Origin of the sequence: Leifsonella bigeumensis (assembly GCF_039537265.1) — a bacterium.
GTDB lineage: Bacteria > Actinomycetota > Actinomycetes > Actinomycetales > Microbacteriaceae > Terrimesophilobacter > Terrimesophilobacter bigeumensis.
On record NZ_BAABAE010000003.1, the window covers coordinates 966,584 to 1,424,138 of the forward strand.

Consider the following 457,555-nt stretch of genomic DNA (forward strand, 5'->3'; position numbering starts at 1 on the left):
CACGTTTCACCGGATGCGGGCGTTAGCAGGGTATGAGACCTTTCGAGGCGATCGTCGAGGAACACGGCGCGCGCGTGCTGCGCGTCTGTCGCGCGATGGTCGGCCCGGTGGATGCCGAGGACGCCTGGTCCGAGACGTTCCTGTCCGCGCTCATCGCCTACCCGCGGCTGCAGCCGGATTCCGATGTCACGGCGTGGCTCGTCACGATCGCGCACCGCAAGGCCGTCGACATCCTTCGGGCGCGGTCCCGGTCGGCCATTCCGGTCGAGGAGGTTCCGGAGCGTGCGAGCGCGCTGGGCGTCCCCGATGCCGGCGACGGCGACCTGTGGGCGAGTGTGGCCGCCCTGCCGGAGCGCCAGCGGCTGGCGGTCGCCTACCACTACCTCGGCGGGCTCCCGCACCGCGAGACCGCTGAGCTCATCGGGGGATCGACGGATTCGGTGCGACGCGCGGCGGCCGACGGCATCGCCGCACTCAGGAAGACCTATACGACTGGCACCGACGAAGGCACGGAACGGAGATCATCATGACGAACGCACTCGACACACTGGAGAGGGTCGACCCGGCCCAGCTCGCCCGCCTGCACGGCGCGCTGGAAGCCGCCGCGGCCGGAAGCGGAGCACTCGACGTCGCCTACCGCACGATCGACTCGCCCGTCGGCCCGCTCCTCATCGCCTCGACTGAGCGCGGCATCGTTCGGGTCGCCTACGCGATCGAAGACCACGAGGCCGTACTGGAGAGCCTCGCCGAGCGGCTCAGCCCGCGCATCCTTCGTGCCCCCGCCAGGCTCGACGCGGCAGCTGGCGAACTGGACGAGTACTTTGCCGGGCGACGCACCTCCTTCGACCTTCCGCTCGACCTGAGCCTGTCGAAGGGCTTCCGGCGGGAGGTGCTCGAACACCTCAGGGCGATCGGCTACGGGCGCACCGAGACCTACACCGAGGTCGCGGTCGCCGCCGGCAGCCCGCGGGCCGTGCGCGCGGTCGGCTCGGCGTGCGCCACGAATCCGCTCCCGGTCATCGTGCCGTGCCACCGGGTGCTGCGCTCCGACGGCTCGCTCGGAGGTTACCTCGGCGGGCTCGACGCCAAGCGCGCGCTCCTCGACCTCGAGGCGGCAGCGTGAGCGAGACGCCGTCCAGCCACCTCGTGACCGGCGATGACGGTCTCGCGCGGCCCCCATGGGCATCCGTCGACCCGCTCCTGCGCGAGTACTACGACACCGAGTGGGGCATGCCGGTGCGCGACGAGCACGGCCTGTTCGAGCGCATCAGCCTCGAGGCGTTCCAGTCGGGGCTCTCCTGGGCGACGATCCTGCGCAAGCGCCCGGCGTTCCGCCTGGCCTTCTCCGGCTTCGACCCGGATGCCGTGGCCGGTTTCGGCGAGGCCGACGTCGAGCGCCTGCTCGCCGACGCCGGCATCGTGCGCAACCGGGCCAAGATCCTCGCGACGATCACGAACGCCGCGGCGACCGTCGAACTTCGGAACGACGCCGGCCTCGTCGACTTCGTCTGGTCGTTCCAGCCGGACTCGACGCCGACCCCTGGACCGGGGGAGCCCATGATCACCCAGTCGCCCGAATCGCTCGCCCTTTCCAAGGCGCTCCGAAAGCGCGGCTTCGTCTTCGTCGGGCCGACGACGATGTACGCGCTCATGGAGGCGATCGGCATGGTCGACGCGCATCCGGTCGGCAGCCATCGCCGCGGCAGCTCCGGCGTCTGGCCGGCCGCATCGAATACGTCGGGCTAGCGAACGGCCCGCGGCAACCAGGGCACGACCGCGGAGACCCGGGCCCGGTAGTCGGCGTACTCCGGATACTTCGACCGGGTGATCGACTCGGTGAAGATCGTCGAGCCGACGAACAGCAGGGTGAGCAGCACCGCCCCGGCGACCGTCCAGGTGAGGGCCCCGGCCGCGATCACGCCGAAGGCGGCTATGGTCCACCACTGGGCCTGCTCGAAGAAGAAGTTCGGATGCCGCGAGACGGAGAAGAGGCCAGTCGTGAGAAAACGCGCGCCGGGTTCGCGCCCGGCGTCGATTTCGGCCTTCTTACGCCGATGGAAGTTCCACTGCTGCTGGTCGGCGACGGTCTCGCCGACCAGGAAGGCCAGGAACAGGACGACGGCGACGCCATCGAGAATCCCGAACGGCCGGGGATTCTGCAGCGCAGTGAACGCCGGGAGGGTGATGAGCAGCAGCAGCAGGTTCTGGTAGATCGCGATGAAGAGCAGGTTGAAGAGCTGGAAGCCGAGCGCCGGCATCCGCCCGCGCAGCACGGCCCAGCGATAGTCCTCGACGCCGGTGTAGCCGCCCTTCCGTGCGAAGTTGAAGGTCAGCCGGGCACCCCACAGCGTCACGAGAACGGCCATGGCATCCAGGCGCGCATCAGCGAGGCCGGCGAAGCCTGCGAACACCCAGACGTAGACGACCGGGACGACCGACCACAGGCGATCGACCCACGATGTGTCTCCAGAGACGAGCGATGCAACCCAGCAGAACACGCAGGAGGCGACTGCGATCCAGATGACGACGATCAGGGCGATCATGCTCGAATCGTATCGCCCGGCGCTCGGTAGACTCTCCTCTCGTGACGACCGAGAATTCGCAGCAGGTGAGCTCGCGGATCTTCACCGTCCCCAACATCCTGAGCTTCGTGCGGCTCGCGCTCGTCCCGGTGTTCCTCGTGCTCGTCATCCTGGGCGAAGACGTGCTCGCACTCATCGTGCTCGTGGTCTCCAGCGTCACCGACTTCCTCGACGGGGTCCTCGCGAGGCGGCTCGACCAGGTCTCCCGGCTCGGCCAGCTGCTCGACCCCGCCGCCGACCGCCTCTTCATCTTCGCCACTCTCATTGGACTCGCGGTGCGCGGCATCGTCCCGTGGTGGCTCGTGACCATCATCGTCGGACGCGACGTGCTGCTGCTCGTCCTCGGCATCGTCCTCGCCAACCACGGCTACGGACCACTGCCGGTCCATCATCTCGGCAAGATCGCGACCTTCTGCCTGTTCTACGCGCTCCCGATCCTCATGATCGGCCAGGCATTCCCGGTCGCGGCGCCGGTGAGCGACCCGGTCGGCTGGGCATTCGCCCTGTGGGGCGCCTTCCTCTACTGGTGGGCCGGCGTGATCTATATCGTGGAAACCCTGAGGGTGATCAGAATTCCGCGGGTAGTGGAGCCTGCCGAATCCGATACTCTAGGTGGCTAGGGAGGATGAGGATGGGCACGTCGAGCACAGGTGATCCGCAACCCGGGAACGGGCCCCGCGACGACGACACGACGGCCCACTTCGGCGAGGAGTTCGAAGCGCAACTCGCCGCCATGGATGGCGAGTTGGCCCCGGAGGAGCAGGAGGCGATCGCCGCGCTCCCGCCTGGATCAGCACTTCTCGTGGTGCGACGCGGGCCGAACATCGGTGCGCGGTTCCTGCTGGATGCCGACGTCACGACCGCGGGGCGGCATCCGGATGCCGATATCTTCCTCGACGACGTGACCGTCTCGAGGCGCCACACCGAGTTCCTCCGCCACGGCACCGCGTTCGAGATGCGCGACCTCGGATCCCTCAACGGAACCTACTTCGATGGAGTTCGCGTCGACACGGCGCTTCTCACCGACGGTGCAGAAGTGCAGATCGGGAAGTTCCGTCTCACGTTTTACGCTTCACGCGTCGACCTGGCCCGTATGGCGCACGGCTAGTGGCAGCATCCAACGCACAGGCAAGGACGCCTGCACCTCAGAACCTCCTCAGTATCGGGCAGGTGCTCGCAAGGCTGCGCCCCGAATTCCCCGACCTCACCCCCTCGAAGCTCCGCTTCCTCGAGGAGCGCCAGCTCATCAGCCCGGCGCGCACCGAGTCCGGCTACCGCAAGTTCTCATCGACTGACATGGACCGGCTGCGCTTCGTGCTCACCATGCAGCGGGAGCACTACCTGCCGCTCAAGATCATCCGCAGCTACCTCGACGAGCTCGACGCCGGGCGTCAGCCGGAGCTTCCCGGCACGGCGACCGGGCCGATCCCCACCATCCTCCCGACCGAGCGGCGCTACCCGCGCGAGGAACTCATCCGCGAGGCGGGGGCGACCCCGCAGCTGCTCAACGACGCGGTATCGGCCTCCCTCATCGTCCCGGCCGAGCACTACGGCGAACCGGTCCTCGCGGTGCTGCGCTCACTCGTGGAACTGCAGCGCTCCGGCATCGAGCCACGACACCTGCGCGGGTTCCGGGCCTCGGCGGAACGCGAACTCGGACTCATCGAGAGCGCGCTCATCCCGGTCGCCCGACGCAAGGATGCCTCCAGCAGGGCCAAGGCGAGCGAGCTCGCCAGGGAGATCGCCGGCCAGCTGGAGATCGTTCGCAGCAGCCTCATCCGCTCTGCGCTCTCGAGACTCGACTGAGCGGTCGCCCGGAGAAGACCCGCCGCGGGCTAAGCGTTCCGCGGTAGACTGCCGGTTCGGGGATTCGACACGCCGAGAGCATTCGGCCGGATGTCGTTGCCTGACGGCGGACCCGTGGGTACCGTGGAGGCTGCAGGCGGAATGTGTCGCTGGATCTGACCGCATCGTCGAACAGCCGGAAAGGCATGTCATGAGTGAACTCAGCAGTCGCAGCGAGGACGCGCGCTACGACCTCGGCCTGCTCTTCACTGATGGGCTCCCCGAGCTCGACGACAGCGCGGGCTACCGTGGTGCCGTGGCGGCTCGCGCGGCGGGCATCAGCTACCGCCAGCTCGACTACTGGGCCAGGACCGAGCTGGTCGAGCCCACCGTGCGCGGTGCAGCCGGTTCAGGCTCCCAGCGCCTGTACGGGTTCCGCGACATCCTCGTCCTCAAGCTCGTCAAGCGGCTGCTCGACACGGGTATCTCGCTGCAGCAGATCCGTACCGCCGTCAACCAGCTTCGCGAGGCCGGCGTCAACGACCTCGCCCAGACGACCCTCATGAGCGACGGGGCGAGCGTCTACCTGTGCACCTCCAACGACGAGGTCATCGACCTCGTGAGCCGTGGCCAGGGCGTCTTCGGCATCGCGGTCGGCAAGGTGCTGCGCGAGGTCGAGAACAGCCTCGTCGAACTCGACTCCGTCAAGGGCGAGGACCCGGCCGACGAGCTTGCCGCGCGACGCGCGACGAAGGCCTCCTAGCGCGTATCCGCGCTGGGACCTCTCCTAGCCCCGGAGCGCCCCGAAGGGGTCCTGCTCGGGCGGCTGCGGTGGCCGGTCGAATGGGTTCTGCGGATTCTGTGGCGGCTGCTGCAGGAACGGGTTCTGCTGCGGCTGCTGCGGCTGCTGCAGGAACGGGTTCTGCGGTTGGTGCGGCGGCGGTGCCTGGGGGGCCGCCTCCGGCTGGTCGAGCGGAACTCCGACCACCGGGATGCGCCCGGCCCGGATGACCCGGTCCAGCAGTTGGTCGAAGTTGTGTGCCATCTCCTGGGCGCTCTCGCCCGGCCAGACGTGCAGCGGCTTCGCAGCGCCCTGGGCCTGCTGCAGCGACGTGCGCTCCGGCAACTGCGGGCTGAGCACGAGCGGCCCGAACATGTCGCGCAGCTCCTTGATGCGGAACTGGTGCTCGAGGGACTGCACCTTGGCGCGGTTGACGATGATGCCGAGCGGCTGCAGGCGCGGCGAGAGGCCGCGCCGGATCTCCTCGATCGCGCGCAGCGCCCGGTCGGCGGCGGCCACGGAGAAGAGTCCGGGCTCGGTGACGATCGTGACGCGATCACTCGCCGCCCACGCGGTCCTCGTGAGCGCGTTGAGAGACGGCGCGGAGTCGATGAGCACGAGGTCGTAGTCGGCCTCGAGGTGGGCGAGCGCCTCCTCGAGCTTCCAGATGTCCCGGATGCTCGGATGCGGCCCGTCGAAGTTGATGGCCGACGGGCTGCCGATGAGCACGTCGATCTTCCCCGGCCGTCCGCGCGTCCAGCCGCTCGGTGCGATCGCCGCACGGACGACCTTCTCCTTGGGGGAGGCGAGCACGTCGGCGATGTTGAGATGGCCGGTGACGCTGATATCCATACCGGTCGAAACATCCGACTGAGGGTCGAGGTCGACGACGAGGGTGCGCAGTCCGCGGGCGAAGGCCGCAGAGGTCAGACCCAGCGTCACGGTGGTCTTTCCGACGCCTCCTTTGAGAGAGCTGACGCTGAGTACATGCACGAGTAAAGACGATACCTTCACTAGTCTGAAAGAACCTAAATCTTCAGGTCGACGGAGACCGAGGTTTTTCCAAGGTCGCCCGTGCCGGGAATTATCCTTGGACCGCCCGTGCGTCTTTGGACCATCCGAAGAGAGGACAGCCGTGTTCACCAAGATCCTGGTCGCCAATCGAGGTGAGATCGCGATCCGTGCGTTCCGCGCCGCCTACGAGCTCGGAGCGAGGACCGTGGCCGTATTCCCCTGGGAGGACCGGAACTCCCTGCACCGGCTCAAGGCCGATGAGGCGTACCTCATCGGCACGGAGGGGCATCCGGTGCGGGCCTACCTCGACGTCTCGGAGATCATCCGGGTCGCGAAGGAGTGCGGCGCCGACGCGATCTATCCCGGTTACGGCTTCCTCTCCGAGAACCCCGAACTCGCCGAGGCCGCCGCAGCGGTCGGCATCACCTTCATCGGACCGGGCCAGTCGGTGCTCGAGATGGCCGGCAACAAGGTCACCGCGAAGGCGCATGCGATCGCCGCGGGCGTTCCCGTGCTCGCATCCACTCCCGCGTCGAAGGACATTGACGTGCTCATCGCAGGGGCGGAGGAGATCGGCTTCCCGATCTTCGCGAAGGCGGTCGCGGGAGGCGGCGGCCGGGGGATGCGCCGGGTGGATGCACCGGAGGACCTGCGCGGCGCCCTCGAAGCGGCGATGCGGGAGGCCGACAGCGCATTCGGCGACCCCACGATGTTCCTCGAGCAGGCGGTGCTCCGGCCCCGCCACATCGAGGTGCAGATCCTCGCCGACGCCACCGGGCAGACCGTGCACCTCTTTGAGCGAGACTGCAGCGTGCAGCGCCGCAACCAGAAGGTCGTCGAGATCGCTCCGGCCCCGAACCTCGATGACGACATCCGCCAGGCGCTCTACCGCGACGCGATAGCGTTCGCGAAGTCGATCGGCTACGTCAATGCCGGAACCGTCGAATTCCTCCTCGACACCGTGGGGGAGCGCGCGGGCCAGCATGTCTTCATCGAGATGAACCCGCGCATCCAGGTCGAGCACACCGTGACGGAGGAAATCACGGATGTCGACCTCGTCCAGGCGCAGATGCGCATCGCCTCGGGGCAGACGCTCGCCGAACTCGGACTCGAACAGGAGAACCTCCGCCTGCGCGGGGCGGCCCTGCAGTGCCGTATCACGACCGAGGACCCGGCGGAGGGCTTCCGGCCCGACACCGGCAAGATCACGACCTACCGCTCCCCGGGCGGTGGAGGCATCCGGCTCGACGGCGGAACGATCGATCCGGGGACGAGCATCAGCCCGCACTTCGATTCGATGCTCGTGAAGATGACCTGCCGTGGTCGCGACTTCACGGCCGCCGTCGCGCGTGCCAAGCGCGGGCTCGCCGAGTTCCGCATCCGCGGTGTCGCGACGAACATCCCGTTTCTGCAGGCGGTGCTCGACGACCCGTCCTTCGCGGCGGGCGACATCAGCACCTCGTTCATCGACGAGCGGCCAGAGCTCGTACATGCCCGCCCGTCGAAGGACCGCGGGACCAAGATCCTCAACTGGCTGGCCGACGTCACCGTCAACCAGCCGAACGGCAACGGGGGAGACCTCGCGAACCCCGCGCTCAAGCTGCCTGTCGTCGACCTGGACGCCGTACCTCCTGCCGGATCGCGCGACCGTCTCCTCGAACTCGGCCCCCTCGGATTCGCGGCGGCGCTCAGGGGGCAGGCCGCCCTCGCGGTGACTGAGACGACCTTCCGCGACGCCCACCAGTCGCTCCTGGCCACCCGGGTGCGCACGAAGGACCTCGCGACCGTCGCGCCGCACGTCGCGCGGCTCACGCCAGAGCTGTTCTCGATCGAGGCCTGGGGTGGGGCCACCTACGACGTCGCCCTGCGCTTCCTCGGGGAGGACCCCTGGGAACGGCTCGGCACCCTGAGGGAGGCGGCCCCGAACATCGCCATCCAGATGCTCCTGCGCGGCCGCAACACGGTGGGCTACACGCCGTACCCGACGAAGGTCACGGATGTCTTCGTGCGCGAGGCCGCCGCGACCGGCGTCGACATCTTCCGCATCTTCGATGCTCTCAACGACGTCGACCAGATGAGGCCGGCCATCGACTCCGTGCTCGACACCGGAACCACCATCGCCGAGGTGGCGCTGTGCTACACGGGCGACCTGCTCGATCCGGCAGAGAACCTCTACACCCTCGACTACTACCTGCGACTGGCCGAACAGATCGTGGACGCCGGCGCCCACATCCTCGCCGTCAAGGACATGGCGGGCCTCCTGCGCGCGAGCGCCGCTGAGCGGCTCGTAGCGGCCCTGCGCGAACGATTCGACCTTCCTGTGCACGTGCACACCCACGACACGGCAGGCGGGCAGCTGGCGACGCTGCTGGCCGCGAGCCGCGCGGGGGCGGATGCCGTGGACGCCGCGAGCGCGCCCATGGCCGGCACGACGAGCCAGCCCTCCCTCTCCGCGCTCGTGGCCGCCCTCGCCAACACGGAGCGCGACACGGGGATATCCCTCCAGGCCGTCTCCGACCTCGAGCCGTACTGGGAAGCCGTCCGCCACGTCTACCGGCCGTTCGAGTCAGGTCTTCCGGGGCCGACCGGAAGGGTGTACCACCACGAGATACCTGGCGGCCAGCTCTCCAACCTGCGCACCCAGGCCGTGGCCCTGGGGCTCGGCGACCAGTTCGAGAAGATCGAGGACTGCTACGCGGCGGCCAACCGCATCCTGGGCCGTCCGCCGAAGGTGACGCCCTCCTCGAAGGTCGTCGGCGACCTCGCCCTCGCTCTCGCCGCAGCGGATGCCGACCCCGACGACTTCGAGCAGAACCCGGGCAACTATGACATCCCCGATTCGGTCATCTCGTTCATGGCGGGCGAGCTCGGCGATCCGCCGGGCGGCTGGCCAGAGCCCTTCCGCAGCAAGGTGCTCGCGGGACGAAGCGTCTCGATCGAGGTCGGCGAGCTCGACGCGGAGGACAGCGCCGCGCTCGACGGTGATCCGGATGCCAGGCGCGCGACCCTCAACCGGCTCCTCTTCCCGGCCCCTGCGCGCCAGTTCGAGCAGACCAAGGAGCTGTTCGGAGACCTCTCCGTCGTCGACACCGTCGATTACCTGTACGGGTTGCGCGCGGGCACGGAGCACGTCGTCGACCTCGGGACCGGGGTGAGCCTCATCGTGGGGCTCGAGGCGATCGGCGAGGCCGACGACAAGGGTATGAGAACCGTCATGACGGTCATCAACGGGCAGCTGCGCCCCGTCTTCGTCCGTGACCGCTCGATCACGGTCGAGAGCAGGTCGGCCGAGAAGGCGGACCCCGCGCAGCCCGGCCAGGTGCCGGCACCGTTCTCCGGGGTCGTCACGCTCAAGGTCACCCAGGGCGACCTGGTCACGGCTGGGCAGGTCGTCGCAAGCATCGAGGCGATGAAGATGGAGGCGGCCATCACCTGTTCGGTTGCCGGGCGCATCGGGCGGCTCGCCATCCCGATCACACAGCAGGTCGACGGCGGCGACCTTCTCGTCGTCATCGAACCGCAGTCGTAGCGCGTTGTAAGCTAGAGGGTCCGATCAGGAAAGGCGCCCCGCTGTGGCCACGAAGACCAGGAAGACCGGCGAGCCCGCCCCCTCAGGCGGCTCCGACGCCGATGGCCTCGCCGAACCGACGGCCGAGGACCTCACGAGCGCACTCCCGCAGAGCCTCACGATCGATGTGACCCTTCCCGAACAGGTGCACCTCGCCCCCGAGGAGGAGCTTGCGGTCGCGATCGGCGCTGCTCCCGTTCGGGCCGGTCGAATGCTCGAGGACGACCGTGCGACGACCTCGATCTCGCTCATCCCGGTGATGCCGGAGGCCCCCGTGGAACCAGCGGGGGACGACCTCTCCGATGACGCACTGCAGAGCAGGAGGAGCCGGTTGCGAGGGGACGTCTCGGCGACGCCGGAGTCTGCCGCCATGCTGACAGCGGAGCGCCTGCTCGACCAGCGCGGGACGAAGCGCCCGAGGCCGGAGGGCGCGTGGCCCGCGTTCCTCTACGCCGCGACTCTGCACCTCGTCAACCTCGGCGATTCACCGCGCGTGCGGGCCCGCAAGGCGCTGGACGCCAGGATCGACAAGCGCTTCGAGGGTGGAACCAGGTTCGTCCCCGTGCTCACCAGGAAGGGCGGGGTCGGCAAGACGACCATCACCGCGCTGCTCGGAATGGCCATGGCCGACGTGCGCGAAGACCGGGTGATCGCGATCGACGCGAACCCGGATCGCGGAACGCTCGCGGAACGCGTCAACAAGCAGACCAGGGCGACCGTGCGCGATGTCGTGACGCGGGCGGCATCCATCACCTCCTTCAGCGACTTCACGGCGCTCGTCTCGCGCGACGAGACCCGGCTGGACATCCTGGCCTCCGACACCGATCCGCTGCTGTCCGAAGCCTTCGACGAGGACGACTACAACGTCGTGGCGGATCTGGCCGCACGCTTCTACTCGATCGCGCTCACCGACTGCGGCACCGGCATCGTCCACTCCGTCATGCGGGCGACCCTGCAGCGGGCGGATTCGGTCGTCATCGTCTCCGGCGGAAGCGTCGATGAGGCGCGGCTCGCATCCGAGACCCTCACCTGGCTCGAGGCGAACGGCTACGGGGACCTCGTGCGCAACGCCATCGTCGCCCTCAACACTGCGACCCAGGGCACCAACCTCGTCAAGATCGACGAGATCGAGGCGCACTTCCGCTCGCGGGTGCGCGAGATCGTGCGCATCCCGTACGACCCGCAGCTCGCGGCGGGGTCCATCGTCGACTACCAGCGGTTGCGACCGCTCACGATCGCGAGCGCGCGCGAACTCGCCGCCCTCGTCGTCGACGGCCTGCCGGTCCGCCGGGACGCCTGACGTGGACGGAGCGTCCCAGGCGGTTGCGAAGGAAGCGCGAGGATGACCGCGCGACAGATCCGGGTATTCGGGGACCCGGTGCTCAGAACCGTGTCCGATCCGGTCGCCCCGGGGGACCCGTCCGCCCAGGGACTCGTCGAGGACCTGCTGGACACCGTCCGGCTGCCCGGCCGTGCAGGGGTCGCCGCACCGCAGATCGGCGTCAACCAGCGCGCTTTCAGCTACAACATCGACGGCGAGGTCGGCTACATCCTCAACCCGGAGCTCGCCGAGGTCTCGGGGGAGCCTGCGCTCCTCGACGAGGGGTGCCTCTCGGTCCCCGGCTTCTACTTCCAGCGGATGCGTTATCCCTGGGCGCGCGTGACCGGGGTGGATCTCGACGGCAATCCGGTCGAGCTCGCCGGCGACGGGCTGCTCGCGCAGGCTTTGCAGCACGAGACCGACCACCTCGACGGCAAGCTCTTCATCGAAGGGCTCGACAAGGACCGCAAGCGCGAGGCGATGCGCCTCATCCGTGATTCGGACTGGTTCTAGCCGACGACGGATTGCCCCTGTGTTGCGGGAGCGTCGGTGTAGAGCCCGTCGATCGTGTCGGCGAAGTCCTCGAGGATGACGTTGCGCTTGATGCTGAGCTTCGGCGTCAGGTGTCCGCTCGCCTCGGTGAGGTCGTGCGGCAGGATCACGAACTTGCGGATGGACTCGGCGCGCGACACGGCCGCGTTCGCCCTGTCGATCGCCTCCTGGATCTCAGCGAGCACCTTGGGGTTCTTCGCCGCCTCATCGACCGACGTGGTCGCGTCCTCGCCGTTGTTGTTGAGCCACACGGGGAGCATCTCCTCGTCGAGCGAGATGAGCGCGCCGATGAACGGCCGCTTGTCGCCCACGACGATGACCTGGCCGATGATCGGGTTGGACCGGATCGGGTCCTCGAGGGTCGCCGGTGCGACGTTCTTCCCGCCCGCCGTGACGATCATCTCCTTCTTGCGGCCGGTGATCTCGAGGTAGCCGTCCTCGTCGATCGTGCCGATGTCGCCGGTCTTGAACCATTCGCCGTCGAAGGTGGCCTTCGTCGCCTCGGGGTTGTTCCAGTAGCCCGCGAAGATGTTGACGCCCTTCGTCTCGATCTCGCCGTCCTCGCCGAGGCGCACCGCGCATCCGGGCAGCGGAGGGCCGACTTTACCGATCTTGAAGTTGGATGGCACGTTGACCGAGATCGGCGCCGTCGTCTCGGTGAGTCCATAGCCCTCGAGGATGGTGAGCCCGAGGCTGCGGTAGAAATGGCCGAGGAAGAGTCCGAGCGGTGCCGAGCCGGAGACGGCGTACTTGACGCGACCGCCGAGTGCCGCCCGGATCTTGCTGAGCACGAGCCTGTCGAAGAGCGTGAACTGGAGCGCGAGGCCGAGCGGTACCTTTCCGGCATCCAGCGCCCTCGAGTGCGCGACGGCCACGGCCGCCGCCTTGCGGAAGATCTTGCCCTTCCCGCCACCTTCCGCCTTCTGCTCGGACGAGTTGTAGACCTTCTCGAACACTCGCGGGACCGCGAGGAGGAAGGTGGGGCGGAACGAGCCCATGGCCGGGAGCAGCTGCTTGGTGTCGGGCTGGTGGCCGACCTTGAGACCGCCCACGATCGCGAGCACCGAGATGAACCGCGCGAAGATGTGGGCGAGCGTGATGAACAACAGGGTGCTCGACTCGGTGTTCACGACCTCGGGGATCGCCTCGCGCGCGTTGCGGGTCAGCTCGACGAAGTTGGAGTGGGTGAGCATGCAGCCCTTGGGCTTGCCCGTCGTGCCCGCGGTGTAGATGAGGGTCGCGAGATCCTTGCCGGTCGCGAGGTTGCGGCGACGCTCGATCTCCTCGTCGGAGATGCCGGTGCCGCTCGCGGCCAGCTTGTCGAGGTCACCGGTGTCGATCTTCCAGACGTTCCTGATGAGCGGAAGGTCGGGGTGCGCTTCATCGAAGCGGGCGAAGTGTTCGGGGGTCTCGGTGATCATGGCGACGGTGCCGGAGTCGTTGAGGTTCCACTGCAGCTGGGCGGGGGAGGAGGTCTCGTAGATCGGGACCATGACTGCCCCGGCGAACCAGATGCCGAAGTCGATGAGGGTCCACTCGTAGCGCGTCTTGCACATGAGACCGACCTTGTCGCCGGGCTGGATCCCGGCGGCGGCGAAGCCCTTGGCGAGTGCACGGACCTGGTCGAGGAACTCGGTTGCGGTGATGTCGGACCATCCGCCGTCTGCGGTCGGAACGGAGAAGATGGCGAGATCGGGGGTGGCGCGCACCCTGTCCATGAGGAGGTCGGTCGCGTTGGCTTCCGGGTCCGCGGGAACAAGGGCAGGCATGTCGTAGTGGTCCACGGCAACTCCTTCGGTACCGGTCAGGTCAGTCTCCTCACTCTACCGGGTCACGCTGCGGGTAGGATTGTCGAGTTGTCCCGCTCGGCGCGGCAGCCGGGGCGGACGGAAGGTTTGCGATGTTCTACTGGTTCATGAAGAACCTCATCGCGGGCCCGATCCTGCGCACGGCGTTCCGCCCGTGGGTCACCGGTGAGGAGAACATCCCCCGCTCGGGCGGCGTCATCCTCGCGAGCAATCACCTCTCCTTCATCGACTCGGTGTTCCTCCCGCTCGTGATCGAGCGCCGGGTCACCTTCCTCGCCAAGAGCGACTACTACACGGCCCGCGGCATCAAGGGCTGGGCGATCAAGAACTTCCTCAAGGCGGCGGGGATGCTGCCGATCGATCGTTCGGGCGGCAAGGCGTCCGAGGCGAGCCTGCGCACCGGGCTCGGGGTTCTCTCCCAGGGCGAGGTGCTCGGCATCTATCCGGAGGGCACCCGCAGCCCCGACGGAAAGCTCTATCGCGGTCGCACCGGCGTTGCCCGCATGGTGCTCGAGGGCGGCGTCCCGGTCATCCCGGTCGCGATGATCGACACCGAGAAGGTCATGCCGATCGGGAAGCGCATCCCGAAGGTGCGGCGCATCGGAGTCATCATCGGCGAACCGCTCGACTTCAGTCGTTTCGAGGGGATGGAGAGCGACCGGTTCATCCTTCGCTCGATCACCGACGAGATCATGTACGAGCTCAGCCACCTCGGCAACCAGGAGTACGTCGACGTGTATGCGAGCACGGTCAAGGAGAAGACCGGCAGCCTCAGCCGCTGACCGCGCCCGGGCCGGCTCCCGTCGTCGGAGTCGTCGCCGTCACGGTCGTCGTTCCTCGCGATATGCTTGAGGCTTCGGGGTGCCCGCCCCTTCTGCTGCACCGTCGCAGTACCTCATCGCTCGCGCATCCAGCGCATCCTCACCAATGAAGCGGTCAACAGTCAAGGAGTGCACCGTGGTCGACCCGTCAGAACCAGTCGTGCTTGCCGATCCGGCGGTCATCGACGGGCTCGACTATTGGCGGACGCTCCCGATCGCCCAGCAGCCGTCCTGGCCGTCCGCGGATGCCGTGGCGGAGGCCTCGGCGGAACTCGCGACGCTGCCGCCCCTCGTCTTCGCGGGCGAGGTCGACATCCTGCGCACCCGACTCGCGAGCGCAGCGCGGGGCGAGGCGTTCCTGCTCCAGGGCGGCGACTGCGCCGAGACCTTCGTCGCCGCGACGGCCAACCAGATCCGCGACCGGGTCAAGACCATCCTGCAGATGGCCGTCGTGCTCACCTACGGCGCCTCGATGCCCGTCATCAAGATGGGGCGGATGGCCGGCCAGTTCGCCAAGCCCCGCTCGAGCGACACCGAGACGCGCGGTGGGGTCACCCTCCCGGCGTACCGCGGCGATATCGTCAACGGCTACGATTTCACACCCGAGTCGCGCATGGCCGACCCGTCGAGGCTCGTCCGGGGGTACCACACGGCCGCGAGCACCCTCAACCTCATCCGCGCCTTCACCCAGGGCGGGTTCGCCGACCTGCGCCAGGTGCACAGCTGGAATCAGGGCTTCGCCCGCAACCCCGCGAACGTGCGCTACGAGCACATGGCCCGTGAGATCGACCGCGCGATCAAGTTCATGATGGCCTGCGGTGCGGACTTCGAGGCGCTCAAGCGCACCGAGTTCTACATCTCCCACGAGGCTCTGCTCATGGACTACGAGCGGCCGCTCACGCGCATCGACTCGCGTACCGGAACCCCGTACGGCACCTCGGCGCACTTCCTGTGGGTAGGGGAGCGCACCCGGCAGCAGGACGGCGCCCACCTCGACTTCCTCTCCCGGGTGCGCAACCCGCTCGGCGTCAAGCTCGGGCCGTCGACCACGCCCCAGCAGGTCCTCGACCTCATCGACAAGCTCGACCCCGAGCGCGAACCCGGCCGCCTGACCTTCATCACCCGGATGGGCGCCGGGCGCATCCGGGACGTCCTCCCCGAGCTTCTCGAGACGGTCAAGGCGAGCGACGCCACGCCGCTCTGGGTGAGCGACCCCATGCACGGCAACGGGCTCACGACCCCGAACGGCTACAAGACGCGTCGTTTCGACGACGTCGTCGACGAGGTCAAGGGCTTCTTCGAGGCGCACCGGAGCGCGGGGACCCACCCGGGCGGCATCCACATCGAACTCACCGGCGACGACGTCACGGAGTGCCTCGGCGGCTCGGAGCAGATCGACGAGGCGACCCTCGCGACCCGCTACGAGTCGCTGTGCGACCCGCGACTCAACCACATGCAGTCGCTCGAACTCGCCTTCCTCGTCGCGGAGGAGCTCGGCGCGCGCTCACTGACAGCCTGATCGCGAGCGTCAGAAGCTCAGGTTGAAATTGACCTTGACCGTCGAGCCCTTGTCGACCATGGTCCCGGCCTCCGGGCTGATCTTCTTGACCGTGGACGATGGGAAGCTGTCGGCGATGGTGTTGTAGTCGAGCGTGAAGCCGAGCTCGAGCAGTTTGGGCTTCGCGTCGCGCCAGGTCATGCCGACGACATCCGGCACCTCGACCTGCTCGACCCCGTCGGAGACGATGAGCTGCAGCAGCGTGCCCTTCGTGATCGCCGTGCCCTCCTCGGGGGGCTGGTAGCCGATGACCTTGCCCTTCTCGACCGTGTCGCTGAAGTCATGGAGGCCCGCCGAGGTCGAGCCGAGCAACTCCTTCTCCTGGAGCGCCTGAACTGCGTCGTCGACCGTGAGGCCCTCCACGTCCGGGACCGGTCCGAGCGAGACGATCAGCGTGACGGGCTGCCGCTCCCAGTACTCATCGACGGTTCCGAGGTCGAGCTTCGCGCCGTCCTTGTCGACGCCCCAGGCGACGATGACGACGTTCTCCGGCACCTTCGGGTCGAACTGGTACTGCGACTCCTGGACGTCGAATGAATCGCCGATGAGGTCTCGGGCGGCGTCCTCGGTCTTGCCGGCGAGCTTCGGCATCGGCAGCGCTTTCGGGCCGTCGGAGATGAGGAGCGCGACCTCGCCGCCGTGCGCTACGGCCGTGCCCGCCTCCGGATCGGTTCCCGCGACCTTGCCCGCCTCGACGTCGACACTGAACACGTGCTTCGGGGTCGGGGAGACCTCGAGGTCTGCCTTCTCGAGGATCGCGGTCGCCGAGGCCACGTCCTCACCCGTGACGACCGGGATGATGACCTTCGAGCCCGGCCCCGACCCGAAATACCAGCCGGTCGCCCCGGCGAGGGTCGCGAGTACGAGGACGAGGGCGAACAGCCAGGCGCCGCGCGACTTCCTCTTTTCGGCCGCCGCAGAGAGCGCCGACGTGCTGTCGAGGGCCATCGGGCCGGGGCGCTGCTTCACGCGGGTCCCGAGCACCTGCGTCTCGGATTCGGAGGCGGCATCCGGGGTCGGGGTGGGGACCAGGGGTCCGGAGGGCATGACCATCGTCGGCATCGGGACGCCCTGGGTCGGCGTCGCCTGTCCGGAATCCAGGATGCGCTGCGTCTCGTGAAGCTGCTCGAGCATGGCCCTCGCGTCCCGCGGCCGCTGCTCAGGGTCGCGGGCGGTGGCCCATAACACGAGTTCGTCGAGCTCTGCGGGGACCCTCGGGTTCTTGCTGCTCGGCGTCGGCACCGTGTCGTTGGCGTGCTGCTGGGCGATCTGGAACGGTTGCTCGCCCTTGAACGGCTGCTCGCCGGCGAGCATCTCGTACAGCATGATCCCGACCGCGTAGATGTCGCTGCGCGCGTCGGCGACCCCGCGGGTGACGAGCTCGGGGGAGAGGTAGGCGATGGTTCCGAGAAGCGCGTTGCCCGTCGCGGTCTGCGCCGTGGCGGCCCTGGCGAGCCCGAAGTCGCTGATCTTGATGCGGCCGTCGTCGGCGAGGAGCACGTTCTCCGGCTTCAGGTCGCGGTGCACGATCCCGTTGCGGTGGGCTGCGGCGAGGCCCGAGAGTATGGCATCCATGATGTCCATGGCCTGCTCGGTCGTGAGCACCGGGTGCTCCTGCAGCAGCTCGCGCAGGGTGATGCCGGGCAGATACTCCATGACGAGGTAGGCGGTGTCGGCATCCTGCCCCTGGTCGTAGACGTTCACGACGTTCGGATGCGCGAGGCGCGCTGCCGAGCGGGCCTCCTGGATGAAGCGGGCCTTGTACTGCGTGTCGTCGGCGAGGTGGCCGTGCATGACCTTGATCGCGACGCGCCGCTCCAGACGAAGGTCGGTGGCGAGATAGACCGTCGCCATGCCGCCCCTGGCAATGCGTGAGCGCACCTGGTACCGGCCGTCGATCAGACGGCCGATCAGGGGATCGGTCGTGTTGGTGCTCACCGCAGAAGTCTAAGGATGCGCCCCGGTGGTATCCCGTCAAAACACCGTGAACACCGGGTTTGGCCAGCGGCGCCGGATCCCGGTGCCGAGGCGGATCCGCGCATCAGGAGAGCTGTGCGAGCCAGGCGCGCGCGGAGGTCTCCCACTTCGCGTAGGCGTTGGGGTAGGCGGAGCGCTGAACGGCCTGGGCGGCCTGGGTGACGGTCATCGACTGCCAGCCGGGGATGTCGAGGAGCCCGCGTGTGTTGCCCTTGTTCGGGTTGCTCGGGCCTCCGAAGAACAGCCGGCTCGCGTAGACCGGATCGGTGACCTGCGCGGGAGTGCCCCAACCGGTGCTGGGGCGCTGCTGGAACAGCCCGAGGGAGTCGCGGTCCCCGTAGTCGAGGTTGCGCAGCGTCGACTCCTGGGCGGCGGCGGCGAGCGCGATGACGAGTGCGTAGTCGCTCACCCCGAGCGACCGGCCGACGGCGAGGATGATCCGGGCGTTCTCGGCCATCTCGGCGGTGAGCGGGGTGACGACCCCGCCGACGCCCGCCGTCCCGGAGGAGACTCCGGGGATGACGAGCGTGCGCCCCGCGTAGATGATGCTCGAACGGTTGAGCCCGTTCGCATCGAGCAGCGACTGGATGCTCACGCCGACCTTCGCCGCGATGCTCGTGATCGTGTCGCCGGACCTGATGAGGTAGGTCGTGCTGGCCGGGGCCGGCGGCGGAGTCGGCTGCGCGATCGGGGTGACGTCGACGACCGGGTCGATGTCGATGGTGCCGGCATCCGGTGTCGTCGGCGCAGGCGCCGGTTTCGTGGCGGCGGGTTGGCCGGGGATGACGACCGACTGGCCCGGGTAGATGATGCTCGACCAGCCCAACCCGTTCGCGCTCAGCACCGACTGGGTCGACACCTTGAATCGCGCGGCGATCACACTGATGGTGTCGCCTTTCACGATCGTGTAGCGCGTGATCCCGGTCGAGGCCGGCGGGGTCGGGGTCGGGGGCGTGGCGGCAGGCGGTGTCGCACCGTTGGTGAGCCGCAGCACCTGGCCGGGGAAGATGAGCGACTTCCAGCCGAGCCCGTTGAGGGCGAGCACGGATGCCGTGGCGAGTCCGAATCGGGCCGCGATCCCGCTGACGGTGTCGCCCGCCGCGACGCGGTAGGTCGTCGGAGCGGCGGCGACGGCTGCTGCGGATGCCGCGACAGTGGTCTCTCGCGGCTGGGCGGCCATGGCGTCTCGTACGGCTTTGCGCAGCTCCGAGTTGGAGTCCTTGGGCTTGTCGGCACGCTTGGCGCCGGCCGGCTCGATCGGGCCGGTGAGGTTGAAGCTCATCGCCATCGAGCTGACGAGGATGATGGGCAGGGTCTGGAAGACGCCCCTGGAGACCCGCCCGGCCTGCTTCGGCGCGGCGTGGCGGGCGAGGCGGCGGACGTCGGACGTGCTCCCCGAGTTTTCGGTCATGATGATTCCCCAGTCGACCCTTCCGAATGTGCCACAGATAGTTACTACTGTCAATTATCGTGGCCAATGTGACTCAAGTGAACAATCTCGGAATAGGCCGTGTCGTCCTCGCCGTCGGCACCGGTTCTGGCAGTCTTTAACCGTGGCAAAATCTCCGGCAGCAGCGCCGGCCCCTGAAATCCGCTGGCTCACCGTCCCCGACCTGGTCGAACTCCTCGGCATCGGGGTCAGCAAGGTGCGCCGGCTCATCGAAGACCGCGCGCTCCTGGCCTCCCGCATCGACGGCGTTTGGCAGGTGCCGGAGCTCTTTCTGCGCGACGGCGAGCCGCTGCCCGAGCTCAGGGGCACGCTCATCGTCCTCTTCGACAGCGGGTTCACCGACGACGAGGCCATGCACTGGCTGCTGAGCCAGGAGGAGAGCCTCGGCACCACCCCGATCGACGCCCTGCGCGCCGGCCGCAAGGCCGAGGTGCGCCGGATCGCCCAGGCACTCGGCTTCTAGGCCGACTCCAGAGCAGAGCCCTGACGGTCTCAGGCGGAGCGGACGATGACCGTGTCGGTGAGCCGGATGAGCTGCTCCCGCGCACTCGTCGTGATCGGGGCATCCTTCAGGGCGTCGGTGGCGAGTTCGACGTTGTGGCGGATGACGCGTTCGACGTGCTCGACCGCGCCGCTGTCCCGGATGGCATCCTGCAGCATCCGCACCTGAAGCTCGGTCAGGCCACGGTCGCCGAGCAGCTCATCGAGGAAGCGCACGGCGTTGGCCGGAAGCTTCGTCCTCGCGAGCGCGATGAGCACGGTGCGCTTGCCCTCCCGCAGGTCGTCGCCGGAGGGTTTGCCGGTCACCCCCGGGTCGCCGAAAACGCCGAGCAGGTCGTCGCGCAGCTGGTAGGCGATCCCCAGCGGGAGCCCGAAGGACCTCAGGGCCGAAAGCTCGTCGATCGTGCCTCCGCCGAGCGCCGCCCCGATCACGAGCGGCGCCTCGACGCTGTACTTGGCCGATTTGTAGACGATGACGCGGTGCGCCCTGGAGAGCTGCTCCGATTCGGGGTGACTGCGCCAGGCCTGCTCGTCGAGGATGTCGAGGTACTGGCCGACCATGACCTCGGTGCGCATGCGATTGAACTCCGCGCGCGCGGCGGCGACCGCACCGGGGGAGGAGAGCAGTGCGAGGGCGGCATCGAAGGCCTCCTCGCTCCAGGCGAGCAGGAGGTCGCCGAGCAGCATGGCCGCCGAACGGCCGAACCCTGTGGCGTCGCCCGTCCAGCCGTTGTCACGATGGGCGGCCTCGAAGCGGCGGTGCACGGCCGAACCCCCGCGGCGGGTGTCCGAGTTGTCGATGATGTCGTCGTGGACGAGCGCGGCGGCGTGGAAGATCTCGAGTGCGCCGGCCGCAAGCACCGCCGCCCTCAGATCCTCGTCCTCCGTGGTGCCGGGCAATGGGTCGGCGTCGTCGACCCTGCCGCTCACCGCCTGCCAGCCCCAATAGCAGAACAGGGCGCGGAAGCGCTTTCCTCCGCGCAGGAGGTCCCGCGAGTAGTCGATGAAGGGGGAGAGCTCGGGTGCGATGCCGGCGAGATGCGGCTGTCGCTGGTCGAGGAAGTCGTCGATGGCGTCCTGGACCAGGTCGACTAACCGCGTACTCTCAGCCACGCTCCTAGCCTAGCCAGCCCGGTGAGCATACAATGGTGAGCGACAGCGTCGATCTCGTTCCTGAGGGGAGTGACCATGCCGCTATCCGAGCAGGAGCAGCGCCTCCTCGAGGAGATGGAGCGAAGCCTCTATCAGAACGACGCCGACTTCGTCGCGACCGTCGGCAGCCGGTCTTCGCGCCCCAACTACCGGATGATCGTCGTCGGCGTCCTGATCGGCATCATCGGGATCGTCGGCATCGTGATCGGCGTCGCCACGCGCCTGCCTCTCGTCGGGGTGCTCGGCTTCATCGTCATGTTCGTCGGTGTGCTGCTGGCGCTCAGCCGGTCGAAGGGGGCCGCGGTTCCCGTCGAGGCGGATGACCGGGGCAAGGCGGAGCACAGTGGATTCATGGACCGCATGAACGAGCGCTGGGACCGTCGCCAGGAGGGCCACGGGAACTAGCTCCGCGTCTCATCTCGGGTCGACCTTCGGGTCGGCCCTTTTTTTGTGTCCGGAGTCGGACGGATCAGGGCTGTTCTCGCTACTTTCCCTCCACCATCCTCCACCGCATGATTGTCCATGTTTACTGGGCTGTCGCGACACACCTCTCCATGCTTAGAGGCAATCTCGTTGTTTTGTGGTGGGAAGTGGAGTAAAGTGGAGCACACCTGAATCCGGGCCGGAGAACGAGGGGGGAGGACCGCGGATGTTCCTTGGCACCTACGCCCCCAAGCTCGACGACAAGGGCCGCATCATCCTCCCGGCCAAGTTCTGGGACGAGCTCGAGGCGGGCATCGTCATCACTCGCGGCCAGGAGCGCTGCCTGTACGTCTACAGCGTTCGCGAGTTCGAAGAACTGCACGAGAAGATCCGCCAGGCCCCCGTCACGAGCAAGCAGGCCCGCGACTTCCTGAGGCTCTTCCTCTCCGGCGCGCACTCCGAGGTGCCGGACAAGCAGCACCGCGTGACGGTCCCGGCGCTGCTGCGCGGTTACGCGGGTCTCGACCGCGAACTCACCGTCATCGGTGCAGGCAACCGCGCCGAGATCTGGGACACCGAAGCCTGGAACACCTATTACACCGAGCAGGAGAGCGGCTTCTCCGAGATCACCGAGGAGGTGATTCCCGGACTCTTCTAGCTCCCGGTTCCTGACTCCCAGCCGAGTCCGGCCCTGACACACTTCCCCGGTGCCAGGTCTGGTGCGGATGGGGATCAGGGGGCGGGATCCTCGGCCGGACCTCCTCATGACAGCACACCAGGACAGCGCACGCGAAACGCACGGCAACAGCATCCACCAGCCGGTCATGCTCGACCGCACGGTCGAACTGCTCGCGCCCGCACTGGAACGGCCAGGCGCTGTGCTCGTGGATGCCACCCTCGGTATGGCCGGCCACGCGCGGGCGTTCCTCGCGCGCTTCCCCGACCTCGTGCTCGTCGGAATCGACCGCGACCCGGACGCCCTCGCGATCGCGGGGGAGCGACTCGCCGCCTTCTCCGGCCGCATCCACCTCGTACACGCCGTCTACGACGAGCTCGCCGCAGTGCTCGATGAGCTCGGCATCGCCGCCGTCTCCGGCATCCTGTTCGACCTCGGGGTGTCCTCGCTCCAGCTCGACCGGGCGGAGCGCGGCTTCTCCTATTCGAAGGATGCCCCGCTCGACATGCGCATGGACAAGACCTCCCCGCTCACGGCCGAGCGCATCCTCGCCGAGTACAGCGAGGCCGAACTGCGCAGGATCTTCTGGAGCTACGGCGAGGAGAAACTGGCTCCGCGCTACGCGAGGCGCATCGTCGAACGTCGGGAGGCCTCGAGGCTCGTGCGCTCCGCGCAGCTCGTCGAACTCATCGAGGCGGCCACCCCTGCGGCGGCACGACGCACAGGGCATCCGGCCAAGCGGGTGTTCCAGGCGCTGCGCATCGAGGTCAACCAGGAGCTCGCCGTGCTCGAGCGCGCCATCCCCGCCGCGATCGACGCGATCGAGCTGGGCGGCCGCATCGTCGTGCTCGCCTACCAGTCCCTCGAGGATCGCATCGTCAAGCAGGTCTTCGCAGCCGGTGCCGCCTCGACCGCGCCCTCCGGACTTCCCGTCGAACTGCCGGAGCATCGCCCGGTGCTCCGGTTGCTGGTCCGCGGCGCCGAGAAGGCGGGCGCCGAGGAGCTCGCGGCCAACCCGAGGTCGGCTCCCGTGCGTCTGCGCGCGGTCGAGCGCGTCAGGAGAGCGGCATGAGCGCCGTCGCCGCGGTTCAGGCGCCTCGCCGCATCGGGCCTGCAGAGACTCCGACCCGCCGTCACCTCGAGGTCGCGCTCAGCCGCGGCCAGAGGAAGGCGCGCCCGCGAGCCGTCTATGCGCTCGTGACCGTGGCCGGGCTCTTCGCCATCCTCATCGCCCAACTGCTGCTCAGCATCGTCGTCTCCGAGGGCGCTTACCAGATCTCGAGCCTCCAGCAGGAGCAGCGTGAGCTCGCGCGCGATCAGCAGGCCATCTCCGAAGAGCTCCAGGTACTCGAGTCGCCGCAGCACCTCGCCGCGAACGCGGAGACGCTCGGCATGGTCAGCAACTCCAGCACCGCCTACCTGCGGCTTGCCGACGGCGCCGTGCTCGGTTCGCCCGTCGCTGCGAAAGCCACGGACGGCATCCGGCAGGGGAAGGATGGCGGGCCGCTCATCCCGAACGAGCTCCTCGACGACGTGCCGATGACCGCGGTTGCCGCGACATCGGCTGAAACGGGAGACAGCGCCGGCCCGGGCGCGCCTGGCGCACTCGCCTCCAGCGGGTCGGTAGCGTCGACACCGCAGGGGCTGCCATCCCCGATCACACGGTAGGCCGTCGGCCGGGAGGTATGGAGACAGTGACCCGTCAGCGAGCGTCCCGTCGGCGATTGGCGATCGCGATCCTGATGACCTTTGCGATCGTCGGCGTCTTCGTCGTGCGCCTCGTCGACATCCAGATCGTGAAAGCGGCGGACTTCAACACGGAGTCGTTCGACAAGCGCGCGATCGAGACGCCGGTGGTGGCGCCGCGCGGCGAGATCGTGGACACGAACGGGGTCGTCCTGGCCGACAGCGTCACACGGTACGACATCACGGCGTCGCCGAGGAACGCCGGGGAGTTCAACCGCAGGGAAGACGACGGATCCATCTCGAAGGTCACGGTGCTGCAGGCCGTGACCGAGATCGCCGCACTCACCGGGACGACCGCCAACGACCTGCTGCTGGCGGTGACGGCCGATCCGACGTCGGACTGGGCCATGCTCGTCAAGGGAGTGGACATCGAGACCTTCCGTGCGATCCGCGACCTGGGCATTCCCTGGATCTACGCGCAGCCCCAGCAGCACCGCACCTACCCGGCCGGCGCGGTGGCCGGCAACCTCGTCGGATTCGTCGGCACGGACGGACCGCAGAACGGCCTCGAGGCGACCGAGGACTCCTGCCTCGCGAGCGTTGACGGCGTATCGACCTACGAGCGGGGGGCGGACGGTGTGCGGCTTCCCGGAAGCACCGTCACCACGCGGGAGGCCGTCCCCGGCGGAACGCTGCAGCTCACGATCGACAGGGACCTGCAGTGGTACGTGCAGCAGGCCATCGCCGAGCAGGCGGTCGCCCTGGGCGCCGAATCCGCGATGGCGGGGGTCGTTCGCGTGAGCGACGGGCACCTCATGGCGCTGGCCGACTACCCGGCGGTCGACCCCAACAACGTCAACGGCACCGACATTCCGTTCTACGGGTCCCGTGCGTTCAGTTACATGTTCGAGCCCGGATCGATCATGAAGGCCATCACGGCCTCGATGCTCGTCAACGAGGGGGCGGCCTCTCCCACGACGCGCGTGACGGTGCCGGGGATCTGGCACACGCCGGACGGTGCCCGCATCCGGGACTCGGCGCCGCACGGAGACATGCGCTGGACCCTCACCGGCGTACTCGAACAGTCCTCCAACGTCGGGATGTCGATGCTCGGGACGCGGCTGAAGGCGGGCGTCCGGTACGACTACCTGCGCAAGTACGGTTTCGGCGAGGCGACGCCGATCCACTTCCAGGGGGAGGCCTCCGGGATCCTCGCCTCGAACTGGAACACCCAGCAGAACTACGACACGACCTACGGGCAGGGCGTCTCCGTGACGTTCGCGCAGATGCTGTCCGCCTACCAGGCGATCGCGAACGGTGGCAAGCAGGTCCCGCTCACCCTCGTCGAGAGCTGCACCGCCCCCGACGGGACCGTGACCAGCACGCCGTCGACCGACACCGAGCAGATCATCACGCCGAAAGCGGCCGCCACGACCGTCGCCATGCTCGAGAGCGTCGTGACCGGCGGCTGGCTGTCGTCCCAGTTGAGCATTCCCGGGTATCGCATCGCGGCGAAGACCGGAACCGCCGAGGTCGCCCTGCCGACCGGTGGATACGGCAACGACTTCATCGTGTCGGTCGCGGGTATCGCCCCCGCCGAGAACCCCGAGTACGTGGTCATCGTCACCTACGTGAAGCCGCATATCATGAAGTCATCAGCCGCTGCGGCGCCCACATTCCGTAAGATCATGACGCAGGTGCTGAAGACCTACCGGGTGCCGCCATCGACGAAGCCGGGTCCCGGCTACCCGACGACCTGGTGAGAAAGAGGATGCATTGACTGGTCGGATCCCCCCGGTCCTTCGTCCCGAGCATCCCTCCGCACGATCCCTCGCTGGACTCATCGCGGAGTTCGGGCTCGAGTACGAGGGAACGGTCGACGGCGTCGAGATCAGCGGCGTGACCGTGCGCACGAGCGAGGTGCACCCCGGCGATCTCTTCGTCGGCCTGGCCGGCGAGCACAGCCATGGGGCGTCCTTCGCCGCGGATGCGCGCGAAAGCGGAGCGGTCGCCCTTCTCACCGATCGGGCGGGGGCCACGCTCGCCGCCGGCTCCGGGCTGCCCGTCGTGATCGTCGACTCGCCTCGGGCTGCACTCGGCGACGTGTCGGCCTGGGTCTACCAGACCAGCGTCGACCCGCCGCTGCTCCTCGGCGTGACAGGAACCAACGGCAAGACCTCGACCGCGTACCTGCTCGAGGGCATCCTGCGTCAGCTCGGACTCGTCACGGGACTCAGCTCGACCGCGGAGCGTCACATCGGCGATCTCACCGTCGTGAGCAGGCTCACGACGCCCGAGGCGAGCGAGCTCCATGCACTGCTCGCGAGGATGCGCGAGGGCGGGGTGCGCGCTGTCGCCGTCGAGGTGAGCGCACAGGCGCTCAGCAGGAACCGGGTCGACGGCATCGTCTTCGACGTCGTCGCCTTCACGAACCTCAGCCACGATCACCTCGACGACTATGTCGACATGGAGGAGTACTTCCAGGCGAAGCTCGCCTTCTTCGAGCCCGAGCGCGGCAAGCGCGGTGTGGTCTCGCTCGACACCGCCTGGGGCCAGCGCGTCGTCGAGGGATCGCACATCCCGGTGACGACGATCTCGGCCACCGAGGGCGTCGACGCGGAGTGGAGGGTCGAGATCCTCGACGAACGCGCCGAGCACACGGCCTTCCGCCTGACCGGCCCGGAGGGGCGGACCCTCGAGACGACCGTCCCGCTCATCGGCTGGCACATGGCGGCCAACGCCGGACTCGCGATCGTCATGCTCGTCGAGGCCGGTTTCGAGCTCGAGGCGATCGGGCACGCCATCCAGGACGGTATCGACGCCTACCTCCCCGGCCGCACGGAGCGCGTCTCCGGCGAGAGCGGCCCGACCGTCTACGTCGACTTCGGGCACAGTCCGGATGCCTTCCTCAACACCCTCGGCGCCGTGCGGAAGGTCACGAGCGGCCGGGTCATCATGGTCGTCGGAGCGGACGGCGACCGCGACGCCACCAAGCGCGACGAGATGGGCCGGGTCGCCTCGGAGTACTCCGACATCCTCGTCATCACCGATCACCACCCGCGGTTCGAGAACCCTGAGGCGATCAGGAAGATGCTCATCCACGGGGCCGGGCTCGCCGAGCACCAGGCCGAGCTGCACGAGGTGAGCCCGCCGGAGAAGGCGATCCGACACGCGGTCTCCCTCGCCCAGGAGGGCGACTCGATCCTCTGGGCTGGTCCCGGGCACCAGGACTACCGCGACATCGAGGGCGTGCGCACCCCGTACTCGGCGAGGGCCGAAGCGCGCGCGGCGCTGCGCGAGGCCGGCTGGTGATCGAACTCACGCCGGCGGAGCTCGCCGGCATCGTCGGCGGCCGACTGTTCCGTCCCGACGGCGCGACGATCCCGGATGTCGTGGACGGGCCGGTCGTGGCCGACTCCCGGCTCGCAGAGCCCGGCAGCATCTTCTTCGCGCTGCAGGGCGAGACGACCCACGGCCACGAGTTCGCGGCATCCGCCGTCGCTTCCGGTGCCGTGCTCGTCGTCGCCGAGGCCGAGCTCGACCTCGGCGTTCCGATCGTCGTCGTCGACGACTCCCTCGCGGCCCTCTCGACGCTCGCGCGCTCGGTCGTCGCCACGGTGCGCTCTCAGGGAAGGCTTCGCGTCGTCGCCGTGACCGGTTCGAACGGCAAGACGACGACCAAGAACATGCTGAGGGCGATCCTCGAGCGAGTGGGTCCCGTCGTCGCGCCGCGCGGCTCCTTCAACAACCAGGTCGGCGCACCGCTGTCCATGCTCGGGGTGGATCGCGAGACGCGGTTCCTCGTCGTCGAGATGGGGGCGAGCGCGCCGGGGGAGATCTCCCGGCTCGTCTCGATCGTCGTGCCGGATGTCGCGATCGTGCTCAAGGTGGGCCTTGCCCACGCCGGCGGATTCGGCAGCATCGAGGAGACCGCGAAAGCCAAGGCGGAACTCGTCACCGAGCTGCCGGCGGATGCCGTCGCGGTCCTCAACGCCGACGACACGAGGGTCGCCGCCATGGCCGGCAGCACGCGTGCGCGGGTCGTGACCTTCGGTCTCTCGGAGTCTGCCGACGTGCGCGCGGAGGACGTGGCGACCACGGTGCGCGGGACGGAGTTCACGCTCGTCGCGGGCCAGACGCGTACGACCGCGACCCTGCGCATCCTCGGGGAGCACAACGTCATGAACGCCCTCGCCGCCCTCGCCGCCGTGCGCGAATTCGGGGTCGGGTTCGACGAGGCCGTCGAAGCGCTGGAGGAGCTCGCCCGCGCCGAGCGCTGGCGGATGGAGCTCCTTGCCGCACCGGACGGCGTCACAGTGATCAACGACGCGTACAACGCGAGCCCGGACTCGATGGCGGCCGCCCTCAAGACACTGGCCGAGGTCACGCGAGGAGCCAACCGCGCGATCGCCGTCCTCGGCGAGATGGCCGAGCTGGGGGAATACAGTGACGAAGAGCACGATCGGATCGGACGACTCGTCGTGCGGCTGAACATCGACATACTCGTGGTCGTCGGCCACGGTGCGCGTCACATCCACAACGCGGCCGGACTCGAGGGTTCGTGGAACGGGGAGTCGGTGCTCGTGACGGATGCCGACGGGGCATACGATCTGTTGCGTGGTGAACTGCGGTCAGGAGATGTCGTCCTCGTGAAATCATCCAACTCGGCGGGGCTGCGGCTGCTGGGCGACCGGATCGCCGGGGTCAGCTGATGCTCGCCCTTCTCTTCGCCGCAGGCATTTCGATGGTCTTCGCCCTGCTCCTCACCCCGTTGTTCGCGAAACTGTTCCGCCGGCTCGGCCTCGGTCAGTTCATCAGGGCCGACACCCCGACGACCCACGTCATGAAGCGGGGCACGCCGTCGATGGGCGGGGTGGTGTTCGTCACGGCTTCCATCGTCGGCTACTTCGGGGGGCATCTCCTTGGCGGCGGCCGCCCGAGTGCGAGCGCCATGCTCGTCATCCTCATGATGGGCGGACTGGGGTTCATCGGTTTCATCGACGACCTGCTCAAGGTGTCCAGGCAGAACAGTCTCGGCCTGCGCGGCTGGTACAAGATCCTCGGTACGGTCGTCGTCGGCGTGGCCTTCGCCCTCATCGGGGTGAATTACCGCGACAGCCACGATCGTTCGCCGGTGTCGACGGCGGTCAGCTTCATCCGGGATCTGCCGTTCGACTTCATCGTGGCCTTCGGCCTCGTCGCCGGCGTCACCGCCCTCGTCGTGTGGATCGTGTTCATCACGGTGAGCACCTCCAACGCCGTGAACCTCGCCGACGGCCTCGACGGGCTCGCCGCCGGTGCCTCGATCTTCGCCATCGGCTCGTACGTCATCATCGGGTTCTGGCAGACCCAGCAGTCCTGCTTCAACCCCGGCGTCGCCGCGGAGAATGTGTTCAAGTGCTATGACGTGTCCGCCCCGTTCGAGCTCGCGACCATCGCGGCGGCCATCGTCGGCTCGCTCATCGGGTTCCTCTGGTGGAACACCTCGCCCGCGCAGATCATCATGGGGGACACCGGTTCCTTCGCCCTCGGCGGGGCCCTCGCCGCCCTCGCGATCCTCTCCCGCACCGAGCTCCTGCTCGTGCTCATCGGCGGCCTCTTCGTCGTCGTGACCAGCCAGGTGCTCGTCCAGCGCGTCTACTTCAAGGCGACGAAGGGCAGGCGCATCTGGCGCGCCAGTCCGCTCCACCACCATTTCGAGATGAAGGGCTGGGCCGAGGTCACGATCGTCGTGAGGTTCTGGATCATCTCCGGCCTCTTCGTCGCCGCCGGGGTGGGCATCTTCTACCTCGAGTGGCTCTCCAGCACCGCCCCATGACCTCCAGGGACCTCGACTCTCTCACCAGCTGGCACGCCGACTGGGCCGGGCTCAGGGTAGCCGTGCTCGGACTCGGCGTGACCGGGTTCTCGGCGGCCGACACGCTCGCCGAGCTCGGGTGCTCCGTGCTCGTCGCGACGAAGTCCGCGGACACGACGATGACCGAGATCCTCGAGGTGATCGGTGTCGAGTTGCTCGTGGCGGACCTCGAGGCCGGCGTGCCCGGGCGGCTGGAGGAGTTCGCCCCCGAGCTCGTCATCGTGTCTCCGGGCTTCGCCCCGCATCATCCGCTCGTCGCCTGGGCCCAGGGTTCGGGCGCTGCGGTGTGGGGGGACGTCGAGCTCGCCTGGCGACTGCGCGACAAGAACGGTGCGCCGGCCGAATGGATCACCGTCACCGGAACGAACGGCAAGACCACGACGGTGCAGCTCACGGCGGCCATGCTCGTGGCGGGGGGCCTGCGCGCAGCGCCCTGCGGCAACGTGGGGGTGCCGGTGCTCGACGCCATCCGCGATCCCGGCGGCTTCGACGTGCTCGTCGTGGAGCTCTCGAGCTTCCAGCTCCACTACCTCGGCTCGATCTCGCCCTGGGCGAGCGCCTGCCTCAACGTCGCCGACGACCACCTCGACTGGCACGGATCCCCTGCCGCCTATCGCGCGGCCAAGGGCAGGGTCTACGAGAACACCAGGATCGCCTGCATCTACAACAAGGACGCCCCCATCACACGGGAGCTCGTCGAGGCCGCTGACGTCGTGGAGGGGTGCCGGGCGGTCGGATTCGGATTCGGGATCCCCGGCCCGAGCGATTTCGGCGTCGTCGAGGGCATCCTCTGCGACCGGGCCTTCCTCGAGGAGCGGCGGGACAGCGCGCTCGAGATCGTCACGGTCGGAGAACTCGCCGACGTCGGCCTCGGCGGCGCGCACCTCGTCGCGAACGCTCTCGCGGCAGCCGCACTGGCCCGGTCCTTCGGCGCCCCGATCGCGGCCGTCAGGTCGGCGCTCCTGGCCTTCAAGGCCGACCACCATCGCGCGGAGGTCGTGGCCCGCCACGAGGGGGTGACCTGGGTCGACGACTCCAAGGCGACGAACGCGCACGCGGCGCGCGCATCCCTCACGGCCTTCGATTCGGTCGTGTGGATCGTCGGCGGCCTCTTCAAGGGGGCGTCTCCCGATGAGCTCGTCGCAAGCATGTCACCCCGGCTGCGCGGAGCGATCGTGATCGGGATCGACCGCACGGCGGTGCTCGCATCATTCGCACGACACGCCCCCGGGCTGCCGGTCATGGAGGTCGACACGGCCGAAACTGAAGACGTGATGCCGACGGCCGTGCGGCTGGCGGCGGAGTTGGCGGTCGACGGCGACGTCGTGCTGCTGGCCCCGGCGGCTGCCTCGATGGACCAGTTCACCGACTATGCCGACCGCGGACGAAGGTTTGCGAACGCCGTACAGGAGAAGGTCGCACAAGGGAACAGGGGAGGAGACGCCGATGACGACGAGCCCCCCGCGTCCCCGTCGCCGGGGCGGTAGCGGCTCCGCACCGCCGCCCCCGTCCAGCCCTTCGGTGCTCGTGGCGGTCCGCCGCATCTTCGGCGCGGAGAGCAGCAACTACTTCCTCCTCCTCGGCGCGACCCTATTCCTCGTCGTCTTCGGCCTCGTCATGGTCCTGTCGTCCTCTGCCGTCGAGTCCTACAAGGCGACGGACGACTTCTTCGCCGGTTTCGTGCGGCAGGGGCTGTTCGCCGTCCTCGGCATCCCCGCCATGCTTCTCGCCGCGCGCATGCCCGCCGTGTTCTGGCGCAAGTGGGCCGGGGTCGCGATGATCGTGGCGGTCGCCCTCCAGTTCCTCGTGATCGCGACGAATTTCGGCCTCGAGGTCAACGGGAACCGCAACTGGTTCGTGATCGGCACGTTCTCGTTCCAGCCCTCGGAGCTCGTCAAGGTCGCGCTCGTGGTGTGGCTCGGGATCGTCCTCGCGAAGAAGCTCGAGGTGCTCGACGACTGGCGGGAGCTGGTACGGCCTATCGGGATCGTCACGGGCGCGGCGATCGGGCTCGTGCTGCTCGGCGGGGACCTCGGAACCGTCATCATCCTCGTCGCCATCGTGCTCGGCACGCTGTATTTCGCAGGGGTCCGGCTCCGGTTCCTCGCCGTACCCGCCGTCGTCATCGTCATCGCCGCCCTCCTCATCTCCGTCTCCGGGGGCTCCCGACAGGACCGCATCCTCGCCTGGCAGAGCGGATGCGCGAGCGACGCCGACTACAACGGGCTCTGCTGGCAGACCCTCCACGGCTGGTGGGCGCTCGCCTCAGGCGGGATCTTCGGAGTGGGCCTCGGCAACTCCAAGGCGAAGTGGTCCTGGCTGCCGGAGGCCGACAACGACTTCATCTTCGCCATCATCGGCGAGGAGCTGGGCCTTCTCGGCGCGATCGTCGTCCTCGCACTCTTCGTCGTCCTCGCGATCGCCTTCGTCCGCATCATCCGGGCCTCCAGCGACCCGGTGGCCCGCATCACGGTGAGTGCTGTCATGACCTGGATCCTCGTCCAGGCCTTCGTCAACATCGCGGTCGTGCTCGGCCTGCTTCCCGTGCTGGGGGTGCCGCTCCCGCTCATCTCCGCGGGCGGATCCGCGCTGGTCACCACCCTGTTCGCGATCGGCATCGTGCTCTCCTACGCGCGGCAGCCCCTGGCAAAGGGTGCTGCGAGCCCGGCGCCTCAGCCTCCCCGAGCAGTGCGGTGACCCGTTACCTGCTCGTCGGCGGAGGAACGGCCGGCCATGTGAACCCCCTGCTCGCGGTCGCCGACCGCCTGCGCGAGCAGGAGTCGGATGACGCAATCCTCGTGCTCGGGACGGCAGAAGGCCTCGAGGCCCGGCTGGTTCCCGAGCGTGGCTACGAGCTCGCCACGATCGCCAGGGTGCCGTTTCCCCGTCGAGTGGGCCGTGCCGCCCTGCGCTTTCCGCGGGAGTTCCGCGACGTCGTGCGCAGCATTCGGGCGCTCCTCCTCGAACGCGAGATCGACGTCGTGGTCGGTTTCGGTGGATTCGTCTCCGGCCCCGCCTACGTCGCCGCCTGGCGCCAGAAGGTGCCCATCGTCGTGCACGAGGCGAACGCCGTACCCGGGTTCGCCAACCGGCTGGGAAGTCGACTCACCCGATACGTCGGGGTCGCTTTCCCGGGCACCCGCCTTCCTCATGCGCGCGTCGTCGGCATGCCCCTGAAGCACGAGCTCGAGGTGCTCGACCCGCGGGTACGCCACGACGAGGCGCTCGAGCATTTCGGGCTCGACGCGGCGAAGCCCGTACTGCTGGTCACGGGCGGCTCTCTCGGCGCCCGAAGCATCAACGAGACCGTCTTCGAGGCGGCTGCGACGATCCTCGGTGCCGGCTGGAGCATCCTGCACATAGCGGGGGAGCGGGCGGCGCTCCCGGAGCCCTCGCTCGCCGGCTACCGCATCCTCGCCTACTGCGACCGGATGGACCTCGCGTTCTCGGCGGCCGAGCTCGTGATCGCGCGTGCGGGTTCGGCGACGGTGAGCGAACTGACGGCACTCGGCGTCGCCGCCATCTACGTTCCGCTGGCGATCGGCAACGGCGAGCAGCGGCTCAACGCGAAAGGCGTCGTCGATGCGGGCGGCGCCGTGCTCGTCGACAATGCCGATTTCACGCCGGAGTGGGTGTCCCGCGAGCTCATCTCGATCCTCGGCGACCGGGCAGCGATCGCCGAGCTCGCCGCCCGGGCTGCGAAGATCGGGAGCCGGGACGGCACGGCCCGCACGGTCGCGCTCGTCCGGGAGGCCGTTGAGGCCGCCGCGCGGACCGAAGGAGAACGCTCGTGATCAAGTCCGACTTCCACGAGGCGATGCCGGATGCACCGGGTCGCGTGCACTTCGTCGGCATCGGCGGGGCGGGGATGAGCGGCATCGCGCACCTGTTCCTCGCCGCCGGCATCGTGGTGACCGGTTCCGACATCCGGGACACCGACACGGTGGCCGCCCTGCGCGCGAAGGGCGTGGCCGTCACGATCGGGCATGACGCCTCGGTTGTCGCCGCGGCAGACACCCTTGTCGTCACGGGGGCGATCGCCGAGGACAATCCCGAGTACCTCGCAGCGCGCAGGCTCGGTCTGCCGATCGTCCATCGGGCCGTCGCTCTCGCCTGGCTCACCAGGCAGCACCGCCTCGTCGCGGTGGCCGGTGCGCATGGCAAGACGACCTCGACGGCCATGATCGTCACAGCGCTGCGGGCGCTCGGCGCCGATCCGGGGTTCGTGAACGGCGGCGTGCTCCGTTCGCTCGGTGTCAGCGCGCTCCCCGGAACCGGTGACCTCTTCGTCGTCGAGGCCGATGAGTCGGACGGCTCCTTCCTGCTCTACCGCACCGCCTTCGCCCTCGTGACCAACGTCGACCCCGACCACCTCGACCATTTCGGATCGGAGGCGGCGTTCAAGGACGCCTTCGTCGAGTTCGCTCGTGCCGCGAGCGAAGGGATCGTGATCTCCGCCGACGACCCCGGCGCTGTCGAGGTCACCCCGCGGCTCGCCGACCGCGTCGTCACGACGTTCGGCGAGCATGCCGATGCCACGGTCCGGGTTCACTCGGTCGAGCTCGGCCCGGCCGTGGCGTTCCGGATCGCCTGGCGGGGTCTGGACTTCCGGGTCTCACTGCGGGTGCCGGGGCTCCACAATGCGCTCAACGCGGCCGGAGCCTTCGGGGTTCTCGTCGGGCTCGGCTTCGACCCGCGGGCGAGCATCGACGCGATAGCCGGGTTCGAGGGCACGGAGCGCCGCTTCGAGCCGAGGGGAGAGGTCGGCGGCGTCCGGGTGTACGACGACTTCGCGCATCACCCGACCGAGGTGCAGGCGGCGCTGGCGGGGGCGCGGGCGGCGGTGGGCGGCGGGAGGATCATCCCGGTGTTCCAGCCGCACCTGTACAGCAGGACCCGGCTCATGGCATCCGAGTTCGCCAGGACCTTCGAGGAACTCGCCGACCACACGATCATCGTCCCGATCTACCCGGCGCGCGAGGAGCCCGAGCCGGGGGTCACCGGGAGGCTCATCGCCGAACGATTCGTGGATGGCGAGCGGGTCGAGTACATCGACGAGTGGGCGGATGCCGCCGTCCGCGCCGCGGAGCTCGCCCGCCCGGGCGACATCGTCATGCCCATGGGCGGAGGCGACATCTATCGGATCATCCCCCTGCTGCTCGAGGCGCTGGCGGCCGGGCCAACGGGGTCGGCGTGAAGCGGCCAGAGGGATTCGGCGGGCGGCCGCGGGAACCCGAACCCGTGGTGCGGCCGGCGCCCAGCCGCCGGGGGAAGCAGGCCAGCGCATCCACGCCTTCCGCGCCGACCGCCGCGCCGCGCCCCGCCGCGCCACGCCCCAGTGAACCGCGCCCCGGCGCGCCAAAACCCAGTGCACCGCGGTCGGCCCCGGCACGGTCCGCGCCGGCCACGGCATCCGAGCGCCCGTCCAGGCAGGGGAGGGCCACGAAGGAACTGCGTTCCGCCTCCCGGGATCGACGCCGCTATGAGAAGCGCGAGATCCGGCGGTTCACCAGGCGGGCGCGCAACCGACGGCTCGGCTGGGCCGTCGCTGCCGGTGTCGTCGTCGTGCTGGTCGCACTCCTCGCAGTGGCCATCTACTCCCCGTTGCTTGCGCTTCGGACCATCCGCATCGAGGGCACCTCTGCGGTGAGCGCCGACGAGGTGATGGCCGCCGTCGACGGTCAGCTCGGAACGCCGCTCGCACTCATCGACTACGACCGGATCCGCACCGAGCTCGACGGCTTCCCGCTCATCCGGAGCTTCGTGACGGAGGTGCTGCCGCCGGCCACACTCGTGGTGCGCATCGTCGAACGTGCGCCGGTCGGAACCATCGCCACTCCGGCAGGATTCGCGGTCGTCGACCCGGCCGGAGTTCCGCTGTCCACCTCCGCGCAGCGGATGCCGGGGGTCCCGCTCATCGATGTCGGTTCGAAGGGGGTGGACAGTACCGCGTTCCGCGCGGTCGTCGAGGTGCTCCTCGCGCTTCCCGATGCGATCCGCGCACGGGTGGACACCGCGCAGGCGACCTCGAAGGACGACGTCTCACTCGTGCTCGAGGGCGTCGGCCAGCGCGTGGTCTGGGGCAGTGCCGACCGTTCAGCGCTCAAGGCCCGTGTGCTCCAGGACCTGATGGCGACCCAGGGCGAGAACGCGAAAGTCGAGTTCGACGTCTCGGCCCCGCTCAGCCCCGTCGTACGTCCGCGCTGACCCGGTTCCCGGCGTGCTCCGGCTGGGCGTTGCCCGTGGACTTCACGACACGCGGGAGCGGTTGCGTGTCCGTGCACGAGGTCGCGCCTACCGTCAGCTTCAGGAAATGCATACTGAGCATAACTTTAAACCTCAAGTAGAGGTTGAAAGTAATACCGGAGGCCGGACGTGACATCGAACCAGAACTACCTCGCCGTGATCAAGGTGGTCGGCATCGGCGGTGGCGGCGTCAATGCCGTCAACCGGATGATCGAGCTCGGCCTGCGCGGCGTCGAGTTCATCGCCATCAACACGGATGCCCAGGCGCTCCTCATGAGCGATGCCGACGTCAAGCTCGACGTCGGCCGGGAGCTCACGCGCGGACTCGGAGCAGGCGCCGACCCCGAGGTCGGACGCCGCGCCGCGGAAGACCACGCCGAGGAGATCGAGGAGGCACTGGCCGGCGCCGACATGGTCTTCGTCACCGCGGGGGAGGGCGGGGGAACCGGAACCGGTGGCGCTCCCGTCGTCGCGCGCATCGCGAAATCCATCGGCGCACTCACGATCGGCGTCGTCACCCGCCCCTTCGGATTCGAGGGCAAGCGCAGGGCCGCCCAGGCCGAAGTCGGGGTCGCCGCGCTCAAGAGCGAGGTCGACACCCTCATCGTCGTGCCGAACGACCGTCTGCTGGAGATCAGCGACCGGGGGATCAGCTTCCTCGAGGCCTTCGCCACGGCCGACCAGGTGCTTCTCGCCGGCGTCCAGGGCATCACCGACCTCATCACGACCCCCGGTCTCATCAACCTCGACTTCGCCGACGTCAAGTCGGTCATGCAGGGCGCCGGATCCGCACTCATGGGAATCGGCTCCTCACGCGGCGCCGACCGCGCCATCAAGGCTGCGGAGCTGGCCGTTGCGAGCCCCCTCCTCGAGGCGAGCATCGATGGCGCTCACGGCGTGCTGCTCTCCATCCAGGGCGGCTCCAACCTCGGGATCTTCGAGATCAACGACGCGGCCAGGCTCGTGCAGGAAGCCGTGCATCCGGAAGCGAACATCATCTTCGGAGCCGTCATCGACGACACGCTCGGAGACGAGGTGCGCGTGACGGTCATCGCCGCAGGGTTCGACGGGGGAGAGCCTTCCGTGCGGAAGGCCGACCGCCGGTCCAACTACGTCACCGCCGGAGCCCCGCCGCTCGAAGCGGCCGCAGAATACGACCATGTCGCCACCGGGGACACGGTCGCCGCGGGGTGGGGCGAGGAGCCGGAGCTTCCGCCGGTGCGCAACGACCCCGAGTTCGACGACGCGGCCGACGACCTGGACATCCCCGACTTCCTCAAATGACCCGGCAGGTCGGCCCTCCGCTCGCCGAGCGGCTGGCCACGGTGAGGTCCGGCGTCGCCGAGGCCGCGCGCGAGGCCGGTCGGAGCCCCCAAGAGCTCACGACGATCGTCGTGACCAAGTTCCATCCGGCTTCGCTCGTGCGCGAGCTGCACGCGCTCGGCGTGCAGGATGTGGGGGAGAGCAGGCATCAGGAGGCGAGGCAGAAGTCCGCCGAGCTGGCCCCGCTGAGGCTCACCTGGCACTTCGTCGGGCAGCTGCAGGGCAAGAAGGCGCGTCAGGTTGCCGCCTATGCCGATGTCATCCACTCCGTCGACCGCGAGTCGCTCGTGACGGCGCTGCGTTCGGATGATTCGGTCACCGACTGCTTCCTGCAACTCAACCTCACCGACGACCCGGAGAGGGGAGGGGTCGACCTCGCCGGGCTCCCGACTCTCGCCGAACTCGTACTCGCAACCCCGGGCCTGCGCCTGCTGGGTGTCATGGCGATCGCACCCCTCGACGAGGAGCCGCGGCGCGCCTTCGCCCGGGTGCGCACGGCATCCGAGGCGCTGCGCACGGTCGCACCGGATGCGACGGCGATCTCCGCCGGGATGTCCGGGGACTACCGCGAGGCGATCCTCGAAGGCGCGACACACCTTCGGATCGGCACGGCAATCACCGGAAATCGGCCCATCGCCGGTTAATCTCTCTGTACAGGAGTTCCACCACTGGAGGCATCACATGGCTAATCCGCTGCGCAAGACCATGGTCTACCTGGGCCTTGCCGACGAAGAGTTCGACTACGAGGACGCCGCACCGGCGCCCGTTGCGGTCCAGCAGCAGAGCCACCAGCAGGTCGCCCATCAGCAGGCGCAGCGCGCCCCGGTGACACCCCTGCGACGCGCGCCTCGGGCGGCGGCCCCCGTGGCGGAGATGAACGAGATCCTCACCGTGCACCCGCGCCAGTACAAGGACGCCCAGGTGATCGCCGAGAGCTTCCGCGACGGCATCCCGGTCATCATCAACCTCTCGCAGATGAGCGAGCCGGAGGCCCGGCGCCTCGTCGACTTCGCGAGCGGGCTGTCCCAGGGACTCTACGGCCGGATCGAGCGGGTCACGAGCAAGGTCTTCCTCCTGTCGCCGGCGCACGTCGCCGTGAGCGGCGACCAGGCGGAGGTCGAGCCGACGGTCGACGCGTCGTTCTTCCCCGAGAACTGACGGCCGGCGAACCGACCCCGGAGCACCGACAATCATTCCCCTCATCGCGACGGTCGCGTACGTCGCGCTGCTCGTCTACTTCTTCGTCATGTGGGGCCGGTTCGTCCTCGACCTCGCACGCAGCTTCGCCCGCGACTGGCGACCGAAGGGGTTCTGGCTCGTCCTGGCGGAGCTGGTCTTCACCCTGACCGACCCACCCATCCGGCTCGTCCGGCGGTTCGTGCCGTCGATCCGGATCGGCGGAGGAGGGCTGGACTTCTCCTGGAGCATCGTCATGCTCGTCGTGATCGTTCTCATGTACGCGGCGCTCCTCTTCAGCTGAGTGCCGTCCGAGCCGGCGAAGCGGTGCGCCGAGACATCCGTCGAAGGTCGCTAGCAGGTGATTCACAAGATATTTGCTACCGTTAGCGGTACGTTGATTCGACGTACCAATGAACTTTGAAGGTGACACTCATGGCTCTGACCCCTGAAGATGTGGTCAACAAGCGATTCCAGCCGACCAAATTCCGCGAGGGCTACGACCAGGACGAGGTCGACGACTTCCTCGACGAGGTCGTCGTCGAGCTTCGCAGGCTGGGCCAGGAGAACGAGGAGCTGCGCCAGCGACTCGTGGCGAGCGATGCCCGGATCAGCGAACTCCAGCGCAGCGGCGCCACCGCCGCGCCGGCCGCCGAGCCCGTCGTCGCGCCCGTGCCCGTCGCCTCGTCGCCCGAGGCTGCACCCGCTCAGGCCTATGCCGCCGGAGTCGACCCGGCATCCGACCCCAACAACACGAACAACCTCCTGCAGCTCGCGCGGAGACTCCATGAGGAGCACGTGCGCGAGGGCATCGAGAAGCGCGATGCGCTCATCGCCGAAGGCCATGCCGCCGCTGCACGGATCGTCAGCGAGGGCGAAGCCCAGCAGCGCGCGGAGCTGGAGACGCTCGACCAGGAGCGCACCTCGCTCGAGCGCCGCGTCGAGGAACTGCGCCAGTTCGAGCGCGAGTACCGCGCCAAGCTCAAGGGCCACATCGAGGGTCTGCTGCACGATCTGGACGGGACGGCCGTTCCCGCCGGCGCCCCCGCAGAAGCATCCCAGCCGGAGCCCGCAGTGACCTACGATTCGGTGCCGTCGCAACCGCCGGCGAGTTTCCAGGGCTTCGGCGGTAACTGAGCTGTCGGACGAAGAGAGATCGGCGCCCGCGCCGCGGAAGGTCAGGGCGTCCGCCCTCGTCGCGCTCGCCCTCGTCGCCGTCGGCGTCTACGGGCTCGACCAGTTCAGCAAGTTCCTCATCGTCTCGAATCTCGCGGTCGGTGAGCAGGTCCCGGTGCTTGGGGAGGTCCTGCAGTTCCACTTCGTGAAGAACTCGGGTGCAGCCTTCTCGCTCGCGAGCGGTTCGACCTGGATCTTTTCGATCGTCGCAGCAGGCGTTGCCGTCTTCATCATCTGGTACGCCGGCCGCATCCGTTCGATGTCGTGGGCGATCCTGTTCGGGATGCTCCTCGGCGGAACGCTGGGAAACCTCACCGATCGCCTGTTCCGTGAGCCGAGTTTCGGGCTCGGGCATGTGATCGACTTCGTCCAGGTCTGGGGCTTCCCGGCGATCTTCAACGTCGCCGACTCCTTCATCGTCGCGAGCATGGGGCTCTTCATCATCCTGTCGCTACGGGGGACCCGCCTGGACGGAACCCACCCGCGGAAGGCGATCGCCACTGCCGGGACCGCTGGGGAGGCCGCAGTGGAGACCTCGTCGGAAACACCAGACCGGTAGGCCGATGGAGTCCCGCAGCCTCCCGGTCCCTCCTGGCGCTGCCGGTGAGCGTGTCGATGCCGCCCTCGCGAAGATTCTCGGGTTCTCCCGCAGTTTCGCCGTCGAGGTCCTCGAGGCGGGCGGTGTCACGGTCGACGGGGCGCCTGTCGCGAAATCCGACCGGCTGAGGGAGGGGGCCTGGCTCGAGGTGGTCTGGGAGCCCCGAAGGCCCCCCGCGGTCGTCCCGCTCGCGGTTCCCGGCCTGCGCGTCGTCCATCAGGATGCCGACATCGTCGTCGTCGACAAACCGGTCGGAGTCGCGGCGCACCCCTCGATGGGATGGACCGGGCCGACCGTGCTCGGCGCCCTCGCCGCCGCCGGCATCCGGGTCAGCACCTCCGGGGCGGCCGAACGGGCCGGGATCGTGCATCGCCTCGACGTGGGGACGAGCGGGCTCATGGTCGTGGCAGGCAGCGAGCGCGCCTACACCGAGCTCAAGCGCGCCTTCCACGACCGGGAGGTCGGGAAGATCTACCACGCCGTCGCCCAGGGGCATCCGGATCCGCTCCGAGGGACGATCGACGCTCCCATCGGGAGGCACCCGGGCTCGCGCTGGAAGTTCGCGGTCACGAGCGACGGCAAGCCCTCCGTCACGCACTACGAGACGATCGAGGCGTTCCGTGCCGCCTCGCTGCTCGAGATCCACCTGGAGACCGGTCGCACCCACCAGATCCGGGTGCACCTGGCCGCCCAGCGCCATCCCTGCGTCGGCGACGAGACGTACGGCGCCGACCCGGCACTGTCTGCTCGCCTCGGTCTCGAGCGGCAGTGGCTGCACGCCGTGCGACTGCGGTTCCGGCACCCGGGCTCGGGGGAGCAGGTCGAGTTCACCTCGCCCTACCCGGCGGATCTCGAGCATGCGCTCGAGGTGCTCCGGGCCGACTGACAGGCCGTCGGACGGCACGTCGTCTGCGCCGTCCGACCCGCGCTGGCTTAAGCTGGTGTGACACCCTCGGCCCGTCGGAGAACCAGTGGCATCCAGCAGCGACTCGTTCGTGCACCTGCACGTCCACAGCGAGTACTCGATGCTGGACGGCGCCGCCCGGGTCTCGCCGCTGATCGCCGCCGCGGTCGAGCAGCAGATGCCGGCGATCGCGGTCACCGACCACGGGAACATGTTCGGCGCCTACGATTTCTGGCACACCGCGACCGAGGCCGGCATCAAGCCGATCATCGGCACCGAGGCCTACCTGACCCCCGGCACCGACCGCAGGGACAAGACGCGCACTCGCTGGGGCGACGGCGGCGAGAACGACGTGGGCGGCAACGGCGCGTACACCCACATGACGCTCCTCGCGAAGGACAACACCGGCCTGCACAACCTGTTCCGGATGTCCTCGCTCGCCTCGATCGAAGGCTTCTACTACCGGCCCAGAATGGACCGCGAGCTCCTCAGCAGGTATGCGGAGGGCGTCATCGCGACGACCGGCTGCGTCGGAGGCGAGGTGCAGACGCGTCTGCGGCTCGGCCAGTACGACGAGGCGCGGAAGGCGGCGGCGGAGTTCCAGGACATCTTCGGCAAGGAGAACTTCTACTGCGAGATCATGGACCACGGCATCGACATCGAACGCCGGACCATGACCGAGCTCCTCGCCCTCGCCAAGGAGCTCGGGATGCCGCTCGTGGCGACCAACGACCTGCACTACACGCATCCGGGCGACGCGGACGCCCACGCGGCACTGCTGTGCGTCCAGTCCGCCTCGACGCTCGATGACCCGAACCGGTTCAAGTTCGACTCGCAGGAGTTCTACCTCAAGTCGGCCGCGGAGATGCGGGCGCTCTTCTCCGACCACCCCGAGGCGGTCTCGAACACGCTGCTCATCGCCGAGGCCTGCGAGGTCTCGTTCGAGAAGCGCGACCTCATGCCGCGGTTCCCGGTGCCGGAAGGGCACACCGAGGCGACCTGGTTCGCCGCAGAGGTGGAGCGCGGCCTGGCCGAGCGTTTTCCGGCCGGTGTGCCGGAGAAACACCGTGCGCAGGCCGACTACGAGGTCGGCGTCATCAACCAGATGGGGTTCCCCGGCTATTTCCTCGTCGTCGCCGACTTCATCGGCTGGGCGCGCGAGCACGGCATCCGGGTCGGCCCGGGCCGCGGATCGGCCGCCGGATCCCTCGTCGCCTGGGCGATGAAGATCACCGGCCTCGACCCGCTCGCGCACGGCCTCATCTTCGAGCGCTTCCTGAACCCCGACCGCATCTCGATGCCCGACATCGACATCGACTTCGACGACCGGCGCCGCGGCGAGGTCATCCGCTACGTCACCGAGAAATACGGCGACGACCGGGTCGCCCAGATCGTGACCTACGGCACGATCAAGGCCAAGCAGGCGCTCAAGGACTCCGCCCGCGTGCTCGGGATGCCCTACGCCGTCGGCGAGAAGCTCACCAAGGCCATGCCGCCGCCCATCATGGGAAAGGACATGGGGCTCGCCGACGTCACGAACAAGGACTCGGCTCGCTACAAGGAGGCCGGCGACCTGCGCGCGCTCGTCGACACCGACCCCGAGGCCGCCCGCGTGTTCGCGACCGCGTTGGGCATCGAGAACCTCAAGCGGCAGTGGGGGGTGCACGCGGCGGGGGTCATCATGTCCGCCGAGCCGCTCATCGACGTGCTCCCGATCATGAAGCGCGAGGATGACGGCGCCATCATCACCCAGTTCGACCAGCCGCCGTGCGAGAAGCTCGGGCTGCTCAAGATGGACTTCTTAGGCCTTCGCAACCTCACGGTGCTGCAGGATGCGCTCGCCTCGATCGCCTCCAACCGCGGGGTGGATGTCGTACTCGAGGACCTCGACCTGAACGGCGACGCGAAGACCTACGAGCTGCTCGCTCACGGCGACACCCTCGGCGTGTTCCAGCTGGACGGCGGTCCGCTGCGGGCGCTCCTCAAGCAGCTCAAGCCCGACAGCTTCAACGACATCACGGCCGTCATCGCCCTGTACCGGCCCGGCCCCATGGGCATGAACTCGCACACCAGGTACGCCCTGCGCAAGAACGGGCTCGAGGGGGTCGACGCGATCCATCCCGAGCTCGCCGAACCGCTCGCCGACATCCTGGGGGAGACCTACGGGCTCGTCATCTACCAGGAGCAGGTCATGGCCGCAGCCCAGAAGGTGGCCGGATTCACCCTCAGTCAGGCCGACACGCTGCGGAAGGCGATGGGCAAGAAGGACCTCAAGGTCCTCAACAAGGAGTTCGCGAACTTCGCGGCCGGCATGGAGAAGAACGGCTACAGCAAGGCGGCCGCGAGCGCGCTGTGGGACATCATGGTCCCCTTCTCCGACTACGGCTTCAACAAGTCCCATGGGGCCGCCTACGCGGTTCTCAGCTACTGGACGGCCTACCTCAAGGCCAACTACCCGGCCGAGTACATGGCAGCGCTCCTGACGAGCGTTGGCGACTCCAAGGACAAGCTCGGCGTGTATCTCGCGGAGTGCCGCCGGATGGGCATCCAGGTTCTCGCCCCGGACGTCAACGAGTCGGCGGGGGACTTCACGGCCGCCGGCGACGACATCCGATTCGGGCTCGGTGCGGTCCGGAACGTGGGGGCCAACGTCGTCGACGCCATCCGGTCCGCACGCGAGGAGAAGGGGCGGTTCGAGAGCTTCCACGACTTCCTGCACAAGGTGCCGATCCCGGTCGCGAACAAGCGCACGGTCGAGTCGCTCGTGAAGGCGGGCGCGTTCGACTCGCTCGGTGCCACGCGGCGCGCCCTCATCGAGATCCACGAGGATGCCGTCGAGGCCGCCGTGACCCAGAAGCGTGCCGAGGCGAACGGCCAGGTCGGGTTCGACTTCGACAGCCTGTGGGAGGAGCCGCAGCCGGTCAACAAGGTTCCCGACCGGCCGGAGTGGTCGAAGCGCGACAAGCTGGCCTTCGAGCGGGAGATGCTGGGGCTCTACGTCTCCGACCATCCGCTGGCCGGACTCGAGCTGCAGCTGGCCAAGCACGCGAGCGTCGGGATCTCCGAGCTCATCGCGGGGGAGGCGGCCTCCGACGGCGAGACCGTGTCGATCGCGGGACTCATCACGAGCGTGCAGCACCGCACGGCGCGCAACAGCGGGAACCCCTACGGGATCATCCAGGTCGAGGATTTCGGCGCGGAGATCTCGATCATGTTCCTCGGCAAGACCTACCAGGAGTTCTCGCCCGCCCTCGTGAACGACTCGATCGTCGTCGTCAAGGGCAGAGTCAACCAGCGCGACGACGGCGTCGCCCTGCACGCCGTGAGCCTGTTCTCTCCCGACCTCGGGCAGAGTCTCGGGGCGGGACCGCTGGTCATCTCGGTGCCGGAGTCCCGGGCGACGACGGATGTCGTCACGGCGCTCAACGACGTGCTCATCCGCCATTCGGGAGACAACGAGGTCCGGCTCAAGCTCGTCAAGGGCGACAGCGCCCGGATGTTCGAGGTGCCGTACCCGGTGAGCGTGAGCGCCGACCTGTACGGCGAGCTCAAGTCGCTTCTCGGCCCCAACTGCCTGAGTTAGCGATGCGGGCGGGTCCTGCGGCCGCGGCTAGGCTGGGTTCTGCCATGATCGCCACGATTGACCTGCGCGGGACAGCGCATAGCGCTGCCGAGCTCTCGGGACTCATGCCGCGTGCCCGCGTCGACGTCTCGGCGGCGACGGAGGCGGCCGCCGAGCTCATCGACGACGTACGGGAACGGGCTTCCGCGGCGCTGCTCGATCAGGCCGAACGGCTCGACGGGGTGCGACCGGGCGCCCTGCGTGTTCCGGAGCGCGACCTGCGCCGCGCGGTCGAACAGCTCGCGCCTGCGGTGCGGGAGGCGCTCGAGGAGGCCATCCGGCGCGTCCGGGCCGTGTCGACCGCTCAGCTGCCGGTACCGATCACGACCGGGCTCGGCGACGGTGCGCTCGTGCAGCAGCGCTGGCAGCCGATCCGCCGTGTCGGTCTCTACGTGCCGGGCGGGAAGGCCGTCTATCCTTCGAGCGTCATCATGAACGTCGTCCCGGCGCAGGTCGCCGGAGTCGCCTCCGTGGCCCTGGCCTCACCGCCGCAGAAGGACTTCGGAGGGGGTGTGCATCCGACGGTCCTTGCCGCGGCGGGGCTGCTCGGCATCGACGAGGTCTACGCCATGGGCGGCGCGGGCGCGATCGGGGCCTTCGCCTGGGGGGTCGCCGACCTGGGGCTCGAGCCCGTCGACCTCGTGACCGGTCCTGGCAACATCTGGGTCGCCGCCGCCAAGCGCCTCGTGCGCGGGCAGGTCGGCATCGACGCCGAGGCCGGACCGACGGAGATCCTGATCATCGCCGACGAGGACGCCGATCCGGTGCTCGTCGCCGCCGACCTCGTGAGCCAGGCAGAGCACGATGAGCTCGCCGCGGCCGTGCTCGTGACGGACTCCGCCGATTTCGCCACCCGGGCACGCGCTGAGCTCGGCCTGCTCGCCGAGAGCGCCCACCACGGAACCCGGGTGCGCACCTCCCTCGGAGGCGAGCAGTCCGCCATCGTCATCGTCGACAGCCTCGCGTCGGCTGCAGCCTTCAGCAACGCGTACGGCCCGGAGCACCTCGAGTTGCAGGTGCGCGATCCGGATGCCCTGCTCGCGTCGATCGACAGCGCGGGCGCGATCTTCCTGGGCGAGCACTCGCCGGTGAGCCTCGGCGACTACCTCGCAGGCTCCAACCACGTACTGCCGACGGGCGGGCAGGCCCGGTTCTCCTCGGGGCTCGGCGTGGCGACGTTCCTGAGGCCGCAGCAGGTCATCCGCTATGACCGCGGGGGGCTTCGCGGCGTGGCTGAGCACATCACGGCACTCGCGAATGCTGAGGACCTGCCGGCGCATGCCGCGGCGGTGACCGCGCGCTTCTCCACGGAGTAGCCGGAGCAACCCGCCAGCGTCCGCAGTCCCGGCATCTCCAGGCCGGTGGCGTACTCTTGAGGCACTATGTTCTGCCCGTTCTGCCGGTATCCGGACTCCCGCGTCGTCGACTCGCGCACGAGCGACGACGGTCTGTCGATCCGCCGACGCCGCCAGTGCCCGGAGTGCGGTCGCCGGTTCAGCACGACCGAGACGGCGAGCCTCAACGTCGTCAAGCGAAGCGGTGTCGTGCAGCCGTTCAGCCGGGAGAAGATCGTGGCCGGCGTCCGCAAGGCCTGTCAGGGCCGCCCGGTGACCGACACCGATCTCGCCGTGCTCGCCCAGCAGGTCGAGGAGGCCATCCGCGCGACGGGCGTCTCCCAGATCGACGCGAACGACATCGGGCTCGCCATCCTGCCTCCGCTGCGGGAGCTCGACGAGGTCGCCTACCTCAGGTTCGCGAGCGTCTATCAGGGCTTCGACTCGCTCGAGGACTTCGAGTCGGCCATCACCCTCCTGAGGGTCGAACACGAGACGGCCGAGGCACCCGAAACGCGCTGATCGGCCCCTCGCGCCCGCTAGGCTGGCGAGCGCATGTATCGCCTCCTGTTCCGAGTGTTCCTGTCGCGGCTCGACGCCGAGCGCGCGCACGCCCTCGCCTTCGCCGTCATCCGGATGCTCGGCCTCCCGGGCCTCTCCGGCGTCACCCGCGTCCTGACCCGCCCGGCGCCCTCGCTCGCCGTCGAGACGATGGGCCTGCGCTTCGAATCGCCGTTCGGCATCGCCGCCGGCTTCGACAAGGACGCCACGGGCGTTCACGGTCTCTGGAGCCTCGGCTTCGGCCACGTCGAGGTCGGCACCGTGACCGCGCTCGCCCAGCCGGGCAACGAACGCCCCCGCCTGTTCCGCCTCATCCCGGATCGCGCGCTCATCAATCGCATGGGCTTCAACAACCACGGCGCAGCGGATGCCGTCCCGCGCCTGAAGAGGGAGCGTCGCCGCCGCCGACGCCCCGTCGTCGGCGCGAACATCGGCAAGTCGCGTGTCGTCGCGGTCGAGGATGCGGTCGCGGACTACCTCGAGAGCACCCGCGTCCTGGCCCCGGTCGCGGACTACCTCGTCGTCAACGTGAGTTCACCGAACACGCCGGGGCTCCGCGGCCTCCAGGAGCTCGACCGGCTGGAACCGCTCCTCACCGCAGTGCGCGACGCGGCGGGGACGACACCCGTGCTCGTCAAGATCGCACCGGAGCTCGAGGACCAGGCGGTGCTGCGGGTCTCCTCGCTCGCGGTCGGACTCGGCCTCGCCGGGGTCGTCGCCACGAACACCACGCTCTCGCGCGAGGGGCTCGTGACCGACGCGAAGGTCGTCGCCGCGTCCGGGGAGGGCGGCCTCTCCGGCGCACCGCTCGGCGCACGGTCGCTCGAGGTCCTGCGCATCCTGAGGGCAGCGGTACCGGTGGAATTCTGCATCATCTCGGTCGGCGGCGTGGAGACCGCGGAGCAGGTGCAGGAGAGGCTCGACGCGGGGGCTACGCTCGTGCAGGGCTACACGGGCTTCCTCTACCGCGGTCCGCTCTGGGCCAGGCAGATCAACAGGGGCCTCGCGCGGAGTGCTACGAGGGGTACTGCCCGCGCCTGACCTGAGGCTTCGGCAACCGCATCACCCGTAGCTGCATCGCCCGCATGGCGGCGTACCAACGGTTGCCGCGCTGGAGCTTGTCGTCGCCGAACTTCGCGGCGAGCCTGCGGTTCACGATGAATCCGAGGATGATCCCGTCGATCACGGCGACGAGGAAGAACAGCCAGAGCCCCGCGATCCCGATGAGCTGTACGCGCTCGTCGTTGATGAAGGTCAGGATGATGACGATGAACATGACCGGAATGAGAACTTCGCCGACACTGAACCGGGCGTCGACGTAGTCGCGGATCCAGCGGCGCTGCGGACCCTTGTCACGCACCGGCAGGTACTTCTCCTCGCCGGCGGCCATACCGACCCTGGCCTTCTCGCGCGCCTCGGCCATCTTGGCGCGGGAGGCCTTGGCCGCGGCCTTGCGGTCGTTGCTCACGAGCGGGCGCAGGTTGGCGGCCTCGCGCTCCTTGCGCGTGGGGGTCGGCCGACCCTTGCCGGACATCGTGCCGTCGGTGTTCAGCTCGTCGTCCGGCGCTTCGTCGCTCTTGCCTGCCTTGGCCACATTCCATCCCTGCTGTCGGTGTGCGCTTAAGATTACCGGTATGACCTCCTCACCCTCCGCCACCGAGCGCCTGGCGGATGCCGTCGGCGCAGGCCTGCCCTCCGCGATCGCCGACCTCTGCGACCTCGTGCGGATCCCCTCCGTCTCCTGGGCGGCCTTCGACCCGGCGAACGTCCGGCGCAGCGCCGAGGCCGTCGTCGAGCTCGTGAACGACCTCGGGGTGTTCGAGTCGGTGCGGATCTCGCAGGCGAAGATCGGCAGCACGGAGAACTTCGGCCAGCCGGCGATCCTCGCAACGCGGGCGGCTCGCAACGGCCGGCCCACCATCGTGCTCTATGCCCACCACGACGTGCAGCCCCCCGGCAAGGACGAGGACTGGGAGTCCCCGCCGTTCGAGCCGACGGTGCGCGGGGACCGCCTCTATGGCCGCGGCGCCGCTGACGACAAGGCCGGCGTCATGGCGCACATCGCCGCGATCCGCGCCCTCGTCGAGGCCGAAGGTCCCGACTTCGATCTCGGGCTCGTCCTCTTCTTCGAAGGGGAGGAGGAGTTCGGTTCGCGCTCCTTCAAGAACTTCCTGCTCCAGCATCGGGAGGAGCTCTCCGCCGATGTCATCGTCGTCGCCGACTCCGACAACTGGAACGTGGACACCCCCGCACTCACGGTCGCCCTCCGCGGCAACGTCACGTTCCGGCTCACCGTGCGCACGCTCGACCACGCCTCCCACTCCGGAATGTTCGGTGGCGCGGCCCCGGACGCCATGCTCGCCATGATCCGGCTGCTCGCGACCCTGCACGACGAGTCGGGGAGCGTCGCCGTCGAAGGGCTCACGAGCACCGCTGGCGAGACTCCGGCGTACCCGGAGTCGCAGTTGCGCGAGGAGGCCGCCCTGCTGGACGGGGTGGCCCCGATCGGCGCCGGAGACATCCTGAGCCGCTTGTGGTACCAGCCGGCCATCACCGTGACCGGCATCGATGCACCGTCGGTGGCGAACGCGTCCAACACCCTCCTGCCGGCGGTCTCGGTACGGATCAGCGCTCGCATCGCACCCGGCCAGAGTGCCGCATCCGCCTTCGAGGCCCTCGAGAAGCATGTGCGCGCCGCTGCACCGTTCGGTGCCGTCGTCGAGATCGACGACATCGACCGGGGTGACCCGTTCCTCGTCGACACGAGCGGTTGGGCGGTCGCCGAGGCCAAGGATGCGATGCTCCAGGCCTGGGGCGTCGAACCGGTCGAGACCGGGATCGGCGGCTCGATCCCGTTCATCTCCGACCTCGTCGAGCTCTTTCCCCAGACGCAGGTGCTCGTGACGGGCGTCGAGGACCCCGACTCGCGGGCCCACAGCCCCAATGAGTCGCTGCACCTGGGCGTCTTCCGCCGTGCCATCCTCACCGAAGCGGTGCTCCTGTCGAAACTCAACGCTCGCGGATGATGCGCTTACACTGGAAGAGAGCCTCGAGGGAGCAGAGATGACCGAGACCATTGCACCGGACCGCACCGCGACCCCCGCCCACGGTGTCAGCCTGACGAGCGCGGCGGCCCAGAAGGTGCGCACGCTGTGCAAGCAGGAGGGCAGGGACGACCTGCGCCTTCGCGTCGCCGTCCAGCCCGGGGGATGCTCCGGCCTCATCTACCAGCTGTACTTCGACGAGCGCCTGCTCGACGGTGACACCACCGTCGACTTCGAGGGTGTCGAGGTCGTGGTCGACAAGATGAGCGTTCCCTATCTCGATGGCGCGGCCATCGATTTCGAGGACACCATCCAGAAGCAGGGCTTCACGATCGACAACCCCAATGCGGCGGGTAGCTGCGCGTGCGGGGATTCCTTCCACTAGGGCGGGTTTCCGGCCGGAAGGGCGCGTCCTTCGGAGTAGGCTGGAGGCAGTCAATAGACTGCGATTGTCAGTCTCCGTGTCATCCGAGAGGTCCACAAGTGCGTTCTCCTCGCCGTCTCCGATGGATTGCCATCCCGACCGCTCTGGGCGTCGCCCTCGCCCTCGCGGGGTGCACGCAGCAGCAGTTGCGCGGCTTCCTGCCGGGGGAGCCCGGAATCACCAACCACACCGACGACGTCACGGGCCTCTGGGTCACGAGCTGGATCATCCTGCTGGGCGTCGGGCTCCTCGTGTGGGGCCTCATCATCTGGACGGCGGTCGTCTACCGCCGCCGCAAGGGCCAGACCGGACTGCCGGTGCAACTGCGCTACAACATGCCGATCGAGATCTTCTACACGATCGTCCCGCTCATCCTGGTCCTGGGGTTCTTCGCCTTCACTGCGCGCGACCAGGCGAAGATCGAGGCGCCGACGGCGAATCCGGATGTCGAGATCCAGGTCTTCGGCAAGCGCTGGGCCTGGGACTTCAACTACCTCAACGTCGGTCCCAACGGCGATGGAGTCCACTACTCGGGCGTGCAGGCCCAGGAGATCGACACCGCACCGTTCATCGACTACGACCAGCTGCCGGTGCTCTACCTGCCGGTCGGCAAGTCCGTCTCGATCGACATCGAGAGCCGCGACGTCGTCCACTCGTTCTGGGTTCCCGACTTCCTCTACAAGAAGGACATGATCCCGGGCCACACGAACCACATGTACTTCACGCCTCTCAAGGAGGGGACGTACATGGGCAAGTGCGCCGAGCTCTGCGGCGAATACCACTCGCTCATGCTCTTCCAGGTGAAGGTCGTCTCCGAGTCGGAGTACGAGGCGTACATCCAGAGTCTCGTCGACCAGGGCCAGACCGGCATCCGCGGGCCGGAGTACAACACGAACACCAACCAGCCGGGCACCGAAGCCCCGACCGGCAACGAGTAGGGCAAGCAGATCATGAGCACAACGACAGCACCCCGAGGCACCGAGCAGCGCACGAGCGAGTCACGGCCGACCGCTCCGCAGCAACCGAAGCGGGGGAGCGTGCAGGACTTCGGGGCCTCGAGGGTCGGCACCAAGGGCGACCTCATCGTCGACTGGATCACGACGACCGATCACAAGAAGATCGGTTACTTGTACCTCATCACCTCGTTCATCTACTTCTGCCTCGGCGGGGTCATGGCGCTCGTCATCCGCGCCCAGCTCTTCGAGCCGGGCCTCGAGCTGCTGCAGACGAAGGAACAGTACAACCAGCTGTTCACGATGCACGGGACGATCATGCTGCTCATGTTCGCGACGCCGCTCTTCGCGGGCTTCGTGAACGTCATCATGCCCCTGCAGATCGGCGCGCCGGATGTCGCCTTCCCGCGGCTGAACGCCCTCGCCTACTGGTTCTACAGCTTCGGCAGCCTCATCGCCGTGGCCGGATTCCTCACCCCGCAGGGGGCGGCATCGTTCGGCTGGTTCGCCTACGCTCCGCTCTCCGAGACGACGTTCTCGCCTGGGGCCGGAGGCAACCTCTGGGTGTTCGGTCTCGCCCTGAGCGGGTTCGGGACGATCCTCGGTGCGGTGAACTTCATCACGACGATCATCACGATGCGTGCACCGGGTATGACGATGTTCCGGATGCCGATCTTCACCTGGAACGCGATGGTCACCTCGATTCTCGTGCTCATGGCCTTCCCGCCCCTCGCTGCGGCCCTCCTCGGCCTCGGCATGGACCGGGTCTTCGGCGGACACATCTACAACGTCGAGGCCGGTGGCGCCATCCTCTGGCAGCACCTGTTCTGGTTCTTCGGGCATCCGGAGGTCTACATCATCGCCTTGCCGTTCTTCGGCATCGTCTCGGAGGTGTTCCCGGTCTTCAGCCGAAAGCCGGTCTTCGGCTACAAGACGCTCGTCGGCGCGACAGTGGCCATCGCGGCGCTGTCGGTCACCGTGTGGGCGCACCACATGTACGTGACCGGATCGGTGCTGCTGCCGTTCTTCTCGCTCATGACCATGCTCATCGCGGTGCCGACCGGCGTCAAGATCTTCAACTGGATAGGCACGATGTGGCGCGGTTCGATCACCTTCGAGGCCGCCATGCTCTGGGCGATCGGCTTCCTCGTGACCTTCACCTTCGGTGGGCTCACCGGCGTCATCCTCGCCTCGCCGCCGCTCGACTTCCACGTCTCCGACACCTACTTCGTCGTCGCGCACTTCCACTACGTGGTCTTCGGCACCGTGGTGTTCGCGATGTTCAGCGGCTTCTACTTCTGGTGGCCCAAGTGGACGGGCAAGATGCTCAACGAGCGTCTCGGCAAGGTGCACTTCTGGTTGCTGTTCCTCGGATTCCACACGACCTTCCTCGTGCAGCACTGGCTCGGCGTCATGGGGATGCCGCGCCGCTACGCGACCTACCAGCCGGAAGACGGCTTCACCTGGATGAACCAGTTGTCGACGATGGGTGCGATGCTGCTCGGGATCTCGATGATCCCGTTCCTGTACAACGTGTACATCACGGCTCGCCGGGCGCCCAGGGTCACGGTGAACGACCCGTGGGGCTACGGTCGCTCCCTCGAGTGGGCGACCTCCTGCCCGCCCCCGCGCCACAACTTCACCTCGATTCCGCGCATCCGCTCCGAGTCGCCGGCCTTCGACCTCAACCACCCGGAAGCCGCGGCCCTGCAGTACGGGATCGGGCCAGGCAAGGATGCGCCGGACGCCCCGGTGGTCGACCTCAGCGACGAGAAAGTGAAGTAGCGTGAAGACCAACACTCATCTGTTCTGGATCCTCACGGCCTTCTTCTGGGGATCGTGCGTCATGTACACGATCTGGAGTCTCGTCGATCCGTTCCACGGATACGTCGAATGGGTCGGAACGGTCGCGCTCGCGCTGTGCGGTGCCCTCTTCGCCCTCATCGCCTTCTATCTTGGCAAGCATCACAAGGCCCAGGGCGGGGAACTGCCGGAGGACCTCCCCTACGCGAACATCGATGACGGGGACACCGAGGTCGGCTTCTACAGTCCGTGGAGCTGGTGGCCCGTCATGCTGGGAGCCGGTGCGGCTCTGGTCTTCCTCGGTATTGCGATCGGCGCCTGGATCGCGTTCATCGGCGCCGCCTTCGCGTTCGTGAGCATCGTCGGCTGGACCTACGAGTACTACCGCGGATACTTTGGCCGTTAGTCCTCCTCCTGCCATCCGGTACGCTGTGCCGGGCGACAGCGGTGCCGTGTTCGGCCTGCTGGCGCAGCTGGGCGAGCAGTACACTCCCAATCGGCCGGTCTTCGACGCAGCATTCGCCGATGCCATCAAGCAGGCCGATGATCACATCCTGTTCGTGGCTGACGACGGCGGCGTGGTGATCGGGTATGCCCTGGCGACGATCGCCCGCCTGTTCTACACGAATGGCGACTCAGCACAGCTGCAGGAGCTCGTCGTGGACGAGAGCTCGCGCGGCAGGGGGATCGGTAGCCTGCTCGTGGGGGAGATCGAGCGCGAGTGCCTCGACCGCGGGGTGCAGCAGCTCACGGTCGCAACACTGCGCAGCGCCTCGTTCTACGAGCGGCTCGACTACCGGTCGACAGCGGACTTCCTCAAGAAGCGTTTCGACGAGCGCGGGTGAGCCTGGAGCGTCGACCATTTCTGGTCGACGCCGCGACGCCCGGTCCCGGGCGCAGGGCCGAAGCGCCCCTAGTGGTGCCCTTCGCCGGACTCCAGCTCCCTGCGAGTCGCCGGCGAGATGCGGTCCTCGAAGAACCAGCGGGAGAACACGGCACGCACGCGTTGTACGGGAGAGATCTTTCCGCGGGCATCCGGACGAATCATGAGCGGCTTGTAGTCGACGTAGTCGACCAGACGCCAGCGCTCGTAGTCGTCGAGCTGCTGGTGCACTTCGTGGTATTCGCCACCGGGGAGCCTGATCATGCGCCCGGACTCGTAGCCGTGGAGCGCGATCTCGCGATCCTTCTTCTGCAGCGAGAGGCAGATCCGTTTCGCGGTGAAGTAGGCCACGATGGGCGCAAGGATGAGCAGTGCCTGCAGCGAGTGCGTGACCGCTTCGATGGTGAGGTGGAAGTGCGTGGCGATGACATCCGAACCGGCAGCGGCCCACAGGACGGCGTAGAAGGTCACACCGGCCGCACCGATGGCGGTACGGGTCGGGGCGTTGCGCGGACGCTCGGTGATGTGATGCTCGCGCTTGTCCCCGGTGATCCACGCCTCGAGGAATGGGTAGAACATGACGGCCACGATGAACAGTCCGATGACCGCGAGCGGCACGAGGATGTTGAGCGAGAAGGTGTGATCCCAGAGCACGAACTCCCAGCCCGGCGGCACGAGTCGCAGGCCGCCATCCGCGAAGCCGATGTACCAGTCCGGTTGGGTTCCGGCCGAGATCGGTGAGGGGTCGTACGGCCCGTAGTTCCAGATCGGGTTGATCGTGAAGAAGGAGGAGATGAGGGTGATGACGCCGAACACGACGAAGAAGAAGCCGCCGGCCTTGGCAGCGAAGTTCGGCATGATCGGCACGCCGACCACATTGTCGTTGGTGGCTCCGGGGGCGGCATACTGCGTGTGCTTGTTGATGACCATGAGCAGCAGGTGCAGGCCGAGAGCGGCGACAAGGATCGCCGGCAGAAGCAGGATGTGGAGGGAGTACAGGCGCGGAACGATGACCGTGCCGGGGAACTCTCCGCCGAACAGGAGGTAGGAGATCCAGGTTCCGGCGAGCGGGATACCCTTGACCATGCCGTCGATGATGCGCAGCCCGTTGCCGGAGAGCAGGTCATCCGGAAGCGAGTAGCCGGTGAAGCCTTCTCCCATGGCGAGGATGAAGAGCACGAAGCCGATGACCCAGTTGAGCTCGCGCGGCTTCTTGAATGAGCCGTTGAAGAACACGCGCAGCATGTGCAGGCCGATGGCCGCCACGAACAGCAGGGCGGCCCAGTGGTGCACCTGGCGCATGAGAAGGCCACCGCGGATGTCGAAGGTGATGTCGAGTGTCGAGGCGTACGCCGCTGACATCTCGATGCCCTTGAACGGTACGTAGGAGCCGTCGTAATGGACCTCGGTCATGGTGGGCTCGAAGAAGAACGTAAGGAAGGTGCCCGACAGGAGGATCACGATGAAGCTGTAGAGCGCGACCTCGCCGAGCATGAACGACCAGTGGTCGGGGAAGATCTTGCGGCCGAGCTCCTTGGTGATGCCGGAGATGCTCGTGCGCTCGTCGAGGTAGTTCGCGACGGCACCCGTGAAACGCGACCCGCGCGTGGGGGCCTGCGGCGTCGCCGTGGTCGACTCTGCGGTGGTCATGAACGCTCCCAGAAGCTCGGGCCGACAGGTTCGTGGAAGTCGCTGCGGGCGACGAGGTAGCCCTGCGAGTCCACGGTGATGGGAAGTTGGGGGAGGGCGCGCTTGGCCGGGCCGAAGATGACCTTCGCCTCGTGGCTGATGTCGAACTGCGACTGGTGGCAGGGGCACAGCAGGTGGTGGGTGTGCTGTTCCGCAAGCGCCACCGGGCATCCGACATGCGTGCAGATCTTCGAGTAGGCGACGATGCCCTGGTAGTTCCAGTCCGAACGCTCGGGGGAGATGTGGAGGTCTTCGGGCTTGAGGCGCATGAGGAGCACGGCGGCCTTGGCCTTCTCCTCGAGCTTGTGCTCGGCATCCTCGAGGTTCTCGGGGATGACATGGAAGACCGAGCCGATCGTGACATCCGACGCTTTGATGGGCGTGCCGGAGGGGTCTCGCGTGAGACGGACGTTCTTGTCCCACAGCGTCGTCCGCAGGAGGGCGACGGGGTCTGCCGCAGGGGCGAGGTCACGGAACATGACGACGGCGGGAAGCGGGGAGACGACGAGGGCACCGATAAGACTGTTGCGGATGAGAGTGCGCCGCCCGAAGCCGGACTCCTCGTTGCCGAGCTTGAACACCTCGACGGCAGCGGCCCGCGTCTCCTCACGGCCGCGCGTGGGGTGGCGCGGCTCCGTCCACTCGCCGCCCTTCATGAGGTTCTTGGCCCAGTAGATCGAACCGAGACCGATCGCGAGGAGCGCGAGAGAGATCCCGACACCGAGGAACAGGTTGTTGAGCCTCACCGAATCCATGTCGCCGGGGACGATCGGGAAGATGACGTAGGCGACGACCGCGAACAGGCTCGCGACGACGGAGAACAGGAACAGTCCTCCCACGCGGCGCTCGGCCGTCTTCTCCGTCTTGGGATCGAGATCGGTGGCGCGCGGCCGGTGCGGTAGCAGCCCGGGGTTCTCGAATGCTCCCGACGGGACGACGGCGGTGCCGATGGAGACGTCGCGGGGTGTGGTCGTCGCGACGTCCGATCCGGCGGCTTTTTCGCCGTCTTTCTGAACCATGTCGTTCCCTTCGATTGCTGCGGTCAGTGGTGCTGAGTCAGTTGGGCCTGGCGGTGATCCAGATCGTCACGCCGACGATCGCACCGAGGCCGAAGATCCAGATGAAGAGGCCTTCGGCAACCGGGCCGAGTCCGCCGAGGTCGACGCCGCCGACCGAGGAGTGCTCCTGCTGGTACTTGAGGAAGCTGATGATGTCGGCCTTGTCCTGCGGGCTCAGGTTGAGGTCGCTGAACACCGGCATGTTCTGTGGGCCGGTTTCCATCGCCTCGTAGATGTGGCGGGCCTCGACGCCCGCGAGCGACGGGGCGAACTTGCCCTCGGTGAGCGCGCCACCGGCACCGGCGACGTTATGGCACATCGCGCAGTTGGTGCGGAACAGCTGGCCGCCGAGAGCGATATCGCCGTCACCCTTCAGCCACTTCTCATCCGGGATCGCCGGGCCGGGTGCCAGGCTCGCGATGTAGTCGGCTACGGCGTCGATCTGCTCCTGGGTGAACTGCAGCGGCTTCTCGGCGCCCTGCGGGCCCTGGAAGGCGAGCGGCATACGGCCGGTACCCATCTGGAAGTCGACGGAACTCGCGCCGACGCCGTAGAGGCTGGGGCCCTTGTCCGTGCCCATAGCGCTTAAGCCGTGGCAGGAGGCGCAGTTGGCCGCGAAGACCTTCTGCCCTTCGGTGATCGACTGCTGGCTCGCGGCGGTCGATTCGGCGGTCGCCGAGGTCGACAGGAGCGCGTAGGCGCCCCCGGTCGTGAGCAGGCCGATCGTGATGAGGGCGACCGTTGCAAGCGGGTGCCGACGACCGCTCGGCCGACGACCAGCGATCGAAGTGTGAGTGCGCATTCTCTTTCCGGGTTCCTTATTTGAGTACATAGATGACCAGGAACAGCCCGATCCACACCACGTCGACGAAGTGCCAGTAGTACGAGACCACGATGGCGCTCGTTGCTTCCTTGTGCGTGAAGTTCTTGACGCTGAAGACGCGACCGATCACGAGCAGGAACGCGATGAGCCCGCCGATGACGTGCAGGCCGTGGAACCCCGTGGTGATGTAGAACGCCGAGCCGTACTGATTCGAGCTCATGCTGATGTGCTCGGCGACGAGGTTCGCGTATTCGAAGATCTGGCCGATGACGAACACGGCGCCCATGGCATAGGTGAGGAAGAACCACTCGACCATGCCCCATTGGGTCGGTTTCCATCCGGTGGCCCTCCCCTGGAGGCGTTCGGCCGCGAAGACGCCGAACTGGCAGGTCACCGACGACAGGACGAGGATCGTCGTGTTGCCGAGCGCATACCAGACGTCGAGTTTCGAGGTCTCGAAGGCCCAGAGCCCGGGGGAGGTCGACCGGAGGGTGAAGTAGATCGCGAAGAGGCCCGCGAAGAACATGACCTCGCTGCCGAGCCAGACGATCGTTCCCACCGCGACGACGCTCGGACGGTTGACGACGGGGATGCCGACATTGTGCGAGAGAGAGGTGCTGGTCACGCTTTCCATTATGGCCGATATTACGAAGGACTTCGCCATTCCAGCGGGCCAGTCCGCCGAATAGCTAGGATCGCTCCTGTGTCTACCGTTCCGACCTGGCCCGACCTGCTCACAACACTGCTCGACGGGAGGAATCTCTCCATCAGCGAGGCCTCCTGGGCCATGCGAAGGATCGTGACGGGGGAGGCCACGTCAGCCCAGCTCGCGGCCTTCCTGGTCGCACTGCGCGCCAAGGGCGAGACGGTCGACGAGATCGTCGGGTTCCGGGATGCCGTGCTCGAGAACGCACGACCCCTTGCCCTGGACCCCATGGCGATCGACATCGTCGGCACCGGCGGGGACCGGTTCGGGACCGTGAACGTGTCGACCATGGCGTCGATCGTCGCCGCGGCATCCGGTGCCCCGGTCATCAAGCACGGCAACAAGGCGGCGAGCTCGGCGGCGGGATCGTCGGATGTGCTGTCTGCGCTCGGCCTCCGTCTCGACCTGGACGAGGTGCGGATCGCCGAGGTCTTCGCGGAGACCGGGATCACCTTCGCCTATGCGGCGCACTTCCATCCCGGATTCCGCCATGCCGGTGCCGTGCGCAGCGAGTTGGCGATCCCGACGGTCTTCAACTTCCTCGGGCCGCTCTGCAATCCGGCGCGCTGCGAGGCGAATGCGGTGGGCGTCGCGAACCTCTCCAAGGTTCCGCTGTTCGTCGGAGTGTTCCAGACGAGGGGAGCGACCGCGCTCGTGTTCCGCGGCGACGACGGCCTCGATGAGCTCACGACGACGGGTCACAGCCATATCTGGGAGGTCTCCCGCGGTGCCGTGACCGAGCACGACCTCGACCCGGGTGAACTCGGCATCGCGCGTGCGGAGCTCTCGGATCTCCTCGGCGGTGACCCGGAGCACAATGCCGCCATCGCGCGGCGAGTGCTCGCGGGGGAGGGGGGCCCGGTGCGTGACATCGTGCTGCTCAACGCCGCGGCCGGGCTCGTCTCCTACGATCTCGCCCGCAACCCCGCCGAGGTGCAGGTACCCATCGTCGAGCGGTTCCGCGCCAAGCTCGCGGTGGCCGGCGAGGCCATCGACTCGGGCGCTGCCGGTCGCAAGCTCGACGAATGGGTCGCGGCGACGAACCGCTGAGCCTCATCGCCGGCTGAAGATCAGGGGCCGACGCGCTCCAGCCCCAGCCACTCGGCGAGACCGTCCAGTTCACCGTGCACGGCATCCTTCGTGTCGGCGTCGAAGGGGGCGTCTTCGTGGATGGCGTGCACGGTGAGGATGCCGGCCTTCCGGTCGGCCTTCGCGTCGACCTTGCCGACGAGCTCGTCGTCGTGGAGCACGGGAAGGGCGAAGTAGCCCCACTGGCGCTTCGCCTCCGGCTTGTACATCTCGAGGGTGTACTCGAAGCCGAAGAGCTGCCGTGCGCGCACCCGGTCGTAGCCCAGTCGGTCGAAGGGGGAGAGGAGGGCGGTGCGCCCCTCGAAACGCTCGCTCCCGGCCGCCTCGAGTGCCGCGGGATCGACGCGCCAGGTACCAGGGACCCCCTCGACGGTGGCCTCCTCGCCCGCCTCTCCGACGTGCACCGGCTCGATCGGCTGCTCGGGTGCCTTCGCCCTCGCGATCCCGAGGGCGGCGAGCCGGCGCTCGTCGCGGATGCGGACGGCATCCGCGAACGGGATCGCGACGGCGTCGGCCGGGTACACGCGTTCGGCGAGGTCCCAGAACCGTTCGCGACCCTTGCGGTGGGAGATCGCGATCTCTCCGCGCATCGCGAGGATCTCGAGCAGTTGGGTCGTGTTGCGGTTGTTGGTCCATCCGCTCGAGGCCCACGGCACCGCCGCAGTGTCGGGAAGGTCGCGCGAGGCCAGCGGGCCGGCATCGCGCAGTCGCGCCAGTACGTCGCGGTGGAAGCTTCGGTTCGCAGTGAGCCACTCGCGTGTGCGTTCCCGATGCGGTGCTCCCTGCATACCGGCGAGGAAGAGCGGCAGATCCTCCATCGGGCGGATGAGAGCGTCGAACTCGAACAGGGTGCGATCCACTTCGAGCGCTCGTGTGAGGTCCTCAGGGCGGTAGACGGCGCCGAGCCGGCTCCAGGCGACGAGGTCGGCGTTCGGGGCGATCGCCGCCGTCGGGTCGACCTGGAGGAGAGTGAGCTGCTTCACGAGCGGGACGAGGCCTGGCGCTCGTCGAGCACTGAGCGCCTGGCTGCGCACGGCGAGACGCCGGGCGGTTCGCAAGTCGAGGTGATGTGCAGTCACGGGGACGAGAATACGGGGGGCCGCCGACGATGGGCGTAGATTCTCTGGGATGGCGACATTGCACACCGAGCGCCTCGAGCTCCGACCGTGGCGTCGGGACGATGTCGACTTCGTCTTCGACCTCTACTCGCGATGGGACGTCAAGCGCTACATCGGTCGTGAGCCGCGCGTCATGGAGGACCGCTCGGAGGCCGTCGCGCTCCTGGACCGGCTGGTGTCCTTCGACGATCCGGTGCAGGGGTACTGGGCGGTGGAGCGGACCGTCGCCGGTGCCGGGGCGGGGCAGTTGGTCGGGACGATCCTTGTGAAGTCGATTCCGGCATCCGGACCCGCTGAGCCGCTCGAACCCTCGGGGGACATCGAGATCGGCTGGCACTTTCACCCCGACTCGTGGGGGATGGGGCTGGCGTCCGAGGCGGCCGCTGCCGTTCTGGCCCACGCATTCGCCGGAGGTCTCGAGAGGGTGGTCGCGGTGACCAATCCGCTGAACCTCGCCTCGCGGAGAGTGTGCGAGCGCATCGGCATGAGCCACGAAGGCCAGACGGATGCGTACTACAACGCGACGTGCGAACTGTATGTCGCCGTGGGTGGCTCACGCTGAGCTGAAAGGGACGTGTGGCTCCCCTCCGATCGTGGCTCAGGCTGGCGGGCTCATCCTCTGGTCAGCTCTTTCGGCGAGGCTGTCTCGTGAGAGCTCGGAGACGCTCGTGTGCCCGCTGAGCCCGAGCGCGATGTCGAACTCGGCCACGAGGTTGCGCAGCACCTCACGAACCCCGGCGGATCCGGCGATGGCGAGTCCGTAGACCCAGGGCCGCCCGACGAGGACCGCTGAGGCGCCGAGCGCCATCGCCTTGAGGATGTCGCTGCCGCCCCGGATGCCGCTGTCGAAGAGCACGGGGACCGCCCCGTTCACGGTGTCGACGATCGCGGGGAGGGCGTCCAGCGAGCCGATGGCGCCGTCGATCTGGCGGCCGCCGTGGTTCGAGACGACGATGCCGTCGACGCCGGCCGCGAGAGCCCGCTTCGCATCATCCGGATGCTGGATGCCCTTGAGCACGATCGGCAGGCTCGTGTGCTCGCGCGCGAACGCCAGTTCGTCCCAGGTCAGCGACGGCCGCGAGAAGACGTCGAGGAAGGTCTCGACCGCTGCCTTCGGTTCGCCCGAGCGCAGGTTTTCGAAGAACCGGCCGGGGTGGTTGCGCGTCATGTCGAGGAGAGTCCTGACCGCACTGGGGGTGATTCGCGGCGGGGCGCCGGCGGAGGGAGCCGCGGCGCGCTCGCGCACGATGGCGCGGAAGACGGGATCGCTCGTGTACTGGGCGATGCCGATGCCGTGGATGAAGGGCAGGTAGGCGAGGTCGAGGTCCTGCGGCCGCCAACCGAGGGTGTGCGTGTCGAGGGTGATGACGATGGCCTGCGCGCCGGCGCCCTCCGCCCGCCGGAGGAGGCTCGCAACGAGGTCGTCCGAGCTGCTCCAATAGAGCTGGAACCAGCGGGGCGAGTCGCCCATGACCGCCGCAGTCTCTTCCATGGTCTTCGAGGCCTGGTTGGAGAATATATAAGGAATACCCAGCTCAGCTGTCGCCCGGGCGACGGCGAGGTCCGCATCCGGATGTACGAGCCCGAGGGCGCCGACTGGTGCGGCGATGACGGGGGAGGGGTAGCGGTGCCCGAAGAGGTCGATGCCGAGGTCGCGGACGGCGACGTTGCGCAGGACGCGGGGGAGTATCCGCCATCGATCGAGTGCACTGCGGTTCGCCGCCGCGGTCGTCTCGGAGCCGCTGGACCCGGCGACGTAGGCCCAGGCCTCGGGGGACATGGCGGCATGTGCTGCGTCGTACAGCGCCTGCGCGGCGGTGGGCACGGCAGGTCGGCGACCGCTCGCGCCGTCTCGGTAGATGGTCGATTGGGTCTCGCGTCCGAAGCCGGTCACGGATCGTTCCTGCGCCATTGTCAGCCTCCCGTCCTCCATGGTGCTCCGTAGGCGCCGAGGGCGACAAGTGGTGCTCGGGGTTTCGCGAACGGCTGGCAGTTTTGCCCAACCATTCCTGTGCGGCGTACCGTGGGGCTCATGGCAACGGAGTCGAGTCACTCGGTGCTTGCAGACCGCTTGCGGCGCCGCGTCGTTGAGACCGGTGTGATCAGCGCCGAGCTGCGCGAAGGCGCCATGCACGCGGGTGGAGCGGAGCACGACGATCTCGGGGCCCCGTATGACGTCCTGGCGCGAACAATCGGAACGGCGTCCTATCGGGTGACGGATGCTCAGGTGGGTGCCGTGCGAGAGGCAGCCGAATCGGATCAGGCCGCGTTCGAGATCGTCATGTCCGCAAGTGTGGGAGCCGGGTTGAAACGGTGGGACGCTGCGGCTCGAGCGATCCGGGAGGCGGCAGATGCGGCTCGCTGAAGTCGAGCGCGGCGACACCCTCGGGCATCGCATCCTGATTCGGATGATTTCACGGTTCGCCGGATACCGGTTGCCGGATGCCGCTCGGGTGGCGTTCTACGACCGGAGATTCGTCGGGCCGGTCTTGGGGGAGTGGACCCAGAAGACGATGCGGGGGCCGGGTTCATGGTCGGTGTCAGAACGTGAGCTGATGGCGGCGATGGTCGCGTCCTGGAACACCTGCCCGTTCTGCATCGGCGCACACCGCGCGATCGCGGTGCGGGGGATAGAGCCGGCGGTGGCCGATGCCGTTCTCGCGGACTATCGCACCGCACCGATCAGTGACCGCCTCCGTGCCGCACTGGTCTTCCTCGAGCGGATGACCAGGGAGCCCGACCAGCTCTCGGCGGACGACGCTCGAGCGGCCCTGGACGCCGGGCTCACCACCGAAGAACTGGAGGACGCCGCGGCCGTTGCGGCACTGTTCAACATCATCGCGCGCAACGCCAACGCCCTGGACTTCGAGATCCCCAGCGCCAGCGATTTCGAGAGCGCTGCCGGCATGCTGCTGCGCCGCGGCTACGCCTGACCCTTGTACTGACATAATGTGTATTATCGGTGATTAAGATCACCCATCAGGCGAGTAGTGGTCAGGAGCCGACATACGTTGCCAGGTGCTGGCCGGTCAGCGTCGAACGATCGGCGACGAGCTCAGCCGGTGTTCCTTCGAAGACGATTCGACCGCCGTCGTGGCCGGCGCCGGGCCCCAGGTCGACGATCCAGTCGGCATGCGCCATGACCGCCTGGTGGTGCTCGATGACGATGACCGACTTGCCTGAGTCGACGAGTCGATCCAGCAGGCCGAGCAGCTGTTCGATATCCGCGAGATGAAGCCCGCTCGTCGGCTCGTCAAGCACGTAGATCTCGCCCTTCTCCCCCATGTGCGTCGCCAACTTGAGTCTTTGTCGCTCACCGCCGGAGAGCGTCGTGAGCGGTTGGCCGAGCCGCAGGTATCCGAGCCCGACATCCGCGAGACGCTCCAGGATCGCCTGTGCGGCCGGGATGCGCGCGTCGCCCTCGCTGAAGAAAGGCAGCGCCTCGGCGACGGGCAGGTCGAGCACCTCGGCGATGTTCAGGCCGCCCAGGTGGTAATCCAGCACGGATGCCTCGAATCGCTTGCCCTCGCACACCTCGCAGGTCGTGCTGACACCCGCCATGACACCCAGGTCGGTGTAGATGACGCCAGCGCCGTTGCAGTTCGGGCATGCGCCCTCGGAGTTGGCGCTGAAGAGCGCCGGCTTGACCCCGTTGGCTTTCGCGAAAGCCTTGCGGATGGGCTCTAGAAGGCCCGTGTAGGTCGCCGGGTTGCTTCGCCTCGAGCCGCGGATCGCCCCCTGGTCGACCGCGACGACGCCATCCTGCCTGGACACCGAGCCCTGGATGAGTGAACTCTTCCCGGAGCCGGCAACACCGGTGACCACCACCAGCACGCCGAGCGGGATGTCGACGTCGACATCCCGCAGGTTGTTTGCGGTGGCCCCGCGAATCTCCAGCTTGTGCGCTGAGTTGCGGACCGACGGCTTGAGGGATGCTCGGTCGTCCAGGTGACGGCCGGTCACGGTGTCGCTCGTCCGCAACCCCTCGACGGTGCCCTCGAAGACCACCTCCCCTCCCCCGGTCCCAGCACCCGGGCCGAGATCCACCACGTGGTCGGCGATCTGGATCGCCTCTGGCTTGTGCTCGACGACGAGCACGGTGTTGCCCTTGTCGCGAAGTTGCAGGAGCAGGTCGTTCATCCTCTGGATGTCGTGCGGATGCAGCCCGATGGTCGGCTCGTCGAAGACGTAGGTGACGTCGGTGAGCGACGACCCGAGGTGGCGGATCATCTTGGTGCGCTGCGACTCGCCGCCCGACAGCGTGCCGGCCGGCCGGTCGAGGCTCAGGTAGCCGAGGCCGATCTCCACGAAGGAGTCGAGGGTCTCCCCCAGCGACGTGAGCAGCGGCGCGACCGACGGTTCGTCGAGACTGCGCACCCATTCGGCGAGGTCGCTGATCTGCATCGCACAGGCATCCGCGATGTTGATCCCGTTGATCTTCGAGGAACGGGCGCCCTCACTGAGGCGGGTGCCGTGGCATTCCGGGCAGGTGGTGAAGGTGATCACTCGATCGACGAATGCACGGATATGAGGTTGCATCGCCTCCCGGTCCTTGGACAGGATCGACTTCTGGATCTTCGGGATCAGACCCTCATAGGTCAGGTTGATGCCCTCGACCTTGATCTTCGTCGGCTCCTTGTACAGCAGGTCGTCCAGCTCCTTCTCGGTGAACCTGCTGATCGGCTTGTCCATGTCGAAGAAGCCGCTGCCGCCGAAGATGCGCCCGTACCAGCCGTCCATGCTGTAGCCGGGGACGGTGAGCGCGCCCTCGCTGAGCGTCTTGCTGTCGTCGAAGAGCTCGGTCAGGTCGAAGTCGTTGACCGTGCCCATCCCTTCACAGCGCGGGCACATACCGCCGGTGATACTGAAGTCGCGCCGCTCCTTGACCGCCTTGCCGGCGCGCTCGAACTTCACAGCACCGGCGCCGCTGATCGACGCGACGTTGAACGAGAACGCCTGCGGGGAGCCGATGTGCGGTTGGCCGAGTCGGCTGAACAGGATGCGCAGCAGGGCGTTGGCGTCGGTGGCGGTGCCGACCGTGGAGCGGACGTTGGCGCCCATGCGCTCCTGGTCGACGATGATCGCCGTCGTGAGCCCGGAGAGCACGTCGACGTCGGGCCGCGCGAGCGTCGGCATGAATCCCTGCACGAATGAGCTATAGGTCTCGTTGATCATCCGCTGCGACTCGGCGGCGATCGTACTGAACACGAGCGAGCTCTTGCCGGAGCCGGAGACACCGGTGAACACCGTCAGTCGGCGCTTCGGGATGTCGACGCTGATGTTCTTGAGGTTGTTCTCGCGCGCGCCGTGAACCTGAATGAGATCGTGGCGATCGGCAACCATGTCCATAGGGGCCAGCCTAGTTGCGGCCCTGGGCCTGGGCCTGGGCTTCTCGGTTCCTGATCGGTCCGGGCATCCGCGGGCCATTGCCCACTCGAAAACAGTTAGGCTAGGCTAACCTACGGTCCAGCGCTCTCCCCGGCCGACGAATCCGACGCCGACCAGCGCCTGCGCTCCCTGTCACACACAGACGAAAGGTCTCATCTATGCCTCGCGCCGCTCTTGCCGGTTCCTCCATCGCCGTCCTCGCGGTGCTGGCACTCGGCGCCTGCAGTTCTCCATCCCCCGCCGACCCCTCGACGACGGACCGGCCGAGCGGCGAGATCACGGTGTACAACGCCCAGCATGAGTCGATGACCCAGGCCTGGGTGGATGCGTTCACGGCCGAGACCGGCATCCAGGTCACGATGCGCCAGGGCGACGACACCGAGATGAGCAACCAGATCATCCAGGAGGGCAGCGCCTCCCCCGCGGATGTGTTCATCACCGAGAACTCCCCCGCGATGACGCAGGTGGAGAACGCCGGGCTCCTGGCGGGGCTCGACCAGGACATCATCGACCAGGTCCCTGCGCAGTACCGCCCATCGAGCAATGAGTGGACCGGTGTCGCGGCACGCTCCACCGTCTTCGTGTACAACCCCGAGCTCCTCTCGGAGAAGGACCTTCCGAAGTCACTGCTGGATCTCGCGGATCCCGAGTGGAAGGGCAAGTGGGGTGCTTCCCCGTCCGGCGCCGACTTCCAGGCGATCGTCTCAGCGGTGCTCGAAACCACCGGAGAGGCGGAGACCGCGCGCTGGTTGAAGGGGATGAAGGAGAACGCGACGGCCTATCAGGGCAATGGCGCGGTGCTCAAGGCCGTCAACGCCGGGGAGATCGCCGGCGGGGTCATCTATCACTACTACTACTACGGCGACCAGGCGAAGACCGGCGAGAACAGCGGGAACGTCAAGCAGCATTACTTCAAGAACCAGGATCCGGGCGCCTTCGTGTCCATCTCCGGTGGCGGGGTGCTCAAGTCCTCGGACAACCCGGCCGCCGCACAGGCGTTCCTGAAGTTCATCACCGGAAAGTCCGGGCAGACACTCCTGGCGACCGGTACCGACTTCGAGTACCCGGTCGCGAGCGGTGTCGCGGCTCATGACGGACTGGTGCCGCTCGACGAGTTGCAGCCGCCGTCCATCGATCCGGCGAAGCTCAACAGCGAGAAGGTCTTCGAGCTGATGGTCGCCGCAGGGCTGTTGTAACGCGGATGCGGCACCCGCGCGCCATCGTGGCCCTGGCGGTGCTGGTGAGCCTCGGCACCTTGATCCCGCTGGGCTTCGTCGTCGTCATGACGATCACGACCGGGTGGGAGACCGCTGTGCGGCTGGTCTTCCGCCAAAGGATCGGTGAGCTGCTGATCAACACGATCGGCCTCGTCCTGATCGCCGTCCCCCTGTGCATCCTGGTCGGTGTGACCGCTGCCTGGCTTGTGGAGCGCACCAGGATCCCCGGCGCGCGGGTGTGGGTCCTGGTCCTCGCGGCACCGCTCGCGGTGCCCGCATTCGTGAACAGCTACGCCTGGGTCAGCACCATTCCCTCGCTGCGCGGCCTTCCCGCGGGGGTGCTGATCTCTGTGCTGTCCTACTTCCCGCTCGTCTACATCCCCGTCGCCGCGGTGCTGCGAAGACTCGACCCGGCGCTCGAGCAGTCCGCGGCATCGCTCGGGCTCGGCCCGTGGCGGGTGTTCTTCCGCGTGGTCCTCCCCCAGCTTCGTCTCGCGGTCACCGGCGGCGCCCTCCTGGTCGGTCTTCACCTGCTCGCTGAGTTCGGTGCGTTCTCGATGGTCAACTTCAGCACGTTCACCACCGCGATCATGGAGCAGTACCGGGCCACGTTCAGCGGGGCGGCCGCGAACATGCTCGCGAGCGTTCTGGTCTTCCTCTGCCTGCTGCTGCTCCTCGCCGAGAACACCGCGCGCGGCCACGCCAACTACGCCAGGCTGGGTTCCGGGGTCGCCTCCCGTCCCCACGCCTGGGCGCTCGGCCGGTACCGCATTGCCGCGCTGGCGGGGGTGGCGCTGCTCGCGGTCCTGTCCGTGGGGGTTCCGCTCGCCAACGTGGCGAGGTGGCTCGTGTTCGGCGGTGCCGCGATCTGGGATTGGGACCGCCTGGGCGTCTCGCTGATGCAGACTCTCGGCTATGGGCTTCTCGGTGCGCTGGTCACCTGCGTGCTCGCCTTTCCGGTGGCCTGGCTGGTCGTACGGCACGCCGGACGGCTCAGTCGGTTGCTGGAGAGCGCGAACTATGTGGCCAGTGCCCTGCCCGGTATCGTGATCGCCCTGGCGCTCGTGACGGTCACGATCTCCTGGGTAAGGCCCCTGTACCAGACGGCGGCGGTGGCGATCGCAGCCTACGTGCTGCTGTTCATGCCGCGGGCCCTGGTGACGCTGCGATCCGGCCTTGCGCAGGTTCCCCGCGGCCTGGACGAGGCAGCTAGGGCGCTCGGCACGCCACCGTTCCTGGCGTTCCTGAGAGTGACGCTGAGGATGAGCGCTCCGGCCGTGGCCGCGGCGGCGGCGCTGGTGTTCCTCGGCATCGTGAACGAACTGACGGCGACGCTCGTGCTCGCACCGAGCGGGGTGCGCACTCTTGCCACGTCATTCTGGTCGCTCAGCTCGGAACTGGACTATGCTGCAGCAGCCCCTTACGCGCTCCTGATGATCGTGATCTCGCTTCCGATGACCCACTTGTTCTATCAGCAGTCCCGGAAGGCAGTCGGCCTGTGAACTCCCTCCTCGACTCCCCCACTCCGGCGGACGATTCCGCGCGCCTGGCGGCAGGTCCGCAGTCCCGCGAGAACCACCTTCTCGTGCAGGGCGTCGTGAAGTCGTTCGGCACAGTGCCGGTGCTGCGCGGCGTGAGCCTGGCCGTCGGCAAGGGCACGACGACCGCGATCGTCGGTCCTTCCGGCAGCGGCAAGACGACCCTGCTGCGGGTGATCGCGGGCTTCGAGGTCCCGGATGCCGGCTCGGTGCTCCTGAACGGTCAGATGGTTGCCGGCGCGGCGTTCGTTCCGGCACACAGGCGCAACATCGGCTACGTGCCGCAGGACGGCGCCCTGTTCCCGCACCTGAGTGTCGCCGGGAACATCGCGTTCGGGCTGAGCAGGAAAGCGCTCAAAGCAGGCGGCCTGTCCCTCGCCGACCGCCTGCTCGAGCTCTTCGAACTGGTGTCGCTCGAACCGGAGTTGGCCGCGCGGCGACCCGATGAACTTTCCGGCGGCCAGCAGCAACGCGTGGCGCTCGCCCGGGCGCTCGCCCGGGAGCCCGACCTGCTGCTGCTGGACGAGCCGTTCAGCGCGCTGGATGCAGGCCTGCGCACCGCGACGCGGAAGGCTGTGGCAAAGACCCTCGCCCGCGCCGGGGTGACGACCGTGCTGGTGACCCATGACCAGAGTGAGGCGCTGTCCTTCGCCGACCAGGTCGGTGTCATCCGCGACGGTGTGGTTGCTCAGCTCGGAAGCCCGTTCGTCGTCTACAGCCGCCCGGTCGACCTGCAGACCGCGGAGTTCCTCGGCGACGCCGTGGTCCTCGAAGCCGAGGTGTCGGATGGTCTGGCCAGGTGCGCACTCGGAGCGATTCCGGTCCGCCGCCCGAGCAGCCAGGGGAAAGTGCTCCTGATGCTGCGCCCCGAGCAGATCCGCATCGTCGACTCGGGGCCCGTCCGGGGCACCATTCTGGACACCGACTACTTCGGTCCGATGATCACGGCGAGAATCCGGCTTCAGGGTTCCGCCGGAACGGATACCGGGCCCGCGACGGGGCCGATCATCAGCATCCGGCACTGGAACGCGCTTCTCGCGCGCCCAGGGGCGGAGGTGTTCCTGGAGGTCGCCGGAGAAGCCGTCGCATTCGACCCTGCCGATGGAGGTCCGGTCACTCGTTGAGTGCCGTGCGGGCGTAGCATCACGGCGAGTGAGGCGGCCTCGTCCGTCGCACTCCGGCCGGGGTGGCTCAGCCTCGCGCCTGGATGCGGATGAGGTTTCCGGAGGGGTCGCGGAACGCGCAGTCGCGAATGCCGTAGGGCTGATCCGTCGGCTCCTGCACGACCTCCGCCCCGCGGGATTGCACGAGGTCGAAGGCGGCATCGACGTCATCGCTGGCGAGGACGAGGTGGCCGTAGGTGCCCTTCGCCATCATGTCGGCGATCATGCGCTGCTCGTCGTCTGTGACGCCGGGATTGGCGGCGGGCGGGAAGAGCACGACGTTCGTGTCCGGCTGGCCCGCCGGGCCGACCGTGATCCAGTGCATGCCGTTGTAGCCGACGTCGTTGCGGATCTCGAAGCCGAGCACGTCCCGGTAGAAGACGAGAGCGGCATCCGGGTCGTTCTGCGGGAGGAAGCTCGTGTGGATGGTGATGTTCATGTCAGTCAGGTTAGGTGCGGCCGCGCCAGGGGCGCTTCTCGATTCCTGACCGGTCTGGTCACCTGCTTGGCGACACAGGACGGCAACCCCGCGCTCTCGATTCGCACGGCCTGCTCACGGTACGCGCTCGGGGGTACACCGACGAGTTCGGTGAAGCGTGTGCTGAATGTGCCGAGCGAGGAGCATCCGACCGCGAAGCACACCGCGGTGACGCTGAGGTCCGTTCCGCGCAGGAGCGCCATCGCACGTTCGATGCGTCTGGTCATGAGGTAGGAGTACGGCGATTCGCCGTAGGCGGCCTTGAACCGGCGGCTGAGGTGCCCCGCTGACATGTTCGCACCGAGCGCAAGAGCCTCGACATCGAGCGGATGCGCGTACTCGCGATCCATCCGGTCTCGTACGCGGCGCAGAATCGCGAGATCGCGCAGGCGCTGGTCGGCGGCGGGGCTGGTCATCGGGAGCTCACTCCGCGGCCGGTATCGGCAGATGACGCCCCCACCACTCCAGGACCGCCTCGAACCGCTGCAGGCGGTGCCGCGGCCGGCCGCTGCGGCTCAACTCGTGGTTCTCCCCCGGGAAGATGAGCAGTTCGGCCTCGACCCCCTGCCGGAGCAACGCCGCGTAGTAGCGTTCCCCCTGCGACAGCGGGCAGCGCAGGTCGTTCTCCGAATGGATGACGAGGGTCGGCGTTACGACCTGGTGCACGAAGGCCTGCGGGCTCTGGGCGCGAATCTGCTCAGGATCGGTTCCGGTGTACTCGTCGCTGAAGAAGTCGCCGATGTCGGAGGTCCCGATGAAGGTCTCCGGGTCGAGGTAGCCGCGCTCGACGATCGCCGCGGTGAACCGGTGGTCCTGTGCGATCGTCCACGCGGTCAGGTAGCCGCCGTAGGAGCCGCCCATGATGCCGACCCGGTCGGCGTCGAACGAGGGATTCGCGGCGAGGGCGCCATCGAGGAAGTCGAGGACGTCCGTGTAGTCGAGTGTCCCCATCCGCTGGCGGATCGCGCGACCGTGCTCCTGGCCGTAGCCGGAGGAGCCTCGCGGGTTGCACATGACGACCGCGTAGCCGGCGTCGACGTACACCTGCGCCTCGTCGAAGACGCTCCCGGTGTACTGGGTGTACGGCCCGCCGTGGATGTTGAGCAGCACCGGATGCGGCCCCTCCCCTCTCGGGCTGAGCGTCCAGCCGTTCACGGTGTAGCCATCGCGCGCGGTGATCGCGAGCTGGTCGATCGGCGCGATCCCGGCGACGTTCAGGCCTGCGGAGAAGTTGGAGAGGCTGTCGAGGCCGACCTCGCGCACGACGGCGATATCGCCCTTGGTCGTGGCATCCGCGAAGCTCAGCACGGTGCGGCCCGCCGCACTGTCGAAGCCCAGCACGACGAGCGAGTCCGCGCCGGCGGGATCGGGCGGTGCGATGGTCGTGATGACACCGGAGTCGCCGGTGCCACCTCCGTCGTCGATCGAGACGAGTTCGACGTTGCCATGCCAGGTGTTGAGTGCGAGGATCGCGCCCTCCGCGGTGACGAGCAGTTCGTTGGCGCCGTCGGCGAGGTCGGTGTTCTCCGGATCGGTGAGGCGCACGGCCGGGCCATTGCCGTCGAGCCGGTAGAGCGCGCCGTTGCGCGCGACGAAGTCCCGGCCGGTCTCCCCCAGGTCGCTCGCCACGAAATAGATGGTGCCCGCCGGCGAGTAGGCGAAGCCGTCGATCGCGTACTTGGCGTGGGCGCCGGTGAGAGCGCGCGGTTCGGCGTCCTGCACATCGAGGTCGAGTTCGTGGATGTTGCTCGCCAGGTCGACATCATGCTCGTCATGCCGCGCGGAGACGAAGGCGATTCTCGATCCGTCGGGCGAGAAGCGCACGTAGCCGTCGTCGTAGTCGCCGGAGGTCAGCTGGCGGGGTTCCGGGACCGCCCTGGGCGCCTCGGGCTTCGGATCGGCCGCTGAGGGCGCGGGCCGGTAGACCGGTTCCCCGGCCGCATCCGGTACCTCGACGAGGAAGATGTGGTTGCGGCGGTCGTTCGTGTAACCGAGACCGTTGGACTGGAACCTGCGGGTCGTGATCCGCCGTGGAGGCTCGGCGCCTGAGCCGAGACCCTCGACCGTGCCGTAGCGGCCGTCTTCGGCGACCCGCGCCGTGTAGGCGATCCGCCTGCCGTCCGGCGACCAGGTGAAGGTGCCGACCCCGAGCTTCTCGTCGGTGACGGCGACGGGCTCGCCACCCTCCGCCTCCATGACCTGCAGCTGCGCGGGGCTCTCGCCGTCGGAGCGGAGGAACGCGACACGCGCGCCGTCCGGGCTGAAGCGGGGTGCGCTGTCGCTGAAGCCGCGCGTCATGCGGCGAGGGGCGGTGCTCCCGTTGAGGGGAACCCGCCACAGCTGCCCGACGTAGGCATCCGCGTCGAGGTTCGGAGTCGAGGTGGCGAAGACCGCCCAGGCCCCATCGGGGTGGATCGTCGGACGGGAGACGCTCGTGAGGAGGGGGAGGTCGGTCGCTTTCACTCCATCACTCTACGTTTGTGTCAGCTTCCGGTGAAACCGCTGATATCGCCGACGTAGCGGGTGTGGTCGCCCGGCACCGGCTCGACGGCCGCCCTCGCCACCTCGGCGGCGAACTCGGAGACGTTGTAGAGGCGCCCGGCCGCCTCCTTGCGGGCGCTGATCGCTCCCGGATTGGCGCGCTCGAGAAGTGTCGCGGTAATGGTGCCTTCGATCATGTCGCCCGAGACCACGACGAACTCGATGCCGAGCTCATCGAGTTTCGGGATCATGGCGCGCAGGGCGTCCTCCCCCGCGCGCTTGCTGAGGGCGACCGGCTCGTACTCGGGCATGGTCGGCACGGTGCGAATGAAGTGCGCCTGGTGGCTCGTGACGAAGACGACGCGCGAACCGGGTGCGAGCAGCGGCAGCGCGGAGGTGAGCAGGCTCACCTGCGCGTCGCGGTTGAGGCGCAGGGCGTAGTCCTCGCCCATGCCCGACTCCATGCCGCCGGAGGCGTTCAGGACGAGGATGTCGAGCCCTCCCCAGGCTTCGCGCACGGTCTCGAACATGGCGGCGACGGAGGCGGGGTCGGTGAGGTCGGCCCCGACGGCGATCGCCGTTCCGCCGGCATCCTCGATCTTCTCGACGAGCTGCAGCGCCCGCTTCTCCTTGTTGCGGTAGTTGACGACGACGCGCGCGCCGGCCTCGGCGAAGTAGCCGACGGTGTCGGCGCCGATGCCGCGGGACGAGCCCGTGACAAGGGCCCGTTTGCCGTCGAGGGAGTGGGGATCCAAGAGTGTGCTCACCCCCAGACCCTAGCAACTCAGGCGTGCTAGTTTCATAACTAACACGACACACGAGGGGTGCCGGATGCCTGTCGAATTCCTGAACGATTACGCCTGGATCCTGTGGCTGGGCCTCATCCTTGTATTCCTCATCGTCGAGATGGCCACTCTCGAGTTCACGTTCCTCATGATCGCGCTCGGCAGCCTCGGCGGCCTTCTCACCGGGCTGCTCGGACTCCCGTGGTGGGCGCAGGTCGTCGTCGCGGCGATCCTCGCCCTCCTGCTCCTCTTCGCGGTCAAGCCGCCGCTCCTCCGCAGGCTCAAGCGCGGAGGCGACCCGGCGCAGACCCTCGTCGATGCCCTCATCGGCATGGAAGGCACTGTCGTCCACGATTTCGTCGGGGGCAAGGGCCAGGTCAAGCTGACCGTCGGCGAGACCTGGACCGCCAGGACCTCGTCCGATCAGAAGACGGAACTGGAAGTCGGTGACCGCGTCATGGTCACCTCGATCGAGGGCGCGACTGCGATAGTCGTACCTGTGAAAGGTAATGCGAAGTGAACGATTTCGGCACCATCCTCCTCGTGCTCCTGATCGCCGTCGTCGCGATCTTCGTCCTCACGATCCTGTTCCGTGCCATCCGGATCATCCCGCAGGCGCGTGCGGGCGTCGTCGAACGACTGGGCAAGTACCACAAGACGCTGAACCCCGGTCTCAATATCGTCATCCCGCTCATCGACCGGGTGCGGCCGCTCATCGACATGCGCGAGCAGGTCGTCTCCTTCCCGCCGCAGCCGGTCATCACCGAGGACAACCTCGTCGTCTCGATCGACACGGTCGTCTACTTCCAGGTGACGGATGCGCGGGCCGCGACCTACGAGATCGCGAACTACCTCGGCGCGGTCGAACAGCTCACCACCACCACGCTGCGTAACGTCGTCGGCGGCCTCAACCTCGAAGAGGCGCTCACGAGCCGCGACAACATCAACGGCCAGCTGAGGATCGTGCTCGACGAGGCGACCGGCAAGTGGGGCATCCGGGTGAGCCGGGTCGAGCTCAAGGCGATCGACCCGCCGCTGTCCATCCAGGACTCGATGGAGAAGCAGATGCGCGCCGAGCGCGACCGGCGCGCCGTCATCCTCACCGCGGAGGGCACCAAGCAGTCGCAGATCCTCGAGGCGGAGGGTGCACGGCAGGCCGCGATCCTCAAGGCGGAGGGCGACGCGAAGGCGGCGGTCCTGCGGGCAGAGGGTGAAGCGAAGGCCATCACGACGGTCTTCCAGGCCATCCACGACGGTGATCCCGACCCGAAGCTGCTCGCCTACCAGTACCTGCTCACGCTTCCGAAGATCGCCGAGAGCGACTCGAGCAAGCTCTGGATCATCCCCTCGGAGTTCACCGAGGCGCTCACCAGCATCTCGAGCGGATTCCTGGGCAACAAGGGTGCGCACGGCGCGTAGGGACGCTTCGCGCGGCGGTTATTTCGATACCGCGCCTCCCCGGGTGCTCGCGCATCGGGGGCTCGCCCTCGCCGCTCCCGAGAACACGCTGCTCGCGTTCGCGAAGGCGCTCGCGGCCGGTGTCGAGTTCATCGAGACGGATGTGCACGAGAGCGCCGACGGCATCGCGATCGTCAGCCACGACCCCGATCTCACCCGTGTCGCCGGACGTGAGGTCCGCGTCGACCAGTTGACGGCAGCCGAGCTCCGCCGCATCGACCTGGGCTCAGGCCAGGGGTTCTCGACCCTCGCGGAGGCGCTCGACGGGTTTCCGGATGCGCGATTCAACATCGATGTGAAGTCGGCGGGGGCCGTCCTGCCCACGGTGGACGCCATCCGGGCGCAGGGCGCCACCGAGCGCGTTCTCGTGACGTCGTTCAGCGAATCCAGGAGGCGGGCGACGGTGCGCGCCCTCCCCGGGGTCGCCACATCGGCATCCTTCGGCACGGGTGCCAGGGTGCTCGCCGCCTCGAAGCTCAGGCTCGCCGGGCGGGTGCGGAGAATCCTGCGTTCGGTGGATGCCGTGCAGTTGCCGGAGCGGTGGAAGGGGGTCCGGGTCATCACTCCCCCGCTCGTACGGATGGCGCACTCCGCCGGGGTCGAAGTCCACGTCTGGACCGTCAACGATCCTGCCGAGATGCACCGCCTCCTCGACCTGGGGGTCGACGGAATCGTGACCGATCGCGCTGACCTCGCAGCCCAGGTCTTACGCTCCCGCGCCTGAGCCGTCGACGCGATGGGCAGCCCAGCCGAGAGGTTTCTGGGAACCCGCTGTGAAAGACGTGCGGCGGAAAGGTTATGCCCAGCTTGGTGGTTTATAACTTGTGAAAGCTGGCGGACTTAAGGGGAGAAACCATGGCTGATCGCAGTTTGCGCGGAATGCGTCTCGGAGCACAGAGCCTCCAGAGCGAGGAAGGCGTGACCTTCTCCCCCCGTCGCCGGAGCACCTACCAGCTCGAGGACGGTTCGACCTTCGAGGTGACCTTCGCCGCCGACGCTGAGATCCCGACCATCTGGGAGTCCCCGAAGAGCGGCCGTGAGGGCCGCCTGGTCGGCGACAACGGCAAGCTCGTCCCGCTCGACGAGACCGAGACCCGCATCCCCCGCACCCACTGGGACATGCTGCTGGAGCGTCGCACCCGCGCGGAGCTCGAGGAGCTGCTCGAGGAGCGTCTCGCCTACCTCCGCGCCCGCCGCGGCGAGCACAAGATCGGCGCCTAGAGCTGTCGCCTCCTGCGCGTCGCTCCCCACACGGTGACGCGCGCGAGCGCCTCGATGACGATTCCGAGGTGCATCTTCGAGCGGCCCACCGCGCGCTCAATGAACGTGATCGGATGCTCGACGACGTCGAGTCCTGCGCGCTCGATGGTCCAGGCCAGTTCGATCTGGAAGCAGTAGCCCTGTGAGGCGACCGAGTCGAACTCGATTCCGCCGAGTGCCGAGGACCGGAACACTCGGAAGCCCGAGGTGAGGTCCCGGATGCCCGAGCGCAGCATCGTGCGCGCGTAGGCGTTGCCGAACCGGGAGATGGCTCTGCGCGGCCACGGCCAGTTGACGACCGAACCGCCCGGGACCCAACGGCTGCCCAGGACGAGATCCGCTCCGCCGGCCGCGAGGGCGAGCATGGGGACGAGGTCGACCGGGTCGTGCGACCCGTCGGCGTCGATCTCGACGAGGTAGTCGTAGCCTGCGCCGAGTCCGCGCCGGAACCCCGCGAGGTAGGCCCGGCCGAGGCCCTCCTTCTTCGGCCGGTGGAGCACGGAGATCTTCTCGTCGCCTGCCGCGAGCTCGTCCGCCAGCTTCCCCGTGCCATCCGGACTCGCATCGTCGACGATGAGGATGTCGGCGGCCGGCACGAACTGCCGCAGGCGCCCGATGAGCGCGGACAGGCTTCCCGCCTCGTTGTAGGTGGGCACGATCACGAGCGTGTCAGCCATGACGGCGCTCCCCGGATGCCTGACCCCGGGAGCCCCGGGACCGCCGCGGCGAGAGAGCCATCGCGAGCGTGAGCGCCGTGAGCCCGAATCCGCCGACCGCGAGGTCGACCGATGGGCCGAGCGCCCTCGCCAGGGTCGTCACTCGGCTGAGGGGAACCGACTCGACCATCGAGCCGGGCTCGAAGATCGGCAGCCGCGCGATCGTCCTGCCATCCGGAGCGAAGATCGCGCTCACGCCCACGGTGGAGACCTGCACGACGCTGCGGTTCGTCTCGATCGCCCGCAGCCTGGCGATCGCGAGCTGCTGCACGTTCTCGTCGGTGCGACCGAAGTCGGCGTTGTTGGTGGGCGCGAGAATGAGCTGCGCACCATCGTCGATCATCTGCGCGACGAGAGCGTCGTCGACGATGTCGAAGCAGATGGCAAGGCCTGCCCGTACTCCGCCGAGGTCGAAGATGTTGTCGCGCGTGCCGATCGTGTAGTCGCGCGGAACGAGGTCGAAGAGGGCAGGTGCGAAGGGGTACCAGAATGCCCGGTCGGGAAGATACTCGGCGAATGGCACCGGGTGGATCTTGTCGTACTGGTCCACCGCGCCCCTGCCCGCCTCCCAGAGCAGCAGGCTGTTGAAGGTGTGGCCCTCGCTGTCGCCGGTGATGGTGCCGGTCACGAGCGGTGCGTCCATCTCGCTCGAGATGTAGTCGAGGGCGCGCGCGGCGTTCGGATGCGTGAGGGGGTTGAGGTCGGAGGCGTTCTCCGGCCAGACCACGACATCCACGTTCTCGCCGAAGAGCGGGATCGTGCCCGCGATGTGGTCGTTGAGGGTCTGCCCCGGCACATGCTGGGCGAACAACCCGGCGTCGGAGTCTCCCTGCACCGCTGCGACCCGGATGCTGCCGCTCGCCACGACCGGCCAGGTCGGCAGCGCGAGCACGGCAAAGAGGGCGGCGCTCGCGACCACTCCCCTGCGGGAGGCGGGGATCGCACTCTCCCGCAGCGCCTGCACGAGCAGGGCGCTCAGCCAGGCGAGCAGGAAACTCAGTCCGGAGATGCCGAACCAGGCGACGACCGACCCGAAGGGGCTCTCCGACTGCGAGAACGCCAGCCTGCCCCAGGAGAACCCTCCGTAGGGCCAGACGCTCGTGATGGACTCCCGGAGGCTCCACAGTGCGCCCAGGACAACCGGGAGCAGCCCCAGCCGGCCGCCGACGCCGGGCCAGAGTCGCGGCACCCAGTTCCAGGCGAGGGCGATGAGGACCATGCCGAGGGCGAAGAAGATCGTCTGCAATCCCGCCAGGGCGAGCCACGGGACCGGCCCGAGGTAGATGGTGAGCCAGAAGATGTGCGTTCCCCAGAACGTGAAACCGCCGATGAGGCCGAGCAGGAGCGATGAGCCGATCCGTCGGCCGGCGAGCGACCAGATCATGAGCCCCGTACCGAGGAAGACGAGGGGCCACCAACCGCGGCCGGGGAAGGCCGCCGCGTTGATCGGGCCTGAGATCGCCGCCGCCAGCACCGCGAGCCAGATCGGTGCCGCATGCCGCTGCGGTCTCCAGGTTGCCGGTTTCATCCCTCTAAGCCTAGGTCGCGCGCAGCCGGGCTCAGGCGACGCTCGAATAGGCGACGATGCCGCGTCGCACGGCGTCGAGGGCCGTCCGTGCTGTGCGGCCGAGGGGGCCGTCCGCGACGACCGAGAGCTGGTCGAGCAGGTCGATGGTCTGTTTCGCCATCCTGACGAAGTCCCCGGCGGCGAGATCGGCATCCTGCAGCACCCGGTCGAGCTGGCCTCCCTGCGCCCAGCGATTCATTGCTGAGGAGAGCCGCGTGGAGATCGGCTCGCTTCCGGGCAGCCGATGCTCCCGCTCGAGGTCGTCGAGGGTGCTCCACAGCGTGGTCGTGCGTTCGAGCGCCGCGCGGAATGCCCCCCGCGGCAGGTGGCGATCGGAGGTCGAGCCGTCCTCGCGTCGCGGCTCGTAGACGATCGCGGTCGCCATGGCGGCGAGGCCGGCCGCGTCGAGTTCGTTCCAGGCACCCGTGCGCAGGCACTCGGCCACGAGCAGGTCGCGTTCGCCGTAGATCCTGCGCAGCGTGCGCCCGGCGGGTTCGACGACGAGGTCATTCCCCTTGACGCGCAGGTACCCGAGCTCGAGCAGCACATCGGTGACCCGGTCGAACACTCGGGCGACGGCGCCGGTGCGCGAACTGATCTGCCGGCGGAGGTCGTCGGTCTGCCGCTTGAGCGACCACCAGCGTTCGGCCCAGCGGGCATGCGCCTCCCGGTCGCTGCAGCCATGGCATGGGTGCTGGCGCAGCCTCTTGCGCAGCGCGGTGAGCTGCTGCTGGCGCCGGTCCCGGTCGCCATGGCTCGATGAGCCCGCCCTGCCCGCGCCCTTGCGCTCGAGATCGCTCAGCTCCCTCCGGATGCCGGAGTACTCCTTGAAGTCGCCGAGATGGCAGGTCATGGCCTTCTCGTATCCGGCGAGGGACTCCTCCTGTCCCCGCACCTTGCGGGCGAGGTCGACGACACCGCGGTCGGCCTGGAACTGCGCGAACGAGGATTCGAGGATCTCGCGCGTGCGCTCCCTCCCGAACTGGGCGACGAGGTTCACCGCCATGTTGTAGCTCGGGCTGAAGCTCGAGTTGAGCGGATAGGTGCGCCGCGAGGCGAGTGAGGCGACCGCCTGCGGGTCGAGGCCTTCCTGCCACTGGATGACCGAGTGGCCCTCGACGTCGATCCCTCGCCTGCCGGCGCGGCCGGTGAGTTGCGTGTACTCCCCCGGCGTGATCGGAACGCGCGCTTCGCCGTTGAACTTCTCGAGCTTCTCCAGCACGACCGTGCGTGCGGGCATGTTGATGCCGAGCGCGAGCGTCTCGGTGGCGAAGACGACCTTGACGAGTTTGCGGCGGAACAACTCCTCGACCGTCTCCTTGAAGGCCGGGAGCATCCCGGCGTGGTGCGCAGCCACCCCGCGCTCGAGCCCGCCCAGCCACTCCCAGTAACCGAGGACGGCGAGGTCCTCGTCCGGGATCGTGCGGCAGCGCTCCTCCACGAAGGCCCGGATCTCGTCCCGCTCGGCGACCGTCGTGAGCCTCGCCCCCGACCGCAGCACCTGGCTCACGGCGGCGTCGCAGCCGACCCGGCTGAAGATGAAGAAGATCGCCGGGATGAGGTTGCGCTCGGTGAGCAGTCGGATGACCGCTGCCCGGTCCATGCGCAGCTCCTGCGGCCGTCCGCCGCGGGAGTGGTAGCGGCCGACATCCTTCATCTGCCGGGAGTTGAGCGTTCGCCCTCCGTACCTCGCCATCTGCACGAGCTCCGGGTTGACACGGTGTTTGTCGCTCGTCCCCGAGGATTCAAAGAGGTCGATGAGCTTCGTGCGCATGAGGATGTGCTGGTCGAGCGGAACCGGCCGCTGCTCCGAGACGACCACGGCGGTGTCACCGCGAACCGTCTGCAACCAGTCGCCGAACTCCTCGGCGTTGGACACCGTCGCGCTGAGGGACACGAGACGCACCGCCGGGGGCAGGTGGATGATGACCTCCTCCCAGACGGCCCCCCGGAACCGGTCGGCGAGGTAGTGCACCTCGTCCATGATGACGAACCGCAAGTCCGGCAGCAGGTCGGAGTCGGCGTAGAGCATGTTGCGCAGCACCTCGGTCGTCATGACGACGATGCGGGCCCGCGAGTTGATGTTGGTGTCCCCGGTGAGGAGGCCGACGGCATCCGGGCCATAGGCGGCGACGAACTCCTGATACTTCTGGTTGCTGAGCGCCTTCATGGGCGCCGTGTAGAAGACCTTCGCCGATGGGTCGTTCATGGCCAGGAAGACCGCGAACTCGGCCACGACGGTCTTGCCGGCGCCGGTGGGCGCCGCGACGAGCACGCTGCGCCCGTCGTCGAGGGCCGTGCAGGCAGCGGTCTGGAACGGGTCGAGGTCGAACGGGAGCCCGCGCCGGAACTCGGCGATCACGCGATGCTCGGCGAGCCGAGGTCTGATTCGAGGTTGCGCAGGCGCTTCGCCGCGATCGCGTCGTGCCAGAACGCGATCCCCACGGCCACGAAGTACAGGACGACGAGCGGGATCGCGAGCAGGAACATCGAGAAGACATCGGCCGCGGGCGTCGCGATCGCCGTGAACAGGGTGATCAGCAGGATGGCGACGCGCCAGCCCTTGAGGATCCCCTTGGCCGAGATGATGCCGATGAAATTCAGGATGACGAGGAAGACCGGCAGCACGAAGGCGATCCCCACCGCGAGCACGAGTTTGAGCACGAAGTTGAGGTATTCCTTGGCGTCCATGATGGAGGCCGAGCCCTCCGGTGCGAAGCTGCTCAGCAGCGTCACGATGTGCGGGAGCACGAACCAGCCGGCCGCGCATCCGGCCAGGAACAACGGGATCGCGGTGAAGAAGAACCCGAAGGTGTAGCGCTTCTCCTTGCCGGTGAGTCCGGGGACCAGGAACGCGAAGATCTGGTACAGCCAGACCGGGCTCGAAAGGAAGAGGCCGACGTAGATGGCGATCTGCATGCGCAGGTCGAAGGAACTGGTCACCTGGGAGAAGTTGAGGATCGCATTACGGCTCTTGGCGACCTCGGTGATCGGGCCGGAGATCTTGTCGAGGATCCAGGGCGAGAGGATGAACCCGACGATGGCGCCGGCGAGCACGCCGAGGGCACCGCGGAACAACCTCTTGCGCAGTTCGATGAGGTGCTGCCCGAGCGACATCCGGCGCTCGTTTACCGCGCCTCGCTTCTCACGGGCGGCCATGGGCGCTACGGCTTGGGCGTGGCTTGCGAATCGTCGCCCGCGGCCTTGTCATCGCCGTCGGTGGTCTTCATCTCGCTGCGGAAGATCTTCATCGACTGGCCGACGCTCTTGGCGAGCGCAGGTAGCTTGGTCGCGCCGAACAGGAGCACGACCACGACCAGGATGATGAGGGCGTGCCACCCGGTGAATCCTGCGAACATTCTGGGGTCCTCTTCTTCGAGTGGGCTGGTGGTGACAGTTTAGCCGGGCAGCGGCGGGGTCGCCGACACATCGTTTCCATACGGCGCGGCACCGGCGCTCGCCCACTCTGCGACGATGCGCCTGGCCTCCTCCGGCCCTGTGACCGCGAGAACCCCCGGATGGCTGCAGACGAGTCGCTTGAGCCCGTGGAAATGCGAGACCCGGATGGTCGTGCGGACGAGGTTCCCGTGGGCGACCCTGGCAGCACCATCCGGAATGTAGTCGGCGATGAGCGGCAGCGCGGAGGAGGCGACGGCGATCTCCACGTCGAGATCGTCCGGTGAGCCCTCGAACAGCGCATCGGGCAGCACGACGTCCTGCGCGTGGTGGCTGAGCGGCTCTTCGGTGACGACCGGATCGCCGATGCGGTCGATCCGGAATGTTCTGAGCGCCTCGCGCAGGTGGCACCACCCGCGCAGGTACCAGTCGTCGTCGACCGACTCGACGCGCAGCGGATCGACCCTCCGGCGCTCGTGCTCGTCGCGCGAGTTCAGGTAGTCGAATTCGAGCTGGTGCCCGGCGGCGACAGCATCCCGGATGACCGCGAGCGTCGTGTTCGTCTCGCTCGCCTCGACCGCGACCTGGCTCGGCATCGCGGAGGCTCCCCGCGCGAGCTTGGCCATGAGCGTCGCGACGGCACTGCGGTCGGAGTTCTCCGGGAGCGCGGACAGGTACTGGAGACCGGCGATGAGTGCGGCGGCCTCGCGTCCCGAGAACCGCGGGGAGTCGTCGATCGCCACGAGGTTGGTGAGCACGATCTGGTCGTTGTCCTCGAAGTCGTCCCAGGCGATGTCGAAAAGGTCGTCGGGCTGGTAGGCGGCGGTCTCGCCGGGGATGCCGGAGACCGCGATGAGCCGTACGGAGTCCCGGATCTGTTCCTCGCTCACGCCGAAGTGATCTGCGGCGACCTGCACGGAGACCCGGTCGTGATCCATGAGGTACGGAACGAGGGAGAGCAGAAAGGTGAGCTTGTCCCTCGCCTGCAGCGGGGCTGGGCGGTCAGCCACGGTCGGCTCCCTCGTGGTCGGCAGCGATCGCGAGAAGCCGGTCGCGCACGGCTGCGCGCAGCTCGGGCGGTGAGATGACGACGACTTCCGGCCCGAACCCTGCGAGTTCGTCCGCGATGATGTTGAGGTCGACGTAGTTCAGGTGCAGTGAGCCGTCGTCGGCGCGGTCGGCCCCCCGGCGCTTGTGCAGCCGCGCGGCGGCATCCGTGCCGGGCAGGGCCTTCACGACCGCGACGTGCGCTGCCCACACCTCCTGCAGTTCGCGCAGGCCGCGTGCGGCGGAGTCCTCGGCCGGCGGGTCGTAGGTCGCCCCGGTGGCCGCGACCTGGCTGACGATGCGGCGCAGGAGGAAGGTCTTGCGCTCGCCGGTCTCCGGCTCCACGGCGTAGCAGTGCCAGCGCCCCTGGAACTGCAGGAGGGCGAGCGGAGCGACCGTGCGCACGCTGGCCTCCGACTCCCCCGGCTTGAGGTAGTTGAAGCGCACGACCTGGCGCTTCTCCAGCGCGGCGCCGATCGGTTCGAAAGCCTCGTCGCGCACGCGCACCCGTGGCGCGTAGGCGAGCACCGGCTCCCCCGTGTCGATACCGAGCGCCTTGAGCTTGATCATCGCCCGGCGGGACTCCCCGGAGAGGGAGCCTTCCCGCCACACCATGGCGGCCAGGCCGAGCAGGGCCGTCTCCTCCGCGGAGAAGGTGAGATCCTGCGGGAGCTCGTACTCACCACGCGGGATCCGGTACCGCAGGTTCTGGTTGTTGCCGGCCTGCCCGGGCGCCTCGAGGGTCTCGAGCGGAACGCCGAGCTCTCGGATGTCGTCCTTGTCGCGTTCGAACTGCCTCTCGAGGTTGGCGTTGTCGCCGTTCGGCGAGTATCGCTGCCGGTATCCCTGCACGGTGGAGAGGATCTCGTTCTTGGAGAGTCCGCTCTCGGTGGCCAGGAGCGCGAGCACGAGGCTGAAGAGACGCTCCTCGACGGGAACGCGCTGGGGTGCTCGCGCCTGGGACACGTTATCCGGCGAGCCCGAGCAGATCGACGACGTAGACGAGGGTCGACCCGGACGGCACATTGTTGCTGCCGGCATCGCCGTAGCCCTGTGCAGGCGGGACGACGACGAGGACCTGGGAGCCGATCTTCTGCCCCACGAGCCCCGTGACGAGGCCTTCTGTGACGGTGTCGGACTTGGTGAGCGTGATGATCTTCGCCTGCCCATCGGTCCAGGTGGAGTCGAAGACACTGCTGTCGGACCACAGCACGGCGGTGTACTTGACCACGATGTGGTCGCCGGCCTCGAGTTGTTCGCCGTGTCCGGCCTGCAGCACGTTGACGGCGAGCTTCGACGGTGGATCCTGCTTCGGGATGGTGATCCCGGGGGCGCCGTTGGGCGCCGTGACGACCGCCGGCATGCCGGCCTGCGGGATCTGCGCCGTACCGTTCGCCTTACCGGGGAACGCATCGAGGACGTCTACGACGAACACGAAGGAGTCGGTCGACCCCGAGTTCGCCTGGCCGGCGCCCTCCGCGGTGGTGGCGATCGCGACGCGCGATCCGACCGTCGTGCACCGGAGCCCGACCGTGACGGAGGATGTCGCCGAGTCGCCGAGCGTCACGATCGTGCCGAGTCCCGAGTAGTCGCTCTGGCTGAGCACCGCTCCGGTCGACCCGTTCAGGAGGGTGTACTTGAAGACGGCGACATCGCCGTCGTGAAGCTCCTCCCCGTCACCGGCGATGAGGGTGCTCCGCTCGGTCTTCTTGGTGACCACCGGAGTCGGGAAGTCGATCGTCGGCGTGCTGCCGAACTCACCCGTCGCCGTGACGACCTCCGAGGCGTCGCCGGAGGACACGGGCGAGTCGCAACCGGACCCGAACGGCCCCTGCGCACACGAGGTGAGGCTCGCGATGATGCCTGCTGCCAGAAGCAGCACGGGAAGGGTGCGCACGGGTCCTCGTTTCATCGTTCGGGATCTCGTTTCGTGGTCGGTCGTGGTTCGGGGCTTCGACAATTCTAGGCCGATGGTTCGGGCTGTCCGGGCGCACCGGTCGCGCGGCGCGCAGCAGACTCCGCCTGCCTGGCCGCCTTGCGTGCGCGCTTGTCGCTCGCCTGTCGCTGGCCGAGCGCGCCGGGAGTCCAGGCCTCGATGTCGTCATCCGAGTACTCGGGTTTGGCCTTGCGCTTGAGCTGCGGCAGCACGGTGCCGGGCGCGAGCCTCCTGGCCGTGAGGAGGAAGCCGGTGTGGGCGACCATCCGGTGGTCCGGGCGCACGGCGAGGCCCTCGACGTGCCAGCCGCGCACCATGGTCTCCGAGGATTCGGGGTCGGTGAAGCATCCGGTCGCCCTGACGGCCTCGGCGACCCGCGAGAGCTGGGTGACCGTCGCGACGTAGCAGACGAGCACGCCGCCCGACGTGAGGGCGTCGGAAGAGGCCTCGAGGCACTCCCAGGGGGCGAGCATGTCGAGCACGATGCGATCGACGCTCCCGGGATCCACGGCGTTTCCGAGTTCGAGCGCGAGGTCCCCGAGGCGCACCTCCCAGTTCGCCGGCTCTGCGCCGAGGAATGCGGTCGCATTCCCTCGGGCGACCCGCGCGAACTCCTCGCGGCGCTCGAAGGAGACGAGGCGGCCTGTCGGACCGATGGCGCGCAGGAGGGAGAGCGAAAGCGCTCCGGAGCCGACGCCGGCTTCGACGACGGTCGCCCCGGGGAAGATGTCGCCGACCAGGAGGATCTGGGCGGCATCCTTCGGATAGACGATCGCGGCGCCACGCGGCATCGACATGACGAAATCGGTGAGCAGTGGGCGCAGGGCCAGGTACTCATCGCCGACGGTGCTCGTCACGACGGAGCCGTCGGGGGCGCCGATGATGGAGTCGTGGGAGAGGATGCCGCGGTGCGTGTGGAACACCGAGCCCTCCTCGAGCGTGATGGTGTTGAGCCGGCCGCGGGGGCCGGTGAGCTGCACGCGGTCGCCCGCACGGAACGGGCCGCTCTGGCGACGGATGGCGTCCCCGCTCATCGGTTCACTCCCTCCGCGGCTGTCGAGGTGTGTGCCGCGAAGGCCTCGCCGAGGTCGGCGACCGTACGGCCGGCCAGTGTCGGCCAGAGCGTGTACGAGGGGCTCGGGGCCAGGTTTACGTGGGCGGGAACCCCGATCACGACAGCACCGGATGCCGTGGCCGAGGCGAGGCCGGGTTCCGAGTCCTCGATCGCCACACAGTCCCTCGGGTCGACCCCGAGAATGGCTGCAGCCTTCAGATAGGGCTGCGGATGCGGCTTCGAATGTTCGACATCGCTGCCGGAGACGATCGTCGCGAAGACCGGGTGGTCGAAGTCGTTCGCGATGTGCTCGGCGAGCGGTCGCATCGACATCGTGACGAGAGCAGTCGGGATCCCGGCCTCCCGCAGCTCCAGCAGGAGCTCGCGGGCTCCCGGACGCCACGGGATCGACCTCCTCGCCTGCTCGAGCACGCGCTCGGTGAGGTGGTCGATGATCTCCTGCTCGTCGAGGTCGACCCCGCGGCCGCGCAGGATGCTCGCCGAATGCCACAGGCCGGCCCCGACGAGCGTGAGGCCGTCCTCAGCCGTCCAGCTGCCGCCGAAGGAGGCGACGAGGTCGCGCTCGGCCGTCATCCAGTACGGTTCCGTGTCGACGAGGGTGCCGTCCATGTCCCACAGGACGGCGGCGGGGGTTGGGCTGGTCACGACTACCGAGTCTACGGGCGCGGACCGGGCGCACGCCCCAGGGCGGGTGGACCTATCCTTGAAGCGGAGGTGGAGTGTGGCAGCAGGATCGAATGGCCTGACCGGGCGCCTGCTCGTCGTCGCCTTCGAGGGCTGGAATGATGCGGGTGAGGCGGCGACCGGGGCCGTGCGCACCCTGCGCGACGCGCTCTCGGTCGATCCCATCCTCGAGGTCGACGCCGAGGTCTACTTCGACTACCAGTTCAACCGTCCGATGACGACGATGGATGACGACGGCAGGCGGATCCTCGTCTGGCCGAGTGTCACGATGTTCGGGCCCGGCGACGATCCTGGCGCCGACCCCGGCGATGCCGCTCGGAACATCTACCTGCTGCTCGGGACGGAGCCGGCCAGGAGCTGGAAGCAGTTCACCGCCGAGATCATGGAGGTCGTGCGCGAGCATCGCATCGACGGGATCGTGACGCTCGGCGCCATGCTCGCGGACGTGCCCCACACCCGGCCGATCTCCATCTTCGTCAGCAGCGAGAACGCCGAGGTGCGTGACCGGCTCGGAGTCGAGAAGAGCACCTACGAGGGGCCGGTCGGCATCCTCTCGGTGATCTCGGCGGCCGCAGAGGATGCCGGGATCCCCACCCTGTCGATCTGGGCATCCGTGCCCCACTACGTTCACAACGCGCCGTCGCCCAAGGCGACGCTCGCGATCATCGATCGCCTCGAGGAGATCATCGATGTCGTCGTGCCGCGCGGCGACCTCGTCGACGAGTCGGCCGCCTGGGAGAGCGGGATCAACGCCCTCGCCGAGGAGGACGACGACATGGCCAACTACATCGAGCAGCTCGAGCAGGCACGCGACACCGTCGACTCTCCGGAGGCGAGCGGTGAGGCGATCGCGGAAGAGTTCGAGCGCTACCTGCGCCGTCGAGACGGCAAGGCGGACGGGCGCGACCGGCCGTAGCTACAGACGGATGCCGAGGAGCGCGTCGATGGCGGCGATCGTGCCGGTGCTCGGTGTGCTGCCGGACGCGATCTTCGAGTCGATCAGCGCGAGGGCGCCGGGAGTGTCGAGGTCGTCGGAGAGCCTGTCGCGCAGGAGCTCGAGCACGCGGTCGTCGGCGCCGGTGGCCGACGTGGCCCAGGAGACCCAGCGAGACAACCGCTCGACTCCGGCGGTGAGGTCGCCGTCCGTCCACTCCCAGTCCGCGCGGTAGTGGTGCGCGAGCAGCGTCAGGCGGATGGCCCGCGGGTCGACGCCGTCGGCGACGAGCCGGGAGACGAACTCGAGGTTCCCCTTCGACTTGCTCATCTTCTCGCCGTCGAGCGCGACCATGCCGGCGTGCGAGTAGGAGTGCGACCAGTCGCGGCCGGTGAGCGCCGCAGAATGCGCTGCGCTCAGCTCGTGGTGCGGGAAGACGAGGTCGGAGCCGCCGCCGTTGAGCGCGATCGGCGAGTCGAGGTGCTGCGCGCCGATGACAGAGCATTCCACGTGCCAGCCGGGCCGGCCCCGGCCGACCGGTGAATCCCAGGCCGGCTCCCCGGAGCGTTCCGCGCGCCAGAGGAGCGGATCGAGCGGGTCGCGCTTGCCCGGGCGCCCTGGGTCTCCCCCGCGCTCGGCTGAGAGCACGAGCATCGTGGCGCGGTCGAGGCCGCTCTCCTGGCCGAGGTGCCAGGGGGTGAGGTCCTCGGCGGCGGCCAGGTCGAAGTAGAGGTCGGGTGCGGCATCCGGAGCACCGCCTGAGTCGTCGCCGGTGGCCTCCACCCAGTAGGCGAAGCCCTCGTCGAGCAACCGCTGGCAGGCCGCAGCGATCGCGGCGATCGACTCGACGACGCCGACGTAGTGTTCGGGCGGGATGATGCGCAGGGCCTCCATGTCGCTGCGGTACAACTCGATCTGCGATTCCGCCAGGTCACGCCAGTCGGTGCCGGTGGCCTTCGCCCGTTCGAGGAGTGGATCGTCGACATCCGTCACGTTCTGCACGTAGTCGACCCGGTGCCCGGCGTCGCGCAGCACCCGGTTCAGGGTGTCGTAGGCGAGGTAGGTCGCGGCGTGTCCGAGATGGGTGGCGTCATACGGCGTGATGCCGCAGACGTACAACTGCGCGACCTCGTCGACGACAACCGGCCGCACCTCGCCGCTCGGGGTGTCGAAGACGTGCGGATGCCCGCCGCGGCCGGGCAGGCGCGGCACCTCCGGTGCATTCCACGACCTCACGGCAGCAAGACGCCGGTGGACAGGAGCGCGACGAGGGTTCCGCCGAGCAGGATGCGGTAGATCACGAAGGGCAGGAACGAGCGCTTGGAGATGTAGCTCATGAAGAACGCGATGACGGCGAACCCGACGACGAACGCCACGAGGGTCGCGGCCGCGATCTCCCAGCCGGTGAAGATGTCCGGGACGCATCCGGCTGCCGCGTCGAGGCACGGGTCCTTGACCGTCTTGTAGAGCTGGAACAGCCCGCTGCCAAACACCGCAGGGATCGCGAGCAGGAACGAGTAACGCGCTGCGGCCCGTCGTTCGTAGCCGAGGAAGAGCCCCGCCGTGATCGTGCCGCCCGAGCGGGAGACCCCCGGGATGAGGGCGAGGGCCTGGGCGAGCCCGTAGACGATCGCGTGCGGCCAGGTGAGCTGTTTGAGACGCAGCTCCTTGCGGCCGACCCAGTCGGCGATGCCGAGCAGGATGCCGAACCCGATGAGTGTGAAAGCGACGATCCAGAGCGAGCGGAGGTTCGTCTCGATCTGGTCCTGGAAGACGATGCCGAGGACCACGATCGGGATGCTGCCGAGGATGATGAACCAGCCGATCCTGGCATCCGGATCGTTGCGCGGAATGCGGCCGAAGAGCGAGCGGAACCAGCGCCCGATGATGCGGGTGATGTCGTGCCAGAAGTACACGACGACGGCGGTCTCCGTGCCGAGCTGGGTGATGGCGGTGAAGGCTGCGCCGGGGTCTGCGCCGCTGCCCAGGAACTCCCCCACGATGCGCAGGTGGGCGCTCGAGGAGATGGGAAGGAACTCGGTGAGACCCTGTACCAGGCCGAGAATGAGCGCCTCGATCAGACCCACGTGCCGGCTTTCTGTTGGAGTTCTGGAGCTCGTTGCGGAGCTAGTAGTTCAGGAGCAGGTCGGTGAGGACCCGCCTGCCAAAGACTAATGCGTCGAGCGGCACCCGTTCGTCAACGCCGTGGAACATGGCGGGAAAGTCGAGCTCGGCTGGCAGTTTCAGCGGGGCGAAGCCGTAGCCGGTGATCCCGAGCTTGCTGAGTGCCTTGTTGTCGGTGCCGCCCGAGAGCAGGTAGGGCAGCACGGGTGCACCGGGGTCGTGTTCGTTCAGTGTGGCGATCATCGCCTCGATGAGCGGTCCGTCGAAGCTCGTCTCGAGGCCGACGTCGCGGTGCACGACGACGACCTCGATGTCGGGTCCGACGAGGTCGGCGACCTCGGCGAGTACGGCATCCTCCTCGCCGGGCAGGGTACGGATGTCGATGAGTGCTTCGGCGGTGTCCGGGATGACGTTGTGCTTATAGCCGGCGCTCAGCAGTGTCGGGTTGCTCGTGGTGCGCAGGGTGGCGCGGATGAAGCCTGCCGCAGTCCCGGTGGCGATCGCGAGTTCGTCCGGGCCGACTTTTTCAGGGTCTTTGCCGAGGATGCGGGCCACCTCGGCGAGCAGCGCCGTCGTGGTCTCGGTGAGCCGGATGGGCCATTCGCGGCGGCCGATCTTCGCGACGGCCTCGGCCAGTTTCGTGACCGCGTTGTCCTGGATGTACCGCGAGCCGTGGGCGGCGACGCCCCGGGCCACGAGTTTGATCCAGAGGAGCGTCTTCTCGCCGGTCTGGAGCAGGTAGGAGCGCTGGTTACCGAGCGTGACGGAGTAGCCGCCGACCTCGCTGATCGCCTCGGTCGCGCCGGCGAAGAGTTCCGGATGCCGGTCGACGAGGTAGTGGGCGCCATACACCCCCCCGGCCTCCTCGTCGGCGAAGAACGCGATGACGAGGTCACGGGCGGGTTGGCGGCCGCTGCCGAGGATGTCCTGGAGCGCGGTGACGATCATCGCGTCCATGTTCTTCATGTCGACGGCGCCGCGTCCCCAGAGGAGGCCGTCTTTGATGACACCGCCGAACGGGTCGACCGACCAGTTGTCCGGCTGGGCCGGGACGACATCCGTGTGGCCGTGGACGACGAGCGCCGGCTTGGCAGGGTCAGCGCCTTCAACCCGCGCCACAACGCTCACGCGCCCCTTCGCGCTCTCGAACATCTCGGGCTCGAGGCCCATGGCCGTGAGCTTCGCGGAGAGGTACTCCGCGGCCTCGACCTCGCCGTTCGACTTGCCCTCGCCGTAGTTGGTGGTATCCATTCGGATGAGGTCCCGCGCGATGATGGCGGTCTCGTCAAGGGAGTCGTCTGCGGGTTCCGTCGTCATGCCCACAACGCTACCTGTTGGCCGCTCCGGTGGGACGATGGAGCCCTGCCGGACATGCTATTCTCGTGAGTCGGTGCAAGCCGAAAAACATCCTGTCCGGATGGCGGAAATGGTAGACGCGCTAGCTTGAGGTGCTAGTGCCCGTATAGGGCGTGGGGGTTCAAGTCCCCCTTCGGACACAACGAACTCCAACCTGCATTTCGCTGCTTGCCACCCACGGCACCGGCGCCGCATCATGGGGCATGACCAAATACCTCATCTCCTTCCCCAGCGAAGCCATGGTGCTGACCGAGGAGGAGTTCCCCACGGTCGTCGCTGAGTCCCATGCCGTCATCGAGGAGGCGAAGGTCGCCGGCGTCTATGTGTTCGGCGGCGGCATCGACGAGAGTGTCGCCCCCGTGCTGGTCGCGGCCGACGGCTCGGTGTCGAGCGAGACCTATCCGGGCATCGAGATCAGAGGCGGCTTCACCGTCCTCGAACTGCCCGACCGCGGGGCCGCCGTGGAGTGGGCCCGCAAGATCGCGGTGGCCTGCCGTTGCTCACAGGAACTACGCGAATTCGGGTACGACCCTCAGAGCTAGGCCAGGGAGCCTGCCCCGACCGCCCCTCTGCTAGTGCGAGTGCGACCTGACCATCCTGTGCGCTGAGGTTGGTGAACCAGCCGCCAGGGGGTTTCGGCTTGAGCCGATATTGTATACGGTCTATTGACCAGATCTACCTGGCGGCAGCGATGCAGCCGCGCCGGCTACCGAAGGAGAGCACGACATGAGAACAGCGCTGGTAACGGGTGGAGCCCGTGGCCTCGGAGCCGCAACGGCCGAGCGGTTGCGCGCGGACGGCATCCGCGTCATCACGCTCGACATCGCCGGGGACGTCGATGTCGTGGTGGACATCACCGACGAGAAGGCGTTCGTCGAAGCGTCCGCGGGTATCGGCCCGGTCGACATCCTCGTCAACTCTGCGGGAATCCCGGGCCCCGGCATCCCCCTGGTCGAAACGAAGGCAGACGACTGGCGCAACGTGTTCGAGGTCAACGTGCTCGGAGTAGTGGCGACCATGCGCGCCTTCGTGCCCGGGATGGTCGAGCGCGGCTGGGGTCGGGTCGTGAACTTCGCCAGCATGGCAGGCAAGGACGGCAACCCGAACCTCTCGATCTACTCGGCCTCGAAGGCCGCTGTGATCGCCCTGACGAAATCGGCGGGCAAGGAACTCGCAACGACAGGTGTCCTCGCCAACGCGATCGCCCCAGCGGTGATCGCGACCCCGATGAACGACAACACGGCGCCAGATGTGCTCGCACACATCACGAGCCTCATCCCGATGAAACGCGTGGGTCGTGCCGAGGAGGTTGCCGAGCTGGTGGCCTGGCTGTCGTCGGACAAGGTCAGTTTCTCGACCGGCGCGGTCTACGACATCAGCGGCGGCCGCGCGACGTACTGACCGCGCGTCCGTTGCTGGACGCCACGGGATGCCGTGCCCTTCGGCCCGCCCCGGCGCATCCCCCGTGGAGACCCTCGGCCGGCATGAATCCGCCTCAGTGCGAGTGCGACCTGATCATCGCGAAGAGCGCGAAGACTCCGAGGATGGCGACGATCGTTCCGATCGTCAGGAGTACGTATTCGATGGGGTGCATAGCCCCAGTATTCTCCGGATGCCAGGGCGGAGCCAGTCTCAGGCCCTCACCTCACCGGCCGTGTCGGCGTCGCATCCGATCGCCGAGCTCAGCCGGCCACCGCATCCGGCCAGTCGACGTTCGCCTCATACTCAGGGTGACGCTTGAGGTAGGCGGCGATGAACGGGCAGATCGGCACGATCCTCTTGCCCTGCGCCACGGCATCCTCGAGCACGTGGCGCGCAAGGCGCGTACCGAGGCCCTGCCCTCCGTAGCTGCTGTCGACGACCGTGTGCGTGAAGAGGCGGCTGTCGCCGCGATCGTGGTACTCGGCGAACCCGATCGTCGTCTCGGCGTCACGCAGCTCGTACTGCGTGGAAGCGGGCATGTCCTCGATCGTGAACCGGTCGGGAGCGGTGGCGGGCGTCTCGTCATTCGTCATAGGAACAAGTCAATCATCGGATGCTGCGCGCCGCTGAGACGGTGCGACCTGCTCTACGGTGCAGTGCCCGATCAGCGCACGAGACGGATCTCGCGCACGTCGCCGAACCGCGGGTCGATCTTCTCGGCTCCATCAGGCTGGAAACCGTTGCGGCGGTAGAACGCGGTCGCACGCGGGTTCTCCTCAAGCACCCAGAGCGAGGCGGGGCGGTCGCCGAGCGCAGCATCCAGGAGTGCCTGACCGAGGCCCGAACCGTGGTGGGCCGCCAGGAGGTAGATCGCGCCGAGCTCCAGGTCGCGCGGAGGGTTCTCGTCGCGACTCGGGAGGGTCGAAGCGAACCCGACGATGTTCCCATCGACATCCGCGACCCACAGCTCGCCGAGCCCGTCGTCGATCGTGCGCCGCCACATCCGGGCGCGCTCGCCGGGCGGAAACCCCTCGATGACGCCGGCCGGAAAATGGCCGGTATAGGTCTCGATGTGGGCGTCGTAGTGCACCTGACCGATGGCGTCGGTGTCCCCTGCCGTAGCCCGTCGAACGCTTTCCGTCATGCTCGGATGCTACCCGTTGAGCCCTGTGGAGAACGGCCGCGAATGTCGGTGGCGGGGTGTTGCCTTGGAGTATGGAAAGCATCCGGATCGACGAGACATCGCCGATCCACGCGGATGCCGTTCAGGAGGATTTCGACGCCGAGTTCGACGCGATGGTGGCATCGTGGTCGGCCGAGCGGTGGCTGTTCGAGAATGGTGAATCCAACGAGGCGCAGGAGTGCATTGACGCGCTCCTGGAGGCTCGGGCGATCAAGGCGTCGGCGGAGGCCCGCGAGCAGCAGTGCCTGGCCCGGCTCGAAGCGCTCGCGCTGGAGTCGGCGGAGGCGGAGGCGCCCTCCGCACACGGTGACTCTCGCGAGATCGCCTGGCGTTCGATGGCAGCGGAGATCGCGGTGGCGACCCGGATGTCCGATCGTACGGTGCAGGCGATGATGGGCCGGGCGACGGCGCTCGTTCACACCCTGCCTTCGGTTTTGGATGCGCTCGGTGCCGATCGCATCTCTTTCGGGCATGCGCGGGTGATTCTGGAGCACGCAGTGGGCATCGAGCCGGCTGCTCTCGACGAGTATCAGCGGATCACGTTGGAGCGTGCGGAGGAGACCACGCCGGGCAGGCTTGCTGCGACGGCGAAGATTGCGGCGGCCCGGTTGCGGGCGGAAAGTTTCGAAGAGCGTCATGCTCGGGCCCGTGAAGGGCGGAAAGTTACCATTCGGGATCTGGATGGGGGGATGTCCGAGCTGGTCCAGGTGTTGCCGACCGTGTATGCGGCGGCGGTATTCGATCGGCTGACTCGTCAGGCGAAGGCGGTCGCCGCGACCGGGGATCCGCGTACCCGCGATCAGCTCCGTGCCGATCTGGCGATGGATCTGTTGTTGACCGGTGAGCCGGCGTGCGGTGAGGATGCCCCGCACACGCCCGCGTCAGGTATTCGTGCTGAGGTGGCGATCCTCATCCCGGCCTTCACCCTGCTGGGTGAGAGTGACGAGCCGGCTACCCTGCTCGGACGTGGCCCGATCGACCTGGATACCGCGTGCCGGTTGGCCTCGCAGGCACCGGAGTTGGTGCGGGTGCTGACCGATCCGGTGACCGGGATGGTCATCAACGCGGACAATTATCGGCCGACCTCGAGTCTGCGACGGTATCTGGAGCAGCGGGACCGGCATTGCGGGTTCCCGGTCTGCAACCGGGATGCCCGCTACACCGATATCGACCACACCATCCCCTGGGAACACGGCGGTCGAACGGTTCCGGGCAATCTGGCCTGCCTGTGTCGTGGACACCACACCCTGAAACATCACGGTGGCTGGACGGTGAAACAGACCAGCCCCGGCATCCTCGAATGGACCAGTCCGTTGGGTCGAGTCGTCAGCGACGCCGCACCGCCGGGACCACGATTCGAACCCGAACCACCGCCCGACCCGGCACTCAGCTCAGCGCGCAGCATCGACGACCTGCACGACGCGGATTCACCCGCACCATTCTGACCCTTCTCGACCCTCAACGATGTATCGTTGAACCGACGGGGACGCGCCCGGCGCCACCCTCCCAGGGAAGGACCATCATGAACAGTTCACACGAACACGGACTCAGCCTGTGGGACACGTTCGAGAGCCTGCGCTCCGAGTTCGGGCGCCGCATCGGACCGAGGATGGGTCGCGGGAATGTTCGCGCAGCGATCCTCGCGATCCTGACCGAGGGGCCGATGCATGGCTACCAGATCATCCAGGACATCGAGAAGCGCAGCAACGGCGCATGGAAGCCGAGCGCCGGGTCCGTGTACCCGACGCTCCAGCTCCTCGCGGACGAAGGCCTCATCCAGGCGAAAGAAGCCTCCGGCCGGAAGACCTACTCGATCACCGCCAGCGGAAAAGACGAAGCCGCAGCCGGCGGCGCCGCGCCCTGGGAGAATCTCGGCGTCAGAGATGCCTCACGGTCGATGGTTTTGCCCAAGGCAGGTGTCAAACTGGCAGAGGCGGCGAGTCAGATCGCCCGCGGAGGAACACCGGAACAGGTCGACGCGGCCGTCGCCATAATCGACGAGGCCCGCCGCAAGCTCTACGCGATCCTCGCCCAAGACTGACAGCCCAAGGACTGACAGCCCAGGATTGAACGGATGCCGCCCGCCGGCGGCACCAGGGAGAATCGATGACGAAGGCCCGACACCTGCGCGCGCGGTACCGGCGGATTCTGCGATTCGCCGCACGGTACATCGCCCAGGAGTGGTGGTTCGAAGTCTTCCTGCCGCGCCTCGGACTCGGTTGGATGTCGCGTCGAGGGCGCTCGAAGCGAGCCCAGCACATCGCGCAGCACTTCCACGCGATGGCCGTCGGACTCGGCGGCCTCATGATCAAAGTCGGCCAGTTCATGTCGTCCCGGCTCGACGTCCTCCCTCCCGCCATCACGAGTGAGCTCGAAGCTCTCCAGGACGAAGTACCACCTGCAGACTTCACCCAGGTCCGCGCCCTCGCCGAGGCCGATCTCGGAGTTCCGCTGGAACAGGCATACTCCTCCTTCGACCCGGAACCGGTCGCGGCGGCCTCCCTCGGACAGGTGCATCGCGCGAAGCTCTCCCCCGCCGACGCCGAACTCGTCGGGTTCGAGAACGTCGTCGTGAAGATCCAGCGACCAGGGGTCGACGCGATCGTCACGGTCGACCTTGCCGCATTGCGCAAGATCGCCGGATGGCTCGACCGCGTCCCCTTCATCTCCCGACGCGTCGATCTGCCCGCTCTTCTGAAGGAATTCGCCGCCGTCAGCATGGAGGAGATCGACTACCTGCACGAAGGCGCCAACGCCGAACGATTCGCCGAGAACTTCCACGACAATCCGCGCGTGCAGGTCCCCGCCGTCGTGTGGGAACGCACCACCCGGCGCGTGCTGACCCTGTCCGACGTCACCGCGATCAAGGTCAACGACCGGAAGGCCCTCGCCGCAGCAGGAATCGACCCGACCGCCGTCGCCAAGGGGCTGGCGAGCGCCATGTTCGACCAGCTCTTCACCCACGGGTTCTTCCACGCAGACCCGCACCCCGGCAATATCTTCGTGACACCGGCGTCGAACTCACAGGATTGGGTGCTCACCTTCGTCGATTTCGGCATGATGGGCCAGGTTCCCGACAACCTCAGGGATGGCCTGCAGCGAGCCGTCATCGCGGTCGCCGCGCGGGACGCGAAAGGCCTCGTCGCCAGCATCCGCGCCATGGGGATGCTCCTGCCCTCTGCAGAGGGAGCCCCGCTCGAGCAGGCGATGAGCGAACTGTTCGACCGGTTCGGGGGGATGGGCTTCGCCGAGTTGCAGAAGGTCGACCCGCACGAGTACAAGGACTTCGCCGACAAGTTCGGAGTCGTCGTGCGCACGATGCCGTTCCAGCTCCCGGAGAACCTGCTCCTCATCATCCGAGCCATATCGGTGACCTCGGGAGTCTCGACAGCCCTCAACCCGGCCTTCAACATCTGGACGGCGATCGAGCCCTACGCAGCGCGGCTCACGAACGACCAACGCGGAAACGCCGCGAGGGCGCTGTTCGCACAGGCCGTCGACACCCTCGGAGTCATCGCACGCCTGCCACGGCAACTCGACGACCTCAGCACACTCATCCAGAGAGGCCGCCTCTCGATCGAGATCCCCGCGATCGAACACCGGCTGCGCGCACTCGAGCGGCTCGGTCAGCGAGTGGTCTCCGCCGCCGTCTTCGCGGGGCTGCTCCTCGGCGGAATCTTCCTCCGGCAGATTGACGAAGTGTTCGGTTGGGTACTGATCTCGGCCTCGGCGCTCCCCCTGCTTCACGCGGTGTTCGCAGGAGTGAGCGGCCGAGGCCGAGATCACTAACCGCGTGCGAGGGTCAACACGTCCTCCGTGCTGAGGGGCTTGCCGGCGATTCCCCAGTCACCACTGCTCACTTCTTCGACCACGCACCACGTCACCGAGCGCATGTTCTCCCCCTCGATCTTCACCATGGTGTCGGTCAGGGTCCGGATGATCTCGTGCTTCTGCTCGGGTGAGAAAACACCCTCAATGATCTTGACGTTGATGAACGGCATGATGCTCTCCTCAGAATTCAGTTGCTTGAATGGAACGCTTTCAACGCTAAGAAGAGACGTACCTGAGCACATCGGGGGTACCCGACGGATTTGGCGCTCACCGCGACGAGAAGTTTCGGGTACCACGTAGTCGGGCGCTCTGATTCGGGATTCAGGGTTCAGAGCCGTGGATGCCCGTCCTCCAGCTCCGGCAGCCGCGCAGCAGCGGCGGCACGTGCGGACTTGCCGACAAGCGACAGCTTTGCGTACAGGTTCGACAAATGTCGCTCCACTGTGCGCGTGCTCAACGACAGGAGAGACCCGACGCCCTCGTTGCTATAGCCCTGCGCGACGAGTCGAAGGACTTCGAGTTCTCGCGAAGTCAATTCGGGTGCGGGCTGTTTTGGGGCCGCCCCTCCGGCGAAATCCGTCACTTCTCCGAGGAACTCAGGCCACGCGGGCTCATCGGCGAGCAGGATGTGGTTGCGGCCGCGCAGCGACACGAAGCGGGCATCCGGGATGAGCCCGGCAAGTCGCCGGCCCTCCTCAAAAGGCACACTACGGTCACCATCGGCATGCAACACCAGGGTACGAGCCGACACCTCACGCGCTGACGAAGCCACGTTCACCGTCGAACGTGCTCGAGCGCTCGCCAGCGCGGCCTCCGGCGACATCGACCGACGCTGCAACTCGTCGAACCATCGCAACTGTATCTCCGTCGCTTCAGGGATCATCGACGACGTGAACACCCGTCGGTAGATCGGGTCCGCACGCCCCCAACCCAGCTTGATCATCTGCCACTCGAGCTCGATCTCCTCCCGTTCCAGATCTGTGACGGCTCTCTCCATGGCTGCACGACCGTACGCCCCCCAGAGGAGCAGGTTCGTAACCTGGTCTGGATGGCGACGTGCGTATTCGACAGCGACGGCGCCTCCCTGCGACATGCCGAGCAACGTGAAACTGGACAACCCCGCGGCCGACACGACCGCCTCGAGGTCGGCAACCCACTGATCGAGTCCGTAAGCCTGCGGATCACGATCGGACAGGCCGCTCCCCCGATCGTCGTACCTGATGACAGTAAATCGTTGGCCGAGTTCGGTGAGCCAGTGGCTCCATAGCGGGCTGGACCAGTCGTAATCCAGATGGGTGAGCCACGTCGCAACCCGAACCAGTGGCGGACCACTGCCATGGCGAGACCACGCGATGCGGGTACCGTCGGACGATGTCGTAAACGAGACCGCGTTCCTCATCTGCGGATTCTACCCGCAAGGGACCTCGCGTCCCGGTGACGCCGGCGCGGCCCTGCTGCAAGCGACGAACGGTACCAGTGAACTCCGTCTTGACGTGCGTTATACACCTGTATAGTCTCTTGGACGTGCGTACAGCGGAGCCGGCGCCGGAGAGCGACCTCACGGCGCGCGCCCGCCTTCGGAACTCGGCCATCGAGGTCTTCGCCGCGCGCGGCTTCGGCGCCAGCGTTCGCGACATCGCGGCCCACGCCGGCGTGAGCGCAGGGCTCATCACGCACCACTTCGGCTCCAAGGCGAACCTGCGCACCGAGTGCGACACCGAGGTCGTCCGCCTGTACCGGGTGCTCAAGAGCGACGGCATCGCCAGGCCGCCGGCCCAGTCGATGTGGATGATCGCGGAACTCGACGACTACGCCGCGATGTTCGTCTACATCCTGCGCAGCGTCCGCGAGGGCGGGCCGGCAGGGAAGCAGATCCTCGAGCACTTGATCGAGGAGGCGATCGCGTTCTCCGAGGAAGGCGTCGCATCCGGCGTCGTACGATCGAGCCGCGACCCCGCCGCCAGGGCACGGTACCTCGTCACCTCGAGCCTCGGCGGCATCATCCTGCAACTCTCGCTCCAGCCGCAGCTCGAGCTCGCAGAGGTCGGCCCGACGGTGCGCAGGATCGTCGACGAGATCACACTGCCGACCCTTGAGCTCTACACCGAGGGCGTCATCGCTGACAGACGCTTCCTCGACGAATACCTCCGCTATGCCAACCACGCTTCAACCACCGAATCGGAGACGACACCATGACCACGACACTCGCTGTCGACGTCGCAGGGCTCGAGAAGAACTTCGGCTCCACTCGAGCGCTCGACGGGCTCGACCTGCGCATCGAGACGGGAACCGTCGCAGGCTTCCTCGGCCCGAACGGTTCCGGCAAGACGACGACCATTCGCATCCTGCTCGGCCTGCTCAGGGCGGATGGCGGCCGTGCGAGGCTCCTGGGCGGCGACCCGTGGAAGGATGCCGTCGAACTCCACCGCCGCGTCGCCTACGTGGCCGGCGACGTCACGCTCTGGCCGAACCTCACCGGCGGAGAGGCCATCGACATCCTCGGCTCACTGCGCGGCGACCTCGACCGCGCGCGGGTGGATTCCTTCCTCCAGCGCTTCGACCTGGACCCCACGAAGAAGGCGCGCAGCTATTCCAAGGGCAACCGGCAGAAGGTCGGCCTCGTCTCCGCATTCGCGAGCCGAGCGGAACTGCTGTTCCTCGACGAACCGACCAACGGACTCGACCCGCTCATGGAGGGCGTGTTCACCGAATGCGTGTCCGAAGCGCGGGCCGAAGGAAAGTCGGTGCTCCTCTCGAGCCACATCTTCGCCGAAGTGGAGAAGCTGTGCGACACCGTGACCATCATCCGCGACGGGTGTACCGTCGAATCGGGCACGTTGTCCGAACTCCGGCACCTCCAGCGATCGACGATCACCGTGACACTGGACGGCGACCCGTCGGCGCTCTCCACGATCGACGGTGTGCACGACCTGGTCGCCGACGGCGGACACGCGACGTTCACCGTCGACAGCCGCGTGCTGCCTGAGGTGCTCGCCGTCCTGGCGCCGCTGAACCCCCGCGAACTCGTCTCCACTCCCCCATCGCTCGAAGAGCTCTTCCTCCGCCACTACGGCGTGCACGCGGCGGCATCCGAATGAGCACCACCGGAACGGCCGCCACCAGAATGGCCACGACCGGTACGACCACTACCGGATCGGCTGCCACCGGCGCCGGCACCATGATGGGCTTCATCGTGCGCCGCAACTGGCTCAGGATGCTCATCTGGCTCGTCGTGCTCGCCGGCATGATCCCGCTCGTGATCGACTCGCAGCGCGAACTCTTCCCTACCCAGGACGCACGCGACGCGTACGCCGAGGTTGCGAACACGCCGGCGATCGCCGCGCTCACCGGTCTGCCCTATGCGGCCGGCACACTCGGCGGCATCCTCAACATCAAACTGTGGATGACGGTGGCCATCGCACTCTCCCTCGCGGTCGTCTTCCTGGTCACCCGCAACGGCCGCGCCGAGGAGGAGAGCGGCCGCACCGAACTGCTGAGAGCAGGCGTTCTCGGACGGCACGCCTACTCACTCGCGAACTGGACGGTGTTCGCCGTCTTCGCCGCGATCGTCGGACTGGCGTGCTCGGCCCTGGCCATCACCCAGGGCCTCCCGGCCGAGGGCGCCCTGCTCATGGGGGCATCGTTCGTCGGCGTCGCGCTCGTCTTCCTCGGGATCGCCGCCGTGACCGGCCAGCTCGCCACGACCAGTCGTGGAGCGAACGCACTGGCCTCCGCCGTGCTCGCCGTCGCCTATCTCATCCGCGCGGTCGCCGACGTCAGGGCAGAGGGCGACCGCGCGGCCTGGTTCACCTGGCTCTCCCCCCTCGGCTGGGGGCAGCAGGCCAGATCGTACGGCGAGAACCTGTGGTGGCCGATCATCCTGTGCGTCGTCGTCACCGTCATCCTGTGCAGCATCGCGCTCGCACTCGAACGCACACGGGACCTCGGCGCCGGCATCCTGCCCGATCGAGTCGGCCGCAGGGAGGCGTCGGCATTCGGCCGAACGCAACTCGGGCTGACGCTGCGCCTCCAGAGATCCTCCGTCATCGGGTGGACGGTCGGCATCCTCGTCGGCGCACTGTTCTTCGGCGGCGTCGCCACGGCGATGGCGGACCTCCTGTCCGGCGACAACCCCATCGCGCAGGCCTTCATCGGACCGTCGAAGGATCTCCTGGATGGCCTGCTCGGCTTCTTCACGATGGCCAACGCCCTGCTCGTCGCGGCCTTCGCCCTGCAGAGCAGTGACACGATCCGGTCGGAGGAGTCGACCGGGCGCGCCGAAGCACAGTGGTCGTCCGCGATCTCGCGGATCCGTTGGGCCGCGATCCGCATGGCCGTTCCCGCCGTCCTGTCGCTCGTCTTGCTGGCCCTGAGCGGTGCTGCGATCGGGCTCGCGTTCGGCGCAGCGGTCGGGGATGCGAGCCAGGCCAACCGGTACATGGTCGCGTCGATCGCCTACTGGCCGTCGATCCTGCTCGTGATCGGAGTGGTGGTCCTGTGCGCTGCGTTCCTCCCGCGAGCGGCCTCGGCCGTCACCTGGGGACTCTACGGTGTCGCCGTGTTGCTCTCGATGTTCGGGGACCTCTTCGGCCTTCCCGACTGGGTAGTCCAGAACACGCCGTTCAGCGCCGTTCCGCGGCTGGGCCAGGACTTCGCGGCGCTCCCGCTCATCGTGCTCACGATGCTCGCGATCATCGCGGGAGCACTCGGGTTGTGGCGGCTGCGTTCGAGGGACATGACAAGCGCCTGAGCCGATGGTCGGGGCCTGAGAGGCGACTCGTGCTCGATATGGTTATCCCATGAGCACGAGTTCCGCCCAGATCGGCAACACCAGCATCAAGCACGTCGTCGTCGTCGGAGCAGGCATGATCGGCCTGACGACCGCCTGGTACCTGCAGGAGCGCGGAGTGAAGGTGACCGTCGTCGACCGCAAGGGCGTCGCGGCCGGCTCCAGTTGGGGTAATGCCGGATGGCTGACCCCGGCGCTCACACTCCCCCTCGGTGAGCCCTCGGTGCTCCTCTCCGGCCCCAAGGCGATGCTGAGCTCCAAGTCGCCGCTCTACATCCCGCTCGCCCTCGACCCGAAACTCATCCGCTTCCTGCTCGGATTCGCGTGGCATGCCCTTCCCCGCCAGTGGCGGAAGTCGATCGAGATCTTCGCCAAGGTGAACCCCCTTGCGATGGAGCCGTTCCACGAACTCGCCGCGGGAGGCGTGACAGAACCGGTCAAGGAGGCCAAGCCCTTCCTCGCCGGGTTCCTGAACGACAAGGACCGCAAGGTCCTCCTCCACGAGTTCGAGGTCGTCGCCCAGAGCGGCGGAACGGTCGACTTCGACCTCGCCACCGGCGACGACCTCCGCAGGATCGAGCCGACCCTCTCGGATGCCGTCACCTCCGGCGTGCTCCTGCGGGGCCAGTACTTCATCAACCCGCCGAAATACGCAGAGTCGCTCGGCGCCGCAGTCGTCAAGCGCGGCGCCGAGCTCAGGACCGGGTTCGAGGTCGTGGGCATCGAGGACACGGGCTCGGGGGTCGAGGTGATCCCCGCATCCGGGCCGGACGGAACAGCAGAACCGATCAGGGCCGACGCCGTCGTCATCGCGACCGGCGCCTGGCTGGGCACGCTCGCCCGCCGGTTCGGCGTCAAAGCGATCGTGCAGGCCGGCCGTGGTTACAGCTTCAGCGTCACGCCCGAGGTCGTGCCGTCGCACCCCATCTACTTCCCCACCCAGCGCCTCGCCTGCACCCCGCTCGGCGATCGCCTGCGCATCGGCGGGATGATGGAATTCCGCAACGTCGATGCAGTACCGGATGCGCGCCGCATCCGCACGCTCGTGGATGCCGGGCGCCCCGTCTTCCAGGGCGTCGACTGGGAGGCCCGCAAGGAGGAATGGGTCGGAGGTCGCCCGGTCACCGCCGACGGCCACGCCCTCATCGGCGCGACGAGGTCACCGCGTGTCTTCGTGGGCGGCGGTCACGGCATGTGGGGAATCGCACTCGGCCCGCTCACCGGCAAACTGCTCGCGGGCGCCATCGTCGGCGAACCCGAACCGGTGCTGAAGCACTTCGACCCGCTGCGGTAGAGTCAGCCGGCCGTACTCTCGTCGATGCGGCGCAGGAGCGTCCCGAGTGCGTCGCGGATGGTCTCGTGGTCATACTGGCCGGCGCGACTCTCCCCCGAGATCACGGCGCAGCGGTGCACCTTCGCGAAATCTCCGTACGGGAACTCGTAATGGCCCTTGGTGTCGGGGTCCATCTCGTCGTTGATCCCCAGGAACCACTTCGAGTACTCCTCCCAGCCGTGCTTTTCGAGGAACTCGTTCTCCTCGTCGGCCGTCGGCGCGTGCTCGCTCCAGTCATCCCGACTGTCGTGCGTCGCCCTGCGATCCTCGATGAGGTCCTTCGCATGTTTGAACGCCACGTGATTGAGTGTGACTGTCATGGGATACAGCCCAGCAAACCCGGGCGATTTCGGCATTCGGGAAGCGTTCAGGCTCGGCAATCCTCAGCAAGCGCACAGGCTGGCGGCCAGTGGACGGTGATTTCGCAGTTGTTTGACTAGAACAAGTGTTCGATAATTGATGGATGTCGAATCTTGCGCTGGCACTCCCCGCCCGGGATGAGCAGGTGCGCGAGCTCCAGGAGCGCATCCGGCAACTGCAGCCGACCAGGCTCGACACACGCGCCCTGCCGACCCACCCGGCGATCGCGCGATTGCTGCCGGGCGGCGCCCTTCGCGAGGGTGCCACCTACTCGGTCGACCGCTCACTCACCCTCCTCATGCTCCTGCTCGCCGGCCCGTCGGCCGCCGGCACCTGGTGCGGCGTCGTCGGTGTCCCGGAGTTCGGCATCGAGGCCGCCGCCGGATTCGGCGTCGACCTGGAACGTCTCGTGCTGGTTCCCGACCCCGGCGACCAGTGGCTCGCCGCGACCGCCGCGATCGCCGACGCGATGGGCGTCATCGTCACCCGCCCACCCCGGCAGGCGAGCGAGGCGAGCGTCGCACGGCTCGCCGCGCGCCTGCGCAAGCGCGGGGCCACACTTCTCGTGCTGGGCAGCTGGCCGCAGAGCGAAGCGATGCTGAGCATCACCGAGAGCACCTGGACCGGCATCGGCAGCGGTCACGGCCACCTGGATGCCCGCGAGGCGACCGTGACCGTCACGAGCCGGGCGGGCGGGCGTCCACGCAGTACGCGCATCCGCCTGTCTGGAACTGCTGCACAGCCTGGGCCTGCTGCGCGCTCAGGGTCTATGCTCCCGACATGAGTTTCAACGACGTGCCCGCGGAGGCTTACGACCGCTTCATGGGCAGGTACTCGACACTGCTCGCGCCCCTGTTCCTTGACTTTGCCGGCCTCGATCCGGCGAAGGATTCCAGCGAGGGGCGGCGCGTGCTGGATGTCGGATGCGGCACCGGAGCGCTCACCGCCGAACTCGCCGCCGAACTCGCCGCCCGTTTCGGCCAGGAGACGATTGCCGCCATCGACCCCTCTCCCCCGTTCATCCAGGCCGTACGCGAACGCTACCCGCAGGTCGATGCCCGGGAGGCGAACGCCGAGGAGCTGCCCTTCCCCGACGCCTCCTTCGACGCTGTACTCGCACAACTCGTCGTGCATTTCCTCACCGACCCGGTCGCCGGCATTCGGGAGATGCGCCGCGTGACCCGCAACGCAGGCGTGGTTGCGGCCAGCGTCTGGGATTTCGCGGGCGAGAACTCCCCGCTCAGCGTGTTCTGGCGCGCAGCCCGTGAGCTCGATCCGCAGGTTCGGGATGAATCGCTCCTGCCGGGCGCACGCGAGGGGCACCTGCGGGAACTCTTCGTCTCGGCCGGCCTTCGCGACGTGATCGAGGTGGCACTGGAGATCCGGCGGGAGCACAGCGGGTTCGACGAATGGTGGGCGCCATACGCGGGAGGTGTCGGCCCCGCGGGAAGCTATCTCGCGAGCCTCGACCCCGATCACAGGCTTGAGTTGCGGGAACGCTGTCGCGCCTCCCTCCCTCCCGGCCCGTTCGTCCTCACCGCACGGGCGTGGGCGGCTCGTGGCATGGTGGTGCAGGCAGCAGCCTGACTGCGGGCACGGTGCGGTCTCGCCGAGCGTGTCGACAACGTGCTGGCACTTTTCGAATCTATGTTCGATAATGGGGGCATGCCTGTCGCAGACCTCGCCCCGGAGCGCGTGCTGCTGCTGTGGTGCCCCGACTGGCCGGTCGAGGCAGCCCTCCGCATGCAGGGGCCGGCTGTTCGGGATCAGGCACCGGATGTCCCGATCGCCGTCATCGAGGCCGGCCGCGTCTACGCCTCCTCGACCTCCGCACGCGCGGAGGGCGTCGTGCGCGGACTCAAGCTGCGTGAGGCCCAGGCACGTTGCCCAGCACTCCTCGTCACCCCATGGCGCCCGGAGGACGATGCCCGTGCCTTCGAACCGGTCCTCGTGGCGATCGAGGAGCTCATGCCGGGCGTCGAGGCGCTCCGCCCCGGCGTCTGCGCGATCCGGGTGCGCGGCCCCGCCGCGTACTACGGCGGAGAGGAGGAGGCAGCCCTGTGGCTCCTCGACCGGCTCGACGAGCTCGGGGTACCCGGTACCCGGATCGGTATCGCCGACGGCGTCTTCACCGCGGAGCAGGCGGCACGGCAGCGCCCGGTGCAGCGTTGGGCGCAGCGCATCCGTATCGTCCCGGCGGGAGCCGCAGCCGGGTACCTGGCTCCCCTGCCGGTCGCCGTGCTCGACGATGCGCCCGTCGTCACACTCCTGCGCCGGCTGGGCGTCTACACTCTCGGCGACTTCGCCTCGCTCGCCGCCGACGACGTACGGGACCGCCTGGGAGAGCAGGGTGCGCGCCTGCACGCCCTTGCCAGCGGGCTAGACTCGCGCCCGGTGCAGGCGCGCGTCCCGCCGCACGACCTCGGCTGCTCGATCGACTTCGAGCCGGCGATCGACCGCATCGACCAGGTGGCGTTCGGGGTGCGCGCCCTTGCCGACCGGTTCGTGGCGGGGCTCACTACGGCGCGGCTCGTCTGCACCTCCCTGCGCATCGAGCTGGATGCCGAACGCGGGGAACTCTCCGCGCGCACCTGGCTGCACCCGCGCTCCTTCACCCCATCCGACGTCGTCGACCGGGTGCGCTGGCAGTTGCAGGGCGGGGCGAGCGAGGTCGGCTTGCGTTCCGGCATCGTGGCGGTGCGGCTGGAGCCGGCGACCGTCGACTCGATCGGCAACCACGAGGAGGGGCTCTTCGGCGGCGGACCGGATGAGCGCATCCACCACGCCCTCTCGCGTGTGCAGGGCATGCTCGGCCGTACGGCGGTGCTCACGGGTGCGATCGGCGGCGGGCGCGGCCCTGCCGACCGTGCGACGCTCGTGCCCTGGGGCGATCGGCTCGTGCACGAGCGGGAGCCGTCGCCTCCGTGGCCCGGACGACTGCCCGATCCGGCACCCTCGACCGTGTTCGAGCCGCCGCGACCCGTCTCGGTGTTCACCGCATCCGGCGACGAGCTCGCGGTGGACGAGCGGGGTGCGATCACGGCGCCCCCGGCGACCGTGTCGAGCGGCCGGGCAACCCTGCGTGTCGCCGCCTGGGCCGGGCCGTGGACGACCGACGAGCGCTGGTGGGATCCGGAGCGGGCGAGCCGCACGAGCCGCTTCCAGGTCGTCGATACGGCTGGCACGGCATGGCTGCTCGCGCTCGAGCATGGCCGGTGGTGGGCCGAGGGGAGGTACGACTGATGGGCTGGCACAATCCGCCGGTCCCCTGGTCGGAGTTCGAGCGCACCCTCTCGGGCCGCAGTCCAGACAGCCGCCCCGCAGGCGCCGACGGCGGCGAGAGCCCCGGCTGGACGAACAAGCGTCCCCCCTACCGACCGCCGGAGCTGCTGCAGCCCAGTGAGGCCGTCATCCCCTACGCCGAACTGCACACACACTCCAACTTCAGCTTCCTCGACGGCGCGAGCCATCCGGAGGAGTTGCTCGAGGAGGCGGTGCGACTCGGCCTGCACGCCATCGCCCTCACCGACCACGACGGCTTCTACGGCGGGCCGCGCATGGCGGAGGCGGCCGAGAGCTTCCCGCAGCTGAAGACGGTGTTCGGGGCCGAGCTGTCCCTGGGGCTCGGCAAGCCTCAGAACGGTGTTGCCGACCCCGAGGGCAGCCACCTGCTCGTGCTCGCCCGCAGGCAGGAGGGTTACCACCGGCTCTCCGGAGCGATCACGGCGGCCCAGTTGCAGCCCGGCGCCGAGAAGGGCAGGCCGCGCTACGACCTCGACGACCTCGCCGAGCACGCGGGCGGTGACTGGCTCGTGCTCACCGGATGCCGCAAGGGCCGGGTACGGCAGGCGCTCGTCACTGAGGGGGTCGGTGCTGCGGGGGTCGGTGCCGCCGCGCGCGAGCTCGACCATCTCGTGGACCTGTTCGGTCGGGACAACGTCGCCGTCGAGCTCTACCGCCACGGCGACCCGCTCGACGACGCCCACAACGACGCGCTCTTCGCGGTGGCAGAGAGCCGGGGGCTTCCGGTCGTCGCGACGGGCAACGTCCACTACGCGACCCCCGATCGCCATCGGCTCGCCACCGCCCTCGCCGCGGTGCGCGCCCGCCGCAGCCTCGACGACCTCGACGGGTGGCTCCCGGCATCCGGTGCCGCGCACCTGCGCAGCGGGGCGGAGATGGCGAGGATCTTCGCACGCTACCCCGGCGCGGTGGAGCGAACGGTCGAGTTCGCCGACGCGCTCGCGTTCCGGCTGCGCAGCGTGCGGCCCGGCCTTCCCGACCAGGAGGTTCCGCCGGGCCACACCCCGATGAGCTGGCTGCGGCATCTCGTCTGGGCCGGGGTGCCGCGGCGGTATCCCGGGGGCCTGCCCGTCGGCGGCGCCGAGCGCATCGAGAGCGAGCTGAAGGTCATCGAGGAGAAGGATTTCCCCGGCTACTTCCTCATCGTGCATGACATCGTCGAGGAGGCCCGGCGGCTCGGCATCCTGTGCCAGGGGCGGGGGTCGGCGGCGAACTCCGTGGTCTGCTACCTGCTCGGCATCACGGCGGTCGACGCGATCGCCTATCAGCTTCCCTTCGAGCGCTTCCTCTCCAGCATGCGCGAGGAGGAGCCCGACATCGACGTCGACTTCGACTCCGAGCGGCGCGAGGAGATCATCCAGTACGTGTACGGGAAGTATGGCCGGGAGAACGCCGCGCAGGTCGCCAACGTCATCAGCTACCGGGCGAAGGCGGCCGTGCGCGACATGGCGAAGGCGCTCGGCCACTCCCCCGGGCAGCAGGATGCCTGGTCGCAGCAGGTCGAGCGCTGGAGCCTCCCGCAGCCCGGTGGCGACCACGACGTACCCGATGCGGTCTCCTGGCTCGCCTGGCAGGTGCGGGAGTTCCCGCGGCACCTCGGCATCCACTCGGGCGGAATGGTGCTCACCAAGCGTCCGGTCGGCGAGGTCGTACCGATCGAGCATGCCCGCATGGAGAACCGCACCGTGCTGCAGTGGGACAAGGACGACTGCGCCTGGATGGGCCTGGTCAAGTTCGACCTGCTCGGGCTCGGGATGCTCGCGGCCCTGCAGCGCTGCTTCGATCTCGTGGAGCACGGCATCGGCGAGTCCTGGACGCTCGCGACGATCCCGAAGGAGGAGGCCGGCGTCTACGACATGCTCTGCCGGGCGGATGCCGTGGGCGTGTTCCAGGTGGAGAGCCGCGCCCAGCTGAACACGCTTCCCCGCCTGCAACCGCGCAGATTCTACGAGCTCGTGACCGAGATCGCCCTCATCCGCCCCGGGCCCATCCAGGGCGGCGCCGTGCACCCCTACATCCGCCGCAAGACGGGCAAGGAGACCGTGACCTATGCGCATCCGACTCTGAGGCCCGTGCTCGAGCGCACACTCGGCATCCCGCTGTTCCAGGAGCAGGCCATGCAGATGGCGATGGCGCTCGGCGACCTGAGCCCGGACGACGCGAGCCTCCTGCGCCGCTCGATCGGCTCGAAGCGCGGCGAGCGGCGGATCTCCTCGCTCGAGGAGAAGCTTCGGGCCGGCATGGCGAGCAAGGGCATCTCCCCCGAGGACGCCGAGGACATCTATCACCGGATCAAGGCCTTCTCCGACTTCGGCTTCGCCGAGAGCCATTCGATCAGCTTCGCCCTGCTCGTCTACGCGAGCTCCTGGTTCAAGCTGCACTACCCGGGCGCTTTCCTGGCGGCGCTGCTCAGCTCGCAGCCGATGGGGTTCTACTCCCCGAAGAGCCTCGTGGCGGATGCCCGCCGGCACGGCGTCGAGGTGCGCCGCCCCGACATCCTGCTCTCGGGGGTGGATGCCGGGCTCGAGGCGCTGGATGCCTCGAAGACGCCGTGCCCATCGGGCCGGGAATCCTGCCTCGACCACGTGCAGCCACCGGTGCCGAGATTCGATCCAGCCGCCGCCTTCGACACTGCTGACCATCGACGCGACAGCGCCTTCGCCGTGCGTCTGGGGCTCGTCGAGGTCAAGGGCATCGGCCGCCCTCTCGCCGAGCGGATCGTGGCCGAGCGGGAGAGCCGTGGGCCGTATCGCGACATGCCGGAGCTGGTTCGCCGGGTGGGGCTCACGACCGCACAACTGGAATCCCTCGCGGCCGCCGACGCCTTCGACTCACTCGGGTTGACGATGCGCCAGGCGCTCTGGACGGCAGGCGCCGCCGCGCAGGACCGGGCCGAGTTCCTGCGCGACACCGTCGTGGCGGTGCAGCCGCCCCTCTTCGCGATGCCGACCGAGCTGGAGAGGCTGGATGCCGACCTCTTCACCACCGGGGTCTCGGTCGACAGCGACCCCGTTCGTCCGCACCGCAGCGCGCTGCAGGCGCGCGGCATCCTCACGGCCGCCGAACTGCGCACGGCCGAGCCGGGCCGCCGCATCGAGGTCTGCGGGGTCGTCACGCACCGCCAGCACCCCTCGACCGCCGGAGGGATCACCTTCCTGACGCTCGAGGATGAGACCGGCCTCGCGAACGTCATCTGCTCTCCCGGGGTCTGGAAGCGCTACCGCCGGACCGCCCTCCAATCGCGCACCCTCGTGGTTCGCGGAATGCTCGAGCGGTCGGCGGATGGAGTGAGCAACGTGCTCGCGGACCGCTTCGAGACGATCCGGATCGTGACGCACGGATCCTCGCGCGACTTCCGGTGACAAGATAGAGCATGCCCGAAATTCCGCCCCTGGGCCTCCTGCTCGACGTCGACGGGCCCATTTCGAGCCCCGTCGAGCGGCGCATCGCCATCCGGAGCATCGTCGAGGACCTGGTCACGCTCGCGAGCCGCGGCGTGCCGATCGCCTTCATCACCGGCCGCAGCGACACCTTCATGCGCGAGCAGGTCGTGGTGCCGCTCCAGCGCGCGGGGCTTCCGGACGGCGTGCGGATGTTCGGCGTGAGCGAGAAGGGCGGCGTCTGGTTCCCGATCACCGCCGAGGGTCTCGGGGAGATCACGATCGACCGCGAACTGGCCCTGCCGGAGGACTACACCACCGAGTTCCGGGAACTCGCCGACCTGCGCTTCTCCGACGCGATGTTCTTCGACGACACCAAACACGCCATGATCTCCCTCGAGCAGAACCACGACACGAGCCGCGAGGACTATGTCGAGGCGCAGGAACAGGCGAATCAGGCCGCGTTCGACCTGCTCGTCGAGTACGGGCTGGGTGCGCGCTACGGCGATCAGGAGTTCCCGGATGCCCAGGGGCTCGTGAACTTTCGGGTCGACCCGACCATCATCTCGACCGACGTCGAGTCGGTGCTGCTCGACAAGGATCGCGGCGCCGCCCGCGCGCTCGACTACTTCCGCGAGTCCGGTGAACTGCCGACCCTCTGGCGCACGGTCGGCGACTCGCGCAGCGACTACCTCATGGCCGACCACCTGCACGACGAGGGCTTCGATGTCGCCCACGTTGACGTGCGACCGGCCGACGGCATCCTCGAGCGGCCGTACCGGGTCATCACCGAGGGCGACCTCATCCACGACGAGGCGGGCGCCGCGTTCCTGCGGCACTGGGTGCGGGCGCTGGGCTGAACCGTGCAGGTACTAGTCGTCGAAGACGACCCCGAGATGGGTGAACTCCTTTCCAGGGGGCTCACCGCCGACGGGTACGAGGTTGACCTCGTCGCCGACGGGGTCGACGCGCTCATCACCTCGGCGAAGAATCGATTCGCGGTAGCCGTCGTGGATGTCATGCTGCCCGGGATGACCGGCTACGAGCTGTGTCGACGCCTGAAGGAGTCCGACGACGCCCCCGCAGTGCTGCTTCTCACCGCGAGGAACAGCGTCGAGGACAGGGTATTCGGTCTCGACTCCGGCGCGGACGACTACCTGACGAAACCCTTCGCCTTCGCCGAGCTGAGCGCCCGCCTCCGGGCACTGTTGCGGCGCGGTGACCCGACGAACAGGCTCAGGTTGACCGTCGGCCGACTGGAGCTCGATTCCCTCGCCATGGTGGTCTCTCTGGCCGGTCGGCCGGTTGCGCTGAGCCCGAAGGAGTTCGCGCTGCTGCGTCTTCTCGCCATGAACCTGGGAACGCTCGTCAGCCGCAATCGCATCCTCGAGGAGGTGTGGGGCGGAACGGCGCATATCGACGCGAATATCGTCGACCAGTACACGAGCTATCTGCGACGAAAACTGGGTTCGCGGGACACCGGAGTGCACATCACGACGGTACGAGGCGAGGGGTACATCCTGGAGGCGAGCGCCTGATGTTCCTCGCGAGGTTGACGATCCGGTGGCGCATCACGCTCGGGAGCCTCCTGATCGCCGCACTGTTCTTCGGTGTCGCGGCACTGGCGTTCAGAAGCCAGGTCGCGACGATCCTCGCCTCGACAACCGAGACCCTCCTCAAGCACGACGCAGCCCCGGTCAGGACCGAGATCCTCGACGGCGCCCAGAAGATCGACGAGCCGGGGAAAGCCCAGCTCGTCTCGGTCATCGATCCGACGGGGACGGTGCGAAGGTCGACACTCCCCGACGACCTCGCCGCGAGGCTCCCCGAGCTGCTGCGCCTGCACGGAGAGCCGAAGAACTTCACCACGAAGAAGGACAGCTACCTCGTCCTGGCCCAGACGGTTGAGACAACGGGCGGCCCCTGGAGGATCGTCACGGCGCGGGACCTCGACGCATCCGTCCTGCTCCTCGACCGGATCACGGACGCGCTGGTGATCGGCGCACTGGTACTGGTCGTCGGATTCGGCGCCGCATCCTGGCTCCTCACCGGTGCTGCATTGCGCCCGGTCAACCGGATGCGGCGGCAGGCGAGCGAACTGAGCAGGAGCTCGACTGCTCTCCCGCTTCCGGTCGGACCGGCCAGGGACGAGCTCTCCGCGCTCGCGACGACCCTCAATGAGTTCATCGACCAGCAGCGGATGACCGCCGCACGCGAACGCCGGCTGGTCTCCGATGCGAGCCACGAGCTGCGCAGCCCGATTGCCGTCCTCAAGGCGCAGCTCGAACTCGCGCATCTCAGCAGCGGCGACGCTTGGGCACTCGAGGCAGAGATCAGCGCGGCCGAGCATTCGGTCGCACGTATTGCGGCGATCGCCGCAGACCTTCTCGAGCTCTCTGAGGTGGAGTCGATGCCGACCACCGCATCCAGCAGCTGGTCCGAGCTCAGCATGGAACTCGGATCGGCAGTGGATCGCGCGCGGCTCGTCGGGGCTCTGCCCGGGACTCGGGTGGAGTTCGCCATCGAGCCGCGGGGTCACGATGAGGACGGCCTCGTCCGCTACCCGGTGACCGTGGGCAGGTTCGGACGCATCCTCGACAACCTCGCGGGGAATTCGATCGCAGCGATGCCAGAGGGGGGTGGTCTGCGGTTATCTCTCCTGCAGGAACCGGATCGGCTCACGCTTCGAGTCGTCGACTCGGGGCCGGGCCTGCCGGAGTCGTTCCTGCCGATCGCGTTCGATCGATTCAGCCGCCCGGATCCGGCGCGAGCGAACAGCACTGGTGGAAGCGGGCTCGGACTCGCCATCGTCAAGGCCATCGTCGACGACGCCCAGGGCACGGTCGCACTCGCCAATCGGGCCGAAGGCGGGCTGGAGGCCGTTATCTCGATCCCCGAGCTCAGCGAGGAATCCGGCGTCCTTCCTGAGTGACTTCCTGTGTGATCTCTCAGGCGCACCCCCCCGAATTCCGGAGGAAAGCCCATTCCGCGCTAGACACGATGAGTGCGTGACCAGCGCACTCGCGGAGCATCCATCACCGCCGCGTGCTCTTCCGCGCCCACGACGGCTGTTTCGAACATCTCGGGTCGCGCTCGGTTTCGGCATCGCAGCATCCCTCGTCTGCTTCACCGGCTCGTGGATCCCATCCTTCTGGGGCGACGAGGCGGCGAGCGTCATGTCTGCCGAGCGGCCCCTGTCGTCGCTCTTCGCGATGCTCCACACTGTCGATGCGGTGCATGGCGCGTACTACTTCCTGCTCCACTTCTGGATCGACCTGTTCGGCGCGAGCGAACTCTCCGTGAGACTTCCCAGCGCGCTTGCAGTCGGTTTCGTCACGGCCGGCACGGTGGTTCTCGCCCAGTGGCTGTTCTCCCGCCGCGTCGCGGCGTTCTCCGGAATCGTCTGCGTCCTGCTGCCGCGCTTCACCTACATGGGCGAGGAGGCGCGTTCCTACGCTCTCTCGACGGCCGTCGCCGTCTGGCTCACGGTTCTGCTGGTGAGGCTGCTCGTCGTTCACACGCGTCGCACCGCCGCCTGGGCCGCCTATGCCGTCGGCCTGGCGCTGGGCATCTACCTGTTCCTGTATCTCGCGCTGCTCGTCGTGGTCCACGGCATCCTGATTCTGTCCAGCGGGAGGTCGAGGCGACTGCTTCGACGATGGTCGACCACCGCCCTTCTGGGGCTGTTGGCGGCGGCACCGGTCATCGCCTTCGGGATCGCCCAACGCCACCAGATCGCGTTCCTGGCCCATCGCCACCGGGTGACGGTTCTGCAGGTGGTGTTCGACCAGTGGTTCGGCGACCTCTGGCTGGGCCTCCTGTGCTGGGCATTCGTCGTCCTGGCGGTCGTCCTGGGCCTCCGTCCCGGGCGACGAAGCCAGCCGAACGGCATGGTCCTCCTCGTGGCCTGGCTCCTGGTCCCGACGTCGCTCCTTCTCCTTGGCAACGCTGTCGTGGCACCGATGTACACCAACCGCTACCTCTCGTTCTGCACACCGGCGGCGGCCATCCTCGTCGCGGCCGGTGTGGCGGCGTTGCCCCGGAACTGGATGCGCATCGTCTCCATCGGGGTGCTCGTCACTCTCGCCCTGCCGGTCTACCTGTCCCAGCGCACCGAGTTCGGGATGCCGGGAGGCAGCGACTGGGCGAAGGCGTCCGAATTGATCGGGCAGGATGCGAAGCCGGGCGACGGGATCCTCTTCGACCAGCACGTCAAGCCGTCCTGGCGACCGCGCCTGGCCATGCACCTCTACCCGGAGGACTATCTGGGGCTGAATGATCTCGCGCTCCTCACGCCGTACGACGAGACGACCGGGCTCTGGGATCGGGTCATCCCCCAGGCGCGGATCGGCACCCGCCTGGGCTCCGTCTCGACGGTCTGGGCGCTCGAGACCACCAGGAGCAAGGAGGATGCCGCGAACTCGGATATCCATGTCCTCGAGCGAAACGGGTTCTCCGTCATCCACAAGGTCCGAATCCACCGGACGATCGTCTACGAACTCACCAGGAGCACACCATGAGCAGGACGTTGGTGATCATCCCCACCTTCAACGAGGCGGAGAACCTTCCAGGTCTCCTCCAGCGGGTGCGAACCCAGGACGTCGAGGTGCTCGTGGTCGACGACAACTCGCCGGACGGCACCGGCATACTCGCCGACGGGTTCGCCACAAAGGACCCGGGCGTTCATGTGCTGCACCGAGCGCGCAAGGAGGGCCTCGGGACGGCGTACCGCGAGGGCTTCGCGTGGGGGCTCGCGCAGGGCTTCGGCGTACTCGTCGAGCTCGACGGCGACGGCTCCCACCAGCCCGAGCAACTCGGGAGGCTGCTGGACCGGATGCCGTTCGCCGACGTCGCCATCGGGTCGCGCTGGGTGCGGGTCGGGGCCGTCATGAACTGGCCACTGCGTCGGGTTCTGTTGTCCCGTGTCGGGAGCCTCTACGCCAGGGTTGCGCTCGGGTTGCCGTTCCGCGACGTCACAGGAGGCTATCGGGCGTACAGTGCCAGCGCTCTCCGGCGCATCGGCCTCGATACGATCACGAGCCAGGGGTACTGCTTCCAGATCGACATGCTGTGGCACGCCCACCGCGCCGGCCTGCGCATCGACGAAGTGCCGATCACCTTCGTGGAGCGTGAGTTCGGAGTATCCAAGATGAGTTCCCGCATCGTGTGCGAAGCCATCCTGAACGTCACCGTGTGGGGACTGACGGGCCTGCCGCAACGCATTCGATCCGCACTGTCCGCGACCGGGTCGCTTCGGCACGACCGAGGTCCAGCGCATGTCTCGTGAAACCGTTCGCACCATCGCGCGCGACGTCGTGCGCTTCTGCATCGTCGGCGGGGTCGGCCTCATCGTCGACGTGGCCGTGTTCAACATCCTCCGCGTCACGGTTCTGGCACCCGGACTCGTGCACGGTGGCCCCGTACTCGCGAAACTCGCCTCGACCTCGATCGCGATCGCCATGAACTGGGTGGGGAACCGCCACTGGACCTTCCGCACGAAACGCCGTGACGACCTGGTTCGCGAGGGCCTCGAATTCTTCATCGCAAGCCTCGCCGGACTCGTCGTGTCGGTGGCCTGCCTCTGGGTCTCGCACTACCTTCTCGGGTTCCGGTCGCTTCTCGACGACAACATCTCGTCCAACCTCGTCGGGCTCGCGCTCGGGACGGCGGTGCGGTTCGTGCTCTACCGCTCGTGGGTTTACGGTCGCACCGCGTCGCAGCCGTTCGCGTCGCAGCCGCTCATCGACTCAGCCACGCCGCAGAAGGTCGATCCGGGCCTGTAACTGGGCGACGCTCGCCTGCGCGACGGGTGGGCCGCCTGCCCTCCTTCGCAACTCCGCGTGGATGTGCGCGTGAGGCTGCCCGGAGCGTTTCGCCTGCATCGCCACGAGACTGTTGAGCAGGCTGCGCTGCTCGCGGAGAGTGCGGTAGAGGGGCTTCGGCTCCGCCTCCACGCCGGAACGCGCGGCACGAGCTTTCGACCTGCGCGACTGCCGCGTCTGGCGCTGCCGGAGCAGTTCGCGCACCTGGTCCGGCTCGAGGAGACCGGGGATGCCGATGAAGTCGAGCTCCTCCGGCGTTCCGACCTCGGCGGCGAACCCGAACTCCGCCCCGTCATAGAGCACCCGGTCGAAGTTCGCCTGGGACTCGAGGGGGGTGAACTCGAACAACGCGGCCTCGGCCGGGGCGCGCTCTGCACGGTTGGCAGCATCCAGCTCGGTATCGTCGAGCAGGAGGTCGCCCGAACCGGCCTCCCGGTCGAGGGCATGATCGCGTTCGAGCTCGAGCTGCCCTGCCAGGGCGAGCAGGCTGGGAACGCTCGGCAGGAAGATCGACGCGGTCTCCCCTCGGCGCCGCGTGCGCACGAACCGGCCGACCGCCTGCGCGAAGTACAGCGGTGTGGATGCCGAGGTCGCGTAGACCCCGACACCGAGCCGCGGGATGTCGACGCCTTCGGATACCATCCGCACGGCGACCATCCAGCGCCGGGTGTTCTTCGCAAACTCCGCGATGCGGTCCGATGCAGCCTTCTCGTCGGAGACCACGACCGTGGGCTTCTCCCCCGCGATGCCCTCAAGGACTGAGGCATACGCGCGCGCGGCGTGCTGGTCGGTCGCGATGACGAGGCCGGCCGCATCCGGAACGTCGTCGCGCACCTCGCTGAGCCTGCGGTTCGCTGCCCGCAGTACAGCGGGGATCCACTCCCCCTCCGGATCGAGGGCCGTGCGCCAGGCCTGCGCCGTGACGTCCTTCGTGTCGGCATTGCCGAGACGCGCCTCCATCTCGTCGCCTGCGCGCGTGAGCCAGCGCATCCGGCCCGCATAGGCCATGAAGATGACCGGGCGAACGACACCGTCCTGCAGGGCGCGGCCGTAGCCGTAGCTGTAGTCGGCACGCGAGGTGCGGATGCCCTGCTCGCTCGGGTGGTACGTCACGAAGGGGATCGGCGCGGTGTCGGAGCGGAACGGCGTGCCGGTGAGCGAGAGACGTCGCACCGCCGGCTCGAAGGCATCCCGGATGCCGTCGCCCCAGCTGAGTGCGTCCCCGCCGTGGTGCACCTCGTCGAGGATCACGAGCGTGCGGCGATCCTCGGTCATCGAGCGGTGAAGGGATGGACGCAGGGCCACCTGGGCGTAGGTGACCGCGACCCCGTGGAAGTGGCGCCCCACCCTGCCGTTCGCGTTGCGGAATACGGGATCCAGCCGGATGCCGACACGGGCAGCCGCATCCGCCCACTGCCGCTTGAGGTGGTCGGTCGGGGCGACGACGGTCACCCGCTCGATCGTGCGCCGGGCGAGCAGTTCGGTGGCGAGTCGCAGTGCGAAAGTCGTCTTGCCGGAGCCCGGAGTCGCCGCGACGAGGAAGTCGCGCGGCTCGGTACGAAGGTATTCGTCGATCGCCTCGGCCTGCCAGGCGCGCAGCTTGTCGGCGGTTCCGCGTGCCGCCCGCTCGGGGAAGGCCGGTCCGAGACGGAAGGGCTGCTCCGTGCTCACGAGAACGACACAGTGCTCTTCGACGGCTCAGAACTCACTTAACGAGACTTTACCGGCTGCCACCGACCCTTCCGGACGAAGAAGGGCCCCGCAACCGAAGCTGCGGGGCCCTCCGAGCGAGGTGTCAGGCCTTGGCGCGGCTCTTCGTGATGAAGCCCCAGATGAGCAGGACCACGATGGCACCGACGATGGCGATCAACCACGACTGGATCGACCAGAAGTCGTCGTAGCCGATGTTGAAGATCAAGCCGGCGAGCCAGCCACCGATGAGTGCGCCGATGAGGCCCAGGAGTAACGTCGCGATCCAACCGCCGCCCTGCCTGCCAGGCAGAATCAGCTTCGCGATGGCTCCCGCGATGAGTCCGAGGATGATGAAAGAAAACCAGCCCATGACGACCTCCCGATCGGTCATACATTTGCCCCCGTGGTTCGGCGGCCTGGCACTAAGCCTTGCATGACCCTCGATCGGGGGGCAAGGATTCGCTGTCGGCGCGTCGCAACCTGAGAGTTGGCCGGGTTTTCTCGAAAGGCCCGCGTGAGGCAGTCTTAGGTCATGAGCCAGCAGCATCCGTGGTCCCGCTATGTCGCCCTCGGCGACTCATTCACCGAAGGGATCGGAGATCCAGAACCACGCAGCGCCGGGGGCAACCGCGGCTGGGCGGACCGGGTCGCCGAGGTGCTGAGCGCGAAGACGGACGACTTCGCCTACGCAAACCTCGCCATCCGGGGGCGTCTCCTCCAGCAGATCATCGACGAGCAGGTGGAGCCGGCGCTCGCGCTGCGCCCCGACCTCGTGACGATCTCCGCGGGCGGCAACGACATCATCCGCCCCGGGACCGACCCCGACGAGATCGCCGGAAGGCTCGAGGGGGCGATCGAACGCCTGCGCTCCGACGGCGCGACCGTCCTGCTGTTCAACGGCCCGGACATCGGGATGACGCCGGTGCTGCGGCGGTCCCGCGGCAAGGTGGCGATCTACAACGAGAACCTGCGGGCGATCGCCCAGCGGCACGACGCCGTCATCGCCGACATGTGGGCGCTGCGCGAACTCAAGGATCCCCGCATGTGGGCGCCGGACCGGCTGCACTTCTCCCCCATCGGCCATCACACGATCGCCCGCATGGTGCTCGACTCACTCGGCGTGGAGCACGACCTCGAGCCCTACGAGCCGGAACCCATGCCCACCGTCTCCTGGCGGCAGGCGCGCGTCGAGGACATCGGCTGGGCGCGCGCATACCTCGTACCGTGGGTCATCCGACGCATCCGCCACCAGTCCTCTGGCGACGGGATCAGCCCCAAGCGACCGGAACCGACCGGTCTCGACCTGCGCTGATCGCGGTTCTCAGTACCTGGCGCGCCAGCGGGCCGTACCCGCGACGACAAGGGCGCCGAGCAGAAGCATCAGGAGTCCGACCGGGATGAGGACGGTACCGCTGGTGCTGCCCGTCGCGGCGAGCATGGTGGTCGCGGCGAGAGCGAACGGAGAGAAGTCGTTGACCATGCCGCACACCATTCCGGGCACCGCCGACAGCGTGGCACTGCCGAGTTGGCGACCACTGATGTCGACCCAGGCGCCGTCTTCGTAATGCCAGAGGCGATCCGGCGCAGCCCCGGTCACGCATACCGTGTACGGGCCGGTCGCCACGATGTCACCGTTGGAGTGCATGCTCAGGTCCAGCAGGATCGCCCCGTCCACCGAGAACGGAGTCTCGCCCGCGGGAAGCGAGCCCGGTGTGAGCGTGAGCGCCTCGATCCAGGCGCTTCCGGTCGTTCCCGTGAAACTGGCATCCGAAACATTGACCAGGGGGTCACCGGGCAGATACCCCGCGAAGCTGACCTCGGGATCCGCGCCGACTTCCGCGCCGTACACGGTCGATCCTGAAGTGTCGGATGCGAGCCAGGGGTCCACGAGGACGTTGGAACCCACGATCTGCCCGGCAGCGGGGCCAGTGGCCTGACCCCACCAGTTGGCGGTGGCAGTGAAGTCACCGGTGTCCGACTGGTTCAGAAGCGCACGGGAACCTGTGGTCGGGTTGTCGAAGAAGTTGCCGGAGAACTCGATGCCGGTCACATCGCTCACGACGGAGCTCTCGGATTGCCGCACGAAGATCGCGGCGAAACCGGTCACATTGCTGTAGCCGTCGATGTGGTTGCCGGTGATGACGGCGGTGCCGCTGAAACCGGTCCAGATGCTGATGGCCGCGTCCTCGATATTCTGCAGGGTGTTGTTCTCGACGCGGAGGCCGGTGAAGTCGCCCGCGAGCACCATGCCGCCCTGGCGCAACCCGAAGTTGTCGACACCGGCGGTGCCCACGGTGGAGTTGCCGATCCAGTTGCCACCGATGGTACCGGCCGTGGTCACCGAAGCGGCCCCGCTGATATTCATCGCCAGCCCGTCGTTATCGAGCCAGGTGTTCCCGGTGATGGAGACCGTCGTCGTCCCATTGGCGGAGGAGTTCGAGACACGGAGTCCGTTCGATGCGGCCCCGTCGACAACGCGATTCTGCTCGAACCGAACCGTGGGGTCGCCCAGCGCGCCGGTGATCGCCAGGGCGCCGGGCGTGCTCGAACCGCCATTCGTCCAGACGTTCTGAGAGAGCGTCAACTGGAGGTTCGGCACGCTGTTGGCGCTCAGGAAGCGCTGGGAGTCGAGGGCACCACTCAGGTCCACGGTCAACCCGCTGAGCGTGACCGTGGTCGCGGCTGCCGCCAGGCTGATCGCATCGCTGTTCTCGACGGCCGGCGGAAGGATGATGGCCTCGGACGCTCGTGCCGGATTGGCGGTGACGAAGTCAGCGGAGTTGGGGTTCACGCCGGCATTCGGGCCGAGAATGGTGAGCGATTTGTCGATGACGATCGACTCCGCATAGGTTCCCGCCTGGACGACGATCGTGTCACCGGCGGCCGCGCCGCTCACGGCGGCGGATATCGTGGTGTAGTCGCAGCCCGAGGCACACACCGTCCAGGATTCCGCGGCCCGTGCGGGGCCTGCGCCGAGGGCCAGGAGCCCCGCGGTCAGCGCCGATACCGAGGCGATCGCACCCCAACGGTTTGCCTGTTTCATCGGATTCCAGCCCCCACACCCCACGGTCCGGACCCGCCGGACTTCGCCGAGTCCATGAGAAAGCCTAATGGAATCCGGACGGTCTGGGCCAACCCCAGTTCCGGGGGCAGGGACTACTAGCGGCCGAACTGGGCTGCTGCGGGGCAGTCGAAGGGGTCGCCGCCCGCGGCGAGGCCGACGCGATTGAGGTAGCGGATGACGATCCCGTAGGACTCCAGGATCGTCGTCTGCGTGTAGGCGATGCGGTGCGTCTCGCAGTATTCTCGCGCGATCTCGGCGGCGCGGGCGAGGTGCGGGCGTGGCATGTTCGGGAACAGGTGGTGCTCGATCTGGTAGTTGAGCCCGCCCATGAAGGAGTCCATGAGCCAGCCGCCCCTGATGTTGCGGGAGGTGAGCACCTGGCGGCGCAGGAAGTCCACCTTGGCATCGTGCGGGAGGATCGGCATGCCCTTGTGGTTCGGGGCGAAGGATGCACCCATGTAGAGCCCGAACACCGCGAGCTGCACACCGAGGAAGGCGAAGCCGAGACCCACCGGCAGCACGAGGAAGATCACGGCGAGGTAGGCGCCGACGCGCGACAGGATCATGGTGAGCTCGACCCAGCGACGGTCGACCTTTTTGCGGCCGAAGACCGTGCGGAATCCGTGGATGTGCAGGTTGACGCCCTCCAGGAGCAGCGCGGGGAAGAACAGATATCCCTGGCGCTTCGTCGCCCAGGCGTACAGTCCCCTGGAGCGCGAGGCATCCTCCTCGGTGAAGGAGACGAAGTCGCGCTCGATGTCGGGGTCCTTGCCGAGAATGTTCGGGCTCGCGTGATGCCGACTGTGCTTGGTCATCCACCAGGAGTAGCTGATGCCGACGAACAGGTTCGCGAGTGCGCGACCCGCGTGGTCGTTCATGGGGCCGGACTCGAACACCTGCCGGTGCGACGCCTCGTGTGCGAGGAAGGCGTACTGGGTCAGAATCACACCGAGGGCGCCCGCCATGAGCAGTTGGAACCAGCTGTCCCCGAGCAGGACGAATCCGGTGACGGTCCCGCCGAGGGCGAGCGTCACGATGCCGAACACCATCCAGTAGAACCCGGTGTTGCGACGCAGAAGTCCCGCGTCGCGCACCGTTCTGAGCAGCGCCGAGTACTCGGTCGTCGGATTGTCACGGCTACCGCCGGGTCGGGTTTTCGTGAAGGTGACGACGGGCGAAGCGGATGTGGCGGACACGGTACCTCGATTCGGGGTGACTTCCCGTCGCGGTAGCGAGTGAGATGCCTCAGCAGATAACCCGACTCTAGGGCACGTTGCTGTGAATGACGCGCAGGCCGGGGAACAACCGGGCAAAGACTCAGCCGAAGACTCAGCCGAAGGGATGCGTGAGCCGCCACCACAGTCCGGGGCCTTCGAGTGCGGTGTCGAGGGCGAGCGGAACCGTCACGGTTCGGTCTCCGACCGTGAAGGTGACCGAACCGACCTCCTGGCCTGCCTCTCCGGTCAGCAACGGATCGACGGCAGCGGTCTCCGTCACCGCCCGACCGGCCCAGACCAGCACGGATTCGTCCTTGGTGGCGACCGCCCGTGCAGACTGCTCCCAGGGGGTCGAGTACACGTAGTATGCGTCACCGGCGTTCACGAGGGACACCTCGCGGAAGCCGTTCACCGCGCTGGCGAGAAGCTTACGGACGGCGGCATCGAGGACGTCGTGATCGTCATGACCGGGCCCGCTCAGGATGACGCCGACGACGTCGATCGGATGCTCGCTGCCTGCGCTGTCGGCAACGGTGATCGACGCCGAGAACAACAGGCATGCCCCGGCCTCGTCGAGGGTGCCGGTCTTGATCCCATTGATCCCGTCGACTCCGAGCAGTTCGTTGGTGTTGTGGATCGTGCCGATGTAAGGGAGCGTCGCGGTGGACATCCGCACGATCGAGGAGACCACGGGATCGGCGAGGGCGATCCGGCCGAGTTCGACGAGGTCGCTCGCCGTGCTCGTGTTGCCCGGGTTCATCCCGGTCGAGTCGAGCAGGGTGGTGTTGGAGAGGCCATGCGCGTCGAGCCAGGTTCGCGCCGCAGAGAGGAAAGCCCCCTCGGAGCCGTACGCCCAGGTGGCCAGCGATTCGGCGTAGTTGTTGGCCGATGAGACGAGTGTGACCGTGAGCAGCTGCCTCTCGGTGAGCTGGAGACCCGCACGCACCGGTTCGACCTTGCCGCGCAGGGCGAAATACTTGTGGTACAGGGCGGCATCGGCACTCGTGAGGGTGATCGTCGGCCCGTCTTCCCCTTCGCCGAGCGGCTTCGCGTCGAGCGATACCAGGCTCGTGACGATCTTCGTGATGCTCGCGATCGTACGCAACTCGGTGCTTCCGCCGGTCGCGAGGATGCCGGGGAACCCCACGGCCCCGATGGCGCTCGCACCGTACCCTGGCCAGGCGAGCTCTACCGGCGGGTTCTCTGGTGCCGTGGTGGTGATGGCTGCCGATGTGGCCGGTGTGAGTGGGGCCAGGAGAGCCATCGGCAGGTAGCCGAGGCCGGCGAGGAGGACGCCGAGAGTCCCGAAGACCACGATCCGCCGTCGCAGGTAGGTTCGGCGGGAGGCGGGCATTGATTCAGGATACCCAGCCACGGCGATCGCCGATGCGCAGCGGCGGGCTCAGACGCGCAGCGCCCACAGGGCGACGGCGCTCGCCGCAGCGACGTTGAGGGAGTCGACGCCGCGGAGCATCGGGATGGTGACCGTCACGTCCGCGACCTGCAGCGCACGTCTGCTGAGCCCGTCGCCCTCTGCCCCGAGGAGGATGGCGACCCTCTCGGGTGGCTGCCGGGCGAAGTCGTCGAGACTCACGGCATCCGGTTCGAGGGCGAGAGCGGCGATCGTGAACCCGGCATCGTGGAAGAGGTCCACGGCGATGGGCCACTCCGGAAGTCGCGTCCACGGCAGCTGCAGGACGGTTCCCATGCTCACGCGCACACTCCGGCGGTAGAGCGGGTCGGCGCAGCGCGGAGTGACGAGCACGGCATCCGCCCCGAGCCCGGCCGCGGCGCGGAAGATCGCCCCGACGTTCGTGTGGTCCACGACGTCCTCGATCACGATGACCCGGCGTGCACCCGAGAGAAGCTCCGCCGCGGACGGCAACGCTGGCCGCTGCATGGAGGCGATCGCCCCGCGGTGCATCGTGAACCCGGTCACCGACTCGAGAATCTCGGGACTGCCGACATAGACCGGGATGTCGAACGGGGCGAGCAGGGGCTCGAGCGACGCGACCCATTTCTCGAGCATGAGTACCGATCGAGGTCGGTGGCCGGCTTCGATCGCACGGGCGATGACCTTCTCGGATTCGGCGAGGTAGAGGCCCTCAGCGGGCTCCCGGATGCGACGCAGCGCCACATCCGTCAGGTCGCGGTAGTCGTGGAGCGCGGGATCATCTGAGTTCTCGATCGAAACGTAGCGCGGCACAGTCGGAAACATATCGGAAAACTCGGGCGTTTAGCCTAGGAGAGGGCGTCGCCGGCGCGAAAGGAGCACCATGAAGGCTGCTGAACTTCGGGCCGATGAGATGCCGGCCGCCGAGGTGCAGGGCGCAGTCGACGCGCTGCGCGGAAGGTCCATCGCCGTCCTGACCGGAGCGGGCGTGAGCACAGACTCCGGGATTCCCGACTACCGGGGCGAGGGCGCTCCCGTGCGCAACCCGATGACCCTCCAGCAGTTCCTCGCCGACGATGCACATCGCAGGCGCTACTGGGCGGGAAGCCATCTCGGCTGGCGCCGGTTCGCGGGTATCCACCCGAATCCGGGACACCTGGCGCTCGCCGCCATGGAGCGTGCCGGCCGGGTCACCGGTGTGCTCACCCAGAACGTCGACGGCCTGCATCGTCGAGCAGGCTCTCAGCGCGTCGTCGAACTGCACGGCGCCATGGGCCAGGTGCGCTGCCTCAACTGCGGCCAGCTGTTCGCCCGCCAGGAGATCGCTGCACGGCTCTCGGCAGCCAATCCGTGGATCGACGACACCGAGGAGGTCGAGCTCGCGCCCGACGGAGACGTGGCGACCGACCGGCTCGACGGATTCGTCATCCCCGAGTGCACGGTCTGCGGCGGCATGCTCAAACCCGACGTCGTGTTCTTCGGCGAACTCATCCCGAGCGATCGGTTCCACGCTGCCGCAGCGCTCGTGCGGCAGGCGGAGGCGCTGCTCATCGCGGGATCGTCCCTCGTCGTCAACTCCGGCATCCGCCTGCTCGACATCGCGGTCAAGAGGAGGATCCCGGTGGTCATCGTCAACCGAGGGCCGACGAAGGGCGACACCCGCGCGACCGTTAGGCTGGAAGCCGGAACCTCTGAGACGCTCGCAGCCCTCGCCAAGAGCCTGTAGCGGGGCTCGTCGGCGGCAGGAAAGGCGGAACGGGTGACTCTTCTGTACCTCGTGCGTCACGGCGAGACCGATTGGAACCGCGCCCATCGCATCCAGGGCAGCACCGACATCCCGCTCAATGGCACCGGGCGCGGCCAGGCGGCCCGCGCCGCCCGCCTCCTCGCGCGGCGGCAGTGGGATGGTCTCTATTCGAGCCCCCTCTCTCGTGCCGTGGAGACGGCCGCGATCATCGGCGCAGAACTCGGGTTCGGCGAGCCGGAGCTCCTCCCCGAGCTCGTCGAACGCAATTACGGGGACGCAGAAGGCCTCACCGACCGTCAGATCATGCGGCGCTACCCGGGATCGACTCCGGTGCCCGGCCGGGAGAGCCGCGAGGAGGTCGCCGCCCGTGTGATGCCCGCCCTGCTCGCGCTCGCCGAGGATCACGACGGCGGACGCTTCGTCATCACGACCCACGGGGCCGTCATCCGCACGGTGCTCGTCGCCGTCGGGGCCCCGGTCGAGCGCGGGGTTCCGATCACGAATGGGTCGATCCACAGCTTCCGGCACGCCGGCGGCACCCTCGAGCTCAAAGAGTTCGACGACCCGATCGAGACCGAGTCCGTTCTCGCGGGCGAGGAGGACCTCGACGAACAGAACCTGCTCGAGGAGCAGGAGGCGAAAGGGGTGCGCTGATGGCGGACGCGGGACAGAAGCCGACAGCGGTGGAGAAGTTCATCGCGGCGGCGAACGACCTGGGCTTCCCCGTCGTCGTGCGCACCATGGACCAGAGCACGCACACGGCGACCGAGGCTGCCGCGGCGGTCGGCTGCGAGGTCGGTGCGATCGTCAAGAGCCTGTTGTTCCTCGCCGATGGCGCACCGCTGCTCGTACTGGCCTCCGGCCCCAACCGCGTCGACACCGAGATCCTCGGCCGTCTCCTCGGCGCCAGGGTGGCGATGTCCGATGCCAGGGGCGTGAAGGCTGCGACCGGCTACTCGATCGGGGGCGTTCCGCCGTTCGGGCATCCGGAGCCGCTGCGCACCGTCATCGACGCCGACCTGCTGCGCTACGAGGTCGTCTGGGCGGCGGCCGGTTCGGCGACGGCGGTGTTCAGTATCGAACCCGACACCCTCATCGAGCTCACCGCGGGCGAGGTCGCACCGGTCAGCTGACCGCTCGTGGCTCCGGGGCGAGCGACTGGACGAGCTCCAGCAGGCGCTCGGCGGAACGATCCCAGGTGAACTTCGCCGCCTGTGCAGGAGCGCGTCCCGAGAGCGCCGTCCACACGGCGTCGTCCTCGAGCGAGCGGATGACCCGGGCGATGTCAGCGGGATCACGCGGGTCGAAGAACGCGGCACCCTCTCCCCCGACCTCACGGAACACCGGGATGTCACTGCACACGACGGGCGTTCCCATGGCGAGCGACTCGACGACCGGGATGCCGAAACCTTCCTCGAACGACGCGGTCGCGAGGGCCGTCGCCCTCGACAGCAGTTGTGTGTATTGCTCGTCGGTCACGCCGTCGAAGAATTCGATGGCGCCCTCGGGGGCAAGCGCCGAATACCGCGCGCGGTCGGACGCGCCGATGCGGCTGAGAAGCTGCAGCCGGTAGCCGGGCAGGTCGTGCATGGCCTTCGCGAGGGATTCGACGTTCTTGTAGGGCATGAACGAGCCCATGTAGACGATCGTGCGTTCGCGTTCGGAGGTGCGCAGCCCGGGCGCCGGGTCGACAGCGCTGCTCACGACCGTGATCGGGCGGCTGGTGAGCCGGCGCTCCTCGATCTGCGCCTTCGCCGCAAAGGTGCCGGTGACGATCGCGTCCGCCCGGTTGAGCACGAGGCGCTGCGGCCAGTAGGCGAGGTGATAGATGCGCCAGCCCAGGCGGATGAACCATGGCAGGTCCCTCGGCGGGGTCGGGTTGTTGTAGTAGATGAGGTCGTGCAGGGTGAGGATGAGTTTGTAGTGACGGCCGCCGGAGCCCATGGTCTGCATGGGGCTGAACACGACATCCGGATGCGCGCGGTTGACGATCCTGGCTATCCATGGTTCGCGCAGGCTCGTGGGATCGGTGCCGAGGATCCACGGCAGGTCGGGCAGCATCTCGAGCTGCCGTTCGTCGCTGATGAGCATCGTCACCGGGTGGAGCCTGCTGAACGCCTCGACGACCCCCGCGGTGTAGCGGCTGATCCCGTCGTGCCTGCCGAGCCTCGTGTAGCGGCAGTCGAACACGAACTTCACGACGACGGTAGTGCGTCGACGAAGTCCCGGATCGCCGCGGCGGCGAGCTCAGGAACCTCGTAGTGGATGAGGTGGCCGACTCCCCCGAGCACACGCAACCGCGCGTTCGGCATGGAGCGCTGCAGCTCGTACTGGGCGGAGACCGGCGTGATGTCGTCGAGTTCGGCCGCGACGAGCAGGGTCGGAACGGTGATCCGGCTCGCGAACTCGCTCACATCGGTGCTGATGGAGGCGTCGAAGGCCTCGACGACGGTGTCGCGGTCGGAGAAGCGGTTGAAGAAGGTGTGGTGCTCGTGGTGGATCCACCTGCGCAGGGCCTTGTCCTTCGTCTTCACCAGGCTCACGCTCATGAACTGCACCACGAGCCAGTTGTTGAGGAGCGCGTGGCCGAGGCGTCGTGGCAGCTTCGAAGCCGCACGGTAGTAGAGCACGGTGATCCAGGTCGCGAACGGCCTCGGGCCTTTGAGCCCCGAGATCGCGATCGGGTTGATGAGGATGAGCGCAGGCGCAGGGAGCCCGTCGGCGATGGCCGCCGAGGTGATGATGGTGCCGAAGGAATGGCCGAGCACGATCGCGCGCCCACGGAGGTCGATGGCATCCATGAACTCCCCGAGCCAGGCCGCGTAGCCCTCGATGGTGTGCTTCACCTCGGTGAGCGGGGTCGACTCGCCGAAGCCGGGCAGGTCGGGACTGATGAAGCGGATGCCCGGAAGCTGTGCGACGACCGGCTCGAGTCCGTGATGCTCGCCCCGGTAGCCATGCGCGATGACGACCGTTCGCTCGGCACTCGGATCGCCGTAGACCCAGTACCGCGTGGTGCTGCCGAGGACGCTCACCTCGCGCCGCTCGACGGGGATGCGCTCCAGGGGGGCCGCATAGGGCGATTCGGTGGTCATCGCCTCCCAGTTTAGGCTGCGGGAACGTTCGGTCTCGAAACTCTGTCACAAGCGCTTGCAGTCCGTCTTAGACTCGTACAGACCCTTCACGCGAGCGCCCCGACTCGATACGGCAGAACAGGAGCACTGTGAGCTTCACCGCACCGATCCAGTTGCCCGGGCTGACCCTGGACCCACAGTGGTACCGGAGGTCCGTGTTCTACCAGGTCATGGTGCGCTCGTTCGTCGACAGCAACGGCGACGGCACCGGGGACCTCGGCGGCCTCATCTCGAAGCTCGACTATCTGCAGTGGCTGGGGGTCGACGCGCTCTGGATCCCCCCGTTCTTCACCTCTCCGCTGCGCGACGGCGGCTACGACGTCGCCGACTACCGCACGATCCTCCCCGAGTTCGGGACACTCGACGAGTTCCAGGAGCTCGTGACGAAAGCGCATGAGCGCAATATGCGCGTCATCATCGACCTTCCGCTCAACCACACCTCGGATGCGCACGACTGGTTCCAGCAGTCCCGCAGCGATCCCGAGGGGCCGTTCGGCGACTTCTACGTGTGGAGCGACAGCGATGAGCGCTACCCGAACATCCGCATCATCTTCACCGACACCGAGGACTCCAACTGGGCCTTCGACTCGGTACGCCGCCAGTTCTACTTCCACCGGTTCTTCTCCCACCAGCCCGACCTCAATTTCGACAACCCGGCGGTGCACGAGGCGGTCTTCGAGATCGTCCGGTTCTGGATGTCGATGGGCGTCGACGGGTTCCGGCTCGACGCCGTCCCCTACCTCTACGAGTCCGACGAGGGCAACGGCGAAGGCGAGCCGCCGACGCACGAGTTCCTGAGGCGACTGCGGACCATGGTGGACATCGAGTTCCCCGGCCGCGTCATGATCGCCGAGGCGAACCAGTGGCCTCGCGAGGTCGCCGCGTTCTTCGGAACCGAGGACGAGCCGGAGTGCCACATGGCGTTCGATTTCCCGGTCATGCCGAGGATCTTCTACTCCTTGCGCTCCCAGCACGCGGGAGAGCTCGTCGACGTGCTCTCCGAGACGACCGACATCCCGGATGGCGCGGGCTGGGGGATCTTCCTGCGCAACCATGACGAGCTCACGCTCGAGATGGTGAGCGAGGAGTACCGGCAGGCGATGTACGGCTGGTACGCCTACGACCCTCGGATGCGCGTGAACGTGGGCATCCGGCGCCGCCTGGCCCCCCTGCTCGACAACTCGCGCGCGGAGCTCGAACTCGCACACGCCCTGCTGTTCTCCCTGCCGGGGAGCCCGTTCCTCTACTACGGCGATGAGATCGGCATGGGCGACAACATCTGGCTGCCCGACCGTGACAGCTCGCGAACGCCCATGCAGTGGACGCCAGACCGCAATGCCGGATTCTCCACCGCTGACCCGGGCAAGCTCTACCTCCCGGTCGTGCAGTCGCTCGTCTACAACTATTCGCAGCTCAACGTCGAGGCCCAGCTCGCCCAGTCGCGCTCGCTCCTGCACTGGGTGCGAAACGTCATCCACGTGCGCAAGGCGCATCCGACCTTCGGGCTGGGGTCGATCCGGGTCCTGGAGACCGACCACGAGTCGGTGCTCGCCTTCGTGCGCTCCTACGCCGGCGCCGACACCCAGTTCGGGGACTCCGCGGAGGACGTGCTGTGCGTCTTCAGCTTCGCCCACAACCCGGTGTCGGTGACGATCCGCGATGAAGGCCTCGCCGGCGCACGCACCCTCGATCTGTTCGGCGGAAGCGATTTCCCCGACTTCTCCCCCAGTGGGGAACTCGGGCTCACCCTGGGAACGCAGAGCTTCTACTGGCTGCACATCGGGCATTGACACCGGCCGTCGATACCCACCCATGTCACCGGCTGGCCATAGTCTGTAGGCGTGACGGCACAGAACTGGACTGAGCAGAACCGGGACGAGCAGAACCGGGACGAGCAGAAGTGGTACGGCACGCTCGGGGTCTTCGACCTGGAGACGACGGGTATCGACGTCCGGACGAGTCGCATCGTCTCGGCCAACGTGAGCGTCATCGATGCCACCGGCAGCGTGATCGAACGCACCGATTGGCTCGCCGACCCCGGCATCGATATCCCGCCCCAGGCGAGTGCCGTGCATGGGATCACGACCGAGCGCGCACGAGCGGAGGGCCGGCCGGCCGCCGAGGTCGTCGCCGGGATCGTCGCCGCCATTCGGGCGATCTTCGACCGTGGCCTCGCGCTCACGGTCTACAACGCGCCATACGACCTCTCGCTGCTGAGCCACGAGGCCATCCGTCATGGCGTCCCAGCGCTCGAGGATCCGTCGCCCATCATCGATCCGCTCGTGATCGACAAGGCGATCGACCGCTACCGCAAGGGCAAGCGCACCTTGGAGGCCGCAGCTCTCGTCTACGGCGTCGACCTCACCGACGCGCACGATGCGGGTGCCGATGCGATCGCCGCGGGGCGGGTGGCCCAGGCGATCGCCGCGCGCCATCCCTCAGAGCTCGACCTCACGGCCGAAGAGCTTCATGCCCGACAGGTGGAGTGGAGCGCGCAGCAGTCGGCGAGCTTCGCAGAGTACATGCGTCGCACGCACAACCCCGACTTCGTCGAGACGTCGGGCTGGCCTGTGCGCAGCGGACCGCAGCGCTGAGTGCGAACCTAGCTGCCGAAGCCCTTGTACCGCGTGTTGAACTTCTCGACGCGGCCGGCACTGTCGAGGATGCGCTGCTTGCCCGTGTAGAACGGGTGCGACTCCGAAGAGATCTCGACGTCGATGACCGGGTAGCTGTTGCCGTCCTCCCAGTCGATCGTCTTGTCGCTCGTGACCGTGGAGCGCGTCAGGAAGGTCGCCCCGGAGGCGAGGTCGCGGAAGACCACCGGTGCGTAGTCGGGGTGGATGTCAGACTTCATGGGAATTCCTTGGGCTACCTGGCGTGCGGGAAGAGTTGCGGCGCGGATCGAACGACGGCCGACTGTCTACTTTACCAGAGATCGAGCGGTGTACCGCCCGTCATGGTGCTCGAGTTCGAGCGGGAGGCCGAAGGTCTCCCCGAGATTCTCCGCGGTGAGCACCTCGGCGATGGGGCCTGCCGCCATGATGCGCCCCTCGCGCAGCAGCAGCGCATGCTCGAATCCCGGCGGAATCTCTTCGACGTGGTGCGTGACCATGACGATTCCCGGCGCGTTCTTCGCCGCCGCGTATCCGCTCAGGAGCTGGAGGAGCTCCTCTCGGGCGCCGAGGTCGAGGCTCGCGGCCGGCTCGTCGAGGAGCATGAGCTCCGGGTCGGTCATGACGGCCCTGGCGATCTGCACGCGCTTCTGCTCACCGTCGCTCAGCTGGCCGAACCGTCGCTCCTGGAGGTGGTCGAGCTTCCATTCGGCGAGCACCCGGCGCGCACGGCGGGTATCGACGGCGTCATACTCCTCGTTCCAGCGACCGGTGACCGAGTACGAGGCGGTCAGGACGACGTTGAGCACCGTCTCGTTCGCCGGGAGCCGGCGGGCGAGCGCCGTGGAGGCGAACCCGATCCTCGTACGGAGGTCGAAGACGTCGACGTCGCCGAGCGTCTCATCGAGTACCGTCGCCATCCCCAGGGACGGATGGATCATGGCCGACGCCACCTGCAGCAGTGTCGTCTTGCCCGCTCCGTTCGGCCCGAGGACGACCCAGCGCTCGGCGCTGTCGGCGGTCCAGTCGACCGAGTCCAGGATGCGGTTGCCTCCCCGAACGACGGAGACATCATCGAACTGGAGAACGCTGGCCATAGCCTCAACCCTAAGCCACCAGGTCGGCGGTCCCCATCCTCGGGCACCGGTCAGGACAGCGAGTCGTAAACCCTCCGCGTGCTCTCGGCGATGCGATCCCAGCCGAAGTCCTGCTCCACGCGCGCCCGGCCCGCCTGCCCCATCATCCGGGCACGGACCGGGTCCTGCAGGACGTCGAGGAGCGCGGCCGCGAGTTCGGCGACGAACGCCTTCGGCTTCTTCGGGGTTCCCGTTCCGTCCTCCGCCTGCGCGATCGGTACGAGCCTGCCGGTGATCCCATCCGCGACGACCTCGGGGATGCCGCCGGTCGCCGTCCCGACGACCGGCACGCCGCACGCCATGGCCTCGAGGTTGACGATGCCGAGAGGCTCGTAGATGGAGGGGCAGACGAACACCGTCGCCGACGAGAGCACCGCGATGAGTTCGCCATGGCTCAGCAGCCGATCGAGCCAGACGACACCGGATCGCTCCTGCTGCAGCCCGGAGACGAGCTCCTCCACCTCGGCGAGGATCTCCGGAGTGTCCGGGGCTCCCGCGCACAGGATGAGCTGGACATCCGCCGGCAGCTCGCGAGCGGCCCGGAGCAGGTACGGCAGGCCCTTCTGGCGGGTGATCCTGCCCACGAAGACGACCGACGGCCTGGTCGGGTCGATCCCGAGGCTCCTCACCACCTCCTCGTCCGGGGCGGGCCGCCAGCGGTCGAGGTCGATGCCGTTGTGCACGACGGAGACCCGCGACTCGTCGAGGCCGGGGTAGGAACGGAGGATGTCCCTTCGCATCCCGTCGCTCACCGCGATGATGGCGTCCGCGTTGCGGAAGGCGTTCTCCTCGATGGCGCTCGAGATGCGGTAGCCGCCGCCGAGCTGTTCGGCCTTCCACGGCCGCAGCGGCTCGAGGCTGTGCGCGGTGACGACGTGCGGTATGCCGTGGAGCAGCTGGGCGAGACGGCCTGCGCCATTCGTGTACCAGGTGTGGGAGTGCACGATGTCGGCACCGGCGACGTCCTGCGCCATCTGAAGGTCGACGCCGAGGGCGGCGAGCGAGGGGTTGGCGTTCACGAGTTCGGCGGGAACGAGATAGGGGTAGACATCCTCCTCGGCCCTGGGCAGCCCGAAGCAGCGCACGACGACGCGCGTCTCCCGCCGCAGGGCGCTCACGAGCTCGCCGACGTGCACGCCGGCACCCCCGTAGACCTCCGGCGGGTACTCGCGGGTCAGCAGATCCACTCTCACTCCTGCGACGCTAGTACAGTCCGCCCTGCCCATCCACTGCGAGGCTCATCTACTGTGGGAGCATGGCGCCAAAGAAAGTGTTCGGGATCGTTCTCGCCGGCGGGGAGGGCAAGCGGCTCATGCCGCTGACCGCCGATCGCGCCAAACCGGCCGTCCCCTTCGCCGGCAACTATCGCCTCGTCGACTTCGCCCTCTCGAACCTCATCAACTCCGGACTGCTGCAGATCGTCGTACTCACCCAGTACAAGTCGCACAGCCTCGACCGCCACGTCTCCCAGACCTGGCGGCTCTCCAGCCTCACCAACTCCTACATCGCCTCGGTGCCCGCCCAGCAGCGCCTGGGCAAGCGGTGGTTCGCCGGATCGGCGGATGCCATCCTGCAGAGCCTCAACCTGTTGCGCGACGAGAAACCCGACATCGTCGTCGTCGTCGGTGCGGACCACGTGTACCGGATGGACTTCAGCCAGATGATCGAGGCGCACCTCGAGTCCGGCGCCGGAGTGACGGTCGCCGCCATCCGTCAGCCGATCGCCCTCGCGAACCAGTTCGGGGTCATCGAGGTGGACGAGGGCGACGCGACGCGGATCACCGCGTTCCGCGAGAAGCCGCAGGACCCGGTCGGACTCGCGGACTCACCGCACGAGGTCCTCGCCTCGATGGGCAACTACGTGTTCAACGCCGACACGCTCGTCGATGCGGTCCTGCGCGACGGCGAGCGGCCGGACTCGAACCACGACATGGGTGGCGACATCGTTCCGGATTTCGTCTCACGGGGCGATGCGGCCGTGTACGACCTCATCCGCAACGACGTCCCCGGAGCCACCGACCGGGACCGGTACTACTGGCGCGACGTGGGGACGATCGAGTCGTTCTTCGACGCCCACCAGGACCTCATCTCCGCGCTGCCGGTCTTCAACCTCTACAACCGCGAGTGGCCGATCTACAACGAACAGCTGAACTCGCCGCCGGCGAAGTTCGTGCGCGATGCGAGCGGCAACCTCGGCACGACGATCGACTCGATCGTCTCCCTCGGTTCGCTCCTGTCCGGCGCGCACATCGAACGCAGCGTCCTCGGGCCGTGGGCCACGATCGAGTCGGGTGCCAGGGTCGTCGACTCGATCCTCTTCGATCGCGTGCACATCGGTCCTGGGGCCACGGTGCGCAGGGCTATTCTGGACAAGGAGGTCGTCGTCGAACCCGGCGCGACCGTCGGTGTCGATCCGGCGGCTGACCAGGCCAGGGGTTTCACCGTGACCGATACCGGTATCACCGTCGTGGGCAAGGGCGTTCACGTCGACTGACCTTCGCGCCCACGCTGCCCATCAGAGGATGCCATGCCCCGCTTTCTCGTCGTCCTCGATGTCGATTCGACCCTCATCGAGAACGAGGTCATCGAGCTGCTCGCGGAGGCCGCCGGCACGCTTCCCGAGGTCGCCCGGATCACCGCATCCGCGATGAACGGCGAGGTGGACTTCGAACAGAGCCTGCGAGCACGCGTCGCGACCCTGGCCGGCCTCGCGGCGACCGTGTTCGAGGATGTCGGGCGACGGGTGACCCTGACGAACGGCGTGCAGCGGATGGTCGACGGCGTGCACGAAGCGGGCGGGCGGGTCGCCGTGGTCTCCGGGGGCTTCCACGAGGTCGTCGACCCGGTGGCCGCAGCGATCGGACTCGACTACGTGCGGGCGAACCGGCTCGAGGTCGTCGACGGTGCGCTCACCGGCGGACTGGTCGGGCCGATCGTCGACGCCCAGGCGAAGGCCGATACGCTCCGCGAGTGGGCCGAGGACTTCGGGGTCCCGCTCCGACAGACGATAGCCGTCGGCGACGGCGCCAACGATCTACCGATGATGGCGATCACCGGGCTCTCGGTCGGGTTCGACGCGAAGGCGCCGGTGCGCGACGAGGCGAACCTCATCATGGATGCGCGCGACCTGTCGCAGCTGCTCCCGCTGCTCGGCCTGCGGGGTTGAACCGCGCCGGTCAGTGCCCCATGCCCAGGCCGCCGTCGACCGGGATGACCGCGCCGGAGATGTAGGAGGCATCGTCGCTCGCGAGCCAGACGACGACCCTGGCGACCTCCTCCGGTGTGGCGTAGCGTCCGGCGGGAATCGACTTGAGGTACTCGGCCTGCTGCTCCGCGGGGAGCACCGCCGTCATCTCGGTCTCCACGAAGCCCGGCGCGACGACGTTCGCCGTGATGTTGCGGGAGCCCAGTTCGCGCGTGAGCGAACGAGCGAGGCCGACGAGGCCGCTCTTCGACGCCGAGTAGTTGACCTGCCCTGCTGATCCGAGCAGCCCGACGACGCTCGAGACGAGCACGATGCGGCCGAATCGTGCCTTGAGCATCCCCTTGGACGCCCGCTTCACGACGCGGAACGCTCCGGAGAGGTTGGTGTCGATGACGGAGGTGAAGTCGTCCTCCGACATGCGCAGCAGAAGGGTGTCCCTGGTGATCCCGGCATTCGCGACGAGCACCTCGACGGGTCCGAGTTCGGCCTCGACAGAGGTGAAGGCCGCGTCGATCGAGTCGGCATCGGTGACATCGGCCCGCACCGTCATCGAACCGGTGGGGCCGTCACCGGACCGCGCCGTCACGGCGACGCGATGCCCCTGGGCGAGGAATTCCGCCGCGATCGCGAACCCGATGCCGCGGTTGCCGCCGGTGACCAGCACTGTTCTGGTTGTTTGCATGCGCCCCATCCTAGAGGCGGCAGAATGCGGCGGCGGGACCGGCCCGAACCTCTTAGGCTGGGAGCGAGCCCATGGCAAAGCAACCGAACTCCATCACGTCACTCCCCCGGTCCCCCGACGACGACCGGCGCTCGAGAATGATCAGGTACAGCGTGACGATGGGCATCCGCCTGGTGTGCGTCATCCTATGCATCTTCGTGCGCGGCTGGTGGCTCGTGCTGTGCGCGGCGGGCGCCGTCATCCTGCCCTACATCGCGGTCGTCCTGGCCAACGTCGTGGATACGAGGACTTCGCGAGTCGAGCGACCCGGCAGCGTCGTGCCCTACGACAAGCACGACGAGGCACCGTGACTGCGACGGCTCAGGAGTGCTCCCGCGCCGGATGCCGCGCCGACGCCGCCTGGAACGTGAACTGGCGGAACCCGCGCATCCACGGCGAGGAGCGCGTCAAGGTCTGGCTCGCCTGCGATGAACACCGGGGCTACCTGCACGACTACCTCTCATCCCGGGGGTTCCCGGTGATGGTCACGCCGCTCGGAGTCGCCGTCGATCGTGTCGAGGCATCGCCATGACGGGATGGCGGTTCCTGCTGAGCGCTCGCTGGGCCGGCTACCTCGCCCTCGTGGTGGCCTTCGCGATAGCCTGCAGCCTGCTCGGCACCTGGCAGCTCGCCCGCCGCGCAGAAGCCCACGCCGCCATCGTCAAGATCGACGAGAACTACGACAGCTCTCCTGCCCCCCTGGCGACACTGCTGCCCGCCCTCGACTCCTTCGAGGACTCCCAGGAATGGACCCAGGTCGAGCTCCGGGGCGAGTACCTGGCCGATGACCAGCTGCTCGTGCGCACCCGGCCGCTGGGCGGCAACCCCGGTTTCGAGGTCCTCGTTCCACTTCGGCTCGAAGACGGCTCGGTCTTCGTCGTGGATCGCGGCTGGGTGGCGGTCGGGAGCACCCAGGATGCCCCGGACGTCGTTCCCGCCGCCCCCGCCGGGCCCGTGACGGTCGTCGCCCGGCTGAAGCCCGGAGAGCCGGAGCTGGCGGGCCGCACGGCGCCGGACGGCCAGATCGCCACCATCCAGCTCGACGACATCGCCACGCGCCTCGGCCTGCCGACCTACACCGGCGCATACGGGCTCATGGTCTCCGAGTCCCCTGCGCCGCCGGAGCGCCCGGTCGCACTGCCCAAGCCTCCGCGCGACGAAGGGCCGCACCTCTCCTACGCGTTCCAGTGGTACGTCTTCGCCCTGCTCGGCTTCATCGGGTTCGGCTGGGCCATCCGTCAGGAATATCGGCTCGTGAACGCCGACGACCCCGAGGAGCGGGACCGGGCGGCCGAGCGCGAACGCAGGAGGGCTCAGCGGACTCCGACCGACGCCGACGTCGAGGACGCCATCCTGGACCGGGTCGAGTCTTAGCGCACGCCGCGCCGCGGCGACTACGCCAGGCTCACGAGCTCCGCGTAGTCCGGGCTCCAGAAGTCCTCGACCCCGTCCGGGAGGATGAGAACGCGCTCCGGGTTCAGGGCCTGCACTGCACCCTCGTCGTGGCTCACCAGTACGACGGCGCCGGTGTAGTTGGCGAGGGCGTCGAGGATCTCCTCGCGACTCGCCGGGTCGAGGTTGTTGGTGGGCTCGTCGAGCAGAAGCACGTTCGCTCCGGAGACGACGATCATCGCGAGGGCCAGCCGGGTCTTCTCGCCGCCGGAGAGCACACCGGCGAGCTTGTGCGAGTCGTCCCCGGTGAACAGGAACGAGCCGAGCACCCGCCGCGCCTCGGTCTCGGTGAGGTTCGGGGAGGAGGAGACCATGTTCTGCAGCACGGTGCGCTTGACGTCGATCGTCTCGTGCTCCTGTGCGTAATAGCCGATCTTGAGGCCGTGGCCGGGCTCGAGCGCCCCGGTATCGGGCGCATCGACGCCGGCGAGGATGCGCAGGAGGGTCGTCTTGCCCGCGCCGTTGAGCCCGAGCACGACGACCTTGGATCCGCGATCGATCGCGAGATCGACGGCGGTGAAGATCTCGAGCGAGCCGTAGCTCTTGCTCAGGTTGCTCGCCATGAGGGGGGTCCTCCCGCTCGGCAGCGGATCCGGGAATCGCAGCTTCGCCACCCGGTCGGCGGTACGAACCTCCTCGAGCCCGGACAGCATCCGCTCGGCGCGCCGCACCATCTGGTGCGCTGCGGCCGCCTTGGTCGCCTTCGCGCCGAATTTCGCCGCCTGCAGCTGGAGCACCTGGGCCTTCTTCTCGATGTTGGTCCGCTCCTTCCTGCGGCGCTCCTCGTCGGCCTCCCGCTGGCGCAGATAGTTCTTCCAGCCCATGTTGTAAATGTCGATGACCTGCCGGTTCGCGTCGAGGTAGAACACCCGATTGACGGTCTGCTCGACGAGCGCGACATCGTGACTGATCACGATGAGGCCGCCCTGGTAGGACTTCAGGTACTCCCGCAGCCAGACGACGGAGTCGGCGTCGAGGTGGTTGGTGGGCTCGTCGAGCAGCATCGTCTCGGCCCCGGAGAACAGGATGCGCGCGAGCTCGATTCGACGTCGCTGGCCGCCGGAGAGCGTCTTCAACTGCTGGTCGAGGATGCGATCGGGAAGATTGAGGTTGCTCGCGATGCTCGCGGCCTCGGCCTCCGCGGCGTAGCCGCCCAGCGCGAGGAATCGATCCTCGAGCTTGCCGTACCTCGTCATCGCCGCAGCGCTCGTGGCGGCATCCGTGCTGCCCATCTCCACGGTCGCCTTCTGCATGCCGAGCACGATCGTCCCGAGCCCCCGGGCATCGAGGATGCGCGTCCTGGCGAGATCCTCCGGGTTGCCCGAGCGCGGATCCTGCGGCAGATATCCGACCTCGCCCGAGCGGTCGATCGTGCCGCTCGCCGGCTGGCCCTCCCCCGCGAGGATCTTCGTGAGGGTCGTCTTACCGGCGCCGTTGCGACCGACGAGTCCGACCTTGTCCCCCCGGTCGATGCGGAACGATACGCCCTCCATGAGGGTGCGCGCCGCTACACGGACCTCGAGGTCGTGCACGCTGAGCACAGGCGTAGTCCATTCCATTCGTTGCCGGTCGACAACACGATGCGGTGGGGGAACGTCTAGTCTAAGTGCATGACCTCTCTGAGCCTGGCCATCGGCAGACCCACACTGGCAGACCGGCTTTTCGCCCGCGGCCTCGTCATGGACATCGTGCTCGTCGCCGCAGGCGCGGCGCTCACGGCGATCGCTGCTCAGGTTCAGGTGCCATTGTGGCCGGTCCCGATCACCGGGCAGACGCTCGCCGTGCTGCTCGTCGGAAGCTCGCTCGGCGCCCTCCGAGGGGCGCTCTCGATGCTCCTCTATGCCGTTCTCGGCATGGTGGGGCTTCCCGTGTTCAGCGATGCGACATCCGGCATGGGTGTCATCCTCGGGCCGACCGGCGGCTACATCGTCGGCTTCGTGTTCGCTGCCGCTTTCACCGGATGGATCGCGCAGCGCTCCTGGGATCGCAGGATCCTGCGCTCGCTCCTCGCCTTCGCCGGCGGGACCGTCGTGACCTTCGCGATCGGGCTCCCCTGGCTTGCGATGGCTCTCGGCCTGAACCTCGAGCAGACGCTCGCCGGAGGGCTCTACCCCTTCATCATCGGCGGCATCGTCAAGGCGATCATCGCCGCGGGCGTCGTGACGTTCGGCTGGCGGTACATCGAGCGCGAGGATCGTCGTCGCGCCGACCGGGAGCTCAGCAGTTAGGAATCGCTGCAGCTAAGAAGCGCTGCGGCTAGATCGCGAAGCCGATCGCCCGCATCATGTCGCGGCCGTCATCGGTGATCTTCTCGGGGCCCCACGGCGGCATCCACACCCAGTTGATGCGGAACTGCTCGACGACACCGTCGAGCGCCTGGGCCATGTCCTCCTCGATGACGTCGGTGAGCGGACATCCGGCCGAGGTGAGCGTCATGCTCACGATGAGCGCCTGGTTCTCGTCATCCCAGCTCAGGTCGTAGATGAGCCCGAGGTCGACGATGTTGACGCCGAGCTCCGGGTCGACGACATCCTTCAGCGACTCCTCGACCTGGTCGAAGAGCTTCGGTTCCAGTGCGACTGCCATGCCTCTAACCTACGCTCGCACTCGTGAGAAATCGATCGTAGCCTTCGTCTTCGAGCCGGTCGGCGAGCTCGGGCCCGCCCTCCTCCGCGACCCGGCCGTCGATGAAGACGTGCACGAAGTCGGGGCGGATGTACCGCAGGATGCGCGTGTAGTGGGTGATGAGCAGGAGGCCGAGATCGGTCCCGTCCTTCGCCCGGTTGACCCCCTCCGCCACGATCTTGAGCGCATCGACGTCGAGGCCGGAGTCGGTCTCGTCGAGGATCGCGAACTTCGGCTTGAGGAGTTCCAACTGCAGGATCTCGTGGCGCTTCTTCTCCCCGCCGGAGAAGCCCTCGTTGACATTGCGGTCCGCGAACGACGAGTCCATGCGAAGGTTCGACATCGAGGTCTTCACGTCCTTGACCCAGCCCCGGATGGCCGGAGCCTCCCCGTCGATCGCGGTCTTGGCCGTGCGGAGGAAGTTGGTGACGGTCACGCCCGGGATCTCCACCGGGTACTGCATGGCGAGGAAGAGCCCGGCGCGTGCGCGGGCATCGACGGTCATGGCGAGGAGGTCCTCGCCGTCGAGGGTCACCGAGCCGCTCTCGACGTGGTACTTCGGATGTCCGGCGATCGTGTAGGCGAGGGTCGACTTGCCCGACCCGTTCGGCCCCATGATCGCGTGGGTCTCACCGTCGCGCACCACAAGGTCGACGCCGTTGAGGATGGGCTTGGTGCCCTGCTCGGTCTCCACGCTCACGTGGAGGTCTTTGATCTCGAGTACTGGCATGGCCTCAGGCTTCTTTTCTCTCGTAGTCGAATCGGGGGGTCGGGTCGAGGTACACGTCGCCGTCGACGATCGTGACCTCGAACACCGGAACGGGTTCGTAGGCGGGGAGGGTGAGCGCCTGGCCGGTCCTGAGCGAGAACTTGGAGCCGTGCGCCCAGCACTCGAGTGTGTCGTCCTCGACGAAGCCCTCGGAGAGCGAGATGTCCCCGTGGGTGCAGGTGTCGCCGATCGCGAAGATCTCGCCCGCAGAGTCCTTGACGAGCGCGATCGGCTGGTCGTCGATCACGACGCGGACGGCGGAGGTGAGCTCGATCTCGGCGGCGGGGCAGATGCGTACGGCCGTCATGCCCGGAGCTCCGCTTCGATCGCGGCGTCGAGTTGTTCCTGGACGGCTGGGACGCCGATCTTCTGCACGATACCGGAGAGGAATCCGCGCACGACGAGACGCCTGGCCTCGTCCTCCGGGATGCCACGCGCCTCGAGGTAGAAGAGCTGCTCGTCGTCGAATCGGCCGCTCGCGCTGGCGTGACCGGCGCCGGCGATGTCGCCCGTCTCGATCTCGAGGTTCGGCACGGAATCTGCGCGGGTGCCGTCGGTGAGCAGCAGGTTGCGGTTCTCCTCGTAACTGTCCGTACCGTTCGCCGTGGGCCGGATGAGCACGTCGCCGATCCACACCGTGCGGGCATCCTCACCCTGCAGCGCACCGCGGTAGCTGACCCTGGATTTGGTGTGCGGCGCATCGTGATTGACGAACACCTGGTGTTCGAGATGCTGTCCGGCGTCGGCGAAGTACACACCGTAGAGTTCGACGTCGCTGCCCTCGCCGGCGAGGTGCGCGTTCGTGTTGACCCTGACGATCGAGCCGCTCAGCGAAACGACGACGTGCCGCAGGTGGGCGTCCTTGCCGAGCTTCGCGAAGTGCGTCGCGAGGTGGATGCCGTCGTCGGCCCACTCCTGCACGCTCACGACCGTGAGGCGGGCACCGTCGCCGACCGAGATCTCGAGGTTCTCGCTCAGCTGGGCGGTACCCGTGCTCTGCAGGATGACGACGCCGCGGCTGTTGGGGCGCGCGTCGATGACGAGATGCGCCGCCCGAGGCTCCACCCCCACCGCCGAGCGGATGATCGTCGCCTCGACCGGCTCCTCGCCGGAGACCGTGACGACGAGTGCGTCCTCGAAGGCCGTCCAGGCGTTCGCCGAGCCGCGCTCCTCCGGCGTGCCGACGGAGCCGATCCGCGCATCCGAGCGACCGACCCAGTCGACCGAGATGTCATCGTCCTTGTCGACCGAGTAGTCGTACCGCCCCCCGCCGAGGACTCCGTCGAGAAGCGCCGCAAGGCGCTTGATGGGCGTGTACTTCCATTCCGTCTCGAAGCCGCTCACCGGCTCGAAGTCGGCGACGTCGAACGAGGAGAAGCGCCCGGCACGGCTCTGGATGGGCACGAGTCCCCACCCGCCGTCGCTGTGTTGCTTCGAGAGGAGTCTGGAGTGCTCGATCGCCGCTGCCGTCGGTGTGACCGTCGATGGTGAGAGTGCTGGCATCGCTATCCGACGGATCCTTCCATGCCCATCTCGATGAGCTTGTTCAGCTCCATGGCGTACTCCATGGGAAGTTCTCGCGCGATCGGTTCGATGAAGCCGCGAACGATCATAGCCATCGCCTCGGCCTCCTCCATGCCCCGTGACTGCAGGTAGAAGAGCTGCTCCGCGCTCACCCGCGAGACCGTCGCCTCGTGCCCCATCTGCACGTCGTCCTCGCGGATGTCGGTCGTGGGGTAGGTGTCGGAGCGCGAGATCGTGTCGACCAGGAGCGCGTCGCAGCGCACGGTGTTCGCGGAGTGGTGCGCTCCCTCGGCGATACGGACCTCGCCGCGGTATCCGGAGCGCCCGCCACCCCGTGCGATCGACTTCGAGACGATCGAGGACTGGGTATGCGGCGCGAGGTGGATCATCTTGGCGCCCGCATCCTGGTGCTGGCCCGGACCTGCGAAGGCCACGGAGAGCGTCTCTCCCTTGGAGTGCTCGCCGACGAGGTAGATCGACGGGTACTTCATGGTGACCTTGGAGCCGATGTTGCCGTCGACCCACTCCATGGTCGCGCCCTCGTGGGCGATCGCGCGCTTGGTCACGAGGTTGTAGACGTTGTTCGACCAGTTCTGGATGGTCGTGTAGCGCACGCGGGCGTTCTTCTTGACGACGATCTCCACGACGGCGGAGTGCAGCGAATCGGTCGTGTAGATCGGGGCGGTACAGCCCTCGATGTAGTGCACGTAACTGCCCTCGTCGGCGATGATGAGGGTTCGCTCGAACTGGCCCATGTTCTCGGTGTTGATGCGGAAGTAGGCCTGCAGCGGGATCTCGACGTGAACGCCGGGCGGCACGTAGACGAAGGAGCCCCCGGACCATGCCGCGGTGTTGAGCGCGGCGAACTTGTTGTCCCCGGCCGGGATGATCGTGCCGAAGTACTCCTCGAAGAACTCGGGGTGCTCGCGCAGGGCGGTGTCGGTGTCGGTGAAGATGACGCCCTGGGCCTCGAGGTCCTCCCGGATCTGGTGGTAGACGACCTCGGACTCGTACTGGGCGGTGACCCCGGCGACGAGCCGGGAGCGCTCGGCCTCGGGGATGCCGATGCGCTCGTAGGTGTTCTTGATGTCGTCCGGGAGGTCCTCCCAGGTCTGCGCCTGCCGCTCGGTGGAGCGCACGAAGTACTTGATGTTGTCGAAGTCGATGCCGGAGAGGTCGGCGCCCCAGGCCGGCATGGGCTTGCGCAGGAACATGCTCAGGCCCTTGAGGCGGTTCTTGAGCATCCACTCGGGTTCGCCCTTGAGGCGGGAGATGTCGGTGACGACCGCTTCGTCGATCCCGCGGCGGGCACTCGCACCGGCGGCATCGGAGTCGGCCCAGCCGAATTCGTAGACGCCGAGGCTCTCCAGTTCAGGACGATTGATCAGAACGTCTGACATGTTCCACCTCTCTGCGATACCTTCTGTCCGCTTCAACCCGTGGTGACACCAGGCCATTCCCTGCGGATACCGGATGTCGGGCCGGCACGACGTGCCGAACCTGCGTGTGCGTCGCGACCGGGGTCGCTTGCTTAGACTGGGCGAAGACTCCGGCATCCTTGCCGGGCACACGTGCGCGGGAAGAATTCCTGGCCACTCGCCGTTGTTCTTTCGATTCTACAGGGCTGAGGCCGGATTGTCAGGGCTCCCGCGCGCAGGTGAGCGATTTTCGGAAAGCAAGGGAGCGCGTGACGTGCGCGGATGGAAGCGATTCACCGACTGGCTGCTCCCCCGCGAGCTGACCCGCCGCGCCAGGGCGTTCGCCTGGGCATCGCTTGCGACGGAGATCGCGATCGTCGGGACGGGAGGATCCGTCCGGCTCACGGCATCCGGCCTCGGCTGCCCGGCCTGGCCGCTGTGCACCCCTGATTCGCTCGTCCCGGTGCCGGAGCTCGGGTTCCACGCTCTCGTCGAGTTCTCGAACCGAATGATGAGCGGCGTCGTCGCGCTCGTCGCCCTCTTCACCTTCCTCTTCCTCGCCCGGCAGCTCAGGGCGCGGCGGGAGCTGTTCTGGCTGAGCTTCGCGCTCGGCGTGCTCGTGCTCGTGCAGGCCGGGATCGGCGGGATCACGGTGCTGTCTAGCCTCGAGTCCTACATCGTGGGGCTGCACTTCGTGATCTCTGCGGCGATGGTCGTGCTCGCCGCGACGCTCGTCTGGTTCGTCCATCTGCCCGCCGGGCGTGCCGCACCGCTCCCGCGATGGGTGCGCGGCCTCGCCTGGACCACCGCGACCGCCGCCGCCCTGACGGTGCTCGTCGGCATTCTCACGACGGGTTCCGGGCCGCACGCCGGCGACCTGGACGTGGCGCGCAACGGCCTGCCGACGGAACTCATGGAGCACCTGCACGCCTGGCCCGCTTACGTCCTCTTCGGGCTCACCTTGCTGCTCGTCCTGCTCGCCTGGCGCAACGGTTTCGTCGCCACCCGCAACCTCGCGCTCTGGCTCGTCGGTGCCGAGTTCCTGCAGATCGCCGTCGGCCTCTACCAGTCGCGCAACGGCCTGCCCGCCCTCGCGGTCGGAGTGCACATGGTGCTCGCCTGCCTGCTTCTCGCGATCATGACGGCGGTCGTGCTCTCGACGACGCGGCCACGGGCGGATACCCGGACGAAGCCCTAGAAGGGCAGCAGCGGGTCGATCCCGACCGCGACGAACAGGAGCGTCAGGTAGGTGATCGAGGCGTGGAAGACCCGCATCGGCGAGCCCTCCGCGTGCCGGATGGCCTTGGAGTACAGGCGGTGCGACTCGACCACGAACCAGCCGCCGGAGAGCACGGCGACCGCCGTGTAGAGGATGCCCATACCCGCGACCGGCACGAGCAGGAGCGAGCAGACGACGGTCGCCCAGGCGTAGAGCACGACCTGAAGGCCCACCTGCGTCCGGCCCCGCACCACGGCGAGCATCGGCACGTTCGCCGCCTGGTAGTCCTTGCGATACCGCATCGACAGCGGCCAGTAGTGCGGAGGGGTCCAGAGGAACACGACCCCGAACAGGATGACCGGGGCCCAGCCGAGCGAGCCGGTCACGGCCGACCATCCGACGAGCACGGGAACGCATCCGGCAGCCCCGCCCCAGATGATGTTCTGGGAAGTACGCCGCTTGAGCCAGAGCGAGTAGATGACGACGTAGAAGACGTGCCCGGCTGCGGCGAGCCCCGCCGCGACCCAGTTGACGAGCAGGCCGAGCCAGAGCGTCGAGACGATGGCCGTCACCCAGGCGAAGACGAGCGCCTCCCGATCGGTGAGCTCGCCGGTGACGAGCGGCCGTCTGCTCGTTCGACGCATGACGCGGTCGATGTCCCGGTCGATGTAGCAGTTGAAGGCGCCGGCCGAGCCCGCACTCAGCGCGCCGCCGACGAGCGTCGCCAACACGAGCCACAGGTCGGGGATGCCGCCCTGGGCGAGGAACATGACGGGGATCGTCGTGATGAGCAGGAGCTCGATGATGCGGGGCTTGGTGAGCTGGAGGTACGCACCGGCCTTGCGACGGATGCCGATCCGTTCGTCGCTCGAACGCGTCGTTACGGCCGTGTCCATCGCTCCTCATCCGTATCCGGAAAGTCCCCGCATCCGAGTCTAAGCGACCGGCGGTCCTGCCACTGTCGGCGCCCTGCGTGCCCCGTGGCAGTTGCCTATACTGGGGATTGCTTGCCAGCCGGATCCTGAGGATCCAGGGTGCCAATGATGTCAGGGTGAGCGATCAACGTACAGTCCACGATCGCGAACGGTCGTGCACGACGGCAGAAGGGTCATCGAATTCTTATGGCAGCACTCGACTGGGAGCCGATCGACGACCGAGCGGTTGACACGGCGCGGATCCTCGCGGCGGATGCCGTGGAGAAGGTGGGCAACGGACATCCGGGCACCGCCATGAGTCTCGCCCCCGCCGCCTACCTGCTGTTCCAGAAGATCATGCGCCGCGACCCGAGCGACAGCTCCTGGCTCGGCCGCGACCGGTTCATCCTCTCGGCGGGCCACTCCTCCCTCACCCAGTACGTGCAGCTCTACTTCGGCGGCGACGGACTCGAGCTCGACGACCTCAAGGCGTTGCGGACCTGGGGCTCGAAGACGCCGGGGCATCCCGAATACGGACACACCGCCGGGGTCGAGATGACCACGGGCCCCCTCGGCCAGGGCATCTCCTCCGCCGTCGGCTTCGCCTACGCCTCCCGCTACGAGCGCGGCCTGTTCGACCCGGATGCCGCGGCCGGCACGAGCCCGTTCGACCACTTCGTCTACGTCATCGCTAGCGACGGCGACCTCGAGGAGGGCATCTCGAGCGAGGCCTCCTCCCTCGCCGGCCATCAGAAGCTCGGCAACCTCGTCGTCATCTACGACGACAACCAGATCTCGATCGAGGACGACACCGACATCGCCTTCACCGAGGATGTCGCCGCCCGCTACGAGGCCTACCACTGGCACGTCCAGGTGGTCGACTGGAAGAAGACCGGCGTCTACACCGAGGATGTCGCCGAGCTGCATCGCGCGATCGAGGCCGCCCAGGGCGAGACCGACCGGCCTTCGCTCATCGTCCTCCGCACGATCATCGGATGGCCGTCCCCCACGAAGCAGAACACCGGCAAGATCCATGGTTCCGCTCTCGGAGCCGAGGAGCTCGCCGCGGTCAAGAAGGTGCTCGACTTCGACCCGGAGGAGACCTTCGCGGTCGAGCCGGAGGTCATCGCCCACACGCGGAAGGCTCTCGACCGAGGCGCCGCAGCGCGGGCCGAGTGGCAGAAGGGCTTCGACGCCTGGGCCACAGCCAATCCCGACCGCAAGGCCCTGCTAGACCGGCTCGATTCCGGTGCTCTGCCCGACGGCGTCGAGAACGCGCTGCCGGTCTTCGAGGCGGGCAAGGACGTGTCGACCCGCGCCGCATCCGGCAAGGTCATCAACGCCCTCGCCGACATCGTCCCCGAACTGTGGGGCGGCTCCGCCGACCTCGCCGAGTCGAACAACACGACGATCGAGTCGGCGAAGTCCTTCGTGCCGGCCGAGCACTCGACGCACGAGTGGGCCGGCGACCGGTACGGCCGCGTCCTGCATTTCGGCATCCGCGAGCACGCCATGGGCGCGATCGTCAATGGAATCGTGCTGCACGGCAGGACCCGTGCCTTCGGCGGCACCTTCCTGATCTTCAGCGACTACATGCGCCCGGCGGTGCGACTCGCCGCACTCATGCAGATCCCCTCGATCTACGTCTGGACGCACGACTCCGTGGCACTCGGCGGCGACGGGCCCACCCACCAGCCGATCGAGCAGCTCACGGCCCTGCGTGCGATCCCGGGCCTCGACGTCGTCCGCCCCGCGGATGCCAATGAGGTCGCCTACGCCTGGCTCGCCATGCTGCAGCGCAGAGGCGGCCCCGCGGGGATCGCCCTCAGCCGGCAGAACCTGCCGGTGTTCGCGCGCGGCGACGGCGCGGCATCCGGAGACACGCTCGCCTCGGCCAGCAATGTGGCCCGCGGCGCCTACGTGCTCGCGGAGGCCCCAGAGGGCTCCCCCGACGTCATCATCATCGCGACCGGATCCGAGGTGCAGTTCGCCCTCGAGGCCCGCGAGGCGCTCAAGGCCGACGGCGTCGGCGCCCGTGTCGTCTCCGCCCCGTGCCTCGAGTGGTTCGAGGAACAGGATGCCGACTACCGGGAATCGGTGCTCCCCGCCTCGGTGACCGCCCGGGTCTCCGTCGAGGCGGGCATCGCCCTCGGCTGGCGCGGCATCGTCGGCGACCGCGGACGTAGCGTCTCCATCGAGCACTACGGAGCCTCAGCGGACTACGAGACGCTCTATCGTGAGTTCGGGCTCACCACGGAGCACGTCGTCTCTGCGGTGAAGGATTCCCTCGCCGCGTGAGGCCTGGGCCAGTACAAGGAGAAGAGAACAGATGACCGACAACACGAGCCCACTCGCCGAACTCACGAAGGCGGGCGTGAGCGTCTGGCTCGACGACCTCTCCCGCGATCGGATCGTCTCGGGAGGGCTGCAGAAGCTCATCGACGACCGCCATGTGGTGGGCGTCACGACGAACCCGACGATCTTCGCGAACGCCCTCGCCAAGGGCGAAGACTACGACGCGCAGGTGGCGAACCTCGCAGCCGCCGGCACGAGCGTAAGCGACGCCGTCGTAGACATCACGACCCACGACGTCGCGCGTGGATGCGACATCTTCCGGCCTCTCTACGACTCCTCGGCCGGCCGCGACGGCCGCGTATCGATCGAGGTCGAGCCTGCCCTCGCCCATGACACGGCCGGCACGATCGCCCAGGGCCGGATGCTGTGGGACACCGTGGATCGCCCGAACGTCATGATCAAGGTGCCCGCGACGATCGAGGGCCTCGAGGCGATCACCGAGCTCACCGCGCTCGGCATCAGCGTGAATGTCACGCTCATCTTCAGCCTTGAGCGCCACCGCGAGGTCATCAACGCCTACCTCGCCGGCCTCGAGAAGGCGAAGTCCGCCGGCATCGACCTCACCGGCATCCGCTCGGTCGCCTCGTTCTTCGTCTCGCGTGTCGACACCGAGGTCGACAAGCGCCTGAAGGCCATCGGAACGCCCGAGGCGCTCGCTCTCAAGGGCAAGGCGGGCATCGCCAACGCCCGGCTGGCCTACCAGGTCTTCGAGCAGGCCTTCGCGAGCGAACGCGCCACGGGGCTTCTCGCCGCGGGAGCGAACGCGCAGCGCCCGCTCTGGGCATCCACCGGGGTCAAGGATCCCGCTCTCAAGGACACGCTCTACATCGAGGAGCTCGTCGCCGACGACACGGTCAACACGATGCCGGAGAAGACCATGGAGGCGACGTTCGATCACGGGGAGATCCGCGGCGACACCGTCACCGGCAATTACGCGGACGCCAACGCCGTGCTCGACGCGATCGCGGCACAGGGCATCTCCTACGACGAGGTGACCGCCCTGCTCGAGAAGGAGGGCATCGAGAAGTTCACGGTCTCCTGGAACGAGCTCCTCGACACGGTCTCGGCGGCGCTCGAGACCGCTCGCGGAAAGTCCGGTTCGTGAGTTTCGACATCACGGCGAGCGGCGCCGCACTGGAGGCGGTGCAGCGTATCGTGCCCCAGTTGGTCTCCGACCTCGTCGCCTCGCGCATCGCCGGGCAGGACCCGACCCTCTGGGGCGCGGATGCTGAGGCCGAAGCCGCGAAGCGACTGGGCTGGACCGAGGCGGTCGTCGTCTCCGACCCGCTCGTTCCCGACATCCTCGCCCTTCGCGACCGCCTGCGTGCCCAGGGCGTCGACCACATCGTGCTCGGCGGCATGGGCGGCTCGTCCCTCGCCCCCGAGGTCATCACGAAGACCGCGGGCGTCGAACTCACCATTCTCGACACGACCTCCCCGGGGCAGATCCGCGCCGCCCTCGACGATCGCCTGGCGACGACGGCGGTCGTGATCTCGTCGAAGTCGGGTTCGACCGTCGAGACCGACAGCCAGAAGCGCGTCTACGAGGAGGCGTTTCGGGCGATCGGCATCGACCCGATCGAACGCGTCGTCGTCGTGACCGACCCCGGCTCACCGCTGGATGTCGCCGCCCGCACCGACGGCTACCGCGTCTTCAACGCCGACCCGAATGTGGGCGGACGGTACTCGGCACTCACCGCCTTCGGGCTCGTCCCCTCAGGCCTCGCCGGCGTCGACATCGCCGCGCTGCTCGACGAGGCGTCGTCGGTCGCCGGCCGCATCGCGGTCGACCAGGAGGAGAACCCCGCGCTCATCCTGGGCGCCGCGATCGCCGGAACCCGGCCCCTCCGTGACAAGCTCGGCATCGTCGCCGACGGCACCTACATCGTGGGCTTCGCCGACTGGGCGGAACAGCTCATCGCCGAGTCCACGGGCAAGCTCGGCAAGGGGCTGCTCCCCGTCGTTCTCGGAACGGATGCGCCGGAACTCTCCAGGAACCTGCCCGACCTCCAGGTCGTGCGCCTCGTGGAGAGCGCCCGGGCGACCGAAGAGGTCGAAGAGGGCGAGATCGAGATCAGCGGGACCCTCGGGGCCCAATTGCTCGTCTGGGAGACCGCGATCGCGGTCGCCGGACGTCTCCTCGGCATCGACCCCTTCGACCAGCCGGATGTCGAGTCCGCCAAGGAGGCCACGCGTGGACTCCTCGACTCGACCCCCACGCCCGCTCCCCCGGCCTTCTCCGAGTCCGGTGTCGAGGTGCTGGCGACCGATGCGGCGCTCACCGCGAAGGGGACACTGCCCTCGGCCATCGATGCGCTGCTCGCCACGATCCCCGAGAACGGCTACCTGAGCATCCAGGCCTACCTCGATCGCGTCCAGCTGCCGCAGGCCGAGCGCCTGCGCGACCTCGTGGCGGCGCGCATCGACCGCCCGGTGACCTTCGGGTGGGGCCCGCGCTTCCTGCACTCGACCGGCCAGTTCCACAAGGGCGGTCCGGCCGTCGGCGTGTTCCTGCAGCTCGTCGGCGCGGAGAGCGAGGATCTCGCGATCCCCGGGCGGCCCTTCACCTTCGGGCAGCTTCTCCGGGCTCAGGCGCAGGGCGACGCCTCGGTGCTCGCCGACCACGGCCGCCCGGTCCTCACGCTCACGCTGACCGACCCGCAGGGCGGCCTCGCGAGCATCCTCGGCACCCTGGGCTGACCGCGGATGCCACCGGTCGCGATCACGATGGAGTCCAACCCCCTGAGGCTGGCGTCCGACCGCCGGCTCAACCGCATCGCCGGCCCGAGCGCCCTCATCATCTTCGGCGTCACCGGCGACCTCTCCCGCAAGAAGCTCATGCCCGCCGTGTACGACCTGGCCAATCGCGGGTTGCTGCCGCCCGGGTTCGCCCTCGTCGGGTTCGCGCGACGGGACTGGGAGACCCAGGACTTCGCCCAGGCCGTGCACGACGCCGTCAAGTCCTACGCCCGGACGCCCTTCGACGAGGACGTCTGGGAGCAGCTCTCACGAGGCATCCGCTTCGTCCAGGGCGAGTTCGACGACGACGCGGCCTTCGAGAGGCTCGCCGAGACGCTCAAGGAACTCGACGCCTCCCGCGGCACTATGGGCAACCACGCCTTCTACCTCTCGATCCCGCCGAAGTCGTTCCCCCAGGTCACCGAGCAGCTGCGTCGCTCGGGTCTCGCCCAGCAGGCAGACGGCCAGTGGCGACGCGTTGTGATCGAGAAGCCCTTCGGCAGCGACCTCGTCTCGGCGCGCGCGCTCAACGACGTCGTGGAGTCGGTGTTCCCGCCGGACTCGGTGTTCCGCATCGACCACTACCTGGGCAAGGAGACGGTCCAGAACATCCTCGCCCTGCGTTTCGCCAACCAGCTCTACGAGCCCATCTGGAACGAGCGCTACGTCGACCACGTGCAGATCACGATGGCCGAGGACATCGGCGTCGGCGGACGTGCGGGCTACTACGACGGGATCGGCGCCGCCCGTGACGTCATCCAGAACCACCTCCTCCAGCTGCTGGCCCTCACGGCCATGGAGGAGCCGGTGTCCTTCGACGCGCGTGACCTCAGGGCGGAGAAGGAGAAGATCCTCTCCGCGGTGCGGCTCGGCAAAGACCTCTCGCTCACGACAGCCCGCGGGCAGTACTCGAGCGGCTGGCAGGGGGGTGAGCGGGTCATCGGATTCCTCGACGAGGAGGGCATGGATCCGGCGTCCCTCACCGAGACCTACGCCGCCATCCGACTCGACATCAACACGCGTCGCTGGGCGGGCGTGCCCTTCTACCTGAGGGCCGGGAAGCGCCTCGGCCGGCGAGTGACCGAGATCGCCGTCGTGTTCAAGCGTGCGCCCCAGTACCTGTTCGCCGAGAGCCAGACGAGCGCCCTGGGCCAGAACGCGCTCGTCATCCGCGTGCAGCCGGACGAGGGGGTCACGATCCGGTTCGGTTCGAAGGTGCCGGGCGCCGGCATGCAGGTCCGCGACGTGACGATGGATTTCGGATACGGGCACGCCTTCACCGAGGCGAGCCCCGAGGCCTACGAGCGCCTCATCCTCGACGTGCTGCTCGGCGACCCGCCGCTCTTCCCCCGCCACGAGGAGGTCGAACTCAGCTGGAGGATCCTCGACCCCATCGAAGAGTTCTGGGCCACCCAGGGCCAACCCGAGCAGTACCGGCCGGGGACCTGGGGGCCGGCATCGGCTGATGCGCTCCTCGCCCGCGACGGCCGCACCTGGAGGCGCCCATGATCGTCGAACTGCCCAACACGACGACGAGCGGGATCTCGAAGGCACTCGTCAAGATCCGCGAAGAGGGTGGCGCCGTCGCCCTCGGTCGTGTGCTGACACTCGTGATCGCCACGCGACACGGTGCGGAGGAGGAGGCGATCGAGGCCGCCAACGATGCCTCGCGTGAGCATCCGATGCGTGTCATCGTCCTCTCCACCTCACCGGACGCCACGCCCACGGGCTCCCCCGCCGAGTCGCGCCTCGACGCCCAGATCAGGGTCGGCGGCGACGCCGGTGCGAGCGAAGTCGTCGTGTTGCGCGCCTACGGCGAGACCGCCAAGAACGAGGAAGGCCTCGTGACCGGGCTCCTGCTGGCCGATGCGCCGGTCGTCGCCTGGTGGCCGGCCGAGGCGCCTCCCGTCGTCTCCGAGTCCGCGATCGGCCGGATGGCCCAGCGACGCATCACGGATGCCGCCGCCCAGGCGGATCCTCGCGCCTACCTCGACCATCTCGCGGAGTCCTACCGGCCGGGAGACACCGATTTCTCCTGGACGCGACTGACCCTCTGGCGGGCACAACTGGCCGCGGTTCTCGACCAGCCGCCGTACCAGCAGGTCACCGCCATCGAGGTGCACGGCGCCTCCGACTCACCTTCGACGACGCTCCTGGCCGCCTGGTTGCAACAGCAGCTCGGGGTCACCGCGACACAGTCGACCTATGGGCCTTCGGGCATGCGCGCCGGCATCTACGAGGTGCGGCTCGAGCGGGAGGCCGGAATCATCGAGCTCCGGCGGACCCAGCCGAGCATCGTCACGCTGGTTCAGCCGGGCCAGCCTGTCCACGACATCTCGCTGCCACGCCGAACACTGCGCGACTGCCTCGCCGAGGAGCTGCGCAGGCTCGACCCCGACGACCTGTTCGGCGACGTGCTGCGGCGGGGACTCGCCGGCCTCGCCGCGCCGATCACCTCATCCATCCCCTTCGACGAGAGGAGTGCGTCATGAGCCCCGAACGGCTCGTACTCGTCTACGACGACCGGGCCGGTCTCGCCTCGGCAGTCGCCGCGCGGTTCTACGAGACCATCGGCGGCATCCTCGAGACGAAACCGGTGGCGCACATCGTGTTCACCGGGGGGACCGTCGGCGGTGAGATCCTCGCGGCGATCGGTGCCTCCGGGCAGCGGGACTCGCTCGACTGGAGTCGGGTCGAGCTCTGGTGGGGAGACGAACGCTGGCTGCCCGCAGGCGACCCCGAGCGCAATGACACGCTCGCCGACGATGGGCTGTTGGCCGGGCTGGTCGCTCAAGGGCTCTTGGCCCCCGCTCGGATCCACCGCCTCCCCGCTTCGGACGGGCCTCTCGACCTGGATGCGGCAGCCGGCAGCTACGCCGCGGAACTCTCCCGGTCCGCTCGGAAAGGCGAACCCGTGCCCGACTTCGACCTCCTCTTCCTCGGGGTCGGGCCGGACGGCCACGTCGCCTCGCTGTTTCCCGAGTACGACGGCATCCGGGTCACCGAACCGACCGTCGTGGCCGTGCGCAACTCCCCGAAACCCCCTCCCGAGCGCCTGAGCCTCACACTCCCGGCGATCAACCGTGCCGATCGGGTCTGGCTGTGCCTCGCCGGCGCCGACAAGGCCCCGGCCCTCGGCCTGGCCCTGGCGGGCGCAAACACGGTCGAAGTGCCTGTAGCGGGCGTCTCAGGGCGCGTGAGGACGATATTCTTCCTCGACCGGGACGCCGCCGCCGAGGTTCCGCCGGAACTCCTCGCGGATGACGGCACGACCGCCTAGGCGCAGGTCTAAGCCGAGGTACGGCCCCGGCGCGCCCTGAGCTGTTCGAGCGCCTCGTCGAGCAGTGTTGCCGCTTCCTGCTCGGTTCGGCGTTCCTTCACGTAGGCGAGGTGCGTCTTGTAGGGCTCGAGCTTCGCCACCGAGGGAGGATTCTCCTTGTCGCGGCCGGCCGGAAGCCCGCAGTTCGGGCAGTCGAGCTGCTCGGGGATCTCCTCCGGCTCGATCGTCGCCAGGAAGTACGGCTTCAGTTCATGACCGTTCGAACACCAGTACAGGACCTGGATGCGGTCCGCGTGAAAACCGCGGTCCTGCTCTCCCATCGGTCCGGCGCCGACGCGCGAACCACGAATAGCACTGCCACCTGATGCCACCGATGACCCCTTTAGATTCCGACGTTGAACTTGGTGAGGAGGCCGAGCACGATGATGCAGGACACCCAGACGAGGCCCAGAATGACCGTGAAACGGTTGAGGTTGCGCTCAGCGACGCCGGAGGCGCCCAGATTCGAGGTCGTTCCGCCGCCGAACATGTCCGAGAGGCCGCCACCGCGGCCCTTGTGCAGGAGGATGAGAAGGGTCAGCAGGAGGCTCGTGATTCCGAGTACGACCTGGAAGATGACCTGGAGGATTTCCACGGGAATGGTGCCTTTCTGCGGGCGCTGACCGTTGATCAGTATAACTTGTGCCGGCCGATTGACCGATTCACCCTGCTCGATGCCGGCGGACTAGGTGCCGACGTGGCTCTGGAAGCGGGCGATCTTCGCGAACTCGTCGACCACGAGGCTCGCCCCGCCGACGAGCGCACCGTCGACATTCGGCTCGCGCAGGAAGCTCGCGATGTTGCCGGATTTGACCGATCCGCCGTAGAGGATGCGGGTCGCGGCACCGGCCTCCTCGCCGAGCGCCGTGCCGACGACGGCGCGCAGTTGCGCGGCGACGTTCTCGGCCTGCTCCGGAGTCGCCGCCTGGCCGGATCCGATCGCCCAGACCGGCTCATAGGCCACGACGATGTCCGACCCCTTCGGCAGGCCGGCCAGTGCCGTCTCAAGCTGCTCCACGGGAACGGCACTCGCACCGCGCGCCTCGAGATCCTCGGCCGTCTCACCGACGCAGATCACCGGTACGAGCCCGTGTCGGATGGCGGCGGCAGCCTTCGCCCCGACCAGCTCGCTCGTCTCGTGGTGGTAGGAGCGGCGCTCGGAGTGGCCGACGATCGCGTAGGTGCACTCGAGCGCCTTCAGGAACGCCCCGGAGATCTCACCGGTGTAGGCGCCGGAGTCGTGTTCGGAGACATCCTGAGCTCCGAAGGTGATCGGAAAGTGGTCGGAGACGATGAGCGACTGAACCGAGCGCAGATCGGTGAACGGTGGGAACACCGCCACCTCGACGGTCCGGAAATCGAGCTTGGCGTCCTGGAGGCTCCAGGCGAGCTTCTGTACGAAGGCGATCGACTGAAGGTGGTCGAGGTTGAGCTTCCAGTTGCCCGCGATGAGCGGGCGGCGCCCTGCTTCGGCTTTCACTGCCATCCGAGTACCTCCAGTCCTGGCAGTCGCTTCCCCTCGAGGAATTCGAGGCTGGCACCTCCGCCGGTCGATATGTGGCCGAACCTGCTGTCGTCGAAACCGAGTGCCCGCACGGCGGCGGCGGAATCGCCTCCGCCCACGACCGAGAGTCCGTCGACCTCGGTGAGCGCCTGGGCGACCGCCTTCGTGCCCCCGGAGAACGCCGGGAACTCGAACACGCCCATCGGGCCGTTCCAGAAGACCGTCGTGGATGACCTCACGACCTCGGCGAAACGCTTCGCCGTCTCCGGACCGATGTCGAGCCCGATTCCGGATGCGCCCCAGGCGGTGTCCTCGATCGCATCGACGGCGCGGACCTCATGGTCGGCATCCGCCGAGAACGCCGAGGCGACGATCGTGTCGACGGGAAGGACAAGGTCGACGCCGAGCCGTTCGGCCTCGGCGAGGTAGCCGCGCACGGTGTCGAGCTGGTCCTCCTCGAGCAGACTCGACCCGACCGGATGCCCCTGGGCGGCCAGGAAGGTGAACATCATGCCGCCACCGATGAGCAGTGAGTCGACGCGGGGCAGCAGATGCCCGATGACGCCGAGCTTGTCGGAGACCTTGGAGCCCCCGAGAACGACCGTGTAGGGCTTCTGCGGGGACTCGGTGAGACGATCGAGCACCTCGAGCTCAGCGGTCATCAGTCGCCCGGCGGCGCTCGGGAGCAGTTCGGCGAGCTCGAAGACGCTCGCCTGCTTGCGATGCACCACCCCGAAACCGTCGGACACGAACAGGTCGCCGAGCTCGGCGAGCCTGCTCGCGAACTCCCGGCGATCAGCGTCATCCCTGGCCGTCTCCCCCGGGTTGAACCGGAGGTTCTCCAGGAGTGCGATGTCGCCGTCTTCGAGACCGCCGACGGCATCCTTCGCCGCCTGCCCGACCGTATCGCTCGCGAAGACGACCGGATTGCCGAGCAGTTCGCATAGCCGCTGGGCGACCGGCGCGAGGCTGTACTTCGCATCCGGGGCGCCATCCGGACGCCCGAGATGCGAGATGACGACCGTGCGCGCACCGGCGTGGATGAGCTCGTTGAGGGTCGTGAGCGACGCCCGGATGCGCCCATCGTCGGTGATGACCTGGCCGTCGAGCGGCACGTTGAGGTCGCAGCGGACGATGACGCGCTTGCCGGCGAGCGGGCCTAGGGACTCGATCGTACGGAGCATCGTGCGCCGATCAGGACAGGCGGGCGGCGACGTACTCGGTCAGGTCGACGAGCCGGTTGGAGTAACCCCACTCGTTGTCGTACCAGCCGGCGACCTTGACCTGCGTCCCGATCACCTTGGTGAGACCGGAGTCGAAGATGCAGGAGTGCGGGTCGCTCACGATGTCACTCGAGACGAGGGGGTCCTCGGTGTAGCTGAGGAGGCCCTTGAGCGAACCGTTCGCGGCCTCCCGGTAGGCGACGTTGACATCTTCGACGGTGAGCCCGGCGCGCGTCTCGACCGTGAGGTCGGTGATCGACCCGGTCGGAACCGGCACCCGCAGCGCGTAGCCGTCGAGCTTGCCGACGAGCTCGGGAAGCACGAGGCCGATCGCCTTGGCCGCACCCGTGCTCGTGGGCACGATGTTGATGGCCGCGGCGCGGGCACGGCGCAGATCGCTGTGCGGGCCGTCCTGCAGGTTCTGGTCGGCCGTGTAGGCGTGCACCGTCGTCATGAGACCGCGCTCGATGCCGAAGTTGTCGAGGAACACCTTGGCGAGAGGCGCGAGACAGTTCGTCGTGCAGGATGCGTTCGAGATGATGTGGTGGTTCGCAGGGTCGTACGACTCCTCGTTGACTCCCATGACGAAGGTCGCATCCTCGCCCTTGGCCGGCGCCGAGATGATGACCTTCTTCGCGCCGGCGTCGAGGTGCTTGCGGGCGTCCTCGGCGTTGGTGAACCGGCCCGTGGACTCCACGACGATGTCGACCCCGAGATCGCCCCAGCCGAGCAGCGCCGGATCGCGCTGCTCGAGCACCGTGATCGGTTTGCCATTGACCACGATGCGGTCGCCATCCAGTTCCACCGTCGCGTCGAGCCGGCCGGTGACCGAGTCGTACTTGAGCAGGGTCGCGAGGGCCTTGTTGTCGGTCAGGTCGTTGACCGCGACGATATCGAGGTCACTGCCCTTGGCCAGTGCGGCGCGAAAATAGTTGCGGCCGATGCGGCCGAACCCGTTGATTCCGATCTTGACGGACAAAACAATGCTCCTCGGGGATTGGACGGTGGATGACCGCTATGACAGTACCAGCAGGCCGGAGGTCTTCTTGCGCGCCGTTTCGAATCGCGACTGCACGTTCGCCCAATCGGCGATGTTCCAGAACGCCTTGATGTAGTCCGCCTTGACGTTGACGTAGTCGAGGTAGAACGCGTGCTCCCACATGTCGAGCAGGAGGAGCGGGACGGTGCCGGTCGCGAAGTTGCCCTGGTGGTCGTAGTACTGCTGCACGAGGAGCTTCTCGCCGAGCGAGTCCCAGACGAGCGCGCCCCAGCCTGAACCCTGGATGCCGGCGGCCGCCGCCGTGAAGTGGGCGACGAACTTGTCGAAGGACCCGAACTGGTCGTCGATCGCCGAGGCGAGGTCCCCGGTCGGCTTGTCTCCACCATCCGGGGAGAGGTTCGTCCAGAAGATCGTGTGGTTGACGTGCCCCGCGAGGTTGAAGGCGAGGTCCTTCTGGAGCTTGTTGATGTTCCCGAAATCGTTCGCGTCGCGCGCTTCGGCGAGCTTCGCGAGAGCGGTGTTGGCGCCATCGACATAGGCCTTGTGGTGCTTGTCGTGGTGCAGCTCCATGATCCTGCCGCTGATGTTCGGCTCGAGGGCAGCGAAGTCGTAGCCCAGATCGGGCAGGGTGTAGTCAGCCATGATGAGTGAATCTCCTAGCGTTCTCGTTGACCTGTCCAGTCTATCGCCGCAGCGTGCGAGGTTCCGGGCCGGCGTCTCCGGGTTCGGCGCTAGGCGTCCTCGTAGTCCGGCGGCAGGTTCGCGTCGGTGCCGGGGATCCCCTGATCCACGGCGACCTTGTCGGCCATGGCGAGCAGCCGGCGGATGCGACCGGCCACGGCATCCTTCGTCATCGGCGGCTCGGCATGATGCCCGAGCTCGTCGAGGCTGGCATCCCTGAACCGCAGCCGGAGCTCCCCCGCGTACCTGAGGTGATCTGGCACGTCGCCGTCGAGGATCTCGAGCGCGCGCTCGACACGAGCGCAGGCGGCGACGGCGGCCTGGGCACTGCGCCGCAGGTTCGCATCGTCGAAGTTGACGAGCCGATTGGCGGTGGCTCGCACCTCGCGGCGCTGCCGCAGCTCCTCCCAGCTCACGACGGTCGACACGGCACCCATGTGCACGAGCATGGCGCTGATCGCCTCGCCGTCGCGGATGACGACGCGGTGCACTCCGCGCACCTCGCGCGCCTTCGCCGAGATCTTCAGCCTGCCCGCGGCCCCCACGAGTGCCATGGCCGACTCGTTTCCGGGGCAGGTGATCTCGAGTGCGGCCGACCGGCCGGGATCGGTGAGCGAGCCGCGAGCCAGGAACGCACCCCGCCACACGGCGGCGAGCTCATCCGAGGACCCCGTCGTGAGCTTGTTGGGCAGGCCCCGGACCGGCCTGCGACGAGCATCCAGCAGCCCGGTCTGGCGGGCCAGCGTCTCTCCGTCGAGCACCCTGACGAGGTAGTGGCTCGAGCGTCGGATGCCGGATGCGGAGATCACCGAGTGCTCACTGCGGACGCCGTACAACTCGAGCAGGTCCTTGCGGACCCGGCGTGCGATCTCCGCCGTGTCCAGTTCCGACTCGACCGCGATACGGCCGGAGATGAGGTGGAGGCCGCCCGAGAACCGCAGAATGGTCGCGAGCTCCGCGGCACGCACGGTCGTCTTGCTCGACTCGACCTTCGCGAGCTCCTCCTTGACGTCTGCAGTCAGTGCCACTCTCGTGTTCCCTTCATTCCCGGCCCAGATCCCGGTGCTTGACATTGACAGCGACACCGGGGAGCCCGCGGATGATCGTGGCCAGCTGCACGGCGACGGCCACCGAGCGGTGCTTGCCTCCTGTGCAGCCGATCGCGATCGTCGCATGCCGCTTGTTCTCTCGCTGATAGCCGGCGAGCACTGGTTCCAGTGCGGAGGCGTACGCGTCCACGAATTCCCGTGCGCCCTCCTGGTCGAGGACGAAGTCGCTCACCACCGGATCGAGGCCGTCGAGGTTGCGCAGTTCCGGAACCCAGAACGGGTTCGGGAGGAATCGCATATCGGCGACGAGGTCGGCATCCGTCGGCACCCCGTACTTGAATCCGAAGCTCACGACGGTCACCTGGACCCCAGGGGTCCCCTCCTCGGCGAAGATCTCGGAGACCTTGGTCGCCAACTGGTGGATGTTGAGGTCGGAGGTGTCGATGATGATGTCGCTCGACTCGCGCATCTCGAGCATCCTCGCGCGCTCTGCGCCGATGCCGTCGAGGAGTGTCCCGTCGCCCTGCAGCGGATGCGGGCGCCGCACCTGCTCGAAGCGTCGCACGAGCGCGTCGTCGGTGGCTTCGAGGAAGAGCACGCGCACGGCGGAGGTGGCGCGCAGCGACTCGACGGTCTCCTGCAGGTCGGCGAAGAGGCGGCCGCCGCGCACATCGGTGATCGCGGCGATCTTCGGGATGGTACCCCCCGCCTTGTCGGCGAGTTCGACGAGCGGACGGATCATCTGGGGTGGGAGGTTGTCGACGACATACCAGCCGAGGTCCTCGAGGGCGTTCCCGACGGTCGACCTCCCTGCACCGGACATCCCGGTCACGACGAGCACCTCCTGGCGAGTGCTGTCGCTCGTCATCTCTGCATCACGCCCCTGCTCGCCTGCCAATCTCCTGCACCGGATCGTGACTCAAAGCCTAGTCATTCCCCGCCCCGCAGATGTTCGTGCACGGCGGCCGCCGTCGCCGGACCGATCCCGCGTACCTGGGCGATCGCCTCCGCGTCGGCGGCACGCAGCCGCGCGACCGACCCGAAGTGCTGGAGAAGATCACGCACGCGCGCCGGCCCGAGTCCGGGGATCTCCGACAGCACCGAGGTGATGTCCTTGCTGCGCTTCTGCCGCTGGAAGCCGATCGCGAAACGGTGTGCTTCGTCGCGGATGCGCTGGAAGAGGAAGAGGGCGTCGCTGTTCCGCGGCAGGATGACCGGAAAGTCCGAGTCGGGCAGCCAGATCTCCTCGAGGCGCTTCGCGATGCCGCACAGGGCGATCCCGTCCGGTCCGCCCGGCGCGACGCCTGCATCGCGCAATGCACGGGCCGCGGCCTGCACCTGGGGCTGGCCGCCATCCACGATGAGGAGGTTCGGCCGGTAGGCGAAACGCTTGCGCGGCGCAGCGCCCTCGAGCTCGGCCTGCTCCTGCGACGCGCGGACGGTCTGCTCGTCATCCAGTCTCGCAAGCCTGCGCGAGAGCGTCTGGTAGATGGACTCGGTGTCATCGGTCGAGTCCGGAATGCTGAACCGCCGGTACTGGTCCTTGCGCGGCAGGCCGTCCTCGAAGACGACCATCGAGGCGACGATGTTCGTGCCGGAGAGATGCGAGACGTCGTAGCACTCCATCCGCAGCGGTGCTTCGGTCATGCCGAGGGCCTCCTGGATGTCGGAGAGCGCCTGGGAGCGCGCCACGAAGTCGCCGCTGCGCCGGGTCTTGTAGCTCGCGAGGGCGCTCAGCGCGTTCCTCGTGACGGTCTCGGAGAGCTGGGCGAGGTCGCCACGCCTGGCGACGCGGATGGTGACCCTGCCCGATCTGCCGCGCTCAGAACGCAGCTCGGTGAGGAGCCGCTCAAGCTCCGCGGCATCCTCGGGGAGCACCGGAACGACGACGAGCCTGGGCGGAACGGCTTCCGTGCTGCCCTGCTCGTAGGCGTTGTGCACGACGGTCTCGACGAGCTCGGGGAGGCCCAGGTCGAGTTCCTTGTCGACGACCCAGCTGCGTACACCCCGGATGCGCCCTCCGCGCACCGAGAACTGCTGCACGGCGGCGGCCAACTCGTCGTGGGCGATCCCGAACAGGTCACCGTCGACCGTGTCGGGAAGCACGACGGTGTTCTTCGACAGGACCGTCTCGATCGCGGCGAGCTGGTCACGGAGCTTCGCGGCCGACTCGTAATCCTGGCGCTCGGCGGCATCCTTCATGCGCTGGGAGAGGTCGGCCACGAACTTCGAGTCGTTGCCGGCCATGAACGAGGCGTAGTCGAGGGCGATCGACTTGTGGTCCTCCTTGCTGATGCGCCCGACGCAGGGCGCAGCGCACTTGCCGATCTCACCGAGCAGGCATGGACGCCCGGTCTGCTCGGCCCGACGGTAGACCGAGTCCGAGCAACTGCGCATCGGGAACACCCGCAGCAGCAGGTCGAGCGTCTCCCGGATCGCCCAGACCTTGGTGTACGGCCCGAAGTAGCGGGCCCCGGCGATCTTGCGGTTGCGGGTGACGAGTACCCGCGGCACGTCGTCGGCCAGGGTGATCGCGAGGTACGGGTAGGACTTGTCGTCCCGGAACTGCACGTTGAACGGCGGGTTGAACTCCTTGATCCAGCTGAACTCGAGCTGGAGCGCCTCGAACTCGCTGCCGACGACCGTCCACTCGACCGAGCTCGCGGTCGTCACCATCCGCCGGGTGCGCTCGTGAAGGCTCGTGAGCGGTGCGAAGTAGTTGCTCAACCTCGCCCTGAGGTTCTTCGCCTTCCCCACGTAGAGGATGCGCCCGGCCTTGTCCCGGAATCGGTACACCCCCGGCGAGGTCGGGATCTCCCCCGCTTTCGGCCGATAGGCAACCGTGTCGGTCATGACCGCGGGTGGGTGAGGACTTCCTTGAGGAAGCGGCCGGTGTGACTGGTCTTCGACTTCGCGAGTTGCTCCGGCGTCCCCTCGGCGACCACCTGTCCGCCGCCGGCACCGCCCTCCGGACCGAGGTCGATGATCCAGTCAGCGGACTTGATGACGTCGAGGTTGTGCTCGATGACGATGACGGTGTTGCCCTTCTCGACGAGGCCGTTCAGGACGAGGAGCAGTTTGCGGACATCCTCGAAGTGGAGTCCCGTCGTCGGCTCGTCGAGCACATAGATGCTGCGACCCATCGATCGCCGTTGCAACTCCGTCGCGAGCTTGACCCGCTGCGCCTCGCCGCCGGAGAGCGTCGTCGCACTCTGGCCGAGGCGCACGTAGCCGAGCCCGACCTCCTCGAGGGTCTTGAGGTAGCGGTGGATGCCGCTGATCGCCTCGAAGAACTCCGCGGCCTCGCTGATCGGCATGTCGAGCACCTGGGCGATGTTCTTACCCTTGTAGTGCACCGCGAGGGTGTCGCGGTTGTAACGCGCACCGCCGCAGACCTCGCACACGACGTAGACGTCCGGCAGGAAGTTCATCTCGATCGTGATCGTTCCGTCGCCGGAGCAGTTCTCGCAGCGGCCGCCCTTGACGTTGAAGCTGAACCGGCCGGGCAGATAGCCGCGTGCCTTCGCCTCGGCCGTCTCCGAGAAGAGTGTGCGGATGCGGTCGAACACACCCGTGTAGGTCGCCGGGTTGGATCGCGGGGTGCGGCCGATGGGCGCCTGGTCGACGTGCACGACCTTGTCGAGGTTGTCGAGTCCGGTGATCCTCGTGTGGCGCCCGGGGATCTGCCTGGCACCGTTCAGCTGGTTCGCCAGCGACCGGTACAGGATGTCGTTGACGAGCGAGGACTTGCCGGAGCCGCTCACCCCGGTGACGGAGACGAAAGTGCCGAGCGGGAACCCGACGGTGATGTCCTTGAGGTTGTTCGCTCGCGCGCCCTCGACGGTGAGGATGCGATCGGTGTCGATCGGCCGGCGTTTCTTCGGCGTCTCGATGCTTCGACGCCCGGCGAGGTAGTCGCCGGTGATCGACCGGGTATTGACGAGGAGCTCGTCGTAGCCCCCGGAGTGGACGACCTCTCCCCCGTGCTCACCTGCGCCAGGACCGATGTCGACGAGCCAGTCGGCGGTCCTGATGGTGTCTTCGTCGTGCTCGACGACGATGAGCGTGTTGCCGAGGTCACGGAGCTTCACAAGCGTCTCGATGAGCCTGCGGTTGTCGCGCTGGTGAAGTCCGATGCTCGGCTCGTCGAGCACGTAGAGCACACCCGTGAGGCCCGATCCGATCTGGGTGGCGAGGCGGATGCGCTGGGCCTCTCCCCCGGACAACGAGCCCGCGGCGCGCGCGAGGTTGAGATAGCCGAGCCCCACTTCGAGGAGGAATTCGAGTCGCGCCCGGATCTCTCGCAGTACGGCCGCGGCGATCTTCGCCTCCCGCGCATCCAGCTCGACGTCGTTCATGAAGGCGAACGAGTCCTCGAGGCTCAGGTCGGAGACGGCGGCGATACTGTGCCCCCCGACGGTCACCGCGAGCACCTCGGGCTTGAGTCGTCTTCCCTCGCAGACCGCACAGGGGATCTCCCGCAGGTAGTTCGCCCAACGCTGCCGCGCGGAGTCGGTTTCCGCCTCGTGGTATTTGCGCTCGATGTAGGGCATGACGCCCTCGAACCCGGTGGAGTACTTCATCTCCCGGCCGAAGCGGTTCTTCCACTTGACCGTGACCTTGAAGTCGTTGCCGCGAAGCACCGCCTCCCGCACCTCGTCGGAGAGCTCTGACCACGGGGTGTCGAGCGAGAAGTCCAGGTCGGCCGCGAGACCCTCGAGCAGTCGCTGGAAATAGTTGAAGAGTCCCTTGCCGGACTGCGTCCAGGGCAGGATGACGCCCTCCGCGAGACTCAGTGACGGGTCTCCAAGCAGCAGTTCGGCGTCGACCGACATCCGGGTGCCGAGGCCCGAGCATTCCGGGCAGGCTCCGAACGGCGCGTTGAAGGAGAAGGTCCTCGGCTCGATCTCGGTGAGCTGCACGGGGTGGCCGTTTGGGCAGGAGAGCTTCTCGGAGAAGCTGCGCCAGGCACCCGCCCCTGATTCGTCGACGAAATTGATCGACACGAGCCCGTCCGTGAGCCGCAGCGCCGTCTCGAGCGAGTCGGTGAGGCGGGTGAGGATGTCGTCGGCCGCCACGAGACGGTCCACGATGACCGCGATGTCGTGCTTGTACTGCTTCTTGAGGGTCGGCGGAGCGCTCAGCTGGACGGGTTCGCCGTCGACGAGTGCGCGGGAGTACCCACTCGCGGCGAGCTCTTTGAACAGGTCGACGAACTCGCCCTTCTTCTGCGAGACGACCGGGCTGACGACCTGGTACCGGGTTCCGGGCGCGAGTTCCATGAGCTGGTCGGCGATCTGCTGCACGGTCTGACGCTCGATGCGCTCACCGCACACCGCACAGTGCGGGATGCCGATGCGCGCCCACAGCAGCCGCATGTAGTCGTAGATCTCGGTGATCGTGCCGACCGTCGAACGCGGGTTGCGGTTGGTGGACTTCTGGTCGATCGAGACGGCGGGGCTCAGACCCTCGATGAAGTCGACATCCGGCCGGTCGACCTGGCCGAGGAACTGCCGCGCGTAGGCGGAGAGCGACTCGACGTATCGCCGCTGGCCCTCGGCGAAGATCGTGTCGAAGGCGAGGCTCGACTTGCCGGAGCCGGAGAGCCCGGTGAACACGACGAGCGAATCGCGCGGGATCTCGAGGTCGAGGTTCTTGAGGTTGTGCACCCGCGCACCGCGAACACTCAGCACTCCGTGGCCGACCGACCGACCGGCGATCGTCGCGAGCATCGCCGACTCCTCGAGGCCCTCGGATTCAGGCCGCGGGACGGCACTCAGGTGGGGCATGGACACTCTAGCCATTCTACCGAGGCCACCGACATCGAGCGGGCCCCCGAACAGCCCGCCATCAGAGATGCCCGGCCGCTTCCATCTGCCGCAACTCCTTCTTGAGGTCGGCGACCTCGTCGCGGAGGCGGGCAGCGAGTTCGAACTTGAGCTCCCCCGCCGCCTGCAGCATCTGGCCGTTGAGGTCCCGGATGATCGCCTCGAGGTCGTTCGCTCCGCTCGCGGCGAGCCCGGTGGTCCGCAGCGCGGGCGTCGGGGCGCGCTTCTTGCCGTCGCGACCGGCCAGGAACCGCTCGGTGTCGGCGTCCTCGCGGGCGAGCACATCGGTGATGTCGGCGATGCGTTTGCGCAGCGGAGTCGGATCGATCCCGTTGGCGACGTTGTAGGCCACCTGCTTCTCGCGGCGCCGGTTGGTCTCGTCGATGGCCTGCTTCATCGAATCGGTGAGCACGTCGGCGTACATGTGCACCTCACCGGAGACGTTGCGGGCAGCACGGCCGATCGTCTGGATGAGAGAGGTCGAGGAGCGCAGGAATCCCTCCTTGTCGGCATCGAGGATCGACACGAGCGAGACCTCCGGCAGGTCGAGGCCCTCCCGCAGCAGGTTGATGCCGACGAGCACGTCGTAGACGCCCTGCCGCAGCTCGGTCAGCAGTTCGACCCTGCGCAGGGTGTCGACATCCGAGTGCAGGTAGCGCACCCGGACGCCGGCCTCGGTGAAGTAGTCGGTGAGTTCCTCGGCCATCCGCTTGGTGAGCGTCGTGACGAGCACGCGCTCGTTGCGCTCGGCACGCAGCCGGATCTCCTCGAGCAGGTCGTCGATCTGCCCCTTGCTGGGCTTGACGACGATCTTCGGGTCGATGAGGCCGGTCGGGCGGATGACCTGCTCGACGATGCTGTCGGTAATGCCGAGCTCGTAACGGCCGGGCGTGGCGGAGAGGTACACCTTCTGGCCGACGCGCTCGAGGAACTCGTTCCAGGTGAGCGGCCGGTTGTCGAGGGCGCTCGGCAGCCGGAAGCCGTGCTCGACGAGAGTGCGCTTGCGGCTCGCGTCGCCTTCGTACATCGCGCCGATCTGCGGCACGGTCACGTGCGACTCGTCGATGACGACGAGGAAGTCCTCTGGGAAGTAGTCGAGCAGGCAGTTCGGCGGCTCCCCTGCGCTGCGCCCGTCGATATGGCGGGAGTAGTTCTCGATGCCGCTGCAGAAGCCGATCTGCTCCATCATCTCGAGATCGAAGGTCGTGCGCATCCGGAGCCGCTGCGCTTCGAGAAGCTTGCCCTGGCGCTCCAGCTCGGCGAGCCGGTCGGCCAGCTCCTCGCGAATCGTCCCGATCGCACGCTTCATCGTCGCCGGGCTCGCCGCGTAGTGCGTCGCCGGGAAGAGCGAGACGGCGTCCATCGTGTTGAGGACGTCGCCGGTGAGCGGATGGAGGGAGTAGAGCGCTTCGATCTCGTTCCCGAACATCTCGATGCGGATGGCGTGCTCCTCGTACACCGGGATGATCTCGATCGTGTCGCCTCGCACCCGGAACTTGCCGCGCGTGAAGTCGACGTCGTTGCGCTGGTACTGCATCGCGACGAGCCGGCGGATGAGCTGGTCGCGCGGGATCTCCTGGCCCACCTGCAGCGCGACCATGGCGCCGAGGTACTCCTCGGCGGCACCGAGGCCGTAGATGCAGGAGACGGTGGACACGACGACGACATCGCGGCGGCTCAGGAGCGAGTTCGTCGTGGAGTGCCGGAGCCGCTCGACCTCGGCGTTGATCGAACTGTCCTTCTCGATGAAGGTGTCGGTCTGCGGCACGTAGGCCTCGGGCTGGTAGTAGTCGTAGTAGGAGACGAAGTACTCGACCGCATTGTTGGGCATGAGCTCGCGGAACTCGTTCGCGAGCTGCGCGGCGAGCGTCTTGTTGTGCGAGAGCACGAGGGTCGGTCGTTGCACCTGCTCGATGAGCCAGGCCGTCGTCGCGGACTTGCCGGTTCCGGTCGCGCCGAGCAGCACGACATCCGTCTCCCCCGCGTTGATGCGGGCGGCGAGCTCGGCGATCGCGGCGGGCTGGTCGCCGCTCGGGACGTACTCGCTCACGACCTCGAAGGGGCGGACGGCACGCGTGGGCTGCATTACTCCAGCCTAAGCACCCCCACCGACGCTAGTCGGCCTGTTTGCTTGCGGCGGAACGATTGCTCGCGGAACGGCGGATGCGCTCCCAGAGCGCGTCCGCCTGCCGGATCGTCTGGTGGAGGGTTCCGTTGCTGTCGATCACAACGTCGGCGATGGCGAGCCGCTCGGTGTCGCTCACCTGGGAGTTCAACCGGTGCACCGCCTCCTCGCGGGTCAGACCCCTCAGTTCGACGAGCCGCCGGATGCGCTCCTCCGTGCTCGCGTTGACGACGACCACGAGGTCGAAGGCGTGCTCCGCGTCGACACCGGCCTCGATGAGGAGCGGCACGTCATAGACGACCACGGCATCCGGATCGGCGGCCGAGGCCGCATCCATGATCTCCCGTGCCCGCGCTTTGACCGCGGGGTGGACGATGGCGTTGAGCACTGCCCTGCGTTCGGGGTCGACGAAGATGATCGCGGCGAGGGCCGCCCGGTCGAGCCGGCCATCGGCGTCGATGACCCCGGAACCATCCGGCCCGGTGCCGAACTCGCGGGCGATCTCGTCGAGTGCAGGCTCCCCCGGTTCGACGACGAGACGGGAGAGCTCGTCGGCGTCGATATGCACCGCGCCGTGCTCGGCGAGCCGCCGGGCGACGACCGACTTCCCTGACGCTATTCCGCCCGTCAGCCCGATGAGGTACACCTGCTCATGCTAGCTTGGCCGCACGATCGGGAAAGGGGCGCGATGCTCGAGTTCCTCACCGGTACCGGCCTGGCGATCTCCGCCGGGCTCAACGCCTACGTCCCGCTGCTGGCCCTCGGGCTGGCCGGCCGCTTCCTCGACTTCGTCGACCTGCCGGCGGGCTGGACCTGGCTGGAGAACCCCTGGGCGCTCGGCATCCTCGCGATCCTCCTCGTCATCGAGATCGTGGCCGACAAGATCCCCATCGTCGACAGCGTCAACGATTGGCTGCAGACGATCATGCGACCCACGGCCGGGGGTCTCGCCTTCGCCTCCGGGTCGACCGCCACGACGAGCGTCGTCAGCGACCCGGCGGCGTTCTTCTCCTCCAACCAATGGGTTCCGCTCGTGCTCGGTGCCGCCATCGCCCTCGTCGTCCATCTCACGAAGGCGGCCTCCCGGCCGGTGATCAATGCCGTCACCGTCGGTACGGCGACCCCGGTCGTGAGCGCAGCAGAGGATGTCGGCAGCGTCGCCGTCACTCTGCTGGCCCTGCTCATCCCGATCCTCATCCTCCTGGTCATCCCCATCGTGGTGTGGCTCGCATGGTGGATTCTCCGACGCTGGACGCGACGCAAACGGCCGGCCCCATGATGGGACCGACCGCCTGGTCGTACTAGTGAGCGATCGGGAGTCGCCGGACTTCTAAGAGTTGCTGGAGAGCTTCTCGCGAAGCGCCGCGAGCGACTCGTCATCGGCGAGGGTGCCCGCAGAGCTCGACTCTCCCGAGAAGGACGATCCGGCAGCCGGAGCGTCTCCGATGCCCTCCTCGGCCGCCGCGGCGACCTGCTTCTTGTGCGCCTCCCAGCGAGCCTGGGCAGCCGCATAGTCCAGCTCCCACTTCTCGCGCTGGGCCTCGAAGCCTTCCTTCCACTCGTTGGTCTCCGGGTCGAAGCCGTCAGGGTACTTGTAGTTGCCCTGCTCGTCGTACTCGGTGAGCATCCCGTAGAGCGCCGGGTCGAACTCGGTGCCGTCCGGGTCCACGCCCTCGTTGGCCTGCTTCAGGCTCAGCGAGATGCGGCGACGCTCGAGGTCGATGTCGATGACCTTGACGAACACCTCGTCTCCGACGGAGACGACCTGCTCGGCGAGCTCGACGTGCTTGCCGGAGAGCTCCGAGATGTGCACGAGGCCCTCGATGCCGTCCGCGACGCGCACGAAGGCGCCGAACGGGACCAGCTTGGTGACCTTGCCCGGCGCGACCTGGCCGATCGCGTGGGTGCGGGCGAACAGCTGCCACGGGTCTTCCTGGGTGGCCTTGAGCGAGAGCGAGACGCGCTCGCGGTCCAGGTCCACCTCGAGGATCTCGACGGTGACCTCCTGGCCCACCTCGACGACCTCGCTCGCGTGCTCGATGTGCTTCCAGCTGAGCTCGGAGACGTGCACGAGCCCGTCCACGCCGCCGAGGTCGACGAAGGCGCCGAAGTTGACGATCGAGGACACGACGCCCTTGCGGACCTGGCCCTTGGCGAGGTTCCCGAGGAACGAGCTGCGACTCTCGCTCTGCGTCTGCTCGAGCAGTGCGCGACGGGAGAGCACGACGTTGTTGCGGTTCTTGTCGAGCTCGAGGATCTTCGCCTCGATCTCCTGGCCGAGGTACGGGGTGAGGTCGCGGACGCGGCGAAGCTCGATGAGCGACGCCGGGAGGAATCCACGCAGGCCGATGTCGACGATGAGCCCGCCCTTGACGACCTCGATGACCGTGCCGGTGACGACACCGTCGTCATCCTTGATCTTCTCGACGTCGCCCCACGCGCGCTCGTACTGCGCGCGCTTCTTGGACAGGATGAGCCGGCCTTCCTTGTCCTCCTTCTGGAGAACCAGGGCCTCGACCGTATCACCGACCTGGACGACCTCTTCGGGGTCCACGTCGTGCTTGATGGAGAGTTCACGGGAGGGGATGACGCCCTCGGTCTTGTAGCCGACGTCGAGGAGCACCTCGTCACGATCGATCTTGACGACGGTGCCCTCGATGAGGTCGCCGTCGTTGAAGAACTTCAGGGTCTTTTCGACCGCGGCGAGAAAATCTTCAGCAGATCCGATGTCGTTGATGGCGACCTGCTTGGGGCCTGCGGTCGTTGCGGTTGTCATGTAGTTGTTGCTCCAGTAGGGACATGATCAGGCCACGGTGAGGTGTTGCGGTGTGATTTTCGCCGTGGCAGGCGGATAGGACGTCATGCCTGTGATCGCACAGACGTGACATTCCAGCCTAGCGTGCCTGGGGTTGCGGTGCCAACGTCAGCCGCGCGGCGTGAGCACGCAGAACTCATTGCCCTCCGGGTCGGCCATGACCACCCAGGGAACGACCGACTCGTCCTGGCCCACGTTGACTCGCCTGGCTCCCATGCCCTCCAGCCTCGCGACCTCGGCGGCGTGGTCGTCGTCAGGGCCGGGCGCCAGGTCGATATGGAGCCGGTTCTTGACCGTCTTGCCCTCGGGCACGGTGACGAAGACGAGCCCTGGCCCCTGCTCGTCGAGCGGGATCTCCGTCGCACGTTCCTCGAGGGCACGCGGCGGTACGATGACGACCTCGTCCTCGGCTTCATAGACGACGCGCCAATCGAGCACCTCGGCCCACCAGCGGCCCTGAGCCGCGACATCCTTGCTGTCGACCACGATGCTGTACCAGCGAACCGCCATCTCACTCTCCATCCACGATCTGCCGCACTGCTCCTTCGAGTTGCGGATACTCGAACCTAAAGCCGGCCACCGACAACCGGTCCGGCAGGACCCAGCGGCTCTTGAGGATGAGCTCGGTCTCGGTGCGGATCGCGATCGCCCCCAACTCGGTCATCCAGCGGAAGGCCGGCAGGCCGAGCGGGACACCGAGCACCTTCCGGATCGTGCGCATGAGTGTGCGGTTGTCGACCGGATTCGGCGAGACGACGTTGACCACGCCGTCGAGCTCAGGATGCTCAGCCAGGAACAGGATGATGCGCAGCACATCGCCGACGTGAACCCAGGAGAACTTCTGGCGGCCGCCCCGCGCGTGGAACTCGTGAAACACGCCTGCCGCGCGCCTGGACCTCGTTCCGAACCAGTGCCCGTCGACCTGCGGACCGCCGAGCCCGAACCTGGCCAGCCGCAGCATCGGCAGCAGCGCGCCGCCGTCACCGAGCACGATCGCGGTGCGCAACGCGACTCGACGCGTGCCGGGCAGGTCGCCGTCGAAGAACGCCTCCTCCCAGGCCTTCGCGACCTCGACGGAGAACCCCTCGCCGAGCTCCCCCGTGGCCTCCGTCATCGGCCGGTCCTCGGCGTGCCGGTAGATCGTCGCGGTCGAGGAGTTGATCCACAGGGCTGGCGGATGCTCGCACGCGCGCACGGCATCCGCCAGCTCGCGCGTCGTCTCGACCCGCGAACGCCGGATCTCGGCACGATTGCGCGGCCCGTAGCGGCAGTTGACGCTCTTCCCGGCCAGGTTCAGGAGGAGATCCGCGCCCTCGAGGAGGTCGGCCATCGCCGCCGTCTGTCCCCAGTGCACGGGCGTCGAACGCCCGATGTGTGCGACCTCGTGGCCCTGCTCGCGCAGCTTCGCGGTGAAGTAGCCGCCCATGAAGCCGCTCGCCCCGGCGATGACGACCCTCATGCTGCTCGATCCCCCAGTTCATAGCGGAACGACCCCGCATACTCATAGACCCTACCGATGAGGGGAAGGGTCACCGTGACCTCCACGTGTTGCCGGTCATCGGACTCCGAGAAGCGTTCGGTGAGGCGCACCCGTGGCGCAATGGGGCCTGGGATGACCACATACCGGGAACGTATCCGCACGGCCACACGGGTCGACTCGAGCCACAACCCGCCGTCGACGACCCGGGCGGCGAAGAGCGCGCGGAACCGCCGGCGAGCACCGAGGATGTCGACGAGACCGGCGGGGGTCGCGACGATGAGGTCGCGCATCGTGCGGTCTCCCGCGGACAGGCGGAAGGTCCTCTCCCCGGCGACCGCCGGTCGACCGGCATCCTGCACGGGACTATTGACGACTGTGAACGACACGTCGCGCTCCCAGACCGGGAACAGGACGTCCGGGTCGGCGAGCAGGCGGATGAACGGCCGCAGCCAGGCCCTCGGAGTGCCGACCGTATCGAACACCCCCTCGCCGACGCCGACACGACCGGACGGGATCGCCGAGAAGTAGCTGCGCACGCGTGGATGCAACAACCCGAACCGGTCGCCGAGCGCCGCCTCGTAAGGAGACTGCGCCGGCGACACGGAATCGGACCTGCTACTTGAGCAACGCGGCCTTGAGGGTGTCGAGGCCGACGCCGCCCAGGTCGAGAGCCCTGCGGTGGAACTCCTTGATGTCGAAGGACGCCCCCTCGCGCGCCCTGACCTCGTCGCGCAGCTGCTCCCAGATGCGCTGGCCGACCTTGTAGGCGGGCGCCTGGCCCGGCCAGCCGAAGTACCGGTTGACCTCGAACTTGATGAAGGGCTCGTTCATGTTGACGTTCTTCTTCATGAAGTCGAAGGCGTAGTCGTAGTCCCACACGCCACTACCGTCGAGCCGCTTCTTGCCGAGGTGCACGCCGATGTCGAGCACGACGCGCGCGGCGCGCATCCGCTGGCCGTCCAGCATGCCGAGCCGGTCGGCCGGGTCGTCGAGGTAGCCGAGTTCCTCCATGAGGCGTTCGGCGTAGAGCGCCCAGCCCTCGGCGTGGCCGCTCGTACCGGCCAGTTGGCGTCGCCAGGTGTTGAGCTTGGCGCGGTTGTAGACGGCCTGGCCGAGCTGCAGGTGGTGGCCGGGAACACCCTCGTGGTACACGGTCGTGGTCTCGCGCCAGGTGTCGAACTCCGTGACGCCCTCCGGCACCGACCACCACATCCTGCCGGCACGCGAGAAGTCGTCGCTCGGGCTCGTGTAGTAGATGCCGCCCTCCTGGGTGGGGGCGATCATGCACTCGAGCTTCTTCACCGGGTCGGGGATGTCGAAGTGGGACTTGGAGAGCTCGGCGACGGCGGTGTCGCTCAGCTTCTGCATCCACTTCTGGAGGGCATCGGTGCCGTGGAGCTTGCGGCTCTCATCGGCTTCGAGGATGGCGATGGCCTCCTCGACCGTCGCGCCCGGCTTGATCTCCCCGGCGATACGCGTCTGCTCCTCGACCATGCGCGCGAGCTCCTCGATGCCCCACTCGTAGGTCTCATCGAGGTCGATCTTCGCACCCAGGAAGCGGCGGGACTGGAGCGCGTACAACTCCCGGCCGACGCCGTCGGTCTCGGTCGCCGCGGGTCCCAGCTCGTTCTCGAAGAAGTCGGCGAGCTTCTGGTAGGCGGCAGCGGAGGCCTCAGCGCCCTTCCGCAGGTCGGCCTTGAGCGAGTCGGGCAGTTCGGTACCGTCCCCGGTCGCCGCGCCCTCGGTGAAGGCGAAGAAGAAGCCATCCCTGGCGGCATGCTTGCGTGCCTGCTCGAGCACCTCGCCGACCTGGCGGCGTGCGGGAACCGTCCCGTCCTTGATTCCGAGTCGCAGGGTCTCGATGTAGCCGTCGACGGCCCCCGGGAGGTTGCCGAGACGGCCGGCAAGGGTGGTCCAGTCCTCGACCGTGTCGTGCGCCATGAGGTCGAAGATGTCGCGGATCTGCTGGGCCGGCGAGGCGATGACGTTGAGGTCGCGCTTCCAGAGCCCGGCGTCGGATGCTTCGAGGTCGAGGGTGAACTCGTTGGTCATGTCGGTCTTGGTCACCTCATCGACGTCGTCGACGGGACTGGCCTTCTCGAGCTTCGCGAGCACCTTCTTCGACTCGGCGATGAGTCGTTCGTGGCCGGCCGGCGACTGGTCGCCGTACTCCTCGTAACGACCGGGGATACCGATCCAGACGGCGATGCTGGGCTCGAGGTCGGCGAGGGTGGTGACCCACTCCTCGGCGATAGCATCGATGGGGGTTGGGGTGCGGGCCTCGTGGGCGCCTGTACTTGAAGCGGTGTCAGCAGTCATGGTTTGAGCTTAGTAACGCGGGGCATTCCGAGGGAACGGCAACCCGTCAATGCGCAGCGGCATCCCAGTTGGGCCCGGTGCCGACCTGCACGTCGAGCGGGACCGTGAGGTCGGCGGCGTGGCCCATCCGATCACGCACGATCGCGGTGAGAGTCTCGAGTTCTCCCGGGGCGACCTCGAAGACGAGCTCGTCGTGCACCTGCAGGAGCATCCTGGATCCCAGCCCCTGTGCGCTCAGGTCGGAGGCCACCCCGAGCATCGCGATCTTGATGATGTCGGCCGCCGAACCCTGGATGGGCGCGTTGAGCGCCTGCCGTTCGGCGTTCTCCCGCAGCACGCGGTTGTTGGAGTTGAGGTCGCCGAAGGGACGCCGCCTCCCGAAGATGGTCTCGGTGTAGCCGTCGATCTTCGCCTGGGCGACGACATTGCGCAGGTAGTCGCGCACCGCGCCGAAGCGCGCGAAGTAGTCGACCATGAGCTGCTTGGCCTCGGCGACGTCGATGCGCAGCTGCTTCGAAAGGCCGAAGGCGCTGAGCCCGTAGGCGAGGCCGTAGGACATCGCCTTGACCTTGGTGCGCATGATGGGCGTCACCTCGGAGGGGTCGACGCCGAAGATCCTGGCTCCGACGAAACGGTGCAGGTCCTCTCCGGCATTGAAGGCCTCGATGAGTCCCGCATCGCCGGAGAGGTGCGCCATGATGCGCATCTCGATCTGCGAATAGTCGGCCGTGAGCAGCGTCTCGTAGCCCTCGCCGGTCTGGAAGGCGGCGCGGATCTCCCGTCCCTCTGCGGTCTTGACCGGGATGTTCTGCAGGTTGGGGTCATTGGACGAAATGCGCCCGGTGCTCGTCCCGACCTGCCCGTAGGTGGTGTGGATGCGGCCGTCAGGACCGATCTCCCGCTCGAGCGTCTCGATCATCTGCTTGAGCTTGGTCGCGTCGCGGTGCTGCAGGAGCAGGTCGAGGAACGGGTGCGGCTCCGGCAGCTGTTCCTGCAGGTCGGCGAGGGCCGCGGCATCCGTGGAGTAGCCGGTCTTGGTCGCACGGGTCTTCGGCATCCCGAGCTCCTCGAAGAGCACCTGCTGCAGCTGCTTGGGCGATCCGAGGTTCACCTCGCGGCCGAGGACCTCGTAGGCGTTCGACGCGATACCCGCTGCGCGCTCGGTCAGGCGCTTGTTGAGCTTCTCCAGGGCGCCGGCATCCACCGCGACGCCGTCGAGTTCGATGCGGGCGAGCACCGGAACGAGCGGGAGCTCGATCTCGTCGAGCACCTTCCGGGAGCCATCGCTCAGCCGGGCGGCGAGCTCCTCTGCCACCCGCAGGACGTACCAGGCCTCCGTTGCCGGGCTCAGCCCCTCGTTCTCCGGGACGAGCTGATCCTGGTCCGCGACGGCGACCGTCTCGCCGAGATGGGTGTAGACCTGATCCGCGAGCGACTCGACCTTGCCGCCGGGCTTGAGCAGCCACGCCGCGATCGAGGTGTCGAAGGCGATGCCGCCGAGCGCGATGCCCTCCGTCGAGAGCCTCTTGAACGCGCGTTTCGAGTCGAAGAGATGCTTGGGCGCGTCGCTCGCGAGCCAGGCCTCGAGGGCGGCGTAGTCGGGCCGGTGAGCGCCCCACGGCACATAGGCGGTGTCCTCGCTCGTGGCGATCCCGAGCCCGGAGAGCGCACCGTCGGTGGTCTCGACGATGAGCCCGAGGGGTGCGCCGGCTTTCGTGGCGGCGCCGATCCACTTCGCGAGCTCCTCGTCGACGAGCTTCTTGACCGGCGGCTCCGCCGTGGAGGACTCCGGAGCGGCCGCGACCTCGCCGCCGGACTCCGCCGCAGCGATCTTGAGCACCCGGTCGAGAAGCGTGCGGAACTGCAGCTTGTCGAACACCTCGCGCACCGCGGCCGTGTCGATGGGCCGCCGCTCGAGATCCTTCGGTCCCGCCGGCAGGTCGACATCCGTGACGAGCCGGTTGAGCCGGCGGTTGCGGATGGCCCGCTCCTTCTGCTCGCGCAGCTTCTCGCCGACGACTCCCTTGATCTCCTCGGCGTGCTCCAGGATGCCGTCGAGCCCGCCGTACTCGAGCACCCACTTGACGGCGGTCTTCTCCCCCACCTTGTCGATACCCACGAGGTTGTCGCTCGTCTCGCCGACGAGGGCGGCGATGTCCGGGTACTGCTCCGGCCGGATCCCGTACCGCTCGTATACCGCCGCAGGGTCGTAGCGCTTGAGCTCGGAGACCCCGCGCACGTTCGGATAGAGCAGGGTGACGTCGTCGTTGACGAGCTGGATGCTGTCCCGGTCGCCCGAGACGACGTACACCTTGAAACCCTGCTCGGCGCCCTGCACGGAGAGAGTCGCGAGGATGTCGTCGGCCTCGAAGTCCTCCTTGCTGATCGTCGCGATGCCCATCGCCTTCAGTGCCTCTTCGAGAAGCGGCACCTGGCCGATGAACTCGGGCGGCGTCTCGGCGCGCGTGCCCTTGTACTCGGGGTACTCACGGGTGCGGAACGAGTACCGCGAGATGTCGAAGGCGACGACGAGGTGCGTCGGCTTCTCGTTCTGCAGCAGGTTGATGAGCATCGCGATGAAGCCGTGGATGGCGTTGGTGTGCTGCCCCTCGCGGTTCATGAAACTGTCGACCGGGAGCGCGTAGAACGCCCGGAAAGCGAGCGAATGGCCGTCGATGACCATGAGGGTAGGCTTTTCGTTGTCCGACACGAGAGTCAGCCTAGCCGCCGCCGCTGACACGAGACTCAAGGATTTCCGCCTCATGAGCATCCCCAGTATCAACGTCGACCCGGAAGCTCCCGCCGGCGATCTCGGTCGGAAGATGGGCATCGAGATCGTCGAGGTGAGCCCCGAGCGCTCGGTCGCCCGGATGCCGGTGGAGGGCAACACGCAGCCCTACGGCATCCTGCATGGCGGGGCGCACCTCGTACTCGCGGAGTCGCTCGGGTCGATGTCCGCGCACGTGCACGCCGGCCCCGGTCGCTACGCCGTCGGCATCGAGATCAGCGCGAGCCACTCCCGCTCTGTGACGAGCGGCTGGGTCACCGGAACCTGCACCGCGATCAGTCTCGGCCGAACCCTCACGGTGCACGAGATCGTCATGACCGACGACGAGGGCAACCGCCTCTCGACGGTGCGGATGACGAACCTGCTGCGGGACGCGTAGCGCGGCTAGCTCTTCTTCGGCGCCAATTGGTCGATGATGGCGACCGCGACGTCGTGCATCGTGAGGCGGCGGTCCATGGATGCCTTCTGGATCCAGCGGAACGCCTCCGGCTCGGTGAGCCCCATCTTCTCGTTGAGGAGGCCCTTGGCGCGGTCGACGATCTTGCGGGTCTCGAAACGCTCGACGAGATCCGAGACCTCGGCCTCGAGGGTCACGATCTGGGCGTAGCGGGCGAGGGCGATCTCGATCGCCGGCAGAAGGTCGTTCGGGGTGAACGGCTTGACCACGTAGGCGAGGGCGCCGGCCTCTGTCGCGCGCTCGACGAGCTCCTTCTGGCTGAAGGCGGTGAGCAGCACGACCGGCGCGATGTGGTTCTTGCTGAGCTGCTCAGCCGCGGAGATCCCGTCGAGCTTCGGCATCTTGACGTCCATGATGACGAGGTCCGGCTTGAGCTCGGTGGCGAGAGCGACCGCGGTCTCACCGTCGCCCGCCTCGCCGACCACGTCGAATCCGTTGTCGCGCAGGGTCTCGACGATGTCGAGCCGGATGAGCGACTCATCCTCGGCCACGACGACGCGACGCGGAGCTGTGGGGGCACTTTCCTGGTCAGTCACCCTCAAATCCTACGGTACCCAGCGCGGACGGTAACCAGCGCGTACGGTAACCTGAGCTTCGGCTACTGTGCGCCGGTGTGGCGGAATGGCAGACGCGGAGCACTCAAAATGCTTTGCTCGAAAGGGCGTGTGGGTTCAAGTCCCACCACCGGCACAGAAATCACCATCGGCACAGTGTGAGGAGGCCACAGTCATGCGCGGAGTCGTCATGCACGCGCCCGGAGACGTTCGTGTCGTCGATCGCGAAGACCCGCAGATCGTCCAGCCCACGGATGCGATCATCCGCGTCACCGCCGCCTGCGTCTGCGGGTCAGACCTCTGGCCCTACCGCGGTATCGACGACGCGACCGACGCACCGATGGGCCACGAGTACGTCGGCGTCGTCGAAGCGGTCGGCGCCGAGGTGAAGACCGTCAAGCCCGGTGACTTCGTGGCCGGCTCGTTCATGGCGTCGGACAACACCTGTGAGATCTGCCAGGCCGGGTACCAGTCCCGGTGTGTCCACGTCGAAAGCATGGGCAGGATCGGCACCCAGGCCGAGCGGGCTCGCATCCCCCTGGCCGACGGCACCCTCGTCGCGACCCCGGGCCAGCCCGCTCCAGAGCTGATACCGTCCTTGCTGGCCGCCTCGGATGTGCTGGGCACCGGGTGGTTTGCTGCGGTCGCCGCCGAGGTGGGCCCCGGAAAGACGGTCGCCGTCGTCGGTGACGGCGCCGTCGGACTGCTCGGCGTCCTCTCCGCCAAACACTTCGGCGCCGAACGGATCATCGCCATGTCGCGCCACGCCGATCGGCAGGACCTCGCCCGCGAATTCGGCGCCACCGACATCGTCGAAGAGCGCGGCGATGCGGGAGTAGCCCGCATCAAGGAACTCACCGGCGGACTCGGCGCCCACTCCGTGATCGAGGCGGTCGGCACGCAGGAGTCGATGATGCAGGCGATTCGATCTACCCGCCCGGGTGGACACGTCGGCTACGTCGGCGTCTCACACGATGTGCAATTGCCCGGCCGGGAGCTGTTCTTCTCCGGCGTGCACCTGCACGGTGGCCCTGCCCCGGTTCGCCGGTTCCTGCCCGAGCTGATCCAACTCATCTGGGATCGCAGAATCGACCCCGGCAAGGTCTTCGACCTCACCCTCCCACTGGAGGACGCTGCTGAGGCCTACCGGGCCATGGACGAGCGCCGGGCCATCAAGGTGCTGCTCCAGCCCTGAAGCATTCAGCATCCATGCTTCGGGATAGCACAATGAAGACGGGACACCATGGAACTCGACGACCTCCTTGCGGCGCTGAACGACGGCCAGACCATCACCGGGAACTCACCACTGCACACGGTCATGCACCGGGTCAGTCAGGATGCCCTGCGCGTCACCGGTGAACTCAACAGCGGATATCACGACCCAGGCGAAGTCCGGCAGCTGCTGGGGCACCTGACCGGCAAGCCGGTGCACGAATCTGTGACGGTGTTCCCACCGCTTTACTCGGACTTCGGGAAGAACCTCACCCTCGGGGAGCGGATTTTCATCAACGCAGGGTGCACGTTTCAGGACCAGGGCGGTGTCACGATCGGCGACGACTGTCTGATTGGGCACAACACCGTGTTCGCCACCCTCAACCACGAGCTCGATCCCACGAAACGCAAGGACATGCATCCGGCGCCCATCATCATCGGTCGCAACGTGTGGATCGGATCCAACGCGACCATTCTGTCGGGCGTGACGATAGGCGACAACGCCGTCGTCGCGGCGGCATCCGTCGTCACAAAAGACGTACCGGAAAACACCATCGTTGTGGGCTCACCCGCACGAGTGGTGCGGTCGCTTACCGACTGAACCGCACTGATTCGGGCCGGCGACTACTGCGCCCAGACCGGCGCGGCGGCGTTCGCCGCATCGCCGATGCGGTGCACGCGCAGGTCGTTCGTCGAACCGGTGATGCCGGGGGGCGAACCGGAGATCACGACGACCTTGTCGCCGATCTCGGCCAGGCCCTGCGCGAGCAGGATGTCGTCCACCTGCCTGAACATCGCATCCGTGTGCGTGACCGGATCGACAAGGAACGACTGGATCCCCCAGGTGAGCGCCATCCTGCGCAGGATGCCCACCTCCGGCGTGAAGGCGAGCATCGGGATCTTGGAGCGCAGTCTGGCCATCCTCCGCGCCGAGTCGCCGGACTGCGTGAACACGCACAGGAACCTGGCCTCGACGAAGTCGGCGACCTCGGCCGCGGCCAGGGTGATCGCGCCGCCCTGGGTGCGCGGCTTCACACCGAGCGGCAGGATGCGGTCGAGGCCATGCTCCTCCGTCGACTCGATGATGCGCGCCATCGTCTGCACGGTGATGACCGGGAACTCGCCCACACTCGTCTCACCGCTCAGCATGACGGCGTCGGTCCCGTCGAGGACGGCGTTGGCGACATCCGAGGTCTCGGCACGCGTCGGGCGGGGACTCGAGATCATCGACTCGAGCATCTGCGTCGCCACGATCACGGGCTTGGCCATCCGACGGCACAGCTCGACAGCCTGCTTCTGCACGATCGGCACCGCCTCGAGCGGGAGCTCCACCCCGAGATCGCCGCGGGCGACCATGATGCCGTCGAAGGCGTCGATGATGCCCTCGAGGTTGTCGACGGCCTGCGGCTTCTCGATCTTCGCGATGACCGGGACCTTCCGTCCCTCCTCGGCCATGATCTCGTGCACCCGCACGATGTCGTCGGCGCTGCGCACGAAGGAGAGCGCAATCAGGTCCGCGCCGAGCCCGAGGCCCCAGCGCAGATCCGCCTCGTCCTTGTCGGAGAGCGCTGGAACGTTCACAGCGACCCCCGGCAGGTTGATGCCCTTGTTGTTGGAGACCGCGCCGGGCACCTCGACCGTGGTCGTGACGACCGTTCCGTCGGTCGCTGTCACCCGCAGCGTGACCTTGCCGTCGTCGATGAGCAGCGGGTCGCCAGCCTTCACGTCGCTCGGGAGACCCTTGTAGGTGGTCGAGGAGATGTCCTTGTTGCCGACGATGTCCTCGGTCGTGATCCGGAACACGTCTCCCACGGCCAGCTCGTAGGGCCCGCCCTCGAACTTTCCGAGGCGAATCTTCGGCCCCTGAAGGTCGACGAGGACGGCGACGACGCGCCCAGCGGCATCCGCGGCCCGCCTCACGTTCGCGTAGACCTCCTCGTGCACGTCGTAGCTGCCGTGGCTGAGGTTCATCCGCGCGACGTCGACCCCGGCATCGATGATGGCCCTGATGTTCTCGTAGCTGGAGGTGGCCGGGCCGAGGGTCGCAACGATCTTTGCGCGTCTCACTGTGTTCCTTTGTTCGCGGTCTTGGTGTCGGTGGTCCGACGTCGGGTCAGGTCAGAGGGACAGCGCCCGGTCGGTGGGACGCACCGGCGCCGGCAATTCGGTGTCCCCTTCAAGGTACCGGTCCACGGCGGCCGCCGCCGCCCGGCCCTCCGCGATCGCCCAGACGATGAGCGATTGGCCCCGGCCGGCGTCGCCCGCGACGAACAGGCCGGGAGTGCTCGACTGGTAGTCATCGTCGCGCACGAGAGTCCCGCCGTCCACGGCGACGCCGAGCTCCGACTCCAGGGCGAAGCTCTCGGTGCCGGTGAACCCGAGGGCGAGCAGCACGAGGTCGGCCGGGACCTCCCGCTCGGTGCCCGACCTGGGGACGCGCCGGCCGTCGAGGTACTCGGTCTCGGCGACCCTGATGGCGCGCACCTCCCCCGCCGCATTCGGCAGGAACTCGACGGTGGAGGCCAGGAACAGGCGTTCGCCGCCCTCCTCGTGCGCCGTCGACACCTCGAAGACGAGCGGATGCGTCGGCCAGGGCTGGTGCGCGGCACGCGCCTCGGGCGGTCGTGTGCCGATCGCGAGCGTCGTGACGGAGAGCGCTCCCTGCCGGTGGGCGGTGCCCAGGCAGTCGGCCCCGGTGTCCCCGCCTCCGAGGATGACCACGTGACGACCCGCAGCAGTGATCTGGCCCGGCACTGTGTCGCCCGCACCGACGCGGTTCTGCTGCACGAGGTAATCCATGGCGAAGTGGACGCCGGCGAGGTCGCGCCCCGGCACCGGCAGGTCGCGGGGCTCGAGTGCGCCGGTGGCGACGATCACGGCGTCGTAGCGGCTCCGCAGCTCGCCCCACCCGATGTCGACGCCGATGTTGACCCCGGCGCGGAAGCGGGTGCCCTCGGCCTGCATCTGGCGCAGCCGGTGCTCGATGTGCTTCTTCTCGAGCTTGAAGTCGGGGATGCCGTAGCGCAGGAGGCCGCCGATGCGGTCGTCCCGCTCGAACACGGCGACCGTGTGCCCGGCGCGCGTGAGCTGCTGGGCTGCGGCGAGACCGGCCGGGCCGGAGCCGACGACCGCCACCGTCTTGCCGGTGAGGCGCTCGGGCGGATGCGGCTGCACCCAGTCGTTCGCCCAGGCCTGGTCGATGATCGACTGCTCCACGAGCTTGATCGTGACCGGCTCCTGGCTGATCCCGAGCACGCACGAGCTCTCGCACGGCGCGGGACAGAGCCGGCCGGTGAACTCCGGGAAGTTGTTGGTCGCATGGAGACGCTCGCTCGCCTCACGACCCTCACCACGACGGATGAGGTCGTTCCACTCGGGGATGAGGTTGCCGAGCGGGCAGCCCTGGTGGCAGAACGGGATGCCGCAGTCCATGCAGCGTCCGGCCTGCCGTTTGAGCACCGCACCATCGCCCGGCTCGTAGATCTCTTTCCAGTCCATGAGCCGGATGGGGACGGGCCGCCGCGCCGGCAGTTCGCGCGAGCGGGTCTTCAGAAAGCCCTTCGGATCAGCCACCGGTCACCTCCATGATGCGTCCCCAGACGATGTCCCCGTCGGGGTCGAGCCCCTCGAGCTCCGCGGCCGCCCTGGCCTCGGAGACCGCAGCGAAATCGCGTGGGATGACCTTGACGACGTCGGCGACGGCCGAATCGAAGTCCCCCAGCATCCTGCCGGCCAGGGCGGAACCGGTGAGCTCGAGGTGCTGCGCGAGGAGACTTCTCACGAGTTCGACGTCGGCGCGGTCGAGCACCTCGAGTTTCAGCTCGCCGCTGTCGAGCGCCTCACGATTGAGGCGGTCGGGGCGCAGCCGGTGGATGTAGGCCGTGCCACCCGACATCCCGGCTCCGAGGTTGCGGCCGACGGGGCCCAGGATGAGCGCGGTACCGCCGGTCATGTACTCGAGTGCATGGTCGCCCGCGCCCTCCACGACGGCCGTTGCGCCGGAATTGCGCACGAGGAACCGCTCTCCGACGATGCCGCGCAGGAACATCCGGCCGCTCGTCGCGCCATATCCGATGACGTTGCCGGCGATGACGTTGCGTTCGGCGGCGAACACGCTCTCCCGGTCCGGCCGCAGAACGATGTCCCCGCCCGAGAGTCCCTTGCCGACGTAGTCGTTCGCGTCGCCCTCGAGCCGCAGCGTGATGCCGCTCGGCAGGAAGGCGCCGAGCGATTGCCCGGCCGTACCGTGCAGCGTGATGTCGATGCACTCGCGCGGAAGGCCATGTTCGCCGTAGCGCTTCGTGACCTCGTGGCCGAGCATCGTGCCGATCGCCCGGTCGGTGTTGCGAACGGGAACCTCGATGACGACCGGATGCCCGTTCTCGAGCGCGTCGGCGCTCAGCTCGATGAGCTTCGTGTCGAAGTGCTTCTCGAGTTCGTGGTCCTGAGGCACCCGATGCGCCAACGGCTCGCCCGGATCGAATGCACCGCCCGAGAGCACCGGTGAGAGGTCGAGCCCATCGGCCTTCCAGTGCGAGACGGCCGCCTCGACGTCGAGGAGCTCGCGATGCCCGATCGCCTCTTCGATGCTGCGAAAGCCCAGGGCGGCGAGGTATTCGCGCACCTCCTCGGCGAGGAACTCGAAGAAGTTGACGACGAATTCCGGCTTGCCGGTGAAACGGGCGCGCAACTCGGGGTTCTGGGTCGCGACGCCCACCGGGCAGGTGTCGAGGTGGCACACCCGCATCATGATGCAGCCGGAGACGACGAGCGGCGCCGTGGCGAACCCGAACTCCTCCGCCCCGAGCAGGGCGGCGACAATGACGTCGCGGCCGGTCTTCAACTGCCCGTCGACCTGCACGACGACGCGGTCGCGCATCCCGTTGAGCATGAGCGTCTGCTGAGTCTCGGCCAGGCCGATCTCCCACGGCGTTCCGGCGTGCTTGAGCGAGGAGAGCGGGCTCGCCCCGGTGCCGCCGTCGTGGCCGGAGACGAGCACGACATCCGCGAGGGCCTTCGTCACGCCGGCGGCGACCGCGCCGATCCCTGACTGGCTCACGAGCTTCACATGGATGCGGGCATCCGGATTCGCACGTTTGAGGTCGTAGATGAGCTGCTTGAGGTCCTCGATCGAGTAGATGTCGTGGTGCGGCGGAGGGCTGATGAGCCCGACCCCGGCGGTGGCGTGGCGGGTGCGCGCGATCCACGGGTAGACCTTGGACGGCGGGAGCTGGCCGCCCTCGCCGGGCTTGGCGCCCTGCGCCATCTTGATCTGGATGTCCGTCGCGTGCGTCAGGTACAGGCTCGTGACGCCGAACCGGGCCGAGGCGACCTGTTTGACAGCACTGCGCCGCTCGGGGTCGAGCAGGCGCTCGACCGTCTCGCCGCCCTCCCCCGTGTTGCTGCGCGCACCGAGCCGGTTCATGGCGATCGCGAGGGTCTCGTGCGCCTCCTCGCTGATCGAGCCGTAGCTCATGGCGCCCGTCGAGAAGCGCGTGACGATCGACGAGACCGGCTCGACCTCGGCGATCGGCACGGGCGGCCGGATGCCCTCCCGCAGCCCGAACAGCCCGCGCAGCGTCATGAGGCTGTTCGCCTGGTCGTCGACGAGCTTGGTGTACTCGCGGAAGATGTCGTAGCGGCGGGTTCGGGTGGAGTGCTGGAGCCGGAACACCGTCTCCGGGTTGAACAAATGGGGCGGCCCGCCGCGCCGCCACTGGTACTCGCCACCGGTCGCGAGGCGCTCGTGCGCCGTGCTGGCCGCCTCATCCGGGTAGGCGCTGCGGTGACGGGACAGGTTCTCTGCGGCGATCACGTCGATCCCGATACCGCCCAGCCTCGACGTCGTTCCGGTGAAGTATTCGTCGACGAAACCCTGGTCGAGCCCGATGGCCTCGAAGGCCTGCGCTCCCGCGTACGAGGAGACGACCGAGATCCCCATCTTCGACATGGTCTTGAGCACGCCCTTGCCGAGCGCCTTGATGATGTTCGCGACAGCCTTCTCCGGCGTCACGTCGGTGAGCACGCCGCTGCGGACGAGCTCCTCCGCGGTCTCCATGGCGAGGTACGGGTTGATCGCGGAGGCGCCGTAGCCGACGAGGAGGGCGACGTGGTGCACCTCGCGCACATCCCCGGCCTCGACGATGATGCCGACTTTCAGCCGGTTCTCCTGCCGGATGAGGTGGTGGTGGATCGTCGAGAGCATGAGCAGCGACGGGATGGGGGCCAGATCCTTGTTGGAGTCGCGGTCGGAGAGCACGAGGTACTTCGCCCCGTGCTCGATCGCGTCATCGACCTCGTGGCACATCGCGGCGAGCCGGTTGGCGAGGGCATCCGGTCCCTCGTCGAAGCGGTACAGGCCGCGAATGGTCGTCGTCGTGCGGCTGCCGGGCGAGGCATCGATGTGCTGGATCTTCGCGAGCTCGTCGTTGTCGATCACCGGGAAGTCGAGCACGATCTGATACGCGTGCTCCGGCGTCGCCTCGAGCAGGTTGCGTTCGGGGCCGAGCGCGAGCTTCATCGAGGTGACGACCTCCTCGCGGATGCTGTCGAGCGGCGGGTTCGTCACCTGCGCGAACTGCTGGGTGAAGTAGTCAAAGAGGAGCCGAGGCCGGTCGGAGAGCACGGCGACCGGCGTGTCGGTGCCCATGGCCCCGATCGGCTCGGCTCCGGCCTGAGCCATGGGGGCGATGAGCACACTCACCTCCTCCTCGGTGTAGCCGAAGGTGCGCTGGCGACGGGTCACCGAAGCGGGGGTGTGCACGATGTGCTCTCGCTCGGGCAGGTCCTTGAGGTTGATGCGGCCATTCGCCAGCCATTGCCCCCACGGCTTCTGCGCGGCGAGCGAGTCCTTGAGCTCATCGTCTTCGATGAGCCGGCCTGCCTCGGTGTCGACGAGGAACATCCTCCCCGGCCGCAGGCGTCCCTTGCGCACGACCCGGCTCGGCTCGAACTCGAGTACCCCGATCTCGCTCGCGAGCACGACGAGGCCGTCATCCGTCACAAGGAAGCGGCCTGGGCGCAGCCCGTTGCGGTCGAGGGTGGCGCCGACGAGCGTTCCGTCGGTGAAGACCATGGCGGCCGGGCCGTCCCACGGCTCCATGAGCACGGAGTGGTATTCGTAGAACGCGCGACGCTCCTCGGCGAGGTCCGGCTGGTTCTCGTAGGCCTCGGGGATCATCATCATGATCGCGTGCGGCAGCGACCGGCCGCTCAGGGTGAGCAGTTCGAGCACCTCGTCGAAGGATGCGGAGTCGCTCGCCCCCGGAGTCACGATCGGCAGGAGGGGCCGGATGTCGCCGAGCAGGTCGGACTCCAGCTGGGACTGGCGGGCGCGCATCCAGTTGCGATTGCCCTGGACGGTGTTGATCTCGCCGTTGTGGGCGAGCATCCGGAACGGCTGGGCGAGCGGCCAGGAGGGGAAGGTGTTGGTCGAATAGCGGGAATGGACGAGGGCGAGCCGTGAGGCGAAGCGCTCATCGGAGAGATCGGGGTAGAACGGTTCGAGCTGGAGGGTCGTGACCATGCCCTTGTAGACGAGGGTGCGGCACGACAGCGAAGGGAAGTACACGTCGAGCTCGCGCTCGGCGCGCTTGCGGAACCGGAACGCAAGCCGATCGAGGGCGATGCCGGAAACACGTCCGCCCGACGGGTCGGCGCCGCTCAGGAACACCTGCTCGATGCGCGGCATGGCTTCACGGGCCAGCGCGCCGAGCTGCTCCTCGCGGACGGGGACCTCCCGCCAGCCGAGCACGGTGAGACTCTCGGACGCCGCGAGGTCCGCGAACTGCTCCTTGACGGTGGATCGCTCGCTGTCGGCGACGGGCAGGAACGCGGATCCGACGAGGTAGTGGCCCACCTCCGGCAGTTCGATGCCCGCCACGGCGCGCAGGAAGGCATCCGGGATCTGCGTCAGGATGCCGGCGCCGTCCCCGGTTCCGGCGTCGGAGCCGACCGCCCCGCGGTGCTCCATGTTCCGCAGTGCGGTGAGGGCCAGCTCGATGATGTCGTGCCCCGCCGTTCCGCGCAGGGTCGCGACCATGGCCAGGCCGCAGGCATCCTTCTCGAAGGCAGGGTCGTACAGCCCGGTCGCGCCGGGCACGGCGCTGAAACGCGTATGCGGTGGCTTCGGGACCATGGTGCGTCCTCACGGAATCGATCGAGGGACGACTTTGGCCCGTGAATGCTCGCGCCGGCCGGAGCCCGGATGAGTGCGCTGGAGCTATGACTTGGCTCGGCCGCTTATGGCAGCCTTGGTGCCCTTCGTTTCAGCGGACCTGGAGGGTTCTGTTGAGATCGAGCCGTCATTGCCTTCGAAATCAGAGTCCGAGTAAACGTCTTCAGAGTGTACAACAGCATCCGCCGACCACTCGCGACCCGGAACGTACGGGCTCGGTTCGATCCCCGGATGACGCCGGGACTGCACGATGATGATCACGAGGCCGACCAGGATCGCTCCGAAGGCGGCCCAGACGTTCGTGCGGATGCCGAAGAAGATCTCGCTCGGGTCGATGCGGATCGACTCGAAGAAGCTGCGGCCGACGCCGTACCAGATGAGGTAGAGGCCGAGCATCTTCCCCCACTGGAAGCGGTATGCGCCAGGCGTCGGCATCGGAACGTCAACGTCGAGGAACGGGATCGTCGTCTTCTGCAACCGCCACTTGCGCTCCAGGAAGAGCAGCACGCCGACGCCGATGAGGTTCCAGATGATCTCGTAGAGGAAGGTCGGGTGGAACAGGGTCCCCGCCGGAAGGCCGGCCGGAAATGCGGGATTGGTCGCCTCGATCTCGAGGCCCCACGGGAGGTCGGTCGGGAGGCCGAAGAGCTCGTGGTTGAAGTAGTTGCCGAGCCGGCCGAAGGCCTGCGCGAGCAGGAGGCTCGGTGCGAGTGCGTCGGCGAAGCTCCAGAACCGCACGCCCGACAGCCGGCATCCGATGAACGTTCCCAGCGCGCCGAGCATGAGCGCGCCGAAGATCGCCATGCCGCCCTCCCAGATGTAGAGGGTCTTCAGGAGGTCCTTGCCGGGGCCGAAGTAGTCGTCGGGATGGGTGACGACGTGGAAGATGCGTCCGCCGATGATCCCGAACGGCACCGCCCACAGGGCGATGTCGAGGACGAGTCCGGCATCCGCGCCGCGCTGCCTCAGGCGGTACCCGGTGAGGATCGTCGCGGCGATGATGCCGGCGAGGATGCACAGGGCGTAGGCGTGGATGTTGAGCACGTAGTCCGGTGAGAGGCCGAGCCCGGAGAACCACTCGCCGATCGGGATCCGCCACACCTGCCACGCGTAGTCGGGACTCGGGATGCTCGCCGGGAGCGAGATCATGGGCGCGATCACGATTCGAGGATGCCTTTCGTGGGGGATGACGCAGAAATGCTAGTTCAGCCTAGTACCGACGGCCAGGTCGGATGCCGTGCGGGCGAGTCCGGGAACGCCGCCGGAGTCGAGTGCTGCGACGAGGGCGGAGCCGACGATCGCGCCGTCCGCGTAGCCGAGCACCTCCCGCACCTGGTCACCGGTGGAGATCCCGAGGCCGACGCAGGCCCGCTCGGCTCCGGACTCCCGCAGCCTCGCGACGAGGGAACGGGCGGCGCTGTCGACCTCGGCCCTGGCGCCGGTGATGCCCATGGTCGAGACCGCGTAGACGAATCCACGGGACTGCGCCGAGATCATCCGGAGGCGCTCCTCGGTCGAGGAGGGGGCCGCGAGGAAGATCCTGTCGAGCCCGGTGCGCTCCGAGGCGTCCAGCCAGGCAGCGGCGTCGTCCGGGATGAGATCGGGCGTGATGAGCCCCGCTCCCCCGGCTGCCACGAGGTCGTCGGCGAACCGGTCGACGCCGTACTGCAGCACGGGGTTCCAGTAGGTCATGAGCACGACGGGCACGTCGACCCTCGCGGTGATCGCGCTCACCGCCTCGAAGGCGTGGGCGAGCCGGAATCCGCCGGCGAGAGCGGTCTGGGTGGCCTTCTGGATGACCGGGCCGTCCATGACCGGGTCGGAATATGGGAGGCCGAGCTCGATGACGTCGACGCCGTTCTCGGCGATCGCGACGGCGGCCTCGATGCTCGTCCTCAGGTCGGGGAACCCAACCGGCAGGTAGCCGATGAGCGCGCCGGATGCCGCAGCCCTGCGCGCGTCGATCGCCGCGCCGACACGGCTGAGCGGGGCGCTCACGACTTGTCCAGGATGTCGAACCATGCTGCGGCGGTCTCCATGTCCTTGTCGCCCCGGCCGCTCAGGCTCACCAGGATCGTGGCGTCGGGGCCGAGTCGGCGGCCGAGTTCGAGCGTTCCGGCGAGGGCGTGCGCGGACTCGATCGCCGGGATGATGCCCTCGGTTCGCGACAGGAGCCGGAGTGCGTCCATGGCCGCGGCGTCCGTGACCGGCAGGTACGTCGCGCGCCCGATGTCGGCGAGCCAGGCGTGCTCGGGTCCGACGCCCGGATAGTCGAGGCCGGCGGAGATGGAGTGCGACTCGATGGTCTGCCCGTCGTCGTCCTGCAACAGGTAGCTGCGCGCGCCGTGTAGCACGCCGGGGCGGCCCTTCGTGATGGTCGCGGCGTGCCGTGGGGTCTCGGCTCCGTCGCCGGCCGCCTCGAACCCGTAGAGGGCGACACTCTCGTCGTCGAGGAAGGCGTCGAAGATGCCGATCGCGTTCGATCCGCCGCCCACGCACGCGGTCACGGCATCCGGGAGCGCCCCGGTGAGGTCGATGACCTGCTGCCTGGCCTCCTCGCCGATGACCTTCTGGAAGTCGCGGACCATGGCCGGGAACGGATGCGGCCCGGCCACGGTGCCGAAGATGTAGTTGGTCGTCGCGACGTTCGTGACCCAGTCGCGCATGGCCTCGTTGATGGCGTCCTTGAGGGTGCGCGAGCCCGCCGTGACCGGGATGACCTCGGCACCGAGGAGGCGCATCCGTGCGACGTTGAGCGCCTGGCGCTCGGTGTCGACCTCGCCCATGTAGATGACGCAGTCCATGCCGAGCAGGGCTGCGGCGGTGGCCGTCGCGACGCCGTGCTGCCCTGCGCCCGTCTCGGCGATGACCCGGTTCTTACCGATGCGCTTGGTGAGGAGCGCCTGGCCGAGCACGTTGTTGATCTTGTGGGAGCCCGTGTGGTTGAGATCCTCCCGCTTGAGGATGATGCGCGCACCGCCGGCGTGCTCGGCGAACCGCGGTACCTCGGTGATGATCGACGGCCGGCCGGTGTAGGTGGCGTTCAGTCGTTCGAGCTCGGCCCGGAAGGCCGGGTCGACCTTCGCCGCCGCGTACGCGGCAGTGAGTTCGTCGAGTGCCTCGACGAGGGACTCCGGAACGAACCGGCCGCCGTATTCGCCGAAGTACGGCCCTGAGGCGTCGCGCAGGCTCCCGTGTCGCTCCGTCATCAGCCGGCCAGGAATTCTGTGAGGGTCGCGACAGGGTCACCCGTCACGAGCGCTTCGCCGACGAGAACGACGTCGGCGCCGGCCTCGCGGTAGCGGGCGACATCCGCCGCCGTTTTGACAGCGGACTCCGCGACCCTGATCGTCCCGGACGGCAGGCGGTCGACCAGTCGCGGGAAGATTCCAGGATCGAGCTCGAAGGTCGAGAGATTACGGGCGTTGATCCCGATCACGCTCGCGCCGAGGTCGACCGCCCGCGCGACCTCCTCCGCGTCATGAGCCTCCACGAGAGCGGTCATGCCGAGTTCGGTGACGAGAGCGTACAGCTCGACGAGGTCCGCCTGTTCGAGTGCGGAGGCCATGAGGAGCACGAGGTCGGCGCCCGCGGCCCGTGCCTCGAACACCTGGTACGGGAGCACGATGAAGTCCTTGCGGAGCACCGGCAGGCTCACCCGCGCCCGCACCGCTTCGAGATCCTCGAGCGAGCCGCCGAACCGGCGGCCCTCGGTGAGCACGCTGATCGCGCTCGCTCCCCCGGTCTCGTACCGGGCGGCGAGGGCGGCCGGGTCCGGGATGTCGGCGAGTGCCCCGCGGGACGGGCTCGCCCGCTTGACCTCGGCGATGATCTTCACCCGGTCGGCAGGTGCGAGCGCGGCCAGCGCGTCGAGCGCAGGGGCGCGATCCAGCGCCGCCCTCTCGACATCCGCCTGGCTGCGTACGGCTCGACGCGCGGAGGCGTCGGCGACGGCCCCCGCGATGAGTTCGCTGAGCACGCGCTAGTGGGTGCTCTTCGGCTGGTATCGCGGACCGGCGACACCGTAGCCGAGCCTGGCGAGGATCCAGCCGACGATGGGCCCGGCGACGACGAGGACGGCGGCGACCCAGATCATCCACATCGACACGAACCAGAACGCGAAGGTGCCGAGCGTGAAGCCGACCAGCATGATGAGGACCGCGACCCACGCCGCCGGGGAATGCCCGTGGCCCGGATCCGAAATGTCTTCGCTGCTCATGTCACTCCCGTGGGTCTCGCTGCCGAAAGAATGCACCCAGTCTAGCGGGAGCCGGTCGACCCCGAGCGCGGCTCACCAGAGGTCGGGTCGGCCCCGCCGCTCAACGCATCCCAGTCGGAGACCGCGTGCTCGCCTCCGGCGGGCCGGGGATCTGCTGCGGCATCCGCCGCCTCGAATCGCACCGGTTGGTACCTACCCGATGAGCCGGGCCAGACGCGACCGGTCACCACGATCGAGAGCCCGAGCACGGCCAGGAGCAGGCCCGCGACGAACGCGACGAACGGCCAGGCGGTCGCCGGAACGGCGGCGACGAGCGCGGAGACGGCTTCGTGGCCGGCGATGCCCGTCGCGGTGGTCACGAGCGGCTCGACCGCCGACACGGGCGAGAGCAGAGCGAGCGACGCCGAGAGGACGATGCAGCCTCCGACGAGGACCTGGAGTAGAGCGAGGACGATCCGGAACACCCGGCCGGAGATGGCCATCGCACCGACCCCGGCGAGGCCGGCGAGAGCCAGGGCTGCGACCGCGGGCGCCGCGACATCGCCGCCGGCAGGAATCGGCGGATGCGTCGCGGAGGCGCCGCCGAGCGTCGCCACGAACCAGGGCTGCGACCAGGCCAGCAGCGCGGCACCCGAGAAGAGGATGCCGAGCAGGAGGCTCACGGACTTGAGGCGCCGACCACGACTGTTCGCCGTCATCGTTCGACCCGGCGCATCGCGTTCGCGACCGCGACCGCTCTCAGCGGCGCCGCCGCCTTGTTCTGCGACTCCACGAACTCCGACACCGGGTCGGAGTCTGCGACGATGCCGGCTCCGGCCTGGACGCGGGCGACCCCGCCGGCGATCGTGGCCGTACGGATCGCGATCGCGAGGTCGAGGTCCCCGGAGAACCCGAAGTAGCCCACGACTCCCCCGTACAGCCCGCGCTGGGCCGGCTCGAGTTCGTCGATGATCTCGAGCGCCCTCGGTTTCGGCGCACCGGAGAGGGTGCCGGCCGGGAAGGTGGCCCGGAAGACGTCGATGGGTGCGGCATCCGGTCGGAGATCGCCCTCCACCGAGGAGACGAGATGCATGATGTGGCTGAAGCGCTCCACCTGCATGAACTCGGTCACCTCGACCGTGCCCGGTGCGCATACCTTCTGCAGGTCGTTGCGGGCGAGATCGACGAGCATGAGGTGCTCCGCGCGCTCCTTCGCGTCGGCGAGCAGTTCGTTCGCGAGGTCGAGGTCGTGCTCCGGGGAGTCGCCGCGCGGCCGGGAGCCGGCGATCGGATGCATGTACACGCGTCCGTTCTCGGTCTTCACGAGGGCCTCGGGCGACGAGCCGACGATCCAGTACGGTTCTCCCGCCGGGTCGGCGAGCGAAAGCAGGTACATGTAGGGGCTCGGGTTCAGCGACCTGAGCACCCGGTACACGTCGATGGGCTCGGCGGTGACCTCGTGGTCGAAACGCTGCGAGAGGACGACCTGGAAGACATCGCCTTCACGGATGTAGCGCTTGCCGGCCTCGACGGATGCCCCGAAGGTCGCCGCATCGACGCGGCTGCTGGCCGCCGGGTCGCGGGAGAGGTCCACCTCGGCGAGCCAGGCCTCCGAGGGCTGGGCAAGACGGGACTGGAGCGAGTCGAGGGCGGCGCCTGCCGTCGACCAGAGCGCATCCGCGTCATCCACACCGTCGTTGAGCACCGTCGCGATGAGCAGCACCGTCCCGGTGCGGTGGTCGACGACCACGAGCTCCTTCACGAAGCCGAACGCCTGACCCGGGATCTCGTAGTCGGCGGGCGGGGCATCCGGGAGCCGTTCGATCTGCCGGATCGCCTCCCAGCCGATGAAGCCGATGAGGCCTCCGGTGAGCGGCGGATGCCCCGGGATGCGCGGCGTCGCCCAGCGCGCGTGCAGGCGGCCGAGCGCCTCGAGCGGTGCCGAGGGCGCATCCGCCCCTAGCGCGCGGTCGGCGGGCAAGCCGTAGTCGAGCCAGGTCGCGGCGCCGTCCTCCTGGGTGAGGACGCCGAAACTCGAGACGCCGATGAAGGAGTAGCGCGACCAGATGCCGCCCTGCTCCGCCGACTCGAGCAGGAAGGTGCCCGGGGCGCCCGCGGCGAGCTTGCGGTAGATGCCGACCGGGGTCTCGCCGTCGGCGAAGAGCTCCCGGATGACCGGGACGACCCGATGGTCGGCCAGGAGAGTGTCGAACTCCTCGCGCGTCGTCGAGGTCATGCGCGGGCCTCAGCATCGAAGCACGAGTGCGCGCCGGTGTGGCAGGCGGCGGCGACCGGTGCGACCGTGACGAGCAGGACATCCGCATCGCAGTCGAGAGCGGCGGAGAGGACCGTCAGGTGATTGCCGGAGGTGTCGCCCTTGCGCCAGTACTCCTGCCGGGAGCGCGACCAGAACGTCACGAGACCGCAGCCGAGGGTGCGGCGGAGCGCTTCGGCGTCCATCCAGGCGAACATGAGCACGTCGCGTGAGCCGTCCTCCTGCACGATCGCCGGCAGCAGGCCGTCTGCACCGAACACCGCCTGGTCCACGATCTCGTCGATCTCGCCCGGATTCATGTCGCCTCCCTCACAAGGATGCCCTGCGCGGCGAGCTCGCGCTTCACCTCGCCCACCGTCAACTCTCCATTGTGGAACACCGAGGCGGCGAGCACGGCATCCGCCCCCGCGAGCACCGCAGGGGCGAAATGCTCGAGCGCACCGGCACCCCCTGAGGCGATGACCGGCACGCTGCTGAGTTCGCGCATCGCCGCCACGAGCTCGAGGTCGAAACCGGACCTCGTTCCGTCGGCGTCGATCGAGTTGACGAGCAGCTCGCCCGCACCGCGCTCGATCGCCTCCCTCGCCCAGTCGAGAGCGTCGAGCCCGGTCTCGGTGCGGCCGCCGTGCGTCGTCACGACGAAGCGCCCGGCTCCAGAGGCGCCGACGCGCTTGACGTCGAGCGAGAGCACGAGCACCTGCGCCCCGAACCGGTCGGCGATCTCGTCGATGAGCGCAGGCCTCGCGATCGCAGCGCTGTTGACCCCCACCTTGTCGGCGCCTGCACCGAGAAGGCGGGCGACATCCTCCGCGCTGCGGACGCCCCCGCCCACCGTCAGCGGGATGAACACCTGCTCGGCAGTGCGGGTGACGAGCTCATAGGTCGTCTCGCGGCCGGCCACCGTCGCGGTCACGTCGAGGAACGTGAGTTCGTCCGCGCCCTGCTCGTAGTACCGACGGGCGAGCTCGACCGGGTCGCCCGCGTCGCGCAGATCGAGGAAATTGACGCCCTTGACCACCCGGCCGTCTGCGACGTCCAGGCACGGGATGACCCTCACCGCGACACCCATGTCAGATGCGCGCCGCGTGAATCGAACTGACCAGGATCGCGCGAGCGCCGAGCTCGTAGAGCTCGTCCATGATCGCGTTCATTCGCACCCGCGGCACCATGACGCGGACCGCGACCCAGTCCGAATCGCGCAGCGGCGAGATGGTCGGCGACTCGAGGCCGGGAGTGATGGCCGAGGCGGCCTCGACGAGGCCGGAGGGCAGGTCGTAATCCATGAGCACGTACTGCCGTGCGACGAGCACCCCCTGGATGCGTCGTTGGAAGGTCGGGAGCCCGGCGAGCTCGGCGCCAGAACTGATGAGCACTGCGGTCGACTCGAGGATGACCGGACCGAAGACCTCGAGCCCCTGCTGGCGCAGGGTCGTGCCGGTCGAGACGACGTCGGCGACGGCATCCGCGACGCCCAGGCGCACCGCCGACTCGACCGCGCCGTCGAGCGGGACGAGCTCCGCGGCCACGCCCTCGCTCTTCAGGTAGGCGCCGACGAGACCCGGATAGCTCGTCGCGACGCGGACCCCATGCAGGTCGGCGAGGGTCGAGAAGCGGCCCGCGGGTCCTGCGAACCGGAACGTGGATTCACCGAAGTCGAGACCGACGATCTCGGTGGCGCCGGACCCGGAGTCGAGAAGGAGATCCCGGCCGGTGATCCCGACATCGAGTGCGCCGGAGCCGACATAGGTGGCGATGTCGCGGGGGCGAAGATAGAAGAACTCGACGTCGTTGGCCGGGTCGAAGACGATGAGCTCCTTCGGATCGCGGCGGATGACATACCCGGCCTCCGAGAGCATCTGGGTTGCCGTGTCGGCGAGCATTCCCTTGTTGGGGACGGCGATTCTGAGCATGCTGGTTCTCTTCACTCGCCGGCTGGTCGTTCAGCGCGGCGTCGGCGTGGTCGGACGGGAAGTGCGGTCGGGAGCGCGCTCAGAGATGTCGGTAGACATCCGCGGTCGTGAGGCCCTTCGCGAGCATGAGCACCTGCACGTGGTAGAGCAGCTGCGAGAGCTCTTCAGCCGTGCGATCGGCGGTCTCGTGCTCCGCCGCCATCCAGGACTCCGCGGCCTCCTCGACGAGCTTCTTGCCGATCGAGTGCACCCCGGCGTCGAGGCGCTCGACCGTGCCCGAGTCGGCGGGCCGGGTCGCGGCCTTCTCGCTCAACTCGGCGAACAGCTCGTCGAAAGTCTTCACGCCCTCAAGGGTACCGGCTGGGCGAGCCCTCTTACGAAACGCCCAGCAGGTCGATGACGAAGATGAGTGTGCGTCCGGAGAGCGCGTGCCCGCCGCCGGCCGGCCCGTAGGCGAGGTGCGGGGGGATGACGAGCTGGCGACGACCGCCCACACGCATGCCGGGGATGCCCTCCTGCCAGCCCGCGATGAGGCTGCGCAACGGGAAGTTGATCGACTCGCCACGGCTCCAGCTCGAATCGAACTCCTCGCCGGTCTCCAGGTCGACACCGAGGTAGTGGACGTCGACGGTCGACCCGGGGGTCGCCTCGTCTCCCGTGCCGATCTCGACGTCCTCGGTCACGAGCACCTCGGGCGCCTCGCCCTCGTAGAAGTCGATCTCCGGCTTGGTCCTGTTGAATTCGCTCATCGCACTATCCAAGCAGATGGCGCCCCGCCGCGGCGCGCAGCGCGGCGATGTTCTCGGTCGGATCCCCGGTGTTGTAGACGCTCGAACCGGCCACGAAGGTGTCGGCTCCCGCCTCGGCGGCGATCGCGATCGTGCGCTCGTCGACGCCGCCGTCGACCTGCAGCCAGACATCCAGACCGAGCCGCTTCACGACATCCGAGAGCGCCTCGAGCTTGGGCATGACCGCCTCGATGAAGCTCTGCCCGCCGAAGCCGGGCTCGACCGTCATGACGAGCACCTGATCGAACTCCGGCAGGAGCTCGAGGTACGGTCCGATCGGCGTCCCCGGTTTCACCGCGATCCCGGCGCGCGCGCCGATCTCACGCAGCTTCCGGGCGAGGCCTACGGCATCCGCCGCCGCCTCGGCGTGGAAGGTCACCGAGAAGGCGCCGAGTTCGGCGTAGCCGGGCGCCCAGCGGTCGGGGTCGTCGATCATGAGGTGCACGTCGAGCGGGATCGGAGAGACCGCCTGGATGCGCCCAACCATCTGCGGCCCGAAGGTGAGGTTCGGCACGAAGTGGTTGTCCATGACGTCGACGTGCACGAGGTCGGCGGTCGCGATGCGCGCGATGTCGTGCTCGAGGTTCACGAAGTCGGCCGAGAGGATGCTGGGGTTGATGCGGACCGGCATGCGGCAAGCCTAGCGGCCGGCCTCCGCGCCGTCGGCTTTCCCCAGCAGCGCGATGAACATCGCATCGGTGCCGTGCCGGTGCGGCCACAGCTGGACCTGCAGCCCCGGACCGAGATTCAGCGGTTCCCTCACGACGGTGGCGAGGGCGGCCGGGGCATCGACGGCCTCGAGCCCGCAGCGCTGCACTGCATGCTCGACGATCACCCTCGTCTCGGCCAGGTGTGGAGAGCAGGTCACGTAGGCCAGAAGGCCACCGGGCTTCAGTGCCCTCGCGGCGGACTCCACGAGCTCGACCTGCAGCCTCGTGAGCTCGGGGACATCCTTCGGCTGCTTGCGCCAGCGGGCCTCCGGCCGCCGCCGCAACGCTCCAAGACCGGTGCACGGGGCGTCGAGCAGGATGCGGTCGAACTGCCCGGCGAACCGCTCGCCGAAGTCCCGCCCGTCCTGCACGAGCACCTGCGGCGGGTTCTCGAAGACCGCAAGGGCGTTGCGCACGAGTTGCGCCCGCGCGGGGATGATCTCGTTGGCCACGAGGGTCGCTCCTGCGCCGTGGGCTTCCGCTGCGAGCAGCGCGGCCTTCCCGCCGGGACCCGCACACAGATCGAGCCACCGCTCCCCCGGCGTGACCGGCCGCGCCCTGCTGAGGGCGAGCGCCGCGAGTTGCGAGCCTTCGTCCTGGACTCTGGCGCGCCCGTCCCGCACCGCGGGCCACCGCGCAGGGTCCCCGCCCTCGCTCGCGGCCGCGAACGGGGAGAATCGGCCGGGAACCGCGCCGGTGAGCTCGCCGCTCGTTGCGAGCCCCGGCAGCGCTGCGAGGCTCACGCTCGGCGCACGGTTGTCGGCCTCGAGGAGTGCGGCAAGTTCGTCCTCACGGCCCTCGGCCTCGAGAGCCCGCCGGAATGCTCTGACGATCCAGGCCGGATGTGCGAACTCGGCCGCCAGGCTCTCGTCCTGGCTCTTCGCCTCGCCGATCACCCGGGAGCGCCACTCCTGGGCGCTCGTACGGGCGATCGTGCGCAGCACGCCGTTGACGAAGCCCGTCGCCGAGCGCGAACCGACCTCTCGGGCGAGCGAGACCGCCTCGTCGACCGCCGCGTGCTGCGCGACGCGCATCGACAGCAACTGGTGCACCGCGAGCCGGAGCACGTCGAGGATGGGCGCATCCAGTTGCGCGAGCGGTCGACCGGCGGCCGCCTCGATGACGCTGTCGTAGTAACCGCGACGGCGCAGGGTCCCGTAGGTCAACTCCGTGGCGAGCGCCGCATCGGGCCCGGCGAGTCCGGCGCGATCCATCGTGACCGGAAGCAGCAGGTTGGCGTAGGCATCCGACTCCGAGACGGCGCGGATGACCTGGTAGGCGACCCTGCGCGCCGGCTGGATGCCGCTCATCCGGCGACCCTCCCGGCAGCCCCTTCGGGCGCGCTCGGCAGCCCACGCCACCAGTCGGCAACGCGCATGGGCTTCTTTCCGGCCGGCTGGACCGTGACGAGCTCCATCGGGTCGGTGGCCGTTCCGACGAACACGGCTCCGTCGAAGCGGAAGACTCCGGGCGCGAGCGTCGGCCGGTCACGGGCGATCACCGCATCGAGGATCTTGAGCCGATGCCCATCCACCATCGTGAACGCCCCCGGCTCCGGGGTCGCACCCCGGATGCGGTCGTGTACGGCATCCGCCATCAGGTTCCAGTCGATACGGCCGTCCTCCACGCCGAGCTTCGGCGCGAGCGTCACCTCGCCGACCTGCTCCTCCGCGCGGGCACTGCCGTCGGCGATCGCGTCGACGACCCGCACGAGTAACCCTGCGCCGGCATCGGCGAGGGACTCGAGCAGGTGCCCGGCGGTCTCGTTCCGGCCGATCGACTGGGTGAACCGCCCGTAGACGGGCCCCGCATCGAGCTCCTCGACGAGCTGGAACACGCTCGCCCCCGTGACGTCGTCCCCGGCCATGATCGCCCTCTGGACGGGCGCTGCGCCCCGCCAGCGCGGAAGCAACGAGAAGTGCAGGTTGATCCAGCCGTGCCTCGGCGCCGAGAGCAGGGGTTCGCGCACGAGACCCCCGTAGGCAACGATGACCCCGAGCTCGGCGTCGAGGGAGGTCAGTTCCTCGGTGACCGGGGCGAGCCGGTTCGCCTTGATCACCGGCAGCCCGAGGCCGACGGCGACCTCGGCGACCGGTGTGGGGGTCAGCAGGCGCTTGCGGCCGAACGGAGAGTCCTCCCGCGTGAGCACCGCGGTCACCTCGTGCCCGCTCGCCACGAGTGCCCGCAGGCTCGGCACCGCGGCAGCGGGGCTGCCGGCGAAGACTATGCGCACTCGTCTGCTCCCTGCACCTGTTCGATCAGGCCTGCTCGAACGGTTCGAGATCGTCGAACCGGACTCTCAGTGTAGGCAACGACGGTCGGCCGCCTCCCGCCGGGACGCGCATTCGGCGGGTCGTGGCGTTCCGGATGATCTCAGCGCGCAGGGCGGTCGCCACCGAGGCTCCCTGCGCGTAGTCGAGGCGGACGATCGCGCGCAGCCCCTCGCCGCCCTGCTGGTTGGAACCGAGCTCGACCGGCCCGAGCACATCCACACCGGTGATCGCATCGACCGCCGCGGTGGCCCTCGCCACCGAGGCCGGGTCGCCCGTCACGGTCGCCACACGCACGGCAGGCGGGAACCGCAACCGCCGGCGGTCGGAGAGTTCTGAGCGCGCGTAGTCCGCGAGCTGCCACGTCGCCAGGGCCCCCGCGAGGGCACCGCCGACCCCGACGAGCACGCTCGGAGCTCCAACCGCCGCGAGGGCGATCGCGTTCGCCCACCAGCGCAGGCAGTCCTCGCCGACACGGAGGCTCTCGCGGGCGAGCATCCGTTCGCCATCCAGCAGCAGGACGGCCCGGTAGCCTCCCGCGGCGATCGGCTCCGCCCCGCGCGTCGCGATGACGAGGGCCGGTTTCGCGCTGACCTCGAGAACGGACCGCTCACCGTCGGCGATGATCACCGGTACACCGGGGAAAGCCCTCCCGAGGTCCTCGGCGGTCCTCGTCGCCCCCTGCCCCTGCAGGCGGTAGCCGCGGCCGGAGCAGTGCGCACAGCGCCAGTCGGTGGCGATCGCGCCGCACCACGCGCAGGATGGCGATGAGCGTGCGGTCCGCAGGCCGAGCGGTCCCGAGCACCGGGCGCACCGGGCGACCTGACGGCAGGTCTCGCACACGAGCTGCGGTGCATACCCCGGCCTCGCGACCTGGACGAGCACCGGTCCGTGTTCGAGCGCGCCCCTGGCCTCCCGCCACGCGCTCGACGGGATCCGGGCCTGGGCTGCGAGCCGGTCCTCCGCACTCTGCTGCGCGGTGGGGATGACCTTCGGCAGGTAGCCCCTCGCCGGTGCGAGGGCTCCCACCCAGCCGACCTGCACGAGCCGTTCCACCTCGACGGTCCGAGCATGCCCGAGGAAGACCAGAGCACTGCCCTCGAGTTCCTGCCGCAGCAGCGCGACATCACGGCTGTGGGCGTAGGGGCTGAGCGGCTCGCTGTGCAGAGGATCCCCATCGTCCCACAGGGCGATGAGCGCGAGCCTGTCCGCCGGGGCGTAGACGGCGGAACGGTTGCCGACGATGACCCGGGGCACCCCGTCGAGGCACTGCAGGTGCGCACGGTACCGGTCGGCGTTCGACTGTCGCGCGTCGATGCGCACGATGCGGTCGGCGGGCAGGATCGCCTCGAGAGCGGTCACGAGCTGGTCGAGATCCCGGTAGTCGGGCACGGCGAGGATGACCGAGCCGGCCTGGAGCGCACGCGAGGCGAACGCGGCGAGCGTCACAGCCCAGTGGCCGACCCAGCGGCGGGAGGGCGGCGCTCCGGCCTCGACGACCTGCGGGACGGCATCGACCGCGAGCCGCTCCGCCCCGCCGATCGCCTCGTCGATCCTCGCGATGCCGTAGTCCGCGACGGCCACGGGTTCGAATGGCGACGGCTCGGCCCGATCGGCGGCGAACCACGCCTTCTCGACGCGCACCTGCCGCTTCGGAACCGCCAGCCGGAGGATGTCGCTCGCGGTCCCCGCCGCACGATCGGCCACCCGGCGCGCGAGCGCGTACACCTGCGGGGTGAGCACGGGAACCGGCGACACGATCGCTTCGAGCTCGCTCAGCACGCCCTGATAGTCGACGGAGTCGACGAGTTCGATGAGGTAGCCGTCGGCGATGCGCCCGGCCGAGCGCAGTGGAACGCGCACGCGGACGCCGGGAACGGCATCCTCCAGCATCGCCTCCGGCACCCGGTAGTCGAACAGCCGGTCGAGCTGAGGCAGCGGAGAGTCGATCAGCACCCGCGCGATGGATGCCGCCGGCATGGCTACAACCCGACCGCGCTGCGGAGTTCGTCGACCCGGTCGAGCCTCTCCCAGGTGAAGTCGGGGAGCTCGCGGCCGAAGTGGCCGTAGGTGGCCGTCTGCCGGTAGATCGGCCGCAACAGTTCGAGATCGCGGATGATCGCCGCCGGCCGCAGGTCGAACACCTCGCGGATGGCCGAGTTGATCTTCGCCTCGTCGACCCTGGCCGTTCCGAAGGTCTCCACATACAGCCCGACCGGGGCGGCCTTGCCGATGGCGTAGGCGACCTGCACCTCGAGCCGGTCCGCGAGCCCCGCCGCGACCGCGTTCTTGGCCACCCAGCGCATGGCGTACGCGGCAGAGCGGTCGACCTTCGACGGGTCCTTGCCGCTGAATGCGCCGCCCCCGTGCCGGCTCGCTCCCCCGTACGTGTCGACGATGATCTTGCGACCGGTGAGTCCGGCATCCGACTGCGGTCCTCCGGTCTCGAACCGTCCGGTCGGATTGATGAGGATGCGAACCCCGGTGCTGTCGAGTTCGGTGGAGGCGAGAACAGGACGGATCACGAGCTCCTCGACCTCGGCGAACAACTGCGTGTTCTGCACCTGCGGTGAGTGCTGGGTCGAGAGCACGACGGTGTCGACGGTGCGCGGAACCTCGCCTTCGTAGCCGATCGTGACCTGGGTCTTGCCGTCCGGGCGGAGGTAGTCGAGCTCGCCGGTCTTGCGAACCTCGGCGAGCCGCTCCGCCATCCGGTGCGCGAGCCAGATCGGAACGGGCATGTACTGGGGCGTCTCGGTCGTCGCGTAGCCGAACATGATCCCCTGGTCGCCCGCGCCCTGGCGGTCGAGCGGGTCGTCATCGGTCCCGTCACGTGCCTCCAGTGCCACGTCGACACCCTGCGCGATGTCCGGCGACTGGTTGCCGATCGACACGGCGACGCCGCAGGATGCGCCGTCGAACCCGACCGCCGAGGAGGTATAGCCGATGCCGCTCACGATGTCGCGCACGAGCTGCGGGATCTCCACGTAGCCCGAGCAGGTGACCTCACCCGCGATGTGCACGAGCCCCGTCGTCACCATCGTCTCGACGGCGACACGGCTGCTGCGGTCGACGGTCAGAAGCGCATCGAGGATCCCGTCGGACACCTGGTCGCACACCTTGTCGGGGTGCCCTTCGGTGACCGACTCGCTCGTGAACAGGCGGAAAGCAGTACCCACAGTGTGCCTAACGGGTCGAGGACCGGATGAACTGGTCGAGAGTCAACGCAGCAGGTCGAGGATACGACCGGCCACCGACGACTTCGATCCTGAAGTCTCCAACACTATATCGCCGTGCCTGTCGAGGACCGTGACCGTGTTGCCGTCCACGGCGAAGCCCTCGTCCCAGCCCACGCGGTTGACGACGAGGAGGTCGCAGCCCTTCCGCGCGAGCTTCGCGCGGCCGAGCTCCAGGAGCTTCGCGTCATCGCGCTCGGTCTCCGCGGCGAAACCGATGAGCAGCTGGCCGGCCGGCTTGGCCTGGGCGAGCGAGACGAGGATGTCCGGGTTCTTCACGAGCCGCAGCGGGAGCTCGTCACCCTGTTGCTCCTTCTTGATCTTCTCCGCCGCGAGCCGCTCCGGGCGGTAGTCCGCGACCGCGGCCGCCATGACGACGACATCCGCGTCCTTCGCTGCCGCCTGTGTCGCACTCGCCAGCTCCTCGGCCGTTCCCACGCTCACGAGGGCGACGGATGCCGGGGCCGGCACCTCGAGGTTGGCCCCGATGAGCGTGACCCTGGCTCCCCGCGCTGCAGCGGCAGCGGCGATCGCGACGCCCTGCTTCCCGCTCGAGCGATTGCCGATGAAGCGGACGGGGTCGATGGGCTCCCTCGTGCCTCCGGCCGTGACGACGATGTGCCTGCCGGCGAGGTCCTGCGAACGCCCGGCCTCTCCCACCGCCACCACCGCGGCGACGATGTCGTCGGGCTCCGCCATCCGCCCCGGCCCGCTGTCCTGTCCGGTGAGCTGCCCGCTCGCCGGTCCCACGATCGTGACGCCGCGCGCACGCAGGGTCTCGACGTTGTGCACGGTCGCCGGGTTCTGCCACATCTCGGTGTGCATGGCCGGGGCGATCACGAGCGGCGCGGTACTGGCCAGGATCGTCGTCCCCAGCAGGTCGTCGGCGAGCCCGGCCGTGATGCGCGCGATCATGTTCGCGGTCGCCGGGGCGACGACGATGACATCGGCGGCCTGGCCGATCGCGACGTGGCGCACCTCGGCGACGCCCTCGAAGAGGTCATGCTCCACGGGGTTGCGGCTGATCGCCTCGAGCGTCGGCATGCCGACGAACCGCAGCGCACCATCCGTGGCGACGACGTGCACGTCGTGGCCGGCGAGCACGAGGGCGCGCACGACACCGACGGCCTTGTAAGCGGCGATCCCGCCGGTGATGCCGACGACGATGTTCATCTGGGCCGCGCTGCTACTCCGCGAGCTGCTTGACGACGAGCTTGCCCTCGTTGATCTCGTGCATCGCGACCGAGAGCGGCTTGTCGTCGATCGTCGAGTCGACGAGCGGCCCGACGTTGTCGAAGAGGCTTCCCTCGTGGAGGTCGGCGTAGTAGTCGTTGATCTGGCGGGCGCGACGTGACGCGAAGATCACGAGCGCGTACTTGGAGTCGACCTTGGTGAGCAACTCGTCAATGGGCGGGTCGATGATGCCCTTGGCGCGTTCAACCATGAAAAATCTCCGTGTCCGGCCGCGATGCGCGGCCTCGTCAGTGTGTGGGGAAGCCCATCAAGTCTACGACCTCGCGGGCGGCCTGGCCGACCTCGGCGTTCACGACGCGGTAATCGAACTCGTCCTGGGCCGCGAGCTCGATCTTCGCGGTCTCCAGACGTCTGGCCTGTTCCGCCGCATCCTCGGTGCCCCGACCGATGAGCCGGCGCACCAGTTCCTCCCAGGTGGGCGGAAGGAGGAAGACGAGCACGGCATCCGGCATCGCCCTGCGCACCGACCGGGCACCCTGCAGGTCGATCTCGAGCAGCACGCTCCTGCCCTCCGCGATCGCCGCGTCGATGGGGGCGCGCGGGGTGCCGTAGCGGTAGGCGTTGTGCACGGTCGCGGTCTCGAGCATCTGCCCCGAGGCCTCGAGACGGTCGAACTCCTCGTCGCTCACGAAGAAGTAGTTCACTCCGTCGACCTCACCGGGACGCGGCTTCCTCGTCGTCGCGGACACCGAGAGCAGCACATCGGGGTAGTTCTCCCTGATGTAGCCGGAGACAGCCCCCTTGCCGACGGCGGTGGGGCCCGCGAGGACGACGAGTCGCGACGACCGGGAGCGCGCGAGGCTCGGCGGCCGGTGCTCGCGCAGCGAGAGCCAGTCGTGCAGGATGTCGCGCTGCCGGACGCCGAGACCGCCGACGCGCTTCGACTCGGCGATGCCGAGCTCGCCCATGACCTTCGCGGTGCGCACCGGACCCAGTCCTGGGACACTGGCGAGCAGCTCCCGGACCCGAAGACCCGCCTCGGCGCTGTCGGACGACGCCCAGCCGGCCTCGAGCACGTCGAGCGGGCTCCTGGTGCGTTCGGCGACAGCATGCTTGACGGCGGCGCGTGCTCTCCGTGCGGCGACGGCGGCCCGCGACGCGGCGACGCGATCGACGTCGGGCGGGTCTAACCGAGGCATGAGGCGAGCTCTTCCGCCTGCCGGAGAAGCGCCTCGGAGATGCCGGATGGCCCGGCCGAGAGCACATCGCGCGAGCTGGAGGCGATCACGAAGGGGGCCACGGCGCCGTATCGCTCGCGCAGTCCGGAGAATTCGGCGCCCTGGTGACCGAATCCCGGTGCGAGGACCGGTGTCGCCGGGGCCACCGCCATCGCCTCGAGCGGGATTCCGAAGCGTGCCGGGTCCACGGTCGCCCCGATCACGACGCCGAAAGAGCCCACGGTGGGCGATGCGGCCGCGTCCGGGGCTGTCGTGGTATTCAGACCGATCACCTCATCGACAATACCGGCGGCGACAGTCCTGCCGGCCCGCCCGCCGTTCGAACCGCCCGGGGCGAGGATCGCGGTCTGCGTCGGGAGTGCCTCGGCGTTCGAGGTCGCCGCGAGCACGAGCAGCCCTTTACCCGCCTCGCGGGCGAGCGCGATCGGCCCGGCGAGGGTGCCGACCCCCTGGTAGGCGTTCACCGTCATCGCATCCGCCTCGAGCGGACTGCCCGGGGTGAGCCAGGCCTGTCCGTATGCGTCGACGGTGGAGCCGAGGTCACCGCGCTTGGCGTCGGCGATGACGAGCAGCCCAGCCGAGCGAGCGGCGCCCACGACGCGTTCGAGCGCCGCGAAGCCGGCCGAACCGTGCCGTTCGAAGAAGGCGACCTGCGGTTTGACGATCCCGATCCGCCCCGCGGCTGCCTCCACGACCCGCAGGCCGAACTCGCGCAGGCCGGTCGCGTCGTCCGGAAGCCCCCAGGCCTCCAGCAGCCAGGCGTGCGGGTCGATCCCGACGCACAAGTGGCCCCTGGTCGCGAACGTTGCCGCGAGCCGGTCGCCGAAGGTCCGGGGTTCAGCCATGGGCCTGCTCCAACCGCGATGCCCGGTCCAGGCCGTATTCCTGGAGCGAGCGCACCTCGAAGCCGTTCCGGATGGCCTCCACCGAGGAGACCGCGGCGCCCAGCTGCGCGATCGTCGTGAAGAGCGCCTTGTCGGCCGCGACCGTCGCTGTGCGGATCTCGTAGCCGTCGGCACGCGCCCGCCTGCCGCTCGGGGTGTTGATGACGATGTCGACCTCGCCCGCGGTGATGAGGTCCACGATCGAGCGCGAGTCCTGCTCACCCCCAGGCGCGACATCCGAGTGCTTCCGAACGACCCGCGCCTCGATGCCGTTGCGGGCGAGCACCTCTGCGGTTCCCTGGGTCGCGAGCAGTTCGAAGCCGAGTTGCTGCAGTCGCATGACCGGGAGCACGATGGCTCTCTTGTCGCGGTCGGCGACCGAGACGAACACGGTTCCGCTGCCGGGCAGTCCGCCGTAGGCTGCAGCCTGGCTCTTGGCGAACGCCTTCGGGAAGTTGGAGTCGATTCCCATGACCTCGCCGGTCGAGCGCATCTCAGGCCCAAGGATCGAGTCGACGATCTTGCCCTCGCGCGTGCGGAATCGCTTGAACGGGAGCACGGCCTCCTTGACGGCGACCGGGGAGTCCATCGGGCTGTGCAGGCCGTCGGCCTCGGGCAGCATCCCGCTCTCCACGAGTTCCCGGATGCTCGAGCCCACCATGATGAGCGATGCCGCCTTGGCGAGCGGGATGCCGAGCGCCTTCGACACGAAGGGCACCGTCCGAGAGGCCCGCGGGTTCGCCTCAAGCACGTAGAGCACGCCCTGGCCGATCGCGAACTGCACGTTGAGCAGCCCCTGCACTCCGACACCGCGCGCGATCGCCTCGGTGGCATCCCGCACCTGGTCGAGCACGTCGCGGCCCAGCGTCACCGGCGGCAGGGTGCAGGAGGAGTCGCCGGAGTGGATCCCGGCCTCCTCGAGGTGCTCCATGACTCCCCCGACGTAGAGCTCCGTCCCGTCGAACAGGGCGTCGACGTCGATCTCGATCGCGTCGTCGAGGAACCGGTCGACGAGGAGCGGAAGCCCGGGGGCGATGATCGCCTGGTCGGCGACGCGGTCGAAGTAACCGCCGAGGGACTCCGTGTCGTAGACGATCTCCATGCCGCGGCCGCCGAGCACGAAGGACGGGCGCACGAGCACCGGGTAGCCGATCTCCTCGGCGACCGCTACCGCGCTCGCGAGGTCTGTTGCGGTGCCGTTCCGTGGTGCGAGGAGCCCTGCGGCGTCGAGGATGCCGGAGAACAGCCCGCGCTCCTCGGCGAGGTCGATCGCCGAGGGCGACGTGCCGAGAATCGGTACTCCGGCCGCCTCGAGCCCCTTCGCAAGGCCGAGCGCGGTCTGGCCGCCGAGTTGCACGATGACGCCGACGAGCTGACCGCTGGCCCGCTCGGCATCGATGACCTCGAGCACATCCTCGAGCGTGAGCGGCTCGAAGTAGAGCCGATCGCTCGTGTCGTAGTCGGTCGAGACCGTCTCCGGGTTGCAGTTGATCATGATCGTCTCGTAGCCGGCATCCGAGAGCGCGAAGGCCGCGTGCACACAGGAGTAGTCGAACTCGACGCCCTGCCCGATGCGGTTCGGGCCGGAGCCCAGGATGACGACCTTGCGACGGTCGCTCGGAGTCACCTCGGTCTCGAGGTCGTAGCTCGAGTAGTGGTACGGCGTGAGCGCCGGGAACTCCCCCGCGCAGGTGTCGACGGTCTTGAACACCGGCCGGACGCCCGCATTGTGGCGGATCGCCCGCAGTTCGGCCTCGTCGAGGTCGCGCAACTGGGCGAGCTGCGCATCCGAGAAGCCGTGGTTCTTCGCGTGGCGGAGCAGGTCGGCATCCAGGGCCTCCGCCGTGCGCACGAGCTCTGCGACCTCATTGATGAGTACGATCTGGTCGACGAACCAGGGGTCGATCCCGGTCGCCTCGAAGACCTCCTGGATGCTCGCACCGGCCCTCAGCGCCTGCTGCACCGTGACGATGCGGCCGTCGGTCGGAACGCTTGCCGCGGCGAGCAGGGCATCCTTGTCGCCCGGCTCCCCCTCCCAGTGGAAGCTCGAACCGCGCTTTTCCAGCGAGCGCAGCGCTTTCTGCAGCGCGGTCGTGTAGTTGCGGCCGATCGCCATCGCCTCGCCGACCGACTTCATGGTCGTCGTGAGCCGGGGGTCGGCCGCCGGGAACTTCTCGAAGGCGAACCGCGGCACCTTGACGACGACGTAGTCGAGCGTCGGTTCGAAGCTCGCCGGGGTCACCCGGGTGATGTCGTTCGGGATCTCGTCGAGGCGGTAGCCGATCGCGAGCTTCGCGGCGATCTTCGCGATCGGGAATCCGGTCGCCTTGCTCGCGAGAGCGCTCGAGCGCGACACGCGCGGGTTCATCTCGATGACGATGATGCGGCCATTCGCCGGGTCGACGGCGAACTGGATGTTGCATCCGCCGGTGTCGACGCCGACGAGCCGGATGATCTCGATCCCGATGTCGCGCAGCTTCTGGAATTCGCGGTCGGTGAGGGTGAGCGCGGGCGCGACAGTGATGGAGTCGCCGGTGTGCACTCCGACTGGGTCGACGTTCTCGATCGAGCACACGACGACCGTGTTGTCCGAGGTGTCGCGCATGAGTTCGAGCTCGTACTCCTTCCAGCCGAGGATCGACTCTTCGAGGAGCACCTCGGTCGTCGGGCTCTGGTGCAGGCCGTCGGCGACCATCCGCACGAGCTCCTCCCGCGTGTAGGCGAAACCGCTCCCGAGCCCGCCCATCGTGAAGGAGGGGCGGATGACGAGGGGGTAGCCGAGATCCTCCGCGAACTCGATCGCCTCCTCGACGGTGTGCGCGATGTGCGAGCGCGCGACCTCGGCACCGGCCCGGATGACGAGATCCTTGAACAGCTGGCGGTCCTCGCCCTTCTGGATGGCCTCGAAGTTCGCCCCGATGAGCTCGACGTCGTACTTGTCGAGCACCCCATGCTCGTGCAGCTCGATCGCTGCGTTGAGCGCGGTCTGGCCGCCGAGCGTCGGCAGGATCGCATCCGGCCGCTCCTTCGCGATGATCGTCTCGATGACCTCCCAGGTGATCGGCTCGACGTAGGTGGCGTCGGCGAAGTCCGGGTCGGTCATGATCGTCGCGGGGTTCGAGTTGATGAGGATGACGCGCACACCCTCCTCGCGCAGCACCCGGCAGGCCTGGGTGCCCGAGTAGTCGAACTCGCAGGCCTGGCCGATGACGATCGGACCGGAGCCGATCACCAGGACTGAGCGGATGTCGTCGCGCTTGGGCATCAGCGACCGCCCCCTTGAGCTTCTCCGGTCGAGCGTGGGCCCCCCTGAGGCTCTCGAAGGGCCGAGACCACGAGCTCCCTGAACCGGTCGAAGAGGTAATTGGCGTCGTGCGGACCGGCCGCCGCCTCCGGGTGGTACTGCACCGAGAAGGCGGGAAGGTCGAGTGCCCGCAGCCCCTCGACGACATCGTCGTTGAGGTTGAGATGGCTCACCTCCACGCGGCCGAACCCGGCCGGGGACTCTGAGACGCCCTCGGTGGGGGCGGCGACGGCGAACCCGTGGTTGTGGGCGGTGATCTCGGTCCTTCCCGTGGCGCGGTCGACGACGGGCTGGTTGATGCCCCGGTGCCCGAACGGCAGTTTGTAGGTGTCGTAGCCGAGCGCACGCCCGAGCAACTGGTTGCCGAAGCAGATGCCGAAGAACGGAAGGCCCCGCTCGAGCACTTCCCGCAGCAGTGCGACGTGGCGATCGGATGCGCCGGGGTCGCCCGGTCCGTTCGAGAAGAAGACGGCATCCGGGGCGAGGGCGAAGAACTCCTCGGCGGAGATCGCCTCCGGAACCACGATGACCTCGAACCCCCGCGCAGTCAGGTAGCGCAGCGTCGAGGCCTTGACCCCGAGGTCGAGCACCGCCACCGAACCGATTCGCTCGCCCTCGGCCGGCATCCGGTAGAGCTCCGGCGTGGAGACGCGGGCGGAGAGGTTCTGCCCGGCCATCTCCTCGCTGCCGAGCACGGCCGCGAGCTGGTCGGCGGGGTCGAGCGCAGCATCCGGTCCGGAGAAGATGCCGGCCCGCATGACGCCGACCGAGCGAAGCCGCCTGGTCACCGCCCGCGTGTCGATGCCGCTGATGCCCACGATCCCCTGGCCGTCCAGGTCGTCATCGAGGCTGCCGGTCGCACGATGGTTCGACACCGTCCGGGAGGGGTCGCGCACGACGAAGCCGGCGACCCAGATCCGCCCGGACTCCGGGTCTTCGTCATTGACCCCGGTGTTGCCGATGTGCGGTGCGGTCATGAGCACGATCTGGCCGGCGTAGGAAGGGTCGGTGATGGTCTCCTGATAGCCGGTCATGCCGGTCGAGAACACGGCCTCGCCGACGGTCCTCCCCCGTGCCCCGTAAGCCGCGCCCGGGTACCGGGTGCCATCCTCGAGGACGAGTACGGCGGCGTCCGCGCGGCTGCGGTCCTGGCCCGCCATCACGCGGTGATCCCCGCTGCGGCGTCGATGAAGGCTTGCGCCTCCCCATCGATTCGGAAGTAGCTGTCGACGTCGAGATCCCCCAGGCGCCAGCCGAGCACGACGAGTCCACCGGGCTCGACGGCCTTGTCGATCGCCCAGGTCGCGCGACCGGCCGAGCGCAGGGCCGTCGCCGGGATGAACGCCGGCCTGGCCCCGGTGAGCTCGAGGGTCACTCCGCGGTCGGCCACCGTGGCGACCATCCGCGACCGGTAGCCGAGCCCGCGTACCGCGATGCGCTCGAGCGGTTCCCCCGCGCGCGTCGTGGCGACGTAGAGGCCGCTCACCGCGGTGCGGATGGCTCCGACATCGGCCGGCACGGCCTCCGGTGCCGGAATGCCGGCCTGGCGCCGCTGGCGTGCGCGCCAACCGAAGAACATTCCGATGAGGGCGGCAACGATGACGAAGCCGACGATGATGCTGGGCAGGAGCCTATCCACGGTGTTCTTCCCGACTTTCCGTCGCGCGCTGCGCAACCTCGTTCTCTTCGACGAGCTCTCCGTCTCGCACGGTCTCGTAGCCCCGGTGGATCGTCGCGACGACGCGACCGGGGAGTGTCGTCGCCAGGTAGGGCGAGTTCACCGAGCGGCCATGCAGGTCCCGCGTCGAGAAGACCCGACTCGCACTGGGGTCGATGAGGGTGAGCTCGGCGGGCGCTCCGGCCGCAACCCCCTGGTCATAGCCTTCGAGCCGGCCGATCGCGGCGGGCGTCGCCGAGAGCACTCTCGCGACATCCTCCCAGCCGAGCACCCCGGTGTCGACGAGGGCGGCCTGGACGACGGAGAGCGCCGACTCGAGCCCGACCATGCCGAAGGCGGCGACATCCCATTCGCAGTCCTTGGCCTCGGGCGGATGCGGAGCATGATCGGTGGCGATCGCGTCGATCGTGCCGTCCGCGAGCCCGGCACGCAGCGCCTCGACGTCCTCCTGCCGGCGCAACGGCGGGTTGACCTTGAAGCGCGCGTCGTATCCGCGGGCGAGCTCCTCGGTGAGCAGGAGATGGTGCGGCGTGACCTCCGCCGTGACCTGGATGCCGCGCGCCTTCGCCCAGCGGACGACCTCGACCGAGCCGGCGGTCGACAGGTGGCAGATGTGGAGCCGCGCTCCTACGTGTTCGGCGAGCAGTGCGTCGCGGGCGATGATGGCCTCCTCGGCGACCGCAGGCCAGCCGGCGAGACCGAGTTCACTGCTCAGTGCGCCCTCGTTGAGCTGAGCGCCCTCGGTGAGCCTCGGCTCCTGCGCATGCTGGGCGACCACCCCGCCGAAGGACTTCACGTACTCGAGTGCGCGACGCATGAGGAGGGCATCCGAGACGCACTTCCCGTCGTCGGAGAAGACGCGCACCGCGGCCCGGCTGAGCGCCATCGCACCGATCTCGGCGAGTGTCTCGCCCGCGAGCCCGGCCGTCACGGCCCCCACCGGCCGCACGGTGACGTAGCCGGCCGCGTCCCCCAGCGATCTGACCTGTTCGACGACGCCGGCGGTGTCGGCGACCGGCGAGGTGTTCGCCATGGCGTGCACGGCGGTGAAGCCTCCGATCGCGGCGGCCCTCGATCCGGTGAGGATCGTCTCGCTGTGCTCGAACCCCGGTTCGCGCAGGTGAGTGTGCAGGTCGACGAGGCCGGGCAGCACCCTGAGCCCGTCCGCGTCGATCAGGCGTGCCTTCGCGTCGGAGAGGCCACTGCCGAGCTCCGCCACGATGCCGTCGGCCACGAGGATGTCGGTGGCCCGGCCGTCGGGAAGCGTCGCTCCGCGGATCACGATCCGGGTCATGCGCCCCCCTCCCTCGATGCGATCTCCTGCGCGCCGGTGGTTTGAGCACCTGACAGCAGCAGATACAGCACAGCCATCCTCACCGAGACCCCGTTGGCGACCTGTTCGCGCACCGTGGATCGCGTCGAGTCGGCAGCGCTGGCGGAGATCTCGAGACCGCGATTCATCGGACCGGGGTGCATGACCATGCTATCGGCCGGAAGACGGGACATCCGTTCGTCGTCGAGTCCCCACTGGCGGGAGTACTCGCGTGCATTGGGGAAGAACGCCGCATGCATCCGCTCCTCCTGGATGCGCAGCATCATGATGACGTCGGGAGCATCGTCGACCGCACGGTCGAGGTCGTAGCCCGGGGAGACCGGCCAGTCGTCGATCGAGACCGGCATGAGGGTCGCCGGGGCGACAAGGCTGACGCTCGCACCGAGCGCGGTGAGCAGCCACACGTTGGACCGGGCGACGCGGGAGTGCAGGATGTCGCCGACGATCGTCACACGCGTCCCGTCGAGGCCTCGGCCACGCGCCTCGGCGCCGTACAGCCGCTTGCGGATCGTGAACGCGTCGAGGAGCGCCTGGGTGGGGTGTTCGTGGGTGCCGTCGCCCGCGTTGACGATGCCGGCGTCGATCCAGCCGCTGTCGGCGAGCACCTGGGGTGCTCCGGATGCCGGATGTCGGACGATGACGGCGTCGGCGCCCATCGCGGCGAGCGTCTGGGCCGTGTCCTTGAGGCTCTCCCCCTTCGAGACGCTCGAACCCTTCGCGCTGAAGTTGATGACGTCGGCGCTCAGCCGTTTCGCCGCGGCCTCGAAGGAGATGCGGGTGCGGGTGGAGTCCTCGTAGAACAGGTTGACGACGGTGCGACCGCGCAGCGCCGGCAGCCGCGGAACCTCGCGTCCAGCGACCTCGGCCATGTCCTCGGCGACATCGAGGATACCGATGGCCTCCTCGCGGCCGAGGTCTTTCGTGCTCAGGAGGTGCCTCATGGCTCGATCGTCACCTCGTCGACGCCGTCGACCTCCTCGACGCGGACGTTGATGCGTTCGCCGAGGGAGGTCGGGAGGTTCTTGCCCACGAAATCCGCCCGGATCGGCAGTTCTCGATGCCCGCGGTCGATGAGCACGGCCAGGCGCACCGCCTTCGGCCGCCCGAGGTCGACCATGGCGTCGAGGGCTGCGCGGATGGTACGGCCGGAGAAGAGCACATCGTCGACGAGCACGACGGTGCGCCCGTCGATGCCGCCCGACGGGATCGTCGTGGGCCTCGGCACCCGGGTCGGGTTGCGAGCGAGATCGTCGCGGTACATCGTCGTGTCGAGCGTTCCGGTGGCACCGCTGCCCGGCTCGATCTGCTCGAGCAGCCGGCCGATGCGCTCGGCCAGGATGGCACCGCGCGTCGGGATGCCGAGGATGACGAGATCCGAGCCGCCGTGATTGGACTCGAGGATCTCGTGGGTGATGCGCGTGAGCGCGCGGGCGATATCAGAGTGCTGCAGCACCGTGCGTGCAGTCAATCCGACCTCCTTCCCCGCCTCTCGGGACGGCCTTAAAGGATGTCTGTGCTACAACTATAGCCCCGGTCAGACTCGGGTCTGGGCGATGCGGCCGAGGAGGCCGTTGACGAAGCCCGCGGAGTCCTCGGTGCTGTAGGTGCGGGCCGCCGCGACGGCCTCGGCGATCGCGACGCCGTCCGGAACCTCGGGGTTGAACAGGAGTTCCCAGATGCCCATGCGCACGATGGCCCGGTCGATGGCCGGCATCCGGGCGATCGTCCAGCCCTGCGCATAGGTCTCGATGAGTTCGTCGATCTCGACGAGATGCTCCTCGACGCCCTCGGCGAGCTGCCGGGCGTAGCCCCACGAGGACTCGCGCTTCGGCTCGGCCTCCGCCCGCACGGCCTCAGCCGCCACAGCGGTACCGATCGGTTCCGAACGGAGGTCGGCGCCGTACAGCAGGTCGAGGGCACGCTTGCGGGCCTTGGTGCGCGCACTCATGATCGCGGGCGGTCAGTCGTTGACGCGGCCGAGGTAGTCCCCGGTGCGCGTGTCGACCTTGACCTTGGTGCCCTGCTCGAGGAACAGGGGTACCTGGATCTGGTAGCCGGTCTCGACGGTCGCGGGCTTGGTCCCGCCGGTCGAGCGGTCGCCCTGCAGGCCGGGCTCGGTGTGGGTGATCTCGAGCACGACGGATGCCGGAAGCTCGACGTAGAGCGGCTCGCCGTTGTGCAGCGCGATCGTCACGTCCTGGTTCTCGAGCATGAAGTTGGGGGCGTCGCCGACCTGCTCCTCGGAGAGGGTGATCTGGTCGTAGTCGGAGGTGTTCATGAACACGAAACCGTCGCCGTCCTTGTACAGGTACTGGAAGTCGCTGCGGTCGACCGTCTCGGTCTCGATCTTCGCCCCGGCGTTGAACGTGCGGTCGACGGTCTTGCCGGTGCGAACGTTCTTGACCTTGGTACGCACGAACGCGCCGCCCTTGCCGGGCTTGACGTGCTGGAACTCGATGACGGTCCACAGCCCGCCATCCATGTTGAGGACGACGCCGTTACGAATGTCTGCAGTTGAGGCCATCCCCCGAGTTTACGGGGTCAGCCGGAGCGCCTGCGAACCAGCTCGAGCGCGAGCAGGTAGGAATCGAACCCGAACCCGGCGATGACGCCCGTCGCGACCCCGGAGATGACACTCGTGTGGCGGAACTCCTCCCGCGCGTGCGGGTTCGAGATGTGGACCTCGACGAGCAGCAGCCCGGCATCCGTCACGAGCGCCACGGCATCCCGCAGCGCGTAGGAGTAATGCGTGAAAGCGGCAGGGTTGAGAATGACGTGCGAGGCGGAGTCGACCGCCTCGTGCAGCCAGGAGACGAGCTCCGACTCCGAATCGGTCTGCCGCACCTCGAGGGCGAGACCGCCGGATGCCGCCTCCAGCTGGTCGCGGAGGTCCGAGAGCGTGAGCGCGCCGTAGACTTCCGGCTCACGGCTTCCGAGGCGACCGAGATTGGGTCCGTTGAGCACGAGCACGCGGTTCATGGCTGACACTCTAATCGCCGATCTCCTGGTAGGCCGCGAACAGGAGCGACTGGTCGGGGCCGGCGAGCACCGTCGGCCGGGCGATGTCGTCGAGGATGATGAACCGGAGCAGGTCGCCACGGGCCTTCTTGTCGCGCTTCATGACGCTCAGCAGCGTCTTCCAGCGGCCGGCCGGATAGCTCACCGGCAGGTCGAGCGACTCGAGGATGCTGCGGTGCCGGTCGACGACGTCGTCGGAGAGCCGCCCGGCGAGACGCGCGAGCTCCGCCGCGTACATCATGCCGATCGACACCGCCGCGCCGTGCCGCCACTGGAACCGTTCCGCGTACTCGATCGCGTGCCCGAGCGTGTGCCCGTAGTTCAGGATCTCGCGCAGGCCCGCCTCGCGGAAGTCCTCGCCGACGACCCGTGCCTTCACGCCGATGGCGAGTTCCACCGCCCGGCGGAACTCCTCCGACCCCGAGTCGGTCGCCACGGCGACGTCCCGTTCAACGATGTCCAGGATCTCGGGCTCGGCGATGAAACCGCACTTGACGATCTCCGCGAACCCGGCGAGCAGGTCGTTCCGCGGAAGGCCGGCCAGGATGTCGAGGTCGGCGATGACCGCCGCCGGCGAGTAGAACGCCCCGACGAGGTTCTTGCCCTCCGAGGTGTTGATGCCGGTCTTGCCGCCGACGGCCGCATCCACCATTCCGAGCACCGTCGTCGGCACCTGCACGAGCTTGACGCCGCGCAGCCAGGTCGCCGCGACGAAGCCGGCAAGGTCGGTCGCCGCGCCTCCCCCGAAGCCGACCACGGCATCCGACCTCGTGAAGTCGGCTGTGCCGAGGATCTGCCAGCAGAATGCGGCCACCTCGACGCGCTTGGCCGCCTCCCCGTCCGGGATCTCGGCCAGGAGCACCTCGTAATCGGCGGAGAGCTGCGTTCTCAGTTCGCCCGCGAGATCGGCGAGCGACGGCTGGTGCACCACGAGCACCTTCCTGACGTCCGGCCCGAGCTCAGCCGCGAGCCCGTCGAGGACGCCACGGCCGACCTGCACCCGGTACGGCGCCGCTCCCCCCACCTCGATCGTCGTCATCGTTCCTCCTCCCGCTGGACCCACTCGGCGAGCTCGTGCGCCAGGGAGCCGGCGGTGCGGTTCGAGCTGTCGATCGTGCGTGTCGCGAGCTGCTCGTAGAGCTCGCGACGCTCCTCCACGATCCGCTTCCACGACTCGATGCCGTCCGTGAGCAGCGGGCGCACGGCACCGCCCAGCCGCCTCTGCACCGCTTCGGGGCTCACCGTCACGAGCAGGACGCGTTGTGTCGCGAGGTCGTCCCTCGTCCCCTGGTTCAGGATGGCGCCCCCGCCGAGCGAGACGACCGCGCGTTCTCCGAGCGCCTTCGCGACCTCGATGCGCTCCGCCGCGCGGAACCACTCCTCACCGCGCTCGCTGAACACGGTTGCGATGGGACCGTGCTGGGCCACGATCCGCCGGTCCGTGTCGACGAAGGGCACGCGAAGCAGTCGTGCGACCTGCTTGCCGAGCACGCTCTTACCCGCACCGGGCGGACCGATGACGACGAGCAGGGGCCGCTCGTCCATCACTCCGGCTCGCGCTGCTCGGCGTCGTGCAGCTCGGCGTCGTGAAGCTCGGCGTCGTGAAGCTCAGAGTCCGTGCGGAGGTTCGCGGGAATCGCGGCGAGGTACCCTTCGAGGTTGCGACGCGTCTCGGCGACCGAGTCCCCGCCGAACTTCTCGAGCATGGCATCCGCGAGCACGAGGGCGACCATGGCCTCGGCGACGATCCCGGATGCCGGCACGGCGCACACATCGGAACGCTGGTGATGCGCCGCAGCCGTGTCGCCGCTGGCGACGTCGACGGTGCGCAGCGCGTGCGGCACCGTGGAGATGGGCTTCATGGCCGCGCTCACCCGCAGCGGCCCGCCCGTGCTCATGCCGCCCTCCGTGCCGCCGGCGCGATCGGTCGTGCGTGCGATCCCGGCCTCCGTGGCGAAGAGCTCGTCGTGCGCCGCCGAGCCACGGCGGGCGGCCGTGCGGAAGCCGTCGCCGATCTCGACGCCCTTGATCGCCTGGATGCCCATGAGCGCGGCGGCCAGGCGCGCGTCGAGGCGACGATCCCAGTGCGTGTAGGAGCCGAGTCCAGGCGGGAGTCCGTAGGCGAGCACCTCGACGACCCCGCCGAGCGTGTCGCCGTCCTTCTGCGCCGCGTCGACCTCGGCGACCATGCGCTGGCTCGTGACGGCGTCCGCGCATCGGAGGGGGTCGGCATCGAGGCGCGCGACATCCTCCGGGTGCGGCAACGGCGCATCCTCCGGCACGCGCACCGAGCCTATGGACAGGGTGTGGCTGAGCAACCGGATGCCGAGCTCGCCGAGGAAGCCTCGTGCGACGGCGCCGAGGGCGACCCGCGCCGCCGTCTCCCGCGCACTCGCGCGCTCGAGCACGTTCCTGGCCTCGTCGAAGCCGTACTTCTGCATCCCCACGAGGTCGGCGTGCCCCGGGCGCGGACGGGTGAGAGGGGCGCCACGGCCCTTGGGCAGGGTGGCCGGATCGACCGGTTCCGCACTCATGACGTCGACCCAGCGCGGCCATTCGGTGTTGCCGATGCGCAGGGCGATCGGGCTTCCCATGGTCAGGCCGAAGCGGATGCCGGCCGAGATCGCGAGCTCGTCCTCCTCGAACTTCTGCCGGGCTCCCCGCCCGTATCCGAGCCGGCGGCGGGCCAGATCCTCACGGATCCCGGCGAGCCCGATCGGCACCCCGGCCGGGAGCCCCTCGAGAATGGCGATCAGTTCCGGGCCGTGCGATTCCCCTGCGGTCAACCATCGAAGCATGCAGCCATCCTCCCATGATCGGGCCCGCGCTCAGGACCGGCCGAGTGCCGCCTCGCGCATCGCGGCGAGCACGCCCTCCTCGTCGGGGAGGACTCGTCCCGGGTCGCCGCCGACGAAGATCCGCACCTGGGCGATGGCCTGGTGGATGAGCATCCCGAGCCCGCTGTTGACGACGCCTCCGGCCTCGAGCCAATGCCCGGCCACGGCGCTCGGCCAGGGGTCGTAGGCGATATCGACGAGGGGCACCGAGGAGCGCAGCTCCTGGGAGAACCCGCCACCTGACTCCGCCGTTCCGGGAAGCGTGCTGACCACGACATCCGGAGCCCCCGGGTCCGTGTCGAATCCGCCGACGGCGATCGCCACACCGAGCCGGTCGGCGACCGTGATGAGTCCTCCCGCGTTCTCGGGCGTGCGAGCCGCAACGACCACCTCCTCGACTCCCCGACGGGCGAGCGCCGCGAGCATCGAGCTGGCCGTGGCCCCGGAGCCCAGGATGAGAGCACGGCGCAGCGTGCCGGGAAGGCACTCCGCGAGCATCATCTCCGCCCCGTACACGTCGGTGTTGAACCCGAGCACGCGGCCGTCGTCGAACAGGACCGTGTTCGCGGCGCCCACGAGATCGGTCACCGCATCCCTCCCGCCGAGGAGCGGCAGGATCTCCCGCTTGAGCGGCATCGTCAGCGAGAGCCCTCGCCAGGAGTCGTCGAGGCCGGAGAGGAATCCACCGAGCTCCCCGGAGGCGACCTCGGCGCTCCCGTACTCCCACGGCAGCCCGAGCACCCGGTAGGCGGCCCTGTGCAGCGCAGGCGACCGGGAATGCGCGATCGGCGAGCCGAGCACCGCGAGCTTGCGCACCGGGTCCTTCATGGGAGTGGGTCAGTCATCGGAGGCCGCTCAATCACAATTGGGGCTCTGCGTCTCCCGGCACCACTGCTGCAGTTGCTTCACCGCCGCATTGTGCTCGGCGAACGTCGTCGAGAACACCGTCTCCCCGGTGTCCAGGTTGACCGGCACGAAGTAGAACCACGGTCCGTCCGCCGGATGCAGGGCCGCATCGATTGCCAGATCGCCGGCAGCGCCGATTGGGCCGATCGGCAGCCCGGGGTTCGCGTAGGTGTTGTAGGGGTTGGAGGTGTCCGCGCGCTCGGCGGGGGTCGTCCAGACCGTGTGCGTCCGGCCGGTTCCATAGGAGACGGTCGCATCCGACTCGAGATGCCAGTCGTTCTCCAGCCGGTTGGTGAACACGCGCGAGACCTTGTAGAAGTCCTCGGTGTCGCGCCCGGCCTCGCGCTGGATGAGCGCCGCCAGCGTGAGCACACGATGACGATCTGCCGGCGCAACACCCGCCGCATCGAGTGACTGGAAGGTGCGGTCGACGAGGGTCTGGATGACGGCGCGTGCATCGACGCCCGGGTCGAACCGATAGGTTGCCGGGAACAGGTAACCTTCGAGGCTCGGAGCTTCGGCGGACACACCGTAACTCGTCGGGTCCTTCGCCGCCTTGACGAAGTCCTCGACCGGGAGGTCGGTCGCGGTGCTCAGGATGTCGAACACCTGGTCGATGCTCTTACCCTCGGGAATGAGCGCGGTGTGCTCCACACGGTTCGCCGGGTCCTGCAGCGCGTCGAGCGCGGCCTGCGAACTCATCTTCTCGGCGAGCACGTAGTAGCCGGGGAAGAACGACACCGCCGGATCCTGGGCGAGCAACAGTGTGTAGAAGGTCTCGAAGTTCTTGATGACCCCGGCGTCGAGCAGGGCGTTGGTGACTTCGACGCCCGTATCGCCGCTGACGATCACGATCGTGGCCTCACCGCTTCCCTCGCCCACGTAGTCGGGTGGAGGCAGCTCCCAGCCGAGCACCTTGCGCACCTGGTCCTCGTAGTTGAGCCAGACATATCCCGCTGCGCCGGCCGCGAGCCCCAGTACGACCACGATCGCGACGACCCAGGCGACCCAGCGACGACGCTTCCCGGGCTGCCGGGGGTCGCGTGGGGGCCTGGGCGGTTTCGACCCGCCCGATGATGGCTTCGCCTGCCGCGACTGTGCTTCGCGTGCCTCCCGGCGCGACTGCGGTGCCTGCCCCGTTTCGGCCTGCAGGGCGGGCTGTGCGCCGGGCTGCGAGGAGAAGATGTCGTCCCAGCGGGTTTCCTCTGCCACGGTGACTATCCTTCGTCCTGGATGATGAGCTCCCCCGGGGGCTTCCCGCTCGACCGCTCGGTCTCGAGGGCATTCTGCAGAATTATAGTGGCCGCGACTTGGTCGATGACCGGACGGGAACTGCGGATATCCTTCCCCGTCGACTGAAGGGAACGCTGCGCAGCGACCGTCGAGAGTCGCTCATCCACGAGCCGGACGGCAAGCCCGGATGCCGCCGCAAGTCGCCCGGCGAACCCGCGGGCATCCTCGGTCGACGAAGTCTGCGCACCGGTGAGCGAGAGCGGAAGACCCACCACGAACTCGAGCGCATCGTGCTCGCGGGCGAGACGAGCGAGTTCGGCAAGGTCCCCCGCACCTCGTTTCACGGTCACCACGGGGATCACGAGGAGCCCTTCGACGTCGCTCCGGGCGACACCGACGCGCGCCCGCCCGACATCGACGCCGATGCGGACCCCGGCGCGAAGGGTCACGCCGGAAGCGCCTTCGCGATGGCCTCGAGCGCCGCACCGATGGCCGCGGAGTCGGTGCCGCCGCCCTGGGCGAGGTCGTCCTTGCCTCCCCCGCCTCCGCCGAGGATGCCTGCGGCGAGCTTCGAGAGCTCCCCCGCCCTGACCCCCAGGGAGCGGGCGCCCTCGTTCGTGGCGACGATCACGACGGGCTTCGCCGGCCCGCCGCCGGAGGCGACCTCCGCCGCAAGGGCGACCAGGCCCGCCTCGAGCCCGAGCCTGCTGCGCACCGTCGTTGCGAGCGTGCGCACGTCATCCGCTGATCCGACGGTACCGAGGTTCTCGACGACACGCGTGAGCCCGCCCGCCCGCTGCGCGGAGTCGATGAGGGCGGGGACGCGCTGGGCGAGCGCCGCGGACTGGAACTCGGCGATCTTCTTCTCGGCCGCCTTGAGGCTCGCCATGAGGTCGGCGATACGCTCGGGCAGCTGCTCCCTCGGCGTCTTGAGATTCGCGCTCAGCTGCGACACGATCGTGCGTTCGAGCGCGAGGTCCCTGAAGCCCTCGAGGCCGACGAGCGACTCGATCCGGCGATTGCTGGATCCCACCGAGGCCTCGCTCACGAGGTTGATGAGCCCGATCTCGGAACTGCGGGACACATGCGTTCCCGCGCACAGCTCGCGCGACCACGGTCCGCCGATGTCGACGACACGCACCGTCTCGCCGTACTTCTCCCCGAAGAGCGCCATGGCGCCGAGCGCCTTGGCCTCGGCGAGCGGCATGACCCGCGTCTCGACCTCGAGGTTGTTGCGGATGGCGTTGTTCGAGAGCTCCTCGATCTCCGTCCGCGTCGCGGGCGAGAGCGCCTGGTTCCAGTTGAAGTCGAGCCGCATGTAGCCCGCCTTGTTGTAGGAGCCGGCCTGGTGAGCCTGCGGGCCGAGCACCTCGCGCAGCGCAGCGTGGATGACATGGGTCGCCGAGTGCGCCTGCGTCGCGCCCCGGCGCCACTGCGGGTCGACGATGCTCGTCGCGGCATCCCCGACACCGACCTCGCCGCCGGTGACCTCGACCTTGTGGCTGATGAGCCCCTTCACCGGACGCTGCACGTCGAGGACCTCGAGCTCGAAGTCCGCGCCGACGATACGGCCGGCGTCGGCCTCCTGGCCTCCGGACTCCGCGTAGAGCGAGGTCTCGGCGAGGATGACATCGGCGATGTCGCCGACACCCGCCCGCTGCACGGACTCCCCGCCGACGATGATCCCGAGCACCGTGCTGTCGGTCTCGAGGAACTCGTAGCCGGTGAAGACCGTCTCGCCCTTCGCGCGGAAGTCGCTGTACACCGACAGGTCGGCGAGCAGGGTCTTCTTGGCCCGCGCATCCGCCTTCGCCCGGTTGCGCTGCTCGGCCATCAGCGTGTCGAACGCCGAGCGATCGACACTGAGGCCTGCCTCCTCGGCCATCTCCACGGTCAGGTCGATGGGGAATCCGAAGGTGTCGTGCAGCTGGAATGCGACATCGCCCTCGAGCTGCCTGCTGCCGGACTTCCGAACCTTCTCGACCGCGACATCCAGGATGCTCGTTCCGCTCTCCAGGGTCTTCAGGAAGGTCTCCTCCTCGCCGTAGGCGAGACGACCGATGCGCGCGTAGTCGGCCTCGACCTCCGGGTAGGCGGCCTTCATGGCGTCGCGGGAGGCGGGGAAGAGCTCGGGGAATGTCGCGGCATCCACGCCCAGCAGACGCATGGCGCGCACGCTGCGACGCAGCAGGCGGCGCAGGATGTAGCCACGGCCCTCGTTGGACGGCGTGACCCCGTCGGCCATGAGCATGAGCGAGGAGCGCACGTGGTCGGCCACGACCCGCATCCGCACGTCGTCATCGTGGTCGGCGCCGTAGCGGCGACCGGAGAGCTCTGCAGCCCGATCCAGCACGGGGCGGACCTGGTCGATCTCGTACATGTTCTCGACGCCCTGCTTGAGGAACGCGACGCGCTCGAGCCCCATGCCGGTGTCGATGTTCTTTCTGGGCAGCTCGCCGAGAATCTCGAAGTCGTTCTTGCTGCGCCCCTCGCCGCGCAGGTACTGCATGAACACGAGGTTCCAGATCTCGACGTAGCGGTCGTCGTCGGTCGCCGGCCCCCCGTCGGCACCGTACGCCGGTCCGCGGTCGAAGAAGATCTCCGAGCAGGGCCCCGCCGGTCCGGGCAGCCCCGTCGACCAGTAGTTGGTGTCCATGCCGAGGCGCTGGATGCGCTCATCCGGGAGCCCGGCGGTCTTCTTCCAGAACCGGAAGGCGTCGTCGTCCTCCTCGTAGATCGTGACCCAGAGGTCGTCCGGCGAGAAGCCGTAGCCGCCGTCCTGCTCCGAGTTCGTCAGCAGCTCCCAGGCGTATTCGATCGCCTGGTCCTTGAAGTAGTCGCCGAACGAGAAGTTCCCGTTCATCTGGAAGAACGTCCCGTGGCGGGGGGTCTTCCCGACCTCCTCGATGTCGAGGGTGCGAATGCACTTCTGAACGCTCGTCGCGCGCGGGTACGGAGCGGGGACCAGCCCGGTCAGGTACGGGATGAACGGAACCATCCCCGCGACGGTGAAGAGCAGCGTCGGATCGTCGCTCACGAGCGACGCCGACGGCACGACCGTATGGCCGCGGTCGGCGAAGAAGTCGAGCCAGCGGCGACGGATCTCAGCGGTCTGCACTGTGTGTTCTGGATCTACTGCCGCTTGGCGAAGTCGGCGATCGCGTCCTCGGCGTCGGCGACGGCCGCGCGAAGCTCGGCCTCGCGCGCCTTGTAGCCGTCGACGACGGCACTGCCGAACTCGCGCGCCTTCGAATCGACGTCCTCGAAGAACCGACGGCCTTCCGGCGTCTTGTTGAGCTGGTGCGCGGCGACGAATCCGACGCCGACCCCGACGATCAACCACAGTAATCTGCTCATCGCGCTACTCCTTAGGTCTGTGCGGCGCTGAACATCAAGCTTACTGAGCGCTAGGCCAGGTCGACGAACACCGAGGTCGCACAGGCCGTGAAGACCAGGATCAGGACCGCCAACGGCGCGAACGAGGCGGCCAGTTGACGGCGGATTCTCAGGGAGGCCTTGCCGGAGGCGGCCAGGGAGAGGACCTCGATCTCTTCCGGAAGCAGCCCGAAGAGTTCGGATGACCTTCCGGCCGAGCCGCTCTCGTCTTCTAATACAGACATGGCAGCAGCCTCCAGCGCACGCGCCGGCGGTAGTCCTCGTACTCGTCGCCGAACTCCGAGACGAGGAGCTTCTCCTCCCCCGCGAGCCGTGCCGCCGTGAGGAGGACGACCGGAAGGGAACCGATGAGGGCTGCGTAAGGCGAGAGCATCATCCCCATCCCGATGAACTGCAGCAGTAATCCGAGGTAACCGGGATGCCGCACCCAGCGGTACGGACCGGCCGTGCACAGGTAGTGAGAGGCTCGCTGCGCCTGCGGTGTCAGCGTGTACCGCCGTCCCAGCACGCGCATCGCCCAGCCCCTCACGGCGAGGCCCAGGATCGCCGCGGCCGCGCCGACGACGACGAGCGGTGCCGATGGACCCCACCCGGGCAGGAGCTGGGCGATGAGGGGAACTCCCAGGCTCAGGGCGAACCCGAGTTTCATGGCGCGATCCATCGCTCGCGCCGAGTCCGTCGGGTCGTACTGGGTGCGATTCGCGTACGCGACTTCGAGCGCGACACCGAGGGAACCGGCGGTCGCCCAGGCGACCGCGACACCCGCCCCGGCGCTAAGCACGAGCCTTCACGAACCGCAGAACACCCGGAAGAGCGCAGCCGATGCCGATCACGGCCGGCACCACGAGGAACAGCAGGGCGCCGGGAAAGAGGTGCACTCCGAATCGACCGGCATTCTTGAATCCCTCCATGACCGGCAGGCCCAGGAGCTCCTTCGGAAAGACCCCGTCGCCGACCGACGCCCTCGCCTCGGTCGACGCGCTCACGAACAGGAATCCGAAGAGGACGATCGAGACCACGAAGACCGCGATCGTGACGATCGTGGAGACGACGAACAATCGGCGGGCGTGCGTCGGAGTGGGTTCCATTGTTTCCTTGCCTTTCATATCTCTTCCTCATCTGCCCTTGCGCGTGGCCCGGATGCTCCACTAACGTCAGGGGCGTTGATAAATCATGCCCGATAAATCATGCAGCACCAGCCTTGCGTCGATTGCTCGAGCTTGTCAAGCAAAGGAGAAGGTTAGATGTCATCTGCAGCATTCGTCCCCGCGATCATGACCTCCGACGGTCTGGATGAGACGCAGGCAGAGGTGGCCATTGCCGCCCTGGTAGCCGCGTTCCTCGGCCTCGCTCTCGCCGTCGTGATCTACATCTGTTCCGTCTGTCAGGCGCGCTCCTTCCAGGCGTGCGTCGATGCGGTCATCAGCTATTGGACCACCGGCTGCTGACGTCTCTGCAGCGCAGTGGGACAGCTACTGGAGAGCGCCATCGTTCGCCTTGCCCCCGGGGTCATCGCGGAGACCGACGGGCTGCGGGACGGCGACGGCCACAGCTACCCGGTCAACGCGGCCGGCGCCGTCATCGGCCGGCTCGCGTCACGTCCGGTGGAGATCAGGGCGATCGTCGCCCGGCTCTCGACCACGCTCGGACAGCCCGTCCAAACGCTCGAGCCTCCGATCGTCCGATACCTGTTGGATCTCAATGAGCGCGGGCTCGTCTCGATCCATCAGTCGTTCGCCCGCGAACTGATCGAGCTCCTGGCCCGTCTCCCGCTCGGCCTCGTGACGCGCATGAGAGACCGGATGCCGCCGGCATCCGGCGGACGCATCTCGCGCCGGTACGCGCCGACGATCGCCAATGTCGTCCGCGGTTGCCTCGAGGGGCATCAGGCGTCGATGTGGTCGCTGCTCGTCCTGGTCGTCCTGGCCGGGACGGGCAGCGTTCTGCTCGACAGGACACCGGGTATCGGTCCCGTGACGCCACTGCGGGCCATCCTCCTCGCGCTCTCCTTCTTCGCCCTCCTGCACTGGACATCCATCCTGGTGCACGAACTGGGACACCTTCTGGTCGCTCGCGCCACAGGCAGCTCGATCCGGACGGTCTACGTTCGATCGAGTGCGATGGGGATCTCGTTCCGGGCCGGGTCGAGACGGGCTGCTCTCCTGGTCCTGGCCTCGGGGGCGATCGCCTCCCTCGCCTACCTCCTGCTCGTCCTGGTCCTGATCATGAGCATCCCCGACGCACTGTGGGGTCGAGCCGGCATCGATCAGCTGCGGCTGTCGATCTACGTCGCGATCGGCGCTCTCGCCCTGGCCCAGCTGGCCTGCTTCACCCCGATCACCCGGGACGGGAGGGAACTCCTCCGTTCGCTGCGGTCGGAGCCGCACGAAGGGCCGGCCCAGTGAGCCTGACGGTGGTCGACCTGACCGTCGAGTACGCGGAGTTCAGGCTCGGCCCCGTCGATGTCTCCCTCGAGCCGGGCGAACTGCTGGCCCTGCTGGGTACGAACGGATCGGGGAAGAGCACCCTCCTGCGTGCCCTTCTCGGCCTCCAGGGAACCACGGGCGGCGGCGCGTTCTGGAACGGCGAGCCGCTCAGCCCCCGCACCCGGCTCAGCGTCTCGCAGGTCGGGTACGTCAGCGATTCGAGTCACGACCTGCTCCCCGAGTTCACCGCGCTCGAGTACTGGCAGTACTGCCTCCTCGCGTTCGAGAAGGCGCGAGGCCGACGGATGCCCGAGGCGCTGGATCGGGCGCGGGGCCTGGCCGATGCGCTCGACTTTCCGGCGACGAAGCGCGTTCCGCTCGCGGGCCTCAGCCTGGGCACGGCGCGCAAGGCCCAGATCATCGCCGCCCTCATGACCTCCCCGCGGTTGATTCTCCTGGACGAGCCATTCCTCGGACTCGACTTCCTCTCGGCCCGTGCGCTCGAATCCGTTCTGGGCCAGTCCCGCGACGAAGGAGCCGCGATCATCGTCTCCAACCACGATCTCGACCTGGCGTCCCGGCTGGCCGACTCGGTGGTCCTCCTCCACCGCGGGCGCCAGCTGATCGGCCAATCGGTGTCGTCGCTGGGCGGGCATGAACGGCTCGAACCGGCGATCGTGTCGGCCCTCGAGGCGGCCCGAGCGGAGTCGGGATGATCCGCCTGCTGGTGAGGACCACGGATCTCCTGCTCCGGAAGCTCACCCACACGGCGAATCACCCTCGTGCGCGACTACCGGTGTACCTGGGACTCCTCGCGGGCGGGCTCGTGGCCAGCGGCTGGTTCACCATCCGGAACTATGTCGACATGGTCGGCGCCCGTCCCGCCGAGCAGTTGTTCGCCGCGCTCATCGCGGTCGCGATCGGCTACGTGATGGCCGGCCCGGTGGTCCTGACCGCGGAGCTCACGAGGGACAGGTCAGGACGGTTCGAGGCGGCGCTCGCGCCTCTCCCGCTCACGCGGCAGAGCACGCACGTGCTCGTGTGGGGTCCGGTACTGCTCCTCATCGCGCTCATCCTGGTTCTCCTGCTCCCCCCGTCGATCGCCACCCTGCGGGGAGCGGGACTTCCCCTCATCGACGCGGTCTCCTACGCGGGGGTCTCCCTTGCGCTCGGCACCGGGACCGCCGCGCTTTCGGTGCTTGTCGTCTCCCTGGTGCTGGCCGGAGGCAAGTGGAAGGTTGTCCGCGCCCCCGTGTGCTTTCTCGTCTGGGCGGCCATCATCGTGGTCCAGATCCTCGTCGCCGTGAACGTCCTGATGGGAGAGGACGTTCCGCTGCGATCCTGGCTGCTCGTCCCCGAGGTCCTTCGCGGCCTCAGTGAAGGCGCCGGCCTCGACCCGGTGATCGCGATCGCCGGCATCACCGTGAGCGTGATCATCGTCCTCGGCCTGTTCTTCATCTCCGGCGAGAGATTCCGCACCGTCTCCCACGGAAAGATCCTGGTGTCGTGGACGAGCCGCTTCCGGCGCAACCGCCTGGTCGGCGAGCTTCTCTACGCCCTGCGGGACGCCAACATCCTCGCGAACCTCATCACCTGCGCACTTCTCACCGGTGGAGCCCTGTACCTGGTCCACCGACTGCCGCAACAAATGCACCATCAGCTGCTGCCGCTGGCGATGACCTTCATTCTGCTGTGCGCCGGGATACCGTCGCGGGGCCTCCGCGGCACCTTCCCGGGCCGGGTGACCCCGCAACAGGCGATGGGGATGACGGCCGGATCCTGGTTCGTCACCCAGAACGTCGTCTCGCTCGCGCTCTTCCTGCTCGTCGGCGCTCCAGCGGCATTCCTCCCCGGGGCGGCATCCGGATCGGCGGTCATGCTGCTGCTCGCGCTGGCCATCGCCGTCTTCACGTGCTCGACCGTCTCCGGATGGCTGCTCGTCGTGCGGAACGAGAACTCGCTCGGACAGGTGCTGATCACGCTCGTCTACCTCGCGATCGGAGCCGGCGTCGCCGGATTCATGGTCGACCTGTGGAGTCGATCAGCCCCCATCGCGCTCGGCCTCGCCGTCGTGCTGTGGGCAGCCGGGTCGGCAGGCTCGCTCACGATGGAGCAGCGGCGCTGGCGTCAGAACCCTCGCGCTTAGCGCGCCGCGTAGCAGCACGACCATGCGCCGCCGCCTCTGCGGCGCACCCGTACTCCGCGCCGCTTAGCGCGCCGCGTAGTACTCGACGACGAGCTGGACTTCGCAGGTGATCGGAACCTCGGCGCGCTTCGGGCGGCGAACCAGTCGCGCCTGCAGCTTGTCGAGCTCGACCTCGAGGTAGGCGGGGACCTTCGGAAGCACCTCGGCGTGACCGCCGGCTGCCGCGACCTGGAAGGGCTCCATCTGCTCGCTCTTCGGGTGCACGTGGACGAGCTGGCCCGGCTTCACGCGGAACGAAGGGCGGTCGACGCGCTGGCCGTCCACCATGATGTGGCGGTGCACGATCTGCTGACGCGCCTGCGCGGTCGTGCGGGCGAAGCCTGCGCGGACGACGAGCGCGTCGAGACGCATCTCGAGGAGCTCGACGAGGTTCTCACCGGTCAGCCCCTGGGTGCGGCGCGCCTCCTGGAAGACGATCTTGAGCTGAGCCTCGCGGATGCCGTACTGGGCGCGCAGGCGCTGCTTCTCGCGCAGACGCACGGCGTAGTCGCTGTCGGTCTTGCGGCGCGTACGGCCGTGCTCACCCGGTGCGTATGGACGCTTCTCGAGGTAACGGGCCGCCTTCGGCGTGAGCGGGATGCCCAGCGCGCGGGAGAGGCGGGTCTTGCTGCGGGTGCGTGACTTGGTAGACACGGTTTCCTTTCGGTACTGAGATCATCGGTCTTCGGTTCGGGCGCCATGGCGCGTCCGAAATCAGGGAAGAGGGATGTGCCGTGGAAACCATCCGGCTAAAGGATGCTTCCTCCAGATTCGGGATCCGCTGCAGCCGTGCGCGGAAACCCCTGTCGGCGGAGTCAAGAATAGCAGATCGCTGCCGGTCGAACGTTGCTGCCGGTCGAACGTCACTGGCGGGCGAATATCACCGGCCGCGGATGATGCGCCTCAGCTTCTCGAGGCGCGCTGAGACCTCGCGCTCGTTGCCGTGGTCGGTCGGTTCGTAGTACACCGCACCCTTCAACTCATCCGGGGCATACTGCTGCTCGAGAACCCCGAGGTCCGCGTCGTGCGGGTAGCGGTAGCCCTTGCCGTGGCCGAGCTTCTTCGCACCGGCGTAGTGGGCGTCGCGCAGGTGAGCAGGTACGCGTCCGATCTTCCCGGCCCGCACATCCGCGATCGCCTGGTCGATGGCGAGGTAGGAGGCGTTCGACTTCGGCGCCGTCGCGAGGTAGACGACCGCCTCGGCGAGCGGGATGCGCCCCTCCGGCATCCCGATGAACTGCACGGCGTCCGCCGCTGCGACCGCGACGACGAGCGCCTGCGGGTCTGCCATCCCGACGTCCTCCGCGGCGAGCACGATGATGCGGCGGGCGATGAACCGGGGGTCCTCCCCCGCCTCGATCATGCGCGCGAGGTAGTGGATGGAGGCATCCACATCCGAGCCGCGCACCGACTTGATGAAGGCGCTGATGACGTCGTAGTGCTCATCGCCCTGACGGTCGTAGCGCAGGAGCGCCCGGTCGACCGCGATCGCCACCTGCTCCGCGGTGACGACGGGCGTGCCATCCTCGGCGCTCACGGATGCCGCAGCCGCCTCGAGGGCCGTGAGCGCTCGCCTGGCGTCGCCCGAGGCGAGCCGGACGATCGCCGCGCGCGCATCGGGATCCAGCTCGACCTTCCCGTCGAGGCCCCGCGGATCGGATACGGCGCGGTCGATCACGGCGCCGAGCTCGTCGTCGGTCAGCACTTCGAGGGTGAGCAGGAGCGAGCGGGACAGGAGGGGCGCGATGACCGAGAACGAGGGGTTCTCGGTTGTCGCCGCGACGAGGATCACCCAGCCGTTCTCGACGCCGGGCAGCAGGGCATCCTGCTGCGCCTTGGTGAACCGATGGATCTCGTCGAGGAACAGCACGGTCGAGAGGCCGTAGAGGTCGCGCGACGAGAGTGCCTGCTGCATGACGTCGCGCACGTCCTTGACCCCGGCGGTCACCGCGGAAAGCTCCACGAACTTCCGCCCCGAGCTCTGGGCGATCGCCTTCGCGATCGTCGTCTTGCCGGTGCCGGGCGGACCCCAGAGGATGACGGAGGTTGCCCCCTGCTCCCCCGACGCATCCGAAGCGAGCGTCCTGAGCGGCGAACCGGGCACGAGCAGGTGCTTCTGGCCCTCGAGCTCCTCGAGCGTTCTCGGGCGCATCCGCACGGCGAGCGGAGTCGCGCCGCTGCGCAGCCCCGGCTGGTCGACCATACTCGCCATGCTAGCCGTGGCGACCGTCGGCGCCGGACCTGCTGCGCCGGACCAGCGGCGCCGGGCAGGTAATGTACTTCTGGGCGATACCCCAGACCCCGAAGGAGCAACGTGCCACCGAGCAAGAACGCCGAGCGCGAGGCGCGCGCGGCTCGCGAGAGACTGCGCCGGTACTCCGCACGGCAATCCGTGCACGAGAGCCAGGTTCGCCGCCGCCGCCGCGACAACATCCTCGCGATCGGCGGGGTCGTCCTCGTGGCGGCGCTCGCCACGGTCACCCAGGTCGTCTACTTCACCGCTGGCCCCGGCGCGCCGCTCCCGGAGCCCTCTGTCACCTCCTCCCCCGATGCCACCACCGGCCAGAACATCGGCGACATCCCCGACCCCTCGACCGCGGAGGCTCGCGTCTGGGACGGGACTCTCACGCTCAATGACATCCCCCTCGGCATCGAACTCGACGGCGCCGCCGCACCGCAGGCCGTCGCCGCCTTCGTCCAGGAGGCCGCGGACGGCTACTTCGTCGACAAGACCTGCCACCGGCTGACGACCGGACCTGCCTACCTGCTCCAATGCGGGTCCCTCGACGGAACGGGGGCGGGCGACCCGAGCTACATGTTCGGCCCGATCGAGAACGCCCCGGCCGACAACGTCTACCCCGCCGGGACCATCGCGCTCGCCCGGGCAGGCGGTGCCGCATACTCGCAGGGCCACCAGTTCTTCATCATGCTGCGGGACGGAACGATCCCGAGCGACTCCGCAGGCGGCTACACCGTGTTCGGGACCGTCACGAGCGGTCTCGACGCCCTCATCGCCGGGGTGGCGGATGCCGGCACGGAAGACGGCTCGGCAGACGGTCGGCCCGCCGTCGCCACGACCATCACCGCGGTGACGGTCCAGTAACGCCTTGCTCCTGCCCCCCGAACGGTGCAATAGGCTGGTGGACGGTCGGCGAGAGCGCCGGAGACGGCACACCCCTGAATCGGCAAGGTGAGACAGTTGGCGGAAAACCAGGCACCCTGGGGCCGGGTCGACGAGACGGGCACCGTCTTCGTCCGCACGGCAGACGGCGAGCGTTCGGTCGGGCAGTACCCGGACGGCACCCCGGAAGAGGCCCTGGCCTACTTCGAGCGGAAGTTCACCGAGCTCGCCGGTCAGGTGACCCTGCTCGAACAGAGGGTGAAGCGCGGCACGGCGGCGAGCGATGTCGCGAAGACGGTCGAGAACCTGAAATCGAGCATCGCCGAGGCGAATGCCGTGGGCGACCTGGCCTCGCTTCAGGCGCGGCTCGACGCGCTCGGCGGCGCCGTCGGAGAGCTCACCGAGAAGCAGCAGGCCGAGGCGAAGGCAGCGGTCGCGACGGCACTCGCTGAGCGCACCACCCTCGTCGAGGAGGTCGAGGCTCTCGCAGGGCAGGACCCCGCGAAGGCGCAGTGGAAACAGGTGAGCGCCGCCCTCGATGCACTGTTCGACCGGTGGCAGAAGCACCAGCAGGACGGCCCGCGCCTCCCCAAGAGCGAAGGCAATGAGCTCTGGAAGCGGTTCCGTGCCGCGAGGACGACCATCGAGACCCATCGCAAGGCGTTCTTCGCCGAGCTCGACACCGTGCACAAGGATGCGCGCATCCGCAAGCACGAACTCCTCGAGAAGGCGGAGGCACTCGCTCCCAAGGGCGTCGACGGCATCCCGGGCTACCGTGCACTCCTCGACGAATGGAAGCGTGCCGGGCGGGCCGGCAAGAAGTCGGATGACGCGCTGTGGGCGAAGTTCAAGGCCGCGGGCGATGTCCTCTACGCGGCCAAGGCGGAGCTCGACGCCCGGGACGAGGCCGAGTTCGGCGCGAACCTCGAGAAGAAGCTCGCCCTCCTCGACGAGGCGGAGCCCCTGCTCACCGAGACCGACCGCGGCGTTGCCCGGGAGAAGCTGCTGACGATCCAGCGACGCTGGGACGAGGTCGGCAAGGTCCCGCGCGACAAGGTGCGCACGGTCGAGGACCGCATGCGCAAGGTCGAGACAGCAGTGCGCAAGCTCGACGAGGAGCACTGGCAGCGCAACAATCCGGAGAAGAAGGCCCGCAGCGAGGGACTGGCGACACAGCTCGAGGAGGCCATCGCGAAGCTCGACCAGGAGCTCGCCGAGGCGAAGGCGAGCGGCGACGCCAAGAAGATCTCGGATGCGCAGGAGGCGCTCGACGCACGGAAGGCATGGCTCGCCGCGATCGGCTGATCCCGGCGCGTGGGTTGTCCACAAGCAGCCTTCCTCCACAGATAGGTGTCGTCCGGCACCGCCCCGCATCCGCAGGCGCGATCATGGTGCCATGCCACGCCTCTCTCCCGTTCTCGACCCGACCGACCTGCCGGAGGCCGAGCTGCGCGCCGCGATCCTCGATGGGGAACTGTTCGCGTTCCGCGACGGCTACTGCCCGATCGACGAGATCGAGGGTACGCGGCACCGGGCGATGACGCTCGCCAGGACGCTGCCACCGAAGGTCATCGTCGAACGCCGGACTGCGGCCTGGGTGCTCGGCCTCGGCCAGGCACCGCCCTCGCCGCTCGAGGCGTGTACCGACATCGCCGCACGCACCCGCATAGCGCCGGTTTCCGGGCTCACCGTTCGCGAGGTCGTCATCGATCCGGATGAGTGCCTGACGATCGACGGCCTGCGCATCACGACCCCACTGCGAACGGCCATCGATCTGGCGCGCACCGAGGAGGCCTTCGGCGCACCGGAACGGGAACTCGTCGGCGGGCTCGCCCTCCTCGGCAGGTTCGGCTTCGAGGACTGTGTCGCCGCGATCGATGCGCGCCGGAACCTCCCGAACAAGCATCTGGCGATCGAGCGGCTCGCCGCCATCGAGCACGCGCTCTAGCCGGCGCTGACCCGGTAGACGTCGTACACCTGGTCGATCCTCCGCACCGCGTTGAGCACACGGTCCAGGTGGGTGGTGTCTCCGGTCTCGAACACGAAGCGGCTGAGCGCGAGCCGGTTGCTCGAGGTGGTGACCGTGGCCGACAGGATGTTGACGTGGTGCTCGGAGAGCACGCGCGTGACGTCAGAGAGCAGACCCGCACGATCCAGCGCCTCGACCTGGATCTGCACGAGGAAGACGCTCTTGGTCGTGGGGGCCCATTCGACCTCGATCATCCGCTCGGGTTCGGAGACCAGGGAGGCGGCGTTGCTGCAGCTGGCCTGGTGGATCGAGACGCCGGAGCCTCGCGTGACGAAGCCGATGATGTCGTCTCCGGGCACCGGCGTACAGCACTTGGCGAGCTTCACGAGAATGTCCGGCGCGCCCCGGACGAGCACACCCGAGTCGTTGCTGCGAACCGCCCGCCGGCCGGAGGTGATCGAGATCGGCAGTTCCGCGTCGTCGTTCTCCGACTCCGAGTGCAGGGTGGCGACGACCTTCTCTATGACGGACTGCGTCGACACGTGCCCCTCGCCGACGGCGGCGTAGAGGGCGGAGACGTCCTCATAGCGCAACTGTGCCGCGACCTCGCTCAGCGAGTCCTGACTCATGAGCTTCTGCAGCGGAAGGTTCTGCTTGCGCATCGCGCGGACGATCGCATCCTTGCCCTGCTCGATCGCCTCCTCGCGGCGCTCCTTGGTGAACCACTGCTTGATCTTGTTGCGGGCGCGGGGACTCTTGACGAACGCGAGCCAGTCCTTGCTGGGGCCGGCATCCGGGTTCTTGGAGGTGAACACCTCGACAACCTCGCCGCTCGACAGCGCCGTGTCGAGCGGGACGAGCCGACCGTTCACTTTCGCACCCATCGTGCGATGGCCGACCTCGGTGTGCACCGCATAGGCGAAGTCCACCGGGGTCGCCCCGGCGGGAAGGCCGATGACCTTGCCCTGCGGGGTGAACACGTAGACCTCCTTCGCCCCGATCTCGAAGCGCAGGGATTCCAGGAACTCGTTCGGGTCGCTCGTCTCCGCCTGCCAGTCGGAGATGTGGGCGAGCCAGGCCATGTCGGTGTCCGGCGGGAGGGTGCCTCCAGAGCCCTTTCCCCCGCCCATGCGCTCCTTGTACTTCCAGTGCGCGGCGACGCCGAACTCGGCGCGCTGGTGCATCTCCTCAGTGCGGATCTGCAGTTCGACCGCACGGCCGTGCGGTCCGATGACGGTCGTGTGCAGGGACTGGTAGAGGTTGAACTTCGGGGTCGCGATGTAGTCCTTGAACCGGCCGGGGATCGGGGTCCACCTCGCGTGGATGGCGCCGAGAACCGCGTAGCAGTCCCGCACGGAGTTCACCAGGATCCGGATGCCGACGAGGTCGTAGATCTCGTCGAACTCCCGGCCGCGCACGATCATCTTCTGGTAGATCGAATAGTACTGCTTCGGCCTCCCGGCCACCCTGCCGCGGATCTTCGCCGCCTTGAGATCCTCGCTCACGGCGTCGATGACCTCCTGCACGAACTCCTCGCGCTGCGGCGTGCGCTCCTTCACGAGACTCTCGATCTCGACGTAGAGCTTCGGGTACAGCACGGCGAAGGAGAGGTCCTCGAGTTCCCACTTGATCGCCTGGATCCCGAGCCGATGCGCGAGCGGCGCATAGATCTCGAGCGTTTCCTGGGCCTTGCGCGTCGCCGACTCTGGCGAGACGAACCCCCAGGTGCGGGCGTTGTGCAGGCGGTCGGCGAGCTTGATCACGAGCACCCGGATGTCCTTGGACATCGCGACGACCATCTTGCGCACGGTCTCTGCCTGGGCGCTGTCGCCGTACTTGAGCTTGTCGAGCTTGGTGACGCCGTCGACGAGCATCGCGATCTCTTCGCCGAAGTCCTTGCGCACGTCGTCGAGGGTGTACTCGGTGTCCTCCACGGTGTCGTGGAGGAGTGCCGCGGCGATCGTGACCGGTCCGATGCCGAGATCCGCGAGGATCTGGGCTACCGCGACAGGGTGGGTGATGTACGGCTCGCCGCTGCGGCGCACCTGGCCCTCGTGGGCCAGTTCGGCCGCGGCGTGGGCGCGCTCGATGACCCCGACGTCTGCCTTCGGGTGGTGCGTGCGCACCGTCTTGAGGAGTCGGTCGACGGCCCCGGCGGGCTGCGCCCTCGAGAAGATCCTCGGCAGGAGGAGCCGACGCGACGCCGGAGGCGACGTCGGCGTCTCGACGGGATCCGCCATGGACACTCTCCTCGATCCTCCCGGTTCGGTTGATTACGGGCCGGGAGGGCCGGGCACCGCGACGTCAGCCCTGGCTGACCGCCGTCCGTGTAGCCAGCGTCACCGCGTCGTGTTTCCGGATCTCCGGCTCGCCCTGACGGAACCAAGCATACAGCGGGGCGCCCACGAAGATCGTCGAGTAGGTGCCCAGGATGATGCCGATCAGGAGTGCCAGGGAGATGTCCCTGAGCGTGTCGGCCCCCAGCACGAAGGCACCGACGAACAGGATCGTGCCGACCGGGAGGACCGCGACGACGCCGGTGTTGATCGATCGGACGAGGGTCTGGTTGACGCCGAGATTCACCGTCTCCGCGAAGGTGCGCCGGTTGAGGGTCGCCTCCTCCGCCGTGTTCTCCTTGATCTTGTCGAACACGACGACCGTATCGTAGAGCGAGAAGGCGAGGATCGTGAGGAAGCCGATGAGCGCTGCAGGGGTGACCTCGAACCCGGTGAGGGCGTAGACCCCTGCCGTGATGATGAGGTCGTGCACGAGCGACAGGATCGCCGCGAGGGACATCTTCCAGGTGCGGAAGTAGAACGCCATCAGGAGGAGGGCGAGCGTGAGGAACACCGCGAGTCCCTGTATCGCCTGCCGGCTCACATCCGCACCCCAGGTCGGTCCGATGAAGGAGTGGGTGACTTCCGACTCATCGACGCCGTAGCCGACGGCCAACGCCGTGGCGACGTTCTTGGTCTCGTCGTCGGTGAGCTGGTCGGTCTGCACCCGTACGCCCTCGGAGCCGACGATCGACACGCGCGCGACCATGTCGGGAACCACGCTCTCCACGGCTGCGGTCGCAATCGACTGTTCGGCATCGATGACTCCGCTGACCTGGAACTGCGAGCCCCCACGGAACTCGATGCCGAAGTTGAAGCCACCCTTGACGATCGGAATGATGACGGCGACGATCATCATGAGGCTCGCAATGATGAGCCAGTACCGGCGCATCCCGACGAAGTCGATCGACCGCTCACCGGTGTGGAGGTCGTTGCCGAACCGAGCGAATCGTGACGTCATGACTTCTTCCCCTTCGACTGCGTCAACTCCGCGGCCTCAGCGGCCTTTCGTTCGGCGATCGTCTGGCGCCGCGCGGCTTCGCGGACACTCGTCGCGGCGCTCTTGCCCTTGATATCCCCGCGCACGCGGAACTCGCCAGCCCCCCGGTAGACGGCGCCGTGCGCCATCGGATCGAGGCCGGAGAGCGGATGTCCGTCCCCGAAGAACCGGGTTCGGGCCAGGAGTTGAAGCATCGGGTGGGTGAACATGACCACGATGAGGACGTCGATGACGGTCGTGATCCCCAGCGTCAGGGCGAATCCGCGCACGTTGCCCACGGCCACGACGTAGAGCACGACCGCGGCCAGCAGGTTGGTGCCCTTCGCGGCGTAGACGGTGCGCAACGCCCGTTTCCAGCCCGCCTCGACGGCGGAGACGAGCAGGCGACCGTCCCTCAACTCATCCCTCACGCGTTCGAAGTAGATGATGAAGGAGTCGGCGGTGAAGCCGATCGCGACGATGAGGCCGGCGACGCCGGCGAGCGACAATCGATATCCCTCCCGCCAGGAGAGCACCGTGATGACGAGATAGGTGATGACTCCGGCGGCGACGAGGGAGGCTATCGTGACGAAGCCGAGGGCGCGATACTGGAAGAGCGTGTACACCATCACGAGGATGAGGCCGAGGATGCCGGCGATGAGACCGCTCTGGAGTTGCGAGGTGCCGAGGGTCGCCGAGATGGTCTCGGAGCTCTGGACCACAAACCCGATCGGGAGCGCACCGAACTTGAGTTGATCGGCGAGGGTCTTGGACGATTCCTGGGTGAAGTTCCCGGTGATCTGTGGTTTTCCGTCGGTGATGATCGCGTTCGTCGTCGGCGCCGAGATGACTTTGCCGTCGAGGACGATCGCGAACTGGTGCTGCGGTCCGGTGAGACCGTAGAGGCGCGTGGTGACCTCGCCGAACTCCTTCGCGCCCTCGGCGTCGAAGACGATGTTGACACCCCACTGGTTCGTGCTGATGCCCTGGCTGTTGGCGACGAGGCCGTTCGTCGCATCCGCGATGCGCTCACCGGAGACCTCCACCGGCCCGAGTATGTATTTGTAGTCCGGGAGGGCGTCGGTGAGGGTTCCGTTGATCTCGCAGGTGATGAGGGGCTTGTCGGCAGGAGCTATGTTCGCGTTCGCGCTGTCGAGGTCGGCGCAGTCGAAGTCGTCGAATTCCTTCTGGAGTTCCGGTGTCACCCACGCGGGATCGCTTGCGTTGCTCGGGGTCGGCGTGGGCGTGGCTTCGGGGGACGCGCTGGAGCTCGGGCTCGGTGTGCCCTCAGGGGAATCGGTGGCCTCCGACGTCGGACTCGGGCTTGGACTCGGCGTCTCCCCCATGGAGGAGACGGCGGCGGAGTCCGAGGTGATGACCGCCCGGAACTCGAGCTTGGCCGAGGACTCGACCCGGTTCCGGGTCTCCTCGTCGACCTCCTGCCCCGGAATCGCAACGACGACGTTCTGGCCCTGCGTGTTGATCTCGGCCTCGGAGACCCCGGAGGCGTCGATGCGCTGGCGGATGATCGCGACCGCCTGGTTGAGCTGGTCGGTGGTGACGGTCTGTCCGCTCTCCAGCTGCGGCGCGAGGATGATCTGCGTCCCGCCCTCGAGATCGAGGGCGAGCTTGGGAACCCACGTCCCGTTGGCCCAGAGCGCCCCGCCGGCGTTGATCGCGGCGAGTCCGGCGATGATGATGAGTAGCCAGGTGAGCGAACGCCATGCCTTCTTCACCGGTGTTGGGCGTGCCGCCACGTGTGACTCAGCTTTCTGGGTTGGGGTCGGGAAAGGGGTGCTGGCGGTCTACTCGGAGTCCTGTGCGCTCTTTCTGCGGTTCGGCTTCTTCGTCGGGGTGGTGCGCTCCCCGTACTCCGGCTCGGCGAGCGGGACGGCGTTCGAGGTGTTGAGTTCCGGACCGGTCTCCTCGACCGCCTCGGCCTCCGCCTCGACGGGAGCCTCCGGCTCGACGGCCTTGAGGATGACCTGGCGGTGCAGCTTCACGATCGTCTTGGGCGCAATCTCCACAAGGGCGATGTTCTCCTCCTCGTCGATCGACACGAGAGTTCCGTAGAGGCCGAAGTTCGTCATGACCTCGACGCCGGGCAGGAGGGACGCCAGGCGTTCTGCGGCTTCCTTCTGCCGTTTCTTCGAACTGCGGAACTGGAAGAACACGAACACGGCGAGGGCGACCGCGATGAGAATGAGGGTGTAGTCCATGGTGGCGTTTGGGGCCTTCCGAAATTGTCTGTGACCGGCTCAGGTGAAATCAGCGCGACAATTCGTCGTCACTGTTGTGCGGCCAGCTTGAATTATAGGTCATGACCGAACAGGCCATCCGTACGCCGGTCGATCCTGAGGTGCCGCCACGCCTCCCCCGTCGCGACGCGACCTCTCGGTGTGCGGGTGAGGAGGCCGATGCGCACGAGGAACGGCTCGACGACGGATTCGATCGTCTCCGCTTCCTCCCCCACCGAGACGGCCAGCGTGTTCAGCCCGACGGGGCCGCCGTCGAAGCGCGTGAGCATGACCGAGAGTACCGCCCGGTCGAGCCGGTCGAGCCCCAGTTCATCCACGTCGTAGAGGGCGAGTGCGGCCTGGACGGCCTCGAGCCCGTCCGACTCATGGACGAGGGCGTAGTCGCGGACACGCCGCAGCAGTCGGTTGGCGATGCGCGGCGTTCCCCTGCTGCGGCCGGCGATCTCCTGCCGTGCGGCGGAGTCGATCTCGAGCGCCAGGAGCCCCGCGGCACGGTCCAGCACCCGTTCGAGCTCCTCCGCCTCGTAGAACTCGAGGTGGGCGGTGAAGCCGAAGCGGTCGCGCAGGGGGTTCGGAAGCAGGCCGGACCGCGTCGTGGCGCCGATGAGCGTGAACGGCGCCAGGTCGAGCGGGATCGAGGTGGCGCCTGCGCCCTTGCCGACCATGATGTCGATCCGGAAGTCCTCCATGGCGAGGTAGAGCATCTCCTCCGCCGAACGGGCCATCCGGTGGATCTCGTCGATGAACAGGATCTCCCCCGGCACGAGGGAGGAGAGCAGCGCAGCCAGGTCTCCGGCGTGCTGGATGGCGGGGCCGCTCGAGATGCGCAGCGGGCGGCCGCTCTCCTCGGCGACGATCATGGCGAGCGTCGTCTTGCCGAGGCCGGGGGGTCCGGCGAGCAGGATGTGATCCGGGGTGCGGTTCTGCAGGCGCGCTGCGTCCAGGAGCAGCTGCAGTTGCGCCCTCACCTTCGCCTGCCCGACGAACTCGGCAAGCGTCTTCGGCCGCAGCGCGCCCTCGAAGGCGAGCTCGGCATCCGATTCGGGGGTGGGCCGCACGACAGCAGTCATCGGGTCCTCAGCGGTCGCCGGGTCTTCTGCGGCCGTCATCGCGCCGCCGGTCCCAGGCGCGAGAGCGCATTGCGCAGCAGGAGCGGCACCGAGCCGCGCTCCTCCTCGGCGGCGGCGGCGATCGCCTCGTCGACGGCTTGCGCGGCGACGCGCTCCGACCAGCCCAGCCCGACGAGCGCGACGAGAACGTTCTCGGCGATGGATGCCGGGGCCGCCGCGGCGGCCTTGCCTGCGACCGGTGGTTCATGGAGCTTTCCGGCGAGCGAGACCACGATCAGCTTCGCGGTCTTCGGCCCGATGCCGGAGACCTTGCGGAACGCGCCGTCGTCTTCGCGCGCGACCGCGCCGGCGATCTCGGCCGGACTCATGGCCGCCAGGACTCCCATCGCGGATTTGGGCCCGACGCCGCTCACCCCGCGCAGCAGGTCGAAGACCTCACGGCCCTCGACGTCGGAGAATCCGTAGAGGGCGAGCTCGTCCTCGCGAACGATGAGCGCGGTCCGCATGCTCACCTCGCTGCCGACCCGCATGGCGAGAGCGTGATCGGGTGTCACAGACACCTGAAGGCCGACTCCACCGACCTCGACGATCGCCGTGCCACCGACGACGGCGAGCACGGTGCCTCTCAGGGACGCGATCATGCCCCCAGCCTACGGTCGCCTCCCGTCCTTCCCGCGGACCGCTCGGCGGCGCGCCACGCCTCCTGCGCCGGCGTGAGCGCATCGGCAGCCGGACCGGCCGGGCCAGCCGGGCTGCCGCGCCAGGCATGGCAGATCGCGAGCGCAAGCGCATCCGAGGCATCGGCGGGCTTCGGAACGGCCTCGAGGCGCAGGATGCGTGCGACCATGTTCCCGAGTTGCTTCTTGTCGGCTCCCCCGAACCCGGTGAGCGCCGCCTTGACCTCCGTCGGGGTGTGCAGCCCCACGGCGAGCCCGCGCCGTGCGGCGACGAGGAGTGCGACGCCGCTCGCCTGGGCGACCCCCATGACGGTGCGCAGGTTCTGCTGGGCGAAGACCCGCTCGAGGGCGACCGCCTGCGGTCGGTGCTCGTCGAGCAGTCGCTCGATCCCCGCACCGATGTCGAGCAGTCGCTCCTCGAGAGCCTGGTCCGGTGAGGTGCGGATGACCTCGACCGCCACGAGCGTCGCCGTGCGATCCGGGGCGACATCCACCACTCCGACACCGCACCGGGTGAGCCCCGGGTCGATGCCGAGCACGCGGAGCGCCACGGCTCTACTCGTCGTCGAGTTCGGCCTGCACGGACGCCGGGATGTCGAAGTTGGCGAAGATGTTCTGCACGTCGTCGCTGTCTTCGAGCGCGTCGATGAGCCGGAAGACCTTGCGCGCGGTCTCGGCGTCGACCTCGACACTGACATTCGGCACGAACTCGGCCTCGGCGGCGTCGTAGTCGATTCCGGCCTCCTGCAACGCCGTACGCGCCGCCACGAGCTGCGAGGGCTCGGTGATGACCTCGAAGCCGCCGCCCTGGTCGTTGACCTCCTCCGCGCCCGCATCGAGCACGGCCAGCAGGATGTCGTCCTCGCCGACCCCCTCGGTCTTGGTGATCGAGATGACGCCCTTGCGGTTGAAGTTGTACGCGACGCTGCCCGGGTCCGCCATCGTTCCACCGTTGCGGCTCATGATCGTGCGCACCTCGGCCGCCGCGCGGTTGCGGTTGTCGGTGAGGCACTCGATGAGCAGGGCCACCCCGTTTGGGCCGTAGCCCTCGTACATGATCGTCTGGTAGTCGATCGACTCACCGGTGAGCCCGGCGCCGCGCTTGACCGCGCGGTCGATGTTGTCGTTCGGAACGCTCGTCTTCTTCGCCTTCTGGATGGCGTCGACGAGCGTCGGGTTGCCGGAGAGGTCGGCGCCGCCGATCTTCGCGGCGACCTCGATGTTCTTGATGAGCTTGGCGAAGGACTTCGCACGGCGCGCGTCGATGACGGCCTTCTTGTGTTTCGTGGTCGCCCACTTGGAATGCCCGCTCACGCTGCGCCTCTCTCTTGCATGTCCCCGGTATTCTACCGAGCCGCGCCAGCGGCGAGCCGCACGCCGGCTCCGCGCAACTCAAGTGCGGCGAGCCTTTTCACGACATCGCGCTCTCCCGCGCGCCAGGCATCCACGGGATTCCGGGCGATCCGGGCGAGGTCGTCGCGCGACCCGTGAACGAGCGCGCGCAGGGCGAGCAGGTCGTGACCGTCGGCCAGCCTCACGAGCCTGCTGGCATCCGTCGCCCGCCGGGCGAAAGCGACCCGGCGCCGCAACCAGATCCAGAGGACCAGCGCGGCGACGACGAGCGCGATCACCACGCCGACGATCGCGGCGGTGGTCGTGATGAAGGCGGCGGCGTTCTGGCCCGCGCTGGAGAAGCCGGCCCCTGCACTGCCTGCCGCGTCGAACGGAACGCGCGCAGAGTCCCCGACGAGCGGCAGCCCTCCGAAGACGTCACCGGCGTCCATCATCGCCACCTGGAACTCCAGGCCTGCCGACTCGACCTGCCGGGCGATGGCGGCGATCGCGGCGATTCCTGCGGAGACCGTGACCCCGACCCAGATTCCGAGGGCGATGACGACGAGAGCGAGGATGTCGGCGGCGATCTGGGCGGCACGGCGGGCAGGGAAGTCGGAATAGATCTTCATGCCACCCAGCATGGCGACTCAGCGCGCCGCGCGCACCCTCTTCAAAAAGTATTCGTGGAAGCGGTGATCCTGCGTCATCTCCGGATGGAACGATGTGCCGAGCACATTGCCCTGCTGCACGGCGACGACGCGGCCGTCCTCGAGGGCGGCGAGCGTCTCGACGGCCGGCCCCACCCGTTCGACGACGGGCGCGCGGATGAAAACGGCATGCAGGGGCGGGTCGCCGATCGCCGCGACCTCGAGCGCGACCTCGAAGGAGTCGGTCTGCGAGCCGAAGGCGTTGCGCCGGACGTCGATGTCGAGAGCGCCCAGGCTCTCCTGCCCTTCGATGCCGTCGAGGATGCTGCTGGAGAGCATGATGAGGCCGGCGCAGGTGCCGTAGACCGGCAGCCCGCCGGCGATGGCCTCCCGGAGGGGGTCGCGCAGGCCGAAGGTGCGCGAAAGCTTGTCCATGACGCTCGATTCGCCTCCCGGGATGACGAGGCCGTCGATCTCGGGAAGCTCGCTCGCGCGGCGCACCGGCACCGCTTCCGCCCCGAAGCCGCGCAGCACGGCGATGTGCTCCCGGAAGTCGCCCTGGAGCGCCAGGACACCGACACGAGGCTTCGTGGCGTTACCAGCCACGTTCTGCGAGGCGGTGCGGCGCAGGAAGGTCCGCGACGTTGATGCCGACCATGGCCTCGCCGAGCCCGCGAGAGGCCTCGGCGATGACGACGGGGTCATCGAAGAAGGTGACGGCCTTGACGATCGCGGCCGCGCGCTGCGCCGGGTTGCCCGACTTGAAGATGCCGGAGCCGACGAAGACGCCGTCGGCGCCGAGCTGCATCATGAGTGCGGCATCCGCCGGCGTCGCGACACCGCCCGCCGTGAAGAGCACGACCGGGAGCTTGCCGGTCTCGGCGATCTCCGCGACGAGATCGTAGGGCGCCTGCAGTTCCTTGGCGGCGACGTAGAGCTCGTCCTTGGTCTTCGACCTGAGCGCATTGATCTCGCCGGTGATCGTGCGGATGTGCTTGGTCGCCTCGGAGACGTCTCCGGTGCCGGCCTCGCCCTTGGAGCGGATCATCGCCGCGCCCTCGTTGATGCGCCGGAGCGCTTCGCCGAGATTCGTCGCACCGCACACGAAGGGCACGGTGAACTTCCACTTGTCGATGTGGTTGACGTAGTCGGCGGGGCTCAGCACCTCGGACTCGTCGATGTAGTCGACCTTCAGCGCCTCGAGCACCTGCGCTTCGACGAAGTGGCCGATGCGGGCCTTCGCCATGACCGGGATCGAGACGGCGGCGATGATGCCGTCGATGAGGTCGGGGTCGCTCATCCGGGCGACGCCGCCCTGCGAACGGATGTCGGCGGGCACGCGCTCGAGGGCCATGACGGCGACGGCCCCGGCATCCTCGGCGATCTTCGCCTGGTCCGCCGTGACGACGTCCATGATCACACCGCCCTTGAGCATCTCCGCCAGGCCGCGCTTGACGCGGTCGGTGCCCAGTTGTGCGGTGGAATCCTTCTTGGTGGCCATGGAGCTATTCTATGCGGGCCATGCCTCGGCGATTTCCCGCCGGACATCCCCCAGCAACCGCGGAAGCGCCTTCGTCCCGGCGACGATCGGGAAGAAGTTGGAGTCGAGCGCCCAGCGCGGGACGATGTGCTGGTGGAGGTGCTCGGCGATTCCCGCGCCGGCGATGCGTCCCTGGTTCATCCCGAGGTTGAATCCGTCGCAGTGGGACACCGAGCGCAGCACCTTCATGGCCGTCTGTGTGAGGCTGCCGATCTCGGCCGTCTCCTCCGAGCTCGCGTCGTCATAGAGCGCAACATGCCGGTACGGGCAGACGAGAAGGTGCCCCGAGTTGTACGGGTAGAGGTTCAGCAGCACGTAGGCGTGCTCACCGCGGGCGACGATGAGCGCCTTCGTATCGTCCATCGACGGGGCGAGACAGAACGGGCAGGCGTCCTTCGCAGGCTGCTGGCCGTCCTGGATGTAGACGAGGCGATGCGGCGTCCACAACCGCTGGAAGGCATCCGGGACCGCGGCGAAGTCGGCGGCGTCCTCGACGCTCTCGCCCTCGAACTCTCCCATCTCAGACGTCCCCGTCATACCTGGGCATGCTCGGCGATGGCGGTGCGGATGCGTTCGATCGCGTCGGCGACCGGGATTCCGTTCTCCTGATGGCCGTCGCGGAAGCGGAAGCTCACGGCGCCGGCCGCGCGATCCTCCTCCCCCGCGATGAGCTGGAACGGGATCTTCTGGAGGGTCGCATTGCGGATCTTCTTCGGCATCCGATCGCTCGAGAGGTCGACCTCGGCGCGAACGCCCACCGCTTTCAGTTGCGCGACCACATCCTCGAGGTAGGCGTTGTATTCCTCCGCAACCGGGATGCCGATGGCCTGCACGGGCGAGAGCCACACCGGGAACGCCCCGGCGTAGTGCTCGAGCAGGATGGCGAAGAACCGTTCGATCGATCCGAACAGCGCCCGGTGGATCATGATGGGGCGCTGCCGGGTGCCGTCGCGATCGGTGAACTCCAGATCGAAGCGCTCCGGGAGATTCGGGTCGACCTGAACGGTCGACAACTGCCACTCCCGGCCGATCGCATCCCGGGTCTTGAGGTCGATCTTCGGCCCGTAGAAGGCGGCCTCGCCTGGCACCTCGGTGAGCTTCAGCCCGCTGCGCAGGGCCACCTGGCGCAGGGCATCCGTCGAGCTCTCCCAGAACTCCTCGGAGCCGATCCACTTGTCCTTGTGCTCGTCCTTCATCGAGAGCTCGAGCGAGAACTCTGTGAGGCCGAAGTCGCGCAGCATGGAGACGACGAAGTCGAGGACTTTCGCGACCTCATCCTGCAACTGGTCCGGCGCGACGAAGAGGTGGGAGTCGTCCTGCGTGAAGCCGCGCACCCTGGTGAGGCCGTGCAGGGCCCCGGAGAGCTCGTTGCGGTACACGGTGCCGTTCTCGGCGAGACGCATCGGCAGGTCGCGATAGCTGCGCCCGCGCTCCTTGTAGATCAGGATGTGCATCGGGCAGTTCATCGGCTTGAGGTAGTAGTCGACCCCCTCCTTGGTGATGTTGCCCTCGTCGTCCACCTCCTCATCCATTCGGATCGGGGGGAACATGCCCTCCTTGTAGGTGACCAGGTGGTTCGACTGCAGGAACAGATCGGACTTGCTGATGTGCGGGGTGTAGACGTAGGTGTAACCGGCCTCACGGTGGCGCCGCCGGGCATGCTGCTCGATCTCTTCGCGGACGATGCCGCCGCGCGGGTGCCAGACCGAGAGGCCTGAGCCGATCTCCTCCGGGAACGAGAACAGGTCGAGTTCCTTGCCGAGCTTGCGATGGTCGCGCCGAGCCGCCTCCTCCTGGCGCACCTGGTACTCGCGCAGCTCATCCTTGCTCGGCCACGCGGTGCCGTAGATGCGCTGGAGCTGCTTGTTCTTCTCCGAGCCGCGCCAGTATGCGGCGGCCACCCTGGTGAGGGCGAACCCGTTGCCGATGAGGCGGGTGTTCGGCAGGTGCGGACCGCGGCAGAGGTCCTTCCACACGGTCTCGCCGGTCTTCGGGTCGACGTTGTCGTAGATCGTGAGCTCGGCGCCCCCGACCTCGACGGACTCATCGTCCGCGGTCCCGCCCTTCAGCCCGATGAGCTCGAGCTTGTACGGCTCGGCGCCGAGTTCGACCAGTGCCTCCTCCTCGGTGACAACCCGACGCTGAAAGCGTTGGCCCTGCTTGACGATCCGGGCCATCTCCTTGTCGATCGCCTTGAGGGCCTCGGGAGTGAAGGGCGTCTCGACGTCGAAGTCGTAGTAGAAGCCGTCGGTGATGGGCGGGCCGATGCCGAGCCTGACGTCCGGGTTGATCGCCTGCACGGCCTGTGCCGCCACGTGGGCCGCCGAGTGGCGCAGGATGTTCAGCCCTTCCGGAGAGTCGATCGTCACGGGCTCGACGTTGTCGGCATCCGTGACCGTCGTCGCCAGGTCCCTCAGTTCGCCGTTGACGCGCATCGCGACGATGCTGCGCTCCTCATACAGGTCGAATCCGGTCTTCTGGCTGCTCATTCCACCAACTTTAGCGGCGTGGATGATGGGCTCCCGACAGCGCCGCCGCTCACCCCTCCCGGTCGCGAGGGCGCCGCCGGATCAACCGCAGGTGTAGGTGACGCCGCCGACATCCCAGACACCGGGCCCGAGTTCTGCGCAGGTCTGGAGGATTCCGCCGAACAGCAGCGAGCCGGCCAGCACGATGCCGACGATCCAGAGGATCACGACCACGATGCTCACCACGATGCCCGCGGTGGCGACCCCATTCCTGATCCCGGCCCTGCTGGACCGGACCTTCGCCACGATGCTCAGGATGAGGCCGAGCGGCGGGATCAGGAATGCGAGCACGAGCCCAGCTATCCCCAGTCCCCGGCCAGGGTTGGTCGAATCAGTCATCGTTCTTCCTCCGTTGTCGTGTCCGTTTGTCATCGCTCGTAGCCTTCTGCGGGGAATCCTCCGACGAAGGCGAGGATGCGCGCCATGATGAACTGCCCCGAGTAGTTCTGGATGGCCGAGAACTTCTCCGTGAAACCGCGCTCTCGATCCACCCCGGCCTGCTCGAACGCGCCGACCGTGAGCAACGGCATGGTGTTCTTGGAGGCGAGCACTGAGACCGCACGTGCGACCTGGGCCTTTCCGAGATCGAGCGCCCGGGTCAGCGCGACCTCAGACCGAACGCCGACGACTTCGAAGTTCTCGTCGAGCACCCCGTTGCTGTAGTACTTCTCGACGTGCAATGCGTTGCGCGCATAGTTCAGGAAACCGTAGCCCATGGCGGCGTAGGCGGCATTCGGCTCGTCCTTCCCGATGTAGGACTGCAGCGATCCGAGCGTCTGCTTGGCGGTGTAGGACAGTGCGACGGCGAGGTCGATGTCCATGACCCTGTTGCGGAACACCTCGGTCGAGACGCCCCTGCGCTCCGCCGCGCCCTTGAGCACACCGGTCTCGAACGCCTCCCAGTTCGCGTCGGCGCCGCGACGGAAGAACGATCCGACGGCATCGAGGTCGATGTCCTCGGCGATCGGGGCCCCGCCATTGTCTCGGCCGACCTCGAAGATGGCCTTCGCCGCATCGACCTGCACGCTGGCGAACTCGAACAGCAGGAGCGGGGCCATCGCGTCGTCGAGGAGCGATTCGATGCTGGAGTAGGCGCCGCTGTCCGCATTCTCCAACAGGATGTCGAGACTGTCCGTCGCGTAGATGAGCAGCGAATAGGCCTCGAAGGCGTTCCCGTACGCCGTCACGAGGGTCTCGACATCCGGGAGCGTCTTCGGGGTGTAGGTGCCCAGCTGGTCGAGGAAGGCCATGAACTTGGCTTCGGCGCTCTTCGCCGCCGACAGTCTCGCCACGAGCGCGACGGTTCCCTCATGCAGCGCGAGCTGTGCGGTCGTGTAGGCCTCCGTCGTGGCCCTCATGAGGAAGTTCGCGTAGAGGGCCTCGGTGAAGGCACCGCCCTGAAGCCCCTGCGACTGCAGGTTGCGCGCGCGATCCGCCGAATCCGCGGCGTCCTGGTAGATCCCGAACGCGACTTCCTGCACCTGGGTCGAGAGCGCGCCGAAGTCGGCCACGGCCTCCTGGTAACCGGCGAGTTCGGCATCCGCCGCGACTTTGAGCTTGGCGTAGCCTTCCTCGGTCGGGCGCGGAGTCCCCGCGTCGGCAGGGACCGGCAGCTCCTTGCCGGTGAGGTGACGATAGGCCTCGTAGATGTCGGCGACCTCGACGACCTCGACGCCGGCGCTCGCACCGAGGGCGACGACATCGACCACTCCGGAGGGGCCGGAGGCATTGCGCTGCCCGGCCGGAATCAGGATCTTCGTGAACTCGCCGGAGTCGATGACGCCCTGCAGCTTCTGGGGAATCCCGCCGACCGGGCCGATGGTTCCCGTCGGGTTGATGGTCCCCGTCATCGACACACCGTCGAGGATGTCGTCGCCGTGGAACAGGGAAAGCACCGCGGCGGTGGTCAGGCCGCCTGCGCTCGGCCCGTCGACCCAGCCGTCCAGCTCGAAGCGGTACTGGTTGGAGAGCGACGCACCGGTGAGCACGGTCGCCACCATGACGGCGTTCCAGGATGCGGCTCGGATCATGTCCCCGAATCCGGAGACCTCGTTCTCGGAGATGTCGATCGAGAAGTCACCGTCGGGCGACGGCGTGAGCGAGATCTTCTGGGTGGAGTGCCCGCCGGTGTCACCCCGCGCGTACAGCACCTCGACGCTGACGTTGGTCTTCTTCGGGGTCGTGGCGACCTCATCCTTCACCGGGGGAACGACCGCACAGGCCGTGACGATGAGTGAGAGGCCGACCATGATCGCGGTGAAGCCGGTGAGGACACTCCGGTGGGAGCGTGTGCCGTGGGCGCTGGTGGACACGGTGTTTCCTTTGCTGGTGAAGGACAGAGCGGTAGCCCGGAAGATGAAACGATCCAGATGAAGTAATCGCTTGATAAGCGGTTATCGGACGATAATTGCAGACTTTTCGAGCGGAGGCAAATGTCCACTGGATCGCGTCGTTCGCGCCCGAAGGTCCCCTGCCGAAACGGTGTACCGTACTTTCCTATGACGAACCCGGGCTCTCGCGTTTCTCGCCGCGAGGAGTTGTTGCGGGCGGCGACGAGCGAGTTCGCCGTCGGCGGGTACTTCGGCACGTCCACCGCACGGATCGCGGCGACGGCGGGAGTCTCCCAGCCGTACATCATCCAGGTGTTCGGCACCAAGGAGGCCCTCTTCCTCGAGGTGCTCGAACGCGCGGGCGACATCATCGTGGCTCAGATGGAGAGCATCGGCCTCGACACCTTCGACCTGAGCCGGTTCACCTCGGCGTTCCGTCGCACGGTGCTCGAGGAGTCGGTCATGCTCGTGCTGCAGCAGGGTTTCGCCGCGAGCACCGTGCCCGCTGTCGGCGCCTACGTTCGCGGGCTGCTGGCCCGGATGTACCTCGTGCTCGTCGAACACGCCAACGCGACGCCCGAGGAGGCGCGGGACTACCTCGCACGCGGCCTCCTCATCAACACGGTGCTCGCCATGGGCTACCGCGAGCACGCCGACGAGTACCCCTGGGTCAAGCCCCTCATCGAGGTCGTCATCGGGCCCGATGACGAGGGGGACGACGGCTGAGGCAAGGCCGAACCGGTGGTGGGCGATACTGGGATCGAACCAGTGACCTCTTCCGTGTCAGGGAAGCGCGCTACCGCTGCGCCAATCGCCCAGGCTGTCATACCTGGAGGTGGAGACGGGATTTGAACCCGCGTATACGGCTTTGCAGGCCGCTGCCTCGCCTCTCGGCCACTCCACCGCGTGCGGGTCGCACCAGCGAGGCTGACACTTCCCACTCGAGCGGATGACGAGATTCGAACTCGCGACCCTCACCTTGGCAAGGTGATGCGCTACCACTGCGCCACATCCGCATCGCCCGCATTTCTGCGTGCCTAGTGACTCTAGCCGATGCCCTGCACGCATGACAATTCTCGCGCGGTGTGTGACGAAAGCTGTGGCAAGATTGTCAGGTCGGCCCCGCCGGCGCGGGCGATTGGCGCAGTTGGTAGCGCGCTTCCTTCACACGGAAGAGGTCATCGGTTCGAGTCCGGTATCGCCCACAGGCAGGTTCTCGGGAAGTTCGGGACCAAAATCGTCCTCCGCACTGTTGTTCCCAGTGACACCGCATCCACCGACCCAAAGGAGCATGCATCATGACCAGCGGAATCAACGACACCGGCGAGATCACCCGCAACCCGGACACCGAGACGGCCGTCCTGGCCGGCGGATGCTTCTGGGGCATGGAGGATCTCATCCGCCGCCAGCCCGGCGTTCTCGACACCCGCGTCGGCTACACCGGCGGCGAGAACGACCACGCGACGTACCGCAACCATCCGGGCCACGCCGAGGCCGTGGAGATCGTCTTCGACCCGACCGAGACGACCTACCGCGACATCCTGGCGTTCTTCTTCCAGATCCACGACCCGTCGACCAAGGATCGGCAGGGCAACGACCTCGGCACGAGCTACCGGTCGGCGATCTTCCCGCTCAGTCCTGAGCAGGAGAAGGTCGCCCGCGACACGATCGCGGATGTCGACGCGTCGGGCCTGTGGCCGGGCGAGGCGGTCACGACGATCGAGCCCGCAGGCGACTTCTGGGAGGCCGAGCCGGAGCACCAGGACTACCTGATCACCTACCCCAACGGCTACACCTGCCACTTCGTGCGGCCCGACTGGGTGCTGCCCCGGCGCGCCTAGACTCTCCCCATGGAGAATCGTCACCGTTCAGAGTCCGTGACCATCGCACAGTCCCCTGACGTGCTCTACGCCATGGTGTCCGACGTGACCCGCATGGGCGAGTGGAGTCCCGTGTGCAAGGCGTGCTGGTGGGATGACGAGGCCCGCGGCGCCGGCGCATGGTTCACCGGGCGCAACATCACCGAGAGCCGCACCTGGGAGACCCGCTCGAAGGTTCTCGTCGACGAGCCCGGCCGAGAGTTCGCCTTCGCCGTCAACGGCGACCGCACTCGCTGGGGCTACACGTTCGAGCCCGTCGACGGCGGAACGCTGGTGACCGAGTCCTGGGAGATCCTGCCTGTCGCGGAGCCGACCTACCCTGAGCGCTTCGGCGACCGCGCGGAGGCGGAGATCGCCATCCGTGCGGATGGCGCGAGCAAGGGCATGCGCGAGACGCTCGCCGCCATCAAGCGCGTCGCCGAGGCCGGCTGACCGACGCTGCCTCCCGCCGCAGCATCCGCCTGAGCGGCAGCAGCATCGCCGCGGACACGAGCCACGACCAGCCGAGAGCGGCGGCGACCACGAGCGCCTGCTGCCCGAGGAGTGCGGGCTGCCCGGAGTACACGAATCCCGGCCCGAGCCCGAAGATCCCGAGGTAGAGCAGACCGGTCACCCCGCCGATGAGCAGCGGTGTCGCGATCCGCCAGGCAGCGCTCGCCCCACGGTGGGCGACCTCGGCGACCGCGCCGACGACCAGGCCGAGCATGAGCGCCGTGACCGTCTCCAGGTAGGCACAGGCCGCAAGGGCCGCCGCCGTGCCGGCGAGCGTTCCCGCAGCCAGGCCCTCGCGGGTGTTCCGGCCCCGCTTGACCCGCTCGATTCCCGCTGCGGCGAGGATCGCGACCGCCGGCGTCATGAGCATGTTGAGCGCGATCGCCGGCGTGAGGGCATCCACCCGCAGCTCGAATCCGACCGCGACCGCCAGCCCTGCCACGGCGAAGAGCATCGCCCCGCGCAGTGCGAGGATGCGCTCGGTGTCGCTCCGCTCCCCTCGGATGAGCGCGAGCAGCATCGAGAAACTGCCGGTCCCGACCGCGATGGGCAGCGCCCCCGCGAAGTCGAGGGCGCCGAGATCCCGGTAGAGCCAGGTACCGCTGCCGCCGAAGACGGCGACGGCCGGCGGCAGGAAGACGAGGAGGGCGAACCCGGCCAGCAGGAGCATCCGGATGCCGTGCCGCGCGATGCGCTCGGCGAGCGCCGCCGCAACACCGGCCCCCATGAGGATGCCGGTCGCCGCGACGAGCACCGCGAACCCCGGCAGGAACAGCCCGGTGAGGCTCGACACGACCCCGACGACCGCCCAGAGGCCGGCGAGCATCGCGAGCTCGGGCCAGAGCCGGCGCCAGGTCCCTCCGCTGTAGAGCAGGATGCCCGGGACCCCGGTGAGCGTGACGACGGCGCACGCGAGAACGAGGATCGGGTCGGCCATCCTCCATGATTACCACGAAGACGGCGCCGGTCACACCGTCTCGAGCACATAGCCTTCCTCGCCGTGCACGACCGTGTCGATGCCGGCGAGCTCATCCTCGTTCCTCACCCGGAATCCGATCGTGCGGTTGATCGCCCAGCCGATGGCCAGGGCGACGACGAAGGAGTAGACGAGCACCCCGAGCGCCGCGGTCACCTGCAGGACGAGCTGCATTGCGTCGCCGCCCACGAACAGGCCGGTGCCGGTCGCGAAGAAGCCGAGGTAGACCGTGCCGATGAGGCCGCCGATCATGTGGATGCCGACGACGTCGAGCGAGTCGTCGAACCCGAGCTTGAACTTGAGTTCGACGGCGAGCGCGCACACCGCGCCGGCCAGGAGCCCGAGCAGCAGACCCCAGCCGGGGGTGAGGTTCGCGCAGGACGGCGTGATCGCGACGAGACCGGCGACCGCTCCGGAGCTCGCCCCGACGGACGTCGCCTTGCCGTCCTTGACCTTCTCGACGAGAAGCCAGCCGATGATGCCCGCCGCGGTCGCCCCGAGCGTGTTGATCCCGATGAGGCCGGCGTTCGCCATCCCGTTCAGGAACTCGGCGCCGACGTTGAATCCGAACCAGCCGAACCAGAGGATCGCGGCCCCCAGCAGCACGAGCGGGACGTTGTGCGGTTTGTGCGCCCCCTTGCGGAACCCGACCCTCTTGCCGAGCACGATGGCCAGGGCGAGGGCGGCGGCACCGGCGTTGATGTGCACGGCGGTTCCGCCCGCGTAGTCGATGACGGTGTAGTCGAGGCCGAGGGCGTTGCCGAGGTTCAGGATCCAGCCGCCGCCCCACACCCAGGCGGCGACCGGGAAGTACACGAGCGTCGACCAGAGCCCGGCGAAGACGAGCCAGGAGCCGAACTTGGCGCGGTCGGCGATCGCCCCCGAGACCAGCGCGACCGTGATGATCGCGAAGGTCGCGCCGAAGAGGGCTCCGACGAGCGTCGTGTTGTCGGCGTTGCCGAGGGCGAAGTCGGAGAACGGGTTGCCCGAGAAGTCCCAGGGCAGGGCGACCGCGGACATGTTGTAGCCGTAGAGGATCCAGAGCACGCTGATGAGCCCGAGCGCCCCGAAGCTCATCATCATCATGCTCACGACGCTCTTGGCCTTGACGAGCCCTCCATAGAAGAACGCCACGCCGGGGGTCATGAGGAGTACGAGGGCCGACGCTGTGATCGCCCAGGTGAGTTCGCCAGTGTCCATGCCGCCAGCATCCACCCGCCGCGTTTCGTCGAAGTCGCCGTTCTCGTTTCGGTCGTGTTACAGGACGGGCCGTGTCGTAAACAGTGGGTTTCGCACCCGACACCGGTGAGACGGCAGGTCAGTCCTGCACCTCCGCGGTGAGCGAGATGAGCCGCGAAGCCGCACGCAGGTACTTCTTGCGGTAACCGCCGGCCAGCATGTCCTCGGCGAAGACCTGGTCGAGCGGGATGCCGCTCGCGAGAACGCGCACCTGCGCGTCGTAGAGGCGGTCGACGAACGCGACGAGACGCAGGGCATCCGTCTGGCTGTGCAGCACTTCGACCCCCTGGATGCCGACCGCGGCAAGTCCGTCGACGAGCTTGACGTAGCGGGAGGGATGGATCGTCGAGAGATGACGGATGATCGCGCCGAAGTCATCCAGCGTCACGTCGCCGTCGACCGCACCGAGCTGCGCCTCGAGCTCGGCCTCGCTCAGCGTCGTCGCGTGGCCGTCGAGTGCGCGACGCCGGTAGTCGAGGCCGTCGATGCGGATGATCGTGAAGCGGGCGGCGAGCGAGTCGATCTCGCGCAGGAAGTCGACGGCCGCGAACCGGCCATCGCCGAGCGCGTTCGGCGGCGTGTTCGAGGTGGCCGCGATGCGGGTGCCGGATGCCGCCAGCTCGCCAAGGAGGCGCGACATGAGGCGGGTGTCGCCCGGGTCGTCGAGCTCGAACTCGTCGATGCAGATGAGGGTCGCCCCGCGCAGCAGGTTCACGGCCGCCGCGTAGCCGAGGGCCCCTACGAGGGCCGTGTACTCGATGAAGGTTCCGAAGTACTTGCGTCCTGGGGCGAGGTGCCAGAGGGCGGCAAGGAGGTGGGTCTTGCCGACACCGAAGCCGCCGTCGAGGTAGATGCCGGGGAGGGCGTCCTGGCTCTTTCGGCGGGAGAAGAATCGCGAGGCGCTCGGCAGCCAGGCCGTCGCGAAGTTGCGCACCGCCTCGACGGCCGCCGCCTGGGACGGGTACTCGGGGTCCGGGCGGTACGAGTCGACGGTCGCCGACCTGAACTGCCGCGGAGGGACCAGGTGGTCGACGATCTCGGTACCCGACAGGGTCGGGTTCCGCTCGGCCAGACTTCCAGCAGCCAGACTTCCAGCAGCCGAAGATCCAACAGGCAGGCTTCCAGCGGGCACGGCGTTCAACCTCGGTTCTGATCGATGGACCCTGGGCTTCGCGCGACCGCGAAATCTTCCCTGCGTCGCACCCGACGAGTGCGTAGATTAGTAGGGCGGGGCGATACAAGCCTAATGTGCACTCCCCCGCTTCCCTCAACGCCTGATAGCAGGCCCTACCGGAGGTATCCCATGACCGTCGAGGTCGACTCATCCACCCGATTCGCCGAGTACGCCCACCCTGAGCGCCTCGTCACGACCGAATGGCTGCAGGCCAACCTCGGTGAACCGGGGCTCGTGGTGGTCGAATCGGATGAGGACGTGCTGCTCTACGAGACCGGCCACATTCCCGGTGCGGTCAAGATCGACTGGCACACCGAGCTCAACGACCCGGTCGAGCGCGATTTCGTGCTGGGCGAGGCCTTCGCAAGGCTCGCCGGCTCGAAGGGCATCGCCCGGGATACGACCGTCGTTCTCTACGGTGACAAGAGCAACTGGTGGGCCGCCTATGCCCTGTGGATCTTCACGCTCTTCGGCCACGAGGATGTCCGTCTGCTCGACGGCGGGCGCGCCAAATGGGAGGCGGAGGGTCGTGAACTCACGACCGACGCTCCACTGGTCACGCCCGTCGAATACCCCGTCGTCGAGCGCGACGACGCGGTGAACCGCGCCTACCGCGAGGATGTGCTCGCCCACTTCGGCAAGCCGCTCATCGACGTGCGCTCCCCCGAGGAGTACAGCGGTGAGCGCACCGAGATCCCCGGCTACCCCACGGAGGGCGCATTGCGGGCGGGACACATTCCTTCCGCGGCATCCGTCCCATGGGCGCGCGCGGCGGCTCCGGATGCGACGTTCAAGCCGCGCACGGAGCTCGAGGCGATCTACCACGGCGAAGCAGGCCTTCGGGAGGGCGACGACGTCATCGCCTACTGCCGCATCGGGGAGCGTTCCAGCCACTCCTGGTTCGTACTCAAGTACCTGCTCGGTTTCCAGAATGTGCGCAACTACGACGGCTCCTGGACCGAGTGGGGCAGCGCCGTGCGCGTCCCGATCGCCACCGGCTCCGAGCCGGGCGAGGTGCCGGAGCGCCGATGACCGCCGGAGGGGAAGTCACTGCAGTTCCGCAGGAACTCGCCGAGATCCGGGACGGGTTCCTCGAACTCGAGGTGCGCGACCGGCTGACCATGCTGCTCGAGTTCGCGAACGAGCTTCCGGAGCTTCCCGAACGCTATCGCGACGACCCGAGCCTGCTCGAACGGGTCGTGGAGTGCCAGTCCCCCGTGTTCATCTTCGTCGAGGTGGGGGCCGATCGAATCGTGCACCTGCACGCGACCGCGCCGAAGGAGTCGCCGACCACGCGCGGGTTCGCCTCGATCCTCGTGCAGGGGCTCGCCGGCCTCACCGCCCAGGAGGTGCTCGACGTCCCCGACGACTACCCGCAGTCGCTCGGCCTGACCGAGGCGGTGAGCCCACTGCGCATCCGGGGGATGAGCGCACTGCTCGGGCGCACGAAACGCCAGGTGAGGGAGAAACTCTCCCCGTGACCCTCACGAGGCTCCTTCCCGGCCCGGCGACCGCATTCGACCTCGAGGATGCGGAGGGGCAGGCAGCGCTCGACGAGCTCTACCGGCCGCCCCGTGCGCGCTGGCTGCGCCTCAACTTCATCGCGAGCGTCAACGGGAGCGTCACGGGGCCCGACGGAACGTCGCAGAGCCTCACCAACCGCACGGACCGAAGGATCCTCGGGGCGATCCGGCGCTCGGCCGATGTCGTGCTCGTCGGGGCCGGCAGCGTGCGCACCGAGGGATACCTCCTGCCCCGTTCGCGGCCCCTCGCGATCATGACCGGCTCCGGCGACCTGCGCGGCCATCGCATTCCGACGGACGTCGAGAATGGGCGCGTCATCGTCCTGTGCCCCTCGGATGCCGTCGAGACGGTACGCTCCTCGCTCGGCGAGGCCAGGGTGACGATCATCGACGTCGCCGAACGTCGCACCGGCGGGCCCGGCGTGGCCCCCGCCGCAGCCCTCGCCGCCCTCCACCGTCTCGGCCACGAGAGCATCGTGTGCGAGGGCGGACCGTCCCTCGCGATCCAGTTGATCGCCGCGGACCTCGTCGACGAACTGTGCCTCTCGACGAGCCCGCAACTCGTCGCGCTCGGCCAACCGCTCAGCTCCGGCCTCGACCACCCCCGGCACCTCGCGCTCACCCAGTTGCTGCTCGACGGGGAGAGCACACTCTACGCGCGCTGGACCGTCAGGGACTGAGCCGCGCCAGCCATCCGGCTATCGCCCCGTTCCACCGCTGCGGGTCGTAGTTCCAGAGCCTGGTGTGCCGGGCCGTGTCGAAGGCCTCGAGGGTGACGATGTCGGGCCTCGCCCCGGCCAGTGCGTGCGAGGCGGAGGACGGCACATAATCGTCGTCGTCGCTGTGCAGGATGAGAATCGGCACTGTGAGCTCGTCCGCGCGCCGCACGAAGTCGAGCCTCGCGAGATCGATCGAGGCGTGCTGCCCCGTGAACGGCCGCCCCCAGGCTGCGCCCATCATCGCGTACACGAGAGAGCGGAGCGGGCCCCTGAGACCCTGCGACCGCCCCTGGTGGTCGAGGGCGGTGACCCAGTCGATGACGGGCGACTCCAGCACGAGCCCGCGCACGGCATCCGCCCTGGCCGAGCGGGTGAGCGCCTGCAGCACGATGGCTCCGCCCATCGACCAGCCCATGAGCACGACGCTCTTCGCCCCGTTCCGGATGGCGTAGCCGATCGCCGCGTCGACATCGCGCCACTCCGTGTCTCCGAGCGCGTAGCGGCCGTCGGGGCTCGGCGGAGCCTCGAGGTCGTTGCGGTAGGAGATGAGAAGCGAGGTGTATCCGGCATCGCGGAACACCGGGATCGCCCTGATCGTCTCCGCCCGGCTGACCGCACGACCGTGCACCTGGATGACCCACTTCCCCTCCCCTCTGCCCACCCCGGATGCATGCTCGCGGGAGGCACGGACGAGCCACGCAGGCGCCGGGCCGAGTTCGGTCTCGATCACGACCTCCTCGCTCTCGACGCCCAGGTCTTCCGGACGGCGGTAGAACCACCCGTTGAACCGCCCCCGCCCTGCTGCCTCGAGGTCGCCGAACTCGACGTCGATGAGCTCGCGCGTCACGGATTCTGCGGTCTCCGCGAGGATCTCACCAACCCGGGCATGACCACTCGCGCCACCGAACCAGAAGCTGTACCGACCGGGGACGACCGCATCCGGGGACCGGCTGAGAGTGATCGTCCCGGTCTCACGGTCGACCCCGAGGATGTCGGTGTCCTCCTCGCGGCTCATGGGCGGCACGAGCACCTTCCGCGCCACGAGAACCGCCGCCGCCGTGACGGCTGCGGCGACCACCGCGATCCCCAGCCCGGTGAGGCCGGCGGCGATCGCCCAAACAGCTACCGGGCGGTCGCGTCCCGGCGGCCCGGCGTGCCTGCGTGAAGATTCCACCCTCGAACTTTAGTCTTCAACCGTGCCAGCGAACGCGACAGGACCAGCGCTTCCTGCGGCGTTCTCCGCCGCACTCGAATCGCTGCGCAACGCGGCGCCCCGCGAGGAGCTCGTGATCAACGAGATCCCCGCGCCCGCCAACCTCGCACCGGATTCGATCGCCCTCGCCGCCGATGTGACCCCGGCGAGGCATAGTGCAGACTCCGAGCTCGCGACCGGTCGCTTCATCCTGCTCCACGACGCCACGGAGCCGGATGCCTGGGGCGGCCCGTTCCGCGTCGTCTGCTACGCCCAGGCCCCCCTCGAGACCGACATCGGCGTCGACCCCTTCCTCGCCGATGTCGCCTGGTCCTGGCTCGTCGATGCCCTCGCGGCGCGCGGCGCCGCCTACGGCGCGGCATCCGGCACGGCGACCCGCATCCTGTCCACCGGTTTCGGCGGCCTGGCCGAGCAGGGCGACGGCGCCCAGATCGAATTGCGGGCGAGCTGGTCGCCCGTCGACCACGCGGTCGCCTCCCATGTCGAAGCCTGGGGTGACCTCCTGTGCATGCTCGCCGGCCTGCCTCCGATCCCGGATGGCGTGGCCCTTCTCCCGGCGAGGCGCGCCCGCACGTGACGATGGAGCAGGCTCCCCACGACACGGTCGACGTCATCGATACGCGGGAGGAATTCCTAGCGGCGGTCGAGGCGATCTCGGCCGGCGAGGGCCCCGTCGCGGTCGACGCCGAGCGGGCATCCGGTTACCGGTACTCCCAGCGCGCCTACCTCATCCAGATCTTTCGCCGGGGCTCGGGCACCTTCCTGTTCGACCCCCCGGCGGTCGGCGACTTCGCCGAACTGGACACGGCCCTCGCCGACGTCGAGTGGGTGTTCCATGCCGCCAGCCAGGACCTCGCCTGCCTGCGCGAGGTCGGGCTCGACCCGCAGCGGATCTTCGACACCGAGCTCGGCGCCCGCCTCGCCGGTCTCGCCCGGGTTGGCCTCGGAACCGTCGTGGAGGAGCTCCTCGGCGTCCACCTCGCCAAGGAGCACTCCGCGGCCGACTGGTCGACCAGGCCGCTCCCCCAGTCCTGGCTCGTCTACGCCGCCCTCGACGTCGAACTTCTTGTCGACCTGCGGGATGCCGTGGCCGAACTCCTGGAGTCCCAGGGCAAGTCGGAGATCGCGCGGCAGGAGTTCGCGGCCACCCTCGCACGCGAGGCGAAGCCTGCCAACCCGGATGCCTGGCGCAGGCTCTCCGGCCTTCACACCATCCGACAGCCGAGGAACCTCGCCGTCGCGCGCGCACTGTGGCTGGCCCGTGACGAGTACGCCCGGGAGATCGACACCGCCCCAGGCCGCCTGCTCCCGGACCTCTCGATCACAGCCGCCGCGAAGACCCTTCCGGCGACGCGCAACGATCTCGCGAAGCTCCGCGAGTTCAACGGCAGGGCGAGCCGCAGCCAACTCCCGCGCTGGTGGGCGGCGATCGAGGCTGGCCGCGCGAGTGACGACCTGCCGCCGCTTCGCGTCCCCGGCGACGGCATCCCCCCTGCGCGCGCCTGGTCCGACCGCAACCCGGATGCCGACAAACGACTCAGGGCCGCGCGCACTGCTTTCGCCGAGCTCTCCGAGACGCTGGCGATCCCGGTCGAGAACCTCCTGACCCCCGAGCTGCTGCGCCGTATCGCCTGGGAGCCGCCGGAGCCACTTACACCGGATTCCGTGCGCGAGGCCCTCCTCGGCGACGGCGCCCGTCCGTGGCAGGCTGACGCAACCGTACAATCGATCGTGACTGCCTTTGTGGAGGCGAGCCAAAGCGAACCGGCACCCGACGAGCCGGCATCGTAGGAAGAATCAAAGGATTCTTAGGGCTTTTCGCGGCGACCTAGGATCGGGATAAAGACCGATCCGGGAGGACGTTGTGGCCGAGAGATCTGACGTTGTGTTCGTCGACGGAGTGCGAACCCCGTTCGGCAGGGCAGGCGAAAAGGGCATGTACTGGCAGACGAGGGCCGACGACCTCATGGTGAAGGCCATGATCGGCCTCCTCGAGCGCAATCCGTCGCTCCCCCACGACCGTATCGACGATGTCGCGATCGCCGCCACGACGCAGACCGGCGACCAGGGGCTCACCCTCGGACGCACGACCGCGCTGCTCGCCGGGCTGCCGAAGAGCGTGCCCGGCTATGCGATCGACCGCATGTGCGCGGGGGCGATGACCTCGGTCACGACCGTGGCCGGCGCGATCGGGTTCGGGATGTACGATGTCGCGATCGCCGGCGGCGTCGAGCACATGGGGCACCACCCCATGGGCTCGGGTGCCGACCCGAACCCGCGTTTCGTCGCGGAGAAGCTCGTGGGCGCCGATGCCCTCAGCATGGGCGCGACGGCCGAGCGCATCCACGACCGCTTCCCGCAGCTCACCAAGGAGCGCTCAGACCGTTTCGCCATGAACAGCCAGCACAAGCTCGCGGCCGCCTACGAGGCGGGGAAGATCCAGCCCGACCTCGTGCCGGTGGCCATCCGCAGCGAGACCGGATGGGGGCTTGCCGAACGCGACGAGGCGCCCCGCCCCGAAACGACCATGGAGGGCCTCGCCGGCCTCAAGACCCCGTTCCGGCCGCACGGGAGGGTCACCGCAGGCAACTCCTCGGGCCTCAACGACGGCGCGACCGTGAGCATCATCGCGAGTGCGGATGCCGCGAAGGAACTCGGCCTCACCGCGAAGATGCGGATGGTGAGCTTCGCCTTCATGGGCGTCGAGCCGGAGATCATGGGCATCGGCCCGATCCCCTCGACGGAGAAGGCGCTGCGCAAGGCCGGCCTCGGGATCGACGACATCGGGCTGTTCGAGCTCAACGAGGCCTTCGCCGTGCAGGTGCTCTCCTTCCTCGACCACTTCGGGATCGCCGACGACGACCCCCGCGTGAACCTGTGGGGCGGTGCGATCGCGATCGGGCATCCGCTCGCCTCCTCCGGCGTCCGGCTCATGCTGCAGCTCGCCCGCCAGTTCGAGGAGCACCCGGAGGTGCGCTACGGTCTCACCGCGATGTGCATCGGCCTCGGCCAGGGCGGCTCGGTCATCTGGGAGAACCCGCACTACAACGGAGGCAGGAAGTAATGGCGCAGTTCGATGACCTTCTGGCGCTCTCGGAGGACGAGGTCGTCACCCACTCCTTCGTGCGGGACGTCCCGATCTCCGAGGGCAGGGTTCTCGCACTCGTCACCCTCGACAACGGGCGCGATCACACCCGCCCGAACACGCTGGGGCCGCTCACGCTCAAGGAGTACGGCGAGACGCTCGCCGCCCTTAAGGCCCGCGCGGCGAAGGGCGAGATCCACGGCGTGGCCGTGACCGGCAAGCAGTACATCCTCGCCGCCGGCGCCGACCTCACCAACGCGGGAGACATCCCGAGCCGCGCGATCGCCAAGCAGCTCGCCCAGCAGGGGCATGCGACGCTCGGTGCCCTGCACGGCCTGGGCGTCCCGTCCTTCGTGTTCATCAACGGCCTCGCCCTCGGCGGTGGCGTCGAGATCGCGCTCAACGCCGACTACCGCACGGTCGACAGTTCGATCCCGGCGCTCGCGCTGCCGGAGGTCTTCCTCGGCATCATTCCCGGCTGGGGCGGCGCCTGGCTGCTCCCCAACCTCGTGGGCATCGAGAACGCGCTCAAGGTCATCGTCGAGAACCCGCTCAAGAACAACAAGACGCTCAAGGCGCAGGAGGTGCTCGACCTCGGGATCGCGGATGCCATGTTCGGCCCCGCCAACTTCCTCGAGGAGTCGATCCGCTGGGCCGACGGCGTCATCTCCGGCCGAACGAAGGTCAAGCGCAGGAACGAGCCGGGCAAGATCGAGCGCGCCGTCAAGTGGGACGTGGCGATCGGGATCGCGAAGAAGATGCTCGAGAGCCGCATCGGCACCATCGCGAAGTCCCCCTACGCAGCACTCGAGCTGCTCAAGGCCGCCAAGAACACGGACCGGGCGACCGGGTTCGCCGCCGAGGACGAGAAGCTCGCCGAGCTCATCACGGGCGACCAGTTCCGGGCGAGCATCTACGCCTTCAACCTCGTGCAGAAGCGCGCGAAGAAGCCCGCCGGCGCCCCGGACAAGGCGCTGGCGAAGCCCGTCACGAAGGTCGGTGTCATCGGCGCGGGCCTCATGGCCAGCCAGTTCGCGCTGCTCTTCGTGCGACGCCTCAAGGTCCCGGTCGTCATCACCGACCTCGACCAGGGCCGCGTCGACAAGGGCCTCGACTACATCCGCACCGAGATCGCGTCGCTCCTCGAGAAGAAGCGGATCTCCCCGGATGAGGCGAACCGGCTGAACGCGCTCGTCACCGGCACGACCGACAAAGCCGATTTCGCGGACTGCGACTGGGTGATCGAGGCCGTGTTCGAAGAGCTCGGCGTCAAGCAGGACGTCTTCGCCGATGTCGAGAAGCACGTCTCCGACACCGCCGTTCTCGCGACGAACACGTCGTCGCTCAGCGTCGAGCAGATCGGGGCGAAACTCGCGCATCCCGAGCGCCTCGTCGGCTTCCACTTCTTCAACCCGGTTGCGGTCATGCCGCTCATCGAGGTCGTGAAGACGCCGAAGACGGATGATGCGACGCTCAGCACCGCGATGGTCACGGCAGCGGCGCTCTACAAGAACGCGGTCATCACGGCCGACACGCCGGGCTTCGTCGTCAACCGCATCCTCGCCAAGCTGCTCGGTGAAGCCATGCATGCGGTCGACAGCGGGACGCCGTTCGAGGTCGTCAACGAGTCGATCAAGCCCTTCGGCCTCCCGATGACCCCGTTCGAACTGCTCGAACTCGTGGGGCTCACGGTCGGTGCCCACGTGCTCGACACGCACCACGCCGCGTTCCCCGACCGGTTCTTCGAGAGCGAGAACCTGCACAGGCTCGCTGAGCACGGGAAGATCTTCGATCGCGACGGCAAGGGAAGGATCACCGGATTCGACAAGAAGGCCGTCGAGATCGTCTCCGGCGGCACCGGTGCTGCGGGGCGCTCGGCCATGACCGGCGAGGAGATCCTCCGCCGCGTCGAGGACGGGCTCGCCGACGAGATCCACCGGATGCTCGAGGACGGCGTCGTCGCGGCAGCCGAAGACATCGACCTCTGCCTCATCCTCGGAGCAGGCTGGCCGTTCCAGATGGGCGGGGCGACCCCCTACCTCGACCGGGTCGGCGCCTCCGAGCGCGCGTTCGGCGACACCTTCCACCACCCACCGCTTCGAGGGGTCGCCTGACCGGTGTCACGGGGTGAGAATGCGGGCATCCTCGTCGATGTCGAGCACCAGACCCCGGATGCCGGCGATGAGTGCGGACCTGGTGCGCCGTCCGAACGGTGATCGAGGTCGATCCACCTTGACTCTGCCCAGCAGCTCGACACCCACGAGTTCGAAGGAGAGTCTGGCGACCCAGAAGGTTACGCGAGTGAACCCGTAGTCGAATAGAAGTCCCCGGCGCTCCCGATACACGGCGAGTCCGAGTGTGGTCGACCCGGGCGGCCGGGAGCCCATTCCCGACCGGTAGAGACCATCGATGACCTCCTCCATTGATGCACCGATCGTGAAGACGAGGTCAGGCTCTCTCATCGCCCCTCCGGCTGTCGTTCTCTGTGCCATCGTCCGCCGCCCCTTCCGCGATCGGTCGCCGATGGATCATGCTGTACACATTATGCCTGATGAATCAGGCATATAGTCGAAGTCGGCTCCGACAGCGTGGTCGTATGACTGAGAATTCCGCCCCACCCGAGTGGGACGACTACGTCCGGGAGCTCGGTCTGACGCTCGCCCGGCACCGCCGGGACCTCGGCCTGAGCCAGGAAGAGCTTGCCTATGCTGCGGGCATCACCCGCTCGCACTATCAGCAGCTCGAGAAAGGGTACTCACGGCCAGGTCGTCCCGCGAATCCTTCCCTGCGCACCCTGGTCGCCCTGGCCCAGGTCCTGGGCCTCACGGTCTCGGAGCTGCTCCCGAAAGAGCAACCGGAACCTGCGGAAGGTCGTGTGCGTCGACGCAACCCCGCTGCCTGAAGTCGGGGAAGATCCTCACACGCTTCACACGAGCGAACGCAGCACGTACTGCAGGATGCCGCCGTTGCGGTAGTAGTCGGCCTCGCCGGGGGTGTCGATCCGCACGACGGCGTCGAACTCGACCGGCCCGCGGCCCGCCGCCGAGTGCTCGGTCGGCTCGGCGACGACGTGCACCGTCTTCGGCGTCACGCCCTCGTTGAGCGCCTCGAGCCCAGAGATGCTGATGCTCTCGGTGCCGTCGAGCCCGAGTGATGCCCAGCTCTGCCCCGCCGGGAACTGGAGCGGAACGACGCCCATCCCGATGAGGTTGGAGCGGTGGATGCGCTCGAAGCTTTCGGCGATGACCGCATGAACTCCGAGGAGGCTCGTGCCCTTCGCCGCCCAGTCGCGGCTCGACCCGGAGCCGTACTCCTTGCCGGCGAGCACGACGAGCGGGGTGCCAGCGGCCTGATAGTTCTGGCTCGCGTCGTAGATGAACGCCTGCGGGGCATTCGCCTTCGTGAAGTCGCGCGTGTAGCCGCCCTCGACGCCCGCACCATCGTTCTCACCGGCGAGCAGCTGGTTGCGCAGGCGGATGTTCGCGAAGGTTCCGCGGATCATGACCTCGTGGTTGCCGCGGCGCGACCCGTAGGAGTTGAAGTCCTTGCGGTCGATGCCGTGCTCGGTCAGGTACTGGCCGGCCGGGCTGTCCGACTTGATACTGCCTGCCGGACTGATGTGGTCGGTCGTGACCGAGTCGCCGAGGGTCGCGAGAACGCGCGCGCCGAGGATGTCGGCGACCGGTGTGAGCTCCATCGTGAGCCCATCGAAGTACGGGGGCTTCCGCACATAGGTGGATGCCTCATTCCACTCGAAGACGTCGCCATCCGGCGTCGGGAGCGAGGTCCAGCGCTCGTCGCCGTCGAAGATGCCGGAGTACTGCTTGTCGAACATCGCAGCATCGATCGACTCGTCGATCGTCTTCTGGACCTCGGCGGCATCCGGCCAGATGTCTTTGAGGTAGATGTCGTTGCCCTCGGTGTCCTGACCGAGCGGCTGGACGTCGAAGTCGAAGTCCATCGAGCCGGCGAGGGCGTAGGCGATCACGAGCGGGGGGCTCGCGAGGTAGTTCATCTTGACGTCGGGGTTGATGCGTCCCTCGAAGTTGCGGTTGCCAGACAGCACCGCGGTGACCGCAAGGTCGTTCTGGTTGACGGCGGCCGAGATCTCGTCCTCGAGCGGGCCGGAGTTGCCGATGCAGGTCGTGCAGCCGTAGCCGACGAGGTAGAAGCCGAGATCCTCGAGGTAGCCGTTCAGGCCCGCCTTCTCGTAGTAGTCGGTCACGACCTTGGAACCCGGCGCGAGGGTCGTCTTGACCCAGGGCTTCGACCTGAGCCCCTTCTTCGCGGCGTTGCGGGCGAGAAGACCCGCGGCGAGCATGACGGAAGGGTTCGAGGTGTTGGTGCAGGAGGTGATCGCTGCGATCGCGACGGCGCCGTGGTCGACCGTGAACTCGCGGCCGTCCTTGAGGGCGACTGCGGCCGGGTTGGAGTGGGAACCGGAGACGTAGGCGTCGAGGTCCTTCTCGAACTGGCTCTTCGCCTGGGTCAGCTCGACCCGGTCCTGCGGCCTCTTGGGCCCGGCGATCGAGGGGACGACCGTTCCGAGGTCGAGTTCCAGGTATTCGCTGAAGGCGGGCTCGCGGCTCGCGTCGTGCCACAGTCCCTGCAGTTTCGAGTACGCCTCGACGAGCTCGATCTGCTGCTCGCTGCGGCCGGTGAGCCTCAGGTAGTCGAGGGTGACCTGGTCGATCGGGAACATCGCGGCGGTCGAGCCGAACTCCGGGCTCATGTTGCCGATCGTGGCACGGTTCGCGAGCGGCACCTGGGCAACGCCGGCGCCGTAGAACTCCACGAACTTGCCGACGACGCCATGCCGACGCAGCATCTGGGTGATCGTGAGCACGACATCCGTGGCCGTGACGCCCGTCGGGATCGACCCGGTGAGCTTGAAGCCGACGACCTTCGGGATGAGCATGGAGACCGGCTGGCCGAGCATGGCCGCCTCGGCCTCGATGCCGCCGACGCCCCAGCCGAGCACGCCGAGACCGTTGACCATCGTGGTGTGGGAGTCGGTGCCGACGAGGGTGTCGGGATAGGCGTTCAAGACCCCATCGACCTCGCGCGTCATCGTGACGCGCGCGAGGTACTCGATGTTGACCTGGTGCACGATTCCGGTGCCCGGCGGGACGACCTTGAAGTCGTCGAACGCGGTCTGGCCCCAGCGCAGGAACTGGTACCGCTCTCCGTTGCGCTCGTACTCGATCTCCACGTTGCGCTCGAAGGCGTTCTCGGTGCCGAAGAGGTCGGCGATGACGGAGTGGTCGATGACCATCTCGGCCGGTGCGAGCGGATTGATCTTCTTCGGGTCTCCCCCGAGCTCTGCGACCGCCTCGCGCATCGTGGCGAGGTCGACGATGCAGGGCACTCCGGTGAAGTCCTGCATGATGACGCGCGCCGGGGTGAACTGGATCTCGGTATCCGGCTCGGCATCCGGTGCCCAGGAGCCGAGTGCGGTGATCTGCGCTGCCGTGACGTTCTTGCCGTCCTCGGTGCGCAGCTGGTTCTCGAGCAGCACCTTGAGACTGAACGGCAGCTTCTCGTGGCCGGATACGCGATCGATCCGGTAGACGCGGTAGTCCTTGCCGCCCACCGAGAGCAGGTCCTGCGCCCCGAAACTGTTCACTGCTGACATCTCGTCTCCTTTGCCGTTCCGCCAAAACTATCTTGACATCAAGATAAACCCTATCACTGTGCAGAGGAGTCGTCGGCCCTGTCGTACACCGACTTCACGAGCAGCCAGGTCACCCAGAGCATCGCGGCATACAACGGGACTCCCATGAGCAGCTTCGTCCCGGCAAGCCACTCGGTCTGGCCGGAGAAGTACAGCGGAGCCTGCACGGCGAGGCGCAGCGAGAACAACCCGACCCAGAGCCAGGTGGCGAGCGTCAGCACCCGCCGCTTGGCCGCATCCTTCCGCCAGGCGGTGAACTCGTTCGTGAGCACCCCGACGATGAGACCGATGAGCGGCCAGCGCACGGCGAGGCTCACGAGCAGGACGAGCACCGACCCGACGTTGATCGCGAGACCGAGTACGAAGTTGTCTTCGGCACGGCCGGTGACGAGCGCGAGACCGGCCGAGAGCGCGATGCCGAACACCCCGGCGATGGCGGGGGTCGCCGGTGACTTCATGAGGAGGCGGGTGATGACGAAGGCCGCGGCGACGATGACCGGCGCGATGACCGACGGCAGCACCTGCCGGGTGATCGCGTACACGATGAGGAAGCCGAGCCCGGGCAGGATCGCCTCGATGAGGCCGCGCACTCCGCCGACCGCGGCGAGCAGTGACCTGGCCGTCGGAACCTCTCCGGGGGCGACCTGGCCGAATCCGGCCTTGCGCACCGCACTCCCGAATGCTTCCCTCAGGGTCTCGGCCGGCTCATCCGGTGTCGCCCCATCCGGTGTCGCCCGATCCGGCTCAGACACTGGTCGGTCCGGTGCCCCCGGGGGCGACGCCATCCGCCGAGCCGGCCGACTGCGGCATCGTCAGGGGAATGAGGTCGCGCGGGGGCATCGGAGTCGTGCCGCGCACGACCACGATGCTGCGGAACAGGTCCTCGACCTTCTCCGCCGCATCCGGCTTGACCGCACCGTCGCCGGCGATGACGCCGCGCAGGAACCACCGCGGCCCGTCGACCCCGATGAACCGCGCGAGACGCTTCGAGCCGGGCTGCCCCGGCGCTGCCGCCGGGATCTCGGCGAGAAGTTCAGGGCCGAACGGCCCGACGGTGAGCTTCGTCGTCCCGCCCTGCTTGGCGATCTGGTCGGCGATCTGATGACGGATCTCGTGCCAGAGACCGGTCGACCGTGGGGCGGCGAAGGGCTGGACCTGCAGGGTCGAGCCCGCGTAGTCGAGGCCTACTGCCACGACCCGCTTGCTGCCGTCCTCGACCTCGAGTCGCAGTTGCAGTCCCTCGCGGGGGAGGATCTTGACCCCGCCGAGGTCGACGTAGGGGCGCACCGCGTTCGCTTCGCTCTCATCGAGGGGGCCGGCCGTCGAGCGGTCGACGGGCGCCGACTTCGCCTGCTCCTGCTCGGCTCGACCGTCCTGTTCCGGGCCATCCCCGGCCGGGTCTGCTGCTTCGTCCACGCCTATGCTCCTGACTTCACTTCGCCGGCATCCTTGCCCGCGCCACCGTATCCACTCGACCCGAATCCGGACTCTCCCCGGTCGCTTCCGGGGAGTGAGCCTACCGGGATGAATCGCGCTCGCGAGACCGGCATGACGATGAGCTGGGCGATGCGGTCGCCGACCGCCACAGAATACGCCTCCGAGGAGTCCGTGTTGAGCAGTGTCACCCTGAGCTCGCCGCGATAGCCGGCATCCACCGTCCCGGGGCTGTTCACGATCGTGATGCCGTGGCGTGCGGCCAGGCCGCTTCTCGGCACGACGAACCCGACGTAACCGTCGGGGAGGGCGATCGATACGCCGGTTCTGACGGTCGCGCGCTCACCGGGTCCGAGATCCACCGCCTCGGCCGCACTCAGGTCGGCCCCCGCGTCGCCCGGATGCGCGTACTCGGGAATCGTCTCGCCCCGGAACAGGACCTCTACTGCGTCGATCACGTAACGAGGCTAGTGCAAGCCGGACGGTCAAAGTCTGATCGAATAGAGGCATGACGATCTACCGGGAGAAGCTGTGGGCATCCGCATGGGTGTTCCTGTCCATGGCGCTCGTGATTCCCGCGAGCCTGCTCGTGTTCTGGCCGATCGACGTCACGACGGGGATCGTGGTCGCCATCGTGCTCTACGCGGGCTGCTGCGGCATCCTCGTGCTCGCCTCCCCGGTCATCGCGGTGACCGATCGCGAGTTCACAGCAGGGCGAGCGCGGCTCCCCCTGGAGTTCGCCGGCGAGGCGACCGCCTACCGCGAACCCGAGGCGACGGCGCAGCGCGGCGTGGACCTGGACGCCCGAGCCTGGTTGCTCATCCGCGGATGGGTGGGCCCGGTCGTGCGTATCGAGCTCACGGACCCGGAAGACCCGACACCGTACTGGCTCGTGTCGACGCGGCGCCCCGACGCACTCCTCGCGGCCTTCGAGTCGGCGAAGGCTTCCTAGGTCAGCTCGCGCATTCGAGGCAGATCGGCCCGAGTTTCTCCTCGTGGTCGATCTGGGAACGGTGCTTCACGAGGAAGCAGCTCACACAGGTGAACTCGTCGGCCTGAGGCGGAAGAACCACGACATCCAGGTCGAGATCCGAGAGGTCGGCACCGGGCAGTTCGAAACCGCCCGGATTGTCGGCATCATCGACATCGACGACCCCGGACATCTTGTCCGGGACACGTTCCTTGAGCGCCTCGATCGACTCCGAGTCGTCGTCGGTCTTGCGTGGCGCGTCGTAGTCGGTTGCCATTACCATCCACTTCTTCAGCTAGTCGGTTGCGCGAAATCGGCGGGGGTAGTTTGCATCAATTGATTCGCAATAGCAAACCATCCGGATGCGTCTTCCGATCTCACGCCAGACTGAACTTACGGCACGCCCGGGTTATTCCCGGTCACGACGCGGTTTGCATGGCACGCTGAGAGCAATCGTGACGTGAAAGAGGCCGGCTGATGCAGGAGCTGAGAGTGATCGGCGTCGAGGATGGTGCACTCCTCGCCACCTCGGACGAAGGCGAGCGCTATCGGATCGCCGTCGACGACGCCTTGCGGTCCAGGCTGAGGCAGTCCCCACCGGATGCCGGCAGCGGCAGGCGGCTCGCACCGAAGGACATCCAGGCCCACATCCGCGCGGGGCTCTCCGCTCAGGACGTCGCCTCCATCACGGGTGCGTCCCTCGAATACATCCAGCGATTCGAGGGCCCGGTGATCGCCGAACGCGAGTACGTCATCGAGTCCGCACTCGCCGTGCCCGTGCACACCGCCATGGACACCGAGCTCAGCGACGTGCCGATGACCTTCGGGACCGCCATCCTGGGGCGCCTCCACGAGCTGGGTGCCATCGACGAGCGCTGGGCGAGCTGGAAGGAGGAGGGCAGCGGCTGGGTCGTGAAGCTCTCCTTCACCGCCGAGACGATCGACCACGACGCCCGTTGGCGCTTCGACCCCAAGAAGTCGGCGCTCGCACCGCTCAACAGCGAGGCGGAGACCCTCTCCCGGCAGGGAGAGCCCACCGGGAGCCTCATCCCGCGGCTGCGCGCCGTCGACGGGCGCGACCGTGTCGCGGACAACTCCCGTTTCGACAGCGGCGCCTTCGTCGACCATGAGCTCGCGGGCCGCGACAGCAGCATCCAGGACACCGCCCCGCATCTCGAGGCCGTCCCCTACGGCCGGATCGGCGCGGCGCCCACCGCGACCGCGGATGAGTCGCAGGAGGAGGTCGCCCCGTCCAACCAGACGGCCGACCTTCTCGAGGCGCTCCGCCGCCGCCGTGGCGAGCGCGAGAGCGCGCAGTACGACGACCTCGAGGACGCGAAGTCGGATCACCCGTCGACCGGGAGCATCCGGCTCGTCGAGGTGCCTCTGCCGGACCTCGAGGATGATGAGCAGCCGACCGCGCCGCAACCGGCTGTGTCGCAATCGTCCACGGTACCGAGCATCCACCAGCGCTCGTCGAAGAAGGGCCGCGCCGCCATGCCGAGCTGGGACGAGATCGTTTTCGGGGCACGCTCCGACGACGACCCCGCCTAGGCCCGAACCGCTCAGCGGCGCGCGAATGCCCCGAACCTGAGGAGCGGCACGCGCGACTCCTCGGCGGAGCGGGAACCGTGCTGTCCGACCATCGCGCGTCCGTCCTGTTTCTTCGCCCTCGTGTCGTAGTAGGCGATCGCCTTACGCGCGGCGACCAGGATGTCGCCGATGCGCGGTACGACCTCCGGGTCCACGCGAGGCCCGAACCAGCCCTGCTCGATCGCCTCGTCCCTGGTGAGGACATCGGCCCGGCCGCCCTCGGCACGTCGCCAGCGGTCGACGACCTCGGCCCGCAGCGCGGGTGAGGCATCCGGCTCGAAATGAAGCTGCAGGCAGCGCGGCTCACCCGCGACGAAGCGGATGCCGTCGACGAGCGCGGGGTCCTCCCCGAACAGCACCTGCGCGTGCGGTGGAACATCGAGTACGCCGTGGTCCGCGGTGAGGAGGAGTCCCTCCCTGGCGGTCAGCGCCCCCGCGAACCTCGTGAGCTCCGCATCGACGCTTTCGAGCTTCGCGGTCCACTTCGCCGACTCCCAGCCGTGCTTGTGCGAGACCTGGTCGAGTTCGGGGACGTAGAGGTAGACGATTCCCCGGTCGAGGTCGTCGAGCGCCTGCCGGGCGGCCTCGAAACGATCGGCGACCGATTTCCCGTCGCGATAGGCCGCGCCCCGAAGGACCGCCCGGGTGAACCCCGAGTCGCGGTAGCGCGCCGGTGCGACGACGACGCTGCCGATCCCCGTATCCGCTGCCCGCTCGAAGACGGTCCGCGACCGCTGCCAGGTGGCGGGGTCGAGGAGGGCGTCCCAGCCGCTCAACTGGTTGACGATGCGGTCGTGCGCGGGGTCGAGCACCGTGTAACCGACGAGGCCGTGCACCCCGGAGGGCTCCCCGGTCGTGAGTGTCGCGATGTTCGAGGCCGTCGTCGTGGGGAACCCCGCCGCGATCACCGACTCCTTCGACAGCGCCCCGGCGAGCGTTCTGGCGTGCCCGGCGCGCGCACCGAGCGAGCCCGCCCCGAGGCCGTCGACGAGCACGACGAGGGCCCGATCGACCGCTGGAAGCCCGAGCCGATTCGGTCGGCCGAGCACCGCGTCGAGGCAGTTCGGCAGAACATCGGCAAGGCTCGGCCGCGCGGAATTCGTGGCCGGTAGCATGGTCGCAATCCTATGACTACCTCTGCCGACACCCCTGCCCGTTCCGAAGGCGAACGCATCGATGACATCGATGTCGCGACCGAGATGGAGGGCTCCTACCTCGAATACGCCTACTCCGTCATCTACTCGCGTGCGCTCCCGGATGCCCGCGACGGCCTGAAACCCGTGCAGCGCCGCATCCTGTACCAGATGAGTGAGATGGGGCTTCGCCCCGACCGAGGTCACGTCAAGTCCTCGCGCGTCGTCGGCGATGTCATGGGCAAGCTGCACCCGCACGGCGACGCCTCGATCTACGACGCGATGGTACGCCTCACCCAGGCCTTCATCATGCGCGTGCCGCTCGTCGACGGCCACGGCAACTTCGGTTCCCTCGATGATGGTCCGGCGGCCCCGCGGTACACCGAGGCACGGCTCGCGGCTGCGGCGATGGCGATGACCGCCGACCTCGACGAGGACGTCGTCGACTTCGTTCCGAACTACGACAACCAGCTCACCCAGCCCGACGTGCTGCCCGCCGCCTTCCCGAACCTGCTCGTGAACGGCGCCTCCGGCATCGCGGTCGGCATGGCGACCAACATGGTTCCGCACAACCTCATCGAGGTCGTGGGCGGCGCTCGGCACCTGCTCGCGCATCCGGATGCCGGCCTCGACGACCTCATGTCCTTCATCCCGGGCCCGGACCTGCCGACCGGGGGGACGATCATCGGTCTGAGCGGCATCCGGGACGCCTATGAGACGGGGCGCGGCAGTTTCAAGACCCGCGCCAGGGTGACGGTCGAGAACGTGACCGCGCGCAAGGTCGGGCTCATCGTCACCGAGCTGCCGTACATGGTCGGCACCGAGAAGGTCATCGAGAAGATCAAGGACGGGGTCAACTCGAAGAAGCTGGCCGGTATCTCCGACGTCACCGACCTCACCGACCGCAAGCACGGGCTGCGGCTCGTCATCGGCATCAAGACCGGGTTCAACCCGCAGGCCGTGCTCGAGCAGCTCTACAAGCACACCCCGCTCGAAGACCAGTTCAACATCAACAACGTGACGCTCGTGGACGGCGGCCCGCAGACGCTGGGGCTGCGCGACCTGCTGCAGGTCTACCTCGACCACCGGATCTCGGTGACCACCCGGCGCAGCCGGTTCCGGCTCGCGCGGCGGCAGGAGCGCCTGCACCTCGTCGACGGCCTGCTCATCGCGATCCTCGACATCGACGAGGTCATCCAGGTCATCCGGGCGAGCGACGACTCGGATGCCGCCCGCAAGCGCCTCATGGACGTCTTCAACCTGAGCGAGTTGCAGGCCGAGTACATCCTCGAGTTGCGCCTTCGTCGGCTCACCAAGTTCTCCCGTATCGAGCTCGAGGCCGAGCGCGACAAGCTTCGCGCCGAGATCGCCGAGCTGGAACTGCTGCTCTCCGACCCTGCGCGCATCCGTCAGCTCGTCTCGGACGAACTCGAGGCGGTCGCCGAGGAGTTCGGGACGCCTCGCAGGACGCTGCTGACCGAAGCGCGCCCGTCCGCCGCCGTCGCGGCGGTATCGAAGTCCGCATCGGCCGCACCGTCCCTCGAGATCGCCGACACCCCGTGCCGCGTGCTGCTGTCGACGACGGGCCGCATCATCCGGGTCGACGTCGGCGACGGAATGTCGGATGCGCCGGCGCGCGCTGTGCGCCGCAGCAAGCATGACGCCATCCGGTCGTCGGTCGTGACGACGAGTCGAACCGAGATCGGCGCGATCACGAATCTGGGCCGGCTCGTGAGGCTCTCCCCCGTCGACCTGCCGCAGGTTCCGGAGAACTCGATCCAGCTCGCCGCGGGGGCGAAGGTCGCAGAGTATCTGGCACTCGACGCGAAGAAGGAGCGGGTCGTCGCGCTCGTCTCGCTCGAATCGGACGCCCCGATCGCGCTGGGGACGAAGCAGGGCGTCGTCAAGCGGGTCTCCCCCGGCGATTATCCCGGCCGGCCCGACTTCGAGGTCATCGCGCTCAAGGACGGCGACGAGGTCGTCGGTGCGGCGCAGGCTCTCTCTGCAGGCGGTGCTGACGCGGAGGAGCTCGTCTTCGTGACGTCGGACGCTCAGTTGCTGCACTTCCCCGCCGAATCGGTGCGGCCGCAGGGCAGAAGCGCAGCAGGCATGGCCGGCATCCGCCTCTCGGCCGGCGCATCGGTCATCCACTTCGCCTCGATCGATGCCACTGCCGGCAACGGAGCGCAGGTCGTCGTCGCGACTGTCTCGACGAGCACCGCCACGATCGCCGGCACCGACCCCGGCCGCGCGAAGGTCTCCCGGTTCGACGAGTTCCCCGGCAAGGGTCGCGGAACCGGCGGAGTGCGCTGCCACGCCTTCCTCAAGGGCGAGGACGCGCTCGCGCTCGCCTGGGCCGGCCCCGACCCCGCTCTCGCCGTGGGGACGGATGGCGCAGTACGCGAGCTTCCGGATGTCGGGGCTAAGAGAGATGCGTCCGGCTCGCCGCTCGAGGGGGTCGTCGGTTCGATCGGGGTTTCCGCGTCATCCACGTCATGACGACGTCATGAACCGTCGAGCGGCCAGGGTCATCCTGTTCGACGAGCGAGGTCGAGTGCTGCTGTTTCGCGGGAGAGACGCATCTGCACCCGACCGCGGATCCTGGTGGTTCACTCCCGGTGGCGGTCTTGACGCCGGGGAGAGCCCGCGGGAGGCGGCCCTGCGTGAAGTGAGGGAGGAGACCGGCCTCGCGCTGTCGTCAGTGAGCGGCCCGGTGTTCGAGCAGGAGATCGACTTCGCCTTCGAGGACATCCAGCTGCACCAGTACGAGCAATTCTTCGTCGCGTGGGTCACGGCTTTCGACGTGACCCACGACGGCGGGACCGAGCTTGAGAAGCGCAGCATGCTCGAGTCGCGCTGGTGGTCGCTCGCAGAACTGGAGGCCACCACCGAGACGATCTACCCCGCGGTTCTCGCCGAACTCGTGAGGGTGCAACTCACGCAGTGAATCGCACAGGGACGTCGGGGCGGTCGACCGCGACGATGCCGTGCGGGGTGGTCCATTCCAGAACGCCGGGTTCGGGTTGGCGCAGTTGCCAGCCGGGCAGGTGTTTGATGGTGTGGTGCCCTGGGCATAGGCAAGCGAGGTTGCCCGGCTCGGTGAGTCCACCTTCGGAGTATGGGACCGTGTGGTCGATATCGCTGCGCCAAGCCGACCGGTTACAGGAAGGACATCGACAGCGGCCGTCTCGCCTTCGCAGATATCGTCGCAATTTCCCGGTAGGACGGTAGTTGTCGGTGGCCAGGACCAGATCGGTGACCGGATCGGTGATCACCCGGACGAGCGATGGGGTATTCGCCGCCATCCGCAGGGCGTCGTCGAGACCGATCGGCCCGCGCCCCAGTATCGTCGCCGGCTCGTCACTCTCGCCCAGCAATGCCAGGGCGGGAATCACAATGGCGACCTCGGCACGGATGGCATCGAGCGCCGCGTGCGGATGTCCGGTGGGCTGCGTGGTCAGCAGCAGGTCGCAGAACAGGTCGGCGCGCAATTGATCCAAGGTGCGCGCATCCACCGGGGACGTATCGGGCGTGTGCGGGTCGGCGATCCGCGCGGCCTTGACCGCCTTCCCCAGCTGGGTCAGGCGGTCCGCGATACCGGTGGCGAGAATCGTCGGAATGACGGCCACGATCTCCGACATCCCGTCAGCGAGCTCGGTGCAGGAGACCGAGCGCGCCTCCCGTGCCTTCTCATGACGCTCCTCGAGGGAGACCTCCGCGATCGCCGATGCGGCGGCCTTCGCAAGGCGCCCCAGCCGTCCGGGAGTGACCTCCGCCGCCCGCTCGAGCACCGTCGATTCGTAGTCGGCACGACGCTGCGGGTCGCGAATGGTCATGCCCTCCGAGACGATGACCCGGGCGTGGGCGATGCTCACCGTGCCGCACTGGAGAGCATGCAGCGTGAGGGGAAAGTCCCCGACGAGGCGCCACGCCTCCGAGATCCGGGACTGGATCGTACGGTCCGACACGTGGCGGGCGACTGCGATCTCCGCGGTTACCGAGCGGACGACGAGGTCGACGGAGGCACCCGGCCCGGCCTCGGCAATCGCCGACTGCACCAGGTCCATGAGCTCGATCGCCTCTTCGGCGAACAGCGCGGCCCTGGCGCGTTCGATGGAGCCGAGCCGGTCCACGCCGTCACGAAACGGGCTGACCCCGGAAAGTTCCTCCACCAGGAGCTCGAACAGGAGGTCCACCTCCGCCGCGTGCGGATCGGTCGGGATCGATTCCGACTCGAAAGATGTTTGTTCGAGAAACATGGTAGACAGAGTCTACTAAATCACAAATTCTATCGCAACTATGTTCGAGTAACTATTCGACTGTCAGCTCACACGTCGATGCGGTCGCGACTGAGGCCTGCAGCCCCCGCGACGATGAACTCCTTGCGCGGGGCGACGTCATTGCCCATGAGCAGTTCGAAGACCTTCTCGGCGGCCTGGGCATCCGGGATCCGCACCCGCCGCAACGTGCGGTACCGGCGATCCATCGTCGTCGAGGAGAGCTGGTCCGCATCCATCTCGCCGAGCCCCTTGTAGCGCTGGATCGGATCCTGGTATCGCTTGCCCGCCTTCTTGAGGCCGGCGAGCACGCCGTTCAGCTCGGCCTCCGAGTAGGTGTAGATCGTCTCGTTCGGCTTCGTGCCCGGGTTCTGCACAATGACGCGGTGCAGCGGCGGCACAGCGGCGTACACCCGGCCGTCCTCGATCATGGCGGGCATGTAGCGGTGGAAGAGCGTGAGCAGGAGGGTCCGGATGTGCGCCCCGTCGACATCCGCGTCGCTCATGATGATGATCTTGCCGTAGCGCGCACTCGACAGGTCGAAGCTGCGACCGGAGCCCGCCCCGATGACCTGGATGATCGACGCGCACTCGGCGTTCGAGAGCATGTCAGGCAGCGAGGCCTTCTGCACGTTGAGGATCTTGCCGCGGATGGGCAGGAGCGCCTGGTATTCGCTGTCTCGCGCGAGCTTCGCGGTGCCGAGCGCGGAGTCGCCCTCGACGATGAACAGCTCGCTGTTGTCGACGTCGTTACTGCGGCAGTCGACGAGTTTCGCAGGCAACGACGAGCTCTCGAGCGCGTTCTTGCGACGCTGGGTCTCCTTGTGGGCGCGAGCGGACACCCGCGCCTTCATCTCGGCGACGATCTTGTCGAGCACGAGCCCGACCTGGTTCTTGTCGTCGCGCTTCGAGGAGGAGAAGCGCTCGCCCAGCCCCTTCGCGACGACGTTCGCGACGATGTTGCGCACAGCGGGCGTCCCGAGCACCTCCTTAGTCTGCCCCTCGAACTGCGGCTCCGGCAGCCGCACGGTGAGCACGGCGGTGAGACCGGCGAGGATGTCGTCCTTCTCGAGCTTGTCGTTTCCCACCTTGAGGCGGCGCGCGTTCTGCTCGACCTGGGCGCGCAGGAACTTCATCATCCCCTGCTCGAACCCGGCCTGGTGGGTGCCGCCCTTGGGTGTGGCGATGATGTTGACGTAGCTGCGGAACTCGGTGTCGTATCCGGTCCCCCAGCGCAGTGCCACGTCGACCTCGCACTCACGCGTGAGCTCGGTCGGGCTCATGTGGCCCTTGTCGTCGAGCACGGGGACGGTCTCGGTGAAGGTGCCGGATCCGGTGAGCTGCCAGGTCGAAGTCACCGGCGCATCCTTGGCGAGGAAGTCGACGTACTCGACGATCCCGCCGGCGTAACGGAACTCCTCGACGAGCGGCTTCCCCTCCTGGGAGGACCCGGGGCGCTGATCCTCGATGCGGATGCCGAGCCCCTTCACGAGGAACGCCGTCTGCCGCGCCCGCCCGAGCAGCTCATCGGTCTGGAAAGCCGCCCCCCGGGTGAAGACCTGCGGGTCAGCCCAGTACCGCACGCGCGTGCCGGTCACGCCCTTCGCGACCTTGCCGACCACGCGCAGCTCGCTGCCGGAGACGAACGGAGTGAACGGGGCATCCGGTTTGGGATCTCCCGAGTCGGCGAAGGTTCCGGGCTCCCCGCGGTGGAACGACATCCCCCAGGTCTTGCCGTCCCGGTCGACCTCGACGTCGAGCCGTTCCGAGAGCGCGTTGACGACCGAGGCGCCGACGCCGTGCAGGCCGCCGGAGGAGGAGTAGGAACCGGTGCCGAACTTGCCGCCGGCGTGCAGCTTGGTGAAGACGACCTCGACGCCGGAGAGGCCGGTCTTCGGTTCGATGTCGACCGGGATCCCGCGGGCGCGGTCGCGGACCTCGACGCTCTCGTCCGGGTGCAGGATGACGTCGATGTCCTCCCCGAAGCCTCCCAGCGCCTCGTCGACCGAGTTGTCGATGATCTCCCAGAGGCAGTGCATGAGTCCGCGGGAGTCGGTCGAGCCGATGTACATCCCCGGGCGCTTCCGAACGGCTTCGAGACCTTCCAGCACGGACAGATGCCGCGCCGAGTAGTCGGAACTCGCCACTGAAGACCTCCGGATCCCGTCGCCGATCGGCGCACATCCGGCGCGCGCAGGTCGCCGCCGGGCCGCCTTCAACCCTAACGACCCACGCCGACCCCGCCGGACTTCGACACCCCAACGGCGCCGCTCCTACGCGGACAGCGAAATACCCCGTCGCGTGGCAACGAATTCCGCGGCGGCGTGTTTGGATAGGTGTACGACACGAGCGAAGAGGAGTGCAGATGTCTCAGGTCACCGCCGGAAGCACGGCAACGGTCGAACGCGACTCCTACCAGCTCACCGCCTCGGACCGTTGCGACAGCTGCGGAGCACAGGCCTACATCCGGGTCATGATCGGCGAGAGCGAGTTGCTCTTCTGCGCCCATCACGGCCGCCGTCACCAGGAGAAGCTCTCCGCCATCGCCACGGACTGGCACGACGAGTCGAGTCGGCTTCTCGAGGAAGTCTAGGTGGCAGCACGCCGCTCGCTCGGACTGCGACGGCGCATCGACTACTTCCTGTGGCGCGCCCGCAATGTCGACTGGGCGAACCTGTCTCGCATTTCACGCAAGCTGAGCGCGACGACGTGGAAGCCTGCCTGGCTCATCGCCGGTGACATGATCTGGTCAGCCGCAGCGCATGAGACCGGCTTCACCGACTACCAGGACTGGGACTTCCATCTCCTGAAGCACCGGGAACGCAAAACCTACATGACGCACCCGAAGTCGAATCACATCGCCCAGCTCGTCAACCAGAAGGCGTACCGGCACAACTTCGCGGACAAGTCGGAGTTCGTTCAGGTCTTCGCGAAGTATGTCGGTCGGGAGACCCTCGACGTGCGCACGGCATCCGTCGCCGAGCTGCAGAGGTTCGTCGAACACCACGAATCGGTCATGATCAAGGTGATCGACAGCGACGGAGGGCAGGGCATCGAGCGCAGGAATGCGGCGGCGATCGACGATTACGAGACGTTCCGTGACGAGCTTCTCGCGAATCGCCAGTTCCTCGTCGAGCAGGTCATCCCGCAGCATCCGGAAATGGCCGCGCTCAACCCGTCGAGCGTCAACTCCCTGCGCATCGTCACCTACTTCGACGGCACCGACGTGCACGTGCTCGCCCGGGTGCTCAAGATGGGCAACGACGATGTCATCGACAACTTCGCCCACGGCGGCATGTACACCATGCTCGACGAGAATGGACGGGCGGTGCACGCGGCCTTCGACGTCGCCGGCGACGCCTATGAGATCCACCCCGTCTCGGGGATTCGCATCCCCGGTTTCCAGGTGCCTCTCTACGACCAGGTGCTGGAGCTCGTCGACGAGGTCGCCCGGGTCATCCCACAGATCCCCTATGTCGGCTGGGATGTGGCCATCTCGCCGGATCGACCCGTCGTCATCGAGGGGAACTACAACACCGGGGTCTTCCAGGCGAAGCCGAGCCTCACCGGAACGAAGACCGGACTGCTCCCCCTCTACCGGGAAGTCATCGGCTTCTGACCGGCGAACGGCCGGGGTCGGGCGTCAGGCGCGGCGGATGATGCCGAGCGGCGTGCTCTGGTGGCCCTGCCCGAGGGGGTTGTCGGCGAGCACGCGCTCCATGAGTCGATCGCCTCGCGCGGTCAGGGTCGAGCCGAGCACGTTCCCGCCGAAGTCATTGATGTCGACGATGAGAACGTCGATGTCGGGCCGCAGCGCGGCCTTGAGCCGGCGTGCGACCTCGCGGGGACGGTCGGGGGCCAACACCACCTGAGAGTTGTAAGGGGGGATCGTGCCGCTCGTCGGCCCGTCGATGCCTCGCGCCCTGGGGCCCGCCACGACGTAGAAGGCGCCTCGCTTCCCGAACAGCTTCGTCACCGCGGCAACCGCAGCAGCGAACAGGATGCGCGGGGTTCCGCACTCCCGCAACGCCATCTCCATCGTCTCCGGCATTCCGAGACCGATCCCGCCGGGTGTCTTCGTGACGTACCGTGAGAGCCGTGTGGCCAGCGGGCGCGGGACGATCTCTTCGATCGGATACGCCCGGCCCTGGGTTATCGCGACGATCTTCTCGGTGACGAAAAGGGCGTCGCCGGCTTCGAGGCGATCGCTCGCGAATGCGGTGACGATCTCGACGATGTCGTCCTCCGGCCCGACCAGCCGCGTCCTGATCGGGAGGCGCAGGTAGCGCATCCCGTCGACCTCGACCTCGAGAGCCTTGCCCTCGTTGGGCTTCGCCGCCATGTCCGTCTACTCGAGGTAGTCGCGCAGCGACTGGGAGCGGGACGGATGGCGAAGCTTCGCCATCGTCTTCGACTCGATCTGGCGGATGCGCTCGCGCGTCACGCCGAACGTGTCGCCGATCTGGTCGAGCGTCTTGGGCATCCCGTCGCCGAGGCCGAAACGCATCCGGATGACGCCCGCCTCGCGCTCGGAGAGCGAGTCGAGCAGACTCTCGAGTTGCTTCTGCAGCATGGTGAACCCGACGGCATCCGCCGGCACGACGGCTTCGGTGTCCTCGATGAGGTCACCGAATTCGCTGTCGCCGTCCTCACCGAGCGGGGTGTGCAGGGAGATCGGCTCACGACCGTACTTCTGCACCTCGACGACCTTCTCCGGGGTCATGTCGAGCTCGCGACTCAGCTCTTCCGGAGTCGGCTCCCGGCCCAGGTCCTGGAGCATCTGGCGCTGCACGCGGGCGAGCTTGTTGATGACCTCGACCATGTGGACAGGGATGCGGATGGTGCGGGCCTGGTCCGCCATCGCGCGGGTGATCGCCTGGCGGATCCACCACGTCGCGTAGGTCGAGAACTTGAAGCCCTTGGTGTAGTCGAACTTCTCGACCGCCCTGATGAGGCCGAGGTTCCCCTCCTGGATGAGATCGAGGAACTGCATTCCGCGACCGGTGTAGCGCTTGGCCAGTGAGACGACCAGACGCAGGTTGGCTCCGAGGAGGTGTGCCTTGGCGCGCTGGCCGTCCTTGGCGACCCAGCGCAACTCGCGTTCTAGCTCCTTGCCGACCTTGCCTTTCTCGTTAGCGAGCTTGTCCTCGGCGAACAGCCCGGCCTCGATGCGCATGGCGAGTTCGACCTCTTCGGCGGCGTTCAGCAGCGCGACCTTGCCGATCTGCTTGAGGTAGTCCTTGACCGGGTCGGCCGTCGCACCGGTGATGGCTGCGGAGTAGACGGGGACCTCGTCCTCGTCGTCGACGAGCGAGAGCACGAGGGCGCCCGTCGGAAGCGGTTCGTTCGTTCCGGTCGACTCCTCATCGGCGTCGTCGTCGTCCGACTCCTCCGCGTCGCCCTTCGACGCCTCCGGCCGGCTCTTGCCCGCAGGGGCTTCGGCGTCGTCGTCGGACTCGTCCGCGTCGGTGTCGTCGTCGACGACGACCTCGTCCTCGGATGCCAGATCGGCAACATCCACGTCGAGTTCGATATCGTCGACTTCCTCGTCCACCTCGTCGTCGGTGGCCTTCGATCTCGTGGCCTTCGACTTCGACGTCGCCTTCACGGAGGCGGTTCCCGCTTTCGCCGGGCCGGACTTCCCGGCCTTCGCCGGCGCTGTCTTCGCGGTCGGCTTCGATGCCGGTACGGACTTAGCGGACGCAGCCCTGGCGGTGGTGGTCTTCGTCGCCGAGGGCTTGGCAGAAGCGGCCTTGGCAGCCGTGGTCTTCGCAGCTGGGGCCTTCGTGGCCGCCGCCTTCGCGGTCGGGGCCTTCGCCGCCTTCGCAGTGGTCGACTTCGAGGCAGGTGCCTTGGTCGCAGCCGCCTTGGTCGCAGCCGCCTTGGTCGCCGCCTTCGCGGGAGCCGCCTTTGCCGGAGCAGCCTTCGCCGCGGCAGCCTTCGCCGCGGCTGGCTTCGTCGCGGCTGGCTTGGTTGCAGCGGGCTTCGCCGGCGCTGCCTTCGCGGTCGTCTTCTTCTCGGTCGTCTTCTTCTCGGTCGCCTTGGGGGCGGTGGCCTTGGTTCTGGTTGCCATGGGGTCACCTTTCGTCAGCTGTGCTCCCGTACCGCCCGACCGCACGGCGTCGCCACACGGTGCTGGTCAGATTTCGGGCAGTACTAGGACCCATGTCAAGTCCCTGCCGCGCAACACCTGAATGCCACGACGACACGACGACCTGAACGGGTCCGTGGTCAATTATTGCACGGAAACCCACGGTCCCTCGACGGATGCCCCCGCAGTCGTTCCGATGCAGTAGTAGAGACAACCGAGCGCAGCTCTCCGGTATTCCGAAGTGCCGCGTTATTCGGGGCGAGTGGACCCCTGATCGTCGTCGCCGTTACGGCGCAGGGCGAGGAAGATCTCCAGTTCCGCGGCGATCTCATCCGCCGTCGGCAGCTCGCCGTCCTCGTCGGTGAGGGGCGACCGCAGCGGATTCCCCGCCATGTAGGAATCGTGACGCTCCTCGAGCGTGCCGACCAGTCGGGCCAGCTCGTGGTTGTTCTCCACCTGACCGTCGATCTTGGAGACGAACTCGCGGCTCTCCTCCTTGAGTTCCTCCGTGGCGAAGATGAGGCCGGTCGCCGAACTCACCGACTCGAGAGCCTTGATGGCGGCATCCGGGAACTCGGTGTCGGAAAGGTAGTGCGGTATCAGCAGCACGAAGCCCGCCGTGGGGTGGTCGAGCTGCTGGAGCCGGTACTCGACGAGGTGCAGCGCGTTGGCGAGCACCTGGGTGTGCGGCTTCCAGACCGAGAACGTCTCGATGAGCTCGGTGCGATTGCCGCTCACGGTCACGCCGATCGGTCGCGTGTGCGGCACCGGCATGGGGATCGCATGGACCCAGGTCGTCGACTTCGCCTGGTACCGGTCGATGAGACCGAGCACGGCTGCGGTGAACCGCTCCCACTGGAAGTCCGGCTCGTAGCCGGCGAGCAGCAGGAACTGCTGACCGATCTCGTCCTTGGCGAGATGGAGGGCGAGCGAGGCGGGACGGTAGTTCTCGAGGTGGTCCTGGTCGAAGTAGATGGTCGGGCGCCGCGCACGGTAGTCGAGCAGCGCGTCGTTGTCGAAGGTCGCGATGACACGGGTGTCGAGCGACCCGAGCAGGTGCTCGGTGAACTGGCTCACCGCACCACCGGCATCCGCGAAACCGGTCAGGCCGGCGACGAGCGGGAGCCCGCTCGGGACGTCGCTGACATCCGGATCGAGCTCATAGAGGCCGGACGGGTCTTCCATTCCTCAACTCTAACCGCGGGGGTTCGGGCCCGCAGACGGAAGCCGGGCGCACCGTCATGCCCTGAGCGAACAGCACCGGATGCCGCGTCCTGGTGCTCGTCCCGGCTGCAGCTAGCATGGCGGCATGACTGTTGCCTCGCTGCGGATCTCCCGCGACTCCGCCCTCACCGTCCCTGCCGACATCCTCGTGCTCGGGGTGAGCGGGGGTGACTCCGGCCCCACCCTGCACTCGGAGGATGCGGCGCTCGACGCGGTGCGCGCCTCCTTCGGCGCCCTCGGCATCACGGGTGCGGAAGACGAGGTCAGGCGAGTCGCCGGGGTCGGCGCCGCCGCCGGCATCGCTCTCGTCGGCCTCGGCTCGGGACCAGTGGACGCCAACCTCCTCCGCCGGGCCGCGGGTTCGGCGGCCAGGCAGCTCACCGGGGTCGGAAGCCTTGCGATCGCGCTGCCGACGACATCCGAGGAGGACGTCCTGGCTGTGCTCGAGGGCGCGGCGATCGGCTCCTACTCGTTCACGAGATTCCGTTCGGGCACGCCCGACGCCGCCAAGCTGCCGGCGACCGACATCACCGTCGTCGCCGATGTGGATGTCGCGGGCGACCCGGTGGCGCGGGCGGCAATCGTGGCCGGCGCCGTGCACGCCGTGCGCGACCTCGTGAACACCCCGCCCTCGCACCTCTACCCGGAGACCTTCGCCGCCGCGGCGCAGGAGCTCGCCGAGGGTGCGCCGGTGGCGGTGACGGTGCTCTCCGACGCCGAACTCGAGGCCGGTGGTTTCGGCGGCATCCGGGGCGTGGGCCAGGGATCGACCCGCGGTCCGCGACTCGTGAAGGTCGAGTACGCCCCGAAGGGCGCTTCCCGGCATCTCGCCCTCGTCGGCAAGGGCATCACCTTCGACTCCGGCGGGCTCTCGCTCAAGCCACCGGCATCGATGGTCGGGATGAAGTACGACATGACGGGCGCGGCGACGGTGCTCGCCGTCGCGCTGGCCGCGGCCAGGCTCGCGCTCCCCCTGCGCGTCACGGCCTGGCTGTGCATCGCCGAGAACCTGCCGTCGGGCTCCGCCATCCGGCCGAACGACGTGCTCACGATCCACGGCGGTAAGACGGTCGAGGTGCTCAACACGGACGCAGAGGGCCGTCTCGTGCTCGCCGACGGGATCGCCGCCGCGAGCGAGGAGAACCCGGATGCGATCATCGACGTCGCCACGCTCACCGGCGCGGCCCGGGTCGCCCTCGGTGACCGCTACGTCGGGACGATGGGTGACGAGACACTCGTCGGCGAGCTCGTGGATGTCTCGAAGAAGATCGGCGAGACCCTGTGGCCCATGCCGCTGCCCGCCGAGCTCCGCAGCCTCCTCAACTCCGATGTCGCCGACATCGCGAACGTCAAGATCGGGAGCACCGCGGCCGGCATGCTCGTCGCCGGCGTGTTCCTGCAGGAGTTCGTCGGGAAGGCGCAGGACGGCTCGCGCATCCCGTGGGCGCACCTGGACATCGCCGGCCCGGCCAACAACGACGGAGGCGGATTCGGCTACACCGGCAAGGGGCCGACCGCCGTCACGGTTCGAACCCTGATCGCGCTGGCTGAGCGGATTTCGCTCGCGTAGTAAAGTCGAGGTGGCGGGAGAATCCGCCGAACCAATCCCCCCGTCGCGACTCGGCGACAGGTGCGTGAACAGGCTGAAACTCGAGGGAGTCGCCCGGTGTCGGAACAGAACTTTGACCTTGTCGTGCTCGGAGCAGGAAGCGGCGGCTACGCTGCGGCCCTGCGTGCCACCCAGCTCGGCATGAGCGTCGGCCTCATCGAGAAGGGGAAGGTCGGGGGTACCTGCCTGCACGTCGGCTGCATCCCCACCAAGGCGCTCCTGCACTCCGCCGAGGTCGCGGATGTCGCCCGCGAATCCGCTAAGTACGGCGTGACCGCGACCGTCGAGGGCATCGACATCGCCGGTGTCACCGCGTACCGCGAGGGCATCGTCGCGAGCAAGTACAAGGGACTCCAGGGGCTCATCAAGACCCGTGGCATCACCGTGATCGAGGGTGAGGGCAAGCTCGTCTCCCCCAACACCGTGCAGGTGGGCGATGACCGCATCACGGGCAAGAACGTCGTGCTCGCGACCGGCTCGTACTCACGCTCCCTCCCCGGACTCGAGATCGGCGGGCGCGTCATCACCTCCGAGCAGGCGCTCGAGCTGCCCTTCGTACCGCGCAAGGTCGCGGTGCTCGGCGGCGGCGTCATCGGCGTCGAGTTCTCCAGCGTCTGGCGTTCGTGGGGCGCCGAGGTCACCATCATCGAGGCACTGCCTCACCTCGTGCCGAACGAGGACGAGACCGTCAGCAAGCAGTTCGAGCGCGCGTTCCGCAAGCGCGGGATCGACTTCAAGCTCGGCGTGCGCTTCCAGAGCGTGACCCAGAACGAGAGCGGCGTCGTCGTGACCCTCGAGAACGGCGAGACCGTCGAGGCCGAGATCCTGCTCGTCGCCGTCGGCCGCGGGCCGTCGACCGCCGGCCTGGGCTTCGAGGAGGTCGGCGTGACCATGGATCGCGGCTTCGTCATCACGAACGAGCGCCTCGCCACCAACCTGCCCGGCGTCTACGCCGTCGGCGACATCGTCCCCGGTCTCCAGCTCGCCCACCGCGGCTTCCAGCAGGGCATCTTCGTGGCCGAGGAGATCGCCGGGCTGAACCCCATCGTGATCTCCGACAACAACATCCCGAAAGTCACCTACTCCGATCCCGAGGTCGCCTCGATCGGCCTCAGCGAGGCGAAGGCGAAGGAGCAGTACGGCGACGACAAGGTGTCGAGCTATGACTACAACCTCGCCGGCAACGGCAAGAGCCACATCATCGGCACCTCCGGCTCGATCAAGGTCGTCCGGGTCAACGACGGCCCGGTCGTCGGTGTCCACATGATCGGCGCGCGCGTCGGCGAACTCATCGGCGAAGCGCAGCTCGCCGTGAACTGGGAGGCGTACCCCGAGGACGTCGCCCCCCTCATCCACGCCCACCCGACGCAGAACGAGGCCCTCGGCGAAGCGTTCCTCGCCCTCGCCGGCAAGCCGCTGCATGCCGTCTGATCACGAACGCGAACTATGCTGGTTGAGACAGCCACGGTCCTGAAGGAGCACCACTGATGAGCGAATCCGTCAACCTGCCGGCACTCGGCGAGAGTGTCACTGAAGGAACGGTGACCCGCTGGCTGAAGAAGGTCGGCGACCGGGTCGAGGTCGACGAGCCGCTGGTGGAGGTCTCCACCGACAAGGTCGACACCGAGATCCCCTCGCCCGTCGCCGGCGTGCTCGAGGCGATTCTGGTCGCCGAGGACGAGACCGTCGAGGTCGGAACCCCACTCGCCACGGTCGGCGACGGCTCCGGCGGGGGCGAGGCTCCTGCCGCACCTGCTGCCGAGGCTGCGGATGCCGGGGTCGCGCCTGCTGAACCTGCTGCTCCCGCTGCCCCGGTTTCGGAAGCCCCTGCTGCTCCTGCTGCGCCGGTTTCGGAAGCCCCCGCTGCTCCCGCTGCGCCGGCCCCGGAAACCGTCGAGGCCGCGCCGGCCGAGCAGCCTGCGCCCGCTCCCACCGCTGTGCCCGAGACCGTCACCGCGACCGCCCCGGATGCACCCGGCCCCGCCGCCCAGGCGCCTGCCGCCGAGCAGCCTGCCGCCCAAACGCCCGCCGCCGAGCCGGCCGTCGAGACGCCCCCGGCCCCTGCACCTGCCCCTGAGGCGTCCGCCGGCGAAGCTCCGGCAGCCACTCCGGCACCGACGGAGGCGCCGGCTGCAGCGACTCCTCCGCCTGCGGCTGCCGCTCCGGCAGCACCCGTACCGGCCGAATCGGCACCGGAAGCGCCCGCGGCCAACGCAGGCTACGTGACCCCCCTCGTCCGCAAGCTCGCGAACGACAACGGGATCGACCTCTCGACCATCACCGGTTCGGGCATCGGCGGACGTATCCGCAAGCAGGATGTGCTGTCCGCCGCATCCGGAACCGCGCCCGTCGCCCGCAAGCCGCTGGAGACCTCACCGCTGCGCGGCACGACCGTGCCGATGTCCCGCCTGCGCAAGGTCGTCGCCGAGCGCGCCGTCATCTCGATGCAGACCTCCGCGCAGCTCACGACGGTGGTCGAGGTCGACGTGACCGCCGTCGCCAAGCTGCGGGACGAGGTGAAGGGCGATTTCCAGAAGAAGACCGGTAACAAGCTGAGCTTCCTCCCCTTCTTCACGCTCGCCGCGGCGGAGGCGCTCAAAGCGTTCCCGATCGTCAACGCGACGATCGACGGCGAGAACATCGTCTACCCGGGCCAGGAGAACATCAGCATCGCCGTCGACACCGAGCGCGGCCTGCTCACCCCGGTCATCCGCAACGCAAGCGACCTCGACATCGCCCAGCTCGCCGGCGAGATCGCCGATCTCGCCGCGCGCACGCGGGACAACAGGCTGAAGCCCGACGAGCTCGCCGGCGGCACCTTCACCGTGACCAACACCGGTTCGCGCGGGGCGCTCTTCGACACCCCGGTCGTCTTCCTCCCCCAGTCCGCGATCCTCGGGACCGGTATCGTCGCGAAGAAGCCGGTCGTCGTCTCCGACAACGGGCTCGACGCGATCGCCATCCGCTCGGTCGTGTACCTCGCGCTCTCCTACGACCATCGCATCGTGGATGGCGCGGATGCCGCGCGGTTCCTCGTGGCGGTCAAGGATCGGCTGGAGGCCGGCGACTTCCGCGGCAACCTCGGGCTCGGCTAGGGAGACTCCCCCGTCAGGACCTCATCCGCGAATACCAGGTCGCGGATGCGCCAGCCCTGATCGGTCTTCACGAGCAGCAGGGATGCGCTTGCGCCCTCCGACGTGTCCGCCGACAGCAGCGCGCTGTCGCCCAACCGGTCGACGAGACTGATCGCGGCACCCACCAGCTCGGGTTCTTCCGGCACGATTCCCTGCTCCTGAATCAGGCGGATGCGGTAGGAGCCGGCCTCCATCGCCGCCGACCCCGGCTGAGCGACCCCGTCGAGGCAGAGGACCGAGGCTTCGTGCAGGCAGGTCGCCCGCGCGGCCAACAGCGCACCCGCTGCGGCGACCGGGTCATCGGCCGTCACGGCGGCATCCACGACAACCGGAGGGGCCGTCTCAGGATGGGAGCCCGCTAAAGGCTCCGGCGTTGCCGACGATGCCCCCGGCCGTGACGACGGCGCCGGTCCTGACGACGGTCCAGGCAGGAGCATGACCGTCGCGACGACCGCGGCGACGACGATGCCGGCGATGATCCACACCGGCTTGCGCACGGGCGCGAGCACCTGACGCACTTTCGACTTCAGCGCCGCGAACGGCCCCTTCTCGAGCAACGGCCCGAGCCGATCGGTCACGATGCCGAGGAAGGACTCCGGCAGGTGAAGGAGGGAGAAGGCCTCGCGCACCGGACTCGATCCCGCCGGCTCGGGAACCTCGGCCGCCATCGCATCCGGATCCCACCCCAGGCGTGGGGGCAGTCGCGTCGGCGAGTGCCCCGCCTCCCATCGCTCGAAGTGGACCGGCTTCGCCTCAGCACACCGGAACAGGCGGTCGGCGAGCTCCTTCAGCCAGGCCTGGGGGTCGGCCGGCTCGGTCGGGTGGGCCAGGTCGGCTTGGTCCAGCCAGGCACGAACCTCCCCGGCATCGGGACCGAGGGTCGCCCGGCAGACTCCGGCCAGCCGGGCCAGGTCCGCGGCGACCCCCGGTTCTGCGGCAAGCTGCGCCGGGGGGAGACTTGCGCCATCGGGCGAGGACGGGAAATCGCCGGCGAGACCCGCGGACCCGAAGCGCGCGAGGACCGGGCCGCCCTCCTCGTCGAACAGCACAGCGGCAGGGCGGATCCCGCCATGAGTCACCCCGACCCGGTGCAGCTCGCCGACGGCGAGGGCCAGCGGCGCGAGAACAGTGACCGCTTCGCCGAGCGGCAAGGGGTCGGCGGAGACGAGTGCGCCGAGGCTGACGGCGGAGAGGCGGCGAAGAATCAGGCAGGGCAGGCCATCCGGTGCCGTCGTGAGATCTTCGAGCCGCAGCAGGTGCCGGTCGGACGCGCGGGCGAGCGCCTCGATCTCGGCGTTGATGCCGTCGGAGGCCGTACCGGGGCGATACACCTTGACGGCCACCGTCTCGGGCCCCGACCCCGTCGTTCCGCCGTGCCCGAGCCAGACATCCGCCCGTGCGCCGACGCCGAGGATGCGTATGAGCCGGTAACCGCCGATCGAGTCCACGACGGCATCCTCCCGTCCCCCGAACGACTCCCCCGGCCGCGAACCCCGGAACGGTGCACAACGCGGTGATCTGGGGTTTGGGGCGGAGTGGAGCCGGTATCCTTGGAGGCATGGCACGCACCAAGGACTCGAGCCCGAAACCCGCGAAGGAACCCGGTCGTCTCAAGCAGATGTACCAGGTCTTCCAGATGACCAGGCGGTACGACTCGACCGCCGTCTGGTGGATGGCCCTCGGCTTCGCGCTGCCGCTCCTGGTGGGCCTGCTCCTGGGAGTCCTGCTCTCCGGCGACAGCGTCTTCGGCCTCGTGCTGTGGATCGTGGCCGGCGTGCTCGCCGGCGTGCTCGGCTTCCTCGTGATCCTCGGCCGCAAGGCCGAGAAGGCCGCATACTCGCAGATCGCCGGGCAACCCGGCGCGGTCGGCGCCGTGCTCAAGAGCTCGCTCCCCCGCGGCTGGACCGGCAGCGAGATGCCCGTGGCGATCAGCCCCAAGACGCAGGATGCCGTCTACCGCGCCGTCGGCAAGGGCGGCGTCGTGCTCATCGGCGAAGGCCCGGCCACCCGCACCCAGAAGATGGTCGACGACGAGCGGCGCAAGATCGCACGCATCCTGCCGAACGTCCCGGTCAACGTGCTTCAGGTCGGTCCTGACCCGGAGTCGGTCCCCCTGCACAAGCTCTCCCGCCGCCTCGGCAAGTTCAAGAAGGCCCTCAACAAGGCCGAGATCTACGCGGTGAGCAACCGCGTGAGTTCACTGCACAAGGGGCCGAACCTGCCGATCCCGAAGGGCGTCGACCCCATGAAGGTGCGGGCGCAACGCCGCGCCTGACCATAAGGCACCGGGTGCGGGCGCAGCGCCGCGCCTGAGCGACGCATCCTCTTCGCCGTCCGCTACTGGACGAGCAGCACCGTTCCCGCCGCCTTGTCGTGCAGGCCGCGCTGGTCACGGTCCCAGATGAGGGCCGGGATCACGAGGCACAGCAGCAGGGTCCGAACGATCGGACGCCAGGCGCCGATCCAGCCGCCGGCGAGCGGCACGACGCGCATCCGGAACACCCTCTGGCCGATGCTGCCGTTGATGAGCGTGATGAAGACGAACTGGGTGAGGGCGAAGATGCCGAGGGTCGCGAAGGCGTCGTAGTGGAAGAACGCGACCGAGATGAGCACGCTCAGGCCCCAGTCGATGACGAGAGCTCCCACGCGACGGAGCGGCCGGGCGATCGAGCGCGAGCCGGATTCGGGCAGGCCGAGTCGTTCACCCGGCCATCGCTGCTCGTCCGGGCGCCCACCGGGACGCTGGGAGGCTGACTGGTCGGGCACCACTCGATCCTAAGGCGCCCGTGACTTCCAGAGATTCGTCCGGCACGAAACATGGGTGAAACAATGGGGACACTGCCACGAAACCGGCCGGGAATAGCCTCGCACTGGTTGCGCGAGGCAACCGGTCCCGTTTTCGCAGCCAAGGAGCCCGTCAATGTTCAGCGATTCGTCCGAAGTCCTCAAGTTCATCAAGGACACCGACGTCAAGTTCCTCGATATCCGCTTCACCGACCTGCCGGGGGTCCAGCAGCACTTCAACATTCCCGCGGCGAGCGTCGATGAGGAGTTCTTCACGGTCGGCCAGCTCTTCGACGGCTCGTCCATCCGCGGTTTCGCGTCGATCCACGAATCCGACATGCAGTTGATCCCGGATGTCACCACCGCCTACGTCGACCCGTTCCGCATGGAGCGCACGCTCATCATGCTCTTCGACATCTACAACCCGCGGAACGGCGAGATCTACGGGCGCGACCCGCGGCAGGTGGCGCGCAAGGCGGAGAAGTACCTGGCCTCGACCGGGATCGCCGACACCGCGTTCTTCGCCCCGGAGGCCGAGTTCTACATCTTCGACGACGTGCGCTACGAGGTGAAGCAGAACTCCAGCTTCTTCGCCGTCGACTCGGAGGAGGGCGCCTGGAACACCGGCCGCGTCGAGGAGGGCGGCAACCTGGCCAACAAGACGCCGTTCAAGGGCGGCTACTTCCCGGTGAGCCCGGTGGACAAGCAGGCCGACCTGCGCGACGACATCAGCCTCAAGCTCATCGAGGCCGGGCTCATCCTCGAGCGCGCCCACCACGAGGTCGGTTCGGGCGGCCAGGCCGAGATCAACTACCGCTTCGACACGATGGTGCACGCGGCCGACGACATCCTGAAGTTCAAGTACATCGTCAAGAACACGGCGGAGGCGTGGGGCAAGACGGCGACGTTCATGCCGAAACCGCTCTTCGGCGACAACGGCTCGGGCATGCACACGCACCAGTCGCTGTGGAACGACGGCAAGCCGCTGTTCTACGACGAGAGCGGCTACGGCGGGCTCTCCGACCTCGCGCGCTGGTACATCGGCGGACTGCTCAAGCACGCGCCAGCGGTGCTCGCCTTCACGAACCCGACCGTCAACAGCTACCACCGGCTGGTTCCCGGATTCGAGGCTCCCGTCAACCTCGTCTACTCGGCGGGCAACCGCTCGGCGGCCATCCGCATCCCGATCACCGGGACGAACCCGAAGGCCAAGCGCATCGAGTTCCGGGCCCCGGACGCCTCGGGCAACCCGTACCTCGCCTTCGCTGCCCAGCTCATGGCCGGCCTCGACGGCATCCGGAACAAGATCGAGCCTCACGAGCCGGTCGACAAGGACCTCTACGAGCTGCCGCCCGAGGAGGCCAGGAACATCCCGCAGGTGCCGGGCTCGCTCGACGCTGCGCTGCTCGCGCTCGAGGCCGACACCGACTTCCTCACCGCGGGCGGCGTGTTCACGCAGGATCTCATCGACACCTGGATCGCCTACAAGCGCGAGAAGGAACTGCTGCCGATGGCCCAGCGCCCGCACCCCTTCGAGTACGAGCTGTACTACGGGGTCTGAGTCGCGGAGCCGTAGAAGCGCTCCTCGAAGACCTGGCGGGCGCGGCGCGTGACGCGGAGGTAGTCGTCCTCGAGACGGCTCGCCGAGCGAGGCGGGTAGCCCATGATGCGGGCGACGCCGTCGAGTTGTGTGCGATCTCGGGGTAGAACATCCGACGTCTTCGAGGTCCACAGCATGAGGGCTGAGCGCGTGCGGGAGGCGAAGATCCACGCCTCGCGCAGCGTTCGGACCTCGGATGTCGTGAGCAGTCCCGCCTCGCGCGCCACCTTGAGCGCCTCAAGCGTCGAGGTCGTGCGCAGGCCTTCGATCGCTGCACCGTGCTGCAGCTGCAGGAGCTGCACGAGCCACTCGACGTCGCTCAGAGATCCTCGGCCGAGCTTGAGGTGCCGCGTCGGGTCTGCCGCCTGCGGCAGACGCTCCGACTCGACCCGCGCCTTGATGCGCCTGACCTCGCGAACATCCTCCTCGCCGATCGCCAGGGGGTAGCGCACCTCGTCGGCGAGCACCTCGAACGCCGTGAGCAGCGACTCGTCGCCAGCGACACCCCGAGCACGCAGGAGCGCCTGCGCCTCCCAGGTGAGCGACCAGCGACGGTAGTAGGCGCGATACGAATCGAGCGAGCGCGCCACCGGGCCGTTCTTGCCCTCCGGGCGCAGGCCGATGTCGAGGTCGAGGGGCACCTGGAGGTCGTCGGTGAGGCGACCCAGCTCCGCCACGATCCTCTCCGCGGCCTTCTGGGCCGACTCGCCCTCCGCCGCGCGGTACACGTGCACGACATCGGCATCGGAGCCGAAGCCGAGCTCCCCGCCGCCGAAACGTCCCATGCCGATGACGGCGAACTCCATCCCCTGGGGCTCGTCGATGTCCGGCCCCGACCGCGCTATGGCGAGCGCTGCATGGATCGTGGCCGTCGTGACGTGGCTCAGGGCGCGGCCCAGCTCCTCGATCGTCAGCAGGCCCAGGATGCTCGCAACGGCGAGACGGAGGATCTCACGCCGACGGGCCATCCTGACCGCCTGGGCAGCCGTATCCGGGTCGCCGGCGTGCCGCAGGGCGATCGCTCCGCCCTCCTCGAGAAGCACAGAGAGCGGACGCGGTACGAGATCGGCATCGTTCTCGAGCCAGGCGACGGCTTCCGGGATGCGCTCGAACAGGTCGCCGACGAACCGCGAGCCGGAGAGCACCTGGGTGAGCCGGTGGGCGGCGCCGGATGAGTCGCGCAGCATCCGCAGGTACCAGTGCGACTCGCCGAGCGCCTCGCTCAGCCGGCGGAAGACGAGGAGGCCGTGATCCGGGTCGGCCCCTTCGGCGAACCACTGCAGAAGGATCGGGAGCAGGTTGCGCTGGATCGTCGCCCGGCGCGAGATCCCGGCGGTGAGCGCCCCGATGTGCCGGAGTGCGCCATCCGGGTCGCGGAAACCGATCGCGGCGAGCCGCGCGACGGCCTGCTCGCTCGTGAGCGCGAACCCCTCCTCGGGCAGCGTCGCGACCGCGGAGAGCAGCGGGCGGTAGAACAACCGCTCGTGCAGGGTGCGCACCTCGGTCTTGACCGCCTGCCAGCGCTCGAGCAGCTCGGGTGCGGTCGTCGCGAGCCCGGTCGCACGCGCGAGCACGCGCAACGCGCCCTCCTCGCGCGGCATGAGGTGGGTACGCCGAAGACCGGCGAGCTGCAGTCTGTGCTCCAGGAGCCGCAGGAACCGGTAGTCGCGTCCGAAGACCGCCGCTTCGTCGCGACCGATGTAGCCGTGCTCGGCGAGGGCGGCGAGGGCCGGGAGCGTCCCGCCCTGCCGCACGCCGTCATCCACCTGGCCGTGCACGAGCTGGAGCAGTTGGATCGTGAACTCCACATCGCGCAGCCCGCCGGGTCCGAGCTTCAGCTGCACGTCGCGCTCGCCCGCCGGGATGTGCTCGGTGACGCGCTCGCGCATCCGCTGCACCGACTCGACGAAGTTGTCGCGCCCCGCGCTCGACCAGACGAGGGGCGAGAGCGCCTCGACGTAGCGGGCGCCGAGGGCGAGGTCTCCGGCGAGCGGTCTGGCCTTGAGCTGCGCCTGGAATTCCCAGCCCTTCGCCCAGCGGTCGTAGTAGGCGAGGTGCGAGTCGAGCGTTCGGACGAGGGCGCCGTCCTTGCCCTCCGGCCGCAGGTTCGCGTCGACCTCCCAGAGCTCCGGCTCCGGCGCCGGGCCGTGGATGCCGCGGCCGAGCTGAATGGCCAGCCGGGTCCCGATCTCCACGGCGCGGTCCGCCGTCACACCGTCACCGGCCTCGACGACATAGATGACGTCGACGTCGCTCACGTAGTTGAGTTCGTGCGCACCGGCCTTGCCCATGCCGATGACCGCGAGTCCCGTGGCCGAGACCTCCTCCGGCGGAAACTGCAGCGTTCGGCGGGCGATCGACAGTGATGCGTCGAGAGCGGCGCCCGCGAGGTCGGCGAGCGCGCCGGCTACCGCCTCGATGCCCTCGAGCGGATCCTCCTGCTCGAGATCGTGGGCTGCAATCCTGGCGAGGATGCTGCGGTAGCGCACGCGCAGGGCCACGATCGCACCGTCAGCACTGAACCCATCGACCGCGGGGCCTTCGACCGCGGCCAGCAGCTCGTGACGCAGCTCCTCCCCCATCGGCAACCCGGTGAGCGGCTCCGCGAGAGCGGCAAGCTCCTCGGGCCTCCTGCGGAAGAACTCGCCGAGCCCCGCCGACGCGCCGAGCACCCGGATGAGGCGCGCAGCGGTATCCGGAGCCCCCAGCGCACGCCCGAGTTCGTCCGGCGCATGCTCGCGCAGCCGAACGAGATACCGCAGCGCCTGGTCGGGGTCGGCGGCGAGCGCGAAAAGCGGGACGAGACTCGCATCGAAGCCGGCGAGCTGCGACCCGGCGACTCCCAGCTCGGCGAACCCGAGGCGGGCGAGTTCGGTGAGCGAGGTGCGCTCCCGTGACGAGGTGCGCTCCCGCGACGAATCTGGCCGGGCCATGGCGCGCTAGAGCATCTCCAGGTTGCTCTGCAACTCGAAGGGGGTCACCTGGGCCCGATAGGTGCTCCACTCCCGCTGCTTGTTGAGCAGCACGTAGTTGAACACCTGCTCGCCGAGCGTCTCGGCGACGAGCTCGGAACCCTCCATGATCGAGACCGCGTGGTCGAGGCTCGCCGGCAGCGCGCTGTAGCCGAGGGCTCGGCGCTCGGAGTCGGTGAGGTTCCAGACGTTGTCCTCGGCCTCCGCCGGCAGGTCGTAGCCCTCTTCGATGCCCTTGAGGCCCGCGGCAAGCATGAGCGAGTAGGCCAGGTACGGATTCGCGGCAGAGTCGATCGCGCGGTACTCGACGCGGGAGCTCTGCCCCTTGCTCGGCTTGTACAGCGGCACCCGGATGAGCGCCGAGCGGTTGTTGTGCCCCCAGCACACGAAGCTCGGCGCCTCTCCCCCGCCCCACAGCCGCTTGTAGGAGTTCACGAACTGGTTGGTTACGGCGGTGATCTCCGGCGCATGGTGCAGAAGGCCGGCGATGAACTGCCGTCCGACCTTCGAGAGCTGGTACTGGGCACCGGCCTCGTAGAACGCGTTCGTGTCGCCCTCGAAGAGCGACATGTGGGTGTGCATGCCGGAGCCCGGATGCTCGGAGAACGGCTTCGGCATGAACGTCGCGTAGACGCCCTGCTCGATCGCGACCTCCTTCACCACGGTGCGGAAGGTCATGATGTTGTCGGCCGTCGTGAGGCCGTCGGCATAGCGCAGGTCGATCTCGTTCTGCCCAGGGCCCCCCTCGTGGTGGCTGAACTCGACCGAGATGCCGAGGTCTTCGAGCATCCGCACCGAGCGGCGGCGGAAGTCATGCGCGGTGCCGCCGGGGACATTGTCGAAGTAACCGGCCGAATCCACCGGAACCGGGCGGCCGTTCTTGTCGAGCTTCGAGCTCTTGAGCAGGTAGAACTCGATCTCCGGATGCGTGTAGAACGTGAACCCGCGGTCGGCCGCCTTCTCGAGCGTGCGCTTGAGCACATTGCGCGGGTCGGCGACGGCGGGCTCGCCGTCCGGGGTGGTGATGTCGCAGAACATCCTGGCGGTCGGGTCGATCTCGCCACGCCAGGGAAGGATCTGGAAGGTGGCCGGATCCGGATGCAGCAGCACGTCGGCCTCGAAGAGTCGCGTGAGGCCCTCGATGGCCGAACCGTCGATGCCGACGCCCTCCGCGAAGGCGCCCTCGACCTCTGCGGGCGCGATCGCCACGGACTTGAGCGTGCCCACGACATCCGTGAACCACAACCTCACGAACTTGACCCCGCGCTCCTCGATGGTGCGCAGGACGAAGTCACGCTGCTTGTCCATGAGCTCCCCTTCCGTGACGTCGTCTGGCGGCTGTTTCCGGCCCGATATCAGGCTAGTGGCTAGAATCGCTCCATGACTGATCCCGCAGCCGCTGCTGCCCAGGCAAATCTCAAGAAGGTGCGGACGAGGCACTTCCAGTCCGCCAAGGAGAACGGGATCAAGATCACCGGCCTCACGAGCTACGACCAGTTGAGCGCTTCGATCTTCGACAAGGCCGGCATCGACTTCCTGCTGGTCGGCGACTCGGCGGGCAACAACGTGCTCGGGTTCGACACGACGCTTCCGGTCACCGTCGATGAACTCATCCCCCTCACCCGTGCGGTGGCCGGCGCCGTGACGCGTGCCTTCGTGGTCGCCGACATGCCCTTCGGCTCCTACGAGAGCAGCCCTCAGGAGGCTCTGCACACCGCCTTCCGCTTCATGAAGGAGACGCACGCGCATGCCGTCAAGCTCGAGGGCGGCCAGCGCAGCGCAGAGCAGATCCACCGGATCGTGTCGGCCGGAATCCCGGTCATGGCACATATCGGTTTCACCCCGCAGAGTGAGCACGGCCTCGGTGGACATATAATCCAAGGACGAGGCGAAGGGCTCGATCAGCTCCTCGCCGATGCGCATGCCGTCGAAGATGCCGGTGCTTTTGCCGTTGTGCTCGAGATGGTGCCGGCAACGTCCGCCGCACAGGTGACGAAAGAACTGCGTATTCCGACCATCGGCGTGGGCGCCGGTCCGGATGTCGACGGCCAGCTTCTGGTCTGGACCGACTGGGCCGGTATGACGACGGGGCGGATTCCGAAGTTCGTCCGCCAGTACGCGAACCTTGCCGGAGTTCTCACGGATGCCGCAAACGCCTACCGGGCGGATGTCGCGAACGGTGCCTACCCGGCCCCGGAGCACAACTACGAGTAACCGGTCGTTGCTCGCGCCCACCGGCGCGACCCCGACGGCGCGCCACCGTACGCTTCGAACGAAAGGGCTCCATGCAGCCGTCTACGTCGTCCGTCATCAATGAGACTTTCGCCGCCGCAGTCTCCCGCAACCCCGAGGAGCCGGAGTTCCACCAGGCCCTCAGCGAGGTGCTGGAGTCGATCGAACCGGTCATCGCGCAGCATCCGGAGTATGTCGAGGCCGGCATCCTCGAGCGGCTCGTCGAACCGGAGCGCCAGGTCCTGTTCCGGGTTCCCTGGGTCGACGATTCGGGTGCGATCCGGGTCAACCGTGGCTTCCGGGTGCAGTTCAACTCCGCACTCGGGCCCTACAAGGGCGGTCTGCGGTTCCACCCCACGGTGAACCTGAGCATCATGAAGTTCCTCGGCTTCGAGCAGACGTTCAAGAATGCGCTCACCGGCCAGGGCATCGGCGGTGCGAAGGGCGGGAGCGACTTCGACCCGCATCGTCGCTCGGATGCCGAGATCATGCGGTTCTGCCAGTCCTTCATGACGGAGCTCGCCCGGCACATCGGCGCCGACACTGACGTGCCCGCGGGCGACATCGGCGTGGGCGGCCGGGAGATCGGCTACCTCTTCGGCCAGTACCGCAGAATCACGAACCGTCACGAGTCGGGCGTGCTCACCGGCAAGGGCATCGGCTGGGGCGGCGCGCAGGTGCGCACCGAGGCGACCGGCTACGGCGCAGTGTTCTTCCTGGAGGAGATGCTCTCCGTGCGCAGGGACAGCGTGGAGGGCAAGACCGCGATCGTCTCCGGCTCCGGAAACGTGGCGATCTATGCGATCGAGAAGCTGCAGCAGCTCGGTGCGAAGCCCATCACCGCATCCGACTCCTCTGGTTTCATCGTCGACGAGGCCGGCATCGACCTCGAGCTGCTCAAGGATCTCAAGGAGGCCGGCCGCGAGCGCATCTCGGCCTACGCCGCCCGCCGCCCGAGCGCCCGCTTCGTCGGCTCGGGCCGGGTGTGGGAGGTGCCGGGGCAGCTCGCGATCCCGGCGGCGACTCAGAACGAGCTCGGTTCGGATGACGCTGCCGCCCTCGTGCGCGGCGGTGTGCTCGCCGTCGCCGAGGGCGCCAACATGCCGAGCACCCCGGATGCCGTCGAGGTCTTCCAGCAGGCCGGCGTGCTGTTCGCCCCCGGTAAGGCCGCCAACGCGGGCGGTGTGGCGACCTCAGCGCTCGAGATGGCCCAGAACGCGGCCCGCGAGCGCTGGAGCTTCGAGGACAGCGAGCGACGGCTGCAGGCCATCATGTGCGACATCCACGCGGCGTCGTTCGCGGCGGCCGAGCGCTACGGGCATCCGGGCGACTACGTCGTGGGCGCCAACGCCGCCGGTTTCGTGCGCGTGGCCGATGCCATGCTCGCCCAGGGGCTCGTGTAGCTGGCAACTCCCTTGGTGACGCGCGCTCCTCAGGGAGCGGTCACAGCCGATCAGTCGTCGGCGGCGTCTTCCTCCGCCCAGCGACGGGCACGCTCATCGACGATCTGCCAGGCGCGGGCGGCATCCTCACGCGTCTCGAAGGGCCCCAGCCGGTCGAGCGCGAGGGACTGCGGCCCCTCCTCGACCTCGTTCGTCCTCGTGTTGAACCACCACTCGGTCATCGGTACCTCCTCGGCAGCCTAAAATCGATCCTATGCCCAGGGACAGAGACGGCCACCTCGTTCCCGGACGACTCTCACCTCAGCGCCAGGTACCCGCTTCGATCCCCCGCCCCGAGTACGTCGGCAGGGCCGAACCGACACTCTCCGGCATCGACGTGTACGGCGAGGAGGCGATCGACCGCATCCGGGAGTCCGGCCGCATTGCAGCGCTCGCGATTGATGCTGTGGGCGAGGCGATCCGCCCGGGTGTCACGACCGACGAACTCGATCGCATCGGCCACGAGTTCCTTCTCGCACACGACGCCTACCCCTCGACCCTCGGCTATCGCGGCTACCCCAAGTCGCTGTGCAGCTCGCTCAACGAGGTCATCTGCCACGGCATCCCCGACGACACCCTGCTGCAGGATGGCGACATCATCAACATCGACATCACCGCCTACAAGAACGGCATGCACGGCGACACGAACCGCACCTTCCTCGTCGGAGACGTGGCCCCGGATGTCGCCGCGCTCGTCGAGCGCACCGAGGAGGCGCTGCGGCGTGGCATCCGGGCGGCCGCCGTGGGCCGGCAGGTCAACGTCATCGGCCGGGCGATCGAGTCCTACGCGAAACGCTTCGGATACGGGGTCGTGCGCGACTTCACCGGGCATGGGGTGGGCGAGGCGTTCCACTCCGGCCTCGTCATCCCCCACTACGACACCGAGGCGTTCACCGACGTCATCGAGGACGGCATGGTGTTCACGATCGAACCCATGCTCACCCTGGGCAGCGCCGACTGGGACCTCTGGGACGACGACTGGACCGTGACCACGAAAGACAAGAGCATGACCGCCCAGTTCGAGCACACCATCGTCGTCAGGGAGAATGGAACCGAAATCCTGACACTCAGCGAAAAGGACGTTGCATGACCACGACGGCCGTCGGCATCGACATCGGGGGAACCGGCATCAAGGGGGCGATCGTCGACGTCGCCACCGGTGAGCTTCTCACCGACCGGATGAAGCTCCCGACGCCGGCGGGGGGCAAGCCGGACGACATCCTCGACACCGTCCTCGCGCTCTTCGACGAGCTGGGCGAGGTGAGCGATGACGCCCCGGTCGGCGTGTGCTTCCCCGCGATCGTGCTCCACGGGCGCACGATGTCGGCCGCGAACGTCTCGAAGAAGTGGATCGGGCTCGAAGCGGAGAAGCTGTTCGAGCAGAAGCTCGGCCGGGACATCCACTTCGTCAACGACGCGGATGCCGCAGGCGTCGCCGAGGCCCGCTACGGCGCAGCACGAGGGGCGAAGGGGCTCACGATCCTCACGACCCTGGGAACCGGCATCGGCAGCGCGATGCTGTTCGACGGCGAACTCATCCCGAACTCGGAGCTCGGACATCTCGAGCTCGACGGACACGACGCAGAGCACCTCGCCTCGACCTCCGCCAAGGAGAAGGAGGATCTGAGCTGGCAGGACTGGGCGAAGCGGCTGCAGCGGTACTACGAGCACCTCGAACTGCTGTTCTCGCCCGACCTCATCCTGGTCGGTGGCGGCATCTCCAAGAGTTCGGAAGAGTTCCTGCCGCTGCTCGACCTGCGCACCCCGATCAGGCCGGCGACGCTGCGCAACAATGCGGGGATCGTGGGGGCCGCGGCGCTCGCCGTTTCCTGAGGCGGTGAATGGGCCGGCTGTTACGCCGGGTTCTGTTCCGGTGCGTTCGCACCATCGACGGCCATCTATCTCGGGACTACGTTGCCGCAGCCCTCCAGCGATCCACCCGGGAACTCGGCGGGCAGCCTTGGCGTTCCCTGTTGACCTTGCTCCGGACGAGGTTTACCCAGCCGACCCGATCACTCGGGCCGCTGGTGGTCTCTTACACCACCGTTTCACCCTTACCCCTGGCCGAAGCCAGTGGCGGTCTGCTTTCTGTTGCACTTTCTCGCGGATTGCTCCGGGTGGGTGTTACCCACCGCCCTGCCCTGTGGAGCCCGGACGTTCCTCGGCGTGCACTGCTGCACGACGCGGCCGTCTTGCCGACCCATTCGAGTGCGAGTATAGCCGGGCGCTACTGCGGGAGCATGTTCCCGGCGAAGAAAGCCACGAGCTCATCGCGCGCCGTCAGCGGAAGGATATGCGCGACGTACTGGTCGGGGCGGACGATGACGACGCATCCTCCACGGTCGATGCCGCGCACCTCGAAGAAGTCCTCCTGCTCCGGATCGATGGCATACACCTTCTGATAGTCGATGAGGCCGAACGGTCCCACCCGGGGAAGGAAGATCTGCGGCACGAGACCGAGTTCGACATCCTGGTAGCGCTGCTGATAGACCACCTTGGCGTCGAAGACGCTGTCGAGGTCGGATCCCCGGGGGGTGAACCGCGCCACCGGCGACTGGGGGGATGCCAACCATTCGGCCCAGTCGGCAAGGGCCGAGCTCGCACCGACCGCGGGAGCATCGGCGAAGGCGTAGAGCCGCCAGCGGCCATCCGCCCTGGCGTGATGCCCCAGGTGCACCGGGTTCACATCGGCGACCCGCATCGCGCGCGCAGACTTGAAACGCTTGCCGATCGGGAACCCCGTCGCCAGCTCCTGATAGCCGGCCTCGCCGGTGATCATCGACGGGGTGTACTGGGTCATGAACCCGGCCGGGAACTCCGCCGTCGCCGTGTAGAACTCGGCCAGCTCGGTGGGGCTCGCGAACTCCTCCGGTTTCTTCGCCATCATCGCGGCCCACTCGCGGTCGAAGTCGATGAGGTTCTGGGCGATGACCTGGCGCTCACCCGAATAGGTGTCGAGAAGGGATGCCGGGCTCCGGCCCTCGAGCACCTGGCCGAGCTTCCAGCCCAGGTTGAAGCCGTCCTGCATCGAGACGTTCATCCCCTGGCCGGCCTTCGCACTGTGCGTGTGGCAGGCATCCCCCGCGATGAACACCCGGGGCAGCTGCCGGCCGGTGAGCTCAGCCGGCACATCGTCGAACTTGTCGGTCACCCGATGGCCCACCTCGTAGACGCTCCACCATGCGACGTTCTTCACCTCGACCGTGTACGGATTCATGATCCGGTTCGTCTTGGCGACGATCTGATCGAGCGTCGTCGCACGGATACTGTCCCGCGTCTCCGGCGTGAGCTCGCCGAGGTCGACATACATCCGGAACAGGAATCCCCCTTCCCGGGGAATATGCAGGATGCTGCCCTCCGAATGCGACTGGATCGCGCACTTGGTGCGGATGTCGGGGAAGTCGGTGACAGTGAGGACGTCCATGACGCCCCAGGCATGGAACGACTTGTCGCCGGTGTGCTTGCAGCCGATCGATTCGCGCACCCCGCTGTGGGCGCCATCGCATCCGACCACGTACTTCGCCTGCACGATCCGCTCCTCGCCCTCGCGCTCTCCGGTCGTGTGCCGCAGTGTGACCCTGACCGGATGGTCGCCTTCCTCGGCGACCTCGAGACCCACGAACTCGTAGCCGAAGTCGGGGCGGATGCGCGCCGGCCCGTTCGCCGCGGACTCGGCGAAGTAGTCCAGGACCCTCGCCTGGTTGACGATCAGGTGCGGAAACTCGCTGACGCCCTTCGGGTCGTCCTTCTCGCGCTGGTTGCGGATGATCTTCGACGGATCCGCCGGGTCCGGACCCCAGAAGTTCATCGCCGTCAGGTGGAAGGCCTCGGCCACGACCCGTTCGGCAAAGCCGAACGCCTGGAAGGTCTCCACACTGCGGGCCTGGATGCCGTCGGCCTGCCCGATCTCGAGTCGACCCTCCCGTCGCTCCACGAGGCGCGTCGTGATCGACGGGTACTGGGACAGCTGGGCCGCCAGGAGCATCCCTGCCGGGCCGGAGCCGACGATCATGACGTCCATGACGTCGGGAAGCTCGGCCGGCCGGTCGATGCCGGTGCCGGCTGCGGGAAGGATGCGGGGGTCGCCCGAGACGTACCCGTGGTGGTGGAACTGCATCGTTGCCCCATCTCGTATTTTGTTCTATATTCGAACACACATGTCTACTATTGAACGCAAGATTTCTGAGCCCAGCGTATTCCAGCGGGTCGATGCGAGCAAGGCACCGGTCTCGCAGACGCTCAGCCGTGGTATCCGGATCCTCGAGATACTCGCCGACGCCCGCGAACCGCTCACGATCGACGAGCTTGCGCGCTCACTCGACCTCCACCGCTCGATCGCCTACCGGCTCCTCCGCACCCTCGAAAGTCACCGGCTCGTGGAGCGGGACGCGGCGGGGAAGGTCTCCCTCGGGGCACGCATGGCGGCGCTGGCCACCGGCATCGCCCACGACCTCCAGTCGGCGGCGCTCCCCGAACTCACCGCCATCGCCGGCGATCTGGGCATGACCTGCTTCCTCGTGGTTCTCGACCAGGACGAGTGCATCACTCTCGCGAGCGTCGAGCCGCGCCACGCGATCGCCTCCGTCGTACAGCGCCCGGGTGCCCGGCATTCGGTGCTCCTCGGCGCGCCGGGCAAGGCGATCCTGTCGATCCTGACCCCGGCAGAGTGGCCGGATGGCGCCTCAGCCCGCCTCCGGGACGAGGTCGCGGAGGTGCGGGAACGGGGTTACGCCACGAGCCACGACGAAGTCATCCGGACGGTGCAGTCCGTGTCGGTGCCGCTGAGCCTCCGGGGACGGCGCCCCGCGGCGATCGCCGTCATCCACGTCGGTACCGGCCTGGGGCCGGACGTCATCGCTGCGCGGCTGACCCGATCGGTGGAGAGTATTCGGGAGGCGCTCGCGGGGTGAGGACGCCGAGCTAGCCGAAGTCGGCGCGGAGGTCCATGGCGCGGTTGGCGGCGGCGTCGGCACGGGAGTTCTGCGCGCGGGGGATCCACTCGAAGCTCACCGGCGTGCCGGTGAGCAGCTGGCGCGCGATGGCCGCAAGCTCCGCCATGTCGGGATGCTTGATCTTCCAGCGGCCCGACATCTGCTCGACGACGAGCTTGGAGTCCATGCGCACGTGCAATTCGGCATCCGGGTCGATCGCGAGCGCGTGCCGTACGCCCTCGATGAGCGCCGTGTACTCCGCGACATTGTTCGACACGACGCCGAGATAGCGGCCCACCTCGGCGAGCACCTCGCCGGATGCCGCGTCGATCACGATCGAACCGCTCCCCGCCTGGCCGGGGTTTCCCCGCGACCCGCCGTCCGCCTCGATGAGCAGTAACCGTGCCATCAGATGCCCGACTCGGAGGTGCGAACCAGGATCGCGTTGCTGTCCGGGCACAGCACCACGTCATCCGGAGCGGCAGCCCGAATGGCGGCCATGTCGCTCTCGTTGAGCTTCACCCCGCTCGCGCTCGACACGCCGCCCTGCAGAAGCGAGGCCCCGGTGCCGTAACGCTCGCGCTGCCGTTCGTAGAGGGCGAGAAGATCTTCCGGCAGCTTGCCGACGATGATCGAACGGTTCGCGATCGCGTGTCCGCGCTCCCCCTCGATCGTCGCGAGCGCCGCATCGCGAGCAGCCTCGGCCTCGGCGATGCGCACGAGCAACTCGTCGTGGCCGGCCTTCGTCGCAGATGCCGCCGCCTCGAGCTCCTCGATGCGCTCCATGACGGCGAGCTCGATGTCCTCGAGATCGGACTGCCTCTTGCGCAGGGAGGCGAGTTCCGTCTCGAGCCCCGCGACATCCTTCACAGAGGAGGTCGCCTCGAGGCGCTCCACGTCGCGTTTGATGCGCGTCTCCACGACCTCGACATCCGACTCGACCCGCTTGAGCTCGAGCCGCGCGTCCTCGAGCGCACCGCTGTCGCTGACGCCGGCGAGCCTCGCCTCCTCCGCCTCTGCACTGAGTGAGGCGATCGTCTGGAGCTCGGGCAGCGAGTTCGCCCGGTGTGCGAGTTGCTGCAGCTTCGTGTCGATCGCCTGGAGTTCGAGGAGGATCGCCTGATCCTCGGGGCTTGCTTTCAGCGCCATCGCGGGGGAACCAACTCTCTCTGGCTTCTCTGGTGTTCGCCGGTCACTGGACGATCGCGAAATCCCACGGGTCGGTGCGGAGTTCACTGACCGTCACCGTAACACCCGGCAGCGCCGCGCGAAGCTCCTCGGCCGCCGTGTCCAGCCACAGCCACTCACTCGCCCAGTGCGACACGTCGATGAGTGCCGGACCTCCGGAGAGTTTCGCGTTCTCCCGGAAGGCCGAGGCCGGGTGGTGCCGCAGGTCGCTCGTCAGGTACACGTCGGCGGCGAGCACCGCCGGCTCCTCGAGGTAGCTGTCGCCCGCTCCCCCGCACAACGCGACCGTCTCGACCGGGGCGTCGTAGTCGCCGGCTACCCGGATGCCGGAGGCCGTCGGAGGGAGCAGGTCGGCGACGGCGCGCGCTAGCCGGCCGAGCGTGGTCGGCGCCGCGAGGCGCCCGACACGGCCGATACCGCCTGCCGCGGCACCGGTGGCCGCGACGATGGGCGACGCGTCGAGAAGGCCGAGGCGGGCGGCGAGCACGGCGGAGGTGCCGGTCTCCACGACATCCGCGTTCGTGTGGGCGGCGTAGAGCGCGCAGCCGCCGCGGATGAGGCGGGAGACGACGACACCCTTGAAGCGGTCCTCGGCGACCGTTGTGACGCCGCGCAGCAGGAGGGGGTGGTGCACGAGGAGCATGCCCGCGCCGAGCTCGACGGCCTCATCGGCGGTGTCCGGGACGGCGTCGACGGCGAGGTGCACGTGGCCGACCACGGCATCCGGGTCGCCCGCGAGCAGGCCGATCGCATCCCACGGCTCGGCACCCTCGAGAGGCCAGAGGCGGGTCGCTGCCGCGACGATGTCGGCGACGGTGCGCGAGGCGGCGGAGGCTGCGGACATCCACCCAGTGTAGTTCGAGGCGGTGTTCAGTCCTCGGGGTTCCTGGTACGCGTGATCGCGGATTCCTCCTGGCGGCGGATGCCCGGGATTCCTCCGATGATCGGCACGAGGAGACCGAGCACGAGCGCGACGAGCACGCCGAGGTCGCTCGCGGCGAGATCGCTCGCCCCGGCAACATCGAGGAGCGGGAACAGGTAGCCCTGCCAGCTGAGCCAGCCGACGGTCGCCGTCGTGAGACCGAATCCGATCGCGGAGGCCAGGACGAGGGCCGTGAGGTTGGTCCAGTTGACGTCGGAGTAGACGCCGCCGCGGGTGACGAGTGACTTCGTATCGAACCGTCGGTTGCGGATCATCATCTCGGCCGCGAAGATGCCCGCCCATGCTGCCACCGGCACGGCGAGACTCGTCGCGACATCGCGCAGCAGCAGGGTGAAGTCGCCGACCGACAGGGCGAGGAGGATCGCGACGCCGGCGAGGGCCACGCCGACGATGACCACGGATGCCGACCGCCGCATGGTCGCGCCCGTCGCCTGCAGCGCGAACCCGCCGGAGTAGATGGAGATCACGACCCCCGACAGCAGGCTCAGGGCGAGCGCGGCGATGAGTGGGATCGGGTACCAGGTGGGGATGAGCAGGGCGATCGTGTCGAGCGGGGTCTCGACGAGCCCGGTTGCGACATCCGGGTTCGAGGCGGCGAGCACCGCGCCATAGGCGATGAGCACGAAAGCCGGGATCGTCGCTCCGAACGTCGACCACAGCATGGATGCCGCGCCCGAGCCGCCAGGACGCTGATAGCGGGCGAGGTCGGCACTGCTCACCGCCCAGACGAGCCCGACGAAGCTGAAGACGAGCACGGCGCCGGTGACCACGAGGATCCAGGGGCCGTCGCCCACCGTGAGAGCGGTCGAGATGCTCACGGCCGGCCAGGTGATGACGATGAGCCCGACGATGAGGATGGCCGAGATCACGGTGACCACGAGCTGGAATCGTGCGAGCAGCCCGTAGCCGAAGAAGGCGATCACGAGGGCGAGCAGGAACCCGGCGGCGAGCCCGATGATCGTGAGCTGCGGTTCGCTGAGCCCCCCGCCGAGTTCGGCCCCGGCGAGGATGCGCGCCGTCCCTGCCGCGAGGAACCACAGGAGCACAGCACCCCAGAACAGTCGAACGACGAGCGCGAGCACCGCCGGCAGGATGTTGCCGAGGTGCCCGAAGGCCGCGCGCGAGACGATCATGGTGGGCTGCCCGCTCCACTTGCCTGCGAGCGTTCCGAGCCCGAGCGGGAGGAACGAGAGGGCGATGCCGGCGAGGGTCGCGACGATCGCCTGGCGCAGGCTCATCCCGAGTGCGAAGACGGCGCCGCCGAAGGCAAGGCTCACGACCGAGGAGTTCGCGGCGAACCACAGCCAGAACATGCGTGCAGCTCGGCCGACGCGCTGATCGAACGCCGTAGGTTCGACGGAGCTCTCCTCGACCCGGAACGCCGGTGGCGGGGTCGGCACATCGTCGAGGATGACGTGCTCGCTCGTGGGGATCCGGGAACTCGCGATCGGCTCCACCGGGGTGATCGGGGCATCCGGGATGATCGCGACGCCCTCGGAGGTCACCGGGAAGGGTCCGAGGAGGTCCGAGAGCGCCTGGTCGGTGTCCCCCACGTCGTCGTCTCGGAACGGTATGGCTTCGTCCGTTCCCTCGGCCGCGCCGTTCAGGAGTGAGTCGAAGTCGAAGGATGCGGCCGCCGGTGGTGACGTCGGTTCCACGAGGTCGGGAATCGCCGGTGTGGAATCGGGCTGCACGGAACCGGGCGGTGCGAAACCGGGCGGTGCGAATGCGACCGCCTCCGGTGACGGTTTCGCCGGGAGCAGTTCGTGACCCGGTGGGGGCGGAAGGTCCGAGATCGGCGCCGTCATGGGCGGAGGTGCGGTGCTGAGCTCGCTCTCGAGCACCTCGTCCACACGGAAGGTGTGCGTCGGCGCCGGGGGTAGCGGTGCCGACGGCTCGGCGGCCACAGGCGAGAGAACGTCCTGGAACTCCGAGCGAGCATTCTCGATCTCGGCCATCGCACCTGCAGAGCCCGAAGCTTCCGCTGATGCCTGCCATTCGGCGAACTCGCGCGCGTCCTGCTCCCGGAGCCTGAGTTGCTCCTCGAGTTGCTCCATCGCGTCGAGGGTGCTCGGGGCGTCCCGTCCTTCGAACACCAGGGCGAGTTCGTCGACCGGAAGCGATTGGCGTACAGGTCGCTGCGGCAGATCGGGCTCAGCCGGAGAGTCGTCGAGGTCATAGACCACGGCCGGGGCCTCGTCAACCGGAGTCTCGTCGAGGGGCGCCTCGTCCATCGGCGCCTCGTCAATCGGAGTCTCGTCGAGGGAAGTCTCGTCCATCGGAGTCTCGTCAAGGGGAGTCTCGTCGAGGTCGTAGACCACGGCGGGAGCCTCTTCGAGGGGAGTGTCGTTGACGAGGATGTCTTCGAGGGGATAGATCTCGGCCGGGGTCTCGTCGACGGCGGCCTCAGGCGTCTCGTCCGCGAGGTTCACTGGCGCATCCGGCGCCGTCTCCTCCGGATTGTCGAGCACGGCATCCGCCGGCGGAGGGCCAGGAACGATCGTGTCTTCGAGCACCTCGTCGTCGCCGGGAAGACTGTCCGGGACGACACCCGGTATGACATGGATCGTGCCGGAGTGCGTCGCCTTCTCGAAATCCTCGAAGAGCACGTCGGCGAGATCGTCATCGCTCACGATCGCATCCTCATCATCGGATGCCGGCGGCGGCGTATAAGTGGACCGCCGCGGGCCGATGGGTCCGCTCGAACCCGGATCCGCCCCATCCGGTTCGAGACCCCCCTCGGAGAGGTTGTCGTGGTCAACCATGGCCACATGTTACGGGGCGAAGAGGATTCCAGGGCTGCGGCATGCCGTATCCCTGCGGCATCCGGCGACTCCCGAAATGCCGGACAATGAGCGATTCTATCTCTATATAGCTAGAGTTAGAACATGCAGCCTCTCACGCGGATCACGCCCGCCACCGTCGACGTCCTCATGAGCCTCCTCGATGAGGCCGGCTCGCGCACCTGGGGCCTCGAGATCGTGCGCCGCTGTGCTCGACCGCCGGGCTCGGTCTACCCGATCCTCGAGCGTCTGGAGAGATCCGGCTGGGTCGAGTCTGCCTGGGAGAACGACGACTCTCGCACTGGCCCCCGTCGGCGCCTCTACGAACTGACAGCGGACGGTGCAACGGCCGCCCGCGCGGCCGTCACGGCCTTTGCCGCAAAGGCCGCCGCTAGCGGCGCGCACCGCACGCAGCCGCTCGGGAGCAGCGCATGAGCCGCCTCGGACGAGTCGGAGTGTCCTTCGCAGCCGCCACCCTTCCTGGACCGGTCCGCGACCGGTACCGGGAGGAATGGCTCGCGGATCTCGCCGGAGCACCTGACGCAGGCGTTCGACCCTCCGGTGTCGTACTCGGTGCCCTCCTCTTCAGCATGACCCTGGGCAGAACGGCCCCCGAGATCACCGGGGTGCCACTCGGTGTCACCGTGCGCCTGCGCGCCCGGTGGGGCGTCGCCTTCCTCGCCGCAGCGGGGGTCCTGTGGTTCGGAAGCTATTTCCTGGGCGGTGGCCCTTCCCTGCTGGTTGCGGTGTCGTTCGCGTCGGCAGCCGTCGCCACGGCGCTCACCCTCCTCGGCATCGCCCAGTTGTGGCGTGCAGCTTTGAGCGCATCCGCCCTGGCTGTCGTCACCGCAGCCCTCGTCACTGCATCGATCGGCTGCGTCGTCGCCTGGGTGATTCTCGAGGCGAGGGACTCCTTGCTACTGGGCGGCGCCTTTGCCTTCATCGTCGCTGCCGGTATCTGCGGTCTGATCGTCACGTCGTCCGCTCCACCCGTTCCAGCCTTCCCTGTTCTGCGATCCACGAAGCACGTCGGCACGACGGTTGCCGCAGCGACGGTCGCCCTCGCGGCCCTTCTTGTACTCGGTGCGGTCGACCTCCTGGTCTGGAGCCCGCTCGCCCAGACCGAAGGGCTCCGCCTCGACGAGATCTATGCGGGGCTGAGTGCGCCGGATCGCATCCTGGGTATCTCCCACATCGTGCTGTGGGTCGTGTTCTGGTTCGCCGCGGCGGCGACCTTCGCGGTGGCCATGACGATCGCGGGGCGCAGACGAGGTGTCTCGCGGCGAACCGTGGTCACGATCGCCCTCGGCCTCGCCGCAGCGATCGTGTTCTTCCAGTTCTGGGCCGGCTTCTCGCTCGGCATGAGCATCGCCGACACTCTGCCGCCCTACCGCGGCGGCATCTCCGGATTCGGGTACCTCTACGCGCTCGTCGGCCAGCTCTGCCTGGTCGGAGCGATCCTCCTCAGCATCGCGCCCCGTCGAATGGTGGGCCCTGCCGGGATCGAACCGACGACATCCACGGTGTAAACGTGGCGCTCTACCAGCTGAGCTAAAGGCCCGTGCCCGCGACTGCGGGGACGACTACCCATGGTATCGGTTCGTCCTCGTACGGCACTCGCACCCGGGCAAAGTCTGACAAGCTGGACTCACTAGAATTGGCGTGCTCCAGCATCCGTGCCCCTCAGGTCGAAACCCGTCCGTAGCGGCGCGCTGGCCACAGAGATCGACGCGAACACCGCGTCGAACACGAACCATGCGAGGTCAACCGTGACTGTCAACGACCAGGATCCCTACTCGATGAACCACATCGACTCCGACCCTGAGGAGACCGCAGAGTGGCGGGAATCGCTCGACGCGATCGTCGCAGCCCACGGCCGGGAGCGCGCCCGCGACATCATGCTGAGCCTGCTCAAGCGCTCCAAGGAACTGCAGCTCGGCGTACCCATGGTTCCGACGACCGACTACATCAACACGATTCTCCCCGAGAACGAGCCCGAGTTCCCCGGCGACGAGGAGATCGAGCGCAAGTACCGCGCCTGGCTGCGCTGGAACGCCGCCATCACCGTGCACCGCGCCCAGCGCCCCGGCATCGCCGTCGGCGGGCACATCTCCACCTACGCATCCTCTGCCGCACTGTACGAGGTGGGCCACAACCACTTCTTCCACGGCCACGACAACCCGGGCGGCGCCGACCAGATCTTCTACCAGGGCCACGCCTCCCCCGGGATGTACGCGCGAGCCTTCCTCGAGGGCCGCATCAATGAGGCGCAGCTGGACGGGTTCCGCCAGGAGAAGTCGAAGGCACCCAACGGGCTGAGCTCGTATCCACACCCGCACCTCATGCCCGACTTCTGGGAATTCCCGACCGTGTCCATGGGCCTCGGACCGCTCAACGCCATCTGGCAGGCCGAAACCAACCGCTACCTCACCAATCGCGGCATCAAAGACCTGTCCGACAGCCACGTCTGGGCCTTCCTCGGCGACGGGGAGATGGATGAGGTCGAGAGCCGCGGCGCGCTCCAGTGGGCCGCCAACCACAACCTCGACAACCTGACCTTCGTCATCAACTGCAACCTGCAGCGCCTCGACGGCCCGGTGCGCGGCAACGGCAAGATCATCCAGGAACTCGAGAGCTTCTTCCGCGGCGCCGGCTGGAATGTCATCAAGGTCATCTGGGGCCGGGAGTGGGACGACCTGCTCGCCAAGGACACCGAGGGCGCGCTCGTCAACCTCATGAACCAGACGCCGGATGGCGACTACCAGACGTACAAGGCCGAGAGCGGCGCCTACGTGCGCGAGCACTTCTTCGGCCGCGACCCGCGCGTCGCCGAGATGGTCAAGGACTACACCGACGACCAGCTCTGGAAGCTCAAGCGCGGTGGCCACGACTACCGCAAGGTCTACGCCGCCTTCAAGTCGGCGACGGAGCACAAGGGCCAGCCGACCGTCATCCTCGCCAAGACCATCAAGGGCTATGGGCTCGGGCCGTCGTTCGAGGGCCGCAACGCGACCCACCAGATGAAGAAGCTCACCCTCGACAACCTCAAGGACTTCCGCGACGCGATGCAGATCCCGATCACGGATGCCGTGCTCGAGGAGAACCCCTACCTGCCGCCGTTCTACCACCCCGGAGAGAACGACCCGGCCATCCAGTACCTTCTCGAGCGTCGCCGCGCGCTCGGCGGCTTCGTGCCGGAGCGCCGCAGCCGCTACACGCAGCTGGCCCTCCCCGACGACAGCGCCTACGAGGTTGCCCGACGCGGCTCGGGCAAGCAGGAGGTCGCCACCACGATGGCGTTCGCCCGCCTGCTCAAGGACCTCCTCAAGTCCAAGGACTTCGGCCACCGCATCGTGCCGATCATCCCGGATGAGGCCCGCACCTTCGGCATGGACGCCTATTTCCCGACCGCGAAGATCTACAACCCGAACGGGATGCACTACACCTCCGTCGACCGCGACCTGCTGCTCGCCTACAAGGAGAGCGAGCAGGGCCAGATCCTGCACGTCGGCATCAACGAGGCCGGAGCGTTCTCGGCGTTCACCGCGACCGGCACCTCCTACGCGACGCACGGCGAGCCGCTCATCCCCGTCTACGTCTTCTACTCGATGTTCGGATTCCAGCGCACGGGCGACGGGATGTGGGCGGCCGGCGACCAGATGGCTCGCGGTTTCATCATGGGTGCGACCGCGGGGCGCACGACGCTCACCGGAGAAGGCCTCCAGCACGCCGACGGCCACTCCCACCTGCTGGCCTCCACGAACCCCTCGGTCGTCTCCTACGACCCCGCGTACGGCTACGAGCTCGGCCACATCGTGAAGGCCGGGCTCGAGCGCATGTACGGCGGGCAGCATCCGCACCCCGACGTCATGTACTACATCACGATCTACAACGAGCCGCTCGTTCAGCCGGCCGAGCCGGAGAACCTCGACCTCGAGGGACTGCTGAAGGGCATCTACCTGCTCAAGCGTTCGGATGCCGGCGGCCCGCGGGCGCAACTGCTCGCCTCCGGCGTCGCCGTGCCGTGGATCCTCGAGGCGCAGGAACTGCTCGCCCGCGACTGGGGCGTGGCCGCCGACGTCTGGTCGGTCACCTCCTGGACCGAGCTGCGCCGCGAAGGCCTCGAGGCGGACGAGTGGAACTTCCTGCACCCGAACGAGGGCGGCCGGATGCCGTTCCTCACCCAGAAGCTCACCGGAGCCGAGGGACCGTTCGTGGCGGTGAGCGACTACATGCATGCCGTGCCGGACCAGATCCGCCGCTACGTCCCCGGCGACTTCGCGACGCTCGGCGCCGACGACTACGGGTTCTCGGACACGCGCGCCGCCGCCCGTCGGCACTTCAAGATCGACGGGCCATCCGTCGTCGTGCGCACGCTCGAGGCGCTCGCGCGGCAGGGGCGGCTCGACCCGGCGCTCGCCCAGCAGGCCATCGACCGCTACCGGCTGCACGACGTGACCGCGGGAACGACCGGTTCCGCCGGCGGCGAGAGCTGACCGGCAGAGGACGGAGCGGGCGGGCTTGAACGGCACACGAGGATGACCCCGGCCACACCGGCCGCGCCGACGCAGAAGACGAAGGCGCAGACCCTCGCCTGGCTGAAGACCGTCTCCGGCGAGTTCGCGACCGCGACCCTCAAACGGCTCGAGGACACACTCCCCTGGTACCGCGAGATGCCGCCCGGCCGGCGCTCGGCGGTCGGGATGGTCGCCCAGGCGGGAATCTCCTCGTTCATCCAGTGGTACGACGACCCGGCCTCGACGCCGTGGATCGCCGCCGACGTGTTCGGGGTGGCGCCCCGTGAACTCCTGCGCTCGGTGAGCCTCACCCAGACCCTCCAGCTCATCAAAGTGACCGTCGAGGTCGTCGAGGACCGCGTGAAGGGCCGAGACGAGTCGCTGCGCGAGGCCATCCTGCTGTACTCCCGCGAGATCGCGTTCGGCGCGGCGGATGTCTACGCGCGCGCCGCCGAGGCCCGCGGTCTCTGGGACGCGAGGCTCGAAGCGCTCGTCGTCGACAGCATCCTGAGCGGGGAGTACGACGACGAGCTGCCGAGCCGCATCGCCGCGCTCGGCTGGCACGGACATGGCGAGGTCTCCGTGCTCGTGGGCACGGCTCCCAAGCAACTGGATGTCGACATGCTGCGGCGCACCGCCCGCCACCTCGACGCCGACGTGCTCATCGGGGTGCAGGGCTCCCGCCTCGTGCTCGTGATCGGACGAGCGCTGCCCGCCCCGACCGGCGAGGACGACCACTCCGAGCCGCCGCTCGCCTTCCTCGAGATCGCCAAAGCGCTCGAACCCGGGTTCGGCGACGGCCATCTCGTGCTCGGCCACGAGGTTGCGGCTCTCGTCGACGCGAATCGCAGTGCCAAGGCGGCCCTCGCCGGATTCGCGGTCGCCCGCTCCTGGCGCAATGCCCCCCGCCCGACGCTCGCCGACGACCTTCTGCCGGAGCGCGCCCTCGCCGGCGACCCGCTCGCGCGCTCCACCCTCATCAACCGCATCTATCGGCCGCTTCAAGGGCACTCGATCGAATTGCTCATGACCCTGTGGGCCTACCTCGACAACGGCCGCTCGCTCGAGGCGACCGCGCGGGAACTCTTCGTGCACCCGAACACCGTCCGTTACCGCCTCAAGCGGGTCTCGGATGTCATCGGCTACGACGCGACGGGCGCCCGCGAGTCGCTCATCCTGCAGTCAGCGCTCATCATCGGCTCGATCGCCGAACCCGACGGCACGACCCGGCGCCGCTGACGAAGCGCGTTCTGCGGGCCATCGCCCGCCGAAACCCGAGCCGCCGCGCCCCTATCCTTCGACGATCGGGCGGATGACCTCCAGGGCCGCATCCCGGAGCTCGTCGCTCGACCAGGAGCCGGACTCCGCATCCACCTCGAAGTCGATGAGGGCATCCGCGGTGCACACGCGAAGCGTGCCCTCCGCCTCGTTGATGTCCCCGAACTCCCACCAGGCCTGCGTCCCGATCCCGTCGACAGGGGCGATGTCGCCGATGCCGCCGAGGTCGACACAGCCGAGCTTGCCGTCGGGGAAGTCACTCGCCACTGAGATGTCGAGGTCGAGTTCAAGATCCGCGGCGTCGTTCTCCCAGTCGCATCCGTTGTCCGTCCAGGTCACGCCGTTCTGGTCGTTGTTTCCGCGCTCGGTCTCCGGGCCGTCGAGGCTGACACCGAAGACAGCCTCGAGCGCCTCCGTCGTGAGACCGCCGCAGTCGTCGGCCGATGTCCCGGTGCCGCTGTCACCGGTATCACCGTCGCCCGTGTTACCCGTAACGGGGCCGTCGTCGTTCGGGCCACCGGTGCATCCGGCGAGGAGTACTGCGATCGCAGCGGCGCCGACGAGTGCATGAATCTTCATTGTTCGCCCTTCCCCAGGAGAGGTGTCACTGTTCGACGTCTCACACCTGGTCTCAGGTTGACGACGCACCCCTCGGCTTAGGGAAAGGGTACAAGTTCACGCCCGAATCCCCCCGGGAGAGTGGGACCGGTACAAGGGATCTGGTTATTGTTGGTGGAGTTGTCACAGTACAAAGCCGCTGAGGGTTGGAAGACTAGAGAAGTGATCGTCATCGTCTGCCCAGGACAGGGCTCGCAGACCCCCGGATTCCTCGCCCCCTGGCTCGAGGTTCCCGGACTCGACGATCGCCTCGCCGAGTACTCGGATGCCGCTGGCATCGACCTCACGGCCCATGGCACGGTCTCCGACGCGGACACGATTCGCGACACAGCCGTCGCGCAGCCGCTTATCGTCGCCGCCGGACTGCTCACGCTCTCCGTCCTCCTGGGCGGCCGCCGCAACCTCGTGGGCGGCATCGCCGGGCACTCTGTCGGCGAGTTCACCGCCGCTGCAGGGGCCGGCATCCTCTCCCCGACGGATGCCATGACACTCGTCGCGGAACGCGGCCGCGCCATGGCGGATGCCGCAGCCCGCACGCCCACCGGCATGAGCGCGGTCATCGGCGCCGACGAGCCCCAGCTGCTCGAACTCCTCCACGACCTCGGCCTGGAGCCGGCCAACTTCAATGGTGGCGGCCAGCTCGTCGTCGCGGGCGCCCTCGACTCTCTCGAGAAACTCAAGGAGACTCCCCCAGTCGGCTCGCGCGTCATCCCGCTGCAGGTCGCGGGCGCATTCCATACGCGCTACATGGCTCCGGCAGTCGAGCGCTTGGAGTCGGCAGCATCCGGCATCGTCGCGACGGACCCGAACCTGCAGATCTGGAGCAACCGCGACGGGCATCGCATCTCGGGCGGCCGCGAGTTCCTCGACCTGCTCGTCGGGCAGGTCTCCTCCCCGGTACGCTGGGACCGCTGCATGGAGTCCTTCGCCGCAGCGGGCGTGACCGGCATCATCGAGGTCGCCCCGGCCGGTGCCCTGGTCGGCCTCGCCAAGCGCGGGCTCAAGGGCGTTCCGAGCATCGCCGTCAAGACCCCGGACGATATCCACGCCGCCATCGAGATGATTGAGACCGACGCATGACAACCCCCAAACTCAAGCAGTCCACCGGAGCGAAGTACACCCGCCTCTATGGTTTCGGCGCGTCGCGCGGCGACCGGGTCGTCCCGAACGACGAGCTCATCGGACCGATCGACTCGAGCGACGAGTGGATCCAGCAGCGCACCGGGATCGTGACGCGCACGCGCGCCTCGGTCGGCATCCTCGCGGTCGACCTCGCGACCGAGGCGGCGAAGGAGGCCATCGAGGCCTCCGGGGTCGACCCCGCCGACATCGATCTCGTCATCATCGCGACCATCAGCAACGTGCAGCAGACGCCGTCGATGGCGGCGGTCGTCGCCGACCGGGTCGGCGCGAACCCGGCCGCCGCGTACGACGCCAACGCGGCCTGCGCCGGCTACTCCTATGCGCTCACGCAGGCGGATGCGCTCATCCGGTCGGGCGCAGCACACTACGCCCTCGTGATCGGCGCGGAGAAGCTCTCCGACGTCGTCGACCCAACCGACCGCTCGATCTCGTTCCTCCTCGGTGACGGCGCGGGTGCCGTTGTCGTCGGCCCGAGCGACTTCCCCGGCATCTCCCCCGCAGTGTGGGGCTCCGACGGCTCGAAAGCCGCGGCGGTCGGAATGAACGCGACACTCATCGACTACCGCGAGGGGGACGCCAACTGGCCGACACTGCGCCAGGAAGGTCAGACCGTGTTCCGCTGGGCCGTCTGGGACATGGCCAAGGTCGCCAAGCAGGCTCTCGCGGATGCCGGAATCACCGCCGACGACCTCGCCGCGTTCATCCCTCATCAGGCCAACATGCGCATCATCGACGAGTTCGCCAAGCAGCTGAAACTGCCGGAATCCGTCGTCGTCGCCCGCGACATCGCCACGACCGGCAACACCTCGGCAGCCTCGATCCCACTCGCGACCCACCGGCTGCTGCAGGAGCATCCGGAGCTCAGCGGCGGCCTCGCCCTGCAGATCGGATTCGGAGCCGGCCTCGTCTATGGGGCACAGGTCGTCGTCCTGCCCTAAACTTGTCCCCGGTCACATACCCCAAGGAGAAACCACAATGGCATTGTCCACCGAAGAAGTTCTGGCCGGCCTCGCCGAGCTCATCAACGACGAAACCGGCATCGCGGCTGACACGGTCGAGCTGGACAAGTCGTTCACCGATGATCTCGACATCGACTCGATCTCGATGATGACCATTGTGGTCAACGCCGAGGAGAAGTTCGACGTCAAGATCCCGGATGACGAGGTCAAGAACCTGAAGACCGTCGGCGACGCCGTCGGCTTCATCGTCAACGCGCAGAACTAGTTTTTTCGCGTGCGCGGCCGCCCGGGAGTCGCTCGGACCGGCCGCGCTCGCCATGTGATCGATAGAGAGATGGCGTGATGTCACCCAAGAAGATTGTCGTCACCGGGATCGGCGCGAGTTCGCCGCTGGGCGGCACGGCACGCGACTCCTGGAACGCCCTTCTCGCCGGTGAGTCCGGCGTGAGCACGATCGAGGCCGACTGGGTCGAGCGGTACGAACTCCCGGTGACCTTCGCCGCGCAGGCGAAGGTGGCGCCGTCCGACGTGCTCGAACGCGTCGAGACGAAGCGACTCGACCCTTCGAGTCAGCATGCGCTCATCTCCGCTCGCGAAGCCTGGGCGGATGCCGGCTCCCCCGACATCGACCCGCTGCGCATCGCCGTCGACTACGCGACCGGGATCGGCGGGATCTGGACCCTCGTCGACGCCTGGGAGGCCCTGCGCGAGCGCGGCCCGCGCCGCGTACTGCCGATGACCGTCCCCATGCTCATGCCGAACGGCCCGGCCGCGGCGATCAGCATGGACCTCGCCGCGCGCGGCGGGGCCCGCACGGTCGTCTCGGCCTGCGCATCCGGAACCGAGTCGATCACGAACGCCTACGACCACCTGCAGGCGGGGCTGGCCGACATCATCATCGCGGGAGGGTCGGAGGCCGCCATCCATCCGCTGCCGATCGCGGCCTTCGCCGCCATGCAGGCACTCTCCAAGCGCAACGACGACCCCACTGCCGCCTCGCGCCCCTACGACCTCAACCGCGATGGCTTCGTGCTCGGCGAGGGCGCCGGTTCGATCGTGCTCGAGACCGAGGAGCACGCGCTCGCGCGCGGCGCCCGGATCTACGCCGAACTGGCCGGCGGCTCTGTGACGAGCGACGCGTACCACATCACTGCGCCAGACCCGGATGGCAACGCTGCGGCGCGCGCCATGCGTTCCGCGGTCGAGCATGCCGGTGGCACGCTGGAGGACGTCACCCACATCAACGCGCACGCGACGAGCACGCCGGTGGGCGACATCGCCGAGTATCACGCTCTGCTGCGCATCTTCGGCGACCGGCTGCACGACATCCCGGTGTCGGCGACGAAGGCCGCGACCGGTCACCTGCTCGGTGGGACCGGCACGCTCGAGGCGATCTTCACGATCCTCGCCGTGCACGAGCGCATCGCGCCGCCGACGATCAACCTGGACGACCAGGATCCGGCCATCCCGCTCAACGTGGTGACCGCGCCGCTGCCGCTCGGCGACGGGCCTCAGCTGGCGATCAGCAACTCGTTCGGGTTCGGTGGCCACAACGCTGTGGTGGCGTTCCGGAGCGTGTAACTCTCGCGACCGGGCGGAGTAGAGTGTCGCGATGGCACGGCTGAGCTACACCGCGATCTGCTCGCTCGACGGCTACATCGAAGATGCCGCGGGCTCCTTCGACTGGGCCGAGCCCGACGAGGAGGTGCACCGCTTCGCCAACGACCTCGAGCGATCCGTGGGGCTCTGCCTCTACGGGCGGCGGCTCTACGAGACGATGGTGTTCTGGGAGGACCCGGACAACGTCGCCGGAGGGCCGGATTTCGTACTCGAGTTCGGCCGGATCTGGCGGGCCACCGACAAGGTCGTGTTCTCGCGGAGCCTCGAGGCGGTCTCGAGCGAGCGCACACGCCTCGAGAGGGACTTCGATCCGGAGCTTGTCCGGCGCTGGAAAGACGAAGCGGATGCCGACCTGTCGATCGGCGGTGCCGAACTCGCCGGGCTCGCCCTCCGAGCCGGCCTCGTCGATGATGTGCACCTGCTGATCGCGCCCATCCTCGTCGGCGGCGGGAAGCCCGCGCTGCCCGAGGGGATCACCCAAAGGTTGGAGCTCGTCGACGAGCAACGCTTCGCGAGCGGCTTCGTGCACCTGGGGTATCGGGTCTCAGCCGACCTTGTGTAGCCACACCACCTGGTTGTCGTCGCTCGCGTGGCGGAAGACCTCGAGCTCGTCATCCCAGGCCTGGCCGAGGGCGAGCCGGAGTTCGCGGTGCAGTTCGAAGGCGTCGGATCCGGCCACCTCCATGGCGTAGCGCACGCGATCTTCCGGGATCACGATGTTGCCCGCGGTGTCGGTCTGGGCGTAGAAGATGCCGAGGTCGGGCGTGTGCAGCCAGCGGCCGCCATCCGCGCCGGGGGTGGCATCCTCGGTCACTTCGAAGCGCAGGTGCTCCCAGCCGCGCAGGGCGGATGCCAGGCGCGCTCCGGTCCCCTGGGTGCCCTCCCAGTAGTACTCCGCGCGCATGGCGCCCTTGAGCACGGGCTGGACGTCCCAGTTGAAGTTGACGGCGCGATCGAGCGCGCCACCGGCCGCCCACTCGACGTGGGGGCACAGGGCCTTGGGCGAGGAGTGGACGTACAGCACTCCGCGCGCTGGTGCAGCAGTCACGTTGTTCTCCATTCCGTCAGGTGCGACTTCCCCATCGACCTGCGGCTGGATTCGTGACGTATGAAGTTTCCCTTGCATTATGACCGAGAAAGCTGGCAAATGACAAGTGTGTGATTTCCGACACGCGGGCGACCTTGTGTTCTAGATACTCGGTATAGCTATACTCGGCTGATACATACCGGGTAATTCTTTACCGAAGGGCCACCATGTCCGTCCGCCAGAGCCTCCTCGCCATCCTCGACCAGGGGCCGTGCTACGGCTACCAGCTGCGCAGCGAGTTCGACCGACGCACCGGCTCGACGTGGCCGCTCAACGTCGGCCAGATCTACAACACGCTCGACCGGCTCGAGCGCGACGGCCTCGTCGAGAAGACCGAGGTCGAGGGGTCGGACCCCGACAGCTCCGGCCAGATCTACTACCGCATCACGGATGCCGGCAGCGCCGAGGTGGCAGGCTGGCTCGGCTCCCCCGTCGAGCGGTCCGCCGCCACGCGTGACGAGCTCGCGATCAAGCTTGCGATCGCCGTGACCCTGCCGGGCGTGGACATCGCCCAGGTCATCCAGGTGCAACGCACCGCGACGCTGCGCACGCTGCAGGAACTCACGAAGACGAAGAACGCCTCGGGAGACCCTGAGTCCTCCGAAGAGCTCGCCTGGCTCCTCGTCGTCGACTCGATGATCTTCCAGGCGGAGGCCGAGGTGCGCTGGCTCGACCATTCGGAGGCGAGATTGGCTCGCGCATCCGCCGCGGGTCTCGCCGCTCCCCTGCCGCTCAGCACCGAGGTGCCCAAACGCGGTCGCCCCGCGAAGGTGGTCGCCCGATGACCGCCGCGGAATTCTCGCGGGCCGGAGCGGGAGCTTCTCGGGTCGAGCCTGTCGAGACCCTTCGCGAAACCCTCCTCCAGCTCGACGGCATCTCGATGCACTACGGCAAGGGCGAGACCGCGATCACCGCCCTCGCCGGCGTCGACCTGGCCGTACGCGCGGGCGAGCTCGTGGCGATCATGGGCGCATCCGGTTCGGGCAAGTCGACGCTGCTCACGATTGCCGGCGGCCTCACGACGCCCACGATCGGCGAGGTCATCGTGCAGGGCGGATGGCTCTCGACCATGTCCCCCGCGGGCATCGCCGCGCTGCGCCGCCGCACGCTCGGCTTCGTCTTCCAGGACTTCAACCTCATCCCGGCGCTCACGGCGCTCGAGAACGTCATCCTGCCGCTCGAACTCGACGGCTGGAAGCGCCGCAAGGCGCGCTCAGCCGGTCTCGATGCCCCGAGGGCCGCGCCGGCCTGGAGCGCCTTGCCGACAGTGCCCTTCGTGCCGCCGTGGCTGCAGATCGGGCTCGTCGTGTTCGCCCTCCCCCTCGTCATCGCGTGTGGGAGCTGGCTGCCCGCGACGCGCAGCAAAGTGTCAGCGCGGAGGGTGGCGATCGCGTAGGGGTATGCGCTCAGTGCAGGTCGGTGCCGAAAACGTGCCGCGAGATGGCCTGCACGTCGCGATCGAGATCATCCAACTTGCGTTCAAGGGTCTCGAGCCTGATATTCGTGATCTTGCCCTGTGACTCGATGCTCTCGCGCAGCGAGTCACGCACGATCGTGAGATTGCGGTTGAAACTCGCCGTCTGCCATCCGAGCATGCCGAAGATCGCCGTCGCGAAGATGCCCATGAGCACCCATACCTGCGGTTCGGTCAACTCGATCACACTCCCATTCTCACCGACCGGATGACAGAAATCTAGCGGCATCAGCCAGATCCATCAGGCCTGATGAATTGGATTGTGGGACAAAGAGTCGGCTGATGTCGTTGTGGAGGAGGGGAGATCCTTCCTGGGTCTCGACAGGCTCGACCGGAGAAAAGCGACTCGACCGGAGAAAAGCGACTCGACCGGAGAAAAGCGACGGCTACTTCGCGTCGGCGTAGCTGTCCACGACGGCGATGCTCAGGGGGAACTCGACGGGCGTAGAACCGAAGAGCAGGCGACCGGCCTCGATGGCGGAGGACCCGATCGCGGCGACCACGGCATCCGTCATCGCCGCAGGCGAGTGCACGACGAGTTCGTCGTGCAGGAAGAACACGAGGTGCGGGGCATCCGTGAGCCAGGCCGAGCCACCGAGCTCACGCAGAGCGCCACGCAGCGTCGCCATCCAGCACAGTGCCCATTCGGCCGCCGTCCCCTGTACGACGAAGTTGCGCGTGAACCGGCCCCAGGAGCGCGCCTGGCCTCGCGCCCTGCTCGCGTCGGCATCCGTCGAACTCTCTCCATAGGCCGCTGCCTGCAGTTCGCGCCAGTTCGCACCGGGCCTGGGCGAACTGCGCCCGAGCCGCGTCGTCACGACCTCACCGCGCTCTCCAGCCCGCGCCGCGTTCTCGACGAGCCCGATCGCGCGCGGGTAGGCCTTCGCGAGCGCGGGCATGAGCCTCCCGCTCTCCCCCGTGGTCGCACCATACATCGCCCCGAGCATCGCGACCTTGGCGTGATCCCTGGTCTTCACCGCGCCACGTGCCACGATCGCCGCATACATGTCCTTCGCACGGCCGGCCTCGGCCATCGCAGCGTCGCCGGAGAGCGCGGCGAGGATGCGCGGCTCGAGCTGGGAGGCGTCCGCCACGACGAGTTTGAAGCCCGGATCGGCGACAACCGCACCGCGAATCTGCTTGGGCAGCTGCAACGCGCCTCCACCGCCCTTGCTCGCCCAGCGCCCAGTCACGACACCGCCCACCACGTAGTCGGGACGGAACCGGCCGTCGCGCACGTTCGCGTCGAGCCAGTGCCAGCCGTTGGCGCTCAGCAGCCGTGCGAGCTTCTTGTATTCGAGCAACGGCTCGACGACCGGATGCCGCAGCTTCTTGATGTCCCAGGACCGGGTCGAAGTGATCATGAGCCCCGCGCGCTGAAGGGTCTTCATGAGCTCGACCGGGGAATCCGGGTTGAGCTCGGGCGCGTCGAGGGCATCGCGCACGCGTTCGAGAACGGCGGCGAGTTTCGCCGGGCGCTCACCGGGTTTGGGGCGGGGGCCGAGCAACTCGGTGAGGAGTCGGTCGTGCAACTCAGCGCGCCACGGCAGGCCGGCGAACTGCATCTCGGCGGCTACGAGAGCGCCAGCCGACTCGGCGGCGAGCAGCAGGCCGATGCGCGCGGGGTCGTCGGATGCCGCGACAGCCTCCCGCTGCAGCCGGAACTCGGCGACCGGGTCGGGCAGCGCACTTGTCCGCTCGGACCCAGGCTCAGGCTCGAGATCGAACAAGCCTTCATCGACCCCCCGAGAGCCATCCCGTGGCTGCGCCTGGTCCTCGGGTGTCGGCTCATCCCAGCCGTTCCGAACCGCACGGGCGAGCGGGGTCTGGGCCGTGAGCTCCGAGTTGCGCAGGATCGCGTGCGAGAGTCTCAGGTCGACGCAGCGCTCGACGCGGACGCCCGCGGCCAGGAGCGGCGGGTACCAGGTGGTCGTGTCGTCCCAGACCCAGCGCGGACGATCGGCCGCGTCCTTCGAAGACCGGTCGCTCGTGAACTCGCGGCGGGAGACCTCGGCGGGCAGGGCTGCGCGGGCCAGAACGGTCGCCTCGCCCGCTGGTTCCCCGGCATCGTCGAGCGGCGACAGGAGGGCGCCGTCCGGATGGGAGGCCAGGGCGATGAACACGTGACCAGTCTGCCCGGCATCCACGACATCCGGCGCCTAGCCTTCCGCGATCGGCCGCCCGACGGTCAGCGCCTCCCGCAGCGCCGGATCGAGCGATGCGTACTCGGCGTCCGGCTCTGTTCCCGACGCCTCGAGCACCGAACTGAAGAAGCACCGCGCTGACGCTGCGAGGATGACATCGAAGATCTCCGCATCGGTGAGGCCGAGGTCACGCAGCGGCTGCAGATCGGTTTCGGAGATCTCGGCAGCACCACCGGCCACCCGGTCCGCGAGCGCCATGATCTCACGGTCGAGCGGCGGCACCTGGGCCCCGGATGAATCCCGCATGATGGCCTCGACCGCCGGCGCCCCGATCAGGTCGTCGGCGAGGATCTGCCCGTGCGCGAGGGCACAGTAGCTGGATCGCAACCGGCTCGCCGCAGCGAGCGTCGCAAGCTCGTAGGTTCGCGGCGGCATGTTCGCCTTGATGGCACCGTTCAGCCCACGCCAGGCGGCGTAGACATCCGGGCGCCCCGCGAAAGCCTTCGCATAGTTCGGAACGTAGCCGACGCGCGCTCGATCGATTTCGTACGACCGCGCGGTCTCGTCGCTCACCGGATCGGGAATCGAGAGGTAGCCCATCCGTACAGTGTGGACCCGCACGGCAGCCCGCACCAGACCCGGTCAGTGCAGGAGTGATCCGTCCTTCGCGAGCACGTTCTTCTCGCCGGCCTCGATGGGCACCGTGAAGCGGTTCTGCTTCGGCGGCATGGGGCAGTTGAAGGCGTAGGAGAAGCCGCACGGGGGCAGCACGGCCCGGTTGAAGTCGAGGGTCACGCTGCCGTCAGCGTGCGGGGCCACGAACAGGAAGCGCCCCACGCTGTAGGTGTCGACGCCGCTCGTCGCGTCGGAGAACACGATCTGCAGCGCACGGCCCGACTCGATGGCCGCGAGCGAGTAATCCGTGCCGTCCTTGCTGAAGGAGATCTCGCCGGGCACCTCGAGCTCGCGGGTGCGGCCCTCGTCCTTGCTGTGCTCGAACGGGATGGTCGCGCCGGGCATCGCCGTGAACTGCGCCTCCACGACCCAGTCGGGGTTGTAGGGGTAGGCGTCGATGCCGCCGAAATTCTGGATGCCCTCCGAGTTCGCATCCCACACCCGCAGTGCGTAGTTGCCCGCAGGCCCCGCGATCACGAAACCGGTGACCGTGTCGCTGAACACCAGCTCGCCCGGCGTCTCGGCATCCTTGCCCGCGACCGTGACCGTGCCGTCGACGAGCTCGCCGTTCAGCCGGATGCCGTCGGCCGCGCTCGCCGTCAGTCGCAGCCCGGACTCTCCCGCCGGCAACGGCGCCCAGGTTCCCGGCGCATTCCACACCGTCTGCTCGGAGTCGATCCACTGCGTATTGACGAGGGCGAGGTTGCCCTTCGGCTGAACGACAGCCTGCTCGCGGCGTTCGCGGAAGGTCGCGAACTGTCCTTCGGGGCTCAGGGCATCTGGGGTCGTGGTGGCGGTGTCGGTCATCGTTCCATCCTTGTCGAAGTCACTGACTCCAACCGCTCAGGACACACTACTGTTCCCGTTTGGCCTGATTGCGCCTTAACGTTCGGGCGCAATCGCGCCATCGGGGCGCACACGGCCCGAGACCGTGACCCAACAAAAAAAAACCGGCCCCGCATCCGAAGACACGGGGCCGGCTCTAGCTGTGATTACAGCGGGCGGATGTTCTCCGCCTGCGGGCCCTTGGGGCCCTGCGCCAGGTCGAATTCGACCTTTTGGTTCTCATCGAGCGACTTGTAGCCGCTGCCGGTGATGGCCGAGTAGTGGGCGAACACGTCGGGACTTCCGTCCTCGGGGGCGATGAATCCAAAGCCCTTCTCCGCGTTGAACCACTTGACGGTGCCTACTGCCATTTTTCTTCTCCTTCAGGAGTCCTGCTCGGCGGCCCCGACCTTCGAGGCCACACGTCGCGGTGTTCATCGTCCGCTCCCGAAAGGATCAGATCGCCGCCAAGGCGGCTCACTGGCAATCAAGATCTGCGAGGTACTGCAACTGCGCTTTAGAGAGTAGTGCACTTCCCCCCAGAGATACAGGGTTTGCACAAGTACTGCGCGAATTGTTACATCAGCGTTTTTCGACCGCGAAGCCGGGGCTTCCCCTCCCTCACAGCACCGGATGATGCGGCCGGTTCCCCCAAATCGGCTCGTCGGTGCCGAAAACACTCGAGTTCGGCCGGTATAATCGGCAAGTCGCCGCGGACTGCTCGTGTTCATTCACACGGGAAATCAGGGCCCGCGCAGTCGTGGCGAAGCTGATGATGGGCAACCGCGTACGCGGGAACCCAGGAAGGCAGGTGAGATGACCACCATCACCGACAAGGCAATCGTGCCTTACGAGAACCCCCAATGGGTTCCTGTCCTCCCGACCCGCTGGGTCGCGGAGTACGACGGCGAAGTCGCCGGCGGCATCGACCGCACCCCACGCGGCAGGTACCGGGCGACCAATCGCCACGGCCGCCGCATCGGCTCGTTCCGCACCCTCGATGAGGCGCGCGAGCGCCTCGAGCTCAACAACAGTGCGACGAGGATCCAACGCTTCGACCAGTCCCGCGTGCTTCTCGTCGGAGGCCTCATCGCCTTCCTGGCGACCGCTGGGGTGGCTGCGTTCGGGGTGATGTCACTCCTCGCGCACCAGTAGCGCTAGCGGAACAGCAGCCCGGTGGTGAATCCGCCGATACCGATGATGGCGACCAGCCAGAGAAGCACGAGCCCCCCGGTGATCCAGGTGAGCCTCAGGTGCCTCGCCTGGCTGACCTCCGCCTGAAGTCGGCGGAATCGGTCGAGGCATTCGGCGACATCCGCGGTCGGCTTGCCGATGTCGTGCCAGGTGTCGTCCTCGGATGCCGCGGCACGGAAGCGCGCGAGCCGGTCGGGCCCGAAGAGGGCGGAGAGGCTTTTGAGCCACGGACGCAGCTCACGCGGGGTCAGGATGGCGACGCGTCGCGGCGGCCTGGCCACGGTCACGCTCCGAGGATCGACGACGACGAGGCACGGGGTCGCCTCGACCCGCTCGCCGACCGCGTCCGACATCAACTGGGCGGCGCGCACGGCCTCGAACTCGCAGTCCCGGATGTGCGGCATCCGCTCCCCGTCGACCAGCAGGACTCCCCCACCGACCCAGAGTTCACGACCGGGATGGTGGCGGACCGAGATCGTGTACACCCCGGGCGGACCGATCGCGATGTGGTCGACGTCGGAGCCGTCCTTGCCGACCGGCACGGCGTGGAGCACGAGCCACTCAGGCCCCAGCTGGGCGAGCGCATCGGCGACGGCGACCTCACCGACCGCCGCCTGGTAGAGCGAGCGCAGCCCCCTGGGAAGGGGATGCAGTCCGAAGAATCTTGCGAGGTGCGACAGGCGCACCACCGCCGCGTGCTGGCGCAGAAGTTCCCGGACCATCGGATAGGTCCGCTCACAAATCAGCCGATCGGGTTCGACCGCGTCGGTCTTCTCCAACGCAACTACCCCCCCCCCCGCCGATCAGCCAGTCCATGACATGCGGCCGCCCCCTGATGGCCGCTTTCGACGCTATCGGCTCACCGGCGGCATCGGGACCCCCAGAACTGGTAACGCCTGCTCGGGGGGCGTCGGGCCGTGGGAGCGATGCGGATCCGAATTTCCCGAAAAGGACTTGACCAAACCGGGGTGCCCGGCGCAGTCTGGAGGAAGAACAACTCATCGCCCGGAAGAGCCGCACCAAGTGCCGCACCGGGCGATGAGTCTGTGAACGCCATCTCGGTCTCGACACGCTCGACCGGAAAGCGATGCGTCTACTGCGGCAGCGGCCCGAGCAGCGCGGTCGCGACGGTCGCGTGCGCCGAATCCTCATTGCTCGGGTGGAAGGACCCGGCCAGGACATCCCGGTACAGGCGGCCGAGCTCATTGCCGGCGAAGTAGGTCGCGCCCCCGGAGACCCGTACCGCCTGGTTGACGACGAACTGCGCCGTCTCGGTGGCACGGATCTTGAGGCCGACGAGCGCCCGGAACCACTGGTCCCCGCGATCGACCTGCTCGTCGACATCGCCGGCGACCGCGTCGAGTTGCGGCAGGATGCCGTCGAAGGCGATGGCGGCATCCGCGATCTTCCAGCGAACATCGGGGTCGAGGGACTTGGCCGCTCCCGCATTCTTCGCCGAGGTGCGTTTCGTCGCGTTCGCGACGGCGAGTTCGAGCGCACGCCGCCCGATCCCGGTGTAGACGGCGGAGAGCAGGATCTCGAAGTTCGCGAAGATGGCGAAGATCAGCAGGTCCGGGTTGGGCCCCGGATCGAGCCGGCGGATGATGCGCGAGGGCTCGGCGCGCACCTTCTCGAGCCGCGTGCTGTTGCTCTGCGACGCCCGCATGCCCAGGGTGTCCCAGTCCTCGACGATCGTGATGCCGGGCGCGTCCCGCGCGACGACGGCGTGGACGAGCTTGGGGGCATCCGGGGAGGTGCTGTCGAGTCCGAACAGGCCGAGCCGCGTCCAGGCCGGCGAGAGGCTCGTGAAGATCTTGGTTCCGGTGAACTCATAGGCGCCGTCGGGCTGCGGAACGGCATCCGTCGTACTGCCGAAGAGCATGAGATCGTTGCCGGCCTCACTGATGGCGAGAGCATAGGTCTCGCCGGCGGCGCTCTCGCGCAGCACGAACTCGAGGGCGTCGTCGCCCCGGTCGAGCATGGTCTTCGCTACGCCGTTCCAGACGAGGTGCATGTTGACGGCGAGAGCCGTCGCGGGCGCGGCCGTGGCGAGCCGGATCTGCTCGTGCACGACCTCGCGCAGCGAGAGCCCGAGTCCGCCGAGACTCCTGGGCACGAGCGCCGTCAGATAGCCGGCAGCGCGCAGGTCGTCGAGGTCCTCGGCGAAGAAGATGTTCTCCCGGTCGTACCCGGCGGCCCGGGAGCGGATGGTGTCCAGCAGGTCGTCGCTCAGAATGCTCACGCTTCAAGGATGCCACCCCGGGGCATTACGATGCCCAGAGGTGACCGAACCCGGAAATCATCGAACGCAGAGGCGATGCCATGACCACGCTCGACTACTCACCGCTCTCCTCGCGCGTGACGGGCCAGGATCTCCGGGAGTTCCGCGATGTTCCCGGCGTTTCCGAGTCCCACCTGACCGGTGCCGCCGCGATCGTCGCGCTCATGGCGGTCCTCGTCGTGGGGGCCGTCGTCGTCGGGGTCATCGGACAGTCGCTGTTCGCGGCCTTCACCTCCTCGGGCGCCGAAGCCCTCCCCATCCCTCTCGTGTTCCTCCTCATCGTCGGCGTCCTCATCGCCGGCATGGTCATCCACCGCCGCGTGACGCGCCTGCGCCTTCTGCGCCTCTACCGCTTCGCCACGACGAACGGTCTCACACTCAGGACCAATACCGAGGTCCCCGGCTATCCGGGTTCGATCTTCGCGATCGGCTCCGGCCGCACGGTCACCGAGATGCTCTCGCGCGCGGACGGGCCCACCGTCGACATCGGTGACCTGCGCTACACGACGGGTTCCGGCAAGAACCGCACGACGCACCAGTGGGGCTTCGTCGCGATCCGGCTCGACCGGATGATGCCCCAGATGATCCTCGACGCGAAGAGCAACAACTTCCTCGGCACCAACCTGCCGGTGAGTTTCTCCCGCAACCAGGTGCTGTCCCTCGAGGGCGACTTCGACCGCTACTTCACGCTCTACTGCCCGCGGGAGTACGAAAGGGACGCCCTCTACGTCTTCACGCCGGATCTCATGGCGAGGCTCGTCGACGAGGCGGCACTCTTCGACGTCGAGATCGTCGACGACTGGATGTTCCTGTACTCGGCGAGCCCCTTCGACCTCGCGGATGCGACCGCCCTCGCCCGCATCTTCCGAATCGTCGACACGGTGGGCGCGAAGACGCTCGACCGCACCGAACGCTATGCGGACTCGAAGGTCGTGAGCGGCGCCGTCGCAGCGGCGAGCGGCGCGCCTCTCGGGGCGCGGATGTCGGCCAACGTCGTCGCCCCCGGCGGCCGTCGGCTGCGCAGGGGGCTCTCCGTCGGCACGGTCGTCGTCTTCATCGGTGTCGCGATCTACGCCATCGTGAGCTTCCTGCCGTTCTTTCGCCTCTCCTAGGACGCATCCTGCTCCGGATGCGGGACGAAGCCTCTCAGCGGGCGGTCGCCTCGGGAGCGGCCGGCAACCCGCCCTCCGCGAGCACGAGCCGCTGGGTCGGGCGGGTCATCGCCACGTAGAGGGCTGCGGCACCGCGCTCGGACTCCGCGACGATCGCCGCCGCGTCGACGATCACGACGGAATCGAATTCGAGCCCCTTGGCCTCCTGGGCGCTGAGGACGGTGACGTCGGACGCGAGCCCTTCGGCCCCGAGACCCACCCGGTCGCCGAGTTCCGCCCCGAGCGATCGGTGCAGCTCCGCGAGGCGGTCCGCCGCCGCGATGACCGCAACGGTGCCATCCACCTCGAGTGCGAGACGGGTCGCGGCCAGGGCATCCGGGACCACTTCGATCGGCCACTCGCTCTCCCGCACCGACACGGAGCGGGTGACCGGCAGGCCGTGGGCGATCGCCATCGACTCGGCGGCCGCCGCGATCTGGGTCGGCGTCCGGTAGTTGACCGTGAGCTCCTCCCGGCGCCAGCGCTCGCCCTCCGCGCCGCGTCCGATGAGCGGTGCGATGGCATGCTCCCAGGTCTCTGCGGCGGATGCCGCTGCAGCCTGGGCGATGTCCCCCACGATCGTGAAGGAGCGGCTCGGCCCCCTCCGCAGCAGCAGTCGCCACTGCATGGGTGAGAGCTCCTGGGCCTCGTCGACCACGATGTGGCCGTAGGCCCAGGTGCGGTCGGAGGCGGCGCGCTCCGCGGTCGTGCCGGCATCCGCGAACTCGGCGAAGCCCTCGGCGAGCGATCTCGCATCCACCATGCCGCCGACCCCCATATTGGCGATCGCCTGTTCGGCGTTCTCGAGGTCGCGCTTGCGCTGCTGCTTCGCGGCGCGCTTGGCCGCCACATCCTGGACGACGGTCTCGCCGAGCAGTTCAGCAGCCTCATCGAGGAGAGGGATGTCGGAGATCGTGAACGGCGCCGAGCGCTCCCTCTGCAGGCGATGGCGGTCCTCGGCACTCCAGTCGGGCGTGAGTTCGGCGAGCCAGTGCGGACGTGCGTAGAGGTCCTGCAGGAGCTTCTGCGGGGTGAGAGGGAGCCAGGCGGTGTTGAGGGCGATCCGTGCGTCGCTCGCGGTCCGCAGGTCTTCGCGCAGCATCGGCAGGTCGGAGTCGTCGACCGTGTTGCCCTGGTCGCGCAACTGCGCGGCGAGCCTGCGGGTGAGCGCGTCGAGCGCGGTCTTCACGAAGACGAGCCTGGCCTCGTTGTAAGGACGCCCGGTCTCGCGCGCCTTCGCGATCGCCGAGGCCACGAGCTCCGGTTCGAGCATGACGGTCTCGCCATTGACCTCGATCGGCTGGGGTGCCTCCGGGACACGCTGGCGGGAGGCGACGGCGCGCGCCAGGAGCGGCGCCATCCGGAGCCGGCCCTTGGTGCCGGCGACGGCCGGGCTGTCCTCGGCGGTCGCCTCGACGCCGGGAAAGAGCTGCCCGACGCTCGCGAGCACGACCCCGGACTCGCCGAGGGAGGGCAGTACGGCCTCGATGTACCGCAGGAAGGAGCGTGACGGCCCGACGATGAGCACCCCGCTCGACCGCAGGCGTTCGCGGTGCGAGTAGAGCAGGTAGGCGGCACGGTGCAGGGCGACCGCCGTCTTGCCGGTACCCGGGCCGCCCTGTACGACGAGGATGCCGCGGAGTTCGGAGCGGATGATGCGGTCCTGCTCGGCCTGGATGGTCGCGACGATGTCGGACATCCGCCCGGTGCGCTGCGCGGAGAGCGCCGTTAGAAGGGCGCCCTCCCCCTGCAACTGGACGCTGCTCTCGTCGAGCAGGTCGGGGTCGAAGATCTCGTCCTCGATGCGGATGAGCTTCTTGCCCTGCGAGATCAGGTGTCGCCGGGCGCGCGCCCCCATCGGGGTCTTCGCTGTCGCCTGGTAGAAGGCGCTCGCCTGCGGGACCCGCCAGTCGAGCAGGATCGGCTGCCGATCCTGGTCGCGCAGCCCGATCCGGCCGATGTAGCGGTGGATGAGCTGGTCGCCACCACCATCGTCGCCATCCACCGACAAGCGCCCGAACGCGAGGCGCTCCCCGACCTCCCGCAGTTGCAGGATGCGGTCCTCGTACAGCCGAGCGAAGCTGTCGCGCTCGCTCCTGGCCTGATGACCGCCGCCGACGCTCTGGGCACGGACGGCGTCCAGCTGCTCCTCGGTCTCGCGCTGGAGCTCATGGAGGCGGCGGTACAACCCTGCGACGTAGTCGCGCTCGCGCTCCAGTTCGGACGAACCCACCCAGACTCACATCCCTCGATTTCGAAACATGCAAGTCTATCGGTTCTGCATCACCGATTCTGCGCCCACCGGCGCAGTTCCTACCGGTTCTGCGACCGCGGCTCTCCCTGCTCATGCGGCTGGCCCTGCTGTTCACGGAGGATGGCGAGCGCCCTCGACACCCGCTCGCTCAGCCCGGTGACCCTTCGCGGAGTCTTGCGCTCGAGTTCATCGAGCACGAGCAGTGCCTCGGCGCGCTGCTTCTGGTGCACCGCGTGGATCGCGAGATTCCTGGAGAGCGAGATCCGGGCACCCCACACCGCGAGCCAGAGGCTCACGATCACGAGGACGGCGCAGACCGCAGCCGCCCACCACGGTGCGGTGCCGCCCAGAGCGAGCCACCCGGCTGCGACGAGTGCCACGAGGGCAGCCAGGACAGGGATCGCCCGCACCCATCGCCCCACGACGACATGACGGTGCAGGTCCTTCTGCCGGTCGTCGATCGCGGTGAGCCAGGCGCGGTAGTCGGCGATCCGCCCCTTGGACAGCCGGGTTCCCGACTGGGCCTTCAGGTCCTCGCGGATGACCCGGTAGCCGGTCTCCGGCCGCCGCAGCGCGCGGGCCGCGAGCAGCGCCGTGACAGCAGCGGCAGCCACGAGCCCGACGAGGGCGAGGAGGCCCCACAGCAGCTGACCCCGGTCGAGCAGAAGGCGCATGGCCAGGTCGACCCCGAGCACGAGCAGGACGAGCACGATCGAGCACACCGCAATCGCCCAGGAGAGCACGCGATCGCGGTCCCTGGTGCCGGCCGCACGCCCTGCCCTGCGCACCTGGTGCCCCGTCACGACGTCGACGAGCTGGAGCAGGATGGCGAGCGCCGAACCGGCGATCGCCACCGCGAGGATCGCCGCGAGAGTTCCCGAATCCACTTCCACTCCTTCGTGTCGACGTCTCGTCGCTCACCGCTCGCTCCGCGCTGCCGCGGGGTGAGTCAGCGCTCAGAAAACCTTGCCAGGGTTCAGTATCCCCCGCGGATCGAAGACCCGCTTGATCTCCCGTTGCAGCGCCAACTGGTCCTGGCCGAGTTCTTTCCCCAGCCAGCGCCGCTTGAGAATGCCGACCCCGTGCTCCCCGGTCAGCGTACCGCCGAGCTCGAGTGCTGCGGCGAACAGGTCGCCGGCTGCCTCCCAGATGCGCTCGGGCACCTGAGGCAGCTCGCCGGGGGCGGATTCCTCTATGAGGAAGTTCGGATGCAGGTTGCCGTCCCCCGCGTGCGCGACCGTCGGGATGGCGATCCCGTACTTCTCCTCGATCGCCCCGATCCGGCGGAACATCTCCGGCAGCATGCTGCGCGGCACCGCGACGTCCTCGATGAGCACCGTGCCCTGCGCTTCGAGTGCCGGGTGGAACGCACGGCGGATCGCCAGCAGCCGCTCGCCCTCCACGGCATCGGTGCTGGACTCCGCCTCCCCGCCCAGCGACCGGATGATCGCGAGCACCTCGTCCGCCTCCGCAGCGCTCGCGACACCATCCGTCTGCACGAGCAGGCAGGCGGTGCCGCGCGAGGACAGGTCCAAACCGAGATAGGCGTCGATCGCATGCAGGGAGGCCGCGTCGAGCAGTTCCATGACCGCAGGAGCAAGGCCCGCCGCGGTGATCGCTGCGGAGGCGGTGGCAGCCGACCGCACATCCGGGAAGTATGCGCCGATCGTCGCCACGGTGCCGCGCGGCAGCTGGCGCAGCCGCAGCGTCGCCTCGACGATGACGCCGAGAGTGCCCTCCGAACCGATCATGAGGGCCGTGAGGTCGAGCCCGCTGACACCCTTGACGCTGCGGTGGCCGAGTTCGAGCAGGCGGCCGTCTGCGAGCACGACCTTGAGCCCGAGAATGGCCTCGCGCGTCACCCCGTATTTCGCGCACAGCAGCCCGCCCGCGTTCGTGGCGATGTTGCCGCCGATCGTCGAGATGGCGCGACTGGCCGGGTCGGGGGCGAACCACAGGCCGTGCTCGCGCAGCGAATCGTTGAAGTCCCCGTTGAGGATGCCCGGCTCGACCACGGCGAGCTCGTCGGCGGGCGAGAGCTCGAGCACCCGGTTCATGGCGAGGGTCGAGAGCACGATCTCTCCGGCCTCCGCGATGGCTCCGCCCGCAAGACCCGTTCCCGCACCACGAGGCACGACGGGCATCCGGAACTCGTCGGCGATGCGCAGGGTCGCCTGCACGTCTTCGACGGATCGCGCGGTGACGACGGCGAGCGGTGCGGTGGCCGAGACATGGCCGGACTTGTCGGTGCGAGCCGACTCCAGCGCGGAGGGCTCCATGGAGATCGCCGGGCCGAGCGCGTCGCGCAGCCGGGTGAGTGCGGCATCCGTCACAGCGGCTCCGCGAGCATGGCTTCGATGCGGTCGCGGCCGGGGATCGAGGGGACCGCCCCGAGCGCCTGCACGGAGAGCGCGGCGGCGGCGGTCGCGAACGCTGCGGAGGACTCGAGGTCCCGCCCCTCGGCGATCGCGGCGGCGAACGCCCCGCAGTAGGTGTCGCCGGCGCCGGTCGTGTCCACCGCATCGACCCTGCGCGCCGGCACCCGCGCGAGCTCGACACCGCCCTCGTAGAGGGCAGAACCGTCGGAGCCGAGGGTGACGATGAGCCGGTCGACGCGGGCGGCGAGGCGAGCGGATGCCTCGGCGAGGTCGTCGCTGCCGCCGATGAGGCAGGCCTCGTGCTCGTTGACGATGAGACAGTCGACGGCGGAGATCAGCTCATCCGGCAGTTCGCGGGCGGGAGCCGCGTTGAGCATGACCGTCGTCCCCGCGGACTTCGCGACCTGGGCGGCCTCGGTCACGACGCCGATGGGCAGCTCGAGCTGCATGAGCAGCACGGAGGCGCTGGCGATCGCCGCGCGCTCCGGCTCGGTGAGCGCCGTGACCTCGGCGTTCGCGCCGGAGGCGACGATGATGGTGTTCTCGGCAGAGTCGGCGACGACGATGAAGGCCTGCCCGGTCGGCGCAGCGCTACTCCGCACGAGCGTGCGGTCGATGCCCGCATCCGTCATGGTCACGGCGAGCTCGCCGCCGTGCTCATCCCTTCCGAGGGAGCCGACGAAGGTCGTCGGCGCACCCGCACGCGCCGCGGCGACAGCCTGGTTGAGGCCTTTTCCTCCCGGATAGGTCGCGACCGATTCGGCCAGGAGCGTCTCTCCCGGCTGGGGAATGCGCTCGACCGTGAAGACGATATCCATGTTGGCGCTGCCCACCATGACGATCCCGGAACGCTCCTGTGCCATGCCCCCAGCGTATCGGTCGAGGCGAGGGCATCGGAGGCCCGTGCGAGAGTGGTGCGATGGCTGGAACACTGCTCGGGACGACCGCACCCTTCGACGGCGCCGGCGTGTTCCGCTACCTCGCCGGGCACGCCATCCCCGGGGTCGAGTCCGGTGACGAGCACGGTTACCGGCGGCGGATGCGCTGGGGCGGGGCGGTGGCCGAACTCGAGGTGCGGCTCGCGCCGGCGCCCGATGCCGGCCCGGAGTCCGCAGCGGATGCGGTGCTCGCGACGCTCGACGGCGGGCCGTTGCCTCCCGATCTCGTGACGCGCATCCGTCGCCTCCTCGACCTCGACGCCGACTCCGCCGCCATCGACGGGATGCTCGCGGAAGACCCGGTGTTCGCCCTGCCCGTCGCGGCCGCACCCGGTATTCGGCTGCCGGGCAGCCTTGACCCTCACGAAGAGCTGTTCCGCACACTGGTCGGGCAGCAGATCTCGATCGCAGCCACCCGATCCGTGCTCGGTCGGATCTCGCGCGAACTGTGCGGGGACAGCGGCCTGTTCCCCACCGCGGAGCAGTTCGCCGAACGGGGCCTCGAGGTGCTGCGCGGTCCGGCGTCGCGCGTGGCCACGATCCACGGCGTCGCCCTCGCCCTCGCCTCCGGCGAGCTGGTGATCGAGGAGAGCCTCTCGGTGGCCGAACTCACCGAGCGGCTCGTGGCGATGCCGGGAATAGGGCCGTGGACCGCCGGTTATGTGGCGATGCGCGCGCTCGGCGCATCGGACACCCTGCTCTCCACCGACCTCGTCCTGCTCAAGGGCGCCGCGGCGCTCGGCCTGCCGGGTACTCCACGCGGTATCGCCGAACGAGCAGCCCGCTGGTCGCCGTATCGCAGCTACGCGACGTTGCACCTGTGGCGTATCGCCCAGGCGAAGTAGTCGACCTCGCCCACTCTCCGGGAAGCCGGCTGCGCGCGCGGAAAGCATCGGTATGGCCACTGTCAGGGTGAGCAAGTAGCGTTAACGCATGCGACTGCGGATCCTGTTCATCGTCGGCCTCGGCATCGGCTACATCCTGGGCGCGCGCGCCGGGCGTCCGCGGTACGACCAGCTCAAGGCGAAGGCGACCGAGGCATGGGAGGACCCGCGCGTGCAGAAGGTGGTCGTCGACACCCAGGAGTTCGTGAAGGAGAACGCCCCCATCGTCCAGGAGAAGGTCGTCGCGGGAACGAAGGCCGCTGTTGCCGGAGCGCAGGAGGCTGCGGCCAGAGCGGCCGAGACGGCGAAGGACGTCTCCGAGAGGGTGGCGGAGACGGCCAAAGACGTCTCCGAGAAGGTCTCGGACACGGCCAAGGACGTCTCCGAGAGAGTGGCGAGGGCGGCCAGGGATGCGTCGGAGAACGTGTCGAAGACCACCAAGGACGTGCGCAACCGCCTCGTCGACCGCGGTGAGGAGGTCGTCGACGGCGTCATCATCGCGGCCGGGAGCGCCCGCGAGCGTGCCCTCGAGTCCGAGCCCGACCACGACGAGAAGTAGTCGCCCGACCTGCCCTACTTCGCCGGAGCGACCCCTCCCGCGGATTCCACCGCGGACACGATGTCGATCGCTCCCGTGACCGGGTGGAGTCCGCTCAATCGCTCGGGCGACAGCACGCGCGCGACATCCTCGGCGCTCATGAGCCCAGCCTCGATGACGAGTTCGGCGATCGAGGCGTTCGTCGTGAGCGCAGTGTGTGCGAGCGTCGCCGACGCCGTGTAGCCGATGTACGGGGTGAGGGCGGTCACGACACCCACCGAGGACTCGACCTGCGCCGTCAGCCTCGTCATGTTGGCCGTGATCCCGTCGATGCAATGGACGCGCAGCGTGTAACAGGCGTTCGTCATCCAGGCGAGCGACTGCAGGATGCTGTGGGCGATGACCGGCTCGAAGGCATTGAGCTGCAGTTGACCCGCCTCGGCGGCAGCCGTGACCGTCGCATCCGCCCCGATGATGCTGAACGCGACCTGGTTGACGACCTCGGGAATGACCGGGTTGACCTTGCCGGGCATGATCGAGGAGCCGGCCTGCCTGGCCGGCAGGTTGATCTCGCCGATCCCCGCCTGCGGACCACTGGAGAGCAGCCGCAGGTCGTTGCAGATCTTGGAGAGCTTGACGGCGGCACGCTTGAGGTGCCCGCTCAGGGTCATGAAGATGCCCGCATCGCTCGTGGCCTCGATGAGGTCGGGAGAGGTGACCATGACGATTCCGGTGATGTCGACGAGGTGCCGGCGCACGGCATCCGCGTACCGGGGGTCGGCGGTGATACCGGTGCCGATCGCGGTCGCCCCCATGTTGATCTCGTTGAGCCACGGGATCGTCTCGCTCAGCCGTTCGTAGTCCTCGGCGATCGTGTGGGCGAAGCCGTTGAACTCCTGGCCGAGCGTCATCGGCACGGCGTCCTGCAACTGGGTGCGGCCGACCTTGAGCACGTGCGCGAATTCGGTCCCCTTGCGGGCGAACGCCTCCGTGAGCTTGACGTGTTCGGTGAGCAGCCGCTGGGTGCTCAGCACCATGGCGAGCTTGATCGCGGTCGGGTAGACATCGTTGGTGCTCTGGCTGCGGTTGACGTCGTCGATCGGGTGGAAGCTCACGTAGTCGCCGAACGGCTTGCCCAGAAGCTCGAGGCAGCGGTTGGCGATGACCTCGTTGGTGTTCATGTTCGTCGAGGTGCCCGCACCGCCCTGGATCACGCCGACCATGAACTGGTCGTGCAGTGCGCCGTCGATGATCTCCTGGCAGACCCGGTCGATGAGGTCGGCTTTCTCGGCGCCGAGCGTCCCGAGCTCCTTGTTCGCGCGCGCCGCGGCCTGCTTGACGATGGCGAGTGCACGGATGAGGTCGGGGTAGACGGAGATCGGCCGGCGGGTGATCGGGAAGTTCTCCCGCGCCCTGGCGGTATGGATTCCCCAGTAGGCATCGGCCGGGATCTCCATCGATCCGACGGAGTCGCTCTCGGTCCTTGTGGGTCCGACGGGGTCGACTACGGGCAACGCGCTCGGCGCTTCAGACATCCGAAAATCTCCTTCGATGGTGGATGATCCAACTCTACTGGCGGAGGCCGCGGCCGAATCCCGCGCGGTTCAGTGGAGTGCCGGGACGATGAGGTAGACGCCGAACAGCACCACGGCGCCGCACACGCCGAACAGCGCCCGTGCTCCGGCGAGCGCGAGCCGCCCGGTTCGCGGATCGACGCCGCGGGCTCGCGTTCCGGCCTCGAACAGACGGATGCCGAGTGCCGCGATCGTGACGAGAAGGCATGCTCCCACGAGGGATGCCACCGCGACGATGACGAAGGAACCCCACTCGATCACGGTGCTGACTCCTCGGTCATGGCCGGCTTGGGCGTCTCCGCCGGCTTGGTGGGCTTGGCACTCGCGATGATCGGTGGAACCTTCGGCATGACGACGGTCGGGGTGTGCTCGATGATCGGGACCTCGCCCGTGACGTTCCTGCTGTTGACCGGGTTGCGACGCGACCGGCGGAACATGAGCGCGATCACGATGGCGCCGGCCAGCGCATCGGCGGCGACACCGAGCGGGCCGAGTCGTGCCACGAGTTCGGCGATCGCCGCCATCGCGGCGGCGCACGGGAGGGTCACGAGCCAGGCGATGCCGATCCGGCCGGCGACGCGCCACCGCACGGCACCGCGCTTGCGGCCGAGCCCCGCCCCGATGACCGATCCGCTCGCGACCTGGGTGGTCGAGAGGGCGAAGCCGAGGTGCGAGCTCGCCAGGATCGTCGCAGTCGTCGAGGCCTCGGCGGCGAAGCCCTGCGCCGGCGAGACGTCGGTGATCCCCGTGCCGACCGTGCGGATGATGCGCCAGCCGCCCACGTAGGTTCCGAGGGCGATGGCCAGCGCGCACACCGCGATCACCCAGAACTCCGGGCCCGTCCCTGCGGCCTGGAACCCCGCGGCGATAAGCGTGAGAGTGATGACCCCCATGGTCTTCTGCGCGTCGTTGGTCCCGTGCGCGAGGGAGACGAGGCTCGACGTGAACACCTGGCCGACCCGGAATCGCCTGCGCGCGCTGTCCTCGGTGCGGCCGGCGGTCAGGCCGTAGGCGAGCTTCGTCGCGACGAAGGCGACGATCGCGGCGATGACCGGGGCCAGCACCGCCGGGAAGACGATCTTGCTGAGCAGCACGCCCGGGTCGATCGCGCCGAACCCGGTGCCGACGACGACGGCGCCGATGAGGCCGCCGAAGAGCGCGTGGGAGGAACTCGACGGCAGCCCGAGCAGCCAGGTGGCGAGGTTCCACATGATCGCGCCGATGAGTCCGGCGAAGATCATCGTCGGGGTGATCTGGATACCACCATCGCCTTCGCGGATGAGCCCGCCGGAGATGGTGCGTGCGACCTCGGTGCTGAGGAATGCGCCGACCAGGTTGAGGACAGCGGCGATCGACACAGCAACCCTCGGCTTGAGTGCGCCGGTGGCGATGGGGGTAGCCATCGCGTTGGCCGTATCGTGAAAGCCGTTCGTGAAATCGAAGAACAGTGCCAGCACGATGACCAGCGCGACCATAAGTGAGATGTCCACTGCGATCGAGTCTTTCACCCCGATAAACGACGGTCAACATACGGATAAACTCTGCCCGCTATGACTCTCGTCTCCGTGGTCGTCCCCTCGTGGAATGACGCCGTCATGCTGCGGGTGTGCCTTGCGGCTCTCGCCGCGCAGTCGCGCCCGGCCGATGAGATCATCGTGGTCGACAACGGCAGTACCGATGACACGGCGGCGGTCGCCCGCGATGCCGGCGCGACTGTGGTGACGGAACCCCGGCGCGGTGTATGGCCCGCCACGATCGCCGGGTTCGATGCCGCGAGCGGTGAGATCATCGCGCGGCTCGACGCCGACTCCGTCCCTCCGCCCGACTGGCTGGCGCGTGTCGAGGCGACGCTCACGGCATCCGGAGCTCCGCACGAATCCGGCACCCCCTCCGCCGTGACCGGCCCAGGAGGCTTCTACGGCGGAAATCGATTCACCCGCTGGGTGGGCGAGCACGTCTACATCGCCGGCTACTTCTGGTTCGTCGGCCTGCTACTCGGGCATCCGCCCCTGTTCGGCTCCAACTTCGCGCTGCGTCGCACCGTGTGGACCTCCCTGCGCCCGCACCTAGACCCGGCGCTCGAGCGCATCCACGACGACCTGCAATTGAGCTTCCTCCTCGAACCGGACGTGGCCGTCGCCTACGATCCCGCCCTGCGCGTCGGTGTCTCGGCACGACCGTTCTCGTCCCTGCGTGGGCTCGGACGCCGGGTCGGCTGGGCAGCGCTCGGTCTCTGGCACAACCGCGGACGCACCCGCTGGTTCACCGTCCGGGATCGACGGCGTGGGAATACAACTCGAGAAGGTCGCGGCTGAGCTGATGCGGTGAGGTCTCGCAGGGGCTGTGCCCGGACGGGTAGACCGCGACCTCCGCACCGATCCGGCGAGCGAAGTCGTGGTGCAGGCGCAGCGGCCACAGGTCGTGCTCGCCGACCGCGATGAGCTTGGGGATGTCGATGGCGCGGATCTCCTCGCGCAGGTCCGGCGCACGCTTCATCATCCGGATGATGTCCCTCACGCTTCCCCGGTCGGTCACCTTGAGCCGGTCGTGCACGAATCGCAGTCGCCCGGGAGGCACCGGTACGAGATTGCGCCGGATCCCCCACGTCATGAGTGCGGCACCCACGCCGCCCGTAGCGAAACCCGAGATCCAGCCGATGCGCTTGACGCCGCGGAAGCCCTGCCCGGGCTCCGGCGGACAGCTGAGGAGTGTAAGGCTCGCGAAGAGCTCGGGCCTGCGGACCATGGCCAGCTGGGCGACCGTTCCCGCGAAGGAATATCCGAGCACGTGGGAGGGCGCGGCGGGACCGGCCGACTCCAGCACGGCGATGAGATCGTCCACGAAGAGGTCGTAGTCGTAGTGCCGCTGCGGCGGATGCCGGTGCTGCGGGCCGGCGTCCGCCGACTCGTACTGACCGGCCTGGTCATAGGACTGCACGAAGCAGCCCCCGGCGGCCAGCAGTGGCAGCATGAGGTTGAAGTCCTCCTTGGAGCCGGTGACCCCTGGGACGAGAAGGACCCGGGGATGCGTCGGATCGCCGAGCGAGACCGTCGCGAGGGTGCCGCTCGGCGCCTCGAGGCCGGAGCGCACCACCCCATCGGGGAGCACCGTCCAGTCGAGATCGGGAATGGCGGCGTCGAGGGCGGCCTCCGGGCTGAGAGCGTCGTAGATCGGCACGTTCCCACGATATCGATGCAGAATCGCTCCCGGCGGTCGTGACGGGATCGTGATCCCATCACCCCCACCTTTGGGGCAATATTAGATGTTCTCTCGCGCTGAGGCGCGCTCTAAACTTCCTTCATACCCAAGATGACATGATTGTGGGGATCGATCCTTGGACGACAACAGTTTCTATGGGGCTCCGGCTGGCTGGTATCCAGACCCGCTCGGGCTCCCCCAGCTTCGCTGGTGGGACAGTACGGCCTGGACCCATCAGACCGCCGAAGCGCGTGCGCCCATGGTCATGCAGGAGACCACCTATGCGTGGCCGGAGGACGAGCTCGACCGCGAGGAGCAGGAGCAACAGGATCTGCTGACCCGCCGCGAGCGTCGCGAGCGCGAGCGTCGCGACGGCAACGACATCGTCGCACCGACCGCTCTCACCCTCCTTCAGCTCGAACCGCCGTCGAGGGCGGACGTGCAGGTGGACGTCCCCGAGCCCTCGCCGTTCAACCCGTTCGCCGGTGCCGAGGATGTCGGTGGTACGGCCGGGACGGTTCCCGACCCGATGGCCGCCACGCGCTCGGCAGCGCTACAGGACCCGCAGGGCGAGGCCCTGCCGTCGAGTCCGTTCGACGAGCCGTACCAGACGACCTCCTACTCGCAGCCGGTGAACCCGGGCGCACAACCCCACCCCGGAACCCACCAGACCGGAGCGCCCCAGACGGCCGTACCGCAGCAGGAGGAGTCCTTCTTCTCCGGGTTCGCCACCCAGGTGCCTCATCAGGCCCCGCCGACGCAGCAGACCTTCGACTGGGCTCCGCGGCTCGACCCGCTCAATGATCCGCAATACCAGGCATATCTCAAGGCGCAGACCGCCCCGCACGCCAAGGCGACCCACAACGGGCCTGTCTGGGTGATCGCACTCATCCCGCTCATCCAGCTCGTGCTCAGCCTGCTCGTGCTGACCGCGTTCGGCACGGCGGAGGCCTCCGGCGCCATGGCGGCGATCTGGCTCGCGCCGTACCCGATCGTGGTCGGCCTGGCAGCCCTCGACCGCCGCAACCTGAGGAAGACCGGTCATGAGGTCACGGCGCACTGGCTGTGGGCGCTGCTCACCGCACCCGTCTACCTCATCGTGCGCGCGGTCGCCGCGATCCGCGAATCCGGGGGTGGTTTCGGCCCCGTCCTGGTCTGGTTCGCGCTCGGACTCCTGCAGATCGGCGCGATCGTCGCGGTACCGGGTCTGCTCATCTCCACGGTTCCCGCGGTGTTCGCCGATCAGGCCGAGCAGTCGGTCATCTCGGATGCCGCGGTCATCGGCGCCAACATCGAGGTGAGCTGCCCCGATCTGCCACCGGTGCTCATCGGCCAGCAGTTCGAGTGCGCGGGCGTCCGCGGGAACGACCAGCCCGACCTCGACATCGTGGTCAGCCTCCAGCGCGTCAACGGCTGGATCGACTGGCAGGTCGAGGACTGGGGCATCTACACCATCGGCTGACGCCGAGGCCAACGACATCGCGCCGTGACGATCCCGAAGGTCGTCACGGCGCGATCTCTTTGTGCGGATCGGGGGGCGTCCCCTACCCGCCGAACAGCGCCTCGATGGGCCCGCGCGCGAAGTAGACCAGGAAGCCGACCGCCACGATCCACAGCAGCGGCGAGATACCCTTCGCCTTACCGGCGAGGGACCGCACGACGACCCAGGAGATGAATCCGACGCCGATGCCGTTCGCGATCGAGTAGGTGAGCGGCATGACGACGATCGTGAGGAAGACCGGCAGGCCGATCGAGAACTCGCTCCAGGTCACATCCTTGATCTGCGACACCATGAGCACGCCGACGACGACGAGGGCGGCGCCGGCCACCTCGAGCGGCACGACCTGCGTGAGCGGCGTCAAGAACATGGCGAGCAGGAACAGCACACCCGTGATGACGCTCGCGAACCCCGTCCGTGCGCCCTCGCCGACGCCCGCCGCCGAGTCGATGTAGATGGTGTTCGATGAGCTCGAGGTAGCGCCTCCGGCCACCGCACCGATGCCCTCGACGATGAGCGAGGACTTCAGGCGCGGGAAGTTGCCCTCCTTGTCGGCCAGGCCGGCTTCCTTGGTGAGGCCGGTCAGCGTTCCGACCGCGTCGAAGAAGTTCGTGAACACGAGGGTGAAGACGAGCATGATGGCGGCGAGCCACCCGATGCGTCCGAAAGCGTTGAAGTCGAATGCGCCGATCAGGCCGAGGTCCGGCACCGAGACGATCGCATCCGGGAGCGTCGGGACGTTGAGGTTCCAGCCACCAGGGTTCGGCTGGCCGTTCGCGAACGATGGGCCGAGCTTGAAGATCGCTTCGAGGATGATCGCGATGACGGTCGTGCCCAGGATGCCGATGAGCAGCGCCCCCTTGACCTTGCGCGCCATGAGAACGCCCATGATGAGCAGGCCCAGGATGAACGTGAGGGTCGGGATCGTGGTGATCGAGCCCCCGTCGCCGAGCTGCACGGGCGGACTCGCAGCGCCGCTCGACCGCACGAAACCGGCATCCACGAGTCCGATGAAGGCGATGAACAGGCCGATGCCGACCGTGATCGCGATCTTGAGCTGAGCGGGGACGGCCCTGAAGATGAGCTCCCGCAGTTTCGTCGCCGACAGCAGGACGATGATGAGGCCGTTGATGACGACGAGGCCCATCGCCTCCGCCCAGGTGACCTGGCCGACGACGCTCACCGCGAGGAAGGAGTTGATGCCGAGGCCGGCCGCGAGCCCGAACGGCAGGTTCGCGACGAGTCCGAACAGGATCGTCATGACACCCGCGGTGAGGCCCGTGACGGCGGCGACCTGCGGCCGGTCGAGGGAGCCTCCCGTGACATCCGCGACGCCACCCAGGATGAGCGGGTTGAGGATGACGATGTAGGCCATCGTCATGAAGGTGACGAGCCCACCGCGTACCTCGCGGCCGACCGTCGACTTGCGGAAGCTGATCTCGAAGAACGAATCGAACCGCTCGCGGAAATTGTTTCCGCTCCCCCGCTTCACGGGGTTGTGCTGGGCCCAGTCGGTCGCCGTCGCAGTCTCGTGCGCGGCACCCTGGCTTTCGGATGTCGTGGAAATTTTCGGCTCCATCTCTCGCAGTTGGGTGGGAACGGTTTCACCCTATTGCCCTGCTCGGGACCAGAGCGTGGAGGACTCGCGGAACGAATCGCCGGAGCTACGCGCCCACCACGAGGTAGAGAAGTGCCGCGACGATGGCGAGCACCGCGACGACACTCGCACCGACTTCGAGTGAGCGCCAGCGCTCGGCCAGCCGACCCGTCTTGGAGAGGAAGTCGAGCACGAGGGCGACGATGCTCGCGAAGCCGAGCACGAAGGGCACGACGAGCAGAGGCGAGAGACCCATGACGGGTGCCAGCCAGGTGAAGACCGCAACGATGGCCACCACGATGGTGACCGACTCGAAGACGACGACGAGAAGCCGCGAGGTCGTGAGGTCGCGCACGGCCGACTTCGTGGTGGTTCTCGTTGACGAGTCGCCCCAGGCCAGCCAGCCAAGTGAAAGGGCACCGAGCACGACGAGGGCGAGCAGAATCCAGCCGACGAAGGGCAGGGCGCCCGCCAGCGGTGAGCCGGCGACGAAGAACAGCGCGATCGACAGGACCAGCACGGCGAGCACGACGATCGGGGAGACGATTTTCCTGGTGTTCTCGGTAAGGAGTGTCATGGGTATCCAGCGTGCCCGGTCGGGTGGGCGGCGCGCAAGGCCTGGACCATCGCCCCCGTCTAGAGTTGAGCCGATGGAGAACGAGCGGCAGGGCTGGCTGAGCGACCGGGAGCGCCGGCGCCTCACCCGTCTCCCGACCGACCGCGCGATGACCGCGACGCTCGCCACGACCGGTCTCATCGCCGCGACCATGCAGACCCTCGTCACCCCGATCATCCCTCAGCTGCCGGTGCTGCTCAGCACGAACGTGGCGGATGCGCAATGGGTGCTCACGGCGACCCTGCTCGCGGCGGCCATCGCCACCCCCATCGGCGGACGCCTGGGCGATATGTACGGTAAGCGCCGCATCGCACTCACCCTTCTCATGATCATGACCTTCGGGTCGATCATCGCGGCGATCTCGAACACTCTCGTGCCCATGATCATCGGGCGCGCGCTGCAGGGCGTCGGCCTCGGCGTCATCGCGCTCGGCATCAGCATCCTGCGCGATGTCATCCACCCGAGGAAGCTGGGTGGTGCGGTCGCCCTGGTGAGCGCGACGATGGGCGTCGGGGGCGCGGTCGGCCTCGCGGTCTCCGCGGTGATCGCCGAGAGCCTCGACTGGCATTTCCTGTTCTGGCTGTCCGCGCTTCTCGGGGTCATCGCCTCGGCGCTCGTCATCCTGGTCATCCCGGTCAGCACGCTGCGCACGGCGGGACGGTTCGACTGGGGCGGAGCGTTCGGACTCTCGATCGGTCTCGTCGGCATCCTCCTCGGCGTTTCGAAGGGCAATGAATGGGGCTGGGCGAGCCCCGTCATCCTCACCCTGCTCATCGGCGGGGCGCTCGTCTTCGTCGCCTGGGGGTTCTACGAGTTGCGGATGGCGGACCCGCTCGTCGACCTGCGGGTCGCCGCCCGCCGCCCGGTGCTGCTCACCAACCTGGCCTCGATCGCGGTCGGGTTCGCGTTCTTCGTGACCGCGTCTGCGCAGCCGATCCTGCTCGAGCTGCCCACCGATACGGGGGTCGGCCTCGGGCAGACGCTTCTCGTGGCGAGCCTCTGCCTCATGCCCAACGGCATCGTCATGTTCCTCGTCTCACCGCTCGCCGCGCGGCTCTCCAACACGCGCGGGCCGCGCACGAGCCTCATCCTCGGCGGTTTCATCATCGCTGTGGCCTTCACGCTCTCGGTGTTCCTCATGCACGAGGTCTGGCACGTCGTCCTGGTCTCGACCCTCGTCGGTCTGGGGACGGGGTTCGCCTACTCGGCGATGCCGACGCTCATCATGCACTCCGTGCCGCCGACCGAGACGGCGGCCGCGAACGGTCTCAACTCGGTCATGCGAACACTCGGCTCGACGGTGGCCGCAAGTCTCATCGGGGTGATCCTCTCCTCGAGTTTCGTGGTCGCGAACGGCATCGAGATCCCCACACGCGAAGCATTCCAGGTGGTGTTCGCGCTCGGCGCCGGCGTCGCACTGCTCGGAACGATCGTCGCGGTGTTCATCCCACGCCGCGGGCGCCGCTACGAGGACACCCAGAGCATCCCGATCCAGAGCATCCCCGAGGGGTGAGAGGCGACCGGTCGGATCCTCTCGCGGGCGACGAACCGCAAGCCCTGGTGTCTCAGGCAGTCATCAGCGCCCGGGGTTAGCTTGTGCGCATGAGCAGCAACGACGAGAGCCTCGATCGGGAGTTCGAGCCGGTCGCGGACGACGAACGCGAGGTGGACGTGGACGACGAAGAGGAGCCGACCCCGCCGCCGACGCTCGACCCGGATGAGCGCATCGAGGACGAGGACGAGGACGAACCTCTGCCCGACGGCCAGCGTCCGGTTTGAGTCACCTCCCGGCCGCCTAGGCTGGAGAGATGCGCCTCCTCCTCATCCGGCACGGCCAGACGCCGGGCAATGTGCTTGGGCAGCTCGATACGGCGTATCCGGGTCCCGGCCTGACCGCGCTCGGCCTTGAACAGGCGGCGGGACTCGCCGCCGCTCTCAAGGACCAGCCCATCGACGCCCTGTATGCCTCCACCCTGCTGCGCACCCAGTTGACCGCCGAGCCCCTGTCGCGAACTCGCGGCCTGGAGGTGGGCGTGCGTCCGGGCCTCCACGAGATCGAAGCCGGTTCGCTCGAATCACGCAGCGATCGCGACTCGATCCGTCAGTATCTGGAGACCGTCTACGCGTGGGGCCTGGGCGACCTCGGCACTGCCATGCCGGGCGGCCCGGACGGCCACGCTTTCTTCGGCCGCTTCGACGAGGACATCGCCACGATCGCCGGTTCGGGCGCTCAGGCGGCCGCGGTCGTCAGTCACGGTGCCGCGATCCGCGTGTGGGTGTCGAGCCGGGCCCGCAACATCTCCCCGTCGTTCGGCGCCGAGAATCCGCTCGACAACACCGGGATCGTCGTTCTCGATGGCGGGCCGACAGAAGGCTGGACCCTCACGACGTGGGCCGGGACCCCCGTCGGTGGACCCGACCTCGTCGACGAGGATGCCGAGGATCCCACTGGCGAGACGCTCAGCGAGGCCGTCGAGTCGGCTCCGGAGCTATCGCGCGACTCCAAGTAGCTCGCGTGCCTCCGCATGCTCCTGTTCGAGTCGCGACCGCGTCGCGGGATCGAGTCGCCGCAGCCGCCATGGTGCCGAGTTGTCGTCGAGGGCCGCAAGCTTGACGGCGAGCCCGTCGGGATTCGCGGCGATCAAGGCGAGGTGCTCGCTCGCGCTCAGGTCGTCGCGGTTGGTGAGCAGTGAGACGATCTCCACGACGTCCGGCACGATGCCGGCATCGAGCAGGTCCTGTGCGGCCAGGTCGCTGTGCTCCAGTACATCGTGCAACCAGGCGGCACAGTGCCGCACCGGATCATTCTCGGCGTCGAAGCGTTCCGCGACGCGCGCCGGATGGTCGATGTAGGCGGCCCCGGCGAAGTCGGTCGCACCGCGATGCGCGATCGTGGCGAGGGCGACCGCGATGCCGTGCTGAACGCTCGCCGGAGAGGCAATGGCAGCGGCCGGGGCGGGTGAAGCATCCGTGGTCGGCACCGGCTCGAGCTGAGGCTCGGCGAATGCGACAGGTTCCGGTTCCCGTTCCGGCTCGGGCTGAGGCTCGGGCTCGGCGAATGTGACAGGTTCCGGTTCCGGCTCGGGAGCAAGGGGCTGCGCAGACTCCAGCACCGTCGCCGGCGGGGGGACCGATTCGACCCGCTCGACCGGTGCGGGAGCGAGGGTGCGCTCGAACCTCTCGATCGTCCATTCCTCGTCGGCGAGCATCGCCGTCGTGGTGGCACCCGGCTGGGTCTCGTCGAGCTGGGCCGCAGACACCTCCGAGAAATGCGTGTCGAGGTCGTCGCGCACGTAGAGGAACCCGCTCAGGCCGATCTCCACCCAGCCGCCGGTGAGCCACTGGAAATATCGGCGGCGGCCGGAGATCGTGGCCGCGCTGAAGACGCCGACGACGTGGAATCCGTTGTCGGTGACCCTGGTGTAGAAGCGCTGGCGATCGGGGATGTTGCCGAGGGACTGGGCCGGGCCATCCTCCTGCGTCGTCGCATCCACGAAACGGTCGAAGTTGAACTGGGCGGCGAGGCGCGCATACCGCACGCCGTCGTCCACGACCAGGGCGATCTCGCGCAGTTGCGGGAGTTGCTCGAAGGTGGCGCTCGGCCATTCGAGTCCGTCGCCCATGATGTTGAGTCTGGCGCGGCGCAGCAAGGTGTGCGTCGCCCACTCGTACTGGGGGATGTCGACCGGCGGGAGGGTATCGAGGTCGATGCTGCCGTGGTCGGGTGCTGCGGGAATGTGGTCCATGATCCTGGGTCCGTCTGGCTTCGGGTATGCCGCGTTCGGCGACAGCTGGGTAAGGCTCGATACCTCGTCCACCTCGTTGCCGAGTTGCTCCCCCGCGGAGACGCCGACTTCGGGATCGGCGAGATCTCTATGCCTCCGAGCGTAAGTCACCGGAATACTGGTTTCACGTCCCCTTTCGGGGTACTCCACTGAGACCGCGTCGCTACGATGATCCCGTGCGCGCGAGTGAGCGAGGGACAGGGTCGGTGCGCCGGTTCTTCGCGGGCGTCGGCTTTCTGGGTCGCGGCCTCGCTCGCTGGGGCACCTCGCCGCGGCTCATGCTGCTGGGCGCGATCCCCGCGCTCATCGTCGGTGCGGCCTTTGCCGCCGGCATCGTGCTGCTGGCGATCAACCTGCAGGAACTCGTCGTCTGGTCGACGCCGTTCGCCGAACCGTGGGTCGAACCCTGGCGCACACTGTTCCGGATCACGGTCGGTGCGGCGTTCGTCGGGCTGGCCATCCTGATCATCGTGTTCTCCTTCACCGCACTGACCCTCGCCATCGGCGACCCGCTCTACGAACGGATCTGGCGCGACGTCGAAGTCCACGCGGGCGGCCTGCCGCAGGGATCGCCACGGTCGTGGACGGCGGTCCTCGCCGATGGAGCCCGGATGCTCCCCCGTGCGATCTTCGGCGGTCTCGCCCTCTTCCTGCTCGGATTCATCCCACTCATCGGCCAGATCCTGGTTCCCGTGGCCACCGCGCTCTTCGCCGGCTGGATGCTCTCGATCGAGCTCACCGGGCGGGCGCTCGAGTGGAGGGGCTTCGCGCTGCGCGAGCGGCGACGGATGCTGGCCGGCAACCGCGCGGGAGCCCTCGGCTTCGGCCTGGCCGCCTACCTGCTCTTCCTGCTGCCCCTCGGGGCGGTCATTGCCATGCCCGCTGCCGTCGCGGGCGGGACACTGCTCGCGCGGAGCGTCCTGCCGGAGGGGTCCCCCCGTTAAGGGACTCGAACCTCCCTCACCCCCTCCGATATACAGAGAAGTATGGCCCGAGCTACGCGATTCACCTTCGATGGAGGTGCTGCGACGTACGTGGGGACAGCCATCCTCGGCGCCCTCATCACGGTGCTCACACTCGGCATCTGCTACCCGTTCGCGCTCGTCCTGACGGAGCGCTGGCGGTGCAAGCACACCTACATCGACGGCCAGCAGCTGGTCTTCAACGGCAGTGCCGTCGGCCTGTTCGGGCGCTGGATCCTGTGGCTGTTCCTCACGATCATCACGCTCGGCGTCTACCTGTTCTGGGTCGGCCCACGCCTGCAGGAGTGGAAGACCGTCAACACCGACTTCGCCTCGACGAAGGTGCCGTTGGCTTCATGGGGGCCGAGCGTTCTGACGACGGGGTGAACTGACCCGGCCTGTCATCGGCGTGAAGGTGAGCGGACAACGGCCCGCCGCTTCCGCCGCGCTGCTTCGGCCGGGCTGCTTCCGAAGAGCAGCTACACCCGCTGGAACCAGGGCGGGTAGACCGAGACCTTCTGCGCGAAACCGTGCTTCTCCAGCAAGGTGCGTACCTCGGCGCGCACCTTGTCGTTCGCGACGCCGACGAGGGTGACCGCGGCGAACGGGAACTCCCCCGGCACGAGGAACTCGGCCGAGCGCAGGGCGTCCTCCTCATCGTGGATCCTCCGCGGCATCCGTCCGCCCAGCTCGGTGAGCGAACTGAAACGTGTCGTCGGGTCCGCGGCGTCGCCGTCCGCCACCACCGCGCTCTCGCCCGCCGCCCGCACGGTGCTCACGAGAATCACGAAATCGGATGCCGGGATGCTGCCGACCCCTTCGGCCAGCCGGTAGTCGGCCTCGCCGTTGCGCATGCCGTCCCAGAGAATCGCATTCGGAGCCAGGAAGAACGGCACATGCGCGGCGACCGGTACGGAGCCGGCCAGCACCTCGCGCCGCAAGTCGCGGTTGTCCGCCGCCGAGATGTCGACCGCCGGGCGCGCGCCCGCGGCATCCGAGAGCATGCGCCCTGCCTCGAGGATGGGTGCCAGGTTGCGCCGATGGGTGATGTGGAAGATCCGGCGGGCGCCGGCATCCACCGCTACGGGCTTCGTCGCGGAGATCGTCGTCGGCCTGCTCCGCGCTGGAGCACGCCGCGGCTTCACGGTACGGTCCTGCGGCGGAGGCGTTCTGGGCGAGCAGACATCGCAGCGGGCGATGTCCAGACCATGGATGCACTCGGTCGTCACGGAGGTCCTCTCGGGCGGCACGGGAATACGCGCTGCCGCAGGATCAACGTTACGCGCGACTAGCATGGCGCCATGACCACCGCCCGATCGGCCGAGCAGCCCACCGTGCTCCTCACCGGCTTCGAACCGTTCGGCGGCGCGAACGCCAACAACTCATGGGACGCCGTGCAGCTCGTCGCGCGCGACTGGCGAGGGCCGGCCAGGCTTGTGACCGCATGCCTGCCCGTCGAGTTCTCCCGCGCCGGCGACACCCTCGTCGAGCTCATCGATGAGCACGCCCCCGACCTGGTCATCGCCACGGGCGTCGCCGGCGGCCGCACGAAACTCACCCCCGAGCGTGTCGCCATCAACCTCGCGGATGCCCGCATCCCCGACAACGCCGGCACGCAACCCCTTGAGAAGGCGATCGTCGACGACGGCCCCGACGCCTACTTCACCCGGTTGCCGGTGAACGCCATGGTCGGGCGGATGACCATGGCCGAAGTCCCCGCCGAAGCGTCGCTGAGCGCGGGCACGTACGTGTGCAATGACGTCATGTACCGGATGATGCGGCATGTCGCCGAGCGCGGGACGATCGCCGGTTTCATCCACGTACCGGATGCGGAGGCTCTTCCTCTCGAGACGATCGCGGCCGGCCTGCGCGCGGCGGTCGAAGCGGGGCTCGAGGCGTCGACCGCTTCCTGACCTCGTGCCAAGGCGGCCTGCCGCCGCTCGGCCTGATTCAGCGGTGCCTGATCAGAACCAGACGTTGAGCCAGGGTGTGACTGGAGAACGGAAGAGCGCCGCGGCCGCGGCCCCGGCATCCGGAGTCAGCTCGGTGACGCGGCCGGACGCGGCGAGCACCGTCGCCGACACTGCGCCGAGATAGAGCGAGGAGAGTTCGTTCACGGTCATCGCGAGGGCAGGGACGCCATCCGGAAACGCCCCTTCGACCCGCGTCACCGAGCCGGCTCCGCCCCCTGCGGTCAGCAGGAACCGTCCCGCGGCGTAGCCGTAGACGTCGGAGACCTCGAGCCCGATCCGGCCATCGGCCGCATATCCCCTCGCCTCGAGCGCGATCGGCACGTCGAGGATGCGCACCCACAGGTGGTCCTCGATCGACTCCTTGATCGCGCGCTGGTCGGCCACCTGCCAGCGGAGCGGCTCATCGACCGAGCGAAGGTACGCACGCACCTCGCTCACCAGGTCCATGCCGAGCACGAAGCGCCAGAGCGCCGCGTACGCGTCGCCGGTCGTCGAGAGCAGGAACTCGAGTTCGAGCACGTGCTTCGTGAAGTCCTCCTCCCCACCCGTCGCCCGGTACAGAGCGAGCCCCTGCACGACCCCTGCCGCATCGTCGTAGCGGATCGCACGCAGCTTCTTCGCGCGATCCCTGTCGTCGCCCGCGAGCGCCACGAACTGGTCCCAGCGCAGTCCCCAGACGTCGATCTGACCCGGGACACCGCCCCGCCCGCGGTCGTGCAGTTCGGGCAGCAGCGCCCGGGCGTCGTCGAGCGTCACGAACCGCAGTCTGCCCTCAGGCAGCGGCCCGACCCAGGTGGCCCGCCGCGTCTCGATCGTGAGGTTCGTCGCAAAGACCGCGGGGGCGAAGCCGAACCGCCCGTAGATCGTCGACTCAGAGACCGTGAGGATGGAGAGGGGCGCCCCCAGTGCGGATGCCGTGGCCAGTTCGGCCTCGAGCATGGCACGGGCGATCCCCCGCCTGCGATGGGCGGGGGAAACCGAGACAGAACTCACCGCCCAGGCCTCGACCGAATGCCCGCCGGGCAGGGAGAGCTCTGCCGGCCACGAGCTGACCGTCCCCACCGGTTCGGACACCGCATCCGCGCCCTCCTCCCACACCCCGGTCGTTCGACGATGGGCGAGGCCCGCCATGCTCGCCGCGAGCGACTCCTGGTCCTGCCGCGAGCCGTGGAACCCGCGCGAAGTCGCCTGCAACCAGGCGCGGAACATCCCGGCGTCATCCGTGTCGACGAGGCCGAGCCGCAGGCCCGAACCGGAGAGTCGTCCGGCCGCCTCCGGGTCGACCGGATGGTGTGCGAAGTCGGAGGTCATGGATGCAAGGGTACCCAGAACGGGTGACAGCCCGGTGCCCGATCCCCCGCGAATTGGGGCCTGCACCTCAACAGGAGAACAGCTAACGTCAGAAGTGGGAAAGTTTCACGCGCGCGGGGTGTGGGAAGCCGCACCCAGGGAGATTCATGTCGATGGATACGGCGAGCACCGTCATTATCGCTGGTTGGTATCCGGACCCCGCCGACGCCACCCAGGCCAGGTGGTGGGACGGCTCCCAGTGGACTCCGCAGACGAGGCCGCGCCATACCCCCGCGCCGGTCCAGGGCAACAGGTACTTCTCGCCCGTCCCGATCCGCACGGATGCGACGCTGCCGCCCATCGACCCGTACCGCCCGATGGAGAAGCGCCACAACACGCAGGGCTTCGTGTCGATGGCTGCCAAGCCGACCATCCAGTACTCTCCCACGCGCGCATACACCGGTTCGGTGTGGTGGCTCGCCACGATGCCGATCTGGTCGACCGTGCTCGTCATGGTCCTCGTGGTGGCGCTCGGCGAGTTCTTCAGCTTCTTCCCGCAATCCCTGCTCACCGTGCTCCTGCTCTTCACCGCCGTCGCCCTCACCATCCACGACCGCAAGGTGCTCCTGGCTGCGATGCATCCGACCGCGGCGTCGGCCTGGTGGTTCCTGCTCGGGCCGTTCATCTACCTCGTCGTGCGCTCGGTGCACGTCACGAAGAACACCGGCCACGGCTGGGCGCCGGTCATCGTCTACCTCGTGAGTTCGATCGTTCCACTCGCCGCGATCCTCGCCTTCACCTCGCTCTACGTCTTCATCGCGTCGATGATGGGCGCGGTCTGAAGCCTCGTCCCATCTGCTGCCGGTGCAGCCCGGCACGCTCCATGACGGAGTAGCGTCGGGAGATGTGACCTACACCTCGCCCGCGGCCTTCACCACCCGTCCGACGCTGCGCGGAAGCTTCGGGATGACCGCCTCGACGCATTGGCTGGCCACCGCATCCGGCCAGGCCGTGCTGGAGCGCGGCGGCAACGCGTTCGACGCCGCGGTCGCCTGCGCGTTCGTCCTGCACGTCGTCGAGCCGCACCTCAACGGGCCGGGCGGCGACCTCGTCGGCATCTTCGCCACGGCGGATGCCCCCGGCACACCCATCGTGCTCATGGGCCAGGGGCCTGCGCCGGCGGGCGCCACGATCGACCATTACCGGGCGGAGGGGCTCACCCTCGTCCCCGGTGCCGGCGCCCTCGCCGCCGCGATCCCGGGCGCGGTGGATGCCTGGCTCCTGCTCCTGCGGGACCACGGGACCTGGGAGCTCGGCGATGTGCTCGCCTTCGCACTCGGCTACGCGCGGGACGGGCATCCCCTGCTCGAACGGGTCGCAGCGACGATCGCGCGCGTCTCCGAACTCTTCGAGCAGCACTGGCCCACCTCGGCGGCGCTCTGGATGCCCGGCGGGAGGGTTCCGGATGCCGGGGCCGTCTTCGCCAACCCGGCGCTCGCGCGCACCCTCGAACGGCTCGTGGCATCCGCCGTGGGCCCGACGAGGAAAGCCCGCATCGACGCCGCCCGCGATGAGTGGGCCACCGGATTCGTCGCCCGTGAGATCGACGCGTTCGTGCGCTCACCGCACCGGCACTCGACCGGGGGCGATCATGCAGGAGTGATCCGTGCGGACGACCTCGCCGGGTTCCGCGCATCCTGCGAACCGGCCGTGACGGCCGACTTCCGCGACGTGACGGTCGCGAAGTCCGCCGCCTGGGGGCAGGGACCGGCGCTGCTGCAGATGCTCGGCATCCTCGACGGGTTCGACGAGGAGCGGCTCGACCCCGCGAGTGCGATCGGCGCCCACACGATCCTCGAGGCGGAGAAGCTCGCGCTCGCCGACCGTGAGGCCTATTACGGGGACGCCGCAACCGTGCCACTCGACGTGCTGCTCTCGGCGGAGTATGCGGCCGAGCGGCGCGCGCTCATCGGTGACGAGGCCTCTCGCGAGTTCCGCCCTGGCGCTGTTCCCGGCCACGAGCCGTTCCTGCCCGAACTCCGGGAGGCTGACGACCTGCCGATCGCCTCTGCGGCCGGCCAGCGCTATGTGGGCGAGCCGACGGTCGAGAAGACCGGCGAGACGAAGGGCGACACGTGCCACCTCGACGTCATCGATCGCTGGGGCAACATCGTCTCTGTGACGCCCTCCGGTGGCTGGCTGCAGTCCTCCCCCACGATCCCCGAGCTCGGGTTCAGCCTTGGCACCCGCCTGCAGATGACCTGGCTCACACCGGGGACGCCCTCGTCGCTCATGCCCGGGCGACGCCCCCGCACGACGCTCACGCCGACGCTCCTGCTCAAGAACGGTCACGCCGTCGGCACTCTCGGCTCTCCGGGCGGCGACCAGCAGGATCAGTGGCAGCTCCCCTACCTGCTCCGCACGATCGTCGGCGGCTATACGCCGCAGCAGGCGATCGACGCCCCCACCCTGCACTCGACCTCGTTCCCCGACTCGTTCTGGCCGCGCACCTGGGTGCCGGGCGGCGCTGTCGTGGAGGACCGCCTGGGCGCGGAGGTCATCGACTCCCTCGAAGCGCGCGGGCACGCCGTGACCCGTGCGGGCGACTGGGCGCTCGGGCGCCTCTCGTCCGTGGGCGTCGGCGACGACGGTGTGCTCTACGCCGCGGCGAATCCTCGGGGCAATCAGGGGTACGCGGCCGGGCGGTGACCGGGTGCGGGCGCGCAGCAATTCCCGGCCGCACGACCTACGCTGGAGACATGGATCTCAAGGACATCACACTCACCACGATCGACGGCGAGGAGACCACCTTCGGCGAGTACGCCGGCAAGGCGGTCATGGTGGTCAACGTCGCCTCCAAGTGCGGCAACACCCCGCAGTACGCAGGTCTCGAGAAGCTCTACGAGCAGTTCGGGGAGCGCGGGTTCACGGTCCTCGGATTCCCCTGCAACCAGTTCATGTTCCAGGAACCGGGCAGCGCCGCCGACATCCAGGAGTTCTGCTCCACGACCTACGGCGTGACCTTCCCGATGTTCGACAAGGTGCACGTCAACGGTCGGCACCGGCACCCGCTCTACGAGCAGCTCACGGCCGTGAAGGATGCCCAGGGCGCAGCGGGCAAGGTGGAGTGGAACTTCGAGAAGTTCCTGATCAGCCCCGACGGCACGGTGCAGCGATTCCGCCCAGGCGTGCAGCCGGATGCGCCGGAGATCCTCGAGGCGATCGAGAAGGCGCTTCCCGCCGTCTGAGCCGGGCCGGTCAGGCTCGCGGCGCCGAGTCGGGCGCGCGCTTCTGAGGATGCGGGGCTTCATGCCGGGCGAGCTGCTCGACGAACCCGGCGATTCTGCGAGCCCGCGCATCCGGGTCGGTGAGCTGGCTCAACCTGAAGTACAGGGCGTAGCGGTTCTGCGAGGTGAGCACCTCGTACATCGCCTGCGCCTCTGGCACGGCGGCGATCGCCGCGAGCAGGTCCGCTGGGGGCTGCGCCGTCGCCGAGCCCGCGTAAGCGCGTTCCCACCGGCCGTCGGCCTTCGCCGCGTCGACTGCCGCGCGCCCGGCCGGGCGCATTCGACCCTCGGCCTCGAGTCGCTCGACATGGCCGATGTTGCGCAGCGACCAGATGCTGCGCCTGCCCCTCGGCCCGAACCGCTGGAACGTGGTCTCCTCGTCGCGCCGCCCGGCCTGACCGTCGATCCAGCCGAAGCACAAGGCCTCGTCGAGGGCTCCGGCGTAGAAGAGCGCGGTCACCGTGCCGCCCTTGCGCGAGAGGATGAGGCGCACGCCCTCCGAGGTGGCGTGGTTCTCCTCGAGCCAGGCGTGCCATGCCGCCGCATCCGGCAACTGCAGCTCAGGGAGTTCGACGGGCATGCCACGAGCCTAATCAGGCCCCCGGCGGAGTTGACGCGTCCCGGATAGGCTGGAGACATGAGCAAGGAACTCGTGAAGGAACCGGATGCCGACCGTTACACCCTGCGGATCGATGGCGATCTCGCGAGCGCCGTCGACTACCGGGTCAGCGGCGACTCGATCTCGTTCACCCACACCTTCACCGACCCGAAGCGCCGGGGCCAGGGTCTCGCGGCCGAGATCGTGAAGTTCGCGATCGACGACGTCGAGGCGACGACCGACTATCGCGTCGTGCCGATGTGCTGGTACGTCGGCGAGTGGTTCGACAAGCACCCCGAGCGTGCGGGGCTGTTGACGCGCTAGAGCCGACGCCCGCTCAGGCGTGCGGCCCGACCGGCACCTCGCCCAGCACGAGTTCGATCTCCGCGCCGACGATCCGCCCGACACGATGCGCTTCGGCCTCGAGCGCCACGCGTCGCCGCTGCGACAGGGTGCTGAACGGCTCGACCGTCATGGTGGCCCGCCGGGCCCGGCGCTTGAGGTGCCAGATCCCGCCCGCGATGCCGCCGAGCAGCAGCACCGGATAGTTTCCCGCCTGGCCCCCCGCGAGTGCGCGATCCCAGGCTCGCCCCGGGAACAGTTTCTCCCGCGGCCAGGAGCCGACGACGTACGGGTCGAAATACGGTAGTAACCGCAGGTCGGGCAGCGAGTCGTTGCCGAATGCGGTGTCCCCGGCGTTCACCCAGGACTCGCGCCCCAGTAGGTCGACTCGGTCCAGGCCCGCATGATCGAGAGCCGCCCGCGCGAACAGCTCCTGCGCCCGGCCGACCCGGATCGCGAGCCACCGTGCGTAGTCGCCCGGCATCGCCGGACCGTAGGAGTGCAGGTAGCGACGCAGGAGCCTGAGGTCGGCATCCGGAACCGGTTCGAAATCCGGGGCGGGTAAGTAGGTGACCCTGGTCCCGCGATTCGCGCCGAACACGAGGATGCCGGCATGAGCGGCCGGGATGATCGCCTGCCGCCAACGCGGAGACCATCCGCCGAAGGCCGGCACCGTCCTCTCCCCCGCCCAGGGCCCCAACCGGGAGAGGACCGCATTGTCGAGCTCGTCGGTCGTGAGCCCGGTGCCGTCCGCGCCGGCGGGGATCGCCCCGAGCGCATCCGCCACCGCCGCGAGCACCTCGTCGAGCTGACCCGGTTCGAGGCGCACACCCTCGGGCTGGCCCGTCGAGACCGGCAGCGCCCGGAGCGCGCCGAGCCACTCGCCGAGTTCCGAGGCGGGCAGCAGGTGGACGGTGCCGCGCGGCCCGAAGGTCTTCACAAGCAGTCCGTCTCGCCGGATCGCCGCCGCGAGATCGGATGCCGCCGCCCCGCGGGTCCGGATGCCCACGGCCAGTTCCGCCGCCGACATCACCTGGGCGTGGGCGCCGACCATGGCCGACACCGCGGAGACGACATCGGGCAACGGCCGGGAAAGACCATGCCGCGAGAGACGGCGCGCGGTCACATCGCGCCAGCTGACCTGCATGCGGAAACACTACTGCCCACTAGTGACGCGGGGGCCCGGCGACCACTACGGTGGAGCAAACCGAGTCGGCCCGACCGACCGAGCAATGCTAAGGAGAAACAATGGCGCTTCCCTGGAAACTGCATGGCGATGGAAAGGATGTCGCCGCAGACGACATCATCCTTCCCGAAGAGAGACTGTCGTGGCTGCGAACCATCGGATTCGGCGGCCAGCACGTCGTCGCGATGTTCGGCGCCACATTCCTCGTCCCGATCATCACCGGGTTCCCGCCCGCGACGACCCTGCTGTTCTCCGGTATCGGAACGCTGCTGTTCCTCATCATCACCGCGAACAGGCTTCCGAGCTACGTCGGATCGTCGTTCGCGTTCATCGCCCCCATCCTCGCGGCCAATGCTGCGACCGGCGGACTCGGCGTTGCACTCGGCGGCATCATCGTCACCGGTGCGGTGCTGGCGATCGTGGGCATCATCGTCCACTTCTCCGGGACGCGATGGATCAACGCGCTGCTGCCCGCCGTGGTGAGCGGCTCGATCGTCGCCCTCATCGGGTTCGCGCTCGCGCCGGTCGCCGGTACCAACTTCGCAGCGTCACCGTGGATCGCGCTTATCACGCTCTTCGCGGTCATCCTCTGCGCCGTGCTGTTCAAGGGGTTCATCGGACGCCTGTCGATCCTCATCGGTGTCGTCGTCGGCTACATCGCCGCGGTGATCGCCGGCGAGGTGGACTTCTCCAAAGTGGCGGACGCCGCCTGGGTCGGCCTGCCCACGTTCACGACGCCGGTCTTCGACGCGCAGTATCTCCCGATCTACCTCATGTTCCTCCCCGTCGTGCTCGCGCTCGTCGCGGAGAACGTCGGGCACATCAAGGGCGTCGGCCAGCTCATCAACCGCGACCTCGACCCGCTCACCGGCCGCGCGCTCTTCGCCGACGGTGCGGCGACGGTCATCGCCGGACTCGGCGGCGGATCGGCTACCACGACCTACGGTGAGAACATCGGGGTCATGGCCGCCACGAAGATCTTCTCGACGGCCGCATACTGGGTCGCCGGCATCGTGGCGATCCTGCTCGGCCTCTCCCCGAAGGTCGGCGAGATCATCAACACGATCCCGCCAGGGGTCATCGGCGGCGTGACGACGGCACTCTACGGCCTCATCGGCATCATCGGTGTGCGCATCTGGGTCGAGAACAAGGTCGACTTCTCGCGTCCGAAGAACCAGATGACCGCGGGTATCGCGCTCGTCATGGGCATCGCGAACTACACGCTCGCCTTCGGCGAGGTCAAGTTCGAGGGCATCATCCTGGGCACGGTTGCGGCGGTCGTGGTGTACCACCTCATGAACGCGCTCGAGAAGTTGCGCGGAGGGACCTCATCGGCCGACGCCCCGAAGGCGAAGACCGAAGCGAGGGTCTCCGGCTGAGTCCAGCTCGAACCGGACCCGAGAGGGGGATGTCCGCGTGGCGTCCCCCTCTTTTTCCGTGAGCGGCCCCCGTTTTCGATAGCCTTGAACCACGACACCCCCAGCCTTGGGGGGCGACCCGGCCGGATGCCGTGCATAGAATCGTGAGAATCCGGCTGAACCCGAATCAGTGGAGAGGACTACGCTCATGGCGCCAGACCAGGCCGCTCCTGTGCCTGCTGGTTGGTACCCCGACCCCTACTCGGCCTCCGAACTGCGCTGGTGGGACGGTCAGAACTGGACCGACTCCGTCCATCCGCCGGTGACCCCGCCTGCCGCGACTCCTGCCGCCGCTCCCGAGCCGGTCGTTTCAGCACCGACCTCACCTGAGCCCGCCACCCCTGAACCCGTCACCTCCGCACCCGTCACCCCGGAACCGGTCACCTCCGCACCCGTCACCCCGGAACCCGTCACCCCAGTGCCAGCCGCCCCCGTGCCTGCCGCTGCCGAACCGGCACCACTCATCGAGCCCGCTCCCACCGAGGTGCTGCCCTCGCGCCGGGAGCTTCGTGCCAGAACAGCCGCCACGGCGGACGCTCACAGCGGCCCCGCCGCAGCTCCGACGGCCGACGCTGCCGATGCAGCGGCCTCACAGCCCCCCGCGACAGTGCCGGCGTCTGCTCCGGCGCCTTCCCCCGCGCCCGACTCCGCAGAGCCGTCGTCGTCCAACTGGCTCCCAGGCGGTGCCGCGCTCGGAACCGGTGCCGCTGTCAGCGCAGCCCCGACCTCCGGCTCAGCGGGCCAGGGCCTTCCCGCACCTGCCTCGTCCTCGCTGCTCGCCACCCCGGCCGCCTCTCCGGTCACCGAGCCTGCGGCATCCGGCTCCGGGGAGACCGGAACGGCGCCGGCTCCGAACGCCTGGGCCCGGGAACCCGTGAACGCCGCGATCGCGACGGACGACCTCTACAGCAATGCCGCGACCCGCAAGGCGACGATCTCCGGATGGTTCATCGCGTTCATGCCGCTCTTCACGGGCATCCTCTCGATCGCCGCGGTCAAGGGCGCCGAGAACTATCCGCGCTACATCCCGGCCACCTTCGAATGGTGGATGCTCGCGGGCGGTGTCGTGGTCGTGCTCTACCTCGTCACGATCCTGCTCGCGGTCGCCGACCGCAGCAAGCTCGACTGGGCGGGCTACACCCGGCCTGCGCACTGGGCCTGGGCGGTTCTCACCGCACCGGTGTATCTCCTCGTCCGCACGATCGCGGTCAAGCGGGAGACGGGGCGCAACTCCGCGCTGCTCTGGGTCTGGCTCGTACTGGCCGCTGCGCTCGTGGGCGCGTGGTTCGCCGCGAACTACTTCGTACCCGAGCTGCTCGCGCCCTACACGCTGCCGTTCGTCTGATCGCCTCCGGCACTCCATGCCAGCCAGGTGCCGGGCCGCTCCGGGCGAAACACCCCCTTAAACGGTGAGGAGGCGGTGGATTTGTGGGCTAGCCTGGCTGCGAATCTACCCCCGTAACTTCGCTGCCGGCCTCAGCCTGCCACCGCCTCCGGGTGTCCCCCGTCTTGCGTGTTACCACTGTAACCGCAGGTCAAGGGGGACTTCTGCCCCCAGATGGGGTCGCCCCCGCGCGAGTGTCAGCACAAAGGGGGACATCGGGGTACAGGGTCCTCCACGGCTGGACTCGTCGGCACACCGCGAAGTTCGAGAGTCGGGTTAAAAGGCGAAAGCCCCCGGCAGCTACAAGTAGCTTCTGGAGGCTTTCTATTACCTTGGAGTTTGACCTCCTCGGTTCAATAACTATGACGCACCCTGCTACCCGATTCAACCCCTAAAGTCTCGCTAGATAGTTGAAGGTTTAGCCCGGATCTTCTCGCAGGACGTAGTCGCGCAGCACGACAGCCTGGTTCTCGCTCTCGTCGTGCGCGCTGTACAACAGGGTGACCACGTCGTGCCCGGCCATGAGCGTCCTCAACTCCTCCACCGCCGGGTTTCCGTCCAGTTCGGCACGATATCGCCTCTGGAACTCCCCCCATTTCGGGTCCTCGTGATGGAACCACTGGCGCAGTTCCGTCGTCGGCGCGATCTCCTTGAGCCAGACGTCGAGTTTCGCCCGCTCCTTGCTCACCCCCCGCGGCCAGATCCGGTCGACGAGGATGCGGTAGCCGTCGCTGTTGTCCGGGTCCTCATAGATTCGCTTGATTCTCACGGTCATACTTCCACCATCCCACTCGCGAGCATCCGAGGCTAGCGTGAAGGTATGACCGACACCGTCTCAGACTCCGCCATCACCGCCATCGACGACCTCCTGGTCGGTTCGCCGGTGCCGCAGGAGGGGCTCGGTCACCAGACCGTGCTCAGGCATCCGGATGTGCGGGTCGTCGTCCTCGCGTTCGCCGCCGGCCACGTGCTCAAGGAGCATGCCGCTCCGTTCCCACTGCTCATGCAGGCGCTCGACGGCGAACTGCTCGTGCGCGCCGACGGGCGGGAGACCCGGCTCGTACCGGGCGGGCTGCTCCGCCTGGATCCATCGTTGCGACACGAGGTCGAGGCGGTACAGGGCTCCCGGCTCATGCTGACGCTGCTGACCAGGTAGATCCCGTCGATGCAACCGCCGGCCGCCTCAGGGAACGGTCGAGACTGCGGCAGCGACCAGCGCATCGCGCAGGAGCGAGGCAAGGGCCTCGAGCTGCACGTTCGACTCGGCGACGACCTCGTCGTCCGAGCCGTCGAGCGCGCGGGCGGCAAGGCCGGCCTTGCTGTCGATGAGCTCGGCGATCTTCGCATCGATCGTGTGCGCCGCGATGATGCGCCAGGCCGTCACGGGCTCCGCCTGGCCGATGCGATGGACCCGGTCGATGGCCTGCGTCTGCTCCGCGCTCGTCCAGGAGAGCTCCGCGAGCACGACGTTCGAGGATGCCTGCAGGTTGATCCCGACACCGGCCGCCGTGAGCGAGGCGACCGCGACCGAGACCTCCGGGTCGTTGGTGAAGGCGTCGATCTGCTTCTGCCGGAACGCGCTCGTCTGGTCACCGCGAATCGAGATCGACTGCAGCCCGGATCTCGCGAAATGCTCCTCCGCAGCATCCATGACGTCGATGTGCTTGGCGAAGAACACGACCTTGCCCACCGAGCGGGCCAGCTGCACGGTGTAGTCGGCCGCGAGCACAGCCTTCGCCTGACCGATCCGGCGCACCATGGTGAAGACGTTCTCGCCGGTCTTCGCCGCCTTCGATTCCTCGAGCTCGGCGTGCGCGACGACACGGATGAGGTCCTCGACCTCGCCCTCCGGCTTCGCGGCGAGAACCCGGCGGTACTTCTCCAGCAGCCTGGCGGTGAGCGCCGCCTCGGCCTGGCGGATACCGCGGCCCAGTTCGTCGTCGAGCTCGACCGGCAGGTCGGCGATGCGGCGCGCAGGGATGTCGGAGGCGACATCGATCTTCTTTCGGCGCACGATGCCCATGTCGATGACGGCCTTGCGCGCCCCGGCGAAGAACCCGAGGTCGGCGGGCGTGAGGCCGGTCTCCTCGAGCTTCTTCATGAGCGGCGGCAGCGGCTTCTTGTCGTCGATCCAGCCGAGGAACTGCCAGATCGCCCGGAAGTCCTCGATGTCGTTGATGAGCGGCGTGCCGGTGAGCGCCATCATGAGCGCGTTCGGCTGGGCCGCACGGATGAGCCTGCTGAGCGCGAGCACGTGCTTCGAGCGCTGCGAGCCCAGGTTCTTGATGAAGTGCGCCTCGTCGACGACCATCCCCTTGAAGCCGAAGCGGCCGAGCCAGCCGACGTGGCGGTCGAGCACCTCGTAGTTGACGATCACGACGTCGCTGAACGCGTCCACATCCTTGCCGTCGCCGTGCACGACGGTCGCGGTGCGCTGCGGAGTCCACAGTTCCACCTCGCGCGCCCAGTTCGTCTTGACGACGTTCGGCACGACGACGAGCAGCGGGTACGCGTGCGAGACGGATGCGGCCAGCAGGGCCTCCGCGGTCTTCCCGAGACCGGGCTCATCCGCGAGCAGGAAAGTACGATGTCCCTTCCGCACCTCGGCGAGGAAGCGCGCCTGGTGACGCATGAGGTCGGGGCTGCCCGGGACGATCAGCGAGGCCGCCTCCGGAAGGTCCATGGTCGCGGCGCCGCCACCGGCCCCGTACTCGAAGGCGCGGAACAGCGGCTCGAGCAACTCCCAGTTGCCAAGGCGGCTGGCCGGCTGGACGCTCTTGGTCTGGATGGCGGAGAGGTCGGGCGCCAGGAACGGGTTGGCCATCTGCGCCTGCCGGACCGACTGCGGCACGACCTGCTTCTCGGCCGCCGGCGCAACCGGTTCCGGCTCCTTGACGATGATGAGCTCGTCGGGCGAGAGCTCGGCGCCCGAGGCGATGAGCATGTCGCGCCGGAGCTTCTGGGCGGCATCCGAGACCTTCGCGTCTTCGGCGAGAAGCTGGATGAGCGTTGTGTCGCGCGCGGCCGTCTTGGCGAGGATCGTGGCGACGCCGTCGAGCCTCTTGAGCAACTCGATGCGCTCGGCATCCGTCATCGTGGTATCCGCCTTCGCACGAGCGCGTTCGTCGCGCATGACGAGCGCGATCACCTGGAACTTGGTGCGGTTCGCCGGGGACACCTTGCCACGCTCGGCGGCGTTCTCCACCTCGCGCACGGCGCGGGCGAGCACGGGGATGATTCCGACGTCGTCGCCGGGGCGCGAACGCCTGTTCGTGGTCTTCTTCTGGACGACCTTGCCGGTCGTCGCCTTGCCGCCGCCGGACTTGCGTCCTGTCGACGTCGTCTTCTGGCCCGATCGAGCCATGATCCTCCTTGGGGGGCTTTCGCCTCCGAAACCCCGCACGACAGCCGTGCGTTGACCGCTTCGCGCTCTTTCAACTCTGACGGCTGGCCAGTGGATCCTGGTTGCCGGGACGCGAGCTGCGAGGATCCGAACCCGAGCAACTCGCCAACGGCAAGGTCAGGTCGCGATTGGGTCCTCGCGATGCGGTACCAGTTTAGGGCATACTGGGCGGAATCGCGACAACCCGACGCGATGTCCGACTCGCCGTCACGCTACCCCCGTGGCGAGCCGAAAGGCGATTTGCTTAGCCCATGCCTCTCAGGACGGCCCAATCCCGGACGGCCCAGTTCCGGACTGCAGAATACCCGCGGCCGAATCATACGATCCTGCACCTGAGTGACACGCGCCTGCTCGCAGGTCCCGCGTCCGGCCGACTCCTGTTCGACCGTGTCGACCCCGAGGCCAGGTTGCGCCGGCTGATCGAACGGCTCGAAGCGTCCGGCACACGACCGGAGGCCATCGTGTTCACGGGCGACCTCTCCGAACTCGGCGAACCGGACGCCTACGCGACCCTCCGCTCGATCGTCGACCCCGTGGCCGAGCGGCTCGGGGCGGTACCGATCTGGGTCCCGGGTGAACGCGACTCGCGAGAGGCGTTCCGCACGGGGCTTCTCGGCCAGCTGCCTTCCGATGCACCCATCCATCGCGTGGTCTTCCTCGACGGGTTGCGCGTCATCACCCTCGACACGAGCGTTCCCGGCTCGCACCACGGCGAACTCGATCCGGGCCAGCTGGACTGGCTGTCCGCCGAGCTCGCCACGCCCGCGCCGTATGGAACGATCCTCGCGATGCACCATCCACCCGTTCCCTCGCTCGTCGACCTCGACGTGGCCGTCGAGCTCCGCGACCAGTCGGCGCTCGCCCGCGTCCTCGGCGGGTCGGATGTCCGCGGCATCATCGCCGGGCACGTCCACTTCTCGACGACGGCGACATTCGCGGGGATTCCGGTCTCGGTCGCCTCGGCGACCTGCTACGGGCAGGACCTCACGGCACCCCTCGGGTCGCAGCGGGCGCGGGATGGCGGACAGTCCTACAACCTCGTCTCGGTCTTCGACGAGACCGTCATGCACACCGTGGTCCCGGTCATCGACGATCCCATCGTGTCGTGGATCTCGGCGGACGAGTCGGCACGCCTGCTCGAACTCGAGGAGGTCGTGATCGAGGAGTCCGCGGTCGCCATGGCTCGCAGGGAGGAGAGCCGGCAACAGCAGCCGCTCGTCTGGGATGTCGCAGGCCCCTGACTCCCTGACCCCCTGACCCCCGGACGCCTTAACGCCGGTTGCGGTCCTCGGGGTTCCTGACCTTGATCCGGATGCCGGCGGCCACGAATACGAGCGCGGCGACGAACTGCGCCGCAGCCCAGCCCTGGCCGTGGAAGGCCGTCGGCCAGACCGGGTTCCAGACGATGACGATGGGTGCGAGTGCGATGAGCCACCACCACTGCTTCGCCTGCCAGGCGAAGACGCACACGATGAGGGCAAGCACCGCGACGACCGTGCGAATCCAGAAGTAGGCGCTGTCGTTGTCGAGCAGGGCGAGGCCGGCCAGCAGCACGATCGCGCCGATCAGGCCGGGGGCGAGCGCGGGGCGGGTGAACGCCGGTGTCGGGTAGGAAGTCATCGAATCCAAGGCTATCCTGCGACGCCGCACCGTCCGGCCGCTAGGGTCAAGATGTGCAACCCGACATCGACGAGGCGCGAGCGATCGCGAACCTGCAGGCGCTCATCCGGATCCCGACGATCTCCCGGCTCGACGAGAGCGAGACCGACTGGACGCACTTCGTCGCCTTCCGCACGGAGCTCGCGAAGCGCTATCCGGCGACCCACGCGGCGCTCGACCTCGAGATCGTCGACGGGCATTCGATGCTCTTCCGGTGGAAGGGCACCGGCAGCGATGAGCCGACCGTGCTCATGGCGCACTACGACGTCGTCGCGGCGACCGCTGAGGGGTGGAGGCATCCGCCCTTCTCCGCCGAGCTCGTGGGCTCGGGCGAGGAGCAGCACATCTGGGGGCGTGGAACGCTCGACGACAAGGGGTCGCTCGTGAGCATCCTCGAAGCCGTCGAGACGCATGCGGCGGCCGGGTTCCGGCCCGCCGACGACATCTACCTGAGCTTCGGGCACAACGAGGAGACGGCCGGCTCGGGCGCCAGGGTCATCGTCGACCTGCTCGAGAGCAGGGGCATCCGGCCCGGGCTCGTGCTCGACGAGGGGGGCGCGGTCGTCGAGGGCATCTTCCCCGGTGTGACCAAGCCGACCGCGGTCGTCGGGGTGAGCGAGAAGGGCATCCTGAGCCTCAGACTCACGGTCGAGCAGCAGGGCGGTCACGCCTCCACTCCCCCGAAGCTCACCGCGACGGTGCGCCTCGCTCGCGCGCTCGTGCGGCTCAACCGGCGCCCGTTCCGCAAGAGCTTCGTGCCCACCAACCTGGAGATGATCCGCACGCTGGGCGCGCACGCGACGCAACCGCTCAAGTGGGTGTTCACGAACCTGTGGCTCACAAGGCTTCCGCTGCTCGGCCTGTTCGCGCGTCTCGGTGATGAGACCAACGCGATCGTGCGCACCACGCAGGCGGTGACCCAGCTGAGCGGGGCGCAGGCAGCCAACGCACTGGCCGAGCGCGCGGAGGCCATCGTCAACATCCGGGTCGCGATCGATTCGAGCGTCGCCGAAGCGATCGAGCACGTGCGCAGGGCGATCGGGGACGAGCAGGTCGCGATCGAGGCGCTCCACCCCCACGAGCCCTCCCCCGTCTCACCGACGAGCGGCGCCGCCTGGGAACTCGTGAAGGGCACGATCGAGCAGTCCTTCCCCGGCACGATCGTGACCCCCTACGTCATGCTCGGTGCGAGCGACGGCCGCCACTTCACCCGGATCAGCGACCACGTCTACCGGTTCAGCCCCTTCGAGATGTCCGCCGAGGAGCGCGGGACGCTGCACGCGAAGAACGAGCGGATGCGCGTCGCGACCTTCCTGCGCGGTGTCGGCTTCTACACGAGGCTCGTCGCCGCACTGTGACCCGACTCAGCCGATGATCTGGATGGGCCTGCTCATCGGCGGTTCGTCCCGCAAGCGTTCGAGGGCCGGACGCAGCTCCACGAGCCACGCTTCGTAACCCTCCGGGGTGAGGTGCAGCCGGTCGCCCGAGAACTCCGGGCGGATCCCCCCGTCGTCACCGGCCAATGCCGGCCACACGTCGAGGTACTGCGCGTGCACCGTCGGCGCGAACTGCCACAGGTGGATGTTCGCCTCCTGCACCTGCTCGGCGAACTCGGCGCCGCGCGGCATGATCGACTGGAGCAGCATCCGCGTGCCAGGCAGGGTGCGCCGCAACTCGACGAGCAGCAATTGGATGTTGCGCACCACGTGTTCGACCGACAGCCGGTGGCCGAGGTCGTTGGTGCCGACGAGGAGCGAGATGTCGTCGGGGGCCGCCGCGATCACGTCGTCGATGCGCTCGAGGACATCGTCGGTCTTGTTGCCGGAGACGCCCAGGTTGACGGTGTCGGCATCCGGGAACCAGCCCGCCCAGTCCCCCGAGGCCGTGATGCTGTCACCCAGGAAGACGATCCTCCTGGGCCGGTCCATGTCCTCGTCCATGAGCGCTCCCGTTCTCGGCGGGTGAACCGCCGGGCATGTCCATCCTGCGCGTTCCCGCTGGGAATCGCCACAATCACCGGGCGCCGGCCATCGGGTCGCCCACGCCGGCCCTACCCGGTGACCTTCGCGGACATCCAGGTGCCGAGCCGGTCCGGGCGGTCGGTGATGATGCCGTCGACCCCCAGATCGAGCGCCGATGACCACCTCTCCTTCGTGTTGAGGGTGTAGAGGATGATGCCGAGCCCGGCCCGGTGGATCCGGTCGACCACCCATCGGTCGGCCTCGACGGCGGCCTGGCTCGTGATGATCGCGATCGCCCCGTAGAGCCGGGCGAGGCGCACCGGGTCGCTGGGGAGCTTCGCGGTGATGATCGCGCGCGGGATCGTGCCATCGACCTCCTCGACGTGCTGAAGGGTCACCGGGTCGAAGCTCGACAGGATCACGAGGCGAGCGACGGCGTACTGCCGGATGAGGTCGACGACGATGCGCACCTCGTCGGTCGTCCAGAAGCCCTTGAACTCGAGGAGGGCCTTCTTGCCCGCGCCCGCCGCCTCGCTCGCCTGCAGCGCTGAGAGGAGCGATTCGAGGGTGGGCACCCTCGTGCCGGCGAACTCGGGTGAGAACCACGCCCCGGCATCCAGCGCCTGAAGCTGGGCGAGCGTCAGGTCGCCGACGCGTCCCTCACCGTTCGTCGTGCGGTCGACCCAGGTGTCGTGCATGAGCACGGGAACCCGGTCCTTCGTCAGCTGGATATCCGTCTCGACGAAGCCCATCGGCCCGTCGAGGGCCGCCTGAAGCGCCGGCATGGTGTTCTCCGGCGCGATCGTGCGGTCACCGCGATGGCCCGCGATGAACGCCGCCTCCCCCGGGGACCGCAGCCCGCCGAACCACCCGCTCGCCTCGACTTTCGAGGCATCGGGGTTGAGGACGATGGCGAGCACGAATCCGAGGACGAGGACGCTCACGATCATGCCGCGCCGGGTAGTGAGCGCTCTCGGGTGGTGCGCAGTCGCCATTGACACGCCATTCGGTAGTTCGGTCCGGGTCCGCCGTTGGCGGGTGTAGCCACTATACCCGTTTCGTTACCGTTTCGTTACCAAATGGGCAGCGTCAGATGATCCCCTTCGGATGCCAGACCGTCTTCGTCTCGGTGAAGAACTGGATGCGCTCGACGGAGGGCGCCGGCACACCGGGCTCCGGCGGCAGTACGCGCTTGAGCGTGTCGGCCGCCGCGACCTGCAGGTCCACCCAGTCGAGGTCGGATGCACCGGCGAGGTCGAGCGCGTTGACATCCGCGTGGCTGGCGAGCCAGGGCGCGATCTCGGCCGGCGAGCCGGTCAGGATGTTGACGACACCGCCCGGGACGTCACTCGTCGCGAGAACCTCGGCGAGGCTGATCGCCGGCAGCGGAGCCGCTTCGCTCGCGATCACGACGACCGTGTTCCCGCTCACGAGCGCAGGCGCGACGACCGAGACGAGGCCCAGGAGGCCCCCGTCGCCGGATGCGGAGCCCTGCGGCGCGACGATCGCGACGACACCGGTCGGTTCCGGAGTCGAGATGTTGAAGTACGGACCGCTCACGGCGTTCCCGTTGCCGGTCACCTGAAGATATTTGTCGGCCCAGCCCGCGTACCAGACCCAGACATCGATCGCGGTGTCCACCTCGCGGTTCGCCTGGGCCTCGGTGAGGCCACTCCCCCGGCGCAGTTCGTCGACGAACTGCGCTCGGCGGCCCTCGAGCAGTTCGGCGATGCGGTAGAGCACCTGCCCACGGTTGTAGGCGGTCGCACCGGACCAGCCGGAGACCGCAGCACGGGCCGCCACGACGGCGTCACGAGCATCCTTGCGGCTCGCCCGAGCGGCATTCGCCAGGAAGTCGCCCTTGCGCGTCACGACCTCGTAGGTGCGCCCGGACTCGCTGCGCGGGAATGCCCCGCCGATGTAGAGCTTGTAGGTCTTCGGTACGGCGAGCCGGGCGGTCATCTGGTGGATCCCTTCTTCGGCGCGCGGGCGGTCTCGGCACGCTCGACCCGAGAAGCGGCAGGCTCGACCCGAGAAGTACGAGGCTCGACCCGAGAAGCCGGTAGCTGCCGCGAAGCCGGCGCATGCCAGCCGGACTGCAGGTAGGCTCCGAGTCCGTGGCGGCCGCCCTCACGCCCGTAGCCGGACTCCTTGTAGCCGCCGAACGGGCTCGCCGGGTCGAACCGGTTGAAGGTGTTCGCCCAGACGACACCGGCCTTGAGCTTGTCGGCGACCCCGAGGATGCGACTGCCCTTGTCGCTCCAGATTCCCGCCGAGAGACCATATGGCGTGTTGTTCGCCTTCGCGATCGCCTCGGCCGGAGTCCGGAAGGTGAGCACCGAGAGCACCGGTCCGAAGATCTCCTCGCGCGCGATGCGGTGGCTCGTCTCGACGCCCGTGAAGATCGTCGGCGCGAACCAGAAGCCCTTGTCGGGGATGACGCAGTCCGCGGTCCAGCGGTCGGCCCCCTCCTCCTCGCCGATGTCGGAGAGGGTGCGGATGCGCTCGAGCTGCGCCTTCGAGTTGATCGCCCCGATGTCGGTGTTCTTGTCGAGCGGGTCGCCGAGCCGAAGCGTCGAAAGGCGCTGTTTGAGCCGGTCGATGACCTCGTCGTGGACGTTCTCCTGCACGAGCAGGCGGCTGCCGGCGCAGCAGACATGTCCCTGGTTGAAGAAGATCCCGTTGACGATGCCCTCGATCGCCTGATCCATGGGGGCGTCGTCGAACACGATGTTCGCGGCTTTTCCGCCGAGTTCGAGCGTGAGCTTCTTGGCCGTCCCCGCCGTCGACTTCGCGATCGCCCGCCCGACGGCGGTCGAACCGGTGAAGGCGACCTTGTCGACATCCGGGTGGTTGACGAGCGCCGAACCGGTGTCGCCTGCCCCCGTCACGATGTTGACGACGCCCGGCGGCAGGTCGGCCTGCTGCAGGATCTCGGCGAAGACGAGCGCAGACAGCGGTGTGGTCTCCGCGGGCTTCAGCACGACCGTGTTGCCGGCCGCGAGAGCCGGCGCGATCTTCCAGGCGAGCATGAGCAGCGGGAAGTTCCACGGGATCACCTGAGCGGCCACTCCGAGCGCGCGGGGAGCGGCCCCCAGGCCCGCGTGGTCGAGCTTGTCCGCCCATCCGGCGTAGTAGAAGAACCAGGCGGCGACGAGCGGGACGTCGACATCGCGGCTCTCCTTGATGGGCTTGCCGTTGTCGAGGCTCTCGGCCACGGCGAGTTCGCGAGTGCGCTCCTGCACGAGGCGGGCGATGCGGAACAGGTACTTGCCGCGGTCGCTGCCGCTCATCCGCGACCAGACCCTGTCGTAGGCGCGGCGAGCCGCGACGACCGCCGTGTCGACATCCGCGGCGTTCGCGTTCGCGATCTTCGCGATCGGGCTCTCGTCGGCCGGCGAGATCGTCGTGAACGGTGTGCCGTGCCCCTCGCGGAAGTCCCCGTCGATGAAGAGTCCGTAGCTCTTCTTGAGGTGCAGGATGCTCTTCGACTCGGGGGCCGGAGCGTATTCGAGGAAGCTCATATTGATACTCCTAGTCGATCGTGACGTAGTCGGGGCCGCTGTAGTGGCCGGTCGTGAGCTTCTGCCTCTGCAGCAGAACGTCGTTGAGCAGGCTCGATGCGCCGAAGCGGAACAGGTGCGGCTGGAGCCACTCCTCCCCGACGGTCTCGGCGACCGTCACGAGGTAGCGGATGGCGTCCTTCGACGAGCGGATGCCGCCGGCCGGCTTGACCCCGATCTTCTCTCCGGTCAGCCGGTGCCAGTCGTTCACGACCTGCAGCATGAGCAGGGTGACCGGGAGGGTTGCTGCCGGCTGCACCTTGCCGGTGGAGGTCTTGATGAAGTCGGCACCGGCGAGGATGGCGAGCCAGGATGCGCGCCGCACATTGTCGTAAGTGTTGAGTTCACCGGTCTCGAGGATCACCTTGAGGTGGGCGTAGCTCCCGTCGCGGCGGCGGCAGGCCTCCTTGACCGCGACGATCTGCTCGAACACGATGCCGTACCGACCGGAGAGGAATGCGCCGCGGTCGATGACCATGTCGATCTCGTCCGCACCGGCGTCCACGGCATCCTTCGTGTCGGCGAGCTTGACGGCGAGCGAGGCTCGGCCGCTCGGGAACGCCGTGGCGACCGCGGCGACGTTGATACCGGTGCGACCGCCGGCCGCATGTGCGCTGCCGAGCGCGGCGACGGCATCCGCGACCATGTCGCCGTAGACGCATACCGCTGCCACCCGAGGGGTCGTCGGGTCGGAGGGGTCGGGGTTCATGGCCTTCGCGACGAGGGACTGCACCTTGCCGGGGGTGTCGGCGCCCTCGAGCGTCGTGAGGTCGATGAGCCGGATGATCGTGTCGAGCGCCCAGGCCTTCGAACTCGTCTTGATGGAGCGCGTGGCGAGGCCGGCCGCGCGCGCCTCGAGTCCGACGGCGTCGACCCCGGACAGCCCGTCGAGGTGGAGCTTCAGGCTCTTCTCGGTCAGGTCCGCGCCGATGAGCTGCACGGCTCGCTCGGCCGGCGCGAGGGCGACTGGCTGTTCCAACGTCATGATTCCTCCGTCACGATTCTTCCAGGAGTACTGCAGCGGTGACCTCGTCGGTGACGACGACGTCGCACAGGCCGCTGGTGACGACCGCACGGGCGACCGGATGCTTCGCCTCCCCCGCCACGACCAGGATCGCGGTGGCCGAGCGGCGAAGCTCGTCGAGCCCCAGCCCCACGGTCCGCTCATCGAGACCGGGATCGACAGGGTTGCCGTTCGCGTCGATGTAGCGGCCGAGGACGTCGCCGACGGCGCCTTTGCGTACGAGCTCCGCGACATCCTCCTGGCGGAGATAACCGGTCTCCACGAGCACGGAGGACTCGTCGGCGACCCCGGCGCTGTACAGGTAGGCATCCGCCCTGGCCGCCCTGTCGAGCACGGCGGCGACGGTGCGGTCGCTCTCGATCGCGCGCTTGGTCTCGAGACGTTCGAGGATGGCCGGACTCGGCAGCAGGACCGCCTGGCCGCGGCCCTTGCGCGCGATCTCGACCGCGGTCGTCGAGGCGGTCCCCGCACGCTTGTTGAGGCTCACACCCCCGTTGATCTGTACGACGTTGACCCCGTTGGCCCAGCCGGTGGGAAGGTGATGCGCGACGTCGTCAAGGGTCCTGCCCCAGCTGATCCCGAGAGTACGGGGAACCGGGCGCAGGGCCGTCAGGTAGTCGGCGGCCGCCTGGGCGACGACGGATCGCAGGTCTTCCGCGAGCGGGACGACCACGGCATCCGTGAGCCCGAACCGCTCGCGCAGCTCGCGCTCGGCACCGAGCCTGCGAGCACGCGGATGCACGATCTCGATGCGGACGATGCCTTTCTCGCGCGCTCGGGTGAGGAGTCGGCCGACCTTCCAGCGCGTGACCCCGAGGATGGCGCCGATCTCGTCCTGCGTCTTGTTCTCGTCGTAGTAGAGCTCGGCGATGCGCACGGTGAGCATCTCCGGATCGGTGATGAGCGCGGACATGGGGCCTCCTCTCCCTTTCAGGCTAGGCGCGCACGAGGCCATTCTCAACATCTGTAGGGCTCTCTGCTCATATGAGCAGAATCCGGACGCACGGACGCGCGGATGAACAGATGCGCGGATGAACGGATCGATCCCCGTCTGGCTTCAGCGACCGCCGGCAGCAGCCAGGTAGCCGCGCCAGGCCTCGGCGCGGTCGCGGTCCCAGTTCGCCCAGTCGACCGGATGCCCGCGCAGCAGCCCGTCCAGCTGGTCGAGGTTGCTCAGCCAGTCGGCCTTCACACGCGGAACGAACGCCGCATCCACCGCGACCCGCACGGTCGTCAGGAGCCGCGTCGTCGTCCCGAACGGACCGCCGGGGAGCGCGGAGAGCCGGAAGGAGATCTCACCGCGATTGTCCGTCTCGATCTCGAGCAGCTCGGGCTCCTCGAGCGCGGTGATCATGCCCTGCGTCGGCGGGTAGCTCGAACTGGTGAGCCAGACGAGGTCGTAGCACCCGTCGAGCTGCGGCTCGACGTCGGCCTCCGCGAGCCATCCGAGGATGAGATCCGGCTCGATGAGCGCATCGAAGACGATCGACGGGGGGAATTCGAAGTCCCTCTCGAAGTCGAGTTCGAGCGCCGCGGGGGTCATGGTGCAACCCTACGCCGGGCCTCCCCCATAGGCTCTGTACATGCCGCACGATCTCGCACTCGCCATCGACCTCGGAGGCACGAAGGTCGAGGCGAGCCTCGTCGACCGCGAGGGGACCCTCCTCGACGGCAGTCGATCGCGCAAGTCCACCGGCGCCGCGAAGACCTCTGACGAGCTCGCGGCGAGTGTCCGCGCCGTGGTGACGAGCGCTCTCGCCGCACTGCCGGCGGAGGGCAGGGTCTCGGGCGTCGGCATCGGAGCGGCCGGCCCGATCCGGCAGGCCGAAGGGCTCGTCTCGCCGCTGAACCTTCCCGCCTGGCGAGACTATCCATTGCACGAGCTCGTCTCGGAGATCGTCCACGAGCACGCCGCAGACCTGGTCGCCGATGCCCCGGTCACGCTGCGCATGGATGGCCTGTGCATCACGCTCGCCGAACACTGGGTCGGCGCCGCGCAGGGCGTCGGCAACGTCCTCGGCATGGTCGTCTCCACCGGAATCGGCGGCGGTCTCATCCTCGGCGGGCACACCGTTCCGGGGCCGACCGGCAATGCCGGGCACATCGGCCACGTCGAGGTCGCAGGGTTCGACGACCCGTGCGCCTGCGGGGGACGCGGATGCCTGGAAGCCGTCGCATCCGGCCCGCGCAGCGTCGCCTGGGCGCGGGAGCAGGGCTGGACCGGCACGACCGGCGAGGAACTCGCCGAGAGCTATGCCGCCGGCGACGGTGTCGCCCGCGCAGCGATCATGCGTTCGGGGAGGGCGATCGGGCGCGCGATCGGCTCGGTGACCGCCCTCGTGGACCTCGAGCTCGTCGCCGTCGGGGGCGGGTTCTCGCGCGCGACGCCGGACCTCTTCGACCACATCCGGATCGGAATCGACGAGCACAGTGGTTTGGAGTTCACCCGCAAGGTGCGAGTCGTGCCCTCGCTGCTCTCCGACATCGGGCCGCTCGTGGGCGCCGCGGCGCTCGTGCACCGCGCCGACCTGCTCTGAATCGGCCTGCGCGGAGTCCGCCTTCACCGAGGCGACTCAGGCAACCTCCCTGGAGGCCGTCTCGTCCTCGACGAAACGGGGATGCCGCAGCACGAAGCCGAAGTATACGAAGAGGGCCGACGTCGCCGCGAGCAGGATGAGCGAGAGCGCCCAGCCCCCCGTGGCGTCATGCAGCAGGCCGACGAGGAGCGGCCCGAGCGCGGCAAGCGTGTAGCCGACGGCCTGGGAGAACCCGCTCAGCGCGATCGAGCCCTCGTGCGTGCGCGTCCTCAGGTTGATGAGCGCGAGGCAGGCCGGGAAGATCCCCTGCCCGACACCGCAGAGGGCGATCCACAGCCACGGGGACACCCCCGGTGCCACCAGGAGCCCCAGATAGCCGAGCACGAAGCCGACTCCGCCGATATGCAGAATCCATCCGACGTTCGACAACCGGGCGCTCAGGATGGGTGCCACGATCGAGGCGACCATCCCGATGGCCCCCCAGAACGCGAGCAGCAGACCCGCCTCGAACTCGCCGACTCCGGCCTGGTCGACCAACAGCTTCGGCAGCCAGGCGAACATCGAGTACGCCTGGAAGGATGTGAGCGAGAACACGATCGCGATGGCCCAGGCGACCTTCGAGTGCCAGACCCGACCGATCATCCCCGGCGCAGGCTCCTCGAGCTCCGGCGCCGGATCGAGTGCCGCGGCACGTGAGCGCTTCCTGCTCCGAATCAGTACCGAGATCCACGGCGGAAGACTCACCAGTGCGAGGATCGCCCACACCCCGAGCGACGCCCGCCAGCCTGCGAGGTCGGCGATCGGGAACGCGAATGCGGGCGGAAGCACCGTCCCGAGCGAGACGCAGGTCGCGTAGAGGGAGGTCATGAGCCCGACACGATCCGGGAAGTACCGCTTGACGATCGGGGGCAGCAGAATGTTGCCGACCCCTGCCGCGGCGAGCGCCACGAGCGTGCCCGCGAACAGCAGCGAGTACTCGGCGGCCAGGGCCCGGCCGACGAAGCCCGCCGTCATGGCGACGATCGCGAGGATGAGGAATCGCTCGAGTCCGAGCCGATGCGAGATACGCGGCGCGACGAGCCCGGCGAGAGCGAACATGACCGGCGGCAGCATTCCGAGGATGCCGAGTCCGACCTCGTCGAGCGGGATATCGGCGGCCACCGCTCCCACGACCGGCGAGAGCGAGGTCGCGGCCGTGCGCAGATTCGCGGCGACGAGCACGATGCCGAGGAGCGCGAGGGTGCGCCCCGCCCAGAGCGGGGCAGGCCGCGTCACGGTGCCTGCCCGGTCACGAAGCGGGGTCTGTCACGAGGATGCGCCGGGTGTCCTCGACGTCCGCGGTGATCCGTGCGATGAGCGCGTCGGCGCCGTCGAACTTCTCCATGCCGCGGATTCGGTCGACGAAGTCCAGCTCCATCGTGCGGCCGTAGAGGTCGATGTCGAGCGGACCGGAATCCGCCGCGAGCAGGTGCGCCTCGACCTGGCGGGCCGGCACCCCTTCGAAGGTCGGGTTGTTGCCGATCGAGACGGCGGCAGGGTACCGGTCGCCGGAGACCGTCGCCCAGGCTGCGTAGATGCCGTCGGCGGGAACCAGGCCCTCGGACTCCGCTGCGAGGTTCGCGGTGGGGAACCCGAGCATCCTGCCGCGCTGCGCCCCGCGTACCACGGCGCCACGCACAGCCGGCCGCCGGCCGAGCAACGCCGCCGCCTCCCGCACCCGGCCCTCTGCGAGCAGTTCGCGCACCCAGGTCGAGGAGATGCGCCTGCCCTCGTGCTCGACGATCGGGAGGTGCCGCACCTCGAAACCGTCCTGCCGGCCGACCTCGTCGAGCAGGGCGACGGTACCCTTTCCGCCGTGGCCGAAACGGAAATCGGGGCCGGCGAAGACGATCCTCGCCCTGAGCGCCCGCACGAGGACACGCTCGATGAACTCTTCCGGGGCCTGCTGGCTGAAGGCGCGATCGAAGGTGAGCATGACGGTCGCGGCGACACCGGAGCGCTCGAGCAGTTCGAGCTTCTGGTCGTTGCTGATGAGTGCGGGCGGGCACGCCTCCGGCGCCAGGAGGCTCAGCGGATTGCGGTCGAAGGTCAGCACCGTCGGCGTGAGCGACGCCTCCCGCGCATCGGCGAGAAGCAGGTCGATCATCCGGTGGTGGCCGATGTGGACTCCGTCGAACTTGCCGATCGTGACGGCGGAGGGGCCGAAGTCGGTGGGGATCTCCGCGAGCGAGGTATAGATCTTCATCTCAGGCCGCCGTCTCGGTGGTCGACCCGGCCGCAGGCTCCGTGGCCGGCGAGGGGTCGACGCGACCGCCTGTCGAGAGCCAGATCATGCCCAGCACGGGGAGCACGAGCGGAACGAACAGGTAACCGCGCCCGAACACCGACCAGACCGTGTCGCTCGGGAACAGCTCGGCGTCGAAGATGCTCAGGAATCCGACGACGAGCACGCCGAGCAGTTCGAAGGTGATCGTGGCCCAGGCGATCCGGTACCACATCCGTCCGCGCTTGACGAGCGCGACCGTCGCGACGATGTAGACGACGGCGGACAATGCCGAGAGGAGGTAGGCCACGGGCGCGTGGTCGAATTTGGTGGCGATCTGCACGAACGACCGCCCCGTCGCGGCGAGCGCGAGGATGCCGTACACGACGATGAGCAGTCGGCCGACACCGCGTACCCGGCCGGTGCCGCGCGCGAGCCCGCCGTTTCCGTGCGAGGGTGCAGAGGATTCCATCGGTTCAAGGTTAGGCGATCGGCGGATGCCCCAGAGACAGACTCCGAACCAGACCCAGAACCGGCCCCAGAACCAGACTCGGGCACCGGACTCAGGCGCCGGGCTCAGCCGAGCTGCACGGTCCAGATCTGAAGCATCCGGTACACCATCACGGCCACGGCGAGCGCTGCAGCGCCGAGGATGACGGTGCTCCACCTCGTCCGCTCGACGAGCGCCCAGAAGCCCGCCAGCGGAACGAGGATGATCGCCGAGACGAGATAGGTGTAGAACTCGAGCGGGTTGCCGGTCGGGGCGTTGCCGAACGCCGGAGCGAGCAACGCCAGGACGAGTTGAACCACGAGCAGGAGTTCGACGAGCAACAGGGCGCCGAGGCTGTAATCGTCGGGCTTCCGTCCGGCCAGTCCCGCAATGATGGCGAACAGGCCTGTCAGGACGGCGACGCCGATCTGCAGCCAGGTGAACCAGTCGATCATGTCGGTTCCTCCTTCGGGAAGTTGACGAGGACCCTGGCAACACCGCCGGCGACGGCGACGAGGCCGATGAGGCGGCCATCGGGGCCGATCGCCGCGACCGGGTCGCCATCCGGATGCACGACGACCGGTCGCTTGCCGTGGCCGAGGTCGACGGCTTCCTGGGCGCTCAACTCGAGTACGGGAAACAGCTCACGGGCGACAGCGGCCGGGTCGAGAAGATCCCCCTTCGCATCGACCGAGTCGAGAGTGGGCACCCCCTCGACCCGGAACGGGCCGACCCGCGTGCGGCGGAGCGCCGTGAGATGGCCGCCGACGCCGAGGGCGCGACCCAGGTCGCGGGCGAGCGCCCTCACATAGGTACCGGTCGAGCACTCCACCCGCACATCGAGGTCGAGGAACTCGCCGTGGCGGACGGCCAGCACCTCGAAGGCCGAGACGGTCACGGCCCTCGAGCCGAGCTCCACCGTCTCGCCGGCTCGCGCCCTGGCGTAGGCGCGGCGCCCGTTCACCTTGATCGCGCTCACCGTCGACGGAACCTGCCGGATGTCGCCGGTGAGCCCCCCGATTGCGGCGAGAAGCTGCGGCTCGGTCACCGCGGCGAGGCGATCGGGGTCGGCGATGCGGTCGACGGGGCTGTCAGCGTCATCCGAGGGGGTCGAGGCGCCCAGTCGGATCGTCGCAAGGTATTCCTTGTCGAGGCCGACGAGGTAGGTCAGCAGGCGCGTGGCACCGTCGATGCCGAGGACGAGGAGTCCGGTCGCCATCGGGTCAAGGGTGCCGGCGTGACCAACCCTGCGTGTACCAGCGAGCTTCCTGACCCGGGATACGACGTCGTGACTCGTCATGCCGCCGGCTTTGTCGACGAGCAGGATGCCGCCTCTCCCCAGAGTCTCCGCCACCCCCCGAGATTATCAAGCACCTGGCCTGCCAATGGCAGGCGTGCCACGTAGGATTCGAAACATGAGGATAGCGGTCATCGGGGCGGGGGCCGTCGGCGGGACGATTGCCGCACTCCTCGACCGGGGCGGCCACGACGTGGAGGTGACTGCGCGCGGCGACAACCTCGAGGCCATCCGCGCGAACGGGCTCGCCTTGAGCGGCGCCTGGGGCGACCACGTCGCCCGGGTGGAGGCGAATGAGCGGCTGACGCGTGCACCGCAGCTCGCGGTCGTCGCGACCAAGGCCCTGGATGCCGCGAGTGCCCTCAGGGATAACGCGGAGTGGCTGCGCGGAATCCCGGTCGTCGTCGTGCAGAACGGCCTGCACGCGGTCACGACGGCGCGGAGGGTCCTTCGGCACTCCGACATCGTCGGGGGTCTCGCCCTGTTCGCGGCCTCCTACCTCTCCCCCGCAGTCGTCGCGGTCACGACGGACGGGAGCACGTGCCTCGGCAACGAGCGCAATGGGCTCGAGGTTCGGTATGCGGCGGATGTCCTCGGCGCCGTGATGCCCGTCACGACGACCCTGAACTTCGCCGGCGCACAATGGTCGAAGCTCATCGTCAACCAGATCAACGCCCTGCCGGCCATCACCGGCCTGAGCGCCCAGGACACGATCGCGGACCGGTCGCTTCGGCGGGTGCTGACCCGCAGCATGCGGGAGGCCGTGCGGGTCGGTATCGCCTCCGACATCCGCTTCGCGAAGCTGCAGGGGCTCTCGAACGGTGCCCTCCGGCTCTTCGGTGCGCTGCCGCTCTGGATCGGCCAGGTGCTTCCGCTCGTCATGAAGTGGCGGATGGGCTCGACGCCCAATCCGGGATCGACACTGCAGAGCATCCGGCGCGGGCAGAAGACCGAGATCGACTACCTGAACGGCGCCATCGCGGATGCCGCCCTCGCCGCGGGCACGTCGGCCCCGGTGAACGCCGCACTCGTCGCGCTCGTGCACGAGGTCGAGGGCACCGGTGTCTTCCTCACCCCCGAGCAGGTCGTAGCGCGGATTCCCGCGGGCTGACAGCGCGGTTCACCACGCCCCGCTCAGCAAGAATCCACGAACACGCGGCGCGGGTGGTCCAGATCCTGATTGTCGATGATCGTCGTGGCCTTCTCGCTCGGATTCGCGTCCTTGAGGTAGGCCTCATCGGCAGCAGAGTCGCGCATGACCTCCTCGTCCCCGGACTCGATGAGCGGGGTCGAGAGCCAGATCGAGTAATTCCACAGGCCGGCGAGCTCGGGTCGGTTCAGGAACACGCCGTCGACGACGAGGATCGCGTCGGGGCCTGCCGACATCCACTTCGGCTGGAAGACCGGCTGGTCGCGCACCTCGTCGAAGCCGGTGAGCACGAAGCCGGTGCTTCCGGCCGTGTGGAACGGGTCGACGAGCACGCGGCGCAGGAGGGAGTAGTCGTAGGCGTCGCGGTACTGTGCCCCGCCGTCGAGCCACCCCTCGCGCTCACGATCGCGGCGCGGGCGGAAGAAGTCGTCGATCGATGCGCGGAACACATGGGCATCGTTCTGGCGGAGAGCCTCGGCGAGATCGTCGGCGAACTGGCGCTGACCGGCGCCGTGGCGGCCATCGATCGCCACCATCGCGCGCCCCCTGCTGTAGTTGTGCATGATCTCGGTCGCCAGCGATTCGAGCTGGTCCTTCTTCGCGGGTGCCCATCGAGCCATATCTCTAGAGTAGTCCGGTGACTATTGCCGCGCCGGTGAACGAGTGGTTCGCTCAGAACCGCCGCGACCTTCCGTGGCGGCGCGATGGTTTCGGAGCCTGGGGAATCCTGGTGAGCGAATTCATGCTGCAGCAGACGCCCGTCGCGCGCGTGATCGGCCCGCTCGCTGCGTGGCTCGACCGCTGGCCGACGCCGGCCGATCTCGCTGCGGTCCCCGCCGGAGAGGCGGTTCGCGCCTGGGGGCGACTCGGCTACCCGCGCCGCGCGCTCAGGTTGCACGCCTGCGCCGTTGCCATCACCGACCTGCATGGCGGGGTCGTCCCGGAGAACGTCGACGAGTTGCTCGCGCTCCCGGGTGTCGGCGAGTACACCGCCCGGGCCGTCGCGGTGTTCGCATACGGCCACCGGCATCCGGTCGTCGACACGAACGTGCGGCGGGTCATTGCACGTGCGATCGAAGGGCAGGCGGATGCCGGACCTCCGTCCACGAAGCGCGACCTCGCAGCGATGGAGGCGGTGCTTCCCGCGGACGACGCAGCCGCACGGGTGACGAACGCTGCGGTCATGGAACTCGGCGCCCTGATCTGCACAGCGCGCTCACCGCGCTGCGACGCGTGCCCGCTTGCCGATCGCTGCGCCTGGCGGGCCGCCGGCTACCCGGAACGCCTCGGTCCGACGCGCCCTGGGCAGGCGAAGTATGAGGGCTCGGACCGGCAGGTGCGCGGACTCATTCTCGCTGAGCTTCGCGCGAGCGACATTCCCGTGCCCAGGGCCGAACTCGACGCCCTGTGGCCGGATGCCGCCCAGCGCGAACGCGCCCTGACCGGACTGCTCGCGGACGGCCTCGCCGTCGCATCCGAGAGCGGTTTCACGCTGCCGAACTAGCTCTCTTCACCCTCGTCGTCCACGAACTCGCGCGGCTTGACGTAGGGGTCGGCGTCCCCCGCATACTGCGCGCCGGAGGCCATCGCACTCACCTCGGAGTCGCGGTTGCGCGCCTCGGCGAGCAGGTCCTCGATGTGTTTCGCGTTCTCCGGGATCGCGTCGGCGATGAACTCGAGGCTCGGCGTGAGCCGTGCGGTGATGTTTTTGCCCACCTCGGTGCGCAGCATCCCGGTCGCCGACTTGAGTGCGGCGGCGGAATCCGCGCGCTCCTCATCGGTGCCGTACACGGTGTAGAAGATGCTCGCGTGCTGGAGGTCGCCGGTCATCTGCACGTCCGTGATCGTGACGAAGCCGAGCCGGGGATCCTTGAGCCCCTTCTCGAGCCGCTTCGCCACGATCACCTTGATGCGGTCGGCGAGCTTGCGCGCGCGCGCCGGGTCAGCCACTAGCGCACTTTCTCCTTGAGCTCGATCGTCTCGATCTCGTCGCCGATCTGGATGTCGTTGAACCTGCCAAGACCGATACCGGCCTCGAAGTCGGTCTTGACCTCGGTGACGTCGTCCTTGAACCGGCGAAGGCTCTCGATCGCGAGCCCGTCGCCGACCACGACGCCGTCGCGGATGACCCGCGCCTTGGCGTTCCTGGTGATCGTTCCGCTGCGGACGATGACACCGGCGATGTTGCCGAACTTGGAGGAGCGGAACACCTCCCGGATCTCGGCGACACCGGACTGGATCTCCTCATATTCCGGCTTGAGCATGCCCTTGAGAGCATTCTCGACATCCTCGAGCGCGGAGTAGATCACGGAGTAGAAGCGCACATCGACGCCCTCGCGCGCCGCACGTTCGCGGGCCTTCGGGTCGGGACGCACGTTGAACCCGATGATGATGGCGTTGTCGACGGTCGCGAGGTTGACGTCGCTCTCCGTGACGCCGCCGACACCGCGATGGATGATGCGCAGCTGAACCGACTCGTCGACCTCGATCTTGAGCAGCGACTCCTCGAGCGCCTCGACGGCACCGGAGACGTCACCCTTGATGATGAGGTTGAGCGACTCGACCTTGCCGTCCTCGAGGGCCTTCGTGAAGTCCTCGAGGCTGATGCGCTTGCGGCTGCGGGCCAGGAGTGCGTTGCGTTCGACGGCCTCCCGCTTCTCGGCGATCTGCCGGGCGGTGCGGTCGTCGTCGGTGACCAGGAAGGTGTCGCCGGCGCGGGGCACCGAGGTGAGCCCAAGCACAGCGACCGGTCGGGCCGGCGTCGCCGACTCCACGGGTTCGCCGTTCTCGTCGAACATCGCCCGGACACGCCCGTAGGCGGTCCCCGCGACGATCGGGTCCCCGACCTCGAGCGTTCCCGACTGGATGAGCACGGTCGCCACGGCGCCGCGCCCCTTGTCGAGCTTGGCTTCGATGGCGACACCGCGCGCGTCCTTGTCGGGGTTCGCACGCAGGTCGAGCCCGGCATCCGCGGTCAGGAGCACAGCGTCCAGGAGTTCCGGGATGCCGATGTCGTTGAGGGCGGAGACGTCGACGAACATCGTGTCCCCGCCGTACTCCTCGGCGACGAGCCCGAACTCGGTGAGCTGCTGGCGCACCTTGGCCGGGTTGGCATCCGGCTTGTCGATCTTGTTGACCGCGACCACGATCGGAACGCCGGCCGCCTGGGCGTGGTTGAGCGCCTCGACCGTCTGCGGCATGATGCCGTCGTCGGCGGCGACCACGAGGATCGCGATGTCCGTCACCTGGGCACCGCGGGCACGCATGGCGGTGAACGCCTCGTGCCCAGGGGTGTCGATGAAGGTGATGGCACGCTCGACTCCGTCGTGCTCCTCGACCACCTGGTAGGCGCCGATGTGCTGGGTGATGCCACCGGCCTCGCCTTCGCGCACGTTCGCCTTGCGGATCGCGTCGAGAAGGCGGGTCTTACCGTGGTCGACGTGGCCCATGACGGTCACGACGGGCGGGCGGGCGACCAGGTCGTCCTCGTCCTCGTCTTCGAGCTCCTGGTCGAGGTCGATGTCGAAGCCCTCGAGCAGTTCGCGGTCCTCATCCTCGGGAGACACGATCTGGATCTTGTAGCCGAGCTCCTCGCCGAGCACCTCGAAGGTGGCCTCGTCGAGCGACTCCGTGGCCGTCGCCATCTCGCCGAGGTGGAACAGCACGGTCACCAGGTTGCCCGGGCTCGCATCGATCTTGTCGGCGAAGTCGGTGATGGATGCCCCGCGTCGCATCCGGATGACGGTGTCGCCGTCGCCACGGGGAACGCTCACGCCGCCGAGCGATGGGGCTTCCCGCAACTCGAACTCTGCCCGCTTCGTACGCTTCGACTTGCGGGCCTTCGCGCGACCGCCACCGCGGCCGAACGCTCCGGCAGTGCCCCCACCGGGGCCGCGACCGCGGCCACCACCACCGGCCGGGCGGTTGGGCCCGAACCCGGTGCTGGGAGTTCCCGGGGCGCCGGGGCGGAAGCCGCCTCCGGTGCGGGGTCCGCCGGTCCTGGCGCCGCCGGCTCCGCCCGGGCGGGCTCCCGGTGCGCCGGGTCGCTGCCCGACGCCGACGCCTGGGCGCGGTGCACCCGGACGAGGAGCTGCGGGGCGCGGGATGCCGGCGGGCGACGGTGGACGGGTCTGCATGCCCTGCGAACTCGCGTACGGGTTGTTGCCGGGACGCGGTGTACCGGGGCGCTGCATGCCCTGCGAACTCGCGTACGGGTTGTTGCCGGGACGCGGGGTGCCGGGGCGCGGGATACCGGTGTCGCCGGGTCCTGGCGCCGCAGGGGCCTCAGCCGCTGCCGGCGGCTCGGGGGCAGCAGGGGCGGGGGCGGCTTCCGGTGCGGGAGCCGCGGGCGCGGGCGCTTGCGCAGCCGGCGCTTTCGGTGCCGCAGGGGCGGCCTTCGCCGGCGCCGCCTTGGGGGCGGTGATGCCGTCCGCCGCGAGCGCCGCCTTCAGCTTGCGCGCGACCGGCGGTTCGATGCTCGAGGACGGGCCCTTGACGAACTCGCCCATCTCCTTGAGCTTCTCAAGGGCTTTCTTGCTGTCGATGCCGAGTTCTGCTGCGATCTCGTGCACGCGTGGTTTAGCCACAATTCTCCTGTCTGGGGCCTGCCCCCGGACGGGAGCAGACCTAGTTGCGGACGGGTCTCATTTCGAGCCGCTCATTAGTTGTCCATAGGTCAATCAGCCTGTTCTTCAGGGGCTCCGGGTGGAGCCTCGATCATGGTGAGAACCTGCCGGGTGGCGAGCCCCGACTCCACCCTCAGCGCCCGGCCGAAGGCCTTGCGTCGCAGTGCGGAGTCAATGCATTCGCGGGTGGGATGCACCCACGCGCCCCGACCGGGAAGCGTGGCGGTGTGATCCACCACCACTTCGCCTTCGCGGGCCACCACCCGCATCACGGCGGAGCGATCGACCCGTTTCCGGCAGCCAAGGCAGGTTCTAACGGGTTCCAGTGTAACCCCTAGTCCTCGAGGATGCTGTCCGGCTGGATGTCGATGCGCGCGCCGGTGAGCTTCGCCGCGAGGCGGGCGTTCTGCCCTTCCTTGCCGATCGCGAGCGAGAGTTGGTAGTCCGGCACGAGCGCGCGGACGGCTTTGAGCGATTCGTCGATGACGAAGGCGCTCGTGACCTTCGCCGGCGAGAGCGCGTTCGCGACGAAGGTGGCGAGATCCGGGCTGTAATCGACGATGTCGATCTTCTCGTTGTTGAGCTCGGCGGTCACCGCTCGCACGCGCTGACCCATCTCACCGATGCAGGCGCCCTTGGCATTGATACCCGGCTCGTTCGCCTTCACCGCGATCTTCGTGCGATGGCCGGCCTCGCGGGCCAGGGAGACGATTTCGACCGCACCGCTGGCGATCTCCGGCACCTCGAGGGCGAAGAGCTTGCGAACGAGCGACGGATGCGTGCGCGACACCGTGATCGACGGTCCCTTGAGACCCTTGCTCACGCTCGTGACGTACACCCGGATGCGGGAGCCGTGCGCGTAGTCCTCCCCCGGCACCTGCTCCTCCGGTGGCAGGAGCGCCTCGATGACGCCCAGGTCGACGTGGATCATCCGCGGGTTCGGCCCCTGCTGGATGACGCCGGCGACAATGTCGCCCTCCCGGCCGCGGAACTCGCCGAGCACGTGGTCGTCGGCGATGTCGCGCAGTCGCTGGTTGATGACCTGCTTGGCGGCGAAGGCGCCGATCCGGCCGAAGTCGCTCGGGCTGTCCTCTGCCTCGCCGATGACCTCGCCATCCTCGTTGAGCTCGGGGACATAGATGGCGACGTGACCGGTCTTGCGGTCGAGTTCTACGCGCGCAGGCGGTGGCCCATCCTTCGGCTCCGGCTGACCGGTGTGCTTGAGGTACGCGGTCAGGATGGCCTGTTCGATGATCGTGACGAGTTCATCGAAGGGGATCTCGCGTTCGCGCTCCATCGTGCGCAGCACGCTCAGTTCGATGTCCACCGAGTGCCTCCACTATTCATTTCTTCTGTTGTCATCCGGCGATTCCGTTGGACCGGGAACGGGCCGGGTCAAGTCTCCTTCTAAACTACCCGAGTTCGGCCACGAGGAGGGCACCGATCGCCGTGACGGGAACCGAGGTCCGCTCGCCGGTGCGGCGATCCCACAGTTCGACGTTGCCGTCCGCGACCCCTTTGCCGACGATCACGATGACGGGCACACCGATGAGTTCGGCGTCGCCGAATTTCACGCCCGGCGACACCTTGAGGCGATCGTCGTAGAGCACGTCGATACCCTGTGTCTCGAGCTCGGCGACGAGGGCGTCGGCAGCCGTATAGACCTCGGGCTCTTTCGTCGCGGCGATGACGTGCACGTCGAAGGGGCTCACCTCGCGGGGCCAGACGAGACCCTTCTCGTCATTGTTGGCCTCGGCGATGACGGCGAGGATGCGCGTGACACCGATGCCATAGGACCCCATCGTGACGGTCACGAGCTTGCCGTTCTCATCGAGTACCTTGAGGCCGAGCGCTTCGGCGTACTTGCGTCCGAGCTGGAACACGTGGCCGATCTCCATCCCGCGCGCGAGCTCGACCGGTCCTGAGCCGTCTGGGGCCGGGTCGCCGGCTCGCACCTCGGCCGCCTCGATCACGCCGTCGGCCGTGAAGTCGCGCCCGGCGACGAGCCCGAACACGTGCTTCTCGTGCTCGTTCGCACCGGTGACCCACTGGGTTCCGTCGACGACGCGCGGGTCGACGAAGAACCGGATGCCGGTGGACGATGCAGGGCCGTCCTCCGGCGCGCCGAGCACGGGCCCGGATGCCGACCACGGCCCGATGTAGCCCTTGACCAGACCAGGATGCTTCGCGAAGTCGGCCTCGGTCGCCGCCTCGACCTCGGCCGGGGCGAAGGCGACCTCGACGCGTTTGAGGTCGACCTCGCGATCGCCGGGCAGGCCCACGACCACGAGCTCGCGCGTTCCGTCGAGGTGCCCGAGGGCGAGGACGACGTTCTTGAGGGTGTCGGCAGCAGTCCAGGGGCGATCCTCGCGCGGCACAGCGTTGTTGGCGAGATCGACGAGGGTCGCGATCGTCGGAGTGTTCGGCGAGTCGTGCACGACCGCGGGCGGCAGTCCTTCGATGGGGAGAGCATCCGGAACCGTCGTGCGATACGCCTCGACGTTGGCCGCATATCCTCCGGCCGAGCGCACGAAGGTGTCCTCGCCGATCAGCGTCGGGTGCAGGAACTCCTCGGAGCGGGAGCCGCCCATCGCCCCCGCGTCGGCCTTCACGATGACGTAGTCGAGGCCGAGCCGCTGGAAGATGCGCTCGTAGGCGTCGCGGTGCTTCTGGTAGGAGGCCTCGAGTCCGGCATCCGTGTAATCGAAGGAGTAGGAGTCCTTCATGCTGAACTCGCGGCCGCGCAGGAGTCCGGCGCGTGGCCTCGCCTCATCGCGGTACTTGTCCTGGATCTGGTAGGCGATGAGCGGCAGGTCCTTGTAGCTCGAGTACAGGTCCTTGACCATGAGGGTGAAGACCTCTTCGTGCGTCGGCGCGAGCAGGTAGTCGGCCTCCTTGCGGTCTTTGAGGCGGAAGATCCCGTCGCCGTACTCGGTCCAGCGCCCGGTCAGCTCGTAGGGCTCGCGCGGCAGGAGGGCGGGGAACAGGACCTCCTGCCCGCCGATGGCATCCATCTCCTCGCGGACGACCTGCTCGACCTTGCGGCGCACCTTGAGGCCGAGCGGCAGCCAGGAGAACACGCCCGGTGCCTGGCGCCGGATGTAGCCGGCCCTCACGAGCAGGCGGTGGCTGGCCACCTCGGCGTCGGAGGGGTCCTCGCGCAGGGTGCGGACAAAGAGCTGGGAGAGGCGTGTCGTCACAGCACCCGAGTCTACTGAAGCGCATCCCACCGACCGACCGGCGGCGGTACGCTGGGCACACGATCGAGCGAGCGAGGAGGGTTGCCGGTGCCCGACGGAGAGCTGCCCGAAGAGAAGCCGCCCGAGGAGAAGCCGCGCGGGAAGAAGCCGCGCGGGAAGAAGTACCGCATCGACGCGATCGATCGCCGCATCATCGCCGAGCTCGGCAGGGATGCCCGCCTCTCCATCCGCGCCCTCGCCGAACGGGTGCACATCTCCCGCACGGCCGCGCATACGCGCCTGGGCCGGCTGCTCGATCACCGGATCATCACCGGGTTCTCGGCGAACGTCGATCGGGAGGCGCTCGGCCTCGGGATCACCGCGATCGTCATCGTCAAGGTGGAGGCCGACTGGCCGACGGTCTCCGAGGCTCTCGCAGCCCTGCCGTTCGTGGAGAAGGCGCAGGCGCTGAGCGGCGACATCGACATCCTGCTCACGGTGAGCGCGCCGGACCACGATGCGCTCTCCGAGACGATCCTGCGTCGCATCCACAGCATGCCCGGCGTCGCCTCGACCCGCTCCTACATGATCCTCGAGGAGCGAGCCGGTACTGCGCCCGAACTGTCGACGGACGCCTGGCAGCTTTAGGCGTCGATCGCGGGACATATGTCCCGCGTGACGGGGCGCCGGATGCCAAGCGTGCCGATTCGCCGAAATGGGCTCCCGACCGGCATTTCCGGGGCGCACCATTGATGCATGAGCCTCAATGTGGAGACCCCCGTGCCCGCGGTTCTTCCGGATGCCGAACCGCTTCGCCTCATCGACGACACCGGCCACGCCGTGCCCGCCAGGCGCCGTCGCGGCGTCGAGCTTCCCGACCTCGAGACCCTGAAGCTGCTGTACCGCCGCATGGTCGTCGCACGGCGCTGGGACACCCAGGTCTCTGCGCTCACCCGTCAGGGCCGCCTCGCGACCTACCCCTCCGCGCTCGGCCAGGAGGCCTGCGAGATGGGGACCGTCGTCGCCATGCGGGAGTCCGACTGGCTGTTTCCGACCTACCGCGACTCGATCGCGGTCATGACCCGGGGCGTGGCGCCCGGTCAGGTACTCGCGGGTTTCCGCGGCGACTGGCACTCGGGGTACGACCCGAACGAGCACCGCACGTCGATCCAGTCGACCCCGCTCGCGACCCAGGCGCTGCACGCGGTCGGTCTCGCCACCGCGGCGAAGCTCAAGGGCGACTCGATCGCCACCGTGACCTTCCTCGGCGACGGCGCGAGCAGCGAGGGCGACACCCACGAGGCGTTCAACTTCGCCGGGGTCTGGCAGGCGCCGACGGTCTTCGTCGTCCAGAACAACCAGTTCGCGATCAGCGTGCCGCTCTCGAAGCAGACGCGCGCCCGCACGCTCGCCGACCGCGCCGTCGGCTACGGCATCCCGGGCTTCTACGTCGACGGGAACGATGTCGCCGCGGTGTACGCGGTCGTCTCCGCGGCGCTCGAGCGCGCCAGGAACGGGGAGGGGCCGACGATCGTCGAGTGCCTCACCTACCGGATCGAGGCGCACACCAACTCGGATGACCCGAGCCGGTACCGCGGCACGGAGGATGTCGCCGTCTGGAAGGGCCGCGACCCGATCGAGCGTCTCGAGCGCTACCTCGTCTCGGAGGATGCCCTGGGCGACGCCGACCGCGAGGCCATCGCCGCTGAGGCGGAGGAGCTCGCCGCGGCCACCCGGGACGCCATGAACACCGAGGCCGTCGTCGACCCGCTCGAACTCTTCGAGCACGTCTACAACGAGCCGCGTGCCGCACTCCTGGAGCAGCGGGCGTTCCTCGAGGCCGAGCTCGCCTCGCACGGGGAGGCGTGATGGCTGCCGCATCCGCCGCATCCGATACCGCTTCGGCGACCATGGCCGTCACGATGGCCGCCGCGCTGAACACTGCGCTGCGCGACGCGATCGCCGAGGACCCGAGCGTCGTCGTCTACGGCGAGGATGTCGGACCGCTCGGCGGCGTCTTCCGCGTCACCGACGGGCTGCAGAAGCAGTTCGGAGAGAGCCGGGTCTGGGACTCGCCGCTGGCCGAATCCGGCATCGTCGGCACCGCGATCGGCATGGCGATGTACGGGATGCGACCCGTCGTCGAGATGCAGTTCGACGCGTTCAGCTACCCCGCCTTCGAACAGATCGTCTCCCACGTCGCGAAGATGCACAACCGCACGCGCGGAAGGGTGTCGCTGCCCATCGTCATCCGCATCCCCACCTCGGGCGGCATCGGCGGCGTCGAGCACCACTCCGACTCCTCGGAGGCCTACTGGACGCACACGCCCGGCCTGACCGTCGTGACCCCCTCGAACCCGGCGGATGCCTATTCGATGCTGCGCGAGGCCATCCGCTCCGACGACCCGGTGATCTTCCTCGAACCCAAGAGCCGGTACTGGTCGAAGGCGGAGGAGACCCTGCCCGTCACGACGGCCCCGATGAACCGCGCGGTGGTGGTACGCGAGGGAACCGACGTCACGCTCGTGGCCTACGGGCCGACGGTCGCCACCGCCATGGAGACCGCAGAACTCGCCGCGGAGGAGGACCTCTCGATCGAGGTCGTCGACCTGCGCAGCCTCTCCCCCTTCGACGATGAGACGGTCGGCGCCTCGGTGCGGAAGACCCACCGCGCGGCCGTGCTGCACGAGGCCGCCCAGTTCGGCGGCTACGGTGCCGAGGTCGCGGCGCGGGTCACCGAGCGCGAGTTCTACCACCTTGCGGCGCCCATCCTGCGGATCACCGGTTTCGACATCCCCTTCCCGGCACCCAAGCTCGAGGAGTTCTACCTGCCGACGCCCGAACGCATCCTGCACGCGCTCAGCACCTGGGAGTGGGAGTGATGGCCGAGGCTGTGAAAAGCAGGCCGTTCATCCTCCCCGACCTCGGCGAAGGCCTCACCGAGGCGGAGATCGTCAACTGGCTCGTCGCCCCGGGCGACACGGTCGCGATCGACCAGCCGGTCGTCGAGGTCGAGTCGGCGAAGTCGATCGTCGAGCTGCCGAGCCCGTTCGCCGGCGTCGTCGAAACGCTGCATGCCGCCGTGGGCGCGACCGTGCACGCCGGGGAACCGCTGCTGACGATCGGCGGTGGGGCGGATGCCGGTGGGGCGGCGGCGGACGGCACGGATGCCGGCGCTGCAGGTGCGAAGGGTGCGGCTGCCGGTGGTGCCGGCCCCGATACCGTTCCCGGTACGGCGCTGCGCGGAGACCCCGCGGCGGCTGTCGCGAGCGCGTCCGCCGCGGAGGGCTCAGGGTCGGAGGGGTCTGGCGCCGTGCTCATCGGCTACGGGACGAGGGAGCGCACGCGCTCCACCCGCGCGGTGCCGGTCGGCCGGTTCGGCAAGAAGGCCGGCACCGTTGCGTCCTCGAATGTCGCCGCACCTCCAGCAGCTTCGGCCGCGGCTCCGCCGACGGGCATGGCGGCAACCGCGCCGAGCCCTTCTCCGCGTAAGCGCGTGGATGACGTGCCGCCGCCCTCAGGCCTCTCCCCCGTCGTCTCGCCCCTCGTGCGACGACTCGCTCGCGACCACGGTTTCGAGGCGCACAACCTCGCGGGGACAGGCCCGAATGGGCTCGTGCTGCGCGCGGATGTCGAGCAGCGCATCGCCGGCGCATCCGGAGTCTCAACCCCCCAGGGCGCTTCGACGACGCAGCCGGCCCCGATCGCCTCCGCCGATGGCGACCTCCGCATCCCGCTCACCGGCCTGCGCAAGGTCGTCGCCGATCGGATGAGCGCCTCGCGCCGCGAAGTACCGGAGGCTACGATCTGGCTCGACGTCGACGCGACGGCGCTTCTCGAGGCCAAGGAGCAGTTGCAGCGCTCGACCGGCGAGCGGTGGAGCATCAATGCGCTCATCGCCCGATTCGTGGTCGCGGGCCTCAAGCAGTGGCCGATCCTGAACTCGAGCATCGACACCGTGGCTGGTGAGATCGTGCAGCACTCGCGGATCAACCTGGGACTCGCAGCGCAGACCGGGCGAGGACTCATGGTCCCCGTCGTGCACGACGCAGGATCGATGACGACGGCGGGACTGCGCGACGCAATTTCAGCGCTCGTGGAGACCGCGGCATCCGGGGCGTTTCCGAACGATCAGTTGCGCGGCGGAACGTTCACGCTCAACAACTACGGCGGGTTCGGTGTCGACGGGTCTGCGCCCATCATCAACCAGCCCGAGGTCGCGATGCTCGGGGTCGGCCGCATCATGGACCGGCCGTGGGTCGTCGACGGGCAGCTCGCGGTGCGCAAGGTCGTGTTCCTGTCGATGGTGTTCGACCACCGGGTGTGCGACGGCGATGTGCCGTCGGAGTTCATCGGCTTCGTGGCGCGCTGCATCGAGAACCCGATCGCGTTGCTCGGGGAGCTGTAGTCAGCGACCGGTCGCCAGCCGGAACCGGACGGGCTGGCCGGGCCGCAGTTGCGCGAGGGCGTCGAGCGAGGCATCCGTGACGACGGCGATGACCGGATAGCCGCCGGTGACCGGATGGTCGACCGCGAGGATCGTGGGCGCGCCATCCGGCGACACCTGGATGGCGCCCGGCAGCATGCCCTCACTCGGCAGTTCGCGCGCATCCGTTCTTTCGAGCGACGGCCCCTCGAGCCGGATGCCGGAGCGGTCCGAGCGCGGCGACACGCGCCAGCCGCCCCCATCATCGATCGCGCTGTCGAAGAGGGAGCTCCAGGCAGCATCCGTGAACCAGTCGGTGCGCGGGCCCGGCCGCAGTTCGAGGGTCACCGGCCCGAGCGGCGGAGCGGTCACCGGTACGAGATCGACCGGTGGCACAGGGTCGGCGGGCTCGGGGCCGACCGCGATCACCTGGCCGTCGGTGAGCGGTGCGGGGCCGAGCGCCGCAAGGGTGTCGCGCGATCGCGAGCCGAGCACGGGCGGCACATCGATCCCGCCGCGCACGGCGAGGTAGTACCGGATGCCGTGCTCGGCCGGGCCGAACGTCAGGAGCGCTCCCGGCGGCAACAGGGTCGCCCGGTGCGGGTCGACTGCTTCACCGTCGATCGTCACGCTCCCCCACGCGCCGGTCACCGCGAACCAGGTGGCCGTGTCGGCTCGCAGAGATGTGCCACCGAGGAGGATCTCGAGCCCGGCGGCATCCGCGTGGTTGCCCACCAGCCGGTTGGCGAGGGCGAGCGCCGCGCGGTCCATCGCCCCGGCGGAACCCATTCCAAGGAATCCGAGGCCTGGCCGACCCCGGTCCTGCACCAGAGTGAGCGGTCCGGCCAGAATCACCGTGAGACGGGTCACGGCTCGACCACCTCGAAGCGCACGGTGGTGCCCGGCGCGATGAGTGCCGGATGCTCGCGGTCCGGGTCGAAGAGGGTGACCTCGGTCGTCGCGATGAGCTGCCAGCCGCCAGGTGACGAGCGCGGGTAGATGCCGGTGAATTCGCCGGCGAGGCCCACCGCGCCCGCCGGAACCGCCTCGCGCGATGTCGCGCGGCGCGGGACGTCGAGGCCGGCACGGCCTCCTGTCGACTCGGCGTCGACGAGGTACGCGAAGCCCGGGGCGAAGCCGATGAAGGCGCAGCGCCAGGCGGTTCCGCTGTGGCGGGAGACGAGTTCGTCGGTGCTGAGGCCGAGGATCTCTGCAGTCGAGGCGAGGTCCGGGCCGTCGTAGCGGACCGGGATGGTCACGATCGCGCCGGTCGCGGATGCCTTGGTGTCGAGGCGCGTCGACTCGAGCCAGTTTCGGGCGGCCGTGAGCGACATACGCCCGGGGTCGATGCGCACGAGAACGGTGCGCGCGGCCGGGACGAGTTCGATGACCCCCGGAGCACGCGCGGCCTCGAGCGCTCGGAACGCGCCCATCGCTTCATCGAGCGACTCGAACTCGGCGAGCAGAGCGCGGTCACCGAACGGTAGAACCTTCACGCGAATGCCCTCAACTCGACCTCCGCAGCCGTGAGGTGCTCGCGCACGGCCGCGGCCATGGCAAACGCCCCAGGCGTGTCGCCGTGGACGCACAGTGAGTCGAGTTCGACCCGGATCACCGTTCCGTCGATGGCCTCGACAGCGCCGTCAGCGACCATCCGAATCGCGCGGACAGCAACCGCAGCGGGGTCGGTCAGCACTGCGCCCGCGACGGCCCGCGGCACGAGCCTGCCGTCCGACAGGTACGCCCGGTCGACGAATGCTTCGCGGAAGAACTGCACGCCGTGACCGTCCGCTGCCGTGTGGATAGCGGTGCCGGCGAGGCCGAGCAGGGGCAGCCCGGCGTCGCGCGCGGCAAGCGCCACGGCATCCGCCTGCACCGGATCGACAGCGATGCGGTTGTAGAGGGCGCCGTGCGGCTTCAGGTAGCGGATGCGCACGTCGGCGCTGTCCCCCGCGCTGTCGGCGGCGTGCGTCAGCGCCTCCACCTGCTCGAGGATGTCGGCGATGAGGGTGGCGGCATCCACCTCCTGGTCACGGCGGCCGAACCCTTCGCGGTCGCGGTATGACGGATGCGCACCGAGGCTCACACCGTTGTCCGCAGCCGAACGAACACTCGCGAGCATGCTCTCTGCATTGCCAGCGTGGAATCCGCACGCGATGTTCGCGCTCGTGACGAGCCCGAACATTCGGACGTCGTCGCCTGCGTCAGCGGGGAGATCCCACTCCCCCAGGTCGCTGTTCAGGTCGATGGCGGTCACACCGGAAGACTAACCCGCGACCTGACGAGTAACTACTTCCACCGGAAGTGCACGAACACGCGACCGAAGTTCTTTGAATCCTTCTCGACGCGGTGGTACTGGGCTTTGATCTCGGGCTGGTCCAGAAAGCGCAGCACCCGCTTCTTCAATGCCCCAGAGCCCTTGCCAGGGATGATCTCGATAAGCGGAGCCTTCTGGGCGACGGCCTCCTCGATGATGTCGCGAAGCGCCCGATCGATGTCGACACCGCGGTTATAGATGTCGTGCAGGTCGAGTGTGAGCTTCACGCACTCATCCTCTACCCGAATCAGTCGTTGGCAGCCAGGAACTCGAGTACGCGCTGGGTGAGGAGTTCTGCCGCTTCCGGCCGGTACGACGGAAGGGTGCTGTCCGCGAAGTAGTGCTGGTCGCCCGGATACACGAACAGCTCGGCGTCGTCGGTGGATGCGACGAGCTCGCGCGCGGCGTCGAGGTCGCCTTCGTCGGCGAAGTAGGGGTCGGCATCCATCCCATGGATCTGCACGGGGACGCCTGCGGGCCACGACTCGCCGAACTCGGTGAACGGCAAGCACGAATAGCAGAGCACCGCACCGCGAGCACCCGCGCGCGTCTGGGCGAGCATCTGCGCGGGGACCACGCCGAGGGAGAAGCCGAGGTAGACGAGCTCAGACGGGAGCGCATCCGCCGCCTGCCTGGCCCGCTCCATGACGGTGCCGAAGCCGATCTCCTGGGCATGCCCGACGCCCTCCTCGATGGTGGCGAAGGTCTTTCCCTCGAAGAGGTCGGGGGTGTGAACGGTGTGTCCAGCGGCGCGCAGCGTGTCCGCGAAGGCGACCACGCCGGGCGTGAGGCCGAGTGCGTGATGGAAGAGGGCGATCTCGGTCATCGCCCCAGTATGAACGGTGGGCCTGACAGTGAACGGCGACTGACAAGTGGGACACTGATCGCATGATCACAGAACATGCACTGCTTCCGGTGATTCCCGGGCAGGAGGGCGACTTCGAGGCCGCCTTCGCCACGGCGCGCGCCATTATTGCGGCGTCACCCGGATGCCGGAGTGTCTCGCTCTCGCGCTCGATCGAGTCGCCGAGCAGCTATCTCCTGCTCATCGAATGGGACAGTGTGGAGGCCCACATGGTCGGATTCCGCGAGTCCGAGGCCTTCGGACAGTGGCGGGCGCTCCTGCACCACTTCTACGACCCGAAGCCGGTGGTGGAGCACTTTCAGGTCGTGAGCGGCGGGTCGGCCTGAGCTTTCAGGGTCCTGGGCTCGGTACGGGTGAATCACGCTCTTCTTTCGTACCTTTGTTCGATCATTTTACCCTTAATCCGCAATTGCAATAGCAATTATTTTCTATCTCTGCTAGAATCTTCCCATGAGTTTCCCGACCTCAACCCTCGATTCGCCGGTAATCGCCGCCGGGTCGATGCTGTCGGATGGGCTCACTTCGGACTCGCTCAGGAGCATTGCACTCCAGCTCGTGGAGGCGGTCCCGCCGCGGCGGGTGCAGGGTCTCGGGGATGACGATCTCCTCGATGTCGCGGGAGCGATCGAGCATCTCGGGCGCTACGTCGACGCCCTGCGCGTCGAGGCTGCGGCGGAGATCTCGGAGCGGTCGCTCGTTGTCTGCCGAGCGGAGGGGCTGGCCGCGCGCAAGGGTTGCCGCAACGCCGCTGAACTCATCGAACGTGTGACGCGGGTGTCGGGCGCGACCGCCGTGCGACGCATCAAGCTCGGCCAGCACACGCGCACGGATCTCGCCGAGCCGGGCATGCCGCGGGCTCCGCGGTTCCAGTACGTCGCCGATGCGCTCGAGACCGGCCTGATCGGAGTGGATGCGGCAAGCGCGATCGTGGCCGGCATCCGGCCCGCCCTGCATCGTGGGACCGTCGAGGGCATCCGTGCCGCCGAGGAAGAGCTGGTGGCCGCCGCGATCGGAACGAGTGATCTGGTGCCGACCGCGTGCACGGCGGACGAGGTCCGCCAGCAGGCCATGGTCTGGCAGGCGTACCTCGACCCGGACGGCATGGAGCCGGTCGAGCGGCGTGCCTGGAATGCGCGTGGCTTCGAGGCCGGCACGCTGAGCGGTGGGCTCGTCCGCGGACGCTTCGCTCTCATGCCCGAGGTCGCCGCGAAGCTCAATCGGCTGTTCGACGCGTACCTGTCGCCGCGCGTGACGACTGAGTTCCGTACCGCGGAGGAGCAGGCCGAGGTCGATGCGGAGGCGGATCCCCGCACTCGCGACCAGCAGCGCCACGATGTGGTCGCTGCGATGGTCGATCACTATTCCCGCAGCGACGAGCCGCCGACGATCGGTGGTGCGGCGCCGACGGTGCTCGTGACGGTGCGCGACACGGACCTCGAAGCCAATCACGGTCGCGGTCACATCGACGGTGCGAAGTCGGATGTCTCGATGACGACGATCCGCCACCTGGCGTGCAGTGGCGGCCTCCAGTTCGTTTCGATCGACGCCTACGGCAGCATCCATGGTCTCGGTTCACCGCAGCGCTGCTTCACTTCCGCACAGCGCCGGGCGATCATCGCTCGCGACGGCGGATGCACGATCCCCGGATGCTCGATCCCCGCCGCCTGGTGCGAGATCCACCACGTCGACCCGGCCGAGAACAACGGACCTACCCATACAGATAATGGCGTTTTGCTCTGCTGGTTCCATCACCGAACGATCGAGACCTCGGGCTGGCAGATCAAAATGATCGGCGGCGCCCCGCACATCAAGCCACCACCCTGGATCAGTCACTCAGCATCCTGGCGGCCGGCCACCAAGTCCCCCACTATGCTCATCGACGCGGTAGAGAAACGTATGTTGCGCTGCTGAAGTGCGGGTCAGGTCTGAGCGCTCAGGTCAAGTGCCGCGCGTAGTTCGACGACGAGTTTCGGCATGTCAACTGGCGCATCGGTGTTCACGATGATCGTCGGGAACTGCGAGATTGGCCGAGCTGCCCGCACCAGCTGCTCCCACTCGAATCCGCGCTCGGTGTCCTGGTGAACCGGATGCCGGGGACGCTCCTCGAAGCGCCGCCGGGCCGTCTCAACGGACACCTCACACCACACTTCGACGGCTACGTCGATACCGGCGTCGGCGACTCCCCGCCGGAAGAACTCTTCGTCCCGACCTCTCGCCCAGAACGACTCGACGATCACCGGCCCATCGACCATGCCGACCAATGACCACATCACATCCGACGCCAGCGCGCCAAGCCGGCGGGTGTCCATTTGTACAGAGACGAGGTCGGCGAATGCCTCCTTGATCGCATCCTTCGACACGACGGGGAACCCCAACTCGACTTCTAGACTGGCCGCCACCGTTGTCTTTCCTGAGCCCGGGATCCCATTTACTACTACAGCAGCAGACGCCATCGGCTCAGACTATCCAGTAAGGGTAGGAAAGTCCCTATGCTTCCGTTCCCGCCATCTGGTGCGATATCCACACGTGGACCGCCAGCTAAGGCGGACACACCCATACCGACAGCCAGGTAACTCTATGTGCGGCCCGTGCGCTGGTCTCGGCTGGAGGGCTAGGGTGCGTTAGCATGCGAGCGTGACTGAAGATCGAAAAGATCGAGACTTCGAGTATGACGTGGTTCTCTCGTTCGCCGGAGAGCAGAGAGTCTACGTCGAGGAAGTCGCTGGCCAGCTTCGAGGCTTCGGCATCCGGGTGTTCTACGACGATTACGAGCGTGCGAACCTCTGGGGCAAGGACCTCTACGAGCACCTCGACTACATCTATCAGCGCGCGGCCGAATATTGCATTCAGTTCGTTTCGGCCGAATATGCAAAAAAGGTCTGGACGACGCACGAACGAAAGAGCGCGCAAGCGCGGGCAATTCAGGACTCAAGCGAGTACATCCTTCCCGTGCGATTCGACTCGACGGAGATCCCTGGTCTTAGGTCGACTGTTGGGTATATCGAAGCATCCAATGTCACTCCTGCCGAACTCGCTCAACTAATCAGGACGAAACTCGGGCCGCGCGCCCGGAAGAAGTACTTTCCTCCAGTCCCTGACCGGCTCTATAGCGCGCTCGAAGCCGACACGCATGAGGAACAAGAGGCCGTGCTCGAAATCGCTCACTCATTCATGGCAAGTCTTCTCCGCATGTCCAAACCGGAGCGATCCTTGGTGGCCTCAATTTTTGCGGTGGGATGCACGAGTGAGATGCCAGACAACGTCCACATCGAACTTGATCTGCTCCGACGAGATTTGGGCGTCACTCCAGCCGAGGCGATCGCGACCTTAAAGGGCATGAGTTCGATTGGAATCGAGGTCGAAGAACGTCATGATGAAGAAGGCCACGGCGACATGATCACAGTGAGGTGGCTCGATATGCGAGTACACGAGATAGATTCCCTCACGGAGAATTACTCGTTTACGCGCTCGACTGAGATCGCCGCGGCCATGCTTGAAGTGGGGCTTGATCACTACTGCATGCAGTGTGCGCGCGATCGTGTAGAGGAACTGGACTTCTCCGATCTCGCGTCGATCGACGGCACGGCGTAGCTGCGTATGCCACTCGAACAAGCAAAGCAACCCGGCTGACGAAAGGGCACGCAAGCGCCGACGACGATAAGCGTCTCTATCATTCCCCGACGAACTCTGCCTTGCGCTTTTGCTGGAACGCGGCGAAACCCTCGCGGTAGTCGGCGGTCATGCGCAGGTGCTCCTGGGCGACGTTCTCCTCAGCGACTGACTCCCACAGGCCTACGCGGTCGTCCCGTAGCTGAGCAATGAGTTTCTTGCTCGCCAGGAACGCCTGCGTTGCACCGGATGCTGCGGTCGCCGCCTTAGCGCGCGCGAAATCGAGGAGTTCGGCATCCGGGATCGCACGACTGAACAGGCCGGCCGCGACCGCCTCCGCGCCCGACATGAGCTCGGCGGTGTAGATCAGATCTAGGGCGCGGTGCGCACCCAGCCGCTCGAAGAACAGGGCGTGCCCGCCTGAGTCGAGCGTCGCCCCGAGGTTCGCGAACGGGGAACCGAGCTTCGCACCCTCCGCGACATAGACGACATCCGTGGCGATCAAAAGACCCAGGCCGATTCCGAGACACGCACCATGGGCCGCCGCGAAGGTCGGAGCGGGGAAATCGGCCAGAGCCCGCATGACCGGACCGAACGCGTCGCGGAGGAAAACGAGCGCATCATCCGTCGCGGGGTCGACCGCGGAGATGTCACGGCCGGCACAGAAAGCACGACCTTCGCCACGGAGGAGGAGAGCCCGCGGGGATGCCGCAGCCGCCTCCTGCAGACAAGCGCCCAGCTCCACCAGCGCTGCGTCGTCGAGGGCGTTGAGCTTGTCGGGGATCTCCAGAACTACCTCAGCGACGCCATGGGAGATGTTCAACGTGATCATCGGTACTCTCCGGTCTCTCGTGGTTCCTCGGTTTCGATACGCACCGCTGCGCGGAGCTACTCAACCAGCGGAACGGTCCACGTCAGCTGTCGTAGTTGACGGTCACGGCATCACTCGTCGGATGCGACTGGCAGGTGAGCACATAGCCTCGCTCCAACTCCTCCGGTTCGAGAGCATAGTTCTCGTCCATGTCGACCGTACCCGCGACGAGCTTCGCCCGACAGGTACCGCACACTCCCCCTGCGCACGCGAACGGCACATCCGACCGCACCCGAAGCGCAGCATTCAGCACCGTCTCCCGGCTGTGCAACGCCGTCGTCACCGTCGCCGACACCCCATCGAGCGTGAAGTTGATCGTGTGAACACCTTCGCTCTCGTCGACGACGACCGGCCTGCCGTGCTGCCCCTCCGGGCGATCCGGCCGGTCCGTCGTGAACAACTCGAACCGCACGTGCTTGCGATCGACGCCGGCCTCCTCGAGCGTGTCCCGCACGAGCTGCACGAGCTCGAACGGACCGCAGATGAACCACTCATCGACATCCTGCGGACGAACCAGGTGCTCGAGGAACACATGCAGACGCTCGGCATCCAGCCGGCCGGAGAGGACATCCGACACCCGCCGCTCCCGCGTCAGCACATGGAAGAGCGCGAACCGCGAAGGGTAACGATCCTTGAGTTCGGCGAGCTCCTCGAGGAACATGACATCCTGCGCCGTGCGATTCGAATAGACGAGACTGAACCGCGTGTTCGGCGACGACGCGAGCAGCGTCCGCGCGAGCGCCATGACCGGAGTGATCCCCGACCCTGCCGCGATCGCGGCATAGTGGCGGTCGGTGTCGCGCTCACCCGATTCTCCCCCGGATACCGGCGCGAGCTGCGTCGTGAAGGTACCCTGCGGGCTCATGACGTCGATGACCGTGCCGGCCGTGAGCGACTCATTCGCCCAGGTCGAGAACTCGCCGCCCAGGTCGCGCTTGATCGCCACCCTCAACTCCCCCGGCAGGGGCGCAGCACAGATCGAGTAACTGCGGCGCAGCTCCCTGCCGTTCAGCTCCTTGCGCAAGGCGAGGTACTGTCCCGGGGCGTAGTCGTACTCGCCGGCGAACTCCACCGGCACCGCGAACGTGACCTCGATCGAATCCTCGGTGAGCCTGCGCACCTCCCGCACCGCGAGCGGATGGAACCGGGCGCGCTTGCGAAGAGTGGCCGGCTCGAGCGAGGCCGACTCGAGCGCAGCTTCGTCCGGCGCCACTAGAGCACCTTGAAGTAGTCGAACGGCTCCTGACAGGCGTTGCAGGCGTAGAGCGCCTTACAGCTCGTCGAACCGAACCGCGAGGTCTCGCGCGTGTCGAGCGAACCGCACTGGGGGCACCTGACCGAGAGCGCGAGCCTGGTCGGGCCGGTCCGCCTCACCGGAGTCAGTCCCGACGGCGGCGCGATCCCGTACTCCTCGAGCTTGCGCTTGCCGGCCGCGGACATCCAGTCGGTCGTCCATGCCGGCGAGAGCACGAGCTCGACTTGGGGCTCCGGGTACCCGGCCGCGTCGAGCGCGGAGACGACATCATCGCGGATGGCGCCCATCGCCGGGCAACCCGAATAGGTCGGGGTGATCGTCACGTGCGCACGGCCATCGACGATCTCCGCAGAACGCAGCACCCCGAGATCCTCGATCGTGAGCACGGGCACCTCGGGGTCGAGCACCGTCGCCGCGACATCCCAGATACGCGCCGCCTCCGCATCGGACGGGCGGGGCCGGGCCTGCGCTTCGAGCGTGCCCCCTCGTGTCTCGATCACCAGGTCGCCTCCGGATGCGCACGCGCCAGCACCTGCATCTCCGCGAGCAACGGCCCCAGGAACTCGGTGTGGACGCCGTCGCGGCCGCCACCGCGGGCGACGAACCCCCTGAGGCCCTCGGTCGCGGGGCGTTCGAGTTCCGCGCGGGCGAGCACCTCGCCGGTCAACCGGTCGAAATCCTCGCGCAGGCTCGACGGGAGCACGGCGACACCGTCAAGGGAGGCGACGAGTTCGTCGTCGCGGAACAACTCATCGACGTAGGGCCACATGACGCCGAGCCCGGCGATCATCCGCCTCCGGGACTCCTCGGTGCCGAGTGCGAGCCGCAGCACCCACTGGGTCGCGTGGTCGCGGTGGTAGTCGACCTCCTTGACGGCCTTCGCGGCGATCGCGGCAAGAGTCGCATCCGACGAGTCGGCAAGCCGGCGGTGGAGCTCGAACTGGTAGAACGACGCGATCAGCTGCCGCGCGATCGTGTGGGCGAAATCACCGTTCGGCTGCTCGAAGAGTTGCGCGTTCCTGAACTCCGGCTCGTCGCGGAAGTAGGCGAGGTCGTCCTCCGTCTTGTCCCAGGCGAGCGCCGCATAGCTCAGGAACGAACGCGCGTGGCCGAGCTGGTCGAGACCGATGTTACCGAGGGCGACATCCTCCTCGAGCTCCGGCGCACGCGCGATCCACCACCCCAGCCGCTGGGCCAGGATGAGTGCATCATCACCGAGGCGCTGCGCGTAGTTCGCTACCGCCTCTGTCGGTTTCTCGCCGGCCTCGGTGATCTTCTCGGCGGTCAGTGCCTCGCCCGCCGAGATCCGGAACGACGTGTCGCTCACAAGTGCTTCACTCCCTCGGACTCCGTGTAGTAGCTCGCGTGGCGGTACTCCTTGCCGCGCGGGCTCTCGAAGAACGCTCCCTTGGCATCCGGGTCGGAGGCGATGATGTCGCTCGAGCGCACGACCCAGATCGAGACGCCCTCGTTGCGTCGCGTATAGAGGTCGCGCGCGTTGCGCACGGCCATCTCCGCGTCGGGGGCGTGCAGGGAGCCGGCGTGCAGGTGGGACAGGCCGCGAGACGAGCGCACGAAGACCTCCCAGAGCGGCCAGGGTTCTGTCTCATCGGAACCGGGGGCGCTCATGATGCGAGTCTTTCTGCGTCGCGAGCGGATGCCTCGCGCGCGGCATACGCCGCCGCGGCCTCGCGCACCCAGGCACCGCCCTCATGGGCCTCACGCCGCCGCTCGAGCCGGATCGCATTGGCCGGCCCGCGACCCTTGAGCACCTCGGTGAACTCGTTCCAGTCGAGCTCGCCGTAGTCGTAGTGGCCGCGCTCCTCGTTCCACTTCAGGTCGGGGTCGGGCAACGTGAGCCCGAGCACCTCGGCCTGCGGCACGATCATGTCGACGAAGCGCTGACGGAGGTCGTCGTTGCTGAAGCGCTTGATGTTCCAGGCCATCGACTGCGCAGAGTTCGGGCTGTCGGCATCGGGCGGCCCGAACATCATGAGGGCCGGCGCGTACCAGCGGTTGACGGACTCCTGCGCCATCTCGTGCTGCTCCGCGGTGCCGCGCGAGAGGTGCAGCAGGATCTCGAAGCCCTGCCGCTGGTGGAACGACTCCTCCTTGCAGATGCGCACCATCGCACGCCCATACGGACCAAAGGATGCGCGGCACAGCGGCACCTGGTTGCAGATCGCGGCGCCATCGACGAGCCAGCCGATCGAACCCATGTCGGCCCAGGTCGGCGTCGGATAGTTGAAGATCGAGGAGTACTTCGCCTTGCCCGAAATGAGGTCCTCGGTCATCCGGTCGCGCGTGACGCCGAGCGTCTGCGCGGCCGAGTAGAGGTAGAGGCCGTGGCCCGCCTCATCCTGCACCTTGGCCATGAGGATGGCCTTGCGCTTGAGGCTCGGCGCGCGGGTGATCCAGTTGCCTTCCGGCTGCATCCCGATGATCTCGGAGTGCGCGTGCTGGGAGATCTGCCGCACGAGCGTCTTGCGGTAGGCATCCGGCATCCAGTCGGCAGGCTCGACGCGCTGGTCGGCGGCGATGAGCTCGTCGAAGCGAGCGCGGCCCGCCGGGTCCTCCACGACCTCCGTGGTCGCCTCCATGTGCCACTCCGTTCCGCGTCGAGCGGGTCAGAAACCGGATACCGCAGGCTCTAGCGACTGACCGACCGTTCGTTTAGGCTGTCCTCTAGGCTAACACCGCACAGATTGGTGGTCAACGATGAGCGACGCCCAGAGCCACACGGCCCAGCGCCACCCGGCCCAGAGCTACGCGCGGCCCGACACGATGCTGCGTGACGACCGCGCCTCGACCGACCTGCTCGGCATGGATGTCGTGGAGATGAGCGAAGGCCACGCCGTCGTGACGATGACGGTGCGCGGCGACATGCTCAACGGCCACGCGATCATCCATGGCGGGCTCGTCTTCACCCTCGCCGACACCGCCTTCGCCATGGCCTGCAACGCCGAGGGCAGCGTGACCGTCTCCTCGGGCGCCGAGATCGTGTTCTTCGCCCCCGCCCACGAGGGCGATGTGCTCACCGCGACCGCCGCGCTGCGATCCAAGCGCGGGCGCAGCGGCATCTACGATGTCGAGGTGCGCAATGCCGACGGGATCGTGGCGGAGTTCCGCGGACACAGCCGCACGGTGCACGCCGACCGCGTGAGAAAGGTGGAGAACGGTGACTGACACAACGGTGACTGGTACGGCGCCGAAGGGCACAGCGCTCAAGGCGACCCGCCACAACCACGATCAGGAGTCGATCCTGCTCGTGGCCGTCGACGTGTTCAACCGGCACGGCTACGACGCCACCTCGATGGGAGTGCTCGCCGAGAACCTCGGTATCACCAAGTCGGCGATCTACCACCACGTCCCCAGCAAGGAGTACCTGCTGCAGCTCGCGCTCGACCGTGCCCTGGGCGGACTCGAGGCGATCCTCGACGACCCGCTCGCCGAGACCGGCCCGGCCGTCGACCGGCTCATGTTCGTGCTGCGGTCGGCCACCGGGGTACTCACCGACCAGTTGCCGTTCGTTACCCTCCTGCTGCGGCTGCGCGGCAACACCGAACTGGAGCGCGCGGCCCTCGAGCGGCGGCGCGCCTTCAACAAGGTGATCGCGGAGCTCGTCGACGAAGCCCGAGCGGATGGCGCCATCCGCAGCGACATCGACCCTCGCACGACGACGAGGCTCCTGTTCGGCATGATCGGCTCGATCGTCGACTGGTATCGTCCGGACGGCCCGGTCTCGGCGAACGCCGTCGCCGACGATGTCGTCGCTGTCGCCTTCGGCGGAGTGCGCGCCCGCTGAGGCCTCAGGCGGTGGTCGGCCAGGTCTTCGCGACGAGGGTCAACACGTCGTAGGCGGCCACGATCTCGTCGTCCTGGTTGTGGATGATGGCGTCCCAGCACACTTCGCCGTACTCGTCGGTCTCGCGCGGCGTGATCTTCTTCGCGGTGAGCGTGACCCGGATGCTGTCGCCCGGCGACACCGGCGTCACGAACCGCAGGTTCTCGAGCCCGTAATTGGCGAGCACCGGCCCGGGCGCAGGATCCACGAACAGCCCGGCAGCCCAGGAGACGAGCAGGTAGCCGTGGGCGACGATCCCCGGGAAGAACGGGTTCGCGGCAGCCGCCTCCTCATCGGTGTGGGCGTAGAAGGTGTCCCCGGTCGAGTTCGCGAAGGCCGTGATGTCCTCGAGCGTGACCTCGCGCAGCGGAGACGCGACGGCGTCCCCGATGCGCAACTCGGCGAGTGACTTGCGGAACGGGTGCGGCCCGTCGAGGCTGCGCGGCGCCCCCGCGAACCACTGCCCGGTCACTGCGGTGAGCATCGCGGGGGACCCCTGCACCGCGGTGCGCTGCATGTGGTGGAACACCGAGCGGATGCCGCCGAGCTCCTCTCCCCCGCCCGCACGACCGGGCCCACCGTGCACGAGATGCGGCACCGGCGAACCGTGCCCGGTGCTCGACCGGGCATCGTCGCGGTCGAGGATGAGCGTGCGCCCGTGGTGGGCCGCGATCCCCTCGATGACGGTACGGGCGACATCCGGATCATGGGTTGCCACTGTCGCGACGAGCGAGCCGCCGCCGAGCGCCGCGAGCGCGACGGCCTCCTCCACCGTGTCGTAGCCGATGACCGAGGAGACCGGCCCGAAGGCCTCGATCGAGTGGGCGGCCTGCGCGAGGGCGTCGGCGAAGTGCAGCAATACCGGTTGCAGGAAGGCGCCATCCGGGGCCAGCCCGGTCGACCCGTCGGCGAGGCGCACCTCGGGCTCGTCGAGCGATCCCATGACGATCTCGCCGCCCGCGGCCACGAGCTCGCCGACCCGCGTGAGCACCTCGGCCTTCTGCTCACGGCTCACGAGGGCGCCCATCGTCACGCCCTCTGCGCGCGGATCGCCGACGACGACGCGCTCGGCGACGCGGGCGGTCACGGCCTCGATGAGCGGGTCGACGAGCGCCGAGGGCACGATCGCCCGGCGGATGCTCGTGCACTTCTGCCCCGCCTTGACCGTCAGCTCCGTCACGAGCGACCTCACGTAGGCGTCGAATTCGGGCGTGCCGGCCACGGCATCCGGGCCGAGGATCGCCGCGTTGAGCGAATCAGTCTCCCCCGTGAACCGCACCCCGCCGTGCACGACGTTCGGGTGGGCACGCAGAGCGTTCGCCGTGCTCGCGGAGCCGGTGAAGCCGACGAGGTCGCGGTAGTCGAGGTGGTCGATGAGGTCGCGCGCGGGGCCGGAGATCAGCTGGAGGGCGCCCTCGGGCAGGATGCCGGACTCGACGATCGCGCGCACGGCCGCCTCGGCGACGTACACCGTGGGGGTCGCCGGCTTGACGATCGTCGGCACACCCGCGAGGAAGGCGGGCGCGAACTTCTCGAGCATGCCCCAGACCGGGAAGTTGAAGGCGTTGATCTGCACGGCGACGCCCGGCAGGCGCGTGTAGACGTGCTGGCCGAGGAAGGAGCCGTCCTTCGAGAGCACCTCGGGCGGACCGTCGACGACGAGGTTGGCATTCGGCAGCTCGCGACGACCCTTCGAGCCGAAGGTGAACAGCACGCCGATCCCGCCGTCGATGTCGACCATGGAGTCGCCGCGGGTGGCGCCGGTCCGTGCGGAGACCTCGTAGAGCTCCTCGCGGCGGCCGTTCAGGTACTGGGCGAGTTCCTTGAGCTTCAGTGCCCGCTCATGGAAGGTGAGCGAGCCGAGCGCGACCTGGCCGACGGTGCGCGCGTATTCGATCGCGCCCGGGATGTCCGCGCCCGCGACACTCACCTCGGCGACCGTCTCGCCGGTGCTCGCGTCGCGCACGGGGACGCCCACGGCATCCGGCGCCCACCAGGCGCCCTGCAGGTAGCTCGGGACGTTACTCATGCGCTCTCTCCGGGTTGTGAATTCTCCGTCGGCCAGTCGTAGAAGCCGCGGCCGGTCTTGCGGCCCAGTTCGCCGCGCGCGACCTTCTCGCGCAGCAACTGTGGCGGGGCGAAACGCTCCCCCAGCGTCGCTTGCAGGTATTCGGCGATGCCGAGGCGCACGTCGAGGCCGACGAGGTCGGTGAGCTTCAATGGCCCCATCGGATGCCCGTACCCGAGCGCCATGGCCGCGTCGATGTCCGCCGCGCTCGCGACACCGTCCTCGAGCATCCGGATCGCCTCGAGGGCGATCGCGACGCCGAGCCGGGAACTGGCGAAACCGGGGACATCCTGCACGGTGATCGGGGTCTTGCCGAGGGCCGCGACCCAGCCGGCCGCCGCGGCGGTCAGCTCGGGCGCGGTGCGCTGGCCGACGACGATCTCGACGAGCTTCGAAGCGGGAACCGGGTTGAAGAAGTGCAGGCCGCAGAAGCGCTCGGGGCGGGCGAGATGCCCGGCGAGTGTCGTGATCGAGATCGAGGAGGTGTTACTGGCGAGCCAGGCACCCGCCCCGTCCGAAGCAGCGCCGACCGCCGCCTCGACCCGGCCGAGGGCGTCGAGCTTGAGTTCGAGCGATTCCGGTACGGCTTCGACGACAAGCCCGGCCTCAGCGAACGCATCCACATCGGTGCCGAATCCGAGCCTGGCGGTGAGCTCTTCGAGAGGCTCCTCCGTTGTCGCGCGCTCGACGCTCGTCATGAGCGCCGCGAGCACCCGCCCGCGCGCCATCCGCACGCTCTCTGCGTCGCGCTCGACGACCGCGACGCGGGCGCCGGCCAGGGCGAAGGCGTGGGCGATCCCGGCGCCCATCCGGCCGCCGCCCAGCACGCCGACGATCGCCGGCACGCCGCTCACTTCTTCGTCCTGTTCGGACCGCGCTTGTCCAGAAAGGCTGTCATCCGCTCCCGCTTGGCGTCCGACTCGAACAGCACCGCCTGCTCCTGCAGGTCGATGTCCGGATGGGCTTCGCGCGGCGCGGCGAGCACACGCTTGGTGGCCATGAGCGCTGCGGGGTCATTCGCGAGGATGCGGTCGGCGAGCACGTGCGCGGCCTCGAGCAGGGCATCCGGTTCATGCACCTCGCTCACGAGCCGCAGAGCAAGCGCCTCCTGAGCATTCAGCACACGGCCGGCGAGCAGGATCTCCTTCGCGACGGTTTCGCCGACGAGTTCGAGCAGCCGCCAGGTGGCCCCCGCACCCGCGAGGATTCCGAGGCCGACCTCCGGGTTCCCGATCTTGGCCGTCGTGCTCGCGATGCGGAAGTCGGCCGCGTAGGCGAGCTCTGCGCCGCCGCCGAGAGCGTAGCCGTCGATCGCGGCGATGACGGGCATCGGCAGGGCGGCGATCCGCTGGAAGATCCTGGTGTTGATGCCGGCGAGCGCCTCGGCGCGTCCGCGCTCGCGCAGCTGCCGGATGTCGGCGCCCGAGGCGAAGGTGCCTCCTGCGCCCGAGATCACGAGCAGCCGTGGCGTGGCCTCGAGCCCTTCGCACACGGCGTGCAACTCGTCGACCATCGCCTGGTCGATCGCGTTGCGGACATCCGGCCGATTGAGCACGACGTGCACGCGGTCGTCGCGCTCCTCCACGCTGAGGGATGGCTGCGTCATGCTCCGCCTTCGCTGCCGGGTCGCCGCAGGTGTCACCCACAGGCGATCGACTGACTGACCGTTCGTTCTGTCAAGGATGTCACGGGCGCGGTGCCCGGTCAAACCTTCGTTCCGCACCGCCCGGTGACTAGGCTACCGGGCATGATCCGCATCGGCTCGGTCGTGCTGCGCGTCGAGGATCTCGCGCGACAGAAAGCGTTCTGGATGGCGGCGCTCGACTACGTCGACCGCGAGGGCGATGACGACGACTTCGCCCTGCTGAGACCGCGCGACGGCACCGGCCCGAACCTCTCCCTCGACGAGCACGCCGCTCCTGCCAGCCTGCCGCCCCGCATCCACCTCGACCTCTACGCCGAGGACCAGGATGCCGAGATCGAGCGCCTGCTCGCCCTGGGTGCTCGACGCGTCGAGTGGGCGAAACGGCCGGCGGATGCCGACTACGTCATCCTCGAGGACCCCGAGGGCAACCGGTTCTGCGTCGTGGACGCGAGCGGCTGAGCTGTCGGCCCCTGATCTGCCGGCCGCTGATCTGTCGACCCCCGATCTGCTGACCGCTGGCCCGCGGACTCAGCGGATGAGCGCCGCGAGTGCAGCGTCGAACTCGTCAGGATGCTCGAGCTGCGGCGAGTGCCCGCAGTTCTCGAGCAGGACCTCGGTGTAGTCCCCTCCGGCCGCCGGGTACGCCTCGAACACCGCGCGTGTCTGGGTGACCATCGGCTGGGGCGGTGCGACATCCTCGCCCGGCCAGCCGGGGATGATGCCGAGCTGGCCGAGGTAGTTGAGGTCGAAGAAGGAATTGTCGGAGACGATCGCGTCATCGGTGCCGTGGATCCAGGTAACCGGAGGCTTGCGCTCGAGGTCGACGATGCCCGAGGTGTCGAACACCGTCGGTGCCATCGTGTTGAGGATGCCCCTGTCCCCCGGTGCGAACCCCGGCCAGTTCTCGCTCGGCACGGAGTTGCCCGGGTAGTTGCCCTCGCCGGTCTTCGTCGAGAGCATCGACTCGACCCAGAGATCCTCGTGCTCGGACTCGAAACCGGACTTGACGTAAGAGCTGCGGTAGACGCTGCGCGGCGAAGTCTGCTCGTCGGCACTCGTGTCTCCGGCGGCCAGCCGCGCCACGAAGTCGGGGTTCGCTCCCCCGGCGCCGCAGCCCGCGGCATCCGGAGTGAGGAGCCGCCCGTCGGGGCCGGCCGTCGCGCCGAACCCGTACGGAGACACCGGGGCCTGCAGCAGCGTGGAGGCCACGAGCTCGTTGTGATCGAGCATGAGCTGCATGACGACACCGCCGCCCATGCTCCAGCCGACGAAGTGCGCGGACTCGATGCCGAGGGCTCTCACCACCGTGGCCACGTCGTCGGAGTAGTCGCGAAGGCCGCGCGTCGCGTCGACGTCGAGCGTCTCACTGTCGCCGAACCCGCGCAGGTCGATCGCGTAGGCCTGCTGCTCGGGGAGCAGGCGCAGCATCGTCGGCTGCCAGAACAGGGACGAGGAGACGTTGCCGTGCACGAACACGACGGGCACGGCATCACCGCCGGCGCGCTCCAGCACGTTGGCGCGGTAGCGCTCGGTCTCGACTGTCCGCGCGATGACTCCGTCGAGCAGCGTTCCCGTCACGACAGTTCCTCTCCCAGGATCAGCTCAGGCTCGGTCGCGGCCCGCACCTCGTCGACGGTCACGCCGGGAGCGAGCTCACGCAGGACGAGACCGTCGTCGGTCACGTCGATGACGGCGAGGTCGGTGATGATGCGGTCGACGACGCCGCGGCCGGTGAGCGGCAGCGAGCACTCGTTCACGATCTTGGCCGAGCCGTCCTTCGCGACGTGCTCCATGAGCACGATGAGCTTGCCCGCGCCGTGCACGAGGTCCATGGCACCGCCAGGACCCTTGACCATCTTGCCCGGGATCATCCAGTTGGCGAGGTCCCCCTTCGTCGAGACCTGCATCGCGCCGAGGATCGCGGCGTCGATCTTGCCGCCGCGGATCATCCCGAAGCTCATCGACGAGTCGAAGAACGCCGAACCGGGCAGGAGCGTCACGGTCTCCTTGCCGGCGTTGATGAGGTCGGGGTCGACGTTCTCTTCCGTCGGATACGGGCCGACACCGAGGATGCCGTTCTCCGACTGCAGGACGACGGTCACGCCATCCGGAACGTAGTTGGGCACGAGGGTCGGGAGCCCGATGCCGAGGTTGACGTAGGCGCCGTCCTCGAGCTCGCGCGCGGCGCGCGCCGCCATCTCATCGCGTGTCAGTCCCATGTCAGTTCTCCCTCACGGTCCGGCGCTCGATGCGCTTCTCGATACCGGTGCCGACCTCGACGACGCGGTGCACGTAGACGCCCGGGAGGTGCACGGTGTCCGGGTCGATCGCGCCGGGCTCGACGAGTTCCTCGACCTGGGCGATGCACACGCGCCCGGCCATCGCAGCGATCGGGTTGAAGTTGCGGGCCGCCTTGTTGAACACGAGGTTGCCGTGCCGGTCGCCGCGCAGGGCGTGGACGATCGAGAAGTCGGTCGTGATGGCCTCCTCGAGTACGAACTCGCGCTCCCGGCCGTTGAACTCGAAGGTGCGCACATCCTTCACCGGTGAGGCGATCGCGATCGAGCCGTCCGGCGCATACCGGCGCGGCAGCCCGCCCTCCGCGACCTGCGTGCCGACCCCGGTGGGGGTGAAGAAGGCAGCGATACCGGATCCCCCCGCGCGCAGCTTCTCGGCGAGCGTTCCCTGCGGTGTGAGCTCGAGCTCGAGCTCGCCGGAGAGGAACTGCCGCTCGAACTCCTTGTTCTCGCCCACGTACGACGAGGTCATCTTGCGGATGCGCTGGGCGCCGAGCAGGATGCCGAGCCCCCAGTCGTCCACGCCGCAGTTGTTGCTCACGATCGAGAGATCCTTGACCCCGGAGGCGAGGATCGCCTCGATGAGGACCATCGGATTGCCGGAGAGGCCGAAACCGCCGACCGCGAGGCTCGCGCCGTCCCGTATGTCGGCGACCGCCTCGGCCGCGCTCGGAACTGACTTGTCGAAACTCATGCCTGCTCCACTTCGTTGTGAGACACCGTCTCGCGCCGGATAGCCTCCATGACGACCCCGGAGATCGCCTGAGCTCCGCGGTCCGACATCACGATCGTATAGTGATTGACGTCCTCGACGGCCAGCATCCGGACATCGGGTAACTTCCTGGACCACTCGGCCACCGCCTCCACCGGGTAGAGCGGTGGGATCTCGTCCATGAGCCCACGCGGCGCGGAGAGGAACGTCGTCGGATGGGCGAGCTCGTCGATCGCGCGCAGCAGCGATGTTCCGCCGCGCAGCTCGATCGAGTCCTCGGCGACCGCGTCGTAGGAGCTCGAGGGGTGCAGGTTCGGCTCGTCGCCGACGAGGTCGTAGTCGACGTAGTCCTCGACGAGCTCGCTCCAGTCGCGCGCGAACGCGGGGTGCAGCTTCCAGAACTCGCGGTACCGCTCGCGCGAGGCGAACGTCATCGAGAGGCGCTCCGCCGCCGGCCCGAGCGTCGCCATCATGAGCTCCTCGTCGCTCATGCCGGCCGGGGCCGGCAGTGGAAGGCCCCCGTCGACGAGCACGAGCGAGGAGACGAGCTGCGGATGCCGGTTCGCGAGCACGAGGGAGGCGAACGCCCCCATGGAGTGACCGACCACGACGGCGCGCTCGATACCGAGGTGCTCGAGCACAGCGGCGAGGTCATCGGCATGCTGCGGCATTCCCCACGGCCCCGGCAGGGTGTTGCTGCGTCCGCGACCGCGCAGGTCCGGCGCGATGATCCGGATGCCGGGCAGGCGCCGGGCGAGGGCCGGCCAGGTGAGGTGGTTGGCGGTGACCCCGTGCACGGCGAGCACCGCGGGGCCGTTCGATGGCCCCCACGTGCCGACGGCGAGATCGCCTCCGCGCACCGACACGGACATCCGGGTGTAGCCCAAGCGAGCGTCGAGGCCGGTCATCGCGCCGTCCACCCGCCATCCATCGTGTAGGAGGCGCCGGTGACCATGCCCGAGGTGTCCCCGGCGAGCCAGAGTGCGAGGTCGGCGACCTCCTCCGGTTCGACGAGCCGCTTGACGGCGATCTCGGCGAGCATGACCTTCTCGACGACCTCCGACTCCGGGATGCCGTGGATGCGCGCCTGGTCGGCGATCTGCTTCTCGACGAGCGGCGTGCGCACGTAGGCGGGGTTGATGCAGTTGCTCGTGACACCGTGCGGCCCGCCCTCGAGCGCCGTGACCTTCGACAGACCCTCGAGGCCGTGCTTGGCCGTGACATAGGCCGACTTGAACGCGCTCGCGCGCAGTCCATGCGCCGAGGACAGGTTGATGATGCGCCCGTGGCCGCGCTCGTACATCTTCGGCAGCGCCGCCCTGATGAGCAGGAACGGCGACTCGAGCATGAGCCGCAGGATGAGGCTGAACTTCATCGGGTCGAACTCCTCGATCGGGGCGACATGCTGGATGCCCGCATTGTTGACGAGGATGTCGACGTCGAGCTCGAGATCGGCGAGTGCCGCGGTGTCGCTCAGGTCGACCTGCCAGGCCTCGCCGCCCAGCTCGCCGGCCACCGCGGTCGCGGCATCCCCGTTGAGGTCGGCGACGATCACGTGGGCGCCCGCCCGCGCGAACACCCGCGCGCAGGCGGCGCCGATACCGCTCGCACCCCCGGTCACGAGCGCCCTGCGCCCGGTCAGGTCCGTCATGTCCTGTCCTTTCCTGTCTTCTGCGCGTGCTCCGGCGGGGTACCGGGCGCCGGCGCCCCGAGCCCGCGCTGGATGAAGCGCATCATCTGTTCGAAGACCTCGTCCGGCACCCGGGACGTGCCACTCGCGGTCGGGTCGTTCTCAGCTCCGGCCGCACCGTCGTCCGCGACGTCGCTGCCCCACAGGACCCAGCGCATCCCCACCATCTCGCCGATGCCCATGAGAATCCAGGCGACGATCCCCGGGTTGATGTCGCCGACCTCGCCGTTGTCGCGTGCCGTGCTGAGCCCGTCGATGTACCCGTCGACGATGCGCGTGTAGTGCAGCCGCAGCGCGCTCGGGGAGACGAACTCGGCCTCGCGCACGATCCGGTAGAGCGCCGGATGCTGCGCCGTGAACTCGAAGAAGCCGCGGAAGCCGGCGCGTTCGGACTCGATCCTCGTCGTCGCACCGGCCGCAGCCTCGGTCATCGCATGCCGGACGCGACGGTTGAGGTCCTCGACGAGCTCCTCGAAGATCTCCAGCTTGCTCGAGAAATACAGGTAGAAGGTTCCCTGCGCGACCCCGGCGGCCTCGGTGATGCGCACGATGGAGGCCTCGCTGTAGCCGCACTCGGCGAAGACCTGCTCGGCCGCTTCGAGCAGTCTGGCGCGCGTGCGGGTACCGCGCGCGGTGCGAGGCGCATCCGTCATGGGCGTGCCTCCGCAGCGGTGTCGACGCGGCCGGAAGCGGTGTAGTCCTCGACGAGCACCCTCCGCAGCACCTTGTTGGCGGAGGAGCGCGGCAGCCTCGACAGCATGACGACGCTCTTCGGCACCTTGAAGGCCGCGAGCTGGGCGCGGCACAGGTCGAGCAGGTCCTTCTCGTCGGTGGGGACGCCATGGCGAAGCACCACGAAGGCGACACCGACCTCGCCCCAGCGGTCATCCGGGACGCCGACGACCGCGACATCGGCGACGGCCGGATGCCCGGAGAGCACGTTCTCGACCTCGCTCGGTGAAATGCTCTCCCCGCCGGAGATGTAGATGTCGGAGATCCGGTCGATGACGCGGAAGTACCCCTGCGCGTCACGGTGCACGAGGTCGCCGGTGTGGAGCCAGCCGCCGCGCAGGGTGACGGCGCTCAGTTCCGGGTCGCGGAAGTAGCCGGGGAACACGCTCGGGCCGCGCACGAGAAGCTCCCCGCTCGCCTCCCCCTCGAGCTCATCGCCGGTGACCGGGTCGGCGACGGCCACCTCCACGTGCGGGTAGGGCTTTCCGGCGAGACCGACCTTGGTGCGCGCATCCTCGTCGGGAAGGCACAGCACGTTCGGACTGGCCTCGGTCAGCCCGTAGCCCTGCGTGAGGGCGACGCCGCGCGAGTGCCAGGTGCGCAGGAGCGGTTCCGGCATGGGTGCGCCTCCCACGATCGCGTGCCGCAGGCTCGAGAGGTCGGTCGTGGCGAAGGCCGGATGCTCGGAGAGGAACAGGTAGTTCGCCGGAACGCCCATGGTCGTGGTGATCCGGCGCTCCTGGATGAGCTGCAGCACGCGTCCAGGGTCGAAGGTGCGCTCGAGCACGACGGTCGCGCCCACCCACCAGGCCAGCAGCGGCTGCACGTTCCAGCCCCCCACGTGGTATTGCGGCATGACCGCGAGGACGATGTCCGAGCTCGTGATCTCGGCGGTGCGGGAGAGCGCGAGGTTCGTCCAGAAGCAGTTGCCGTGGGTGAGGATCGCACCGTGCGGCCGACCCTGAGTACCGGAGGTGAAGACGATGAGGAGGGCGTCGTCGTCGCGCACCTCGCGACGAACCGGCGGGTCCTCGAACCCGCCCTGGCCACGTGCGCTGCGCACCGGATGCGGCACGTCGGCCTCGATACCGCTCCCGCCGAGCGAGCGGACCACCGGCGGCTGGACGAGACGGCGAGTCGTCGCGACGCTCAGGGTCGTGAACTCGTCCTCCACGAGCAGGAGAGCCGGATCCGCCTGTTCGAGCTGCAGGGCGAGTTCGCGCGGCGAGAGCCGCCAGGAGAGCGGAACGAGCACGAGCCCGGCCTTCGCGCAGGCGAAGAACACGACGACGTGGTCCGCGCTGTTGCCGGTGATCGTCGCGATGCGGTCGCCCACCCCGTAGCCCCGGTCGAGGAGGTTCTCCGCGAGCGCGCTCGCCCGTTCGTCGAGCTCCCGGTAGGTGAGAACGACGCCGCGGTCGTCCACGGCGACGCGGTCGGGCGTCGCGACGGCACGGTCGCGCGTCCAGCGGCCCAGGGTGTGCAGTTCGTCGGTCATCCGAGTTCCTCCAGGACGTCACGAGGGTCGTTCGCCCTCGTCCTTCCCTTCGCAATTCTGCTCGCAACGCCGGCGATACCGCCGGGAAGGAACAGGACCACGAGGATGAACAGCGTTCCCAGGATGAACAGCGGCTGGGAAAGGGGGATCCGCAGGATGTCCGGGAGCGCGCTCACGGCATCCGAGGAGGCGAAGGCGGTGAGCCGCTGGTCGAGCAAGGTGTAGACGACGCCCCCGATCACGGCTCCCCAGCGGTAGCCGACACCGCCGAGCACGACGATCACGAGCAGGGTGAGCGTGAAGTCCGCCGAGGCGAGCTTCTGCGTCGCGCTGCTCTGCAGCAGCAGGTAGGTCATGCCGACGACCGTTGCGAGCACCCCGCCGATCGCGAAGGTGAGGAGCTTGACGAAGTACGGGCGGATGCCGATGACCCGGACGCGCAGCTCGTTCTCCCGGGTGGCTGCCACGACGTGCCCGGCGCGGGAGCGCTCGAACCAGCTCGTCACGAGGAACACGATGACGAGGATCGCCAGGCACAGCCAGTACAGGTTCTTCGTCTGCAGCACCCCGACCAGGAAGTCGGGCACGTGCGTCGTGTCGAGGGTGAGGCCCTCGTCCCCGCCGGTGAGCTGACCCGGATTCTTGCGGATGAGCACCGATCCGGCCTGGGCGAAGGCGAGCGTCACCATGGCGAAGGAGATTCCGGTGACCCGCAGGCTCAGTGCGCCGACCGCTGCGGCGACGAACAGGCCGGCGATGAAGGTCAGGACGATCGCCGGGAGCAGCTCCAGTCCGAAGTGGCGCAGGGCGATGCCGAGACCGTAGGCGCCGATCGCGAAGTACAGGGTGTGGCCGAAGGAGAGCAGGCCCGCAACACCGAAGATCAGGTGGTAGCTGAGGGCGAGCGCGGCGATGAGCATGCTGAAGGCGAGCAGCTGCAGGGTGCCGGGCGTGTAGGTCGGGCCGGGGAGCACGCCGGGAATGTTGAGAGCGAGCAACGGGAGGATCGCCAGGAAGCCGACGAGGACCCCGGCAAGAAGCCACTTGACGACCGGCATGGCCAGCACTTCCCTCACGCGCTTCATGCCTTGCTCCCGAGAAGTCCGCTCGGTTTCACCAGGAGCACCGCAGCCAGGAGCAGCACGACCACGAAGTCACCGGTTCCACCGAGGTAGTAGTTGGCGAACTGCTGCAGGACGGCGACGATCGCGGAGGCGATCGCGGCGCCGCTCAGCGATCCGAGCCCGCCGATGACGGTGACGATGAACGCGAAGATGAGGAGCGAACCCCCGATCGTCGGGCTCACATAGCCGTAATAGCTCGCGGCGAGCACCCCGCCGAACCCGGCCGCAGCACCGCCGATCGCGAAGACGACCGTGAACGCCCGCCGCACGTCGATGCCGAGCGCGGTGACCATCGACCGGTTCTCGACACCGGCCCGGATGATGAGCCCGAAGCGCGTGTACTTGAGGAAGGCGACGATCCCGAGCAGCACGACGATCGCGGCGAGGATGAGGATGAACCGGTTGTTGGGGATGGAGGCGCCGAGCACATCCGTCGTGCCGTCGAGCCAGGCGGGGCCGGTCACGAAGATCGGGTCGACGCCCCAGATCCCGTCGAACAGGGCGACCGAGGCGAGGGCGAGACCGACCGTCACGAGCACCTGCTCGATATGCCGTTCATAGAGCTTGCGGATGAGGAAGAACTCGGTCGCCGCGGCGAAGGCTGCGCCGACGACGGCGCCCAGGACGAGGGAGGCGACGAAGGTGCCCCAGTTGTCGGCGCCGAGCCTGCGGGCGAGCTCCCAGCCGGCGAAGGCGCCGAGGGTGAGGAACGAGCCGTGGGCGAAGTTCAGGACCCCCATGAGGCCGTAGATGAGTGAGAGGCCGGAGGCCACCAGGAAGTACAGTGCGCCGAGGCCGAGCCCGGTGATGAGAAGCAGGATGACGGTGCTCACGAGGTCGCCTCCTGCTCCGTGTGCACGCCGAGGAAACGGCGGATGAGGGACTCGTCGTCGAGGAACTCGGTCGCGATGCCCGTGTGCACGACGCGGCCGCCCGCGATCACGACGACATCGTCGGCGAGCTGGCGCACGACCTGAAGGTTCTGCTCGACGAGCAGCACGGGGACAGTCTTCGCTGCCTCGGCGAGTGCGGCGGCGACCTCACCCACGATGATCGGGGCGAGGCCCTTGGTGGGCTCGTCGACGAGGAGGAGCCGGTTGTCGTTGAGCAGGGCGCGCGCGAGCGACACCATCTGCTGCTGGCCGCCGGAGAGGGTTCCGGCGAGCTGGCCGGCGCGCTCGACGAGATCCGGGAACAAGCCTGCGACGAACTCGCGACGGGGACTGGGATCGCGCTCGGCCAGGCGCAGGTTCTCGGCGACGGTGAGCTTCGCGAAGACCTCGCGGTCCTCCGGCACGTAGCCGATACCGCGCTGGACGATGCGGTGAGTGCGCTGGCGGTCGATGCGCTCCCCGTCGCCGTGCTCCCCGAAGAGCGTCACCTCGCCCCGGCGCTCGATGAGGCCGAGGATCCCCTTGATGGTGCTCGTCTTACCCACGCCGTTGCGGCCGAGGAGCGCCGTGACGCCGGTCGCAGCGACGTCGAAGCTCACGTCCTCGACGACCTGCTGGCCGGCGATCCGCGCGCTCAGGTTGCGGACGGTGAGGATGTCGCTCATGCCGCATCCCCCAGGTAGGCGCCCTGCACGGCCGGGTTCGCCATGACCTCGTCCGGCGTCCCGTCGGCGAGCAGTTGGCCGTGGTGCATGACCGCGACCCGGTCGACGAGCCCGAGCACGACGTCGATGTGGTGCTCGACCATGAGCACGGTGCGCCCGGCATCCTTGTGGAGACCGCGGATGACCTCGACGAGGCCGGGGACGTCGCCAGAGGCGACGCCGGCCATGGGCTCATCGAGCAGGATGACCCTGGGGTCGGCGGCGAGGAGCATGGCGATCTCGAGCTTGCGCTTGTCGCCGTGGGAGAGCACCCCGGCCTCCGTCTTCGCGTGGTGCGCGAGCCCCACCTCGTCGAGGCGTTCCATCGCGCGGGTCGTCGCCTGATCCCCCCGATGGGGGAACCGGACGATGGAGAGGCTTCCACCGAGCGCGACCTGCGCGGCGAGTCTCACGTTCTCCAGTGCGCTCAAACCGTTGAAGAGGCTCGAGGTCTGGAAGGTCCTGCCAAGGCCAGCCCGCGCTCGCGCGTGGATCTGCTCGTTCGTGACGTCCCTCCCGGCCAGACGGATCGCACCGGAAGTCGGTGCGATCACGCCGGACACGAGATTGAACAGGGTGGTCTTCCCCGCTCCGTTGGGGCCGATCACGCCGAGCATCTCGCCTTCGGTGACCGAGAGCGTGACATCCTCGAGGATGCGCGCGCCCCCGATCCGCAGGCTGAGGTGCTCGACGGCGAGCACGGGCTGGTTGGCAGTCATCGTGTAACGGTATTACCTTGCAGGTCCTACTTGGCCAGCGGCGGCGCGACGGTGCCGGCGTCGACGACCTTGATGAGCTCGGGCACGTAGGTGTCACCGGATGCCTTGAGCCTGGCCTGGAACATCGGCTGGATGAGCGCGTGGTCCTCGGCCCGGATGGTCATCTTGCCCTTGACCGAGTCGAAGCTCCAGCCCTCGAGGGAGGCGATCATCTTCGCGACGTCGTCTCCGCCGCCTTCGGCGATCGCGTGCACGATCATCTGGGCTGCCGCGAAGCCGTCCGGCGTGAACAGGTCGGCCTTCTCGCCGTTCTTGTCGAGGTAGGAGATCATCGTCTTCTCGATCTCGGTTCCCGCCGCGCCGCCGAAGTAGTGGTTGAGGAAGCTGATGCCCTCGCTCGCCTCACCGTATGCGCCGTAGCTGGCGATGTCGCCGAGTCCGGTGACGACCGGGATCGTGTCGAAGACGCCCTGCTGGGAGAGCGCCTGCCACATGGCGCCGGTGGTCGCACCGGCCCAGGCGACGAACACCATGTCGGGCGCCGCGTCGCGGATCTTCTGGGCGAACGGCGTGAACTCGGTCGCGTCCTCCGGGACGAGCTCACCGGTCACGTTGGCACCCTTGGCGCCGAGCACCGCCTGCACGCCTGCGACGTTGCCCTGTCCGAACGCGGTGTCCTGCGCGAAGACCAGGATGTTCTTGCCCTCCAGATCGCCGACGAAGGTTCCCGCGGTGGCGACATCCTGCACCGTCTGGCGGCCCGAACGGAAGGTGTACTCGTTGACACCGGTGATGGCGTCGGCCGCGGCCGGGCCCGAGATGTAGAGGATCTTGTTCTGGGCGGCCTGCTCGGCGACCGCGAGGGCGATACCGGATGATGCGGTGCCCGCGATGATCTGGGTTCCGTTGCCGATCGCATCCTTGGCCGCGGAGACGGCCTTGTCGGCGTCGCCGGCGTCGTCGACGTAGCTGATGTCGAGCGCGCGCCCGTCCACCGTGCCGGTGCCGTCGGTCGCGTAGTCGAGTCCGGCCTTGAAGCCTGCCGTGTACTCGGCGCCGTAGCCTCCGAGCGGGCCTGTCGTGGAGGTGATGATGGCGATCTTGACCGGAGCGAGGTCGGTGCCGGGGTTCTCGTCGACGGTGGGTGCGCATCCGGCGAGCGCCAGCCCTGCGACGGCCAGGATGGCCGGAGCGAGGTACTTCTTCGTTACTCGCATTATCTGCCTTTCATGCTGTGGTGACGTGGGGAATCGTCCAAACATGACAGACGATTCAGGTCTCAGTAAAGTAGCTTGCTGCGCGCTAGAGTGTCAAGTGGGCACACCGCCGCACGCCGTCGAAACCTAACAGGAGCACTCATGAGTCAGCGCGAAGTCGTCATCCTCGCCGGGGCGAGAACCCCGCTCGGCAAACTTAAGGGCGCACTCTCCTCCCTCACCGCGGTCGAACTCGGGGCCGCCGCCCTGCGCGAGGCCATCGCGCGCTCGAAGGTCGACGTCGGCGACATCGACGCCGTCCTCTTCGGCCAGGTGCTCCAGGCCGGATCGGGCCAGGGGCCGGCCCGCCAGACCTCGATCGCGGCCGGCATCGGCTGGGACGTTCCGGCGACGACGATCAACAAACTGTGCCTCTCCGGGCTCACCGCCGTCATCGACGGTGCGCGGCTCATCGGCACAGGGGAAGCCGAGGTCGTCGCGGTCGGCGGCCAGGAGTCGATGACCAACGCACCGCACCTTCTCATGGGCTCCCGCAAGGGCTGGGGGTACGGATCCGTCGACGTGCTCGACCACATGGCCGTCGACGGGCTCACGGATGCCTTCGACCACGACTCCATGGGGCTCTCCACCGAGCGCCACAACACGCCCCTCGGCATCTCGCGCGGTGACCAGGACAAGGTCTCGGCGGGCTCCCACCAGCGCGCCGCTGCCGCCGCGGACCTCCTCGCCGAGGAGATCGTCCCCGTTACGATCCCCGGACGCAAGGGCGACACGGTCGTCTCCGCCGACGAAGGCGTGCGGCCGGAGACCACGGAGGAGTCCCTCGCGGGCCTGCGCCCGGCCTTCTCCGCGGAGGGCACCATCACGGCAGGCAACTCCTCCCAGATCAGCGATGGGGCCGCGGCGCTCATCATCGCCAGCCGCGACTACGCGGAAGCGCACGGCCTCGAATGGCTCGCCGTCATCGGTGCCCCGGGCCAGGTCGCCGGCCCCGACAACTCGTTGCACTCCCAGCCTGCGCACGCCATCGCCCAGGCCCTCGAGCGTGGCGGCTGGGAGACGAGCGACCTCGACTTCGTGGAGATGAACGAGGCGTTCGCCGCCGTATCACTCCACTCCGCACGAGCGCTCGGCGTGAGCCTCGACATCGTCAACATCCACGGCGGCGCGATCGCGCTCGGCCACCCGATCGGGGCATCCGGCGCCCGTCTGGCACTGCACGCCGCCTACGAGCTCAAACGGCGCGGATCCGGGCGCGCTGCGGTCTCCCTGTGCGGCGGCGGCGGCCAGGGCGAAGCGCTGCTCCTCAGCCGCTGACCGGCGTTCGGGCGTGATCTTTGGATCGCGGGTGTGGCGGGCGTCCATGGGCGGCGATTCAAAGATCACGCCCGAACGCCCCCGCTACAGGAGCGAGATCGGCTTCACGATGTCGGCGTAGATGAGCAGCAGGCTCATCCCGCCGAGCAGGATCACGACCGCGAAGGTGAGCGGGATGACCTTCGCCGTGTCGACCGGCCCCGGGTCGCGCCGCTTGAACAGCTTCGCGAAGAACCGGCGGATCCCCTCCCAGAGCGCGCCGGCGATGTGCCCGCCATCCAGGGGCATGAGCGGGACGAGGTTGAAGACCAGGAGCGCGACGTTGACCGAAGCGACAAGGCCGATGAGCGAGGACGCCCGGTCGGCGATCGGGATCGTGTTGAGGCTCGTGATCTCTCCCGCGATACGCCCGACCCCGACGACGCTGATCGGGCCGTTCGGGTCGCGCGCATCCGGCCCGAACGCCGCATTGGCGACGTCCACTAGACGCTGCGGAAGGTGCAGGATGATGTTGGTCACGGCCGCGATGTTGCCTCCGACCGCGGGCAGCACGGCGGTGACCGGCTGCGGCACGAGTTCGTACGCCGCTGTAATGCCGAGCATCCCGACCTCCTGGGTGAGCGGCGTGCCGTCGGCATCCGTCACGTTCCTGCCGTCCGCGTCGTACACGTAGCGCTCGGTGAGCGCGGGGGTTGCCACCAGCTCGACCTGACCGCCGTCGCGTTCGACGACGAGCGCAAGCTGTTTCGCCGGAGACTTCTGGATGATCGCCGTGGCCTGCGCCCAACTCGTGACGGGCTCCCCACCGATGCTCAGGAGCCGATCCCCCGGCAGGATGCCCGCCACCGCGCCCGGCGCCTCAGGGTCGTTCGGCGCACAGCTCGTCTCGGTGCTCGTCGCCGGAAGCAGGCACTCGCTCACGCTCCCGATCGTCGTCGACACCTGCTGCACGCCGAACCCGCAGAGCACCACGGCGAACAGGACGACGGCGATCACGAGGTTCATGAACGGACCGCCGGTCATGATGACGATGCGCTTCCAGATCGACAGGTTGTAGAAGGTACGGTGCTCCTCGCCCTCGGGAACCGTGTCGGCGCTCACGGTGCGCGCATCCTGCACCATGGTCTGGAAGAACCCGGTGCTCGCCGTGCGCGCCTTGCCGCCGGGTTTCGCGGGAGGGAACATTCCGGCCATCGAGATGTAGCCGCCGAGTGGGATCGCCTTGACCCCGTACTCGGTCTCACCGCGACGACGCGACCACAGGGTCGGGCCGAAACCGATCATGTACTGGCCGACGCGCACGCCGAACAACTTCGCGGGAACGAGGTGACCGAACTCGTGCAGCGCGATCGAGATCGCGAGCCCCAGGGCGACGATGACGATCCCGAGGATGTAGAGGAGCACGGTTTCCATATGCGCTCTCCGGTCTAGGAGACCTTGCGGATCTGAATGAGGAACACGAGCGTCTGCCCACCAAGATCGTGTGCATTGGGATCCGTTCCGTACGCGTACTGCGGTGGGATCGTGACGAGCACGGTGGCGCCGGCCTTCTGGCCGACCATGGCGGCGGCGAAGCCCTTGATGACGCCGGTCGCCGGGAAGGTGCTCGGCTCACCCCTCGTGTAGCTCTGGTCGAAGATCTCTCCGGTGTCCCAGGACGTCCCCTGATAATCGACGGTCACGGTCGAGGTGTCCGTCACGAGGTCGCCGTCGCCCGCCTTGATGACGAGCAGTTCCAGCTCGGCGGGCGGGTCGGTCGCCGGCAGGGTGACGACGGGAACGTCACCACCGAGGTCGACGGTGGGGACATTCTGCGTCCACTCTGCGGGCGTCGGCAACTCGACAGGGGCGGCCGAGGGCTCGCTCGCTTCGACCTTCTTGATGTCGAAGACGAAGACGAGGGAGTCGGTGGCGCCGACGCCGAAGTTCGGCCCATCCTTGCCGAAGGCATCCGCCGGGGGGACGATCCCGACGACACGCGAGCCGACGGTTGAGCACTGCACGATCTTGACGATGCCGCTCAGTATCCGGGAACCGTCGACGACGAAGGGGAATTCGCCGCTCGAGGAGAAGTCTTTCGAACCGTCGATCCGATCGCCGGTGGCCGCGTTGTAGAGCACGAAATTGGTCGTCACGTACATGCCCGGCTCGACCACCTCGCCGTCGCCCTCGGTGACCACCGTCCGCTGCGTCTCGGTGGTGTCGAGCGGGGACGGGATGGTGACGGTCGGCTCGGCATCCGCCGCACCCGACACGGCGATCTTCGACGAGGCCGGGCCCGACGGCGTCACGTCGCAATCGGGCGCCGAGGGCGTACTGCACGCCACGAGGGAAAGCGCGACCATACCGGCGAGCGCGACGGAGGAGATGATCTTGTGCACTGGCCTGCCTTCGTTGTGACGGGATGATCGGCGGGGAGCCGACGACGAGCATATCCGTTCAGGCTATGACGAAGCTGAACTCAGGGGGATGCCGTGTCGACGAGAACAAGGGGTTCGTGTAACACGGGGAAGTTGACCGAGTTGGCGATGAAGCACTTCTCGCTCGCCTCACGGTGAGCGGCGAGCGCCGCGTCCACCATGTCGGCGGAAGCGACCGTGACCGTCGGGCGCAGCGTGACCGACACGAAGTGCCCTCCGCCATCCGGGGTCTGCTGCATCTCGCCGACCGCGTGGTCGACGTACGCGGTCACGACCACACCGTGCAGCACCGCGACGTGCAGGTAGCTGAGCAGGTGGCACTGGCTGAGGGAGGCCACGAGCATGTCCTCCGGGTTCCAGCGGTCGGCGTTGCCGTGGAAGGTCCGGTCGGCCGACCCCTCGATCGGATGCTTGCCCTCCACCGTGAGCAGCACCTCCCGCCCGTAGTCCCGGTAGCCGCTCGTTCCCGTACCGCGGTTGCCGAGCCACTCGATCGTCGTCGCGTAGCGATGTTCCATACCCACGCAGTGCACGCTACCTCACTGGCAGAGACGAGGTGCGGCGATAGACTTGGCTCACTATGACTGACACGCTCGCACCCTCCATCCCCGCGTTCACCAAGGTCGCCCAGGAGCGCCGTGTCGTGACCGCGATCCCCGGTCCGAAGTCGAACGCCCTCCACGAGCGGCGCAACGCCGTCGTGGCGAGCGGTGCCGCATCCGGCTTTCCCATCTACGTCGATCACGCGCACGGCGGCATCCTCGTCGACGTCGACGGCAACCAGTTCATCGACCTCGGCTCCGGCATCGGCGTCACCACGATCGGCCACACGGATGACGGGGTCGTCGCCGCCGCGAGCCGTCAGCTGGGCGAGCTCACCCACGGCCTCTTCACGATCACCCCGTACGAGGGCTACGTGCGCGTCGCTGAGCTGCTCGCGCAGCACACGCCGGGCGACTTCGCCAAGAAGACCGTGCTCGTCAACTCGGGCGCCGAGGCGGTCGAGAACGGCGTCAAGATCGCCCGCAAATACACCGGTCGCCGCGCGGTCGCCGTGCTCGACCACGCCTTCCACGGCCGCACGAACCTCACGATGGCGATGAACTACAAGTCGATGCCCTACGGGCTCGGCTTCGGGCCCTTCGCCGGTGACATCCACCACGCACCGAGCTCGTACCCGTACCACGACGGCCTGAGCGGCGCGGAGGCCGCCGAGCGCACGATCGCGTTCCTGGAGAAGACGGCCGGGGCATCCGACCTCGCCTGCCTCGTCGTCGAGCCCATCCAGGGCGAGGGCGGCTTCATGGTGCCCGCCGAAGGCTACCTGCCCGCCCTGCAGAGGTGGTGCACCGACAACGGGATCGTCTTCATCGCCGACGAGATCCAGGCCGGGATGGCCCGCACAGGCAAATACTTCTCGAGCGAGCACCTCGGGCTCGTCCCCGACCTCGTGCTCTCGGCGAAGGGCATCGCGGGCGGGCTTCCGCTCGCGGCGGTCACCGGTCGTGCCGAGATCATGGATGCCTCCCACCCGGGCGGCCTCGGCGGCACCTTCGGCGGCAACCCCGTCTCGACGGCGGCGGCGATCGCCGTGTTCGAGTCGATCGAGACCAATGACCTCCTCGCCGAGGCCGTGCGCATCGAGAACACCCTCAAGCCCGAACTGCTGCGCCTCCAGTCGAAGTTCGACATCATCGGCGACGTGCGCGGTATCGGCGCCATGCTCGCGATGGAGTTCGTGCAGCCGGGTACCGGGGCGACGACCAAGGAGGCGAACTCCGCCGCCGTCAGCGCGATCTCGACGTATGCGTTCGAGCACGGGGTGATCCTGCTGACGGCGGGCACCTACGGCAACGTCATCCGGTTCCTGCCGAGTCTCGCGGTGAGCGACGAGCTGCTCCTGGATGCGGTCAGCGTGATCGAGGACGCGCTCGCTTCCCTGTGAGTGATCCCGCTACACGGCACGCGCTCGGCGTGGACGGCGCGGTCGAGTTGGCGCGCGTCGAGCGTAACGGCCTCGTAGAGTCGCGGCACGTCGGCGCCGCGGTCGTCGTCTCCCCCACCGGTGAGGTGATCCGGGCCCTCGGCGATGTCGATGCGCTCGTGTACCCGCGCTCGTCGCTCAAACCGTTCCAGGCGATCACCGTGCTGCGCTCGGGGGTATCGCTCGAGGGCGCGCAGCTCGTTCTCGCCTCCGCGAGCCACGCCGGGACCCCTGCGCACGTCGAGGTCGTCACGCTGCTCCTGCAGCGGGCCGGGCTGACCGAAGACGCGCTCCAATGCCCCCTCGACTGGCCGGGCGATGTCGAGGCGGCCGCCGTCGCGCGCACGAGCGGTGAGAAGCGGCGCGTCACGATGAACTGCTCCGGCAAGCACGCTGCGTTCCTGCTCGCGTGCGTCGAGAACGGCTGGCCGACGGCGGACTATCTGGACCCTGCGCATCCGCTGCAGGTGCGCGTGCGGGAGACCATCGAGGAGTTCACCGGCGAGCCCGTCGGCCACGTCGGCGTCGACGGATGCGGTGCCCCGCTCTTCGCGGTGAGCCTGCGAGGCCTCGCCACGGCGTTCTCGCGCCTGGCCAGGGGTGTCAACGCGACGGGGCCGGATGCCGATGCCGTGCGGTTGGCCGAGGCGATCCGCTCGAACGCCTGGGCGATCCAGGGCCAGGGCCTGCCCAACACCGTCGTCATCGAGGAACTGGGGCTCATCGCTAAGGGCGGCGCGGAGGGTGTCATGGCCATGGGATCGTCCGACGGGACCGCTGTGGCGCTCAAGTCACTGGACGGCAGCCATCGTGTGACGAGCCTCGTCGCACTCGAGCTGCTCACGCAGGCCGGAGCGGTGCCCCGTTCCGATGCGGACCGGGTCACCTCTCTCGTCACGGAGAAGGTGCTCGGCGGCGGGCAACCGGTCGGCGCGATTCGCGCGGCCTTCTGATCCACGCGCATCTGCTCGGCCCCCAGGGGCGCGGCACTCGATAGAGTTGCTGGATGACGGAGGGCCAAATCGTCGCACTCGTGTGGGGCCCCTTCGCGATGATTTTCGGAACCTGCTTCTTTTTCTTCCGGAATCAGATCTCGCGGCTTGCGCGTGCACAACGAGTGCGACGGGGTTACGCCATCGGGCCGCACACGCAGTCGCCGCTGTTGATGGCGGCGGGAGGGCTCTCCCTTGTCATCGTCGGTGCGCTCGTAGCGGCCGGTGGCGCGACGGGGATTCTTCGCTGACACGCATCGATCCCGTCGCGAACTGCGGCAACTTCGGGGTTGCGTGCACGCCGACCCCACATTTGCCGCAGTTCGCGGTATCTCGTGAACAGTTGTCCGCTGCGCGGTCTCGACAAGCTCGACCGGAGAGGCCTTGCGGCCGACGGAAGCAGTTTCTCAAGGGTTTCGATACGCGCGCCCTCGGGCGCGCTACTCAACCAGCGGTTGCGACAAGCCAGACGGTCGTGTCGCCGGGGAGCTCCGCGGCGACCGGCTCGGAAGACAGCGCCACGGTTCCTGCGGGCAACGTTACGATCGACGAACCGGTGTTCGCGATGACCGTCACATTCCCGTTGCGGAATGCGACGACATCCGCCGGATAGCCGGGCAGCCACTCCACTGAGCCCAGCCCAAGCGTGTGCTCCGCCCGCAGCGCCAGCGCCGCCTTGTAGAGCTCGAGCGTCGAACCGGCCTCGCCCTCCTGCGCGTCACGGGCATAGCCGGCCCAATCGGCCGGCTGCGGGAGCCAGCTCTCTCCGGTGGTGTTGAAGCCGTAGGCCGGGGCCGCGGCCTCCCAGGGGATCGGCACACGGCACCCGTCGCGACCGTAGCGCTCGTGATGGGTGCGTTCCCAGGTCGGATCCTGGCGAGCCGAATCCGGAAGGTCGATGACCTCGGGCAGCCCGAGCTCCTCGCCCTGGTACAGGTATGCGCTCCCCGGAAGCGCAAGCATGAGCAGTGTCGCCGCGCGTGCCCTGCGCAGTCCGACGACACCGTTCGGCTTCTCCGGCGACTTCGGACCGATGCCGGACCCTTGCGGATTCTCACCCTTGAGGCCGAACCGCGAAGCGTGCCGCACGACATCGTGGTTCGAGAGCACCCAGGTGCTCGGGGCACCGACGCCGGTGAAGGCTTCGAGGGAGGCGTCGACGACGTTCCGGATCTTCGCGGCCTGCCACGGCGTCTCGAGGTAGGCGAAATTGAAGGCCTGGTTCATCTCGTCGGGACGCACCCAGTTCGCGAGCTTCGAGGGCGGATCGACCCAGGCCTCGGCGACGAGCACGCGATCCCCCTCGTACTCGTCAAGAATCGTGCGCCAGTCGCGATAGATCTCATGTACACCGGGTTGCGCCCAGTATGGCGGCGACACCGGATCCGGGGCCGCCGGCACGGTTGCGGTCGGTCCGGCCGCTGCCGCCGGTTCGGCTTCGACCGGCTCGACGTCGTGCGCCCCGCCGCCCATGCTCCCGCCCGCCGCCGAAGCGGTGTAGTCGGGAAGCCCCGCCTCCTTGATGAGGCCGTGGGCGACATCCACCCGGAACCCGTCGACGCCCCGGTCGAGCCAGAAGCGCAGGATGCCGTGGAACTGCTCGCGCACCCAGGGGTTATCCCAGTCGAGGTCGGGCTGGGATGTGTCGAAGAGGTGGAGGTACCACTGGCCGGGCGTTCCATCCGGGCGGGTGACCCGCGTCCAGGCCGGGCCGCCGAACACCGACTCCCAGTTGTTCGGTGGGGTGCTGCCGTCCGGCCCCTTTCCGTCGCGGAACAGATACCGCGCCCGCTCCGGACTCCCCTCCGGCGCAGCGAGTGCCTCCTGGAACCAGGCGTGGAGGTCCGAGGTGTGGTTAGGGACGAGGTCGACGATGAGGCGGAGCCCGAGTTCGTGAGTGGCCGAGATGAGCCGGTCGAAGTCGGCGAGCGTTCCGAACCGTGGATCGACGTCGCAGTAGTCGGCCACGTCGTAGCCCGCGTCGTTCTGCGGGGAGGTGTAGAACGGCGAGAGCCAGACCGCGTCGACGCCGAGCTCATGCAGCGCCGGCAGGCGACGCGCGATGCCGGCAAGATCACCCATCCCGTCGCCATCCGAATCGGCGAACGACCTCGGATACACCTGATAGATGACCGTGGAACGCCACCAGTCGGAATCTGCCATGGAAATCAGCCTATTGCACCGGGTTGGAAACGCTTGCACGACGACGGCGCCGCCACAGCCCTCCTCGCGCCGCACTCCCCCGGTCAGGAAGCGCCGAGCAGGATCGTCTGGTACTGGGCGCCGAAGCGCTGTTCCTCGCTCTGGTCGAGGGTGCGGAACACCTTCGTCGTCGCGAACACCGCCTCGGTCGGGAAGATCATGAGGTTGCGGGCGACAGCCTCCGGAATGGTTCCGATCTCAGGCTGACGGAGGTCGACGGGCGAGATGAAGCTCGTCGCCGCGGCCACCTCGACGGCGTTCTGCCGGTCGTAGTAGAAGTCGATGAACTCCTCGACGTTGGTTCGATGGGTCGAGCCGACGGGGATCACCACGACATCGCTCCAGAGCACGCCGCCGGCTGCGGGGACCGCGAACTCCCACTGGTCGCCGGCCTCCTGGTTGATCTGCATGACGTCGCCCGCGCGGGCGATCGAGGCGATCGTCGCCCCGCTCTTGAGATCCTCCTTGTACTTGTTGCCCTTGATGCTGCTGAGCTGGCCACTCACCACCTGCGCTCTCAGCGTCTCGACCGCGGCCGAGAACTCCGTATCGCTCCAGTCGCTCGAGGAGATGTCGACACCCTGGTCGAGCATGATGAGACCGAGCGTGTCGCGCATGGCCGACATGGCGCCGACCCTGCCCTTGAGCGAGGGATCCCAGAGGTCCGAGATCGAGGTCAGGCCTTCCGGGATGGCTTCCTTGTTCCAGGCGATGCCGGTGAAGCCGTTGCGCCAGGGCAGTGACGCATGACGGCCGGGATCGAACTCCGAATCCCGGAACATGAGCCGCAGGTTATCGAAATGCGTGATGTTCTCTCGGCGGATCTCCTGCACGTAGCCGAGGCGGATCCAGCGGGCGGCCATCCAGTCGCTCAGCACCGCGGCATCCGCCCCGATGTCCTGGCCGAGCCTCAACTGGTCCTTGACCTTGCTGTAATACAGATTGTCGTCGCTCACCGCGTTCGTGTAGGTCACCGAGATGCCGGTGGCGTCGCTGAACCTGCCGAGAAGAGGGTAGTCCTCACCCGTCGTGTTGCGATAGGTGTCACGACTGTCGAAGCGCAGCGACTTCTGCGACTCAGACCGGTCGACCGCGGCTTCCGGCCGGCCCTGTGCGGCGGTCGAGCAGGCGGCGAGGAGCAGGGCGGAGGCGCCGAGTCCGGCACCCTGAAGGATCGTGCGGCGTGACAGCCCCGCACCCCCGCCAACCCGGCCGGAAACGGCCTCCTGCAGCATCGTTCGATTCATGGTTCGCGTCCTTCACAGCATCGTGAGCGGGTGCGTACATACCCCGTGTCGATCCTGACACAGGGCTGTGCGTCGCCTGACCACCAAAAAGGGGCACATTCGCACCCCAGTCCGGGGGCTAGCCGGCCCCCAGCAGGATCGTCTGGTACTGGGCCGTGTAACGCTGTTCTTCGCCCTGGTCGAGGGTGCGGAACACCTTCGCCGATTCGAAGGTGACGGGAGTCGGGAACACCATGCGATTGGCCGCGACCTCCGGATCGAGTACGTCGATCTCGAGCTGGCGGATGTCGACGGGTGAGATGAAGTTCGTCGCCGCCGCCACCTGCACCGCGTTGGCCGGATCGTAGTAGTAGTTGATCAACGCCTCGGCGTTCGCCTTGTGCGTCGAGCCGATCGGAATGACCACATTGTCGCTCCAGAGCACCCCGCCCGCAGCGGGGATCGCGAACTCCCACTGGTCGCCGGCCTCCTGATTGATCTGCATGATGTCCCCGGCGCGGGCGATCGCGGCGATCGTCGCCCCGCTCTTGAGATCCTCCTTGTACTTGTTGCCCTTGATCCCGAGCAGCTGCCCGCCCTCGATCTGAGTCCTCAGCACCTCGACGGCGGCCGAGAACTCGGCGTCGCCCCACTCCGGCCCCTCGATGTCGACCCCCTGATCGAGCATGATGAGACCGAGCGTGTCGCGCATGGCGGACATCACCCCCACCTTGCCCCTGAGAGACGGGTCCCACAGGTCGGAGACCGAGGCGAGGCCCTCCGGGATCGCCGCCTTGTTCCAGGCGATGCCGGTGAAGCCGCTCCGCCAGGGCAGGGAGCCCCTGCGGCCCGGGTCGCCGTCGGAGTCCTTGAACCGCGGACGGATGCTCTCGAGGTTCGGGATGTTGGCGTGGTCGAACTGCTGCACGTAGCCGAGGCGGATCCAGCGGGCCGTCATCCAGTCGCTCAGCACCGCGGCATCCGCCCCGATGTCCTGGCCGAGCCTCAACTGGTCCTTGACCTTGCTGTAATACAGATTGTCGTCGCTCACGGCGTTCGTGTAGGTCACCGAGATGCCGGAGAGATCCCCGAAGGCCCCGATGAGCGGAAAGTCCTCACCCGTCGTATTGCGGTAGGTGTCACGACTGTCGAAGCGCAGCGACTTCTGCGACTCGGACTTGTCGACCGCGGCCACGGGTCGCTTCGACCCCGAGGTCGAGCAGGCGGCGAGCATGAGGGCGGATGCCCCGATCCCCGCGCCCTGGAGCATGGTTCTGCGCGTCAACGCGCCCTTGAGCAGCCCGGCTGAAAGCGGTGCCCCGCCCGGTACGGCATGGTTGTTCCATTTCGATGAACTCACGGTGCTTGACTCCCCAATAGCGCTGTGATCGGGTCGGTGAACCGACCTCGTTCGATACTGGCACAGGGTCCGTCGACACCCCAGTACCAAAACAGGGGACAGCCGACTTCGGACGGCTCAGCCGTAGAGGCTCTCGACCGCTTCGCGGAAGGCCACGGTGTGGCGATCGACGTCCCCGCTCGTCGTCGCGGGACTCATGAGGGCCATGTTGTGGAACGGGGTGATGAGGATGCCGCGGTTGAGCGCGTGGAGGTGAAGGTACTGCTGCAACTCGAAGTCATCGGCCGCCGCGGCCTCGGCCCCGTCGCGCGGCGGTGTCGCGCGGAAGCTGTATTCGGCGCGTGCACCGAGCCGGGTGACCTGCCATGGCGCACCGAACTCGTCGATCGAGGCCTGCACTCCGGCCGTCCACTCGACGGCACGCGCGGTCATGTTCTCGAACGCGGCCGGGGTGAGGACCTCGGAGAGCGTCGCCCGGATCCCGACGAGCGAGAGGGCGTTGCCCGCAAGGGTCCCGCCCACTCCCCCGACGTCGATGTCCTCGAGCTCGAGGCTGTCCCTCGCACGCTGGGCGAGCTCGGCCGTCATCCCGAATGCCGCAGCCGGGATCCCGCCGCCGATGCTCTTGCCGACGACGACGGCATCCGGTTGCAGCCCGTCCGCCTTCGTCATGCCGCCGGGACCCGCGCTGATGGTGTGGGTCTCGTCGATCACGAGGATCGTGCCGTATCGCGTGCACAGTTCGCGCACCGCCGCGTGGTAACCGTCCTCTGGCAGCACGATGCCGATGTTGGTGAGCGCGGGTTCGATGAGCATCGCGGCGATCTCACCGGTCGCCAGCGCCCGCTCGAGCGCGGGAATGTCGTTGAAGGGCACGACGGCCGTCGTCTCGGATGGCGGGACCGGCGCGCCGATGTTGCCCCGTCTCTCGACGACGGCACCGTCGGCGTCCAGGGTTGCGAAGGTCTCGTCGACGGAGCCGTGGTAGCAGTAGTCGTGGACGAGGATCTTCCGGCGACCGGTGACCTGCCGCGCGTACCGGATGACGCTGCGGTTCGCATCCGTCGCCGACAACGTGAACTGCCAGCTCGGGACCCCGAAGCGGTCGGAAAGGAGTTCGGCGGCGATCGCAGCGTCCTCGGTCGGGAGCATGAAGGTCGAGCCCTTCGCGAGCTGCGCGGAGAGCGCGGCGACGGATGCCGGCGGAGCGTGCCCGCACATCGCGCCGGTGTCGCCGAGGCACAGGTCGACGTGGTCCAGCCCGTCGACATCGGTGAAGTGGGCTCCGGCGGCCGAGGTCACGTACACCGGCCAGGGGCCGGGCCACTTCGCCATCCAGAGCATGGGGACGCCGTCGGGCAGGTGCGGCGTCGCCGCACGCCAGAGCCTCTCCGATTCCGGGCGCTCCGCACGGAACCTCTCGACCTCCTGGTACCAGAGCGCCGCGAGCCGGTCGCGATCGGCATAGGCGGTTGCCGAGACCGCAGTATCCGTCACCTCAGCCGACCCTCTCCAGCCGCTTCCTCCGCACGGCGGCCGATATCTGCGAGATGAGCACGAGGATGATCGCGAAGAAGAACACTGCGGAGGCGATGACGTTCGCCTCCGCGGGGATTCCCCGCGCCGCCGAGATGTAGATGTACTTCGGGAAGGTGCTCGTCGTTCCGGAGTTGAAGTTCGTGATGATGAAGTCGTCGAAGCTGAGGGCGAACGACAGCAGCGCTGCAGCGATGATCCCGGGGAGCAGGAGCGGGAAGGTGACCCGCCAGAACACCTGGCTCGGCGAACCGTAGAGGTCGCGCCCCGCCTCTTCGAGCGCGGGGTCGAGCGTGGAGACCCGTGCCTTGACAGTGACGACGACGAAGCTCACGCAGAACATCGTGTGCGCGATGATGATCGTCATGAGCCCCTTCTCGACGCCTGCCGTGAGGAACTCCGCGGCGAGCCCTGCACCGAGGACCACTTCGGGGGTCGCCATCGGCAGGAACAGCAGGAGGCTGATCGCGGAGCGGAACCGGAAGCGGTAGCGCACGAGGGCGATCGCGATCATCGTCCCGAGGATCGTCGCCGCGATCGTCGCGGTGACCCCGACGATGATGCTGTTGCCGAACGCAACGCACACGTCGATCTGGTCGCACACGTTGAGCCACTTGTCGAAGGTGAACCCGCGCCACACGATGTTCGACTTCACCGAGTCGTTGAAGGAGAACACGAAGGTGTAGGCGATCGGGATGAGCAGGAACACGAACGCCACGATCGCGTAGAGCGGCAGAAGCCAGTTTCCGAAACCGAGGCGGGAACCCCGTCGCGACGGAGGGGCCGGGGAGGTCACGGCCCGCGCGACGACACGGCCTTCCTGGAGCGTCACAGCAGGTCCTCCGTTCCACTCCGTTTGACGTAGACGGTGACCATCACCAGGATCACGACCATGAGGATGATGGAGAGCGCCGCTGCCGCCGGGTAATTGAGCGAGACCAGGAAGTTGCTCTCGATCACGTTTCCGATCATGGCGGTGCCCGTACCCCCCAGGAAATCGCGGCTCGCGTTGATGTAGTCGCCCGCGGCCGGAATGAACGTGAGCAGCACGCCGGAGACGATGCCCGACATCGAGAGGGGAACCGTGACCCGGAAGAACGTCATCGACGGCTTCGCATACAGGTCGCTTCCGGCTTCGAGCAGCCGGGTGTCGAGGCGCTCGAGCGTCGAGTACAGGGGCAGCGTCATGAACGGGATGAAGTTGTAGGTGAGCCCGAACACGACCGCCGCCGGGGTGCCGGTGAAGTGGGCATCCGGTGCCATGAGAGCGAGCGCCTTGAGGCCGGTGATGACGGCCGACTCATCCGAGAGGATCGACTTCCAGGCGAGGGTGCGCAGCAGGAAGCTGATGAAGAACGGGGCGATCACGAGCACGAGCATGAGGTTCTGCAGGAGCGGCCAGCGCCGGGCCTTGACCCCGATGAAGTAGGCGAGCGGGTAGCTGAACAGGAGCGCGAAGATCGTCGCGAGGATGGCGTAGAGGAACGAGCGCAGGATGTGCTCGCCGTACATGTCGACGACGGTGACGTAGTTCTCCCACTTGAAGGCTGTCTGGTACTCGCCGATGTCGCCGAGCAGCTTCGGTTCCTGAAGCGAGGTCAGGACGAGCGAGACGAGCGGGACGAGGAAGAACAGCATGAGGTAGAGGATGCCGGGCAGGAGCAGGAACAGGGCGATCCTGCTCTTGCGCCTCGGCGCCTGCTCCTGCGCCGTCCCGGTGGCGAATGCGCTGAAGGCCACGCTCAGGCTCCCTCGAGCTCCGACATCAGGGCGCGCTTCTTCTGCACCGCAATGGTGGCCGTGTCGGTGTCCGCGGGGAACCGCGGGGTCGGTGCCGCTTCGTCGGCGAGACCGAAACCGTGTTCGACATCCCAGCTCACCCAGACCTCTGCACCCTCGCCGGCGAGAGGCCCGAACGTCATGTTCTGCTGGAACACCGAGATCGCCCCCATCCCCGGGAGGGCGATCGTGTACTGGGTGCTCACCCCGCTGAACGAGACATCGATGATGCGGCCGGGTCCGAGAGAGTTGGTTCCGGCCACCTTCTTCGGCTCCTCCTTGTGCAGGTGGAGCTTCTCCGGCCGGACCCCGACCGTGACCTCGCCGGTGTGGCGCTGCGCCCTGCTGGTCGGCACCGTGATCTTCGCGCCCTCGACATCGACTGTGATGCTCGTGCTCGTCGAACCGGACACGTTGCCGGTGAACAGGTTGGACTGCCCGAGGAAGTTGGCGACGAACGCGGTCTTCGGCAGCTCATAGAGCTCCTCCGGTGCGCCGAGCTGTTCGATCTCGCCCTTGTTCATGACCGCGACCGTGTCGGCCATCGTCATGGCCTCCTCTTGGTCGTGCGTGACGTGGACGAAGGTGAGCCCGACCTCCTCCTGGATCGACTTCAGCTCGAGCTGCATCTGACGACGCAGCTTGAGGTCGAGCGCGCCGAGAGGCTCATCGAGCAGCAACAGGGCCGGCCGGTTCACGATGGCGCGGGCGAGCGCGACGCGTTGCTGCTGGCCGCCGGAGAGCTGCTGTGGTCTGCGTGCGGCGAGGTGGTCGAGCTCGACGAGCCGCAGTGCCTCATGCGCCTTCTCCACGGGGTCGGCGATCTTGCGCCGGCGCAGGCCGAACGCGACGTTCTCGAGCACCGTCATGTGCGGGAACAGCGCATAGCTCTGGAACACCGTGTTCACCTGCCGCTGGTACGGCTTGAGCCCCGTGACGTCCTTGCCCCCGATGAGGATCCTCCCCTCCGTCGGGTCCTCGAGCCCGGCGACGAGCCGCAGGGTCGTGGTCTTGCCGCACCCGGACGGGCCGAGGAGGGCGAAGAACGACCCTGCGGGGATCGTCAGGTCGAGGTGTTCGATAGCGGTGAAGCCAGGAAAGCGCTTCTGGATGCCGACAAGCTCGAGGTCCGCCCCGCTTTCGGCGAAGGCCCCGGATGCCATGTCAGGCCCCGAGAAGGATCGCCTGGAACTGCGCCGCGTACTTCTGCTCCTCCGCAGCACTCAGGCTGCGGAAGACGTGCGCGTTGGCAAGCGTGGCGTCGCTCGGGAAGATGAGCTGGTTGTCCGCCAGCTCCGGGTCGATCGCGACCATGGCTTCCTTCGTGCCGACGACCGGCGGGATGTAGTTCACGTAGGCCGCGACCTGGGCCGCGACCTCGGGGTCGTAGTAGTAGTTGATGAGCGCCTCGGCGTTCTTCTTGTGCTCGGAGCCGATCGGGACGACGAAGTTGTCGTTCCAGAGGGTTCCGCCCTTGCTCGGGAGCGCGAAGTCCCAGTGGTCCCCCGCCTCGAAGTTGAGCTGGGTGATGTCACCGGACCAGACGATGGCCGCGAGGGTGTCGCCGTTCTGCAGGTCCTCCTTGTAGGAGTTGCCCTTGATGTTGCGGATCTGGCCGTTGTCGACCTGCTCCTGCAGGAGATCGATCGCGGCGCTGAACTCGTCGTCGCCCCACGAGCCGTCGATGGCCGTCCCCATGTCCTGCATGATGCAGCCCATGGTGTCGCGCATCTCGGACAGCACACCGACACGCCCCTTGAGGGAGGAGTCCCAAAGGTCGGAGACGGAGGTGAGTCCGCCGGGCAGCTCATCCTTGTTCCAGGCGATGCCGGCGAATCCGCCCTGCCACGGGAGTGACATCTTGCGTCCGGGGTCGAAGTCCACGTTGGCGAGCGCCGGGACGAGGTTCTTCTTGTTCGGGATGTTCGCCTCGTCGAGCTCCTGCGTGTAGCCGAAGCGGATGAGCCTATCGACCATCCAGTCGGTGAGACACACGGTGTCGCATCCGATGTCCTGGCCGAGCTTCAGCTGGTCCTTGACCTTGCCGTAGTAGGTGTTGTTGTCGTCGACCGCCTCGGTGTAGGTGGCCTTGATCCCGGTCTGGGCGGAGAACGCTTCGAGCGTCGGGTACTTTCCGGCATCGTCGACGTCGAGGTAGAGAGCCCAGTTGTCCCAGCGAACGATCTTGTCGGTATCCGACTTGTCCGTCGCCGCGGTGGGCTTCTCTTCACCCCCACCCGTCGAACACGCCGCAAGGGCTAGTGCGGCCGCGCTGATTCCGGCTCCCTTGAGCATCCCGCGGCGCGAGAACTGCGCGCGCTGCGCCTGGAGTACGAGGCTGCGGATGAACGGGTCTTCTGGCAGTGGTCTGGTCATGTGAGTGCAACTCCTTCACGACGGTGCGTACGAGCGGACAACTTTGTTCCGTGTGGCTAGATACTGTCACACCATCGCATCGGATCGCACCAAAAAGAGACCGAAACAACGACATCCAGTGTGAAATTTCACGAAATCAGCACACATTTGCCCTTTTTTGGTGCGGAATCCATCGTCTGAGCCGAGTAGGCTGATGCCCGGAGCGGTACGAAGAAGTACCCTCCCGGTCGCACACGCAGTGAAGTGCAGGGCAGGAGAGCAATGAAGGTCGCCATCCCCAGGGAGATCAAGAACAACGAGTTCCGGGTGGCCATCACCCCCGCAGGCGTGCACGACCTGGTCGCCCACGGACACGAGGTCATCGTCGAGACCGACGCCGGCACCGGCTCATCCATCTCCGACACCGAGTACCGCGACGCGGGCGCCAGGATCGCGAAGACCGCGGAAGAGACCTGGGCGGCCGCCGATATGCTCCTCAAGGTCAAGGAGCCGATCGCCGCGGAGTACGACTACTTCCGGGCCGACCTGCTGCTCTTCGCTTACCTCCATCTCGCCGCCGAGCCTGAGCTCACCGGGGCGCTCGTCGACGCGAAGGTCACCGCGATCGCCTACGAGACGGTGCAGTCGCCGAACCGCGCGCTGCCGCTTCTCGCCCCGATGAGCGAGGTGGCCGGTCGGCTCGCCCCCATCGTCGGAGCGAACGCGATGCTCAAGCCGAACGGTGGACCGGGCCTGCTCGTCCCCGGAGTCCCCGGTACCTATCCGGCGAAGATCGTCGTACTCGGCGGCGGGGTCGCCGGGACGAATGCCGTGTCGGTGTCGGTCGGCCTCGGCGCCGATGTCACGGTCCTCGACACCAACCTGCAGCGACTCAAGGAACTCGATGAGATCTATGCGGGCAGGGTGCGCACGGTCGCCTCGAACGGATTCGAGATCGAGCGCGCCGTCCTCGGCGCAGACCTCGTGATCGGTTCCGTGCTCGTCCCGGGGGCGAAGGCCCCCAAGCTCGTGAGCAACGACCTCGTCTCGCGCATGAAGCCGGGCAGTGTGCTCGTCGACATCGCGGTGGACCAGGGCGGGTGCTTCGCCGACTCCCATCCGACGACGCATGCCGACCCGACTTTCACGGTGCACGACTCGTTGTTCTACTGCGTCGCGAACATGCCGGGCGCTGTCCCGAACACCTCGACCTACGCCCTCACGAACGCGACGATGCCCTACGTGCGCGCGCTCGCGAACAACGGATGGCGCGCCGCGCTCTCCGCGGACGGCGCCCTCGCCCTCGGTCTCAACACCCAGGGCGGCCATGTCGTCAACGCACCGGTGGCCTCGGCGCTCGGGCTCGATCACGTGTCGCTCGCGGACGTGCTCGGCTAGTCGCCCCCGACCGCCGGGAGCCGGACACGCTCCACGCGACCATCCGGGCTCAGCAGCCAGGCGTCGCTCTGCGGCGAGGTGATCGGGGGCGGAAGCTCCCGTTGTCGGGAAAGGGCGCGGTACTCGGCGACCGAGCACCCGTGGAAGAGCACGTGCGCGCGGGAGCGCAGAGTGCCGAGGAGCCCCCAGGAGGCGTTCCAGGCATCCGGGTCGCCGAGGATGAGACCCCTGCCGCCTCCCTCCACCGCCGGCTCCGCGGCGGCCGCGCCGCCGGCGAGGAGCGTGACGCGGCCGAAAGAGCCGAGCCGAGCGGCGAGCGGACCCGGAGCCGACGCGACCACGGCGAGACCGGTCGCCGCCAGCCCGGCCAGAACGGACGCGTCGAGGTCGGCGGTCGTCGGCGGATTCGGCCGGGCAGCTTTCGGGACTAGTACCACCTGCACGCGGGACCCGTTCCAGGTGCCGCCGCCGGGGGGAAGCGAGGGGTCGAATCCGGCGACCCCGCCCGTGGCGATCGAATGCTCCTGGCGATCGGGCATCCTGAGCACGAGTTTCGTCTCGCACAGCGCCGACAGCGAGGCCAGGGCCGAGGCGCACGACGAGACGACGCGAATCCCCGCAGCCGGCCCCTCCCGGTGCAGCGCGGTGAGCGCGTCGACGAAGGCCGCCCTGTGGTCGGGCGGGAACCTTCCGAGCAGAATGTCGAGGTCGTCGAACAGGAGCAGCCCCCCGACGGGCGCGCCCGAACGAATGCTGTCGAGCAGCCCCGTGACGAGGTCCCAGGCTCCCTCCACCGATCCGGGTACCCACATCGCGCCCGTCGCGCCGGCGGCGATCGCGTCGAGGACCCCCGACTTTCCGGAGCGCCGGCCTCCGACCACGAGCAGGTGGCCCTGCTCGACGGGGTCGTAGACGGCGACGGCCCGTCGCTGCCGTTCCGGCTGGTCGAGGAGACCGAAGGCGATCCCGGAGCCCTCGCCCGATGACGGCCCCGCAGGCGGGAGGTCTTCCGGCCCCAGGCGGGTCGGCAGAGGATCGAGCCAGGGGCGACGCACCGGTCTGGTCTCCCAACGGCCGGCGACGGCGACGGCGTCTGAGGCGACGGCCAGAGCGAACTGCATGGGCGTCAACGCGTCGTCGCGTGCCACGATCGCCCGACCGGGTGGATGCCGGGGCAGCCCGGCGGCATCCGGCTCGCCGACGACCGCGATGCTGTCGGCCCGGTTGTTCACCCGGAGCGAGATGCGCAGGGTGCAATTGGCCAGGACGGTGTCACGCACCGAGCCTGCGGGCCGCTGGGTGCACAGAACGAGGTGCACGCCGAGCGACCGGCCGCGGGATGCAAGATCGGCGAACAGCTCGTGGAGTTCGGGGAATGCCGACGTCAGAGTGGCGAACTCGTCGATGACGATCACCAGCCGCGCAAGGGTCCGACTCCCCGCACCCTGCTCGTCCTGTGCGAGCTCATCGATCGAGCGTGCTCCGCTCTCGGCGAGGAACGCCTCACGATACCGGAGCTCGGCGCGCAGGCTCTGCAGTGCTCTGCCTGCCGTCGACTCCTCGAGGTCGGTGACCGTCCCGACCACGTGCGGGAGGTTGCGCAGGGGCGCGAAGGCCGCACCCCCCTTGAAGTCGACGAGCAGGAAGTTGACCTCCTCCGGTCCGTACCCGGTGGCCATGGCGAGGACCCAGGTGATGAGCAGCTCGCTCTTGCCGCTTCCCGTGGTCCCTCCCACGACGGCGTGAGGCCCGTCCGAGACGAGATCGACGATCACGGGACCGGCGGGACCGATCCCGAGGCAGGCCGCGAGGGCGGGGGCGTTCCCGCCCACCGGCTGCCGGAGTGCGGAGAATTCGACCCGGGAGGGCAACTGCTCACCCTGCACACCACCGGGCTGCCGTCCTCCCCGCGACGCGACCGCGAGCGCGTTGGCGAACTCCGTCGCCTCGCGCTCGGTGACGAAACCCGGCGAGAACTCCGATCGTCGCTGCTGCGGGTGCCGGATCAGCCGTGCCCGCCCGGCTCCATCGAGTTGCACGACGACCCGGCACTCGCGCGGCAGGCCACGCTCCTGTCCCGCAGCCGCGATGACGAGACCTGCCCCATCACCCGATCGGGGCCGGAACTCGAGCTGCGCGAACCCGCCCGGCACCGTGCCCTCGGTGCGATGACCGGCGTTTCCCCCTTCCCAGTGCGGCAGCGCCCGGACCCAGCGGAGCCCCGGACCTCCGGTGGGGACCGCGCGCAGCCCCACGACATCCGGGGGAAGCGCATTCGCCAGCTGCACCAGGAGCGCGCCGGCTGCGGGTACCGTCTTCGAAACGGGGCCGCACAGTCCGATACCGAGGCGAGCGTCGATGACGATGGGCGCCCCGTCCAGCGCCGCGGCCCTCGCTCGCAACTCGTCGATGGCGCGTTCCGACTCGCCGGCCTTCGCCACCGCCGGCCGGTCGAACTCGAGCGCACTCACCACCCTGCCGACGCCGAGCGTCACAGGCACCTGGTCGTCGAGCCGTTCGCGCCAGCGCTCGGGGTCATGATGCGCAGCTGCGAGGATGGCGGCCGCCGAGGGAGCGCTGCGCTGCAACTCCGCGCACTCGCGCTCGTGGGCTTCGTCGATCGCATGGACGGTCGCGACGACCTCCCTCTCGAACCTCGCCCGTTCCTCGCGCATTCTCCGGCGACCCTGGCGCCGGGCGTCGGCGAGACCGGCCACCGCGACGACCGGGCCGAGCAGAGCGAACACGAGGGCGAAGGGCGACTGCGTGACCGCCCAGATCGCCACCGAGGCGACGACGGGAGCGACGCTCGCGAACACCGGGAACGGATGCGGTGGCGGTGGTTCAGGCGGCTGCGGGAAGGAGAGGGCGGTGATCGTCATCGACTCAGGAGACCACGCCCGCCGCCGCCGACCCGGACGGCGGGACCCGATCCGTGGACAACGACGAGCCGTCCTCGATGTGAGGGAGTGATCAGGCGCCTCTCGGCTTCTCCTGCGGAGGCTCAGCTCACGATGAAGAACTGCTCGCCGAGGTCGACGCGCGAGCCGCGGACGAGGCGGTAGCGGCGTTCGGGGTGGCAACGGATCGGCGGCGACTCCGGCTCCCTCACGATCGTGCCGTTGCCCGAGTAGCGGTCCTTGACCCAGAAGCTTCCGGCCTCCTGACCGAACTCGAGGTGGGTCTTGGACACCGAGCGGCTCGGGTCGAGCACGCGCACGATATGGTCGAAGTACTCGCCGGGCTCGGGCCGGGGACTACGGCCGATGAGTCCGCCTCCGAACACGGTGAAGGACTCACCGGTACTGAACTGGAGCACGAATCGTTCGCCCTCCGGATGCCGCGCGACGATACGCGTCGGTTCGACGTCCTCCTCGAACTCGGTCGAGTCCGACTCCGGCGACACGAAGGGTTCTGGCTCCGGCTCTGACTCTGGCTCCGGCTCTGGCTCCGGCTCCGGCTCAGGTTCGGGCTCCGGCTCCGGCTCTGGTTCCGGCTCGGGGGCAGGCTCAGGTTCCGGCTCCGGTTCCGGCTCAGGCTCCAGCTCCGGCTCAGGTTCCGGCTCAGGTTCCGGCTCAGGTTCCGGCAGCCGGTCCTGCTCGACCCTCTCGAGTCGCTCGACGACATTCGTGTCCCGGGGACGGGCGAGAGAGCGTCCTATCGATCGCGCGACGAAACCGCACTCCCCGCAGAAGATGTCGTCCGGCGACATCGGAGCCCCGCACTGTTCGCAGGTCAACCCTGATTCCTGCTCCGCGACCGGCCGGGTGAACGGCTGAGGGATCATCGGCCGGATCGGCGACGACGCGGCGACGACGGCACGCCCGCACTCCCCGCAGAACATGGCGTCCGAGGGGAGCTCCGTACCGCAATAGCCGCAGGTCACGGCCATCACCCCTCTCGCTTGAACAGGCTGGTGACACTATAACCACCGAGACTCCGCAGGGAGATCACAGCCTTGATCCGCTGCCAACGGGTCAGCCCGAGGTCGAGGGAGTATCGCAGCTCGTCGACCGATCTCCACAACTGCTCGGCCTGATCGGCATCCGGCTCCCCTGGAGCGAAGACCGCACGGTCGGCGACCGCGGCGAGCACGAACGGCTGGGTTCCGCCGACCGTCTGCGCGACCTCGATCCGAGTGGGGGCCGGCCCGGGGGTGAACCCGTGGTCGAGCACGGCATCCTCGAACTCCTCCCAGCCGCCCGACATCCGCTCGAGCGGAGTCGGCGCGAGGCGGCGCAACCGTCGGCGGCGCCACTTCGCCGCCGCGATCGTGAGGAACGGCGAGAGGAGCACCGCCATGACGAGTGTCGCCCAGCCGAGGCCGAACAGGATGCGCACGAGGATCGTGAGTACCGGATTGTCGAGCGGGGTCTCGTCCTGGCTCGAGCTGGGAGGGAGCCGGGTGTCCCTGTCGTCGGTCTCCGGAAGCTGCGGCTGCACAGGGGCCTGGGGGCGGGCGACCTGGGTCGGTTCCTCGGGCTGTTCCTCGGGGATGTCCCGCAGGGGCGGCGTCGGGTCGATCGCAACCCAGCCGTACCGCGTCGTGTCGACCTCGATCCAGGCCGAGACGTCACTGCCGGTGACGGTCGTCAGGCCATCGGGCACGATGTCGGTGGGGGCGAACCCGAAGACGACGCGCGCGGGGAACCCGAGTTGCCTGGCCATGAGCGCCGCGGTCACGGCGTACTGCTCCTGGTCCCCGATCATCCGCTGGGCGGTGAGGAGTTCGGTGATGCGGTCCGCAGCATGCCCCGAGCGGCTCTCCGGCTCGGTCGCCCCGACGCCATGGCTCACATACCCGTCGCGGCGAAGGCCGTCGAGCATGGCGACGAGCTTGTCACCCGGATCGGTCAGACCACTCACATAGGCGTCGAGCGCAGCAGCGAGTTCGTCCGGTACGACGGAGACGGGAGGCAGCGTTGCCGGCCCGGGTTCGAGGGACGACAGCTGGTCGGCCTCCGGCTGGGTCGGGATCACGGCGGTCAGCGTATAGCTGTCCCCCGACTCGAGTCCGGTGACGACCGCCCCCGTGTCGCTGTTCTGGTTGAAATAGAAGCTCCCGAGCAGGTCGGGCGCATCGCTGCCGCCGAAGGTCACGCGCTCGAGCCTGCCGACCGTGGGCAGCCACACCCCGGTGTAGTTGCCGATCGTCACCTCCACGGTCGCGGTCGTCCCGGCCACCGCGGACTGGTCGACCATGAGCGGCACCCTGGTGAACGAGCCCGAGATGCTGCTCACGCTCCCCCGGCCGACCGAGTACACGACCCCGTCGTAGCTGTCGAGTGTCGCAATGCGGATGCGGGATCCGGCCGGCAACCCGGACACCGTCAGCATCGTGCGGCCCGCGGTCGTCGGCTGAAGGTACTTGCGGAACCCGCTGAGCGGGCTTGGGTAGTCGCGCGGGTCGAAGGGTTGCGCCATCGCGGTGCGCAGGACCACCCGATCGGCAGTGGGCGGGACGAACGAGATCGCACCGTAGGCAGCCGTTCCCGCGATCGCAAGCACCAGTCCCGCGCTCACGAGCGAACGGAATCCCACGAAGCCGCCGTCGGCGACGCGCGCCACCGGGCTGCCGTCCTCGGTGCTGCTGACACCGGAGAGCAGGCGGATCGACTCCCGTCGCCGGTACCAGCGCAGCCACAGGAGCCACAGAAGGAGGGAGACGATGAGGCCCATCGTGACCGCGAACGGCCACTGGGCGGAGTCCGGCCCGAACAGGTTCGCGACGATGAAGACCACGACAGGGCCGAGAACCGCGACCTCGGCGACCCTCGAACGCAGAGCCACCGTGAGAGAGACGACGACAGTGACGAGGATGAGGATGAATGCCGGGACGAGGAGCGCCTGGTAGTCGCCGACCGGAAGGCTGATGGTGAGCAGTTGCTTCCAGCTCGTCGCCGTCGCGACCACGAGTTCTCGCAATCCGGTCAGCGATGGAAGGACACCGGAGATCGCCAGACTGGGGACCGCGAGGGGGACCCCGAGGGCGAGATAGACGACGAGAGTGACCGCGAGCACGACGGGACTCGGCCACCGGAACCAGGCGCTGAGCAGGCCGATGGCGGAACCCGCCACGATGGTGACGGCCACCAGCACGATGAGCGACGCGGTCCCGTAGCTCGGCCACAGGGCGATGGAGGCCACACCGGTCGAGATCGCGAGCATGACGGTGGAGACGAGCATGAACCCGAGAGAGGGTCGCGTCGTCCGCTGTTTCACCGTCACAGCCTCGCTCATGCCGCCGCCGACCTCGCAAGCGACTTCTGGAGGTCTTCGAGGTAACCGATCGTGAGCACGCTGAGTCCGGGCACGCGACGGAACCCCGGCACCATCTCCGGATCGCAGACGATGGCGACGACCTCCACATCCACCGGAAACGATGCGGATGCCGCGCGCAACTCGGTGGGCGTCGTCCGCGACCCGCAGACCAGGAAGGCGACCGAGATCCCGGTGACCTTCTCGGAGACGACCCGCGCGATGTCCCGGACGTTGAGCGCGGATTCGTCCCACTCGATGGTGCTGAGATCGTCGAGCAGCCTGCTTCGCGTGAGAGTGCTCAACTGCGACACGGCGAAGACCTTGCGCTTGGCGAAGTCCGGCGTTCGTTCTCCGACCACGACCGAGACCGCCCTGGCGTCCCGGATCGCCCTGACGCCGAGCGACCCGGCGACGCTCACGGCGAGCTCGAACTCCTCCTCGTTCGCGTAGTCGAAGGACGAGAGACTGAGTGCGATGACGAGGTGGCTGCGGCGCGTCTCCTCGAACTGACGGACCATGTATCGCCCCGTCTTCGCGGTGCTCTTCCAGTGGATGTAGCGACGCTCGTCGCCCGGCACGTACTCCCGAAGCGCATGAAAGGAGACATCGCTGTTGGAGATCTGGCGCGTGGGGTTTCCTTCGAGGTCCCGGATGAAGCCCGTCGTCGTGCTCGGGACCCCGATCGTGCGCGGGTGGATGTAGAGTTCGTCGGCATCCGTCCAGATGATCTCGCGACGTACGAGGCCGACCGGGTCGGCGCGAACCGTGCGTACCGGCCCGATCGGGACGACTCCGCGCCTCGGCGTGGGGATCGGGAACTCGTGCACGAAACCGGCGCCGCGCGCGAGGCTCGGCATCGTGGCCACGGCGAGCGCCCTGCCGACCGGCACCTCGACGGTCACGCCGAGGATGCGCCGACGGGTCGGATTGGTGATCGTCACCTTCCCGAACGCGGGTTCGCCGACGAGCACCCTCGAATGCGCTGTGCCGAGCTCGACCACGAAGGCGTTGCGCCCGATGAGGTAGAGGGCGGCGACGAGCAGGAGGACGAGGCCGGCCCAGGCCGCCACGACCAGTTCGATCCAGCCGAAACGGTAGCCGAGGCCGAAGGAGAGAGGGACGAGGGCCAGGATCGTCCAGCCGAGCGGGGTGACCACGGAGGAGACCCGTGACAGCATGGCCTGAACCCTGCCGCCGAGTGCGCGACTGATCCGCACGACGGCGACGATCCCGTCGGCGAGGATGCCCGTACGGTTCCCGACGATCTTCGTTCTGACGTTGGTGAGCCCCGTGCTCGAGGACGGGGTCTCGAACCGGGTCGCGGCCGCCGCTGCCACGTTGCGCGTCACGGAACCGGGAGTCCTCCCGGGAGAGTGCTCCTGGCTCACACCGCTTGCCGATCAGTGGGCGGGGGCGTCTCGAGCAGGAGCTGGCTGATGATGCTCGACGACGTCACCCCTTCGAACTCCGCCTCCGGGTCGAGCACGAGCCGGTGGGCGAGCACGGGTTCGGCGAGCACCTTGACGTCGTCCGGGATGACGTAGTGGCGACCGCTTGCGGCGGCCAGCGTCTTGGCGGTGCGCACGAGCGCGAGCGCGGCACGCACGCTCGCGCCGAGTCTCACCTCGTCCGAGTGCCTCGACGCATCCACGAGACGGGAGACGTAGTCGTTGATCGACGGGTCGACGTGGACGGTGCGGGCGAGAGCCCCCATCTCCACGACGACCTCCGCCGTCGCCACCGCCGGGATGACCACGTCGTGCGCCTTCACGCCGGCACCCTGGAGGATCCGCAGGGTCGAGGCGTGGTCGGGGTAGCCGATCGACGCCTTCATGATGAATCGGTCGAGCTGCGCCTCCGGCAGACGGTAGGTGCCCGCCTGCTCGATCGGGTTCTGCGTCGCGATGACCATGAAGGGGGCGCCCACATCGTGGGTGATCCCGTCGACCGTGACCTGACCCTCCTCCATGACTTCGAGAAGGGCGGCCTGCGTCTTCGGGCTCGCCCGGTTGATCTCGTCCGCGAGCACGATGTTGGCGAACACCGGTCCCTGGTGGAACTCGAACGATCGCGAACGCTCGTCGTAGACACTCACCCCGGTGATGTCCCCCGGGAGGAGGTCGGGGGTGAACTGGATGCGACTGGAGGTGCCGTCGACGCTTTGCGACATCGCCCGCGCGAGCGAGGTCTTCCCGGTGCCCGGGTAATCCTCGAGCAGGAGATGACCCTCGCTGAGGAGCGCCGTGAACGCGAGCTTGATCACGAACGTCTTTCCCAGGAGCACCTGGTCGACCCCGGCCACCAGCCGGTTGAAGGTGTCCGCGAACCAGGTCGCCTGCTCGGGTGTCATCGTCATGGGGTTGCCTCTCCGGGCCTCTCGGTGCTTGCTTCCTTCGATTTCATCATGGCGTGCATGCTCCCTCGACGAAACCGGGGTCGGTGTACGGGTTGCCCGGATGTTCCGGCGCGGCGGAGCCGAAGTCGACGACGGCCTTGACCCGCACGAGGGTCTGGCTGACGACCGGGACGATCGGTTCCGGGACCGTCGCGTCCTCCGAGTAGGCGGAGAAACCGGCCCCGCGGTCGAAGGAGTAGCGATAGGTCACGATCGGGGCACCGGCATTGGTGGGCGGGCTCGCGACGACCTGCTCCCCGACGACACAGCTGAGCAGGCTTGCCCGCGTGTCGACCGGGGTGAGCGTGGCGCCGTCGGAGGCCTCTCCGCAGAACTGGCCGGCGAGGTCCCGACATCCGCGGAATCTCACGGTCATCGGGTTCCCGTACACGGCCGAGTTCGCGATCGACGTGAGCCACTGGCCTTCGACGACGTCCTGCCAGTCTCCCGCGCCGTTCACCTGGTACTGGAACTTGGCCGCCGTGAGCGAGGCGACGCTCAGGTCGGCGCCCACCTGGATGTCCCACTGCCCGTCGTGTGGCGCCAGCGCGATGCTCCCCGACGCCTTCCCAGGGGCCTGCATCGTGAGGATCTCCCCCGACGCCGTCGGGGTGCAGTAGTAGCCGTTGTCCGCGTAGACGACATAGCGATAGCTGTGCTGGTCCCTGACCGTCGTATCGGTCCAGCTGAGGCCGGAGATGGTCGCGCTCCCCGAACCGGGGTTCGGTGTGCGGCACTCCTGCGGCAGCTCGGCCCCCGCGTCGAAGCGCCCGACGGAATAGGTCACACCGGGGGCGCCCTGGGGGTTGCTGGCACCCCAGCTGACCTGGATGTGCCCGAGCCCGTTGACCACGACCCCGACCACGCCGCCCGCGGTGTGACTCGGCGGTCCCACTGCGGTGACCGCGACCGCCGGGTTGCGCAGCCAGCTCCCCTCGCCGGCGACCTGAGCGCTGTTGCGCGCGTAGACGGTGACCGAATAACTCGTGTCGGGCACGAGCTGGCCCCCGGTATTGCCGAAGTCCAGGGCGGTCGAGTTCGCCGGCACGAGTCGTGAGATGTCCACTCCAGCACCGATGATGCGCACGGTGTAGCCGACGACGGGGGTCCCCGGAGAGGGGTCGGGCACGGGCGACCAGTCGATCGCGAGCGACCCGCCGGCGGGTGCGACGTCGGTCGGGACCACGGTGAGTCCCGTGGGGGCAGAAGGAAGGATGTCGGACCAGACCGGGAAGCCGACGAATGCCGGCTCGGACGGCCCGATCGAGTTGATCGCGACGACCGAGACACGCACCTGGTTCGCCGGGCCGTTCCCCGAGGTCCTGATCGCGCATCCGTTCGTCACCGCGCACGGCGTCACACCGACGACCGCTCCGGTGTCGACCCGCGTCGCCGTGACCTCGTATCCGGTGATCGGCGAGTTGTTGAACGGCCCCGGGCTCCAGGCGATGACGAGAGTCTCGTTGCTGAACGCGGCGACGCGCACCCCCGTCACCGGGTCGGGGACATCCTGGATCTGGAGCTTCACGGTGCCCCAGACGTAGCGGTCGGGGTCCTGGGTGGCGTCCGCCACCTGGTACTGCAGGTTGATGTCCTGGGCCGGCGCCTCCTTCGAGACGGTGACGCTGAGCGAACTCAGGTCTGCACTCGGCGTGATCGCCACGCCCGGAGGCAGCGACGCCCCGTCGATCCCGCGGATGCCGACGACGGTGAGCGGCTCCCCGGGGAAGGGGTTAGCCGCCACGTCGTTGGCGAGCACGTCGACGATCGTCGTCGCGCCCCGCGGCGTCACGGCGCTGTCGGCCACCGGGCTGGCGAGCGGCCGGCTCGAGGCGACGACGTTGAGCACGATGCGACCGGCCTTGCCGTCCTCGAGATCGTCCCGGACCCCGAGGATGAGGGCGGTCGTCGACCCCTTCACGGCGTTCTCGTTCGCGCGGATGGTGAGGGACTGCCCGGTGAGGGTGTAACTGAACCCCACCGGGAGCGGGGCGATGGCCGTGTAGGCGAGCTCGTCGATGTCGTCGGGATACGGGTAGTCGGTGAGTCGCAGCAGGTCGATGACCTTCTCCTGCGCCGGTTCGAAATCGATGACGGCACCGTTGAAGACCGGTGGCTGGTTCTCGCGCGGCGTGACGTTGATCGGCAGGACGAGTGTCGCGCGGCGGCCGTTCGGATCGTCGGCGGACGTCCCGTCGGTCACCTCGAAGGAGATCGACGCCGGCCCGAAGTACTTGTCGGCCGACCGGAAGGAGAGGGTCTGGTCGTCGACGACCAGGCTCGAGCCGTCCGAATGCGTCGCCCGCACCGTCGTCGAGTCGGTGAGGCGCACCTTCGTGCCCCCGATGGCGATGACGTTGTCGTTGATGGGGATGATCAGGGTCGACTCGCTCGCGACCGTCAGTGGCCGTGCCTTGCGATTGACCTGCGGCAGGGCATCGTCATAGCCGGGCACCCAGAGGAAGGCGTATGACACGATGGCGGGGTCGTCGGGATTGACGACCGCAAACGGCACGATCTGCCGCTTGTCGCCGACCGTGACGGTGATGCGCTTCCCAGCCGTGACCGAAACCCCCGAATCGTAGCCGCTCAGGAGCTGCACGCCGAGGCTGCTCACCGGCCCACCGGCGAAGAAGACGTTCGAGAGCACATTGGCGTCGATGGTGTCCCTCCCCAGGATGTCGGTGAGGGTCAGGACCGTGTCGTTCGCGATGGGGCGGGCAAGGGGGGCGTCTTCGGAGACCGTGATGGTCACGAAGTTCGAACTCGTTCCGCCGAACTCGTTCTGGATGACGTAGACGAGCCCGTACTGCCCGGGGGCCGAAGGCGGCTTGGCCGTGATGACCGTGCCGTCGGTCTCCGCCACGACGTCCTGATCGTTCGTCGGGGACACCTCGGTGACGGTGAGTTCGCTGCCGTCGGGGTCGGAGTCGTTCGCGAGCACCTGGATGGTGATGGTGCCGCCAGGGCGCATCGCGACCTCGTCGGCGATGGCCACCGGGTTCCGCGCCCCGTCCGTCCGCGGACTGATCCCGATCCGGACGATGCCGGTTGCTCGCGCCCCGAGTGCGTCGATGACGGTGTAGGTGAAACTGTCGGTTCCCGCCGAGTAGTCGCCGGCCTCGTAACTGAATCCGTCGGAGCCGATGGGGGTGACCGCGCCCTTCTCCGGATTGGTCTCCTGGCCGAGAAGCTGTACGGAGTCGCCGTCCGGGTCGGTACCCGAGAGCGGGATGCGGATGGCCACCTTCTCGCCGGCCAGCACCCTCCCCACGACTGTGACCGGTACCGGCGCCCCGTTGGTGGCCTCGACGCTCTCGCGCACGGCGATGTTCACCTGGGCCTGCGCGACCTGACCGTCCGGCCCGCTCACGCTGTAGCTCGCGGTGAAGTTCCCCGGCTTGTCGGGTGCCAGGTAGCGAAGGATGTTGCCGGACGCGAACAACAGGCCAGAGTCGCCGCTCAACCCGCTCGTGAGCTGGGGGTCGAGCGTCAGTGCTTCGCCGTCGGGCTGGATGTCGTTCTCGAGGACCGGGATGTCGATCGCCGAGCCCACCCGCACCGAGATGGTGTCGTCGGTTGCGATGGGTGGCTGCAGGCGCACCGGGCGTGGAATCTCGACGACGGTGATGGAGCCCTCGGACTCGGCAAGCCCGTTCGTCACCCGATAGTTGAAGGTCACCGGGCCTCCGTCCTGGGGCGCGGTGAGGGTCACCCGAACCGAACGCTGTTCGAGGATCTCGGCCTTGATCCCGGCCCCGGCAGCGAGGTTGGAGATGCCCGTGACGAGGAGCACGCCGCCGGCCGGATCGATATCGCTGCCCGCGATATCGACGGTCTCGCTGCTCGCCGACTTCACGAAGACCGTCTTGGGGACCGTGATCGGCCTGGTGTTCGCATCCGGCGGGGACGCGACGTCGATCCGCACCACGCCGGTCGCCGTCTGCTCCCCGTCGGTGACCACGTATTCGAGGTTGAAGGTGCGGGCCTGACTGCTGCTGAAACGGAAGGTGCCGGAGTCTGCGCTCACCGAGATGTCGGCCCCGGTTCTCGACGGGACGCTGCTCAGCCGGATGGTCCCCGTTCCGCCGCGCACGTGGGCGAGCGGATGCACGGTGACCTCCTGGTCGGCGTAGGCGAGCACGACGAAGGGATCGGTGAGGATCGGCACGTCGCCGGCCGGGCTCACGGTGATGGCGAGGTTGCCGCTTCCCTGCTCGGTGCCGTCCGTCACGACGAGGGCGACAGAGCGGGAGCTGCCGGCCGCGCCGCCCTCGATGAAGACGACGGTCCCGTTCGGCTGGAAGCTCGCGATGTCGGGGGCTCCGGTCGCTGCGCCGGCGAGATACATCGAGTCGCCATCCGGGTCGACCCAGTCGCCCAGCACCTCGACGGTCGCACGGCCGCCCTGTGCGACGACCGTCCGGCTTCTCCTGACCTGCTCCGGCGGAGAGTTCTCGTCGGGCTGCCGAACCGTGACGACGACGTTGGCCTGCGCCTCGCCGCCCCGGCCGTCGGTGATCGTGTAGCCGAAGCTCACAGTGCCGCGCGCGCCCTCCGGGAGGGTGAGTTGCACCTGCTGGGCGTTGTTCACGAGGTCGAGTCGTCCCATCGACTCCGGCAACTCGCTAAGATGCGAGACGACGAGCACATCGCCGTTCGAATCGTAATCGTTGAGCAGCACGGGAAGGATCGCACTGCGTCCCGGCCTCGCCCCGAACTCGTCATCGACGGCCACCGGCGGTTGCTGCAGTTTCTCGTAATCCGGAGGAGTGTCGAGGTTGTCGTCGCTCACCTCCTCCTGTTCCTGCTGGACCTGCTCAAGCGCATCCCAGTTGTCGATGAGCTGGCCGGACTCCTGGACCGCCCAGGACCCTCCCCCGCGCGGGTCGTTGAGGACGACGCGATCCCCGTTGCTCTCGAACATCAGCCGTGCGGCGCCGAGCGGCATCGACCGCAGGGTCAGCGTGGTCGGTTCGGCCTCGCCCACACAGCTCCTCCATGCGGTCCCGCCGCTCCAGGCGGCGTAGGCGCAGCCGTTCACGACGATCGGAGCCGCCGCCAGGCCCGTCTGGCCGGTCACCACCTGCTGCACCGGGTCGCCCGAGGCAGGAACGGACAGCAGTCCGCCCGGAAAGGCGACCAGCACCCCGTCGCCGGATGCCGCGGGTTCCTGGAGCCGCGACTGGTCCCCCCGACCGATCAGGCCCGAGAGGTCCGTCGTGGTGCCGTCCACAACGATGAGACGCGTCGTCGAGTCGAATACGGCCCAGCTCGAGCCGACGAGCGTGACCGAAAGGGTGCTCGTCACATCGCCGAAGGTGAGCTCATGGGTCTCCGCCACCGTGCCCGTGCCTGCTGCGTCGATGAGGTAGACGAGTCCCGCTGCCTGCGAATAGGCGATGAGCCTGCCCTCCTCGCCCATGGCGAAGACCGACTCCCCACCGAGACTCAGGTTCGGCTGGGTCTCCGGATCGAAGTGCTCGAAGTCGGCGGCGGCAACGATCCAGACCTGCCCGTCGCCGTCGGCCACCACGACGTTGTCGCCGGCGAGGAAGAGCCTCGGAGCCGTCGTCGGCATGGGCACGCTGTCGAGGATCGTCGAGGTCGCCGGGTCGACGATGTCGGCCTTGCTGCTTCCCTCGTCGAACAGCAGGACGGTCGAACCGCCCTGTACGACGTCGAGCTCGCTGCTGTCGCTCGCGACGACCGTGTTGAGCTCCATGATCTCGGTGTTGGCGCGCCCGATGTACTGTTTCGCCCCGTTCGAAACCCACACCGAGGCGTCGTTCAACTCGACCTTCTGCGCCGGATATCCGGTCGAGACGACAGCCGTCGTCACGACGACGGCGACGATCGCGATCACACTCGCCGCGGTCGTGACGAACGAGCGGTGCGCTTTCAGCCAGGTCTTCAGCATGATCGTCTCAACCGCCGAACTCGACGCACTTCTCGTTGCTCGGCGTGCCCGTCCTGCCCTCGCGGTTCACCGTCACGGTGATGCAGACCCTGTCCCCCGGTGCCGCATCCACCGAGAAGGTGGTCGACTGCTGGATGCTGCTGGGCGTCCCGGTGTTCGAGGTGATCTCGTACGAGTCGCCGGGAAGGAGGCCCGGGTTCGACCAGCTGAACTCGATCGAGTCGACGGACTGGGTCGAGGCGATGTCGGTGACGCGCGGAATCTGGTCGGAGTTGGTGCGGATGAGCACGATCGTCGCCACGACCCCGAGAGCGATCACGAGCACGGCGCTCACGATGAGCGCCCAGGCGAGCACCTGCATCCCCCGACCGTGCTGTTCGGTCTTCGTGCTCGCACTCGGCTGCGACGGTCCGGTGTCCCGGAACACGGTCCCGACCGGGGAGTAGTCGCTCTGGGCGCTGCGGCGGCGACGACGCAGCCGCGAACCCCCGATGTGGCCGGCCCCCGGCAGCGCCCGGATCCGGGTCCGATCGCCGAGCTCGCCGACCGTCGAGAGCGCCCAGTCGTCGACCGCGACCTCGACGGTGGTCTGCGGTAGACCGAGCTCCGCCTCGATCGCCTGGAGTTCCCGCACGAACTCGAGTGCGCTCGACGGCCGGTTGTCGGCCTTGCGCGACATCGCCTTCTGCAGCAGCCGCTCGAGCTTCTCGGGAACATCGGACCGGCCGACCGGCTGCACCTTCGCCCGATTGATGCGCGCGATGAGGTCGGTCGACTTGTTCGACTCCCCCGGGATCTCGAAGGGCGAACGCCCGGCGAGCAGCGAATACACGGTCGCTGCGAGGGACCAGACCTCGGAGGCGACCGTTCCCGAGGTCTCGTCCATGAGCACCTCCGGCGCCGACCACGGGATCGACATGCCGACCGCCTCGCGGTGCCCCGACTCGCTGAGCGTCGCCGCGATCCCGAAGTCGGAGAGCACCGGATGCCCGTAGGCCGTGAGCAGGATGTTCGACGGCTTGATGTCGCGGTGCAGGACGCCGGCGCGATGGGCGGTCTCGACGGCGCTGCCGATCTTCACGGCGATCTGGAGGACATCCGGAACCGGGATGCGTTCGCGCCGGTACCGCTCGCTGAGGGAGGGCGAGCAGAGCTCCATGACGAGGTAGGGCCTGCCGTCGGCGGAGACGCCGGCCTGGTACACGGTGAGGATCGACGGATGGGCGCTCAACTGCGCCATGAGGTTCGCCTCCGCCTGGAACATCTGCCGCACCTGGTCGTTGACGATCTCGCTCAGCATGACCTTCACGGCCACCTGCCGCCTCGGCATGTTCTGCTCGTAGAGGAAGACATCCGCGAACCCGCCCGAGCCGAGGATGTGCACGTGGGAGAAACCGGGCAGCACGGGAGGTTGCGACGGCAAGCGCCTGGCCATAGTGCCCCCTCGCTCACTCACTCGCGGGCACGATGCATCGGGTGCGCTCGCTTCGCCCAGTGCCCCATTTTAGGCAGAGAGGCCGGATCCTCGATTAAAGTATGACAGTCTTCACAGGTGGTGACCTCGCCCCACTTGTGGGGACTCCACCAACGGTTCAGACCCCGGGCGCCGTGTCCTCCACGTCGATCTCCTCTCCCCCGGCCCCGCTCACCTCGAGCACATCGATCACGATGGCGGTCACGTTGTCGCGGCCGCCGGCGGCCAGCGCCGCGTCCACGAGGGCGAGGGCCGTCTCGCGGGGGTTCAGGCCCGCTGCGAGGTGCAGCCGCAGCCGCAGTTCGCTCACCTCCCGTGTCAACCCGTCTGAGCACAGAAGCAGCCGTGACCCCCTGGCGACCGGCAGCAGCCAGAAGTCGGGGACCGGCTCCGTATTGAAGCCGACCGCACGGGTGACGACGTTGCTGTCCGGGTGGTGTTCGGCATCCGTCGAGCTGATGAGACCCGCGGTGACGAGCTCCTGAACGACCGAGTGGTCGACGGTGATCTGCGTGAGGACATTGTGGTCGAACAGGTACAGTCGCGAGTCGCCGACGTTGAAGACGACCCAGTACGGATGGCCGGCGTTCACGACGAGCGCCGCACCGGTCACGGTCGTGCCGACGCCCAACTCGCGCTCGTCGATCGCGTGGGAGATATCGGTGGTGGCGGCCCGCAGCGCCTCGACGATCGACTCGGCCTGCGTGAAGCCCTCCTGCGCAAGCTCCGCGAGCCGGGTCACGACCGCATCGCTCGCGACATCGCCGGCCGCATGGCCGCCCATGCCGTCGGCCACCGCGAAGATGGGGGCGTCCGCCACGAGGCTGTCCTCGTTGTGCGCACGCCTGAGCCCGACGTCGGTGGCGATGCCCCAGGCGAGCGTCACACTCGAGCCGACGCCCCCCGGCAGCGCGATCTCGCGTCGTTCGGTGTTATCGCCGAGAACTGTCACTGGTGGCCTTCCGCGCTCTGGTC

General features: G+C 68.2%; 434 protein-coding genes, 7 tRNA genes, 1 other RNA gene and 1 pseudogene (1 of these 443 only partly in view). 183 read left to right on the forward strand and 260 right to left on the reverse strand.

Translation table 11 applies throughout. The features are described from left to right. Positions 1–32: 32 nt before the first annotated feature. The 3 genes from ABD678_RS09830 to ABD678_RS09840 are packed head-to-tail and all read left to right on the forward strand — an operon-like array spanning position 33 to position 1,746. A complete protein-coding gene (locus tag ABD678_RS09830) occupies positions 33–530 on the forward strand; it encodes an RNA polymerase sigma factor (protein ID WP_344756154.1) in 498 nt (165 codons plus the stop codon). Further along, positions 527–1,123 carry a methylated-DNA--[protein]-cysteine S-methyltransferase gene (locus ABD678_RS09835; RefSeq protein ID WP_344756156.1) on the forward strand — a complete coding sequence of 199 codons (597 nt, stop codon included), beginning with the start codon at positions 527–529 and terminating at the stop codon, positions 1,121–1,123. Before ABD678_RS09830 ends, ABD678_RS09835 begins: the two co-directional genes overlap by 4 nt. Then, positions 1,120–1,746 carry a DNA-3-methyladenine glycosylase I gene (locus ABD678_RS09840; protein ID WP_344756157.1) on the forward strand — a complete coding sequence of 209 codons (627 nt, stop codon included), beginning with the start codon at positions 1,120–1,122 and terminating at the stop codon, positions 1,744–1,746. The genes ABD678_RS09835 and ABD678_RS09840 overlap by 4 nt, the downstream gene beginning before the upstream one ends. Here ABD678_RS09840 and ABD678_RS09845 read toward each other — a convergent pair. Beyond that, positions 1,743–2,543: a DUF1295 domain-containing protein gene (locus ABD678_RS09845; protein ID WP_344756159.1), complete on the reverse strand. Its 801-nt coding sequence runs from the start codon at positions 2,541–2,543 to the stop codon at positions 1,743–1,745. The genes ABD678_RS09840 and ABD678_RS09845 overlap by 4 nt on opposite strands. A gap of 41 nt (positions 2,544–2,584) precedes the next feature. On the opposite strand from ABD678_RS09845, the gene ABD678_RS09850 reads away from it, so the two are divergent. The 4 genes from ABD678_RS09850 (at position 2,585) to ABD678_RS09865 (ending at position 5,130) form a co-directional block, all read left to right on the forward strand. Beyond that, on the forward strand, positions 2,585–3,202 hold the full coding sequence (locus ABD678_RS09850; RefSeq protein ID WP_344756161.1) for a CDP-alcohol phosphatidyltransferase family protein: 618 nt from the start codon (positions 2,585–2,587) through the stop codon (positions 3,200–3,202). Positions 3,203–3,213: 11 nt separating this feature from the next. Continuing rightward, positions 3,214–3,690, forward strand: a complete 477-nt coding sequence (locus ABD678_RS09855) for an FHA domain-containing protein (protein ID WP_344756163.1) — start codon at positions 3,214–3,216, stop codon at positions 3,688–3,690. Then, the gene (gene ftsR, locus ABD678_RS09860; RefSeq protein WP_344756165.1) at positions 3,690–4,388 is read left to right on the forward strand and encodes a transcriptional regulator FtsR; all 699 of its coding nucleotides are present in this window, start codon (positions 3,690–3,692) and stop codon (positions 4,386–4,388) included. Before ABD678_RS09855 ends, ftsR begins: the two co-directional genes overlap by 1 nt. 190 nt (positions 4,389–4,578) lie before the next feature. Next, positions 4,579–5,130, forward strand: coding sequence for a MerR family transcriptional regulator (locus tag ABD678_RS09865; RefSeq protein ID WP_344756167.1), 552 nt, complete (start codon positions 4,579–4,581; stop codon positions 5,128–5,130). Between the two features lie 228 nt (positions 5,131–5,358). Here ABD678_RS09865 and ABD678_RS09870 read toward each other — a convergent pair. Further along, positions 5,359–6,141, reverse strand: a pseudogene (locus tag ABD678_RS09870) (ParA family protein); the annotation flags it as partial. A gap of 142 nt (positions 6,142–6,283) precedes the next feature. Here ABD678_RS09870 and ABD678_RS09875 point away from each other — a divergent pair. From ABD678_RS09875 to def, 3 genes are read left to right on the forward strand one after another with little or no spacing between them, the layout of a single operon-like run. Further along, a complete protein-coding gene (locus tag ABD678_RS09875) occupies positions 6,284–9,691 on the forward strand; it encodes a pyruvate carboxylase (RefSeq protein ID WP_344756169.1) in 3,408 nt (1,135 codons plus the stop codon). Positions 9,692–9,734: 43 nt separating this feature from the next. Next, positions 9,735–11,030, forward strand: a complete 1,296-nt coding sequence (locus ABD678_RS09880; RefSeq protein WP_344756171.1) for a MinD/ParA family ATP-binding protein — start codon at positions 9,735–9,737, stop codon at positions 11,028–11,030. A gap of 42 nt (positions 11,031–11,072) precedes the next feature. Continuing rightward, positions 11,073–11,564, forward strand: a complete 492-nt coding sequence (gene def, locus ABD678_RS09885; RefSeq protein ID WP_344756172.1) for a peptide deformylase — start codon at positions 11,073–11,075, stop codon at positions 11,562–11,564. On the opposite strand, the gene ABD678_RS09890 is transcribed toward def, so the two are convergent. Beyond that, entirely contained in the window at positions 11,561–13,372 is a 1,812-nt protein-coding gene (locus tag ABD678_RS09890) for an AMP-dependent synthetase/ligase (protein ID WP_425561982.1), read from the reverse strand. The two genes, def and ABD678_RS09890, sit on opposite strands and share 4 nt — an antisense overlap. A gap of 131 nt (positions 13,373–13,503) precedes the next feature. Between ABD678_RS09890 and ABD678_RS09895 the strand changes: the two genes are divergently transcribed. Both ABD678_RS09895 and ABD678_RS09900 read left to right on the forward strand, forming a co-directional pair. After that, complete coding sequence (locus ABD678_RS09895) at positions 13,504–14,193, forward strand: lysophospholipid acyltransferase family protein (RefSeq protein WP_344756176.1); 690 nt, start codon at positions 13,504–13,506, stop codon at positions 14,191–14,193. 145 nt (positions 14,194–14,338) lie between these two features. Then, positions 14,339–15,751: a class II 3-deoxy-7-phosphoheptulonate synthase gene (locus ABD678_RS09900; protein WP_344756178.1), complete on the forward strand. Its 1,413-nt coding sequence runs from the start codon at positions 14,339–14,341 to the stop codon at positions 15,749–15,751. Positions 15,752–15,760: 9 nt separating this feature from the next. Here ABD678_RS09900 and pknB read toward each other — a convergent pair whose 3' ends face one another. Both pknB and ABD678_RS09910 read right to left on the reverse strand, forming a co-directional pair. Further along, positions 15,761–17,728 (reverse strand): Stk1 family PASTA domain-containing Ser/Thr kinase, encoded by a 1,968-nt coding sequence (pknB, locus tag ABD678_RS09905; protein ID WP_344756180.1) that lies wholly within the window; start codon positions 17,726–17,728, stop codon positions 15,761–15,763. A gap of 103 nt (positions 17,729–17,831) precedes the next feature. After that, positions 17,832–19,184, reverse strand: a complete 1,353-nt coding sequence (locus ABD678_RS09910) for a LysM peptidoglycan-binding domain-containing protein (protein WP_425561983.1) — start codon at positions 19,182–19,184, stop codon at positions 17,832–17,834. A 136-nt stretch (positions 19,185–19,320) separates the two neighbouring features. Between ABD678_RS09910 and ABD678_RS09915 the strand changes: the two genes are divergently transcribed. After that, a complete protein-coding gene (locus ABD678_RS09915) occupies positions 19,321–19,680 on the forward strand; it encodes an Rv2175c family DNA-binding protein (protein ID WP_344756184.1) in 360 nt (119 codons plus the stop codon). Positions 19,681–19,709: 29 nt separating this feature from the next. Here the strand turns inward: ABD678_RS09915 and ABD678_RS09920 are convergent, their stop codons facing one another. Further along, on the reverse strand, positions 19,710–20,831 hold the full coding sequence (locus ABD678_RS09920; RefSeq protein WP_344756186.1) for a polyprenyl synthetase family protein: 1,122 nt from the start codon (positions 20,829–20,831) through the stop codon (positions 19,710–19,712). Positions 20,832–20,906: 75 nt separating this feature from the next. Here ABD678_RS09920 and ABD678_RS09925 point away from each other — a divergent pair, with 75 nt between their 5' ends. From ABD678_RS09925 to ABD678_RS10040, 24 genes are all read left to right on the forward strand, one after another. After that, on the forward strand, positions 20,907–21,275 hold the full coding sequence (locus ABD678_RS09925) for a DUF3040 domain-containing protein (protein ID WP_344756188.1): 369 nt from the start codon (positions 20,907–20,909) through the stop codon (positions 21,273–21,275). 244 nt (positions 21,276–21,519) lie between these two features. Beyond that, positions 21,520–21,951 carry a division/cell wall cluster transcriptional repressor MraZ gene (gene mraZ, locus ABD678_RS09930; RefSeq protein ID WP_344756190.1) on the forward strand — a complete coding sequence of 144 codons (432 nt, stop codon included), beginning with the start codon at positions 21,520–21,522 and terminating at the stop codon, positions 21,949–21,951. 106 nt (positions 21,952–22,057) lie between these two features. After that, positions 22,058–23,041: a 16S rRNA (cytosine(1402)-N(4))-methyltransferase RsmH gene (gene rsmH, locus ABD678_RS09935; RefSeq protein WP_344757158.1), complete on the forward strand. Its 984-nt coding sequence runs from the start codon at positions 22,058–22,060 to the stop codon at positions 23,039–23,041. Then, entirely contained in the window at positions 23,038–23,637 is a 600-nt protein-coding gene (locus ABD678_RS09940) for a hypothetical protein (RefSeq protein WP_344756192.1), read from the forward strand. The genes rsmH and ABD678_RS09940 overlap by 4 nt, the downstream gene beginning before the upstream one ends. Positions 23,638–23,693: 56 nt before the next feature. Further along, positions 23,694–25,418, forward strand: coding sequence for a peptidoglycan D,D-transpeptidase FtsI family protein (locus ABD678_RS09945; RefSeq protein ID WP_344756194.1), 1,725 nt, complete (start codon positions 23,694–23,696; stop codon positions 25,416–25,418). 13 nt (positions 25,419–25,431) lie between these two features. Next, the gene (locus ABD678_RS09950; protein WP_344756196.1) at positions 25,432–26,967 is read left to right on the forward strand and encodes a Mur ligase family protein; all 1,536 of its coding nucleotides are present in this window, start codon (positions 25,432–25,434) and stop codon (positions 26,965–26,967) included. Next, complete coding sequence (locus ABD678_RS09955) at positions 26,964–28,367, forward strand: UDP-N-acetylmuramoyl-tripeptide--D-alanyl-D-alanine ligase (RefSeq protein ID WP_344756198.1); 1,404 nt, start codon at positions 26,964–26,966, stop codon at positions 28,365–28,367. The genes ABD678_RS09950 and ABD678_RS09955 overlap by 4 nt, the downstream gene beginning before the upstream one ends. Further along, positions 28,367–29,473 (forward strand): phospho-N-acetylmuramoyl-pentapeptide-transferase, encoded by a 1,107-nt coding sequence (gene mraY, locus ABD678_RS09960; RefSeq protein ID WP_344756200.1) that lies wholly within the window; start codon positions 28,367–28,369, stop codon positions 29,471–29,473. Before ABD678_RS09955 ends, mraY begins: the two co-directional genes overlap by 1 nt. Then, positions 29,470–30,999, forward strand: a complete 1,530-nt coding sequence (gene murD, locus ABD678_RS09965; RefSeq protein WP_344756202.1) for a UDP-N-acetylmuramoyl-L-alanine--D-glutamate ligase — start codon at positions 29,470–29,472, stop codon at positions 30,997–30,999. The genes mraY and murD overlap by 4 nt, the downstream gene beginning before the upstream one ends. Further along, positions 30,959–32,209: a putative lipid II flippase FtsW gene (gene ftsW, locus ABD678_RS09970; RefSeq protein WP_344756204.1), complete on the forward strand. Its 1,251-nt coding sequence runs from the start codon at positions 30,959–30,961 to the stop codon at positions 32,207–32,209. Before murD ends, ftsW begins: the two co-directional genes overlap by 41 nt. Next, the gene (locus ABD678_RS09975) at positions 32,206–33,306 is read left to right on the forward strand and encodes a UDP-N-acetylglucosamine--N-acetylmuramyl-(pentapeptide) pyrophosphoryl-undecaprenol N-acetylglucosamine transferase (protein WP_344756206.1); all 1,101 of its coding nucleotides are present in this window, start codon (positions 32,206–32,208) and stop codon (positions 33,304–33,306) included. Before ftsW ends, ABD678_RS09975 begins: the two co-directional genes overlap by 4 nt. Continuing rightward, positions 33,303–34,709: a UDP-N-acetylmuramate--L-alanine ligase gene (gene murC, locus ABD678_RS09980; protein WP_425561964.1), complete on the forward strand. Its 1,407-nt coding sequence runs from the start codon at positions 33,303–33,305 to the stop codon at positions 34,707–34,709. Before ABD678_RS09975 ends, murC begins: the two co-directional genes overlap by 4 nt. Further along, positions 34,706–35,719: an FtsQ-type POTRA domain-containing protein gene (locus tag ABD678_RS09985; RefSeq protein ID WP_344756208.1), complete on the forward strand. Its 1,014-nt coding sequence runs from the start codon at positions 34,706–34,708 to the stop codon at positions 35,717–35,719. The genes murC and ABD678_RS09985 overlap by 4 nt, the downstream gene beginning before the upstream one ends. A gap of 168 nt (positions 35,720–35,887) precedes the next feature. After that, a complete protein-coding gene (gene ftsZ, locus ABD678_RS09990; protein WP_344756210.1) occupies positions 35,888–37,042 on the forward strand; it encodes a cell division protein FtsZ in 1,155 nt (384 codons plus the stop codon). Then, a complete protein-coding gene (locus tag ABD678_RS09995) occupies positions 37,039–37,725 on the forward strand; it encodes a YggS family pyridoxal phosphate-dependent enzyme (protein WP_344756212.1) in 687 nt (228 codons plus the stop codon). The genes ftsZ and ABD678_RS09995 overlap by 4 nt, the downstream gene beginning before the upstream one ends. Before the next feature lie 37 nt (positions 37,726–37,762). Next, positions 37,763–38,239, forward strand: a complete 477-nt coding sequence (locus ABD678_RS10000) for a cell division protein SepF (protein ID WP_344756214.1) — start codon at positions 37,763–37,765, stop codon at positions 38,237–38,239. A 67-nt stretch (positions 38,240–38,306) separates the two neighbouring features. Then, on the forward strand, positions 38,307–38,561 hold the full coding sequence (locus tag ABD678_RS10005) for a YggT family protein (protein ID WP_344757162.1): 255 nt from the start codon (positions 38,307–38,309) through the stop codon (positions 38,559–38,561). Between the two features lie 131 nt (positions 38,562–38,692). After that, complete coding sequence (locus ABD678_RS10010) at positions 38,693–39,394, forward strand: DivIVA domain-containing protein (RefSeq protein WP_344756216.1); 702 nt, start codon at positions 38,693–38,695, stop codon at positions 39,392–39,394. Between the two features lies 1 nt (position 39,395). After that, the gene (gene lspA, locus ABD678_RS10015) at positions 39,396–39,992 is read left to right on the forward strand and encodes a signal peptidase II (protein ID WP_344757164.1); all 597 of its coding nucleotides are present in this window, start codon (positions 39,396–39,398) and stop codon (positions 39,990–39,992) included. 4 nt (positions 39,993–39,996) lie between these two features. Beyond that, positions 39,997–40,917 carry an RluA family pseudouridine synthase gene (locus tag ABD678_RS10020; RefSeq protein ID WP_344756218.1) on the forward strand — a complete coding sequence of 307 codons (921 nt, stop codon included), beginning with the start codon at positions 39,997–39,999 and terminating at the stop codon, positions 40,915–40,917. Between the two features lie 85 nt (positions 40,918–41,002). After that, entirely contained in the window at positions 41,003–44,518 is a 3,516-nt protein-coding gene (gene dnaE, locus ABD678_RS10025) for a DNA polymerase III subunit alpha (protein WP_344756220.1), read from the forward strand. 44 nt (positions 44,519–44,562) lie between these two features. After that, complete coding sequence (hisD, locus tag ABD678_RS10030) at positions 44,563–45,873, forward strand: histidinol dehydrogenase (protein WP_344756222.1); 1,311 nt, start codon at positions 44,563–44,565, stop codon at positions 45,871–45,873. A 66-nt stretch (positions 45,874–45,939) separates the two neighbouring features. Then, entirely contained in the window at positions 45,940–46,413 is a 474-nt protein-coding gene (nrdR, locus tag ABD678_RS10035; RefSeq protein WP_344756223.1) for a transcriptional regulator NrdR, read from the forward strand. A 33-nt stretch (positions 46,414–46,446) separates the two neighbouring features. After that, positions 46,447–47,493 carry a quinone-dependent dihydroorotate dehydrogenase gene (locus ABD678_RS10040; RefSeq protein ID WP_344756225.1) on the forward strand — a complete coding sequence of 349 codons (1,047 nt, stop codon included), beginning with the start codon at positions 46,447–46,449 and terminating at the stop codon, positions 47,491–47,493. Here the strand turns inward: ABD678_RS10040 and ABD678_RS10045 are convergent. Further along, on the reverse strand, positions 47,468–48,046 hold the full coding sequence (locus ABD678_RS10045; protein ID WP_344756227.1) for a DUF3043 domain-containing protein: 579 nt from the start codon (positions 48,044–48,046) through the stop codon (positions 47,468–47,470). The two genes, ABD678_RS10040 and ABD678_RS10045, sit on opposite strands and share 26 nt — an antisense overlap. Before the next feature lie 40 nt (positions 48,047–48,086). On the opposite strand from ABD678_RS10045, the gene ABD678_RS10050 reads away from it, so the two are divergent. From ABD678_RS10050 to ABD678_RS10075, 6 genes are all read left to right on the forward strand, one after another. Then, positions 48,087–49,478 (forward strand): dipeptidase, encoded by a 1,392-nt coding sequence (locus ABD678_RS10050; RefSeq protein WP_344756229.1) that lies wholly within the window; start codon positions 48,087–48,089, stop codon positions 49,476–49,478. A gap of 37 nt (positions 49,479–49,515) precedes the next feature. After that, positions 49,516–49,881: an iron-sulfur cluster insertion protein ErpA gene (gene erpA / locus ABD678_RS10055; protein WP_344756231.1), complete on the forward strand. Its 366-nt coding sequence runs from the start codon at positions 49,516–49,518 to the stop codon at positions 49,879–49,881. A 98-nt stretch (positions 49,882–49,979) separates the two neighbouring features. Next, a complete protein-coding gene (gene ctaC, locus ABD678_RS10060; protein ID WP_344756233.1) occupies positions 49,980–50,858 on the forward strand; it encodes an aa3-type cytochrome oxidase subunit II in 879 nt (292 codons plus the stop codon). Between the two features lie 12 nt (positions 50,859–50,870). Next, on the forward strand, positions 50,871–52,658 hold the full coding sequence (gene ctaD, locus ABD678_RS10065; RefSeq protein WP_344756234.1) for an aa3-type cytochrome oxidase subunit I: 1,788 nt from the start codon (positions 50,871–50,873) through the stop codon (positions 52,656–52,658). Position 52,659: 1 nt separating this feature from the next. Further along, positions 52,660–53,082: a cytochrome c oxidase subunit 4 gene (locus ABD678_RS10070; RefSeq protein WP_344756236.1), complete on the forward strand. Its 423-nt coding sequence runs from the start codon at positions 52,660–52,662 to the stop codon at positions 53,080–53,082. A 25-nt stretch (positions 53,083–53,107) separates the two neighbouring features. Next, positions 53,108–53,521, forward strand: coding sequence for a GNAT family N-acetyltransferase (locus tag ABD678_RS10075; protein WP_344756238.1), 414 nt, complete (start codon positions 53,108–53,110; stop codon positions 53,519–53,521). Positions 53,522–53,589: 68 nt separating this feature from the next. Here the strand turns inward: ABD678_RS10075 and qcrB are convergent, their stop codons facing one another. From qcrB to ctaE, 4 genes are read right to left on the reverse strand one after another with little or no spacing between them, the layout of a single operon-like run. Then, positions 53,590–55,209 carry a cytochrome bc1 complex cytochrome b subunit gene (qcrB, locus tag ABD678_RS10080; RefSeq protein ID WP_344756240.1) on the reverse strand — a complete coding sequence of 540 codons (1,620 nt, stop codon included), beginning with the start codon at positions 55,207–55,209 and terminating at the stop codon, positions 53,590–53,592. Next, positions 55,206–56,267 carry a cytochrome bc1 complex Rieske iron-sulfur subunit gene (gene qcrA, locus ABD678_RS10085; RefSeq protein ID WP_344756242.1) on the reverse strand — a complete coding sequence of 354 codons (1,062 nt, stop codon included), beginning with the start codon at positions 56,265–56,267 and terminating at the stop codon, positions 55,206–55,208. The genes qcrB and qcrA overlap by 4 nt, the downstream gene beginning before the upstream one ends. A gap of 37 nt (positions 56,268–56,304) precedes the next feature. After that, positions 56,305–57,108, reverse strand: a complete 804-nt coding sequence (gene qcrC, locus ABD678_RS10090) for a cytochrome bc1 complex diheme cytochrome c subunit (RefSeq protein WP_344756244.1) — start codon at positions 57,106–57,108, stop codon at positions 56,305–56,307. 16 nt (positions 57,109–57,124) lie between these two features. Continuing rightward, positions 57,125–57,763 (reverse strand): aa3-type cytochrome oxidase subunit III, encoded by a 639-nt coding sequence (ctaE, locus tag ABD678_RS10095; RefSeq protein ID WP_344756246.1) that lies wholly within the window; start codon positions 57,761–57,763, stop codon positions 57,125–57,127. A gap of 69 nt (positions 57,764–57,832) precedes the next feature. Here ctaE and trpD point away from each other — a divergent pair, with 69 nt between their 5' ends. Next, positions 57,833–58,885, forward strand: coding sequence for an anthranilate phosphoribosyltransferase (gene trpD / locus ABD678_RS10100; protein WP_344756248.1), 1,053 nt, complete (start codon positions 57,833–57,835; stop codon positions 58,883–58,885). A 20-nt stretch (positions 58,886–58,905) separates the two neighbouring features. On the opposite strand, the gene ABD678_RS10105 is transcribed toward trpD, so the two are convergent. Then, on the reverse strand, positions 58,906–60,003 hold the full coding sequence (locus ABD678_RS10105) for a DNA glycosylase AlkZ-like family protein (RefSeq protein WP_344756250.1): 1,098 nt from the start codon (positions 60,001–60,003) through the stop codon (positions 58,906–58,908). A gap of 49 nt (positions 60,004–60,052) precedes the next feature. Here ABD678_RS10105 and ABD678_RS10110 point away from each other — a divergent pair, with 49 nt between their 5' ends. After that, complete coding sequence (locus ABD678_RS10110) at positions 60,053–60,604, forward strand: GNAT family N-acetyltransferase (RefSeq protein WP_344756252.1); 552 nt, start codon at positions 60,053–60,055, stop codon at positions 60,602–60,604. 36 nt (positions 60,605–60,640) lie between these two features. On the opposite strand, the gene ABD678_RS10115 is transcribed toward ABD678_RS10110, so the two are convergent. After that, entirely contained in the window at positions 60,641–61,936 is a 1,296-nt protein-coding gene (locus ABD678_RS10115; protein WP_344756254.1) for a lactate 2-monooxygenase, read from the reverse strand. A gap of 138 nt (positions 61,937–62,074) precedes the next feature. Between ABD678_RS10115 and ABD678_RS10120 the strand changes: the two genes are divergently transcribed. Next, positions 62,075–62,407, forward strand: a complete 333-nt coding sequence (locus tag ABD678_RS10120; protein ID WP_344756256.1) for a hypothetical protein — start codon at positions 62,075–62,077, stop codon at positions 62,405–62,407. Continuing rightward, positions 62,394–62,975: a carboxymuconolactone decarboxylase family protein gene (locus ABD678_RS10125; RefSeq protein WP_344756257.1), complete on the forward strand. Its 582-nt coding sequence runs from the start codon at positions 62,394–62,396 to the stop codon at positions 62,973–62,975. Before ABD678_RS10120 ends, ABD678_RS10125 begins: the two co-directional genes overlap by 14 nt. Positions 62,976–63,036: 61 nt before the next feature. Here the strand turns inward: ABD678_RS10125 and ABD678_RS10130 are convergent, their stop codons facing one another. Further along, complete coding sequence (locus ABD678_RS10130) at positions 63,037–65,391, reverse strand: excinuclease ABC subunit UvrA (protein WP_344756259.1); 2,355 nt, start codon at positions 65,389–65,391, stop codon at positions 63,037–63,039. 197 nt (positions 65,392–65,588) lie between these two features. Between ABD678_RS10130 and ABD678_RS10135 the strand changes: the two genes are divergently transcribed. Genes ABD678_RS10135 through ABD678_RS10145 form a run of 3 tightly spaced genes read left to right on the forward strand, consistent with a single transcriptional unit; the run spans position 65,589 to position 69,309 of the window. After that, entirely contained in the window at positions 65,589–66,626 is a 1,038-nt protein-coding gene (locus tag ABD678_RS10135; RefSeq protein ID WP_344756261.1) for an iron ABC transporter substrate-binding protein, read from the forward strand. A gap of 5 nt (positions 66,627–66,631) precedes the next feature. Beyond that, positions 66,632–68,149, forward strand: coding sequence for an ABC transporter permease (locus ABD678_RS10140; RefSeq protein ID WP_344756262.1), 1,518 nt, complete (start codon positions 66,632–66,634; stop codon positions 68,147–68,149). A 44-nt stretch (positions 68,150–68,193) separates the two neighbouring features. Beyond that, complete coding sequence (locus tag ABD678_RS10145) at positions 68,194–69,309, forward strand: ABC transporter ATP-binding protein (RefSeq protein ID WP_344757166.1); 1,116 nt, start codon at positions 68,194–68,196, stop codon at positions 69,307–69,309. Between the two features lie 67 nt (positions 69,310–69,376). Here the strand turns inward: ABD678_RS10145 and ABD678_RS10150 are convergent, their stop codons facing one another. Genes ABD678_RS10150 through ABD678_RS10165 form a run of 4 tightly spaced genes read right to left on the reverse strand, consistent with a single transcriptional unit; the run spans position 69,377 to position 73,074 of the window. Continuing rightward, the gene (locus tag ABD678_RS10150; RefSeq protein WP_344756264.1) at positions 69,377–69,787 is read right to left on the reverse strand and encodes a VOC family protein; all 411 of its coding nucleotides are present in this window, start codon (positions 69,785–69,787) and stop codon (positions 69,377–69,379) included. 5 nt (positions 69,788–69,792) lie between these two features. Next, the gene (locus ABD678_RS10155; protein WP_344756266.1) at positions 69,793–70,242 is read right to left on the reverse strand and encodes a helix-turn-helix transcriptional regulator; all 450 of its coding nucleotides are present in this window, start codon (positions 70,240–70,242) and stop codon (positions 69,793–69,795) included. A gap of 7 nt (positions 70,243–70,249) precedes the next feature. Continuing rightward, positions 70,250–72,289, reverse strand: a complete 2,040-nt coding sequence (locus ABD678_RS10160) for a S9 family peptidase (RefSeq protein ID WP_344756268.1) — start codon at positions 72,287–72,289, stop codon at positions 70,250–70,252. A 20-nt stretch (positions 72,290–72,309) separates the two neighbouring features. Beyond that, positions 72,310–73,074, reverse strand: coding sequence for an SDR family oxidoreductase (locus ABD678_RS10165; RefSeq protein ID WP_344756270.1), 765 nt, complete (start codon positions 73,072–73,074; stop codon positions 72,310–72,312). 64 nt (positions 73,075–73,138) lie between these two features. On the opposite strand from ABD678_RS10165, the gene ABD678_RS10170 reads away from it, so the two are divergent. The 4 genes from ABD678_RS10170 to ABD678_RS10185 all read left to right on the forward strand — a co-directional run bounded on the left by ABD678_RS10170 (position 73,139) and on the right by ABD678_RS10185 (position 75,771). Beyond that, complete coding sequence (locus ABD678_RS10170; protein ID WP_344756272.1) at positions 73,139–73,612, forward strand: NfeD family protein; 474 nt, start codon at positions 73,139–73,141, stop codon at positions 73,610–73,612. After that, complete coding sequence (locus ABD678_RS10175; protein ID WP_344756273.1) at positions 73,609–74,511, forward strand: SPFH domain-containing protein; 903 nt, start codon at positions 73,609–73,611, stop codon at positions 74,509–74,511. Before ABD678_RS10170 ends, ABD678_RS10175 begins: the two co-directional genes overlap by 4 nt. Before the next feature lie 43 nt (positions 74,512–74,554). After that, the gene (locus ABD678_RS10180) at positions 74,555–75,274 is read left to right on the forward strand and encodes a glycerophosphodiester phosphodiesterase (RefSeq protein ID WP_344756275.1); all 720 of its coding nucleotides are present in this window, start codon (positions 74,555–74,557) and stop codon (positions 75,272–75,274) included. A 131-nt stretch (positions 75,275–75,405) separates the two neighbouring features. Next, positions 75,406–75,771 carry an RNA polymerase-binding protein RbpA gene (locus ABD678_RS10185; protein WP_344756277.1) on the forward strand — a complete coding sequence of 122 codons (366 nt, stop codon included), beginning with the start codon at positions 75,406–75,408 and terminating at the stop codon, positions 75,769–75,771. Here the strand turns inward: ABD678_RS10185 and ABD678_RS10190 are convergent. From ABD678_RS10190 to ABD678_RS10235, 10 genes are all read right to left on the reverse strand, one after another. After that, positions 75,768–76,487, reverse strand: a complete 720-nt coding sequence (locus tag ABD678_RS10190) for a polyprenol monophosphomannose synthase (protein ID WP_344756279.1) — start codon at positions 76,485–76,487, stop codon at positions 75,768–75,770. The genes ABD678_RS10185 and ABD678_RS10190 overlap by 4 nt on opposite strands. Continuing rightward, a complete protein-coding gene (gene lnt, locus ABD678_RS10195) occupies positions 76,480–78,054 on the reverse strand; it encodes an apolipoprotein N-acyltransferase (protein ID WP_344756280.1) in 1,575 nt (524 codons plus the stop codon). Before lnt ends, ABD678_RS10190 begins: the two co-directional genes overlap by 8 nt. A gap of 31 nt (positions 78,055–78,085) precedes the next feature. Continuing rightward, positions 78,086–80,482: a DEAD/DEAH box helicase gene (locus tag ABD678_RS10200; RefSeq protein ID WP_425561984.1), complete on the reverse strand. Its 2,397-nt coding sequence runs from the start codon at positions 80,480–80,482 to the stop codon at positions 78,086–78,088. Next, on the reverse strand, positions 80,452–81,210 hold the full coding sequence (gene tatC / locus ABD678_RS10205) for a twin-arginine translocase subunit TatC (protein WP_344756282.1): 759 nt from the start codon (positions 81,208–81,210) through the stop codon (positions 80,452–80,454). Before tatC ends, ABD678_RS10200 begins: the two co-directional genes overlap by 31 nt. A gap of 47 nt (positions 81,211–81,257) precedes the next feature. Next, the gene (gene tatA / locus ABD678_RS10210) at positions 81,258–81,452 is read right to left on the reverse strand and encodes a twin-arginine translocase TatA/TatE family subunit (RefSeq protein WP_344756284.1); all 195 of its coding nucleotides are present in this window, start codon (positions 81,450–81,452) and stop codon (positions 81,258–81,260) included. 39 nt (positions 81,453–81,491) lie between these two features. After that, positions 81,492–82,499: a helix-turn-helix transcriptional regulator gene (locus tag ABD678_RS10215; protein ID WP_344756285.1), complete on the reverse strand. Its 1,008-nt coding sequence runs from the start codon at positions 82,497–82,499 to the stop codon at positions 81,492–81,494. Next, the gene (locus ABD678_RS10220) at positions 82,492–83,502 is read right to left on the reverse strand and encodes a helix-turn-helix transcriptional regulator (RefSeq protein WP_344756287.1); all 1,011 of its coding nucleotides are present in this window, start codon (positions 83,500–83,502) and stop codon (positions 82,492–82,494) included. Before ABD678_RS10220 ends, ABD678_RS10215 begins: the two co-directional genes overlap by 8 nt. 1 nt (position 83,503) lies before the next feature. After that, positions 83,504–84,433 carry an FKBP-type peptidyl-prolyl cis-trans isomerase gene (locus ABD678_RS10225; RefSeq protein ID WP_344756289.1) on the reverse strand — a complete coding sequence of 310 codons (930 nt, stop codon included), beginning with the start codon at positions 84,431–84,433 and terminating at the stop codon, positions 83,504–83,506. Between the two features lie 65 nt (positions 84,434–84,498). After that, positions 84,499–85,506 carry a tRNA (adenine-N1)-methyltransferase gene (locus tag ABD678_RS10230; RefSeq protein ID WP_344756291.1) on the reverse strand — a complete coding sequence of 336 codons (1,008 nt, stop codon included), beginning with the start codon at positions 85,504–85,506 and terminating at the stop codon, positions 84,499–84,501. Continuing rightward, positions 85,503–86,192: an HAD family hydrolase gene (locus ABD678_RS10235; RefSeq protein ID WP_344756293.1), complete on the reverse strand. Its 690-nt coding sequence runs from the start codon at positions 86,190–86,192 to the stop codon at positions 85,503–85,505. The genes ABD678_RS10230 and ABD678_RS10235 overlap by 4 nt, the downstream gene beginning before the upstream one ends. Before the next feature lie 76 nt (positions 86,193–86,268). Between ABD678_RS10235 and ABD678_RS10240 the strand changes: the two genes are divergently transcribed. Next, the gene (locus tag ABD678_RS10240; RefSeq protein ID WP_344756295.1) at positions 86,269–87,147 is read left to right on the forward strand and encodes a PAC2 family protein; all 879 of its coding nucleotides are present in this window, start codon (positions 86,269–86,271) and stop codon (positions 87,145–87,147) included. Here the strand turns inward: ABD678_RS10240 and mshC are convergent, their stop codons facing one another. The 3 genes from mshC to ABD678_RS10255 are packed head-to-tail and all read right to left on the reverse strand — an operon-like array spanning position 87,148 to position 90,606. Beyond that, positions 87,148–88,401 (reverse strand): cysteine--1-D-myo-inosityl 2-amino-2-deoxy-alpha-D-glucopyranoside ligase, encoded by a 1,254-nt coding sequence (gene mshC / locus ABD678_RS10245; protein WP_344756297.1) that lies wholly within the window; start codon positions 88,399–88,401, stop codon positions 87,148–87,150. Next, entirely contained in the window at positions 88,398–89,252 is an 855-nt protein-coding gene (locus tag ABD678_RS10250) for an undecaprenyl-diphosphate phosphatase (RefSeq protein ID WP_344756299.1), read from the reverse strand. Before ABD678_RS10250 ends, mshC begins: the two co-directional genes overlap by 4 nt. A 40-nt stretch (positions 89,253–89,292) precedes the next feature. Beyond that, positions 89,293–90,606: a M20/M25/M40 family metallo-hydrolase gene (locus tag ABD678_RS10255; RefSeq protein ID WP_344756301.1), complete on the reverse strand. Its 1,314-nt coding sequence runs from the start codon at positions 90,604–90,606 to the stop codon at positions 89,293–89,295. 94 nt (positions 90,607–90,700) lie between these two features. On the opposite strand from ABD678_RS10255, the gene ABD678_RS10260 reads away from it, so the two are divergent. The 3 genes from ABD678_RS10260 (at position 90,701) to ABD678_RS10270 (ending at position 92,046) form a co-directional block, all read left to right on the forward strand. After that, positions 90,701–90,785 (forward strand) — tRNA-Leu (locus ABD678_RS10260). A 63-nt stretch (positions 90,786–90,848) separates the two neighbouring features. Further along, a complete protein-coding gene (locus tag ABD678_RS10265; protein WP_344756303.1) occupies positions 90,849–91,187 on the forward strand; it encodes a YciI family protein in 339 nt (112 codons plus the stop codon). Positions 91,188–91,371: 184 nt separating this feature from the next. Then, complete coding sequence (locus tag ABD678_RS10270; protein ID WP_344756305.1) at positions 91,372–92,046, forward strand: SDR family NAD(P)-dependent oxidoreductase; 675 nt, start codon at positions 91,372–91,374, stop codon at positions 92,044–92,046. A gap of 281 nt (positions 92,047–92,327) precedes the next feature. Here ABD678_RS10270 and ABD678_RS10275 read toward each other — a convergent pair whose 3' ends face one another. Continuing rightward, positions 92,328–92,660, reverse strand: coding sequence for a GNAT family N-acetyltransferase (locus ABD678_RS10275; protein WP_344756307.1), 333 nt, complete (start codon positions 92,658–92,660; stop codon positions 92,328–92,330). A gap of 71 nt (positions 92,661–92,731) precedes the next feature. Further along, complete coding sequence (locus ABD678_RS10280; RefSeq protein ID WP_344756309.1) at positions 92,732–93,211, reverse strand: GNAT family N-acetyltransferase; 480 nt, start codon at positions 93,209–93,211, stop codon at positions 92,732–92,734. A gap of 71 nt (positions 93,212–93,282) precedes the next feature. Here ABD678_RS10280 and ABD678_RS10285 point away from each other — a divergent pair, with 71 nt between their 5' ends. From ABD678_RS10285 to ABD678_RS10295, 3 genes are all read left to right on the forward strand, one after another. After that, positions 93,283–94,695 (forward strand): HNH endonuclease signature motif containing protein, encoded by a 1,413-nt coding sequence (locus ABD678_RS10285; RefSeq protein ID WP_344756311.1) that lies wholly within the window; start codon positions 93,283–93,285, stop codon positions 94,693–94,695. 77 nt (positions 94,696–94,772) lie between these two features. After that, entirely contained in the window at positions 94,773–95,291 is a 519-nt protein-coding gene (locus ABD678_RS10290; RefSeq protein ID WP_344756313.1) for a PadR family transcriptional regulator, read from the forward strand. A gap of 65 nt (positions 95,292–95,356) precedes the next feature. Continuing rightward, on the forward strand, positions 95,357–97,039 hold the full coding sequence (locus ABD678_RS10295; RefSeq protein ID WP_344756315.1) for an ABC1 kinase family protein: 1,683 nt from the start codon (positions 95,357–95,359) through the stop codon (positions 97,037–97,039). Here the strand turns inward: ABD678_RS10295 and ABD678_RS10300 are convergent. Continuing rightward, complete coding sequence (locus ABD678_RS10300; RefSeq protein WP_344756317.1) at positions 97,036–97,251, reverse strand: tautomerase family protein; 216 nt, start codon at positions 97,249–97,251, stop codon at positions 97,036–97,038. The two genes, ABD678_RS10295 and ABD678_RS10300, sit on opposite strands and share 4 nt — an antisense overlap. Before the next feature lie 158 nt (positions 97,252–97,409). Further along, positions 97,410–98,480 carry an alpha/beta fold hydrolase gene (locus ABD678_RS10305; RefSeq protein ID WP_344756319.1) on the reverse strand — a complete coding sequence of 357 codons (1,071 nt, stop codon included), beginning with the start codon at positions 98,478–98,480 and terminating at the stop codon, positions 97,410–97,412. 125 nt (positions 98,481–98,605) lie between these two features. Here ABD678_RS10305 and ABD678_RS10310 point away from each other — a divergent pair, with 125 nt between their 5' ends. From ABD678_RS10310 to ABD678_RS10325, 4 genes are read left to right on the forward strand one after another with little or no spacing between them, the layout of a single operon-like run. After that, the gene (locus ABD678_RS10310) at positions 98,606–99,277 is read left to right on the forward strand and encodes a TetR/AcrR family transcriptional regulator (protein WP_344756321.1); all 672 of its coding nucleotides are present in this window, start codon (positions 98,606–98,608) and stop codon (positions 99,275–99,277) included. Then, a complete protein-coding gene (locus ABD678_RS10315) occupies positions 99,274–100,179 on the forward strand; it encodes an ABC transporter ATP-binding protein (protein WP_344756323.1) in 906 nt (301 codons plus the stop codon). Before ABD678_RS10310 ends, ABD678_RS10315 begins: the two co-directional genes overlap by 4 nt. Further along, positions 100,176–101,831, forward strand: coding sequence for an ABC transporter permease (locus tag ABD678_RS10320; protein WP_344756325.1), 1,656 nt, complete (start codon positions 100,176–100,178; stop codon positions 101,829–101,831). Before ABD678_RS10315 ends, ABD678_RS10320 begins: the two co-directional genes overlap by 4 nt. 49 nt (positions 101,832–101,880) lie before the next feature. After that, positions 101,881–103,164, forward strand: coding sequence for an NAD(P)/FAD-dependent oxidoreductase (locus ABD678_RS10325; protein ID WP_344756326.1), 1,284 nt, complete (start codon positions 101,881–101,883; stop codon positions 103,162–103,164). A gap of 2 nt (positions 103,165–103,166) precedes the next feature. Here ABD678_RS10325 and ABD678_RS10330 read toward each other — a convergent pair whose 3' ends face one another. Continuing rightward, entirely contained in the window at positions 103,167–103,523 is a 357-nt protein-coding gene (locus tag ABD678_RS10330; protein ID WP_344756328.1) for a hypothetical protein, read from the reverse strand. Between the two features lie 143 nt (positions 103,524–103,666). Here ABD678_RS10330 and ABD678_RS10335 point away from each other — a divergent pair, with 143 nt between their 5' ends. The 10 genes from ABD678_RS10335 to ABD678_RS10380 all read left to right on the forward strand — a co-directional run bounded on the left by ABD678_RS10335 (position 103,667) and on the right by ABD678_RS10380 (position 116,029). After that, positions 103,667–104,347, forward strand: a complete 681-nt coding sequence (locus ABD678_RS10335) for a hypothetical protein (protein WP_344756330.1) — start codon at positions 103,667–103,669, stop codon at positions 104,345–104,347. Continuing rightward, positions 104,344–105,150 carry a class I SAM-dependent methyltransferase gene (locus ABD678_RS10340; protein ID WP_344756332.1) on the forward strand — a complete coding sequence of 269 codons (807 nt, stop codon included), beginning with the start codon at positions 104,344–104,346 and terminating at the stop codon, positions 105,148–105,150. The genes ABD678_RS10335 and ABD678_RS10340 overlap by 4 nt, the downstream gene beginning before the upstream one ends. A 78-nt stretch (positions 105,151–105,228) precedes the next feature. Beyond that, positions 105,229–106,806 (forward strand): DNA polymerase Y family protein, encoded by a 1,578-nt coding sequence (locus tag ABD678_RS10345; RefSeq protein WP_344756334.1) that lies wholly within the window; start codon positions 105,229–105,231, stop codon positions 106,804–106,806. After that, positions 106,806–110,228, forward strand: coding sequence for an error-prone DNA polymerase (locus ABD678_RS10350; protein WP_344756335.1), 3,423 nt, complete (start codon positions 106,806–106,808; stop codon positions 110,226–110,228). The genes ABD678_RS10345 and ABD678_RS10350 overlap by 1 nt, the downstream gene beginning before the upstream one ends. A gap of 11 nt (positions 110,229–110,239) precedes the next feature. Beyond that, complete coding sequence (locus ABD678_RS10355) at positions 110,240–111,106, forward strand: hypothetical protein (RefSeq protein WP_344756337.1); 867 nt, start codon at positions 110,240–110,242, stop codon at positions 111,104–111,106. Between the two features lie 3 nt (positions 111,107–111,109). Further along, positions 111,110–111,784 (forward strand): response regulator transcription factor, encoded by a 675-nt coding sequence (locus ABD678_RS10360; RefSeq protein WP_344756339.1) that lies wholly within the window; start codon positions 111,110–111,112, stop codon positions 111,782–111,784. Further along, complete coding sequence (locus ABD678_RS10365) at positions 111,784–113,178, forward strand: sensor histidine kinase (protein ID WP_344756341.1); 1,395 nt, start codon at positions 111,784–111,786, stop codon at positions 113,176–113,178. Before ABD678_RS10360 ends, ABD678_RS10365 begins: the two co-directional genes overlap by 1 nt. Before the next feature lie 76 nt (positions 113,179–113,254). After that, positions 113,255–114,766 carry a glycosyltransferase family 39 protein gene (locus ABD678_RS10370; protein WP_344756343.1) on the forward strand — a complete coding sequence of 504 codons (1,512 nt, stop codon included), beginning with the start codon at positions 113,255–113,257 and terminating at the stop codon, positions 114,764–114,766. After that, complete coding sequence (locus ABD678_RS10375; RefSeq protein ID WP_344756345.1) at positions 114,763–115,533, forward strand: polyprenol monophosphomannose synthase; 771 nt, start codon at positions 114,763–114,765, stop codon at positions 115,531–115,533. Before ABD678_RS10370 ends, ABD678_RS10375 begins: the two co-directional genes overlap by 4 nt. Further along, positions 115,523–116,029: a GtrA family protein gene (locus ABD678_RS10380; RefSeq protein WP_344756347.1), complete on the forward strand. Its 507-nt coding sequence runs from the start codon at positions 115,523–115,525 to the stop codon at positions 116,027–116,029. The genes ABD678_RS10375 and ABD678_RS10380 overlap by 11 nt, the downstream gene beginning before the upstream one ends. Here the strand turns inward: ABD678_RS10380 and ABD678_RS10385 are convergent. Both ABD678_RS10385 and ABD678_RS10390 read right to left on the reverse strand, forming a co-directional pair. Further along, positions 115,994–117,739, reverse strand: coding sequence for a DEAD/DEAH box helicase (locus tag ABD678_RS10385; protein ID WP_344756348.1), 1,746 nt, complete (start codon positions 117,737–117,739; stop codon positions 115,994–115,996). The two genes, ABD678_RS10380 and ABD678_RS10385, sit on opposite strands and share 36 nt — an antisense overlap. Before the next feature lie 124 nt (positions 117,740–117,863). Next, entirely contained in the window at positions 117,864–118,130 is a 267-nt protein-coding gene (locus ABD678_RS10390) for a GlsB/YeaQ/YmgE family stress response membrane protein (RefSeq protein ID WP_344757168.1), read from the reverse strand. 162 nt (positions 118,131–118,292) lie between these two features. Between ABD678_RS10390 and ABD678_RS10395 the strand changes: the two genes are divergently transcribed. Continuing rightward, the gene (locus ABD678_RS10395; protein ID WP_344756350.1) at positions 118,293–119,072 is read left to right on the forward strand and encodes an SGNH/GDSL hydrolase family protein; all 780 of its coding nucleotides are present in this window, start codon (positions 118,293–118,295) and stop codon (positions 119,070–119,072) included. Positions 119,073–119,081: 9 nt separating this feature from the next. Here ABD678_RS10395 and ABD678_RS10400 read toward each other — a convergent pair whose 3' ends face one another. The 4 genes from ABD678_RS10400 to ABD678_RS10415 all read right to left on the reverse strand — a co-directional run bounded on the left by ABD678_RS10400 (position 119,082) and on the right by ABD678_RS10415 (position 124,259). Next, the gene (locus tag ABD678_RS10400; protein WP_344756352.1) at positions 119,082–120,803 is read right to left on the reverse strand and encodes a right-handed parallel beta-helix repeat-containing protein; all 1,722 of its coding nucleotides are present in this window, start codon (positions 120,801–120,803) and stop codon (positions 119,082–119,084) included. A gap of 116 nt (positions 120,804–120,919) precedes the next feature. Beyond that, positions 120,920–122,020, reverse strand: a complete 1,101-nt coding sequence (locus ABD678_RS10405) for a fatty acid desaturase family protein (RefSeq protein ID WP_344756354.1) — start codon at positions 122,018–122,020, stop codon at positions 120,920–120,922. Positions 122,021–122,153: 133 nt separating this feature from the next. Beyond that, positions 122,154–123,395, reverse strand: coding sequence for a D-alanyl-D-alanine carboxypeptidase family protein (locus ABD678_RS10410; RefSeq protein ID WP_344756356.1), 1,242 nt, complete (start codon positions 123,393–123,395; stop codon positions 122,154–122,156). 48 nt (positions 123,396–123,443) lie between these two features. Next, complete coding sequence (locus ABD678_RS10415; protein WP_344756358.1) at positions 123,444–124,259, reverse strand: TrmH family RNA methyltransferase; 816 nt, start codon at positions 124,257–124,259, stop codon at positions 123,444–123,446. 58 nt (positions 124,260–124,317) lie between these two features. Here ABD678_RS10415 and ABD678_RS10420 point away from each other — a divergent pair, with 58 nt between their 5' ends. The 3 genes from ABD678_RS10420 to ABD678_RS10430 are packed head-to-tail and all read left to right on the forward strand — an operon-like array spanning position 124,318 to position 126,314. Further along, the gene (locus ABD678_RS10420; RefSeq protein WP_344756360.1) at positions 124,318–125,160 is read left to right on the forward strand and encodes a Sir2 family NAD-dependent protein deacetylase; all 843 of its coding nucleotides are present in this window, start codon (positions 124,318–124,320) and stop codon (positions 125,158–125,160) included. 33 nt (positions 125,161–125,193) lie between these two features. After that, complete coding sequence (locus tag ABD678_RS10425) at positions 125,194–125,835, forward strand: histidine phosphatase family protein (protein WP_344756362.1); 642 nt, start codon at positions 125,194–125,196, stop codon at positions 125,833–125,835. Continuing rightward, complete coding sequence (locus ABD678_RS10430) at positions 125,835–126,314, forward strand: YbaK/EbsC family protein (RefSeq protein WP_344756364.1); 480 nt, start codon at positions 125,835–125,837, stop codon at positions 126,312–126,314. Before ABD678_RS10425 ends, ABD678_RS10430 begins: the two co-directional genes overlap by 1 nt. On the opposite strand, the gene ABD678_RS10435 is transcribed toward ABD678_RS10430, so the two are convergent. Beyond that, positions 126,307–127,380, reverse strand: a complete 1,074-nt coding sequence (locus tag ABD678_RS10435; protein WP_344756366.1) for a glycosyltransferase family 4 protein — start codon at positions 127,378–127,380, stop codon at positions 126,307–126,309. The genes ABD678_RS10430 and ABD678_RS10435 overlap by 8 nt on opposite strands. Further along, a complete protein-coding gene (locus ABD678_RS10440) occupies positions 127,377–128,276 on the reverse strand; it encodes an alpha/beta fold hydrolase (RefSeq protein ID WP_344756368.1) in 900 nt (299 codons plus the stop codon). The genes ABD678_RS10435 and ABD678_RS10440 overlap by 4 nt, the downstream gene beginning before the upstream one ends. A 128-nt stretch (positions 128,277–128,404) precedes the next feature. Between ABD678_RS10440 and treS the strand changes: the two genes are divergently transcribed. After that, the gene (treS, locus tag ABD678_RS10445; protein ID WP_344756370.1) at positions 128,405–130,105 is read left to right on the forward strand and encodes a maltose alpha-D-glucosyltransferase; all 1,701 of its coding nucleotides are present in this window, start codon (positions 128,405–128,407) and stop codon (positions 130,103–130,105) included. A 51-nt stretch (positions 130,106–130,156) separates the two neighbouring features. Beyond that, positions 130,157–130,909: an exonuclease domain-containing protein gene (locus tag ABD678_RS10450; RefSeq protein ID WP_344756372.1), complete on the forward strand. Its 753-nt coding sequence runs from the start codon at positions 130,157–130,159 to the stop codon at positions 130,907–130,909. A gap of 8 nt (positions 130,910–130,917) precedes the next feature. Here the strand turns inward: ABD678_RS10450 and ABD678_RS10455 are convergent, their stop codons facing one another. The 3 genes from ABD678_RS10455 to glgA all read right to left on the reverse strand — a co-directional run bounded on the left by ABD678_RS10455 (position 130,918) and on the right by glgA (position 133,256). Continuing rightward, a complete protein-coding gene (locus tag ABD678_RS10455) occupies positions 130,918–131,169 on the reverse strand; it encodes a type B 50S ribosomal protein L31 (RefSeq protein ID WP_344756374.1) in 252 nt (83 codons plus the stop codon). 66 nt (positions 131,170–131,235) lie between these two features. Then, positions 131,236–132,024: an ABC transporter ATP-binding protein gene (locus tag ABD678_RS10460; protein WP_344756376.1), complete on the reverse strand. Its 789-nt coding sequence runs from the start codon at positions 132,022–132,024 to the stop codon at positions 131,236–131,238. Positions 132,025–132,074: 50 nt separating this feature from the next. Further along, positions 132,075–133,256: a glycogen synthase gene (glgA, locus tag ABD678_RS10465; RefSeq protein ID WP_344756378.1), complete on the reverse strand. Its 1,182-nt coding sequence runs from the start codon at positions 133,254–133,256 to the stop codon at positions 132,075–132,077. A gap of 62 nt (positions 133,257–133,318) precedes the next feature. On the opposite strand from glgA, the gene ABD678_RS10470 reads away from it, so the two are divergent. Next, positions 133,319–134,557 carry a glucose-1-phosphate adenylyltransferase gene (locus ABD678_RS10470; protein WP_344756379.1) on the forward strand — a complete coding sequence of 413 codons (1,239 nt, stop codon included), beginning with the start codon at positions 133,319–133,321 and terminating at the stop codon, positions 134,555–134,557. A gap of 33 nt (positions 134,558–134,590) precedes the next feature. Next, on the forward strand, positions 134,591–135,229 hold the full coding sequence (gene serB, locus ABD678_RS10475; RefSeq protein WP_344756381.1) for a phosphoserine phosphatase SerB: 639 nt from the start codon (positions 134,591–134,593) through the stop codon (positions 135,227–135,229). A 10-nt stretch (positions 135,230–135,239) separates the two neighbouring features. Here the strand turns inward: serB and ABD678_RS10480 are convergent, their stop codons facing one another. Continuing rightward, positions 135,240–135,950, reverse strand: a complete 711-nt coding sequence (locus ABD678_RS10480; protein ID WP_344756383.1) for a beta-ketoacyl-ACP reductase — start codon at positions 135,948–135,950, stop codon at positions 135,240–135,242. 71 nt (positions 135,951–136,021) lie between these two features. Between ABD678_RS10480 and ABD678_RS10485 the strand changes: the two genes are divergently transcribed. The 3 genes from ABD678_RS10485 to ABD678_RS10495 are packed head-to-tail and all read left to right on the forward strand — an operon-like array spanning position 136,022 to position 137,363. Further along, positions 136,022–136,300, forward strand: coding sequence for a DUF3099 domain-containing protein (locus ABD678_RS10485; RefSeq protein ID WP_344756385.1), 279 nt, complete (start codon positions 136,022–136,024; stop codon positions 136,298–136,300). Continuing rightward, a complete protein-coding gene (locus ABD678_RS10490) occupies positions 136,297–136,521 on the forward strand; it encodes a hypothetical protein (protein WP_344756387.1) in 225 nt (74 codons plus the stop codon). Before ABD678_RS10485 ends, ABD678_RS10490 begins: the two co-directional genes overlap by 4 nt. After that, positions 136,518–137,363, forward strand: a complete 846-nt coding sequence (locus tag ABD678_RS10495) for an SURF1 family cytochrome oxidase biogenesis protein (protein WP_344756389.1) — start codon at positions 136,518–136,520, stop codon at positions 137,361–137,363. The genes ABD678_RS10490 and ABD678_RS10495 overlap by 4 nt, the downstream gene beginning before the upstream one ends. 20 nt (positions 137,364–137,383) lie before the next feature. On the opposite strand, the gene ABD678_RS10500 is transcribed toward ABD678_RS10495, so the two are convergent. Continuing rightward, positions 137,384–138,982, reverse strand: a complete 1,599-nt coding sequence (locus ABD678_RS10500; protein ID WP_344756391.1) for an ABC-F family ATP-binding cassette domain-containing protein — start codon at positions 138,980–138,982, stop codon at positions 137,384–137,386. 69 nt (positions 138,983–139,051) lie between these two features. On the opposite strand from ABD678_RS10500, the gene ABD678_RS10505 reads away from it, so the two are divergent. Further along, complete coding sequence (locus ABD678_RS10505) at positions 139,052–139,669, forward strand: biotin transporter BioY (RefSeq protein ID WP_344756393.1); 618 nt, start codon at positions 139,052–139,054, stop codon at positions 139,667–139,669. A gap of 28 nt (positions 139,670–139,697) precedes the next feature. Here the strand turns inward: ABD678_RS10505 and ABD678_RS10510 are convergent, their stop codons facing one another. Genes ABD678_RS10510 through sufB form a run of 5 tightly spaced genes read right to left on the reverse strand, consistent with a single transcriptional unit; the run spans position 139,698 to position 143,759 of the window. Next, positions 139,698–140,027, reverse strand: coding sequence for a metal-sulfur cluster assembly factor (locus tag ABD678_RS10510; protein WP_344756395.1), 330 nt, complete (start codon positions 140,025–140,027; stop codon positions 139,698–139,700). Positions 140,028–140,031: 4 nt separating this feature from the next. Then, positions 140,032–140,796, reverse strand: coding sequence for a Fe-S cluster assembly ATPase SufC (gene sufC / locus ABD678_RS10515; protein ID WP_344756397.1), 765 nt, complete (start codon positions 140,794–140,796; stop codon positions 140,032–140,034). Positions 140,797–140,800: 4 nt separating this feature from the next. Beyond that, positions 140,801–141,142 carry a non-heme iron oxygenase ferredoxin subunit gene (locus ABD678_RS10520; RefSeq protein ID WP_344756399.1) on the reverse strand — a complete coding sequence of 114 codons (342 nt, stop codon included), beginning with the start codon at positions 141,140–141,142 and terminating at the stop codon, positions 140,801–140,803. Beyond that, complete coding sequence (gene sufD / locus ABD678_RS10525) at positions 141,139–142,338, reverse strand: Fe-S cluster assembly protein SufD (protein WP_344756401.1); 1,200 nt, start codon at positions 142,336–142,338, stop codon at positions 141,139–141,141. The genes ABD678_RS10520 and sufD overlap by 4 nt, the downstream gene beginning before the upstream one ends. Positions 142,339–142,340: 2 nt before the next feature. Beyond that, positions 142,341–143,759 (reverse strand): Fe-S cluster assembly protein SufB, encoded by a 1,419-nt coding sequence (sufB, locus tag ABD678_RS10530; protein ID WP_344756403.1) that lies wholly within the window; start codon positions 143,757–143,759, stop codon positions 142,341–142,343. 292 nt (positions 143,760–144,051) lie between these two features. Between sufB and ABD678_RS10535 the strand changes: the two genes are divergently transcribed. Further along, the gene (locus ABD678_RS10535; protein WP_344756405.1) at positions 144,052–144,975 is read left to right on the forward strand and encodes a COX15/CtaA family protein; all 924 of its coding nucleotides are present in this window, start codon (positions 144,052–144,054) and stop codon (positions 144,973–144,975) included. Here the strand turns inward: ABD678_RS10535 and ABD678_RS10540 are convergent. After that, positions 144,972–145,892, reverse strand: coding sequence for a heme o synthase (locus tag ABD678_RS10540; protein WP_344756407.1), 921 nt, complete (start codon positions 145,890–145,892; stop codon positions 144,972–144,974). The two genes, ABD678_RS10535 and ABD678_RS10540, sit on opposite strands and share 4 nt — an antisense overlap. Positions 145,893–146,117: 225 nt before the next feature. Between ABD678_RS10540 and tkt the strand changes: the two genes are divergently transcribed. The 6 genes from tkt to pgl are packed head-to-tail and all read left to right on the forward strand — an operon-like array spanning position 146,118 to position 154,284. Beyond that, positions 146,118–148,208, forward strand: coding sequence for a transketolase (tkt, locus tag ABD678_RS10545; RefSeq protein WP_344756409.1), 2,091 nt, complete (start codon positions 146,118–146,120; stop codon positions 148,206–148,208). Between the two features lie 31 nt (positions 148,209–148,239). Next, positions 148,240–149,370, forward strand: coding sequence for a transaldolase (gene tal / locus ABD678_RS10550; RefSeq protein ID WP_344756411.1), 1,131 nt, complete (start codon positions 148,240–148,242; stop codon positions 149,368–149,370). Then, positions 149,367–150,965 carry a glucose-6-phosphate isomerase gene (locus tag ABD678_RS10555; RefSeq protein WP_344756413.1) on the forward strand — a complete coding sequence of 533 codons (1,599 nt, stop codon included), beginning with the start codon at positions 149,367–149,369 and terminating at the stop codon, positions 150,963–150,965. The genes tal and ABD678_RS10555 overlap by 4 nt, the downstream gene beginning before the upstream one ends. Before the next feature lie 6 nt (positions 150,966–150,971). After that, a complete protein-coding gene (zwf, locus tag ABD678_RS10560) occupies positions 150,972–152,513 on the forward strand; it encodes a glucose-6-phosphate dehydrogenase (protein WP_344756415.1) in 1,542 nt (513 codons plus the stop codon). Further along, positions 152,510–153,496, forward strand: coding sequence for a glucose-6-phosphate dehydrogenase assembly protein OpcA (locus ABD678_RS10565; RefSeq protein ID WP_344756417.1), 987 nt, complete (start codon positions 152,510–152,512; stop codon positions 153,494–153,496). Before zwf ends, ABD678_RS10565 begins: the two co-directional genes overlap by 4 nt. Continuing rightward, entirely contained in the window at positions 153,493–154,284 is a 792-nt protein-coding gene (pgl, locus tag ABD678_RS10570) for a 6-phosphogluconolactonase (RefSeq protein ID WP_344756419.1), read from the forward strand. The genes ABD678_RS10565 and pgl overlap by 4 nt, the downstream gene beginning before the upstream one ends. A gap of 8 nt (positions 154,285–154,292) precedes the next feature. On the opposite strand, the gene ABD678_RS10575 is transcribed toward pgl, so the two are convergent. The 12 genes from ABD678_RS10575 to coaE form a co-directional block, all read right to left on the reverse strand. Beyond that, positions 154,293–154,655 (reverse strand): RNA polymerase-binding protein RbpA, encoded by a 363-nt coding sequence (locus ABD678_RS10575; RefSeq protein WP_344756421.1) that lies wholly within the window; start codon positions 154,653–154,655, stop codon positions 154,293–154,295. Between the two features lie 11 nt (positions 154,656–154,666). Beyond that, positions 154,667–154,918: a preprotein translocase subunit SecG gene (secG, locus tag ABD678_RS10580; RefSeq protein WP_344756423.1), complete on the reverse strand. Its 252-nt coding sequence runs from the start codon at positions 154,916–154,918 to the stop codon at positions 154,667–154,669. 90 nt (positions 154,919–155,008) lie between these two features. Continuing rightward, positions 155,009–155,809, reverse strand: coding sequence for a triose-phosphate isomerase (tpiA, locus tag ABD678_RS10585; RefSeq protein WP_344756425.1), 801 nt, complete (start codon positions 155,807–155,809; stop codon positions 155,009–155,011). Next, complete coding sequence (locus tag ABD678_RS10590; protein WP_344756427.1) at positions 155,800–157,011, reverse strand: phosphoglycerate kinase; 1,212 nt, start codon at positions 157,009–157,011, stop codon at positions 155,800–155,802. The genes tpiA and ABD678_RS10590 overlap by 10 nt, the downstream gene beginning before the upstream one ends. 10 nt (positions 157,012–157,021) lie before the next feature. Next, positions 157,022–158,029: a type I glyceraldehyde-3-phosphate dehydrogenase gene (gene gap / locus ABD678_RS10595; protein ID WP_344756429.1), complete on the reverse strand. Its 1,008-nt coding sequence runs from the start codon at positions 158,027–158,029 to the stop codon at positions 157,022–157,024. Positions 158,030–158,065: 36 nt separating this feature from the next. Continuing rightward, entirely contained in the window at positions 158,066–158,692 is a 627-nt protein-coding gene (locus ABD678_RS10600) for a superoxide dismutase (protein WP_344756431.1), read from the reverse strand. Between the two features lie 89 nt (positions 158,693–158,781). Next, complete coding sequence (gene whiA / locus ABD678_RS10605) at positions 158,782–159,759, reverse strand: DNA-binding protein WhiA (protein WP_344756433.1); 978 nt, start codon at positions 159,757–159,759, stop codon at positions 158,782–158,784. Positions 159,760–159,772: 13 nt separating this feature from the next. Further along, entirely contained in the window at positions 159,773–160,648 is an 876-nt protein-coding gene (gene rapZ / locus ABD678_RS10610) for an RNase adapter RapZ (RefSeq protein WP_344756435.1), read from the reverse strand. A gap of 62 nt (positions 160,649–160,710) precedes the next feature. Beyond that, complete coding sequence (gene uvrC / locus ABD678_RS10615; protein WP_344756437.1) at positions 160,711–162,633, reverse strand: excinuclease ABC subunit UvrC; 1,923 nt, start codon at positions 162,631–162,633, stop codon at positions 160,711–160,713. Then, positions 162,630–165,512, reverse strand: a complete 2,883-nt coding sequence (gene uvrA / locus ABD678_RS10620; protein ID WP_344757170.1) for an excinuclease ABC subunit UvrA — start codon at positions 165,510–165,512, stop codon at positions 162,630–162,632. Before uvrA ends, uvrC begins: the two co-directional genes overlap by 4 nt. A 118-nt stretch (positions 165,513–165,630) precedes the next feature. Then, positions 165,631–167,694: an excinuclease ABC subunit UvrB gene (gene uvrB / locus ABD678_RS10625; protein WP_344756439.1), complete on the reverse strand. Its 2,064-nt coding sequence runs from the start codon at positions 167,692–167,694 to the stop codon at positions 165,631–165,633. Positions 167,695–167,722: 28 nt separating this feature from the next. Next, positions 167,723–168,379, reverse strand: a complete 657-nt coding sequence (gene coaE / locus ABD678_RS10630; protein WP_344756441.1) for a dephospho-CoA kinase — start codon at positions 168,377–168,379, stop codon at positions 167,723–167,725. A gap of 42 nt (positions 168,380–168,421) precedes the next feature. Between coaE and ABD678_RS10635 the strand changes: the two genes are divergently transcribed. Continuing rightward, positions 168,422–169,012, forward strand: coding sequence for a DUF4126 domain-containing protein (locus tag ABD678_RS10635; RefSeq protein ID WP_344756443.1), 591 nt, complete (start codon positions 168,422–168,424; stop codon positions 169,010–169,012). Positions 169,013–169,063: 51 nt separating this feature from the next. On the opposite strand, the gene rpsA is transcribed toward ABD678_RS10635, so the two are convergent. The 6 genes from rpsA to polA form a co-directional block, all read right to left on the reverse strand. Then, positions 169,064–170,509, reverse strand: coding sequence for a 30S ribosomal protein S1 (rpsA, locus tag ABD678_RS10640; protein ID WP_344756445.1), 1,446 nt, complete (start codon positions 170,507–170,509; stop codon positions 169,064–169,066). Between the two features lie 147 nt (positions 170,510–170,656). After that, positions 170,657–171,058 (reverse strand): VOC family protein, encoded by a 402-nt coding sequence (locus ABD678_RS10645; protein ID WP_344756447.1) that lies wholly within the window; start codon positions 171,056–171,058, stop codon positions 170,657–170,659. A gap of 1 nt (position 171,059) precedes the next feature. Continuing rightward, a complete protein-coding gene (locus ABD678_RS10650; RefSeq protein ID WP_344756449.1) occupies positions 171,060–172,007 on the reverse strand; it encodes an epimerase in 948 nt (315 codons plus the stop codon). Continuing rightward, entirely contained in the window at positions 172,004–172,630 is a 627-nt protein-coding gene (locus ABD678_RS10655) for a DUF4166 domain-containing protein (protein ID WP_344756451.1), read from the reverse strand. The genes ABD678_RS10650 and ABD678_RS10655 overlap by 4 nt, the downstream gene beginning before the upstream one ends. 13 nt (positions 172,631–172,643) lie before the next feature. Continuing rightward, positions 172,644–174,347 carry a DUF885 domain-containing protein gene (locus ABD678_RS10660; protein WP_344756453.1) on the reverse strand — a complete coding sequence of 568 codons (1,704 nt, stop codon included), beginning with the start codon at positions 174,345–174,347 and terminating at the stop codon, positions 172,644–172,646. Positions 174,348–174,393: 46 nt separating this feature from the next. Beyond that, positions 174,394–177,057 (reverse strand): DNA polymerase I, encoded by a 2,664-nt coding sequence (gene polA, locus ABD678_RS10665; RefSeq protein ID WP_344756454.1) that lies wholly within the window; start codon positions 177,055–177,057, stop codon positions 174,394–174,396. Between the two features lie 52 nt (positions 177,058–177,109). Between polA and ABD678_RS10670 the strand changes: the two genes are divergently transcribed. Next, positions 177,110–177,514: a PaaI family thioesterase gene (locus ABD678_RS10670; RefSeq protein WP_344756456.1), complete on the forward strand. Its 405-nt coding sequence runs from the start codon at positions 177,110–177,112 to the stop codon at positions 177,512–177,514. 5 nt (positions 177,515–177,519) lie between these two features. On the opposite strand, the gene ABD678_RS10675 is transcribed toward ABD678_RS10670, so the two are convergent. Then, a complete protein-coding gene (locus ABD678_RS10675; protein ID WP_344756458.1) occupies positions 177,520–178,128 on the reverse strand; it encodes an ANTAR domain-containing response regulator in 609 nt (202 codons plus the stop codon). A gap of 71 nt (positions 178,129–178,199) precedes the next feature. Between ABD678_RS10675 and ABD678_RS10680 the strand changes: the two genes are divergently transcribed. The 3 genes from ABD678_RS10680 (at position 178,200) to ABD678_RS10690 (ending at position 179,959) form a co-directional block, all read left to right on the forward strand. Next, positions 178,200–178,282, forward strand: a tRNA-Leu gene (locus tag ABD678_RS10680). Positions 178,283–178,321: 39 nt separating this feature from the next. After that, a complete protein-coding gene (locus ABD678_RS10685) occupies positions 178,322–179,341 on the forward strand; it encodes a zinc-dependent alcohol dehydrogenase family protein (protein WP_344756460.1) in 1,020 nt (339 codons plus the stop codon). Positions 179,342–179,389: 48 nt separating this feature from the next. Further along, complete coding sequence (locus tag ABD678_RS10690) at positions 179,390–179,959, forward strand: DapH/DapD/GlmU-related protein (protein ID WP_344756462.1); 570 nt, start codon at positions 179,390–179,392, stop codon at positions 179,957–179,959. 23 nt (positions 179,960–179,982) lie between these two features. Here ABD678_RS10690 and pyk read toward each other — a convergent pair whose 3' ends face one another. The 44 genes from pyk to ABD678_RS10910 all read right to left on the reverse strand — a co-directional run bounded on the left by pyk (position 179,983) and on the right by ABD678_RS10910 (position 225,030). Then, positions 179,983–181,425, reverse strand: a complete 1,443-nt coding sequence (gene pyk, locus ABD678_RS10695; protein WP_344756464.1) for a pyruvate kinase — start codon at positions 181,423–181,425, stop codon at positions 179,983–179,985. Between the two features lie 51 nt (positions 181,426–181,476). Then, complete coding sequence (locus ABD678_RS10700; protein ID WP_344756466.1) at positions 181,477–182,931, reverse strand: glutamate synthase subunit beta; 1,455 nt, start codon at positions 182,929–182,931, stop codon at positions 181,477–181,479. Next, positions 182,924–187,495 carry a glutamate synthase large subunit gene (gene gltB, locus ABD678_RS10705; protein WP_344756468.1) on the reverse strand — a complete coding sequence of 1,524 codons (4,572 nt, stop codon included), beginning with the start codon at positions 187,493–187,495 and terminating at the stop codon, positions 182,924–182,926. Before gltB ends, ABD678_RS10700 begins: the two co-directional genes overlap by 8 nt. A gap of 84 nt (positions 187,496–187,579) precedes the next feature. After that, on the reverse strand, positions 187,580–188,683 hold the full coding sequence (lgt, locus tag ABD678_RS10710; RefSeq protein ID WP_344757172.1) for a prolipoprotein diacylglyceryl transferase: 1,104 nt from the start codon (positions 188,681–188,683) through the stop codon (positions 187,580–187,582). 51 nt (positions 188,684–188,734) lie between these two features. Further along, the gene (gene trpA / locus ABD678_RS10715; RefSeq protein ID WP_344756470.1) at positions 188,735–189,556 is read right to left on the reverse strand and encodes a tryptophan synthase subunit alpha; all 822 of its coding nucleotides are present in this window, start codon (positions 189,554–189,556) and stop codon (positions 188,735–188,737) included. Then, a complete protein-coding gene (gene trpB, locus ABD678_RS10720; protein ID WP_344756472.1) occupies positions 189,529–190,743 on the reverse strand; it encodes a tryptophan synthase subunit beta in 1,215 nt (404 codons plus the stop codon). Before trpB ends, trpA begins: the two co-directional genes overlap by 28 nt. Next, positions 190,743–191,513 carry an indole-3-glycerol phosphate synthase TrpC gene (trpC, locus tag ABD678_RS10725; protein ID WP_344756474.1) on the reverse strand — a complete coding sequence of 257 codons (771 nt, stop codon included), beginning with the start codon at positions 191,511–191,513 and terminating at the stop codon, positions 190,743–190,745. The genes trpB and trpC overlap by 1 nt, the downstream gene beginning before the upstream one ends. 3 nt (positions 191,514–191,516) lie before the next feature. Next, positions 191,517–191,753: a DUF6704 family protein gene (locus tag ABD678_RS10730; RefSeq protein ID WP_344756476.1), complete on the reverse strand. Its 237-nt coding sequence runs from the start codon at positions 191,751–191,753 to the stop codon at positions 191,517–191,519. A 41-nt stretch (positions 191,754–191,794) separates the two neighbouring features. Next, positions 191,795–192,451 carry a Trp biosynthesis-associated membrane protein gene (locus ABD678_RS10735; RefSeq protein ID WP_344756478.1) on the reverse strand — a complete coding sequence of 219 codons (657 nt, stop codon included), beginning with the start codon at positions 192,449–192,451 and terminating at the stop codon, positions 191,795–191,797. Next, positions 192,448–193,968 (reverse strand): anthranilate synthase component I, encoded by a 1,521-nt coding sequence (locus ABD678_RS10740; protein WP_344756480.1) that lies wholly within the window; start codon positions 193,966–193,968, stop codon positions 192,448–192,450. The genes ABD678_RS10735 and ABD678_RS10740 overlap by 4 nt, the downstream gene beginning before the upstream one ends. Next, positions 193,965–194,306 carry a phosphoribosyl-AMP cyclohydrolase gene (gene hisI, locus ABD678_RS10745; RefSeq protein ID WP_344756482.1) on the reverse strand — a complete coding sequence of 114 codons (342 nt, stop codon included), beginning with the start codon at positions 194,304–194,306 and terminating at the stop codon, positions 193,965–193,967. The genes ABD678_RS10740 and hisI overlap by 4 nt, the downstream gene beginning before the upstream one ends. Continuing rightward, complete coding sequence (gene hisF / locus ABD678_RS10750; protein ID WP_344756484.1) at positions 194,303–195,076, reverse strand: imidazole glycerol phosphate synthase subunit HisF; 774 nt, start codon at positions 195,074–195,076, stop codon at positions 194,303–194,305. The genes hisI and hisF overlap by 4 nt, the downstream gene beginning before the upstream one ends. A 1-nt stretch (position 195,077) precedes the next feature. Beyond that, positions 195,078–195,917 (reverse strand): ATP phosphoribosyltransferase, encoded by an 840-nt coding sequence (gene hisG, locus ABD678_RS10755; RefSeq protein WP_344756486.1) that lies wholly within the window; start codon positions 195,915–195,917, stop codon positions 195,078–195,080. A 79-nt stretch (positions 195,918–195,996) separates the two neighbouring features. Next, positions 195,997–196,260 carry a phosphoribosyl-ATP diphosphatase gene (locus tag ABD678_RS10760; protein ID WP_344756488.1) on the reverse strand — a complete coding sequence of 88 codons (264 nt, stop codon included), beginning with the start codon at positions 196,258–196,260 and terminating at the stop codon, positions 195,997–195,999. Positions 196,261–196,291: 31 nt separating this feature from the next. Further along, positions 196,292–196,666 (reverse strand): FKBP-type peptidyl-prolyl cis-trans isomerase, encoded by a 375-nt coding sequence (locus ABD678_RS10765; protein WP_344756490.1) that lies wholly within the window; start codon positions 196,664–196,666, stop codon positions 196,292–196,294. A gap of 4 nt (positions 196,667–196,670) precedes the next feature. Next, positions 196,671–197,336, reverse strand: coding sequence for a ribulose-phosphate 3-epimerase (rpe, locus tag ABD678_RS10770; protein ID WP_344756492.1), 666 nt, complete (start codon positions 197,334–197,336; stop codon positions 196,671–196,673). A 9-nt stretch (positions 197,337–197,345) separates the two neighbouring features. Further along, on the reverse strand, positions 197,346–198,725 hold the full coding sequence (locus ABD678_RS10775; RefSeq protein ID WP_344756495.1) for an RsmB/NOP family class I SAM-dependent RNA methyltransferase: 1,380 nt from the start codon (positions 198,723–198,725) through the stop codon (positions 197,346–197,348). Further along, the gene (fmt, locus tag ABD678_RS10780; RefSeq protein WP_344756497.1) at positions 198,722–199,648 is read right to left on the reverse strand and encodes a methionyl-tRNA formyltransferase; all 927 of its coding nucleotides are present in this window, start codon (positions 199,646–199,648) and stop codon (positions 198,722–198,724) included. The genes ABD678_RS10775 and fmt overlap by 4 nt, the downstream gene beginning before the upstream one ends. A gap of 25 nt (positions 199,649–199,673) precedes the next feature. Continuing rightward, entirely contained in the window at positions 199,674–201,665 is a 1,992-nt protein-coding gene (locus tag ABD678_RS10785) for a primosomal protein N' family DNA-binding protein (RefSeq protein ID WP_344756499.1), read from the reverse strand. A gap of 2 nt (positions 201,666–201,667) precedes the next feature. Beyond that, a complete protein-coding gene (gene metK, locus ABD678_RS10790) occupies positions 201,668–202,864 on the reverse strand; it encodes a methionine adenosyltransferase (RefSeq protein ID WP_344756501.1) in 1,197 nt (398 codons plus the stop codon). Between the two features lie 42 nt (positions 202,865–202,906). Beyond that, entirely contained in the window at positions 202,907–204,094 is a 1,188-nt protein-coding gene (coaBC, locus tag ABD678_RS10795; RefSeq protein ID WP_344756503.1) for a bifunctional phosphopantothenoylcysteine decarboxylase/phosphopantothenate--cysteine ligase CoaBC, read from the reverse strand. Between the two features lie 13 nt (positions 204,095–204,107). Then, positions 204,108–204,365: a DNA-directed RNA polymerase subunit omega gene (rpoZ, locus tag ABD678_RS10800; RefSeq protein ID WP_344756505.1), complete on the reverse strand. Its 258-nt coding sequence runs from the start codon at positions 204,363–204,365 to the stop codon at positions 204,108–204,110. 37 nt (positions 204,366–204,402) lie between these two features. Beyond that, positions 204,403–205,314 carry a guanylate kinase gene (gene gmk, locus ABD678_RS10805; RefSeq protein WP_344756507.1) on the reverse strand — a complete coding sequence of 304 codons (912 nt, stop codon included), beginning with the start codon at positions 205,312–205,314 and terminating at the stop codon, positions 204,403–204,405. Continuing rightward, complete coding sequence (pyrF, locus tag ABD678_RS10810) at positions 205,302–206,198, reverse strand: orotidine-5'-phosphate decarboxylase (protein ID WP_344756509.1); 897 nt, start codon at positions 206,196–206,198, stop codon at positions 205,302–205,304. Before pyrF ends, gmk begins: the two co-directional genes overlap by 13 nt. Next, complete coding sequence (gene carB, locus ABD678_RS10815; RefSeq protein WP_344756511.1) at positions 206,191–209,502, reverse strand: carbamoyl-phosphate synthase large subunit; 3,312 nt, start codon at positions 209,500–209,502, stop codon at positions 206,191–206,193. The genes pyrF and carB overlap by 8 nt, the downstream gene beginning before the upstream one ends. After that, entirely contained in the window at positions 209,502–210,701 is a 1,200-nt protein-coding gene (gene carA, locus ABD678_RS10820; RefSeq protein ID WP_344756512.1) for a glutamine-hydrolyzing carbamoyl-phosphate synthase small subunit, read from the reverse strand. Before carA ends, carB begins: the two co-directional genes overlap by 1 nt. Beyond that, a complete protein-coding gene (locus ABD678_RS10825) occupies positions 210,701–211,180 on the reverse strand; it encodes a PH-like domain-containing protein (protein ID WP_344756513.1) in 480 nt (159 codons plus the stop codon). The genes carA and ABD678_RS10825 overlap by 1 nt, the downstream gene beginning before the upstream one ends. Beyond that, entirely contained in the window at positions 211,173–212,513 is a 1,341-nt protein-coding gene (locus ABD678_RS10830) for a dihydroorotase (RefSeq protein WP_344756515.1), read from the reverse strand. Before ABD678_RS10830 ends, ABD678_RS10825 begins: the two co-directional genes overlap by 8 nt. Further along, positions 212,510–213,493, reverse strand: a complete 984-nt coding sequence (locus ABD678_RS10835; protein WP_344756517.1) for an aspartate carbamoyltransferase catalytic subunit — start codon at positions 213,491–213,493, stop codon at positions 212,510–212,512. The genes ABD678_RS10830 and ABD678_RS10835 overlap by 4 nt, the downstream gene beginning before the upstream one ends. Then, a complete protein-coding gene (gene pyrR, locus ABD678_RS10840) occupies positions 213,490–214,020 on the reverse strand; it encodes a bifunctional pyr operon transcriptional regulator/uracil phosphoribosyltransferase PyrR (protein WP_344756519.1) in 531 nt (176 codons plus the stop codon). Before pyrR ends, ABD678_RS10835 begins: the two co-directional genes overlap by 4 nt. Positions 214,021–214,086: 66 nt before the next feature. Next, entirely contained in the window at positions 214,087–214,500 is a 414-nt protein-coding gene (nusB, locus tag ABD678_RS10845; RefSeq protein WP_344756521.1) for a transcription antitermination factor NusB, read from the reverse strand. 12 nt (positions 214,501–214,512) lie between these two features. After that, positions 214,513–215,076, reverse strand: coding sequence for an elongation factor P (gene efp, locus ABD678_RS10850; RefSeq protein ID WP_344756523.1), 564 nt, complete (start codon positions 215,074–215,076; stop codon positions 214,513–214,515). Between the two features lie 17 nt (positions 215,077–215,093). Then, complete coding sequence (locus ABD678_RS10855; protein ID WP_344756525.1) at positions 215,094–215,531, reverse strand: type II 3-dehydroquinate dehydratase; 438 nt, start codon at positions 215,529–215,531, stop codon at positions 215,094–215,096. Positions 215,532–215,541: 10 nt separating this feature from the next. Further along, a complete protein-coding gene (gene aroB, locus ABD678_RS10860; protein WP_344756527.1) occupies positions 215,542–216,609 on the reverse strand; it encodes a 3-dehydroquinate synthase in 1,068 nt (355 codons plus the stop codon). Continuing rightward, positions 216,606–217,115, reverse strand: a complete 510-nt coding sequence (locus tag ABD678_RS10865; RefSeq protein ID WP_344756529.1) for a shikimate kinase — start codon at positions 217,113–217,115, stop codon at positions 216,606–216,608. Before ABD678_RS10865 ends, aroB begins: the two co-directional genes overlap by 4 nt. Next, a complete protein-coding gene (aroC, locus tag ABD678_RS10870) occupies positions 217,115–218,368 on the reverse strand; it encodes a chorismate synthase (protein ID WP_344756531.1) in 1,254 nt (417 codons plus the stop codon). The genes ABD678_RS10865 and aroC overlap by 1 nt, the downstream gene beginning before the upstream one ends. Before the next feature lie 30 nt (positions 218,369–218,398). Beyond that, positions 218,399–219,235 carry a shikimate dehydrogenase family protein gene (locus ABD678_RS10875; RefSeq protein ID WP_344756533.1) on the reverse strand — a complete coding sequence of 279 codons (837 nt, stop codon included), beginning with the start codon at positions 219,233–219,235 and terminating at the stop codon, positions 218,399–218,401. A gap of 27 nt (positions 219,236–219,262) precedes the next feature. Beyond that, positions 219,263–220,525 carry an endolytic transglycosylase MltG gene (gene mltG, locus ABD678_RS10880; RefSeq protein ID WP_344756535.1) on the reverse strand — a complete coding sequence of 421 codons (1,263 nt, stop codon included), beginning with the start codon at positions 220,523–220,525 and terminating at the stop codon, positions 219,263–219,265. 5 nt (positions 220,526–220,530) lie between these two features. Further along, a complete protein-coding gene (gene ruvX / locus ABD678_RS10885; protein ID WP_344756537.1) occupies positions 220,531–220,995 on the reverse strand; it encodes a Holliday junction resolvase RuvX in 465 nt (154 codons plus the stop codon). Continuing rightward, positions 220,992–223,664, reverse strand: a complete 2,673-nt coding sequence (alaS, locus tag ABD678_RS10890) for an alanine--tRNA ligase (RefSeq protein WP_344756539.1) — start codon at positions 223,662–223,664, stop codon at positions 220,992–220,994. Before alaS ends, ruvX begins: the two co-directional genes overlap by 4 nt. A 14-nt stretch (positions 223,665–223,678) precedes the next feature. Further along, the gene (locus ABD678_RS10895) at positions 223,679–223,903 is read right to left on the reverse strand and encodes a hypothetical protein (RefSeq protein WP_344756541.1); all 225 of its coding nucleotides are present in this window, start codon (positions 223,901–223,903) and stop codon (positions 223,679–223,681) included. Between the two features lie 50 nt (positions 223,904–223,953). After that, complete coding sequence (locus tag ABD678_RS10900; RefSeq protein WP_344756543.1) at positions 223,954–224,166, reverse strand: hypothetical protein; 213 nt, start codon at positions 224,164–224,166, stop codon at positions 223,954–223,956. Continuing rightward, complete coding sequence (locus tag ABD678_RS10905) at positions 224,154–224,723, reverse strand: methyltransferase family protein (RefSeq protein ID WP_344756545.1); 570 nt, start codon at positions 224,721–224,723, stop codon at positions 224,154–224,156. The genes ABD678_RS10900 and ABD678_RS10905 overlap by 13 nt, the downstream gene beginning before the upstream one ends. Further along, positions 224,716–225,030, reverse strand: a complete 315-nt coding sequence (locus tag ABD678_RS10910) for a transcriptional regulator (protein WP_344756546.1) — start codon at positions 225,028–225,030, stop codon at positions 224,716–224,718. Before ABD678_RS10910 ends, ABD678_RS10905 begins: the two co-directional genes overlap by 8 nt. A 156-nt stretch (positions 225,031–225,186) precedes the next feature. Here ABD678_RS10910 and ABD678_RS10915 point away from each other — a divergent pair, with 156 nt between their 5' ends. Genes ABD678_RS10915 through ABD678_RS10930 form a run of 4 tightly spaced genes read left to right on the forward strand, consistent with a single transcriptional unit; the run spans position 225,187 to position 228,514 of the window. Then, positions 225,187–225,390, forward strand: coding sequence for a hypothetical protein (locus ABD678_RS10915; RefSeq protein WP_344756548.1), 204 nt, complete (start codon positions 225,187–225,189; stop codon positions 225,388–225,390). Positions 225,391–225,405: 15 nt separating this feature from the next. Then, positions 225,406–226,347, forward strand: coding sequence for a M50 family metallopeptidase (locus tag ABD678_RS10920; protein WP_344756550.1), 942 nt, complete (start codon positions 225,406–225,408; stop codon positions 226,345–226,347). Beyond that, a complete protein-coding gene (locus ABD678_RS10925) occupies positions 226,344–227,084 on the forward strand; it encodes an ABC transporter ATP-binding protein (RefSeq protein WP_344756552.1) in 741 nt (246 codons plus the stop codon). The genes ABD678_RS10920 and ABD678_RS10925 overlap by 4 nt, the downstream gene beginning before the upstream one ends. Then, on the forward strand, positions 227,081–228,514 hold the full coding sequence (locus tag ABD678_RS10930; protein ID WP_344756554.1) for a hypothetical protein: 1,434 nt from the start codon (positions 227,081–227,083) through the stop codon (positions 228,512–228,514). Before ABD678_RS10925 ends, ABD678_RS10930 begins: the two co-directional genes overlap by 4 nt. Before the next feature lie 63 nt (positions 228,515–228,577). Here ABD678_RS10930 and rpsD read toward each other — a convergent pair whose 3' ends face one another. Together rpsD and ABD678_RS10940 are read right to left on the reverse strand one after the other, a co-directional pair. Beyond that, a complete protein-coding gene (gene rpsD, locus ABD678_RS10935) occupies positions 228,578–229,207 on the reverse strand; it encodes a 30S ribosomal protein S4 (protein ID WP_104094653.1) in 630 nt (209 codons plus the stop codon). Between the two features lie 226 nt (positions 229,208–229,433). Continuing rightward, the gene (locus ABD678_RS10940; RefSeq protein WP_344756559.1) at positions 229,434–230,756 is read right to left on the reverse strand and encodes a replication-associated recombination protein A; all 1,323 of its coding nucleotides are present in this window, start codon (positions 230,754–230,756) and stop codon (positions 229,434–229,436) included. 111 nt (positions 230,757–230,867) lie between these two features. Here ABD678_RS10940 and ABD678_RS10945 point away from each other — a divergent pair, with 111 nt between their 5' ends. From ABD678_RS10945 to ABD678_RS10955, 3 genes are all read left to right on the forward strand, one after another. Further along, complete coding sequence (locus ABD678_RS10945) at positions 230,868–231,656, forward strand: peptidylprolyl isomerase (RefSeq protein ID WP_344756561.1); 789 nt, start codon at positions 230,868–230,870, stop codon at positions 231,654–231,656. A gap of 96 nt (positions 231,657–231,752) precedes the next feature. Beyond that, complete coding sequence (locus ABD678_RS10950; RefSeq protein WP_344756563.1) at positions 231,753–232,979, forward strand: DUF349 domain-containing protein; 1,227 nt, start codon at positions 231,753–231,755, stop codon at positions 232,977–232,979. Between the two features lie 91 nt (positions 232,980–233,070). After that, positions 233,071–233,622 carry a hypothetical protein gene (locus ABD678_RS10955; protein WP_344756565.1) on the forward strand — a complete coding sequence of 184 codons (552 nt, stop codon included), beginning with the start codon at positions 233,071–233,073 and terminating at the stop codon, positions 233,620–233,622. On the opposite strand, the gene ABD678_RS10960 is transcribed toward ABD678_RS10955, so the two are convergent. The 15 genes from ABD678_RS10960 to ABD678_RS11030 all read right to left on the reverse strand — a co-directional run bounded on the left by ABD678_RS10960 (position 233,619) and on the right by ABD678_RS11030 (position 249,325). After that, positions 233,619–235,883, reverse strand: a complete 2,265-nt coding sequence (locus tag ABD678_RS10960) for a RelA/SpoT family protein (protein ID WP_344756567.1) — start codon at positions 235,881–235,883, stop codon at positions 233,619–233,621. The two genes, ABD678_RS10955 and ABD678_RS10960, sit on opposite strands and share 4 nt — an antisense overlap. A gap of 64 nt (positions 235,884–235,947) precedes the next feature. After that, a complete protein-coding gene (gene secF / locus ABD678_RS10965; protein WP_344756569.1) occupies positions 235,948–236,940 on the reverse strand; it encodes a protein translocase subunit SecF in 993 nt (330 codons plus the stop codon). Beyond that, positions 236,937–238,715: a protein translocase subunit SecD gene (gene secD, locus ABD678_RS10970; RefSeq protein ID WP_344756571.1), complete on the reverse strand. Its 1,779-nt coding sequence runs from the start codon at positions 238,713–238,715 to the stop codon at positions 236,937–236,939. Before secD ends, secF begins: the two co-directional genes overlap by 4 nt. Before the next feature lie 48 nt (positions 238,716–238,763). Then, positions 238,764–239,177: a preprotein translocase subunit YajC gene (gene yajC, locus ABD678_RS10975; protein WP_344756573.1), complete on the reverse strand. Its 414-nt coding sequence runs from the start codon at positions 239,175–239,177 to the stop codon at positions 238,764–238,766. A gap of 92 nt (positions 239,178–239,269) precedes the next feature. After that, positions 239,270–240,286 (reverse strand): Holliday junction branch migration DNA helicase RuvB, encoded by a 1,017-nt coding sequence (gene ruvB / locus ABD678_RS10980; protein ID WP_344757174.1) that lies wholly within the window; start codon positions 240,284–240,286, stop codon positions 239,270–239,272. 35 nt (positions 240,287–240,321) lie between these two features. Next, positions 240,322–240,927, reverse strand: a complete 606-nt coding sequence (gene ruvA, locus ABD678_RS10985; RefSeq protein ID WP_344756574.1) for a Holliday junction branch migration protein RuvA — start codon at positions 240,925–240,927, stop codon at positions 240,322–240,324. Next, the gene (gene ruvC / locus ABD678_RS10990; RefSeq protein WP_344756576.1) at positions 240,924–241,514 is read right to left on the reverse strand and encodes a crossover junction endodeoxyribonuclease RuvC; all 591 of its coding nucleotides are present in this window, start codon (positions 241,512–241,514) and stop codon (positions 240,924–240,926) included. The genes ruvA and ruvC overlap by 4 nt, the downstream gene beginning before the upstream one ends. A gap of 4 nt (positions 241,515–241,518) precedes the next feature. Continuing rightward, positions 241,519–242,277, reverse strand: coding sequence for a YebC/PmpR family DNA-binding transcriptional regulator (locus ABD678_RS10995; protein ID WP_344756578.1), 759 nt, complete (start codon positions 242,275–242,277; stop codon positions 241,519–241,521). 32 nt (positions 242,278–242,309) lie between these two features. Continuing rightward, entirely contained in the window at positions 242,310–242,927 is a 618-nt protein-coding gene (locus ABD678_RS11000; RefSeq protein WP_344756580.1) for a hypothetical protein, read from the reverse strand. 18 nt (positions 242,928–242,945) lie between these two features. After that, positions 242,946–243,551, reverse strand: coding sequence for a pyridoxal 5'-phosphate synthase glutaminase subunit PdxT (gene pdxT, locus ABD678_RS11005; protein WP_344756581.1), 606 nt, complete (start codon positions 243,549–243,551; stop codon positions 242,946–242,948). Beyond that, complete coding sequence (pdxS, locus tag ABD678_RS11010) at positions 243,541–244,446, reverse strand: pyridoxal 5'-phosphate synthase lyase subunit PdxS (protein WP_344756582.1); 906 nt, start codon at positions 244,444–244,446, stop codon at positions 243,541–243,543. The genes pdxT and pdxS overlap by 11 nt, the downstream gene beginning before the upstream one ends. A gap of 9 nt (positions 244,447–244,455) precedes the next feature. Continuing rightward, complete coding sequence (locus tag ABD678_RS11015; protein ID WP_344757176.1) at positions 244,456–245,004, reverse strand: HIT family protein; 549 nt, start codon at positions 245,002–245,004, stop codon at positions 244,456–244,458. Positions 245,005–245,018: 14 nt separating this feature from the next. Further along, positions 245,019–246,974, reverse strand: a complete 1,956-nt coding sequence (gene thrS, locus ABD678_RS11020) for a threonine--tRNA ligase (protein WP_344756584.1) — start codon at positions 246,972–246,974, stop codon at positions 245,019–245,021. 81 nt (positions 246,975–247,055) lie between these two features. Continuing rightward, entirely contained in the window at positions 247,056–247,352 is a 297-nt protein-coding gene (locus ABD678_RS11025) for a hypothetical protein (RefSeq protein WP_344756585.1), read from the reverse strand. 29 nt (positions 247,353–247,381) lie between these two features. Next, the gene (locus tag ABD678_RS11030) at positions 247,382–249,325 is read right to left on the reverse strand and encodes a S16 family serine protease (RefSeq protein ID WP_344756586.1); all 1,944 of its coding nucleotides are present in this window, start codon (positions 249,323–249,325) and stop codon (positions 247,382–247,384) included. A 186-nt stretch (positions 249,326–249,511) separates the two neighbouring features. On the opposite strand from ABD678_RS11030, the gene ABD678_RS11035 reads away from it, so the two are divergent. Continuing rightward, a complete protein-coding gene (locus ABD678_RS11035) occupies positions 249,512–250,069 on the forward strand; it encodes a TetR/AcrR family transcriptional regulator (protein WP_344756588.1) in 558 nt (185 codons plus the stop codon). A 16-nt stretch (positions 250,070–250,085) separates the two neighbouring features. On the opposite strand, the gene ABD678_RS11040 is transcribed toward ABD678_RS11035, so the two are convergent. From ABD678_RS11040 to ABD678_RS11050, 3 genes are all read right to left on the reverse strand, one after another. Beyond that, positions 250,086–250,160 (reverse strand) — tRNA-Val (locus ABD678_RS11040). A gap of 13 nt (positions 250,161–250,173) precedes the next feature. Next, positions 250,174–250,247: transfer RNA gene (locus ABD678_RS11045), tRNA-Cys, on the reverse strand. 40 nt (positions 250,248–250,287) lie between these two features. After that, positions 250,288–250,359, reverse strand: a tRNA-Gly gene (locus ABD678_RS11050). 116 nt (positions 250,360–250,475) lie between these two features. Here ABD678_RS11050 and ABD678_RS11055 point away from each other — a divergent pair. The 3 genes from ABD678_RS11055 (at position 250,476) to ABD678_RS11065 (ending at position 251,655) form a co-directional block, all read left to right on the forward strand. Further along, positions 250,476–250,548 (forward strand) — tRNA-Val (locus ABD678_RS11055). 93 nt (positions 250,549–250,641) lie between these two features. Beyond that, complete coding sequence (gene msrA, locus ABD678_RS11060; RefSeq protein WP_344756590.1) at positions 250,642–251,184, forward strand: peptide-methionine (S)-S-oxide reductase MsrA; 543 nt, start codon at positions 250,642–250,644, stop codon at positions 251,182–251,184. Between the two features lie 36 nt (positions 251,185–251,220). Continuing rightward, the gene (locus ABD678_RS11065; RefSeq protein ID WP_344756592.1) at positions 251,221–251,655 is read left to right on the forward strand and encodes an SRPBCC family protein; all 435 of its coding nucleotides are present in this window, start codon (positions 251,221–251,223) and stop codon (positions 251,653–251,655) included. Here the strand turns inward: ABD678_RS11065 and ABD678_RS11070 are convergent. The 3 genes from ABD678_RS11070 to zapE form a co-directional block, all read right to left on the reverse strand. Further along, complete coding sequence (locus tag ABD678_RS11070; protein ID WP_344756594.1) at positions 251,630–252,652, reverse strand: hypothetical protein; 1,023 nt, start codon at positions 252,650–252,652, stop codon at positions 251,630–251,632. The two genes, ABD678_RS11065 and ABD678_RS11070, sit on opposite strands and share 26 nt — an antisense overlap. Before the next feature lie 30 nt (positions 252,653–252,682). Further along, a complete protein-coding gene (locus ABD678_RS11075) occupies positions 252,683–253,891 on the reverse strand; it encodes an ammonium transporter (RefSeq protein WP_344756596.1) in 1,209 nt (402 codons plus the stop codon). A gap of 118 nt (positions 253,892–254,009) precedes the next feature. Then, complete coding sequence (gene zapE / locus ABD678_RS11080) at positions 254,010–255,062, reverse strand: cell division protein ZapE (protein ID WP_344756598.1); 1,053 nt, start codon at positions 255,060–255,062, stop codon at positions 254,010–254,012. A gap of 171 nt (positions 255,063–255,233) precedes the next feature. On the opposite strand from zapE, the gene ABD678_RS11085 reads away from it, so the two are divergent. Genes ABD678_RS11085 through ABD678_RS11095 form a run of 3 tightly spaced genes read left to right on the forward strand, consistent with a single transcriptional unit; the run spans position 255,234 to position 257,307 of the window. Beyond that, positions 255,234–256,136 carry a sulfurtransferase gene (locus ABD678_RS11085; RefSeq protein WP_344756600.1) on the forward strand — a complete coding sequence of 301 codons (903 nt, stop codon included), beginning with the start codon at positions 255,234–255,236 and terminating at the stop codon, positions 256,134–256,136. Continuing rightward, positions 256,133–256,585: a SufE family protein gene (locus ABD678_RS11090; protein WP_344756602.1), complete on the forward strand. Its 453-nt coding sequence runs from the start codon at positions 256,133–256,135 to the stop codon at positions 256,583–256,585. Before ABD678_RS11085 ends, ABD678_RS11090 begins: the two co-directional genes overlap by 4 nt. Then, positions 256,582–257,307, forward strand: coding sequence for a dihydrofolate reductase family protein (locus ABD678_RS11095; RefSeq protein WP_344756604.1), 726 nt, complete (start codon positions 256,582–256,584; stop codon positions 257,305–257,307). The genes ABD678_RS11090 and ABD678_RS11095 overlap by 4 nt, the downstream gene beginning before the upstream one ends. Here the strand turns inward: ABD678_RS11095 and ABD678_RS11100 are convergent. Continuing rightward, positions 257,297–258,520, reverse strand: a complete 1,224-nt coding sequence (locus ABD678_RS11100) for an alpha/beta hydrolase family protein (RefSeq protein WP_344756606.1) — start codon at positions 258,518–258,520, stop codon at positions 257,297–257,299. The two genes, ABD678_RS11095 and ABD678_RS11100, sit on opposite strands and share 11 nt — an antisense overlap. A 22-nt stretch (positions 258,521–258,542) precedes the next feature. Here ABD678_RS11100 and ABD678_RS11105 point away from each other — a divergent pair, with 22 nt between their 5' ends. From ABD678_RS11105 to ABD678_RS11120, 4 genes are all read left to right on the forward strand, one after another. After that, on the forward strand, positions 258,543–259,136 hold the full coding sequence (locus tag ABD678_RS11105; RefSeq protein WP_344756608.1) for a DUF3000 domain-containing protein: 594 nt from the start codon (positions 258,543–258,545) through the stop codon (positions 259,134–259,136). Between the two features lie 2 nt (positions 259,137–259,138). Beyond that, positions 259,139–260,350, forward strand: a complete 1,212-nt coding sequence (locus ABD678_RS11110; protein ID WP_344757179.1) for a ribonuclease D — start codon at positions 259,139–259,141, stop codon at positions 260,348–260,350. Between the two features lie 73 nt (positions 260,351–260,423). Further along, positions 260,424–261,623, forward strand: coding sequence for a thiolase family protein (locus tag ABD678_RS11115; protein WP_344756610.1), 1,200 nt, complete (start codon positions 260,424–260,426; stop codon positions 261,621–261,623). Next, a complete protein-coding gene (locus ABD678_RS11120) occupies positions 261,623–263,758 on the forward strand; it encodes a 3-hydroxyacyl-CoA dehydrogenase NAD-binding domain-containing protein (protein WP_344756612.1) in 2,136 nt (711 codons plus the stop codon). Before ABD678_RS11115 ends, ABD678_RS11120 begins: the two co-directional genes overlap by 1 nt. Positions 263,759–263,764: 6 nt before the next feature. Here ABD678_RS11120 and ABD678_RS11125 read toward each other — a convergent pair whose 3' ends face one another. After that, a complete protein-coding gene (locus ABD678_RS11125) occupies positions 263,765–264,106 on the reverse strand; it encodes a hypothetical protein (RefSeq protein ID WP_344756614.1) in 342 nt (113 codons plus the stop codon). A 134-nt stretch (positions 264,107–264,240) separates the two neighbouring features. Here ABD678_RS11125 and ABD678_RS11130 point away from each other — a divergent pair, with 134 nt between their 5' ends. Next, positions 264,241–264,546, forward strand: a complete 306-nt coding sequence (locus ABD678_RS11130) for a helix-turn-helix domain-containing protein (protein ID WP_344756616.1) — start codon at positions 264,241–264,243, stop codon at positions 264,544–264,546. A gap of 24 nt (positions 264,547–264,570) precedes the next feature. On the opposite strand, the gene acnA is transcribed toward ABD678_RS11130, so the two are convergent. From acnA to dut, 4 genes are read right to left on the reverse strand one after another with little or no spacing between them, the layout of a single operon-like run. Beyond that, positions 264,571–267,279, reverse strand: coding sequence for an aconitate hydratase AcnA (gene acnA, locus ABD678_RS11135; protein ID WP_344756618.1), 2,709 nt, complete (start codon positions 267,277–267,279; stop codon positions 264,571–264,573). Between the two features lie 53 nt (positions 267,280–267,332). Further along, on the reverse strand, positions 267,333–268,070 hold the full coding sequence (locus ABD678_RS11140) for a DUF3159 domain-containing protein (RefSeq protein ID WP_344756620.1): 738 nt from the start codon (positions 268,068–268,070) through the stop codon (positions 267,333–267,335). Next, the gene (locus ABD678_RS11145; RefSeq protein ID WP_344756622.1) at positions 268,063–268,734 is read right to left on the reverse strand and encodes a DUF3710 domain-containing protein; all 672 of its coding nucleotides are present in this window, start codon (positions 268,732–268,734) and stop codon (positions 268,063–268,065) included. The genes ABD678_RS11140 and ABD678_RS11145 overlap by 8 nt, the downstream gene beginning before the upstream one ends. Positions 268,735–268,736: 2 nt before the next feature. Beyond that, positions 268,737–269,210 carry a dUTP diphosphatase gene (gene dut, locus ABD678_RS11150; RefSeq protein WP_344756624.1) on the reverse strand — a complete coding sequence of 158 codons (474 nt, stop codon included), beginning with the start codon at positions 269,208–269,210 and terminating at the stop codon, positions 268,737–268,739. Between the two features lie 50 nt (positions 269,211–269,260). Here dut and ABD678_RS11155 point away from each other — a divergent pair, with 50 nt between their 5' ends. Then, positions 269,261–269,704 carry a DUF3093 domain-containing protein gene (locus ABD678_RS11155; RefSeq protein WP_344756626.1) on the forward strand — a complete coding sequence of 148 codons (444 nt, stop codon included), beginning with the start codon at positions 269,261–269,263 and terminating at the stop codon, positions 269,702–269,704. A gap of 1 nt (position 269,705) precedes the next feature. Here ABD678_RS11155 and ABD678_RS11160 read toward each other — a convergent pair whose 3' ends face one another. Further along, positions 269,706–269,999, reverse strand: a complete 294-nt coding sequence (locus ABD678_RS11160) for a DUF4193 domain-containing protein (RefSeq protein ID WP_344756628.1) — start codon at positions 269,997–269,999, stop codon at positions 269,706–269,708. Between the two features lie 200 nt (positions 270,000–270,199). Here ABD678_RS11160 and sepH point away from each other — a divergent pair, with 200 nt between their 5' ends. Continuing rightward, complete coding sequence (sepH, locus tag ABD678_RS11165; protein ID WP_344756630.1) at positions 270,200–271,276, forward strand: septation protein SepH; 1,077 nt, start codon at positions 270,200–270,202, stop codon at positions 271,274–271,276. 11 nt (positions 271,277–271,287) lie between these two features. Here the strand turns inward: sepH and ABD678_RS11170 are convergent, their stop codons facing one another. Next, positions 271,288–272,430 carry an alkaline phosphatase family protein gene (locus ABD678_RS11170; protein WP_344756632.1) on the reverse strand — a complete coding sequence of 381 codons (1,143 nt, stop codon included), beginning with the start codon at positions 272,428–272,430 and terminating at the stop codon, positions 271,288–271,290. A 12-nt stretch (positions 272,431–272,442) separates the two neighbouring features. On the opposite strand from ABD678_RS11170, the gene ABD678_RS11175 reads away from it, so the two are divergent. Continuing rightward, on the forward strand, positions 272,443–274,947 hold the full coding sequence (locus ABD678_RS11175) for a DNA gyrase/topoisomerase IV subunit A (RefSeq protein WP_344756634.1): 2,505 nt from the start codon (positions 272,443–272,445) through the stop codon (positions 274,945–274,947). A 7-nt stretch (positions 274,948–274,954) separates the two neighbouring features. Next, entirely contained in the window at positions 274,955–275,395 is a 441-nt protein-coding gene (locus tag ABD678_RS11180; protein WP_344756636.1) for an NUDIX hydrolase, read from the forward strand. Here ABD678_RS11180 and ABD678_RS11185 read toward each other — a convergent pair. Together ABD678_RS11185 and ABD678_RS11190 are read right to left on the reverse strand one after the other, a co-directional pair. Further along, positions 275,385–276,707, reverse strand: a complete 1,323-nt coding sequence (locus tag ABD678_RS11185) for an HNH endonuclease signature motif containing protein (protein ID WP_344756638.1) — start codon at positions 276,705–276,707, stop codon at positions 275,385–275,387. The genes ABD678_RS11180 and ABD678_RS11185 overlap by 11 nt on opposite strands. Before the next feature lie 68 nt (positions 276,708–276,775). Continuing rightward, entirely contained in the window at positions 276,776–278,872 is a 2,097-nt protein-coding gene (locus ABD678_RS11190; RefSeq protein WP_344756640.1) for a DNA gyrase/topoisomerase IV subunit B, read from the reverse strand. A 218-nt stretch (positions 278,873–279,090) separates the two neighbouring features. On the opposite strand from ABD678_RS11190, the gene ABD678_RS11195 reads away from it, so the two are divergent. After that, a complete protein-coding gene (locus ABD678_RS11195) occupies positions 279,091–279,318 on the forward strand; it encodes a DUF7455 domain-containing protein (protein ID WP_344756642.1) in 228 nt (75 codons plus the stop codon). Beyond that, positions 279,319–280,344 carry a sugar-transfer associated ATP-grasp domain-containing protein gene (locus ABD678_RS11200; RefSeq protein ID WP_344756644.1) on the forward strand — a complete coding sequence of 342 codons (1,026 nt, stop codon included), beginning with the start codon at positions 279,319–279,321 and terminating at the stop codon, positions 280,342–280,344. A 24-nt stretch (positions 280,345–280,368) separates the two neighbouring features. Here ABD678_RS11200 and ABD678_RS11205 read toward each other — a convergent pair whose 3' ends face one another. The 3 genes from ABD678_RS11205 to ABD678_RS11215 all read right to left on the reverse strand — a co-directional run bounded on the left by ABD678_RS11205 (position 280,369) and on the right by ABD678_RS11215 (position 284,001). Continuing rightward, positions 280,369–281,067, reverse strand: coding sequence for a coenzyme F420-0:L-glutamate ligase (locus ABD678_RS11205; RefSeq protein WP_344756645.1), 699 nt, complete (start codon positions 281,065–281,067; stop codon positions 280,369–280,371). Positions 281,068–281,073: 6 nt separating this feature from the next. After that, positions 281,074–282,798, reverse strand: a complete 1,725-nt coding sequence (locus ABD678_RS11210; RefSeq protein ID WP_344756647.1) for an RNA polymerase sigma factor — start codon at positions 282,796–282,798, stop codon at positions 281,074–281,076. A 267-nt stretch (positions 282,799–283,065) separates the two neighbouring features. Continuing rightward, a complete protein-coding gene (locus ABD678_RS11215; protein ID WP_344756649.1) occupies positions 283,066–284,001 on the reverse strand; it encodes a proteasome assembly chaperone family protein in 936 nt (311 codons plus the stop codon). A gap of 124 nt (positions 284,002–284,125) precedes the next feature. On the opposite strand from ABD678_RS11215, the gene ABD678_RS11220 reads away from it, so the two are divergent. From ABD678_RS11220 to ABD678_RS11230, 3 genes are all read left to right on the forward strand, one after another. Then, positions 284,126–285,610 carry a leucyl aminopeptidase gene (locus ABD678_RS11220; protein ID WP_344756651.1) on the forward strand — a complete coding sequence of 495 codons (1,485 nt, stop codon included), beginning with the start codon at positions 284,126–284,128 and terminating at the stop codon, positions 285,608–285,610. Between the two features lie 96 nt (positions 285,611–285,706). After that, positions 285,707–287,080, forward strand: a complete 1,374-nt coding sequence (gene lpdA, locus ABD678_RS11225; RefSeq protein WP_344756653.1) for a dihydrolipoyl dehydrogenase — start codon at positions 285,707–285,709, stop codon at positions 287,078–287,080. 56 nt (positions 287,081–287,136) lie between these two features. Next, the gene (locus ABD678_RS11230; protein ID WP_344756655.1) at positions 287,137–288,744 is read left to right on the forward strand and encodes a 2-oxo acid dehydrogenase subunit E2; all 1,608 of its coding nucleotides are present in this window, start codon (positions 287,137–287,139) and stop codon (positions 288,742–288,744) included. Here ABD678_RS11230 and ABD678_RS11235 read toward each other — a convergent pair. Beyond that, positions 288,741–290,231 (reverse strand): protein kinase family protein, encoded by a 1,491-nt coding sequence (locus ABD678_RS11235; protein ID WP_344756657.1) that lies wholly within the window; start codon positions 290,229–290,231, stop codon positions 288,741–288,743. The genes ABD678_RS11230 and ABD678_RS11235 overlap by 4 nt on opposite strands. Before the next feature lie 110 nt (positions 290,232–290,341). On the opposite strand from ABD678_RS11235, the gene ABD678_RS11240 reads away from it, so the two are divergent. Further along, complete coding sequence (locus tag ABD678_RS11240; RefSeq protein WP_344756659.1) at positions 290,342–291,058, forward strand: DUF4191 domain-containing protein; 717 nt, start codon at positions 290,342–290,344, stop codon at positions 291,056–291,058. A gap of 62 nt (positions 291,059–291,120) precedes the next feature. Here the strand turns inward: ABD678_RS11240 and ABD678_RS11245 are convergent, their stop codons facing one another. Continuing rightward, the gene (locus ABD678_RS11245) at positions 291,121–291,549 is read right to left on the reverse strand and encodes an RDD family protein (RefSeq protein WP_344756661.1); all 429 of its coding nucleotides are present in this window, start codon (positions 291,547–291,549) and stop codon (positions 291,121–291,123) included. Between the two features lie 154 nt (positions 291,550–291,703). Here ABD678_RS11245 and glnA point away from each other — a divergent pair, with 154 nt between their 5' ends. After that, entirely contained in the window at positions 291,704–293,128 is a 1,425-nt protein-coding gene (gene glnA / locus ABD678_RS11250) for a type I glutamate--ammonia ligase (RefSeq protein WP_344756663.1), read from the forward strand. Here the strand turns inward: glnA and ABD678_RS11255 are convergent. Both ABD678_RS11255 and ABD678_RS11260 read right to left on the reverse strand, forming a co-directional pair. Continuing rightward, positions 293,116–296,100, reverse strand: a complete 2,985-nt coding sequence (locus ABD678_RS11255; RefSeq protein WP_344756665.1) for a bifunctional [glutamine synthetase] adenylyltransferase/[glutamine synthetase]-adenylyl-L-tyrosine phosphorylase — start codon at positions 296,098–296,100, stop codon at positions 293,116–293,118. The genes glnA and ABD678_RS11255 overlap by 13 nt on opposite strands. A gap of 6 nt (positions 296,101–296,106) precedes the next feature. Then, on the reverse strand, positions 296,107–297,447 hold the full coding sequence (locus ABD678_RS11260) for a glutamine synthetase family protein (RefSeq protein ID WP_344756667.1): 1,341 nt from the start codon (positions 297,445–297,447) through the stop codon (positions 296,107–296,109). Between the two features lie 72 nt (positions 297,448–297,519). Here ABD678_RS11260 and panB point away from each other — a divergent pair, with 72 nt between their 5' ends. Together panB and gdhA are read left to right on the forward strand one after the other, a co-directional pair. Continuing rightward, entirely contained in the window at positions 297,520–298,353 is an 834-nt protein-coding gene (panB, locus tag ABD678_RS11265) for a 3-methyl-2-oxobutanoate hydroxymethyltransferase (protein ID WP_344756669.1), read from the forward strand. A 71-nt stretch (positions 298,354–298,424) separates the two neighbouring features. Then, positions 298,425–299,774: an NADP-specific glutamate dehydrogenase gene (gdhA, locus tag ABD678_RS11270; RefSeq protein ID WP_344756671.1), complete on the forward strand. Its 1,350-nt coding sequence runs from the start codon at positions 298,425–298,427 to the stop codon at positions 299,772–299,774. Between the two features lie 50 nt (positions 299,775–299,824). On the opposite strand, the gene ABD678_RS11275 is transcribed toward gdhA, so the two are convergent. Next, positions 299,825–299,995, reverse strand: coding sequence for a methionine aminopeptidase (locus tag ABD678_RS11275; RefSeq protein ID WP_104094599.1), 171 nt, complete (start codon positions 299,993–299,995; stop codon positions 299,825–299,827). 32 nt (positions 299,996–300,027) lie between these two features. Between ABD678_RS11275 and map the strand changes: the two genes are divergently transcribed. Together map and ppgK are read left to right on the forward strand one after the other, a co-directional pair. Beyond that, entirely contained in the window at positions 300,028–300,903 is an 876-nt protein-coding gene (gene map, locus ABD678_RS11280; protein WP_344756674.1) for a type I methionyl aminopeptidase, read from the forward strand. Beyond that, positions 300,900–301,646, forward strand: coding sequence for a polyphosphate--glucose phosphotransferase (gene ppgK / locus ABD678_RS11285; RefSeq protein WP_344756676.1), 747 nt, complete (start codon positions 300,900–300,902; stop codon positions 301,644–301,646). The genes map and ppgK overlap by 4 nt, the downstream gene beginning before the upstream one ends. Before the next feature lie 5 nt (positions 301,647–301,651). Here the strand turns inward: ppgK and rnpB are convergent. Together rnpB and ABD678_RS11295 are read right to left on the reverse strand one after the other, a co-directional pair. Then, an RNA gene (gene rnpB, locus ABD678_RS11290) (RNase P RNA component class A) lies at positions 301,652–302,016 on the reverse strand. Between the two features lie 24 nt (positions 302,017–302,040). Beyond that, positions 302,041–303,930, reverse strand: a complete 1,890-nt coding sequence (locus ABD678_RS11295) for an FAD-binding monooxygenase (RefSeq protein ID WP_344756678.1) — start codon at positions 303,928–303,930, stop codon at positions 302,041–302,043. A gap of 40 nt (positions 303,931–303,970) precedes the next feature. Here ABD678_RS11295 and ABD678_RS11300 point away from each other — a divergent pair, with 40 nt between their 5' ends. Beyond that, entirely contained in the window at positions 303,971–304,723 is a 753-nt protein-coding gene (locus ABD678_RS11300) for an IclR family transcriptional regulator (protein WP_344756680.1), read from the forward strand. A gap of 10 nt (positions 304,724–304,733) precedes the next feature. On the opposite strand, the gene ABD678_RS11305 is transcribed toward ABD678_RS11300, so the two are convergent. Genes ABD678_RS11305 through ABD678_RS11320 form a run of 4 tightly spaced genes read right to left on the reverse strand, consistent with a single transcriptional unit; the run spans position 304,734 to position 309,640 of the window. Then, positions 304,734–305,153: a reverse transcriptase-like protein gene (locus tag ABD678_RS11305; RefSeq protein ID WP_344756682.1), complete on the reverse strand. Its 420-nt coding sequence runs from the start codon at positions 305,151–305,153 to the stop codon at positions 304,734–304,736. Continuing rightward, entirely contained in the window at positions 305,153–305,893 is a 741-nt protein-coding gene (locus ABD678_RS11310) for a zinc ribbon domain-containing protein (RefSeq protein ID WP_344756684.1), read from the reverse strand. Before ABD678_RS11310 ends, ABD678_RS11305 begins: the two co-directional genes overlap by 1 nt. Positions 305,894–305,936: 43 nt before the next feature. Next, positions 305,937–306,776 carry a Nif3-like dinuclear metal center hexameric protein gene (locus ABD678_RS11315; RefSeq protein ID WP_344756686.1) on the reverse strand — a complete coding sequence of 280 codons (840 nt, stop codon included), beginning with the start codon at positions 306,774–306,776 and terminating at the stop codon, positions 305,937–305,939. 26 nt (positions 306,777–306,802) lie between these two features. Continuing rightward, positions 306,803–309,640 carry a purine-cytosine permease family protein gene (locus ABD678_RS11320; protein WP_344756688.1) on the reverse strand — a complete coding sequence of 946 codons (2,838 nt, stop codon included), beginning with the start codon at positions 309,638–309,640 and terminating at the stop codon, positions 306,803–306,805. A 123-nt stretch (positions 309,641–309,763) separates the two neighbouring features. On the opposite strand from ABD678_RS11320, the gene ABD678_RS11325 reads away from it, so the two are divergent. Continuing rightward, entirely contained in the window at positions 309,764–310,093 is a 330-nt protein-coding gene (locus ABD678_RS11325) for a PadR family transcriptional regulator (protein ID WP_344756690.1), read from the forward strand. Positions 310,094–310,367: 274 nt separating this feature from the next. Here the strand turns inward: ABD678_RS11325 and ABD678_RS11330 are convergent, their stop codons facing one another. The 3 genes from ABD678_RS11330 to ABD678_RS11340 form a co-directional block, all read right to left on the reverse strand. Continuing rightward, entirely contained in the window at positions 310,368–310,634 is a 267-nt protein-coding gene (locus ABD678_RS11330) for a hypothetical protein (RefSeq protein WP_344756692.1), read from the reverse strand. Between the two features lie 171 nt (positions 310,635–310,805). Beyond that, complete coding sequence (locus tag ABD678_RS11335; protein WP_344756694.1) at positions 310,806–311,027, reverse strand: hypothetical protein; 222 nt, start codon at positions 311,025–311,027, stop codon at positions 310,806–310,808. 116 nt (positions 311,028–311,143) lie between these two features. Then, positions 311,144–311,219: transfer RNA gene (locus ABD678_RS11340), tRNA-Val, on the reverse strand. A gap of 208 nt (positions 311,220–311,427) precedes the next feature. On the opposite strand from ABD678_RS11340, the gene aceE reads away from it, so the two are divergent. Together aceE and ABD678_RS11350 are read left to right on the forward strand one after the other, a co-directional pair. Further along, a complete protein-coding gene (gene aceE / locus ABD678_RS11345) occupies positions 311,428–314,154 on the forward strand; it encodes a pyruvate dehydrogenase (acetyl-transferring), homodimeric type (protein WP_344756696.1) in 2,727 nt (908 codons plus the stop codon). Positions 314,155–314,196: 42 nt separating this feature from the next. Then, on the forward strand, positions 314,197–315,414 hold the full coding sequence (locus ABD678_RS11350) for a PucR family transcriptional regulator (RefSeq protein WP_344756698.1): 1,218 nt from the start codon (positions 314,197–314,199) through the stop codon (positions 315,412–315,414). 51 nt (positions 315,415–315,465) lie between these two features. On the opposite strand, the gene ABD678_RS11355 is transcribed toward ABD678_RS11350, so the two are convergent. After that, positions 315,466–316,032, reverse strand: a complete 567-nt coding sequence (locus tag ABD678_RS11355; RefSeq protein WP_344756700.1) for a hypothetical protein — start codon at positions 316,030–316,032, stop codon at positions 315,466–315,468. A 201-nt stretch (positions 316,033–316,233) separates the two neighbouring features. Between ABD678_RS11355 and ABD678_RS11360 the strand changes: the two genes are divergently transcribed. The 5 genes from ABD678_RS11360 to ABD678_RS11380 all read left to right on the forward strand — a co-directional run bounded on the left by ABD678_RS11360 (position 316,234) and on the right by ABD678_RS11380 (position 320,355). Next, complete coding sequence (locus ABD678_RS11360; protein WP_344756702.1) at positions 316,234–317,151, forward strand: ACP S-malonyltransferase; 918 nt, start codon at positions 316,234–316,236, stop codon at positions 317,149–317,151. Further along, the gene (locus ABD678_RS11365; protein WP_344756704.1) at positions 317,148–318,152 is read left to right on the forward strand and encodes a beta-ketoacyl-ACP synthase III; all 1,005 of its coding nucleotides are present in this window, start codon (positions 317,148–317,150) and stop codon (positions 318,150–318,152) included. Before ABD678_RS11360 ends, ABD678_RS11365 begins: the two co-directional genes overlap by 4 nt. Before the next feature lie 37 nt (positions 318,153–318,189). Next, the gene (locus ABD678_RS11370) at positions 318,190–318,438 is read left to right on the forward strand and encodes an acyl carrier protein (protein WP_344756706.1); all 249 of its coding nucleotides are present in this window, start codon (positions 318,190–318,192) and stop codon (positions 318,436–318,438) included. Between the two features lie 77 nt (positions 318,439–318,515). Then, positions 318,516–319,754, forward strand: coding sequence for a beta-ketoacyl-[acyl-carrier-protein] synthase family protein (locus ABD678_RS11375; RefSeq protein WP_344757181.1), 1,239 nt, complete (start codon positions 318,516–318,518; stop codon positions 319,752–319,754). Positions 319,755–319,785: 31 nt separating this feature from the next. Next, complete coding sequence (locus tag ABD678_RS11380) at positions 319,786–320,355, forward strand: dihydrofolate reductase family protein (RefSeq protein WP_344756708.1); 570 nt, start codon at positions 319,786–319,788, stop codon at positions 320,353–320,355. On the opposite strand, the gene ABD678_RS11385 is transcribed toward ABD678_RS11380, so the two are convergent. Then, the gene (locus tag ABD678_RS11385; RefSeq protein WP_344756710.1) at positions 320,338–320,841 is read right to left on the reverse strand and encodes a DUF3145 domain-containing protein; all 504 of its coding nucleotides are present in this window, start codon (positions 320,839–320,841) and stop codon (positions 320,338–320,340) included. The genes ABD678_RS11380 and ABD678_RS11385 overlap by 18 nt on opposite strands. A gap of 206 nt (positions 320,842–321,047) precedes the next feature. Here ABD678_RS11385 and ABD678_RS11390 point away from each other — a divergent pair, with 206 nt between their 5' ends. Further along, positions 321,048–321,665, forward strand: coding sequence for a PadR family transcriptional regulator (locus ABD678_RS11390; RefSeq protein WP_344756713.1), 618 nt, complete (start codon positions 321,048–321,050; stop codon positions 321,663–321,665). After that, a complete protein-coding gene (locus ABD678_RS11395; RefSeq protein ID WP_344756715.1) occupies positions 321,662–322,276 on the forward strand; it encodes an ABC transporter ATP-binding protein in 615 nt (204 codons plus the stop codon). The genes ABD678_RS11390 and ABD678_RS11395 overlap by 4 nt, the downstream gene beginning before the upstream one ends. 10 nt (positions 322,277–322,286) lie before the next feature. Here ABD678_RS11395 and ABD678_RS11400 read toward each other — a convergent pair whose 3' ends face one another. The 5 genes from ABD678_RS11400 to ABD678_RS11420 all read right to left on the reverse strand — a co-directional run bounded on the left by ABD678_RS11400 (position 322,287) and on the right by ABD678_RS11420 (position 326,369). Continuing rightward, positions 322,287–322,541: a hypothetical protein gene (locus ABD678_RS11400; RefSeq protein WP_344756717.1), complete on the reverse strand. Its 255-nt coding sequence runs from the start codon at positions 322,539–322,541 to the stop codon at positions 322,287–322,289. Between the two features lie 199 nt (positions 322,542–322,740). Continuing rightward, positions 322,741–324,477, reverse strand: coding sequence for a bifunctional 3'-5' exonuclease/DNA polymerase (locus ABD678_RS11405; protein WP_344756719.1), 1,737 nt, complete (start codon positions 324,475–324,477; stop codon positions 322,741–322,743). Between the two features lie 36 nt (positions 324,478–324,513). Further along, positions 324,514–325,098 carry a carboxymuconolactone decarboxylase family protein gene (locus ABD678_RS11410; protein WP_344756721.1) on the reverse strand — a complete coding sequence of 195 codons (585 nt, stop codon included), beginning with the start codon at positions 325,096–325,098 and terminating at the stop codon, positions 324,514–324,516. Between the two features lie 42 nt (positions 325,099–325,140). After that, a complete protein-coding gene (locus ABD678_RS11415; protein ID WP_344756723.1) occupies positions 325,141–325,980 on the reverse strand; it encodes a DUF1684 domain-containing protein in 840 nt (279 codons plus the stop codon). A gap of 185 nt (positions 325,981–326,165) precedes the next feature. Beyond that, complete coding sequence (locus ABD678_RS11420; protein ID WP_331858377.1) at positions 326,166–326,369, reverse strand: cold-shock protein; 204 nt, start codon at positions 326,367–326,369, stop codon at positions 326,166–326,168. Positions 326,370–326,814: 445 nt separating this feature from the next. Here ABD678_RS11420 and ABD678_RS11425 point away from each other — a divergent pair, with 445 nt between their 5' ends. Then, positions 326,815–327,153 carry a hypothetical protein gene (locus ABD678_RS11425; protein WP_344756728.1) on the forward strand — a complete coding sequence of 113 codons (339 nt, stop codon included), beginning with the start codon at positions 326,815–326,817 and terminating at the stop codon, positions 327,151–327,153. Between the two features lie 2 nt (positions 327,154–327,155). Here the strand turns inward: ABD678_RS11425 and ABD678_RS11430 are convergent, their stop codons facing one another. Then, positions 327,156–327,914 (reverse strand): nuclease-related domain-containing protein, encoded by a 759-nt coding sequence (locus ABD678_RS11430; RefSeq protein ID WP_344756730.1) that lies wholly within the window; start codon positions 327,912–327,914, stop codon positions 327,156–327,158. 371 nt (positions 327,915–328,285) lie between these two features. Continuing rightward, positions 328,286–329,434, reverse strand: coding sequence for an acyl-CoA dehydrogenase family protein (locus tag ABD678_RS11435; protein ID WP_344756733.1), 1,149 nt, complete (start codon positions 329,432–329,434; stop codon positions 328,286–328,288). 80 nt (positions 329,435–329,514) lie between these two features. Here ABD678_RS11435 and ABD678_RS11440 point away from each other — a divergent pair, with 80 nt between their 5' ends. Further along, positions 329,515–330,585 (forward strand): hypothetical protein, encoded by a 1,071-nt coding sequence (locus ABD678_RS11440; RefSeq protein WP_344756735.1) that lies wholly within the window; start codon positions 329,515–329,517, stop codon positions 330,583–330,585. A gap of 34 nt (positions 330,586–330,619) precedes the next feature. Here ABD678_RS11440 and ABD678_RS11445 read toward each other — a convergent pair whose 3' ends face one another. The 4 genes from ABD678_RS11445 to ABD678_RS11460 all read right to left on the reverse strand — a co-directional run bounded on the left by ABD678_RS11445 (position 330,620) and on the right by ABD678_RS11460 (position 336,119). Further along, positions 330,620–332,857, reverse strand: coding sequence for a HelD family protein (locus ABD678_RS11445; RefSeq protein ID WP_344756736.1), 2,238 nt, complete (start codon positions 332,855–332,857; stop codon positions 330,620–330,622). Positions 332,858–332,937: 80 nt separating this feature from the next. Further along, the gene (locus tag ABD678_RS11450; RefSeq protein WP_344756737.1) at positions 332,938–333,765 is read right to left on the reverse strand and encodes a hypothetical protein; all 828 of its coding nucleotides are present in this window, start codon (positions 333,763–333,765) and stop codon (positions 332,938–332,940) included. 69 nt (positions 333,766–333,834) lie between these two features. After that, a complete protein-coding gene (locus tag ABD678_RS11455) occupies positions 333,835–335,157 on the reverse strand; it encodes an FAD-binding oxidoreductase (RefSeq protein WP_344757183.1) in 1,323 nt (440 codons plus the stop codon). A gap of 50 nt (positions 335,158–335,207) precedes the next feature. Then, positions 335,208–336,119 (reverse strand): ribokinase, encoded by a 912-nt coding sequence (locus ABD678_RS11460; protein ID WP_344756738.1) that lies wholly within the window; start codon positions 336,117–336,119, stop codon positions 335,208–335,210. Positions 336,120–336,175: 56 nt separating this feature from the next. Between ABD678_RS11460 and ABD678_RS11465 the strand changes: the two genes are divergently transcribed. Together ABD678_RS11465 and ABD678_RS11470 are read left to right on the forward strand one after the other, a co-directional pair. Next, a complete protein-coding gene (locus tag ABD678_RS11465) occupies positions 336,176–337,039 on the forward strand; it encodes an AlkA N-terminal domain-containing protein (protein WP_344756739.1) in 864 nt (287 codons plus the stop codon). An 88-nt stretch (positions 337,040–337,127) separates the two neighbouring features. After that, entirely contained in the window at positions 337,128–337,637 is a 510-nt protein-coding gene (locus ABD678_RS11470) for a hypothetical protein (RefSeq protein ID WP_344756740.1), read from the forward strand. Between the two features lie 14 nt (positions 337,638–337,651). Here the strand turns inward: ABD678_RS11470 and ABD678_RS11475 are convergent, their stop codons facing one another. From ABD678_RS11475 to ABD678_RS11485, 3 genes are all read right to left on the reverse strand, one after another. Further along, positions 337,652–339,151: an aspartate ammonia-lyase gene (locus ABD678_RS11475; protein WP_344756741.1), complete on the reverse strand. Its 1,500-nt coding sequence runs from the start codon at positions 339,149–339,151 to the stop codon at positions 337,652–337,654. 69 nt (positions 339,152–339,220) lie between these two features. Beyond that, complete coding sequence (locus ABD678_RS11480; protein WP_344756742.1) at positions 339,221–339,451, reverse strand: hypothetical protein; 231 nt, start codon at positions 339,449–339,451, stop codon at positions 339,221–339,223. Next, a complete protein-coding gene (locus tag ABD678_RS11485; protein ID WP_344756743.1) occupies positions 339,448–340,680 on the reverse strand; it encodes an inorganic phosphate transporter in 1,233 nt (410 codons plus the stop codon). Before ABD678_RS11485 ends, ABD678_RS11480 begins: the two co-directional genes overlap by 4 nt. A 60-nt stretch (positions 340,681–340,740) precedes the next feature. Here ABD678_RS11485 and ABD678_RS11490 point away from each other — a divergent pair, with 60 nt between their 5' ends. Next, positions 340,741–341,505, forward strand: coding sequence for a glycosyltransferase family 2 protein (locus ABD678_RS11490; RefSeq protein WP_344756745.1), 765 nt, complete (start codon positions 340,741–340,743; stop codon positions 341,503–341,505). On the opposite strand, the gene ABD678_RS11495 is transcribed toward ABD678_RS11490, so the two are convergent. Beyond that, on the reverse strand, positions 341,453–342,367 hold the full coding sequence (locus tag ABD678_RS11495; RefSeq protein ID WP_344756747.1) for an alpha/beta fold hydrolase: 915 nt from the start codon (positions 342,365–342,367) through the stop codon (positions 341,453–341,455). The genes ABD678_RS11490 and ABD678_RS11495 overlap by 53 nt on opposite strands. Positions 342,368–342,524: 157 nt before the next feature. Between ABD678_RS11495 and ABD678_RS11500 the strand changes: the two genes are divergently transcribed. Beyond that, on the forward strand, positions 342,525–343,850 hold the full coding sequence (locus tag ABD678_RS11500) for a DUF2510 domain-containing protein (RefSeq protein WP_344756749.1): 1,326 nt from the start codon (positions 342,525–342,527) through the stop codon (positions 343,848–343,850). Between the two features lie 82 nt (positions 343,851–343,932). Here the strand turns inward: ABD678_RS11500 and ABD678_RS11505 are convergent, their stop codons facing one another. Further along, positions 343,933–345,465: an NCS2 family permease gene (locus ABD678_RS11505; protein ID WP_344756751.1), complete on the reverse strand. Its 1,533-nt coding sequence runs from the start codon at positions 345,463–345,465 to the stop codon at positions 343,933–343,935. An 85-nt stretch (positions 345,466–345,550) separates the two neighbouring features. After that, a complete protein-coding gene (locus tag ABD678_RS11510) occupies positions 345,551–346,060 on the reverse strand; it encodes a hypothetical protein (RefSeq protein ID WP_344756753.1) in 510 nt (169 codons plus the stop codon). Positions 346,061–346,133: 73 nt separating this feature from the next. On the opposite strand from ABD678_RS11510, the gene ABD678_RS11515 reads away from it, so the two are divergent. The 3 genes from ABD678_RS11515 to ABD678_RS11525 all read left to right on the forward strand — a co-directional run bounded on the left by ABD678_RS11515 (position 346,134) and on the right by ABD678_RS11525 (position 348,609). Next, positions 346,134–347,612 carry an MFS transporter gene (locus ABD678_RS11515; RefSeq protein ID WP_344756755.1) on the forward strand — a complete coding sequence of 493 codons (1,479 nt, stop codon included), beginning with the start codon at positions 346,134–346,136 and terminating at the stop codon, positions 347,610–347,612. An 89-nt stretch (positions 347,613–347,701) separates the two neighbouring features. Next, positions 347,702–347,878: a hypothetical protein gene (locus ABD678_RS11520; RefSeq protein ID WP_344756757.1), complete on the forward strand. Its 177-nt coding sequence runs from the start codon at positions 347,702–347,704 to the stop codon at positions 347,876–347,878. 29 nt (positions 347,879–347,907) lie between these two features. Then, complete coding sequence (locus ABD678_RS11525; RefSeq protein WP_344756759.1) at positions 347,908–348,609, forward strand: histidine phosphatase family protein; 702 nt, start codon at positions 347,908–347,910, stop codon at positions 348,607–348,609. On the opposite strand, the gene ABD678_RS11530 is transcribed toward ABD678_RS11525, so the two are convergent. Then, positions 348,589–349,995, reverse strand: coding sequence for a hypothetical protein (locus tag ABD678_RS11530; RefSeq protein WP_344756761.1), 1,407 nt, complete (start codon positions 349,993–349,995; stop codon positions 348,589–348,591). The two genes, ABD678_RS11525 and ABD678_RS11530, sit on opposite strands and share 21 nt — an antisense overlap. A 65-nt stretch (positions 349,996–350,060) precedes the next feature. Here ABD678_RS11530 and ABD678_RS11535 point away from each other — a divergent pair, with 65 nt between their 5' ends. Beyond that, positions 350,061–350,828 (forward strand): EI24 domain-containing protein, encoded by a 768-nt coding sequence (locus ABD678_RS11535; protein ID WP_344756763.1) that lies wholly within the window; start codon positions 350,061–350,063, stop codon positions 350,826–350,828. Between the two features lie 42 nt (positions 350,829–350,870). Beyond that, positions 350,871–351,233, forward strand: a complete 363-nt coding sequence (locus tag ABD678_RS11540; protein ID WP_344756765.1) for a DUF898 family protein — start codon at positions 350,871–350,873, stop codon at positions 351,231–351,233. Positions 351,234–351,325: 92 nt separating this feature from the next. Here the strand turns inward: ABD678_RS11540 and ABD678_RS11545 are convergent, their stop codons facing one another. After that, entirely contained in the window at positions 351,326–352,075 is a 750-nt protein-coding gene (locus ABD678_RS11545) for a DUF4433 domain-containing protein (RefSeq protein WP_344756767.1), read from the reverse strand. Between the two features lie 72 nt (positions 352,076–352,147). Between ABD678_RS11545 and pcp the strand changes: the two genes are divergently transcribed. Further along, complete coding sequence (gene pcp, locus ABD678_RS11550; RefSeq protein WP_344756769.1) at positions 352,148–352,759, forward strand: pyroglutamyl-peptidase I; 612 nt, start codon at positions 352,148–352,150, stop codon at positions 352,757–352,759. Between the two features lie 51 nt (positions 352,760–352,810). Here pcp and ABD678_RS11555 read toward each other — a convergent pair whose 3' ends face one another. Beyond that, positions 352,811–354,130 carry a GNAT family N-acetyltransferase gene (locus ABD678_RS11555; protein WP_344756771.1) on the reverse strand — a complete coding sequence of 440 codons (1,320 nt, stop codon included), beginning with the start codon at positions 354,128–354,130 and terminating at the stop codon, positions 352,811–352,813. A gap of 146 nt (positions 354,131–354,276) precedes the next feature. Here ABD678_RS11555 and ABD678_RS11560 point away from each other — a divergent pair, with 146 nt between their 5' ends. The 3 genes from ABD678_RS11560 to ABD678_RS11570 all read left to right on the forward strand — a co-directional run bounded on the left by ABD678_RS11560 (position 354,277) and on the right by ABD678_RS11570 (position 357,357). Further along, on the forward strand, positions 354,277–354,951 hold the full coding sequence (locus ABD678_RS11560; protein ID WP_344756773.1) for a DUF2510 domain-containing protein: 675 nt from the start codon (positions 354,277–354,279) through the stop codon (positions 354,949–354,951). A 124-nt stretch (positions 354,952–355,075) separates the two neighbouring features. Continuing rightward, positions 355,076–356,818, forward strand: a complete 1,743-nt coding sequence (locus tag ABD678_RS11565; RefSeq protein ID WP_425561985.1) for a gamma-glutamyltransferase family protein — start codon at positions 355,076–355,078, stop codon at positions 356,816–356,818. A gap of 50 nt (positions 356,819–356,868) precedes the next feature. Further along, on the forward strand, positions 356,869–357,357 hold the full coding sequence (locus ABD678_RS11570) for a glutathione peroxidase (RefSeq protein WP_344756777.1): 489 nt from the start codon (positions 356,869–356,871) through the stop codon (positions 357,355–357,357). A 10-nt stretch (positions 357,358–357,367) separates the two neighbouring features. On the opposite strand, the gene ABD678_RS11575 is transcribed toward ABD678_RS11570, so the two are convergent. Beyond that, positions 357,368–357,976, reverse strand: a complete 609-nt coding sequence (locus tag ABD678_RS11575; RefSeq protein WP_344756779.1) for a YdeI/OmpD-associated family protein — start codon at positions 357,974–357,976, stop codon at positions 357,368–357,370. Positions 357,977–358,033: 57 nt separating this feature from the next. On the opposite strand from ABD678_RS11575, the gene ABD678_RS11580 reads away from it, so the two are divergent. Continuing rightward, a complete protein-coding gene (locus tag ABD678_RS11580; RefSeq protein WP_344756781.1) occupies positions 358,034–358,318 on the forward strand; it encodes a GNAT family N-acetyltransferase in 285 nt (94 codons plus the stop codon). Positions 358,319–358,331: 13 nt separating this feature from the next. Here ABD678_RS11580 and ABD678_RS11585 read toward each other — a convergent pair whose 3' ends face one another. Then, entirely contained in the window at positions 358,332–359,483 is a 1,152-nt protein-coding gene (locus tag ABD678_RS11585; RefSeq protein ID WP_344756783.1) for a winged helix DNA-binding domain-containing protein, read from the reverse strand. Positions 359,484–359,584: 101 nt separating this feature from the next. On the opposite strand from ABD678_RS11585, the gene ABD678_RS11590 reads away from it, so the two are divergent. After that, entirely contained in the window at positions 359,585–360,901 is a 1,317-nt protein-coding gene (locus tag ABD678_RS11590; protein WP_344756785.1) for a uracil-xanthine permease family protein, read from the forward strand. Positions 360,902–361,088: 187 nt separating this feature from the next. Beyond that, entirely contained in the window at positions 361,089–362,285 is a 1,197-nt protein-coding gene (locus ABD678_RS11595) for a DUF2510 domain-containing protein (RefSeq protein WP_344756787.1), read from the forward strand. Positions 362,286–362,742: 457 nt separating this feature from the next. Here ABD678_RS11595 and ABD678_RS11600 read toward each other — a convergent pair whose 3' ends face one another. Next, entirely contained in the window at positions 362,743–363,099 is a 357-nt protein-coding gene (locus ABD678_RS11600; protein ID WP_344756789.1) for a DUF488 domain-containing protein, read from the reverse strand. A 45-nt stretch (positions 363,100–363,144) separates the two neighbouring features. On the opposite strand from ABD678_RS11600, the gene ABD678_RS11605 reads away from it, so the two are divergent. After that, positions 363,145–363,480 carry a cupin domain-containing protein gene (locus tag ABD678_RS11605; protein ID WP_344756791.1) on the forward strand — a complete coding sequence of 112 codons (336 nt, stop codon included), beginning with the start codon at positions 363,145–363,147 and terminating at the stop codon, positions 363,478–363,480. A 27-nt stretch (positions 363,481–363,507) separates the two neighbouring features. On the opposite strand, the gene ABD678_RS11610 is transcribed toward ABD678_RS11605, so the two are convergent. Continuing rightward, positions 363,508–365,688 carry a DEAD/DEAH box helicase gene (locus tag ABD678_RS11610; protein ID WP_344756793.1) on the reverse strand — a complete coding sequence of 727 codons (2,181 nt, stop codon included), beginning with the start codon at positions 365,686–365,688 and terminating at the stop codon, positions 363,508–363,510. A 290-nt stretch (positions 365,689–365,978) separates the two neighbouring features. Here ABD678_RS11610 and ABD678_RS11615 point away from each other — a divergent pair, with 290 nt between their 5' ends. Next, positions 365,979–366,968 (forward strand): phosphodiesterase, encoded by a 990-nt coding sequence (locus tag ABD678_RS11615; RefSeq protein WP_344756795.1) that lies wholly within the window; start codon positions 365,979–365,981, stop codon positions 366,966–366,968. 28 nt (positions 366,969–366,996) lie between these two features. Here ABD678_RS11615 and ABD678_RS11620 read toward each other — a convergent pair whose 3' ends face one another. Further along, entirely contained in the window at positions 366,997–367,347 is a 351-nt protein-coding gene (locus tag ABD678_RS11620; protein ID WP_344756797.1) for a DUF6804 family protein, read from the reverse strand. 53 nt (positions 367,348–367,400) lie between these two features. Here ABD678_RS11620 and ABD678_RS11625 point away from each other — a divergent pair, with 53 nt between their 5' ends. Continuing rightward, positions 367,401–368,744: a M20/M25/M40 family metallo-hydrolase gene (locus tag ABD678_RS11625; protein WP_344756799.1), complete on the forward strand. Its 1,344-nt coding sequence runs from the start codon at positions 367,401–367,403 to the stop codon at positions 368,742–368,744. Positions 368,745–368,750: 6 nt separating this feature from the next. Here ABD678_RS11625 and ABD678_RS11630 read toward each other — a convergent pair whose 3' ends face one another. The 7 genes from ABD678_RS11630 to ABD678_RS11660 form a co-directional block, all read right to left on the reverse strand. After that, on the reverse strand, positions 368,751–369,326 hold the full coding sequence (locus ABD678_RS11630; RefSeq protein ID WP_344756801.1) for a GDSL-type esterase/lipase family protein: 576 nt from the start codon (positions 369,324–369,326) through the stop codon (positions 368,751–368,753). 110 nt (positions 369,327–369,436) lie between these two features. Further along, positions 369,437–370,297 (reverse strand): glycerophosphodiester phosphodiesterase, encoded by an 861-nt coding sequence (locus tag ABD678_RS11635; RefSeq protein ID WP_344756803.1) that lies wholly within the window; start codon positions 370,295–370,297, stop codon positions 369,437–369,439. Between the two features lie 139 nt (positions 370,298–370,436). Further along, the gene (locus tag ABD678_RS11640) at positions 370,437–371,309 is read right to left on the reverse strand and encodes an aldehyde dehydrogenase family protein (RefSeq protein WP_344756805.1); all 873 of its coding nucleotides are present in this window, start codon (positions 371,307–371,309) and stop codon (positions 370,437–370,439) included. Next, positions 371,306–372,871, reverse strand: coding sequence for an aldehyde dehydrogenase family protein (locus ABD678_RS11645; protein WP_344756807.1), 1,566 nt, complete (start codon positions 372,869–372,871; stop codon positions 371,306–371,308). Before ABD678_RS11645 ends, ABD678_RS11640 begins: the two co-directional genes overlap by 4 nt. Before the next feature lie 10 nt (positions 372,872–372,881). Then, positions 372,882–373,895: a deoxyribose-phosphate aldolase gene (deoC, locus tag ABD678_RS11650; RefSeq protein WP_344756809.1), complete on the reverse strand. Its 1,014-nt coding sequence runs from the start codon at positions 373,893–373,895 to the stop codon at positions 372,882–372,884. Positions 373,896–373,905: 10 nt separating this feature from the next. Next, the gene (locus ABD678_RS11655; protein ID WP_344756811.1) at positions 373,906–374,847 is read right to left on the reverse strand and encodes a sugar-binding transcriptional regulator; all 942 of its coding nucleotides are present in this window, start codon (positions 374,845–374,847) and stop codon (positions 373,906–373,908) included. Between the two features lie 144 nt (positions 374,848–374,991). Continuing rightward, a complete protein-coding gene (locus ABD678_RS11660) occupies positions 374,992–375,477 on the reverse strand; it encodes an SRPBCC domain-containing protein (RefSeq protein ID WP_344756813.1) in 486 nt (161 codons plus the stop codon). 40 nt (positions 375,478–375,517) lie between these two features. Between ABD678_RS11660 and ABD678_RS11665 the strand changes: the two genes are divergently transcribed. Beyond that, the gene (locus tag ABD678_RS11665; RefSeq protein WP_344756815.1) at positions 375,518–376,471 is read left to right on the forward strand and encodes an ROK family protein; all 954 of its coding nucleotides are present in this window, start codon (positions 375,518–375,520) and stop codon (positions 376,469–376,471) included. Positions 376,472–376,507: 36 nt separating this feature from the next. On the opposite strand, the gene ABD678_RS11670 is transcribed toward ABD678_RS11665, so the two are convergent. The 5 genes from ABD678_RS11670 to truB all read right to left on the reverse strand — a co-directional run bounded on the left by ABD678_RS11670 (position 376,508) and on the right by truB (position 380,578). Beyond that, on the reverse strand, positions 376,508–377,746 hold the full coding sequence (locus ABD678_RS11670; RefSeq protein ID WP_344756817.1) for an MFS transporter: 1,239 nt from the start codon (positions 377,744–377,746) through the stop codon (positions 376,508–376,510). 13 nt (positions 377,747–377,759) lie between these two features. Next, a complete protein-coding gene (locus tag ABD678_RS11675; protein ID WP_344756819.1) occupies positions 377,760–378,716 on the reverse strand; it encodes a bifunctional riboflavin kinase/FAD synthetase in 957 nt (318 codons plus the stop codon). A gap of 1 nt (position 378,717) precedes the next feature. Next, a complete protein-coding gene (locus tag ABD678_RS11680; RefSeq protein WP_344756821.1) occupies positions 378,718–379,206 on the reverse strand; it encodes a hypothetical protein in 489 nt (162 codons plus the stop codon). Positions 379,207–379,310: 104 nt separating this feature from the next. After that, positions 379,311–379,679 (reverse strand): hypothetical protein, encoded by a 369-nt coding sequence (locus ABD678_RS11685; protein WP_344756823.1) that lies wholly within the window; start codon positions 379,677–379,679, stop codon positions 379,311–379,313. Then, positions 379,676–380,578, reverse strand: a complete 903-nt coding sequence (gene truB / locus ABD678_RS11690; protein WP_344756825.1) for a tRNA pseudouridine(55) synthase TruB — start codon at positions 380,576–380,578, stop codon at positions 379,676–379,678. The genes ABD678_RS11685 and truB overlap by 4 nt, the downstream gene beginning before the upstream one ends. Positions 380,579–380,639: 61 nt before the next feature. On the opposite strand from truB, the gene ABD678_RS11695 reads away from it, so the two are divergent. Beyond that, complete coding sequence (locus ABD678_RS11695) at positions 380,640–381,632, forward strand: ketopantoate reductase family protein (protein WP_344756827.1); 993 nt, start codon at positions 380,640–380,642, stop codon at positions 381,630–381,632. 23 nt (positions 381,633–381,655) lie between these two features. Here ABD678_RS11695 and ABD678_RS11700 read toward each other — a convergent pair whose 3' ends face one another. Then, on the reverse strand, positions 381,656–382,291 hold the full coding sequence (locus ABD678_RS11700; protein ID WP_344756829.1) for a nucleoside/nucleotide kinase family protein: 636 nt from the start codon (positions 382,289–382,291) through the stop codon (positions 381,656–381,658). A gap of 17 nt (positions 382,292–382,308) precedes the next feature. On the opposite strand from ABD678_RS11700, the gene ABD678_RS11705 reads away from it, so the two are divergent. After that, complete coding sequence (locus tag ABD678_RS11705; protein ID WP_344756831.1) at positions 382,309–383,175, forward strand: HhH-GPD family protein; 867 nt, start codon at positions 382,309–382,311, stop codon at positions 383,173–383,175. On the opposite strand, the gene rbfA is transcribed toward ABD678_RS11705, so the two are convergent. From rbfA to ABD678_RS11730, 5 genes are all read right to left on the reverse strand, one after another. Then, positions 383,172–383,621, reverse strand: coding sequence for a 30S ribosome-binding factor RbfA (gene rbfA, locus ABD678_RS11710; RefSeq protein WP_344756833.1), 450 nt, complete (start codon positions 383,619–383,621; stop codon positions 383,172–383,174). The two genes, ABD678_RS11705 and rbfA, sit on opposite strands and share 4 nt — an antisense overlap. Continuing rightward, positions 383,621–386,257 (reverse strand): translation initiation factor IF-2, encoded by a 2,637-nt coding sequence (infB, locus tag ABD678_RS11715; protein ID WP_344756835.1) that lies wholly within the window; start codon positions 386,255–386,257, stop codon positions 383,621–383,623. The genes rbfA and infB overlap by 1 nt, the downstream gene beginning before the upstream one ends. A gap of 89 nt (positions 386,258–386,346) precedes the next feature. After that, on the reverse strand, positions 386,347–386,622 hold the full coding sequence (locus ABD678_RS11720) for a YlxR family protein (protein WP_344757185.1): 276 nt from the start codon (positions 386,620–386,622) through the stop codon (positions 386,347–386,349). Between the two features lie 8 nt (positions 386,623–386,630). After that, positions 386,631–387,623, reverse strand: a complete 993-nt coding sequence (nusA, locus tag ABD678_RS11725; RefSeq protein ID WP_344756837.1) for a transcription termination factor NusA — start codon at positions 387,621–387,623, stop codon at positions 386,631–386,633. Between the two features lie 85 nt (positions 387,624–387,708). After that, complete coding sequence (locus tag ABD678_RS11730; RefSeq protein WP_344756839.1) at positions 387,709–389,496, reverse strand: proline--tRNA ligase; 1,788 nt, start codon at positions 389,494–389,496, stop codon at positions 387,709–387,711. 87 nt (positions 389,497–389,583) lie between these two features. Here ABD678_RS11730 and ABD678_RS11735 point away from each other — a divergent pair, with 87 nt between their 5' ends. The 4 genes from ABD678_RS11735 (at position 389,584) to ABD678_RS11750 (ending at position 393,883) form a co-directional block, all read left to right on the forward strand. Beyond that, complete coding sequence (locus ABD678_RS11735; protein ID WP_344756841.1) at positions 389,584–390,123, forward strand: Lrp/AsnC family transcriptional regulator; 540 nt, start codon at positions 389,584–389,586, stop codon at positions 390,121–390,123. 108 nt (positions 390,124–390,231) lie between these two features. Beyond that, positions 390,232–391,344 (forward strand): pyruvate dehydrogenase (acetyl-transferring) E1 component subunit alpha, encoded by a 1,113-nt coding sequence (pdhA, locus tag ABD678_RS11740; RefSeq protein ID WP_344756843.1) that lies wholly within the window; start codon positions 390,232–390,234, stop codon positions 391,342–391,344. After that, on the forward strand, positions 391,344–392,357 hold the full coding sequence (locus tag ABD678_RS11745; protein ID WP_344756845.1) for an alpha-ketoacid dehydrogenase subunit beta: 1,014 nt from the start codon (positions 391,344–391,346) through the stop codon (positions 392,355–392,357). Before pdhA ends, ABD678_RS11745 begins: the two co-directional genes overlap by 1 nt. Continuing rightward, positions 392,357–393,883: a dihydrolipoamide acetyltransferase family protein gene (locus tag ABD678_RS11750; protein WP_344756847.1), complete on the forward strand. Its 1,527-nt coding sequence runs from the start codon at positions 392,357–392,359 to the stop codon at positions 393,881–393,883. The genes ABD678_RS11745 and ABD678_RS11750 overlap by 1 nt, the downstream gene beginning before the upstream one ends. Here ABD678_RS11750 and ABD678_RS11755 read toward each other — a convergent pair whose 3' ends face one another. From ABD678_RS11755 to ABD678_RS11775, 5 genes are read right to left on the reverse strand one after another with little or no spacing between them, the layout of a single operon-like run. Then, positions 393,884–394,771 carry a 5-oxoprolinase subunit C family protein gene (locus ABD678_RS11755; RefSeq protein WP_344756849.1) on the reverse strand — a complete coding sequence of 296 codons (888 nt, stop codon included), beginning with the start codon at positions 394,769–394,771 and terminating at the stop codon, positions 393,884–393,886. Continuing rightward, positions 394,768–395,397 carry a 5-oxoprolinase subunit B family protein gene (locus ABD678_RS11760; RefSeq protein WP_344756851.1) on the reverse strand — a complete coding sequence of 210 codons (630 nt, stop codon included), beginning with the start codon at positions 395,395–395,397 and terminating at the stop codon, positions 394,768–394,770. Before ABD678_RS11760 ends, ABD678_RS11755 begins: the two co-directional genes overlap by 4 nt. Continuing rightward, positions 395,394–396,149: a LamB/YcsF family protein gene (locus ABD678_RS11765; RefSeq protein ID WP_344757187.1), complete on the reverse strand. Its 756-nt coding sequence runs from the start codon at positions 396,147–396,149 to the stop codon at positions 395,394–395,396. Before ABD678_RS11765 ends, ABD678_RS11760 begins: the two co-directional genes overlap by 4 nt. A 41-nt stretch (positions 396,150–396,190) precedes the next feature. Further along, the gene (locus ABD678_RS11770) at positions 396,191–396,445 is read right to left on the reverse strand and encodes a Smr/MutS family protein (RefSeq protein ID WP_344756853.1); all 255 of its coding nucleotides are present in this window, start codon (positions 396,443–396,445) and stop codon (positions 396,191–396,193) included. 20 nt (positions 396,446–396,465) lie between these two features. Next, positions 396,466–397,044 carry a dienelactone hydrolase family protein gene (locus ABD678_RS11775; RefSeq protein WP_344756855.1) on the reverse strand — a complete coding sequence of 193 codons (579 nt, stop codon included), beginning with the start codon at positions 397,042–397,044 and terminating at the stop codon, positions 396,466–396,468. 62 nt (positions 397,045–397,106) lie between these two features. Here ABD678_RS11775 and ABD678_RS11780 point away from each other — a divergent pair, with 62 nt between their 5' ends. Together ABD678_RS11780 and ABD678_RS11785 are read left to right on the forward strand one after the other, a co-directional pair. Next, the gene (locus ABD678_RS11780; RefSeq protein ID WP_344756857.1) at positions 397,107–397,409 is read left to right on the forward strand and encodes an antibiotic biosynthesis monooxygenase family protein; all 303 of its coding nucleotides are present in this window, start codon (positions 397,107–397,109) and stop codon (positions 397,407–397,409) included. A gap of 124 nt (positions 397,410–397,533) precedes the next feature. Then, positions 397,534–398,994, forward strand: coding sequence for an HNH endonuclease signature motif containing protein (locus ABD678_RS11785; protein WP_344756859.1), 1,461 nt, complete (start codon positions 397,534–397,536; stop codon positions 398,992–398,994). Positions 398,995–399,002: 8 nt separating this feature from the next. On the opposite strand, the gene ABD678_RS11790 is transcribed toward ABD678_RS11785, so the two are convergent. Then, a complete protein-coding gene (locus tag ABD678_RS11790) occupies positions 399,003–399,536 on the reverse strand; it encodes an AAA family ATPase (RefSeq protein ID WP_344756861.1) in 534 nt (177 codons plus the stop codon). A gap of 181 nt (positions 399,537–399,717) precedes the next feature. Here ABD678_RS11790 and ABD678_RS11795 point away from each other — a divergent pair, with 181 nt between their 5' ends. After that, entirely contained in the window at positions 399,718–400,674 is a 957-nt protein-coding gene (locus ABD678_RS11795; RefSeq protein WP_344756863.1) for a toll/interleukin-1 receptor domain-containing protein, read from the forward strand. A gap of 79 nt (positions 400,675–400,753) precedes the next feature. On the opposite strand, the gene ABD678_RS11800 is transcribed toward ABD678_RS11795, so the two are convergent. The 6 genes from ABD678_RS11800 to paaA all read right to left on the reverse strand — a co-directional run bounded on the left by ABD678_RS11800 (position 400,754) and on the right by paaA (position 405,418). Then, complete coding sequence (locus ABD678_RS11800; protein WP_344756865.1) at positions 400,754–401,524, reverse strand: enoyl-CoA hydratase/isomerase family protein; 771 nt, start codon at positions 401,522–401,524, stop codon at positions 400,754–400,756. Between the two features lie 82 nt (positions 401,525–401,606). Further along, positions 401,607–402,776 (reverse strand): 1,2-phenylacetyl-CoA epoxidase subunit PaaE, encoded by a 1,170-nt coding sequence (gene paaE / locus ABD678_RS11805; RefSeq protein WP_344756867.1) that lies wholly within the window; start codon positions 402,774–402,776, stop codon positions 401,607–401,609. Further along, positions 402,776–403,321, reverse strand: a complete 546-nt coding sequence (gene paaD, locus ABD678_RS11810; protein ID WP_425561986.1) for a 1,2-phenylacetyl-CoA epoxidase subunit PaaD — start codon at positions 403,319–403,321, stop codon at positions 402,776–402,778. The genes paaE and paaD overlap by 1 nt, the downstream gene beginning before the upstream one ends. Continuing rightward, positions 403,315–404,145, reverse strand: coding sequence for a 1,2-phenylacetyl-CoA epoxidase subunit PaaC (gene paaC / locus ABD678_RS11815; RefSeq protein ID WP_425561965.1), 831 nt, complete (start codon positions 404,143–404,145; stop codon positions 403,315–403,317). Before paaC ends, paaD begins: the two co-directional genes overlap by 7 nt. After that, complete coding sequence (paaB, locus tag ABD678_RS11820; protein WP_344756869.1) at positions 404,142–404,447, reverse strand: 1,2-phenylacetyl-CoA epoxidase subunit PaaB; 306 nt, start codon at positions 404,445–404,447, stop codon at positions 404,142–404,144. The genes paaC and paaB overlap by 4 nt, the downstream gene beginning before the upstream one ends. Beyond that, positions 404,444–405,418, reverse strand: a complete 975-nt coding sequence (gene paaA, locus ABD678_RS11825) for a 1,2-phenylacetyl-CoA epoxidase subunit PaaA (RefSeq protein ID WP_344756871.1) — start codon at positions 405,416–405,418, stop codon at positions 404,444–404,446. Before paaA ends, paaB begins: the two co-directional genes overlap by 4 nt. 118 nt (positions 405,419–405,536) lie before the next feature. On the opposite strand from paaA, the gene paaI reads away from it, so the two are divergent. Further along, positions 405,537–406,004, forward strand: a complete 468-nt coding sequence (gene paaI, locus ABD678_RS11830; protein WP_344756873.1) for a hydroxyphenylacetyl-CoA thioesterase PaaI — start codon at positions 405,537–405,539, stop codon at positions 406,002–406,004. Continuing rightward, positions 405,997–406,623 carry a TetR/AcrR family transcriptional regulator gene (locus tag ABD678_RS11835; RefSeq protein ID WP_425561966.1) on the forward strand — a complete coding sequence of 209 codons (627 nt, stop codon included), beginning with the start codon at positions 405,997–405,999 and terminating at the stop codon, positions 406,621–406,623. Before paaI ends, ABD678_RS11835 begins: the two co-directional genes overlap by 8 nt. 4 nt (positions 406,624–406,627) lie before the next feature. On the opposite strand, the gene paaZ is transcribed toward ABD678_RS11835, so the two are convergent. From paaZ to ABD678_RS11850, 3 genes are read right to left on the reverse strand one after another with little or no spacing between them, the layout of a single operon-like run. Continuing rightward, a complete protein-coding gene (gene paaZ, locus ABD678_RS11840) occupies positions 406,628–408,691 on the reverse strand; it encodes a phenylacetic acid degradation bifunctional protein PaaZ (protein WP_344756875.1) in 2,064 nt (687 codons plus the stop codon). Continuing rightward, complete coding sequence (locus ABD678_RS11845; RefSeq protein ID WP_344756877.1) at positions 408,688–409,584, reverse strand: 3-hydroxyacyl-CoA dehydrogenase family protein; 897 nt, start codon at positions 409,582–409,584, stop codon at positions 408,688–408,690. The genes paaZ and ABD678_RS11845 overlap by 4 nt, the downstream gene beginning before the upstream one ends. Continuing rightward, positions 409,581–410,336 (reverse strand): enoyl-CoA hydratase/isomerase family protein, encoded by a 756-nt coding sequence (locus ABD678_RS11850; protein WP_344756878.1) that lies wholly within the window; start codon positions 410,334–410,336, stop codon positions 409,581–409,583. The genes ABD678_RS11845 and ABD678_RS11850 overlap by 4 nt, the downstream gene beginning before the upstream one ends. Before the next feature lie 141 nt (positions 410,337–410,477). On the opposite strand from ABD678_RS11850, the gene ABD678_RS11855 reads away from it, so the two are divergent. Beyond that, positions 410,478–410,834 carry a VOC family protein gene (locus tag ABD678_RS11855; RefSeq protein WP_344756879.1) on the forward strand — a complete coding sequence of 119 codons (357 nt, stop codon included), beginning with the start codon at positions 410,478–410,480 and terminating at the stop codon, positions 410,832–410,834. Between the two features lie 69 nt (positions 410,835–410,903). Here ABD678_RS11855 and ABD678_RS11860 read toward each other — a convergent pair whose 3' ends face one another. Genes ABD678_RS11860 through ABD678_RS11915 form a run of 12 tightly spaced genes read right to left on the reverse strand, consistent with a single transcriptional unit; the run spans position 410,904 to position 421,961 of the window. Continuing rightward, positions 410,904–411,953 (reverse strand): alpha/beta hydrolase, encoded by a 1,050-nt coding sequence (locus ABD678_RS11860; RefSeq protein WP_344756881.1) that lies wholly within the window; start codon positions 411,951–411,953, stop codon positions 410,904–410,906. Beyond that, entirely contained in the window at positions 411,950–412,594 is a 645-nt protein-coding gene (locus ABD678_RS11865) for a CoA transferase subunit B (protein ID WP_344756883.1), read from the reverse strand. The genes ABD678_RS11860 and ABD678_RS11865 overlap by 4 nt, the downstream gene beginning before the upstream one ends. Before the next feature lies 1 nt (position 412,595). After that, complete coding sequence (locus ABD678_RS11870; protein WP_344756885.1) at positions 412,596–413,366, reverse strand: CoA transferase subunit A; 771 nt, start codon at positions 413,364–413,366, stop codon at positions 412,596–412,598. Next, positions 413,363–414,304, reverse strand: coding sequence for an alpha/beta hydrolase (locus ABD678_RS11875; protein ID WP_344756887.1), 942 nt, complete (start codon positions 414,302–414,304; stop codon positions 413,363–413,365). Before ABD678_RS11875 ends, ABD678_RS11870 begins: the two co-directional genes overlap by 4 nt. Next, complete coding sequence (locus ABD678_RS11880; protein ID WP_344756889.1) at positions 414,289–415,035, reverse strand: 3-hydroxybutyrate dehydrogenase; 747 nt, start codon at positions 415,033–415,035, stop codon at positions 414,289–414,291. The genes ABD678_RS11875 and ABD678_RS11880 overlap by 16 nt, the downstream gene beginning before the upstream one ends. Beyond that, the gene (locus ABD678_RS11885; protein WP_344756891.1) at positions 415,032–415,727 is read right to left on the reverse strand and encodes a TetR/AcrR family transcriptional regulator; all 696 of its coding nucleotides are present in this window, start codon (positions 415,725–415,727) and stop codon (positions 415,032–415,034) included. The genes ABD678_RS11880 and ABD678_RS11885 overlap by 4 nt, the downstream gene beginning before the upstream one ends. Continuing rightward, positions 415,724–417,304, reverse strand: a complete 1,581-nt coding sequence (locus tag ABD678_RS11890; RefSeq protein ID WP_344756893.1) for an AMP-binding protein — start codon at positions 417,302–417,304, stop codon at positions 415,724–415,726. Before ABD678_RS11890 ends, ABD678_RS11885 begins: the two co-directional genes overlap by 4 nt. Next, positions 417,301–418,389 carry a branched-chain amino acid ABC transporter permease gene (locus ABD678_RS11895; protein WP_344756895.1) on the reverse strand — a complete coding sequence of 363 codons (1,089 nt, stop codon included), beginning with the start codon at positions 418,387–418,389 and terminating at the stop codon, positions 417,301–417,303. Before ABD678_RS11895 ends, ABD678_RS11890 begins: the two co-directional genes overlap by 4 nt. Beyond that, the gene (locus ABD678_RS11900) at positions 418,386–419,261 is read right to left on the reverse strand and encodes a branched-chain amino acid ABC transporter permease (RefSeq protein WP_344756897.1); all 876 of its coding nucleotides are present in this window, start codon (positions 419,259–419,261) and stop codon (positions 418,386–418,388) included. Before ABD678_RS11900 ends, ABD678_RS11895 begins: the two co-directional genes overlap by 4 nt. Beyond that, entirely contained in the window at positions 419,258–419,986 is a 729-nt protein-coding gene (locus tag ABD678_RS11905) for an ABC transporter ATP-binding protein (RefSeq protein WP_344756899.1), read from the reverse strand. The genes ABD678_RS11900 and ABD678_RS11905 overlap by 4 nt, the downstream gene beginning before the upstream one ends. Then, the gene (locus ABD678_RS11910) at positions 419,983–420,744 is read right to left on the reverse strand and encodes an ABC transporter ATP-binding protein (protein WP_344756901.1); all 762 of its coding nucleotides are present in this window, start codon (positions 420,742–420,744) and stop codon (positions 419,983–419,985) included. Before ABD678_RS11910 ends, ABD678_RS11905 begins: the two co-directional genes overlap by 4 nt. 26 nt (positions 420,745–420,770) lie before the next feature. Continuing rightward, on the reverse strand, positions 420,771–421,961 hold the full coding sequence (locus ABD678_RS11915) for a substrate-binding domain-containing protein (RefSeq protein WP_344756903.1): 1,191 nt from the start codon (positions 421,959–421,961) through the stop codon (positions 420,771–420,773). 141 nt (positions 421,962–422,102) lie between these two features. Between ABD678_RS11915 and ABD678_RS11920 the strand changes: the two genes are divergently transcribed. Next, the gene (locus ABD678_RS11920) at positions 422,103–423,278 is read left to right on the forward strand and encodes an acetyl-CoA C-acetyltransferase (RefSeq protein ID WP_344756905.1); all 1,176 of its coding nucleotides are present in this window, start codon (positions 422,103–422,105) and stop codon (positions 423,276–423,278) included. Positions 423,279–423,362: 84 nt separating this feature from the next. Here the strand turns inward: ABD678_RS11920 and ABD678_RS11925 are convergent, their stop codons facing one another. The 3 genes from ABD678_RS11925 to ABD678_RS11935 all read right to left on the reverse strand — a co-directional run bounded on the left by ABD678_RS11925 (position 423,363) and on the right by ABD678_RS11935 (position 426,216). After that, positions 423,363–424,691 (reverse strand): M50 family metallopeptidase, encoded by a 1,329-nt coding sequence (locus tag ABD678_RS11925; RefSeq protein ID WP_344756907.1) that lies wholly within the window; start codon positions 424,689–424,691, stop codon positions 423,363–423,365. A gap of 14 nt (positions 424,692–424,705) precedes the next feature. Next, positions 424,706–425,659 carry an FKBP-type peptidyl-prolyl cis-trans isomerase gene (locus ABD678_RS11930; RefSeq protein WP_344756909.1) on the reverse strand — a complete coding sequence of 318 codons (954 nt, stop codon included), beginning with the start codon at positions 425,657–425,659 and terminating at the stop codon, positions 424,706–424,708. An 80-nt stretch (positions 425,660–425,739) separates the two neighbouring features. Continuing rightward, complete coding sequence (locus tag ABD678_RS11935) at positions 425,740–426,216, reverse strand: OsmC family protein (RefSeq protein ID WP_425561987.1); 477 nt, start codon at positions 426,214–426,216, stop codon at positions 425,740–425,742. A gap of 62 nt (positions 426,217–426,278) precedes the next feature. Between ABD678_RS11935 and gabT the strand changes: the two genes are divergently transcribed. Genes gabT through ABD678_RS11950 form a run of 3 tightly spaced genes read left to right on the forward strand, consistent with a single transcriptional unit; the run spans position 426,279 to position 428,925 of the window. Continuing rightward, complete coding sequence (gene gabT / locus ABD678_RS11940; protein WP_344756913.1) at positions 426,279–427,643, forward strand: 4-aminobutyrate--2-oxoglutarate transaminase; 1,365 nt, start codon at positions 426,279–426,281, stop codon at positions 427,641–427,643. Continuing rightward, complete coding sequence (locus tag ABD678_RS11945; protein WP_344756915.1) at positions 427,640–428,635, forward strand: asparaginase; 996 nt, start codon at positions 427,640–427,642, stop codon at positions 428,633–428,635. Before gabT ends, ABD678_RS11945 begins: the two co-directional genes overlap by 4 nt. Positions 428,636–428,688: 53 nt before the next feature. Continuing rightward, a complete protein-coding gene (locus ABD678_RS11950) occupies positions 428,689–428,925 on the forward strand; it encodes a hypothetical protein (protein ID WP_344756917.1) in 237 nt (78 codons plus the stop codon). Between the two features lie 193 nt (positions 428,926–429,118). On the opposite strand, the gene ABD678_RS11955 is transcribed toward ABD678_RS11950, so the two are convergent. The 8 genes from ABD678_RS11955 to ABD678_RS11990 all read right to left on the reverse strand — a co-directional run bounded on the left by ABD678_RS11955 (position 429,119) and on the right by ABD678_RS11990 (position 439,153). Further along, the gene (locus tag ABD678_RS11955) at positions 429,119–430,837 is read right to left on the reverse strand and encodes a glycoside hydrolase family 13 protein (protein ID WP_344756919.1); all 1,719 of its coding nucleotides are present in this window, start codon (positions 430,835–430,837) and stop codon (positions 429,119–429,121) included. An 83-nt stretch (positions 430,838–430,920) separates the two neighbouring features. After that, positions 430,921–432,123, reverse strand: a complete 1,203-nt coding sequence (locus tag ABD678_RS11960; RefSeq protein WP_344756921.1) for a polyamine ABC transporter substrate-binding protein — start codon at positions 432,121–432,123, stop codon at positions 430,921–430,923. Positions 432,124–432,241: 118 nt separating this feature from the next. Beyond that, on the reverse strand, positions 432,242–433,462 hold the full coding sequence (locus tag ABD678_RS11965) for an ABC transporter substrate-binding protein (protein ID WP_344756923.1): 1,221 nt from the start codon (positions 433,460–433,462) through the stop codon (positions 432,242–432,244). A gap of 117 nt (positions 433,463–433,579) precedes the next feature. Beyond that, positions 433,580–434,959 carry a transaminase gene (locus ABD678_RS11970; protein ID WP_344756925.1) on the reverse strand — a complete coding sequence of 460 codons (1,380 nt, stop codon included), beginning with the start codon at positions 434,957–434,959 and terminating at the stop codon, positions 433,580–433,582. A 1-nt stretch (position 434,960) separates the two neighbouring features. Further along, entirely contained in the window at positions 434,961–435,794 is an 834-nt protein-coding gene (locus ABD678_RS11975) for an ABC transporter permease (RefSeq protein WP_344757194.1), read from the reverse strand. Between the two features lie 32 nt (positions 435,795–435,826). Next, positions 435,827–436,738, reverse strand: a complete 912-nt coding sequence (locus ABD678_RS11980) for an ABC transporter permease (RefSeq protein WP_344756927.1) — start codon at positions 436,736–436,738, stop codon at positions 435,827–435,829. A 2-nt stretch (positions 436,739–436,740) separates the two neighbouring features. Then, positions 436,741–437,940 carry an ABC transporter ATP-binding protein gene (locus ABD678_RS11985; protein WP_344756929.1) on the reverse strand — a complete coding sequence of 400 codons (1,200 nt, stop codon included), beginning with the start codon at positions 437,938–437,940 and terminating at the stop codon, positions 436,741–436,743. A gap of 1 nt (position 437,941) precedes the next feature. Continuing rightward, positions 437,942–439,153 (reverse strand): ABC transporter substrate-binding protein, encoded by a 1,212-nt coding sequence (locus ABD678_RS11990; protein ID WP_344756931.1) that lies wholly within the window; start codon positions 439,151–439,153, stop codon positions 437,942–437,944. Positions 439,154–439,414: 261 nt separating this feature from the next. Here ABD678_RS11990 and ald point away from each other — a divergent pair, with 261 nt between their 5' ends. After that, a complete protein-coding gene (gene ald, locus ABD678_RS11995) occupies positions 439,415–440,530 on the forward strand; it encodes an alanine dehydrogenase (protein ID WP_344756933.1) in 1,116 nt (371 codons plus the stop codon). On the opposite strand, the gene ABD678_RS12000 is transcribed toward ald, so the two are convergent. From ABD678_RS12000 to ABD678_RS12040, 9 genes are all read right to left on the reverse strand, one after another. Further along, on the reverse strand, positions 440,527–443,412 hold the full coding sequence (locus tag ABD678_RS12000) for an FtsK/SpoIIIE domain-containing protein (RefSeq protein ID WP_344756935.1): 2,886 nt from the start codon (positions 443,410–443,412) through the stop codon (positions 440,527–440,529). The two genes, ald and ABD678_RS12000, sit on opposite strands and share 4 nt — an antisense overlap. A 122-nt stretch (positions 443,413–443,534) precedes the next feature. Continuing rightward, the gene (locus ABD678_RS12005; RefSeq protein ID WP_344756937.1) at positions 443,535–444,422 is read right to left on the reverse strand and encodes a zinc-ribbon domain-containing protein; all 888 of its coding nucleotides are present in this window, start codon (positions 444,420–444,422) and stop codon (positions 443,535–443,537) included. Beyond that, positions 444,422–446,752 carry a transglutaminase-like domain-containing protein gene (locus ABD678_RS12010; RefSeq protein WP_344756939.1) on the reverse strand — a complete coding sequence of 777 codons (2,331 nt, stop codon included), beginning with the start codon at positions 446,750–446,752 and terminating at the stop codon, positions 444,422–444,424. Before ABD678_RS12010 ends, ABD678_RS12005 begins: the two co-directional genes overlap by 1 nt. A gap of 14 nt (positions 446,753–446,766) precedes the next feature. Further along, a complete protein-coding gene (locus ABD678_RS12015; RefSeq protein WP_344756941.1) occupies positions 446,767–448,140 on the reverse strand; it encodes a DUF58 domain-containing protein in 1,374 nt (457 codons plus the stop codon). Positions 448,141–448,175: 35 nt separating this feature from the next. After that, a complete protein-coding gene (locus ABD678_RS12020; RefSeq protein ID WP_344756943.1) occupies positions 448,176–449,147 on the reverse strand; it encodes an AAA family ATPase in 972 nt (323 codons plus the stop codon). 46 nt (positions 449,148–449,193) lie between these two features. Beyond that, on the reverse strand, positions 449,194–455,106 hold the full coding sequence (locus ABD678_RS12025; protein WP_344756945.1) for an Ig-like domain-containing protein: 5,913 nt from the start codon (positions 455,104–455,106) through the stop codon (positions 449,194–449,196). A 7-nt stretch (positions 455,107–455,113) separates the two neighbouring features. Then, complete coding sequence (locus ABD678_RS12030; protein ID WP_344756947.1) at positions 455,114–456,541, reverse strand: serine/threonine-protein kinase; 1,428 nt, start codon at positions 456,539–456,541, stop codon at positions 455,114–455,116. Between the two features lie 157 nt (positions 456,542–456,698). Beyond that, complete coding sequence (locus tag ABD678_RS12035) at positions 456,699–457,532, reverse strand: PP2C family protein-serine/threonine phosphatase (RefSeq protein ID WP_344756949.1); 834 nt, start codon at positions 457,530–457,532, stop codon at positions 456,699–456,701. Continuing rightward, positions 457,529–457,555: the 3' end of an FHA domain-containing protein gene (locus tag ABD678_RS12040; protein WP_344757195.1), read on the reverse strand. It continues 585 nt past the right edge of the window; the window shows 27 of its 612 coding nt (coding positions 586–612); its start codon lies beyond the right edge, outside the window — the gene reads right to left on this strand; it ends in the stop codon at positions 457,529–457,531. Before ABD678_RS12040 ends, ABD678_RS12035 begins: the two co-directional genes overlap by 4 nt.

Bases quoted from the DNA above. Each gene is read 5' to 3' on its own strand.
- ABD678_RS10440 (WP_344756368.1), bottom strand. From the start codon at position 128,276: ATGACCACCGAATCGCCCTATGCGGCCCCCCTGGAGCGCATCCCCGTC.
- ABD678_RS09900 (WP_344756178.1), top strand. From the start codon at position 14,339: ATGAAGCGGTCAACAGTCAAGGAGTGCACCGTGGTCGACCCGTCAGAA.
- ABD678_RS10830 (WP_344756515.1), bottom strand. From the start codon at position 212,513: ATGACCCGGATCGTGATCCGCGGAGCGACGCTTCCCGACGGCCGGGCC.
- ABD678_RS10390 (WP_344757168.1), bottom strand. From the start codon at position 118,130: ATGGGCTGGTTTTCTTTCATCATCCTCGGACTCATCGCGGGAGCCATC.
- ABD678_RS10140 (WP_344756262.1), top strand. From the start codon at position 66,632: ATGCGGCACCCGCGCGCCATCGTGGCCCTGGCGGTGCTGGTGAGCCTC.
- paaA (WP_344756871.1), bottom strand. From the start codon at position 405,418: ATGGAGGCGACCACGGAGGTCGTGGAGGACCCGGCGGGCCGCGCTCGC.
- ABD678_RS11300 (WP_344756680.1), top strand. From the start codon at position 303,971: ATGTCTACTATTGAACGCAAGATTTCTGAGCCCAGCGTATTCCAGCGG.
- ABD678_RS11590 (WP_344756785.1), top strand. From the start codon at position 359,585: ATGGCGCTTCCCTGGAAACTGCATGGCGATGGAAAGGATGTCGCCGCA.
- ABD678_RS11850 (WP_344756878.1), bottom strand. From the start codon at position 410,336: ATGACGCAGCCATCCCTCAGCGTGGAGGAGCGCGACGACCGCGTGCAC.
- ABD678_RS11675 (WP_344756819.1), bottom strand. From the start codon at position 378,716: ATGAAGATCTATACCTCGCTCGCGGAGATCCCCACCGACTTCGGCCCC.
- ABD678_RS11615 (WP_344756795.1), top strand. From the start codon at position 365,979: ATGCCTCTCAGGACGGCCCAATCCCGGACGGCCCAGTTCCGGACTGCA.
- ABD678_RS10300 (WP_344756317.1), bottom strand. From the start codon at position 97,251: ATGCCGTTCATCAACGTCAAGATCATTGAGGGTGTTTTCTCACCCGAG.
- ald (WP_344756933.1), top strand. From the start codon at position 439,415: ATGAAGGTCGCCATCCCCAGGGAGATCAAGAACAACGAGTTCCGGGTG.
- ABD678_RS09895 (WP_344756176.1), top strand. From the start codon at position 13,504: ATGTTCTACTGGTTCATGAAGAACCTCATCGCGGGCCCGATCCTGCGC.
- pdxS (WP_344756582.1), bottom strand. From the start codon at position 244,446: ATGGCCACCAAGAAGGATTCCACCGCACAACTGGGCACCGACCGCGTC.
- ABD678_RS11130 (WP_344756616.1), top strand. From the start codon at position 264,241: ATGACTGAGAATTCCGCCCCACCCGAGTGGGACGACTACGTCCGGGAG.
- ABD678_RS10650 (WP_344756449.1), bottom strand. From the start codon at position 172,007: ATGAGGGTCGTCATCGCCGGGGCGAGCGGCTTCATGGGCGGCTACTTC.
- ABD678_RS11125 (WP_344756614.1), bottom strand. From the start codon at position 264,106: ATGAGAGAGCCTGACCTCGTCTTCACGATCGGTGCATCAATGGAGGAG.
- sufC (WP_344756397.1), bottom strand. From the start codon at position 140,796: ATGCCAGTACTCGAGATCAAAGACCTCCACGTGAGCGTGGAGACCGAG.
- ABD678_RS10130 (WP_344756259.1), bottom strand. From the start codon at position 65,391: ATGGACATGGTTGCCGATCGCCACGATCTCATTCAGGTTCACGGCGCG.
- ABD678_RS10895 (WP_344756541.1), bottom strand. From the start codon at position 223,903: ATGAGCAGATTACTGTGGTTGATCGTCGGGGTCGGCGTCGGATTCGTC.
- coaBC (WP_344756503.1), bottom strand. From the start codon at position 204,094: ATGAACATCGTCGTCGGCATCACCGGCGGGATCGCCGCTTACAAGGCC.
- ABD678_RS10460 (WP_344756376.1), bottom strand. From the start codon at position 132,024: ATGGCCAGCGTTCTCCAGTTCGATGATGTCTCCGTCGTTCGGGGAGGC.
- ABD678_RS10915 (WP_344756548.1), top strand. From the start codon at position 225,187: ATGTCATCTGCAGCATTCGTCCCCGCGATCATGACCTCCGACGGTCTG.
- ABD678_RS10470 (WP_344756379.1), top strand. From the start codon at position 133,319: ATGGCGCCAAAGAAAGTGTTCGGGATCGTTCTCGCCGGCGGGGAGGGC.
- ABD678_RS11410 (WP_344756721.1), bottom strand. From the start codon at position 325,098: ATGGGCTACCTCTCGATTCCCGATCCGGTGAGCGACGAGACCGCGCGG.
- ABD678_RS11680 (WP_344756821.1), bottom strand. From the start codon at position 379,206: ATGGAATCCTCTGCACCCTCGCACGGAAACGGCGGGCTCGCGCGCGGC.
- rpoZ (WP_344756505.1), bottom strand. From the start codon at position 204,365: ATGGTTGAACGCGCCAAGGGCATCATCGACCCGCCCATTGACGAGTTG.
- hisD (WP_344756222.1), top strand. From the start codon at position 44,563: ATGATCGCCACGATTGACCTGCGCGGGACAGCGCATAGCGCTGCCGAG.
- ABD678_RS11785 (WP_344756859.1), top strand. From the start codon at position 397,534: ATGAGTTTCCCGACCTCAACCCTCGATTCGCCGGTAATCGCCGCCGGG.
- ABD678_RS10910 (WP_344756546.1), bottom strand. From the start codon at position 225,030: ATGGAACCCACTCCGACGCACGCCCGCCGATTGTTCGTCGTCTCCACG.
- ABD678_RS11440 (WP_344756735.1), top strand. From the start codon at position 329,515: ATGACCACGCTCGACTACTCACCGCTCTCCTCGCGCGTGACGGGCCAG.
- ABD678_RS10305 (WP_344756319.1), bottom strand. From the start codon at position 98,480: ATGAGGAACGCGGTCTCGTTTACGACATCGTCCGACGGTACCCGCATC.
- secF (WP_344756569.1), bottom strand. From the start codon at position 236,940: ATGACGTCACGATTCGCTCGGTTCGGCAACGACCTCCACACCGGTGAG.
- sufD (WP_344756401.1), bottom strand. From the start codon at position 142,338: ATGCCAGCACTCTCACCATCGACGGTCACACCGACGGCAGCGGCGATC.
- ABD678_RS11540 (WP_344756765.1), top strand. From the start codon at position 350,871: ATGGCCCGAGCTACGCGATTCACCTTCGATGGAGGTGCTGCGACGTAC.
- paaZ (WP_344756875.1), bottom strand. From the start codon at position 408,691: ATGAGTAACGTCCCGAGCTACCTGCAGGGCGCCTGGTGGGCGCCGGAT.
- hisG (WP_344756486.1), bottom strand. From the start codon at position 195,917: ATGCTCAGAATCGCCGTCCCCAACAAGGGAATGCTCGCCGACACGGCA.
- ABD678_RS11660 (WP_344756813.1), bottom strand. From the start codon at position 375,477: ATGACCCCCGCGGCGCTCGAACTCGACTTCGAGAGGGACTTCGAATTC.
- ABD678_RS10785 (WP_344756499.1), bottom strand. From the start codon at position 201,665: ATGCCGGCGGCATCCATCGCGCGGGTGCTGATCGACTCTCCGCTGCCT.
- ABD678_RS11120 (WP_344756612.1), top strand. From the start codon at position 261,623: ATGGCGCAGTTCGATGACCTTCTGGCGCTCTCGGAGGACGAGGTCGTC.
- tatA (WP_344756284.1), bottom strand. From the start codon at position 81,452: ATGTTCGCAGGATTCACCGGGTGGCACGCCCTCATCATCCTGGTCGTG.
- tal (WP_344756411.1), top strand. From the start codon at position 148,240: ATGACCGACAACACGAGCCCACTCGCCGAACTCACGAAGGCGGGCGTG.
- ABD678_RS11375 (WP_344757181.1), top strand. From the start codon at position 318,516: ATGTCACCCAAGAAGATTGTCGTCACCGGGATCGGCGCGAGTTCGCCG.
- mraY (WP_344756200.1), top strand. From the start codon at position 28,367: ATGCTCGCCCTTCTCTTCGCCGCAGGCATTTCGATGGTCTTCGCCCTG.
- ABD678_RS10685 (WP_344756460.1), top strand. From the start codon at position 178,322: ATGCGCGGAGTCGTCATGCACGCGCCCGGAGACGTTCGTGTCGTCGAT.
- ABD678_RS11610 (WP_344756793.1), bottom strand. From the start codon at position 365,688: ATGGCTCGATCGGGCCAGAAGACGACGTCGACAGGACGCAAGTCCGGC.
- ABD678_RS10400 (WP_344756352.1), bottom strand. From the start codon at position 120,803: ATGAAACAGGCAAACCGTTGGGGTGCGATCGCCTCGGTATCGGCGCTG.
- ABD678_RS11935 (WP_425561987.1), bottom strand. From the start codon at position 426,216: ATGGAACATCGCTACGCGACGACGATCGAGTGGCTCGGCAACCGCGGT.
- gmk (WP_344756507.1), bottom strand. From the start codon at position 205,314: ATGCCTCGGTTAGACCCGCCCGACGTCGATCGCGTCGCCGCGTCGCGG.
- ABD678_RS09865 (WP_344756167.1), top strand. From the start codon at position 4,579: ATGAGTGAACTCAGCAGTCGCAGCGAGGACGCGCGCTACGACCTCGGC.
- ABD678_RS11885 (WP_344756891.1), bottom strand. From the start codon at position 415,727: ATGACGGATGCGCCTCGCACCGCGCGCGGTACCCGCACGCGCGCCAGA.
- ABD678_RS11205 (WP_344756645.1), bottom strand. From the start codon at position 281,067: ATGGCGGCGAAGCCCAACGAGGGCAAGGCTCTCGAGGTCGAGGTCGAC.
- ABD678_RS10125 (WP_344756257.1), top strand. From the start codon at position 62,394: ATGCGGCTCGCTGAAGTCGAGCGCGGCGACACCCTCGGGCATCGCATC.
- ABD678_RS11310 (WP_344756684.1), bottom strand. From the start codon at position 305,893: ATGGCGCTGAAAGCAAGCCCCGAGGATCAGGCGATCCTCCTCGAACTC.
- ABD678_RS10420 (WP_344756360.1), top strand. From the start codon at position 124,318: ATGAAGGCTGCTGAACTTCGGGCCGATGAGATGCCGGCCGCCGAGGTG.
- ABD678_RS11855 (WP_344756879.1), top strand. From the start codon at position 410,478: ATGATCCGCATCGGCTCGGTCGTGCTGCGCGTCGAGGATCTCGCGCGA.
- ABD678_RS10485 (WP_344756385.1), top strand. From the start codon at position 136,022: ATGGCAAAGCAACCGAACTCCATCACGTCACTCCCCCGGTCCCCCGAC.
- pdhA (WP_344756843.1), top strand. From the start codon at position 390,232: ATGAGCCTCAATGTGGAGACCCCCGTGCCCGCGGTTCTTCCGGATGCC.
- murD (WP_344756202.1), top strand. From the start codon at position 29,470: ATGACCTCCAGGGACCTCGACTCTCTCACCAGCTGGCACGCCGACTGG.
- ABD678_RS11745 (WP_344756845.1), top strand. From the start codon at position 391,344: ATGGCTGCCGCATCCGCCGCATCCGATACCGCTTCGGCGACCATGGCC.
- ABD678_RS10735 (WP_344756478.1), bottom strand. From the start codon at position 192,451: ATGACGGCGAACAGTCGTGGTCGGCGCCTCAAGTCCGTGAGCCTCCTG.
- nusB (WP_344756521.1), bottom strand. From the start codon at position 214,500: ATGAGTGCGCGCACCAAGGCCCGCAAGCGTGCCCTCGACCTGCTGTAC.
- ABD678_RS11800 (WP_344756865.1), bottom strand. From the start codon at position 401,524: ATGATCACGTTGAACATCTCCCATGGCGTCGCTGAGGTAGTTCTGGAG.
- ABD678_RS11915 (WP_344756903.1), bottom strand. From the start codon at position 421,961: ATGCGAGTAACGAAGAAGTACCTCGCTCCGGCCATCCTGGCCGTCGCA.
- uvrA (WP_344757170.1), bottom strand. From the start codon at position 165,512: ATGCTCGCGACGATCGCCGGTCGGTCGGTCGGCCACGGAGTGCTGAGT.
- ABD678_RS11910 (WP_344756901.1), bottom strand. From the start codon at position 420,744: ATGACTGCCAACCAGCCCGTGCTCGCCGTCGAGCACCTCAGCCTGCGG.
- ABD678_RS10455 (WP_344756374.1), bottom strand. From the start codon at position 131,169: ATGAAGTCTGACATCCACCCCGACTACGCACCGGTGGTCTTCCGCGAC.
- ABD678_RS11635 (WP_344756803.1), bottom strand. From the start codon at position 370,297: ATGATCGTGAGCGTCCTCGTCCTCGGATTCGTGCTCGCCATCGTCCTC.
- ABD678_RS10635 (WP_344756443.1), top strand. From the start codon at position 168,422: ATGCTCGAGTTCCTCACCGGTACCGGCCTGGCGATCTCCGCCGGGCTC.
- ABD678_RS11015 (WP_344757176.1), bottom strand. From the start codon at position 245,004: ATGGGAGAGTTCGAGGGCGAGAGCGTCGAGGACGCCGCCGACTTCGCC.
- ABD678_RS11870 (WP_344756885.1), bottom strand. From the start codon at position 413,366: ATGAGTTTCGACAAGTCAGTTCCGAGCGCGGCCGAGGCGGTCGCCGAC.
- ABD678_RS11695 (WP_344756827.1), top strand. From the start codon at position 380,640: ATGAGGATAGCGGTCATCGGGGCGGGGGCCGTCGGCGGGACGATTGCC.
- rsmH (WP_344757158.1), top strand. From the start codon at position 22,058: ATGACAGCACACCAGGACAGCGCACGCGAAACGCACGGCAACAGCATC.
- ABD678_RS09830 (WP_344756154.1), top strand. From the start codon at position 33: ATGAGACCTTTCGAGGCGATCGTCGAGGAACACGGCGCGCGCGTGCTG.
- ABD678_RS10255 (WP_344756301.1), bottom strand. From the start codon at position 90,606: ATGACGACGGAACCCGCAGACGACTCCCTTGACGAGACCGCCATCATC.
- ABD678_RS11195 (WP_344756642.1), top strand. From the start codon at position 279,091: ATGTCTCAGGTCACCGCCGGAAGCACGGCAACGGTCGAACGCGACTCC.
- ABD678_RS11905 (WP_344756899.1), bottom strand. From the start codon at position 419,986: ATGAGCGACATCCTCACCGTCCGCAACCTGAGCGCGCGGATCGCCGGC.
- ABD678_RS10170 (WP_344756272.1), top strand. From the start codon at position 73,139: ATGCCTGTCGAATTCCTGAACGATTACGCCTGGATCCTGTGGCTGGGC.
- ABD678_RS10495 (WP_344756389.1), top strand. From the start codon at position 136,518: ATGACGGGATGGCGGTTCCTGCTGAGCGCTCGCTGGGCCGGCTACCTC.
- hisF (WP_344756484.1), bottom strand. From the start codon at position 195,076: ATGGGTGTCGCGGTGAGGGTCATCCCGTGCCTGGACGTCGCAGACGGC.
- nrdR (WP_344756223.1), top strand. From the start codon at position 45,940: ATGTTCTGCCCGTTCTGCCGGTATCCGGACTCCCGCGTCGTCGACTCG.
- ABD678_RS11585 (WP_344756783.1), bottom strand. From the start codon at position 359,483: ATGCAGGTCAGCTGGCGCGATGTGACCGCGCGCCGTCTCTCGCGGCAT.
- ABD678_RS09925 (WP_344756188.1), top strand. From the start codon at position 20,907: ATGCCGCTATCCGAGCAGGAGCAGCGCCTCCTCGAGGAGATGGAGCGA.
- ABD678_RS11000 (WP_344756580.1), bottom strand. From the start codon at position 242,927: ATGAAGATCTATTCCGACTTCCCTGCCCGCCGTGCCGCCCAGATCGCC.
- ABD678_RS11620 (WP_344756797.1), bottom strand. From the start codon at position 367,347: ATGACTTCCTACCCGACACCGGCGTTCACCCGCCCCGCGCTCGCCCCC.
- gltB (WP_344756468.1), bottom strand. From the start codon at position 187,495: ATGGTCCCGAAGCCACCGCATACGCGTTTCAGCGCCGTGCCCGGCGCG.
- hisI (WP_344756482.1), bottom strand. From the start codon at position 194,306: ATGAATCCGGGCGAGATCGACGAGATCGTGGACCAGGCGGTGTTCGGT.
- ABD678_RS10865 (WP_344756529.1), bottom strand. From the start codon at position 217,115: ATGGACGAGCGGCCCCTGCTCGTCGTCATCGGTCCGCCCGGTGCGGGT.
- ABD678_RS11985 (WP_344756929.1), bottom strand. From the start codon at position 437,940: ATGGCATCCGGGGCCTTCGCCGAAAGCGGGGCGGACCTCGAGCTTGTC.
- ABD678_RS11700 (WP_344756829.1), bottom strand. From the start codon at position 382,291: ATGGCTCGATGGGCACCCGCGAAGAAGGACCAGCTCGAATCGCTGGCG.
- ABD678_RS11305 (WP_344756682.1), bottom strand. From the start codon at position 305,153: ATGGCACGGTTACTGCTCATCGAGGCGGACGGCGGGTCGCGGGGAAAC.
- ABD678_RS10315 (WP_344756323.1), top strand. From the start codon at position 99,274: ATGACCACGACACTCGCTGTCGACGTCGCAGGGCTCGAGAAGAACTTC.
- pyrF (WP_344756509.1), bottom strand. From the start codon at position 206,198: ATGGCTGAACCCCGGACCTTCGGCGACCGGCTCGCGGCAACGTTCGCG.
- ABD678_RS11950 (WP_344756917.1), top strand. From the start codon at position 428,689: ATGACGGAGGGCCAAATCGTCGCACTCGTGTGGGGCCCCTTCGCGATG.
- ABD678_RS11565 (WP_425561985.1), top strand. From the start codon at position 355,076: ATGACCGCCTCGACGCATTGGCTGGCCACCGCATCCGGCCAGGCCGTG.
- ABD678_RS11580 (WP_344756781.1), top strand. From the start codon at position 358,034: ATGAGCAAGGAACTCGTGAAGGAACCGGATGCCGACCGTTACACCCTG.
- ABD678_RS11685 (WP_344756823.1), bottom strand. From the start codon at position 379,679: ATGATCGACTGGTTCACCTGGCTGCAGATCGGCGTCGCCGTCCTGACA.
- lgt (WP_344757172.1), bottom strand. From the start codon at position 188,683: ATGATCTCGCTCCCGGCGAGCATCCCGAGTCCCGACTACGCGTGGCAG.
- ABD678_RS11160 (WP_344756628.1), bottom strand. From the start codon at position 269,999: ATGGCAACCGACTACGACGCGCCACGCAAGACCGACGACGACTCGGAG.
- ABD678_RS11895 (WP_344756895.1), bottom strand. From the start codon at position 418,389: ATGAAGCGCGTGAGGGAAGTGCTGGCCATGCCGGTCGTCAAGTGGCTT.
- ABD678_RS10340 (WP_344756332.1), top strand. From the start codon at position 104,344: ATGAGTTTCAACGACGTGCCCGCGGAGGCTTACGACCGCTTCATGGGC.
- ABD678_RS11630 (WP_344756801.1), bottom strand. From the start codon at position 369,326: ATGGACGAGGACATGGACCGGCCCAGGAGGATCGTCTTCCTGGGTGAC.
- ABD678_RS10230 (WP_344756291.1), bottom strand. From the start codon at position 85,506: ATGAGCGGGGACGCCATCCGTCGCCAGAGCGGCCCGTTCCGTGCGGGC.
- ABD678_RS10600 (WP_344756431.1), bottom strand. From the start codon at position 158,692: ATGGCTGACTACACCCTGCCCGATCTGGGCTACGACTTCGCTGCCCTC.
- ABD678_RS09890 (WP_425561982.1), bottom strand. From the start codon at position 13,372: ATGCCTGCCCTTGTTCCCGCGGACCCGGAAGCCAACGCGACCGACCTC.
- tatC (WP_344756282.1), bottom strand. From the start codon at position 81,210: ATGTCGCTCGGGCAGCACCTCATCGAACTGCGCAAGAGGTTGTTCCGC.
- paaB (WP_344756869.1), bottom strand. From the start codon at position 404,447: ATGAGCGCCCCCGGTTCCGATGAGACAGAACCCTGGCCGCTCTGGGAG.
- ABD678_RS11370 (WP_344756706.1), top strand. From the start codon at position 318,190: ATGGCATTGTCCACCGAAGAAGTTCTGGCCGGCCTCGCCGAGCTCATC.
- yajC (WP_344756573.1), bottom strand. From the start codon at position 239,177: ATGGACTACACCCTCATTCTCATCGCGGTCGCCCTCGCCGTGTTCGTG.
- ABD678_RS11390 (WP_344756713.1), top strand. From the start codon at position 321,048: ATGTCCGTCCGCCAGAGCCTCCTCGCCATCCTCGACCAGGGGCCGTGC.
- carB (WP_344756511.1), bottom strand. From the start codon at position 209,502: ATGCCCAAGCGCGACGACATCCGCTCAGTCCTGGTGATCGGCTCCGGT.
- ABD678_RS11155 (WP_344756626.1), top strand. From the start codon at position 269,261: ATGACGATCTACCGGGAGAAGCTGTGGGCATCCGCATGGGTGTTCCTG.
- ABD678_RS11655 (WP_344756811.1), bottom strand. From the start codon at position 374,847: ATGTCCGCGCTCATCACCGATCCGGAGATGCTCACCGTGCGCATCGCC.
- ABD678_RS10380 (WP_344756347.1), top strand. From the start codon at position 115,523: ATGTCTCGTGAAACCGTTCGCACCATCGCGCGCGACGTCGTGCGCTTC.
- ABD678_RS11070 (WP_344756594.1), bottom strand. From the start codon at position 252,652: ATGGCCGACCCGATCCTCGTTCTCGCGTGCGCCGTCGTCACGCTCACC.
- ABD678_RS11085 (WP_344756600.1), top strand. From the start codon at position 255,234: ATGACCGTCGAGGTCGACTCATCCACCCGATTCGCCGAGTACGCCCAC.
- ABD678_RS10660 (WP_344756453.1), bottom strand. From the start codon at position 174,347: ATGACTGCTGACACCGCTTCAAGTACAGGCGCCCACGAGGCCCGCACC.
- ABD678_RS11035 (WP_344756588.1), top strand. From the start codon at position 249,512: ATGACGAACCCGGGCTCTCGCGTTTCTCGCCGCGAGGAGTTGTTGCGG.
- ABD678_RS10280 (WP_344756309.1), bottom strand. From the start codon at position 93,211: ATGACGGAAAGCGTTCGACGGGCTACGGCAGGGGACACCGACGCCATC.
- lnt (WP_344756280.1), bottom strand. From the start codon at position 78,054: ATGAAACCGGCAACCTGGAGACCGCAGCGGCATGCGGCACCGATCTGG.
- ABD678_RS11075 (WP_344756596.1), bottom strand. From the start codon at position 253,891: ATGGACACTGGCGAACTCACCTGGGCGATCACAGCGTCGGCCCTCGTA.
- thrS (WP_344756584.1), bottom strand. From the start codon at position 246,974: ATGAGCAGCCAGAAGACCGGATTCGACCTGTATGAGGAGCGCAGCATC.
- ABD678_RS11640 (WP_344756805.1), bottom strand. From the start codon at position 371,309: ATGACCGCCCGGCTCGCCGTACCGAAGACCTACAAGCTCTACATCGGC.
- aroC (WP_344756531.1), bottom strand. From the start codon at position 218,368: ATGCTTCGATGGTTGACCGCAGGGGAATCGCACGGCCCGGAACTGATC.
- ABD678_RS11570 (WP_344756777.1), top strand. From the start codon at position 356,869: ATGGATCTCAAGGACATCACACTCACCACGATCGACGGCGAGGAGACC.
- tkt (WP_344756409.1), top strand. From the start codon at position 146,118: ATGGCAGCACTCGACTGGGAGCCGATCGACGACCGAGCGGTTGACACG.
- ABD678_RS11865 (WP_344756883.1), bottom strand. From the start codon at position 412,594: ATGGGACTGACACGCGATGAGATGGCGGCGCGCGCCGCGCGCGAGCTC.
- ABD678_RS11180 (WP_344756636.1), top strand. From the start codon at position 274,955: ATGAACCGTCGAGCGGCCAGGGTCATCCTGTTCGACGAGCGAGGTCGA.
- ftsW (WP_344756204.1), top strand. From the start codon at position 30,959: ATGACGACGAGCCCCCCGCGTCCCCGTCGCCGGGGCGGTAGCGGCTCC.
- sufB (WP_344756403.1), bottom strand. From the start codon at position 143,759: ATGTCAGACGTTCTGATCAATCGTCCTGAACTGGAGAGCCTCGGCGTC.
- ABD678_RS11380 (WP_344756708.1), top strand. From the start codon at position 319,786: ATGGCACGGCTGAGCTACACCGCGATCTGCTCGCTCGACGGCTACATC.
- pcp (WP_344756769.1), top strand. From the start codon at position 352,148: ATGACCACCGCCCGATCGGCCGAGCAGCCCACCGTGCTCCTCACCGGC.
- ABD678_RS10930 (WP_344756554.1), top strand. From the start codon at position 227,081: ATGATCCGCCTGCTGGTGAGGACCACGGATCTCCTGCTCCGGAAGCTC.
- ABD678_RS09940 (WP_344756192.1), top strand. From the start codon at position 23,038: ATGAGCGCCGTCGCCGCGGTTCAGGCGCCTCGCCGCATCGGGCCTGCA.
- ABD678_RS11335 (WP_344756694.1), bottom strand. From the start codon at position 311,027: ATGCTCATGCCGAGCGAGAAGCCGGCCCAGAACTGGAAGAACACGATC.
- ABD678_RS11230 (WP_344756655.1), top strand. From the start codon at position 287,137: ATGAGCGAATCCGTCAACCTGCCGGCACTCGGCGAGAGTGTCACTGAA.
- ABD678_RS11455 (WP_344757183.1), bottom strand. From the start codon at position 335,157: ATGGAGCCCTCCGCGCTGGAGTCGGCTCGCACCGACAAGTCCGGCCAT.
- ABD678_RS11415 (WP_344756723.1), bottom strand. From the start codon at position 325,980: ATGACCGACACCGCCACCACGACCCCAGATGCCCTGAGCCCCGAAGGA.
- ABD678_RS11220 (WP_344756651.1), top strand. From the start codon at position 284,126: ATGACTGTTGCCTCGCTGCGGATCTCCCGCGACTCCGCCCTCACCGTC.
- ABD678_RS11355 (WP_344756700.1), bottom strand. From the start codon at position 316,032: ATGAAGATTCATGCACTCGTCGGCGCCGCTGCGATCGCAGTACTCCTC.
- ABD678_RS10285 (WP_344756311.1), top strand. From the start codon at position 93,283: ATGGAAAGCATCCGGATCGACGAGACATCGCCGATCCACGCGGATGCC.
- ABD678_RS11890 (WP_344756893.1), bottom strand. From the start codon at position 417,304: ATGACCGACGAACTGCACACCCTGGGCCGCTGGACGCGCGACCGTGCC.
- ABD678_RS11505 (WP_344756751.1), bottom strand. From the start codon at position 345,465: ATGGAGCCGAAAATTTCCACGACATCCGAAAGCCAGGGTGCCGCGCAC.
- ABD678_RS11960 (WP_344756921.1), bottom strand. From the start codon at position 432,123: ATGAATCGAACGATGCTGCAGGAGGCCGTTTCCGGCCGGGTTGGCGGG.
- ABD678_RS11365 (WP_344756704.1), top strand. From the start codon at position 317,148: ATGACAACCCCCAAACTCAAGCAGTCCACCGGAGCGAAGTACACCCGC.
- ABD678_RS10320 (WP_344756325.1), top strand. From the start codon at position 100,176: ATGAGCACCACCGGAACGGCCGCCACCAGAATGGCCACGACCGGTACG.
- ctaD (WP_344756234.1), top strand. From the start codon at position 50,871: ATGAGCACAACGACAGCACCCCGAGGCACCGAGCAGCGCACGAGCGAG.
- ABD678_RS10270 (WP_344756305.1), top strand. From the start codon at position 91,372: ATGAGAACAGCGCTGGTAACGGGTGGAGCCCGTGGCCTCGGAGCCGCA.
- ABD678_RS11475 (WP_344756741.1), bottom strand. From the start codon at position 339,151: ATGTCTGAAGCGCCGAGCGCGTTGCCCGTAGTCGACCCCGTCGGACCC.
- ABD678_RS10540 (WP_344756407.1), bottom strand. From the start codon at position 145,892: ATGGACACGGCCGTAACGACGCGTTCGAGCGACGAACGGATCGGCATC.
- rpsA (WP_344756445.1), bottom strand. From the start codon at position 170,509: ATGACAACCGCAACGACCGCAGGCCCCAAGCAGGTCGCCATCAACGAC.
- ABD678_RS12030 (WP_344756947.1), bottom strand. From the start codon at position 456,541: ATGGCCAGGCGCTTGCCGTCGCAACCTCCCGTGCTGCCCGGTTTCTCC.
- ABD678_RS10355 (WP_344756337.1), top strand. From the start codon at position 110,240: ATGCCCGAAATTCCGCCCCTGGGCCTCCTGCTCGACGTCGACGGGCCC.
- ABD678_RS11215 (WP_344756649.1), bottom strand. From the start codon at position 284,001: ATGGAAGACCCGTCCGGCCTCTATGAGCTCGATCCGGATGTCAGCGAC.
- ABD678_RS10020 (WP_344756218.1), top strand. From the start codon at position 39,997: ATGGAGTCCCGCAGCCTCCCGGTCCCTCCTGGCGCTGCCGGTGAGCGT.
- ABD678_RS10740 (WP_344756480.1), bottom strand. From the start codon at position 193,968: ATGACCTCGACGACGCGCGAGGAGTTCGACACTCTCCTGGCCGACCAT.
- trpA (WP_344756470.1), bottom strand. From the start codon at position 189,556: ATGGTTCGACATCCTGGACAAGTCGTGAGCGCCCCGCTCAGCCGTGTC.
- ABD678_RS10190 (WP_344756279.1), bottom strand. From the start codon at position 76,487: ATGGCTGACACGCTCGTGATCGTGCCCACCTACAACGAGGCGGGAAGC.
- ABD678_RS11460 (WP_344756738.1), bottom strand. From the start codon at position 336,119: ATGGCACAGGAGCGTTCCGGGATCGTCATGGTGGGCAGCGCCAACATG.
- gabT (WP_344756913.1), top strand. From the start codon at position 426,279: ATGACTGACACGCTCGCACCCTCCATCCCCGCGTTCACCAAGGTCGCC.
- ruvB (WP_344757174.1), bottom strand. From the start codon at position 240,286: ATGACTGCTGTCGTGCGGCCCACCCCCGAATCGGATGCCGAGCTCGCC.
- ABD678_RS11665 (WP_344756815.1), top strand. From the start codon at position 375,518: ATGCCGCACGATCTCGCACTCGCCATCGACCTCGGAGGCACGAAGGTC.
- ABD678_RS11600 (WP_344756789.1), bottom strand. From the start codon at position 363,099: ATGACCGTGAGAATCAAGCGAATCTATGAGGACCCGGACAACAGCGAC.
- paaI (WP_344756873.1), top strand. From the start codon at position 405,537: ATGAGCGACGCCCAGAGCCACACGGCCCAGCGCCACCCGGCCCAGAGC.
- ABD678_RS11520 (WP_344756757.1), top strand. From the start codon at position 347,702: ATGAGCAGCAACGACGAGAGCCTCGATCGGGAGTTCGAGCCGGTCGCG.
- tpiA (WP_344756425.1), bottom strand. From the start codon at position 155,809: ATGGCAGTGAAAGCCGAAGCAGGGCGCCGCCCGCTCATCGCGGGCAAC.
- ABD678_RS10940 (WP_344756559.1), bottom strand. From the start codon at position 230,756: ATGGTCGACCAGCCGGGGCTGCGCAGCGGCGCGACTCCGCTCGCCGTG.
- ABD678_RS11430 (WP_344756730.1), bottom strand. From the start codon at position 327,914: ATGGTCCGGGAACTTCTGCGCCAGCACGCGGCGGTGGTGCGCCTGTCG.
- qcrC (WP_344756244.1), bottom strand. From the start codon at position 57,108: ATGCGCACTCACACTTCGATCGCTGGTCGTCGGCCGAGCGGTCGTCGG.
- ABD678_RS11955 (WP_344756919.1), bottom strand. From the start codon at position 430,837: ATGGCAGATTCCGACTGGTGGCGTTCCACGGTCATCTATCAGGTGTAT.
- ABD678_RS10670 (WP_344756456.1), top strand. From the start codon at position 177,110: ATGAGCATCCCCAGTATCAACGTCGACCCGGAAGCTCCCGCCGGCGAT.
- ABD678_RS11025 (WP_344756585.1), bottom strand. From the start codon at position 247,352: ATGACTGATTCGACCAACCCTGGCCGGGGACTGGGGATAGCTGGGCTC.
- ABD678_RS10050 (WP_344756229.1), top strand. From the start codon at position 48,087: ATGACCTCCTCACCCTCCGCCACCGAGCGCCTGGCGGATGCCGTCGGC.
- ABD678_RS10345 (WP_344756334.1), top strand. From the start codon at position 105,229: ATGCCTGTCGCAGACCTCGCCCCGGAGCGCGTGCTGCTGCTGTGGTGC.
- ABD678_RS12000 (WP_344756935.1), bottom strand. From the start codon at position 443,412: ATGACGATCACCGCCCTCTCCTTCCCGCAGCCGCCTGAACCACCGCCA.
- ABD678_RS11555 (WP_344756771.1), bottom strand. From the start codon at position 354,130: ATGACCTCCGACTTCGCACACCATCCGGTCGACCCGGAGGCGGCCGGA.
- ABD678_RS11090 (WP_344756602.1), top strand. From the start codon at position 256,133: ATGACCGCCGGAGGGGAAGTCACTGCAGTTCCGCAGGAACTCGCCGAG.
- ABD678_RS10135 (WP_344756261.1), top strand. From the start codon at position 65,589: ATGCCTCGCGCCGCTCTTGCCGGTTCCTCCATCGCCGTCCTCGCGGTG.
- ABD678_RS10150 (WP_344756264.1), bottom strand. From the start codon at position 69,787: ATGAACATCACCATCCACACGAGCTTCCTCCCGCAGAACGACCCGGAT.
- map (WP_344756674.1), top strand. From the start codon at position 300,028: ATGCCCAGGGACAGAGACGGCCACCTCGTTCCCGGACGACTCTCACCT.
- ABD678_RS11925 (WP_344756907.1), bottom strand. From the start codon at position 424,691: ATGGAAACCGTGCTCCTCTACATCCTCGGGATCGTCATCGTCGCCCTG.
- rpe (WP_344756492.1), bottom strand. From the start codon at position 197,336: ATGCCGGTCCGCATCAACCCCAGCATCCTCTCGGCCGACTTCGTGAAC.
- ABD678_RS10900 (WP_344756543.1), bottom strand. From the start codon at position 224,166: ATGTCTGTATTAGAAGACGAGAGCGGCTCGGCCGGAAGGTCATCCGAA.
- def (WP_344756172.1), top strand. From the start codon at position 11,073: ATGACCGCGCGACAGATCCGGGTATTCGGGGACCCGGTGCTCAGAACC.
- ABD678_RS09845 (WP_344756159.1), bottom strand. From the start codon at position 2,543: ATGATCGCCCTGATCGTCGTCATCTGGATCGCAGTCGCCTCCTGCGTG.
- ABD678_RS10765 (WP_344756490.1), bottom strand. From the start codon at position 196,666: ATGAGCGAATTCAACAGGACCAAGCCGGAGATCGACTTCTACGAGGGC.
- ABD678_RS10000 (WP_344756214.1), top strand. From the start codon at position 37,763: ATGGCTAATCCGCTGCGCAAGACCATGGTCTACCTGGGCCTTGCCGAC.
- ABD678_RS11275 (WP_104094599.1), bottom strand. From the start codon at position 299,995: ATGACCGAGTGGTGGTTCAACACGAGGACGAACGAGGTCGAGGAGGGG.
- ABD678_RS10645 (WP_344756447.1), bottom strand. From the start codon at position 171,058: ATGGCGGTTCGCTGGTACAGCATCGTGGTCGACAGCAAGGATGTCGCG.
- rapZ (WP_344756435.1), bottom strand. From the start codon at position 160,648: ATGACGAGCGACAGCACTCGCCAGGAGGTGCTCGTCGTGACCGGGATG.
- ABD678_RS11775 (WP_344756855.1), bottom strand. From the start codon at position 397,044: ATGACCGAGATCGCCCTCTTCCATCACGCACTCGGCCTCACGCCCGGC.
- ABD678_RS11295 (WP_344756678.1), bottom strand. From the start codon at position 303,930: ATGCAGTTCCACCACCACGGGTACGTCTCGGGCGACCCCCGCATCCTT.
- ABD678_RS10040 (WP_344756225.1), top strand. From the start codon at position 46,447: ATGTATCGCCTCCTGTTCCGAGTGTTCCTGTCGCGGCTCGACGCCGAG.
- ABD678_RS11175 (WP_344756634.1), top strand. From the start codon at position 272,443: ATGACTACCTCTGCCGACACCCCTGCCCGTTCCGAAGGCGAACGCATC.
- ABD678_RS10395 (WP_344756350.1), top strand. From the start codon at position 118,293: ATGAGCCAGCAGCATCCGTGGTCCCGCTATGTCGCCCTCGGCGACTCA.
- ABD678_RS10325 (WP_344756326.1), top strand. From the start codon at position 101,881: ATGAGCACGAGTTCCGCCCAGATCGGCAACACCAGCATCAAGCACGTC.
- ABD678_RS12020 (WP_344756943.1), bottom strand. From the start codon at position 449,147: ATGACGATGACACCCGAGCAGGCGACCTGGTTCGCGGACACCTTCAAC.
- sepH (WP_344756630.1), top strand. From the start codon at position 270,200: ATGCAGGAGCTGAGAGTGATCGGCGTCGAGGATGGTGCACTCCTCGCC.
- ABD678_RS11780 (WP_344756857.1), top strand. From the start codon at position 397,107: ATGATCACAGAACATGCACTGCTTCCGGTGATTCCCGGGCAGGAGGGC.
- ABD678_RS11595 (WP_344756787.1), top strand. From the start codon at position 361,089: ATGGCGCCAGACCAGGCCGCTCCTGTGCCTGCTGGTTGGTACCCCGAC.
- ABD678_RS11420 (WP_331858377.1), bottom strand. From the start codon at position 326,369: ATGGCAGTAGGCACCGTCAAGTGGTTCAACGCGGAGAAGGGCTTTGGA.
- ABD678_RS11465 (WP_344756739.1), top strand. From the start codon at position 336,176: ATGGCTGGAACACTGCTCGGGACGACCGCACCCTTCGACGGCGCCGGC.
- uvrC (WP_344756437.1), bottom strand. From the start codon at position 162,633: ATGACCGACACGGTTGCCTATCGGCCGAAAGCGGGGGAGATCCCGACC.
- ABD678_RS10480 (WP_344756383.1), bottom strand. From the start codon at position 135,950: ATGCAAACAACCAGAACAGTGCTGGTCACCGGCGGCAACCGCGGCATC.
- efp (WP_344756523.1), bottom strand. From the start codon at position 215,076: ATGGCCTCAACTGCAGACATTCGTAACGGCGTCGTCCTCAACATGGAT.
- ABD678_RS11990 (WP_344756931.1), bottom strand. From the start codon at position 439,153: ATGACCAGACCACTGCCAGAAGACCCGTTCATCCGCAGCCTCGTACTC.
- uvrB (WP_344756439.1), bottom strand. From the start codon at position 167,694: ATGCAGCCCACGCGTGCCGTCCGCCCCTTCGAGGTCGTGAGCGAGTAC.
- ABD678_RS10155 (WP_344756266.1), bottom strand. From the start codon at position 70,242: ATGACCAGCCCCGCCGCCGACCAGCGCCTGCGCGATCTCGCGATTCTG.
- ABD678_RS10415 (WP_344756358.1), bottom strand. From the start codon at position 124,259: ATGTTTCCGACTGTGCCGCGCTACGTTTCGATCGAGAACTCAGATGAT.
- ABD678_RS11395 (WP_344756715.1), top strand. From the start codon at position 321,662: ATGACCGCCGCGGAATTCTCGCGGGCCGGAGCGGGAGCTTCTCGGGTC.
- ABD678_RS09855 (WP_344756163.1), top strand. From the start codon at position 3,214: ATGGGCACGTCGAGCACAGGTGATCCGCAACCCGGGAACGGGCCCCGC.
- ABD678_RS11425 (WP_344756728.1), top strand. From the start codon at position 326,815: ATGACCACCATCACCGACAAGGCAATCGTGCCTTACGAGAACCCCCAA.
- ABD678_RS11240 (WP_344756659.1), top strand. From the start codon at position 290,342: ATGGCACGCACCAAGGACTCGAGCCCGAAACCCGCGAAGGAACCCGGT.
- ABD678_RS10410 (WP_344756356.1), bottom strand. From the start codon at position 123,395: ATGCCCGCCTCCCGCCGAACCTACCTGCGACGGCGGATCGTGGTCTTC.
- ABD678_RS11515 (WP_344756755.1), top strand. From the start codon at position 346,134: ATGGAGAACGAGCGGCAGGGCTGGCTGAGCGACCGGGAGCGCCGGCGC.
- gdhA (WP_344756671.1), top strand. From the start codon at position 298,425: ATGCAGCCGTCTACGTCGTCCGTCATCAATGAGACTTTCGCCGCCGCA.
- ABD678_RS10690 (WP_344756462.1), top strand. From the start codon at position 179,390: ATGGAACTCGACGACCTCCTTGCGGCGCTGAACGACGGCCAGACCATC.
- ABD678_RS11350 (WP_344756698.1), top strand. From the start codon at position 314,197: ATGACCCCGGCCACACCGGCCGCGCCGACGCAGAAGACGAAGGCGCAG.
- ABD678_RS11525 (WP_344756759.1), top strand. From the start codon at position 347,908: ATGCGCCTCCTCCTCATCCGGCACGGCCAGACGCCGGGCAATGTGCTT.
- ABD678_RS09995 (WP_344756212.1), top strand. From the start codon at position 37,039: ATGACCCGGCAGGTCGGCCCTCCGCTCGCCGAGCGGCTGGCCACGGTG.
- msrA (WP_344756590.1), top strand. From the start codon at position 250,642: ATGACCAGCGGAATCAACGACACCGGCGAGATCACCCGCAACCCGGAC.
- qcrB (WP_344756240.1), bottom strand. From the start codon at position 55,209: ATGACCACCGCAGAGTCGACCACGGCGACGCCGCAGGCCCCCACGCGC.
- ABD678_RS10730 (WP_344756476.1), bottom strand. From the start codon at position 191,753: ATGAGCAGCGAAGACATTTCGGATCCGGGCCACGGGCATTCCCCGGCG.
- pgl (WP_344756419.1), top strand. From the start codon at position 153,493: ATGAGCCCCGAACGGCTCGTACTCGTCTACGACGACCGGGCCGGTCTC.
- ABD678_RS10350 (WP_344756335.1), top strand. From the start codon at position 106,806: ATGGGCTGGCACAATCCGCCGGTCCCCTGGTCGGAGTTCGAGCGCACC.
- erpA (WP_344756231.1), top strand. From the start codon at position 49,516: ATGACCGAGACCATTGCACCGGACCGCACCGCGACCCCCGCCCACGGT.
- ABD678_RS12005 (WP_344756937.1), bottom strand. From the start codon at position 444,422: ATGGCCGTGACCTGCGGCTATTGCGGTACGGAGCTCCCCTCGGACGCC.
- ABD678_RS11750 (WP_344756847.1), top strand. From the start codon at position 392,357: ATGGCCGAGGCTGTGAAAAGCAGGCCGTTCATCCTCCCCGACCTCGGC.
- ABD678_RS11110 (WP_344757179.1), top strand. From the start codon at position 259,139: ATGGAGCAGGCTCCCCACGACACGGTCGACGTCATCGATACGCGGGAG.
- carA (WP_344756512.1), bottom strand. From the start codon at position 210,701: ATGGCGGGCCAGGACCGCAGCCGCGCGGACGCCGCCGTACTCGTCCTC.
- ABD678_RS10875 (WP_344756533.1), bottom strand. From the start codon at position 219,235: ATGAAGGACCCGGTGCGCAAGCTCGCGGTGCTCGGCTCGCCGATCGCG.
- ABD678_RS10295 (WP_344756315.1), top strand. From the start codon at position 95,357: ATGACGAAGGCCCGACACCTGCGCGCGCGGTACCGGCGGATTCTGCGA.
- ABD678_RS11790 (WP_344756861.1), bottom strand. From the start codon at position 399,536: ATGGCGTCTGCTGCTGTAGTAGTAAATGGGATCCCGGGCTCAGGAAAG.
- ABD678_RS10185 (WP_344756277.1), top strand. From the start codon at position 75,406: ATGGCTGATCGCAGTTTGCGCGGAATGCGTCTCGGAGCACAGAGCCTC.
- ABD678_RS10110 (WP_344756252.1), top strand. From the start codon at position 60,053: ATGGCGACATTGCACACCGAGCGCCTCGAGCTCCGACCGTGGCGTCGG.
- ABD678_RS11325 (WP_344756690.1), top strand. From the start codon at position 309,764: ATGCAGCCTCTCACGCGGATCACGCCCGCCACCGTCGACGTCCTCATG.
- ABD678_RS11645 (WP_344756807.1), bottom strand. From the start codon at position 372,871: ATGAGCTTCCTCGAATACGCTCCGGCCCCCGAGTCGAAGAGCATCCTG.
- ruvA (WP_344756574.1), bottom strand. From the start codon at position 240,927: ATGATCGCGTCCCTGAGAGGCACCGTGCTCGCCGTCGTCGGTGGCACG.
- ABD678_RS10590 (WP_344756427.1), bottom strand. From the start codon at position 157,011: ATGCTCCGTACGATCGAGTCCCTAGGCCCGCTCGCCGGCAAGCGCGTC.
- ABD678_RS10010 (WP_344756216.1), top strand. From the start codon at position 38,693: ATGGCTCTGACCCCTGAAGATGTGGTCAACAAGCGATTCCAGCCGACC.
- ABD678_RS10365 (WP_344756341.1), top strand. From the start codon at position 111,784: ATGTTCCTCGCGAGGTTGACGATCCGGTGGCGCATCACGCTCGGGAGC.
- ABD678_RS10775 (WP_344756495.1), bottom strand. From the start codon at position 198,725: ATGAGCGGCATCCAGCCGGCGCGCAGGGTCGCCTACCAGGTCATCCGC.
- ABD678_RS10510 (WP_344756395.1), bottom strand. From the start codon at position 140,027: ATGGCAGTCGCACTGGAACCGAAGCTCTTCGACCAGGTCGAGGAGTCG.
- ABD678_RS10265 (WP_344756303.1), top strand. From the start codon at position 90,849: ATGACCAAATACCTCATCTCCTTCCCCAGCGAAGCCATGGTGCTGACC.
- zwf (WP_344756415.1), top strand. From the start codon at position 150,972: ATGCCACCGGTCGCGATCACGATGGAGTCCAACCCCCTGAGGCTGGCG.
- aroB (WP_344756527.1), bottom strand. From the start codon at position 216,609: ATGACGACGATCGAGGTGGGGGGAGCGGCGCCGTACCGGGTGCAGGTC.
- ABD678_RS10290 (WP_344756313.1), top strand. From the start codon at position 94,773: ATGAACAGTTCACACGAACACGGACTCAGCCTGTGGGACACGTTCGAG.
- ABD678_RS11605 (WP_344756791.1), top strand. From the start codon at position 363,145: ATGACCGACACCGTCTCAGACTCCGCCATCACCGCCATCGACGACCTC.
- glnA (WP_344756663.1), top strand. From the start codon at position 291,704: ATGTTCAGCGATTCGTCCGAAGTCCTCAAGTTCATCAAGGACACCGAC.
- ABD678_RS10335 (WP_344756330.1), top strand. From the start codon at position 103,667: ATGTCGAATCTTGCGCTGGCACTCCCCGCCCGGGATGAGCAGGTGCGC.
- trpB (WP_344756472.1), bottom strand. From the start codon at position 190,743: ATGACGGAGCGACACGGGAGCCTGCGCGACGCCTCAGGGCCGTACTTC.
- ABD678_RS11575 (WP_344756779.1), bottom strand. From the start codon at position 357,976: ATGCCCGTCGAACTCCCTGAGCTGCAGTTGCCGGATGCGGCGGCATGG.
- ABD678_RS11260 (WP_344756667.1), bottom strand. From the start codon at position 297,447: ATGGACAAGCAGCGTGACTTCGTCCTGCGCACCATCGAGGAGCGCGGG.
- ppgK (WP_344756676.1), top strand. From the start codon at position 300,900: ATGACCACGACGGCCGTCGGCATCGACATCGGGGGAACCGGCATCAAG.
- ABD678_RS10330 (WP_344756328.1), bottom strand. From the start codon at position 103,523: ATGACAGTCACACTCAATCACGTGGCGTTCAAACATGCGAAGGACCTC.
- ABD678_RS11185 (WP_344756638.1), bottom strand. From the start codon at position 276,707: ATGTTTCTCGAACAAACATCTTTCGAGTCGGAATCGATCCCGACCGAT.
- ABD678_RS10505 (WP_344756393.1), top strand. From the start codon at position 139,052: ATGACCTCTCTGAGCCTGGCCATCGGCAGACCCACACTGGCAGACCGG.
- ABD678_RS10955 (WP_344756565.1), top strand. From the start codon at position 233,071: ATGCCACGCCTCTCTCCCGTTCTCGACCCGACCGACCTGCCGGAGGCC.
- ABD678_RS11210 (WP_344756647.1), bottom strand. From the start codon at position 282,798: ATGGCAACCAGAACCAAGGCCACCGCCCCCAAGGCGACCGAGAAGAAG.
- ABD678_RS11490 (WP_344756745.1), top strand. From the start codon at position 340,741: ATGACTCTCGTCTCCGTGGTCGTCCCCTCGTGGAATGACGCCGTCATG.
- ABD678_RS12025 (WP_344756945.1), bottom strand. From the start codon at position 455,106: ATGCTGAAGACCTGGCTGAAAGCGCACCGCTCGTTCGTCACGACCGCG.
- serB (WP_344756381.1), top strand. From the start codon at position 134,591: ATGCCCCGCTTTCTCGTCGTCCTCGATGTCGATTCGACCCTCATCGAG.
- ABD678_RS11880 (WP_344756889.1), bottom strand. From the start codon at position 415,035: ATGACGGACCTGACCGGGCGCAGGGCGCTCGTGACCGGGGGTGCGAGC.
- ABD678_RS10375 (WP_344756345.1), top strand. From the start codon at position 114,763: ATGAGCAGGACGTTGGTGATCATCCCCACCTTCAACGAGGCGGAGAAC.
- ctaE (WP_344756246.1), bottom strand. From the start codon at position 57,763: ATGGAAAGCGTGACCAGCACCTCTCTCTCGCACAATGTCGGCATCCCC.
- ABD678_RS10520 (WP_344756399.1), bottom strand. From the start codon at position 141,142: ATGACGGCCGTACGCATCTGCCCCGCCGCCGAGATCGAGCTCACCTCC.
- qcrA (WP_344756242.1), bottom strand. From the start codon at position 56,267: ATGGTTCAGAAAGACGGCGAAAAAGCCGCCGGATCGGACGTCGCGACG.
- ABD678_RS10565 (WP_344756417.1), top strand. From the start codon at position 152,510: ATGATCGTCGAACTGCCCAACACGACGACGAGCGGGATCTCGAAGGCA.
- ABD678_RS11470 (WP_344756740.1), top strand. From the start codon at position 337,128: ATGCGACTGCGGATCCTGTTCATCGTCGGCCTCGGCATCGGCTACATC.
- acnA (WP_344756618.1), bottom strand. From the start codon at position 267,279: ATGTCAGCAGTGAACAGTTTCGGGGCGCAGGACCTGCTCTCGGTGGGC.
- ABD678_RS10835 (WP_344756517.1), bottom strand. From the start codon at position 213,493: ATGAGGCACCTCCTGAGCACGAAAGACCTCGGCCGCGAGGAGGCCATC.
- ABD678_RS11320 (WP_344756688.1), bottom strand. From the start codon at position 309,640: ATGGTTGACCACGACAACCTCTCCGAGGGGGGTCTCGAACCGGATGGG.
- ABD678_RS11255 (WP_344756665.1), bottom strand. From the start codon at position 296,100: ATGGCCCGGCCAGATTCGTCGCGGGAGCGCACCTCGTCACGGGAGCGC.
- ABD678_RS10120 (WP_344756256.1), top strand. From the start codon at position 62,075: ATGGCAACGGAGTCGAGTCACTCGGTGCTTGCAGACCGCTTGCGGCGC.
- ABD678_RS11510 (WP_344756753.1), bottom strand. From the start codon at position 346,060: ATGACACTCCTTACCGAGAACACCAGGAAAATCGTCTCCCCGATCGTC.
- panB (WP_344756669.1), top strand. From the start codon at position 297,520: ATGACTGATCCCGCAGCCGCTGCTGCCCAGGCAAATCTCAAGAAGGTG.
- ABD678_RS11315 (WP_344756686.1), bottom strand. From the start codon at position 306,776: ATGTCCGCAGCCTCCGCCGCCTCGCGCACCGTCGCCGACATCGTCGCG.
- ABD678_RS10855 (WP_344756525.1), bottom strand. From the start codon at position 215,531: ATGAACCGCGTGCTCGTGCTCAACGGACCCAATCTCGGTCGCCTCGGA.
- mraZ (WP_344756190.1), top strand. From the start codon at position 21,520: ATGTTCCTTGGCACCTACGCCCCCAAGCTCGACGACAAGGGCCGCATC.
- ABD678_RS10960 (WP_344756567.1), bottom strand. From the start codon at position 235,883: ATGGCGGATCCCGTCGAGACGCCGACGTCGCCTCCGGCGTCGCGTCGG.
- ABD678_RS11560 (WP_344756773.1), top strand. From the start codon at position 354,277: ATGTCGATGGATACGGCGAGCACCGTCATTATCGCTGGTTGGTATCCG.
- ABD678_RS11920 (WP_344756905.1), top strand. From the start codon at position 422,103: ATGAGTCAGCGCGAAGTCGTCATCCTCGCCGGGGCGAGAACCCCGCTC.
- ABD678_RS10430 (WP_344756364.1), top strand. From the start codon at position 125,835: ATGGCGGACGCGGGACAGAAGCCGACAGCGGTGGAGAAGTTCATCGCG.
- ABD678_RS10275 (WP_344756307.1), bottom strand. From the start codon at position 92,660: ATGACGAATGACGAGACGCCCGCCACCGCTCCCGACCGGTTCACGATC.
- deoC (WP_344756809.1), bottom strand. From the start codon at position 373,895: ATGACGTTGGAACAGCCAGTCGCCCTCGCGCCGGCCGAGCGAGCCGTG.
- ABD678_RS11170 (WP_344756632.1), bottom strand. From the start codon at position 272,430: ATGCTACCGGCCACGAATTCCGCGCGGCCGAGCCTTGCCGATGTTCTG.
- ABD678_RS09835 (WP_344756156.1), top strand. From the start codon at position 527: ATGACGAACGCACTCGACACACTGGAGAGGGTCGACCCGGCCCAGCTC.